This window comes from Nonomuraea candida, from assembly GCF_000725485.1.
Lineage (GTDB): Bacteria > Actinomycetota > Actinomycetes > Streptosporangiales > Streptosporangiaceae > Nonomuraea > Nonomuraea candida.
Genome location: NZ_JOAG01000004.1, coordinates 1 through 395,333 on the forward strand (window position 1 = coordinate 1; position 395,333 = coordinate 395,333).

Below are 395,333 nucleotides of genomic sequence, written 5' to 3' on the forward strand. Positions count from 1 at the left end.
TGAGGTGATCTCAGCAAAATAGTTCGGACGTTTGGGATTTCTTGGACGTCGTTGCCGACGTTCCGGGCCTTTCGGGAGGAGTCGCCGAAGGCCGGAAACAGGCGTGGAGCCCCCGGTAAAAGAGCTCTCACCACAAGACGCTCAACCGGCCGGAAGGCTCCACGTGATTGCTCATCGTGCCACGCTCGACGTCTCCCGCGCACTCGTTCAGTACGTCGCCCGCCTCCTGCACGAAGAACGCCGCCTGCGTGGCACCCCGAAAGGCAGCCGGGTCTTGAGCCCATTCCGGCAGGCGGTCATGGTGGTGCGCTGGTTCCGCGGTGAGCACGACGTTCCCAAGCTCGGACGTGACCATCGCGTCTCCCGGGCCACCGCCTACCGCTACATCCACGAGGGAATCGAGGTCCTCGCAGCTCAAGCACCGGATCTGTCTCAAGCCCTCGAGCGCGCACACGCTGAAGGGCTGGCGTACGTGATCCTCGATGGCACCCTGATCTCCATCGACCGCTGCGCCGAGCAGACCGTCAGCGTCAAGGGCGAACCCATCGACGCCTGGTACTCGGGCAAGGCCCACCAGCACGCCGGCAACCTGCAAGCGCTCTCGGCACCTGACGGGCTGCCGCTGTGGATCGCCGAGGTCGAACCCGGCTCGGTCCACGACCTCACCGCCGCCCGAGCTCACGTTCTGGGTGCGCTGTACGCCGCAGCCGCACACGGCCTGCCGACCCTCGCCGACAGCGGCTACGACGGCGCCGGAATCGGCATCCACACACCGATCAAACAGCCCGAAGGCAACCAGATCCTCAGCCCGGACAACCGCACCTACAACCGGCTTCTACGAGCCCTGCGCTGTCTCGGCGAGCGCGGATTCGCCCTGCTCAAAGGCCGCTGGCGGACTCTCCAGCACATCACCGTCAGCCCGAGCAGAATCGGCGACATCGCCCGCGCGGCGCTTGTCCTCACCCACTTCGAGCACAATTACCTACCGGCAATTCGTTGAGATCACATCAGTGAGGCCATCGCGATCTGCTGACATCCATTCACGGCAGCTAGTGCATCGTTCCAGATCCTGATAGTCGCCGAAGTAACCGCACTCGAAGCAGCCGTGGGCCGCATCAACTGTTGCGGTGGCCTGAAGGCCGTGGACCAACGCTTCCTCCCCACACCAGTGGCAGTTGGACACAGGCCGCTCACCACCATGCTTCACCGCTCGATACCGCGACTTTCCGAGGACGTTCTCCACATACGCCTCTGCTGAGACGATTCCGATTGGAGAGTATGAGCAGAACAGGCAGCGGCCTTTCCCCTCCAACAGGAACGTGTCCTGCATACACTCCGGACACTTGACCACGGGGATGTCGGCTTCGGCAATCGCAGGCTTCAAGCTGTTCAAGAGCTCACGAACCATCACTTCGATCGTGCGCACTTGCTCCATGACGCTTCTGTACGTGCGGCTTATGAGCCTACGCTCCTCATCAGGAGCGCCCGGGGCCAACTCCCTCTCGATGAAGCGCAGCAGTGCCTCCATAGCTGGGGCCACCGTAGCCTTGATCGCCAAAGGGTTGTTGTCCGACAAGAGGGCGAAGTGAGCGACCTGGTTACGGACTCGGTTCAACCCCTTGATTCGCCGTAGGTCTTTGTCCGAGATCGTCACGTTCGCGATGTTCACTAGGCGATCCAACGCCTGGTCGATAGTGACGCTCTTGAAGTCGCCAATCTCGTACTTCGCTCGCTGAGCCTCACGGAGGTCGGCCACAACGAGACTCCAATGCTCACGCGCCAGGCGGGCCTTGAGCAAGGTCTCGAAGCTTGCGCTCAGGGTGCAGTGCCGCGTACTTAGCGTCCCGCTCGCTACCATCTGCGAGCAGTTCGACTGAGCTCTTGAGGAAATCTAATCCGTTGTTGATCACATGCCAGTTGATCTCTGCCATGACGAGGTCCCTCAGACAGGGCTCTGCTGTCGTACATCACTCCCGTTTCGGGGAGGCTAGTCACGCAGTTAGACACTCGGGAGAGTACAAAGGCCGCTTCCGATCCTCGGAAACGGCCTTCTAGCTGGGTGGGGCTACCAGGACTTGAACCTGGGACCTCTTCCTTATCAGGGAAGCGCTCTAACCGACTGAGCTATAGCCCCGCTCGCACCCCGAACGTTATCGCATCCGCCTCGGGGAGGCGAACCGGTTGTTCGGGACGAGAAAAGCTTACCGCCTTCCGCGGACTGCTCGCGCCGTCCTCGCCCTCGCGGGAACGGCGCGAGCGCCGGGTTACTCGGCCTCGCTGAAGGTCACCTCGACGCCGCCCACGAGGTCGGAGGCGATGTTGTAGATGACCGCCCCCAGCGTCGACAGGGCGGTGATCAGCACGACGTTCACGGCGCCGATCAGGGCCGTGTAGCCGAGGATCCGTACGGGCTCGAACCAGGAGGCGATGTCGATCGAGATCGAGTTCTGGCCCTGCTCGCCCTGGCCGAGCTGGTTGACCAGGTTGACGATCGAGTCGAAGACGCCCAGGGCCGACAGCACGCCATACAGGACGGCCACCGCCACGAACAGCACCACGAAGCACACGAGGGAGACCACGAAGCTGAACTTCATGGCCGACCACGGCTCGACGCGGCGCAGGACCAGGTGGGCCTTGCGGGGCAGCCGGCCCCCCGAGGAGCCCGACGACTTCTTCTTGCCGCTGCCGGGCAGCTCGACGGCCGGCGGGGCCTCGGTGGCCAGCGACGGGCGCAGGCGGACCGTCTCGTTGCCCTCCGGCTGCTGCCCGGCCTGGGGCGAACCAGGCATCATGGGCGGGGCGGAGGAAGCGTGCGGGCCGGATTGGGACGGCGGCGAAGGCTTGTTGTCCTCCTTGCCCGGCAGGGGCCTGCCCTGCGCGGGTGAGGTGTCACGGCCTTCGTCGACCGCGTCGAACATCTCGGATTCTGTGGGCTTCTTCGGCTGCTGTCCGTTACCCGAAGCCGCCTTGGCCCTGGCGGTGCCACCCTGGGCGCTCATGAGCTACTCTCCTCCCCCGTCTTCCTCATTCTCCACCGAAGTCTCCATGGACTCGGCGTTGCGGGCGAGGGCCACCACGCTGTCGCCTTCAGCGAGATTCATCAATCGCACTCCCATGGTCTGGCGGCCGGACTGCTTGATCTCTCCGGCACTCGTCCGGATCACCCCGCCGGCTGACGTGATCGCGAAGACCTCGTCCTCTGGGTTGACCATGACGGCTCCGACCAGCTTGCCACGGGAAGATACGATCTTCGCAGTCAGCACGCCTCTACCGCCACGTCCTTGAACTGGATACTGCTCCACTGGCGTCCGTTTTGCGTACCCAGCCTTCGTGGCGATAAGCACATCTTGACCGTCTGCGATCCGATTCATGGCGAGAAGTTCGTCACCTTCGAGGAACCTCATGCCGATGACACCGCTGGTCGCCCGCCCCATGGGGCGCAGGGCATCGTCGGAGGCGGTGAAGCGGATCGACTGCGCGCCCTTGGAGACGAGCAGCAGGTCGTCGGACTCGGAGACCAGGCGGGCTCCGATGACCTCGTCGTCCTCGCGCAGGTTGATCGCGATCAGACCGCCGGACCTGGGGGAGTCGTACTCCGACAGGCGTGTCTTCTTGACCAGGCCGCTGCGCGTGGCCAGGACGAGGTAGGGGGCGACGTTGTAGTCGCGTAGGTCGAGAACCTCCATGACTGTTTCGTCGGGCTGCATGGCCAGAAGGTTCGCCAGATGCATGCCCCGGGCGTCACGGCCGGCGTCCGGCAGCTCGTAGGCCTTGACGCGGTAGACCCGGCCCTTGTTCGTGAAGAACAGCAGCCAGTGGTGCGTCGTGGTGACGAAGAAGTGGTCGACGATGTCGTCCTGGCGCAGCTGAGCGCCGCGCACCCCCTTGCCGCCGCGCTTCTGCGCCCGGTAGAGGTCGGTACGGGTGCGCTTGGCGTAACCGCCCCGCGTGATCGTGACGACGATCTCTTCCTCGGCGATGAGGTCCTCGATCGACATGTCGCCGTCGTAGGCGATGATCTCGGTCTGCCGCTCGTCACCGTAACGGTTGACGATCTCGGTCAGCTCCTCGTTGATGATCTCCCGCTGACGGCTCTCGCTGGCCAGGATCGCGTTGTACTCGGCGATCTGTGCCATCAGGGCGTCGTATTCGTCCTGGATGGCCTGCCGCTCCAGGGCGGCCAGCTTGCGCAGCTGCATGTCGAGGATGGCCTGCGCCTGCACCTCGTCGATGTCCAGCAGCGCCATGAGGCCCTGCTGGGCGGCCGAGGCGGACTCGGAGGCGCGGATCAGCGCGATGACGTCGTCGAGGCGCTCCAGGGCCTTCAGCAGCGCGCGCAGGATGTGGGCGCGCTCCTCGGCCTTGCGCAGCAGGTAGCGCGTCCGGCGGACGATGACCTCGACCTGGTGCGCCACGTAGTGGCGGATGAACTGGTCGAGCCGGAGCGTGCGCGGCACGCCGTCCACCAGCGCCAGCATGTTGGCGCCGAAGGTGTCCTGGAGCTGGGTGTGCTTGTAGAGGTTGTTGAGCACGACCTTGGCGACCGCGTCGCGCTTGAGCACGATGACCAGGCGCTGCCCCACCCGCGAGGAGCTCTCGTCACGCACGTCGGCGATGCCGGTGAGCTTGCCCTCACGCACCAGCTCGGCGATCTTCAGGGCCAGGTTGTCGGGGTTGACCTGGTACGGCAGCTCGGTGACGACCAGAGCCTGCCGCCCCTTGTCCTCCTCGACCTCGACCACGGCGCGCATGGTGATCGAGCCGCGGCCGGTGCGGTAGGCGTCCTCGATGCCCCGCCGGCCCACGATGAGCGCCTTGGTCGGGAAGTCCGGGCCCTTGACCAGCTTGATCGAGGCTTCGAGCAGCTCGTCGTCGGTGGCCTCGGGGTTCTCGAGGTACCACTTGACCGCCGAGGAGACCTCGCGCAGGTTGTGCGGCGGGATGTTGGTGGCCATGCCGACGGCGATGCCGCCGGAGCCGTTGACCAGCAACTGGGGGAAGCGCGAGGGCAGGACGTCGGGCTCCTGCGACTTGCCGTCGTAGTTGGGGCGGAAGTCGACGGTGTCCTTGTCGATGTCGCGCAGCATCTCCATGGCGATGGGCGCGAGCTTGCACTCGGTGTAGCGCATCGCCGCCGCCGGGTCGTTGCCGGGCGAGCCGAAGTTGCCCTGCCCGTCGACCAGCGGGTATCGCAGCGACCAGTGCTGCGCCAGGCGTACCAGCGCGTCGTAGATCGAGGTGTCGCCGTGGGGGTGGTAGGTGCCCATCACGTCGCCGACGACGCGGGCGCACTTGAAGTAGCCGCGGTCGGGACGGTAGCCCCCGTCGTACATCGCGTAGAGCACCCGCCGGTGCACCGGCTTGAGACCGTCGCGCACGTCCGGCAGCGCCCTGGACACGATGACGGACATCGCGTAGTCCATGTAGCTGCGCTGCATCTCGGACTGGATGTCCACAGGCTCGATGCGGTCGGCCGGGGGAGTGGTGTTCACGTCCGTCACAGGTGTAGGTCCTTCTTAAACATCGAGGAAGCGAACGTCGCGCGCGTTGCGGATGATGAAGTCGCGCCGCGCCTCCACGTCCTCGCCCATCAGCACGCTGAACAGGTCGTCCGCCTGCGCCGCGTCGTCGAGCGTGACCAGGCGCAGCAGCCGGGTCTCCGGGTTCATGGTGGTCTCCCAGAGCTGGCCGGCGTTCATCTCGCCCAGACCCTTGAAGCGTTGTACGTTGTCCCGCGGCCGCGGGTCGGGCTTGCCGTTGCTGATGCCCTCGGCGATCACGGCGTCGCGCTCGGAGTCGGAGTAGGCGTAGGAGGCGTCCTCGCCCTTGCGGTCCCACTTGATCTTGTAGAGCGGCGGGCACGACAGGTAGACGTGACCGGCCTCGATCAGCGGCCTCATGAACCTGAACAGCAGCGTCAGCAGCAGCGTGTTGATGTGCTGGCCGTCGACGTCGGCGTCGGCCATCAGGATGACCTTGTGGTAGCGCAGCCTGGCGATGTCGAACTCGTCGTGCACGCCGGTGCCCAGGGCCGTGATCAGCGCCTGGACCTCGTTGTTCTTCAGGACCTTGTCGATCCGCGCCTTCTCGACGTTGAGGATCTTGCCGCGGATGGGCAGGATGGCCTGGAAGCGCGAGTCGCGGCCGCCCTTGGCCGAGCCGCCGGCCGAGTCGCCCTCGACGATGAACAGCTCGCACTTCTCCGGGTCGTTCCACTGGCAGTCGGCCAGCTTGCCCGGCAGCCCGCTGCCCGACTCCAGCAGCGACTTGCGCCGGGTCAGGTCGCGCGCCTGGCGGGCGGCGATGCGGGCGCGCGAGGCCTGGAGGGACTTGTTGATGATGTCCTTGGCCTCGCCCGGGTTGCGCTCGAACCAGTCGCGCAGGTGGTCGTTGCAGGCCTTCTGGACGAACGACTTCGCCTCGGTGTTGCCGAGCTTGGTCTTGGTCTGGCCCTCGAACTGCGGGTCGGAGAGCTTGACGGAGATGATCGCGGTCAGCCCCTCGCGGACGTCTTCGCCCGAGAGGTTGTCGTCCTTGCCCTCCTTGAGGAACTTCTGCTCGCGCGCGTAGCGGTTGACGATCGACGTCAGCGCCGCGCGGAAGCCCTCCTCGTGGGTGCCGCCCTCGGCGGTGTTGATGACGTTGGCGAAGCTGTAGACGGACTCCGAGTAGGAGTTGTTCCACTGCATCGCGATGTCGACGGCCAGCCCGTCGCCCTCCTCCTCGAAGGAGATGATCGACGCGTGCGCCGGCTCCTTCTTGGCGTTGAGGTGCTGGACGAAGTCGGACAGGCCGCCCTCGTAGTGGTAGGTGACCGAGTGCGGCTCGCCGTTGATGTGGTCGGGACGCTCGTCGGTCAGCGTGATCGTCAGGCCCTTGTTGAGGAAGGCCATCTCCTGGAAGCGCCGCGAGAGCGTCTCGTAGTTCCACGTCGTGGTCTCGAAGATGTCGGGGTCGGGCCAGAACGTGACCGTGGTGCCCGTCTCGTCGGTCTCCTCGCCCTTGGCCAGGGGGGCCGTGGGCTTGGACATCTCGAAACGCTGGCGCCAGTAGTGGCCGTTCTGCTTGACCTCCACCTCCAGGGCGGTGGACAGCGCGTTGACGACGGCCGAGCCGACGCCGTGCAGGCCGCCCGAGACCGCGTAGGACTGGCTGTCGAACTTGCCGCCCGCGTGCAGCGTGGTCAGCACGACCTCGACGGCGGAGCGCTTCTCCACCGGGTGGATGCCTGTGGGGATGCCGCGCCCGTTGTCGACCACGCGCACGCCGTTGTCGGCGAGCAGCGTGACGTCGATCCTGGTGGCGTAACCGGCCAGGGCCTCGTCCACCGCGTTGTCCACGATCTCCTGGACGAGGTGGTGCAGGCCGCGCTCACCGGTGGAGCCGATATACATACCCGGGCGCTTGCGAACCGCCTCAAGCCCCTCGAGTACGGTGATTGAGCTAGCGTCGTAGGACAACTGCGAAATCCTCCTGCCGCGGACACGCGGCGGGGGAGGCGATCAACTAGCGAAGCTGCCCCTGCCGTGCCCGTCACCGTCGTGAGTGCCCCGATGCGCGGTCACCCAGGGGAGTCGGCTTGCTGCCGGGGTGACACGCAAGCGGACGTGTCCGGAATCCTTTTTCATTCTACCGCTTCCGGAGGGCCAAGGTGGCAATGAACGCGCCTGTGGTGCCCTCTAGCTCGTTTTGCCCCCCTGGCAAGCATCCCCCCTCCGGAAAGGGGGCTTATCGCGTCTGTGGCTTTCTGGTCGCCCCCGGCGCCCAACCGCGGCAGCGCGAGCGCCTGCTCCGGGCCGGTGCCGGGGGGCTACCCGTAGGTGTCGCCGGGACCCCGGCTTCCGGTCACCCGCAATCCCCCTGACGGACGCGGCGCGTTCTGCGGGCCCCTGACCTTGACCTTCGTCACGGTGCCGTCGCCGAGCTCCTCGTTCAGCCTGCGCACGAGGGTGCGCGCGAGCAGCCTGACCTGCGTCGCCCAGGCCGTCGAGTCGGCCAGGATCAGCACTTCCCCGTCGTCGAACGACTCCGGCTTGGTGTGGGCGGCCAGGTCGGGGCCCACGATCTCGACCCAGCGGCCGAACACCGCGCCGACGGCCGCCGGCCGCTCCCAGCCGCGGTCGGCCAGCAGGTCGGCGATCGCGCGCCCGAAGAGCTGCGGGTCGCCGCTTCCCCTGCGCGGGCCGGCGGCCTTGCGCCGGGGCTCGCGGCGGGGGAGCTGGCCGCGCTTGGCGGCGTCGGCCTTGGCCTGGGCGAGCTTCTCCCTGGCCAGCGCGACGCCCCGGGCCGTCGAGCTCGCCCCCTTGGCCGCCGCCGCGGCCGGCCCGGAACCCCCAGGCGCCGCCGACGCGCCGCCCGCGGCCGATGCGCCGGGAGCCGGGGACACCCCGGAGGCCGCCGGCCCGCCGACCGACGCCGGCCCGCCGACCGACGCCGATGCGCCGGGAGCCGGGGACGCGCCTGGGGCCGAGGACGCCCTTGGGGACGCGCCTGGGGCCGGGGGCGCGCCGGTCGGACCGGCGGCCTCCTGCGCGGCCTGTCCACCGCGCGGGCCCACAGCCTGTGGACCGCCCGCCCTCCTGGGATCACCGGACACCCGGCCTCCCGGGAGATCACCGGGGGCACGCCCCTCGGACCCCACAGCCTGTGGACGGCCCGGGGCGCGGCCGCCCGGAGCCTGGGCCTGTGGACGGGCGCCCCCGCCCCGCGTGCCGGGTGGGAAGCCCTCCGCGGGGTGTGGTCGGTCAGCGGACACGGGTCACACTCCCTTCGGCGACGTCGAATCTTCCTCCCACCAGCTCCGGGGGCACGTCGTCGGGCACGGCAGCCGTGATGAGCACCTGCTCGGCCGGCCCGACGATCTCGGCCAGCCGCCGCCTGCGCTGGCTGTCGAGCTCGGCGAACACGTCGTCGAGGATCAGCACGGGATCGCCGCCGTCGGCCCGCAGCAGGTCGTACGCCGCCAGCCGCAGCGCCAGCGCGAACGACCACGACTCCCCGTGGCTGGCGTAGCCCCGGGCGGGCAGATCGCCGAGCCCGAGCAGCAGATCGTCGCGGTGCGGGCCGACGAGCGTGACCCCTCGTTCGAGCTCCGACTGGCGGACCTCCAATAGCCGCTCCCGCAGACGCTCTTCAAGGGTTTTCCCCAAGTCTGTGGATAACGTCTGTGTATCGAAAGATCCCCGCTCACCGGGGACTTCGCCCTCCTGGACACCGTCGTCGTTGTCCCCACCTGTGGACAACGTGCTGCGGTAGGCCAGCGTCGCGGGGGCGCTCGACGGGGCGAGCGCGGCGTAGGCCCCGGCCACCAGCGGGCGCAGCGCCTCGATGAGCTCCAGCCGCCCGCGCAGCAACTCCGCGCCGTGCCTGGCGAGGTGGGCGTCCCAGACCTCCAGGGTGCTCAGCACGTCGCCCGCGCCCGCCGCGGCGAACCCGCTGTCGCCCTCCTGCCGCCGGGGGCTCCTGCTGCCCCTGCGGGCCTGCGCGGCCGTGCGCAGCAGGGCTCCGCGCTGCTTCAGCACCCGGTCGTAGTCGGCGCGCACGCCGGCGAACCTGGGTGTCCTGGACACCAGCAGCTCGTCGAGGAAGCGGCGGCGCTCGGACGGGTCGCCCTTGGCGAGCGCCAGGTCCTCGGGGGCGAACAGCACCGTGCGCAGCAGCCCGACCACGTCGCGGGCCCTGGACACGGGGGAGCGGTTGAGCCGGGCGCGGTTGGCCCGGCCCGGGTTGATCTCCAGCTCGATGAGCGCCCGCCGGTCGTCACGCTGGACGGCGCAGCGCACGATCGCCCGCGCGGCCCCCTGCCGCACGAGCGGCGCGTCGCTCGCCACCCGGTGGCTGGAGTGCGTCGCGACGTAGCCGAGGGCCTCGACCAGGTTGGTCTTGCCCTGGCCGTTGGGCCCGACGAACGCCGTGACGCCCGGCTCCAGGCCGAGCTCCACGGACGCGTAGGACCGGAAGTCGGTCAGCGAGAGGTGGGCGACATGCACCCCACGAAGGTTAGTGGGCCTCGCGGGTCACTTGGGTCACCGGCATGCGCTCTTGTGGAAAAACCCCGGCGCTGTGGATAACCCCGCCGTACGGTCCGGACCGGCGCGCGTCCGCCGGTCTGGCGCCCTCGGCGCCCGGGCCTGCGCGCGCCCTCACGCGGCGGCCCCGGGCCTCGCCGTCCGGCTCACGCCCGCGGAACTCATGCCGCAGAGCTCACGCCGTCCGGCTCACTCCCACCGGCTCGGCTCAGCGGTCGGCCTCGCGCGGCGGCGTGACGTCGGCGCCCGGCGCGTCGGCGCCCTTGCCCGTGCTGCCCTCCGCCGAGGTGATGGCGTGGCCGCCGAACTGGTTGCGCAGCGCCGCGACCACCTTCATCGCGGGGGAGTCGTCCTGGCGCGAGGCGAACCTGGCGTAGAGCGCGGCCGTGATGACCGGCAGCGGCACCGCGTGGTCGACGGCGGCCTGCACCGTCCACCGGCCCTCGCCGGAGTCTTGTGCGTAACCGCGCAGCTGCTCGAGGTGCTCGTCGTCGTCGAGCGCCCGCACCAGCAGGTCGAGCAGCCAGGAGCGGATCACGGTGCCGGTGCGCCAGCTGCTGAAGGAGCCCTTGACGTCTTTGACGACGTCGGAGGCCTCCAGCAGCTCCCAGCCCTCCGCGAAGGCCTGCATCATGCCGTATTCGATGCCGTTGTGCACCATCTTCGCGAAGTGTCCGGCGCCGACGTCGCCGGCGTGGACGAAGCCGTCCTCGCCCTCGGGCTTGAGCGTCTCGAAGATGGGCATGAGCCGGTCGATGTGGGCCTTGTCGCCGCCGCACATGAGCGCGTAGCCGTTCTTCAGGCCCCAGACGCCGCCGCTCACGCCGCAGTCGACGAACCCGATGCCCTTGCCCGCCAGCTCGGAGGCGTGCTTCTGGTCGTCCACATAGTGGGAGTTTCCGCCGTCCACCACGACGTCGCCGTCGGCGAGCAGCTCGCCGAGGTCGTCGATGGTGGTCTGGGTCGCCTTGCCCGCGGGCACCATGACCCAGATCGCGCGTGGCGCCTCCAGGCGCTCGACGAGCTCTTTGAGGCTGGCCACGTCGCTGATCGCCGGGTCCCGGTCGTAGCCGATGACCTCATGACCGCCGCGGCGCAGCCGTTCGGCCATGTTGCCGCCCATCTTGCCCAGCCCGACCATGCCGATCTGCATGATGTCTACCCCCTTGTCAGACTTCCATCATCTCCGATGACAGGTTCAGCCTGACAGTCGGATGGGCATGATCAGGTATCGGTAGTCCGTGCCGGCCTGGTCCTCCACAGGCTTGCCCCCGGTGAGGATAGCGGGCTTCGTCGATGTGGTCATCTGCAGCCTGGCCACATCGGAGTCGATGGCGCCCAGCCCCTCCAGCAGGAACTGGTGGTTGAAGGCGATGTTCATCTCCTCGCCCTCGTAGTCGACCGGGAGCGCCTCGACGGCCTGCGCCTCGTCGCCGCTGCCGGCCTCCAGCACGACCTCGCCGCTCTTGAACGCCAGGCGTACGGGGGTGTTGCGCTCGGCGACCAGGGCCACGCGCTTGACCGCCTCGACGAACGGGCCCGTGGACAGGTCGGCGCGGGCCGAGAACTCGGTGGGCAGCAGCGAGCGGTATTTCGGGAACTCGGGGTCGAGCAGACGGGTGGTGGTGCGCCGCCCGGCGCTGGAGAAGCCGATCATGCCCTCGCCGGTGCCGCCGGCGGAGCTGAGCGCGATCTCCACCTCGGCGCCGGTCGTGCCGAGGGCCTTGGCCGTGTCGGCGAGCGTCTTGCCGGGGATCATCGCGATCGCGGCGAAGTCGGGCTGTCCCGGCTGCCACTTCAGCTCGCGCACGGCCAGCCGGTAGCGGTCGGTGGCGGCGAGGGTCACGGTGTCGCCCTCGATCTCCATCCGCACGCCCGTGAGCATGGGCAGGGTGTCGTCGCGGCCCGCGGCGACGGCGACCTGGGCGACGGCGGAGGCGAACACGTCGCTGCCGACCCGGCCCGCGGCCGGGGGCATGGCGGGGAGGGTCGGGTAGTCCTCCACAGGCATGGTGAGGAGGGTGAAGCGCGCGCTGCCGCACGTGACGACGGCCTTGGCGCCGTCCACCACGAAGTCCACAGGCTGTGCGGGAAGCGCGCGCGTGATCTCGGCGAGCAGCTTGCCCGAGACCAGGACGACCCCGGGCTCGCCGGTGTGGAGTTCGAGTGTCACTTCCGCGGAGACCTCGTAGTCGAAGCCGGACAGCTTGAGCCGCTGCTCCTCCGTGACCTCCAGGCGCATGCCGGCGAGTACGGGCACCGACGGACGCGCCGGGAGGCTGCGTGCCGTCCATGCCACCGCCTCAGCGAGGACGTCTCGCTCGATTCGGAACATCACGGTGATCAGCCTCCTGGGTTCGTCGTTGATTGAAGGATCTCAAGGATCCACCCTCCCGGACTCGCGCTCCGAGAGAACCCTCTATGGGTCTTTGAGTTTCTTAGTTAGAGAGATAAGAGGTCATCACACTAGGGGCTGTGGAAACTGTGGACAACCGGCGTCTTGGCTGGTCAGGGCCACTATTTTCATCCACTGGGGGTGTGGGTGACGCCTGGGGAGAACTCTCGCGCCTGGGGATGACGATTCTTCGCCCACAGGCCGTCCCCAGATCATGGTGTCTCTGTCCACGGCTGGACGGGGGTTATCCACGAGGTTTCCACAGGTTATCCACGGGGTAAAAGGGGCGCTTCTGGAGCCCCAGATCGACTGTTCACAGTCTGTCCACACGTTGTCCACTGGTAGTCCCCAGGTTCTCCCCAGGATGTCCCCACCTCTGTCCCCAGCCGATGTGGACGGATTTTTCCCGGCATTGTGGGGTGAACGACCGCCCCGATTTTGCGTTTCCGCTGGTCCACAGTGTTTTCCACAGGCTGTGTATGACTTCAAGATCCACGCTGTGTCTGCTTGATGCGGATTGTTAGCTCGTTGACCTGGTTGTACATCGACTTGCGCTCGGCGATGAGCGACCGGATCTTGCGCTCGGCGTGCATGACGGTGGTGTGGTCACGGCCGCCGAACTGCTGGCCGATCTTCGGCAGCGACAGCTCGGTCAGCTCGCGGGCGAGGTACATCGCGATCTGCCGGGCGTTGACGAGCGCCCGGCTGCGCGAGGTGCCGCACAGGTCGTCGATGCTGATGCCGAAGTATTGGGCGGTCTCGCTCATGATCGCCGCGATGGTGATCTCGGTGTCGGACTCCGAGGTGATCAGGTCCTTCAGCACCACCTCGGCGAGCTGCAGGTCGACGCCCTGCCGGTTGAGGCTGGCGAACGCGGTGACCCTGATCAGCGCGCCCTCCAGCTCACGGATGTTGGTGGAGATGCGGCTGGCGATGTATTCGAGCACCTCGGGCGGCGCGGCCAGGCCCTCCTGGATGGCCTTCTTCCTGAGGATGGCGATCCGGGTCTCCAGCTCGGGCGGCTGCACGTCGGTGATCAGGCCCCACTCGAACCGGTTGCGCAGCCGGTCCTCCAGCGTGATGAGCTGCTTGGGCGCCCGGTCGCTGGAGATGACGATCTGCTTGTTGGCGTTGTGGAGCGTGTTGAAGGTGTGGAAGAACTCCTCCTGCGTCTGCTCCTTGCCCTCCAGGAACTGGATGTCGTCCACGAGCAGGATGTCGATCGCGCGATAGCGGCCGCGGAATCCGTCGGCCTTGTGGTCGCGGATGCTGTTGATGAAGTCGTTGGTGAACTCTTCCGAGCTCACGTATCTCACTCGCGCGCCGTCGTACAGGCTCTGGGCGTAATGCCCGATCGCGTGCAGCAGGTGCGTCTTCCCCAGCCCCGAGTCGCCGTAGATGAACAGCGGGTTGTAGGCCTTCGCCGGCGATTCGGCGACCGCCACGGCCGCCGCGTGGGCGAACCGGTTGCTGGCGCCGATGACGAATGTCTCAAATGTGTACTTTTGATTGAGTCTGGCCGGTTCGCTGGGCTTGTTGCTCTTCGCCTCCCACCGGTTCGGCGCCGGTTCCGGCGCCTTCTCCACAGGCGGTGTGTACGGCTGGGCCTGTTCAAAAGAGAAGCCCTGCTGTGGATATTCGGTGGATATCTGGGGCTGCTCCGGCTGTGGAGAATAGAACTGTGGAGGCTCGGAAGCCTGGTTGTGCTGCGGTTGCACGGGCTGTGCATAACGCAGCTGACTCTCCACACCCTGGGGATAACTCTGAGTCACAGGCTGTTGATGAGCGTCGCCGGCGGGCTGCTCGGGCGCCGCTGTGTCGATCATCACGGCCACCCGCATGGTCCGGCCGAGCTCCTGGGAGAGCGCGTGGGTCACCAGCGGGCGCAGCTTGTTGCTCTCGATGAGATCCTTGAGGAAGTCGTTGGGGACGCCGAGCACGATCGTGTCGTTGGCCAGGGCGATCGGCCGCACCATCGACAGCCAGGTGCGCTGCTGGATGGGCACGTTCTCGTTGAGGAAGTTGCCCAGGGCCCTCGCCCATACCGTGCCGAGGTCGACACCGTTCATGGTGCGGTTCCCCCTCCTCCCTCTCGCGGCCCCCCGCGATCGTTTGTCCACATGGCGCGGTCGCCCACGGTGCTCGGCGACCCCTTCGTCCACACCTGGGGACGGACTGGCCCGCCCGCGTTCTCCACAGGTGATCCACAGGATGTCCACAGCGTGTGAGCGGGCCCGAAAGGCCCGACAGTATCTATGTGCACAGCGGTGTTCAAGACGTTGTCCACAGCCTAGTGGCACCTGAGTGCACATCTTGTGGACGTGGGGCGGGCGGTGGAAAAGTGGCCTGTGGATTGGTGGACAACCGGTCCGGTTTGACCTGAGCGCCCTCTGACCCGTAACGTACGACGGTCGGCTTGTCACGCGACGGCTATTTCGCGTGCCCTCGCTTTCCTGGCAGGCCACCCATGTGTGTTAGGCGCCCTTGCGGCGCACCATCAAGCCTGGAGCCCACCCGTGAGCAAGCGTACTTTCCAGCCGAACAACCGTCGCCGCGCGAAGACCCACGGCTTCCGGCTGCGGATGCGCACCCGGGCCGGTCGCGCCATCCTCGCCGCTCGCCGCCGCAAGGGCCGCGAGAAGCTGTCGGCCTGATCGTCCCGCGCGACTACAGCCCGCCGGCGTTCCTCGCCGGCGGGCGTTAGACGTATACGGTGCTGTCCCGTGAATCCCGCATGCGACGCGGGGAGGAGTTCGAGGCGGCGGTCAGGCGCGGTAGGCGCGCCGGTCGCCCGACCCTTGTGGTGCATTTCACTATTTCGGGGGAAGATCCACCTCTGGTGGGTTTCGTGGTGAGCAAGGCCGTAGGCGGCGCCGTGACCCGAAACAAGGTCAAACGACGGCTCCGACACCTGATGCGGGACCGTCTCGACCGGTTGCCGCGAGGTAGCCTGCTTGTGGTACGCGCCAATCCACCGGCCGCGTCCGCGCGATTCGAGCACCTGGCCGCCGAACTCGATAGCGCGCTGGATCGTTTGCTCAGGCGGCGCGAGTCCTCGACGGGTGGACAGAAATGACGGAGCAACCGCAAGGGGTGGTGCCGGGCCTCGCCGCCCGCGCGCTCATTCTCCCTATCCGGTTCTACCGGGCGTTCATCAGCCCGCTGCTCGGTCCACGTTGCCGGTTCTATCCGTCGTGCAGTGCCTACGGGCTCGAAGCGATTGCCGTACATGGGGCATTGCGCGGCATATGGCTGACTGTCCGGCGCATCGGGCGGTGCCACCCATTTCATCCCGGAGGTATAGACCCGGTGCCCCCACGCCCGGTCCGGTCCCACGAAACGCAAGGGAGATAGCTCGGTGGAGCTGTCCTGGCTGAGCTGGCTGTACCAAGCCGTAGCCCAAGTCATCATCTGGATCCATACTGCATACAGCACGGTCCTCAACCCGGACAGCGGGCTGACCTGGGCGTTGACGATCATCACGCTGACCGTGTTCATGCGGATCCTGATCTTCCCGCTCTTCCTCAAGCAGATGCGCTCGTCGCGGAAGATGCAGGAACTCGCCCCCAAGGTTCAAGAGCTGCGCAAGCGTTACGCCAAGGACAAGCAGCGCATGAACCAGGAGGTCATGGCTCTCTACCAGGGAGCGGGCGCGAACCCGCTCGGTGGCTGCCTTCCCGTCCTGGCCCAGTTCCCGATCTTCATCTCCATGTTCACGGTGCTGCAGAACATGGCGAACGGTCACGCCAAGTACGGCATGACCCAGGAACTGGTCGACAGCGCCCGGTCCGCGCACATCTTCGGCGCGCCGCTGCCCGCCAACTTCTACATGTCCGGCTCCGAGATCGCCGGCTTCGACGCGGGCGTCGTACAGACCAAGATCGTGCTGGCGATCTTCGTCGCGATCAGCTCGCTGACCACGTTCCTCACCGTCCGGCAGAGCGTCACCCGCTCCATCGCGCAGATGCCGGACAACCCCATGGCGCAGCAGCAGAAGATCCTCATGTACATCTCGCCGCTGTTCGCCTTCTTCAGCCTGGGCTTCCCGCTCGGCCTGATCCTGTACTGGGTCACCACCAACGTGTGGACGCTCGCCCAGCAGCACTGGTTCTACAGCCGCAACCCCATGCCGCAGTACGACGCCAAGGGCAACGTGATCCCGGTCGAGTCCAAGCCCGGCCTGATGGCGAAACTTCGCAAGACCACTCCGGAAGAACAGGCCCCCCCGGCCCCACCGGAGCCTAAGATCATTAGGAAGCAGCCGCCGAGCAGGCAGCCCCGCAGCAAGCGCACCGGCAGCAAGAAGTCTTGAACACGAAGGAGAGGCCGGCCATGATCGAGGCCGAGCAGGAGAAGGCTCCTGATCTCAGCGCGCTGGAGCAGGAAGGCGAGATCGCTGCCGACTACGTCGAAGGTCTGCTCGACATCGCCGACATCGACGGTGACATCGACATGGACGTGGAGGGCGACCGCGCCCTGGTCTCCGTCGTCGGGCTCAAGAGCACCGAGCTCGTGGGGCCCCATGGCGAGGTCCTGGAGGCGCTGCAGGAGCTGACCCGTCTGGCCGTGCACCGGCAGACGGGGGAGCGGTCGAGGCTGATGCTCGACGTCGCCGGTTACCGCGAGCGCCGCAGGGCCGAGCTGACCAAGCTGGGCACCGAGATCGCCGGTCAGGTCAAGGAGCGCGGCGAGCCGAAGTCGCTGCACCCGATGACCCCGTTCGAGCGCAAGATCGTCCACGACGCGGTGGCCGCCGCCGGGCTGCGCAGCGAGTCCGAGGGCGAGGAGCCGCAGCGGTACGTCGTGGTCCTGCCCGCCTGAGACGTCCTCACGGCATCCGGATCGGCCGTCTACCCGCCGCCGTGCGCGGGGTAGACGGCCTTTCGCGTTTCTCGGGGTGCGGGGCCATATGCCGGATTCGCGGTGAGTTGGCGGCGTTGCGGATGGGCAGACGGCGTGCTCACAGGCCACCTTCACCCTGGCCCGCTAGTCTTCCCTTGTGATCTCACCCCGTAGCCTTGGGGAGAGACCGGGCTCGAACCCGGGCCAGTCGCCGGCATACGCCGGCGTTCCCCGTGCCGACCCACCGATCCAGGGCCATGAGTCCTGAAGAAAGGGCCACCGACCAGTGAGCGATGAGCTTCCGGAGCCGCCGGACATAGCACGGGACGTCTTTGCCGGGGAGGCTTGGGAGCGTGCCAACGCGTTCGCCGGGCTGCTGGCGGGGCCCGGTGTCGTCCGCGGGCTGCTGGGCCCGCGGGAGGTGCCCCGGATCTGGGATCGCCACCTGCTCAACTGCGCGGTCGTGGCCGAGGCCGTGCCGCCGGACGTACGGCTGGTGGACATCGGCTCGGGCGCCGGGCTGCCGGGGCTGGTGCTGGCGATCGTCCGGCAGGACATCACGGTCACGCTGCTGGAGCCGTTGCTGCGCCGTACCGTGTTCCTGGAGGAATGCGTCGAGGTGCTCAAGCTGGACAACGTCGAGGTGCTGCGCGGCCGGGCGGAGGAGCTGGCGGGCAAGCGGGAGTTCGACGTCGCCAGCGCCCGCGCGGTGGCGCCGCTCGACCGTCTCCTGAAGTGGGCGATGCCGCTGCTCCACGAGGGCGGCGAGCTGATCGCGATGAAGGGGGAGCGGGCCGCCGGCGAGCTCGCCGAGGCCGAGCCCCAATTGCGGGCCAGCGGAGCCCGAACCGCCGAGCTTGTGACCGTCGGGCACGGTAAGGTCGAGCCGCCTGCAACATTGGTTCGGGTGGTAGCGGGTCGCACGCCGGAGCGAGCGAGGCGGCGACGAAGGAGGTGACGGTTGTGCCAGTCGCGTCTAGTGGTCTTGGCTGGCCGGGCAGCCGTCCGTCCGAGAGTCCAGCCGGGGTTGGCTGGCCCGAAATGGGCGTGTCGCGACAGCAAACTCCCGGCACCGGCACACCATCGGTTGAAAGGATGGCTATCGTGACCCAGACCCCCCTGAACCCCGGTGAATCACCGTTGGTACGAGAGGCGCTCAGCTCAGTGGTTTCACGTGAAACATCTGCAACCCCGACGGCCGCTCAGTCCGGTGAGACCTCCGGCGACGGCAACGGCACCTGGCCGCGCCCGTCCAAGACCAGAGTGATCGCGGTGGCCAACCAGAAGGGCGGCGTGGGCAAGACGACGACGTCGGTCAACATCGCCGCCGCGCTGTCCATGCACGGCCAGCGCGTCCTCGTGGTGGACCTCGACCCGCAGGGCAACGCGTCCACGGCGCTGGCGACGGAGCACCGGGGCGATGTCCCGGACGTGTACCAGGTGCTCGTGGACGATCTCCCGATGGCGGACATCGTCAAGCAGGTGCCGGACATGCCGAACCTCTACTGCGCTCCGGCGACCATCGACCTGGCGGGTGCGGAGATCGAGCTGGTCTCGCTGGTGGCCAGGGAGGCCCGCCTGCGGCGCGCGCTGGCGGCGTATGACGCGGTGGACCTCGACTACATCGTGATCGACTGCCCGCCGTCTCTCGGGCTGCTGACGGTGAACGCACTGGTGGCCGCGGAAGAGGTCATGATCCCGATCCAGTGCGAATACTACGCGCTGGAGGGCCTCGGCCAGCTCCTCAGGAACGTCGACCTGATCAAGGCTCACCTCAACCCGACGCTGCGGCTCTCGACGATCGTGCTGACGATGTACGACGGGCGTACGCGGCTGGCGTCGCAGGTGGCGGAAGAGGTGCGGTCGCACTTCGGGGAGACGGTGCTGAAGACGGTGATCCCGCGGAGCGTGCGGTTGTCGGAGGCGCCCAGTTACGGGCAGTCGGTGATGACGTACGATCCGGGGTCCAGCGGGGCGATGGCCTACATGGACGCCGCCCGCGAAATCGCCTACCGCGCCACCGTCTCCTGACCGTCACCGTCTCCCGACCGTCGCCGCCGTCCGGCCGTGGTCGTCTGGCCGCTCGCCTTGTGGCACTGGGGCCGCTGTCGTCGTCTGACCGTCGCCGCCGTCCGGCCGCTGTCGCCCGGTGGCCGCTGTCGCCCTGCGGCCTTGTGGCCCTTGTGGCCGCTGTCGCCCGGTGGCCGTCGTCGTCTGACGGCCGCCGTGTCGAGACCGCCGTTGTCGTGTGACCGTCGCCGCCGCTTGATCGCTACCGTCGCCTGACCGTCACCCGCGCCTCCGCCTGCCTGGCGCCGTGGCGCGGGTTCCGTCGGTGTGCCATCGATGGGTGGGAGCCGCCGAGAGCGTCCGTCATGAGGGCCGTCGTGCCTGACGTCCCGTCGCGTGGGGGCTCGTTGCCTGAGGGCTCGTCATGTCGGGGCTCATCGGGCGGAGGCGTCTGAGGGATTGTCGGGCCCGTCGGTGGAGACCCGTCGCGTGGAAGCTCGTCGGGTAGAGGCCGGTCGCGTGGCGTCCTGGCGGGTGGAAGCCGGCCGTGTGGGGGCTCGTCGGGTGGAGGCCGGTCGGGGTGGAGGCCTGGCGGGCGGAGGCCGGTCGGGTGGCGTCCTGGCGGGTGGAAGCCGGTCGGGTGGAGGCCGGTCGGGTGGCGTCCTGGCGGAGGGTGACTTGTCGTGCGGAGGCTCGCCACGTGAGGACCTGTTGTCTGGTTACCCATCGTTCGGAGCCCGCCGGGGGACGCCGATGGCAGCGTGGTGGCCCGTTGCCGGACGGACGTCGGCCGGCCGTGCTTCTGGGTTCGGACCCTCGTCGCTGTTGCCTGGTCGTCACCGCTCACGTCTTGGCGGCAGTTGGCCGTCTCGATCCTCTCCGATCGGAGCGCTCGGCGATGGGTGGCGAGAGGGTGGTTGTGGAGGCCGCGGGTGGGTGGCAGGGCGTGTCTTGGAGCTGTCGGTCACGAGTTGGGCAGGTTCGTGACCGTGTCGGTGTAAATCCAACGGGGCGGTGTGTGGCGAGCGGGCACCCGGCAGGGTCGGCGACGGTAACCTCTCCTGAGGTGACCGGATTCGACCGGGTGGATGAGGAGACGCAGTGAGTCAGCAGCGGCGGGGATTGGGCAAGGGGCTCGGGGCGCTCATCCCGACCAGTCCCATCGTTGACGGCGCGGGGTCGGCACCGGCCTCCGCGAACGGTTCAACGACGGAGACGGGCCCGAAGCCGATCGCCGGGGCGTACTTCAAGGAAGTCGCCCTGGACGCGATCGTCCCCAACCCGCGGCAGCCACGTGAGATCTTCGACGAGGAGCGGCTTGAAGAGCTGGCGGCCTCCATCCGTGAGGTCGGTCTGTTGCAGCCGATCGTGGTGCGCCCGGTCGGCGGTGGTCAGTACGAGCTGATCATGGGGGAGCGGCGTTGGCGGGCGTGCCAGCGAGTTGGCCTGGATTCGGTTCCCGCGATCGTGCGCAACACCCAGGACACCGATCTCCTGCGGGACGCGTTGATCGAGAACCTTCAGCGTGAGCAGCTGAACGCGCTCGAAGAGGCAGCGGCGTACCAGCAGTTGCTTGACGACTTCCAGGCGACGCACGATCAGCTCGCCAAGAAGGTCGGCCGGTCCCGTTCCCACATCACCAACACGCTGCGCCTCCTCAACTGCCCTCCCGAGATCCAGTTCAAGGTGGCCGCCGGGTCCATCACCGCCGGCCATGCCCGCGCCCTGCTCGGCCTCGACAGCGTCGAGGAGCAGATCCAGCTCGCGAAGCGCATCAGTGCGGAGCTCCTCTCGGTACGGGCCGTGGAGGAGATCGTCGCCATGGGGAGCGCCACCGCTGCCCAGAAGCCGGCTCGGGAGCGCAGGGCGCCCAAGCCGGTCGCCCCTGGTCTCACGCACCTTGCCGACCGGCTGTCGGACCACTTCGAGACCAAGGTCAAGGTGGACCTTGGGCGCCGGAAGGGGCGGATCGTGGTGGAGTTCGCGACGATCGACGACCTTGAGCGCATCATCGGGACGATGGCGCCTGAGGCGGCACGCGTGATGAGGGAAGCAGAGGACTGACGGCCCACCTCTTCACCGGGCCGCCGTTTCACGTGAAACTGCCGCTTGGTGATCGCCCCCCATCGGGGGTGTCCCTGTTTCACGTGAAACCCCGCCCCGGATCGCTCCTCATCGGTGCCCCTGTTTCACGTGAAACCGCTGCCCGGTGATCCCCGCTCGTCGGCGCCGCCGTTTCATCTGAACACGCCGCGCGGATGATCGCCCCCATTTGGTGTCGCCGTTTCATGTGAAACCGGCGTTCGGCGGTCGCTTCTCACCGGGGTGCGCTGTTCCATGTGGACCGCTGCCGGGCGTCCGCTCCCTGGTTGGGTGGCCGTCGTTTCACGTGAAACACGCCGTCCGCTGATCGACCCGCTCGTGGACAACCGCTGTCCCGCTGAATACGTCGCCCATGGTTGGCCCTCCTCCCGAGGTGACCGCCGTCTCGCTTGGAACCAGCCTCCGCCTGGGGCGGGGGAGGGAGATTGCCGGTTCTTCCAGTGCCTGTTTCACGTGAAACCACGCTCGCGGCACCGCAGACGCTCCTCGTCATGGATTGAGACCGCACTGCCTTCGATGCGCGTTCGCGTCGCCTCTCACGTCAGCGCTCACCCAGCCGACGTGTTTCACGTGAAACGAGGCCAATTTCGGAGACAGGCTCGGCGGGCAGGCTACGTCGTGGCGGCTTTGCGGATGTCGTCGAGGAAGTCGTCCACGTGTTCCGGGGTGGTGTCGAAGGCGGTCATCCAGCGGACGGTGCCGGCCGCCTCGTCCCAGTAGTGGAACAGGTAGCGCTGCTGGAGGATCTCGATGGCGGCGGTCGGGAGGGTGGCGAAGACAGCGTTGCCCTGCACCGGGTACGCGAGTGAAACGCCCGGGAGATCGGTCAGCCCGTCCGCCAGGCGCTCGGCCATCCGGTTGGCGTGCGCGGCGTTCGTACGCCACAGGTCGTCCGTCAGCAGGGCTGAGAGCTGAGCCGAGATGAAGCGCATCTTCGAGGCGAGCTGAAGAGACTGGCGGCGCAGGAACGGTACGGCGTGCGCGAGCGACGAATCGAGCACCACCACGGCCTCCGCCGCCAGGGCGCCGTTCTTGGTGCCGCCGAAGCTGAACACGTCCACCCCGGCGTCGGTCGTGACGGCCTTCAGATCGCAGTCGAGGTAGGCGGCGGCGTTGGCGAGCCTGGCGCCGTCCACGTGGAGGCGCAGCCCCGCTTCGTGCGCCGTTTCGGCCAGCGCGGCGATCTCGGCGGGGGAGTAGCAGGTGCCCAGCTCCGTCGTCTGTGAGATGGAGACGACCGCCGGCTGGCTCTCGTGGTGATTGCCGATGCCGCCCAGGCGCGCCTTGATGTCGGCCGGGCGCAGCTTCCCGTCCTCGGTCGGGACCGTCAGGAGCTTCACGCCGAGCAGCCGCTCCGAGGCGCCGGCTTCGTGGGTGGCGATGTGCGCGGTGTCGGCACAGATGATGGCGCTGTAGCGACCGAGCATGGGGGCCAGGCCGACCATGTTCGCGCCCGCGCCGTTGAGCACCGCGAACCCTGCGGCGTCCGGGCCGAACGCCTCCTTGACCTTCTCCTCGAACGCCGACGTCCAGCTGTCGTCGCCGTAGGCGGGCGCGTCTCCGTGGTTCGCCGCCGCCATGGCTTCGAGGACGGCCGGGTGCACGCCGGCGTGGTTGTCGCTGGCGAAGCTCTTGGGGTACATCGAATCGATCAGCACAGAGGTAAGGCTACTTACAGCACTCCCGCTGGCCGCCTCCACCCGCCAGGCCCACCTCTCGTGCGGCCCAGAGGGGGGCCAGGGAGAGGGAAGTGGCGGATGGCATCCCGGGGAGGCGCGGCCGAGATCCGCGCCCTCAGTGGAGATCTGGGGGAGGGGCGGGAAGAGAGGAGTCGGTCCTCGGTGAGTCGGCGGAGGCGAGGAGGGCGTTCGGGGAGAAGGAGCCGGTGGAGAGAGCGGTTCTCACCGTGGGGCGGGTGGGGGAAAGGTTGCGCCCCGTCCGGTGGTGCAGATCCAGCCCCGAAGGACGCGTGGTCACTCTTCGGTGTGCTGGCTGGGCGGTACGCGCGGACGCCATAGGCGGTGCCAGTGCTCGTAGAGTGCCGGCGCGAAGGGGGCAGCCGGGTGCCACGGCGTGTCGGTGCGAAGGAGTGGCCGGGTGCCACGGCGTACTGGTGCGAAGGGGCGGCCGGTGTCACGCCAGTGCGAAGGAGTGGCCGGTGTCACGCCAGTGCGAAGGGTGGGCGGTGTTGGGGCGTGCCGGTGCGAAGTGGTGTGTGCGCGTGGTCAGAGGTGGGAGCGGGCGCCGGGAGTTCTGAGCCGTGGGGCAGAGTCCCGGCGGTCCGGGGGAGGGGTCAGGAAGCGCGGGAGCGGGAGGCGGCGATCTGGAGGAGGGTGCGGCACAGCTCGCCCAGGTCCCGCCCGGCGGCCTCCGCGGCCATGGGAAGGAGCGAGGTCTCCGTCATGCCGGGCGCCACGTTGACCTCCAGGAAGTGCGGCACCCCCGCCGCGTCGACGATCAGGTCCGTACGGGAGATGTCCCGTAGCCCCAGAGCGGTGTGGGCCGTCACGGCGGTCTCCGCGCAGGCGGCGGCCGCCTGGGCCGAGAGCCGGGCGGGGGCGAAGAACTCGGTGTGGCCGGCGGTGTAGCGGGCCGCGTAGTCGTAGACCCCTTCGTCCGGGACGATCTCCACGGCGGGCAGGGCCACCGGGCCGTCGCCGAGGTCCACGACGGAGACGGCCACTTCGACGCCGTCGACGTACTGCTCGATCAGCGCCGTGTCACCGTACGCGAAGCAGCCGACCATCGCGGCGGGCAGCTCCTCGGCGGTGGGGACGAACGAGGCGCCCAGCGCCGAGCCGCCGCGCGCGGGCTTGACGAACAGCGGCAGGCCGAGGCGTTCGACGATGCGGCCGAGGACGACCGTGGCGCCGAGGTCGTGGAAGGTCTCCTTCGGCAGGGTGACCGACTCGGGGGTGCGCAGCCCGACGGAGCGGACGACGGCCTTGGCGGTGGGCTTGTCGAAAGCGACCCGGCAGGCGTCGGGGTCGGCGCCGACGTAGGCGACGTTGAGGAGCTCCAGCACGGAACGGATCGCGCCGTCCTCGCCCGCGCCGCCGTGCAGGGTCACGAACACCGCGTCCGGCGGGTCGGCCAGGACCGAGGGGACGAGCGAGGCGTCGGTGTCGCGGGTCTCCACGTCGACGCCCGTCGCGCGCAGCACCTCACTGACCCTGCGACCCGAGCGCAAAGACACCTCTCGCTCATAGGAGAGGCCCCCGGCCAGCACCAGCACGTGGCCCAGATCGCTCATCACTTCTCCTCCGCTGACGGCACGCTGTCCAACCGTACCGGCGTCAGGGGTTAATGGTGTACGGGAGGTGCTTTCTCCGGCGATCCCATCCCATCTCAGCCAAACGGCAGAAGGTTTCTTGGCCAGAACCGGAGGAACCCGCGAAAGCGCGGGAGCGAAGCCAGGACGGGGGCGCGGGGCCCGGGGAAGGGCCCGGAGAAGAGCCCGGAGAAGGGCCCGGGGAAGGGCCCGGGGAAGGGCCCGGAGGAGATCCGCACCTCTGGCCGGTCGCCCCGCGTCCGGCGGGGGAGGGGCGCGATGACGTGGAAAGGGCCGGCCCCGCGGAATCTCCCGCGACGCCGGCCCTTTCGGAAAGGCGGTCAGGCCAGGTCTGGGCCCGGGGTGTCCACGCCCTGGACGTCGCGGGACGAAGCCGTGCCGAACGTGTCTCTGAGCTGCATCTCCTGCTCGATCACCCCGGCCAGCCTGCGCACCCCTTCACGGATGCGGTCGGGCTCGGGATAGCAGTACGACAGCCGCATGTGCCGCGCCCCGCTGCCGTCGGAGAAGAAGCCGGTGCCCGGCACGAACGCCACCCGCTCGGCCACGGCCCGGGGCAGGATCGCCTTGGAGTCGAGGCCGTCGGGCAGGGTCGCCCAAACGAAGAAGCCGCCCCCAGGTCGAGTCCAGGTGACCTCGGGCGGCATCAGGGATTCGAGTGCGTCCAGCAACGCGTCGCGGCGCTCCCGGTAGAGCTCCCTGAACGTTTTGATCTGCTCCCGCCAGGGTTGCGTGGCGAGGTATTGGCCCACGGCGAGCTGAGTGAACGAGGAGTGGGACAACACGGCCGACTCCATGGCCAGCACGAGCTTCTCGCGGATGGCGTGCGGCGCCAGCGCCCACCCGACGCGGAAGCCGGGGGCGAGCGTCTTGGAGAACGAGCCCAGATAGACCACGCCGTCCGGGTTGTCGGCCCGCAGCGCGCGCATGGGCTCGCCGTCGAAGCCGAGCAGCCCGTACGGGTTGTCCTCGATGATGAGGATTCCGGCCCGCTGGCAGATGTCGAGCACCTGCTGCCGGCGGGCGATGTTGAGCGTGACGCCGCCGGGGTTGTGGAAGGTCGGGATCGTGTAGAGGAACTTGATGGGCGCCCCTGCCGTCTCCAGGGCGTAGATGGTCTGGGCCAGCGATTCGGGCACGATGCCCTGATCGTCCATGGCGATATGGACCACTTTGGCCTGGTAAGCGGCGAACGTCCCCAGAGCCCCCACGTACGAGGGGCCCTCGGCGAGGACCACGTCGCCCGGGTCGATGAAGATCCGGGTGATCAGGTCGAGGGCCTGCTGCGACCCCACGGTGACGACCACGTCGTTCGCCCCGGCGGAGATCCCCTCCAGCCGCATGACCTCGCAGATCTGCTCACGCAGGTGCGGGTCGCCCTGGCCGGAACCGTACTGCAGCGCGACGGGGCCGCGCCGCGTGACGAGGTCGGAGACCAGCTCGCCGACCATGTCGAGGGGAAGGGCCGTGACGTACGGCATGCCGCCCGCGAGCGAGACCACCTCGGGCCTCGACGCGACGGCGAAGAGAGCTCGGATCTCGGAGGCGACCATCCCGGTAGCTCGCGCGGCGTACCGATCGACGTAGGCGTCGATGCGCGACCCTTGGGTCGCGGGTGTCTGACCGTGATCCAGCTCTTCCGTCACGGCCCACCTCCTAGGTGTCATATGGGGCTGAAATACCAGATTACGCCAGACGGACATGTCGCCCGTGACCGGGCTCGACCGTCGTGGTGTCCGCTGACGACATCTTCACTGGGCTACGATGCCACCTGTAGACGCGGTTTTCGCGCGCTTTTCCGGGTCAAGGATAGGGGCCGTAGTTGTCGCGCCGGCTGGTCAACATAACCCTGGACAATCTCGAAGATCTACCGCGCCGCTGCCGCCGGTGCGTGTTCTGGGAGCTCGACCCCGTCAGCGGGGAGCGTGCGGTCGAGTCGGGCGACCCGGGGCTGGAGAAGGAAGCCTGGATTTCCGGCACGCTGCTCGAATGGGGGAGCTGCGGGAAGATCGCCTACGTCGACGGGGTGCCGGCCGGGTTCGTGCTCTACAGCCCGCCGCTCTACAGCCCGCGTTCGGTGGCCTTCCCGACCTCGCCGGTGAGCGCCGACGCGGTGCTGCTGATGACGGCGCACATCATTCCCGAGTTCTCCGGCGGCGGGCTGGGGCGGATGCTGATCCAGGGGGTGGCGAAAGACCTGACGCGGCGCGGGGTGAAAGCCATCGAAGCTTTCGGGGATCTCAAGTGGGAAGAGGCTAGCTGTGTAGTTCCGGCGGAATACTTGCTTTCTGTGGGGTTTAAGACTGTTCGTCCACATTTGAGATTCCCGCGGTTGCGGCTGGAGCTGAAGAGCGCGGTGTCGTGGCGTGAGGACGTCGAGGTGGCCCTGGAACGGCTTCTCGGCTCCATGAGCCCGGAACGGGCACTACGTCCCGTCTGACGCCCCCTCAGCCCTCCACGCCTTACCTCACGCCCGCCGCACTCCCTCACGTCCCTCCGAGGACACCCGCCTCGCGCTCAGAACATCCGCCTCGCGCTCAGAACATCCGCCTCGGGCTCCAGGACGCTCGCCTCAGCCCTCACCCCCCGCCGGGCGATCCCGTAGCCCCGTAGGCAGGCGAAAGCCCCCGCGACCGAGAAGATCGCGGGGGCCTCGACACCAGCGGAGCGACGCAGGCTAGATGATGCCCTCAAGCTCACGCAGCAGCATCGCCTTCGGCTTGGCGCCGATGATCTGCTTGACGACCTCGCCGTTCTTGTAGACGTTCATCGTCGGGATCTGCAGCACACCGTACTGGCGCGGCACCTCGGGGTTCTCGTCGATGTTCAGCTTGACGATCTCCAGCTTGTCGCCGTGCTCGTTGGCGATCTCCTGGAGGATGGGCGCGACCTGCCGGCACGGGCCGCACCATTCGGCCCAGAAATCGACCAGCACGGGCTTGTCGCTCTTGAGGACCTCGGATGCGAAATTGGCGTCGGTGACAGCCTTCACGGTGCGCTCCTTACTTCTCGTTGTTGGCCAGCCAGCGCTCGGAGTCGAGCGAGGCCGCACAGCCGGTGCCCGCCGCGGTGATGGCCTGGCGGTAGGTGTGGTCGACGACGTCACCGGCGGCGAACACGCCCTCGATGTTGGTCGCCGTTGAGGGCGAGGCCACCTTGATGTAGCCCTCCTCGTCGAGGTCGATCTGGCCCTTGACCAGCTCGGTGCGGGGGTCGTGGCCGATGGCCAGGAACAGCGCGTCGGTCGCCAGCTCGCACTCCTCGCCGGTCTTGACGTTGCGCAGCTTGACGGCCTCGACCTTGGTGTCGCCGAGCACGTCGACGACCTCGGAGTCCCAGACGAAGCGGATCTTTTCGTTGGCGAACGCGCGATCCTGCATGATCTTGCTGGCCCGCAGCTCGTCGCGGCGGTGCACCACCGTCACCATGCGCCCGAACCTGGTCAGGAACGTGGCCTCCTCCATCGCGGTGTCGCCGCCGCCGACGACCACGATGTCCTTGTTGCGGAAGAAGAACCCGTCACAGGTCGCACACCAGGACACGCCCCGCCCGGACAGCCGCTTCTCGTTCTCCAGGCCCAGCTCGCGGTAGCCGGAGCCCATGGCCAGGATGACTGACTTGGCGTAGTAGGTGTCGGTGTGGGTCTTGATGACCTTGGGGTTGGCGTTGAGGTCCACTTCCAGGACGTCGTCCGCCACCAGCTCGGCGCCGAACCGCTCGGCCTGCTTACGAAGGTTGTCCATCAGGTCGGGGCCCATGATGCCGTCGGGGAACCCGGGGAAGTTCTCCACGTCGGTCGTGTTCATGAGCGCGCCGCCCGCGGTCACGGAACCCTCGAAGACGAGCGGCTTGAGCTCGGCACGCGCGGAGTAGACGGCCGCCGTGTAACCGGCGGGGCCGGAACCAATGATGATCACGTTACGGACGTCGTCGCTCAACGCTCTACGCCTTCCTCGTCTGCTGTTACCACCGGCGACAACAGATCCTAGGCCGCGCTGATTCCCCGCCCTACCCCACAACACGGGCCCGACGCGGGGAGAACCGAAAGAGCCCGCCGAAGCGGGCTCTGACGTGGGTTCTTCCGCGCCCCGGCTACCAGCGGCCGAGTGCGGGCTTGCGCAGATTCTTGCAGTTGAACGGATCGACGACGTCGATGCGCACCTTCTTGGCGGCCCGCTGCTTCCAGGAGGCCACGATGAGCGCCTCCTGCCCGTTGTACTGCCCCTGGTCCACCGCGAACACAGTGAGCTTGGAGCGGTTGGAGACCGCGCTGACACACTTGGCGACCTGACCGGCGCTCTCGGAGTCGCCGTGCAGGGCGGGCGCCGGGGCCAGCAGCCCGGCCAGCGGCATCCGCAGCGCGGAGTCGCTGTAGTTGTAGCTGCTGTCGGTCAGCTTGTACGCCCTGGCTCGCTGCGAGGACCGGTCCGGCGACGGCGTCTCCTGGGCGGAGGGCTGCACCGGCAGGGCGACCGGTGGCGGTGCGCTGCCGGCGCCGCCGTCACCCCCGTCGGCCAGCAGGTTGGTGGAGGCCACGGCCGTGCCGACCACGACGGCGGCCGCCGCGGCCGCGACCGCGGGCATCGCCCAGCGCCGCCGCCGCATGGTGCGGCTCCTGGCCGGGACGATCGTGCCGTCGTCGGAGACCACGCCGAGGCGTACCGGCTCCGAAACCTCCGGGACCTCGGAGAGCTCGGGGGCGTCCGCGGAGGCCACCGCGCCGAGGCGCGCGGGCTCCCGGACCCCGGCCGGACGCTCCCAGGGGGCGTCCCGCATGAGCTCATCCCAGTCCGGTGGTTCCGCGAGGCCGACACCTCCGCCCCGGCGGGACTCCGCCTCGGCGGCCAGAGCCTTGTCGATGCGCAGTGCGACACCCATCGGCATGGCCGGTGTGGGGGTCGCGGCCAGCACCTCGCGAACCGCCGCCAGGTCGGCCAGCAGCTCCCCGCAGGGGTCGCAGACCGCGAGATGCTCGCGGACCTGGCGGGCCGTGGTGGCGTCCAGGAGACCCTCTGCCAACTCGGCGAGAGTCTCCAGATCGTAGTGCGTATCACCCGTCACGAAGTTCTGCTCCCTTCGCGGATGAGACGCGATTGAGGTCTGTTCGGTTCCGCAGATGCGAAAGAATTGGGGCAAGTTTCGCGCGTCCTCGAGCACATCGGCTCTTCACGGTGCCACTGGGCACCTGCAGCACTTGAGCTGCGTCTTCGACTGAATAGCCCATCATGTCCACCAGCACCAGCGCCGCCCGCTGGTCGGCGGGCAGCAGCTTGAGAGCGGCCGAGACCTCCATCGAGACCTCGCGCTCGACGGTCTGGTCGGGCAGCGGGGTCTCGCGCTCGGCGGCCTCGATCAGCTCGTCGTCGGCGACGGGCCTGACGGATTTGCGGCGCATCCTGTCGAGGCAGGCGTTGACCACGATGCGATGCAGCCAGGTCGTGACGGCCGCCTCGCCACGGAACGTGGCGGCCTTGCGATATGCGGAGACGAAGGCGTCCTGCACGGCGTCGGCGGCCTCGTCGGGGTCACCGAGCGTCCGCAGGGCGACCGCCCACATGCGGTCGCGGTGTCTTTTGACGATTTCGCTGAAGGCGTGTGGATCCCCGTTGATATGCGCGGTCAGCAGCTCGGCGTCTGTGACCGCCGGCCGCTCCGCTGCTGAGGGTGTCTCGGGTGGGGAGTTCACAAGAAAGGTTCCTGATTATGCCGATCCGGGAGAGTGCACCACTACCTCATAGATGGTGCCATGAAAAGTGCCTGCATCCGTCGGAACACGCGTAAACCAGATCAAAACGTACCGGCCGCTGGCCGGCTCTTCCGGCTTGAGCGTGGTTTTACCTGCGGCGTTCTTCTCGCTCGCCACCGTCTTCAGCGAATCAAGTTCGGGGGAGTCGCCCACCTTCAGCTCGACGCTCGCGCCGGACGCCTGCGACAGCGTCGCCACCACGTCGCTGACCTGGATCGACTTGCCCATGTCGAGCAGCAGGCCCACGCCGTCCTTGAGACGGCCCAGGTCGGCGCTGGTGTAGGTCTCGGTCTTCCACAACGTGCCGGGCTTGCCGTCGATGGCCAGCTTGGCCAGGTCGGACTTCTCGTCGCCGTCGCCGAGCGGGTCGAAGCCCCGCGCCTTGTCCGGCTTGACCGTCTGGGCCGCGGCCGAGCTGGGCGGGGAGGCGGTGGGGGAGGCTCCGGCCGTCGGCGGCGCGGTCGGGCTGCCCAGGCTGCGGCCGATCGTCCAGGCGCCGACGCCGACGGCGGCGATGACGAGCAGCACCACCAGCGTCATCAGCACCCGGTTGAGCGTGCCGCCACCGCCTGCGCCCGAGACGCGGCGCGGCGGGGGCGGCGGCAGCGGGGGAAGCGTGGTCTGCGGCCGGCGGTGGGCCAGCTCCAGCCCCTCGGTGTGGGAGGCCGAGGCCACCGCGGGGGTCGAGGGGTAGGAGATCGGGATCGGCATGGGCCTGGCCACGTCGGCCAGCGCCGCGGCCACCTCGGCCGGGCTGGCCAGCGCGCTCTGCCCCCGGCGCGACTCGGGCAGGCAGGCCCGCACGGCGACCGCGTCGAGGTAGCCGGGCACGCCGGCGGTGACCTGCCGGGGCGTGCAGAAGTGACCGTCGCTCATGGGGGCCGCCGGCAGGCCGCCCTCCTCCTCGTCGCCCGGCCAGTGGCCGGTCAGCCCGGCGTACAGCAGCCGGCCCAGCCCCTCGGCGTCGTCGAGCGCCGGCTGGTCGGTGGTCAGCCCCCACATCGCCGCGTCCACGGCCACGCCGAGCACCTTGACCGTGTTGCCGGAGGTCCACATCAGGTGGGAGGGACGCAGGCACAGGTGGTAGAGGCGCGCCTCGTGGGCGTGCGCCAGCGCCTCGGCGGCCTCGGCGACCAGCCCGGCCGCGCGCTCGGGCTCCAGCGGCCCGCCCGCCAGCAGGTCGGTCAGCGTCTCGCCGGTGACCCACTCGCTGACGACGTAGGCGTGCTTGTCGTCCTCGGCGGCGTCGAAGACCTGCGTCAGACGGGGGTCGGTCAGCCGGCTGGCCGCGCGGGCGGCCGTGACGACCTCGTGGACCCGGGGGAAATCGGGTGCGAACGTGTGCACCGCCACAGGGCGGGCAAGAATCTCGTCAATGGCCTTCCACAGCGTGGCGCCATCTGACTCGCTGACGCGGTCCTCCAGGCGGAAGCGCTCGGCGAGACGGGTGCCGGGTTCGACGGCCGACGTGCTGCTCACTGGCTCACTCCGTTTGGCCGATCGGGCGTGCTCATAACTCGACTCACCTGCGTGGTGGTGTCCCACGAAGGCACGTTATGCCGGGTGGATCCGCCCACGCCCCTCCTGCTTCCATTCGCGCGTGTCGGGCTCCATGGTAGTGCCGAGGAGATTCCGCCCGCGTTCTTTACCGACCTACCCGCCTCGCGACCATCCCAACGAGTGAGTTGACCTCCGGGATGCGCATTCTGTGGGCCACCGCGAGATAGAGCAACATGCCCAGCCCCCCGCCGATGGCCAGCACGATCACCGAGTTGAGGAAGTCGAGCGCGCCGAACACCCCGGTGACCACCCAGACCGTGGCCAGCGCCAGCACCGCCGTGGGCATCGCCGCCAGGTACATCCTGGTCAGCGTCATGCCGACGGCCCAGCCGCCCAGGCCGCGCACCCGGCGGCTGGCCAGCACCCAGGCCAGGACCGCGCCGAGCCCGTACGCGATCGCGTAGGCCAGCGCCAGCCCCATCACCGCGTAGCGCGCCGGCAGCATCAGGTAGAGCAGCACCATGAGCAGCGCGTTGACCGCCGTCGTGCCCGCCCCGATGAAGACCGGCGTGCGCGTGTCGCCGAAGCTGTAGAAGACCCGCAGCAGGAGCTGGAAGATCGCGAACGGCACCAGCGCCAGCCCGTAGACCTGCAGCACGTTGCCGATGTAGACGGCGTCGGCCACGCTGTTGGCGCCGTGGCCGTAGAGGGGCACGGTGATCGCCGGCCCGAGCACCATGAGCAGCAGCGACACCGGCACCATCATCGAGCAGATCAGCCGCACGCTCGACCCGAACTCGGCGCGCACGTCCTCGAACCGCCCCTCGGAGACGGCCCGGCTCATGCGCGGCAGCATCGCGGTGATCACCGAGACGCCGATGACGCCGTACGGAAGCTGGAAAAGCTGGAACGCCAGGGTGTACGGGCTGATCCCGTGCCCCTCCACCACGTCGCCCGCCGAGCTGGACAGGTTGGTCGTCAGCATGAAGCCGAGCTGGGTGACCACCACGTAGCCGATCGTCCAGACGCCGGCCTTGGCCATCTCGCCCAGCCGCGCGTTGCGCAGGTCGAAGCGGGGCACGAACGAGAACCCGGCCCGCCGCAGCGCCACGATCAGCACCGCAGCCTGCGCCACGATGCCGGCCGTGGTGCCCAGGCCGAGCAGCGCCAGGTCGGCCGTGGTGACGCTCTCGATGTCGTCGCCCGTGCCGACCACGACGTAGAGCAGGAACACGCAGATGACGACCAGGTTGTTGACGACCGGGGCCCACATGGGGGCGCCGTAGCGGTCGCGGGTGTTGAGGATGGCCCCGGCCACCGCGCCCACGCCGAAGAAGGCGAGCTGCGGCAGGATGAAGCGGGCCAGCATGACCGCGACCTCGTATTTCGCGCTGCCGGGAGCCCAGTCGGTGTAGAGGTCGATCAGCAGCGGCGCGGCCAGCACGCTGAGCGCCGCGACCGCGACCAGCGCGACCGTCGAGAGCGTCAGCAGCCGCTGCTCGTAGGCCCGGCCGCCGTCGGGGTCCTGCTGCTGGGCCCGGACGATCATCGGGACCACGACGCTGCTCAGCACGCCCAGGAGCAGCAGGTCGAGGATGCTGTACGGGATCGCGTAGGCGGCGTTGTAGGCGTCGCCCAGCGCGGCCGTGCCGATGGCGTAGGCGAGCACCATCGTCCGCACGAACCCCGTGACCCGGGACACCATGGTGCCCGCCGCCATGATGGCGCTGGCCCGCAGCATGCGGCTCATACGGTCTCACTCTCCCGGTTCTTGGCGGCTCGCGCGAGCCTGCGCTCCGACCGGCGCCGCAGCAGCCGGGTGACCACGGCGGCGAGCATCACGGTCAGCGCCGCGCCCACGATCACCAGCGCGATGCCGGTGTAGCCGGTCGTGCGGATCGTCAGCCGCTGCGGCTCGCCGTACGGCTGCCCGTCGGCGGTCTTGAGCTGCACGGTCACCGTCACGTCTCCGCTGGTGTCGGGGGCGGCGGTCATCTGCACCTGGACCGTGCCGCTCTGCCCGCCGCCGATCAACAGCGGCTCGTCCTGCTCGAACGTGACGTCGAGCAGCTCGGGGTTGTCCGAGGTGACGTCGATGAAGACCTCGATGCGGGTGCTCAGCTCGTTCTTCACGCTGATGGGGACCACGCCGTTGCTGCCCGCCAGCGCGCGCGGCGCCCCGGTGATCTGGATCTGGTTGGTGCGGGCATCGACGGCCTCGCCGACGAGCTTGGTCGCCGAGCGGCCCGCCCGGGTGTTGTTGCGCCAGGCCGAGGAGGCCAGCCGCAGCACCGCCGCGTCGAAGCCCGAGCTCGCCTTCTCCTCCGTGATCAGCGAGGTGAGCTGCGCCTTGGACCAGGCTTCCTTGACCGGCGCGAGGTATTTCCCGCTCAGCTCGTCCTTGCGCTGCTGCTCGGTGTAGACGAGCCCGGCGCGCGGGACGGACGTCTTGCCCGGCTTGAGCGACTCCAGCGTGGTGAGCTGCAGCCACGGCAGCCGCCCGGCGGCCTTGATCAGGGACGTCACGAGCGTCGGGCTGGGGGACCAGCGCCGCGAGGGGGCGACGACCAGCGATCTCGGCGCCGTCTGGCCGGGCTCGGCGGCGATCATCGCGGTCTCGGCGATGAAGCGCTGGGTGCTCTGCAGCGCGGACGTGCCGGAGGCCGGCTCGAACAGGCGGCTCAGCTCGGCGTCGGCGACCAGCGCGGTGACGGGGCCGTTGACGGTGTCGAGGGTCGCGGCGGCGTCGGGCGTGGTGGCGAGGGGCTGGCGCGGGGGCAGGTTGGTGGAGTTGAGCAGCACGGTGTCGACGCCGCTGACCGCGAGCAGGTCGAGCGCGTCGTCGTCGAGCACGCCCGCCGCCGGCCAGTTGAGCGTGGTCTTGGCGTCGCGGCCGAGAAGGGTTCTGGCCGTCTGCCCGCCCAGCTCGATCGCCCGCCTGGTCTGCGTGTCGAGCCCCTGGTGCGCCAGCGCGGCCACGTCGGGGTCGGCGTAGGGGGCCGCGACCACCGGGGAGGCGGCCAGCGTGGTGCGCATGGTCGTCAGCCACTGCGTGGCGGCGGCGCTGGCCGGCCTGCCCTCCGCGCCGTCCTTGGTCTTGACCCGGTAGCCCTTGGTCATCGTGTTGACGTCGTCGAGCAGCGCCGGGTCGACGACCCAGGTGACGGTGCTCGGCGCGGACTGCGCGATCTTGGCCAGGTCGGCCAGGCGGCCCCGGCCGGTCAGCGACTGGCTCAGCTTGTCGTCGATGAACAGCGCCTCGTCGGTGCCCCTGCGCGGCTGGTCGATGACGGGCAGCGCGATGGCCAGCCGGTTGCGCGGCAGCTTGGGCACGGTGGGCGGCGCGTAGGTCAGGAAGGTGCGGTCGGCCGTGACCGGCACGTCGTACTGCGCGATGTCGACGGCCACCGGATAGACGCCGAAGTCGCGCAGGCCGAGCTGTGCGGGCGTGGCGGTGAACTCCCAGCGCGCCGTGCCGCCGGCGGCCAGCGGCTGGAGGTCCATGAAGGAGTTGCGCGTGGAGACGTTCTCCGGGAGCGTCTGCAGGTTCTGGTCGGCCTGGTAGGCCGACATGGAGGCGCGGTCGGTGAGCTTCTGCGACGTGTAGCGCAGGCGCACCTTGAGCCCGGCCATGTCGGCGCCGGTGCCGTTGCGCACGGTGCCGGTGAACTTGATCACATCGGTCAGGCTCCTGGGCACTTCCGGCGTGATGGAGGTGATCGACACGGACAGGGTCTGCCGCGCCGCCAGGGCCGCCCGCGCCGGTGACGCCGCCACGACGGCGGCCGCGCCCGTCTTCGTGGCAGCCGCGCCCGGCGTCACCGCCATCAGGGGGGCGAGCAACGCGGCGGACAGCGCGGCGAGCAGCGTGGCCTTACGGATCACGCGGATGCCCGGGCTTGACTACGACGACGCACGCCCGCAATGGTACGGGCTCAGTGCCGTCGCGCGACCGCCCCACGTGATCCTCTGGGGCGTGTGCCGCGGAGGTCGACCATCTTTCCAGGCAGGAGGGCCAGCAGGTCGAGAGAGCGGATCGACAGGGCTGTGTGGCGTTCGCCGAGGGCGGTGAAGACCGGCTCGGTGTCGGCCGACAGCCGGTCGTCGATGAACATCGGCAGCGACTCGGGCAGCAGCAGCGGGCACACCAGCCCGTCGGCGTAGTCCGTGACCGAGTTGACCAGGTGAGCCGGTGCGGGACGGACGTGACGCGCACCGAGCAATCCGCCGACGGCTCCCGGCCTGGGCGGGGACGAGACGGGGGCGGTGACCCCCACGACGACCTCGCGCCCGGTCCAGGTCGTGACTTCGAGCACCGAGACCATCAGGCACCGCTCCGGCGCCGCGGAGACCGTCTCCGGCAGCTCTTCCGCGCATGTCATGGGACGCGGAAGGCGTACGATCTCATGATGGACCTGGTGTGCGAGGAGCCAGCGGTGGATCGCGAGGGCGTCCTTCATATAGTCCTCCTTGCCTCATTCCATGGCCCCCGACGGTCCCTTGACCGACGGTAACCCGGACCTGGTGTGGCTCGGGGGATATGTTCCGGAAGCACACAAGAAGGCCGACTCAGTTTGTCCGATTCAACTCTGACCGAAAGCCAGCAGCGGGCCATGAACGACCTGTTCCGAAAGATCGCTCCCGTGGCCGACGAGCTCGGCCGCCTGTTCGCCGCGCAGGGCCATGAGCTGGCTCTCGTCGGCGGGCCCGTACGCGACCTGTTGCTCGGCCGCATCGGCAACGACCTCGACCTGACCACCGACGCCCGCCCCGAGAGGGTGCTGGAGATCGCCAGGGACTGGGCCGACTCCGTGTGGACGATCGGCATCGACTTCGGCACGGTCGGCCTGCGCAAGGGCAGCTGGCTGATCGAGATCACCACCTACCGCAGCGAGTCCTACGACCCCAAGTCCCGCAAGCCCGAGGTGATGTACGGCGAGACGCTCGACGCCGACCTGGAGCGGCGCGACTTCGCGGTCAACGCGATGGCGGTGCGCCTGCCCGGCCACGAGTTCGTCGACCCCTACGGCGGCCTGGCCGACCTGAAGGCGCGCCTGCTGCGCACTCCCGGCACCCCCGAGCAGTCCTTCGGCGACGACCCGCTGCGCATGTTGCGGGCCGCCAGGTTCGCCTCCCAGCTCGGCTTCGCCGTCGACTCGCGGGCGGTGACGGCGATGACCGAGATGGCCGAGCGCATCGAGATCGTCTCGGCCGAGCGCATCCGCGACGAGCTCGACAAGCTGATCTGCGGCGCCAACCCGCGCGAGGGCCTGCGGCTGCTGGTGGAGACGGGGCTGGCCGCGCACGTGCTGCCCGAGCTGCCCAAGCTGCGCCTGGAGATCGACGAGCACCACCGCCACAAGGACGTCTACGATCACACGCTGACCGTGCTCGACCAGGCCATCGCGCAGGAGGAGGACGGCAAGCCCGACCGCATCCTGCGCTGGGCGGCGATCATGCACGACATCGGCAAGCCCAAGACGCGCCGCCACGAGGCGGGCGGGCGGGTGTCGTTCCACCACCACGAGGTGGTCGGCGCCCAGATGACCAAGAAGCGCATGACCGAGCTGAAGTTCCCCAAGGACGTGGTGTCCGACGTGGCCCGGCTGGTCGAGCTGCACCTGCGCTTCCACGGCTACGGCACGGGGGAGTGGACCGACAGCGCGGTGCGCCGCTACGTGCGCGACGCCGGCCCCCTGCTGACCCGGCTGCACAAGCTGACCAGGGCCGACTGCACCACCCGCAACAAGCGCAAGGCCGCGGCGCTGTCGCGCACCTACGACCACCTGGAGGAGCGCATCGCCAGGCTGGCCGAGGAGGAAGAGCTGGCCAAGATCCGGCCCGAGCTCGACGGCAACGAGATCCAGCAGGTGCTCGGCGTCGGCCCGGGGCCGGTGGTGGGGCGGGCCTACAAGTTCCTGCTCGACCTCAGGCTCGACAAGGGCGTGATCGGCAAGGACGCCGCCACCGAGGCGCTGCTGGAGTGGGCCCGCTCGGCCGGGGTGGCGAAGGGGGCCGGGTCAGACGACCTTGGCGCGTGACGCGGTGGTGATCATCCGGTAGGCGAGCGCGGCCAGCGGGTAGCCGAGCGAGATGATCGCCACGGCGAGATACGACTTGCCGTTCGCCGGGAGGATCGCCGCCGACAGGCCCGCGGCGAGCACGTACATGCCGTTGAAGAGCATGTCGTAGATCGAGAACGCGCGGCCCCGGTAGATGTCCTCCACGTCGCGCTGGACGGTCGTGTCGGCGCAGATCTTGACGCTCTGCCCGGCCAGCCCCAGCACGAACCCGGCGACCGGCAGGCCCCACTCCTGGAAGGGCAGCACCAGCGCCGCCGTCAGCACCCCGGCCGCGACCAGCGCGATCTGCACCCACCGCTCGATCCCGAACCACTCGGTCGTGTACGGGGTGACGACCACCGCGAGCGCGGTGCCGATGCCGGCGGCGACCACCACCAGGCCGATCCCGCGCAGCGCGGCGTCGGCGTCGCCGTCGGTGAAGTAGTAGCGGTAGAGGATGATGCCCAGGGCGGTGCACATGCCGAACAGGAAGCGGTGCGTGGCCATCGCGCCCATGGTCGCGGCGGCCACCCGGTGGCGCACCAGGTGCCGGGCGCCGTCGGCCAGCCCGGTGACCACGTTGCGCAGGGCCTGGCGGGCCTGCGGCCGCTCGGGGTCGGGCCACGGGCCGAGCAACTGGCGGTCCATCGTCCGCGCCACCAGCGCGCTGAGCGTGAACACCACGCCGGACGTGGCCAGCAGCAGCGCCACGCCCCAGTCGCCGCCGCCGAAGATCTCCCGCAGCAGGAAGCCCAGGCCCGCGCCGATGAACGTGGCCACCGTCCCCGAGGTGGGCACGACCGCGTTGGCCGAGATGAGCCGGTCGGCGGGCACCACGTGCGGCAGCGAGGCGCCGAGCGCGGCCAGGAAGAACCGGTTGACCCCGAGCACGGCCAGCGCCGCCGCGTAGAACCAGGCGTCCGGCACGTCGGCCGCGACCAGCCCGGCGGCCAGCAGCAGCAGCAGGCCGCGCACGAAGGGCGCCACCACCAGGATCTGCCGCCGCGACCAGCGGTCGATGAAGACGCCGACGAAGGGCCCGAGCACGCTGTAGGGCAGGAACAGCACGGCCATCCCCGCGGCGACGGCGAGCGCGGTGGTTTGGCTCTCGGGGCTGAAGAAGGCGAATCCGGTCACGCCGAACTGGAAGATCCCGTCGGAGAACTGGGAGACCAGCCGGGTGCCGAACAACCTCCTGAAGTCCCTGCCCCGCAGGACGACGCGGAGATCGGCGACGAAAGACACGCCGCCAGCCTAGCCCCCGTGTTCGTCCCCTAGGATGCCGGTGAAGGTTGGCGCGGCAGGTGGACGACGGGTTCCGTCCGGTGCTCATGATCTCGTACGCTTCATAGCGTGACCACTGAGGAACACGTTGTGCTGGTCGATCGTGACGGCCGCGCGCTCGGCACCGCGCCGAAGACGTCGGTGCACGGCCGCGAGACCCCCCTCCATCTGGCGTTCTCCAGCTACGTCTTCGATCGCGAAGGCCGCGTGCTGCTCACCAGGAGGGCCGACCACAAGATCACCTGGCCGAGCGTCTGGACCAACAGCTGCTGCGGCCACCCTCTGCCGGGCGAGCCGGTCGACCGCGCGGTCGTGCGCCGGCTCTCCTACGAGCTGGGGATCGAGGCCGAGCGGGCCGACCTCATGCTGCCCGCCTTCTCCTACCGTGCGGTGATGGCCAACGGCATCGTCGAGCACGAGCTGTGCCCCGTCTACCGGGTCGTCGTCGACGCGTCCGTCTCGCCCAACCCCGACGAGGTGGGGGAGACGCGGTGGATGCCGTGGAAGGAGTTCGCGGAAGGGGCGCAGAACGGGCTGCTGGCGATCTCGCCGTGGTGCAGGGAGCAGGTGCCGCTGCTGACGGAGCTGGGCTCTGACCCGCTCCGCTGGCAGCCGGCCTCCTCCGACGACCTCCCCCTCGCCGCCCGGCTCTGACGAACGCCTCCGCATCACCCCGCCGATGCGAACGCCTCCGCATCACCCGCCGATGCGAAAGGCGCCGCGCCCCGGGCAGGGGCACGGCGCCGAAGGGACGGGTTCAGCCGGTCAGCGCTCGACCTCGCCCCTGATGAACTTCTCGACGTACTCCCTGGCCTCGTCGTCGGAGTACTGCTCGGGCGGCGACTTCATGAAGTAGGAGGAGGCCGACAGGATCGGCCCGCCGATGCCCCGGTCGAGGGCGATCTTGGCGGCGCGCACCGCGTCGATGATGATGCCCGCCGAGTTCGGCGAGTCCCACACCTCCAGCTTGTACTCCAGGTTCAGCGGCGTGTCACCGAACGAGCGACCCTCCAGCCGCACGTAGGCCCACTTGCGGTCGTCCAGCCACGGCACGTGGTCCGACGGCCCGATGTGCACGTCGGCCTTGCCCATCTCGTGCGGGATCTGCGAGGTGACCGACTGCGTCTTGGAGATCTTCTTCGACTGGAGCCGGGTGCGCTCCAGCATGTTCATGAAGTCCATGTTGCCGCCGAAGTTGAGCTGGTACGTGCGCAGCAGCTCGACCCCGCGGTCCTCGAACAGCTTGGCCATCACCCGGTGCGTGATCGTGGCGCCGACCTGCGACTTGATGTCGTCGCCCACGATCGGCACGCCCGCCTCGGTGAACTTCTCGGCCCACTCGGGGTCGGAGGCGATGAAGACCGGCAGCGCGTTGACGAACGCCACCTTGGCGTCGATCGCGCACTGCGCGTAGAAGCGGTCGGCCTCCTCGGACCCCACCGGCAGGTAGGACACCAGCACGTCGACCTGGTTGTCACGCAGCACCTGGACCACATCGACCGGCGCCTCGTCGGACTCCTCGATGATCTCCCGGTAGAACTCGCCAAGGCCGTCGAACGTGTGGCCCCGCTGGACGGTGACCCCCGTGGGCGGTACGTCGCAGATCTTGATCGTGTTGTTCTCGCTGGCGACGATCGCCTCGGACAGGTCGCGGCCGACCTTCTTGGCGTCCACGTCGAACGCTGCGACGAACTCGACGTCGCCGACGTGGTAGTCGCCGAACTTCACGTGCATGAGGCCCGGCACCCGTTTGTCCGGGTCTGCGTCCTTGTAGTAGTGAACGCCCTGGACCAGCGACGACGCGCAGTTGCCGACACCGACAATGGCCACGCGAACCGAACCCATCGCACTCGCTCCCTTACTCATCAGTTGACGTGGTATCTCTTTCGGGCCTCTCCTCCTGAGAGGAGGCCCGACGCTCCGTTGCGATCAGCTCGTTCAGCCAGCGCACCTCGCGCTCGACGGACTCCAGCCCATGACGTTGCAGCTCAAGGGTGTAGCTGTCGAGCCGCTCCCGCGTGCGCGCCAGCGCCGTGCGCACCGAGTCGAGCCGCTCCTCCAGCCGGCTCCGGCGACCCTCCAGGATGCGCAGGCGCACCTCGGCCTCCGTGTGACGGAAGAAGGCGAAGTGCACGCCGAAGCTCTCGTCCTCCCAGGCGGCGGGACCGGCCTGCGTGAGCAGGTCCTGCAGCCGTTCCTTGCCTTCGGCGGTCAGCTTGTAGACGATCTTCGACCTGCCGCCGACGATCGCGGACGGTGCGGGCTGCTCCTCCGCGATGAGGCCCTGGGCGAGCAGTGATCGCAGACAGGGGTACAGCGACCCGTAGGAGAACGCACGGAACATCCCCAGCAGGGCGTTGAGCCGTTTGCGCAGCTCATAGCCATGCAGCGGCGTCTCGTGCAGTGACCCGAGCACAGCCAGCTCCAAGACCCTGCCCTGTCCGCTGGCCACTGGAACCGCCCCCTCTCGCGTCGATGTATCGAGCCGATACATCCCGAGGATACGTCGGTCCGCTATATGGCTGCAATCGATGAATCTGCCAAGGCGTTGGGATGAAGCCGCAAAACGCCGTAGTCTGGCGCTCATGTGGTCACAGAGAAGGGTGGTGGATTACGGCCTTGCGAAAAGGGCGGTGGTCCGCTCCCTGCGCACGGGGCGCACCTCGCGCGGCGACGTCTGTGACGCACAGCCCTACCTCCTCCGCGCGGCCCGCCACTTCGGCGAGCCGACCGAACGCCCCTGCCCGGTCTGCGAGAAGGAGAACGTCACCAACGTGACCTACGTCTACGGGGAATCCCTCGGGCGCCATGCCGGTCAGGCAAAGGTCACGTCAGAACTCGTCGCGATGGCCCATGATTACGATGAGTTCCGGGTGTACGTTGTCGAGGTCTGCCAAGGTTGTTCCTGGAATCACCTGACGGTTTCGTACGTCCTCGGGAACGGACCGCCTGACCTCGCCGGACAAGCGTGAACATCGAGGGCGGCGAGAAACCTCACGCCCAACCGCCGTTTTGGATCCGACGACGTTGCGAGGACGTGTGAGTAACAGCATGAATGAGGGGACGGCCCGCCCGGGAAGGCGCCGACGATCCAGCTCATCCCGTTCTGTGCCCCCAGGTCCTCCACCTCAAACCGGTGATCCCAGTTGGGGGGCTCAGCCGCCGCGCCGTCCGGAGGCGGCGTACGAGCAGACCGGCGCCATGGCCGCGCAGCCGTATGACGACCCGCCGCCCACCCGGGCGCAGCAACGCGCGCAGTCGTATGAGGAGGCGCCCACCCGCGCGCAGTCTTATGACGACCCGCCGCCCACCCGGGCGCAGCTGCGCGCGCAGCGTGCCGGGCACCCGCAGGGGCCCGTTGAGCCGCGCCGCGAGCAGGCGGCGCCGCCGCGCTCCCGCGGGCGGCAGGAGACGCACGCGGTGAGCAACCAGGAGACGATCGTCAGTGACGCGCCGCGGCGCTCCCGCCGGCGCGGCTCCGGCGGCCCGCCCGAGCCGCCCGGCCCGCCGGTGAAGAAGGGCGGCGGCCGGGGCGGCTGGCGCAGGTTCGTCCCGAGCTGGAAGATCGTCGTGGCCGGGGCCGTGGTGCTCGCGGCCGGCCTGTTCGGCATGGTCATGGTCGCCTACGCCAACACCCCGGTGCCGACCTCGGCCCAGGCCGAGGCCACGGCCGAGCAGAGCACGATCTACTACCGCGACGGCAAGACCGAGATCGCCAAGCTCGGCTTCAAGCGCGAGAGCGTCGACATCAGCCAGATGGCCGAGAGCGTCAGGGACGCCGCGGTGGCCATCGAGAACAAGACGTTCTACGAGGACTCCGGCATCTCCATCTCCGGCATGATCCGGTCGGTGTGGATGACCGCGACCGGCCAGCAGCTCCAGGGCGCCTCGACCATCACCCAGCAGATGGCCCGCGGCTACTACGACGGCCTGAGCCAGGAAGTGTCCATCAAGCGGAAGGTCATGGAGATCTTCGTCGCGGTCAAGCTCGACGAGACCATGAGCAAGGACAAAATCCTCGAGACCTACCTCAACACCGTCAACTTCGGCCGCGCGTACGGCGTCGAGGCCGCCGCGAAGGCGTACTTCCCCGGCAAGAGGATCACCGCCGCGAAGCTCACCCCCGAGCAGGGCGCCTACCTCGCCGCGCGCATCCAGCAGCCGAACTGGGACCACGACGCCCCCGCGCTCAAATCCCGCTTCAACCAGGTCATCACGAACATGGCCGAGCTGTGGCCGGAGAAGTACGGCCAGCTCCCGCAGACCGCCAAGTTCCCCGCCACGAAGAAGACCATCGGCAACGACGACATGGGCGGCTTCAAGGGCTACATGGTGCGGGAGGTGCTGCGCGAGCTGGAGGCCCGTGGCCTGACCCCCGACGAGGTCAAGACCGGCGGCTACAAGATCGTCTCGACCTTCGACCGGAAGCTCATGCGCGACGCGCAGACCGCGGTCAAGAGCACGATGAAGGCGTACAACATGTCCACGGAGTTCCACGCCGGGCTGGCCGCCGTGGACCCCAAGCACGGGCGCGTGCTGGCCTTCTACGGCGGTGACGACTACCTCACCGACCCGTGGAACGAGCCCTTCCAGTCCACCAAGCAGGCGGCCTCGGCGTTCAAGCCGTACGTGCTGGCGGCCTGGCTGCAGGCGGGCTTCTCGCTCAAGAGCTACGTGCCGGGCAACGAGACCGTGCCGAAGGAGCTGCCCGGCCAGCAGGCGGGCGGCATCAAGAACAGCCACAACGTCGGCGTCGCGGTCGACGTGGTCAAGGCCACCGCGCAGTCGGTCAACACGGCGTACGTGTCGATGGCCTACGCGCTGCCGAACCAGCTCGACGACGTCAAGAACCTGGTCGAGGCGGCCGGCTTCAACCAGAAGCGTATGGAAGAGGACATCAAGGAGCACTACTACCAGTTCGCCATCGGCAGCGCGCTGGTGACGCCGGTGGAGCAGGCGGCCGGTTACTCGATCTTCGCCAACGGCGGCAAGTACACCCGCTACCACGTGGTGCTCAAGGTCGAGCAGAACGGCAAGAAGGTCTACGACGAGCAGTCCACGGCCAAGACCGTCATCTCCCCGGAGGTCGCCGCCGACGCCACGCTCGCGATGCAGGAGGTGCTCAAGTCGGGCACCGCGGCGGGCAAGGGCCTGGGCAACCGACCGGCCGCCGGCAAGACCGGCACCAACAACGACGAGAAGGAAGCCTGGTTCGTCGGCTACACGCCGCAGATCTCGACCGCGGTCGGCTTCTACCGCGAGCAGTGCGTGACCAAGACCGGCAAGGTCATCCCGCCCGAGCACTCCAACTGCCCGATCTACCGCAAGGGCAGCAAGAAGTTCGGCCCGGACAACCCCTACACCCAGCCGAGGGAGGTCTCGCTCAACTTCGAGGGCGCGGGACCGCCCACGATCGCCTGGCAGAAGTTCATGCAGCTCGCCCACGAGGGCCTGCCCGTCGAGCAGTTCCCCGACCGGGCCGACGTCGGCACCGCCGAGAACATCGTGCCGAGCCCGACGCCCACGCCCACGCCGACCCCGGAGGGCGAGGAGAACCCGTTCGGCAGCGACAACCCGTTCGACGACGGCAGCGGCGAGCAGGACTGCCTCATCGGCTGTGACGAGAACGACGCCACCGTGCCCGACGAGGACGTGAGCGTCGACGACGGCGGCGACGACACCTTCCCGACCGACCCCAACGACGTGGGGCTGGCCGGGCAGGGCTCGGCTCCCGAGCCGAGGGCCGGCACCCGGCCGAGGCCGAGCCGGCCAGAGGATCAGTGACGAGCACCGAGGCACGCGCCCCGTGGGTGGCGCGTGCCGTGCCGTACCTGCCCCTGGGGCTGATCGCGGCCCTGGGGGCGAGCCTGGCGTACGTGCTGCGGCTGCCGTGCCGCACCGGTGGCTGGAACGACCAGGTCACCGTCTACACCAACTTCTGCTACAGCGACATCTACCCCCTGTACTTCGACAGGGCGCTGTCCACCGAGAACCCCTACTTCGCCCAGGTGCCGTTCGACAAGCAGGTCGAATACCCCGTCGTGCTGGGCGAGGTCATGCAGGTGATCAGCTGGATCGCGCGGGCGCTGGATTTGGGGGCCGCCGCGCAGGCGGCCCGCTTCTACGACCTGACGGTGATCCTGCTCGGCGCCTGCCTCGTGGCCGGCGTGCTGCTGATGGCCGCGGTGGCCGGCCCGACCCGGCGCTGGGACCCGCTCTGGTACGCCATCTCGCCCGCCGTCGTGCTGGCCGCCTACATCAACTGGGACCTGGTCGCCGGCGCGCTGTCCATGGGCATGCTGCTGGCCTGGAAGCAGCGGCGGCTGGTGCTCGCCGGGGTGCTGCTGGGGCTGGCGATCGCGACCAAGTTCTACCCGCTGATGTTCGTGGGCGCGCTGTTCCTGCTCACCTGGCGTACGGGGCGATGGCGGCCGTTCCTGGTCACCATGGCCGCGGCCGCAGGCACCTGGCTCGTGGTCAACGTGCCGTTCATGATCTTCGCGTGGGAGGGCTGGCGCCGGTTCTACGTCTTCTCCCAGGAGCGCGGGGTCGACTGGGGCTCGCCCTGGCTGTTCTTCCAGAACAAGGGTTGGCCGGTGCTGGGCGAGGCCGACGTGAGCACGCTGGGCATGGTCTCGCTGGCGCTGCTGTGCCTGGGCATCGCGGTGCTGACGCTGGGCGCGCCGCGCCGGCCGCGGCTGGCGCAGATCTGCTTCCTGGCGCTGGCCGCGTTCATGATGACGAACAAGGTGTGGTCGCCGCAGTTCGTGTTGTGGCTGGTGCCGTTCGCGGTGCTGGCCAGGCCCAACTGGAAGCCGCTGGCGCTGTGGCAGCTCGCCGAGGTGTGGTACTTCGTGGCCATCTGGCTGTACCTGCTCGCGCAGCCGCCGCTCGACCGCGACGACCTGGGCATCGGTGACGACACGTACTTCACGGCCGTGTGGGGGCGGGTCATCACGATCGCCATCATGATGGCGTTCGTGGTGCGTGACATCCTGCGTCCCGACAAGGACGTGGTGCGCCGCGCCGACATCGACGACCAGGCGGGCGGCGTGTTCGACGACGCGCCCGACCGGTTCACGCTGAGGTCCCTGCTGGGGTCCCCGGCCAGATGATCACCCGCTCGGCCAGGTGGGACGCGCTGCTGCTGTGGTTCGGCTCACGGGCCGGGCTGCTGATCGCGACGCTGCTCGGCGTGAGCCTGGGCGAATATCTGGATAAGTGGCGCAAGTGGGACGCCACCCTGTTCATCACCATCGCCCAGTACGGCTACGACGGCGAGCCCGGCCGGCCGCCCGACGACGGGCTGCCGGCGTTCTTCCCCGGGCTGCCCGCGGCGCTGCGGCTGGTGCACCTCGTGGTGCCCGACTGGGCCGCGGCCGGGCTGCTGATCTCGCTGGTCTCGGGGGCGGTCGCCATGGTGGCGCTGGCCCGGCTGGCCGAGGTCGAGGGCGCCGACGGCTGGATGGCCGTGCTGGCGCTGGTGCTCTTCCCCATGGCGGTGTTCCTGGCCGCGGGCTACAGCGAGTCGCTCTTCCTGGCCTTCGCCGTGCCGGCCTGGCTGGCCGCCAGGCAGGGCAACTGGCCGTCGGCGGTGCTGCTGGCCGCGGGGGCGTCGTGCGTGCGGATCACCGGGCTGTTCCTCGCGGTGGCGCTCGTGGTGGAGTACGTCACGCGCAGGGAGCCGGTCCGGCGGGCCGGGTTGCTGGTGGTGCCGTTCGTGCCGCTGGTGGCGTACTCGATGTACCAGTACCGCAGGACCGGTGACTGGCTGGCCTGGAAGCACGCCCAGGAGGCCGGCTGGGGGCGGGACTTCGCCTGGCCGTGGGAGGCGTGGGCGACGACCTGGCGCTCGGCCCTGGGCTCCGACGACTTCGCGGTGGCGTTCCGGATGGAGATCGCCGGAGCGGTGGTGGTCGTGGCGGGGCTGGCCTGGCTGCTGGCGCTGCGCCGGTGGAGCGAGGCCGTCTACACCGGCGCGCAGGCGCTGGCGCTGATGACGTCGGCGTATTACCTGTCGATCCCGCGCTCGCTGCTGCTGTGGTTCCCGCTGTGGGTGCTGGTCGCCAGGGTCGCGACCGGACGGACGTGGGTGATCGTGTTGTACGCGCTGATCTCCGGGCCGCTCATGCTGGTCAACGCCGCCCGGTTCCTCAGCGGCGCGTGGGCGGGCTGACCGCGGTGCGGCGGCGAGCGCCTATACCCACTTTCGCGTCTCGGTAATCCAGGGAAGTTATCCACAGCCTGTGTGTATTCGGTCTGCGGGCCTTCCCGATCAGAGGTTCTTGCGCAGGAAGGCGATGTCGTCGGCCTGGCCCTCGGCGGGCGTCTCCACCACGACCGGCGCGCCGGCCGCGCGGCACACCGCCAGGATCAGCTCGGGGTCGATCTTCCCCTTGCCCAGGTTGGCGTGCCGGTCGGCGCCGGAGTCGAAGTCGTCGCGCGAGTCGTTGCAGTGCACCAGGTCGATGCGGCCGGTGATGGCCTTGACCCGGTCGACCAGGTCGATCAGCTCCTCGCCGCCGGCGTGGGCGTGGCAGGTGTCGAGGCAGAAGCCCACGTCGAACCCGTCGAGCGCCTCCCAGAGCCGGGCGATGCGCTCCAGCTTGCGGGCCATCGCGTTGCCGCCGCCCGCGGTGTTCTCGATCAGCACGGGGACGGGGCACTCCATGCGCTCGAACACCTTGCGCCAGTTGTCGAAGCCCTTCTGCGGGTCGTCGCTCTTGTTGACGTGGCCGCCGTGCACGACCAGGCCCTTCGCGCCGAGCTGCGCGGCCGCCTTCAGGTGCTGCTCCAGCAGCTTGCGGCTGGGGATCCTGATGCGGTTGTTGGTGGTCGCCACGTTGACCAGGTAGGGCGCGTGGATGTAGACGTCGACGCCCTCGACCGGCTTGGCGGGCAGCACGGGCTTGTCATAGCCCTGCGGGTCGCCGAGGAAGAACTGCACCACCTCGGCCCCGACCTCCGCGGCGCGGGCGGCGGGATCGTCCTGGTCGACATGAGCTCCGATACGCACCATGGCGTCGAGCTTAGCCGTTTGGCCGGGGGTGCTCGGGGCAGTCGGGAGGGGCCCCCTACCCCCTTGAGGAGATCCCTATGAGCCGCTGGCGCTTACGGGCGCTGATCGTGCTGGTCTACGTCATCGTGGGCATCTACGTCGCCTGGGTCTACGACTACATCACGCCGGGTCTGCTCAGGGACCTCGCGGAGGCGTTGCTCGCGGTGTTCCTGTGGTTCCTGGTGCTGCTCGGCATCGACCTGCACATCGGGTGAGCCCGCATATAGGACGGCCCCGGCGCTTCTTCCCGGGGCCGTTTGTCATGGGCGGACGTCCTCAGGGGCGGACGTCCTCAGAGCCGGGTCTCCCGGCGGGCGGGCGTCCTCACGGGTGGGGGAGGAAGCCGCCGTGGGCGATGCCGAGAGCGGCCCCCACGAACGAGCCCACGAGCCCGATGACGTTGAGCGAGCGCTGCGGCGTCGTCGCGGAGATGTACTGCGAATAGAGGCCGATGCCGAAGCCCAGCGTGCCCACCCAGGACGCGATCATGTGGGCGGAGGTCCAGAACGTCGCCACGAAGGCGACCACACCGCACACGAACGTGGCCACGGCCAGGATGTTCTCGACCGGGTGCGGGCGCCCGTCCGGGTTGAGCGTGAGCTTGAACCGCCCGCTCTCGGAAGGCTGGAGCACATGTGGCACAATCACCACCCCCTTGGGTTTCCTACAGGCCTTCCCACCTACGCACGGCTGGTAACCTGGGGCACGCTGCGTTGTGATGGATGATCCATCTCCCCGGGAGGCCGCAAGGGGCCGTCCGGGCTCAGACGTCAGCGTCCTCCTGTCACGGCAGAGTGTCGTGACCGCAAGAGTCCAGAGGAGGTTGGAGTCCCGCATGCGTCGTTACGAAGTAATGGTCATTCTGGACCCTTCGCTCGATGAGCGCACCGTCGCGCCGTCCCTCGACCAGTTCCTCACCGTGGTCCGCAACGACGGCGGCACCGTGGAGAAGGTCGACGTCTGGGGCCGTCGCCGTCTCGCCTACGACATCGACAAGAAGTCCGAAGGCATCTACGCCGTCATCGACCTGTCCGCGGAGCCCGCGACGGTCAAGGAGCTCGACCGCCAGATGAACCTCAACGAGGGCATTCTGCGCACCAAGGTCCTGCGTCCGGACGTGCACTGACCCTCCGGCTTTTGTCGGAGGAGCCCCGTACTCTGAGCCGTAACCCAAGCGAAGGCGTGCAGGAAGGCGAGCGCTAGCCATGGCAGCAGGCGACACCGTAATCACCATCGTCGGCAACCTCGTCGACGACCCGGAGCTGCGCTTCACCCCGACGGGGCAAGCGGTGGCTCGATTCCGCATCGCGTCCACTCCGCGGTTCATGGATCGACAGACCAACGAGTGGAAGGATGGCGAGAGCCTCTTTCTGACCTGCAACGTCTGGCGGCAGGCGGCGGAGAACGCCGCCGAGAGCCTCCAGCGCGGCATGCGGGTCATCGTGCAGGGGCGGCTCAAGCAGCGGTCTTACGAGACCAAGGAAGGCGAGAAGCGCACGGTCTACGAGGTCGAGGTCGACGAGGTCGGCCCGTCCCTGCGCAACGCCACCGCCAAGGTCAACCGCACCTCCCGTCAGGGTGGCGGCGGTGGCGGCTTCGGCGGCGGCCCGGCCGATGACCCGTGGGCCTCGGCGTCGCCCGCCCCGCCTCAGGGCGGCGGCTTCCAGGGCGGCGGCGGCGGTGGCGGCTACGGCGGCGGCCAGCAGGGCGGCGGCGGCTTCGGCGGCGGCGGCAACGACTTCAGCGACGAACCGCCTTTCTAACCCAGTCCGAAAAGCCCGAGTCCATTCCCGCCCTGAAGGCGGGGCTCTGAAAGGAGCACCACGATGGCAAAGCCGGCACTGCGCAAGCCCAAGAAGAAGGTTTGCCTGTTCTGCCACGACAAGATCTCCTACGTCGACTACAAGGACACGGCCCTGCTGCGGAAGTTCATCTCCGACCGTGGCAAGATCCGTGCGCGCCGGGTGACGGGCAACTGCACCCAGCACCAGCGCGACGTGGCGACCGCGATCAAGAATGCCCGTGAGGTGGCGCTGCTGCCTTACACGAGCACCGCGCGCTAAGGAGGACTGTCGATATGAAGCTCATCCTCACCAACGAGGTCTCCGGCCTCGGCGCCCCTGGCGACGTCGTCGAGGTCAAGGACGGCTACGGCCGTAACTACCTCATCCCGCGCGGCTACGCCATGCGCTGGACCCGTGGCGCCGAGAAGCAGATCGAGACCATCCGCAAGGCTCGCGACGCCCGCGAGATCCGCGACCTCGGCACCGCCAAGGAGGTCGCCGGCCAGCTCGGCGCGCTGCGCGTGCGCCTGGCGACGCGCGCGGGCGAGTCGGGCCGCCTGTTCGGCTCGATCACCACGGGCGACATCGCCGACGCGGTCAAGGCCGCCGGCGGCCTGGTCCTCGACCGCCGCCGCATCGAGATCGTCAACCCGATCAAGAGCGTCGGCTCCCACCGCGTGACCGTCAAGCTCCACCCGGAGGTCTCGGCCTCGGTGGACGTCGAGGTCGTCGCCAACTGAGGCCCCACCTGACGCCCCCGCTCCGCGCGGGGGAGGTCCATCGGAAGACCCCCGCCCAGCGCGGGGGTCTTCTTCGTTCCCGCCCGCAACACTCGTTCGCGCGGTGGGTGTGGGTCCGCGGCAGGCGTGGTCATCTGGCGGTGGGTGTGGGTCCGCGGCAGGCGTGGTCATCTGGCGGTGGGTGTGGGTCCGCGGCAGGCGTGATCACCTCGCGGTAGGTGTGGGTCCGCGGCCGGCGCGGTCAGGTCTCGTGGTTCGTGACAGTCCCGGTGTTTACGGCAGGCCCCGGTCCGCCACCCGCCGCACTTCGGCTGCGGGCCCTCCAGGAAACGGCCGCTGACCCGTCACCGGCCGGCCGCCGTTACGCGAGCCCACCTGGGCCGATTGCCGTGGTGAGAGGCACCCCGGAGCGGGATTCCCGATAGGGACGGCGTAGAATGCCGTCGATATTCTGCACGTTTTCCCCCTGGAGGCCGCCATGGCTCGCCCTTTGACGCTGCTCGCGATGGGAGCACTGGCTGTGGCAGCCGTCGCCTGCGCGCCCGTGGACGACCCGGCCGCCACGGCGGCGCCCACGACGTCCACGGCCTGCGCCAAGGAGCAGTTGCAGCTCCTGACCCCGGGCAAGCTGACGATCGGCACCGACAAGCCCGCCTACGAGCCCTGGTTCAAGGACGACGACCCGAGCAACGGGCAGGGGTTCGAGAGCGCGGTGGCCTTGGCCGTGGCCGGTGAGCTGGGCTTCGACCGCACCGAGGTGCAGTGGGCCACCGTGAAGTTCGACGCGGCGTTCGCGCCGGGCAAGAAGCAGTTCGACTTCGACGTCAACCAGGTCTCGATCACCCCTGACCGGGCCAAGGCGGTCGACTTCAGCAAGGGCTACTACACGGTCAAGCAGGCCGTCGTGGCGATCGAGGGCGGCAAGTACGCGGGGGCCAAGAGCCTGGCCGAGCTGGCGGACGCGAAGATCGGTGTGCAGGTCGGGACGACCTCGCTCGACGCGGTCAGGCAGGTCATCAAGCCCTCCGACGACCCCAACGTCTACAACGAGCAGATCGACGTCGTCAACGCGCTGAAGAACAAGCAGGTGGACGCGGTGGTCGTGGACCTGCCGACGGCGTTCTACGTGACGGCCGCGCAGGTCGACAACTCCAAGATCGTGGGCCAGTTCAGCGCGACGGGCGGCACGCCGGAGGAGTTCGGGCTGGTCATGGAGAAGGGCAGCCCGCTCAAGCCCTGCGTGGACAAGGCCGTGGAGACGCTGAAGTCCAAGGGTGAGCTGGCCAAGATCGAGCAGGCGTGGCTGGGCTCGGCGGCGGGCGCCCCCGAGCTGCGATGAGCGAGGAAGACCAGCCCGAGCGGCAGGCCGGGCCGGCTCGGTCCGAGCGGCAGGCGGAGGCGACCGAGCCCCGGCGGCGGGCCGGGTTGACCGGGTCCGAGCGACCGGGGGAGCGGCCCGAGTCCGAGTGGCGGGATGGGCCGGCCGGGTCCGAGCGGCCGGTGGAGTGGGTCAAGTCCGAGCGGCAGGCCGAGCGCGAGCGGGTGCGCAGGTCGCGCGCCCGCCGGTCGGCCTCGATCGCGACGGTCTCGACGATCGTCTTCCTCGTGCTGATCGTCTGGCTGGTGACCAACTCGCCCGGCTGGCCTCGGGTGCGGGAGACGTTCTTCGACGGGGAGCAGTTCGCCAAGGCGTTGCCGGACGTGCTGAGCGGGTTCCTGCTCAACGTCAAGAGCTTCCTCATCGCCGAGGTGCTGATCCTCGTCGTCGGCCTGCTCGTGGCGCTGGCCAGGGGCATCAAGACGCCGGCGTTCTTCCCGATCAGGGCGCTGGCCACGCTCTACACCGACGTCTTCCGCGGCGTGCCGACGATCCTGGTGATCTACCTGATCGGGTTCGGGCTGCCGGCGCTCAGGCTGCAGGGCATCCCCGGCGACCTGGCGACGCTGGGCATTATCGCGCTGACGCTCTCCTACGGCGCGTACGTGGCCGAGGTGTTCCGCTCCGGCATCGAGTCCGTGCATCCCAGCCAGGTGGCCGCGGCCCGCTCGCTGGGCCTCAGCCACGCCAAGACCATGCGCTTCGTGGTGCTGCCGCAGGCCACCCGCCGGGTGGTGCCGCCGCTGCTGAACGACTTCGTCTCGCTGCAGAAGGACACGGCGCTGGTGGCCACCATCGGGCCGCTGGAGGCGCTGCGGCAGGCGCAGATCCACGCCGCCAGCACCTTCAACTACACGCCCTACCTGGCCGCGGCGCTGCTGTTCATCCTGCTGACCATCCCGATGGCCAGGCTGACCGACCACCTGGCCGCGCGCACCCGCAGGAGGCGCGGAGCATGACCGTCCTGTCCATCGAGGGGGTGTGGAAGAACTTCCACGGCCACAGCGTGCTGCGCGGCATCGACCTGGAGGTGGCGTCGCACGAGGTGGTGAGCCTGATCGGCGCCTCCGGCTCGGGCAAGTCCACGCTCCTGCGCTGCGTCAACCTGCTGGAGACGGTGGACGACGGGGCCATCTTCCTCGACGGTGAGGAGATCACCGACGCACGGGTGAACGTCGACCAGGTGCGCAAGCGGCTGGGCATCGTCTTCCAGGCGTTCAACCTGTTCCCGCACATGACCGTGCTGGACAACATCACGCTGGCGCCCCGGCAGGTGCACGGCGTGGCCAGGGCCGAGGCGGAGCAGCAGGCGCAGGAGCTGCTGGCCAGGTTCGGGCTGGCGCAGAAGGCGCGGGCCTATCCCGACCAGCTCTCCGGCGGGCAGCAGCAGCGGGTGGCCATCATCAGGGCGCTGGCCACGCGCCCCCGGCTGATGCTGCTCGACGAGGTCACCTCGGCGCTCGACCCCCAGCTGGTCGTCGAGGTGCTGGGGATCATCAGGGAGCTCAAGGAGTCGGGGATGACGATGATCCTGACGACGCACGAGATGGGCTTCTGCCGGGACATCTCCGACACGGTGTGCTTTCTCGACGGTGGCGTGCTCGTGGAGAAGGGGCCGCCCGAGCAGATCTTCACCGAGCCGGAGCACCCCCGTACTCAGGAGTTCCTGCGCAGCGTGCTGCAGTCCGGCCGCTTCTGACCGAAGCGGCCCGCCCGCCTGGCCCGCGCGCAAAGCCGGCTTGTGCCGGACGTGGCCCGCCGCCAGGTCTGCGCCTGGAGGCGACCGGGGCCGGACGCGGCCGACGTCCATGCCCTGGGGGCGGGTCAGCGGCGGTGGCGGCCGTGGGTGGGGCGGTCGGGGGTGGCGGGGCGGGCCAGGAGGCTGTGGCGGCGGCCGTACAGGAGGTAGACGACCAGGCCGAAGGCCATCCACAGGGCGAACCAGGCCCAGGTCAGCACGCGCAGGTTCACCATCAGCCAGAGCGTGGCCACCAGCGACAGGGCGGGCAGCAGCGGCGAGAGCGGCACCCGGAACCCGCGCTCCAGGTGCGGCATGCGCCGCCGCATCACGATCACCCCGGCCGCCACGAACGCGAACGCGAACAGCGTGCCGATCACCACGAGCTGCTGCATCGTCAGCACCGGCACGAACTCGGCCAGCACGATCGCCACCAGCCCGATCACCAGCGTCACCCGGGTGGGCGTGTGGTAGCGGCGGCTGACCGAGGCCAGGCCGCGGGGGATGAGCCCGTCGCGCGCCATCGAGAACAGCACCCGCGTCTGCCCCACGATCAGCACCAGGATCACCGTGGTCAGCCCGAGCACCGCGCCCACGTCGATGACGTGCACCATCCAGTCCACGCCGGCCGCGCGGAAGGCGCCGGCCAGCGGCGTCGCCACGGAGATCCGGGTGTACGACGCCATGCCCACCATCACCAGCGCCACCGCGAGGTAGATGACGGTGGCGATCACCAGGCTGCGGATCATGCCCTTGGGCACGGCCTTCGGGGCGTTCACGGTCTCCTCGGCCGAGGTGGCCACGATGTCGAACCCGATGTAGGCGAACGCGATGGCCGAGGCCGCCGAGAAGATCCCGAACCAGCCGAACGCCTGGCTTTCCCCGATGAAGATCTCCAGTACGGTGGCCGGCGCCGTGTCCAGCGTCTTCGGCGGCACGACGAAGTCGCCGAAGTTGGCCACGTCGATGTGCGCCAGGCCCACCACGATGACCGCGCCGATGGCCAGCAGCTTGGCCGACACCATGATCCACAGGGCCCGCAGGCCGACCCGCGCGCCCAGCGCCACGATGCCCGTGAGCAGCACCAGGATCATGAGCACGAGCACGTCCTGCACCAGCTCCTCGTCGCGCAGGCGCACGCCGAAGTTGGTGATCGCGCCGACCGTGATCGCGCCCCAGGCCCTGGCCACCACCGCGGCGGCGAACTGCAGCTCCAGGATCAGCGCCCAGCCGATGATCCACGCCCAGACCTCGCCGAAGATGACGTAGGTGAAGGTGTAGGCGCTGCCCGAGGTCGGCATGGTCGAGGACAGCTCGGCGTAGCAGAGGCAGGCGAGCAGGCACGCGATGCCGGCGATCATGAACGAGAGGATCACGCCGGTGCCGGCCGTGGTGGCGGCCTGCTCGCCGGCGATGCTGAAGATGCCCGCGCCGATCATCACGCCGAGCCCGAGCACGACCAGGTCGGCCGGGCGGTAGAGCTCGGTCAGGCTGTGCCGGGCGCCGGTACGCAGGCCGATCGCCTCGGCGGGCGGTAACTTGCGCAGAATCGTAGACAAGGAACACCCCGCTCAGGGAACTCGCCCACAATGTCTCACCCCTTGGACAACAGCAAGCACAAGAGGGTCACGGGTGTGCGGCGTTCGGCGGGGGCGCGCGGCCGGTCGTTACGTACCGGTCACCAGCCAGGCGGTGCCGGCCGCGCGGCGTACCAGGGTGATGAGGCGGGCCACCATCCACACGCCCAGCGCGCACCAGAGGGCGACCACCCCGAACCCCGACGCGAGCAGCGCGGCGGGCAGGTACGCCAGCGTCGTCCACACCCCGGCCCAGGCCAGATAGCGCTGGTCGCCGGCGCCGATCAGCACGCCGTCGAGCACGAAGACCACCCCGCACACCGGCTGGAAGAGCGCGACCGGCCACAGCAGGTCGAGCAGCAGCGCGGCGACCCGGGGATCGGCGTCGAACAGCCCCGGCAGCAACGGCCTGGCCGCCACCACGAGCAGCGCGAGCGCGGCTCCCGACCAGACGCCCCACTGCACCATCCGCCGGGTCGCGGCCCTGGTGGCGGCGACATCGCCGGCCCCGAGCGAGCGCCCGGTGATGGCCTGGCCCGCGATGGCGATGGCGTCGAGCGCGTAGGCGAGCAGCGTCCACACCTGCGTGGCCAGCGCGTACGAGGCCAGCTCCGCCTCGCCCATCCTGGTGGCGATGACGGTGGCCGTCAGCATCACGATCCGCAGGCACGCCGTACGCACGAACAACGCGAACCCGGCCGTGCCCGCCTGCCTGATCCCCGCGGCCGAGGGCGTCAGCGGCGTGCCGAGCCGGAGCGCGCCCCGCGCCACCACCACGAGGTAGACCGCGGCTCCCGCCGTCTGGGCCAGCACCGTCCCCCAGGCCGACCCCGCGATGCCCCACTCCAGCCCCAGCACGAACCAGGCGTTGAGCAGGCCGTTCAGCGCGAACGACCCCACGGCCACCGCCAGCGGCGTCACCGTGTCCTGCAGCCCGCGCAGCACGCCGGTGCCGGCCAGCACGACCAGCATCCCGGGCGTGCCGAGCAGGCTGATCCGCAGGTACGTGACCGCCTGCGCGGCCTGCGTGCCCGTCGCCCCGAACCACTCCACGACCGACGGCGCCAGCGGCCAGCCCGCCGCGATCAGGACGGCGCCGAGGGCCAGGGCCAGCCAGATGCCGTCCACGCCGCCGCGCATGGCCCGCGCGTGCTCGCCCGCCCCCGACTGCCGCGCCACCGACGCGGTGGTGCCGTAGGCGAGGAAGACGCAGAGGTTCACCAGCGTGGTCAGGACCATGCCCGCCACGCCCAGAGCGCCCACCGCCGTGGTGCCGAGGGCGTGGCCCACGATGGCGTAGTCGGCGAGCAGGAACAGCGGCTCGGCCACCAGCGCTCCGAACGCCGGCACGGCGAGCCGCAGAATCTCCCTGTCTCTGGATGTAATGGGCATTTGTCCATTATGGACCTTACCTGGCGTGTCGCGGTAACTTTCTTTCCTCCACAGCCGGTGGACACTGTTCGCCCTGGTCAGGGCCTCTTCGGTGGATATCCGCAAGAGTTATCCCCAGCACCGTCCACAGGCCGTTCACACCCTTGGCGGGTTCGTACACAGCTTGACCACAGGGTTTTCCACAGGCCACGTTGCCGACTGCCCGAGACTCCGCGAAACTGTCACACCGGTCGACTACAAGTGGGGGTGGTGCGACCGCCTGCAAGTTGTTCGAGGGGGCGCGGTGAGCATTGACGAAGAGGCCGGCGCAGGTCCAGGTTTCGAGCGCACACCGCCCAACAACATCGAGGCGGAGCAGTCGGTGCTGGGCGGCATGCTGCTGTCCAAAGACGCCATCGCCGACGTCGTCGAGATCCTGCGCTCCGACGACTTCTACCGCCCGGCCCACCAGATGGTCTACGACGTCATCACCGACCTCTACGGCAGGGGCGAGCCCGCCGACGCGGTCACCGTCTTCGACGAGCTGCAGAAGCGCGGCGAGATGGCCAGGGTGGGCGGCGCCGCCTACCTCCACACCCTCACCGCGGTCGTCCCCACGGCCGCCAACGCGGGCTACTACGCCAAGATCGTCCGTGAGCAGGCCATCCTGCGCCGCCTCATCGAGGCCGGCACCCGCATCGTCTCCTTCGGCTACGGCGGCCAGAACGAAGAGGTCGACGACCTCGTCGACCGCGCCCAGGCGGAGATCTACCAGGTCACCGAGCGGCGCACCTCCGAGGACTACGCGCCGCTGGCCGACATCATGCCCGGCGCCCTCGACGAGCTCGAGGCGATCGGCAGCCGCGGCGGCCAGATGGTGGGCGTGCCGACCGGCTTCGCCGACCTCGACCAGCTCACCAACGGCCTGCACCCGGGCCAGATGATCGTGGTCGCCGCCCGGCCCGCGATCGGCAAGGCGCTCGCGCTCGACACGCCACTGCCCACCCCCACGGGCTGGACCACCATGGGCGAGGTGCGGGTCGGCGACCACCTGATCGGCGCCGACGGCAGGCCCACGCGCGTGGTGGCGGCCACCGACGTCATGCACGGACGCCCGTGTTACGAGGTGGAGTTCAGCGACGGCACGGTGATCGTGGCCGATGCCCGGCACCAGTGGCGCACCGACACGCGCGCCTCCCGTCGCTCGGGCGAGCAGGCGGCGTGGGGTCCCGAGCGTGCCGCTTCGGGCCCCGAGCAGGTGGCGCCGGGTTCCGAACGGCGGGCCTCCGCGCGGGTGCGCACGACGGAGGAGATCGCCGCCACGCTGCGCCGCGACGGCGGGGACGGGCGGCTCGACCATACCGTCGGCAACGCCCGCCCGCTGCGGATGCCCGACCGCGACCTGCCGATCCCTCCCTACGCGCTGGGCGTCTGGCTCGGCGACGGCGACGGCGACGGCGACGGCGACGGCGACGGCGACTCCGGTGAGCCCCGGTTCGCCGCCGCGGATCCGGAGATCGCCGGGCAGGTGGCCGCCGAAGGTCTCCCTGTGGACGACGGCGCCATGCCGGCGCTGCTGGGCGAGCTCGGTGTGCTCGGCGACCGGCACATCCCGGCCGGCTACCTGCGCGCGTCCGAGGAGCAGCGCAGGGCGCTGCTGGCGGGCCTGCTCGACACCGGCGGTCACGCCGACGCCACCGGCACGGTCCGGTTCGCCGTGCCGGACCGCCGCCTGGCGGAGGGCGTCCGGGAGCTGGTCTTGAGCCTGGGATACACGGCGTCCTTGACGTCCGAGCCGGCGCGGGGGCGGGCCGAGGGCGGCCCGGCGCGTCACGTGGTCGCGTTCACGCCCCCCGACAAGGTGTTCCGGCTGAGCCGGAAGAACGCCCGGCTGAAGACCGGCGTGCTCCCCGAGGCGACCCGCCGCGACATCGTCGACGTCCGGCCGGTGACGTCCGTGCCGGTGCGGTGCGTGGAGGTGGACAACGCCGACCACCTGTACCTCGCGGGGCCGACGTGGATTCCCACCCACAACAGCACCCTGGGGCTCGACTTCGCCCGTTCCGCGGCGATCAAGCATGGCATGACCACGGTCATCTTCTCCCTGGAGATGTCCCGCAACGAGATCACCATGCGCCTGCTGTCCGCCGAGGCCCGCGTCGCGCTGCACCACATGCGCTCGGGCTCCATGAGCGACGACGACTGGACCCGGCTGGCCCGCCGCATGAGCGAGGTCGCCGAGGCGCCGCTGTTCATCGACGACTCGCCCAACATGTCGATGATGGAGATCCGGGCCAAGTGCCGGCGGCTCAAGCAGCGCAACGACCTCAGGTTCGTCGTCATCGACTACCTCCAGCTCATGAGCTCGCCGAAGAAGACCGAGAGCCGCCAGAACGAAGTCTCGGAGATCTCCCGTGCCATCAAGCTGCTGGCCAAGGAGCTGGAGGTCCCGGTCATCGCGATCTCGCAGCTCAACCGCGGTCCCGAGCAGCGCACCGACAAGCGGCCCCAGGTCAGCGACCTGCGCGAGTCCGGCTGCCTGACGGCCGCCACCCGGATCCTGCGGGCCGACACGGGGGCGGAGGTGTCGCTGGGCGAGCTGCTGGAGTCCGGGGCGCGCGACATTCCCGTCTGGTCGCTCGACGACCGGCTCAGGCTCGTCCCCCGGACGATGACCCACGTCTTCCCCAGCGGCGTGAAGCCGGTCTACCAGGTGCGCCTGCGCTCCGGGCGCGAGGTGGAGGCCACGGCCAACCACCCCTTCCTCACCTACGACGGCTGGCGGGCGCTGGAGGGTCTCGGCGCGGGCGCCAGGGTCGCCGTGCCGCGCCACGTGCCCGCGCCGCTCGGCCTGGCCGCACGCGACGACTCCGAGCTGATCCGGCTCGCGCGGCTGATCGGCGACGGCGGCCCGGACTCCCTGCCCGAGTGGCTGTTCTCGCTGCCGAAACGGCAGGCCGCGCTGTTCCTGCGCCACCTGTGGACGGTGATCGGCGGCGTCCGGTGGGACGCGGCGGCCGGCCGGGCGCGCGTCCACTGCGCTCCGGCGGGCCGCCGCCTGGTGGACGACGTGGCCCGGCTGCTGCTGCGCTTCAACGTCATGACCGGCGTCACCCCGGCCGGTGCGGGTCGCCACGAGCTGCGCGTCGAGGAGCCCTCCGACCAGCTGCGCTTCCTCGACGAGATCGGCCTGCACGGGGCCGGGGAGGCGGCGGCGCGGGAGTGCGCCGACCGGCTGCGCGAGGCGACCCGCGAGACCCACGTCGACACCGTGCCGCAGGAGGTCTGGTCCCGCCTCAAGGCGGCCCTGCTCGGACGGGAGTCGCACGACCGGGAGCCGCTTGAACGGGAGCCGCACGATCGGGAGCCGTTCGACCGGGAGCCGCTTGGAGCGGAGCCGCACGATCGGGAGCCGTTCGATCGGGACCCGGGCCGGGGGGAGGCGGGCCGGCGGGCGCTCGCCAGGGCAGCCGCCGATCCGGCCGCCACGGGCTCCGGCGGCATGACCGCCGTGGCGTCCGGTGTCGCCACCCTCGTGGAGGACGCCCCCGACCGGGAGCGGCTGGGCAGGCTGGCGTCCGTCCTCGACGACTCCGACCTCGAACTGCTGGCGACCAACGACGTCTTCTGGGACGAGATCGCCGAGATCGAGCCGCTGGGAGAACAGCCGGTCTACGACGCGACCGTGCTCGGCACGCACAACTTCGTCGCCAACGGCATCAGCCTGCACAACTCGATCGAGCAGGACGCCGACATGGTCATCCTGCTGCACCGGGAGGACGCGTACGAGCCGGAGTCGCCCAGGGCGGGCGAGGCCGACCTGATCGTGGCCAAGCACCGTAACGGCCCCACGGCCACGGTCACGGTGGCGTTCCAGGGCCACTACAGCCGCTTCGTGGACATGGCCCAGCACTGAGGTGACCGGCTCAGGGCTGAGGTGACCGGCTCAGGGCTGAGGTGACCGGCTCAGGGCTGAGGTGACCGGCTCAGGGGTGAGGTCACCGGCTCAGGGCTGAGGTGACCCGGCCCGGCACCGAGGCCCGGTCTGCGGGGGGCGAAAGCCCCGTGAGGTGCGAACCGGTCACGAATCAAGAAGCGCCGGGCACGGGGGCGTCAATAGCGTGTGCGTCATGTGCGGCATCCCGCGAGCACACAGGAGGCAAGTCATGAAAGCACACGTCAGCGCTATTCTTCTCGGCGTCCGTGACCTCGACCGGGCCAAGCGGTTCTACACCGAGGGCCTCGGCTGGAAGATCAAGGACGACTACGGCATCTCGGTGTTCTTCGCGTCGGACGGGGCCTCGCCCGTCGGCTTCTACGGCCGCGAGGGCCTGGCCGATCAGGTCGGCACCAGCGCGGAGGGCAGCGGCTTCAGCGGCCTCGTCCTCACCTACGTCGTCCGCACCGAGGCGCGGGTGGACGAGATCATGGCGGAGGCCGAGAAGGCCGGCGCCACGATCCTCAAGCCCGCCGGCGCCCTGCCCTGGGGCGGGTACGGCGGCACCTTCGCCGACCCGGAAGGCTACATCTGGAGCCTCGGCTACAGCCCCCACGGCACGGACCAGCCCTACGCCGAGTAGCCGCCCCGGGCGGAGGGGACACGAGGCGCCGACCGGCCTGGCCACCCGCCGGCGCCCTCCACCGCCGCTCTCAACTGGCGTCCTCCACCGGCACCTTCCACTGGCATCCTCCGTCGACGTCCTGCATTGGCGTCCTGCATTGGCGTCCTGCATTGGCGTCCTCTGCCGTCCCGGGGCCACGGCGGCCCTGGGACGCGCCGGAGGAGGCGGTCGCCGGGCCTTCCCAAGCCTGAACGCGGCCAGCCGCGCCCAGCTCGCCGACCCCGACCTGGGCTGAAGCGGGTGTGACACACGAGACAGCGCGGCCAGGAATCCGCCTGATCACCCCGGTGCTCTACGGAGTGAAGGAAGCGAAGGGAAGAACGCCATGACCATCCTCGTCGCCTACGACGGCTCCGCCGACTCGCGGGCCGCCATCGAGTTCGCCGCCAAGCACCTCACCGCCGAGCCGACGGTCGTCGTCACGGTGTGGGAGCCGCTGCTCGTCCAGCTCAAGAAATATCCGCTGGCCGCCGGCGCGATCGACCCGGACACCGAGGACGAGGCGCAGGCCCAGGCCGAGCAGCACGCCAAGGAGGGCGCCGAGCTGGCGGCCGCCGCCGGGCTCTCCGACGTGACCTACCGGGCGGTGGCCGACAACGAGTCGATCTGGAAGACGATCGTGGACGTGGCCGACGAGATCGACGCCTCGCTGATCGTCACGGGCTCGCGCGGCCTGGCCGGCGTCCGGTCGGTGCTGCTGGGCAGCGTCTCCAACCACGTGCTGCACCACGCCCACCGCCCGACCCTGATCGTCCCGCCGGCCAAGAAGGCGTAGGGCCGTCCAGGCCGCCCCCCGCCTCCGCGCGCGCCCCCGCCTCCGCGAGCGCCCGCCGACCACACCAGCGCCCGCTCGCCGGCTACGCGGGCGCGGGGGAGCAGCACGGCTGGGGCTGGGCTTGGGAGTGGGGCGGGCAGAGCCGGGTGTCGATGCGCCGCGCGCCCGGCCCCTCCTCGCCCAGCCGGTCGTACGGGTTGGCCACCGGGCACCGGTCCAGCGACAGGCAGCCGCACCCGATGCAGTCGGTCAGATCGTCGCGCAACCGCTGGAGCTGCTCGATCCGGTCGTCCAGCTCGCCGCGCCAGGCCGCAGACAGCCGCGCCCAGTCGGCGCGGTTCGGCGTGCGCTCGTCCGGCAGCTCGTCCAGGGCGTCCTTGATGACCTTCAGCGGGATGCCGATGCGCTGCGCGAGCCTGATGAAGGCGACCCTGCGCAGGCTGTCACGGGGATAGCGGCGCTGGTTGCCGGCCGTGCGCCGGCTGGTGATGAGGCCCTTGGCCTCGTAGAAGTGCAGGGCGGAGACGGCGACGCCGCTGCGCTCGGCGAGCTGACCCACCGTCAGCTCCTTGCTGTTCCACGCGACCTTGGTCATACCTAGAGATTACTTGAGGGCCGGTCCGGAGCGTGTCCCCGGCATTCAGGTGAGGGTCCGCTCGAAGAAGGTCTCCAGCACGACCACCGTCTGCGTCCCGGTCACGCCGTCCACCTGGAAGAGGCGGCGCAGCACGTCCTGGAGCTCGGTCGTGCCGGACGTGCGCACCTTCAGCAGCACCGACGCGGGCCCCGCGATGACGTGGGCCTCCTCCACCTCCGGGATCGCCGCCAGCGCCCGCCCGCTGTCGCCCATCCACGTCCCCCCGTCGACCAGCACGTACGCCGTCACCGCCCGCCCGAGCGCCGCCTGGTCCACCTCGATCGTGGTGCGCCGGATCACGCCGCGCTCGCGCAGCTTGCGCACCCGCTCGTGCGCCGCCCCGCCCGACAGCCCCACCTCCGCCCCGAGCGTCGCGTACGACCGGGTCGCGTCCTCCTGCAGCAGGCCGATCAGCTTCCTGTCGATTTCATCCACAACCGAATAGTATCTTGCGATATCAGGCAGCGACCGAACATCGTATGGTGGTCGCCATGACGAACACGATTCCCACCGAGTTCGAGGTGCTCGACGAGCGGGCCGCCGGGATCGGCGGAGACGACCGGGTCGAGATCCTGTACACCGGCACCCGCTGGGCGGAGGGCCCGGTCTACTTCCCGGCCGGCCGCTTCCTGGTCTGGAGCGACATCCCCAACGAGCGCATGTTGCGCTGGGACGAGATGACCGGCGCGGTGGGCCCGTTCCGGCAGCCGTCCGGCTACACCAACGGCAACACCCTCGACCGCGAGGGCCGGCTGATCTCCTGCGAGCAGGGCGCGCGCCGCGTCACCCGCACCGAGCACGACGGCTCGATCACGGTGATCGCCGACCGGTGGCAGGGCAAGCGGTTCAACAGCCCGAACGACGTGGTGGTGCGCTCCGACGGCTCGATCTGGTTCACCGACCCGCCGTACGGGATCCTCAGCAACTACGAGGGCGTGGCCGCCGAGCCGGAGATCGACGGCTGCCACGTCTACCGGGCCGACCCGGTGACGGGCGAGGTGCGGATCGTGGCCGACGACTTCGCCCGGCCCAACGGCCTGGCCTTCTCGCTCGACGAGCGGCGGCTCTACGTCGCCGACACCAAGGCCAGGCACGTGCGGGTGTTCGAGGTGCGCGACGACGGCACGCTGGGCGGCGGGGAGGTCTTCGCCGCGGGCGGCCCGGACGACGGCTTCGACGGCCTGCGGCTCGACGACACCGGCCGCGTCTGGGCGGCGGCCGGCAAGGCGGTGCTCTGCCACGACCCCGACGGCACGCTCATCGGCCGGCTCAGGCTGCCCGAGTCCACCGCCAACCTGGTGTTCGGCGGGCTCAAGCGCAACCGCATGTTCATCACCGCCTCCTCCTCGCTCTACTCCCTGATGACCAACGTCACAGGCGCGCGCCCGGTGTGGGCCGGGCGCTGACGCCTCCCTCCGCGCCCCCGCGGCGGTGGGTCCGAAGGACGGGCGGCTCACCCCCGTCCGGGCGACCGCGCGGCTCACTCCCACCGGAAGAACCGCACGGCCAGCCCGCCGAGCACGGCCAGCCCCGCGGCCATCACCACCAGGTGCATGACCTGCGGTGGCTGACCCGCCCAGGTGTCCTTGAGCGCCTGGGCGAACGGCCCGGCCACCGAGAAGTCGCTGACCATCCGCACCGGCTCCGGCATGATGTCGCGCGGCACCCACACCCCGCCCAGGAACATCAGCGGGAACATCACCGCAGACCCGATCCCGGGCGCGGCCTTGGCGCTGGGCGCCAGGGCGGCGATCACCAGCCCGAGCGCCATCAGCGCGGCGGTGCCGAGCAGGAAGACGAGCAGGAAGCCGGCCCACTGCCGCGGCGGCGCGGCGTCGAACATCAGCCGGCCGGCCAGGATCAGCAGCGCGGTCGACACGGCCCCGACGGCCACGTTGATCAGGAGCTGCACGCCCAGCACCCGCACCGGGCTGACCGGCGTGGTGGACATCCGCCGCAGCACCCCCTGCTGGCGGTACGTGGCCAGCGCCCCCGGCAGCACGGTGCACGACAGGGTCAGCAGCGCGAGCAGCACCATGACGCTCGGCATCTGCGTGTCGATCATCCGCACGCCGTTCTCGTCCGCCTTTGTCATGCCGGGGATGCTGACCCCCAGCACGACCAGGAGCCCGAGGGGCAGCACGACGGTGAACAGCAGGGACGGCCATTCCCGCAGGTGCAGCTTGGTCTCCACGATGAGCAGCTTCACGACAGCTTCCTTCCGGTCAGCGCGACGAACGCGTCGTCGAGGGTGGCCTGCTCGATGCGCAGGTCGGCGGGCACGACCTGGTGGTCGGCCAGGGCCAGCGTGACGGCGGGGGCGAGGTTGCCCGAGCCGGTGACCTCGATGTGGTCACCGCTCCTGGTGACCGTCCGCACCTCGGGCAGGGCCAGCAGCACGGAGTCGGCGACGGGCGCGGTGGGCCGGAACCGTACGCGCTGCTCCCCGCCCGCCTGGGCGATGAACCCGGCGGGCGTGTCGGTCGCGACGACCTTGCCCGCGTCGATGAGCGCGAGGCGGTCGCAGAGGCGCTCGGCCTCCTCCATGAAGTGGGTGACGAGCACGATCGTCACCCCCGACTCGCGCACCTTCTCGACCAGCTCCCACGTGTCCCTGCGGGCCTGCGGGTCGAGGCCGGTGGTCAATTCGTCCAGCACCGCCACGCGCGGCCGGCCGACCAGCGCCAGCGCCACGGACAACCGCTGCCGCTGCCCGCCGGACAGCTGCTTGAACGCGGCGTCACGCTTGCCGGCCAGGCCGACGCGCTCCAGCAGCTCCGCCCAGTCCGCCGGGTCGGGGTAGAAGGAGGCGTACAGGTCCATGGCCTCCCACACCCTGATCTGCTCCGGCAGCGCGGCGCTCTGCAACTGCATGCCCAGCACCCGGCGCAGCTCGTCCCGGTCACGCAGCGGGTCCAGCCCGGCCACCCGTACGGTGCCGCCGTCCCTCCGGCGCAACCCCGCCACGCACTCCACGGTGGTGGTCTTGCCGGCGCCGTTCGGCCCGAGGATGCCGAAGATCTCGCCCTCCGCCACCTCGAACGAGACATCCTCGACCGCCAGGTGGTTCGGGTACTGCTTGCGCAGGTTCCTGACTTCGATGATTTTCATGTCTCAGACGCTAGGGACCCCGTGATCTGCGGAGAATCCGGCTGAATGCCCGGCAAGGGTGTACCTAGGTGCAGTGACCGGCTCCGCCCCCATGCCGCAGACTGAGAGCATGCTTCACAGGTTCGGTCAGGTCGCGACTCTGCTCGCGCTCATCCTCGTCCAGCTCCCCCTGATCGTCCTGGCCCTCCTCATGCTGGTGCTGACGTTCGCGCTGGGCGTGGTCGTGCTGCTCCCGCCGCAGGTGCGCATGGTCAGGAGGTTCGCCGAGCTGCACCGGCGGCTGCTGCGCGAGTGGACGGAGGTCGACATCGAGCGGCCGTACCTGCCCGAGCCGCCGCCCCCGGTGCCGCAGGCCGACGGGATGTACCGCTCCGAGCGCACGCTCTACAAGACCCCCCGCGTGCCGGCCTGGAACAACCGGTGGAAGTGGATGGTCAGCGACCCGGCCACCTGGCGCGACGACGTCTGGCTGGCGCTCGACCCGGTGGTCAAGGTGCTGATGCTGCCGCTGTTCGCGGTGATCCCCGCGCGGGCCCTGCGCATGTACGCGCAGTGGTGCGAGCTGCTGCTCGGCGCGACCGCCGCCAGCCGCCTGGCCGGCCAGGTGAGCCACCTGCGGCGCACCCGCCACCTCGCCGCCGACTCCCAGGCGGCCGAGATGCGCAGGATCGAGCGCGACCTGCACGACGGCACCCAGGCCAGGCTCGTCGCGATCGGCATGACGCTGGGCGCGGCCGAGCAGCTCATCGACACCGACACCAGGGCGGCCAAGGCGCTGCTGGCCAAGGCCAGGGACGCCTCCTCCGAGACGCTCACGGAGCTGCGCCGGGTCATCCGCGGCATCCACCCGCCGGTGCTGGCCGAACGCGGCCTCGCCGACGCCGTGCGCGCGCTGGCGATGGACAGCCCCTTGCAGGTCACCGTCACCGTCGACCTGCCGGACCGGCCCGAGTCTCCGGTGGAGGCCGCGGTCTACTTCGCGGTCAGCGAGCTGCTCGCCAACGCCGCCCGGCACGGCGACGCCCGCACGGCGGCCGTGGACATCAGCCACCACGGCACCGGCCTGCGCGTCACGGTCACCGACGACGGTCTCGGCGGCGCCGACCCGGCCAAGGGCAGCGGCCTGACCGGGATCGAGCGCCGGCTGGCCGCCTTCGACGGCGTGCTCGCGCTGAACAGCCCGCCGGGCGGGCCGACGACCGTGACCATGGACCTGCCCGGGGTGCTGCCCCGCAAGCAGGCGGACGCGATGCCCCACTGGAAGATCGTCGTGGTCGTGCTCCTGTGGGGCACGGCCTGGTGCCCCACCTTCCCGCAGGGCATCGTGGCCGCCATCTTCAAGATCTTCCAGATCGAGAAGCCGGGCTGGTTCCTCCCCCTGCACCTGCCCGGCCCCTGGCAGTGGCCCGCCATCATCGGCATGATCGTGCTCGGCGCCACCATGTACGCCGTGGCCCACCGCATCCCCGTCAACCACGACCGCCGGATCCGCATGAGCGGCGGGGTCCCGACGAACCTCCGGTGCTCATGAACCGCGTCCTCATCGCCGAAGACCTCTACCTGCTCAGAGACGGCCTGGTCCACCTGCTCCAGGCCCACGGCTTCACGGTCGTGGCGGCCGTGGAGAGCGGCCCCGAGCTGCTGAAGGGCCTGCTGGAGCTGCGCCCCGACGTCTCCATCGTGGACGTGCGGCTGCCGCCCACGCTGACCGACGAGGGCCTGCAGGCCGCCCTCGCGGCCCGCAAGCAGCTTCCCGGGCTGCCGGTCCTCGTGCTGTCCCAGCACGTCGAGCAGCTCTACGCCCGCGAGCTGCTGGCCGACGGCTCGGGCGGCATCGGCTACCTGCTCAAGGACCGGGTCTTCAACGCCGACCAGTTCATCGACGCCGTACGCCGGGTCGCCGCGGGCGGCACCGCCATGGACCCGGAGGTCATCGCCAAGCTGCTGGCCAGGAACTCCCGGCACGAGCCGCTGGCCGCGCTCACGCCGCGCGAGCGGGAGGTGCTGGAGGCCATGGCGGAGGGGCGCTCCAACGCGGCCATCTCCCAGCGGCTCTATCTGAGCGAGAGCGCGGTCGCCAAGCACACCGCCTCCATCTTCGCCAAGCTCGGCCTGGCCCCCTCCGACGACGACAACCGCCGCGTCCTGGCCGTCCTCGCCTACCTCAACAGCCGCTGACCGCCACCCGCCGGCTGCCGCCGCCCCGCCTGGTGGGAGCCGTCGGCCTGTCCGGTGGGAGCCGTCGGCCTGTCCGGTGGGAGCCGTCGCCCCCGCCCGGTGGGAGGCGCTGGCCTACCCGTCAGTAGCCCGGATCTGGTTCGCCTCGCTGGTCACACCGGTCGCCCCTGTCCCGGCAGCCGCTGAGCCCTGCGCGGAACCGCCCAGAGTTGTCGGTCGCAGCGGCTATTTTCATAGAGGCACGGCGCGACGAAGAGGTGGTATCAGGTGAAAATCCGGGTTAACCGCGACGTTCTGGCAGACGCGGTGGCATGGGCTGCCCGAATTCTGCCCAGCCGCCCCGTGGTGCCCGTTCTTTCCGGGCTGCTACTGGAGGCGGGTGAAGAGCTCACCCTGTCCGCGTTCGACTACGACGTCTCCGCGCGGGCCGCGATCGACGCCGACGTGGCCGAGGAGGGCCGGGTGCTGATCCCCGGCCGCCTGCTGGCCGAGATCAGCCGGAGCCTGCCCGCCGACGACGTCGAGATCGTCACCGAGGGGCAGGAGGCGGTGCTGACCTGCGGAAGCGCCGAGTTCGGGCTGATCACCATGCCGGTCGAGGACTTCCCGACCCTGCCCACCATGCCGCCGAGCATCGGCGCCATCGGCGGCGGCGTGTTCGCCTCCGCCGTCTCCCAGGTGGCGCCGGCCGCCAGCCGCGACGACACGCTGCCCATGCTCACCGGCATCAGGGTCGACATCGAGGGCGACTCGGTGGCCATGGCGGCGACCGACCGCTACCGCATCGCCGCCCGCGACTTCACCTGGCGCCCGGCCGGCCCCGACGTCGCCGTCTCCGCCATGGTGCCCGCGAAGGTGCTGGTCGAGGTGGCCAAGTCGCTGCGTGGCGGCGAGGTCTCGGTCGCGATGGGCGACGGGGTGGCCGGCTTCGAGAGCGTGGGGCGCAGCACGACCGTGCGCCTGCTCGACGAGCAGTTCATCGACTACCGCGCCCGGCTGACCTCCGACTGGTCGATCAGGGCCGACGTGGCGGTGGCGCCGTTCGTCAACGCCATCAAGCGCGTGGCCCTGGTGGCCGAGCGCAACACCGCGATCCGGCTGTCGTTCAGCCAGGGGCAGGTGCTGATCCAGGCGGGCGGAAGCGACATCGGCCGCGGCGCCGAGGTGGTCCCGTGCGAGCTGCGCGGCGACGACATCCAGATCGCCTTCCAGTCGCAGTTCCTGCTCGACGGCCTGACGGGCATCGAGAGCGAGCTGGCCCGCATCAACATGGAGTCGCCCACCAGGCCCGCCCTGATCCAGGACATCCCCGGCGACGCCCAGCCGGCCTTCCGCTACCTGGTCATGTCCCTGCGCCAGAGCTAGCCGCCCCGCCCCGCCCCGCCGTGGCGGCCGCGAGGGCCGCGTGCGGGTTCGGCCGCAGGGCCATGAGGCCTGCCGCCATGGCCGGGCCCGCGGTCATCCGTCAGGACCGGGCCCGGTGTTCAGGCGGGCGCGCCGGGTTTCCGCGCGCTCGTCTGGCGCTCGGCGACCAGCCGGAACACCCGCTTGAACTCCGCGTACGCCTCCTCGCCGACCGCCTTGGCGTGCTCCGCCTCCATCTCGGCGAGGATGGCGTCCGACCTGACCATGTGGTCACGCCCCTTCTCGGTGGGCACGATCAGCTTGGCCCGCCGGTCCGCCGGGTCGGGCTGCCGCTCCACGTAGCCGAGCGCCACCAGCTCGTCCACCAGCGTGCCGATGACCTGCTTGTGCTGGCCCGACTGCGCGGCGAGGTCCGTGGCCCTGCTGCCCTCGGCGTCCAGGTAGGCCAGCACCGCGCCGTGCCGGGGCCGCAGGTCGGGGTGCCCCTGCTCGCCCAGCCGGGTGAACAGCTCCTTCTGCAGGCTGAAGAGCGTCCGGCTGGACAGGACGCCCAGATCCGGATCCTCCTGCTTGCGTTCGCTCCTGCGCACCACACTCTCCTCAGTTAGTCACTAATCTTGATAGTCACTAGTTCTTACTATATGGTCGAAGCAGCACAGACCGGAACCCTCCGGCCTGACCGGCGATCACGTTTCTCGCTGAGGAGGAACCTCTCATGACCGTTCTGATCACGGGTGCGACCGGCACCGTGTCGAGCGCCGTCCTGCGCTCCCTGGCCGGCACCGCGGACGTGCGGGTGCTGGTGCGCGACCCGGCCAAGGCGCCGAGTGGCGTGGAGGTGGCGGTGGGCGACCTCGACGACCCGGCCTCGCTCGACGAGGCGCTGCGGGGCGTCAAGACGTTGTGGCTGCTGACCGCGATGGGCCCGCAGGCGCCGTACCGCAGCATGAACGCCGTCTGGGCGGCGCGGAAGGCGGGCGTGAGCCACGTGGTGCGGATGTCGGCCATCGGCGCCGCGCACGACGCGCCGACGCGCAACGGCCGCCTGCACGCCCTGTCGGACGTGGAGCTGGCCGCCTCGGGCCTCGGCTGGACCGTGCTGCGCCCGGCCTTCTTCATGCAGAACCTGTTCGGCTCGGTCAATGGCGAGGCCCTCTACGGCGCGCTGGGCGAGGGCAGGGTCGGCATGGTGGACGTGCGCGACATCGGCGACTTCGCGGCCGAGGTGCTGCGCGCTCCCGAGCGGCACAGGGGCGCCACCTACACGATCACGGGCCCGGCCAGCATCTCCCTGGAGACGGCCGCGCAGGACCTGTCGCAGGTGTACGGCACGCCGATCTCCTACCAGCGGCTCACCCTGGACGACGCCTATCGCACGCTGCGCGAGGTCGGGCTGCCCGAATGGGACGCCCAGGTCACCACGGAATACTTCACCGCCTACGCACGCGGCTGGGGCGACTATACGACCCCCGACTTCGAGAGCGTCATGGGCCGCCCCGCCACGTCGTTCGCCGACTTCGCCCGCGACCACGCCACGCGGCTCCGCCCCTGAGGATCAGGAGTCGGTCAGCGCGATGAGGATGTGCTCCATGCAGGCGTGGCCGGCCCGCTCGGCGGCCGTGGCGTCGCCGGCCGCGATGGCCCTGGCGATCGCGTCGTGAGGGATGTAGCTCTTGTTGAGCGAGGTGCCCGCGGCCGTGATGCTGGCCCGCAGCGCCGCGGAGAAGTCTTCGTACAGGTCGATGAGCACCAGGTTGTGCGTGGCGTGCGCGACCGCCATGTGGAAGGCGAGGTCGGCCTCGACGAAGAAGTCGGGGTCGTCCAGCTCCCAGGCGCGGTCCCGCTCGGCCAGTGCCGCCTCGATGCGCCGGATGTCCTCGTCGGTGCGCCGGGTGGCGGCCAGACGGGCCGACTCGACCTCCAGGGCACGGCGCACTTCGAGAATTTCGAGCTGCTCGGCCTGGCGCAGCCGCCGCAGCATCGCGCCGGACAGCTCACTGGTCGCGCGGACGTAAGTGCCGTCCCCCTGACGGCACTCCAGCAGCCCGGCGTGCGTGAGCGCGCGTACGGCCTCCCGAACGGTGTTGCGACCCACCCCGAGCTGCTCGGCCAGCACGGTCTCGGTGGGAATCTTGCCGTTCATCGGCCACGACCCTGATGTGATCTGCTCCTTGAGCTGATCGATCACCTGGTCGACGAGCGAAGCCCGCTGCGCCGTACGCAGACTCACAGTCCGCCTCCTCCGGGGAAACCAGTCATCCCATGAGTCAATGACTGGTAGACCCTAATTATTCCAGACTCAAAAGGCCAATCTGGAGCTCCCGGAGGTTCAGCGAGAAACTGTGGCGTCCATCGTCACCCCTGCCATGGCGGAGCGAACTCCGGCAGCTTCGAGGGCTTTACGATATGCGGCCGTCTGTTGTGCTCTGGACCCGACCCTGCCGTAGAGGTCTCCCAGCTCACGCCAGCACCGCGCGGCCTGCCGGTCGGTGCCGAACACCGGGCGGTCGAGCGTGTCCAGCAGCTGGTGGGCCTCCTGGAGGTGCGCCGTCGCGTCGCCGTGCCCGTCGAGCGCGATGGTGGCCAGCACGAGACGCGCCTCGGCGGCCGTCGTGCCCGAGCGGTCGTGGGAGAGCCCGAGCGCCGTCGTGGCCAGCTCGCTCGCGCCCGCGCGGTCGGCGGCGCGCAGCTTCACCCGCGCGTGCACGATGAGGCTCTCACCGTGCTCCCGGGTGGTGCCGGGGAAGACCGAGAACGCCTTGACCGCGCCCGCGATCAGCCGCTCGGCCTCCTCGATCGGCGCCGTCGCCATCCGGGCCCAGTGCATGGCGATCCTGGCCAGCTGCAGCGAGAGCCGGGTCTGGCGGCCCGCCATGATGGCGTCGTCGGCCAGGCGGACGGCCAGCGCGGAGTCCTCGCCCGCCGCCGCCGCGGCGCTCGCGTGCCACAGCGCCTGGATCTCTCCGGAACGGTCCACAACTTCAGGTGCGCCGGTCGTGTCGAGCACGCGCCGCACGTAGGCCAGCTCGGGGGAGTCGCTCTCGCGGTCGCCGCGCGCCTCGATCAGCGCGGCCGCGAGGTCGGTGGCCAGCTCGCCCCGGGTGATGGACAGCCGCTCGGCCTGGGCCAGCGCGGCGGCGGCCAGGTCGCGGGCCCGCAGGCGGTCGCCCGCCCGCTGGTAGCAGCGGCTCAGCGCGATGGTGAGCGGCAGGTCGGCCAGCCGTTCGGGGTGGGCCGCGGCCTCCCGGCGCAGGCGCTCGAACGCCTCCACCGCCTGCCCCAGCCGGCCCTGGGCCTCAAGAGCGCGTGCCCTGCCGAACCGCGCCTGCGCGGTCAGCATGGCGTTTTCCTCGTCGGCCGCCTTCACGATCTCGGTGAAGCGGTCGGCGGCGATGGACGGGTCGCCGTGCTGCAGTTCGAGCTCGGCGTGGCGCAGCCCGAGCTCGGTGTCGATGCGCTGCCGAGGCTCGATCCCGTGAAGGAGGAACTCGGTCGTGCACCCCAGCCGCTCGGCAAGGAGCCGGGCCACCACAGGAGTCGGCGTGCGCTTGCCCGACTCGATGAGCGAGACATAACTGTCAGACAGGTCGGGTCCGGCCAGCTGGGCCTGTGACATCCGCCTGTTCAGCCGCAGTCCTCGGACGCGGTCACCGATGGTTCCCTGACTCGGCATCTCATCTCTCAGGGCGGGGAAGGGTCAACAACACGCAATGATTGCATGAAGTAGCCGAATCTGGTATCCCCGCGTGAAGAATTTGCCACGCCGAGATTAATCGTCGCTGTCGTCCTTACCGGGAAAAAGCATCTGACAGACCTCGAGGTAGAGGGTTTCCGGATACGGAATGTACTCGACCGTTGACAGAGCCTGATCCTGACCGGCCGACTCGAGGATGAACTCACCGTAACCGAGCATGCGCCCAAGCAGAGATCTCTGGAAGCTCATGTCGGTGACCTTGCCCAGGGGCATCATCGCGACCTTGCGCGTGATGAGGCCGGTGGTGAGCAACATGCGCTTGGAGGTCACCACAAAGTAATCGACCGACCACTCCGCGACTTTCCATACGAAACGGATCAGCAGCAGGAGCCAGAGCCACCAGACGACGACCAGTGCCGTGCCGCCCGCCTCGCCGCCGCCGAAGAACCTGCTGAGCAGCCCGGCGATGATCAGGCCGCCGAGCACCTCGGCTATCGGGCGCAGCAGAATGGCAGGATGCCGCCGCACCATGATGACCTGTTGTTCGTGGGGGAGGAGGTAGCGGTTGACCGACGATGGAGCGGAGTCCCCGTGGGTCACCAGTCTCATGAGAGGTTGTTCACGAATTGGGCCAGAGAGTCGGCCGCGTTGAACACTGTGTCGAACGCTCCTCTCACCGCGTCCGCGGCGTCAGCTGGTCGCGCGAACAGGTAGTACGCGACAAATGCGATACCACCGTATGTGAGGACCTTTTTGACCTGCACCGTCGCCTCCGTGCCACTTACCCGCTCCACCCGCCCTATACATTACCCACCTGCATGCCGGGGTAAAGGTAACTTGGCAGGTTAGTTTTGATCTTGCTTAGCCACGCTCGCTGGCCACCAGGGCCAGGACGTGAAGGTGCTTGCGAGCGATCCGCTCGACCAGGCTCGGATGGGCGTAGCCCGTGACCTCCAGCGCGCCGTAGTGCGCCGCTTCGACGCAGCGCGTTACGGTGGTCGCGGAGTGGACGCCGGCGAACTCGTCGCACAGCACCGTCTCGACGTCCGCGTACGGAGTCGGGTCCGCCTCGGTGTGATCGCTCATCGTGCTCCCCCACGCGCATGCGGAAGTTGCCTTCCTATCTCTTCGTACCCACCCAACCACAGTATGTAACGAAGCGATGACTTGGCGTGACGAGAAACGGGATTTTTCGGATGGCCTGTGCGACGGAGATGCGGTCAGACCACGCCGTAGAGGCGGTCGCCGGCGTCGCCGAGGCCCGGCACGATGTAGCCGTGCTCGTTGAGCCGCTCGTCGAGCGCCGCCGTGACCACGCGGATCGGCTTGCCCGTGTTGGCGAACACCTTGTCCATGTAGGCCAGCCCCTCGGGCGCGGCCAGCAGGCACAGGGCCGTGACGTCGACGGCCCCCCGGTCGAACAGGAACTGCACGGCCGCCGCCAGAGTGCCGCCGGTGGCCAGCATCGGGTCGACGACATAGCACTGACGCCCCGACAGGTCGTCGGGCAGCCGCGTGGCGTAGGTCTCCGCCTGGAGCGTGGACTCGTTGCGGATCATGCCGAGGAACCCGACCTCGGCCGTGGGCAGCAGCCTGGTCATGCCGTCGAGCATGCCGAGCCCGGCGCGCAGGATGGGCACGACCAGCGGATAGGGCTTGGCGAGCCGGACGCCCCGCGCGGTGGCCACCGGCGTGTCGACGGTGACCTCGGTGACCCGGACGTCGCGCGTGGCCTCGTACGCGAGCAGCGTCACCAGCTCGTCGGCGAGCCTGCGGAAGGTCGGCGAGTCGGTGCGGACATCGCGCAGCGTGGTGAGCTTGTGGGCCACGAGCGGATGATCGACGACGAGGGTCTCCATGGGACACCACGCTATCTCCTGATGAACCCTGCTGCAGCCTCCCCACCTGGGACGAACCCGGTCACGACGTGATCCGTGGAACGTGACAGCCGCCCGCGGCAGCTCACTTCTTTGGTTTTGATCACAATTTGGTCGGAGAGGCACACGGGCGGTGGCCGGGTCTGGAACGATTGGGTCCTGGTGATATCTGTCGTGTCAGGGGTCGGGTGGGGATGGCGATGACAGACGAAGACGCTCTCGACTTTGCCATCGTGGTCTATCGCGAGGACGACTGCTGGCAGGCCGAGCTCCTGCCGGCGACGCTCACGTCCGACCTGCAGGGGCTGATCCATGCCCTGAAGCAGCAGCCGAGCGAGAGCGGCACGATCGGCCTGGTGGCCGTCGGCGACGAGTTCTTCGTGGCGCTGCGCGTCCTGGGCGAGCGGGTCGACGTCTTCCTGTCCGACATCGCCGCCTCCTGGGACTTCCCGCTGGCGCGGGAGGTCCTCGACTACCTCGACGTCCCCGTGCCGGACGAGGAGGAGCTCGACGAGATCCTCCAGGACGAGGAGACCGTGCTTCCCGCCGGGGATCTGTCGATCTTCGCCGATCTCGGGTTGGACGAGATGGAGCTGGGCATCCTCTCCGGCGACATTGATCTGCTGCCCGAAGACGTGCTGTCCAGCATCGCCGCCCGGCTCGGCTTCTCCGAGCCGTTCGAGCGTGCCATCGAATCGGTCTTCGGCTGACCCCCTGGAGCGCGGACATGGCGTCCAACACCTTCTCTGCGGCCTTTGTCAGAACCTCCGACGGCTGGAGCGGAGCCGAGGTCGATCTCGGGGACGCCGAGATCGTCGACGACTTCGGTGACGCGGTCATGGAGACGCTGGGCCTCACCGGCGACGAGCTGGCCCTGCTCTGCGTCGAGGCCGAGGACGAGTGGTTCGCCCTCGCCCGCTACCGGGGCGAGGACGAGCCGCGGGTGTTCCTCTCCGACGTGCACGCGGTTGTCTCCCACCGCCTGGGCGAGCTGTTCGCCGAGTTCGCCGGCGTGGTGCCCGACAAGGAGGGCAACGGCCTCGGCGTGCGCCCGGCGGGCGATTTCGAGCTGCTCAGCGACCTGGGCGTGAGCTCGGAGGAGCTGCTGGAGCTGAGCATGGAAGAGGGCATGCTGCCCGCCGACATCCTGTCGGTGATCGCCGAGCGGCTGTCGTTCGCCGACGAGCTCGACCGGCTGCGCTGAGCCGGACGGCCCCTGCGGTGACCCACGAGGAGGCCATGCGCCTGGCGCTGTCGGAGGCCGTCGCGGCCGGCGACAGGGGGGAGATCCCCGTGGGGGCGGTGGTGCTCGGTCCGCTGGGCGAGGTGCTGTCCGCGGCGGGCAACGACCGCGAGTCCGCCGCCGACCCGACCGCCCACGCCGAGGTGCTCGCGCTGCGCCGGGCGGCCGCCGCGCGCGGGGAGTGGCGGCTGGGCGGCTGCACGCTCGTGGTGACGCTGGAGCCCTGCACGATGTGCGCGGGCGCCGCCGTGCTGGCCAGGGTGGAGCGCATCGTGTACGGCGCCACGGACGAGAAGGGCGGGGCCGTGGGCTCGCTCTGGGACGTCGTACGCGATCGCCGGCTCAACCATCGGCCCGAGGTTCTCATGGGTGTGATGGGCGAAGAGTGCGGTGCCGTCCTCAAGCGGTTCTTTGCTACTCGCAGGATCCGGTAAGCTCGTGCGCGGTGGTGTCGCCTAGTGGCCGAGGGCGCACGCCTCGAAAGCGTGTGATGGGGCAACTCATCCGTGGGTTCAAATCCCACCACCACCGCTGTGCGAGGGCCTCCGACCGACGGGTCGGAGGCCCTTTTCGCGTTCCGGGGCGTCGCCGGGCGCGTTCCCGGCGCGTCGCCGGCCGCGTGCCCGCGGGAATTTCCGTGATCGGAGCCGGGGCGTTTGATAACCGTAACCGTCCCCGGCATTGCCGGCGGGAAACGCCGCCGCCCCAAGGGCGCGAAAAAAGGGGAGCCGCGATTCGCGACTCCCCTTTTCCTTTCTCAGTTGGGCAGTTCCAGGACCCTGGCGTGCAGGATCGATCGTTGGTGCAGGGCGGCGCGCAGCGCGCGGTGCAGGCCGTCCTCCAGATAGAGCTCGCCCTGCCACTGCACCACGTGCGGGAAGAGGTCCCCGTAGAAGGTGGAGTCGGCGGCGAGCAGCGAGTGCAGGTCCAGCATGGCCTTCGTGGTGATCAACGAGTCGAGCCGGACCTGCCGGGGAGGGATCTGCGCCCACTCTCGGTTCGTCAGACCGTGGTCGGGATAAGGGCGTCCGTCGCCGACTAGCTTGAAGATCACCCCCTGATTTTAGGAGAGAATCCGATTCCTCGCGCTTTCCGATCACGTCAGCGGGGGTGGCCGAAGATCGTGGCCGGCGGGCGGAGCCTTTTCGCGGCCGCGCGGGGAAGGCGTTGGCGCGCCCCGGATTCCGGCGCGTGTCGGGCCGGGATTCGGTCTCTGCCGGGCCGGGATTCGGTCTCTGCCGGGCCCGGATTCCGGTGCGGCCGACGGGGTTCCGATGCAGTCGGCCGGCTCCGGTCCCGGCCGGTCAGATGCGGCCGGAGAACGTGTCGCACCACTGGGGGTCGCCGCTGTCGTAGCCGGTGCTGAACCACTTCTCCCGCTGCTGCGAGGTGCCGTGCGTGAAGGCGTCGGGGGTCACGCGGCCCTGCGTGCGCCGCTGGATGCTGTCGTCGCCGACCGCGGCGGCGGCGCTGAGCGCCTGGTCGATGTCGTTCTGGGAGAACGGCTGGTCGTAGAAGCCGGTCTCGACCGCGTTCTTCGCCCAGACCCCGGCGTAGCAGTCGGCCTGGAGTTCCAGCCGCACGGACGGGCTTTCGGCGCCGGGGCGGTTGTCGCGGCCGATCTTGTTCATGGTGCCGAGCAGGTTCTGCACGTGGTGGCCGTACTCGTGGGCGATCACGTACGCCTGCGCGAACGGCCCGCCCTCGGCGCCGAAGTCGCGCTGCAACGTGTCGAAGAACGTCAGGTCCAGGTAGACCTTGCGGTCGGCCGGGCAGTAGAACGGCCCCACGGCGGAGTCGGCCGCGCCGCAGCCGGTGTTGGCCGCCTGGGTGAACAGCACGGTCTTGGCCGGCCGGTACGCCTTGCGCCCCTGCTCCTGGAACGCCTGCCGCCAGTAGGACTGGATGCTGTTCACCGTGCCGACGACCCGGCAGTCCTCCGACTGGTCGGCGTCGGCGCCGGTCTTGCAGCGCTCGGCCAGGTTGCCCGTGCCCGCGGGGGAGGGCGGCGGGCTCGGCTGCCGGCCGCCCTGCTGCCCGCCCTCGTCGCCGGTGAACGGCGAGGGCACGATTCCGAACAGGAAGATTCCCGCCACCGCCAGGAGCAGCAGCAGGCAGCCGCCGCCCCGGCCGCCGATGGGCAGGACGCACCCGCCCGGCAAGCAGCCCCCCGGCATGCCGCCGAACCCGCCGAACCCCCCGCCGCCGGGCCGTGGGCCCGAGGCGCGCACGTCCTCGACCTGCGACGGGTCCAGCGGCTTGTCCTCGTCGAACTGCATCGTTCCCCCGGGTGTCGCACCGACTCCGTCCCCCGAGGCAGTTCTCCCCTGTAGCGGTTCGAATACGCACGGCAATAAATGGCGGCGTGATTTTTCATCTTTAGTCCGATAATCTCCGCATTGTGACGGGTGGTTTGGTGGGAATCGCGCTGGTGTCGCTGGGCATGGTCCTCACGCCCGGCCCGAACATGATCTACCTGGTGTCACGCTCGATCGGCCAGGGCCGCCGAGCGGGGCTGATCTCGCTGATGGGCGTCTTCCTGGGCTTCAGCACGTACCTGACGGCGACGTGCCTGGGGTTGACGGCCGTCTTCGCGTACGTGCCGGCCGCGTACACGGCGCTCAAGCTGGCCGGGGCCGCGTACCTGATCTGGCTGGCCTGGAACGCCGTCAGACCGGGCGGCGCCTCCGCCTTCGAGCCCAGGGAGCTGCCGGCGGAGCGGCCCCGCAGGCTCTTCGCGATGGGCCTGCTGACCTGCCTGCTGAACCCCAAGATCGCAATCCTGTACCTGTCGCTGCTGCCGCAGTTCATCGACCCGGCGCTGGGCCACGTGCTGCTGCAGAGCCTCGCGCTCGGCTCGGTCCAGATCCTCATCGGCACCCTGGTCAACGCGGTGTTCGTGCTCACCGCGGCCGGTCTGGCCGCGTTCCTGGCCCGGCGGCCGGTCTGGATGCGCGTCCAGCGCTACGTCACCGGCACGGTCCTCGGCGTCTTCGCCGTCAACATGGCGACCGACCGCTCCAAGGCGCTGGCCGGAGCCTGAGCCGGGCGGCCCGCCCCGGCTCAGCGGTCGAACCACCTCGCGGACGAGGACCTGCACAACTGCGCGAACGCGACCCCGGCCAGCAGGATGCCCAGCACGGTGCCGAAGCTGCCGCCGCCCGGCAACTGCCACAGGCCCAGCAGGACGAGCAGGAACTCGACGACGATCCCGGTGACGCGCACCCAGGCGCGGCGCGTACGGACGAGAGACGCCAGGAACCCGATCGTCACGATCGCCGCCAGCGGGACGGCGAGCACCAGCAGCAAGGCCACGCCCACGGTGCCCGACGGCGCGCTCCCCAGCAGGATGAACAGCAACAGCAGACCGACCATCCCCATGACCGCCTGGACCCACATGCAGATCCTGGCGACGGACACGGACCGGGGCATCGCCTCGACGCGACAAGGCTCGGACACACGAGCCTCCCTCTCCAGGGGGCAGCGATTGACGCGGCGAGCCTAGGACCCCCCACATGGTCATGGACGCGATAGACCGGAAATGCCGGATGGCAGGACAGCGCCCGCCGGGTGCCGCTCAAGACCTGGATGCGGCCCGCGGTACGCCGCGTCATCGCACGTGGCGCCCGAGCGGGCTCAGCCCGGAATCGCGGGCGAGGTGGCCGCCTCGACCACGAAGACCAGGAAGGAGAGCCTGCCCGCGAAGTCCGGGAACTCGTCGGGGAACAGCTCGCGGGCCGCCGGATCGACCTGCGGCTCGCTGAGGACGGCAAGGCGGAAGCCGGCGGCGGTGAAGGCGTCGGTCATCGCGTGCAACGGCCTGCGCCAGAAGGTCATCGGGAAGGACTTCCCGTCGAACGCGTATCAGCCCCGGCGATATCTACGAAGACTGCTCTTTCCACCCCGTACTCTGCACCTTCAGCGATGGCGATCAGATCGAGGGCATTTCCCTGATCGACGCCTCCATGCCGAGCGCCTGCTCCGTCGGCTTCTGCGCAGTGATCAAACTTTCATCGACGACGTCATCGCCGCACGCACCGACTGGCCTGCCTACCTCGCTCGACGCAAGGCCGAGTTCGAGCAGGAATCTGCATCAGAAGCTTGACGAAGCCGCCCAGTGTCACAGCAGACCTTGCGCGCGTAGCACGTCGGCAAGAGTTCGCGAAGCGCCATTCTGGTTCTGCATTGAGCTGCCGCTCAACCCCCCAAGGGGTTCCGCGCCGAGGAACCGCAGGCTCCGCAGGTCCGTAGAGAACGAGAGACCGGTGATGCTGCTCGCCAAGGCGAACGAACTCTCCATCGGGTGGTCGATCCCCGGTCCATCGATGTCGTGGTCGGGGTCCAGGCCGACCTCCCGCATCTTTGCGACGAAGCGGTCTGGGTCACTGCCCGATCGCTCTTCTGGGTACATCGGGTCGAACCAGACGACCGGTGTGCCCTCGACGATGTAGGCGAAGGTGTCCCGGGCGTATTCGTGGCGGCAGACCGACACGACCTCGGTTCCTTGTGAGACCGGGGCGTAGGTGTTGCCGTCGACGGCGATCTGCCATCCCCCTGGTTCGATGACCACGGTCCAGTCGCCGACTCGGGCGGCTCCGATGTAACCGGCCGCGTCGGCCCTCATGCTCTCCACCGAGCGATAGTCCAGCTCGTCGAATGCCACCTCTTCCATGCTCTCCTCGTCCACGCCGAAGCGGCGGAGGACTTCCTCTGGCGAGAGATCGCGGACGAAGGACACACAGTAGATCTCACCTAATGTCTCGTAGCCGGGAAAACAGGGGAGTTCTTCGGGGGCCTCTGCCATGGTTGCTCCTTGATTGCGTGAGCGGCATGATCGCAGCAATCGCCGACAAAACGGCTTCGGGAGTCTAGGTGGACGGACTGCTTGGCGCTTGACGAAGGGAGACCCGCCCCTCTGCCCAGGGACAACAGGGACACCGCTGACTATTGTCTGTCCCTCCTGGGCCCCTCGTGTTGGTGCTGGTCGAAGCATGCTCAGGGACGCCAGGGACAGCAGGGACACTTCTCGGCCCAGCTTGTTGAACCCCGGCCAGGGGCGCATGGGCGTGCGGCGGAGCCCTGACGGGGGCGTTCAAGGGGCGAGATCGAGTGTCAAGGCGGTCTGCCACAGCGCGGTGACGACGTGATGTTCAGAGACCAGGAACACATGCTGGACCTACAAGCTCGACCGACGGCACCGGGAACACGGCGGCCAAGAGGTTGGCGGCCTGGTCCGGGAGGGAGACGAGCCCGCCAAGGGAGCCAGCTGAGACTGAAACTGAGACTGGAACGCAAGAAGGGGTGTGCCGTGATCACGGCACACCCCTTCTGGGCTGGCGGAGGATGGGGGATTTGAACCCCCGATAGGTTGCCCTATACACGCTTTCCAAGCGTGCGCCCTCGGCCACTAGGCGAATCCTCCGCCGACGAGCTTACCGGACTTCTGAGCATGCGCAGACCATGTTTTGCGGAGGGCCGGCGGAGTCGGCGAGGGTGGAGCGAGCACTGCGGCATCCGGCTAGACTGTTACGGGACCCCTCGCGCGGCGTCATCCTGTGAACCTCCCCAGGGCCGGAAGGCAGCAAGGATAAGCGGGCTCTGGCGGGTGTGCGGGGGGTCTCTTCGTTGAGAGCCCCCTCGCAGGCGGGATGGTCGCATGAGCCTTGCGCTTTACCGCAAGTACCGACCCGGGACCTTCGCCGAGGTCAAGGGTCAGGAACACGTCACGGATCCGCTGCGGCAGGCGTTGCGTACGGGCCGGATCAATCACGCCTACCTGTTCAGCGGCCCCCGCGGTTGCGGCAAGACCTCCAGCGCCCGCATCCTGGCGCGCTCTCTCAACTGTGAGCAGGGCCCCACGCCCGACCCGTGCGGCGTGTGCGAGTCCTGCGTGGCGCTGGCCCCGACGGGGCCGGGGCACCTCGACGTCATCGAGATCGACGCCGCCTCCCACGGTGGTGTGGACGACGCGCGCGACCTGCGCGAGCGGGCCTTCTTCGCCCCCGTCTCCGCGCGCTACAAGATCTACATCATCGACGAGGCGCACATGGTGACCCGCGAGGGTTTCAACGCGCTGCTCAAGCTCGTCGAAGAGCCGCCGCCGCACCTGAAGTTCATCTTCGCGACGACGGAGCCGGAAAAGGTCATCGGCACCATCAAGTCGCGTACGCACCACTATCCGTTCCGGCTGATGCCGCCCGCGACGCTCAAGGCCCTGATGGAGGAGATCCTCACCTCCGAGAGTGTGCCCTTCGAGCCCACCGCGCTGCCCCTGGTCGTGCGCGCGGGCGCCGGCTCGGCCCGTGACTCGCTGTCGATCCTCGACCAGCTCCTCGCCGGGGCGGAGGAAGACGGCATCACCTACGCCAAGGCCGTCTCCCTGCTCGGCTACACCGACGGCGACCTGCTCGACGAGGTCGTCAACGCCTTCGCGGCCCGGGACGGCGCGCAGGTCTTCCAGACGGTCAACCGGGTGATCGAGGGCGGCCACGACCCCCGCCGCTTCGCCTCCGACCTGCTCGAACGCTTCCGCGACCTGGTGATCCTGGCGAACGTCCCCGAGGCGGCCTCCAGCGGCCTGCTCGACCGGCCGGGCGACGAGCTGGAGCGCCTCGTCCAGCAGGCCGCCTCCATGGGGCCGGCCGAGCTGACGCGCGCCGCCGAGGTGTTCAACGCCGGCCTCACCGAGATGCGCGGCGCCACCTCGCCGCGGCTGCTGCTGGAGCTGATGTGCGCCCGCGTGCTGCTGCCGGGGGCCGCGCAGGGTGAGGCGGCGCTGCTGGCCCGCCTCGAACGCCTCGAACGCGGGGGAGCGGTGGCCCAGATGGCCGCCCGCGCCGCCGCGCCCGCGGCGCCTCCGGCCGCCATGCCCACCACGGCCGCCGCGCCTGCCACGTCTGCCGCGCCTGCCACGTCTGCCGCCCCTTCGGCCAGTACGGCTCCCGCCGCGAGCGGGGCCGGTTCCGGGGATCAGAGCGCGCCGGCCGGAGCCGGGGGAGACACGGCGGGGGCCTCGGCCTCCCAGGCCGCCCACGCGGCTCCGAGCAGGGGCGCGGACGACTGGCCCGAGCCCGTGCGTCCCGGCGCCCCGGCGGCGGCCGCCGCCCCCGCTGCCTCCACAGCTTCCGCCGCCCCGCCCGCGAGCGCCCCCGCGCCGCAGGCCGCCGCCGGTCCGGTGGCAGGGGGGACGGGGGTCGTGCAGACGCAGTGGCCCGCCGTGCTGGCGGCGCTCAAGCAGCGCAGCATCGTCGTCTGGGCCAACGTGAGTACCAACGCCCAGGTGGTGGGCGTGGAGGGCAACCTCGTCACGCTCGGGTTCAGCCAGGTCGGCGCGATGAAGAACTTCACGGGCGGCGGCAAGGACGCCGTGGTGGCCGGCGTGCTGGGCGACGTGCTCGGGGGCACCTGGCGCGTGGAGGCGGTCGTCGGCGGCTCCCCGGCGCCGTACACCTCGCGCGGTCCCGCCCGCCCGCCGTCCGGCGCTGCGCCCGCCGGTGGCGCGCCCGCCGGCGGCCAGGGCGCGCCGGGGCCGCAAAGTGCCGCTCAGGGGGCCGCTCAGGGGGCCGCTCAGGCGCCCCAGGGGGTGCCGCAGTCCCAGGTGACGGGGCCGCAGGTGCCCGGGGCTCAGGGCGGGCAGGCCGTGGCCGGCCCTCAGGGGCGCACCTCCTCGCACGGGGCCTCCCAGGAGGACCGCGAGGGGCAGGACGACGGGAGGCCTCCAGGAGGCTCCCAGGGGCGCCCGACCACGGACGAGTCCTGGCCCGACGCGCCCGACGACTTCAGCCCCGGCACTCCGCCGGGGCCCGACCCCACCCGTACCGTCAGCGTCGGCCAGGGCGCGGCGGGCAACGGGCAGACGGGCGCGGGGCTGGCCGCCGCGCGCTCGGCCGCCAAGGCCGCCGCCCAGGCCGGGCCGCGCGCCCAGCCCGCCAGGGGCGGCGCGGCGGCGTGGCCCGAGGCGATCCCCGGCCGCAACGACAAGGGGCCGGACGCCGACGAGGTCGACCCGCTCAACGACGCGGACGCCGACGTGGACGCCGTCTCCGGCATGGCACTCCTGGAGCGGGAGCTCGGCGCCCAGGTGATCGGCGAGATCGACCACACCTGACGGGGAGAACCGCCTCCCGGGGCGCATTCTCAGGACAGGCGCAGGCCCACCCCAGGCCGGGGACCCCAAGCGGGGCGGTGGCGGCACCGCCGGGCCGGGAGGCTGCCGGGGCGTCAGGACAGGAGGCGGGTGCGGGCGGCGGCGGCGCGGAGGTCGGTCTCGGGCAGGGCGGCGAGGCGTTCGAGCACCTCGTAGTCGTCGCGCCCGTTGCACGTCTGCGCGTACGCCCACAACCCGTCCGGCTCCCCGTGCCGCAACACGCAGGCGCGCACCTGGGCCTCCAGCTCGTCGCGTTCCCGCCGGATCTCCGGCGACTCCGAGCGCGGCAGCAGCGGCCCAGGGTACGCCCGGGCCGGCGCGGCGGGCTCGTTCGAGGACAGCAGGCGGCGCAGGGTCAGGAAGTCGGCCTCCACCGGACAGGTCAGCCGGTACGGCTTGGCCGCGATGGCCTCACCGAGCTGCGCGCGCAGCCGGTGGATCTCGGCCCTGATCGTCACCGGGTTGCCCGCGTCGCCGTACAGGTGGAAGGAGAGCTGTTCGGCCGTCAGGCCGTGGGGGTGCAGCGCCAGCAGGGTCAGGATCTCGGCGTGCCGCAGGGACAGGGGGCGGGCCCGGTCGCCGTAGGCGGCTGTCGGGGGGCCTTCGCCCAGGAACGACAGGGTCAGGACGGGCGGGGCGGCGGACGGCGCGGGGCGCAGCAGGAAGCCGTCGGAGAAGGGTTCGAGCAGCGCGGTGGTGCCGTCTCTGAGGATCACGCGGCGGTCGCCGCAGCGCGTGGCCCGGTCGCCGAGGTGGACGCGCTCGCCCAGGTCGCCGGCGGGGTCGCCGGAGATGACGCGGCCGGTGGCCGACAGCAGGACGCCGGGCCGCCCGCGCAGGGCCTCGTAGCGGCGGCGCAGGCGTTCGTCGCGTTCGAGCATGCGCAGGGCGAGCTGCGTCTCGGCGAGCTTGGCCGCGGCGGAGACCAGGGCGACCGTGGCGGGGTGCAGGGCGCGGGCGGTGCCGCTGACGTCGACGCAGCCGATGACGCGGCCCGAGTCGGGGTCGGTGATCGGGGCGGCGCTGCACGACCAGATGTGCAGGACGCGCATGAGGTGCTCGTGCGTGTAGACGTGTACGGGCCGGCGGGCGGCCAGGGCGGTGCCGATGCCGTTGGTGCCGACGTTGTGCTCGGCCCACTGGTGCCCGGCGGCGAGGCCGATCTGGTCGGCGCGGCGCAGGCCGGCGCCGTTGCCTTCGCGCCACAGCACCCGCCCGTCACCGTCCGTGACGATCATGACGTGGCCGGTCTCGTCGGCCAGTCCGGACAGGGTCTGGGCGAGCAGGGGCAGCAGGGGCTGTAGCGGGTGGGATGCGCGCATGTCCCTGATCGAGGACGGATCGCAGACAAGGGGGGCGCTCTTGCCTTCCGGGTCGATTCCGGCGTCCAGCGAGCGGCGCCAGGAGGCCTTGATCAGGCGGCGGGGCGAGTGCGGCCAGGCGCGGCCGGCCGCCGCGGCTTCGTGTGCTCCGCGCAGAAGACGGGAGTACGCGTCGAGATGGGCGTAACTCATTGGTCACTCCAAGTAGTCAATTAGAGCATCCGTCGTATGCCCGTTCCGCGCAACCCGTTCAGGGGGATTGCAGAGGGTGATTGAATCAACGCAACGTGTGTGCAACGTTCCTGTGGCTAGCGTCCTTGACCAACGCGTCGGCGTGGTGCGGCCGCTCCGCCGGCGTGGTGGCCGGGTCTCGGACACTGGAGGGGGGCCGAGATCCGGCCAGAAACACGCCGACGCCGTCGGGCCGCGGACACGCCGGACCGGGACCGGAGAACCGTTCCGCCCGGGAAATCCATCCGGAAACGCCCGTCCCGTCCCCGCACATGAGAGCGGGGCGACCGTCCCGGACGAAGGTCCGGGCGCGAAACAGGGGGACACCCCAGTACATGACGCCGCCCAAACACCGTAGGCTCGTGGCAGTCAAGAACGCGGAGCCACGAGGAGCGCACGACGGTGAACCCAGGGGATGTCAACCTGCAGCAGCTGCTGGAGCAGGCACAGCTCATGCAGCAGCAGCTTGTGAGCGCCCAGCAGGAGCTCAACGACGCGCAGATCGAGGGCTCATCGGGCGGCGGCCTGGTCACGGCCGTCGTCAACGGCTCTGGCGAGCTGCTCGAACTCAAGATCGACCCGAGCGTGATCGACTCGGGGGACGCGCAGGACACCGCGGAGACGATCGCCGACCTGGTGATCGCCGCCGTCCGCGACGCCGTGCGCGCGGCGGCCGACCTGCAGCAGGAGAAGCTCGGCCCGCTCGCCCAGGGGCTGGGCGGCGGCGGCCTCGGACAGTTGCCAGGGTTCTAGGCATGTACGAAGGGGTCGTCCAGAACCTGATCGACGAGCTGGGGCTGCTGCCCGGCGTCGGTCCCAAGAGCGCGCAGCGGATCGCGTTCCACCTGCTGGCGGCCGATCCAGCCGACGTCAAACGGCTGGCGCACGCGTTGCTGGAGGTCAAGGAGAAGGTCCGCTTCTGCCGGGTCTGCGGCAACGTGGCGGCCGAGGAGGAGTGCCGCATCTGCCGCGACGCGCGCCGCGACACGCACGTCATCTGCGTGGTCGAGGAGTCGAAGGACGTCGTGGCGATCGAGAAGACGCGCGAGTTCCGCGGCACCTACCACGTGCTCGGCGGCGCGATCAGCCCGATCGACGGCATCGGCCCCGACGACCTGCGCATCCGCGAGCTCATGACGCGGCTGGCCGACGGCCGCGTCACCGAGCTCATCCTCGCCACCGACCCCAACCTCGAGGGCGAGGCGACGGCTACCTACCTCGCCCGTCTGGTCAAGCCGATGGGCATCAAAGTGACACGACTGGCCAGCGGTCTGCCTGTGGGCGGTGATCTCGAGTACGCCGACGAGGTCACCTTGGGCCGCGCGTTCGAAGGACGGAGGCTGCTGGATGTCTGACCAGTGGAGCGCGCTGGCGGAAGAGATCTCCGGGCACGCGCAGAACTACGTGGACGGCCTGACCCGGGTGGCGGGCGGCGAGGGCGGCGACGCCATCTGGTCGATCCTGCTCGTGGAGGTCGCCCAGATGAGCCTGGCGGGCGCCAAGCTGGGCGCCAACCGCGACGTCATCCTCGCGGGCAACTACGAGCCGCCGATGAGCGAGGACCCCGACATCGACGGGGTCCGCACGGCGCTGGCCGAGCGGCTGGAGGCGGTGGACGACTACGCCGAGGTGTTCGACCCGTACAAGGACACGGGCGTCACCCCGTACCGGCTGTCCGACGACCTCACGGCGGTGGCCGCCGACCTCATCCACGGGCTGCGCCACTATCACGCGGGCCGGCCCCACGAGGCGCTGTGGTGGTGGCAATACTCCTACTTCAACACCTGGGGCAACCACGCGGGCGCCGCGATGCGCGCGTTGCAGGCTCTGGTGGCGCACTCGCGCCTCGACGTGGCGGAAGAGGCCACCAGCGTCTGACGGGGCGGACTGATCATCCACATAGTGGTACACACCAGCAGGCGCATAAAAGGCCCCCAGTAGACTGGCAACTCACAGTCCAGACCGGGAGACTCTCGTGGCGCTCGTTGTGCAAAAGTACGGTGGTTCGTCCGTCGCCGACGCGTCCTGCATCAAGCGGGTCGCGCAGCGGATCGTCGCGACGAAAAAAGCCGGCAACAACGTGGTCGTGATCGTCTCCGCCATGGGCGACACGACCGACGAGCTGCTCGACCTGGCCGAGCAGGTGTCCCCGCTGCCCCCGGGCCGCGAGCTCGACATGCTGCTGACCTCGGGCGAGCGCATCTCGATGGCCCTGCTGGCGATGGCGATCGCCAACCTGGGCCACGAGGCCCGCTCGTTCACCGGCTCGCAGGCCGGCGTGATCACCGACTCCACCCACGGCAAGGCGCGCATCATCGACGTGACGCCCGGCCGCATCAGGGAGGCGATCGACCAGGGCCACATCGCGATCGTGGCCGGGTTCCAGGGCGTGTCGCAGGACACCAAAGACATCACCACGCTCGGCCGGGGCGGCTCCGACACCACGGCCGTGGCGCTGGCGGCGGCGCTCGAGGCCGACGTCTGCGAGATCTACACCGACGTCGACGGCATCTTCACCGCCGACCCGCGCATCGTGCCGGCTGCCCGCCAGATCCCCAGGATCTCCTATGACGAGATGATGGAGATGGCGGCCTGCGGGGCGAAGATCCTGCACCTGCGCTGCGTCGAATACGCTCGACGTTTCCACCTGCCGATTCACGTACGCAGCTCTTTCAGCACCAAGGAAGGCACGTGGGTCGTCTCCGACCCTTACACCGAAGGAACCGAGATGGAGCAGCCGATCATCTCCGGCGTCGCGCACGACCGGAGCGAGGCCAAGATCACTGTTGTCGGGGTGCCCGACAAGGTCGGCGAGGCTGCGACGATCTTCAAAACGCTGGCCGACGCCGAGATCAACATTGACATGATCGTGCAGAACGTCTCGGCCGCGGCGACGGGCCGCACGGACATCTCGTTCACGCTGCCCACGTCCGACAGCCAGACGGCGCTGACGGCGCTGAAGAAGATCCAGCCCCGGATCGGTTTCGAGTCGCTGCTGTTCGACGACCAGATCGGGAAGGTGTCGCTGATCGGCGCGGGCATGCGCTCGCACCCCGGCGTCACCGCGACGTTCTTCGCGGCCCTCGCCGACGCGGGGGTCAACATCGAGATGATCTCCACCTCGGAGATCCGCATCTCTGTGATCGTCGAGCAGGATGGCGTCGACGCGGCCGTGGCGGCCGCGCACCGCGCCTTCGATCTCGACTCCGACCAGGTCGAAGCCGTGGTGTACGGAGGTTCAGGACGATGAGCAACAGGCCCAATCTGGCTCTGATCGGCGCGACCGGCGCCGTGGGCACCGTCATGCGCGACATCGTGTCGACGCGTGAGGACATCTGGGGCGAGATCCGTCTCGTCGCCTCCCCCCGCTCGGCCGGCAAGGTGCTGCGCGTGCGCGGCGAGGACGTCGTCGTGCAAGCCCTGGCGCCCGAGGTGTTCGACGGCATCGACATCGCCATCTTCGACGTGCCCGACGAGGTGTCGGCCGTCTGGGTGCCGATCGCGGCCGAGCGCGGCGCGATCGCCATCGACAAGTCGGGCACGTTCCGCATGGAGCCCGACGTGCCGCTGGTGGTGCCCGAGGTCAACCCGCTCGACGCCCGCGACCGGCCGCGGGGCATCATCTCGACCCCCAACTGCACGACGCTGTCGATGATGGCCGCCATGGGGGCGCTGCACGCCGAGTTCACGCTGACCGAGCTGGTCGTCGCCTCCTACCAGGCGGTGTCCGGGGCCGGCGTGGCGGGCTCGGCACGGCTCTACGACGAGATCGAGGCGCTGGCCGGCGACCGTACGATCGGGCAGAGCGCCGGCGACGTGCGCAAGGTGCTGGCCAACAAGCTGCCGGAGGAGTCGCCGTTCCCCGCGCCCATCGCGTTCAACGTGGTGCCGTGGGCGGGCTCCAACAAGGGCGACGGCTGGGCCTCCGAGGAGCTCAAGCTCCGCAACGAGTCTCGCAAGATCCTCGGCATCCCCGACCTGAAGGTCTCCGCGACCTGCGTGCGCGTGCCGGTGATCACCACGCACTCGCTGGCCGTGCACGCGCGCTTCGAGCGCGAGATCACGGTCGCCGACGCGCACCGCGTGCTGCAGGCGGCGCCGACGGTGGTCCTGATGGACGACCCGGACAACGGGGTCTACCCGACGCCCCTCGACGTGGTGGGCACCGACCCGACCTACGTGGGCCGCATCCGCCAGGCGATCGACTTCCCCAACTCGCTCGACCTGTTCGTGTGCGGTGACAACCTGCGCAAGGGCGCCGCGCTCAACGCGGCGGAGATCGCCGAGCTGGTCGCCGCCGAGTTCTGAGTCACCCGGGTGTGGCGTCGTGCGCTCCGCGCGGCGTCACACCCTTTTCGTGGGTGCGTCATCCGCGGGTGCGTTTCACGTGCGCCGGTACGGTCTTGCGGGACCGTGGCCCTGTCACCGGAACAGGATGTCCCAATGGTCGCTCTCGTCGAAGAACGTCGTGCCCGTGCCCGACTTGTAGATCGTGGCCCCGTCGCTGCGCACTCCGGCCTTGTCGTGGTGCTTGGTGATGTGCCGGTCGATGCAGGCGTTGTGGGAGATGTCGAGCTTGTAGCCGTTGCCGTGGCTGAAGTGGCCGGGCGCGTGACCCCGTTCCGTGCCGCCCGTCACCATGATCGGGCAGCCGCTCTCCCGCTTCAGCTCGATCACCCTGGCGATCGTGCCCAGCCGTACCGAGTCGAGCGACGTGCAGTGGCGCAGGTGCTTGCTGACGCAGCCGCCGGTGGACTTCGTCCGCAGCCCGGCGCTTCTCAGCCACCCGGCGGCCGTCGCGTGCGACATCTGCATGGAGGCCTTCCTGGGCAGGGCACGCGTCAGATCGACCTGAGCGCGCTTGTGAGCGACGTGACGGCGTGCCTTGGGCATCTTGACCACCCCGGTGTGTACGGGGCGCTTCACCGCCTTTGTAGCCGTTTCCCGGCTCTTGGGAGCCCGGACCCGGTCCTCAGGGGCCTGCGGCACGGCCCGCGTCCCTTCGACGGCCAAGGGCTGGGTCCGCTCGGCGGCCGGCTGCCATCCGGGGCCCAGGACCGGCCAGTCGCGCATCGCCGCCAGCCGCCGGTGGGCCTCGACCAGGCGCTCGTACGCCCAGGGGGTCCCGGCCAGGCCGGATGCCACGCCGTACGTGTCGTCGAGGACCGTCGCCACGGCCGAACGGGCCAGGCCGTCGTCCCAGCCGCCTGGCATGGCCTCGTACAGGCCGCTCTGTGCCGACGACCCTTCGGGGTGGGTGGCGGCGGAGGCGGCCGAGGCCAGCGCGAGTATGGTGATCTCAATGCCGAGGAGCGCGACGATGATGAGCCGCACTGTTCCACGTATCCACATGTCGATGCCTTTTCGCGGAAATAGCCCTTCCGCCTGAAACGACAATCCCACCATTCACAGGAGATAACTCATGCCGCGAGCGCAACTTTGCCTTGTGGCGGCGATCACCGTGCGGCTCCATGACCTAACGACGCTTCACGACGTAGAGTGACGAACGTGTCCGAAGCCCGAAACCGAGGATCGGAGAGCACCCGAGAGGTCATCGTCGAGACGGCCTTGCGACTGTTCAGGGAGCGTGGCTTCGACGCGACCACGATGCGGGCCATCGCCGCGGAGGCCGGCGTTTCCGTGGGCAACGCCTACTACTACTTCGACAGCAAAGAGGCGTTGATCCAGGCCTATTACGACCGCGCCCAGGCCGAGCACGAAGCGGCCTGCCGGGAGTTCCTGGCGACGGAAGAGTCGTTCGCGGGCCGGTTGAGCGGGGTGTTGCGGGAATGGGTCCGGGTTTCCGAGCCCTACCACGAGTTCGCGGTGAAGTTCTTCAAGCACGCGGCCGAGCCGACCAATCCGCTGAGCCCTTTCAGCGCGCAGTCCTCGCCGGCGCGTGAGGCGTCCATCGCCATTTACCGCGAGGTGGTGGAGGGGTCGCGCGACCGGATGAACGCCGAGCTGCGCGAGGAGCTGCCCGAGCTGTTGTGGCTGCTGTCGATGGGCATGGTGCTGTTCTGGGTGCACGACACCTCGCCGGGGTGCGCGCGCACGTACCGGCTGATCGAGGTCACCGTGCCGCTGGTGGACCGGCTGGTGGGCCTGTCGCATCTGCCCGGGTTGCGGGGCATCACGAAGGACTTCATCGCGGCGGTGCACGAGCTGCGCGCCTAGGGTTACATACCGAGCGGTTGGTAGTGTCCTCCCTAGACGCCAGGGAGGCCGTGCATGACGCAGAACTGGGGGATGACGATCCCCTTCTACGACCGCTCACTGTCCAAGTCCCAGGACCTCGTCGCCGAGCTGCCGGGGCTCGGTTACACCGACGTGTGGTCCGCCGAGGTCAACGGGGTCGACGGGTTCACGCCGCTGGCCCTGGCCGCCCAGTGGGCGCCGGAGGCCAGGCTGGGCAGCGCCATCGTGCCCGTCTCGACCCGCGGGCCGGGGCTGCTCGCCATGTCCGCGGCCACGCTGGCCGATCTGGCGCCCGGACGGTTCGTGCTGGGCATCGGGGCCTCGTCGCCGGCGATCGTCGAGCGGTGGAACGCGGGCACCTTCACCAAGCCGTACGCGCGCACCCGTGACACCCTGCGCTTCCTGAAGCGGGCGCTGGCGGGGGAGAAGGTCACCGAGGCGTACGAGACGTTCGAGATCAAGGGCTTCAAGCTGGAGCGGGCACCGAAGACGCCGCCGCGGATCGTGCTGGCCGCGCTGCGGCCCAGGATGCTCAGGCTGGCCGCCGAGGAGGCCGACGGCGCCATCACCAACTGGCTCTCCCCGCAGGACGTGCCGAAGGTGCGGGCGGAGATCGGCGAGGGGACCGAGCTGATCGCCCGGCTGTTCGTCTGCGTGGACGAGGACACCGAGCGCGTCCGTGAGAAGGCCAGGTGGATGCTGGCCAGCTACCTGACCGTCCCCGTCTACGCGGCCTTCCACGACTGGCTGGGCCGCGGCGAGGTGCTGCGCCCGATGCACGAGGCGTGGGCGGCCGGCGACCGTCAGGCCGCGCTCAAGGCCATCCCCGACGAGGTGGTGGACGCGCTGATCGTGCACGGCGACGCCGCCACCTGCCGGGCCAGGATCCAGGAGTACGTCGACCACGGCCTCGACACCCCCGTCCTGGCCCCGATCCCCGGCGGGGACGTCTCCATCGACCAGGCCGTGCGCGACCTGGCGCCGAAGGGGTGAGCATGCACGAGGTGCTGAGACTCGACGCGGTCGGGCAGGCGCGGGCGGTCAGGGAGGGCCGCGTGTCGGCGCGCGAGCTGGCCGAGGCGGCGATCGCGCGCATCGAGGCCGCAGACGGCGAGCTGAACGCGGTCATCCACCGCCGGTTCGAACGGGCGCTGGCCGAGATCGACACGATTCCCGCCGGCGCGCCCTTCCGCGGGGTGCCGATCCTGCTGAAGGACCTGGGCTGGCGGGAGGCGGGGGAGCCGTACTGCGCCGGCTCCGGCGTGCGCGACGAGGCCGCGGGCGAGGACGGCTACGGCGTCGTACGGCTGCGCGAGGCCGGCTTCGTGCTGCTCGGGCGGACGAACACGCCAGAGTTCGGCAGCACGGTCACGACGGAGCCGGTGGCGTTCGGGCCGACGCGGAACCCGTACGATCCGGCGTACTCGGCGGGCGGGTCCAGCGGCGGCTCCGCGGCGGCGGTGGCGGCGGGCATGGTGGCGCTGGCGACCGCCAGCGACGGCGGCGGGTCGATCCGCATCCCCGCGTCCCTGTGCGGCCTGGTGGGGCTCAAGCCGACGCGCGGGCGGGTCAGCCAGGGCCCCGGCCTGGGCGAGGCGTGGAGCGGGTTCTCCAGCCCGGGGTTCCTCAGCAGGACCGTGCGCGACACGGCGGCGGCGCTCGACCTCGTCTCCGGCACCTGGCCCGGCGACCCGTACGGCGCCCCCGAGCTGCCCGGCAGGCTCGCCGACGAGGTGGGCCGCGATCCCGGCAGGCTGCGGATCGGCTTCCTGACCGAACACCCGAGGGGGGACGTGCCGGCCGCGCCCGAGCCGGCCGAGGCCGTCACGCGGGCCGCCGCGCTGCTGGAGTCGCTCGGCCACGACGTCGCCCCGGGCGGCCCGGCGGCGCTGGGCGACCCGGACTTCCCCCGCCATTTCGGCGCCATCGTGGCCAACAACCTGGCCGCGCACGTCGCGAGCCTGGGCGAGCTGCGCGGCAAGCCGGTGCGGCCGGAGGAGCTGGAGCCGCGCAACGCCGCCATGGTGGGCGCGGCCCGGTCGCACAGCGCTGCCGACCACATCCTGGCCACCCAGTGGGTGGACGGCTTCCGCCGCCGCATGGCCGCCTGGTGGAGCGAGGGGCACGACCTGCTGCTGGCGCCGTCGCTGGGCGTGGCGCCGTTCCGGCTGGGCTGGATCCCGGCCGACGACCTCAGCACCGCGCTCGGCAGGACCGCGCACTGCGTGGCCTTCACCTCGCCGATCAACGCGACCGGGCAGCCCGCCGTGTCGCTGCCGCTGCACCGGACGGCGGCGGGCCTGCCGGTCGGCGTGCAGCTCGTCGCCGCGCCCGGCCGCGAGGACCTGCTGGTACGGGTGGCGGCCCAGATCGAGGCAGCCACTGCCTTCGAGCACGGAGCCATGGCCTGACCACGGGACCGGGTCCGGGCGCGCCCGCCGCCCGGGCCACGGGATCAGGCCGGCGCGTCCGCCGCTCCGGCCTGATCGTGCGGAACTCCTGCCCCCGGCGACGCGTTATATCGTGAAACGACGGGGGTAGGGGGATCTCATGATGGCGAAGGCAGCACGGGCGGCGGCGGCATGGCGCACCTACCGCGAGGTGACCAGGCCGGGCTCGCCCAAACTGATGACCAGGGTCAGGGCGATCCCGCGCATGGTGGGCGCGGTGCTGCGCGGACAGTACGCGGGCCTGGGCAAGGGCAAGCTCACCCTGCTCGGCCTCGGCGTGGTCTACCTCATCTCCCCCATCGACGTGGTGCCCGACTTCCTCATGCTCATCGGCGTGGCCGACGACTTCGGCGTCTTCCTCTGGCTGATGGGCTCGCTGCTTGGCGAGAGCGGCCGCTACGTCCAGCACGAGCGCACGGTGATCGAGGGCCGCCTGGAAGAGGCCGGCTAGAGACCCCGGCCGGCCCGTCACCCGGCCGGCTCGTCACGCGGCCGGCCCGTGATCCGGCGGGATGGCGTGGCCGGGACCGGCTAGATCTCCTCCATGCGAAGCCAGGCCCGTGACGGCAGCGGATGCCCGAACAGGCGGGCGGCGTTGCCGTAGGCGACCCTGGCGATGTCGGCGGGCGGCAGCGCGCCGAGGTTGCGCGCCACCGACTTCTGCGTGTCCGGCCAGGTCGAGTCGGAGTGCGGATAGCCGCTCTCCTGCAGCACGTGGTCGAGGCCGACGGCCAGCCGGACGCCCGACAGCGCGTGGTCGTCGAGGGTGCCGAAGAAGAAGTTGCGGCGCAGCACCTCGCTGGGCTTGAGCCCGCCCTCCCACTGCGCCTCGCCGGCCACCGGGTGGTCGAGGGCGTAGTCGGCGCGCTCGGCCAGCATCGGCAGCCAGCCCACCCCGCCCTCGACGATGAGGATGCGCAGCGAGGGGAAGCGCAGCGGCAGCCCGGACCAGAGCCAGTCGGCGCAGGCGAACATGGCGCTGGTCGGCATCAGCGTGGTGATGGCCTCGATGGGCGTGTCGGGCGAGGGCACGGGCGACCAGGAGGAGTCGCCGGTGTGCAGGCACACCACCGTGCCGGTCTCCTCGCAGGCGGCGAAGAACGGGTCCCAGTGGCCGCTGTGGATCGAGGGGAGCCGCAGCCGGGTGGGGAACTCGGGGAAGACGACGGCCTTGAAGCCCCTGGCGGCGTTGGCGCGGATCTCCTTGGCCGCCACGTCGGGGTCGGGCAGCCAGGGGAGCTGCAGCCCGATGATGCGCTCGGGGTAGGTGCCGGCCCAGACGTCGATGTGCCAGTCGTTCCACGCCCTGACCAGGGCCAGGCCCAGCTCCTGGTCGCGGGTCCTGGCGAACGGCATGCCGGCCTGCCCGGCGAGCATGCCGGGGAAGCAGAGCGCGGCCCAGATGCCGGCGACGTCCATGTCCTGGATGCGGGCCTCGATGTCGTGGCAGCCGGGGCGCATGTGCTCGAACCTGACCGGGTCGAGCGTCCACTGCTCTCTCGGCAGCCCGGCGCCCACGTCGATGCCGGCGCACGGATAGGTCGCCCCGCCGTAGCGCCAGACCTGGTGACCCGCCTCCGTTTCCACGACCTTGGGCGCGACCTCGGCGTATTTCTCCGGCAACCGGTCTTCGAAGAGGTCGGGAGGCTCGATCAGGTGATCGTCGGCAGAGATGATCACGTAGTCGCGCCGCCTGGGGTCAGGGTCGGGGAGCAGCGGCGTAGTCACGCACGTAACCGTACGACGGCGGGATAACGTCGAACAAGCTGCGACGTATCCGTTGGGTCTCCGAACCCACGCCCCGCGACCGTCCAGGGCCGCGCCCGGACCTCCGGGAGGCGTGACCCGGGCCTCAGGGAGGCGTGACCCGAGCCCCCGGGAGGCGTGACCCGGACCGTCGGAGGTTGTGACCCGGGACCGCCGGGAGGGGGATGGCTGGCGATCCCGGGAGTGGCAGGCCCGCTCGCGCAGGACGGGCCCGGGCGGCCACTACCCCGCTGCGATCGCTTCAGTCAGCAAATGCGCGCGCATTTCGGCGATGGCGTCGGGGGAGAGCCCGACCGCCCGCGTGACGTACCCCTCGATCGAGCCGTGCCGGGCCGCGAGGTCGGCCAGGAAGAGCCGCATGGTCTCGGCGGGCGCCAGGCCGAACCCCGGCCACAGGGCCGCGCCGGGATGCCTCCTGGTCCAGTCGGCGATGAAGCGCTCGGTGGCCAGGCCGGTGAGCGCGTAGTCCGCCACGATGTCCTCCTCGCTCACGCCGACCAGCGACAACACCAGCGAGCAGAGCACGCCGGTGCGGTCCTTGCCCGCGGCGCAGTGCACGACCACGGGCGCGCTGTCGGCCCGCGCGATCGTCTCCAGGGCGGTCCTGAGGTTGTCGACGCCGTCCTCGGTGACCTCCAGGTAGCGGTCGGCGAGGTAGCGCGCAGTCCCGGCCTCCTCGCTGTAGGCGGCGGTGTCCCAGCGGCGGCCCTCGATGGGCAGGTTCTGGTAGTGCTGCCCCTCGCTCTCGGGGACGCGCCCCGCCTTCTCCACCTCGAACGGGTGCCGCAGGTCGATCACGCTGCGCACGCGCAGTGCCCGGAAGGTCGCCAGGTCGTCGCCGGCCAGCCAGCCGAGGGAGTCGGCCCGGTAGAGCCGCTGCCACCTGACGGTGCGCCCGTCCTTGGCGGCATATCCACCTATGTCGCGAAAGTTGCAGAGATTGGTGAACTCAATGTGGCGGATCACCCTCCACACACTAATTGGCGGCGGTCTCCGCCTCCGGAGTCACGGCCGCCCCCTTCGCCTCCTTGGCCCTGCGGTCGGCCACCTCGCGCCGGATCAGCAGGACCCATCCGCCGATCGCGATCCCGATGAACAACCACCACTGCACGCCGTAGGCGAGGTTGAGCCCGCCCCCCGCGCCGACGTCGGGCGCGGGCACCGGCTCGGGCGCCGTAGCGGGCTTGGGCTGCTGTTCGGTCAGCTCGACGTAGCCGCCCACGAGGCGGTACGGGAGCCTCTTCCCGATCTCGCCGGCGTCGATCAGCAGCACCTGGCCGGGCGGCAACCCCGGGCGGTTCCTGATCCCGCTGGACTCCTCGGTCTCGCTGGGCCGTAGCCGCCCCGTTACAGTTACCTGCCCGGCCGGCGGGGGCGGCACCTCGGGAGCGGCGTCGGCGGTCGCGCCGGCGGGCACCCATCCGCGGTTCACCAGCACGCCCGTGCCGTCGCCGGTGACCAGAGGGGTCAGCACGTAGTAGCCGTTGTGGCCCTGCTGCGGGCGGCGGCGTACGACGAGGGCGTGGGCCGGGTCGTACGTGCCCGCGACCGTGACCTTCCTGAACCGGTCGTCCTGGCTGACCTGCCGCCCGGCCGTCGCCAGCCGCTCCAGCGGCACCGGGGCGGCCTCGATGTTGGCGGTCACCCGCTCGCTGTTGGCCGAGCGCTCCTCGAAGCGCCCGAACTGCCACCGCCCGAGAAAGACGAAGGCGGGGATGACCAGCAGCACCACGACGTGGAGCGCGATCCATCTGGGCGTCAGCAGGAACCGGTACACGCCTTCCAGGTTAGGCACCGGCAGGGGTGCTCCCCAACGCGACGCCCCTGCTGAGCGCTCCCGGCGCCGCCCCGGAGCGTGTCAGACGCTTCGGAGGTCGGCGCCTTCGCCGGGGAGCGGCGTGACCTCGCGCGGCCCGCCCACCTCGTGCCCGTCGGCGCAGCGGAAGTGCAGCTCGATGGGGGCGCCGCAGTCGCGGTGGGTGAGCAGCACCGGCGGGCCCTCGTCGCCCGACAGGTATTTGTCCCCCCAGTGCATCAGCGCGACCAGCAGGGGATAGAGATCGCGGCCCTTCTCCGTGAGCCGGTATTCGTCCCGCTGCCGCTGCCCGGGCTCGCGGTAGGGCTCCTTGCGCAGCAGGCCCTCGTCGACCAGCCGGGCCAGGCGCGCGCTGAGCACCTGGCGGGGGGCGCCGGTGATCGCCTGCATGTCGGCGAACCGCCGCACGCCGCTGAACGCCTCGCGCAGCACCAGGAAGGTCCACTTCTCCCCGACGATGTCCAGGGTGCGCTCGATCGAGCAGTTGTTCACCCGGAAGGGAACGTTCATTTTCGCATTATACCTGAGTTCAATTGACAGACTCAGGTGTGACGGGCACCCTGAGTCTATGGAGGGAACTCAGATCCGCCCGGCCCGTTCCGACGACGAGGAACGGATCAGGCGGTTCCTGGCCGGGTTGTCGCCGTACACCCAGACGTCGCGGTTCTTCACCGGGTTCTCCCGGCCCGCCCCCGCTCTCGTACGGGTGCTGCTGTGCCTGGACGAGCGTCGCGACGCGATCGTGGCGACCACCGGGGAGGGCGAGATCGTCGGCCACGCCATGAGCTTCCGGGGCGGCTGCACCGACGTGGAGATCGCCGTGGTGGTGGCCGACGCGTGGCAGGGGCGCGGGCTGGGGCCGCGGCTGGTGGACACGCTGCTGCTGCGGGCGTCCGTACGGGGCGCCAGGACCGTGGGGATGGACGTCCTGGGCGAGAACCGGCGCGCGCTGCGCCTCGTCCGGAGGTTCTGGCCGGAGGCCAGGATGACGGTCACTTCCGGGACGGTGGAGGTTACCGCTATGATCGGCAAGGCTGGCCTATTTGCGGAACAAGGTTCTGGTGCCACACCATTGACAGTGTGAAGAGTGTCAAGAACGGACGCGACGGCCGGACCCGCATCATCGAGGGTGCCCTGCGCCGATTCAGCCAGGACGGGGTCTCCGCCACCACCCTGGCCAGTCTCCGTGAGGAAAGCGGCGTCAGCGTCGGCAGTTTCTACCACCACTTCGCCAGCAAAGAGCACGTCTTCGGCGTGCTGTACGGCGAGATCCTCGACGCCTACCAGCACGCCTTCCTCGCCGAGCTGGGCAGGCACGAGCAGGCGCGAGACGGCATCGAGGCCATCGTCGCCTTCCACATGCGGTGGGCCGGCGAGCACCCCGAGCGGGCCCGCCTGCTGATCAGCGAGCGCCCGCCGCGCAAGCACGAGCCGGGCGGCGCCGAGGTGGCCGAGGCGCGGCGCGCGTTCTTCCGCAAGGTGACCGACTGGTGGAAGCCGCACATGAAGAACGGCGTGCTCCAGCCGGTCCACGCGACGATGTGCTACGTGCTGTGGCTGGGCCCGGCCCAGGAGATGTGCCGGTTGTGGTTCGCCGGCGCGCACACGCCCACCGAGGACGAGATCAAGGGCCTGGGCGAGGCGGCCTGGCAGAGCCTGCGCCGGCATCCCGAGTGACCTGGCTCCGCAGAGCCGGCGCCGGCGTGCCAGGCTGACCTGGCCATACCCCTTGCGGGGAGCAATGATCTGAGCACCGTCTGTGGTGTTATTGTCCAAATGTGAGACGACCTCGGGCGCTGGTACTGCCCACCTTGCCGGAGAGCGCGCTCGCCCGCCTGGGCGAGATCGCCGACCTGACCGAGGTTCCCGCACGACCGAACCTCGGCTTCACCGACGAGCAACTGGCCGACCTGGTCATCGAGACCGGCGCGACCGTGCTCATCACCGACGGCGACCAGGTGCGCGAGTCGGTGCTCGGGCTGCACCTGGACGTCGTGGCCACCATGGGCCCGCCCGCCAGCGTGGACCTGGAGCTGGCCGCCGAGCGCGGCGTGACCGTCCTGCACGCCGCCGAACGCGACCCCGAGGCGGTCGCCGAGCTGACGCTGGCGCTGCTGTTCGCGGTCAGCCGGAACATCGTCAGCGCCGACCGGGAGGTGCGCAGGGGGCGGGTCTACCACGGCAGGGTCCCGCCGGCCCAGCGCCACCGGGGCCGCCGCCTGACCGGCAGGACCATCGGCATCGTGGGCCTCGGCCGCGTGGGCAGGGCCCTGCGCTGGCGCTGCGAGGGGCTGGGCATGCGGGTGATCGTCTGCGACCCGTTCGTGCCCGAGGCCACCCACCCGCTGCCCGCCCTGCTGGAGGAGGCCGACGTGGTCTCCCTGCACGTGCCGCTGACCGAAGAGACGCGGGGATTCTTCGGCTACACCGAGTTCGGCGCGATGCGGCCGGGAGCGATCTACCTCAACACCTCACGCGGGGCGCTGCACGACCTCAAGGCCCTGGTCGAGGCGTTGCGCTGGGGGCAGGTGGGCGGCGCCGGGCTCGACCACTTCGAGGGCGAGTGGCTCGACCGCGCCCATCCGCTGATCCGGCTGCCGAACGTGGTGCTGACGCCCCGGCTGGGCGAGGCCACCGGGGAGAGCCGGGAGGAGCTGGCCGAGACGCTGGTGGACGACATCGCACGGTTCCTGCGCGGCGAGGAGCCCGCTCACGCGTACGTCCAGGCCACCGCGTAGGACCCGCCCACGCGTACGTCCAGGCCACCGCGAGGACCAGGGCGGCCGCGAGCCGTCCTCGCCTGGCGGGGCCGTGAAGCCCCCTGGACGGGTGCGTGGCGCACGCGTCAGGCGACGGGCTGGCGGAGGCGGGTGGTCACGCGCCAGCTCGCCCGGTCGAGCGAGATGTCCAGCCGCAGCTCGCCGCGGTGCCGGCGCAGCCCGGGCACCCGGACCCGGTCGTGCACGTCGAACCTGCCCTGATGTGGATAGCCGAACCCCAGCTCACCCGGCAGCACCCGCAGGTCGTCACGGTTGCCGCAGCGCGGGCACGTCCACGAGACCAGATCCATGCCCCGGTCGTAGTCGGAGCAGGCGTCGAAGTACTCCTCGGGGCGGAACCGGGACTCACAGGCCAGGCAGGGGATCAACATGGTCCGCTCCTCGGGGGGTGACGTGGCGGCATGCATAGAGATACCGCGTGTCACTTGTCCACCGCTTGCAGAATGCTTGGGTAGTTAAGTAACAGTATGAGCACTGTCGGTGTCCAGATCATGGCGAGGATCCGGCGGTGGAAGGATGGCCTTGTGGAACGACTGCGCCATCATCTCCTCGACACCGGTTACACGATCGACGGCGTACGCGAGCGCCTGGGCAGCATGGCGGCCTCGGCCCTGGCCCGCGAGGAGCTGGTCCCGGCCCTGCGCGCGACCGCGGACGGCGATCCGCTCGGCACGCTGATCAGGCTGTGGTGGCTCGGCGTGCCGGTGCCCGCCAAGAGCGTGGCGCCGGAGGTGCTGGAGTCGGGGCTGGTCGTGGCCGACGGCGACCAGGTGGGCGCCACGGTGCACCTGCAGCCCTGGGAGACCGGCGGCTACCTCGTCTCCGACAGGAAGGTGCGCCCCGGCGACCCCGCGCTCCGGACCGACCACGTGGTGGGGGCGGGCGGCGCGTCGGCCAACCTGGCCCAGCTCGTCACCCGCCGCCCGGTGGAGCGCGCGCTCGACCTGGGCACCGGCTGCGGGGTGCAGGTGCTGCACCTGGCCGGGCGGGCCGAGCGCATCGTGGCCACCGACCTCAACCCGCGCGCCGTGGAGCTGGCCAGGCTGAGCTGGGAGCTGTCGGGTGTGGAGGGGGTGGACGCCCGCGTGGGCTCCATGTTCGAGCCGGTCGAGGGCGAGCTGTTCGACCTGATCGTGAGCAATCCGCCGTTCGTGATCGCGCCGGCGCGCGTGGGGCGGCTGACCTACCGCGAGTCGGGCGGCGAGGGCGACGACTTCTGCCGCGACCTCGTACGCCGGGCGCCCGGCCACCTGACCCCCGGAGGCCAGGCCCACTTCCTGGCCAACTGGCTGCACGTCGAGGGCGAGGACTGGCACGACCGGGTGGGCGGCTGGCTGCGCGAGACCGGCTGCGACGCCTGGGTGGTCCAGCGCGACGTGCAGGACCCGGCGGAATACGTCGAGCTGTGGCTCAAGGACGCGGCCGAGCAGGGCACCAAGGGCTATGCCGAGCACTACGACCGCTGGCTGGAGTGGTTCGACGAGCGCCGGATCGAGGGCATCGGCTTCGGCTGGATCACGATGCGCAACTCCGGCAGCCTCGACCCGGTCGTCCGCGTCGAGCACCTCGCCCACCAGGTCTCGCTGCCGGTCGGCGACTACGTCGACTCCGTCGTCGACGCCATCGCCGCCGCGCACCGGGCGCGGGGGCTGGACGGCGCGCTGCTGCGCACCGCCGACGGGCTGCTCGACGAGCGCATCGGCCTGCCGGGCGCGGAAGACCCGATCCGCATCGTGCTGCGCCAGACGCAGGGGCTGCGCCGCAGCAGGGAGGTCGGCACGGTGGAGGCCGCGCTGGCCGGCGTGTGCGACGGCGAGCTGGCGCTCGGGCCGCTGCTCAACGTCATCGCCGAGCTGGTCGGAGACGGCGAGATCCCCGACGCCGACGCGATCCGGCCCCTCATCGCCGAGGGTTACTTCCTGCTTTAATCCGGCGTTGATTCGACGTTGACCACCCTGGTGAAGGCTTTCGTCAGGACACGGACCTGGGGGGTTCGAGGGCCGTGCCAGGTCCGGCCGGTCGCCCGTGTGAGGCGGCTAGCCGTCACGCGGAGCATCCGGATGACCGGGCCCCCTAGCGACGCGTGACGGCCAGGGTGGCCGGTCGGGCTGAACATATTCGATCACGAGCACTTTCGTGACTCCCTAAGGACAGCCTTGATCAACCATGTGTGGATGACACGTCTGGACGACGAGCTGTACTCAGGACTCGACGACGGCCCCGTTGCCGGGGTCGTTGACGGCGGCGGTGACGGTGACGCGGTCGGTGCGCTCGACGGCGGGGACGGCGTCGAGCAGGACCTTGAGGTCGCCGGCCTCGGGGGCGCCGAGCCGGGTGAAGATGTCGTGCGCCTGACGTAGGCAGTCGAGGCTCCTCGTCGTGCTGCCCAGGCCGCGCAGCGCCTTGCCCAGCACGGTGAGCGAGAGCGCCTCGCCGTAGGGGTGGCCGATCTGGCGGGAGACGGTCAGGGCCTGCTCGGCGTGGCGCACGGCGTCGGGGTAGCGCTCGGCGGCGATGAACGTCTCGGCCAGCCGGGAGCACACCCGCTGCTCCCACACGCGCTGCTTGCTGGCGCGGAAGAAGGCCAGGCACTCGGCGTGGTGGTGGACGGCCTCGGTGAGGCGGCCGACCCGGGACAGCACGACGCCGAGGTGGTAGCGGGCGCGGGCGGTGCCGGCGCCGCTGCCGATCTCGGTGAACAGGGCCAGCCCCTTCTCGGCCGCCGCGATCGCGTCCTCGGGCCGGCCCAGCCCCAGGTGGTCGCGGGCGGAGTAGCTGAGGACCAGCGCCTCGCCCGCGGGCACGTCGTTCTCGCGGTAGAAGCGCGTCGCGGCGTCGAACAGCGACAGCGCCTCGGTGTGGCGGCGCTGGCGGCCGACGACGACGGCCAGGGCGTTCAGCACCTCGCCGGTGACGATCTTCTCGCCGCGGGCGCGCGACAGCTCGTGCACGCGCCGGAAGTGCTGCTCAGACTCCTTGAGCCGGTTGCCGGCGAACAGCACCCGGCCCAGCACGTAGCGGGCGCGCAGCTCGCACGCCTGGTCGCCGAGCTGCTGCGCGGCGGCCAGCACGGCCCGGGTGCCCTGGTCGAACTCGCGGGTGTGGGTGCCGGCCTCCAGCAGCGGCTCCATCGCCACCAGCAGGTCGGCGGCGGGCAGGAGCTGCTCGCCGGTACGCGCCGCCGCGGCGGCCTGGTTGATGGCCGCGAACAGCGAGTCGCCCTCGGCGATCAGCCAGGCCACGGCCTCGTCGACGGTGGTGAAGTCCTGGCCGCTGCCGACGACCACGAGGTTGGCGGGGATCATGCTGCCCTCGTAGGCCAGGGCGTGCGCGGACTGCGCCGAGGCCAGGTAGAAGCCGAGCAGCCGGCGCAGCGCCATCGTCCGGGCCTGGGGCCGCTCGCTGCGGTCGAGCGCGCGCCGGGCGAAGAGCTTGAGCAGGTCGTGGAAGCGGTAGCGGCCGGGGCCGGGGGCCTCCAGCAGGCTGGCGTCGACCAGCGACTCCAGCACCTCCTCGGCCTCGAACGCGCTCATCGACAACACGGCGGCAGCGGCGCCCGCGGAGACGTCGGGGCCGTTGGGCAGCGACAGCAGCCGGAACGCGCGGGCCTGGACGGCGGTGAGCTGCCCGTAGCCGAGCGCGAACGTGGCCTCGACGGCCAGGTTGCCCACCCGCAGCTCGTCGAGGCGGCGCTGCTCGTCGGCGAGCCTGGGCACCAGCGAGGCGACCGTCCACGACGGCCGGGCGGCCAGCCTGGCGGCCACGATCCGCACCGCCAGCGGCAGGAAGCCGCACCCCGCCACCACGTCCATGGCCGCGCCGTGCTCGGCCGCGACGCGTTCGGCCCCGGCCACCGCGGCGAACAGCCGCAGCGCCTCGTCCGGCTCCAGCACGTCGAGGTCCACGAGCCTGGCCGAGGGGAGGTCGGCCAGCTTGACCCGGCTGGTGACGATGGCCGCGCAGCCGGGGGTGCCCGGCAGCAGCGGGATGACCTGCTCGGCGTCGCGGGCGTTGTCGAGCAGCACGAGGATGCGCCGCTCGGCCAGGATGGAGCGGTAGAGGGCCGAACGCTCGGCCGGCCCTTCGGGGATGACGTCCGGCGGGATGCCGAGGGCGCGCAGGAAGCCGCCGAGCGCCGACTCGGGGGCGGTCGCCTCGTCGGTGTAGCCGCGCAGGTCGGCGTAGAGCTGGCCGTCGGGGAAGACGTCGTCGACCAGGTGGGCCACGTGCACGGCCAGCGCCGTCTTGCCGACGCCGCCGATGCCGGAGATGGCCACCAGGGGCACGCCTTCCGCGGGCGACTGGGCCGACAGCAGCGTGCGCAGCCGTACGGCGATCTCCTTGCGGCCGGTGAAGTCGCTGACGGCGGCGGGGAGCTGCGCGGGCCTGGGCAGCTCCAGTGCCGGGCGCTGGGGCTCCTCCCCGTCGGCGGGCTCGTCGTGGCCGGCGTCGACGGCGGCGGCCGGCGCCGGGGCGGCCAGCGCGGGGTCGGCGGCCAGGATGCGCTGGTGCAGGGCGGTCAGCTCGGGGCCGGGCTCGATGCCCAGCTCGTCGATGAGGGCCTCGCGGGTCTCGGTGAAGACGTTGAGCGCGTCGCCCTGCCGGCCGCAGCGGTAGAGGGCCAGCATGAGCTGGGCGCGCAGCCGCTCGCGCAGGGGGTGGTCGGCGGTGAGCGCGATCAGCTCGGAGACGATCCTGGCGTGCTCGCCCAGCTCCAGGTCGACGTCCATGAGGGTCTCGACGACGCTGATGCGCCGCTCGATCAGGCGGTCGCGCTGGTGCTCGGCGTACGGCCCGACGGTGCCGGCCAGCGGCTCGCCCTCGAACAGGGCGAGCGCGGCGCGCAGGGCCCTGGCGGACTCGGCCGTGCGGCCCGCCTTGCGGGCGCTCTCGGCCTGCGCGACGCCGCGCTCGAAGCGGGACAGGTCGAGCGCGTCCTGCGGCAGCCGCAGCGCGTAGCCCTTGCCGATGGAGGTGAGCAGCTCGGGACGGGAGCGCGCGGGCCGGTCGGGTTCGAGCACGGTGCGCAGCCTGGAGACGTAGGTGCGCAGCGCGCCGAGGGCCCGCGGCGGCGCGTCCTCGCCCCACACGGCGTCGATCATCTCGTTGGGGGTGACGGCGTGGCCTTCCCTCAGCAGCAGCATGCCGAGGATGGAACGCTGCAGCGGGGTGCCCAGATCGAGCTCCCGCCCATCACGCCACGCGCGGACAGGACCGAGCACGGCGAACCGCAGCCCGCTCTCAACGCTCTGACCAGCCATGCTGTTCTGTCTCCAAGCCAATGGGATGATTTGCTACCAAATGATAAATCTGGGGTTGCTCGTCACCTAGATGCAGTCTGATCGTTCATCTCTGCGTTGATCCGCCTTCAATCCGGTGTTGAGCCCGCCCCTGGATGCTGGGGCCCGCCGGGGAGCGTCGCATCTCGGGGTGTGTGACATATAGAGGGAATGTAGGCGGAAAAAATACGGGCCCCGCCCGGAAAGTGGGCGGGGCCGTCGGTGGGCGGGTTCTCAGGCTGCCTCGACCAGACCGAGCCGCATGACCAGCCGCTCGCGCACGGCCGGCCATTCGGAGTTCAGGATCGAGTAGAACGCGGTATCTCGGACCGTGTTGTCGGCGCCTCGGCTTTCCGCTCGCCGCACCCCGTCGAAGTGTGCGCCGAGGGCCTCGATGGCGGCCCGGGATCTGGTGTTGCGTACGTCTGCCTTCAGGGTGATGCGGTGGACGTCCCACGTCTCGAAGGCGTGCGAGAGCAGCAGGAATTTGCTCTCCCGGTTCACACCCGTGCCCTGGGCGCCGGCGCCCAGCCAGGTGTAACCGATGTCGGCCACGGACGGAATGTCGCCCACCGCACCACGGGCACCCGGAGGCCAGGGCATGGGGCCCTGCCAGTACTCCAGGTTCATGAGACGGGTGGCACCGACCACGCGGTCGGTGTTCAGCCACCGGATGGCGAAGGGCAGCGTGCGGCCCTCCGCCTGCTCAGCCAGCGCGGCCTCCACGTAGGAGACCACCTCGTCCCGGCCGTTCGGGACGCGAGTGAAGGTGTAGGTGGAGCGGTCTTCACTCGCCGCGGCGACCAGGTCATCGACCGCCGCGAGGCTGAGAGGTTCCAGGCGCACGAGGCGCCCGGACAAGGTGACAAGAGCGGGCATGAGCACATGATGAGGGCTGCGCATGGTGCACGTAACCAGGCAGTGAGAGCCAACTTTCCGCCGGTTTTGACCACGGAAAGTTTCCGCAGGTCACGGGCCCCTTTTGGGGGACGGTAAACCCGCTCTTGGGGAAAGATTCGCCTAACCGTGACCCGGGCCGGGGCCGGGGCCGGGATCGCGGCGGTGGATCAGCCGGGACAGGGCGCGGGGACGAGCGGGCGCGCACCGTCGTGGCGGTCGAGCGCGAGCTCCTCCAGGCCCGTGGACAGGTAGTCGAGATTGTCGGCGATCCACGGCAGCCGGAGCGGTTCGGGGCTGTTCAGGGCGGCCAGGCGCTCCTCCGCGGAGTCGCCGTAGAGCAGGCTCACCGCGACGCGCACCCGGGCGGCCGAGGGGTCGTCGCCGAAGGCGTGCCCCGGCAGGACGCCGATGCCGTGCTCCTCCAGCAGCAGCTTGGTGATCTCGGCGGAGCCGCCGAGTCTCAGGTGACCGAGGTCGGGATAGAGGTAGAAGCCGCCCTGCGGCTCGGGCACGTCGGCGCCGATGCCCGCGAAGCGCTCGCGCACCGCCCCGGCCACCAGGCCGTGCAGACGGCGGCTGCGGGCGATGCGCTCGGTCAGCTCGGGCGGGTCGCCGAAGGCGTAGGTCGCGGCCTCCTGCACGGGCGCCGCGGGCGCCGACCAGATCTCGCTGGCCACCGCGAGCAGCCGCCTGCGCAGCGCGTGGCCGTGCTCGGGCAGCCGGGCCACCCCGATCCGCCAGCCGCCCAGCGCCAGGCTCTTGCTCAGCCCGGTGGTGATGATCGTGCGCTCGGGCGCCAGCTCGGCCGGCGAGGTGTACGGCAGGTCGGGGTCGTGCACGAGGTCACGGTAGATCTCGTCGGAGATGATCATCAGGTTGAGCTCGCGGGCGACCTCGACCAGGCGGGCGACGGTGGCCGGCGGGGCCAGCCGTCCCGTCGGGTTGTCGGGCAGGGTCACCAGCACCGAGCTGACGTGCCTGCCCTGCGCTCTGGCGCGGTGCACCTCGGCGGCCACCAGCTCCGGGTCGGGCACCCCGCCCTCTCCTGGCGGTGCGGGCACCAGGATGGGACGCGAGCCGACCAGATCGGCCTGCGCTGCGTAGCTGACCCAGCTGGGCATGGGCAAGACGATGTCGCCGCCGATGGCCAGGAGCAGCCCGTACAGCAGTGACTTGCTGCCCGGTCCGCTGACGACCAGCTCGGGGTCGGTGACGAGCCCCCGTCGTGTCCAGTAGCCCGCCGCCGCGGCCCGTAGCCCGGACGCCCCCGCGACCGGCCCGTAGCCGTTGCGCTCGGAGGCGGCGGCCAGCTTGTCGCGCAGCGCCGGGTGGACGGGCAGACCGGCCTCGCCGAAGGCCAGGTGGAGCACGCGTTCCCCGGCGCGTCGTCTTCGTTCGATGTCCTCATTCGCCGCCAATGTGGCGGACAAGGTAACGGTCATGTTTGTCACGTTCCCAGGGTGGTTGGATGAAGGCATCAGCACAAGCGGAGCTTTTTGTGGGTAGGCATAAGGAAGTCTGATGCTCGAATTGCGGCGTTTGGTCCTGATCTGCGAGTTTGCAAGAAAGGGCAGTATCGCGGCGACGGCCGAGTCGCTCGGCTACAGTCCTTCGGCCGTCTCCCAGCAGCTGGTCGCGCTCGAACGCGAGACCGGAACCGCCCTCATCGACCGCACCGCGCGCAGCGCCGAGCTGACCGACGCGGGCCGCCGGCTGGTCATGCACGCCGAGCGCATCCTGTCGATGGTCGAGGAGGCCGAGTCCGACCTGTCCGCGCACGCGGGCACGCCCTCCGGGCGGGTGGTGGTGACCGCCTTCCCCACGGCGGCCGTCGCGTTCGCGCCGGCGCTGGCGCGCTCGCTGCGCCGCCACACCGAGCTGACGCTCCGCCTCGGGCAGAGCAGGTCGGGGCGCGGCATGCGCGAGGTGCAGTCGGGCGAGGTGGACATCGCGCTGGTGGACGACTGGTACGGCCGCGTCCGCGACAGCGAGAGCCTGCGCGTCTTCCCCCTGCTCAGCGACCCCCTCGTGCTCGTGGTGCCGCGCAAGCACCGCCTGGCCGACCCGGAGGTGCCGCTGGACCTGCGGGAGCTGCGCAACGAGCCGTGGATGGCCACCCCCGACGGCGAGCCCTCGCGGCTGGCCGTGGACCGCCTGCTGGCGGACGTGGGCGGCACGCGGCCGACGCCGTGGGAGTTCGAGGGGCTGGGCGCCATCCTGTCGCTGGTCGCCAAGGGCATCGGCATCGCCGCCGTCCCCGCGCTCGCGCTGGCCGCCGGGGTGCGCGGGCTGGCCGTGCGGCAGTTCCCCGGCAACCCGGTGGGGCGGGAGGTGCACGCGGTGGCGCGCGGCTCCAGCGTCCATCGGCCGTCGGTGTCGGTGACGCTGCGCGCGATCCACGTGGCGGCCCGCTACATCGCGGCCGACCTGGACCCGGTGCGGCCGGCGGAGCGGGGCAAGGACCAGCGCCCGGCCGGCGACGACGACCCGCTGGGCGCCTGGCCGGGCGCGCCGGGCGGGCCGGGCGGCGGACCGGGCGGGCCGGCGCGACGGTCGGGCAGGGACGTGGGGCGGTCGTTCGGCGAGTGAGCGTCCTTCGGTGGTCGCGGGCCGTTCGGGGCGTGAGTGGGATGTGCGGAACGAGCTGACGGTGATCGCCTCCCGGAGGCGGTAGCGTCTGCGGTCATGGCGCCTACGTACGAGATCGAGCGGCTTCTCCTCGCCCAGCCCAGCACGCGCACGGTCGCCGGCGTCGACGAGGTGGGACGGGGCGCGTGGGCGGGGCCCGTCACGGTGTGCGCGGTCGTCACCGACCTGTCCGAGCCGCCCGCCGGGCTGACGGACTCCAAGCAGATCTCCGAGGCCAGGCGCGGCCCGCTGGCCGCCGAGGTGGCGGCCTGGGCGGCGGGCGTCGGCTACGGCGAGGCCACGCACCGGGAGATCGACACCCTGGGCATGACCGAGGCGCTGCGCAGGGCCGCCCGCCGGGCGCTGGAGTCGCTGCCCGTCCGCCCGGACGCGGTGATCCTCGACGGCAAGCACGACTACATCGGCGCGCCCTGGCCCGTGCGGCTGGAGATCAAGGGAGACGCGGCGAGCGTCTCCGTGGCCGCCGCCTCGGTGCTGGCCAAGGTGCGGCGCGACGCGTACATGGCGACGATCGGCTGCGAGGAGTACGGCTTCGCCGAGAACGCGGGCTATCCCTCGCCCGCGCACCAGGAGGCGCTGGCCCGGCTCGGGCCCACCCCGCATCACCGGCTTTCTTGGTCATACCTTGACGATCTGCCCCAATGGCGGCATCTCAAGCACCATCGTGACCCGCTCGTCGGCGAGGGGCAGGCCAGCCTCTTCTCCTAGCCGGGTCTTCCCGGCCCGGTTTCCTGGCCCGTTTCCTGGCCCGGCTCGGTCAAATGCGCGCGTGAGGCGGGCGCCGGCGGCCCCGATCGGCCATCATGCGGGGAATGCGAATCGGCATCTTTGTCGTCGCGGGACTCTTCCCGGGACAGGAGCCCGGGCGGGTGCTCGCGAACGCCGTCGAGTGGATCGTCACGGCCGAGGAGGCGGGCTTCGACGACGCGTGGATCGCCGAGCACCACTTCATGCCGTACGGCGTGTGCCCGTCGCCCACGACGCTGGCCGCGGTCGCGGCCGGCCGGACCACGCGCATCGGGCTCGGCACGGCCGTGAGCGTGCTGTCCACCCAGCATCCCGTGGCGCTGGCCGAGCAGGCCGCCATGCTGCACCACCTGTCGGGCGGGCGGTTCACGCTGGGGGTCGGCAGGGGCGGTCCGTGGGTGGACCTGGAGGTGTTCGGCACCGGGCTGGAGCGGTACGAGCGGGGCTTCCCCGAGGCGCTCGACCTGCTGCTGGCCGCCCTGTCGGGCGGGTCCGTGGCGGCCGACGGGGAGTTCTTCCGGTTCAGGGAGGTCCCGCTGGTGCCCGAGGCGCGGCTGCGGCCGGTGGTCGCCTGCACCTCGGAGGCGACGGTGGAGCTGGCGGCCGCGCGCGGCCTGCCCATGCTGCTGGGCCTGCACATCGGGGACGAGGACAAGGCCGCCCTGGTCAAACGGTACGGCGCCGCGGAGCCGGGGCACGTGGCGGCGGGGCTGGCGTACGTGGGCGACTCGACGGCCGAAGTGGTGCGCGAGCTCAAGGCCGCGATGCCGGCCTGGCTGGAGCCGGGGCTGGCCGGTTACGTGCCGGTGGACGGCCGGCCGCGCCGGCCCAGGGACGCCGGCGAGTACGTGGACCTGCTGACGCGCATCCATCCGGTCGGCTCGGCCGCGCACTGCGCCGAGACGCTGCGGCGGACGGCGGAGGCCACCGGGATCGAGCACTTCATCCTGCTCATGGAGGGGATGGGGGAGCACCGGCGGACCCTGGAGAACATCAGGAGGTTCGGCGCCGAGGTGCTGCCGCTGCTGCGCGACTGAGAGGCCGGGTCCCGAGATCTCCCCGCGCGGATCGGGCACTGCGGTGCTGCCGCTGCCGCGTGGCTGAGAGGCCGAGTCCCGAGACCTCTCCGGCCGGGCCGGGCACTGCGGTGCTGCCGCTGCCGCGCGGCTGAGAGGGGCCGGCGAGCCGGGCCGAGCCGGCTCGCCGGGGGGCGGGGCTCAGCAGTCGACGAGCTCCGGCTTCTGGTTGAGGATCTGGGCGCGCGGCGTGACGAAGTCGGCCAGGGCCTTCGTCGCACCCGGGTCGAAGACGGCCACCCGGTGGCAGTTCTGGAAGGCCAGGCGCACGCCGTAGTGGCGCTCCAGCGCGCCGCGCATCGAGTCGCTCGCCAGGCAGCGCAGGAGCTGCCCGCGGGCCTCCTCCGACGGCGGCGGCACCTCGTTGTCGGCGAACTCCGCACCGGTGTGCTCACGCTGCTTGACCAGCTCGCTGATCAGCGACCACGCGTAGGGAAGCGAGTCGCGGACGCAGGCCAGGAACGCCTCGTCGTCCACCTCACCGGCTCTGGCCTGGTCGAGCAGATCGTTCGGAACGGTCAGCGACATGCTGTCTCCTCTCGAAGGGGGGTCGGGTCTGACGCTAGGTCACTCATCGGAAACGCTCCAGAATCCCGGTGGGGACAGTCGTGTGGGCGTCCCGGCAGCCGTCGGTTCGGCGGCCGTCGGTTCAGCGGCCGTCGGTTCGGCGGCCGTCGGTTCGGCGCGCCTCAGTTTCAGCGGCCTCGGTCCGAGCGGCCTCGGTCCGAGCGGCCTCGGTCCGAGCGGCCTCGGTTCGGGCGGGCCCGGGTTTCGCGGGTCCGCAGTGTCAGGGGCCGGTTCAGGGGCCGTAGACGAAGTCGGGGTCGATCTGGGCGGTCAGGTCGGCGCCGGTGCGGTCGTTGGCCCACGCGCGGGCGTTGCGCAGGTGGAACTCCACCGTCTGGCGGCCGAAGCGGGCCCAGTCTTTCTCCTGCTCGTCGAGGGTCTTGCGGAGCAGCGCGAGCGCGTCGGCGTTGGCCGGCTCAAGGTCGTCGAGGGCGAAGTGGCGGCCCTGCTCCATGGCGCGCACGGCGGCGGAGTGCTCCATCCAGGTCAGCAGGTCGTCGCCCACGTGCTCGCGCAGGAAGTCGACGTCGGCCTGGTCGTGCACCTTGTTGCCGACCACGGCGAGCGCGACGTCGTAGCGGGAGGCGTAGTCGCGATACTGGTGGTAGACGCTGACGCCCTGCCTGGTGGGCTCGGCCACCAGGAACGTCAGGTCGAAGCGGGTGAACAGCCCGGAGGCGAAGGAGTCGGCCCCGGCGGTCATGTCGACCACGACATATTCGCCCGGACCGTCGACCAGGTGGTTGAGCAGCAGCTCCACCGCTCCCACCTTGGAGTGGTAGCAGGCCACGCCGAGGTCGTCCTCGCTGAACGGGCCCGTGGCCAGCAGGCGCGGGCCGTCGGGGGTGGTCAGCCCGTAGGGGTCGGCGGCCAGGTCGCGGAAGCTCAGCAGCGTGGAGCCGCGGCCGGGCGGCGTGGTCTTGACCATGACGTCGGCGGAGGGGATGCGCGGGTTCGTGCCGCGCAGCCGGTCCTTGATCTCGGTGAGGTGGGCGCCGAGCGGCTCGGGCTGCCGGTCCAGGCCGAGCACCAGGGCCAGGTGCTGGTTGATGTCGGCGTCGATGGCGACCACGGGGCCGCCCTGGCCCGCCACGTGCCTGGCGAACAGGGCCGACATCGTTGTCTTGCCGCTGCCGCCCTTTCCGACGAACGCCACTCTCACGGTCATCTCCAGGTGAGGATGAAAATCGTTTCCGTTCCGGTCGATCGCCATCATGCCACACTGCGTGCATGCGTGATGAGGATTTGAGGTACGCGGTGCGGTTGCGTGAGAAGGGCGAGCGGGAGGAGGCCCGCCGGCTGCTGGTCGAGCTGGCGAGCCGGCATCCCGGCGACGCCGAGGTGGCCTACCAGACGGCATGGGTGCACGACTCGCTGGGGCTGGAGGCCGAGGCGGTGCCCTACTACGAGGCGGCGCTGGCCGGGGCGGGCCTTGACGAGGAGGACCGGCTGGGGGCCTACACCGGGCTGGGCAGCACGTTCCGGGTGCTCGGGCGCTATGAAGACGCGCTGGAGACGTTCCGGCGCGGGCTGGCGGAGTTCCCCGGCGATGCCGGGCTGCGCACCTTCATGGCGATGGCGCTGCACAACCTGGGGCGGTCGGGCGAGGCCGTCTCGACGCTGCTGACGGTGATCGCCGACTCCGACCGGGCGGGCCGGTACGAGCGGGCCATCCGCTACTACGCCGACCACCTGGACGAGACGGTCCAGGCCGGCCCGGACGAGACCGCCTAGACCGGCCCGGACGAGACCGCCTAGACCGGCCCGGACGAGACCGCCCAGACCGACCCGGACGAGACCTTCAGGCCGCCGGCCCGCACGAGACCTTCAGGCCGGCCCGGACAGACCTCCTCGACCGGTCCGGACGAACCTTTCAGGCCGATCCGGGCGAGCCCGGCCAGGCTCGTCCGGACGCGAGGCCGCTCAGGCGCAGGCCGCGTCGAGGCTGATCGGGGTCTCGGGGTCGGGGGTGGCCGACGGGGTGGTGCGGGCGGGGGCGGTCCTGGTGGACGCGTGCCCCTCCAGCGTGTCGGACACCTTGCGGCGGATGAGGTGCCAGTCGGGGTCGGCCGTGGTGATCAGCGGCGGCACGAAGTTCAGGCTGCGGATCCTGGCGTCCTTGACCTTCTGTGACAGGTCGATGACGGCCGGCAGCAGGTCCTGGGGCAGGTCGGTGGAGATGGCCCGCTTCGTGGCCGCCGCCAGGCGTTCGAAGCTGTTGAGCACGGTCATCGGGTCGGCCTGCTTGGCCACGGCGTTGAGCAGGCACTTCTGCCGGCCCATCCGCACGTAGTCGTCGCTGTCGGTGCGGGAGCGGCCGTACCAGAGGGCTTCCTGGCCGGAGAGCTTGCGGGTGCCGGCGGGCAGCAGGCCCTCGCGGTGCCGGCCGTACACGATGGGCTCCTTGATCGTGACGCGCACGCCGCCCATGGCGTCGATGATCTCGGCGAAGCCCTTCATGTCCACCATGGCGTAGTAGTTCAGCGGGATGCCGAGGATGTCGCCGATCGTCTGCTTGAGCAGCGCCGGGCCGCGCTTGCCTCTCTCCACGCCGGGTACCAGGTCCGGGTGGTCCTCGGCGTACTGGAAGACCTCGTTGAGCAGGCCGGGCGTGTCGGGGCCGTCGCCGGTGAAGCCCCAGGGGAAGCGGTCCCTGGCCGGGCCGTGGGGAAGCGGCACCTGCTGGAGGTTGCGCGGCAGGCCGAACAGCACGGTCTCGCCCGTCTCGACGTCCACGCTGGCCACGGTCATGCTGTCGGTGCGCACCCCCGGCCTGCTCGGCGCGGAGTCGCCGCCGAGGAGCAGGAAGTTGACCCGCCGGGCGCCGTTCCACGGGTCCTGGGCCAGCACCGGGGCGGTGGGGTTGACGTTGCGCGAGAACAGGCTGTGCACGACGTCGCGCGACACGTACGCCATCCGCGTGACGTAGGCCGTGGGCGCCAGCACCAGCGCGCACAGGGCGATGGCCAGGACGGTGGTCAGGAAGCGGCCGACGGTGTCGGAGCGGGCGGGGCGTACCAGGAGGAAGGACCAGACGATCACGCCGGTCCAGGCGAGCGCGATCACCACCAGCGCGACCGTGAGCCAGGCGAGCCAGAGCGGCTGGACGGCCAGGGACAGCAGGTCGGCGCTGAAGGCGGTGAAGACGGTCAGGACGCCGGCCAGCATCAGGACGTAGACCACCATGAGGGCCAGGCCGGTCCTGCGGCGCTCCGCGGCCAGGTGCGCGACCCCCCACAACACCGTCGACGCCACCGTGAGTGCGAGGCTCGCGCCCAGGCCGAATCGCCGATCTTCTCCCGTCATGCCTGGTCAAACCCCCATCGCGTGCTCATCCAAGCCACCCTAGTGACGCGAGGTGCGTGACGGCTGGTACGAAAAGGGAATGGTTCCGTCAAAACCCCACCAAGACCACCTTGAGATATGACGTGAATGTGAGCAAGCGACACGGCAGCTACGGTTTCGAGGCCCCGTGGGCGGTGGCCGGGCTGGTCCTCGGCGCGATCGTGCTGCTGGGGCTGGCGGTGGTCTCGTTCGCGCTCGACATCCTCGCCGCGGGCGTCGCCTTCCTGGCCGGCGCGCTCTACACGCTGGCCAGCGCCACCAGCCACCTCTACACGACGCGGCGCGGCAGGTTCGCGGTCTGGGCCCGGGAGCTGGGGCGGCTGCGCGGCGACGAGCGGCTCCTCGACCTGGGCTGCGGCCGGGGCGCGGTGCTGATGGCGGCGGCCGGGCTGCTGAAGGAGGGCCGGGCGACCGGCGTCGACCTGTGGCGGGCGGGCCGGCCGGGCGACGGGGAGGCGGCGGCCAGGGCGAACGCCGAGGCGGAAGGCGTCTCCGACCGGGTGGAGCTGGTCACGGGTGACCTGCGCGACCTGCCCTTCGGCGACGACTCGTTCGACGTGGTGGTGTCGAGCCGGGCCCTCCACCGCATCCCCGACGCCGGCGGCCGGGCGCGGGCCGTCCGCGAGGCGCACCGGGTGTTGCGGCCGGGCGGGCTGCTGCTGATCGCCGACGCCCGGCACGCCGCCGACCACGAGGAGACGCTGCGCGAGCTGGGCGTGGTGGACGTGCGGCGGCGCGACGGCGGCTGGCGGTTCTGGTACGGCGGCCCCTGGGCCGCCACCGGCATCCTCGAGGCCAGGAAACCCGCCGCGTGAAGGTCCGGGAGTCCCCCGTGTGAAGGTCCGGGGAGTCCCCGCGTGAAGGTCCGAGGGTCCCCGTGTGACGGTCCGGGAGGTCCCTGCGTGAAGGCCGTGGCGGGCGGAAATGTCCGCCGCCTAGAGTGCGGCTGCGTGGGTATCGCGTTGCGTTTATGAGCGACGTGGAAACCGGCACCGTCACCACCAAGGTGCCCGCGCGGCTGGACCGGCTGCCCTGGTCCCGCTGGCACTGGATGATCGTCATCGGGCTGGGCACCGTCTGGATCCTCGACGGGCTCGAAGTCACCATCGTCGGCAACCTCTCCGCGCAGCTCGCCAAGCCGGGCAGCGGCCTGGACATCACGCAGGCGCAGGTGGCGGGCACGGCCGCCGCCCTGTACGTGGCGGGCGCCTGCTCCGGGGCGCTGTTCTTCGGCTGGCTCACCGACAGGTTCGGCAGGAAGAAGCTGTTCATCCTGACGCTGGTCGTCTACCTGCTGGCGACCCTGATGACGGCGTTCTCGTTCAGCGTGTGGTGGTTCTTCCTGTTCAGGTTCCTGACCGGGTTCGGGATCGGCGGCGAGTACGCGGCCATCAACTCGGCCATCGACGAGCTCATCCCGAGCCGGCACCGGGGCCGCATCGACATCATCATCAACGGCAGCTACTGGCTCGGCGCGGCCGGCGGGGCGCTGCTGACCGTGCCGCTGCTGAACGACCTGCCGGTCAACATCGGCTGGCGGGTGGCGTTCGGGCTGGGCGTGGTGCTGGGCCTGGCCATCCTCCTCGTACGCCGCAACGTCCCGGAGAGCCCGCGCTGGCTGTTCATCCACGGCAGGCAACGGGACGCCGAGCGCATCGTGGACGACATCGAGGAGCAGATCGGCCGCGACGACCTGCCCGAGCCCGGCCGGTCGATCACCATCCACCAGCGCAAGTCGATCGGGTTCGTCCGGATCGCGCACACGATGGTGGCCCTCTATCCGAAGCGGACGGTGCTGGGGCTGTCGCTCTTCATCGGGCAGGCGTTCCTCTACAACGCGATCACGTTCGGGTACGCGCAGATCCTGTCCACGTTCTTCCAGATCGACACGCACACGGGCTACTACTTCGCGGTCATCGCGCTCGGGAACTTCCTCGGCCCGCTGCTGCTCGGGCACCTCTTCGACACCGTGGGGCGGATCCCGATGATCTCGGCCACGTACATCGGCTCCGGGCTGCTCCTGCTCGGGACGGCGTGGCTGTTCAGCCAGGGGCTGCTCACGGCGGTCACGCTGACCGCCTGCTGGTGCGCCGTGCTGTTCGTGGCCTCGGCCGGGGCCAGTTCGGCGTACCTGACGGTCAGCGAGATCTTCCCCATGGAGACCAGGGCGATGGCCATCGCGTTCTTCTTCGCGATCGGCACGGCGGCCGGCGGCATCGCGGGGCCGCTGGTGTTCGCCACGCTGGTCGAGAGCGGGGTGCCGGGCGACACGGCGCTGGCGTTCTGCATCGGGGCCGTGGTGATGATCCTCGGCGGGCTCGTGGAGCTGTTCCTCGGGGTCAAGGCCGAGCGCAGGAGCCTGGAGGACATCGCGGCACCGCTCACGACAGCGGACGCCACATGACCGGCAGCACCCTCGGGCTGTCGGACAGGTAGAGGTGCGGCACGTCCACGAACACCCGCATCGCGCCCTTCTCGACGCTCAGCTTCGAGGCCATCGCCGCGTGCACGTCCGCCAGCGGCAGATAGTTGAGGTAGCTGGTGAAGGCGTTCTGGGAGCGGAAGGTCGCGGTCATCACCAGGGCGCCCCGCCTGATCCGGAACGCCAGGCCGACCAGGCACGGCACCGTGTCGGGCGCCTCGCCGGGCGCGGTCAGCGAGATCCACGCGCTCTTGCTGTACGGCTTGAGCCGCAGCACGTCGGCGGCCCACGTGAGCTGGCCGCCGATCCTGGCCCCGTAGCTGTACTTGAAGGGCGGGACCACCACCTCCTCGCTGAACTTCCTGCGGTACAGCGCGAGCCGGTCGGCGTCGCCGTACCTGGCGATGATCGGATCGTCGCCGCTGATGCGGGCGATCTCGAACAGCACGGACGGCCCTTCGAGGACCGGGCCGCGATCGTCGTCGGCGAGGGTTCCCGCCGACCAGACATGGCGCATCAACTCAATCCACGCCTCCCCACATGACGCCCAATGTGCCGGGCCGGGCATTTATCCCTCCAAATGTGGAACTCGGTACGGGTTGCGAGGAAGCCTGCGCCGCCTGGTGACATTGCAGCGGATGTAGTAGACGGCGTAGTGGACCAGGGCGACGAGCAGGATGCCGAGCAGGAGCAGGAGCAGGTTCGGCTCCTGGCCGCTCAGGCCGGTGACGCCCACGGTCAGGTAGGTCGAGTTGGCCATGGCCAGCACCATCACGTTGATGCCCGGCCAGGCGAGGGGCGCGTACGTCTCGGGGAAGCGCGGGTCGACGGGCAGGTTGGGGCTCCAGTCGAGGTCGTCCCTGAGCCTGGTGGCGTACAGCAGGCGGAAGTTGTTGATCGCCCGGGCCGTCCTGGCGTGCGCGTTCACCGCCTCGATGAGGCGCAGGAACGGCAGCGCGCTGAGCACGCCGAACGCGGTGACCAGGGCGAACAGGTACCACGGCACGTCCTGCCACCTCGTCAGGCTCTGCGGGTCCACCACCTTGGCGCTGGCCAGCGCGATGGCCGCGAGGAAGGGGCCGGACAGCAGGCTCATCGCGAGCCTGGTCATCTTCAGGCGCTCTTCCTTGGCGGCGAGGTGGACCGCGTAGATGCCGCTGAAGTCCACGGCGGCAAGCTGGAGGAACTGGCTCGGCGCCAGGTCGTCCTCTTTGACCATGCGATGGGGGATCTTTCGCATGTATGCGCTCCTGGTCGATGTAACTCCAGTATGAGCACTTTTTCCCCGGATGAACCGCGATTTCTACCAATTGTTCCAACAAATCTCGACTCATCGCGGTCAGGGAGGCCGAGGGCCCGTCAGGGGATCCTGGAAGCCAGGAAAACCGTGCCGGTAGCGGGGAGTGCGTCGCGTTGAGCCGAACATCGCAAGAGGTCCTCTACCTCGTCGTCTGCGCCGCGGGAGCGGCGGAGGAGGCCGGGCGGCTCGTCGCCCTGGCCCAGGACGAAGGGTGGGCCGTGCAGGTCGTGGCCACGCCGTCCGCGCTGGACTTCATCGACGTGGCCGCGCTGGAACGGCAGACCGGGCGGCCCGTGCGCAGCCGGTACCGCAAGCCGCACGAGCCGAAGCCGCCCAGGGCCGACGCCGTGATCGTGGCGCCTGCCACGTACAACACGGTCAACAAGTTCGCGCTGGGCATCGCCGACACGTACGCGCTGGGCGTGCTGGCCGAGGCGCCGGGGCTGGGCATCCCCGTGGTGGTGGTGCCGTTCGTCAACGAGGCGCTGCGCGCGCGTACGCCGTTCCGCCGCAGTGTGGAGGATCTGCGGGCGGACGGCGTACGGGTGGTGCTTGACCCCGGGGACGATCCGTGGGGGCGGGCGCTGGCCGAGCTGGGCGTGCGGCCGGGTCACCTGCGGAAGTAGGCGCGGGCGGAGGGCAGCAGGAGCAGGACGACGACGGCCACCGAGGCGGCCAGGGTGAAGACCATCCGGCCCTGCGAGACGGCCGTCAGCCAGCCGGGATAGACGCTCTCGCTCGCGTCGATGATCGCCTGCGCGTCCGCGCCGGCGCCGAGCAGGTCCTGAAGGTACTGCGTCCTGGAGAGCTGGCTGGTGACGATGAAGACGTCGAGGAGGAGGAAGATCGGCTGGATGACCAGGGTCAGCACGCGGCCGGCCCGCCTGCCCGCCAGGTTGAGCCACCCGAGCACGGCGGCGACCAGCGCGGTGGTGACGGGCAGGACGAGCGCGGCGCCGCTCTCGTCGAAGCGGATGCCCTGCCGGGTCAGGACGTCGGGCGACAGGCCCTGCCTGGCCAGCTCGGCCTCGGCGGCGGCCTGGACGTCGGCGCCGAGCACGAGGCCGGCGACCGGGGCGATGAGGAAGGCGAGGGCGAACAGCAGCTGCAGGACGCCGGCGAGGGTGACGGCGCGGGGGCGGGCGGGGGCGACGGCGGGGGCGACTGTGCGGACGCGGTTCTTGGTGATGAGCTCCATGGCTCAGACCTTGCCGGGGGCCGCTGACGCGCCACAGACACCGCACAGACACCGCACAGACACCGCACTGACGCCGCACTGACGCCGCACTGACGCCGCTGCCGCCCGCTGCCGCCCGCTGCCGGCTGTTGCCGTGCGGTGCCGGATCGGCCGGTCGGTCGGCTGGCGGGGGGCGGGGGGTTCTGGAAGGCTTCCCGGGTGCGAATTGTGGTGCTTGGTCCGGTTCAGGTTCTTGGCGGTGACGGGACGCCTCTCGACGTCCCGGGTGCGCGGTTGCGGATGTTGCTCGCGCGGCTCGCGCTGGCGGGCGGCCGGCCGGTGTCCGCCGAGGCGCTGATCGACGACCTGTGGGGCGAGGAGGCTCCGTCGGGAGCGTCCGCCGCGTTGCAGGGGCTGGTGTCCCGGCTGCGCAGGGCGCTGCGCGGGGCCGCGACGGTGGAGCTGGTCGCGGGCGGCTACCGGCTGCCGATCGGCCCGGACGACGTGGACGTGCACCGCTTCGAGGAGCTGGCGGGCCGGGGGCGGCGCGAGCTGGCCGCGGGGCGGCATCACGAGGCCGCCGAGCTGCTCGGGGCCGCCCTGGCGTTGTGGCGGGGCGAGGCCCTGGCGGACGTGCTGGAGGCGCCGTTCGCGCGTACGACGGCGACGAAGCTCGACGAGGTCAGGGCCGCGGCCAGGGAGGACTGGTTCGAGGCCGAGCTGCGCCGGGGCCGGCACGCCGAGGTGCTGGCCGAGCTGGGCACGGCGGCCGCCGCGCAACCGCTGCGGGAACGGCTGGCCGAGCTGCGCATGCGGGCGCTGTCGGCCGCCGGGCGGCAGTCCGACGCGCTGGCGGTCTACGAGGAGCTGCGCGAGCGTCTGGCCGACGAGCTGGGCGTCGATCCCGCTCCCGAGCTGCGGGCCGTCCACCTGGCGCTGCTCCGCGGCGAGCTGGACCACCCCGTGGCGGCGAGCGGGTCCGAGCCGAACCGGCTGCCCGCCCGGCTGACCAGCTTCGTCGGCAGGGAGAAGGAGCTCGACCAGCTGCGGATCCTCCTGGCCGGCTCGCGGCTGGTCAGCATCGTCGGGCCCGGCGGCGCGGGCAAGACCAGGCTGTCGCTGGAGGCGGCCGACCGGCAGGGCGGGCGGGTGTGGTTCGTGCCGCTGGCCGGGCTGACCCGGCCCGACGACCTCGCCGAGGCCGTGCTCGGCGCCGTCGGCGGCAGGTCCGGCGGGCGCCAGCCGGGCGAGCCCGTGGACCGGCTGGTGGACCGGCTCGACGTGGGCGAGGCCGTGCTGCTGCTGGACAACTGCGAGCACCTGGTGGACGCCGTCGCCGAGCTGGCCGACACGCTGCTGGCCCGCCTGCCGCGCCTGCGCATCCTGGCCACGAGCAGGGAGCCGCTGGCGATCACCGGCGAGGCGCTGTGCCTCCTCGGGCCCCTGGAACTGCCCGAGGAGGGAGCCTCGCCGTCGGAGGCGGCCCGGGCGGCGGCGGTGCGCCTGTTCGTCGAGCGCGCCACGAGCGTCAAACCCGACTTCGCCGCCGACGCCTCCACCCCGGAGGCCGCGCCGGGGCCGGTGCTGGAGTCCGTGGTGGAGATCTGCCGGCGGCTGGACGGGCTGCCGCTGGCGCTGGAGCTGGCCGCGGCCCGGCTGCGCACGATGGGCGTGGACCAGATCGCGCGGCGACTGGACGACCGCTTCCGGCTGCTGACCTCGGGCAGCAGGACCGCGCTGCCGCGCCAGCGCACGCTGCTGGCGGTGGTGGAGTGGAGCTGGGACCTGCTGAGCGAGCGGGAACGGGCGCTGGCGCGCAGGCTGTCGATCTTCCCCGGCGGGGCCGACCTCGCCGCCGTGGAGGCGGTCTGCGCGGACGACCCCCCACCGCCCACGGGCGCGGCATCGGATGAGCGGGCGCCGGCCCGGGAAGGCGGTCCGCTGAGCGCACCGGCCGGGGAGGGCGGGTCGCCGGGTGAGCGGGTGCTGGCTCGGGAGGACGTGCTGGAGGTGATCGGCTCGCTGATCGAGAAGTCGATCGTGCAGCAGGCCGGCGGGCGCTACCGGATGCTGGAGACGATCCGCGCGTACGCAGCCGACCGGCTGGCCGCCGCCGGCGAGGACGTCTCCGCCCGGTTCGGCGAGCACTTCCTGGCACTGGCCGAACGGCACGAGCCGCTGCTGCGCACCCGCGACCAGCTCCGCGCGCTGGAGCTCTTCGACACCGAGCACGAGAACCTGGCGCTCGGGCTGAGCCTCGCCCTGGACGCCGCGGACGTGCGGACCGCCTCCCGGTTCGTCAGGGCGATGTTCTGGTACTGGGGGCTGCGTGGGATGACCACCCCGTACGTCGCCGCGATGGCCGGGGTGCTCGCGTTCGGCGACGCGCTGCCCCCACAGGAGCGGGCCGCCTTCGCCGTGATGCGCGGAGCGGCCGGCGCGCTGCGGCCCGGCTCCGACGCGGACCCGGGCGCGTCCACCGCCTTCCACCCCGCGCTGCCGATGCTGCTCATGGCGCAGCTCGCCGAGCCGCAGGACCAGGAGCGCCACCTGCGGGAGACGATGGCCTCGCCCGACCCCTGGGTACGCGCCAGCACGCTCATCACCCTCGACGAGGTCCGCGCGGAACAGGGCGACCTGCTGACCGGCGCGCCCGGCAGGCACGAGGCGCTGCGCGGCTTCGAGGCGGTGGGCGACCGGTGGGGGCTGGTGATGTGCCTGCTGCGGATCAGCCGCGAGCACTCCCTGCGCGCCGAGCACGAGCGCTCCGTCGCGGTCGCCGAGCGGGCCGTGGCCGTCGCCGCCGAGCTGGGCACCGAGCTGCACCTCTGCTGGACCAGGGGCCGGCTCGCCAGGGAGCGGATGAACGGCGGGGACCTGGCGGGCGCCGTCCGTGACCTCCGGGCCGCCCTGGGCCGGGCGGAGGCGGCCGGCCACCGCCGTACGCAGGCCAACATGTGGGCCCTCCTGTCGGTCGCGCACCGGCTGGCGGGCAAGACGGAGCAGGCAGAGCGCGCCCTCGACCGGCTGGAGGAGCTGACCGCCCGGCTGCCGTCGGGGGAGGGGCTGCCCGGCGACCTCATCGCGGGCTTCAGGATGGCCGGCCGGCTGGCGGAGGGCGCGGCGGAGGCGGCGCGGGCGCTGCTGCCGCGGGTCGTCCCCGCCCTGTCGGCCTTCGGTCAGGCGGGCGACCTGGCCTGGGGCGCGGAGCTGACCGCGATGCTGCTCCACCTGGAGGGCGACCCCGACGGTGCGGCGGAGTGGCTGGGCCTGAGCCAGGTCATCCGCGGGGCCTTCGACCAGGGCGACCCCGAGCTGCGCGAGCTGGTGTCCGCTCTGACCGGGAAGCTGGGCGAGGAGGGCTACCGGGCGGCGTACGGGCGGGGCGCGGCGGTCCCGCGGCAGGAGGCGCTGCGCCGGCTGGCCGACCAGGCAGGATGAGGCGCGGGCGCCCTCCCGGGCGGCCGGGCGACGGACGAAAGCGCGGGTGGGCTTCAGGCGGGCGGCGCGGCGACCCCCGGGCGGGCCGGGCGGGCCGGTTCAGAGGCAGGCGGGGACGGCTGTGTGCAAGGGCGGCGGGCCGGTTCAGAGAGGGAGGTGGGGGACGGCCGTGCGGAAGGCCGTCACGGCGGCGCCGATCGCCGGGTGCGCGCCGTTCCCCTTCCTGAAGGCCGCCAGCGTGCGGCGGCTCAGCGGCAGGCGGGTGAGCCGGACGCCGGGCGGCGGGGCGGTCGCCGCCAGGTGGGGCACGAGCGCGACCCCCAGGCCGGCGGCGGCGAAGGCCAGCACGGTGTCGAAGTCGTCGACGTGGTGGCGCACCCGGGGCTCGAACCCGGCCGCCTGGCAGGCCCGGATCGCCATGGAGTGGCAGAGCGTGCCGGGCTTGCCGGTGATCCACGCGTCGGATCGGGCCGCGGCGACGGAGGGGCGGTCGGTCAGGTACATCGGCTCGCCGAACAGCGGCGCGGTCTCGATCGAGGCGTCGGTGACGGGCGGGACGAAGTCGTACTCGTGCACGAGCGCCACGTCCAGCTCCCCCGCCCGCAGCGCGGCCGAGACGTCCGCCGGGTCGATCTCGGCCACCCGGGGCTCCAGCGCGGGATGCGCGCCGGTCAGGTGGGCGAGCGCGGGCGGGAGCAGCACCCGGGCGGCGGTCGGGAACGCGCCGATCCGCAGCGGCCCGGCTGGCCCGCCCCGGACGGCGGCGAGGGCCGCCGAGGCGCGTTCGAGCTGCTCCAGCACGGCCTGCGCGTGCTCCACCAGCAGGTGCCCGGCGGGCGTCAGCGTCACCGTGCGGCCGGTGCGCTCCAGGAGTGGCACGCCCGCCTCCCGCTCCAGCGCGCTGAGCTGCTGGGAGACGGCCGACGGCGTGAACGTGACCGCCTCGGCGACGGCGGCGATGGTGCCGCGCCGGGCGAGTTCGCGGAGCAGGTGGAGCTTGCGCGGGTCGAGCATAAGCTCAGCTTAAGCTCGAAGCCAGAAATCCGTGCTGGACCTGACGAGTCGCCGCACGGCAGGCTCGAAGCATGCTGAGAGGACTTCACGTACCGCTGATCACGCCCTTCGACGCCGCGGGCCGGGTGGCCGAGGACGCGATCGAGAAGCTCGGGCGGCACGTGCTCGACCAGGGCGCGGCCGGGCTGGTGGCGCTGGGCACCACCGGCGAGGTGGCCGCGCTCGACGCCGGCGAGCGGGCGCGGGTGATCGAGGCGTGCGCGCGGGCCTGCGGCGAGCGGGGGGCGCTGCTGACGGTGGGAGTGACGGGCAACGACACCCGCTCGACGGCCGCGGCGCTGCGGGACCTGCCGCCGGGGGTGGGGGCGGCGCTGGTGACGGTCCCGTACTTCCTGCGGCCCGGCGAGCGCGGGGTCGTGGCGCACTTCGAGGCGCTGGCGGAGGAGACGCCGGTGCCGCTGGTGGTCTACCACATCCCCTACCGGACCGGGCAGGCCGTCGGCGCCGCCGCGCTGCGCGAGATCGGCGCGCATCCGATGGTCGCGGGGGTGAAGTACGCCGCCGGCGGGATCGACCAGGACGCCGTCGACCTGCTCGCCGACCCGCCCGAGGGCTTCGAGGTGCTGGGCGGCGACGATCCGTTCGTCTCGCCGCTGCTCGCGCTGGGGGCCGCGGGCGGCATCCTCGCCTCCGCGCACCTGCGGACCCGCGACTTCGCGGAGCTGATCGACGCCTGGCACGCGGGGGACGTCACGCGGGCCAGGGAGCTGGGGCACCGGTTGTCCCGGTTGTCGGCCGCGTTGTTCGCCGAGCCGAACCCGACCGTGCTCAAGGGGGTGCTGCACGCTCTGGGCCTGATCCCCACCCCCGGCGTGCGCCTGCCGCTGCTGCCCGCCAGTGCCGCGTCGGTGTCACAGGCTCACCTGGTAGCGGTACATCCAGGCGAGTGACTCCTGGCTCGCGCTCTTCTTGAGGAAGATCGGCATCATCAGGTCGCGGAAGACCCGGGCGACCGGGCCCGCGGCCTTGCTGTTGCTGATGGTCCTGGAGTAGGCGACGACCCGCTCGGCCCGGGGGCGGCGCTCGGCCTCGAACCGCTGGAACGCCTGCTCGTGCCCGGCGCTGTCGCGCAGGCAGCGGGCCAGGACGACGGCGTCCTCGGCGGCCAGCGAGGCGCCCTGCCCGGAGCTGGGCGAGGTGGCGTGGGCGGCGTCGCCGGTCAGCAGCACCCGGCCGCGATGCCACACGGGCACCTCGGGCAGGTCGTGGATGGGCAGCCCCGGGCCGACGTCGCCGCGCCGGATGAGCTCGGCCGAGAAGTTCGCGTCGCCCTCGAACGCCTTGATCAGCACCGGCTTCCAGTCCTTCGGCACGTCCCCGAGCCGGCGGGGCAGGTTGGCGAACCACCAGGTCTCGCCCGAGGCGGCCACCGTGTAGCCGAAGAACGCGCGCTTGCCGAAGATCATGTTGTAGACGCCCGGCTCGCCGGCGAAGCCGGCGTCCCTGACGATGCCGCCGAAGCTGTACAGGCCGCTGTAGCGGGGGGCGGGGGCGGCCGGGTCGAGCAGGGAACGGGTGGCCGAGTGCACGCCGTCGCAGGCGATGAGCAGGTCGCCGGTGGCCCGGGTGCCGTCCTCGAAGACGGCCGTCACCGCGTCGCCCGTCTCCTCGTACGAGACCAGGCGCTTGCCGAAGGAGACGCGGATGCCGCGCCGCCCCGCCTCGTCGCGCACGATCCGGTACAAGTCGGAGCGCAGGACGGTGTGGCTCACGGTGCCGTCGTCGAGCCGCAGGCCGTTGGCCACCTCGCCGAGCCGCTTGCCGGTGCCGCTCCACATGACCATGCGCGGGGTCGGGATGCCCGCGGCCATGACCTCCCGGTGCGCGCCGAGGGTGCGCAGCGCCGCCAGGCCGTTGGAGGCCACGTTCAGGAACGAGCCCACGCTGTCGGCGCCGTGCCCGTACGCCTCGAAGATCTCGGCGTCGATGCCCGCGTCACGCAGCGCCATCGCGGTCACAGGTCCGGAGATGCCGCACCCTGCGATCAGAGCCTTCATGGTGATAACCTTTCGTTCGGTCGAACGAAATATTAGAGAAGGGCGGCAGGCGATGTCGAGAGGTATTTCGGAGAGGCGAAAGAATTTGCTGGAGGCGCTCAGCGCCGCCGGGCGCGAGCAGAGCAACGCCGCGGTGATGTACCACAGCGCGCTGAGCGAGCGGGTGGGGCTGGGCGTGACCGAGGAGAAGACGCTCGACCTGCTGCAACGCCTCGGTCCGCTGACGGCGGGGGAGATCGGCCGGCACACGGGGCTGGCGCCGGCCACCATCAGCGGGCTGATCGACCGGCTGGAGTCCAAGGGGCTGGTCCGCCGGGCACGCGACACCAAGGACCGGCGGCGCGTCATCGTCGAGATCGAGTACGCCCGGCTGGCCGGCTTCGCCGAGCTCTTCGAGCCGTTCATGGCGGGGCTGGCCCGGGTGTACGACCGCTACACCGATGACGAGCTGGAGCTGATCCTCGACTGGATCACCCGCGCGACGGCCGTCCAGCGCGAGGCCACCCAGACCCTGGGGGAAGCGTGAGGCAGGGGCCGGCCGGAAAAAGGGGCTGGACTTAAGTCATGAAAGGGGCTAACTTATCCCGCGATATGGGTTCCCTGTGATTCTCGCCCCCGAGGCGCTCCCGCGTTGAGCCAGTGGCTCCGCCGGTGCCGCCTCACCTCGGTCATTCTCCGAACCGATCAGAGGGGGTGGGCCCTTTATGCGTACTTCTGCTGCCCAACTGACTTTCCACGAGATCACCAAGCGTTACGACACCCGCGTCGTCCTGGACCGCGTGTCCTTCACGATCGCGCCCGGCGAGCGCGTCGGCGTGATCGGGGACAACGGCTCCGGCAAGTCCACGCTGCTCAAGCTCATGGCGGGCGAGGAGCGGCCGGACAACGGTGAGCTGACCGTCGTCGCACCCGGCGGCGTCGGTCACCTTCCGCAGTCGCTGGAGCTGCCGCCGCACGCGACGGTGGCCGACGTGATCGACCTGGCGCTGGCCGACCTGCGCGATCTGGAGGCCCGGATGCGCGCGGCCGAGCAGGCGCTCGGCGCGGCCGGCACGGCCGGACTGGACGGCTACGCCCGGCTGGTGGCGGAGTTCGAGGCCCGGGGCGGCTACGAGGCCGACGCCCGGGTGGACGCCGCGCTGCACGGGCTCGGGCTGGCCGGGCTCGACCGGGCCCGGCCGGTCGGCACGCTGTCCGGCGGCGAGCGCTCCCGGCTCGCGCTGGCCGCCACCCTGGCGGCCGAGCCCGAGCTGCTCCTGCTCGACGAGCCGACCAACGACCTGGACGACCAGGCCGTGGCCTGGCTCGAACAGCGCCTCCGCGCCCACCGGGGCACCGTGGTGGCGATCACCCACGACCGGGTGTTCCTGGAGCGGGTGACCGCCACCGTCCTGGAGGTGGACGAGGGGCGGGTGCGGCGCTACGGCGACGGATACTCCGGCTACCTCCGGGCCAAGGCCGCCGAGCGGGCGGCGCGGCTGCGGGCGTACGAGGAGTGGAAGCGGGAGCTGGCCCGGCACGGCGCGCTGGTCTCCGCCAACGCCGCCCGGCTGGCCGCGGTGCCGCGCAAGATGGCCAAGGCGGGGATGGGCACGGGCACGTGGCGGGCGCGGGCACGCACGCACGGGGCCGCCGGCCGCGTCCGGCAGTCCCAGCAGCGGATGCGCCGGCTCGCCGGCGACCCGGTGTCCCCGCCGCCCGACCCGCTGCGCTTCACCGCCTCCATCACGACCGCCCCCGCCCCTGACGAGCCCGCCACGCCCGGCCGGGCGGGCGAGGTGGCCGTGCTCGACGGGGTGCGGGTGGACGGGCGGTTGTGCCTGGACGGGCTGACCGTGCGGGCCGGTGAGCGGCTGCTCGTGACCGGTCCGAACGGGGCCGGCAAGACCACGCTCATGCGCGTCCTGGCCGGGGAGCTGCGGCCGGACGCGGGCACCGTGCGGCGGGCGGGCCGGATCGGCCACCTCCGGCAGGACGAGGCGGCCGGCCCGCCGGAGCGCACCGTGTTGCGGGCCTACGCGCACGGACGCCCCGGCTCGCTCGACGAGCACGCGGACGCGCTGCTGGCTTTGGGGCTGTTCCGGCCCTCGGACCTGCGGTTGCGCCTGGGCGAGCTGTCGTACGGGCAGCGCCGCAGGATCGAGCTGGCCCGCCTGGTCAGCGAGCCCGTGGACCTGATGCTGCTCGACGAGCCGACGAACCACCTGTCGCCGCTGCTCGTCGAGCAGCTCGAAGAGGCGCTGGCCCGCTACGAGGGCGCGCTGGTGATCGTCACGCACGACCGCCGCATGCGCGCCGCCTTCACCGGCTCCCGCCTGGAGCTGCGCGCGGGCTCAGCCGCATGACCGCCGGGCAGAAACGTTCCCCGGATCGGTCTGCGAATTGACCTCAACCATGGTTGAGGTGGAACGCTCTTCCCCATGAGCGAAGTGATGAGAGCGGCGGCGTTCGCCGAGCCGGGCGGTCCCGACGTGCTGAAGCTGATGGAGCTGCCCGCGCCCCAGGCGGGCCCCGGCCAGGTGCGGGTGCGGGTGCGCGCGGCCGGCGTGCAGCCCTTCGACACCGCCATCAGGAGCGGCTGGCTGCCGCAGTACCTGGAGGAGATCCCCTACCCGCGCATTCCCGGCAACGAGTTCGCCGGCGTGGTCGACCAGGTGGGCGCCGACGTGACCGGGATCGCGCCGGGGACGGAGGTGCTCGGCTTCACGGCGCTGTTCAGCTACGCCGAGTACGTCGTGGTGCCCGCCGCCAACGTGACGGCCAAGCCGGCCGGGGTGCCGTGGGAGGTGGCCGGCGGGCTGACCGCGGGGGTGCAGACGGCGGAGCTGGCGATCGACGGGATGGGCCTGGCCGGGGGCGAGACGCTGCTCGTGCACGCCGCGGCCGGCTCGGTCGGCACGGCGGCCGTGCAGATCGCCCGGCGGCGCGGGGCTACCGTGATCGGCACCGCCCGCGCCGCCAACCACGACTACCTGCGCGAGCTGGGCGCCATCCCCGTCGAGTACGGCGAGGGGCTGGCCGACCGGGTGCGCGCGCTCGCGCCCGGCGGGGTGCACGCGGCGCTCGACGGGGCCGGCGGGCACGCGCTGGAGGTCTCGATCGAGCTGGTCAAGGAGCGGGAGCGCATCGTCACGCTGGTCGAGCACGCCAAGGCGGCCGGGCTCGGCGTGCGCGTGGTGCAGGGGGAGCGCTCCGCCGAGCGGCTCGCGCGCTACGCCGCCCTGTACGCCGCGGGCGACTTCACCTGGACGGTGCGCCGGGCGTACCGGCTGGAGGAGGCCGCGGACGCGCACCGCGAGGTCGAGACCGGCCACGGCCGCGGCAAGGTGGTCCTCACCATCTGACCCAGAGGGCTTCGGCGACGGCGAGCATGACCTCGCTCAGCTCGTCCTCGCCGCCCTCCGCCTCCCACAGGCAGTTCTGCAGCACCCGGCCGAGCGTCCAGCCGGCCGCCCGCCGCCGGTCGAGGCCGAGCCCGTCCACCATGAGGTCGAAGCGCCGCAGCACCGCCCGCGCGACGTCACCGGTGGCGACCACCTCGTCCCACCGGTTCCACAACGCGGGCAGCAGCTCGAACCCCGGATCGCCGGCCAGCGGCTTGGGGTCGATGGCCAGCCACGGCTCCCGCTCGGCGGCCAGCACGTTGTCGTAGTGCAGGTCCCAGTGCAGCAGCCGGTCGCCGCCGGGTGGCGCGGGCTCGGCGGCCAGTTCGGCGACGGCGCCGGCGCAGTGGCGCACCCAGTGGCGGTCCCGCTCGCGGGGCAGGCGCGCCAGCGCCGGGTCCACGCGGTCCAGCATGCGCCGCGCGACCTCGTCCAGCCCGCGCGTCCCCTCCGGCGCGGGACGGCGCACCAGGCGGCGCAGCAGGCCGGTGAGAATCTCCAGGGCGCGCATGACGTCGGGCTCGGCCGACAGCGACCGGCCGCCGTCGAGCCGTTCGAGCAGCATCGTGCCGGTATGCGGGTCGGATTCGAGCAGAAGCACCGAGCCGTCGCCCGCCCACGCCCGCAGGGCCACGGCCTCGCCGGCCGTCTCCTCCGTCACGGGCTGGAGCTTCAGCGCGGCCCTGGTGCCGTCGGCGCGCACGACGGGCAGCACGAGGGCGACGATCCCGTGGCGGGGCTCGCCGTCCGGCCGCAGGTCCCACTCGTCGAGGAAGCGCCCGGCCAGCGCGGGCAGCGCCGCGGTCCAGGCCGGCCCGGCGTCCTCCTCGTGTCGCAGATGGGACGCGGCCAGCGCCTCGGGAACCGTGATCCTCATGGCCCCAGTCTGCCAAGGGTCGCGGATCCAGGGCTTCCCCTTATACGGACCCTGGGGCGCCGCGCGCCCCGCCGTGCCTACCCTGGCACCCCGATGGGAATGGGAGGGCTGGCCGGCCATGACGACGATCGTGTTCCTCCACGGGCGGGGGCAGGAGGGCAAGGACCCGAAGGCGATGCTGGAGAAGTGGCGCGCCGCGCTCGCGGCGGGCCTGGGCGCCGCCACGCTGAGCGTCCCGGCGGTGCTCCCTTACTACGGCAACGTGCTGCACCGCGTCACCGCCCAGACCGCCAGGCGGGTCGACATCCTGGACCTGCCCCCGGGCGGCGAGGAAGAGGAGATGCCCTTCCACCCCTTCATGCCCGAGGACGTCGGCGAGCTCGAACGCCGCCTGCTCGCCGACCTGGCCGCCGGCGCGGGCGTGCCGCAGGAGATGATGGGCCTGACCGACGTGCTGTCGTGGACGATGGCCCGCCGCCTGCTCACCTGGCTCTCCCGGAACACCAGCGTGGACAAGGAGATCATCAAGATCTTCCTCCAGGACGTCGCCGTCTACCTCAGCCGGGGCAGGCAGCCGGTGCTCGACGAGGTGCGCCGCTTCCTGCCCGCCACCGGGCCCATCGTGCTGGTCTCGCACAGCCTGGGCACGGTGGTGGCCAGGGACCTGCTCGTGGACGAGCCCCTGCGCCGGCGCGTCACGTTCTGGGTGACGGCCGGCTCGCCGCTCGGGATGCCCACGATCCAGCGCAACCTGCTGGCCAAGGGCACCAGGCATCCGGGCATGCCGTGGCTGACCGCCTATGACGTCAACGACATCGTCGCGCTCGGCCACCCGCTGGACGGCGCCTGGGGCACGCCGCTGAGCCAGGTCGAGGTGGAGAACCGCGACGAGCCGCACGACATCGAGCGCTACCTGCGCCACGACGCGGTCGCCGGTCCGATCGGCCGGGCCTGCGCCTGACCGGCCGGGCCTGCGCGGAGTGACTGCTAGTAGTGCCAGGGGAAGGGCGACCAGTCCGGCTCGCGCTTCTCCAGGAACGAGTCGCGCCCCTCGGCGGCCTCCTCCGTCATGTACGCCAGCCGCGTCGCCTCACCCGCGAACACCTGCTGCCCGACCAGCCCGTCGTCGACCGCGTTGAAGGCGAACTTGAGCATGCGCTGCGCGGTCGGCGACTTGCCGTTGACCTTGCCCGCCCACTCCAGCGCCGTCTTCTCCAGCTCCTCGTGCGGGACCACGGCGTTGACCATGCCCATGCGGTGGGCGTCGGCCGCCGTGTAGGTGTCGCCGAGGAAGAAGATCTCGCGGGCGAACTTCTGCCCGACCTGCCGCGCCAGGTACGCCGACCCGAACCCGCCGTCGAAGCTGGCCACGTCGGCGTCGGTCTGCTTGAAGCGGGCGTGCTCGGCGCTGGCGATCGTCAGGTCGGCCACGACGTGCAGGCTGTGCCCGCCGCCCGCGGCCCAGCCGGGCACCACGCAGATCACGACCTTGGGCATGAAGCGGATCAGGCGCTGCACCTCCAGGATGTGCAGGCGGCCGGTGGAGGGGGTGCCGTCGGCGTACTGGTAGCCGTCCTTGCCCCTGATGCGCTGGTCGCCGCCGGAGCAGAAGGCCCAGCCGCCGTCCTTGGGCGAGGGGCCGTTGCCGGTCAGCAGCACGCAGCCGACGTCGGTGGTCTGCCGGGCGTGGTCGAGCGCGCGGTAGAGCTCGTCCACCGTCTGCGGCCGGAAGGCGTTGCGGACCTCGGGACGGTTGAAGGCGACACGCACGGTGCCCTGGTCGACCGCGCGGTGGTAGGTGATGTCGGTGAAGTCGAATCCCTCGACCGGCTGCCAGGCCTTGGGATCGAACAGCTCGGAGACCATGGCCGAGAGCCTAACGGATCTGCCTTTCGGCCCATTCGCCGTGCTGGGTATCGGCAGGCCGGTCACGCTGGGGATCGCGCGCACGATGGCGCCCCCGCAGGTCTGGGAGGGCCCGCCGTCCCGCCGCGTCAACGTGGTCATCACGACGGCCTGGGCGGCGGCCTTCACCGCCGCCGCCATCTCGCTGTCCCTCCTGCCCGCGGCCGCGCCGCACGCGACCACGGCCGTGATCGTCATCAAGGCGCTCTCGTACGCCCTGCCCGCCCTCTTCACCGCCTGGTATCCCCGGCGCGTGCGGCGGGCGCCGGCCAGGTGATCCGGCGGCTGTGTCACTTCTTCCGGTGGATCCGGCGGTTATGTCACTTCGGCTCGCAGCTCGGCGAGCAGCTCTCCCTGGTCGGCCAGCATGTCGGTGAGGATGCGCCGGGCGGCGCCCAGCAGGTCGGCCAGCTCGGGCGTGGCCAGCGTGTAGACCACGGTGCTGCCCTCGCGGATGGCGCTGACGATGCCCGCCCTGCGCAGGACGGCGAGCTGCTGGGACAGGCTCGAAGCCTCGATGTCGATCTGGGCCAGAAGATCCCTGACGGGAAGCGGCCCTTCCTGGAGTAGCTCCAACACTCGGATGCGAGCGGGGTGGCCGAGCGTTCGGAAGAAGTCGGCCTTGGCCTGATAGACCTCCACGTGCATAGTGTCAGGGTAATCCAGTGAAGTTGCATAATTCTTCAAGTCGCTAGGTTGTCGGATAGCATGACTGCGGGGACTTAGGGAGTTGCCATGGGCCGAGGAAGAGCCAAGGCGAAGCAGACGAAGGTCGCGCGCCAGCTGAAGTACGCCAACCACAACATCGACTACGACCGGCTCCGGGAAGAGCTGGGTGCGGACACGCGACGTGAGGAGCTCTACCCGCCCACGCCGTCGGAGCAGGAGTCCGAGCGCGGGCGATGACGCGGGTCGGCTTCGCGGGGGCGAGGGTGACGTTCGCCGGCCGCGGGGTCTCGGGCGCCTGATCGGGCGCCGTGAGCTCCACGCGGCGCAGCACCTCGCGGATGATGACGCGCATCTCCAGGAGCGCCGGTCGCGCTGCCACGCAGAGGCGCCGCCCGCCGCCTGACGGCATCCGGGCTCTGCCCTGGTGCCCCTCCGGAAAGCGCTCAGGACCGAGCTGTCCGGGCGTGGGGAAGGCGGCGGGTGGTTGAGCACCTCCGGCCATCGGAGGGGCCATCCCGGGGCAAAGGTGTGGTTGGGGAAGGAATGTCATCGGCGGCGTTGGGCAGGTTTTCCCGACATGCGCGTAGGAATCGTGGGTTCCGGAAGGCTGGGCTCGCCGCTCGGCCGCCTGCTCGCGGTGGCGGGCCACGACGTGTTCTTCAGTGACGCCGACCCCACCCGCGCCGCGGCGGCCGCCGGCGCGGCCGAAGGGCAGGCCAGGGACGGCGAGCCGATCGAGGCCGCGCGGTTCGGCGAGGTCGTCGTGATGGCGGTCGGGTGGGAGGCGTTCCCCGTGGTGGTGGCCGAGCTGGGCCGCACGCTCGCGGGCCGGATCGTGGTCGATCCGAGCAACCCGATCACCGAGCGCGACGGCGCGGCCGTGGTGGTGGCCGTCCCGGACGGGCTGACCAGCCCGCAGTACCAGCAGCACGTGCTGGGCGAGGGGGTCCGCCTGGTGCGCACGTTCAACACGAAGTACCCCAACGAGCTGCTGGAGCTGGGCATCGCCGGCCAGCGCGGCGGCCCGCGGGCCGACATGCCCTACTGGGGCGACGACGACGAGGCCAAGAAGGCCGTGGTGCCGCTCATCGAGGACGCCGGGTTCACCGCCATCGACGGGGGCGGGCTGTCGGAGGCCCTGTGACCGGTCAGGTGGCGCAGGAGTCGTGGGTGGCGTCGAAGCCCTTGATCGCCTCGGTGTCGTCCGTGCGCAGGGGCTTGAGCCCCTTCCAGTCGTCGCCGATCACCAGGATCAGCCGGTTGGTGCGCGCGCCCGGCATCGCCCGGGTGGCCGGGCGCCGCAGGTCGCCGGTGAGCGTGGGCACGCGGGTCTCGCCGTTGGGTCCGTAGACGACCGTGGTCTTCGCGTGCGGCTTGCTCCGGGTGTCGCCGATCTTGGCGATGTGGTAGCCGCGCTGCTCCAGGAAGGCCGCCACCTCGGTGGCCAGGCCGCTGCGCCAGGTGCCGTTGCGCAGCTCGATCTGGATCTTGGAGCGGCTCACCTTGGCCTGGCCGCCCTTGATGCCCTCGACGCTCTGGTCCCTGGCCACGATCTGGAACAGCTTCCTGGCCTGCGGCTGCACCCACTCCACCCGGCCCGGCTGGGTGAGCGAGTAGTGCCACGGGGTGGTGATGAAGCGGAGCCTGCCGATGTCGAGCCCCTGGAGGCTGACCGCGAGGTCCGTCATCACGCCCGTGGTCAGGCCGCGGTCGGTGGTGATCGACTTGGTGGCCGCGTCGAGGAGGGACATCAGCTTGGCGGGGTCGGTGAGCGTCTCGCCGCTCATCGCCTTCTTGGCCATCGAGGCGATGAACATCTGCTGCCGCTGGATGCGCCCGATGTCGGAGCCGTCGCCGAGCGAGTAGCGGGCGCGCACGTAGCCGAGCGCCTGCTCGCCGCTGAGCGTCTGCCGGCCGGCGGGCAGGCGCAGCAGCGCCTTCTTGTCGTCGACCGGCTCGGGCAGGCAGACCTCGACGCCGCCGACGGCGTCGACGATGCCCTTGAAGCCGGTGAAGTCCACCTTCACGAAGTGGTCGATGTGGATGCCGGTGAGCGACTCGATCGTCTTCCAGGTGCAGCCGATGCCGCCGGAGTTGAACGACTCGTTGATCATGCCGAGGTGCGCCTGCTGGCCCGGCAGCCCCCGGGTGGCGCGGCACGCGGGCAGCTGCACGAGCGAGTCGCGCGGGAAGCTGATGACCATCGCGTTGTCGCGCTTCGACGACACGTGGGCCAGCATGATCGTGTCGGTGCGCTCGCCCGCGACCCTGCCGTATCGGGCGTTCTTGCCGTCGCGCTGGTCGGAGCCGACCACCAGGATGTTCATCGCGGTGCCCGCGACCTTGGGCGGGCGGGTGGTGCCGAGGTCGTCGGGCGCGAGGTCCTCGTAGGTGATGTTGCCGGTCAGGCGCGCGTAGACGGCCACCGCCACGCCAGCGACCAGGAGGACGACGGTCACCGTGACCGCCAGCACCCAGCGTAGCCAGCGGCGGCGCCGCCGCGGTGGCGCGTCCGGCCCGGAGGGCGGCGCGTCGACTAGCCCGCTGCTCACGTGACTCCAACAAGGACGGGGGCCGCGGGCGGCCGCCCATGGCCAAGAGCCTCGCCGTACAGATCTCGGCCGTTGATCGTGCCCGAGTGTACTCAGTCGGGCCCGATCCCGCGTCCTCACCGGCCGATCCGGACCGTTCACGGGTCCCGGTCCGCACGGTTCCGGCCGCTCGTCCGTGCCGGGCGCGCTGTCAGTCGGGGACGTTCAGGCGCAGGGACACCATGCCGCGCAGGTCGAGCCAGGCCGAGCCGGGGCCGCGCACCAGGCGGAGCACGACCTCCTCGCAGCCGGGGCAGCGGGCCACCAGGCCGGGGTCGGGACCATAGACGCGCAGCGAGGCGACGGGGCCGGTCAGGCCGCAGCTCGCGCAGCGGCCGGTCGCGGAGGTCATGTCCACGGTGAAGAGCTCGCCCAGCGGGCCCGCCAGCGCGTTGCCGTCGAGATGTTCGGTCATGTCAGCCTCCGGTCGGGCCGAAACGTTCGGTTCTGATGCGCTCGGGCGCGTGCCCGAGCGCGAGCAGCAGGTCGGCCGCCGCCTCCACGAAGCCGGTCGGCCCGCACACGTAGCACTCGGGCTCGAACGAGGCCGGCCAGCCCCCCTCGGCCAGGTCGTCCAGGCCGATCCGGCGCGCGGGCCGGGCTGCGCCCTCCGGCGCGGACCTGGTGTAGAGGTAGGTGACGTCCAGCCCCGGGTCGGGGCGGCGCAGCTCGCCGGCGTAGTAGCGGCGGGCGGGGTCGCGCAGGGAGTACAGCAGGCGGAAGGGCGCGCGGCTGCCCGCCTGCCTGCGGGCCCGGATCATGGCCATCAGCGGCACGATCCCCGACCCGCCGCCGACCAGCAGCACCGGGCTCTGGTCGGCCGGCCGCCAGACGAACCAGCCGCCCACCGGGCCGCGGATCTCGACCTGGTCGCCGACCCGCATGTCCTCCGTCAGGTACGGCGACACCTCGCCGTCGGGCACCGTCTCCACGGTCAGCTCGATCAGGTCGCCGTCGGCCGGCCCGGCCACCGAGTAGCTGCGCTGCGCCGTGTAGCCGTCCTCGGCCGTCAGCCGCACGTCCACGTGCTGGCCCGCCAGGTGTCCCGGCCAGCCGGGCACCCGGAAGCGCAGCGTGCGCGCGGTGGCGGTCTCGGCGGAGCTGTGCACCAGCTCGGCCGGCCGCCAGGTCAGACGGCGCACCCGGGCGTCCCTTCGTCCAGCGTCGTCACCATGCCTAGTCGCCCTCGTAACGCTGCTCGCGCCACGGGTCGCCGTAGTTGTGGTACCCGGCGGTCTCCCAGAAGCCGGGCCAGTCGTCGTTCAGCAGCCGGATGCCGCGGACCCACTTGGCCGACTTCCAGAAGTACAGGTGCGGCACGATCAGCCGGGCCGGGCCGCCGTGCCGGGGCTCCAGCTCCTCGCCGTCGAAGCGGTGCACGATCCACGCCTTGCCGTCGAGGAGGTCCTCCAGCGGCAGGTTGGTGGTGTAGCCGCCGTAGGAGTAGACCAGCGCGTACTCGGCGGCCGTCTCGACGTCCTCGAAGAGCACGTCGAGCGAGACGCCCTCCCAGGTGGTGTCCAGCTTGGACCACTTGGTGACGCAGTGGATGTCGACCGTGGGCGTCTCGGCGGGCAGCGCCATGAACTCCTCCCACGACCAGCGGTGGGTCTGCTCCGCCTCGGTGTCGATGGCGAACTCCCACCGGTCGAGCGGGACCCGCGGCGTCGGGCCCGCCGACAGCACCGGAAAGTCCTCGACCAGGTATTGTCCCGGCGGCAGCCGGTCTCCCGCGTCTCTGCGTTTGCCCCGAAAACCGCGCGAAATGATGCTCACGTCGCCTCCCGAGGCCATTTCACCACGGGCCCGTCGAAGGGGGACCGCCGCCCCGTCCGTGGCGGCACGGCCAGGGCGATCAGCGGCCCGGCCGTGCGCGACCAGAGGGACTGGGCGTGACCGGGCAAGGGGGATCAGCGGCCCGCTCTTGGGGTGACCAGGCCCGACTCGTAGGCGAAGACCACGAGCTGCGCGCGGTCGCGGGCGCGCAGCTTGGTCATCGCCCTGCTGACGTGGGTCTTGGCGGTGGTCGGGCTGATCACCATGTGCGCGGCGATCTCGTCGTTGGACATGCCCCGCGCCACCAGGGCCGTCACCTCGCGCTCCCGGTTGGTGAGCACGTCCAGCCCCTGCGGCTCCGGCTCCGGGCGGCGCGCGACGAACTCGCCGATCAGGCGGCGGGTGATCGAGGGCGACAGCAGCGCGTCGCCGCGCGCCGCGACCCTGATGCCCTGCAGCAGGTCCGCGGGCTCGGTGTCCTTGACCAGGAAGCCGCCGGCGCCCGCGCGCAGGGCGTCGAAGACGTACTCGTCGAGGCCGTAGTTGGTCAGGATCACCACGTGCACGCCGCTCAGCCGCTCGTCGGCGGCGATGCGGCGGGTGGCCTCGATGCCGTCCATCACGGGCATCTGCACGTCGACGAGCGCCACGTCGGGCAGGTGTTCGAGGGCGAGCGCGACGGCCTGCTCGCCGTCGGCGGCCTCGGCCACCACCTCGATGTCGTCCTCGGCCTCCAGCAGCGCGCGGAAGCCGCCGCGGATGAGCGCCTGGTCGTCCACCAGCAGCACCCGGATCACGACCGCGCCCCCCGGCCGCCGGGTTCCGCCCGCCCGGCGAGGGCCGGGGCGAGGGGGAGCTCCGCGCGTACGGTGAAGCCGCCCTCGGCGCGGGGCTCGGCGCGCAGCCGGCCGCCCAGGGCCGTGACGCGCTCGCGCATGCCGGTCAGGCCCACGCCGGGCACGGGCGGCGCGTCCCAGGCCGCCTCGCCGTCGTCGTCCACCTGCACGACCAGCTCCTCGCCTCCGTAGTCGACGCGCACCCGGGCGGCGGCCCCGCCCGCGTGCCTGGAGACGTTGGTGAGCGCCTCCTGAATGATCCGGTACGCGGCCCGGTCCACCTCCTCGGGCAGCGTCCTGCGCCGGCCCGAGACGGTCACCGTGGCGCACAGCCCGGCCGACCGGGCCCTCGCCACCAGGTCCCCGAGCCGATCGAGCCCGCTCCTCCCGGCCGCCCCCGCTTCAGGGCCGTCCGCACCAGGACCGTCCGCACCAGGGCCGTCCGCCGCAGGGCCGTTGGCAGCAGGGCCGTCCGAGCCCTGGCCGCCGGCGCCCGGGCGGTCCGTGTCAGGCCGGTCCGTGTCAGGCCGGTCCGGGCCGTCGTCGGTGTCGCGCAGCACCTCCAGGGTGGCGCGCAGCTCGCGCATGGCGTCGCCGCTGGCCTCCTGGATGGCCAGCAGCGCCGCGGGCACCTCGTCGCCGCGCTTGCGCGCCAGGTGGACCGCCACCCCCGCCTGCACCTTGATGACCGAGATGCTGTGGGTGAGCGAGTCGTGCAGCTCCCTGGCGATGCGCAGCCGCTCCTCGCCCGCGCGGCGGCGGGCCACCTCCTCGCGGGTCCGCTCGGCCTCGGCGGCGCGCCGCTCGACCTGCTCCAGGTACGCCTGGCGGTGCCGGGTCACCGTGCCCGCCACCCCGGCCGCCACGAACCAGCCCAGCAGCAGCGTCGTGTCCTGGAAGAGCTCCTGCCGGTCGCCCTCGGGCGCGCCGGCCAGGCCCACCGCCAGGCCGGCCAGCAGGAACACGCCCCCGGCCAGCGCGGGCGGCAGCCGGTGACCGGCCCTGACCGAGCTGTACACCGCCATCAGCACGGGGAAGGCGGCGGGCGGGCCGGGCTCGGCGTGCGCGGCGTACACGAGCATGCACGGCGTGGCGATCAGCAGCGGCACCAGGGGCGCCCGGCGCCAGGCGACCAGCGCGAGCGAGCTGGTCAGGACCGCGGCCAGGTCGAGGACTGACATGGCCGGCTCGGTGACCACGGCGACCGAGAGCATGGCGGCCACCAGGGCGGCGACGCCGGCGTCCACGGCGAGCGGGTGCCATCCGCGCAGAAAGCCCATGCCTGCACATTAGGGCCTGCCGCGCCGGGAGTCGTCGGCCGTGGGGCGGAGCCACTACTACTACGGGAGTGGTCACCCGGCCCGCTCCTACTGCCCCGGGCGTAGTGGCGGAAGTCGCCCGGTGCGGGATGTCCGGCGGCGCCTGCCCGGACACGATGGCGGCAACGCCGTGAAAAGCCGAGAAAAGCACCGGAATGTGCGGAGCGGTAGGCGGCGTGGCAAGCAACGGAGCACTGTTGGGAGACCCTTCATGAGCGCGCAACACACCATCGCCGCCCGGCCGTCACAGGCGGCCTGGCCCATGCAGGTGCTGCGGGCGGTGGCCGTCCTGCACGTGGCGGCGCTGCTGTTCCAGGCGGTGACGGCGGGCATGCTGCTGTCCTCGCCCGGCGGCCGGGGGCTGCACGCGGCCTCCGGCATGGCCCTGGCCGTCATCGGGCTGCTCCACCTGGCGGCGGCGATCCTGGTCTGGCGGCCCGGCCGCGGCCCGGCCGCCTTCATCGCGCCGGCCGCGCTGCTGCTGGTGTTCACGATCGTGGCGGCCGTGCTCGGCGAGATGCACGTCAAGACCGTGCACCTGCCGCTCGGGGTGCTGCTGTTCGGCGGCGGGGTCGCCCAGCTCATCCGGGTGATGGCCCGGCCGGGAGCGAAATGAGCCACGGGTTCGCACCGCGGCGGCCGGCCGGGATCGCGCCGGCCCGCCGCGGCCCGGCCGCGCCGACCCGGCGCGAGGCGCTGCGGCTGCTCGGGCTCGGGGCCGTGGCGGCGGGGGGCGTGGCGGGGGCGCAGGGCTGCTCGCTGCTCGCGGGCACTCCGCAGCCCCAGCTCCTGGCCGGCACGGCGGCCCTGCCCAAGCCGTACGCGGTGCCGCTGCCGATCCCCCAGGTGGCCAGGCCGGTGCGCAGCGAGGCGGGCGTGGACTACTACGAGCTGACCGAGCGCGCCGCGCAGGCCGAGCTGCTGCCGGGGCTGCGCACGACCATCTGGGGGTACGACGGCACCTTCCCCGGCCCCACGATCAAGGCCCGCAGCGGCCGGCGCACGGTCGTCAAGCTGATCAACCAGCTCGGCGAGCCGACCGTGCTGCACCTGCACGGAGGGCACACGCCGCCCGAGTCCGACGGCTACCCCACCGACCTGGTGGCGCCGGGGGCCTCCCGTGAGTACGTGTTCCCGCTGGAGCAGCGGGCCGCCACGCTCTGGTACCACGACCACCGCATGGACTACACGGGGCCGCAGGTCTGGCGCGGCCTGGCCGGGATGTTCCTGGTCGGCGACGCGGAGGAGGAGGCGCTGCCGCTGCCCTCGGGGGAGCGGGACCTGCCGCTGCTGATCTGCGACCGGTCGTTCGCGGCGGACGGCACGATGCTGTACCCGGCGCTGGAGGGCAGGCCGGGGGTGCGCGAGGCGTACATGGGGGGCGTGCTCGGCGACGTGATCCTGGTCAACGGGGCGCCGTGGCCGGAGCTGGGGGTGGCCAGGGCCCGCTACCGGCTGCGGTTGTGCAACGGCTCGAACGCGCGGGCGTACGAGCTGGCCACCGGCGGGCCGATGGTCCAGATCGGCAGCGACGGCGGGCTGCTGGCCGCGCCGCGCACGGTGCGGCGGATCAGGCTGGCGCCGGGGGAGCGGGCCGACGTGGTGGTGGACTTCTCGGCGTACCGGGTGGGGCAGCACGTCGAGCTGCGGAACCTGGCTGGGGAGGGCCCGCAGGCCCGGGTGATGCGCTTCGCGGTGGAGCGCGACGAGGGCGACGAATCGGCGGTGCTGGCGAAGCTGTCCACCGTGGAGGCGCTCGACCCGGCCAGGGCGACCGTGACGCGGGACTTCGAGTTCAGCAGCGGCAGCATGCACGGGGGGACCGGCTGGCTGATCAACGGCAGGCCGTTCGACGCCCGGCGGATGGAGGCCAGGCCCAAGCTGGGGGACATCGAGGTCTGGCGGCTGACCAGCGACGTCGCGCACCCGGTGCACGTGCACCTCGACCAGTTCCAGGTGGTGTCGGTCAACGGGGAGCGCCCGCAGGGGCCGCCGGAGTGGAAGGACACCGTCGAGCTGCGCGACGCCCAGACCGTCGAGATCGTCACCCGCTTCACCGACTACAGGGGCCGTTATGTCCTGCACTGTCACAACCTGGAGCACGAGGACATGGCGATGATGGCCGCCTTCGAGGTGGTGTGATCAGCCGGGCGGCCTTTCGAGGTGGTGTGATCAGCCAGGCGGCCTTCGAGGTGGTGTGATCAGGGCGCGAGTGCCGCGGGGAGGGTCCGGTCAGGCGGGCAGGCGGTCGGAGCGGGGCCAGACGTAGTCCAGGTCGTCCGGCTCCTCGTCGCCGAAGACGGGCCGGTAGAAGCTGGGGTCCTTGCGCAGCAGCGCCGAGCGGTGGCTGCGGTGCAGGGCCTCGTCGCCGAGCCAGGGCGGCAGCTCGCCGGCCGCGTCCAGGCCGGGCTGGGTGCGTACGACGGGGGTGCCGCGGAGCCGGGCCAGCTCGGTCGTCATCGTGCTGGCGCAGGTGTCGGATCGGCCCATGGAGCACCAGTGGCCGCACACCTCCAGGCCGTAGCGGACGAGCGCCTCCTCGTACCCGGCCCACATCTTCACCACGGGGTGGTGACGCCAGCCGTACCCGGGGACGGTGAGGGCGCGCAGGATCTGCAGGGTCTCGACGCGCTGCTTGCCCAGCCGCAGCGGGTCGAGGACCGCCGCGGTCGCCGCGAAGTCGGGATATGGCAGGAATGTTTGCATCGGTCCCCCCGCTGACGTGCGCCCCCTCGCCGGATCGTATAGACCGCCCGCCGGACGGCGCTCACAATCAGGCCATGGGAGAGCCTTATGTCGGCGCACGGACGCCGCGCAGGGAAGACGCCCGGTTGCTGACGGGCAAGGGCAGGTACGTCGACGGCATCCGCCTGCCGGGCACGCTCCACGCGTACGTGGTGCGCAGCCCCGTCGCGCACGGCCGGCTGCGCGGCTGCGACGCCAAGGCGGCCTGGGCCGTCGAGGGCGTCGTCGACGTGATCACCCCGGCCGAGGCCGCCGACCTCCGCCTGCCCTGCGTGAACGTGCTGCCCGGCCAGCAGATCACCTCCTACCGGGCGCTGGACGACACCGTCAGGTACGCCGGCCAGCCGCTCGCCGTCGTCGTCGCCCGTACGCCCGAGGCCGCCAGGGACGCGGCCGACGTCCTCGACCTGGACCTGGACGAGCGGCCCGCGGCGGTCGGGGCCGAACGGGCGCTCGCGGACGGCGCGCCGCTGCTCTACCCCGAGCTGGGCAGCAACGTGATCTTCGACTTCGCGATGGGCGACGCCGACTGCGCGGCCGTGATCGACGGGGCCGAGCACGTGGTCGAGATGACGTTCCGGACGGGCCGGGTCTCGCCGTACCCGCTGGAGCCGCGCGGCGTGGCCGCCCGCTACGCCGACGACGAGCTGACCGTGCACATCTCCACCCAGGCGCCGCACCACGTGCGCGAGCACCTGGCGGAGGCGTTCGGGCTCTCCCACGACCGCGTCCGCGTCATCGGCCGCGACACCGGCGGCGGGTTCGGCGGCAAGGAGCACGTCTACCCCGACGAGGCGCTGATCTGCCTGGCCGCGATGCGCGCCGGCCGGCCGGTGAGCTGGTCGGAGTCGCCGGGCGACCGGCTGTCGGCCACGCTGCCCGCGCGGCAGGCCGTGCACCGGGCGCGGCTGGCGCTCGACGGCGACGGGCGCTTCCTGGCCATGGACGTGGACGTGCTCGGCGACCTCGGCGCCCATCCGTCCAACACCGGAGGGTCCACGTTCGCGGTCACGGCCACGCTGCTGCCGGGGCCGTACCGGTTCGACCGGTTCGCCGTGCGCGTGCGCGGCGTCGTCACCACGACCACCCCGACCGGCTCCTACCGCGGCTTCGGCCAGCCCGAGGCCGCCCTGACCAGGGAGCGGCTGATCGACGAGGCCGCGCGCAGGCTCGGGATCGACCGCGTCGAGCTGCGGCTGGCCAACATGCTGGGGCCGGACGAGCTGCCGTGCACCACGCGCGCGGGCCAGAGGTACGACTCGGGCGACTACCCGCGCGCCCTGCGCACGCTGCGCGACCTCGTGCGCCCGGTCGCCAAGGACGACGGACGCCGGCGCGGCGTGGGCTACTCCTGCCACGTCGAGAGCACCGGCATGGGCCCTTCGATGGACCTCAAGGCCATGGGCGCGCTGGCGGGCGGCTACGAGACGGTGGTGCTGCGCATGGAGCAGGACGCGTCCGTGGTGGTCAGCTCGGGGGTGGCCGCGATGGGGCAGGGCATCGAGACGGCGCTGGCCCAGCTCGCCGCCGACAAGGTGGGGGTGCCCATCGAGCGGGTGCGGGTGGTGCTGGGGGACACGGCGGCGACGCCGTACTCGTCGATCGGGTCGATCGCGAGCCGCTCGCTGACGGTCGGCGGCGGGGCGCTCACGCGGGCCGCCGCCCGGCTGCGCGGCAAGCTCCTGGCCATCGCCGCGCACCGGCTGGAGGCCGCGGTGGAGGACCTGGAGCTGGCCGAGGGCGCGGTACGGGTGAAGGGCGACCCGCACGCGTCGCTGCCACTGGCGGAGCTGGCCACCTCGGCGTGGCGCGGCTGGGACCTGCCGGACGGCGTGGCGCCCGGCCTGGAGGAGCGCGACAGCTACGACCCGGCCGGCTACGCCTTCGCGTACGGGGCGCACGCGGCGGCCGTGGCCGTGGACACCGAGACCGGGGCGGTCGAGCTGGAGGGCTACTGGGTGGTCAACGACTCGGGGGTGCTGGTCAACCCGGCCGTGGTGGAGGGGCAGATCAGGGGCGGCGTGGCCCAGGGCATCGGGGAGGCGCTGACCGAGGAGATCGTCTACACCGACGACGGCCAGCCGATCTCCGACTACCTGCTGCCGACCACGCGCGAGGTGCCGGACATCGAGGTCGTGATGACGCAGACGCCCTCGCCGCTGACGCCCGGCGGCATGAAGGGCGTCGGGGAGGCCGGCACCATCGGCCCGCCCGCCGCCATCGCCAACGCGGTCGCCGACGCCGTCCCGGAGATCGCGCACGCCGTCACGAGCGTGCCGCTGACCCCGGCCGCCGTGTGGTCCCTGCTGGAGGTGTCGAGGCCGCTGACCTGGGAACGAGGAGCCTGAACGCCGAATCGGGGGTCCATCATGGAATACCGGGAGCTGCTCCACGCCATCGGCCGCATGACCGGTCTGGAGGCCGGGCCCGCCAGGGCGGCCGCCGAGGCCACGCTCACCACGCTGGCCCGCACGCTCGACGAGGACGACCGCCGCCTGCTCATCGACGCGCTGCCGCCCGAGCTGACCGACGACTTCCCGATGGACCGCCCCGGCAACGACGGCACCGAGGAGGGCTTCGTCCGCCAGGCCGCGCTGCTCGGCCGCCGTCCGCCCGAGCAGGCCAGGCTCAGGGCGCAGGCCGTGCTCGCCGCCGTGGCCGAGCAGGAGCCCGAGCTGGTGGCCCGGCTGCACATCCCCGAGCAGGTGCGCGGCCTGTTCGAGCCGCCGGAGAGCGGTGGCGGCGTCACCGGGCCGAAGGGGCACAGCGCCCCGCTGACGGAGGCCGAGGTCGACGCGGCGCTGAGCACGCTGCCGCGGTGGAGCGGCGACCGGTGCGGGCTGAGCCGGGTCATCTCGCTGCCGGTCGAGAACCTGCGCGCGGTGCGGCGGGCGCTCGACCGGCTCAAGATCACCTACGGCCGGCAGCCGCAGCTCCACGACAGCGCCGACGGGCTCGTCGTCCTGGTGCGCACGGTGTCGGTGGGGGCGGTGACGGCGCTGGACGTGGAGCTGGCCAGGCGCGTGGACGAGGTCATCGAGGAGATCGGCGCCGGCATCGGCCGCCCCTGAGCTCGCGGGGTCACCCGGCCTGGGTCGGGACGGGCGCATGCGCATGCCGGAAATAACCGGAAATTATTGGCGAAGCTTTGACCCGAAGGGGCCATCTCATACGTACACGTTTCGACAGCGTTGTACGTCAACACATAGGCAGGTCCTCTTGTTAAGTGAAACGCGCATTCGCTGCCCCTCGGCCCAGGAGAAAGATGCCATGACCAGGCTGCCGTCGACTCGCCGGAGCCGGATGCAGTACGCCTGGCCGCTGTACGAGGACGTACGGACAGTGGGTCGGGCCCGTGTCATCGTACGCAGGGAATTGTCACAACTCTCCCTTTCCTCCGAACTCGTGGACGACGCCGTTCTCATGGTGAGCGAACTGATCACCAATGCCTTCATGTACGGTGACGGCCCGTACGAACTCGTGCTCCAGGTGGACGCCAGAGAGATCATGTGGGTGGTCGTGGACAGCAGCCCGGTCCTGCCCGCCACCGCGCCCGACGACCTGGCCGCCGAGCACGGGCGGGGCCTGCGCATCGTCGCCAGGCTCTCCGACGGCTTCTACGGCTGCCACCCGCAGCGCTACGTCACCGTCCCCGACCTGGTCGGCAAGGCCACCTGGTTCGCCCTGCCGCGGCACGGCTCGACCGGCAACGTGGTGCCGATCCGCGCGGGAGTGTGACGGCCCGCACCTGCGGCGCCGGTGGGGCAGGCCTGACCGGCGCGTGACGACAAGCCGGGTCGGCCAGCACGCTGCCCGAGATGCCCCGGGGTCGTGCGTGACGACCGTGCGCTCGGCCGCCAGCGCCTCGGCCAGCGGCACGAACTCCGCCCCGGCCATCGGCGCGCCGGTCAGCACCAGCAGCGGCCCCGACCCGCGCACCTCGTAACGCAGCCGTACGTCCGGGCGCTCCACGATGTGAGTGGCGGTCGTCATGACGGTCATCCCCCTCGGGGGAAACGCTGTCGGAGGAAGGACCGCCACCGGCCGGGAAACTCATCGGCGTTTCACCGGATGCCGCGCAGATTCACCAGCACCTGCTTGTCGCCGCGCTTGTACCAGATCAGCGCATCCTGCACGTGGACGGTGGGGAACGCCTTCTCGCCCCTGCGGGTGGGGTGCGTGCCGAGCAGGCCGGTGCGTCCCGTGGCCAGGTCGTGCACGGAGCTGCCCCGCCTGCCGTCGCCGTCCCGCTGGTGGAGCAGGACGAAGCGGCCGGCGGACGGGCCGGGGGCGCCGGAGCTCTGACCGGGCAGCTTCCGCAGCCCGGTGCCGTCGCGCCGCCACGACTCGATCATGTCGTAGCACCACGTCACCCCGCAGCCGAGCCAGGCGTCGCGCCCCGAGGGGTGCCTCGCGCGGGAGGTCACCTTGCCCGTGCGCAGGTCCAGGAGTTGCTCCATGGGACGCGTGCCCGGTCGTCCGATCGGCATCTCCGGCTCGGGCCGCCCCGCGTACGGCCACTCGAGCAGGTGGTGGCCCTTGGAGCCGGGGAGCTGCTCGGGGCGCCCGCCGGTCAGCGGCACCCGGTGGACCCCGCCGCCCGGCGGCGACCACACGGCCATGCCCTCCGCGATGGCCAGGTCGATCCCCTCGTAGCGGTTCTCGCTCCGCACCGCGGGGAACGAGGTGACCAGTCGCGGCGCCCCGCCGGTGAGCGGCGCCGCCCAGATCTGCGTCTCGCCGTCGTCGAACGCCTGCCACGCCACGACCCCGTCGCCCACGACCACCGGGGAGTTCATCACGTTGCCGTCCCGCAGCGGCGCGATCCGGGTGAAGACGCGCCTGCCGACGTCGTACGACCAGATCCCGTCGAGCCGGTTCCTGGTCAGCCCCCGCCCCACGACGACGCGGCCCGTGACGAACACGTCCGGCTTGAACACCCGCCCGCCCGGGCCCGTGGCGGGGATCACGTGCACCGCCGCCGGCCACACCCTCTCGACCGGTGGCGCGAGCGGCCCGACGTACGCCTTCGGCCGCTCCGACGTGGCGGGCTGCCCCGTCGAAGTGGGCCGCTGCGCGGGCTCGGGGGGCCGCGCCGTACGCGTCCCCAGCGCGGTCGCCGCCACCACGACCGTGATCACCACGATCACGGCCACCACCGCGGGCGCCCACCGCGGCCCGCGGCCCCGCGGTACGGGCAGCTCGCGCGGCAACCCGTCGTCCACCACGCTCTCCGCCCTCGCCCGCAGCGCGTCGGCGAGCCGATCCTCGATGCTCGTCATGCCCCACCTCCCAGTTCGCGCTGGAGCCGGCTCAACGCCCTGACGGCGGTGGACCTGACCGTGCTCTGCCTCAGTCCCATGGCGGTCGCGATGTCCGCGTCGGACAGGCCCAGGTAGTAGCGGAGCACGAGCACCTCGCGCTGCCGCGACGGCAACCGCCCGAGCGCCGTCAGCATCTCCTGCCGCGACTCGCCCAGCAGCGCCGCCGCCTCGGCCGACGCCTCCTCCAGGTCGTCCCGGCGGTTGCCGCTCAGCGCCGCCCACCGGGCCGCCACCCCGCGCCGGCGCAGCAGGGAGCGCGAGGCGTTGAGCACGCACGTACGGATGTAGGGCAGCGTGAGCTGCTCGGCCCGCTTGCCGTGCAACCTGGAGAACACGTCCTGCACCACGTCCTCGGCGCTCTCCCGGTCACCGACGAGCAGGACGGCCAGGCGCACCAGGGCGAGCCGGTGGTCGCGATACAGGCCCGCCAGCACCGTGTCGGGGCCGGGTGGCCGGGACACGCGGGGAAGCGTCTCACCGTTCATGCTCAAGGAACGCCCGACCCTCCCGATCCGCTGCTCGCCCCGGCGCGGCGGTTCGGATCCCGTCACGACGCGGGGCGGTTCGGGCAGGTCGGGCAGACGTGCTTCGGGCCAGGCCCGGCGTACGGCGGTTCAGGCTGCTCTGGCGCGGGGCGGGGCCGGATCAGGACGCCGCCATCGCGGGCAACGGGTGCCACACCGCCGGCACCTCCCGCATGACCAGGGCGCAGTCCAGTGTGGCGCTGCCCGCCGGGAACCGCGCGCGGTCCTCGAAGAACGAGGAGCGCGCCGCACGGACCCGGCAGGCCTCGACGCGCCACTCGCCGGTGCGCAGCTCCATGCCGTCGAGACGCCGCCCCGCGCCGGCCGGGGAGAACCCCTTCGCCCCCGCCCGGAAGAAGGCGGAGGCCCGCTCCAGGTCGGGGAAGAGCACGCTGCCCCGCAACTCGCCGATCACCTCCACGGTGACGCTCACCCGGGTGTCACCGGACCGGGTGACGTAGGAGACGTCCAGCTCGTCCGGCGTCTCCCGCACCCGGAAGTCGGCCCGCCCGTGCTCGCCGGGGAACACCCGTCCCCCGGCCCAGGCGTTGACCGGGGAGGCGGTGTCGCGCCGCGGGATGTACACCCCGGTCTCCACCCCCTCGGGCCCGTCCCACTCGACCGCGATCCGGTGCGCGGCGTTCTCGCTGCGCAGCCCCACCGCCCGGGGCGCCCACGCGGGCCGTACGTCTCCCAGGCGCACCAGGCAGATCCCCGCCACCGCGTACCCGTTGACGAGCTGCGGGCGCAGCGCCCCCGGCAGCAGGCGCGCGGCGGCCTCGGGGTCCAGGCGGTAGTTCACCAGCAGGCGGCGTTCGACGACGGTGGACAGGCGGGGATGTCTCACGGGTGCTCGCTCTCCTCGGTCCGGCGCCACCTGGTGTGGCGCAACACGATCTGCTCCGGGCACACGGCGCTCAGAAACCGCCCGACACAGCTCGCCAGCCGCTCCTCGACCAGCGTGTAGAGGATGCGGTTGCCTTCACGGCGCTCGCTGACCAGCCCGGCTCCCTTGAGCACGCCGAGGTGGCGCGAGATGGACGGCCCGCTGATCGAGAAGCGCCGGGCGATGTCCCCGGCGGCCAGCTCCCCGTCTCTGAGGTCCTCCAGGATCTGGCGCCTGGTGGGGTCGGCGAGTGCCCGGAAGACACTCGCCTCGTCGGGTGAACCAGTCATGTTTCGATATTTAGCACAATAGCTAAATATCGAAAAGCCCTTTTCCTCATCCTTCCAGGTCGAAGACGAACCAGGTCTGGTTCGGGGCCAGGCCGGCCAGCTCCCGGCCGCACTCCTTGAGCACGTGCGGCCCGGAGGTGATGTGCGCGGCGCCGGCGTGCACGTCCCTGAACAGCCGCTGCACGAGCCCGTCGCGCAGCGCCGACGTGCCGCCCGACGCGTACACGAACCCGGCCAGCTCCGTGAGCGTCGAGGTGACGTGGTTGAGCGCGAGCCGCACCATCGTCTCCTGGCGCACGGTGAGCGGGCGCCCCGCGTCCAGGGCGTGCTCCACGTCGTCCCACGCCTCGTGCACCAGCGCCCGCGCCGCGCGGAACCTCGCCTCGGCCCGCGCGAAGTCGGCGTGGAAGGCGTCGCTGCCGGCGATCTGCCCCGGCCGGCCCGCGCGCGCCGAGGCGTGCCCGGCCAGCTCGTCGAGCAGCCTGCGGCCGGTGCCCAGCGCCCAGCCGGAGTGGCAGATCAGCGCCTGGTCCAGCAGGCCGAGGCGGTAGAGCGCGCCGCCGCGCAGCGGCTCGTTCGTGGTGAAGACGTGGGTGTACGACTCCGGCACGAAGGCCCCGTCGATGGAGTAGTCGATGCTGCCCGTGGCGCGCAGGCCCAGGACGTCCCAGTTGCCGAGCTGCTTGACGTCTTCCATCGGGGTGATGAAGATCCGGACCTCGCCGGTGCCCTCGACGGCGCCGGCGCTGTGGGCGTACTGGGCGTGCGGCATCCCCGAGGCGAAGCTCCACCGGCCGCTGAGCCGGAACCCGCCGTCCTCGCGCACGGCCACGCCCGGCCGCGTGCCCTGGCCCGCGATCAGCGGCGTGCGCGGCGCCTGGAAGATCCGCTCGACGGCCTCGTCGCCCAGGTACGCGCCGGCCGTGCCGTTCTCCAGCGTGGTGGCCATGACCACCCAGCCGGTCGAGGGATCGGCGTAGGACAGCTCCGCGAACACGTCGAGCAGCTCTCTGGGGGACGACTCGGCGCCTCCGAGCGGCTCCGGAACCCAGACGCCGAAAAGTCCCGCCTCGTGCAGGGCGTCCACGACGGTGTCGGTCAGCCTGCCCTGCGCCTCGGCCGCGCCGGACTCGCGGTCGACCAGGGTGCGCAGGTCGCGGGCGCGGTCGCGCAGGGTGGTGCCGGCATGGTGGAGTCGCGGCGTATCACTCATTCCAGGTGCTCCTGTTCGTGATAGATCGTGCGGCGTGCCTCCTTTCCGTGAGATCACGTATGCCGCCGAATGTCCAGAGCATCCGCCACGGCGGTATCCCGGGGGCGCCTCAGGGACGTTCTCAGGGATCTCACCGACGCCCGCTCTGCCCCGATGGTCCAGAATCGGACGTCATGAGGATGAAGCGCGCGGCCCTGATCGCCGGCCTGCTGGGTATGGCGGTGGCACTGACCGGCTGCGGGGCGGGTGTCCAGGGGGAGACGGACACCGCGTCGTACGAGGTCGACGACCAGGTGCGAGCGCTGCGCGTGACGGCCGACTCCGGCACCATCGAGGTGGTGGAGTCGCAGCGGCAGGGCGTTCAGGTGACCGAGCGGCTCACCTGGCGCAAGAACAAGCCGAAGACCAGCCACCAGGTGCAGGACGGCACGCTGGCCCTGACCTTCGACTGCCCGGCGAGCTGGGGCCTGGGCGCCATCGGCACGTCCTGCGACGTGAGCTACCGGGTCGAGGTGCCCAGGGGGCTGCGCGTCGAGGTCGGCTCCGACTCAGGGGACCTGACGCTGAAGGGGCTGTCCGGCGAGCTGGACGCCCGGTCCGACTCGGGCGCGATCAGGGCCGAGGGGCTCGCGGTCAAGCAGGCCGTCGCCAAGACCGACTCCGGGGACGTCGAGCTGGCCTTCACCGGCTCGCCCGACAAGGTCACGGCCGCCTCGGACTCGGGGCGGGTCGAGGTCGGGGTGCCTCAGGGGGCGTACAACGTGGTCGCCAGGACCGATTCGGGCGCCAAGGACGTCAAGGTGCCCACGGACCCGTCGGCGCCCCGCCGGATCGAGCTGACCAGCGACTCCGGCGACCTGGAGGTCCGCACCTCCTGACCTGACCGCCGCACCTCCTGACCGCCACGCCCCGCCCTCGCCCGCCCTCGCGGCCCGTCACGGGAAGTCGACCCGTCACGGGGGCCGATCCGCGTGCGGAGCCGGGCCGCGCGGAGCGGGCTCAGCCGGAGGCGGGTCGCGTCGCGCCGCCCCGGTGGGAGTCGATGAGCACGGCGAGATGCCGGCCGGCGATCTCCAGCGGCGTCTCGCTCTGCGACACCTGCGCCGACAGCTCCGCCCCCTCCAGCAGGTTGATCACGGTGTGGGCGAGCTCCCGCGCCACGTCCTCCGCGAACCCGGCGCGCGCGAGCTTCTCGCGGACCAGGGCGCGCCAGCTCTCGTAGGCCTCCTCGGCGGCCTGCTGGATCTCGGGCGCCCGGCCCGTGCTCTCCAGCGCCGTGGTGGTGACGGGACAGCCGTCCAGCCAGCCGGACTCGCGCAGGTCCTTCGCCAGCGTGCGGGTGCAGGCGATCATCGCCGCCGCCGGGTCGTCCTCCTGCTCGAACGCCACACGCAGGAACTCGGCGAACTCCGCGGCCCCGTGGCGGACCGCCTCGACCGCCAGCTCCCGCTTGCCGCCGGGGAAGAAGTGGTAGACCGAGCCCAGCGTGGCCCGCGCCTCCTGGGAGATCTGCTTGAGGCCCGTCGCCTCGTAGCCCTGTCGCTGCATCAGCTGCGCGGTCGTCCGGACGATCCGCTCCCGGGTGCCGAGCTCGTGCTGGGTCTTCATGACACTGATCGTACTCGATAGAGCGTTCGTTCCAGTCCTGTGCTACGGTCTCGGCTCTGGATAGAGCGATCGTTCTAATGCAGGGGAGACCTCCGTATGAAGTCCGTGACCGTGCTCGGCCTGGGCCCGATGGGGCAGGCCATGGCCGGCGCCTACCTCGGCCGGGGGTACGACGTGACCGTGTGGAACCGCACGCCGGCCGCCGTCCTGGAGGTCTTCCGCAAGGGCGTCGCCGCAGGCCGGGGCCAGGACAGCCTCACGAGCCTGGTGGAGGTGCTGCGCCGGTCCTGACACCCGACCGGGGCCGGCGTCAGCGGAGGCGTCCGCCGCGGAGGTGCCCGGCCCTCGCGAGCACCCTGCGGCGGACTCCGGCCTCGACGAGCATCCTGCGGCGGACTCCGGCCTTGACGAGCACCCCCTGCGGTGGCCCCCGGCCTTCACGAGCGCTCCGGCGGCCCGTCGCTCACGAGGGCTTGCCGAACTGCTCGACCAGCGCGGCGTAGCCCTCCTCGCCGCGCCCCTCGGCCACGGCCCGGTCGGCGAGCGCCTTGACGAACCTGGGCAGCTCGGTGCTGACGCCGAGCGACTCGCTCTCCTCGATGAGATTCCGCATCGCGGCCAGGTGCACGTCGATGGTGGCGTCCAGGGGAGGGTAGGAGCCCTCGTCGATCTGCCGCGCGTAGTCGGGCAGCCAGCCGGCCACGCTCTCCATGCTCTTGACGGCCAGCGGCGCGAACGAGGCCGCGTCCAGTCCCGCTGCCCGGGCCAGCGCCGCCCCTTGCAGGAACCCGTTGAGCGTGCTCCACATCAGGCCCAGCACGCCGACCTCGTACAGCGCCGCCAGCCCGGCGTCCTCCCCGAGGTACACCGTCTCCGCTCCCAGCCCGCGCAGGACCGGCTCGTACCGCTCGAAGGCGGCCCGCGAGCCGCTGCAGACCAGGACGGCCTCCGCGGTCCCGACGGCCGCGGGCGTCGCCATGATCCCGCCGTCGAGGTACGCGCCCACCCGCCCGGCGAGCTCGCGCGCCGCCCCCGGCGTGCCGGAGGTCAGGTTCACCACCGCGCGGTCGCCGAGGTCCACCGGGTCGAGCAGCTCGCGCACGGCGTCATAGTCCGTCACGCAGACGACCACGAGCGGGCTCGCCGCGACCGCCTCCCCGACCGACCCGGCGAGCACCGCCCCCCGGGCGACCAGCTCGTCCGCCTTCTCCGCCGTACGGTTCCACACCGTCGTCCGATGCCCCTCGCGCAGGAACGCCCCGGCCAGCGCCCGCCCCATCGCCCCCAGCCCGATGACCGTCACGGAGACCTGTTCTGCTGTCTGATTCGTCATGGCAGAATCGTCAACCTTCACACCGGTATGAAGGTCAAGGGGGACGCGCGTGCTGATCGGAGAGCTGAGCCGCAGGACCGGGGTGCACGCCCACCAGCTGCGTTACTACGAGTCCCAGGGCCTGCTGAAGCCCTGCCGGGGAGCCAACGGCTACCGCGAGTACACCGACGACGCCGTCCTGACCGTGACCCAGATCAGAAGGCTGCTCGCAGCGGGGCTGTCGACGCAGGAGATCGCGTACCTGCTGCCCTGCGCCACCGGCGTGGACCCCGACCTCGAGCCCTGCCCCGAGGCCATCGACCTGCTGCGCGCCCGGCTGAGCGGCCTCGACGACCACATCGACACGCTCACGCGCACCCGTGAGGTCCTCAACGACGTCCTCGCCGCCACCGAGGAGCGCCTCGCCCGGCGCTAGCCTCCAGGGGGCCTGCGCGTGCTTCGTCCCGGCCCGAGAGCCACCGGGGCCACCGCGTCCGCCCGCGTCAGCCCAGGTCAGGGCGCGCACAACGCGGCGAACCTGTCGGCGTCGACGTTCCCGCCGGAGATGATGACCCCGACCCGCCGCCCGCCGCGTCCCGCCGCGCTTCCGCCCGGACTCGCGGCGTCCCCGCCCGGGCCCGCCGCCTTCCCGCCCGGATCCGCCGTGGCCCCGGCCTGATCCGTCCCGCGCCCGCTCGGGCTCGTCACGCGGCCGGACAGCAGGGCCGCCAGGCCGGTGGCGCCGCTCGGCTCGACGACGATCTTCAGCCGCTCGAAGGCGAAGCGCATGGCCCGGCGGATCTCGTCATCGGTGACCAGCTCGACCGCGTCGACCAGCCGCTGGATGATCGGGAAGGTCACCTCGCCCGGGACGGGCAGCGCCTGCCCGTCGGCGATGGTACGCGGCACGTCGATGGTGATCCGCCGGCCCGCCTCCAGGGAGCGTCTGGTGTCGTCCCCGGCCTCCGGTTCGACGCCGATCACCCGGAGCTCGGGGTACAGGCCCTTGGCCGCGGTGGCGCTGCCGGCGATCAGCCCGCCGCCGCCGACCGGCACGACGAGAGCGTCCAGCGGGCCGGTGTCCTGGAGGAGTTCGAGTGCCGCGGTGCCCTGCCCGGCGATCACGTGCGGGTGGTCGTAGGGCGGGATGAGGGCCAGGCCCCGCTCGGCGGCCAGTTCCGCGCAGAGCGCGCCGCGGTCACCGCGGTAGCGGTCATAGGTGATGATCTCGGCGCCGTAGCCGGCGGTCGCCCGCAGCTTCGACGGCGGGGCGTCCTCGGGCATGAGGATCACCGCGCCGGTGCCCAGCAGCCGGGCGGCCAGGGCGACCGCCTGGGCGTGGTTCCCCGAGGAGTAGGCCGCCACGCCCCTGGCCCGTTGCTCCTCCGGCAGGCGCGAGACGGCGTTGTAGGCGCCACGGAACTTGAACGCGCCCACCCGCTGGAAGTTCTCGCACTTCAGGAACACCTCGGCGCCGACCATCCGGTCCAGGGTGCGTGAGCGCAGCACGGGAGTGCGGTGCGCGACGCCCGCGATCCGTACGGCGGCGGCGCGGACGTCGTCCGGGGCGACCGGCGGGGTGTACGTCATGGCGTCTCCCTTCGAGTTGACCGTCGTCCCACCAGACTCCCGCGCCACCGCCTCGCCCTCGACCGCGCCCCCCGTACGACGACCGCACGGCGGGCCGGCCGGGGTCAGGCCCGGTCCAGTCGCGGTTCAGGCCCGGGTCAGGCCCGGCTCAGGCATGGGTCGGGTCAGTAACGACCGAACAGCAGGTTGGCCGGCTCGGCCGCGGAGTCGCTGCGGTAGAAGGACTGGTTGGCGGCCACGATCTCGTCGGTGGTGAGCTGCCCGTCGCCGTCGGCGTCCAGCGCGTGGAAGCACTTCTCGGCCTCGGCGGCGGAGACGCCGAAGATGCCGATGAGCTTGGTGAACTCGGGCAGGGAGAGGGTCCGGGTGAAGTCGGTGTCGGCGAGGTCCACCACGGCCTGGGCGGCGGGCTTGATGGCACGGTCGAGGACGTCGCTGCGGCCGATCATCCCGGAGATGACCGCGCGCACGAACTCCTCCTGGGTCACCTTGCCGTCGCCGTCCGCGTCGCTGGAGTAGGCCAGGGCCCGCCACAGCTTCAGGTACGCCCCGCGCAGCCGCTCGGCGACGGGCGTGCCCTCCTGCCCCGGGTAGGCGTCGAGGAGCCGCTGGATCAGGCCTTCGTAGTCGGCGCGGGTGATGGTGCCGTCCTGGTCGGCGTCCATGAGCTGGAACCGCCTGGCGATCTTGCGCTTCTGCAGGGTGCGGTCGATTTCCTGGCTTTCGATGGTCATGGGGGGCGTTTCTCCTTGTCGATGGTTTGGCAGCTGTGCCGGATCGGGGGTCCGCGGGGCCTGGCGTCGCAGGCTTCCGGGCCGGTTCGGGGGTGATCTGCTTGAAGGGCGCGGTCGATCCCGTCAAACGATCACCGGCTGGACCCTCGGGCAACGTTTCTATCACGCTCCGTAAACGGTGACTACTGTTAGTGACAACGGTTGCGGGGGCACGGGCTCGCGAACGAGGCGCACGTCCGGCAGGGACCGCTGTCCGATGAAAGGGGCGGCTGTCCGATGGATGGGCCGCGCTGTGGCCTGGCCGGCGCAGTCGTGGGCCAGGCCGCAGAAATGACGACGTCGCCGGGCTCAGCCCCCGGCCGTACGCCCGCGTCCGTGCTCGCGCTCGTACTCGGCGTTGAGGCGCTGCGCCTCGGCGAGCTGGTCTTCCAGGATGATGATCCGGCACGCCGCCTCCACGGGGGTGCCCTGATCGACGAGTTCCCGGGCCCGTGCGGCCAGGCGCAACTGGTAGCGGGAGAAACGACGGTGACCGCCGCTGGAGCGTTTCGGCTCGATCAGATGGGCCGCGCCCAGGGCCCGCAGGAACGTCGGGGTGACCCCGAGCATCTCGGCGGCGGCGCCCATGCTGTAGGCGGGGTAGTCCTCATCGTCGAACCGGTCTTCATTGGAGGTAATCCTGCCCTGAGCGAGCGTGTCACCCTCGGCAGCCGAGCGACGTTGATCCATACATTCCTTTCTCACCACACGCACAGGGGGCCCCGGCGCATGCTGCGCCGGGGCCCCGAAGAGTTCAACACCATCTACCGGCCATGCGGCCGGCTTACTGTTATGCGCGTCCGCCGTGCTGAACGGCGGGAATGCGCGGATCGCGGATGCGTGACCGTAGACCACCTTCCTATCTGTGGAACTGCGGTACCCGAGCGGCGAGACTCAGCCGGCAACGGGCGATCCTGATGGCGTCAACACTCCCTTCATCTTTCTCTTCCGGACCATCTGTCCAACTTGACCTCGGCAGCGCGTCTCCGCTCTGGGCCCTTTGCCACTGCGCCGGCCCTTCGCGCCAGACCTTCTGCCGTCAACCCATGACTTCGTCGTGCTCCGGGCAGTTCGTCGTGATGCCGGAAACCAACTTCCTGCTGCCCGGTGAATCCGTTCCTTGCGATGTCAATAATCATAATACCCGCACTCCCGAATGTCTACCCTCGCCACTACAGATTTTCCGCACCGCCCGTGACGGCTTTCCGGTGCGGGAGCTTCTGGACGGCGCCCCCGCCCCCGGCCCGGTGCCGACGGGGCTGCCGGACGAGTGCCGCTCGCCCCGCGCTTCACGCGCTCATCGGGTCCGCCACCGTCGCCGCGCGGGCCAGGAGTGCCGCTCGACGACGACGAGCAACGCACCTGGCGGGCGTACCTGTGGACCACCCGGCTCCCTGGGCGACGCCCTCGACCGGCAGCTTCAGCGCGACGCGGGCATGCCGTACACGTACTACATGATTCTTGCCACGCTCTCGGCGGTGCCTGAGCGGAGCATGACGATGACCGACCTGGCCACGCTGGTCTATTCCTCGCTCAGCCGCCTGTCACACGCGGTGGCGCGGCTGGAGGAACGCGGCTGGGTACGCCGCTCGCCCAACCCGGACAACCGGCGCATCACCATCGCCGTGCTCACCGACGAGGGCCAGGCCGCCCTGGACGCCGCCGCGCCCGCGCACGTGGAGGAGGTGCGCAGGCGCCTGTTCGACCCGCTCACCGGCGAGCAGGTCGCCCAGCTACGGGAGATCCTGAAAGCCCTGTGGAAAGAGCTCGACCCCGCCCCCGGCACGCCGGGCCCCTTTCCCGAGATCTTCGGCCCCGAGGCGTAGCCCGGTTGACACGGTGAGACCGTCCGGGGCGATCGCCTGAGCGCCGGCTCTGCCGGGCCCCCGACCCCTGACGAAGGTAAGGGCGCGGACTGGGCTTTCGGGCATGTCAGGCATGGTGCCGCCATTTCTACAGTGCTTCGCATGAGCAGCACTCGCCGTAACTCCGCGGCCCTCCTCCTCGCCACGACCCTGGCGCTGCCGGCCTCGGCGGCGGTGGCGGCCGCGGCGCCGTCGCCCGCCGCCGCCTCCGCCCCGGCCGCCTCCGACGTGCGTTTCGCGATCCCCCGCCCCACCGGACAGGACGAAGTCGGGCGTGACACCCTGCATCTCGTCGACGCCGGCCGCCGTGACCCCTGGGTGCCCTCGGCCGGGGCCCGCGAGCTGATGGTGTCGATGTACTACCCGGCGCGCGCCGGGGGGAGCGCGGCGCCGTACATGACGCTCGACGAGGCCCGGCTCCTCCTCAAGGGACAGCGGCTCGACTCCCTGTTCAAGGCCGAGCAGCTCGCCTCCGTCCGCACGAACGCCCGCCTTCGCGCCCGCCCCGCCGGCGGCCGGCACCCCCTCGTGGTGCTCTCCCCGGGCTTCACGCTCAACCGCGCCACCCTGACCACGCTCGCCGAGGAGCTCGCCTCCAAGGGGTACGTCGTCGCCCTCGTGGATCACGCCTACGAGTCGTTCGGGACGTCCTTCCCCGGCGGGCGCACCCTGACCTGCGTCGCGTGCGAGACGGTGGAGCGGGCCCCCTCCGACGAGGCGGAGAAGAAGCTGATGGCCAAGGCCGCGGTCAACCGGGCGGCCGACGTGTCCTTCGTCATCGACCGGCTGACCCGGCCCGCCCGCTCCGCCCCGGCCTGGAAGCACTGGAACCTGATCGACCCGCGCCGCATCGGCGCCGCCGGCCACTCGCTCGGCGGCAACGCGGCGGCGAGCGCCATGGCCGCCGACCGGCGCGTCCGGGCCGGGGTGAACATGGACGGCTCGTTCTTCGCCCCGGTCCCGGAATCGGGGCTCGGCAAGCGGCCGTTCCTCATGCTCGGCACCAAGGCCCAGCACTCGCCCGGCTCCGACGACACCACCTGGCAGCGCGACTGGCGGCGCCTGGACGGCTGGAAGCGCTGGCTGACCGTGGCCGGCTCCGGCCACTTCACCTTCATCGACCTGCCCGTCCTGGGCGCGCAGGCCGGGATCACCGACCCCTCCGCACCGCTGCCGGGCAAGCGTTCCAGGGAGATCACCACGTCGTACGTGGGCGCCTTCTTCGACCGGCACCTCCGCGGCGAGCACCGGCCCCTGCTGGACGGCCCCTCCACCGCCAACCCCGAGGTGACCTTCCAGAACCCCTGAGCCCGGTCAGGACGACGGCATGGAGGGTGACGGCTCCGCGTCCCACGTCACCGGCGCCCAGCGCGGACTCCTCACGGTCATCGAGAGTGCCGGCCCGGGTCAGACCCGCCAGGACAAGGCCCACGACGGGCCCCAGAGCGAGCGAACCCGGCAGGAAGCCCGACAATGAACGACATGCCGCAGATCACCGTTGAGTACTCACAATCCCTGGCAGAGGCGTTCGACCGGCGCGGATTCGCGCTGACGCTCCATCCCGCCGCGGCCGACCTGATCGGCAGCGCGCTGCCGGACTTCAAGACCCGCTTCCACCCGATCGGCGAAGCGGTCATCGGCGGCGCCGGCGCGACCGGCGAGGCGATGGTCCACGTGGACCTGGCGATCCTGCCCGGCCGCGACGCCGACACCAGGACCCGGCTCGGAGAGCTGACCCTCGCGCTGCTGTGCGACCACATCAAGCCGGGAACGGGTCTGAACATCCAGGCCACCGTCGAGGTCCGCGACATCGCCGGCTACCACAAACGCGTCCTGTCCCCGTAGCGGACCCTCGCCCTGGCCGGAGCGGAAGGCGATGGCACGGTCAGGACCGAGCCGCCGGGCGCGCGGCCGCTCGCGCGGAGACGCGCGCCGAGCGATCGGCTCCTGGTCGTCAGGCTTGGCGGGCCTGGGACGTGAGGCGGTCGGCCAGGGCGAGGACGAGGTCGCGCAGTTCGGCGGGGCGCTCGATGACGAACGGCCGGTCGAGTGCGGCGAGGGCCGGGGGCAGCCAGTCGAGCCGTTCCACCCGTAGCTCGACTCGCAGCCAGCGCTCGGTCGCCAGGTCCGCGCCCGCCGCGGGCTCGAGCTCCTCCAGGAGCGCGACGCCGGCGGGAAGGCGGGCGCGGACCTGCTCGACCGTCCCGTGGACCCGCAAGGTCACCGCATGCCGGTACTCAGCCGTGGCGAACCCCGACAGTACGCGCTGTGCCGGGTCGGGGCCCGCCGGCGCCTCGAACGAGCCGGGAAGGGTCCTCGCGTCCGCGATGCGATCGAGGCGGAAGGTCCGGTCCTCGCCGATCTGGAGGTCGGTGCCCGTGACGTACCAGCGGCCCGAATGAGCGACGATCCCGTACGGGTGCAGCGTGCGTTCGCTGCGCCGGCCGTCGCGATCGGTGTATCTGATCGAGACCGGCCGGCGGTGGCGCACCGCGTCAGCGAGGGTGAGCAGGACCCCGGAGTCCGGGGCGGCGAACTCGCCGGGCTGATCCGTGAACGTGAGAGATTCCAGGAGCGTGTCGAGCCGGCGGGCGACGTGCTTGGGCAGCACTCGCCGGATCTTGGCCGAGGCCGTCTCGCTCGCGGTGTGGCCCGCCGCCGTCAGCCCCGCCCGGCGGCCGGCGACCAGGCCGAGCAGCACGGCCAGCGCCTCGTCGTCGCTGAGCATGAGCGGAGGCAGACGGTATCCCGGGGCGAGCCGGTAGCCGCCGTAGCGGCCGCGCACCGACTCCACGGGCACGTCAAGGTCGATCAGATGATCCACGTACCGCCGCACGGTGCGTCCATCGACCCCGAGCCGGTCGGCGAGCTCGGCCACCGTACGGGTGCCGCCCGACTGCAGCAGCTCCAGAAGGGTCAGCACGCGGCCGGTGGGTCGAGGCATGGGTACAGGCTAACCTCGATACAGGACCGATTCTGTCCACTATTTCTCCTAGCCTGCGAGGTGCAGCGATTCCCTCGGGCAAGGAGAACACCATGGACTTCGTCTCGATCCGCATCATCACCGACGACGTCGCGCGCCTCGTCGGATTCTACGAGCGGGCCACGGGGGTGCGGGCGACGTGGGCGACCGAGGACTTCGCCGAACTCAGGACCCCCAACGCCACCCTCGCGATCGCCGGCACCCGCACCGTCCCGCTGTTCGCCCCCGGCTCTGCCCGCCCCGCGGACAACCACAGCGTGATCACCGAGTTCCGCGTCGACGACGTGGACCGCGTTCACCGGAACCTGACGGGCTTCGTCACCGACTTCGTCACCGAGCCCACCACGATGCCCTGGGGCAACCGGTCGCTGCTGTTCCGCGACCCCGACGGCAACCTCGTCAACTTCTTCACCCCCGCCACCCCGGCGGCCATCGAGAAGCTCGCACATTGACACCACGCAGCCGCCACGCAGCCGCCACGCAGCCGCCACGCAGCCGCCACGCAGCCGCTACGTGGGAGCCCTGAGATCCCAGGTCTCCCGATGGACCCCGGCCTGCCGCCGTAGACGGGGAACCTCGGATGATCCCGAAGCCGGGCTTCCCGGGATCCTCGGGGCCCTCCGTGACGATCGGCCTTCGGCGGCGTCCTTCCCGCTTGCCTTGACGTCGCGTCAATCTCCGAACATGGCGACCAGACGTCGCCCGGAGGAGAGTGATATGGCGAAGAACAAGCGCCTTGCAGCGTTCCTGCGCTGGCTGCCCTTCATCATCATCGTCGTGGAGCTGGTGCTGCTCTACACGGGAGTGATCAGCTTCGCCCAGGCGGCGATCCTCATCATCATCCTTGAGCTGTGCCTCATCGGAGTCGTCATCGGCGAGCTGGCGGCCCTGCGGATCGCCTTCCGCAGGGCGCGCAAGGGCGGGGCGACCAGGCCGCAGGCGCTCCTGGTCGCGATAGACGCCTGCCTTCCCCCGCCGCTGGCGTTCGTGGTCAAGCAGGAGCTGCAGGTCTTCCTGGTGCTGCCCGCACTGCTCCGCAGGGACCGCCACGACGAGGGGTTCACCCCCGTCTCGTGTTCGGGCATCACCCGGCGGATCTCGCTCGGCCTGCTCGCCCTCGCCGTGGCGGGAGTACTGCTCGCCCTGCTCATCGGCGACCCCGCCTGGCTCAGGTGGGTGCTGCTGGGGCTGTCGATCTACCTGGTGTTCTACGCGCTCGGCCTGTGGACGCTCTACACCACCTACCGGCACCTCGTCGGCATGGACCAGCTCCGGGTCAGGCACGGCGCGACGATCGACATCGCGTTGCCGCTCGAACGCCTCTCCGACGCGGCGCGCGAGGATCACATCGCCCGGGCAGGGCAGGTCGTCGAGGAGGAGGACGCGTTCGCCGTCAGCATGTTCGGCAGGACGAACGTGAGCGTGACGTTCGACGAGCCCGTACGCGTGGAGCCCTTCGGCCGCGAACCCGTCGAGGTGCGCCGGGTGTGGTTCTTCGCCGACGAGCCCGACGCGTGCGTCGCGCTGATCACGGGCGCGGCGACCCGGCTCGATCCCCGTACGCCGTGAGCCGGGGATCCCGGGTCATGGCTCGCCGGTCCGGCACAGCGCGGTGAGCGGCACGCACAGCCGGAACGCGCCGGCGCGGACCTCGGCGCGCCCGCCGGCCAGCGTGGCGATCTCGAATGCCAGGCGGGGCGTGTCTCACTCCCCGGAGCCGTGCGCGTCCTCCTCAGTGGCCAGGTGGAAGCCGCCGGGAAGCGGCGGGCGCGGACCGGGGGCCGGGGGCTGCTGCAAAAGGGCGTTATCTGTGGCTGGCGTCACTGGGTCTGACCTGGGGCTTTACCTTGGGGGTCACTCATCACCCTGGAGGGATCGCAACACAAACGCCGGGCCACTCATCACCCTCACCAGATCTCGGGAAGAGGCTCGGCAGCTACAAGTTGGTCTGTAGGAGGGCAAGCCGAAGCTGGCTGGCGCACCCAGGTGGGCCTGCTCGCGAAAGCCGCCCGCCTACTCCGCGAGCACTCCGCCTGACGATCTCGCAATCGCCCCACCTGCCGATACCGTGCGGGGCGTATGGGCTCGCCTTGAGCCCCGGCGCGGTCCGCCCGACGTAAACCGCGCCTTTAGGCACCGGCACCCGCCTGTGGTATCCGGTTGCCTTCTGTCCTCATCTGCCGCGATATCAGCCCCCGCCTCTCTCAGCGAAGGCGCGGGGATGTGGCGACGAGAAGCTCCCGTAGGATCTCGCGGCCGTCCACGCTTACCACCACCTCATCCCCTCGTATCTCATACAGGTAGGAGCCGTTGCGAGCCAACAAGCCAGCCGGGGTCTCCTGTGCGGGCATGAGCAACCCCGTATCGTCCTGGCCGATGTACTGGCCGTAGTAGTACAGCTTTCCGGTCGCGGTGCGGCAGATGACGACGTGCTTGTCGCCTGCGTCGTAGGCGGCCATCAGGTCGGCACCGCTATCCGGGATGAGCAGGGCGACCCGATCCGGGCAGGCGACGGCCTGGACGATCGGCGTCGTGATGCTGGGAGGGACAGATCGCGGTGCGCTCGCTGGCGCCTGCGCCTTGACGCCGGTGAGTAGCGCGAGCAGCAGGACGAGGATGCAGAGGAAGGCTACGGTGAGTACGACGATCATGCACCCGGCGAAGCTGCTGGTGGAGGACGAGCGGTAGGCAGACTGTGGTAGCGGGAGCGGCGGAGGCGTCACTGGTAAGGGCGGTGGGGCAAAGAACAGGGCCGGTGGGGGTTCCGTGGCGTTGTGGCGTATGGTGTCGCAGCACTGGCACGAGGTGTCGGCGGTCGCGTTCCACACGTCGCACAGTGAGCACCGCCAGGTCGTCGTCACACCGTTCACAGGCTGTTCGCTATCGTGTCGATGATCTCGTGCAACTCTAGGTCCGCAAGGCCCTGGCCGGCGACGGAGGGGAAGTGCAGGGTCATGTTCCACTCCTCGGTGATCTCGTTCCACGGGTAGGCGTCGGGTGCGAAGAGGACGAGCCGCTTGGCCGCGTTCTCCATGACCGCCGTCTGGCTCCTCGCGTACCCCCACTGCTCGAGCAGCCCGTCCAGATCGCCCGGGATGCCCTGCGGGTACGTGTGCGCGGTGACGGCCTCCGGTGCGTGCAGCGGGTGGGCGGGGGCGTCGGTGAACATCACGATGACGTGGCGCCGTCGATCCAGTCCGCGTTCCCAGTCGGCATTGATGGCTAGGGCGAGCGCCTCCAGCCCGGATTCCGGCACGTCGCCCCCACCCGACGCGAACAGTTCGCGGACGAACCGGTCGAAATCGGCCGCCCGCTCCGGGAACACCAGGAAGTCGGTTTCCTTGATCGCGTCCTCGGCGAAGTCGCCGAAGTCCCGGAATGCGATCACCTTGAGCCGCAGCTGGCTGATCTCCTTGCCCTTGCCGCTCATCACGAGGTTGAGCCGCTCGTGAAAGGTGAGGGCGCTCTTCTTGACCATGTCCAGCACCGGGGTCATGCTCTCGGTCACGTCGATGCAGAGCACGATGTCCACCGCATACCGTAGGTTGCCCCGATACTGGTCGCTTGTCATGGTTGTCTCTCCCTTGTTGGCCTGCTCATCCGCGTTCGTGATCCAGGCGACGTCAGGTAGGGGGCGCGCACCTCGCACACCGCAGGGTTCCGCAGCACCGCCAGAAATGTTCTCGTGTCTGGACGGACTTCCGGCGACCGCGCCGTCATGGCCGCGAGGAGCCCCCGCATCGGAGCACTCAGCCGCTCGTCGATGCGCAACTCGGCGCCCTCGTTGAGGGCGTCGGCGGGCGACGCGTACCGGTCACCGAATCCCGGCAGCGCGCCCGTCAGATAGTGGTGCGCGATCAGCCCGAGTGAGAAGACATCGGTCCGGGTCGTCAGCCACTCGGGCGGCACGTCCGCGTCGCCGTGCACATAACGACGCCACTCGGGAGCCCCGAACACCAGATCGCCCGCGATGTCCTCCCGGTCGGGCGGGCGGCCGGACACGTAGGCGTCGTCGAAGTCGATGAGCTTGGCGATGTGGTACGCGGCCGCCCTGCTCTGCCTGACCAGCACGTTGCCCGGCTTCAGGTCGCCGTGCACGACGCCGACGCCGTGCAGGAGCTCGACACTGAGCCCCAGCGTTCGCAGCAGCACAGCCTTCCGCAACGGGGTGAGTACGCGCGGCGGTGGAGTGCGTGCGGTGTGGATCCGCTCGGTGACCTTGTAGTACGTGGTGCCGTCGTGGAAAAAGTCGAGGGCGAGCACAAGGTTGCCGCCACCGACGGCGTCCGGCCGCAGAAGACCCATGATGGTCCGATGCCGTCGCTCGAACTCCTCGCACGCCTCCAGCCGCAGCCGCACGCTCCTGGCGCTCGCCGTGGAACCCTCCTTCGGGCGTTTGGGATCCAGGAACCGCTTGATGAAGTAGTCGCGCCCGCCCCGCTGCGCGAAGGCCCACATGCAGCGTCCACCGCCACTGTTGGTCGGCTCGCTGACGATGCGGTACCCCCTGATGACGTCGCCCACCCTCATAGCGGCTCCACCGGCGGGGGCATGAGCCGTTCGTAGTCCGGCCGGTACTCGTTCCAGGTACGCGTCCGCCACCGCCTGGCGGCCTCCTCCTCTGCCGGCCGGTCACAACCCCCGTAACGCGCCTCGACCTGTTCGGCCCGCTGGGCGAAGTCCGCCCGGAGCCGGTCGAACCCCGGGTACCCCAGGGCCACGAGGCTGAGCGAGGCGTCGTCACCCGTATAACCCAACACGTGCCGCACCAGGCGCTCGGCCCACTCGCGCGTGTCACACGACTCCTGCATGGCCCGCAGCAGGTGGCACTCGAAGTGCGCGGGCGTGGCCACGTACCCATGGAAGCCGTCGGTGGCGCAGAGGAGGACGCTCGGTAGCGGCAGGAGCAGCACCTGCGTGTCGATCGTGAACTCCTGGTCGGCGCAGATCACGTTCGTCATCGGCGGATCGCATATCAGTTGCTCTAGGCCGTCCGTTTCGTCGGTGTGATCCCTGGTCAACGCCTGCAGTCCCCAGCCAGGGCTTAGGGCGTAGGCCCGGGAGTCGCCGGCCCACAGGACGCGGCACTCCGCTTGGCCGCCGGTGAGCCTGTAGCGTACGGTGGCCATGGTCGTCGGGAGCCACCGGCGCATGCTGCTGACGATCTTGCTGGGACGCGGCGGTGGAACGGCCCTTAGTACCTCCACGAGCCTCGTACGCAAAGACTCCGGGGCGTGTCCGCCCCGGAACCACGACGCGACGCCGAGTCTGGCCAGCCGGGCGCCTACCCAGGCCCCGCTCCGCGTCGTACCGTCGCTCAGCTCGCACGCCGCCGTCGAGCCCGAACCGCCCAGCCCGTCGAACACGCCGAGGATCCCCTCAGCCGTTGATACGCGGTGCGCGAACAGCGGCTCGGCGTCCTCACCGCCTCCGCGTGAGCGCTCCGTCCACACCCCTAGCGCCAGAAGGTCGTCGCCGTCATACCGCCAGACCGTCCCTTCGCCTGGAGCTCCGAGCAGACCTTCGATCAGCACGGCTGTCATTCGTCCGCGTCCTCGACCCGCATCCGCGGCAGCCCCCGGACTCGACTGGCGGCCCGGTTGGGAACCCGCTCCGCGTTGCCCGCGAGGGAGCCGCGCAGGCGGCTGGAGCGGATCCCGCCGAACGGCGCGGAGGAGTCGCCAGTGATCCGGTCCCGCAACGCCCGCTCGGCCTGCAAGAACTCCCACGACTCGCGTTCCTCGCTGTGAGAGCCCTCCATCATCTTGTTCCACGCGGCGAGCAGCTCACCGCGCTCCTCCCGCTCAGCGCCCGCGATGATGTCGTACGCGGCCCGTGGGCCCTCCCGCTCCATGATCTCGGCGATCAGCCCTTCCGCGCCCTCCTTGCGGAGCATGCGCAAATGGCGCTCCCTGCGCATCTCGATGAGGCGGGTCTCGCGCTCGATCTCCCGGTACCTGCGCCCGCTTGCCAGCACCTCGTCGTTGTCCACGACCAGCTCGACGGTGATGTTGCGCAGTCGGATCGCGGCGTCGCCGGTGAAGTTGCGAACTGATCTGCTCAGCTCGTCCTCGGCCTGATGTAGCTCGCCGATGTCGTAGTTGCGCGAGATCTGGCGGAGCATGCGCTGCAGCGGCAGGCGCAGGGCGGCGCTGACATCCACGATGCCGCGCACCACGATCTCGGCGGCGTCCCCGACCTGGCAGTTCAGCCGGACCAGACTCGGGAAGCCGAAGGCCGGATCCTGACTGAGCAGCGGCATCTCCAGGACGAGCCGGTGCTCGGTGGTGTCCACCAGGTAGGCGTGCCTATAGGTGCCATACCAGGCGTCAGGGATGGACTCGCCGTTCCTGATCGTCAGCAGGTCGCCCTTGCGCGGCGCCAGCACCAGCGCCGATCCCGGCTCGGGCGGCCGCAGGGGCATGCGCGGCAGGACCAGAGGCAGGCTCGTGCTCTTCGCGATCGGGTTGTAGGTGTACTCCTCCATGTCAGGACCTTCCGTTGCCGTATGAATGGACGTGTGAGGGGCGGGTGAGGTCGGCGAGTACGCGGGCGGTGGGATGGTCCGGGCGGCCTGTCGCACGGGTCCATGCGCCGAGGTGATGGCGGAGCCGCTCACGGTGCCGCTCCGAGCGGTCGGCCACGGCGAGCACGAGGCGGCGCGCGTTGCGGTAGGCCTGGTTGTCGCGATCCGCGTGCTCGTCGAGGTAGTCGCGCAGCGTTTCGAGTGCCTGGTCCTGGGCGGGCTTGCGATCCAGGGCCCGGGCCCAGAGCTCGGTCAGCTCGGGCCGGTGCCGCTCGGCTCCGGCCAGCAACAGCGGAACGCCGGACGTGCCCGCGCTCTCGGCAGGACGGGCAGCGAGGAAGACGAAGGCGGACAACGCCTTCGCCACGAACTCGGCGGACGTTCGTGGTTGCGACCAGGCCAGCAGTCCCGCTAACACCTCACCGGTGCACCCGCCCTCGACCAGGCGGAACAGCGCGCTGCCGACCGGCAGGAGCGTGCCCCAATCGTCCTCGCGGTCCAGCAGCACGCGCAGCGCCTCGACCGCGCGTTCCGGCTGCGCCACGCCCAGGCTGCCGCCGAGCGTCGCCGCCGCAGTCACGCCGCGCCGACGCTGCTCGGCCGTGTCCGCCTCCGCGACCCACGTCTCCAGCAGCAACCACACGGCCTCGGTGAGGTGGGGATGCCCGCCCGCTACGTCGAGCGCCGTCGCCGCGCTCTGCCGCACCACGAGCGACGGGTTCTCGGCCCACGACATGAGGTAGCGGTGCAGGGCGTGCGAGTAGTCGCTCCAGGCGATGATGCCGGCGGCCACGGACACCCGCGCTCGCACATCGATGTCGGCATGCGTGACGAGTTGACGCATCCACCGGACCAGTGCCGAACGCTGTCCGTCCAAGTAAGTCCAGGCGAAGCCGAGCACCGCCTGCCGTACCAGCGGATTGTCGTACCGCACGCGCGGCGCCACGTCGCCGGGCGTCTCGCCGGAGCCGGGCAGGAGCCGTACCCAGGGGTGCTCCGTCGCGATGTGCTCACGGAAGCGCAGGTCGAAAGGCGCTTCCACGGGCAGCACCAGTCGCTCGTAGAGCGCTGCGGCGGCGTCCGACACCGTGAGGTAGGTGGCGCCGTCCAGCACCGCCGCTGCCAGTGCGAAGCTCACGGTCTCCGATGTCCGGTGCCGTGTGAACCACTCGTGGACGCGCCCGGTTGGGTTCCGCAGCTCCTGGACGCACGCCGCCAGGTCTGCGCCCTCGCGGATCGCGTCGCCCAGGCGCAGGGCCGTGCGAGGGCGGTGGTCCTCGCGCAGAAGCTCATGCGCCCCCGCCTCATCGAGTCGGCGGCGCAGCTCCGCCGACTCCTCGGGCGCGGGGCCGCGGCCGAGGACCCGCCGCTCGATGAGCCGTATCGCGTCCAGCTGGCCGAGGTCGGTCAGCACCTGGGCGGTACCACCTCCGGCCTGTACCAGCGCACCCCTGGGCGGCCCGGTCACCAGCACCAGGTAGCTCTTGTTCTCGTGCAGGGAGACGGTCATGTCCTCGATCCACTGCTCGTCGATCAGGGACGGGTCCAGCCCCGTCGCCACGCCGTCATGGACGAGGTAACCGCTGTCGGCCTCCGACTTCCATTGCCCGTCGCTCAGCTTCGAAGCGTCGTACACCTCGAAACAGGCGCCGCCCTGATGGTCCCGCAGCACTCTGGCCAGCAGATTTAAGCTCGTGGCCCTCCTGCCGCCGGGCGGCAGAGCCAGGATCAGCAGCCGGTGCTCGGCGAGGATTCGCAGTGCCTTGTCGAAACGCGGCACCGGTACGTAACCCTCTGTCCAGCGGGCCAGCCGCGGCGGCCGGATCGTCGTCTTCGCCGGCCGCGCGCGCCGCTCCTCGCCGCCGATGTTGAAGCCGCCACCGAAGTCAACCTTGTCGTTGAACAGGGCCACCGTGCCGATGCGCATGCCGCGCGAGTCGTCGGTGAGCTGCTCCATGAAGCTTGCCGCGATGGAGGCCAGCCGCGCGGCCTCCGCCCGCTCCGCCTCGTCCTCACCCTTGCCCCGCAGGGCCTGCAGCGCGTCTTGCTCGCTGAGCGGACCGCCATCGTTCTTGTCGTCGTCCTTGTCCTGCTCGGTCTGTGGGGGCGGCTCCGCACCCGCCGCCTCCGGGCTCTCCTTCTTGACGGACGGCTCGTCGGTCTGCTGGCTCATCCAGTCACCCGTTCCTATGAGATGTTGAAGTCGCCCGAGACGTGCACGGGTGCGTTGTAGACGCTGGCGTTCTTGATCTGGTCGGCGGAGATCGACGACCCGCCGGCCTTCGCCCGCGATGCTTGCTCCACCAGCAGGCGGGCGGCCTTCAGGAAGGTCTGATCCCGGTCGAGGTAGGCCTCCAGTACACGTCCGAGCGCCGCGACGGCCACCGTGTCGGCAGGGTCGGCCTCGACCTGCGCGAGCGTGCGTTGCGCGGCCTCGTCGTCGGCGAAATGAACGCGGACCAGCTGCAGCATCTCGACGGGCTGGCTCGTCCAGGACTCCCCTCTGACGGCCTCGGCGACAAGGCGAACGGCGTCTTTTCCGATTTCGGCTGATGAGCGCATGGTGGCTCCAGGACGATTAACTTCGTAGGAATGAGCGGGTGGGGCGAGAGCAGGGTCCTGGCGCAGGATCCGCTGCTGCAATTCCTGGACGGGAGCGCCGGGATCGTTTCCGAACTCGTCCCGTAGGGTGCGGCGGAGGTTGTCGTATGCGGCGAGCGCGTCGGAGGAGCGGCCCGCCCGGTGCAGTGCCAGCATCAGCAGCCGCGTCACGTCCTCGTCCCGCTGCCATGCCGCGGCGAGGTCCTGGAGGTCGGGTACGAGCTGCATGTGCCGCCCGAGCCGTAGCTCGGCATCCAGACATTGGAGGAGTGCTGCCCGATGCTCTTCCTGCAGCCGAACCCGAGCGCCGACCGCTCCTGGGCCGGGCAGCCCCCTGAGCGGCTCCCCGGGCAGCAGCCCACCGCCCCACTGCCGCAGGGCCTTGCGCAGCAGGTGCGCGGCCTGCGTGTCGTCCGTACCCAGCAGCGACCGTGCTTCCGCGACGAGGTCGCGGAAGCGGTGGACGTCCACTTGCTCTCTGCCGACTTTCGCCACATAACCGATCTCGTCAGGCGGTAGTAGCGACCGTCCCAGCCTCTGACGCAGGCCGCTGGCGTAGTGCGAGATGACGTGGCGGGCGGTTTTGATCGGGTCGTCGCCCCAGATCTTGTCGATGAGTTGCTCGATGGTGACTGGCCTGCCTTCGGCTAGCAGCAGCAGGGCGAGCATCAGGCGCTGCTGTCGATCCCCTAGTTGAACGGGCTGATCCCCTTCGTGCGCCTGCATGCCATTCAGCAGGTGAAACTGCATGGCCATTTCCTCCACCATTAGAGAATTCCTATGACGGGCCTATGGCCGGCCTCCAATCACTCGCTCACCCGACCTCGAACGCGCCATCCGATTCTTTATCCAGCGGGACACACCAGAGCCTCCCGAAAGCAAAGGAGAAAGAAATGAACGAGGCCAAGGAAAACGACTTCCTGGGTGCCGGATGGCGCAAGGCTACCTTCAGCGACCTTGGCGGCGGTTGCGTCGAAGTGGCGCTCGACCGTAATTGGGTTGCCGTACGTGACTCCAAGGACCCGAGCGGGCCAGTGCTCCGCTTCAGCGCCGCGGAGTGGAACGCCTTCCTCTCCGGCGTGGACGCCGGAGAATTCGACCTGCCTGATTCCAGGTCCACCTACTAGAAAGGCTGCTTCTAGGAGAGGTGCCGCGGCCCGCGGACCGCGGCACCTCTCCCAGGTCTCGGGGCGGGCCCTATCAGGCGCGCTCCAAGTCTGGTCAGACGTCTATGGTGATCATCGCTCCATGGAACGAATGTCGGTGCTCAGCCGGGCGAGAAACTCCCGAGCCGCGTCGCCGTAAAGAGCCATCTCGCCGAGCAGCGACCATTGCCGCCGATACGTCGCCACGTCCTCGGCGTTGCGCACGATCAACCTCATATGCGAGACCTCTATTTCCACAAAACTGTCTCCCGTACCGCTGTCGCTTTCGTAGAGCGTGAATCCGTGCGGGGGGCACACAACCGATTCCGCGTCTTGGGGGATCACCCCGACCATGACGTTCTCCAGCGTGCTCAGCGTCGCGACGCGGTCGAGTTGAGCCAGCAGCCGAACTCGTCCCGGCCGGCAACGTAGCGCCGCCTCCGTGACGATGAACTCGAACCTCCTGCTCTCGTCGTACAGCGCGAGCTGACGCTGCAGCCGCGCCGCGACGACCATGGGCAGGTCCCCCTCCGAGTAGGGCGGGTCAAAGAGCGAGAAGACCCGGCGGGCGTACTCGGCGGTCTGCAGCAGCCCAGGAACGATCGTTGGCTGGAAGACCCGGAGCAGTTGCGCCTGGTCCTCCTGCTCGCGGATGTCGTCCTGGAGGTGCGTCTGCCGCTGAAGGGCCGTGCGCCAGGTGTGCATCTCGGTGAACGCGGCCTCCGTCAGATCGGTGAGTAGTTCCCGGGCCTGAGTCGGTGCCTCCACCGCATCGCTCCAGGCCCTGACCTCGGGCAGCGAGGGGATCACGCTGCCGGACTCGATCCGGGAGACCTTGGACTGGCTGATCCCGATGCGGTGGGCAAGATCTCGCCCCGACATGCCGGCGAGGTCGCGCAGGCGCCGGAGCTCCGTCGCCAGCTGCTGCCGCCTGGTGTGGTGGTTCCTCGCTTCAGCCGCGAGGTCGTCCATGTGTCCCCGATCCGGTGGAACCAGTTCATCTGATACGTTTTCTGAGTCGTTTTGATTCATTTCTATTCGTCACAATGCTGCACTCAACCACGGCTGGTCGTGCGGGTCAAGGCTCCCATAACGCCTTGGTATAGATCTGCGTAGGAGCTTCCTGTAGAAGGGGCGATTAATTGGGATACACGGCTTTCTGCTATTGGTGAGGCTAGTAGGGCCTATTAGGGCTTATGCGGCTTGTTGGTTGGAATGGGGCTTGTCGTTCGCGGCCCTGATCGCGTTGAAGCCGACCGCGCACTACCGTCACGCGGAGGAGAGCGGCCGCATTGCTCAGGTCCATCACGACAGGACCGAAGCGATTCTGGATCACCAGGCTGATGCAGCTCGATGGCTATGGGCGGTGGCAGCATCATCGATGCCGCAGTGCTCGAAGACGTCAGGGAGGAACCAACGCCGGACGTCGGCGCGTTTGCTCTCGCGCAGTCGCTGCGGGATGACCGCCCCAAACTGCATGAAGTCGCCGAACAGCACGGCCGCCGTCTGCGGCGGGCGACAGTGAGCAGCGCCTCGGGCAAGGTGGCGGCGCCGACTCGTCGATCAGGACCACATCATAGGAGCCCGCGAAAACCCGCTTGTTGGTACGGAAGCGAGCAGGCGTCGTCGCGCCAGCCGGGCTGCCGTGTCGTTCCTGGTCGCGATGGGAAGCGGGGCTGGATTGCGAGCGCGGGTATCAGCGATGTGCGGGGTATAGGCGCTCCAGTCGATCGGTGTGGACGGCGTATATGAAGGGGCCAGGAGTGTTGGAAGTGGCGAAGACGGCCTTCTGGTTGGTGTGAAGCGTTCGGCGTAGGCGGCGGAGGTGAGATCGCCGCGAGTGATGACGAAGCAGCGGGCCTGATGCTCGATAACCGCGGCGATCTCGGCTTGCCGGTAGCGGATGCGTTTGTCCTTCATGAGGACGGCCCAGCCGAACTTGGCGCTGTCTTCGATCCAGCGGGTGTCTTCGACGGTCTCGTCTTGGGGGACGCCGTAGTGTTCGGCCAGGGTGACCAGGTTCCATCCGGCTTCGCGCAACAGTTTGGGTACGGCGACCCGGCCGAGGCTGCGGTCGACGAAGAACTTACGCGGCTGTTCGGGTGGCGACACGCAGGACGTCCTCGATCTCGTCGCGGCTGAGCCCGTACTCCTCTGCTACGACGTCGACGGGCTCTCCGGCCCGGAACAAGTCGATCGCGTCCTCGATCTTGGCACCTCCGCGGGCGAATCGGGGCCGGCCGAAGGCATGGCGGGCATCTATCGTGATCTCGGCGACACGGTACTGCGGGAGAGTGATCACTTCGGCGTATCCGTCGTGGGCGAAGTCCACCCGGCGCAGGTAGTTCTGCACGATCTCGGTGAAGACTCGTTGGTTGTTGCGGACGACGACGAGTTCCCGGGCGGAGTCGTCGCCGACGTGTTCGGCGTAGTCGTAGAGGACTTCGGCACCGTCGGTGAAGAGCCGGCGGCTGGCCAGGGCGTGTTCCAGACCGAGCTCCCGTTGCAGCGCGTCGATCGCCGGTCGGATGCGCTGCAACGGCACGCCTGCGTGCCTGAACGCGGCGAGGGCGTAGCCCTCGGCCAGACCGATGAACGGCACGGACGCTTCGTTGGGCCGTTCTGCTCTGGTGGCGGTGATGACCGGCTTGGCGTGCACCGCACGGCTGCCGTGCTGGCGGCGGTAGCCGAAGGCCCAGTTGGTGAAGGTCGAGGCGGGGATCGCGAGATAGCCGGCCGCTTCGGCGATGCCGTACAACGGCGTGGTGAACCGGTCGATGGCCACGAACACCTCCTGGGTCACGTCGTTGGGGCCACTTCATGATGCCTCATGGGGTGGCGTCATAGGTGGCGCATTTCTGCGTCATCTAGGTATGTCCTCTTTGTTCGATGACTGGGTTCAGCAGAAGGCCATCAGTTCGCGACCGCTTCGTCATTGTCAGAAGGACGGGCCGTTGCGGGTTCGCTCTGTATGCGCGGACCTCCACGAAAGATTTCCAGGATCCTGTCTCCTCCTGCGGTTGGCAGCGCGAGGCAGCGCAGGCCTTGTTCGAAGGCCGGGGCGTGATCGTGGCTGAGTTCGTCGATATCGGATACTCACGGAGGGTGCCGTGGAACGAGTGACCAAAGTCCGCCGCGCTGCTCACGGCTCTGGCCGATCCAGGCCGCGGCTGGGACACGATCGTAATCGGCGAGTACGAAAGAGCGTTCGCGGGCAACCAGCTCACCCAGCTTCTGCCTCGCCTCCAATCCTACGGCGTCCCGCTGTGGATGCCGGTGACCGGTGGGCCGGTAGATCCCGAAAGCCCAGTGCATCAGGCGCTGATGCTGTTGCTCGGCGGGCAATCACAACGAGAGGTGCTGCGGGCCCGCTACCGCGTGCTGGCCGCGATGCGGAACCAGGTTGCCGATCAGGGACGCTTTCTTGGTGGCCGCCCGCCCTACGGCTACCGCTTGGTCGACGCGGGGCCACATCCGAATCGGGCACACGCCCTCTGGGGACGCCGTCTGCACCGGCTTGACGCTGATCCAGTCACCGCCCCGCACGTACGGTGGATGTTCGCGCAGCGGCTTGCGGGTATAGGCGTCGCGGGAATCGCGCGGCTACTCAACGAACGAGGCGTACCATGCCCCTCGAAGATGTATCGCGAGCGCAACCCGCATCGGTCGGGACAGGCTTGGACGCTACGGACGGTCGCGGCGATCCTCGGCAACCCGCGCTACACCGGCCGCCAGGTTTGGAACCGGTCCAGCACCGATCCCGCCATACGCGGCTGGAACTTTCCGCAAGAGTGGGCGATCTCGACGAAGCGGAGCCATCCGGCGCTGGTCAGTGACGACGGCTTCGTAGCTGCGCGGGCGATCCGGGCTACTCGTTTCACCCAGGACGGCAGTCGGCGGGTTTATCTGCTCGCGGGACTCCTGAGGTGCGGGCTATGCGGACGTCGACTGGACTCGCACTGGGTGATCGGACGTCCCGGATACCGGTGCCGGCACGGCCACACCAGCGCCAGACCTCGCGAGGCGTCCGGCCTGAAGTTTCTGTATCTACGTGAGGACCGGCTGCTGGCAGAGCTCTCAGCGCAACTTGACTACGGAGGACGGGATGGGTCGGCGGAGATCATTGCTGCCTTCCGGGCCGAGGGCCTGGTCATCGTCTGCCACGCAACAGTCCGTATCGTCACTAAGCTCAACACAGAAGAGCTCGCCCTGCAGGGCGAGCTCTTCATGGGGTAATCCTGTGTCCGAGGGGGGACTTGAACTCCCAGGATCATGGGGCCACTGGGGTACATGCGCGGGCATCCGCACCCATCTTGAGCTGCCCGTACGCCGTTATCTGATCTCCTCGGGGGCATCCGGGAACATCTGGGAACACGCGCGGCGGTATCAGTCGAAGTATCACGCATGGGATCGGACGCGGGCACCTCCAGGCGCAGGTTGCACCCGCCAAGTCGCGACGAGAGCAAGGGACAAGACGCCTCAGCGTCACGGCTGCCCGAGGTCTCTCACGCATCCATCCGCAGGCGTGTCCGTGAAGGCCGAGGAACTGCCTCAGTCGCATGTCTCACAAGATGACCCCGCTGGCCCGTCAACCCAGCGGAAGTTAGGCGGCCGGGGGCCGGTGACTCTAACACCGGGCCCCGGCCTGTGACCCAGCCACCTGACCAAACCAGGAGCCAGGCCATGAGCCATCACCCTTCCACACCCACGATCATCGGGGAAGCGATTCCGGCCGACACGGTTCGGCCGAAGCGCATCCGGCGCTTCCTCGTCAGCCTTTTCCTGCACCGCCGTGGACCTGCCGTGCCGATCGCTGAGCGGTCCGCCGACGCTGGCGCAGGCCGCCTCGGAGATCGGGTCATTCTCGGCTTCGCGGTGGCTGTGCTGCTCGCCGTTGCCGGCGCGGCGGCGTACGTCTCGTACCACCACTTCTACGGCCTGGCTATCGCGCTGGGGGAGCGGCACGACATGGCCATCCTGTACCCGGCGATGTCCGACGGCGTGATCGTCATGGCGTCGCTGGTGATGGTCTACTGCTCGCGCCGTCGCATCCGCGTGCCGGTCCTGGCCTGGGTCGCGCTCGCCCTGGGAGGCTCGGTCACCCTGGCAGCGAACGTGGCGCACGGCTGGTCCGGCGGACTCGGGTCGCGCCTGGTCAGCGCCCTGGCACCGCTGGCGTTCGCGGGTGCGTACGAACTGCTGATGTGGATCGTCCGCAACACCCGCCGGCCGTCAGTCGAGAACCCGGCCAAGGAGCACGTGTGCCAGCCGATCGAGACCGTTGTCGAGGTGGAGCGCGAGGTGCCGGTCCTGCCCACCGACCGGTACGAGGCGGCGCGGCTGGCCTACCTCGACAGCCTCAGCGAGGGCAAGCAGCGCATCGGCCGCCGCCCTCTCATGAACCGGTGGGGGCTGGAGCAGCGCGAGGCCGAGGACATCATCGCCGAGGTGGACAAGGAGCGGGCGCAGGCTGCCGAAGCCAAGGCAGCCGAGGCACCCGGCTCCGAAGCTGCTCCAGCATCGCTGAGCGGCGTGCAGCCGACCGGCACGAGCCAGGCGGAGGCGGCGTGATGACGAGCTTCCTGATTCCCGCCATGGGCGTGTTCGTGTTCCTGCTGTGCGCCACCCGGGAGGCGGACGCGGACGCCCGAAGTGCCGGGCAGATGTGGGTGGCCATGCGGCGCGCCGGATGGGCCCGTACGGCCTTCACAGTAGCGCGCGTCGCGGTGGTGGTCGTGCTCCTCGTTCTGGCCGAGGTCTGCCGTCTGGTCGGGCACGCGGTCGCTGGGACGCGGGTCGTCGTCGAGGCGCTCGCCGTGCACGCCGAGATCCTCGGCTCGCTGGTCACCTGGACGGAGGTGCGGGCATGACTGCCACGGAGGAGATGCGCGAGGGCATGGTGATCGCTCTCCAGGCCGAGGACGAGGACGTGCGCGTCGCCGTCGAGTCCACGACGGAGCAGGCTGGCCAGGAGGCCGGGGAGGAGGGCGACGGCGTCCTTGAGGGGACCGTGGTTCTCGTCGATCAGGCGCACCGGCCGGAACCGACGGACCTGCTCGCCGAGCTGGCCGCGCGCCGCCGGGAGCGGCAGCCGCTGGTGCCGCTGTGGCTGCGGTCGCGGGCGGATGCCTTGCAGGTGTTGAAGTGGCAGGCCGAGCACACCGGCTACGTGCTGGCCTACCACGCGCTGCGCACCCCGAAGTACGCCGCCAAGCTCACGGGCCGCTCCCCGGCCGGCGCCTGGCGGCTGCTGGTGGCGCTGGTGCGGTGGCTGTTCGACCTGGAAGGCCGCCCGGTGCGGCGTGCGGCGGCCACCAAGGAGGAAGCGGCGGAGTACTTGGCCCTGTCGCGGCAGCGTGACGACCGGGTCAAGGCGCGCCTGTGGACGCTCCTTGTCGGCGCGATCACGGCGGTCCTGGTCGGTATCTTCGTCGCCGTGGCCGCGCCGACCTGGGTGCAGTGGGCGATCCTCGGCGTGCTCATCGCCGGGGCTGGCGTTCTCGGGACGCCCGCCGATCAGCCGCTGCTGGACCGGGCGGTCGTCCCCAACCGGGTGCGCAAGCTGACCAGTGACCAGGTGCTGGACGCGCTCGGCTCGCTCGGCATCTCGGCCATCAACCAGGCGCTCGGCAAGAACGGGCGCGGCATCACCTTCCCCGCCCCGATCATGCGCGACGGGCCGGGCTGGCGGGCCGAGGTCGATCTCCCGCTCGGCGTGACGGTGGCGGAGGTGCTGGAGAAGCGAGACAAGCTCGCCTCCGGCCTGCGCCGCGCCCTCGGGTGCGTGTGGCCCGAGCCGGTCTCGGAGGAGCACCCCGGCCGGCTGGTGCTGTGGGTGGGCGATCAGGAGATGCGTAAGGCTCGGCAGCCGGCCTGGCCGTTGGTCACGTCGGGGCAGGTCAGCCTGTTCGAGCCGGTCCCGTACGGCAACGACCAGCGCGGCCGGCCGATCTCGATCCTGCTCATGTTCGCCAACGTGCTCATCGGGTCCATGCCTCGGTACGGCAAGACGTTCGCGCTGCGGGTGCTGCTGCTGGCCTGCGCGCTGGACCCGCTGGCCGAGCTGCGGCTGTTCGAGCTGAAGGGCACCGGCGACCTGTCGGCGCTGGAGAAGGTGGCCCACCACTACGCCAAGGGCGCCACCGACTCCGCCAAGGCCGCCTGCGTCGCCTCACTCGCCGAGGTCTACGCCGAGCTGGACCGCCGCGCCGAGGTCATCGACGCCCTGCCCCGTCACCAGGCGCCCGAGTTCAAGGTCACGCCCGAGCTGGCCGCCCGGCGCGACCTGGGCCTGCATCCGATGGTGGTCGCGATCGACGAGTGCCAGGAGCTGTTCGCCGACGATGAGTACGGCGAGGAGGCCGCCAAGTACGCCACCGCCATCATCAAGCGCGGCCCCGCCCTCGGGATCATCCTCATCCTGGCCACCCAGCGGCCGGACAAGGACAGCCTGCCCAAGGCCATCTCGGCGAACGCGGGCATCCGGATCTGCCTGCGGGTGATGGGCTGGCAGGAGAACGACATGATCCTCGGCACCGGCATGCACCAGGCCGGGGTCAAGGCCACCATGTTCACCCTCAACGACAAGGGCATCTCCTGGGCCGTCGGCATCGCCGAGGATCCGGTGATTGTCCGGTCGGCCTACCTGGACGGCCCCACCTCCGAGCTGATCGCCGAGCGCGCCCTCCACCTCCGCCAGACGACCGGGACGCTGTCCGGGCAGGCGATCGGCCAGGAAGGGCCGCAGCGGGTCTCTTATGACCTGCTGGCCGACATCCTGACCGTGACCACGGCCAAGGAGGACAAGGTCTGGAACAGCACTGTCGTGGACCGGCTGGCCGACTTCCGGCCGGACGCCTACGGCCAGTGGGCGAACCTGGAGGACGACGCCAAGACCGCCGCACTGACCGCCCGCCTCAAGGAGTACGGCGTCAAGACCGAGGACACGTGGGGCCGCGACGCCGCCGGTAAGGGCCGCAACCGCAAGGGCTTCAACCGGTCCGACATCGCCGACGCGTACGGCAGGCGGAAGGCCCAGCCCTAGCGCCCGGATCACCTTGTCGAACGCCCCTGGAGCCGCTTCCAGGGGCGTTCGCATGGGGCCGCTAGAACGCTAGATCCCAGCTCAGAAGGAGATTGCACTGCTAGCCAAGCCGCTAGACCTCGCGGCTGCCCCCGCTAGAGCCGCGCGCTGAAGAAACGGGCGGCAGCCGGTCAGGCTGGGTCGGCCGCGGTGGTCCCCATCCAGCCTCAAGGCCGCCGCCGTCCGGAACGGCTCCTCAACGGGCGCTCAGAGAGGGCGCAAAGCGGGATCATTAGCTGCATGACGGACCCGACCCCCGCGGCGGTGTTGCCGCTCCTAGCGGCGACTGGCCCTGGCCAGAGCGATCTCCTGATCCATTTCTGCGGTTGCCGACCAGGCTCGATGTTCACTCCCACTGTTCCGGAGGACATCAAGGCGATGACCCCTCAGCAACGCCTGGACGCCATCCTCAGGACACAGACTCTGCGCGCCTTCGTCCCATTCCGCGCAAGCGTGCCGGCCGTCTGCCTGTCGGAGAGTCCTGGGCCTCACCTGCTACACCTGCTCACCGAGCGCGGCATGCCTCCGTGGGGGATCTTTCTCCGTCGCGCCAGCGTGATCGCTGTCGGGGGTGGTGCCATCGCCTACCCACCGGAACCCGTTCACCAGCAGTGGCCACCCGAGATTCAGGTCTGGGGCAATCCCATCCGCGCCGATGGGCGAGGCGTCATGGACTTCACCTGGGAACGAGAGTGGCGCATCCCCTTGCCTCAGGGCGGGCTCTCCCTGTCACTCGGTGCCGTCGCGGCAGTCCTGGTTGGCGATCCCAACTGGAAACCCACGCCGATGGCCACCACCTGGGTCCACGGTCAAACGGGCGCGCCCTTGATCGGCCCCACCATTCCCGAGGCCATCCCACTGAATCACTACCCGGCGGCATGGACCCAGGCCCCACACCTCTATTGGAACGGTTCCACCCTGCAACACATCCCGTAGCCCGCCCGAGGGCTGAGCGTCCGGTCGCGGGGGGCGTTATGCGAGGCCAGTCGCATGGGCTAAGTGCCAGTCGCCAACTGCCGAACGTCGCGTGAGCAGGCGCCGATCACGGCACCACCGAGCACGATCACGGCGCATCCCCCGAGAACGACCCGCACGCCGACCAGCTCGGCGGCCGGGCCGGCGACGGCGTACGCGACGGGCACCAGCAGGGTCGCGATCAGGGCGTTCGTGGCCACGATGCGGCTGAGCTCCTCGGTGGGGATGGCCTCCTGAAGGTAGGAGGTCCAGGCGATCAACTGGAGTGTCCCGCCCGCTCCGGTCAGGGCGCCTGCGCCGGCGAGCGCGAGCAGGGGAGCGCCGGTGGCCATGCCGGCCAGGAGCAGCGCTACGGGGATCGGGGTGAGGCACATCAGCCGGCCGACGCGGGTGGGCGGGAAGAGCAGCGACGTGATCGAGCCGCAGGCCAGGCCGATCCCGATTGCCGAGGTGAGCAGGCCCCAGCTCACGGCTCCGTCGAGGTAGCGGGTGGCGTAGATGGGGCCGAGCACGCTCACGCCGGCCGCCCAGCACGCCGACGTCAATCCGCTGACCACGGTCAGCACCCACAGCCAGCGGCGGCTGCGGAAGGCCGCCCAGCCCTCGGCCAGATCGGACAGGAAGCGCCGTCGTTCCCGTCGCGGGGAGGGCGGCAGGCGCAGGGTGAGGAACAGGGCGGCGGAGGCGAGGAAGGTGGCGCCGTCCCAGGCGAGGATGATGCCGGGGCTGCTGAGGGCGATCACCAGCCCGGCCAGGCCCGGCCCCAGGATGGCGACGGCGTTGTTGGCGATCTGGAGCAGGGCGTTGGCGTGACTCAGCATCGGCCCCGGTGGGACGAGCTGCGGGACGAGCCCCTTGACCGCCGGCTGGAAGAACGCTCCGGCGGCGCCGGCGACCATTTGTAGCGCGACCAGCGACCAGACCGCTGCCGCGCCCCTCAGCACCAGCACGCCGGCGACGAGCTGGCACACCCCGCAGATGATCTGGCAGGCCACGATGATGGACAGGCGCGGCAGCCGATCGGCCAGCACCCCCGCGGCCGGGGTGACCGCGATGAACACCAGCAGGCCGCCCATCAGCACCAGCCCGAGCGCGGCGGCACCACCCCCGGCCTCGATGATGGCGAACGCCAGGCCGAGCGGCGCGACGGTGGTGCCGATCGTGGAGGACAGCCGCGCCAGCGCGTACCGGCGATAGTCGCGGTTGGTCCGGAGGAGCTCGACGGGGGCTCGCATGCGGTCACGCATCATGACTTAGGGGTTCCCCTCCTCTGAGCTTGCCCCTGCTTGTCGGCTGGGGGTCGAGGCTCCTTCGAGTTGTCGGCGTTCTGGGGTGAGCCGTCAGAGGGATCCTCGATGAGGTAGCGAAGCAGCTTCGCGAGCCATGGCCAGCGCGGCGACCCGCCAGGCGGTACCCAGCCATAGAAGCCCCCGTCAGGGGGCGGGAGGGAGTCCATGGCTGTCCTTTGCGGCGGAAGTCCCAGAGCGGCATCAGGGCCGTGGGACGGGCTCTCCAGCGGTCCGGCCCCACGGCGGCACCGCCCGGTTCGGGCCTGTGCCGGGCGGCTGCCGTGGTCGGGGCCAGCGGCGGGTGACCACGGCCGGGATGGTCTTCAGGAGGACGCACGGCTGTTGACTGGCTGGGCGGGCACGGTCAGGCCCGCCTCTATCACCGCCTCGCCCGTCTTCACGGCGGAGAAGAGGCTGGACATCCATGGGTCGGGGATGGTGCCGAGCCCGAGCCCGGCATCCTGCACCGCCGAGATGAGTTCGTGCTGCTCGGCAGGGCTGAGCAGCCTACTGGCCTGCTTGTGCGCCAGGACCTCCCGGGCGGCGTAGCCGTCGGAGGTGGTGCGGATGTCTCCGATCAGGGAGGTGAACACGCGGTTGGCCACGGGGCAGCCGGTTTCGGCGGTCAGATCCAGGATGGTCAGGCCGAGCCGCGTGCGGAAGATCAGGAGTCCCGGCACGCGGTCGAGCTCCAGAAACTGGCGTTGGATCTGAGCGATCGTGCCGTCCGGTGATCGCCCGACGGCGCGGTTGCACAAGGCGTCCAGACAGCCGCCCACCAGGCGCTCCCACGGCTGCTCGGGGGCGCTGCCGGCAACGAGCTTTAGGGCGTCCTCGGTGCGCCCGGCGAGGCAGTGCGCGACGATCGTGGCCTGGCGGCCGTCCAGGAGCCGCTGGCCGACCCCGTGGTACTGCTGCGCGTGGGCGACTGCCTGGTCCCACTGGCCCGCGCTGATGAGCGCTCGGATGCCTTCGGCCAGGAAGACCCCCCACAGCCACTTGCGCACGGTGTGGAGGTCGCTACCGGATCGGATCAGGCCGTCGAACGGGACGCGATGGCCGTCGATGTCGGCCGTGCTGCCGTCGGTGACGGCGAGGAAGAGGGAGTGCAGCAGGAGATAAGCGCGGGCGCCGTCGTGTTCGCGGATGGCGAGCCGGGCGAGGTTGACGAGCGGTTCCAGGGCGTGGCGGGCCTGGGGCGCGTCCAGCGGCCAGGCGGGCAGGTAGGCGGTGAAGTGCCGCCAGCACAAGGAGCGGGCCACGGCGGGGGCGCCGCAGTCGCTGGCGATCAGGGCGGCCTTGTTCAGCGTCTCGGCGGCGATGGTCAGGCGGTCGGCTCTCGTGCTCTCGGCGGCGGTCGTGGCCAGGTCACACAGCTCGGTGATGCGCGCCCCAAGCGGCAGGCAGGCCGGGCGGGGGCGCGGGATCAGTGGGAAGCGCTGCGCGGCCTGCGGCAAGGCGTTCATCCTGGTCAGCTCCTGGCGGTGTCGGCGTCGTGGGTGGTCGTGGGGTCGGGTCCGAGCGCGACCCGTGCGGCGGCGTGGGCCAGGACGGCCTGAGCGGTGTACGGCATGCCGAGCCGGTTCCATGCGAAGACGATGTGGTGGGCGAGGACGGCGCGCAGGCCGCGGTGCAGCAGCCCGTGAGCTGCCAGGGCGGCCAGTTCGTAGCCGGTGGCGGCGAAGGCCGCGGCCCAGTCGGAGGCGGAGGCGAGAAGTCCGCCGGCGCGCGTCAAGGGGTCGGCGTCCACGCTCATCAGCCGCCGCAGGCCGGCCTCCAGGGTGCGTAGCCGGTCCGGAGGGATCGGCCCTGGGAGGTCGCGGTGGTCGGCCACCCGTGCCCATACGTCGCCCTGCTCGTACCAGTCCAGCCCGGCCGAGCGCAGCAGGGCGGTGCAGAGCAGGATCGACAGTTCGCGGCGGTGCTCGATGCCGGGTGCGGAGGCGAGGTACGTGAGCAGGTGCCGGCTGTCGAGGTGGAACAGGTCGTGGGCGCACGCCATGGCCTGGTCGCCGCCGAAGGCGTGCGTTTCGGGTTCGTAGATGGCCTCGGTCGCGGCGTCGAGGTGGCCTTGCCCGATGAGGTCGTGCAGGTGGTGGCGGAGGTAGCCCTGGGTCCGGCCGCTGGTGGGCACGTACCGGATGCGCCAGCAGGGCGTCTTGCGCAGGAAGAACCAGGCGGTGATGATTTGTTCGTTCTCAGCCTTGACCAGCAGCGGGGCGAGGTGGGTCACGGCGGTGTGCTCGGCGGTGGCCCAGTCGGGGAAGGCGACGTTGACTTGCCACCACGGGCGGGGATCCATGCGGGGGTGCCTCCAGAGTCAGGCCAAGAGCAGGACGGAGTCCCAGCTCGACGCCACGGCGCCGGTGCCGAGGGCGTGCAGGGCGAGCGCGGCCCCTGCCATGCCGTCGAGGAGCCCGGCCTGCGGCTCGGTGGGGGAGATTTGTGTGGTCAGTCGGGCGGCGAGTCCGGGGAGTTCGTCGCCGATGCGAGGGGTGCGTGCGTCGGCGGTCATCCGCCAGGCGGCGTGGAGTAGCCCGGCCGTGCCGTGACACAGTCCGATCTCCGGGAGCCGGTCGAGCTGTGCCGAGTCGCGTATGGTGGCCAGCATCGCCTCTTCGGCGGACCGCTGGCGGGCCTCGTCCACGAGCGCCAGGCCGGCGAGTTGCTGGGCGCGGGCCATGCCGCTGATGCCGTAGCACCATGACGGACGGGGGCGCTGCGACGGGTCGATGTGCTGCTCGCGTACCTGATCGATGGTGAGCGTGCCCGGCCACCACGCGCCCGCGTCGTCCTGCCGCCAGGTATCGGTCCAGGCGCAGATGCGTTCGATCGCCTCCTTCGCGCCGTCCACGCCGACGTCGCGCAGCACGGCCAGGGACAACAGGGCCACGGCCGAGGCGACGCCGTGGGACATGCCCAGGTTGCCGTGCCCGTGCGGGTAGCCCGAACTGGGCTCCCCGTTGGGCGCGACCGTCGTCCACCACGGCGGCAGCTCGCCGCCTACAGGCAACGGCTCGGTCAGGCGCACCAGATAGGACAGCACCTCGGCCGTGACGGGCTGGTCCGCGTGGCGGCTGAGGTGGTAGGCGCCCAGGCCGGCCAGCCCACGGATCAGGTCGAACTCCTTCATCTGGGGCTGCTCGCTGCGGTCGATGCGCGCGTGCGCCTCGACCAGCCGGGCGCGGGTGATCGCCGTGACCGTGTCGTCCAGGCGCTTGAGCGTGCCCTGGTAACGGCGTGAGGTGCCTGCTGCGGCGTGCATGATGAAGGCCAGGGCAGGAGCGCCGAAGAACAAGCTCGCGTTCGGGGCCGCCGTCAACGCGCCGGAGGCGGCCACCTCCAGCCAGGCGTGCGCCGTGGCGGGGTCGCCGAGCCCGGAGCGGGCACGCTCGATGTGCAGCAGGGCGACCCCGGCCGCGCCGGACCACAGCGATTGCGGCCAGATCAGGCCATTGCCCGGCGGTTCGGCTGTCCACGGCCGGGGATCGGCGAGTGTTGCGGCGATGGCCTCTGCCATGGCCAGCGCGCTCGCGCGGGGTTCTTTCATGGCCGGCGCCTCCTGGGGCGGTTGGCCCAGCTCAATGCGGCGGCGCGGGTCAGGTGCAGGCAGGCCCGCTCGCCGGCGGGGGAGAGCCCGGCCATGCGGACGTGGTGCAGGTGCAGCAGATCGGGCAACACGGCGGCCGGGGGCATCGTGCCGGCCACTTCCAGCACGTCGCGGTAGGTAGCGAGTGTCTGCCGTCGCCGGGCCCAGCAGGAAACGATCTGCTCACCCGCCAGGTGTTCGGCCAGGGCTGCATGGTCGCCCGGCTGGGCCAGGCGTATGGCCTGGTCGTAGATGGTCCGGTCGGGTGGGGAGGCGTCGGGGCGGCTGTGACGGATCAGCCAGCGCATCGCGGTGGTGGCGTCGCCCAGGAAGGCGGCGACGATGTCGAGCAGGCTGGCGGCGGTTACCGCGTGCAGGTTCGGCCCTCCCTGGGAGGTGGTCGCGGTCAACTGCGCGAGGGCGGTGGCGGAGTCGGCCGCGAAGTACGCCTCGGCCGCGTCCATGGCGGCGGGGCCGCCGAAGCGGGCGGTCTCCGGGAGGTAGGTGTCCCACTGCACGCGCGCCGTCAGCCCGGCTCGACGGACTTGCTCGGTCCATGTGGTGACCTGGGCAGTGGCGTCGGTGAACCTGCTCTCGGCAACGGTAAGCCGGATGCGGAGGTGGTGGTCGGGATCGCGGTAGCGAAGGAACCACCACTGGGCGTCGGCGCCGAGCGCGTCGATCAAGCGCGGCAGGTGGCGGGTGAGGATGGCGTCGTGCCGGTCAGGGTGCCCGTACAGCTTGAGCGAGACCCGCCCGTGCTGGCCAGGCAGGAAACCGTCCTCTCGAGCGGTCACCTCGCGCGGGAGGTGAGGTTGCTGGGCAGACCGGCCGGTCGCGGTGAGCGGGATCACGAGCTCGTGGGCGCGGCAGCCGATCCATCCGGCTGCGTCCGCTGAGGGGGCGGCGCGCAGCACGGCGGTGCCGGCGCGGTCCACCTGGGCGCGCAGCAGGGCACGGTGTGCCGGCTCGCGGAGGTTGATCGGTAGGTGCTGGTCGCCGCCGCCGAGGCTGACCGTCTCCGGCAGCGCCACCAGCTCCCGCCAGGCGGTCAGGGCGGCGTCCCACTTTGCCCATGCGGCCGAGGGCGCGGGCAGGTCGGCTGCGGTGAGCCGCCACCGGGCGGGCGAGAGGATCGTACGCCCGTAGCGGAGCGCGGGGACGAACGGCAGCGCGGAGGCGGGGCCCCGGTCGAAGCCGGCGCACGGTGCTCGAAGGGCATGCGGCGCTTCGAGGAGGAACCGCACCAGTGGGTGCGTGTGCTGGATCAGGTTGACCGCGTTGAAGATCACCGGCTCGACGGTGCGACGGCGTGACAGCGACACCAGGTAGACGCCCCGCAGGTCGGCAGTGACGGCCAGATCGTCCAGAGCCACCACGTGGGCATCGCCGCTACCGTCGCCTACCGGCAGCAGGTCCGGCAGCACCTGAACGGCGCGGGCGACATTCTCGGTGACGGCGTACGGTGCCGGGGCCGATACCTGGACAGCAAGTGCGCCCCGAGTGCCTGTGGACAGGCTCCCGTACGCCTGGAGGTGCCCGTCGTCGAACAGGTCCAGGAACCGGCCGGTCATAGTCCCCACGGCACGCGAGGCGCCGACGACGACGAGCGTGAACCGGCCCTCGGCCAACGACTGTGGCGTGGCCGCCTCTACCCGTACGGTCAGCTCCGTGGTGGGCTGAACCGGCGCGTCCGGGCCCACACCGCCGAGGTCGGCGATCATGTCGTCGTCGAGCAGGATCTCGTGCTGGCGGCGTAGCGCGGCGTTGTGGGCCAGGGCCAGCAACTTGCGGTCGCGGTCGGCCAGCATCACCGTTTCGGGCGCGGGCGCACCGTCGTACCCGGCTGGGTAGCCGAGCCCGATGTCGGAGTCAACGGCGTCCCGGAGCGGGACCAAGGCGCGCGGGCCGTACCGGTCCAGGAACCGTTCATGCCAGGCCGCCCACTCAGCGGAGAGCACGGGTCGGCGGGCAAGACGGACCAGCGCGGCGGCTGCCGCAGCCGCCTCGGACGCGACTGCGGCGGGCACCGTCACCTTCCCGTCCAGGTGCAGATCGACCGAGAGCGGCGGGCGCTTGGTGCGGTGGATTCCCGCCATCGCCGCCACCGCGCGTGCTCGATGCTCGCCCGCCGCTGCCATGGGTGCTCGGTCATGAGCAGCGAGGTCGTCGGCGATGACGCGCAGGCCCTTCACGATGTCGGCCACCTCGCCGATCTCGTCCGCATTCGCCGCGTCCAGCTCGTGGAGGAGGTGCCGCAGGGGATCACAGCGCGTCATGGGCGGGCGCAGATTGGTGAGCAGAAGGCGTTGGGCGACCAGCTCGGCCACGAGTGCGTCGATGGTCGTCCCGGCAGTGCGCGGGCAGGCGGCCGACAGCCGGGTCATCAGCTCCGACACCAGAAGGGGCTCACGGGCCAGCCGGAGCGCCGTCCGTACGGGGCCGGTGGCGCGCACGCTCACATGCCCTGGGGCGCCGCCGGCCTCGGTGCTGGCGCGGTGTTCGAGCACCAGGCGGCCGTCACGCTCGAAGGCGAGGTTGTTGGCCATCACCTTCAGCCGCCGCCGGAGCGCCGTCTCGCCTTCCAGCCGGTGGACGACCCCGCCGAGCCATTCCGCGGTGATCCGGGCTCTCGGGTGGTGCGCGTCCCCGATGCGCACCGCGGGCAGGTCCGGCACGGAACTGATGCGTGCCGGAGCGACGCCGGCGAACAGGCCGAAGGGCGTGGCCCGGCCCGAGGCGCGCAGCAGGTAGCGCATCACGGAGAGCACCGCCCGGCGCGTTGCCAGGTCGGAGATGCGCCCTCCAGCGCAGATCTCGCGTACTCGCCGGGCCAGGTCGGGGCTGGCCTGCTCCACGGCCGCCGCGAACCCGGGCGTCTGCCACGTACGAGCCAGCCAAGCGCGCCAGGAAGTGGGACCGACCTCCGGGTCGGTCAGGTCGGGCCACGAGGCAATCTGCTGATCCGGCGGCCACGCTGGGGCACGCAACATGGCGGAGTCGAGGTATCGGTACATCAGCCGCTCCCGTGATTTTGGGGGTGCCCGACCGGCCGGGCAGCGGATGGCCGGTCGGGCGCTCGGTTCAGGCGTCGGATCTCGGCGGAGCGCCTACGTGCCGCAGCTCACGCATGCGGTCCCGCAGGTCGAGTTGCAGCCGTCGTCGGTCATGCGGATGAGCTGCTCGGCGGCCACGCCGGACTCGACGATGGTCACGTCCAGGTCGGCGAGCCACTCGGCGTCCCAGCCATGGCTGGTCTGATCGGGGGCGGGTGACGCGAGTGCTGCCGCGCCTCCGGAAGTGCGGGCGGTCATGACGGTGCCTCCTTCGTTGGGGCGGTTGGGGTTCCCCGGTGCCCCCGGGCAGGTCGTTTGACCTCCCGAGGGCACCGGTGGTCTAGGGCCAGGTGACGACGACGGTTCCGTGCCGCTTCGACAGGACGCCGGCCGAGGGTGCCGGTGGGGTGGTGGTCTTGGGGAGGTACCGGATGGAGGCGGGGCCGCGCCGGTGGTACTTGTCCGCCCACTGGCGCAGCAGCTCCGCGTACCGGGCGGCGAGGGTTCCAGCCGAGGGGCCGTGAGCGTAGACGCCGCTCTCGTATCCGCTGCTCATGTCCTCGTTCGGTCGCGCCGCGCGGTAGGCGAAGCTGTCCCCGTTGATCAGAACGGGGACGCCCCTGAGGGCCGGGCGGGCGACCAGATCGCGGTCGATGGCCTCCTGGTCGGCGTGCAGCAGCGCCATGTCCGGGTCGTTGGTGAGCAGGAACAGTGCCTGCTCGTCGGGCATGTCGAACACCGCGCCGGACCAGCGTTCGAGCCTCGGCAGGTGCAGCGCCCGGCGCAACGCGTCCCTATCGACCTTGAGGTCCTCGTCATCCCAGCGCAGCACCACCCCGTCCTCGATCGTGACCGTCCGCTCGGTGTGGGACCCGGTTCCCTGGAACGGCACGAAGACGCACAACCCGTAGTCACGGCTGACCAGGCCCCCCGCGTCGTCCCGGTCGAACGCGATCCAGCGGGTCGTCCCCTTCATCCGCAGCGGAACGACGATGCGGCCGTCGTCGCCGAGCTGCTCGATCCAGGCGGGCGGGATGTCCCAGCTCCCGGCCGTGACGATGATCCTGTCGAACGGGGCAGCCTCGGGGACGCCCCGCTCCGCGTCGGCCAGCATCACGTGCACGTGGTCGTAGCCGGCCTCGTGCAGGAAGGCGCCGGCGCGCTCGACGATGTCGGGGTCGATGTCCACCGTGGTGACGCGCCCGCTGTCGCCGACGAGTTCGGCCATCAGCGCGGCGTTGTAGCCGCCGCTGCCGACCTCGCACACGCGCATGCCGGGCTTGATCTCAGCCGCTTCCAGCATGACGGCCTGGAGATGCGGGGCCGATACGGAGCTGAGGGTCAGGCCGTTGTCGTCGCGCTTGACGATCGGCGCGTTGTCCACGCCGTAGGCGACCTCTAGCGACTCGCCCGGCGTGAACAGGTGGCGCGGCACGGCGGCGAAGGCCGCCGCCACGGGCTCGGACTGGATCGCGCCCTGCTCACGGAGCTCGTGCACCATGGCGTCACGTAGCGCGGCGACGTCTTGGACGTCGTTGTCAGTGGTCACAGGGTGAGTCCCCTCTTCGTGGTCGTGATGGGCAACGGGTCGATGGTGGCTGCTGACGTGGCCTACTGGGGGTCAGCCGCGCCGCCTGCTTCCCTTCAGGAAGGTGTCGGGCTCTGCGGCCTCCCCACGACGCAGATGCTCGTCGCGGTGCCCCTCGGCCAGAGCGATGTAGACGTCCATGGCCTGCCGATAACGCCCGCGACCGGTCTCCTCGTAGCCGCCACCGCTGGCGGAGCGGAGCACGAAGAACTGGCCGCCCTCGGCCGCCCACTCGAACCGGCCGCAGCACGAGGTGTGCGAGACCCGCAGCAGGTTGCCGATCGGCTTGTACGGCACCCACGCGAAGGCGGGTTCGTCCTGCTCCGGCTCGGCCGTCTGGGGCTGGCGGGCTCTGGCCATGGTCTCCTCTCCACCCGGGTCCGACTGTGCTCTGCGAGGGCGGGTGAGCAGTAACAGCAGCGTGGCGGCCCCGATCGGCCGCCGCCGTGGTGAAGCGGGCACCGGCGTGGGATGCTTCCGAACTGCTTGAGCTGATGGCGCAGGCTGGGCGTCAATCACTGGCGAGCGGACGCCCAGCCTGCGACCGGTGCGATGCGGCGGGGAAGACGACACCGGGCCGCACGCACGCGGCATGGCAGTACGGCGCGCGAGGGTGCGCCGCGCGGTGACTGGCCGCTGCCATGCCACGGTCATTTGTCCTTGCGCTCGGCCATCACCATGAGGAAGTGCGGCGCGTCACGCAGGGGAGTACGTCCGCCTTCCTCCGGCATGAAGTCGATCGTGCGGACGACACCCGGGTCCTTGATGGCGAAGTCGCGCACCAGATCCAGCACCTGGCGCTCGCTGCGGACGTAGATCGGCACACCGCCGTGCAGCTCGGCGTAGGCGGCTCTGCCTCGCTCGACTGCCTGCGGGTCCATGCCGTCCCCGGTCACGTGGGTCCCCACGACCACGCTGCGGGGAGCCAGGCGGGCCCGCAGGGCGAATCTGAGGTCGGTGCACTGCTCGTCGGTCAGGAAGTGCAGCACCGCGCCCAGGATGACTACGACCGGCTTGCCCAGCCACAGGTGAGCGCTCATGGCGTCGAGGACCTTGGCGCTCTGTCGTAGGTCCTGCTGCACCACGCTGACGCCGGGGCCGCGCAGCAGCGCGCGGCAGGTCGTCACGACCACCTGGTCAGAGTCCAGGGCCAGCCACTTGACGTCCGGCTTGATGCCGGCGGCAGCGTCGTACAAGTCCGGCAGCCCGAGGGCGTCCATGCCCTGCACAGGCTTGCCGCAGCCCAGGTCGGCGAACTGGGTGTAGCCTCGGCGCGCGAGGTGGCGGACGACGCGGACCAGAGCGGCGGCGTTCTCCTGGGCCACCTCGTCCACCTTGTCGTGGATCGCCCTCTTGAGCTCGTCCACGGCTTCCCGGTCGGAAGCGAACGCCTCCTTGTCCGCCCCACGCAGCGCGGCGTAGGTGCGGGCGGGAACAGCCTCGGCCGGGTTGAAACTGGCGCCGGGTGGCGGCGTGAGCGGGATGTCGGTCATCTGGGTCTCACTTGTTCGTCGAGGGGGCAGAGCAGGTGTCACCACGCGGCCGTCTTCGGCGGGTGGTCGTCGCGTACGGCGAAGAAGTTCGCGAGCCGGTTCCTGATCGTGACCGCGATCTGGTGAGCGTGGTCCGCGCCGATATCGACGCGCAGGACGTCGTATCCGGCCTGGATGAGCCGGTCGCACGCCTGCCGGTAGAAGTGGGCCTCGGCGTGGCTGGATCTGGGGGTGAGCTGGAACCGGTTGTGCGCCCCTCGTTCCGCCAGTCGCGCGGCGATCACCTCGGGTGCGCCTTCGAGGACCACCGCCAGGTCCGGCCGGTCGGCGAGGGAGTTCAGGGCCCACAGGAATGCCGGGTCCACCCCGTCGAAGCGCTGCATCACCAACGCGGACGGTACATATCGGTCGCAGAGCACGATCTCGCCGGCGTCCAGGTGGGGTTTGATCTCGGTTTCCAGGTGGTGGTAGCGGTCGGCGGCGTACAGGCACGCCAGCGCGGGGCCGGTGACGGTCTCGGTCATCTCGCGGGCGATCTTGCCGAGCACTCCGTTGGAGGGTTCGGCGGTGGTGTGGACGTGCTCGCCATCGGCCACCAGGAGCTGCGACAGGTGCGCGACGATGGTCGACTTTCCGGCGCCGGAGGGGCCGTCGATGCTGATGAACAGGCCGCGTCGGTGGTCAGAAAAGGGTCGGAGCTGCGTCATCGGTCGATCCTTCGCGGGAGGTTGTCGGGTCGGTCAGCAGGGCGGCCAGCGGCAGCGGTTCCGCGCCGGTGGCGAGGTGCGCGAGGAGACGGGCGCAGACGAGGGCGTCGTAGGCCGCGCGGTGAGGTGCCAGGCCGGCGGGCAGGCCGGTGGCGAGCTTCAGTTCCTCCGCGAGCACGCCGAGCTTGTACGAGGGGCGGCCCGGCAGGAGGCGGCGGGCCAGCTTGAGGGTGTCGATGACCAGGGAGGGCTGGAACCCGGGCAGTTCCCGGGCCAGCACGCTGAGGTCCACGTGCGCGTTGTGCGCCACGAAGATGGCGCCGCCGAAGGCCGCCATGATGTCCGGGGCGTACTCGGCAGCCGGCGGGGCGGATGCCACCTGCTGGTTGGAGATGCCGTGGATGCGGCAGGCGAGCGGTGTGATCGGCCTCGGCGGCTTCACCAGCCACGTGAGCGGTTCTCCTAGCGTGCCCTGGTCGATCGGGACGATGGCCAGCTCGACCAGGTCAGGAGGTTGTTGCCCGTTGCCTTCGACGTCCGCGACGGCGTAGCGGAACGCCGTCCACGCCTGCCTGTCGATGTCAGCCATTGGAGCTCTCCCATCCGATCGCGGCCCGGCCGTGCCGTCGTCGGCGATGAGGATGCGCGGCGTCGTGGACCTGGAAACCGAGCTGGTGTTGGAGGTAATAACGCGGCTGCTCGGACGGCAGCCCCTCGACCTCCGCCGCCCGCTCCGTCACCTCGATGACGCGCATGCTGGTGGCTTCGGGCAAGGCGCCGGCGGCCTCCAGAAGCTGGAGCGCGCTCGGCACGCGGTGCGCCTGAGCGCACCGGTCGAGCTGAGCGACGGGGCAGATGTCGCAGAGCTCGTCGATGCCATAGTGCCCGTTGTAGTCCGGCAGGCCGTGGGCGTACGACACGGCGCACGAGGTCTTGCGGAACAGCGGCGGCGCGTCCGATTGCCGGCGCGCGAACGCCGTAAGGATGCGTTCCTCCAGCGTCTCAGGGACGATCTTGCGGCGGGCGGTCTCCTCGTAGGGTTCAGGCAGGCCGTTGGCGCGGTAGTAGTCCGCGATCTCGTCCCGGTAGAACAAGCCCGTGAACACGGTGGCGTCGGCCCACCTGGACAGACGTACGGCCCGCGCCAGGTGGGCCGCGGTGTCGTTCAGGCCGGGCACCAGGGGACGCCAGTAGAAGATCGTCCGGTAGCGGCGCGGCGCGTACGTCGTGGCCAGCCGCATGGACCGCACGGCCGTCCCAGAGGGATGCGGCTCGATCCGCTTGTCGTCGATCCCCGAGTACGTGAACAGCAGCGTCACCTTGACGTTCGCCAACGAGTTGAGCCGCTCGCAGTCGCGGACGCCCACGTGACCGCGGGTGATCACCAGCACGGGGTTCGTGAGCCCGCGCCGGTCGAGATCCTCCAGCACCGCGAACAGGTGGTCCCGCACGCCCGGCAGGAATGGGTCGGTGGCCCGGTTGAACACCTGCAACGGGGTGTCGTGCGGCCGGAAGTACCGATGGCTGACGAGCTGCTCGACCGCCTCGCCGTCGCTCATCAACGCCCGCGGCCGATCAGCGTCCCACAGCCCGTAGGTGTGCCGGATGCAGTAAGCGCAGCCGAGTGGGCAGCCCTGCACGTGGTTGAGGGACAGCCCCGACTTCCGGTACTCGACGACCTCACGTGCCCGCTGCGGGAGCGCGGCCACGGCCTCCTTGGGCAGGAGCGGAACGAACGCTGAACTCACGACAATCTCCAGGTCAGGACCGTCGATGGCGCTGTCAGCGTGACACGGAGGCGAAGAGAACGACGAGGAAAGTTCTAGAGATTTCTCGAATCTGACCAGCCGGCGGCGACGAGGCGAAACATCGAGCTACGCTGTCGCGGCACTTTCGCCATCGTCGTCGGGCAGCGCCGAGCGCAGCTCCTCCATCACCTGGGTGATGACCGCGCGGGCACTGGCGCCGTAGGCCGCGACGGAGGCCATCGCGCCGAAGACCTTCTCGTGCAGGTCGATCTCCTGGGCCTGGGTCAACGTCAGCTCGGCCGAGAAGATCTCCACGAGCACCTGGTGGTCATCGAAGATCCAGAAGCCGCACCCGGGGGCGATGACGAACGGCGTGCCGAACGGGATGACGCCGAGGCGTACGTTGGGCAGCGTCGAGGCGGCCACCAGCCGATCGAGCTGGGGCAGCATCAGCTCCGGCGGGCACAGCCGGTATCGGAGAACGGCCTCGGTGATCACGAAGTGGAAGCGCTTGCGCGGGTCGTAGAGGATGTCCTGCCGGGCCAGCCGGGCGCGTACGGCGTCGTCGATGTCGTTCGTGATGCCGAACACGGTGATGGCCTGGGCAAGCCGGTGACGGGCATACCCAGCCGTCTGGAGCAGCCCGGGAACGAAGGCGGGCTCGAAGACCCGAAGACGAGTGGCGCGCCGCTCCATGTCGGCCCAGGTGCCCTGATGGTGGCGGGTGCCCCCGCTTAGGAGTCGCTGCCACTCCGCGTGCGCCGACTCCATCGTGCGCAGCATGGCCAGCACCGAGGCGCTGTCCTGCTCGTCGCCGGTCGTCGCGCCGACCCAGTCCGTGACGTCGGCCTCGGTGGGGGTCTGCTTCCCCGTCTCTAGCTTCGAGATCTTCGAGGCAGGCCAGGAGAGACGCTCGGCGAGTTCACGGCCGGTCAGGCCGGTGGACGCGCGCAGGCTGCGCAGCTTGCTGCCGAGCGCCTCTCGGGCTTGCTGGACGCTGGTCACGCCCCCTTTTCTACTCAGCCGTCCAACTCCCGTGCCAGGTCGGCGAGAAACTGATCGCGGGTGACGGCCCGGTGCCAGGCGTCGTCACGAGCCGCCGCCAGCTCGACCACAGTGGCCGGGTCGGTGACGATCTCGGCGCCGAGCAGGACGTCATCCTCATCGAACTTCAGCCGGGCGGCCCACTTGGAGTCGAACAGCCAATAGTCGAGCTCCGGCAGACCGGCCGCCTGCGCCCGGTCCAGGTAGCGGATGTCCTCGCCGGCCTGGATGGCGAACTGCGCGCACCACAGGCCGAAGCGGGAGTAGTCCGACAGCGGGACGGAGACGACCCGTACGCGGTGGACGAACTTGCCCTTGGCTGCGTGTTCGGCCATGAGATCGAGCCACGGCCGATTCCACGCCAGGTCGTCGGGCTCGCCGGCGAGGAACTTGCGGATCGGCTCATGCTCGCCGGGGGAGTTGTAACGCTCCCTCGGCTCCAGCCGGAACGCGGTGTGCTCGAACGACCTGAACAGGTCACCGAACGCGTCGCCGGAAACCAGGGTCAACGCCCCTCACCGGAGCCTTCGTCGGCCGTTGCGGTCGTGGCGGCGTCGTTGGTGGTCGGGGCCTGGTAGAACCTCAGCAACTCCAGTGGGATCTCGATGTCGGCCTCCCCGGCAGGAACCTCCCCGAGTTCGGCGAGGGCCTGAGAGTCGGTGACGCGGTAGCCGCGTACCACGAGGCTGCCCCGGTCAGTGGCCCACAGTGTGGGCGAGCCGCCGTTCTGCGAGGTCGTACCGAGAAACGTGACCCTCATGCCTGCCTCCGGTGGAGAAGAATTCGAGAACATTCACCATGAGGGGACTACGACTGGGCGTAGGCGTCAACCCATCCGACGCGACTGCTCTAGGGCGTCCTACATGGCTATGCGGGGAGTCAATCCCAACCACCAGGCGAGTCACGATGGTGGCACCGGCTGCTGGCCGGCCTGGCGCCGTGCTGAGGTCCTCTGCTCGTCTTCTCAGGCGCTTGGAGGCTCGGCAGGAGCGCGCGAAAGCCGCCCTAGGTGATCTAGTCAAGCCTGGCGTTCGCGCCCCTGCCTGACGGTCTCAGAGCCCCACACCGCGCATCGGATTGTCTCGCCATTTGTCTGCCGCACGCCTGAGCAGAAATCGCCGGCTCATCTCGATGCGTCGGCGGGAGGGTCGTGGAAGATCGAGCGGTGCCTGGCGGCGAGCTGGGTGCGCGGCCCGTCAACGCTGAGCAGGTCCAGTGCATCCTCACCGGCCTGGTCACCCCATACGTGGATATGGTCGGCCTACCGCCCCATGCCCCGCGACCCTGCGCCCGTCGGCGGTCACACCGGAGGCCGAAATTCCTGTGACCTGCGTTGCAGGCCATAGGTGATCGGCAGCGGCTTCGCGCGCCCGCGCGCGTAGCGGCTCCCGAAAGTCCCGAAACCCCCAGTAGATGCTCTCCCCTGTGGCGACAAACACGCTCAGTGGCTGGCTGGACAGCCGACATCGACCTCACGCCTTGGTCTCCGGCCCCCTGCCCTTGGCCTGGCGATCACCTGCCGTGGAGCCTGTGGAATGTATCCCGGTCAGGTTCTCCCTTCCCGTCGCCAAGGCGCGGAGCCGCGCGTGGTGGAGCACCGCGCCCTTCGGAAAGAGCAGCCTCCGCCCATCTGCCCCAGGGCCTACGCTTCCCCGAGGGGCGCTCTCATAGACGTTCTCGGTGATGCGCACGATCTCGTCCCGCCCTGTCGGCAGTTCGGCGCCGGATCCGCTCATGCGGTGGTGCCCTACGGGTCGGGTGCATTCAGGGAGCGCCCAGGAGGTGGGGGGCTGATCCATGTTGTCCTGCTTCCTCTCCATGATGGAGGAGGGAAGCTAGACAGTTTTTTCGTTAACGTCGTATCGGCAGGTCAGACGGCTGCATGGGCCCTGAAGCGGTGGATCGATCTCAGGGCGTCGGCTCTCGTAGACCTTCCCTCGCGGCCTCGGCCTGGCGTCGCGCCCTTGACTTGGCGACTCGGGCGCGGATGTTCTCGATGACGGCCTCATTGTGGGTCAGGTTGACGGGGCCACCTTGAGGGCCGGACACCTCGATCGCCTTCACCGGCCGCCAATCGTCAGGGAACATCCGCGCGAGGAGATCCAGGGCGATCCGCCCGTTCGGCTGGCTCCAAGCGCGTTCTCGCGTACCGTCCGGCCGCTCAGCCTCCCGGACGAGCACACCGCCGACGGCGTCCGCCAACGCGGCGGCGATCAGGACGTCGGCGGCCTTCGCACGCGCGCGCGTAACTGCCTCGCGAAACGCCCTCAACTCGGTGGGCGCGTCTTCCTCCTCGCCTTGCGCCATCCAGCGGTGAAGGGTCGAGCGGCCCAGGCCGCACAGCTCGGCGGCCGTGCCCAGGAAGTGGCCGGCCTCCAGATGCCGGCAGAGCTGATCCTGGAGGTCTGGAGTGAGCTTGGTGGGGCGCCCCATCACGCATTCCCTTTGGGCCGGGCGGCCAGCAGCTTGCGGGCGTGCTCGGCGCCTCGTCTGGCGATGGTGGCGTCGGGTACGCCACGGAGCTTGCGCGTGGGAATTGCCGACCGGGCAGCGGTGGGGCGCAGGCCGTGACGCATGACCATGCTGACGGCGTCGGCGGCTCGACGGCCGGGGTCGGGCACGCCCCACTCGGCCAGGAGAGCAGCGAGGGCGCGTTCGGCGGCCGTGATGGTGGTGGCCTGGGCACCGGTCATTCGGTGGCCTCCTCCGAGGCGTACGGGAGGCCGAGCATCGAGGCGAGCTTGGCCGTGGGAATGAGGATCTTCCGCCCGATACGGATGGAGGGCAGATCCCCGCGGCGCACCGCATCATAGGCGGCATCGCGGTGGAGCCCGAGGACAGCGGCTGCTTCGGCCACGCTCATGGTGGGCCGATCGGAAAGCTGAGTGGTCGTCACGGGCCGATACCTACAGGATTTCTCGGCTTAGCGCCTGCCCAGGTCTACAGGGACCGACGTCCTCCCGGACAGGAAGCGGTGACAGAAGGGGTTACGTGCCCTTCGACCTGCGCCAACGGTGTCATCTGCCGGGATGACAATCGGATGACGCGGGCCGAGGGGAGCAATGCTGACCTGGGCGAACGAATGTCATCCGGGCTGGATGACATTCGGCGACCACGGTTTTGTCATCTCGGGATGCCCACCGTCACCACCTTTGTCACCCCTGTCGATGACATTCATCAGCCCAGGTCAGCACGCCTCTAGGAGGCTTCTGTCACCGTGTCACCGAATATCTGGGGATTGACCGCATATCGGAGGGACTTGCGCCCGCCCGTTGAGGCCGCCTCGATGAATCGGAGATATCCGTACTCCTCCAGGAGGGAGAGCACGCGGGCGACGTCCTCGGAGGTGCCAAACCGCTTCTGGAACCCGCGCTGGACCTGCCGGACGGTGACCTCCGTGTGTGACGCCTTGCGGATCCAGGCGAGTACCGCTCGCGCGGGGTCCAGGAGCGGATTTGCCCGCATGATGCCGAAGGCGGCCATGGCGTGGTCCGTGAAGTACCTGGCGAGTCTGATGGCCTTGCGCATGGTGTCCGCGCTGATCGGCTTTTGAAGGCCGTCCATGGTGTGCTCGGCCAGGTGCAGCAGGCCCGCCAGTCGGATGGTGTGTCCGCCCAGCTTGCTCGCCCATTCGCGCAGCGACTCCAGGTCTCCCGTGCCCCGGCGAAGACGAGGCTCGATCTCCTCCCTGAAGCGGAGGTGAGCCTCCACAGCCTCGGGTGAAAGCTCGATCGTCACCATCTCGTCCACGTCCGCCAGGTCTACGATCAGATTCGTCATGAGGTCCATGTACGTGCGGAGCACGTCCTCGTCGAGATTCGCCTCGTGGCGAACGTTTCGATGCCCCACCAGGTCGGGAGGCAGGCAGAACAACACCCGCGCGAGAGCGCCCCTGCCGTGCATCTGCTTGGACCCGGACAAGTCCTCCAACATCTGTGGCTGGATGCAGACGCCCACAGTAAGAGCGGGGCGCTCAACGGACTCTGCGCGGGCGCGTCGGTCAACGCGGAGCCGGTCGCCGGCATGCCCCTTCAAAGCGAGTTCGAGGTTGGGCTTTCCACTGCTGTATCGGCCCATGATGTTCTCCAGGAAGGCGCCTTCGGACGACAGGACCGCCATGCGCCCGCCCTGCTCGGCGAGCACCGTCGTGCCTGTCTCGGGGGTGATGTCGTCCACGTACAGCCTCGGCAGGATGGGAATCTCGATCTCCTCGGCCAGTTGCAGAGCGTCCGCCGCGGCCTCTTCTTCCTCCGGCGACTTGCTTCTGCGCCGGGCGGCCTCCGCACGCGCCTTGGCGCGGCGCTGCTCGGCCTCCAGTTCCTTGATCTTCGGCCGCACCCGATCCTGGAGCCGAGACTCGGCTGCGAAGACCGGCGCCATGACCGCGTTGAAGACCGGAGACTTCCCCATACCAGGCGCCGCCGCAACCGCGGTGTACAGATTGAGCGGCTCGCGCCACTGACCTCGGACATGCACCTCCGCACGCCCGCCTGCGCCGGTGGCCAACGCGGCCAGGACCAGACAGCCGGGCATGTCCGACGGGACCTGCATCTCGGCGGCCACCCCGAGCACCATCGCCGCGATGGGCTCGGGAAACACCTCGGTCGGGAACTCCGGCAGCGACGCCATGGCGTCTACTGGGATCGGGTCTTCCCAAGCCCGAGGGTCTTCGCCCGAGGTGACGGCCCGTAGATGCTGATGCAGGTGGGCGATGGAGGCGGGAGCGTCCAGGTCATTCAAGATGGCGTCGGCCTCAAGCGGCGCGGTCATGCGATCCCCCGGGGTTGCAGGGCCCCGGCGGTGAGGCCAGAGCGAATGGTGGTGGCCGCCTCGCGCCAAGGCAAGCCGATGGTCTGGGCGGCCGTCATGAGCGCCTGTTCGGCAAGCTCGGACGGGAGCAGCTCGGAGGCGACGAGCTGCCCCAGCGCGAAGGCGGCGGCGTTGAGCGTGTGGTTCCGGGCGCCGGGCACGGCTTCGAGCACGTGCTGTACCTCGCTCCGCAGCGCGGCGTACACGTATCCCGTCGAACGCCCGCCGAGCCTGGCCAACATCTCGCGCGCCGACACCGGCCTGCGCGTGTTCTCGACTTCGCGCGGCGTCAGCGATGCGGCCAGCCATGCCGGGAGAGAAGCCGTCGGACCGTTGTGGATGACGTCGTACGAGCCGACGCCGTCCGGGAGATCCACGAAGCTGCCCGGCCCGACGACGTAACCGCCCTGCGCCCGGGTGTCGATCAGCCAGCCGAGCCGCCCGGTGGTGTTGCCCAGAGGCAGTTCGGCGGGTGCGGTGAAGTACAGGTGCGCGCCGTTGCGCCGGGTGCGGACGGTGAACGTGTTGAAGGGGAGCGGCTGTCCGGCCTCCAGGCAGATCAGCGCCAGTACGTCCGCGCCCTCGTTGACCCCGGGCCTGTCCCAGGGCGGCAGTGGCCGTTCGTCCGTCTTGGGCGTGTCGAGGTCCACTACGACCAGCCCCGACGGGCCGCAGGCGATGCCGATGTTGTACGGCGCTCGCGACCAGCACCGGCGGATCAGGTCAGGGTCCGTCGTGGCCGCCCGTTCCCAGTTCGTGAACCCCCTGAGTGGACGCTTTCCGCCGGGCAGCAGCGGAAAGACGTGCCAGCCACGTGCGGCGGCGGCGAGCGCGTGGGCGAGGGTGCGGTGTACGTTGGGGATCTTGGTTTCAGTGCTTGGTACCGAGGTGAGAGGCGGGTCCGCCGCGAACGGGCCCGCCTCCGTCATGTCACGCTGCATCGACGGCGGCCTCGTCCGAGTCGGTCGGCGGGTCAAGAAGGGCCTGCGTCCGAAGCCAGGCAACCGGGATACGCCAAGTCGTGCCCAGGCGGACTCCAGGGATCTGACCGTCCGCGATAGCCCGTCTGATGGTGCGGTCGTCGGCGCGCAAGAGACGACTCACCTCCGGCACCGTGGCGAACAGGCGCCCATTCATCTCGTCGGTCTTCACGCGGGCACCTCACCCTCGGCCGCGCCGTTCAGCCACGCCTCAACCTCCGCGTCGCGATAGCGGATCAACCGGGGACCAAGCCGGATGGGGCGCGGGCCGATACCTAGCTCCGCCCAACGCTCCAAGGTCCTGACCGAGATGCCGCACCTCTCGGCGACCACCGACCGTGACAACAATGTGTGTTCCGCCATGTTCGTTTCTTCCTCTAAGTCGGGTTGTTGCGGAACAAGATCTAGCTATGTAGCCTCTGGGTTGTCAAGTCGCGTTCTGGCGGCATAACGTGCCGCCGTGGAACAAAGAGAGTGGACGAGCAACATGACCAGGCAGGTGGGAGCCCAAGTAGCGCGCCTCCGAGCGCGGCCGGGCCCGGACGGGAAGCGGATGACCGCCCAGGCCCTCGCCGATCGCTGCGGTGAACTCGGGCTTCCGATGGACCGATCGGTGATCGCCAAGCTCGAAAAAGGACTGCGACAGTCGATAACCGTCGCCGAGCTGATCGTCCTGGCGAAAGCCCTGGACGTCGCTCCGGTCAGGCTCCTCTTCCCTCTCGAAGAACAGGAAAAGGTCGAGATTCTGCCGGGCATGGAGGTTCCGGTCTGGCGGGCCGCGGAGTGGTTCGATGGCACCGACGACCTGGCGCTTGAGGCAGAGGGGTGGGACCCCAACACCTGGCGCAGTCCCGACCCGATCGTCTTGAACTTTCGGTGGCACCGTCGCTACCTGGAGGAATGGTCGGCGACCTGGAAACTCCTCGTCGAGCAGCAGAAAGACGCCGCAGCGGCCACCGGTGCGGAGAAGGAAACGCTGGCCTACGTGGTCAGCGCCAACGAACGGCTGCTGGAGAAGTCCGCGCAGGACCTGGCCCAGGTGCGTCAGCGCATGCGCCAGTTGGGCGTCACCCACCTTCCCGAGATCCCGACCGAGCTCAAACGTGTGGATGTGCTTCCACCGGACCCGAACACCTAAAGGAGACACGTGAAGGACTCACCGAAACGCAGGAGGTCCCCCGGCGAGGGGTCGGTCTTCAGCTACAAGCTGTCCAAGGGGCAGGTGCGGTACGGCATCAAGTTCACGGCCACGCTGCCGGACGGGTCGGCCAAGCAGGTCCTGCGGCGCCGCGACGAGAACAACCAGCCGTGGCTGACTCAGACGGACGCGCAGAAGGCCCTGCGCGAGGCTCTGGGGAAGGTGGACAAGGGCGAGTTCGTCCAGCCCAGCAAGCAGACCCTCGGGGCCTACCTCGACGAGTGGGTCGCTGGGCTCAGGCTCGAATCGTCCACCCTGGCGAGCTACAAGAAGAACATCCGGCTCCACCTCAAGCCCTATGACATCGGCAGGACGACCCTCGCGGCCCTGACCGGCCCGAAGCTCACCGCGCACTACCGCTACCTGGAGGAGAAGGGCCGGAAGGACCACAAGGCCGGCGAGGGGCTGTCGGCCCGCACCGTCCGGTACGTCCACACCATCCTGAGCGCCGCGCTCTCCGAGGCCGTGGACGCGGGCCTGCTGGCCCGGAACCCGGCGGACAAGGCCAAGCCGCCCACCGCCAAGCAGGCAAAAGCGCCCGAGATGCACCCGTGGACGGCCGCCCAACTCAAGGACTTCCTGGCCTGGTCGCGCGACCACAGTCACCTGCACGTCGCCTGGCACCTCTTGGCGCACACCGGCATGCGCCGCGGCGAGCTGCTCGCGCTGCGCTGGCGGCACATCGACCTGGAGGCCGGAACGGTCAGCGTCCGCCGGTCGGTGGGCGTCGTACGGGTCAAGGGAGAGAAGGCCATCGTGAAGGAGGGCGACACCAAGACCGCCAAGCCCCGCGTGGTCGATCTCGACTCCGCCACCGTGGCGTTACTCAAGGCGTACAAGCGCGAACGAGGCGGGATGGCCCTACTGCTCGCCCGGGACGACGCGCTCATCTTCAGCGACCAGGAGGGCAACCACCGGCACCCCGAGCGGTTCTCGCGCGGTTTTCAGGACCAGCTCGGCCGCTGCGCGAGGGCGTTCGAGAAGGCCGGCCGCGAGGCGCTGCCCCGCATCCGCGTTCACGACCTCCGCCACACCCACGCCACGATCCTCCTCATGGGTGGCAAGCCCGTGAAGGTGGTCTCCGAGCGGCTCGGCCACGCCGACCCCGCCATCACTCTCCGGGTCTACGCTCATGTCATGCCCGGCAATCAGCGAGAGGCCGCCGACTGGTTCGCGGCCCTGGTCGAGAGCGCGTAACCCTCGTGCTCAGGCCCACAAGTATCAGCGGAGTATCACGGCTCGTTCTGGAGGCTGAAATGAAAAAGCCCCGAGCCTGTGACCTGCACATTCTCAGGGCCTTCATGGTGTCCGAGGGGGGACTTGAACCCCCATGCCCATCACTGGGCACTAGCACCTCAAGCTAGCGCGTCTGCCTATTCCGCCACCCGGACTTGGTGCCTGCACGCGGGACCGTCATCCCGCGTCGGCTCCGTAAGGTTAGCAAACTCTGAGCAGTGCGTCATACCGAGAATCGGTTCCCCCTCCGAGACGGGCTTTTCGGCCGTCTCATGGGCTCTCCTGGGGCTCCCGATGGGGCTTTCGTGGGGCCGCCGGCGGCGGGTTGGGGTGGTTGGGGCTGGTTGGGTGGATGAGGGCTTGGGGGATTTCTGGTTCTCCCGTGAAAAGGGCTTGTGACAACCTTGAGTGGTGCTACGGTTACGGATCGTTGAGGGGTGAGTCCACGGACCGGCCTCACGACGTGAGGCCGGTTCTGGAGCTCGGGAGGGCACGTGACGCGCGAGGTGGTGCAGCGGCTGAGGGCGATGCCCCGTGCAGTGTGCCGCCCGCGCGTGACTGTCCCGGCTCGGGCCGTGACCACCGAGCCGGGTGTCCGGATGGCGCGGTTCGCGGCCGGTGCCCGTCGGGTCGTCGTGCGGGCAGTCGCGATCGGCGCCCTTGCGGTCGCCGGGTGGCTGCTTGCTGTTCTGTTCGGCATGCTCACCGCCGCTCCGGCGGCCGCGGACGCCACCGCGGCGAAGGGAGCGGCCGCCACAGGGGCGGACGCCACTGTGGCGACGGGAGCGGCTGCCAGAGAGGCTGCCGCCTCAGGGATCGCCGCCACAGAGGCGGCTGTCACAGGGGCGGACGCCACCACGGCGACGAGAGCGGCCACCACCGGGACCGCGCATCGGGCCTTCACCGGCTCCGGCGGCCTCTCGGCGTCGGACAACGCCGAGGCCATGGCGGGGCTCACCGTAGACGGCCTCAACAGCCAGCGGGATCCTGGCCTTCCACCATCGTCCAACGCCGGCGAGATCCTGGACACCGATGGTCTGGTGCCCAACGGCGGTGGCAGCGGTCCCTTCGGGCCCGTGACCGGGGACGCCGCGCGGTCCATGGTCGACCCGCGGCTCCAGGCAGGGCGCGCCCCCCTGGCGCGCCTGCTTCCCCCTGTCGTCCGCACAGCGGCGGACGACCCTTCTTTCTCACCTGACTGACCCCGCCCCTGGGCGCCGGTCCCGGCCGATCGAGTACGAACCCGGGCGGCACTCCCTTACCAGCGGTACGAGCGGCGGAGCGTGGCACTGAATCCCTCCGCCCGCGGGTGAAACACGTCAGTTCGGTTGGTTCGCGAATCCCGAGGCCTCCGCTGTGCGCGAAGAGCGTACGTGAGGGGCGTTCGTGAGGACGACAAGCGTGAGGACGACGAGCGTCAGGGCGTTCGCGCGGACTCATGAGGGCTCATGAAGACGGCGAGCGAGAAGACGTTCGCGAAGACTCGTGAGGACCTCTGAGGACGAGCGGCGCGAGCGCGAGGCGTTCGTGTGAGCACGTGAACCGGTCCGTGTGAGCAGGGCGAGCCCGTCCGTGAGAGCAACGCGCACGTGACGTTCGGCAGGACACCTTCCACGGCCTCACACCTCCTCATCGGCCCCGGGCCGGCCGCGAGCCGTTCAGGTAATCCCCCCAAGAACCACTAGGAGCATTCATCATGCGTACGTGGGCCAAAGCATCGAGCCCGGCGGCCCTGCTGGCCGTGGCGGTCATGTCCTTCGGCGGAGCCGGCACCGCGCTGGCCGACACCGCCGGCGACGGGTCCGTGGCGGGCGGCAACCAGGTCGATCTGCCGATCTCCGTGCCGATCGACATCAGCGGCAACTCCGTCGCCGCGGTCGGCAAGGCGGAGGCGACCTCCCAGGGCGGCGCGCAGGTCGTCAACTCCGGCCGTCCCGGCATCCCCAACAGGACCTCGGGCAACGGGTCCGTCGGTGGCGGCAACCAGGTCAACGCGCCGGTCAGCGTGCCCATCAACGCCTGCGGCAACGCCGTGTCCCTGATCGGCAAGTCCGACGCGGGCTGCAAGGGCGGGGCAACCGTCCGCACCCAGGGCAAGGGCGGCGCGGGCGGCAACCGCACCTCCGGCAACGGCAGCGTGCTCGGCGGCAACCAGGTCACCGCGCCCATCTCCGCGCCGCTGAACGCCTGCGGCAACGCGGTGGCGATCTTCGGTGACGCGACGGCGGGCTGCTCGGGCGGCGCGACCGTCCACAACACCGGCCAGGGCGCGGGCGGCAACCGCACGTCGGGCAACGGCAGCGTGCTCGGCGGCAACCAGGTCGTCGCGCCGATCAGCGCGCCGATCAACATCTGCGGCAACTCGGTGGCCGTGGCGGGGCGGGCCTTCTCCGGCTGCCGCGGCGGGTCGAGCGTCACGAACAACGGCGGCCCCGGCAACCGCTACCGGACCCCGGCCAAGCACATGGCCGCGGGTTCGACGGGCAACGACACCGACGGGCGCTTCGGGGCCGGCAGCGGCAACCAGGTGGTGGCGCCGATCAGCCTGCCGATCGACGTCTGCGGCAACGCCGTGGGCAACGCCTCCGCCGGGTGCAAGGGCGGCTCGCACGTGTCCAACAGCGGCGCGGGCGGCAACCGTACGTCGGGGGCCGGCGGCGTGCTGAGCGGCAACCAGGCCGTCGCGCCGATCAGCGCCCCGATCGACGTCTGCGGCAACGCCGTGGCCGTGCTCGGTCACGCGTTCGCCGGCTGCAAGGGCGGCGCCACCGTGCGCAACCCGGGCAAGGGCGCGGGCGGCAACCGCACCTCCGGCGCGGGCGGGGTGCTGAGCGGCAATCAGGCGATCGCGCCGATCGCGGCGCCGATCAACGTCTGCGGCAACGCGGCCGCGCTGCTCGGCAGGTCCGAGGCGCGCTGCCGGGGCGGCGCGGGCGTCTGGCCGCACGAAGGCGTCGGCGGGGGCGGCAACCGCACCTCGGGCGCCGGCGGGGTGCTGGCGGGCAACCAGGCCGTCGCGCCGATCGCGGCGCCGATCAACGTCTGCGGCAACGCCGCGGCCGTCCTGGGCGACGCAGCCGCCGGGTGCCTGGGCGGCTCGCACGTCGGCAGGCCCCCGGTCGGCGGGCCCGACGGGTTCGCGCGTTTCGCCAGGACCAACAGCAAGGTCGCGGCGGCCAGGGGCGGGCTGCTGCCCATCACGCCCGCGGTGCCCGTCCTGGGCGGCGTCCAGGAGGCCGGCGGCAAGGTGGGCGAGATCGCGCAGGGCGTGCAGGGGGTGCAGAGCCTCGGTGACGCGAGCGGGGTCGCCAAGCAGCTCCCGGGCGAGGTCGCGCGGGGCGTGCAGGGCCTCGGCGACGTCGGCGGGCTGACCAAGCAGCTCCCGGGCGCCGAGGGCGTCGGCAAGCAGCTCGACAACGTGGCCGCCGTCGGTGAGATCGGCAAGCAGGTCGAAGGTGTAAGCAACGTCACCCACCAGCTTCCCGCCGTCGAGGATCTCTCGAAGACGTTCGGCCTGCCGAAGCTGCCCGAGCTGCCCGAGCTGCCCGGCCTGCCCGAGGCCCCGCAGAAGCCGCAGAAGCCGCGGAAGACGGCGCTGGCGGCCCCGGCCGACGGCGGCGGCAAGGGCCGCAACGCCCGGACCGGGGGCACGCTCCCCGCGCTCGCCCCGGCCGCCGGCCTGATCAACTCCACCCCCGCCGGTGGCGCGGTGGCCTCGGCCACCCGCAGCCTGCCCGTCGGCGACGTCGGCCTGATGAGCGCCGCGCAGCCCGCCGGTGTCACCGGGATGAACTCCGGCTCCGTGCTGGCCCTCCTGCTCGGCTCGATGCTGGCCGCCTCGGCCACGCTGTTCGCCACCGCCCGCCGCTTCCGGCTCGGCCGTAAGTAGGGGAATCAGCAAGCACGTAAGACGGCAGTGCTGATGCTCACGATCCGTGAGTAGACGCCGATAGAACGCTTTGCCCGTTCCGGGGGCGCGGCCCGGGGCGGGCAAAGCCATGTCCGTGCTCAGAGGGTGCTGCGTACTCGCATGACCTTGCGGCGCAACCGCACGTGACGGCTGCCGTCTGGGTGCACCCGCACGCGGGCCAGCTCCCACTGTCCGTACTCTGCGTGTTCGGTGAGCAGTTGACGTGCTGCTTCGCGAGTGAGGTCGCGTGGAATGAAGATATCCATGTAGGAGTAGTCGAGCACAACGATTAGTCTCCAGGGTGAGTCAGGGCGCCATGTCGCTCGCTGGGCCTTATTCTGCGTGCTTGCGGGTGGACCCGGAAGCTAGTGGGTAGCCCGGGGGAAGGAAATTTCCGCGAGTCGGGTTACCTTTCAGATCTATGCCGACTCCCGGTAGGGGGATTGCAAGCGAACAGTGAGGTAGGAAGCAGCGTGCCAGCCCAGAACGGCAGCTCCGGCGGAACACGCCTGGTGATCGTCGAGTCGCCTGCCAAGGCGAAGACGATCAAGGATTACCTCGGTGCCGGCTACATGGTCGAGTCCAGCATCGGTCACATCCGTGACCTGCCGGAGAAGGCCGATGACATCCCCGAGGAGTTCAAGGGGGCGCCGTGGGCGCGCCTCGGGGTGAATGTCGAGCACGACTTCGAGCCACTGTACGTCGTCAACCCCGACAAAAGGTCGCAGGTCAACAAGCTGCGGCAGTTGTTGAAGGACGCTGACGAGCTCTACCTGGCCACTGACGAGGACCGCGAGGGCGAGGCCATCGCCTGGCACCTGCGCGAGGTGCTCAAGCCCAAGGTGCCCGTGCACCGCATGGTGTTCCACGAGATCACCCCGCAGGCGATCAGGGACGCCGTGGCCAACCCGCGCGACCTCAACCTCCGCCTGGTGGACGCCCAGGAGACCCGGCGCATCCTCGACCGCCTCTACGGCTACGAGGTCAGCCCCGTGTTGTGGAAGAAGGTCAAGCCGCGGCTGTCGGCGGGCCGGGTGCAGTCGGTGGCGACGCGGCTGGTGGTGGAGCGCGAGCGCGAGCGCATGGCGTTCACCCCCGCCCACTACTGGGACCTTCAGGCGCTGTTCGACTCCGGCAAGCCCGAGGAGCGGCCGCGCGACTTCACGGCCACGCTGACCACGGTCGGCGGCAAGCGGGTGGCGCAGGGCCGCGACTTCGCCAGCACCGGGCAGCTCAAGACGGCCGGCGTGCTGCACCTGTCGGAGGCGGACGCGGGTGAGCTGGCGGGCAGGCTGCGGGAGACGTCGTTCTCGGTCAAGTCCGTCGAGCGCAAGCCGTACACGCGTAAGCCTTACGCGCCGTTCCGGACGACCACCTTGCAGCAGGAGGCCAGCCGGAAGCTGGGCTTCTCCGCGAAGTACACGATGCAGGTCGCGCAGCGGCTCTACGAGCAGGGCTTCATCACCTACATGCGTACCGACAGCATCACGCTGTCGGAGACCGCGATCGCCGCCGCGCGCTCCCAGGCGATCAAGCTGTACGGCGCCGCGTACGTGCCCGACAAGCCCCGCGTCTACTCCAGCAAGGTCAAGAGCGCGCAGGAGGCCCACGAGGCCATCCGGCCCTCGGGCGAGGAGTTCCGCACGCCGGGAGAGACCGGGCTGTCGGGCGACATGTTCCGCCTGTACGAGCTGATCTGGCAGCGCACCGTGTCCTCCCAGATGAAGGACGCGGTCGGCGAGTCGATCACCGTGAAGGTGGGCGGCACCTCGTCGGCCGGGGAGGACGTCGAGTTCAGCGCCTCCGGCCGGACGATCACGTTCTACGGCTTCCTGAAGGCCTACGTCGAGGGCGCCGACGACCCCGCGACCGACCGCGACGACTCCGAGAAGCGGCTGCCGAACCTGGCGGAGGGCGACGCGCTCAGCGTGACGCGCCTCGACGTGTCCGGCCACTCGACCAAGCCGCCCGCGCGTTACACCGAGGCGTCGCTGGTCAAGGAGCTGGAGGATCGGGAGATCGGGCGGCCTTCGACGTACGCCTCGATCATCGGCACCATCCTCGACCGCGGCTACGTGTTCAAGAAGGGCACGGCGCTGGTGCCGTCGTTCCTGGCGTTCGCCGTGGTCAACCTGCTGGAGCAGCATTTCGGCAACCTGGTCGACTACGACTTCACGGCCGAGATGGAGAAGGTCCTCGACGACATCGCCAACGACCGCGCGGAGCGGGTGCCCGAGCTGCAGCGCTTCTACTACGGCGCCGACGGCGACGAGGGCCTGAAGGAGATGGTCACCGACCTGGGCGACATCGACGCCAAGGAGATCAGCTCCTTCCCGATCAAGGGCACGGACATCGTCCTGCGGGTCGGGCGCTACGGGCCCTATCTCGACAGAGACGGCACCCGCGTCAACGTCCCCGAGGACATGACGCCCGACGAGCTGACCGCGGAGAAGGCCGAGGAGCTGTTCTCGCGGCCGACGGGCGACCGGCAGCTCGGGCACGACCCGGTGACCGGGCACATGATCGTGGCCAAGGACGGGCGGTTCGGGCCCTACGTGACGGAGGTCCTGCCGGAGCCGGCCGCCGACGAGGAGGCGCCCAAGCGGCGCACGAAGAAGGCCGACGCGCCGAAGCCCCGGACGAGCTCGTTGTTCAAGACGATGTCGCTGGACACGATCACGCTGGACGACGCGCTCAAGCTGCTGACGATCCCGAGGGTCGTGGGCGAGCTGGACGGCGAGGAGGTCGTGGCGCACAACGGGAAGTTCGGCCCGTACCTGAAGAAGGGGAGCGACTCGCGGTCGCTGGCCTCCGAGGAAGACCTGCTGACGGTCACCATCGACCAGGCCAAGGAGCTGTTCGCGCAGCCCAAGCAGCGCGGGCGGGGCCGGGCCGCGGCGGCGGCGCCGCTGCGCGAGCTGGGCGACGACCCCAACTCGAAGAAGCCGGTGGTGGTCAAGGAGGGGCGGTTCGGGCCGTACGTGACCGACGGCGAGACGAACGCGTCCCTGCGCAAGGGCGACACGGTCGAGGACATCACGATTGAGCGGGCCGCCGAGCTGCTGGCCGAGCGGCGTGAGCGGGCTCCGGCGCCCAAGAAGGGCGCCGCCAAGAGCACGGCGAAGGGCACGACGACGAGGAAGACGCCCGCGAAGAAGGCTCCGGCGAAGAAGCCCGCGGCCAAGTCCTAGCGGCGTCTCAGGGGCGGCTCCGCGGCGTCCTGGCCGCGCCATGGCCGTCTTCGGCGGTGCTGTGGCGGCGCGTTGGCGGCGCGTTGGCGGCGCGTGGCGGTGCTTCGGCGCTGGTTTGGCGACGCATCCCACAGTTTCCGGCAGCCGCCGCACGCGGCCGCCGGAAGTAGCATCGGTGATGTGTTCGTCGTGATCATCGTGAGTCTGGTCCTGCTCGCGCACTGCTACCTCTGGGTCCGGCTGGTGCGCCACACGACCGGGCCTGGGCGGCTGCGCAAGGCCCTGACCGGGGTGCTGGCCACGCTGCTCGTGGTGCTCGTGGCGACGTTCGTGGGCACGCGGATGGGGCTGGAGAGCTGGCTGGCCTGGCCGGGGTACATCTGGCTGGCGGTGATGTTCTACCTGGTCCTGCTTCTCCTCGTGCTGGAGCTGCCGCGGGCCGTGGTGTCGGCGTTGCTGCGCGCGAACGAGCGGCGGGCGTCCGGGCGGGCGCCCGATCCCGAGCCCGTCGCGGTGCCGGCCGGCGCGGCGGCCGCCCCGGGCGCGCCTCAGGCGGCGGCTCCGGCGCCGGCGGGCGCGTCTCCGGTCGAGGCTCCGCCTCCGGCGGACGCCGCCGTGAGCAGGCGGCTCTTCCTCGGGCGGGCCACCGCCGCGATCGCCGGGGTGAGCGCTCTGGGCACGGTCGGGTACGGCATGACGAGCGCGCTGGGCGACCCCCTGATCGAGCGGGTCAAGGTCGCGCTGCCGAAGCTCGATCCCCGGCTCAACGGGCTGCGCTTCGCCGTGGTGAGCGACATTCACCTGGGGCCCCTGACGGGGGTCGGGCACACCGAGCGCATCGTCCGGATGATCAACGGGCTCGAGGCCGACGTGGTGGCGATCGTGGGCGACCTGGTGGACGGGACGGTGGCCCGGCTCGGGCATCTGGCACGGCCACTGAAGAGCCTGGAGTCCCGCTACGGGGCCTATTTCGTGACCGGCAACCACGAATACTTCACGGCCGAGGGGCCGGAGGAGTGGATCGAGGAGCTCGGGCAGCTCGGCGTACGCTCGCTGCGAAACGAGCGCGTGGAGATCCGGCACCAGGGCGCCGTGCTCGACCTGGCCGGCGTGAACGACGTCGGCGGCGCGGCCCGTGGCGACGGCCCCGACTTCGGCAAGGCGCTGGGCGGGCGTGAGGCGGGCAGGTCCGCGGTGCTGCTGGCCCACCAGCCGGTCCAGGCGCGCGAGGCCGCGCGGCACGGCGTCGACCTGCAACTGTCCGGCCACACGCACGGCGGGCAGATGGCGCCGTTCAACCTGGTGGTGGGGCTGCAGCAGCCGGTGGTGTCGGGGCTGGCCACGGTGGACGGGACACAGGTCTATGTCAGCAGGGGAGCGGGCTTCTGGGGGCCGCCGGTGCGCGTCGGGGCGCCGCCCGAGATCTCGCTGGTGGAGCTGCGGAGCTGACTTATCGTAATCCGGTGGTCACGAGGAGGCATCTTGGCGTAGAGTATCCGCCCGGATACTTTGCGGAGGTGGTTCATGGTCCTGTCTCCCCTGGAGAAGGCGCTGGGGCGGGAGGTCGCGTTCTGGGCCAGGCGCGGCGGGCAGCTGTTTCGGCAGGCCCGGCATGCGGCGTGCCTCAACCAGAAGGCGCTGGCCAGAGTGAGCGGCACCTCGCGCACCACCCTGTCGGCCTACGAGCACGGCAGGAAGTCGCCGACGCTGGAGACCGCCGGGCGCATCCTCGACGCCGCCGGGTTCCGGCTGGTGCTGGAGGCCAAGGTCCACTGCATCGCCCACGAGACGAACGACGGGCGCCCCTTCCACGTGCCCAGCAGGCTGCGGCGGCTGCCGGTCGCGGCGGCGCTGGGCATGGCGCAGGTGGCGGGCCGGATCTACGATCTGGCCGACCGCGACGAGCGCCGGGCCGCCTACACCGCGCTGATCTGCGAGGGCGGGCCGGACGCGCTGCTCGCCCACGTGGACGGCGTGCTGCTGATCGACCTGTGGGACGAGCTCGTCCTTCCCATGGAGATCAGGTCCGTGTGGGAGTCATTGGTGGAAGAGGCGGGGCAAGAGGTCGGAGTTATGAATTGATGATGTTTTTGAGGGCCTATTCGAGGTGTGCAACCTGCGCCCGAGCCCGATCACGTAATACCCTCGGCGACGGGCGGCCGGGAATATCCGGCTCGTCTCTTGTCCACCTCCTTCCGGTCAACACCTGGATACGCTGAAAACATGACTGCCCTTGGCCGAAGCCGCCCGACTCATGTGCTGGCCAATGCGCCGTTCCGACGGCTGTGGACGGCCATGTCGGTGTGCAGCCTGGGTGACTGGCTCAACCTGCTGGCTCTGACCGCCCTCGCGGGCAACCTCACGCAGGGTGACTACCGCGTGCAGTCGCTGGCCGTCGGCGGCGTGTTCGTCGCCAAGATGTTGCCTGCCGTGCTGCTCGGGCCGCTCGCCGGGGTGTTCGCCGACCGGTTCGACCGGCGGCTGACGATGTTCACGGCCGATCTGGCCAGGTTCGCGGTGGTGTTGTCGATCCCGTTCGTCAACAGCTACCAGTGGGTCATCATCGCGACCGTCCTGGTCGAGTGCGTGAACCTGTTCTGGGTCCCGGCCAAGGACGCCACGGTGCCCAACCTGGTGCCCAAGGCGCAGCTCGAGTCGGCCAACCAGCTCAACCTGCTGGTGACCTACGGCACCGCGCCGGTCGCGGCCATGCTGTTCGCCGCGCTGTCCGTGGCCGGCGATCTGGTCACCGGGATCGTGCCGTTCCTGATGGGGCGCGACGCGACCGGGCTGGCGCTGATCGTCAACGCGTGCGCCTACCTCGTGTCGGCGTTCCTGATCTTCACTCTGCGCGACATCCCCAGGCGTGACGGCGCGATCTCCACCCCCTCCGTGCTCAAGCAGGTCTTCGAGGGCTGGCGGTTCGTGGGCGGCGATCGGCTCGTGCGCGGGCTGGTCATCGGCATGCTGGGGGCGTTCGCGGCCGGCGGGGCCGTGGTGGGCGTGGCCAAGGTCTACGTGGTGGCGCTCGGCGGAGGCGACGCCGCCTACGGCGTGGTGTTCGGCGCGGTCTTCGTCGGCATGGCGCTGGGCATGTTCTTCGGGCCCAGGCTGCTGCGCGAGCTGTCGCGGCGGCGGCTGTTCGGGCTGGCCATCACCGTCGCGGGCCTGGTGCTGGTCGCGATCGCGCTCATCCACAACCTGGTGATCGTGGTCATGCTGACCGTGGTGCTGGGGGCGTGCGCGGGGATCGCCTGGATCATCGGCTACACGCTGATCGGGCTGGAGGTCGAAGACGGGCTGCGCGGCCGCACGTTCGCGTTCCTGCAGTCCACGGCGCGGGTGACGCTGCTGCTCGTGGTCGCCGTGGCCAACCCGCTGGCCGCGCTCTTCGGCGTGCACGTGCTGGGCCTGGGCGAGTTCAGCTACCGTTTCGACGGCACCAGCCTGGTGCTGGTGATCGGCGGGGTGCTCGCGATGGGCGTCGGCGTGCTGGCGCTGCGGCACATGGACGACAGGAAGGGGGTCCCCCTGTCCGCCGACCTGATCGCGGCCGTGCGGGGCGAGCGCTTCCTCACCGAGCCGGCCGAGCGCGTGCCGGGGTTGTTCGTGGCGTTCGAGGGCGGCGAGGGGTCGGGCAAGACCACGCAGTCGCGGATGCTCGCCATCTGGCTGCGCGACCAGGGCTATGACGTCGTCCAGACGCGAGAGCCCGGCTCGACCAAGGTGGGCATGCGGTTGCGCGCCATCCTGCTCGACGCGGCCGAGAAGGGGTTGTCGGCGCGCTCGGAGGCGCTGCTGTACGCCGCCGACCGGGCCGAGCACGTGGAGAAGGTGATCAGGCCGGCGCTCTACCGGGGCTCGCTCGTGATCACCGACCGCTACGTCGACTCGTCGCTGGCCTACCAGGGCGCGGGGCGGGCGCTCGACCCGCAGGACGTGTCCAAGATCAACGCCTGGGCGACAGGCGGGCTGGTGCCGCATCTGACCGTGCTCATCGACACGCCGCCGGAGGTCGGGCTCACCCGGCTGGGCGGGGCGGCCGACCGGATCGAGTCCGAGCCGCTGGAGTTCCACGAGCGGGTGCGCAAGGAGTTCCGCGCGCTGGCGGCGGCGGCGCCCGAGCGCTACTTCGTGGTGGACGGCACGCTGCCGCAGGAGGAGATCACCCGGCGGATCCAGGACCGCGTGCGCGAGATCCTGCCCGACCCGGTGCCGCGGGAGACCGAGGACATCACGGGCACGATGCCCGCGATCCGCGACTGAACATCCTCCGGGGCAACTAGCCTTGAGCCGTGACGGTTTTCGATGACCTCGTGGGGCAGGACCAGGCGACAGCCGTGCTGTCGCGGGCCGCGGCGGCGGCCGGCGAGGTCGTCGCGGGCGGGCGCGGCGCCGGCATGACGCACGCGTGGCTGTTCACCGGGCCGCCCGGCGCGGGCCGGGAGGACGCCGCGCGCGCCTTCGCCGCGGCGCTGCTGTGCCCCGACGCCGGGTGCGGCCACTGCGACCAGTGCCACCAGGTGCTCATCGGCTCGCACCCCGACCTGGAGTGCGTGCGTCCCGAGGGGCTGTCCTACAGCGTCAAGCAGACCCGTGAGCTGATCCTGCGCGCCGCCGGGGCGCCCACGCAGGGGCGGTGGCGGGTCATCCTGTTCGAAGACGCCGACCGTGCCACCGAGTCCGCCGCGAACGCCCTGCTCAAGGCCATCGAGGAGCCGCCGCCACGCACCGTGTGGCTGTTGTGCTCGCCCGCCCCCGACGACCTGATGATCACCATCAGGTCGCGCTGCCGCCAGGTGAACCTCACCACCCCCGCCACCGAGGCCGTCGCCCACGTGCTTGCCACGCGTGACAGCGTGCCGTGGGAGACCGCCAGGTTCGCGGCCAGGGCCGCGCAGGGGCACATCGGCCGGGCCCGCGCCCTCGCGCTCGACGAGGGGGTCAGGGCGCGCCGCGAGGCGGTGCTGAGCATCCCGCGCTCGCTGACCGGCGTCGGCGAGTGCGTGTCGGCGGCCGAGCGGCTGGTGAAGACGGCCGAGGAGGAGGCCGCCGTCGCCACGGCCGCGCTCAACGAGAACGAGACCTCGGAGCTGCGCAAGCTCTACGGCGAGGGGTCCAGCGGCAAGGGGCTCAACCGGGGGCTGGTGCGCGGCGGGGCCGGGGCGCTGAAGGAGCTGGAGGACCGGCAGAAGTCGCGGGCCACGCGGATCAAGCGGGACTCGCTGGACGCGGCGCTGCTGGAGCTCGTGTCGTTCTACCGCGACGTGCTGGCCATGCAGTTCGGGGCGGGCGGGGTGGAGCTGGCCAACGATGATCTGCGCTTCGACCTGGATCAGCTCGCCAAGTCGTCCACGCCCGAGGAGACGTTGCGGCGGATCGACGCGATCATGCGGTGCAGGGAACGGCTGGCGGCGAACGTCAACCCGCAGATGGCCGTCGAGGCGATGATGCTGTCCCTGCGGTCCTAGCGGGCCTTCAGCCAGTCCCGGACTCAGGCGGGGGCGTGTCAGGTTCGGCCGCCCACGCTCGCGACGCGCGCCCGATGGTTGTCCACAGGTTGTGGACAGAGGCGTGGGCGGGTGCGGGCCGGGGCGGAAGATATTCGGGTGCCGCAAGCAGCAGATGAGGCCGCCAGGCGTCTCTGGTACGTGGAAGTCGAACTACTCACCCAGCAAGAAGCCCTGGCGCGGCAGCGGGTCGACGTGGCGTCGGTCTTCGCCGAGCACCACGTCGGCCTCGTGCGGCTGGCCCTCATCATGGTCGGCGATCAGGCCACCGCCGAAGACGTCGTGCAGGAGGCGTTCGAGCGCACGCATGCCGGCCGGGCCAGGCTGCGCGACGCCGACAAGATGCTGACATATGTGCGCTCGGCGGTGCTCAACGGGTGCCGCTCGGTGCTGCGCAGACGGGCGACGGTGTTCAAGCGCGCGGTGCCGTACGAACCGCCGGTCTGGTCGGCGGAGAGCGCCGTGCTGATGGGTGAGGAGCGGCGCGAGGTGCTGCTGGCGCTGCGCCGGCTGCCCCGGAGGCAGCGCGAGGCGCTGACCTTGCGCTACTACGTCGATCTCACCGACCAGGAGATCGCGGAAACGATGCGGATCAGTGCCGGCACGGCCAGGTCGACGATCGCGCGAGGGCTGGCGGCCCTCGCCAGAGAGCTTGGAGAGGATTCATGAGCAGCCCGGTGGAAGACAGACTGCGAAAGGCTCTCGCCGATGCGGGGGCGACGGTGGACCCGAGCACGCTGAGGCCGCTGCGGGCCCCGGGCCGCAGGCGGCTCCGGGTGGATTTCCGGATGGTGACGGCGGCGGCGGCCGTGGTGGTCGTGGGGTCGGCGACCGCCATGCTGGTGAGCGGTGGCGCTGACGGAGCCGGTGACGGGGATCGCGTGACGGCGGCGATGGCCACGGGCGTGTTCGGGCGGGATGACGCGGACATGACCGTGTTCCTGTGCACGGCGACGGCGGGGAAGGAGACGGGGTGCGAGGGGGTCGTCACCTCGGAGCAGCGGGAGAAGATCGAGCAGGTGCTGTCCGAGCAGGGCTCGCAAATCACCGCCGCCCAGTGGGTGAGCCAGGCCGACGCCTATGACGACTTCCGCAAGCGGTTCCCGCACCATCAAGAACTGCTGAACGAGGTCGAGAGCGCGGACCTGCCGCCGTCCTACCGGCTGAAGCTCCGGCAGGGCGTCGATCGCCGGCAGGTGATGGGGGCCTTCCACGGCGTGGCCGGGGTGCTGACCGTCGTCGATCACGCTTCGGGCCCCTATGCCGAGGCGATGCCGCAGAGCGGGCAGAGGTGGGATGTCAGCGCCTTCCTGTGCAAGAAGGGGACCGCCTTGCCGGCGTGCGGCGGGCGGCGAGGCCAGGAAGGCGACGGCAGGAGCGCCAAGGGAGGGCAGGCCGCGACGTCCGCCCAGGTGAGGGCGATCGAGAAGCTGCTCCAGAAGATGCCTGAGGTGGCGGAGGTCGTCTTCGAGGACGAGGCGACCGCCTACGAGAACTTCAAGGAGGCGTTCAAGGACAACAAGACGCTCATGGAGGCGACTCGGGTGGAGGACATGCCCCACTCGTTCAGGATCAAACTGAAGGGCGATGCCGCGGTGCGGGAGGTGATCGACCGGCTCGCGCGTCAACCGGGCGTGGCCCAGGTCGTCAACAACCGCTGCGCGGTCGAACTGGCGACCGTATACGACGATTTCGGGTTGCAGCTGCCGGAAAAGAAGATGTGCCCCTGAGGCGGGTGGCCGTGCGACATCCACGTGCCCGCCCTGACGTCGGGCGTTCGTGCGCGCGTAATCTGGCAATGAAGGCCGTACGTATCCCCCTAGGCCGTCAGGAGGCGAGCTCGAGCCCATGGGAATGATCATGGCCGTGAGCTTCACCCGTTACGGGAGGCTCTACTACCTCGATCCCGGCGGGCACAGCCCCAAAGTGGGCGACAAGGTGCTCGTGCCGACCGACTCGGGTCCCGAGGTGGCGGAGTGCGTGTGGGCCCCGCAATACACGAGCGAGGACATCGACGGGCTGCCGGTGTGCGCGGGGCCGGCCGGGGAGGAACACCTGGCCCGGGACGAGTCGAACAAACGCCGCAGAGCGGAGGCCCGCAGCGTCTCCAAACGCCTGATCAAGCGGCACACGCTGCCGATGAAGGTCGTCGGCATCGACTATCTCGACCAGGACAACGTCTACACCGTCTACTTCTCCGCGCCGCACCGGGTCGACTTCCGCGCCCTGGTGCGCGACCTGGCCCGCAACCTCCGGGCCAGGGTCGAGCTGCGGCAGATCGGGCCGAGGGACGAGGCGCGGCTCCAGGGCGGCATCGGCCCCTGCGGCCGTGACCTGTGCTGCGCCACGTTCCTGAAGGACTTCGAGCCGGTCTCCGTACGCATGGCCAAGGACCAGGACCTCCCGGTCAACCCGCTGCGGATCGCCGGGGCGTGCGGGCGGCTCATGTGCTGCCTGAAGTACGAGCACCCGCTCTACCAGGAGTTCCGCGCCTCGGCGCCTCGGGTGGGGGCCAGCGTGGAGACGCCGCAGGGAGCCGGGACGGTGGTGGGGCACAACGTGCCGTCCGACTCCGTGGTGGTACGGCTCAACGACGGGGGGCGGCGGTGCGCCTGCTCGAAGGCCAGCGTGTGCGCGCCACGGAAGGCGTACGACTCGACGTACGGGGATGAGGCCGGCGGCGACGGGGCCTGAACCGTCACCTTGTCCTTCGTTCCGGATATGCGTGAGTGGCCGGGGGTGGCGCGGGTGAGGCTGGGCAGGCGGGGGTCCCGGGCGGCGGTGGTGGCGGGCGCCGGTGCCGTCGCGTTGACGGTGGTGCTTTCGTCGACGGTGGTGCTCTCGGGGAACGCCGGGCCGTCGCAGGGCGGCCAGACGAGCGCCGGGCTGGGTGGCGGCAGGCCACCCGGCAGCGGGCTGCCTGGAGGCGGGCTGTCTGGAGGCGGGCAGCGTGGCGGTGAGCTGCCTGACGGTGAGCTGCTTGGCAATGAGCTGCTTGGCGGTGGGGCGGGAAGCGGCGGGCCGCCGGCTGGTGGTGCGCAGCCGGGTGGTGGCGGGCTGGGCTGGGTGGATTGCGGGGGTGGTTGGGAATGCGGGGCCTTGCGGGTGCCCCTGAACCATCGGGAGCCCACGGGGGAGTGGCTGGACATCGCGGTCATTCGGTTGCCGGCCGGCGGAGGCGAGGGGCGGCGGATCGGGTCTTTGGTGGTCAACCCTGGCGGGCCGGGCGCGTCCGGGGTGGACTACGTGCGGGCCGCCAGGGTGGTGCTGAGTGAGCGGGTACGCGAGCGGTTCGACGTCGTGGGGTTCGATCCCCGGGGCGTCGGCAGGTCGGCGCCCGTCGAGTGCCTGAGCGACGGGGAGCTCGACGCGTACCTCGCCCTTGACGGCAGCCCCGACTCGCCGGCGGAGCGGGCGGCGCTGGAGGCGGGGGCCAGGACGTTCGCGGAGGGGTGCCGGCGGCACTCGGGCCGGCTGCTGCCGCATGTGGGCACCGTGGACGTGGCACGAGACCTCGACCTGCTGCGGCGGGCGCTGGGGGAGCGGAGGCTGACCTACCTCGGCAAGTCGTACGGGACGTCGCTGGGCGCGGTGTACGCCGACCTCTTCCCCGGGCGGGTGCGAGCCATGGTGCTCGACGGCGCGCTCGACCCGGCCCTGCCACGGCTGCGGCTTAACGCGGAGCAGGCGGCGGGGTTCGAGGGGGCGTTGCGCGCGTACGTACGGGATTGTCTGACCCGGAAGGGGTGCCCGTTCGAGAGCCGCACGGTTCGTGGGGCGTTGGAGGAGGTGGGCGGGCTGCTCCGGCGTACGGACGGGCGGCCGCTGCGGGGGGACGGCGGGCGGAAGGTGACGCAGGCGACGGCCACGCTCGGGCTGCTCGCGCCGCTCTACGACCGCGCGCTGTGGCCGGGGCTCACGGAGAGCCTGCGCAGGGCTTTCCAGGGGGACGGGAGGCTCCTGATGCACGCCGCCGACCGGCTCACCGGACGGCGCGAGGACGGCACCTACTCCGGCCAGACCGAGGCCAACCTGGCCATCACCTGCATGGACGGCGCCTATCCGGCGGGCACGGCGGCGTACGGGAGAGGTGTGGAGAGAGCGCTCGGGCAGCACGCGGAGGGGGATCGCGGAAGAGGCGTGGAGAGAGACGCGGGGAGAGGAGTGGAGGGCGCGTTCGGGCGGGTGACGGAGGTCGGGGCGTACCTCGGGTGGTCGTCGTTGCCGTGCGCACACTGGCCCCACCCGCCGACGCTCGAAGCCCGTCCCCTGACCGCGGAAGGCGCGCCGCCGATCCTGGTCCTCGGCACCAGGCGCGACCCGGCCACACCGTACGCGTGGGCGCGGGCGCTGGCCGGGCAGTTGGCGTCGGGCGTGCTGCTCGGCTGGGAGGGCGACGGCCACACCGCGTACCGCAACGGCTCGGAGTGCGTGGACGAGGCGGTGGATCGGTACCTGGTGACAGGGGTGGCGCCGGACGATGGGACGATCTGTCCGGGCATCAGGTGATCGATAGGAGCGAGAACCCCTCGGGCTCCTGTAGACTCTTGCACGCTGCAGAACGCACGCCGCCTTAGCTCAGTCGGCCAGAGCACTTCACTCGTAATGAAGGGGTCTGGGGTTCGAATCCCCAAGGCGGCTCCAGCAAAAGGTCCTTCTGGATGAGATTCAGAAGGACCTTTGTGCATCCAGCAGCCAGAGGAAGCCACAGCCGCCTGCGCGAGCAGCGTTCCCCTCGCAAGGGCCGGGCCTCCTCGTAGGCCCTCAGGGTCTCTCTGAGCTTCTCCTCGCCTTGGTCGGACGCGGATCGCGCACCGATCAGGTTTGCGCGCCGTGTCCGTCTGTACGTGTGAGATCCCCTCACAGGAGGCTGACACGATGCGGAAACTGATCTTCGGCATGAACGTGACCCTGGACGGCTACATCGCCGCCACCGGCGACGACATCGGCTGGAGCGGGGGAGAGGGGCCGGACTCCTCGTCGAGCGCCGAGTTGTTCCAGTGGTGGTCCGACCAGATGCGGGGCAGCGAACTGTCGCTGTACGGGCGCAAGTTGTGGGAGACCATGAGCTCCCACTGGCCGACCGGCGACCAGCGGCCCGACGCCACCCCGGCGGAGATCGAGTTCGCGCGCCTCTGGCGGGACATGCCCAAGGTGGTGTTCTCGTCGACGATCGACAAGGTCGATTGGAACACCCGCCTGGTCACCGGCGACGCGGTCGCCGAGATCGCCCGGCTCAAGGCCGAGGACGGCGGTCGGATGGACATCGGCGGCGCGACGCTCGCCGGGGCGGCCATGCGGGCCGGGCTGATCGACGAGTACGCGCTGGTCACCTTGCCGGTCCTGGTGGGCGGCGGCACGCCGTTCTTCACCGCGCTGGACAGCTGGGTGAACCTGAAGCTGGTCGAGACGCGGACCTTTCCCGGCGGCGTGGTGCTGACCCGATACGAGACGAGGCGATGAGCACGGGGCGAATGCTCGGCTCGTAGGGCCAGGCCGAGTGCCTTCCTGGCGTGCTCACCGTGCTCACCGTGCTCACCGTGCTCACCGTGCTCACCGTGCTCACCGTGCGCCGGGCTCGTCGTCGATGGGGACCTGTCCGATCACAGTGTCGCGGGCAGGTCCAGCCATGGTTTGTCCCTGGCGTCGAATCCGGTGAGCTCGGCGATCTTCCCGTCGACGATGTGCAGGACCGCGATGGTGAACAAACGGTGTTCCGGGTCGTCGGGGGCGCGGAGGTACAGTGCGGCGGCAGGCATGCGGTTGACCGTCGTGGCGATGCAGCGCCAGTCGTCGTAGCCGCGCTGGAAGAGCCCGCTGGAGACCCAGCCGTCCATCGCGTCCTTTGCCGTGACGACCAAGGTGCCCGGATCGGGCAGCATCGTGAAGCGCAGGTCGTCGCGCAGCAGGGCCATCAGCCCCTCGACGTCGTTGCGCTCATGGGCGTCGATATACGACTTCACCACGTCGCGCTCGTCATCCGACAGCTCGTGCGTGGCAGGGCGCCGCCAGTCGAGGCGGCGGCCGGGCAACTGCTCGCGCATCGTCACGCGCGCCCGCTGCAGTGCGCTGGTCACCGATGCGACGGTCAGATCGAGGACGTCGGCGGCCTTCGGCGCCGGCCAGCCGAGGACGTCGCGCAGGATGAACACCGCCCGCTGCCGCGGCGGCAGATGCTGGACGGTGACGATGAACGCCAGCTCGACCGTCTCCCGGGCCACCACCGATTCCTGCGGATCCTCCGGGAGCATCCGGTCCGGGTAGGGCTGCAGGTATTGAACTTCCGAGCCCGCTCCCGGCAGCTCGGCGGGCACGGGTGTGCGGCCGTTGCGCTTCTCCAGGAAGTCGAGGCAGGCGTTCGTCGCAATCCGGTACAGCCAGGTTCGCAGCGCGGCGTGGCCCTTGAACGACTGCCGCTTGTTCCACACCCGCAGGAACGTCTCCTGCGTCATGTCCTGGGCGTCCTCGTAGTTCGCGAGCATCCGGTAGCAGTGCACCTGCAGCTCACGCCGGTAGGGCTCCGTGATGAGCGCGAACTGTCCTGCGTCATTCGAGCGGGCCGCCGCGATGAACGCGGTGTCGTCGTCGCCTGGCAGTCTGGCGTCGGTCATGGTCGTCAATCCTTCCGCAGGTGGCGAGGGGGCTACCAGAACTGACGACGTGGCGGAGTATTTCTGAGCGGTGAAGCCGTTCACACCCGGGCCGTTCGTCAGGCCGGGTGGGTCCGGCCGAGCGAGTCAGGCCGGGTGGGTCAGGCCGGGTGGGTCGGGTCGGGTGGGTCGGGTCGGGTGGGTCGGGTCGGTTCAGGGGACGAGACTGGGGACGTGTCCGGGGAGCGGGGGGCAGGGCGCGCCGGACACCGGTGGTCATGGCGCCGAGCTCGGCGGGAGTGCAGCGCCCCTCGGTGCGGTGAGTTCACCGGTGGGAGAGGTACTCGGTGCCGCCCGCTTCCTGGCTTCCCCGTTCCAGCCTGCGGATCCTTTGTCGACGACCACAGGGTGTGTGAGAGCCTGCCCCTTCTGGTCGCCGGAAAGGGAAGGCTGTGCGTGGATACTCGGGAGCGTCTTTTCGACCTGTTGGTCTCGTACGAGGAGTCGGTCGGCGACGGGTTCGTGGCGGCCTGGGCCGAAGGGCTGGAGGTCGAGGAGGTCGCGCGGCGGATCGGGGCCGAGGCGAGTACGGCGACTCCGTGCACCTTCGAGGACTACGCCGTGGGGCTGGAGGAGTCCCATCGTGATCTGGACGGGGTCGTTCTCGTGCGGCAGGTCGGGAACTGGGTGCAGGTTCTGCAGCCCTACATGAACCAGGTCTGGGACGGTGCCGTGTTGCGGGCGTTGTCGGAGGGCGGGGGCAGGGCGTTGCACGTGGGGTGGCACGCGCACATCGACGCACGGCTCAGGTACGCGATCGGCGGGCGCATCGTGGCGAGCATGCCGCTGACGATGGGTGACGTTCCCGAGGAGCTGGAGCCGTACGCGGAGGGGCTGCGGTTCGGGCTGGAGGATCCGACGGATCCGGAGTGCGTGAATCCCGACGACCCGATCACCGAGAGCGAGAGCATCAGTTCGGCGCTGGTGGTCGCGGGGCGGATCACCGGGCACGAGCTCAGCGACGAGTCGCTGCTCTCCACCCACACCCGGTACGTGATCCGCGGCTGACACGACTGCGGTCCCCCCTTGCCGGAGAGGCCGCGCTCGCCTTTCTGCGGGAGGGGGCGGGCGTCCTCTGAGGGTGGGGGCCCTTGCGTGACTGCTCTGGATGGATTAGGACAGTTTCCTATCTATTAAGGAGTTGAGGCGGGTGCGCGCGCTCTTGGCACTCCTCGGGCTCCTGCTGGCCGCCGCATGCGGGCAGGCGGAGCCCGAATCGCCGGTGAACGCCGATGACGTGATGTTCGTGCAGATGATGGTGCAGCACCACCGGCAGGGCATCGAGATCGCCAGGGTGGGCACGTCCCGGGCGAAGAATCCCGAGGTCAAGACGTTGACCGCGGCCATCGCGAGCACCCAGCAGAGCGAGGTCGAGATGATGCTGCGCTGGCTGCACTCCTGGGACCAGCCGCTCACGCCTCCCACGGGTGCGCACGACCACCACGGCGGGATGCCGGAGACGGACGTCAAGCGCATCCAGGCGCTGCGGGAGTCGAAGAACTTCGAGTACGACCTGCTCAACCTGCTGATCGCGCACCAGGACGACGCCGCGCAGATGGCGGCGGCGGAGGTGGCGGGCGGCGCGAACCCGGCGGTCCAGCAGTGGGCTTCGCAGGTGCAGAGCTCTCGTAAGGGGCAGATCGAGATGATGCTGGATCTGCTCAAGGGCTGAGGCGAGAGGCTGATTCGGCGATACGGAAATAATGGTTGAAATCCGGCCATAATTAGGCGCCATGTCCGAAGAAACGAAGCCGGCGGCCCCCGCCGACAACCTGGTCACCACCTCCCACACCCTTCCCTCCGGCCAGGCCTACACCGCCACCACCGGCACCATGGTCCTGCGCGAGGAGGTCTTCACCGACGGCACGTTCGGCGGTCTGCGGCCCAAGGCCGAGATCTTCGTCACCGCGTACACGCTGGACGACGCCGATCCGCTGACCAGGCCCGTCACGTTCGCCTTCAACGGCGGCCCCGGGTCGTCGAGCGTGTGGCTGCACCTCGGTGTGCTGGGGCCCCGCCGGGTCGTGATGGGGGACGCGGGCGCGCTGCTGCCGCCCCCGTACGGGCTGGCCGACAACGAGGAGAGCCTGCTGCGGGTGAGCGACCTGGTCTTCATCGACCCGGTCTCCACCGGCTACTCCCGGGCCGCCGAGGGGGAGAAGGCGGAGCCGTACCACGGGTTCAGCGGGGACCTGGAGTCGGTCGGCGAGCTGATCCGGCTGTGGACGACCAGGAACGGGCGCTGGATGTCGCCGAAGTACCTGGCCGGGGAGTCGTACGGGACCGTGCGGGCCGCCGGGCTGGCCGAGCACCTGCAGTCGCGCTACGGCATGTACCTCAACGGCGTCATGCTGATCTCCTCGGTGCTCGACTACATGACGGGCGAGTTCAACGCGGGCAACGACCTGGCCTACGCCCTCTACCTGCCGACCTACGCCGCCATCGCGCACTACCACGGGCTGCACGGGGACCGGCCGCTGGCGGAGGTGCTGCGCGAGGCCGAGGAGTACGCCGGGCGCGAATACCTGTGGGTGCTGGACCGCGGCAACCGCCTCACCGCCGACGAGCGCGCCGCCGCGGTCGCGAAGATCGCCGCGCTGAGCGGGCTGAGCGAGGACTACGTGGACCGGGTGAACCTGCGCATCGAGCACATCCGGTACTTCACCGAGGTGCTGCGCTCGCGCCGCCAGGTCGTCGGGCGGCTCGACGGCCGTTTCACCGGCTGGGACCCCGACGCGGGCCGCGAGCACTTCGCCGCCGACCCCAGCATGGACGCGATCATGGGCCCCTACAGCGCCGCGCTCAACCACTACCTGCGCACGGAGCTGGGCTACGCCAGCGACCTGCCGTACGAGATCCTCACCTCGCGGGTGCAGCCGTGGTCGTACAAGGAGTTCGAGAACGCGCACGTGCACGTCGCCTCCCGGCTGGCCGCCGCCATGCGGGCCAACCCGCACCTGAAGGTGCACGTGGCCTGCGGCTACCACGACGGCGCGACGCCGTACTACGCGGCCGAGCACACCTTCGCGCACCTGCCCGTGCCCGCCGAGCTGAGCGCCAACGTCGAGTTCAGGTACTACGAGTCCGGCCACATGATGTACGTCCACGAGCCCAGCAGGCTCCGGCAGTCAGCCGACCTGGCGGCCTTCGTCCTCGGCGAGCAGGCGTGAGGCCCGGTTCAGGCGCTGCTTGAGATTGGCCCGCAGGGCGGCGAAGCGCTCGGGATTGTCGCGTACGACGGCCCGCTGCAGCTCGGCGTCGGCCGCGTACCAGGCGGCGACCAGCCCCGACGACCACTTGCACGAGGTGTCGGCGGTCGCGGTCTGCTTCTCCTCCTCCGTCACCGCCGGCTCGTCGAGGTCCCAGCGGCCGTCGGCGATGGCCGCCTCGGGGTTGGGATAGTCGTGCCCGGCCCGGCTCATGCACGCCTGCCAGCGCTTGACCGCGGTGGTCACCGACGGGTGCTTGGCGGCCTGCTCCAGCGTGAGCGAGTCCTGCAGGGCCAGCCACGGCCAGTCCGCCTTGCGCGCCCCCTTGCTCAGGGTGAGGCTCGCGCGGTCGAGGCAGCCGCGGTCGGCGGCGGTGCCGTACAGGCGGTGACGGGTGCGTTCGGGCAGCTTGCCGGCCCAGGAGCCGGTCGTGTCGGGGGAGGGCGGCCTGGCCAGGTGATAGCCGTGGCTGCGGGCCGCCTCGGGGTCGGTGACGCCGTAGCGGCGGGAGTTGCCGGGATCCACCTTGGCGATCACGGCGGGGTCCTCGGCGGGCGGGGAGACGGTGATGCCGCGTTTGCGCATGCATCGGACGACGAGACGGTTGTGGGCGTTGCCCAGGACGGCCCGCTGCTGGGGAGTGGTCTTGTAGGCGTCGAACGGCAGCACCAGCTCCGAGACGGAGGTGACGCCCCTGACGGGCGCCGGTGGCGCGGGCACGTCGGCGGCGCAGGCCGCGGCGGTGGTCGTCAGCAGCAGCGCGCTCCCGAGGACAAGACCGCGGCAGCCGGTTTCCGGCGGCCAAGCCCGGAAACCGGCACTCCCCTTGTCGCTCAGCGGCACCAGATGTCGATCGCGCTGGTGCGGTTGTTGCCGACGGCGTTGTTGGTCAGGAAGCCGTCGTTGGAGTTGTGGGTGAACGTGCTGTGGGCTCCGGTGTAGCCGGGGTGCTGCCACAGGGTGGCGCTGCAGCCGATGCGGTTCCTCACCGAGCTGGTCTCGTTGTTCATGCTGTGCCAGGAATTGCTGAAGTCCCAGTTCAGCCAGTTGTTGTCTTCGAGGTTGGAGTCGTCCCTGACGAAGTCACGCCAGTGGTCGACCTGGCCGCGGTTGTAGTCGAAGCCGGCATACAGGCAGACGCGGCCGCCGTAGCAGGTCGAGCGGGGGCTCGCCACAGCGGTGGCCGCGGGGGCCACCGTGGCGAGCAACGCGGCTGCGGCGACGAAGCCGGCGGCCTTCTTGGATAGCCTCACAGGTCTCTCCTCGATCGGTGAGTCATTTTCGACTTCGTAACTTAGCGTGCCGAATCGAACACGAGCCGTCGTGACTCGCCGATCCCGTCAGGGCTCCGCGCCCGGGTGAGGGTCGCGTGCCCCGGCCCGCCGCACCCACTCGTACCAGGGGGATCGGCCGCGGCTTGGTGGCATTGACGCAACTCTTGCCAGGTCGGTGGAAGTGGGGGAGGAACCCGTGGCCTCCGCTCGACCTTGCCCGTGGCCTCCGCTCGATCTTGCCCGTGGTTCCGCCCGGCCCTTCGGGCCGCCCCCCGGGCTACTCGGGGAGCGCCGCGGGGTTGCGGGCCAGCAGGCCGCCGTCCACGCGGTGCTCGGCCCCCGTGATGAACGACGAGCGCGGCCCCGCCAGGAACGCCACCAGCTCCGCCACCTCCTCGGCCCGCCCCACGCGCCCCAGCGGGTGCGAGTGCCCCCACCGCGCCACCTGCTCCTCCTGCGACAGCTCGCCCCGCCACACGTCCGCCGCCCAGCGCAGCATGGGGGTGTCCACGGAGCCGGGGCAGACCGCGTTCACCCTGATGCCGTCGGCCGCGTGGTCGCAGGCCATCGCCCTGGTCAGGCCGTTGAGCGCGGCCTTGCTCGCGGTGTAGGCCGCCGTACGGGCCTGCGCGGCGAACGCCTGCACCGACGAGACGATCACGATCGAGCCGCCGCCGCGCTCGCGCAGCCTCGGGACGGCGGCCCGGCAGGTGAGGTAGACGCCCTTGAGGTTGACGTCCAGCACCTCGTCCCAGACGTCCTCGGGGGTGTCCTCGACGGTGCCGTAGCGCTGCACGCCGGCGCAGGTCACGACCACGTCGAGGCCGCCGTACCGGGAGACGGCCAGCTCCACCAGGCCGCGCACGTCCGCGGCCCGCCGCACGTCGGCGATCCTGCCGGTGACGCGCGCCCCGCCTGCCCCGCCGTCATGGCCGGCGGCGCGGTCGACGCCGCAGAACACCACCGACGCGCCGCCGGCGGCCAGCCGGTCCACCACCGCCCGGCCGATGCCCGTCGAACCGCCCGTGACCAGCGCCACCTTGCCGTCGAACTCGCTGCTCATCCCTGTCCTCCGATGCCTCCGCGGCGGACGTCCCCGGCGTCCTCGCCCCGCTCACCCGAGCCGCACGTCCAGGAACCGGGGCCGGTAGATGGTGACGTCGCGGTAGTGGTCGGCGTCAACGAGGCTGTTCACGTTGTACGACACCACGAGCCCCCCGTCACCGTCGATCTCCGGATGGGCATGGGCGTTGTAGGTGAAGACGTTCCCGCCGGTCTCAGGGGTCGTGTGGACGTGCCGCCTGCCGGTGAACGGCCCGGCGGGCGAGCACGCGGAGTAGGCCACGATCTCCGGGCTCAACGGCCGCGACGTGTCATGAGTGATGAGGACATATCCCGATCCGACCCGGCTGACGCTGTACTCGTTGGCCACCCCGCTCAGCACCCGCGCCGAGTCCGCCTCGTCCGCCGACCACGTGCCGCCGGCCCCGAGGAACTCCCACCGGCCCAGCAGGCTCCGCCCGCGCACCCTGGCGACGTGCATGTGCTTGGCGGCGCCGAGATCCTCGACGCCGTACACGTACGTGTGATCCCCGTCCTCCAGGATCGCGGCGGCCCACGCGACGCCGTGCCCCGAGGGCAGGTCGTGCACGTCGACCGGCCGGCCGAGCCGCCCGGGGGCGAACCTGGCCACCACGTTGCGCACCCGCCGCCAGTCCCACGCCCCGGCCCCGTGCCGCTCGTACTCCTGGTACGTCACCTCCACCAGCCCGCCCGCCACCGTCGCGTCCCCGGCCCAGAACCAGTGGTCCCTGTCGCGCGGCGGCATGACGGCCGCCGGTCTCCGGGGGGTCCCGCCGTGGACGGTGGACAGCCGGCCGTGCCGTTCGACGGCGAAGGAGTTGTGCAGGAACGCCGTGCCGGCCGGCGGCCGGGTGCCGCCGGGACCGACCGGGCCCAGGAAGGTGTCGGAGAAGATCCACAGGTGCCGCCCGCCCGGCAGCGGCGACGAGTACGCGCCGTCGGCCCCCGTCCAGTCGTCCAGCCGGCTGTTGTCGTTGCCGTGGGTGGTGAACAGCCTGGTCAGCCGGGCGTTCGTGGAGACGCCCCGGATCACGGGCGCACAGGCGCCGTCCTGCCGGCCCCGCCCGGCGGGTTCACTCGCCACGGACGCGCCTGTGACGGACGCGCCTGTGACGGACGCGCCTGTGACGGACGCGCCTGTGACGGGCCCGCCCGTGACAGACGCGTCCGTCACGAGGCAGGGCAGCGCGAGGGCCAGGCACGCCAGCGCGCGGCGGATTCGTCTCATCACCCGTCCCGATGAGGCCAGGGGCTTGCGGCGGTCCCGGCCATTAGATCACCGATCGCCGGGCGTTCCCGGGAGCCCGGAAATCCGGATGACTGATGGCGAACCTACGGTTAACCTGCCGGGATGGGCCACGTAGAAGTAGGACATCTGACGTACGTGCTGCCCGACGGGCGGCCCCTGCTCAACGACGTGTCCTTCCGGATCGGCGAGGGCGTGAAGGCGGCGCTCGTCGGGCCCAACGGCGCGGGCAAGACCACGCTCATGCGCCTGATCTCCGGCGACCTCCAGCCCGTCGAGGGCAGCGTGGCCGGCTCGGGCGGCCTGGGCGTCATGCGGCAGTTCATCGGCAGCGTGCGCGACGGCAGCAACGTGCGCGACCTGCTGCTGGGCGTCGCGCCGCCCGCCGTGCGGCAGGCCGCCGAGCGGCTCGACGCGGCCGAACTGGCGATGATGGAGCGCGACGACGAGAAGATCCAGATGCGTTACGCGCAGGCCATCAGCGACTACACCGACGCGGGCGGCTACGAGATCGAGGTGCTCTGGGACACCTGTACGGTGGCCGCCCTCGGCGTCCCCTTCGAAAGGGTGAAATATCGGGACGTGTCGACGCTGTCGGGCGGGGAGCAGAAACGGCTGGTCCTGGAGGCGCTGCTGCGCGGCCCCGACCAGACCCTGCTGCTCGACGAGCCCGACAACTACCTCGACGTCCCCGGCAAGGAGTGGCTGGAGCAGCAGCTCAGGGAGACGCCCAAGACCGTGCTGCTGGTGAGCCACGACCGCCAGCTCCTGGCCAACGCCGCCGACCGCATCATCACCGTCGAGTCCGGCAACATCTGGATCCACGGCGGCGGCTTCGCCACCTACGCCGAGGCCCGCAAGGCCCGCAACGAGCGCCTCGACGAGCTGCGCAGGCGCTGGGACGAAGAGCACGCCAAGCTCAAGGCCCTGGTCAACATGCTCAAGAACAAGGCCAGGTACAACGACGGCATGGCCCCCGCCTACCAGGCGGCGCAGACGCGGCTGCGCAAGTTCGAGGAGGCCGGGCCGCCCGAGGCGGCGCCCGGCGACCAGAACATCAAGATGCGCCTGCGCGGCGGCCGCACCGGCAAGCGCGCCGTGATCTGCGAGGGCCTGGAGCTGACGGGTCTCATGCGCCCGTTCGACCTGGAGGTCTGGTACGGCGAGCGCGTCGCGGTGCTCGGCTCCAACGGCTCGGGCAAGTCCCACTTCCTGCGCCTGCTGGCGGGGGAGCCGGTCGCCCACGGGGGCGTGGCCAGGCTCGGCGCCCGCGTGGTGCCCGGCCACTTCGCCCAGACCCACGCCCGGCCCGACCTGCTCGGCCGCACCCCGGTCGAGATCGTCATGACCGAGCACGCCAGGCTCAAGAACGAAGCCATGAAGGCCCTGGCCCGCTACGAGCTGGCCGGGCTGATCGCCGAGCAGCGCTTCGACACGCTTTCCGGCGGCCAGCAGGCCCGGCTGCAGATCCTGCTGCTGGAGCTGTCGGGAGCCACGCTGCTGCTGCTCGACGAGCCGACCGACAACCTCGACCTGGCCAGCGCGGAGGCGTTGCAGGCGGGGCTGGAGGCGTTCGACGGCACGGTGCTGGCGGTCACCCACGACCGCTGGTTCGCCGCCGACTTCGACCGCTACCTGGTCTTCGGCTCCGACGGCACGGTCTACGAGTCGCCCGAGCCGGTCTGGGACGAGACCCGGGTCGTGCGCCCCCGGTGAGGGCGCGGCGTTAAAGAGTTGGTACGCCTGGCGCGTGTCCCGTGCCAGGTGTGCCCATGCTCGCGTTATCACGGCAAAGTGATCCCGCGCAGCCGAACCGTCAGCCTCCTCGCACTCGGGGCGTTCTGCCTCTCCGCGTGTGCGAGTGAGGAGCAGCCCGTACAAGAGCTCAAGCCGCTCACGCTCAAGGAGCAGGCTTCCCATGTCGTCAAGTCCGCCGACGGGTACGCCGTCAACTGGGCGGGCGTGCTGAGCAACGCCAACCCGTGGCATTTCGGCGAGCACGTGGTGGCCACGATCGTCGGGCACGACGCCAAGGGCGCCGAGGTGGTCAGGATGGACCAGCCGCTCGACGCGGTGCCGCCGGGCGGCTCGCTGGCCTTCACCGGCCAGGCCAGCGCCGCGCAGAAGCCGGCGAAGGTGACGATCCAGTATCGTCCCGCGCGGTGGCGGCCGGCGGCGCGCATCGCCTCCGCCTTCCAGCGTTTCCCGATTTCCCGGGTGCAGACAATGCGCCAGAAAGACGGCACGTACCTGATTACCGGATATGTGGGGAATCCTTATCAGCTCTCGGCGAGCACGCTCGTGGTGAACGCGCTGCTGCGCGACAAGGCGGGCAAACTCCTCGGCGGCGGCAGCACGTTCGTGGACGAGGTCGAGGCGGGCAGCCCGCCCCGGTTCATCCTCACCGTGAGCGGCCTGCCGAAGGGCGCCCAGGTCGCGAAGACCGAGATCACGGCCAGGACCTGGGGCTCGACCGGCCGTCCGTACGAGGAGCTGGCGCTGGCCGGGGCCGTGCCGATCCACACGGTCAAGCCGACGGGCGAGCCGTTCGCGGAGGACCGCAACACGCAGATCGTGTCGGAATACAAGCAATGATGTCCGCCGATTGCTGCAATTAGTGGCATTTTTCGGTACGAAAACCGGACGCGTCGGCCGACAAGTTATGCCATCGGCGTGGAACAGGTAGAACTATTAGTTACCGATCCATTACCTTCGGTCATATGAATGACCGCGCCCTGGTCGAAGCACTCCGCGCCCGCGATCCTGGAGCGCTGGCCGCGCTCTACGACGCGTACGCGGAAAGTGTCCACCGCTACTGCTGGTCCCTCCTCCTGAGCGACGACGGCGCCCAGGTGGCCCTCCGCGACACGCTGATCGCCGCCGAGGCGCACCCGGGCGCGCTGGCCGAGCCCGACCGGCTGCGCGCCTGGCTCTACTCGCTGGCCCGCGTCGAGTGCCTGCGCAGGAGGGCCGCCGCGCCGCCGGGCGCCGCCGAGGCGCTGGCGGAGGCGCCGCCGCTGGCCGACGCCGCCGACGCCGACCTGCGCGTCATGGCGTGGAACGCCGTGCTGAGCCTGCCCGTCGCCGAGCGGGAGGCCCTGGAGCTCGCCCACCGGCACGAGCTGCCCGCCGGCGAGCTGGCCCAGGTGCTCTCGATGCCGCCGCGCCAGGTGGAGCTGCTCCTGGAGGCGGCCCGCGAGGGCCTGCGCGACGCGATCACGGCCGAGGTCCTGGCCAGGAAGGGCCCGTACGACTGCCCGCGGCGCGCCCGCATCCTGGCCGGCTTCTCCGGCGAGCTGACCGCGGAGATGCGTGAGCACCTGGTCAGGCACCTGCCCCGATGCGAGGTGTGCGCGCCGCACCGCGCCGGACAGGTGTCGGTCGCCAAGGTCTACGAGCTGCTGCCGGCGGTCACGCTGCCCGACTCCCTGCGCGTCAGGGTGATGAGCTGCTTCGCCGACCCCGAGCTGCTGCCCTACCGGCGCTACGTGGCCCGGCGCACGGGAGTCCTGGGAGCCGCCGGGTTTCCCGTTCCCGCCGCGAAACAGCTGGGGAAATGGCCTCAGGCGCTGGCGGGCGCGCTGGCGGCGGTCGCGGCCGTGGTGGCGATAGCGGTGATCTTCGATCAGATCGGAAAGGAGAACGGTGGGGTGACGGGTGTCGCGACGGCCGCGTTCCCCGCGACGGGGGAGCCGCCGGGCATCAGGCTGCCGTGGCAGGGCGACCCCCAGGACGCGCCGCTGACGGTGGTGCCCATCGTCGACAGCACCGATACGCGGCCGCTGGGCGTGACGAGCTCGCCCGCGCAGCCGCCGTCCGTGCTGCCTCCCTATTTGCGGACGCCGCCCAGGAGCGGGCCGCCGATGGCGCCCACGCCGCCCGAGCCGGGCTCGCCGCCCGGCGCGCCGGCGCCGGAGGACCCGCCGCTCCAGGAGCCGCCGGACGAGGACCCCCCGCCGGAGGGTCCGCCCTCCGGCAGGCCCCCGACCGAGCGGCCCCCGACGGGCAGGCCGCCGTCGGGCGAGCCGACGCCGTCCGGCCCCGGGACGCGCACCCCCTGCCCGACCCCGACCCCGACCCCCACGCCGACCCCGACGCAGACGCCCAGCCCGACCGCCACGCCGACGGAGACGGCCACCCCCACGCCCACCGAGGAGCCTTCGGCCAGTCCTGCCGAAAGCTGACCGTGGCATTGCCCTGGCCACGGTACGTGAGTGAATTGGCGGGAACTGTGTGCATAGAGTAACCATCTGTTTCCAGGGGGACCTATGCGCGCATTTCGGGCCGGGCTCCTTGTGGGGTGCCTGCTCGTCGCCCTGTGCCCGCCGGTCGCGGCGGAGCCGGGCACCACCTCGCGCGACGTCAGGAAGGCCCGGCAGGCCGTCCGCGAACGGTCGAAGGAGCTGGGCAGGACCACCGCCGAGCTGGCCCGGGCCCAGGCGCGGCTCGACGAGCTGGCGGCCGAGGTGGAGCGGCTGGTGGAGGCGTACAACGGGGAGGTCGTCCGGCTGCGGCAGGCCGAGCAGGCCGACCTTCAGTCCAGGACGCGGCTGGCGGCGGCCGGCGCCGAGGTCGAGCGGGCCCGGCGGGACGTGGCGCTGCTGGCCGCCGAGAGCCACGGCGGGCTGGGCACGGTGCAGCCCGTCATGGGCATGCTGCTGGACCGGGGCGGCGCGGACGGGTTCCTGCACCGGGCGGGCGTGCTCGGCCACCTGGGCAGCGAGCGGGCGGCGGTGCTGACCCGGATGCGCGACGCGCAGGAGGTCGCCCGGATCCTGCGGATCCAGGCCGAGCGGGCGTACGCCGAGCGCCAGGCCGCCTCGGAGCGCGCCCGCCGGGCCAAGCTCGCCGCCGAGGCCGCGGTGGCCGCCCAGCGGCGCGACACCAGAGCGCTGGCGGCCCGCAAGGACGCGCTGCAACGCAAGGTGGACGCGGCGCGCAGCCGCGCGGAGCTGCTGGCCAGGCGGCGCGACGCGGCGCCGGCCGGGCTCGTCAGGGGCGGCTCGACCATGGGCGACGTGGCCGCGAACTGGGCGCTCACCCAGCTCGGCAAGCCGTACGTGTGGGCGGCCGACGGCCCGGAGACCTATGACTGCTCGGGGCTGTCGATGCGCGCCTGGGAGCGGGCCGGCGTGCGGCTCGACCACTGGACGGGCACCCAGTGGACCTCCGGCCCGCATGTGCCGCTGGACCGGCTACGCCGCGGCGACCTGCTGTTCTTCGCCCACGTCCAGGGCGACCCGTCGACCATCCACCACGTCGGGATCTATGTGGGGCGCGGCCAGATGGTGCACGCCCCGCAGACCGGCGACGTGGTGCGGGTCGCCTCGATCTGGCGCGGGGACCTGGTGGGCGCCACCAGGCCCCGGTGACGGGCGGGCGTCAGTGGTGGCCCTCCTCCTTGGCCCGGCGGAAGGAGCGCTCGATCTCGGCCTCGGCCTCGATGCGGCCCACCCAGTTGGCGCCCTCGACGGACTTGCCGGGCTCCAGGTCCTTGTAGACCTCGAAGAAGTGCTGGATCTCCAGCCGGTCGAACTCCGACACGTGATGGATGTCCTGGATGTGGTGCATGCGGGGGTCGGTGGACGGCACGCAGAGCACCTTGTCGTCACCGCCCTTCTCGTCGGTCATGCGGAACATCCCCACCGCCCGGCACGTGATGTAGCAGCCCGGGAACGTCGGCTCCTGCAGCAGCACCAGCGCGTCCAGCGGGTCGCCGTCCTCGCCGAGGGTGTTCTCGATGAAGCCGTAGTCGGCGGGGTACTGCGTGGAGGTGAACAGGAGCCGGTCAAGCCTGATCTTGCCGGTCTCGTGGTCCACTTCGTACTTGTTCCGTTGCCCCTTGGGAATCTCAACGACAACGTCGAACTCCACCGCGGTTCCTCCGCTCAGGCCCCCGGGCACCCCCGGCTGGGCGTTAATGTCTCGTAGGCGAACACAGAAGAGAGGGCAGGCGACGTGGCGCGGCACGACCGGTTGGTGATGCTGACCACCCTCGCCGTGCTCCAGGTCGTCACGATCGTCATCGGCGTGTATGCCATGACGACCGACTTCAGCCTGAGCGCGCTGACGAGCGGGTCTTCACCGACCAAGCCGACGGCGTCCCCGGCGGAAGGCTCCTCCCCCGTCCCCGTGGTCACCGCCGGTCCTGTGCTGGCCCGGCTGCCGGTGAGGTCAGGAGACGGACCTCTCCCGACTAAGGGTACTTTGACGCGGCAGTTGGCCAGCGCGCTGGGTGACAAAGCGCTCGGCGGCCGGGTGGGGGCCGTCGTCATCGACACGACCACCGGGGAGCAGCTCTTCGCCGCAGGCGCCGACACGGCCGTCACCCCCGCCTCCACCACGAAGATCATCACCTGCGCCGCCGCGCTGGCCTCGCTCGGGCCCGACGCGCGCCTGTCCACCCGGGTCGTCCAGGGCGCCAAACCCGGCGCCGTCGTGCTCGTCGGCGGCGGCGACCCGCTCCTGGCCGGACCCGCCGCCAGGCCCGACTATCCGAAGCAGGCCAGCCTGGCCACGCTCGCCGCCCGCACCGCCGCCACGCTCAAGGCCCAGGGCGTCCGCAAGGTCACCCTGTCCTACGACGCCTCGCTGTTCACCGGCCGCACCAAGGCCCTCGGCTGGAAGCCCAACTACATCCCCGACGGCGAAGTGGCCCCCGTGCACGCCCTGACGATGGACGTGGGCCGCCAGGACCCCCGCTTCAGGGCTCCCCGCGTCCCCGACCCGGCGCAATACGCCGCCGACGCCTTCGCCAGGCTCCTCGGCAAGCGCGGCATCGCGGTCGCCAAGTCCGTACGCCCCGCCAAGGCCCCCGCCGGCGCCGCCGAGCTCGGCAGGGTCGACTCGGCCCCCCTCTACGCCCTCGTCGAGCACACCCTCACCCGCAGCGACAACGACATGGCCGAGGCGCTGCTGCGGCACGTCGCCATCAAGGAGGGCCGCCCGGCGACGTTCGAGGGCGGCGCGCAGGCCGTCTCCGCCGTCATGCAACGCCTCGGGATCGCCCAGAACGTCACGCTCGACGACGGCAGCGGCCTGTCCATCCGCAACCGCATCAGCCCGAACGCCCTGGCCAAGGCCGTCGCCCTGGCCGGCTCCGCGGGCCACCCCGGCCTGCGCGCGGTGGCCACCGGCATGCCGATCGCGGGCTTCTCCGGCACGCTGGGCAACGGGCAGCGCTTCACCTCGCGCGACAGCAAGGGCCAGGTCGGCCTCGTACGCGCCAAGACCGGCACCCTCAACCACGTCAACACGCTGGCCGGGCTGACCACGACCAAGGACGGGCGGGTGCTCACCTTCGCGTTCATGGCCGACCGGGTGCCCGTCAACGCCGAGCCCGTGCTCGACCGGCTGGCCGCCATCGTGGCCCGCTCCTGACGCGCCCTCGCCGGGTTGCCTCGCCGGCTTCTTCGCAGCCTCGCCGAGAACCACGTACGGTGGACGTTATGCAGGTGATCGACTGGGATCTGGCCGTCACGACCGGCACGCGCCTCGTGCGCCCCGGCCCTCAGGTGAGCCGGGAGGAGGCCAGGCAGGCCGTCACCGAGCTCCGCACGCTGTCACGCGAGGCCGAGGGCCACGTGCGGCAGTTCACCAAGATCCACACTGAGACCGCACCGCAACCCGCGACCATCGTGGACCGCCCCGGCTGGATCAAGGCCAACGTCCAGGGCTTCCGCGTGGTCCTCGAGCCGCTCACGCAGCGTATGAGCGCGAACGCCAGCCAGACGCCGGCCATCGTCTCGGCCGTGGGCTCCCGCATCACGGGTGTCGAGGTCGGCGCCGTGCTGGCCTTCCTCGCCTCCCGCGTGCTCGGGCAGTACGAGCTGTTCCTGCCGCCCGACCCCACGGGCCAGGAGCCCGTCGGCCGGCTCACGCTCGTGGCGCCCAACATCGTCCACGCCGAGCGCGAGATGGGCGTCAACCCCCACGACTTCCGCCTGTGGGTCTGCCTCCACGAGGAGACCCACCGGGTGCAGTTCACCGGCGTGACGTGGCTGCGCGAATACGTGCGCTCGCAGATGACGGAGTTCCTGCTCGCCTCCGACCTCGACCTGCCCACCATCCTGGAGCGCCTGCGCAACGCCGCCGACACGGTGGCCGACGTGGTGCGCGGCGGCGAGGGCAACCTCATCGACGCCATCCAGTCGCCCGCCCAGAAGGAGATCCTCGACCGGCTGACCGCCGTGATGACCCTCGTCGAGGGCCATGGCGACTACGTGATGGACGCGGTGGGCCCGTCCGTGGTGCCCTCGGTGGCCGAGATCCGCTCGAAGTTCGCCCAGCGCCGCGAGGGCGGCTCCCGCCTCGACCGCACGGTGCGCCGCCTGCTGGGCATCGAGCTCAAGATGAAGCAGTACGCCGAGGGCTCGGCCTTCGTCCGCACGGTCGTCGACCGGGTGGGCATGGACGACTTCAACAAGATCTGGACCTCGCCCGAGACGCTGCCCACCACGCCCGAGCTCGCCGACCCGAACGCCTGGATCTCCCGGGTGATCGGCACCCCCGCCCTCCCCGCCTGACCGGCCTCCGTCCGGCGAAGGCGCCGGGCGGGCCCGGGCCCGGGGACAATGGCTCGCGTGGGTCCGCATCCTGCCGTAGCCGATGTCCGCCGCGCCGTCCGCGAGGCGCTGGCCGACGTGCCCGCGGACGCGCTGGTCCTGGCCGCGTGCTCCGGCGGCGCCGACTCGCTGGCGCTGGCCGCCGCGCTGGCGTTCACGGCCCCGCGCCTGCGCCTGCGCGCCGGCCTGCTGACGGTGGACCACCGGCTCCAGCCCGGCTCGGCCGGCCGCGCCGAGACGGTCAGGGGCCTGGGCGAGGAGATGGGGCTGAGCCCCGCCGAGGTCCTCACCGTGACGGTGGGCACCGAGGGCGGCCCCGAGGCGGCGGCCCGCGCGGCCAGATACGCCGCGCTCGACGCGGCCGCCGACCGGCTCGGCGCCGCGGCCGTGCTGCTCGGCCACACCAGGGACGACCAGGCGGAGACCGTGCTGCTCGGCCTGGCCAGGGGCAGCGGCCCGCGCTCCCTGTCGGGCATGGCGGCCAGCACGGGCCGCTACCGCCGCCCCCTCCTCCACCTGTCCAGGGCGACCACCGTGGCGGCCTGCCGGGCGCTGGGCCTCACCCCGTGGGACGACCCGCACAACGCCGACCCCCGCTACACGCGGGTCCGCGTCCGCCACAAGGTCCTGCCGATGCTGGAGGCGGAGCTCGGGCCGGGGGTGGCCGAGGCGCTGGCGCGCACGGCGGCGCTGGCGCGGGAGGACGCGGACGCGCTCGACGAGTGGGCGGAGTCGGCGTACCAGAATTGCGCTCTTAGCGATATCGGCGATTCGGTGAAGCTGGCCGTGAACGAGCTGGAAAAGCTCCCTGACGCCGTCAGGCGGCGGGTGCTGCGGCGGGCCGGGATCGCCGCCGGCGCCCCGTCAGGCGCGCTGTCGGCGGCCCATGTCCTGGCCGTGGACCGGCTGGTCACCCGGTGGCACGGGCAGAAAGCCGTGGACCTGCCCGGCGGTCTGTCCGCGATCCGGCGGTATGGCACCCTGATATTCGCCATCAGTCCCATCCCGTAAGGAACCACAGGTGGACGCTGCCGACATGGGCAATGACCTGGAAAAGGTCCTCATTGCAGAAGACGAGCTCCAGGCCAAGATCAAGGAGCTGGCCGGCCGGATCGACGAGGACTACGCGGGCAAGGACGTCCTGCTCGTGGGTGTGTTGAAGGGCGCCGTCATGGTGATGGCCGACCTGGCCAGAGCCCTGCACGTGCCGGTGCAGATGGACTGGATGGCGGTGTCGTCGTACGGCGCGGGCACCAAGTCGTCCGGCGTCGTCCGCGTGCTGAAAGACCTCGACACCGACATCTTGAACCGTCATGTGCTGATCGTCGAGGACATCATCGACTCGGGCCTGACGCTGCACTGGCTGCTGGAAAACCTGAAGTCGCGCAATCCGGCCTCGCTGGAGATCTGCGCCGCGCTGCGCAAACCCGACGCGGTGAAGGTGGCGATCGACGTCAAATACGTCGGGTTCGACATTCCCAACGAGTTCGTCATCGGTTATGGGCTGGACTACGCCGAGCGTTACCGGAACCTGCCGTTCATCGGCACTCTGGCGCCGCACGTTTATAAGTAGCGTTTCCCGGTTGGCCGGGAACACCGCGCAACGTGACGTACGTTGATAGGGCAAGACCGGTGTAGCGGGCGGTCCCTCCGTGCGCGTCTCCGGTGTACCTTCAGACTCCGGGAGGGTGACCACGCGTCCCCTTCGGGTAGTCAGAAGTCGCGGTGTCGGATGCCGCGGCCCCGGGCGTGCCCGGGGTTCCAGGCCATGGTCAGGAAGGGACGGGCCCGCAAGGGGTTCCGCATCGGATGGATCTCAAGCGATTTACACGTGGGCCACTGCTGTGGATCCTGGGCATCGTCGTGCTGCTCCTCCTCGTCACTCAGCTCTGGAGTGGCGGTGGAAATTTCAAGACGGCCGACACGTCCTTGGTCCTCCAGCAGATTCGGGCCGGAAACGTCAGCAACGCCAAAGTCATTGACAAGGACAACCGGATCGAGCTGACGCTGGTCAACCCGGTCTCGGTCAAGCAGGGCGACGCGCCGACGAAGCTGATCCAGTCGAACTGGGTCACCGGCTACGGCAGCAAGCTGACCGACGAGCTCCAGGCTCAGGTCGACGCCGGCAAGACCAAGAGCTTCACCACCGAGGTGCCCCAGGAGAACATCCTGATCAGCCTCCTGGTGAGCTTCCTGCCGATCGTCATCATCGTGCTGATCTTCCTGTTCATCATGAACCAGATGCAGGGCGGCGGCTCCCGGGTGATGAACTTCGGCAAGTCGAAGGCCAAACTGATCACCAAGGACACTCCCAAGACGACGTTCGCCGACGTGGCGGGCGCCGACGAGGCGATCGAGGAGCTCCAGGAGATCAAGGAGTTCCTCCAGGCCCCCGCCAAGTTCCAGGCGATCGGCGCCAAGATCCCCAAGGGCGTGCTGCTCTACGGCCCGCCCGGCACCGGCAAGACGCTGCTGGCGCGCGCGGTCGCCGGCGAGGCGGGCGTGCCGTTCTACTCGATCTCCGGCTCCGACTTCGTCGAGATGTTCGTCGGCGTCGGCGCCTCGCGTGTCCGTGACCTGTTCGAGCAGGCCAAGGCCAACGCCCCCGCGATCATCTTCATCGACGAGATCGACGCCGTCGGCCGCCACCGCGGCGCCGGCCTGGGCGGCGGTCACGACGAGCGCGAGCAGACGCTCAACCAGCTCCTCGTCGAGATGGACGGCTTCGACGTCAAGGGCGGCGTGATCCTCATCGCCGCGACCAACCGGCCCGACATCCTCGACCCGGCCCTGCTGCGTCCCGGCCGGTTCGACCGCCAGGTCACCGTCGACCGTCCCGACCTCGAGGGCCGCAAGGGCATCCTCAAGGTCCACGGCCGCGGCAAGCCGTTCGCGCCCGACGTCGACCTCGACGTCATCGCGCGCCGCACCCCCGGGTTCACCGGCGCCGACCTGGCCAACGTGATCAACGAGGCGGCGCTGCTCACCGCGCGGGCCGACCAGAAGCTCATCACGATGGACGTCCTCGAGGAGTCCATCGACCGTGTCATGGCAGGGCCCGAGCGCAAGACGCGGGTCATGTCCGACAAGGAAAAGAAGATGATCGCCTACCACGAGGGCGGCCACGCGCTCGTGGCGCACGCGCTGCCCAACTCCGACCCGGTCCACAAGATCACGATCCTGTCCCGCGGCCGCGCCCTCGGTTACACGATGACGCTGCCGATGGAGGACAAGTTCCTGGCCACCAGGTCGGAGATGATGGACCAGCTCGCGATGCTGCTCGGCGGCCGCGCGGCGGAGGAGCTCGTCTTCCACGAGCCCACCACCGGCGCCTCCAACGACATCGAGAAGGCCACGGCCGTCGCCCGCCGCATGGTGACCGAATACGGCATGAGCGAGCAGCTCGGCGCCCGCAAGTTCGGCACCGGCCAGGCCGAGGTCTTCCTGGGCCGCGAGATGGGCCACGAGCGCGACTACTCCGAGAAGATCGCCTCCACGATCGACGAGGAGGTCCGCCGGATGATCGAGACGGCGCACGACCAGGCCTGGGACATCCTGGTCGAATACCGCGACGTGCTCGACAACCTGGTGCTGGAGCTCATGGAGAAGGAGACTCTCTCCCGTGAGCAGGTGCTGCAGATCTTCGCACCGGTGGTCGTCAAGGAGCACCGCCCGTCCTACGCGGGCTACGGCAAGCGGCTCCCCTCCGACCGTCCGCCGATCCTGACGCCGAAGGAGCAGTCGGCCAACGGCTCGCTCACCACCGGCCGCCAGGACGCCCTGCCGTCAGGGGACAGTGCGTGACCAAGCACGACGTCGACCACGGGCGGATCGAGAAGGCCGTACGCGAGATCCTCTACGCCATCGGCGAGGATCCCGATCGTGACGGCCTGATCGAGACGCCCGCCCGGGTCGCCCGCGCCATGGCCGAGCAGTATTCGGGGCTCGGCCTGACGCCCGAAGACGTGCTCAACAAGGTCTTCGACGTCGACCACGACGAGATGGTGCTCGTGCGCGACATCGAGGTCTACTCGACCTGCGAGCACCACCTGGTCCCGTTCCACGGGGTGGCCCACGTGGGCTACATCCCCAACGAGCGCGGCCAGGTGACGGGCCTGTCCAAGCTGGCCCGCCTGGTCGACGTGTTCGCCCGCCGCCCCCAGGTCCAGGAGCGCATGACCTCGCAGATCGCCGACGCGCTCATGCAGGTCCTGGAGCCGCGCGGCGCCATCGTGGTGATCGAGGCCGAGCACCTGTGCATGACGATGCGCGGCGTACGCAAGCCGGGCGCCAAGACCGTGACCTCGGCCGTCCGCGGCGACTTCCGCGCCAGCGACAAGACCCGATCCGAGGCCATGGCGCTGATCCTGGGTCGCTGAAGACCGAACGGGGTACCCACGATGTCAGCAGGTGTGGGGAAGCGCCTAGGCTTGGCCCATGACTAGCGTGCCCATCAGCGTGCCGGGAGGTGCGGAGCGGTGCCTCGTCATGGGTGTGGTCAACGTGACGCCCGATTCGTTCTCCGACGGCGGCATGTGGTTCGACGAGGCGGCCGCCGTCCGGCATGGCCTTGACCTCGTCCAGGAGGGCGCCGACATCGTCGACGTGGGCGGCGAGTCCACCCGCCCCGGCGCGGCCAGGGTGTCCCTGGAGGAAGAGCTGGCCCGCGTGGTGCCGGTGATCAGGGCGCTGCGCTCCGAGGGAGTGGTGGTCAGCGTCGACACGATGCGCGCCGAGGTCGCCAAGGCCGCGGTCGAGGCGGGCGCGCAGCTCGTCAACGACGTCAGCGGCGGCCTGGCCGACCCCGAGATGCCGCGCGTGGTGGCCGCGACCGGAGTGGCCTACGTCGTGATGCACTGGCGCGGCCACAGCCATGACATGGACTCCCGGGCCGTCTACGCCGACGTCGTGACGGAGGTGCGCGAAGAGCTGAGCAAGCGGGTCGATTTGGTGCTGGCCGAGGGGGTCTCCGAGGAGCAGATCGTGCTCGACCCCGGCCTCGGCTTCGCCAAGAACGCCGAGCACAACTGGGCGGTGCTGGCCGGGATCCCGCGCCTGGCCGAGCTGGGCCTTCCGCTGCTCATCGGGGCGTCACGCAAACGTTTCCTGGGCCGGCTGCTGGCCGGTCCCGACGGCACGCCCAGGCCGTTCAGCCGCAGCGACGACGCCACGCTGGCCGTGACGGCGCTGGCCGCGCACGCCGGCGCCTGGTGCGTCCGCGTGCACGAGGTAGGTCCCAATGCCGATGCCGTGCGCGTGGCCGCCGCATGGAAGAGAGCCGGAGCAGGCACATGAGCGTCGACACCGCCGCCATCGAGACGGTCAACCAGGAGTTCTACGCCGCGATCGAGAGCGGCGACCTGGACAAGATGACCGAGATCTGGGCCGAGGACACCACCGACGACCAGGTGAGCTGCGTGCACCCCGGGTGGACGCTGCTGACGGGCCGCTCCGAGGTGCTGCGCTCGTGGGCCCTGATCATGGCCAACACCACCTACATCCAGTTCGTGCTGACCGACGTCAGCACCACCGTGCTGGGTGACGTGGCCGTCCTGACCTGCGTGGAGAACATCCTGACCGCGGGGGAGGAGGGCGAGGCCAGCTTCGCCGCGGGCAAGGTGGTGGCCAGCAACGTCTACATCCGCACCGCGCAGGGCTGGCGGTTGTGGATGCACCACGGCTCGCCCGTGCTGCAGGGCGATGACGACGAGGAGGAGGACGGCGAGCTTGAACGCTGACCGCATCACGCTCAAGGGCCTGCGCGCCTGGGGGCGGCACGGCGTGCTCGCCGCCGAGCGGGAGCTCGGGCAGGAGTTCGTGGTGGACGCGACGCTGTTCCTCGACACCGCCCCCGCGGCGGCCGGCGACGACCTCACCAAGACCGTGCACTACGGTGAGCTGGCGCAGGCGCTGACCGACGTGGTGGCGGGCGAGCCGGTCGAGCTGATCGAGACGCTCGCGCAGCGGCTGGCCGACGTGTGCCTGGCGAGCGAGCTGGTGCGCAAGGTCGAGGTGAGCGTGCACAAACCGGCGGCGCCGATCCCGCTGCCGTTCGACGACGTGATCGTGACGATCGAGCGGAGCCGCGTATGAAGGTAGTGCTCGCTCTCGGCAGCAACCTGGGGCGCCGGTTCCAGACGTTGCAGGGCGCCGTGGACACCCTGTTCGACGCCCCCGGCTTGGAGTTCGTCAAGGCGTCCCCCGTCTACGAGACCGACCCCGTCGGAGGGCCGGGCGGGCAGCGTCCCTATCTGAACGCGATCGTGGTCGCCGAGACCACGCTCGCGCCGCGCACGCTGCTGGAGCGGGCGCAGAGCGTGGAGAACGCCTTCGGCCGCGAGCGCGCCGAGCGCTGGGGGCCGCGCACGCTCGACATCGACCTGATCGTGGTGGGCGAGACCGTCAGCGACGACCCCGACCTCACGCTGCCGCATCCCCGGGCCCACGAGCGCGCCTTCGTGCTCGTGCCCTGGTCGAAGGCCGACCCCGAGGGCGAGGTGCCCGGCCGGGGCAGGGTCGCGGAGCTGCTGGAGCAGGTCGGGGAGCAGGGCGTGCGCCTGCGCGAGGATCTCAAGCTGCAGAGGCCCGATTGAAGCCCACCCACCCCGGCCTCCTGGTCGGCATCATCGTAGCCGTGGCCCTGATCGCTTGGGCGGTGATCAGCCAGACCTACGCAAAGCTGTATATCTTGCCCTGGACCGCGATCCCCACGCTGCTGCTGCTGGCGCTCGGCGAGGGCTACAGCGGCTGGGCGACCAAGGCCAGGATCGCCAGGAAGCCGGGCACCAAGCCGGTGGAGCCGCTGGCCGTGGCCCGGCTGGCGGCCCTGGCGAAGGCCTCGGCGTACGCCGGGTCACTGTTCGCGGGGGTGTTCGCCGGGTTCGCGCTGCACACGTCGCAGATCCTCGACGCGGAGACGCCGCGCGCCGAGTTCTTCATCGCGATCGGCTCGTTCGTGTCGTGCGTCGTGCTCATCTGCGCCGCGCTCTATCTGGAGCACGCCTGCCGCATCCCGAAGGAGCCCGAGGACCGCCCCCGGAAGTAGCGGCCGCCGGGGAGTCGCGGGGGTCAGTGTTCGTCGGGCAGGTTCTCGATGGCGGGCAGGTCGCCGGCGAAGAGCCGCTCGTACCACATGTCGCGCTGGAGCAGGCGCAGCGCGCGGCGCAGGACGTCGCTCGGCCGCTCACCTTCCCGCAGGGCGGCACGGATGATCCGCTCGTCTTCGGCGTTGGCCCGGAAGGCGATGTCAGCCATGCTCAAGAGCTTATGGACCCGCGCACACCCTTGTCCGGCATTTGCCTGACCGGAGCGCGACGGCGGCCGAAGAGGTAGATGACCGGGGTCGTGCAGATCAGGGGGCCGATGACGGCGATCGGGCGTTCCAGCCACCATTTCAGGTCCGGCGGGATCTTGTCGCCGAGGCTGCCGAACAACCACCACGACAGGCCCAGCGAGATGGCCATGCCGGTGGTGTGGAAGAGGAACAGCGGCAGCGAGTACCGGTTGATGAACTCGTTGACCCGCCGCCAGCGCGGCCGCTCCAGCACCCGTTCCATGGCCGGCCGCAACACCTCGACCAGCCCGATCTGGAACAGCAGCAGCGCCACGATCACGAACGTCGGCGGCGCCATGTTCGACCACTTGTCACCCGGCACGCCCACCATGGAGCCGGGGTAGATCCCCGAGTAGACCAGCCCGACCAGGGCGAACAGCCCGGTCCACAGCAGCGCGGCGTCATAGCGCCTGGGCAGGCGCACGACCCGGTCGTAGAAGAAGCCGGCCTGGTGCGCCAGCCCCCACACGATGATCATGTTGAGCCAGCCCGCCGCGTCGATGCCGTACCGGAAGCGCACCACGTCCACCACCAGGGCCGCGCCGCCGAGCCAGATGAGGGCCAGCACGTCGTAGCGCCGGTGCAGCCAGAGCGCGACCGGCAGCAGCGCGATCAGCACCAGGTAGACGCCGAGGAACCACAGCGGGCTGAGCACCAGCAGCACCACCCGCCACATCCAGTCCACCCCGAACGTGTACGTCACCACCGCCCCGATGACGACCCACACCCCGGACAGGAACAGCGCGGGTAAGGCCAGCGCCCTGATGCGCCGCCACACGAACGCGCCGATGCCCACCCCGCGCGTGCCGGCCCGGTGCCAGGACAGCAGGTGGACGTGCCCGCCGACGTAGAAGAACAGCGGCAGCACCTGCAGCAGCCAGGTCAGGATCCACAACCCGGAGGTGAAGCCCAGCGGGCTGGTGGGCTCGGGGCCGTGCGGCTTCCACTCCAGGATCGTGAACGCCCAGTGCCACACCACCACCACGATCAGACTCAGCGCGCGCAGCCAGTCGACGTACTTGTCGCGCTGGGCGGGTTGCGGTGACGTCACTTGTCGATGTCACCCACCACGAAGAACATGGAGCCGAGGATCGCGACCATGTCGGCCACGAGGTGCCCCGGCAACATCTCGCGCAGCACCTGGACGTTGTTGTACGAGGCCGAGCGGAGCTTGAGCCGCCACGGCGTCTTGTCGCCCCTGGAGACCAGGTAGTAGCCGTTGATGCCGAGCGGGTTCTCCGTCCACGCGTACGTGTGCCCCTCCGGCACCTTGAGCACCTTCGGCAGCCGCTGGTTGATCGGCCCCGGGGGCAGCTCGCGCAGCCGCTCGACGCAGGCCTCGGCCAGGTCGAGCGAGACCTTGAGCTGGTCGAGCAGGACCTCGAAGCGGGCGTGGCAGTCGCCCGCGCCGCGGGTGACGACCTTGACCGGCAGCTCCGGATAGGCCAGGTACGGGTCGTCGCGGCGCAGGTCGAAGTCGACCCCGGAGGCGCGCGCGATCGGGCCGCTGACGCCGTACTGCATGATCTGGTCGCGCGTCAGCACGCCCACGCCCTTGGTGCGGGCGATGAAGATCTCGTTGTGCAGGATGAGGTTCTCGATGTCGGGCACCCGGCGCCGGGTCTCGGCCACGGTCGCCGCGACCCGGTCGAGCCAGCCGAGCGGCAGGTCCTCCTTGAGCCCGCCGACCCGGTTGAACATGTAGTGCATGCGCCCGCCGGAGATCTCCTCCATGACGGCCTGGATGCGCTCGCGCTCGTTGAAGGAGTAGAACAGCGGCGTCATCGCGCCCAGCTCCAGCGGGTAGGAGCCGAGGAACATCAGGTGGTTGAGCGCCCGGTTGAGCTCGGCCAGCAGCGTGCGCGCCCACACCGCCCGCACCGGCGGCTCCATGCCGAGCATGCGCTCGGCGGCCAGCACCACGCCCAGCTCGTTGGCGAAGCCGGAGAGCCAGTCGTGCCGGTTGGCCAGCATGATGATCTGACGGTAGTCGCGCACCTCGAACAGCTTCTCCGCGCCGCGGTGCATGTAGCCGATGATCGGCTCGGCGGTGGCGATGCGCTCGCCGTCGAGGGTCAGCCGGAGCCTGAGCACGCCGTGGGTGGACGGGTGCTGCGGGCCGATGTTGAGGATCATGTCCTCGGTGGCCAGCTCTTTCGCGCCCGCGCCGATTCCGACCACACGTTCCGTCATACGGCCATGCTGCCACCGTCGCGGTTGGTGATCCAGGGCGGGGGCCGCAGTGGACATGGTCAAGAGATGGTACGGAAACGCATCGTGAAGCTGGACATGGGGAGGAATACCGGGAACGGGGGGAGAAAACACCATGAGGAGAGTTCTCTTTGATATCGCGGCCCTGATCGCGCGGATCGCGACCGGCGTGATCTTCGTGGCCCACGGCTGGCAGAAGTGGCAGAGCGGCCTCGGCGCCACGGCCCAGGGTTTCCGGCAGATGGGGCTCCCGATGCCCGAGCTGGCCGCCGGGTTCTCGACCGTCGTCGAGCTCGTCGGCGGCGTCCTGTTGATCCTCGGCCTGCTGGTGCGTCCGGTGGCGCTGCTGTTGCTGCTCAACATGCTCGGCGCGATCGTGTTCGTGCACGCGGGCAAGGGCATCATGGTCGGAGAGGGCGGCTGGGAGCTGGCAGGCGCGCTCGGTGCGCTGAGCCTGCTGTTCCTGGCGCTCGGCGGTGGCCGCATCGGCTTGGACGGGATCTTCCACGCGATGTTCCGCAGGCGTTCGGAACGGCGGGCGGCCGAGGAGGACCTCGCGACGTACACGCCGGGCCGGGGCACCGGCACGACCACGACGGGCACCACCGGCACCACGACGGGCACCACGGGCACCACCGGCACCACCGGCACCATGACCGGCGCCACCGGCACCGGAACCGCCGCCGGAACTGCCGCTGGGGCCGGCACGGCCGCCGGCGTCGGCGGGCCCACGACGCCCGCCCAGGGCGCCGGCGAGCCGCCGAACGTGCCCAGGCAGCCGGCCGCGCCCACGTCCGGCGCGCTCAACGACGAGGACATGCGCGACATCGACGCGCTGATCTCCGACGAGCCGCCGCAGCGCCGCGAACCACCGAACCGCTGACCGCGATCAGCGGGTGGCCAGCTCGCGCACGGCCTCGATCAGCCGGTCGACGTGCTCCTGCGTGGTGCCGATGCCGATGGAGGCGCGTATCGCGGAGGCGGTGTCGTCCTCGCATCCGCCGTCGGCGGTGTCCAGCAGGTGCCGCACGAACGGGTGCGCGCAGAACTTGCCGTCGCGCACCCCGATGCCGTACTCGCTGGACAGCGCCTCGGCCATCGCCCGCGCGGAGTAGCCGGCCACGGTGAACGACACGATGCCGACGCGCGGGTGGTCCTCCCCCCACAGCGACAGCTCGCGCACGCCCGGGATCGCGGCCAGCCCGGCACGCAGCCGGGCGATCAGCCGCTCCTCCTCCCGCACCAGCGGCGTCCACCCGGTCGCGGTCAGCGCGTCACAGGCGGCGGCCAGCGCGATCGCGCCCAGCACGTTCGGGGTGCCCGCCTCGTGGCGCGGCTCGGGATCGTCATGCCACTCGACCTCGCCGTCACCGACCGCGCGCACCGCGCCGCCGCCCTTGAGGTACGGCTCCCCGCCGGCCAGCCAGTCCCGCCGCCCGACCAGCGCGCCCGCGCCGAAGGGGGCGTACAGCTTGTGCCCGGAGAAGGCCACGTAGTCGAGGTCGAGCGCGGTCAGATTGAGCCGGCGATGCGGGACGAGCTGCGCCGCGTCCACCAGGATGCGCGCCCCGTGCCGGTGCGCGACGTGCGCCAGCGCGGCGATCGGCCACAACTCGCCGGTCACGTTGGAGGCGGCGGTGACCACGAGCAGCTTCGGCCCGTCGATGGCGGCCAGGGCCTCGTCGGCGGCGCGCACGGCCTCGCCGGGGAAGGCGGGCGGCGCCAGCCGCACGACCTCCGGCCACGGCAGCAGCGAGGCGTGGTGCTCGGTGTCGAAGACGACGGTGGTGGTGCCCTCGGGCAGGCAACCGGCCAGCAGGTTCGTGGCGTCGGTGGTGTTCCGGGTGAAGATCACGGCATCGTCCGGGCGGGCGCCGACGAACGCTCTGACCGTGTGGCGGGCCTGCTCGTACCTGGCGGTGGTGAGCTGCGAGGCGTAGCCGGCGCCGCGGTGGACGCTGGAGTAGGCCGGGAGCGCGGCGGCCACGGCGGCGCTGACCGGCTCCAGACAGGGCGCGCTGGCGGCGTAGTCCAGGTTGGCGTAGCCGACCAGCCGGCCGCCCTTGACCGGCACTTCGAGGTCGGCGCCGAGCACGGCGGGGATCGGGCGTTCCGCGCCGGCGGGGGCGGCCTGGGCCTCGTTGGCGGCACCGGTGGAGTTGAAGATCGTCAGCGTGGACACGGCGTACCTCCTCAGGGTCATCGGACCCCTGGAGCAGCCACGGAGCCCGCGCTTGCCCGCCACACCCCGTGACGGACCAGGTCTTCACCCGGGGCACCCCGCCGCGGACGCGAGGGTTGCCGGCCAGCTAGCCGGGGCTTGTCGCTGGCACTCATGACCTACGACGGCACTATAACCGACGATCGGGGAGAAAACGCAAGCCCGCGAACTTATGTGGCACCTGACTCGTTGCTACCCGGGAAACCCCGTCCCCCAAATGAAGTCATGGAGGTGTGTCCGATGTTGGATTGGGTGACCGACCCGAACATCTGGATCGGCTTCTTCACCCTTGTCGCCCTGGAGATCGTGCTGGGGATCGACAACATCATCTTCATCTCCATCCTCGCCGGGAAGCTGCCTCCCGAACAGCGCGACCGGGCCCGCGTGCTCGGTCTCGCGGCGGCCCTGATCAGCCGGCTGCTCCTGCTGCTCGGCCTGTCGTGGGTGGTGCAGCTCACCGAGCCGCTCTTCTCCGTCTTCGGGCACGAGATATCGGGACGCGACCTGATCCTGCTTCTCGGCGGCCTGTTCCTGCTGGGCAAGAGCGTCACGGAGATCCACGGGAGCATGGAGGGCTCGCACGGCAAGGACGGCAAGCAGGCCGCCGCCGCCTCCTTCGCCTCCGTGATCGTGCAGATCATGATCCTCGACATCGTCTTCTCGCTGGACTCGGTCATCACCGCCGTCGGCATGGTGGACGAGCTCGGCGTGATGATCGCGGCCGTCGTGGTGGCGGTGGCGGTGATGCTGTTCGCCTCCGGCCCGATCAGCAGGTTCGTGGACCAGCACCCGACGATCAAGATGCTGGCGCTGGCCTTCCTGGTGCTGATCGGCGTGGTGCTCGTCGCCGAGGGCCTGGAGCAGCACATCCCGAAGGGCTACATCTACTTCGCGATGGCGTTCTCGGTCATCGTGGAGCTGCTCAACATCCGGGTGCGCAGCAGGAATGCCAAGAAGGAGGGGTCGGCTCCTAAGATGCAATAGTGCCCTTTGATCCTTGGAATCCGGATTTCGTCGCTTACCCGTACCGGGTCTATGACGAGCTGAGGCGGCAGGCGCCCGTCAGCTACTACGAGCCGACGGGCCAGTGGCTCATCGCGCGGCACGCCGACGTGAACGCCCTGCTCCGAGACCGCCGCCTGGGCCGGTCGTACCTGCACGTGGCCACCCACGAGGAGTTCGGCCGGCCGCCGGAGCCGGAGTTCCAGGAGCCGTTCTGGCGGGTGATCAGAGCGGGCATGCTCGACGTGGAGCCGCCGGTGCACACCCGGCTGCGCCGGCTGGTCTCCAAGGCGTTCACGCCGCGCATGGTCGAGTCGCTGCGCCCCCGCGTCAGGGCCATCGCGGCGGGCCTGGTGGACGCGTACGTGGACAAGGGCGGCGGCGACCTCATCGCCGAGATCGCCGAGCCGCTCCCGGTCACCGTCATCGCGGAGATGCTGGGCATCCCCGACGGCGACCGCCACCTGCTGCGCCCCTGGTCGGCCGACATCTGCGGCATGTACGAGCTCAACCCGACCCCGCAGGCCCAGCACACCGCGGTCCGCGCGGCCGAGGAGTTCGCGGGCTACCTCAAGTCCCTGGCCGCCGCCCGCCGCGCCAAGCCCGGCGACGACCTCGTCAGCGCGCTGGCCGGGATCGCCGAGCTGACCGAGGACGAGCTGGTCGGCACCTGCGTCCTGCTGCTCAACGCCGGTCACGAGGCCACCGTGAACGTGACGGGCAACGGCTGGTGGTCGCTGTTCAGGAACCCCGGCGAGCTGGCCAGGCTGCGCGCCGACCGCTCCCTGCTGCCCACGGCCGTGGAGGAGCTGATGCGCTGGGACACGCCGTTGCAGATGTTCGAGCGCTGGGTGCTGGAGGACATCGAGGTGCACGGCGTGCGCATCCCGCGCGGCTCGGAGGTGGCGCTGCTGTTCGGCTCGGCCAACCGCGACCCCGCCGTGTTCGAGGACCCGGACCGGCTCGACGTGGGCCGCGCCGACAATCCGCACATCTCCTTCGGCGCCGGGATCCACTTCTGCCTGGGCGCGCCGCTGGCCCGCATCGAGCTGGCCGAGTCGTTCGGCGCGCTGCTGGACCGGGCCGGCACGCTGGAGCTGCGGCGCGAGCCCGCCTGGAAGCCGGGCTACGTCATCAGGGGTCTGGAGTCACTGGAGCTCACCGCCACCGCCTGACCGCCCCGGCCCTCGCCGCGGCGGCTCAGCGGCGCTGGTCGAGCCAGCCGAAGCCGCCCAGGCCCGCGGGGTCGATCAGCTCGCCCTCCTCCGAGGCCCGGGCCAGCGCCCGCAGGTAGCCGCGCGGATCGCTGCGCGCCAGGTCGAGCGGCGGCCGCGCGCCGGTCAGCCCCAGCTCCCGCAGCGCCTCCCGCTGTGTGGACAGGGTTGTGGATATCGCACCGGCCCGCCGCCCCGCCTCGGCGCACGCGTCGAGCGCGACGTGAGCCGTGATGTCGCAGGTCCCGTCGGGTATGGGGGCGACGACCGCCCCGTCGCGGTATCCCGTGAGCGTGCCGTGCGGCGGCCGGTTGTCCACAGGGTGTGCATAATCGATGGCGATCGCCCGGCCCCTGGTGAGACGGACGAGCACCGAGGCCCACGCCTCGTCGCGGGGGCGGCCGATCTCGGCCCGGGCGCCCACGCGGGTCAGCGGCCACCACCGCTCCAGCCACTCCCTGTCGCCGGGGCGCAGCGGCCCGCCGGTCCGCTCCTCGCCCGTGCGCACGTCGACCATGACCAGCCGGGGCCCGTCCGGCGTCTGCTCGACCACGTCGAGCGGCACGTTGTCGAGCCACTCGTTGGCGATGGCCAGCCCGGTGATCTCGCTGGGCAGGCTCCTGGACCAGCCGATGCGCTCGGGCAGCCCGGGCGGCCTGGGTGACAGGTCCACCGCGGTGACGCGCAGCCGGTCGCGCAGCCGTGGCTCGGCGGCCTCCAGCACGTGGGTGAGCAGCACGCCCTCGCCCGCGCCGATGTCGACCAGGTCGAGCACATCCGGCTCGCCCAGTTCGGCGTCCACTTCCGCCACCATCCGCGCCACCGCCTCCGCGAAGGCCGCGGAGGCCGTGACCGAGGTGCGGAAGTGGCTTGAGGGGCGTTCGCGGAGGTAGAAACCCTCCTCGCCGTACAGCGCGCGCTCGGTGGCGACGCGCCAGGTGAGCCACATGTTCTGGACTATCTCATGACTATCGATGGGAACGCATCGTCATCATCTGACTACTCAAAGTCGCTGGCTTGCGGTAACGTTTACTCAGTGTCACCGAGTGGTTGCGTGCCGCCAGCTCCCAGTTGGCGGGGTTCCTTCCGCTCCCCGTACGAAGCATCCGCGGCTTCGCGCCGCGAAACCGAGAGGAGCCCTCATGCTGAAGAAGGTCCTGGTCCTCACCGGAGCCGCCGCCATGCTGTCCCTCGCCGCCCCGGCGCACGCCGACATCACCAACGGCGCAGGCAGCGTGCTGGGCGGCAACCAGGTTCACGTCCCGATCACCGCCCCGATCAACGTCTGCGGCAACGCCGTGGCCGTCATCGGGGTCGGGGTCGCCGGCTGCAAGGGCGGCGCCAGCGCCTACGCGCCCGCCCACCACTGACGCGCGACGAGCCCGGGCCGACGCAGGTCGGCCCGGGCTCGTCTCCCGGCCGGTCAGTCGGCGGATGGCCGGCCGGCGCACCTCCAAGAGGTCGCATCATGCGGGCGTCGGGTCTCGATCAGGGACTCGGCGCCCGCTGCCATGTGATGGACCCCTCTCCTCATCTCTTCCGACAGGGGGTGCACGATTTGTATGCCCTTGTCGCTTTTGTCGGTAACTCAACGCGCGGCAAAACACCGGTCACGCCCGTCACACCGGCAGGCCGTTAACCTGGTCGGCAGTGCCATCACGGTCGACAGGGGTGAGACGTCATGGACGCAGGGGATCGCCCGGCACGGCTGACCGTCGGCGTGCTCGGGGCGGGCAAGGTCGGCTCCGCTCTCGGTGCCGCGCTGGCGCAGGCGGGGCACCGGGTCGTCGCCGCGAGCGGGGTGTCCGACAACTCGCAGAGGTGGGCGGCCGAGCGGCTCGGCGTGACGCCGTCGCGGCCGGACGAGGTGGTGGCCGCGGCCCAGCTCGTTCTCCTCACGGTGCCGGACGACGCGCTGCCCGACCTGGTCAGCGGGCTGGTCGGCACCGGGGCCGACCTCCAGGGCAAGATGCTGGTGCACACCAGCGGCGCCTACGGGCTGTCGGTGCTCGACCCGGCCGCCGGGGCCGGGGCGCTGCCGCTCGCGCTGCATCCGGTGATGACGTTCACCGGCCGGGACGACGACCTCAACAAGCTGACCGGCATCTCCTACGGCGTCACCGCCCCCGAGGTGCTGCGTCCCGTCGCCGAGGCCCTGGTGATCGAGATGGGCGGCGAGCCGGTGTGGATCGCCGACGCCGACCGCCCGCTCTACCACGCGGCCCTGGCCCAGGCGGCCAACCACATGGTGACGCTCATCGCGGAGTCGTCCGACCTGCTGGGGCGCATCGGCGTCGAGCATCCGGGCCGGATGCTCGGGCCGCTGCTGGGGGCGGCGCTCGACAACGTGCTGCGGCTGGGCATCGCGGGGCTGACCGGGCCGGTCGTCCGCGGTGACGCCGGCACCGTGCGCAAACACGTCGACGCGCTCATCCTGGCGGCGCCCGAGGCGGCCGACGCCTACATCGCGCTGGCCCGGCTCACCGCGGATCGGGCGCTGGCCGCCGGGCTGCTCAAGCCGGAGGAGGCGGAGCGGCTGCTCGACGCGCTGGGGGGCAATATATGGACCTGACCGTCGCGTTCGGAGGGCAGTTATGGAGCTGATCGTCGCCAGGAACCGGGAAGACCTGGTCAAGGTGCGCCATGAGGGAACGGTGGCGCTCGTGCCGACCATGGGCGCGCTGCACGAGGGCCACCGGTCGCTGATCAGGCAGGCCCGGGTGCGCGCCGATCAGGTCGTGGTCAGCATTTTCGTCAATCCCCTTCAATTCGGCCCTAACGAGGATTTTTCACGCTATCCCCGTACATTCGAGGCCGATCTTGATGTGTGCCGGGCGGAGGGCGTGGATGTGGTGTTCCACCCGTCGGCCGAGGACATGTACACCCCCGACCGCCAGGTGAGCGTCTCCGCCGGCGAGATGGGCCGCGTCGTCGAGGGCGCGTTCCGGCCGGGCCACTTCGACGGCGTGCTCACGGTGGTGCTCAAGCTGTTCAACCTGGTCCGGCCCGACCTCGCGGTCTTCGGCCAGAAGGACGCCCAGCAACTGGCCCTCATCAGGCGCATGGTCGCCGACCTCGACCTGCCGATCGAGATCCTGGGGGCGCCGACCGTGCGCGAGCCCGACGGCCTGGCCCTGTCCAGCCGCAACCGCTACCTGTCCGACGACGACCGGCGGGTGGCGCTGGCCCTGTCGCGGGCGCTGCGCACGGGCGCGGCCGAGCTCGCCCCGGCCGAGATCAGGCGGGCGGCGCGGGCGGTGCTCGACGCGGCGGGGCCCGAGCTGACCGTCGACTACCTGGCCCTGGTCGATCCGGCCACGTTCGCCGAGGTGAGCGACGACTACGTGGGCCTGGCCGTGCTCGCGGTGGCCGCGAAGGTGGGCGGCACGCGGCTGATCGACAACGTCACCCTCACCTTGAATCCCGCCTGAGGAGGTGCCCCGGCCGGCCGCCGATCTCCCAGGTGGGGGAGCGGGCGGCGGAACGGCCCCGGAGCCCATGCGGCGGACCGGGCGCCCCCGGGGCATGTCCATCGCGCGCCAGGCGTTATCGTCATAGTGACGAAATCGCCTCAGTGAGGAGACCCCCAATGAGCGCACCGGCGATTCCCCTGCGTCTGACCGCGCCGGAGCCCGGCTGGACCGCCGAGGCCGACGTGGTCGTCGTGGGCTCGGGCATCGCGGGCCTGACCGTGGCCCTGCGCTACGCCGAGCTGGAGCCGGAGGCCAAGGTCCTGGTCGTCACCAAGGACGTGCTGTCGTCGGGCTCCACCCGCTGGGCCCAGGGCGGCATCGCGGCCGTCCTCGACCCGCGTGACACCCCCGAGGAGCACCTCAACGACACGCTGGTGGCCGGGGTCGGGCTGTGCGACGTCCGGGCGGTGCGCACGCTGGTGACCGAGGGGCCCGGCGCGCTGCGGCGGCTCATGGAGCGCGGCGCCCGCTTCGACCGCACCCCCGACGGGCGGCTCCAGCTCACCAGGGAGGGCGGGCACCGGCGGCGCAGGATCGTGCACGCCGGCGGCGACGCCACCGGCGCCGAGGTGCAGCGGGCGCTGGTCGAGGCGGTCCGCGCGAGCACGATCGAGGTGATCGAGCACGCGCTCGTGCTCGACCTGCTCAAGGACGCCAGGGGCCGGGCCAGGGGCGTGACGCTGCACGTCATGGGCGAGGGCACGCGCGACGGGGTGGGCGCGGTGCGCGCCAGGGCGGTGGTGCTGGCCACCGGCGGCATGGGCCAGGTGTACGCGGCCACCACCAATCCCGTCGTCTCCACCGGCGACGGCGTGGCCCTCGCGCTGCGGGCCGGGGCCGTGGTGCGCGACATCGAGTTCGTCCAGTTCCACCCGACCGTGCTCTGGCTCGGCCCGGGCTCCACCGGCCAGCAGCCGCTGATCTCGGAGGCGGTCAGGGGTGAGGGCGCCTACCTGACCGACCACGAGGGCGACAGGTTCATGGCCGGCGAGCACGAGCTGGCCGACCTCGCGCCGCGCGACGTCGTGGCCAAGGCCATCATGCGCACGATGCTGCGCATCGGGCGCGACCACGTCTATCTGGACGGCCGCCACTTCGGCCGGGAGAAGTGGGAGTCCCGCTTCCCCACCATCTACGCGGTCTGCCGCGAGCACGGCGTCGACCCGGCCACGCAGCCGATCCCCGTCGCGCCCGCCGCCCACTACGCCAGCGGCGGAGTCCGTACGGACCTGCGCGGCCGCACCTCCATCGACGGTCTCTACGCCTGCGGCGAGGTCGCCTGCACCGGCGTGCACGGCGCCAACCGGCTGGCCTCCAACTCGCTGCTCGAAGGGCTCGTCTTCGCCGAGCGCATCGCCGAGGACATCCACGCGGCCCGGCCGTCGCCGGGCGAGCCGGTCGCGAGCCGGGCTCCGGAGGGGCTGGTGGACCCGAGGGTCCGGCCCAGGATCCAGGGCCACATGAGCGCCGGGGCGAGCGTGCTGCGCAGCCGCGAGTCGCTGCTGGCCACCGCCGCGGCGCTGCGCGACGCCCGCTGGACCCCGGTCACGGTGCCGCCGCGCACCGAGTCCTGGGAGGCGACGAACCTGCTCACCGTCGCCACCGTGCTCACCGGCGCGGCGGCGGCCCGGCTGGAGACGCGCGGCTCACACTGGCGCGAGGACCACGACACCCGCGACGACAACGAGTGGCTGGGCCACCTGGACGTGACCCTGACCGAGGAGGGCCTTCGCATGACGTACACGCCGCACGGTGACGCGATGCCGCCGCGCCTGGCGCAGGAGCTGACGGCCGCCGGGCTGGACCCGGCCGAGGTGGACGCGCTGATCGACCGCGCGCTGGCCGAGGACCTCCAGGAGGCGGGCGATGTGACGAGCCTGGCCACCATCCCCGAGGGGCAGCGCGCGGCGGCCGACGTGGTGGCCCGCAAGGACGGCGTGGTGGCCGGGCTGGCGGTGGCCGAGGCGGTCTTCGTCCGGCTGGGCGCGGCGCGTACCGAGCGCAGGGCCAAGGACGGCGAGCGGGTCGGGGCGGGCGACGTGCTGATGACGGTCGAGGGGCCGGTGCGGGCCCTGCTGACGGCCGAGCGCACCGCGCTCAACCTGCTCACGCACCTGTCCGGGGTGGCCACGCTGACCGGCCGCTGGGTCGAGGCGATCAGCGGCACGGGCGCGAGCGTGCGCGACAGCCGCAAGACGCTGCCGGGGCTGCGGGCGCTGGAGAAGTACGCGGTGCGCTGCGGCGGCGGCGTCAATCACCGGATGTCCCTGTCGGACGCCGCGCTGATCAAGGACAATCACGTGGTGGCCGCCGGCGGGGTGGCCGAGGCGTTCCGGGCGGTCAGGGAGCGCTACCCGGACCTGCCGATCGAGGTGGAGATCGACCGGCTCGACCAGCTCGGCCCCGTGCTCGACGAGGGCGCGGAGCTGATCCTGCTCGACAACTTCACGGTCGAGGACACGGCGCAAGCCGTACATGTCGTGAAAAATCGGGCGAAAAATAGGGTTGCGCTTGAGGCGAGTGGGGGATTGACCTTGGAATCGGCCCGTGATGTGGCGGAAACTGGCGTCGACTACCTTGCGGTGGGCGCGCTAACGCACTCAGCGCCGACCCTTGACATCGCACTGGATCTGCGGGGGTAATTGATGCTGCTCACGATCGACGTCGGCAACACGCACACGGTGCTGGGGCTGTTCGAGGGCGAAGACGTCATCGAGCACTGGCGGCTGGCCACCGACGCCCGCCGCACCGCCGACGAGATCGCGGTCGTCCTCCAGGGGTTGCTGGCCCAGTCGCCGCTGCTCAAGGGGGCCGACATCGACGGCATCGCGATCTGTTCGACCGTGCCCAGCGTGCTCAACGAGATGCGTGAGATGTGCCGCCGCTACTACGGCGACGTGACCGCCGTGATCGTGGAGCCGGGCATCCGCACCGGGGTGCCCGTTCGCATGGACAACCCCAAGGAGGTCGGCAGCGACCGCATCGTGAACGCGCTGGCCGCCATCGACCAGTACGGCGGCCCCTGCGTCATCGTCGACTTCGGCACCGCCACGTCGTTCGACGCGGTCTCGGCCAAGGGCGAATACGTCGGCGCGGTCACCGCCCCCGGCATCGAGATCTCCGTGGACGCGCTGGCCGCCGCCGGCGCGCAACTGCACAAGGTGGAGCTGGTCAGGCCGCGCTCGGTGATCGCCAAGAACACCGTCGAGGCGCTCCAGGCCGGCATCATCTACGGCTTCGCCGGCCAGGTGGACGGCATCGTCGAGCGCATGGCGGCCGAGCTGGCCGACGACCCCGACGAGGTGACCGTGGTGGCCACCGGCGGGCACGCGGCGCTGGTCGTCGGCGAGTCGCGCTCGATCGACGTGCACGAGCCGTGGCTCACCCTGATCGGGCTGCGGCTGATCTACCACCGCAACACCGCCTGACGAGCGCTGACGAGCGGCCCCGCGCGGGTGGGGCCGCTCGTTCCGGCGTTCGTCACTCGCTCTCGGCGGTGTAGAGGTACTCCCACGGGCCGCACTTCGTGGGGTAACCGCCGTGGGGCGGCACCTGGCAGACCTTCACCCGCAGGCTCTGGACGTCGTGCTCCTCGAAGCCGAAGCGCTTGAAGCCGGGGTAGCCGCAGTATCTCCTGGCGTAGACCGGGGACCAGTCGTGGTCGAAGTCGGCGGCCTGGAACTGCACGTACGCGCACTTGCCGCCCTGGGTGTAGGAGCGGTCGTCGAGGTCGTAGAGCCTGCCCCTGACCGAGACCTCGTTCGACTCGCCGTGGCGGTCCCAGCCGACGCGGACGCGCCCGTCGGCCTTGGCGAGGTAGTGCCGGGAGTGGACCGGGCCCCAGCCGTCGAAGTAGTCGTAGGAGGCGGCCTGCGCGGCGCCGGGAATCGACAGGGCCAGCGCGGTGGTGGCGGCGACGGCGAGCGCGCCGGTCGCGATCTTCTTGAACATCGTGGTCTCCCCTGAGCCCTCTCCCTGGGCCGGCTCCCCACCGGCTCCCCCTGAGCTCATGAGGCATTGATAGGAGAGTCCTCTTGCAGCGCCCCTGCAGGGAGCCGACGAGCCCTTGCAGGTCGCCATATCCCCTACCCTTTGATGGTGTGAGCGACGAACTTCCCGAGCAGATGCGCATCCGGAGGGAGAAGCTCGACCGCCTTCGCAGCGAGGGCGTCGATCCTTACCCGGTGAATTTCCCACGCACGGCCACCAACGCCGAGGTCAGGGAGAAATACCAAGGGCTGGAGCCCGACACCGCGACCGGTGACCAGGTCTCGGTGGCGGGGCGCGTCATGCTCAACCGCGTGGGCGGCAAGCTCTGCTTCGCCACGCTCCGCGACGGCGGCGGCGACCTCCAGGTCATGATCTCGCTCGACAAGGTGGGCGAGGAGTCCCTGGCGAGCTGGAAGCGCGACGTCGACCTCGGCGACCACGTCGGCGTGACCGGCGAGGTCATCACCTCGCGCCGGGGCGAACTGTCGATCCTGGCCGACAGCTGGCAGATCACCTCCAAGTGCCTGCGCCCGCTGCCGGAGAAGCACATCGGCCTCACCGACCCGGAGGCCCGGGTCCGCCAGCGCTACGTCGACCTCATCGTCAACGACGAGTCGCGGAAGATGGCCCGCGTCCGCAGCGCCACCGTGCGCGCGGTGCGCGACTTCTGGCACGAGGAGGGCTACCTCGAGGTCGAGACGCCGATGTTGCAGCCGATCCACGGCGGCGCGGCGGCCCGGCCGTTCAAGACCCACATCAACGCCTACGACATGGAGCTCTACCTCCGCATCGCGATCGAGCTCTACCTCAAGCGGCTCGTGGTGGGCGGGATCGAGAAGGTCTTCGAGATCAACCGCAACTTCCGCAACGAGGGCGCCGACTCCACGCACAACCCCGAGTTCACCATGCTCGAGGCCTACGGCACCTACCTCGACTACCACGACATGGCCGACCTGACCCAGCGGATGTACCAGAAGGCCGTCGTGGCCGCGCTGGACACCACGGTGGTCGTGCACGACGGCCAGGAGATCGACCTCGGCATCGCCGAGTGGCCCCGCGTCCGGCTCTACGACCTGGTCTCGCAGGCCGTGGGCGAGGAGATCACCACCTCCACGACGCTGGAGGAGCTGCGCAAGCTGGCCGACCGCCGCGAGATCCACTGGGACCCGAAGTGGGGCTCGGGCAAGCTGGTGCAGGAGCTGTTCGAGGCGCTGGTGGAGCACACGCTGGTGCAGCCCACGTTCGTCATGGACTACCCGCTGGAGACCTCGCCGCTGGCCCGCAACCACCGCGACGACCCGCTGCTGACGGAGAAGTGGGACCTGATCGGCTTCGGCACCGAGCTGGGCACCGCCTACTCCGAGCTCAACGACCCGATCGAGCAGCGCCGCCGCCTGGTGGAGCAGTCGCTGCTGGCCGCCGGGGGAGACCCCGAGGCGATGCAGGTCGACGAGGACTTCCTCCAGGCGCTCGAATACGCGATGCCGCCGACCGGCGGCATGGGGGCCGGCATCGACCGGATGATCATGGCCTTCACCGGCCGCAACATCCGGGAGACCATCCTCTTCCCGCTGGTCAAGCCGGCCCAGTAACGGGCCGGCGGTTCAGCCGGACCGGCAGCGCCGCCGGTCCGCGCAGCACCACGTTCTCCTTGTACGGCGGCGGCCCGGCCAGTTCCAGCCCGGGCGCCGCCGAGGCGAGGGCCGACAGCGCGATCTCGCCCTCCATCCGGCTCAGCGTGGCCCCGAGGCAGAAGTGGATGCCGAGCCCGAAGGCGAGGTGCCGTCCCGGCTCCCGGGTCACGTCGAAGCGGTCGGGGCCGGGGAAGACGGCCGGGTCGCGATTGGCCGCGCCGATCACCGCCATCACCATCGTGCCCTTCGGCGCGGGCACCCCGCCGAGTGCGGTGTCCTCCAGCGCCACGCGCGCGGTGAGCTGGACCGGCGGGTCATACCTGAGCACCTCCTCCACCACCTCCTTGGGCCGCCGCGCGGCGTGCGCCAGCAGCCCGTGCCGGGCCAGGTGCAGCACCCCGTTGGCGATGAGGTTCACGGTGGTCTCGTGGCCGGCCACGAGCAGCAGCACGCAGGTGGCCAGCAGGTCGGCCTCGCTCAGCTCGCGCACCCCGGTCAGCGCGCTCAGGAGGTCGTCTCCCGGCCGCCTGCGCCGCGTCGCGGCCAGCTCGCGGAAGTAGTCGCGAAACTCCCTTCCGGCCTGGCCGGTTTCCGATTCGAGGTCGGCTGTCAGCATCGGGTCAAGGCCGCGGGCCAGCTTCTCGCTCCAGCCGCGAAAGCGTACGTGGTCCTCGGGAGGCACCCCGAGCAGCTCGCTGATCACCATGACCGGAAGGGGGTAGGCCAGACCGGACACGAGGTCGGCCTCCTCCGGCAGCGCGGCGATCAGCTCGGCGGTGATGGCCTCGACGCGGGGCCGCAGCCGCTCGATCATGCGCGGGGTGAAGGCCCGGCTCACCAGGCCGCGCAGCCTGGTGTGGTCGGGCGGGTCCAGCCACAGGAACGAGACGGCCTGCTGACCTGGGCCCGCGCCGCGGCGCGGCGTCGGGCCGCGGCCGAAGCGCGGGTCGCGCAGCAGCGCCGAGCACAGCTCGTGCGTGGTGGCGACGAGCAGCCCGCCGGGCGTACGGAAGATCGCGCCGCGGGCGCTCAGCTCCCGATAGCGGGAGTAAGGATCACGCAGAAATCCACCGTCGAACGGATCAAAACCCAGAACGTCGGCGGGACCCATCGCCGCGTGATTCCGCGCGGGGGAAGGCGCGGTGCGCTCATTCATCGCGCTGTGATCAGGTCCGGCATATCGCGAGTACGTCATATATATCGGATCATGTCAATAGCAGTCGTCAAGCGTGGCGATTGTTATGCTTGACGACCTTTCCACGATGCGTTTACCGTCTCCGAGGAGCGACTTCGGCCCGATCGAGGGCCCAAGTTCAGCTGTTGGGGGGGAGGGCCTCCGATGGATGTGCTCACCGAAGGGGTTGAGCTGAGCCATGCGGATCTTGCGCTGCTGGCGGAGCTGGCCAAGGGGGTCACGGTTGACCGGGTGGGCAGACGTCTGGATATCAGCGGACGTACGGTACGCCGGAGACTGCGGGGCATCTGCGACCGCATCGGCGTGGCCACGGCGATCGAGGCCGTGGCCTGGGCGGCCCGCCGCCAGTTGATCTAGCGGCGGGGCCGGGGAGGAGACGGATCTGGGTCAGTCGGCGATGCGGACCGCTCCGGCGTAGGGGCGTCCGCTGATCGAGGCGATGCGCACGACGTCGCCGGTCTGCGGCGCGTGCACCATCATGCCGCCGCCGAGGTAGATGCCCACGTGGTGCAGGTCGTTGTAGAAGAAGACCAGGTCGCCGGGGCGTAGCTCGGAGCGGTCGATGTGCCTGCCCGCGGTCCACTGGCTGCCGGTGTAGTGGGGCAGGGAGATGCCCACGCGCTGGTAGGCCGCCATGACCAGGCCCGAGCAGTCATAGGAGCCCGGCCCGTCGGCGCCCCAGACGTAGGGCTTGAGCTGCTGCGTGAGCGCCCACCGCGCGGCCTCGGCGGCCTTGCCGCTGCCGGGGATCGGCAGGTTGACGCGCGTCGCCCGGGTGCCCGGCCGGCCCGCCTCGCCCAGCGCCCGCCGGAACAGGGAGCTCTCGACCCTGGTCACCAGTTTGGTGATCTTGTCGCGCTTGGCGTCGAGCTCGTCGACGAGCTCCTGGACCTCCTCGATGCGCGCCTTGGCGCCGGCCCTGGCGCGCTCGGCGGCCTCCCTGGCCTTGGTGACCTGGTTGAGCTCCTCGCCCTGCTGCTGCTCCAGCACGTAGGTGGTGGCGGCGCGGTCGAGGAAGGTGCCGGGGTCGCCGGAGGCCGTGAAGGCCAGCATCCGGCTCAGCCCGCCGGTCATGTAGGCGTTCTGGGCCAGCAGCGCGGCCTTGGCGCGTTTGGCCTCCAGGTCGGCCTCGCTGGCCGCCAGCGTCTTCTGCGCGGCGTCGGAGGCCTTCTTGGCGGTCTTGAGCTTCTCGCGCTGGCCGTTGTACTGCTCGGTCAGCGTCTCGATCTCGGTGTGCATCTTCTCGACCTGCTTGGCCAGGTCCTGCAGCGAGGGCTTGGGGTCGGCGGACGCGGAACCGACGGGAAAGGCGATCAGGAGCGCGGCGACTGTGACGCTTATTACACCGAGACAGTGCGGTCGCCGGGTCCGGCCGGACGGGCGGGCGTGCTCGCCCGCCGATCTGCCCCCACGGTTGAGCGTGCGCTTCAGCAACCAAGCTCCTCTCATAGACGCCGACCGGGTTAGCTGACGGGTTCGGGCCGGAGCAGCCCTACCGAGCTCGGATTCACCCCAGTGGTGGCGGCGGGAGGTCGTCACCGGCGGTTCCCCGGCTCCCCTGGCGGGGATTGGGCGTGTTCCCCGCGCGCGACACGCGGGGAACATCGTCGCTGGACACTAATGCACTCCGGGTTCGTGCTCAACCGGAACTGCCGAGTCTGTTGAGGTTTCACAACCGAAGGGTCACAAGGTGATCTCGTGTCCTGCCGTACGGAACGGACCTTATATCCCACTTCGTCGCTGCTTCTGGCAGAGGTCGGCGCTCCTGGCCCGCGTGCCTCTATGGGCACAAGATGTAACAGGATGGGGCCAGACGTGGGAGTTAAGGCTGAGCCGTAATGACATCTGTACTCTGGAGAGCCATGGAGCAGGTGGCCGAACAGCTGACGACGCCGGAGACCGCGGTGGTGATCCGGCGTGCCCGCACGCCCGACGTGCGGACCGTCAGGCGTCTGGTGGACACCTACGCGGGCGCGGGGCCGCGGCTCCTGGAGAAGGCCACGGTGACCCTGTACGAAGACGTGCAGGAGTTCTGGGTGGCCGAGCGGGGCGGGCAGGTCGTCGGCTGCGGCGCGCTCCACGTGCTGTGGGAGGACCTCGCCGAGGTCCGCACCGTGGCCGTGGATCCCGAATGCCGCGGCATGGGCGTCGGCCATCGGATCGTCTCGGCGCTGATACAGCACGCGAAGGATCTGGGTCTGCGACGTGTATTCTGTCTGACTTTTGAGGTCGACTTCTTCGCGAGACACGGCTTTCGCCCGATACAGGGCACACCGGTCTCACCTGAGGTCTACGCAGAACTGCTGGCCTCGTACGACGAGGGTGTGGCGGAGTTCCTCGACCTGGAACACGTCAAACCGAACACCCTCGGCAACACCCGCATGCTGCTCCATCTGACATCGGGTGACGCGGACCTTGGCCAGATGGAAAGGTGATTGTTGATACCTATGTCGATACGTTGGGCAGCACAGGCATGTGTCCTGACACGTGCCACATGCGCACTCGAAGCGAGGTGACACGGTGAGCACCGGACAGCCGCCGTATCCACAGGACGAATCCGGCGAGAATTCTGCGCCTGGCACCCCCTACGGACAGCAGAACACGGGCCGCCACCCCGGCGAGCCCGACCCCGACGCCACTGTGATCGGCTACCGGGCGGACGACGCCTTCGGCCAGCAACCCCAGTACGGCCAGCAGCAGGGTTACGGGCAGCAGGGCCAGTACGGCCAGCAGCCCCAGTACGGCCAGCAGCAGTCCCAGCCCGGCTACGGCCAGCAGCCCGGCTACGGCCAGCAGGACCAGTACGGCCAGCAACAGGGTTACGGCCAGCAGCAGCCCTCCCAGCCCGACTACGGGCAGCAGGGCTATGGCCAGCAACAGGGCTACGGGCAGCAGCCCCAGTCGGGCCAGCAGCCCCAGTACGGCCAGCAGGGCTACGGGCAGCAGCAGCAGTCGCAGCCCGGCTACGGCCAGCAGGACCAGTACAGCCAGCAGGGTTACGGCCAGCAGGGCTATGGCCAGCAGGGTTACGGCCAGCAGCAGCCCTCCCAGCCGGACTACGGGCAGCAGGGCTATGGCCAGCAGCAGGGCTACGGGCAGCAGCAGCAGTCCCAGCCCGACTACGGCCAGCAGCAGGGTTACGGGCAACAGCCGCAGTCCGGCCAGCAGGGCTACGCGCAGCAGGGCTACGGCCAGCAGCCCCAGTCGGGGCAGCAGGGTTACGCCCAGCAGCCCCAGTCGCAGCCCGGCTACGGCCAGCAGGACCAGTACGGCCAGCAGCAGGGTTACGCGCAGCAGGGCTATGGCCAGCAGCAGTCGCAGCCTGACTACGGTCAGCAGGGCTACGGCCAGCAGCAGGGTTACGGGCAGCAGCAGTCGCAGCCCGGCTACGCCCAGCCGGGTTACGGCCAGCAGTACGGCGATCAGCAGCAGTACGGGCAGCAGGGCTACGGCCAGCCGCAGCAGTACGGTCAGGGCGGCTACGCCCAGCCCGGCTACGGCCAGCCCTACGGCCAGCCGATCGGCGTGCAGCCCCCCGGGGCGCCGGCGCCGCTGGCGGAGTGGTGGCAGCGCCTGGTGGCCAGGATCATCGACGGTGTCATCTTCGGCATCGTGATGTTCGTGGTGTCGCTCATCCTGACCCCGCTGTACCCGTCGTACAGCACGATCACCGGGATCACCAGCGGCCTCACCTTCGGCCTGCTGTACTACATCGTGGTCTCGATCGTCGTGACCCTGATCTACGTGGCCTACGACACCCTCCTGGTCAAGATGAAGGGCCAGACGGTGGGCAAGATGGTGATGGGCATCAAGGTCGTCCAGGTGGGCGGGGCCGTTCCGCCCGCCGGCCTGCCCACCGACGTGTCCGTCAAGCGGGCGCTCCTGACCGTGGGCGGTTACATCCTCTACTGGATACCTCTGGTGGGCACCCTGCTCGCCGGCGTCACCTATGCCCTCAACGGCGCCTCGCAGCTCTGGGACAAGCCGCTGCAGCAGACCTTCGCCGACAAGTTCGCGAAGACCGTGGTGGTGAAGATCAAGTAGTCTTCCCCCGGGCAAAAGCAGGGGCCGGCTTCCCGCCGGCCCCTGTGTTATGTGCCGGGGTTCCGGAGAAAATGGGAGGGACCCGAGCCGCCGACGACGTGAGGTGGGAGTTATGGCCGGGACGCCGCCGCGGCCGGACGCGCCACCGGCCGAATGGTGGGAACGGCTGGCCGCCCGGCTGATTGAAGCACTCGTCTTCGGGGTCTTCTATTACATTCTGTTCATCGCACTGTGGGGCTTCTTCCGAACTGTCGGGATGGCGGAGGTGTTCGGCGGCCGGCTGCCCGGCGTCTTGGCGTGGCTGGCGGCGGGGGCGGCTTATGCGGGTTACGACTGGTGGGCGCATTCCCGGCGCGGGCGGACGTTCGGCAAGGCGATCATGAGGATTCGCCTGGCCCCGGACGGCCGGCCGGCCCGTGTTCTGCTCAAACGGGCCCTGGTCTATCCCGCTCCGGTGATGCTGATGGGCATTCCGGTCGTGAATCTGCTGGCCGGAATGCTGCTGTTCGGCGTCGGGTTGCTCATCCTCATGGACAAGCCGCTGGAGCGGGGGCCGCACGACCGGGTGGCGGGAACCCGGGTGGTAAAAGATCTTCGCTGAGCCATCCGTACCTGGGGCGATGCCTTTTCGGAAAATTTCTGCTTGATCCGGTAAGGAGCCTGGAGAGACTGGCATTAGGCTATGGGGCGTCCGGGTTGCCGGATGTTGGCGCCCCTGCGACGCGCAGGGCATCTGTGTGCCGCTATGGTCAGGTACGGGTGGTTGTCGCCTGTCTGTCATGAGGGGGCGACCCTCCGGCGGTCACGCCCGGCGCTTAATGCGCCCCCCGAAACCCCGTCAGCCGTGGAGGCGAGGACGAATGGAAGCCCTAACAGACGTATTGTCAGCGCTCATCCCCCCGGTGGTGGTGGGGGGCGCCTTCATCTTTGGCGTAGTGAAGTTGGTCCGGTCCGAGGCTCTGACGGGCCGGCGAAACCGCGAGGATCAGCCCGAGCGCCAGAACTGATCGGCTAGTCAGCCGAATCCCCGTAGCGCTGAATTGTCTCCAAGCCTTTCCGGGTATATGTTTGGGCAGGCGAATGAAACAATGCTCCGCGAAAGGATTGCGTACATGGCCAAGCAGATCCAGGAGATTCTCATCGATGACCTCGATGGGGGCGAGGCCAATGAGACGGTCAGCTTCGCTATTGACGGCTCCTCCTATGAGATTGACCTCAGCGACCTTAACGCGAAGAAGCTGAGGGACGCTCTCACGCCTTTCGTGCAGCACGCGCGCAGGGCGGGCGCCGTATCCACGCGTCGCCGCGGCCGCGGCGGCAACCGTGCGATGAGCCGCGAGAAGAGCTCCGAGATCCGGCAGTGGGCCAAGGCCCACGGCCTGCCGGTCAGCGAGCGCGGCCGCATCGCCTCCACCGTCGTGGAGAAGTACGAAGCCGCGCACTAAGCGACCGACTCTCGACCATGCGCTTATGATGTTCGCCTTGGACCCCGGCGGCCGCCATAAGCGCATGATCGTTTCCGCGGCGTTCCCGAAAGCGGGCCGCTCCGGAAGATGATCTCCTGCGCTGCCCATATGCGGGCGTTTTGGGGGCGCACTCCGGCCCCTCCCCGGCGCCGTTTCACCCGGTCCGGGGCCCGCATATGCGACCGCGCCGCGCTTCGCGCACCGAATGCCGATGGTGGGCGGCCTCCATTCGACGTGTGGTCACGTCGGGGCGGGCCGCCCACATTGCCGTCTGGCGCGCGCTTTGGGCCCGTGGCGGGCGTGGCCATGCCCCGCCGAACGGGCCGTACGAAAACACGGACCCGGTTAAGCGCGCGCCCGGGGCGGCACGCCCGGCTGCACGGGCCGTAACGCTTAAGCCCGCGGCCCGGCTGCACGGCCGTAACGCTTAAGCCCGCGGCGGGCTTCACGCGCTGTAACGCTTAAGCCCGGCCCCATCGGGCACGCCGCCGTCGAAACCCGGCGCCGAACGGATGCGCACACTCCCGGATAACCTCGTCCGAAGGATGCGGTGAGCCGGGTTTTACCGGCGGTTACCGGTTCTCCCTCGCACAATGCGCGCATCTTCCGATGATCACCCACAATGCCGTCACCCACTGTGGATGCGGTAACCCGGCTGACCGGATAGCGGATTTCCGATCACCGACCGTTGCCGGACGCGCCGGTGCCCGGATCACCGATTTCGACCCGTGCGGAAGCATGCGACAGGATCGGAGCCGCAGCGCCCGGTCCGCCGGCGCGCGGCCGGGACCGTGGTGCCCGGTGCGCGCGGCGCGGCCGGGAGCCGGTTCGCCGACGTACAGCTAGGAGTGGGAGATGTTCCAGAAGCTCACCGACCGGGCACGGCAGGTCGTCGTCCTGTCCCAGCAGGAGGCCAGGATGCTCGACCACGGCCACATCGGGGCCGAGCACCTTCTCCTGGGCCTGATCCGCGAGGGGCAGGGAGTGGGCGCCCAGGTGCTGGGCAGCCTGGGGATGAGCCTGGAGGACGCGCGCCGGCAGGTCGAGGAGATCGCCGGACGGGGTCCGGCCGCGCCGGAGGGCTTCCTGCCCTTCACGCCGCAGGCCACCGAGGTGCTCCAGAGGTCCGACGAGGTGGCCGTGGGGCTGGGGCTCGACTACATCGGCACCGAGCACGTCCTGCTGTCGCTCGTCCGGGAGACCGAGGGGGTGGCGGCGCGGGTGCTGGGCGCGTACGGGGGCGAGCGGGCGCGGGTCGGGGAGCTCGTCGGCAAGCTCGTGGAGCAGTACCGGACCGGGCGCGGCTGAAGAGGCGGTCCCTTCGATCGGCGCCCCCTTCTCTGGCGTGGTTTTCGCGGAGACGGACGAGCCTTCATGTCGGGCATATCCGACAGATATCGGCAATCTTCGCAAAAGTCGTATTCATGCCGTCCAACCACAAAGCCGTCGCTCTGTCCCGTGTGGCGGCTCGCCGAAGACCGGCCTCTCATGGCACGGGGTTCTCATGCCAGCGGAGACCTCCCCGTGCGGATCTCCTGTACGGATCTCTTGTACGGATCTCATGACACGGATCGGGCTGCTCTCATGACACGGACCGGGCCGCGCGGACGGCATGACCGGGACCGATCCGGTAACCCGGTAACCCGGCTGACCGGATGCCGGATTTCCGATTCCCGGGTGTTCCCCGTGCGCGGGAGGCGGGGTTGTCGGCGCGATGTGCGCTGCGTGCCGCGTTGTGCTCAGGGCGTAGCGCGCTCGCTTGGCCTGACGTCAGATCGCCACATAGACTGATTGCGTAACAGATACGGACGCGGCATCAGAGATGCACGGGCGAAGTGGCGTCCCCGCGCCGGTTCCACGCCCGGCGTCCGAAGGCAGATCCGTGTGGGATCCGCTGCGCCGCGGGTGGCAATTTACAGCCGCTTCCGTGAAGCGTCCTAAACATCGTTCGCTTGCGGCGTATCGGGAACACGTCACCCCCGAACAGTAGTTGGATGGAGGGTGAACGCCCTGCTCTCGGGGAACGTCTCTGCTATAGAGCGTGTCAGCGGCAGTGGGCACGGTTCGCCGAGCCAGGGCTAGCATGCGGGAGGACGGGACCGGATTTACCGGCCTGACTGACCGCTCTGTGAGGAGCGACGAGATGTTCGAGAGGTTCACCGACCGAGCGAGGCGTGTTGTCGTCCTGGCCCAAGAAGAGGCCAGGATGCTCAACCACAACTACATCGGCACTGAGCACATTCTTCTTGGTTTGATCCATGAAGGTGAGGGCGTAGCCGCCAAGGCTCTGGAGAGCCTGGGCATCAGCCTTGAGGGTGTGCGCCAGCAGGTCGAGGAGATCATCGGCCAGGGCCAGTCGGCTCCGTCGGGGCACATTCCGTTCACCCCGCGGGCCAAGAAGGTCCTCGAGCTGTCGCTCCGTGAGGCTTTGCAGCTGGGTCACAACTACATCGGCACCGAGCACATCCTGCTCGGGCTCATCCGCGAGGGTGAGGGTGTGGCGGCCCAGGTGCTGGTCAAGCTTGGAGCTGATCTCAACCGTGTCCGGCAGCAGGTCATCCAGTTGCTCCACGGTTACCAGGGCAAGGAGCCGGCCGCGGCGGGCGGCCCGCAGGAGTCGGCCCCGTCGACCTCCCTGGTGCTCGACCAGTTCGGCCGCAACCTGACCCAGGCCGCCCGCGAGGGCAAGCTGGATCCGGTCATCGGCCGCGAGAAGGAGATCGAGCGGGTCATGCAGGTCCTGTCCCGCAGGACCAAGAACAACCCCGTTCTCATCGGCGAGCCCGGCGTCGGCAAGACCGCCGTCGTCGAGGGCCTGTCGCAGAAGATCGTCAGGGGCGAGGTGCCCGAGACGCTGAAGGACAAGCAGCTCTACACGCTTGACCTCGGCGCGCTGGTGGCCGGCTCCCGCTACCGCGGTGACTTCGAAGAGCGCCTGAAGAAGGTGCTCAAGGAGATCCGCACGCGCGGCGACATCATCCTGTTCATCGACGAGCTGCACACGCTCGTGGGTGCGGGCGCCGCCGAGGGCGCGATCGACGCCGCCAGCATCCTCAAGCCGATGCTGGCCCGCGGCGAGCTGCAGACGATCGGCGCGACCACGCTCGACGAGTACCGCAAGTACTTGGAGAAGGACGCGGCGCTGGAGCGGCGCTTCCAGCCGATCCAGGTGGCCGAGCCCTCGCTCAGCCACACGATCGAGATCCTCAAGGGTCTGCGCGACCGCTACGAGGCGCACCACCGCGTGTCCATCACCGACGACGCGCTGGTCGCCGCCGCGCAGCTGGCCGACCGCTACATCAGCGACCGCTACCTGCCCGACAAGGCGATCGACCTCATCGACGAGGCCGGGTCCCGGATGCGCATCCGCAGGATGACCGCGCCGCCGGACCTGCGCGAATACGACGAGAAGATCGCCAACGTGCGCCGCGACAAGGAGTCCGCGATCGACGCGCAGGACTTCGAGAAGGCCGCTGCGCTCCGCGACCAGGAGAAGCAGCTCCAGCTCAAGCGCGAGCGGCGGGAGAAGGAGTGGAAGGCCGGCGACATGGACGTCGTGGCCGAGGTCACCCAGGAGCTCATCGCCGAGGTCCTGGCGACCGCCACCGGCATCCCGGTCTTCAAGCTGACCGAGGAGGAGTCGCAGCGCCTGCTCCGCATGGAGGACGAGCTCCACAAGCGGATCATCGGCCAGGACGACGCCATCAAGGGCCTGTCGCGCTCCATCCGGCGCACCCGCGCCGGTCTGAAGGACCCGCGCCGTCCCGGTGGCTCGTTCATCTTCGCCGGCCCCTCCGGTGTCGGTAAGACCGAGCTGTCCAAGGCTCTGGCGGAGTTCCTCTTCGGCGACGAAGACGCTCTGATCAGCCTGGACATGTCGGAGTTCATGGAGAAGCACACCGTCTCCAGGCTGTTCGGCTCGCCTCCCGGCTACGTCGGCTACGAGGAGGGCGGCCAGCTCACCGAGAAGGTGCGGCGCAAGCCGTTCTCCGTGGTCCTGTTCGACGAGATCGAGAAGGCCCACCCCGACATCTTCAACTCGCTGCTGCAGATCCTGGAAGACGGTCGCCTGACCGACGCCCAGGGCCGCGTGGTCGACTTCAAGAACACGGTCATCATCATGACCACCAACCTCGGCACCCGCGACATCTCCAAGGGCATCGGGGTCGGGTTCGCGAAGTCCAACGACACCGAGTCCAACTACGAGCGGATGAAGGCCAAGGTCCAGGAGGAGCTCAAGCAGCACTTCCGGCCCGAGTTCCTCAACCGTGTCGACGACATCGTGGTCTTCCACCAGCTCACGCCCAACGAGATCATCAAGATCGTGGATCTGATGCTCGCGCAGGTCGACGCCAGGCTGAAGGACCGCGACATGGGGCTCGAGGTCTCGCCCGAGGCCAAGCAACTGCTCGCCGACCGCGGTTACGACCCGGTCATGGGCGCCCGGCCGCTGCGCCGTACGATCCAGCGTGAGCTGGAGGACTCGCTGTCGGAGAAGATCCTCTACGGCGAGCTGCGGCCCGGCCAGGTCGTCAAGGTGGCGGTGGAGGGCGAAGGCGACAACGCCAAGTTCACCTTCAAGGGCGAGTCGTCCTCGAAGATCCCGGACTCGGCCGCCGCGATCGCCGCTCCGATCCAGAACTGATCGCCGACTGATCGCCTGACGGAAGCCCCCGTGTGAGGTAACTCACACGGGGGTTTTCGCGTGCGTCCGCACGGCTCCTGCCGCCGCTCTCTCCCCCCGGCGAAGGGCTTTCGTGCTCTCCCTGTCGCATACGGCGGTCATCCTGTCCCGTGCGCCCGTGCGTCCGTGCGGCCCGCCACGGCTTCCTCCGCCTCCGTGGCGGGCTTTCGTGTCGCATGCGGGGCTCTGTGTCCGTGCGCCTGTCGCGGCTTCCCGGCCTCGGTGGCGGGCTTTCGTGTCGTACGCGGGGGTCGTTCTGTCTTGTGTGTCCGTGCGGCCCGTCGCGGCCTGCTCCGTCACGGGTTTCCGTGGTCGCTGTCACAAAGGGGAGGGGGCGTCCTGTCCTATCGGTGAGAGCGAGATGACGGAGGTTCCCATGTCTCAGCGGCTCGACGTCGCCAAGCGCGTTCCCGAGATCTACGTGGTTGCGCGGGTCGCGCCCGGCGGCGGCGCGAGTCTCGTCACTCGGCAGCGGACAGGTGGGCGGCCCGGCTCGGAGGCGGCGGCCGCCCCCGGGCGGCTCCGCCCTGCGAGGGGGCGTGGGGCGCGCTGAGCAGGCCCCTGTCGGCCTCCTGGGGTGTTCCGGCATCCCGTGTCCCTGTTTGTTCCACGGTCGCGGAACGGGGTCGTGAGCGGCGTGTACGAGAACTTGGTGGATCTTCACTTCCGGGATGGAGAGAAGTGAGAAGGTTCCGTCGTTGCGTAATTGTTGGGCGGGGAGGTATACCGCCACCGCGAGTAGTACTACACTGCGTAGAGCTTCGCCAAGTCTCATCCAAGTGAGCCACAAGAGCGCGTCCCCAAGCTGGGGGCCTGCTCCCTGGGGAGTAGTGAGAAGTCAACTCCGGGCGGACGCGCGAGCCGCAGGGGAGCAGACATGCTCACATGGTTCGCACGTCCGGAGGCGGGCGACGGGAACACACGAGCAAGCCCTGGAGGAAACCGATGCGCCTGCGTCACGATGACGGAACGCTCGTTCACCTCGCCTACAACGCAGGCGTCCACCCCGCTGAGGACCTGGAGAACCTCATCGCCCACCTGACCCGCTACGCGGTCCCGGTGCGCAAGCGGCTGGGCGTGGAGCGGATGGGGATCGGGCTGTGGCTGTCGCCGGCCGTGGCCGACCACCTCACGGCGGACCGCATCGAGCTCGTACGCCTGCGTCGTTCGCTGGAGGAGCGCGGCCTGGAGGTCGTCAGCCTCAACGGCACCGGCGGCCGCAACCAGGAGGTGCCCGGGCCCGACTGGGCCAAGCCCGAGCGGTACCGCTACACGATGGCGCTGGCCAAGATCCTGGCGTTCCTGCTGCCCGAGGACGTACGGTTCGGCAGCATCTCGACGATACCGATCGGCTGGCGCCGCGACTGGCCCGCCGACCTGCACGCCATCGCCACGCGCCGCCTGGAGCGGCTGGCCCGCGAACTGCGCGGCATCTACAGCACGACCGGAAAGACGATCAGGGTCGGGTTCGAGCCGTGGCCCGGGTGCGTGCTGGAGACCACCGAGCAGGCGCTGGAGCGGGTGGGCGGCATCGACTCCGAGCACCTCGGCGTGGCCCTGGACGCCTGCCACCTCGCCTGCGGGGAGGAGGGGGCGGGCCTGGCGCTGAAGGGCCTGGCCGAGGCCGGAGCACCCATCGTCAAGGTCGGCCACGTGCACAACCACACCGGCGAGACGCCGAGCCCGGGGGCCGTGCTGCACGACACGCTGACGGCCATGTTGTCGGGCGCGGTGAGCGGCAGCGCGCACATCGAGGTCGAGACGCACAACCTGACCGTGCCCGGCCGGGCCAAGGGGCCCGGCGCGCTGGTGTCGCTGCTGGCCGAGGAGCTGGACTGGGCGCGTACCAACCTGACCAGCCTGGGGCTGCAGCTCGCGGCCTAGCATTCCCGCCGGCGCCGGTCGCTCGGCGGTGGCGTTCAGGGGGTGGGGGCCGTTGCGCCATCGGCCCGGTGGGTACGCCGGAGCGGTGGTATTCAGGGGATGGGGGTCGTTGCGTCCCCGGCCCAGTGAGTGCGCCGGAGCGGTGGGCGGCGGGCCCAGGTGGCCCAGCGCCAGAGCCATTCGACCGGGCCGTAGTGGTGCCGTCGCAGCCAGAGGCCGGACCACAGCCACTGGAGGGCCAGGACGGCGACGGCGATCAGGATCACCGTCTCCGACGGCCACGTGCGAGGCACGCCTCCTACCAGGTGACCGGCCGCCAGGACGAGCAGCGTGGCGGTCAGGTAGTTGGTCAGCGCCATGCGGCCGAGCGGGGCGAACACCGCGCGTACCGCCCGTTGGAGCGGGGTGTTGAGCAACGCCAGGACGAGGCACGCGTACAGGCCGGCGAGGAGCAGCCCGGCCACCACGGAGGCGAGCCTGACGATCCTGGGGTCCAGGCCGTCGCCGTACGCCTGCATCCACAGGACGGGCGCCGCCCCCGCCGCGAAGGCCGCCGCCAGGAGGGCGGGCCCGCGGGCCGAGCGGCCGATCCGATCGATGACGCCGTACCTGACCAGCGCCGAGCCCAGCAGGAACAGCGCGGGGACCATCGCGTAGAAGCCGCCGGCCAGCAGGGACGTCACCAGGAAGGCGGCGGCGAGCCCGGCCACGGCCCATCGCGGCAGCCAGGTCGAGGGGAGCAGGATCAGCAGGCCGATCAGGGCGTACACGGTCAGGATCTCGCCCTGCCAGAGCAGGACGTAGTGCGCCAGGCCGATCGCGAGCAGCGTCAGCAGCCGGCGCAGCAGGAGCCGCCGTGGGGCGGCGCCCCGGGCCGAGGCGGACTCCATGAGCAGCGCGAAACCGACGCCGAAGAGCAGGGAGAAGATCGGGAAGAAGCGGTGGTGGACGAACAGGTCCAGCCACGCCCGTCCGGTGACGATGTCGCCGCCGCCCGCTATCGGCTGGATGTTGGCCGGCAGGATTCCGCAGAGCGCGAATCCGCGGAGCACGTCGAGGGCGGCGATCCTGGTGCGCGCAGGGGCGGTGTGCTCGGAGGGTGGTGCGGCCGAGCGCTCGGGGGGCTGCGCGGGATGAGGTGGGTTCTCTGGCGGCATGGGGCGATTCTGCGGCGGCCGGTCGCGGGCGGGCATCGGCCGGAAGGCACGGCCGAGGGCCGGGATGATCATACTTTTGGCCGGTCCGGCGTGCCGCTGCCGCCTGCCGCTGCCGTCTGCCGCTGCCGCCTGCCACGGGAGCGGGGCGGGAAGTCGCTCGTGGTCAGAGGTTGCCGAACCAGCCGGGGGTGTCGAGGCGCCACAGGCTGCCCGGCGTCATCCGGCGCAGGTCGGACTCCAGCGCCTGGAGACGGTCCTCGCCCAGGTCGGCGGCCCAGCGGGCGCGCAGCGCGTCGAAGATGCGGGCCGAGCGGTCGAGGGCATCCAGCCCGTACGGGGTCAGTCGGACGATCTTGCGCCGGCTGTCCCGGGGGTCGGTGGTGCGTTCGACGTAGCCGACGCGTTCGAGGGTGTCGATGGTCTTGCCCGCGGCCTGTTTGGAGACGCCCAGCGTGCGGCCCAGCTCGACGGCCGTGGTGCCGCCGGGGCCGATCGCCTGCATGACGAACCCGTGCATGGGCCTGAGGTCGGGATGGCCCTGCCGTGCCAGCTCGGCGTGCAGTTCCTCGATGAGGGTACGGAACGCGAGCAGCAGGCGAAGGGGCAGCTCGAAGCCCGGGGTGTGACTTGACACGATAGACAACCTGGTTAACTATTTAGACAACACGGTTGCCTGATTTTAGGGGGTTGAACGAGCGTGACGGTCATACGTGACGCCGAGGCGCGGCGGTCGGAGACTCCTGGCGGGGTCATGACGACGTTCGCCTCGCCGACGCAGGGAGGGGCCTCGCGGGCCCTGTGGAAGGTCGAGGCCAGGCCGGGCGCCGCGGGGCCCGTGCACGACTTCGACAGCGAGCAGGTGTGGAGCTGGGTGGCCGGGGCGGCGACCGTGGAGCTGGGCGGGGAGACGTACGCCGTGGCCGCCGGCGACACCGTCGTCATGCCCGCCCGTACGGTGCGGCGGGTTCTGGCCGACCCCGCCCACGGCTACACCGCCGTCGTCACCGCACCGGCCGGCGCCCGCGCCTCCGGCCCGGACGGCGCCGACTACGGAGTCCCGCCGTGGATCGCCTGAGAGCCCGGGACCGGATGGATCGGATGAGAGGAGCGACGGATGTCCGTCGTGCCGGGGGCTGAGGCCCGGAAGATCGAGACGCCCAACGGGACCATGACCACGCTCGCCTCCCCGACACAGGGGCCGGCGGGGCAGGCCGTCTGGCGGGTGGACGCCAGGCCGGGGATGGTGGGCCCGGTGCACGCGTTCGACGCCGAGCTGGTGTGGACGTGGCTCGACGGGAGCGCCGTGGTGGAGCTGGACGGCGAGCGGTACGCGGTGGCCGCCGGCGACACGATGGTGCTGCCCGCCGACGTCAGCCGGCAGTTGTTCGCCGACGCCGAGCGCGGCTTCGTCTCGATCGTGGCCGCCCCGGCCGGGGCGCGGGTCTACAACCCGGGCGGCGTGTCGGAGCCGGACGCCTGCGACCTGGCCCCGAAGGACGCCGAACGGATCGTGCCACCCTGGGCCCGGTGAGAATCCCGCCGGCGGGCACGAAAGCGGCGGGAACGGCTGCCCCGGAGCCGGGTGGGACCTGAGCCGGCGTCCGGTGGAGCGGGGCGGGAGATGGCGGCTGGCGTCCGGTGGAGCGGGAGATGGTGTTCGCCGGCGGGGCATCGGCCAGAGCCGGTGAGAGCCGGGGCGCGGCGCCGTCAGGGGGCGTGGGGGAGGCGGTAGGTGCCGTCGTCCAGGGCTTCGGCCAGGCCGTCGGCCACCAGGCCGTCCAGGGCGCGTTCGCGCTGCACCGCGTCGTCCCACACCACGTCGAGCGCCGCCTTGGGCACCGGCCCGTGGGCCGCGCGCAGCACCTCCAGCAGCCGGCCGCGGCACTGACGGTCGGTGCCGGCGTATGTCTGGCCCTTGCGCGCGGGACCGGAGTGCGGTGGTTTGCCCGCCAGCCGCCAGGCGCACACGCCGGCGATCGGGCAGTCGGCGCAGCGCGGCGCGCGGGCCGTGCAGACCAGGGCGCCCAGCTCCATCACGGCCACGCCCCACCGGGCCGCGCCCAGCTCGGGCAGCAGGGCCTCCGCCAGCCGCCGCTCGGCCGCCGAGGTGGCGGTGGGCGGGTATTCCTCGCCGCGCACCGCCCGCGCGAACACCCGCCGCACGTTGGTGTCGAGCACGGCGTGCCGCCCGCCGTAGGCGAAGCTGGCGACCGCGGCCGCGGTGTATTCGCCGATGCCGGGCAGGGCGAGCAGGGTCGCGTGGTCGGACGGCACCTCGCCGCCGTGATCGTCGGTGATGGCGCGGGCGCAGGCGTGCAGGCGCAGCGCCCTGCGGGGGTAGCCGAGCCGGCCCCAGTGGCGTACGGCCTCGCCCGGCTGCTCGGCGGCCAGGTCTTTCGGCGTCGGCCAGCGCCGCATCCAGTCGTGCCACACGGGCAGGACGCGGACGACCGGGGTCTGCTGGAGCATGATCTCGCTGACCAGCACGCCCCACGGGGTCGCGTCGGCGGCCCGCCAGGGAAGGTCGCGGGCGTTGTCCGTATACCAGTCCAGGATGGGGGCGTGCAGGAGGTTCGACTCGACCACGCGGTCAAGCGTATTCGGAGACGGCCCATGCGCGTGGTCAAGCGTCTCAGGGGATACCCACATTCCGGCGTGTCGTCACTCCTCGTCATCGCCCGCTCACCATCCTTTGGTGTATGGACCCGGATACGATGCGCGGCGACGGTGGTGACGTCTACTGGCGGCGACGCATAAGCGTGCTGGTGGCGGTGCTCGTCGTGGTGGCCGTTGTGGCGTGGGCGTGTTCCGCCGGCGGCAGCGGCCCCGGACGCTCGTCCAGCGCGCAGTCCTCACCCAGCGCCACGGCCGGCACCTCGCCGGCCGTCGATCCGCTGCTGGCGGGGCTGCGTACGCTCGCCATGGGCACCGCCACCCCGTCGCCCTCCCCCTCCCCGAAGCCGTCGCCCACCAAGCGCCCCAAGCGCCCCGGCGAGCCGTGCTCGGAGGAGGACCTGGTGCTCAGCCTCCAGAGCGGCAAGGAGCAGATCTACGCGGGCAACGCCCGGCCCTCCTTCCTGGTCACGCTGGTGAACACGGGCTCGGTGATGTGCAAGGCCGACGTGGGGCCGCGGGCCATGGAGATCCGCATCACCTCGGGCGCCGACCGCATCTGGTCCACGGCCGACTGCGTGAGCGGCGAGGGCACGGAGATCAGGGAACTGCAGCGGGGGGTGCCGTACGTGCGGTCGCTGGAGTGGGACCGCCGCCGCTCCAGCCCCGACTGCCGCGCCACCCCGGCCGCCGCCCTCCCCGGCACGTACGTGGCCGTGGCCAGGATGGGCAAGATGCGCACCACCAAGGGCGTCTTCCACCTGCGCTGACCGCCGTCAGCCGGCCGTGCGGGGGGTCAGACGTAGCGTTCGAGGATGGAGGACTCGGCGAGGCGGGAGAGGCCCTCGCGGACGCTGCGGGCGCGCGACTCGCCGACGCCCCCGACCGCCTGGAGGTCGTCGATGCTGGCCGCCAGGAGCTTCTGGAGGCCGCCGAAGTGGTTGACCAGGCGGTCGACCACCGTGGCCGGGAGGCGGGGGACCTTTGCCAGGAGGCGGAAGCCGCGGGGGCTGACGGGGCTGTCCATCTGGTCGCCGCCGTTGTGGCCCAGGACGCGGGCCACGGCCGACAGGTCGAGCAGGTCGTTGCCCGAGAGCTTGTCGAGCTCGTGCATGGACTCCAGCAGGCGCTTCTGGCGGCGGCCCGCGGGGGCCGGGAGGTAGTCGCGGATGACCAGCTCGCGCTCGGAGTCGACGCCGGCGACCAGCTCGTCGAGCTGGAGGGAGAGCAGCCGGCCGTCGGTGCCCAGCTCCACCACGTAGCCCTTGATCTCGTCGGAGATGCGGCGCACCATCTCCAGGCGCTGGGCGACGGCCGCCACGTCTCTGACCGTGACCAGGTCTTCGATCTCCAGGGCCGACAGCGTGCCGGAGACCTCGTCGAGGCGGTGCTTGTAGCGCTCGAGCGTGGCCAGGGCCTGGTTGGCCTTGGACATGATGGCCGCCGACTCTTCCAGGACGTAGCGGATGCCGTCGAGGTAGAGGGCGATGATGCGCATCGACTTGCTGATGGCGATGATCGGCAGGCCCGTCTGCCTGGCCACGCGCTGGGCCGTGCGGTGGCGGGTGCCGGACTCGTCGGTGGGGATGGCGGGGTCGGGCACGAGGTGCACGGCGGCGCGGACGATCTTCTGGTCGCCGCTCACCACGATGGCGCCGTCCATCTTGGCCAGCTCGCGCAGCCGGGTGGCGGAGAAGTCGACGTCGAGCTCGAAGCCCCCGCTGCAGAGCTCTTCGACGACCCTGTTGTAGCCGAGCACGATGAGCCCGCCGGTCTGCCCGCGCAGGATCCGCTCCAGGCCGTCGCGCAGAGGTGTGCCCGGCGCTACCGCGGCCAGGGCTTCGCGACGGCGGTCGTCCAGACTCCTATCCACCTGACCCCCGTGTCGATCGGTCACGCTCAGCTTAGCCGCGCTATGTGACGTGTGTGAGAGCGTCCCAGACGTTCTCCGCCTGAACCACCTCGAACCCGGGCGCGAACGCCACCGGCCCCACCGGCACCAGGGAGCGCTGGCCGCCGCGCCTGCGGCCGGGCTCTTCGAGCGATCCGGCGGGCACGAGGGCGCGCTTGAAGCCGAGCCTGGCGGCCTCGGTGAGCCGCCTGCGCACGTCTTTGACCGGGCGCAGCTCGCCCGCCAGCCCCACCTCGCCCAGCGCCACCAGCCCCGGGGGCAGCGGCTTGTCGCCGGCGGCGCTGGCGACGGCGAGCATGACCGAGAGGTCGACGGCCGGGTCGGCCAGCTTGATGCCGCCGACGGTCGCGGTGAACACGTCGCAGCCCCCGAGCCGGGCGTTGAGCCGGCGCTCCAGGACGGCGAGGATCATCTGCACGCGGTAGGTGTCGAGGCCGGAGGAGGTGCGCCGGGGCTGCTGGGCGTCGGTGCGGGCGACGAGGGCCTGCACCTCGGCGGGCAGCGGGCGGGTGCCCTCGACCGTGACGGTGATGCAGGTGCCGGGCACCGGCTCGCTGCGCCGGGAGACGAACAGCCCGCTCGGGTCGGTGATGCCCTCGATGCCCCGCTCGTGCAGGTCGAAGCAGCCGATCTCGTCGGTCGGGCCGAAGCGGTTCTTGATCGCGCGGACCATGCGGAGCCTGGAGTGGCGGTCGCCCTCGAAGTTGAGCACGACGTCCACCAGGTGTTCGAGGGTGCGGGGGCCGGCGATCGAGCCCTCCTTGGTGACGTGGCCCACGATGACAGTGGCCATGTTGCGCTCCTTGGCCAGCCGCACGAGGTTGGCCGCCACCTCCCGCACCTGCGTCACCCCGCCGGGCACGCCGGTGGTCTGGGCCGAGCCGATCGTCTGGACCGAGTCGACCACCAGCAGCCGGGGCTGCACCTTCTCCACGTGTGTCACCAGGGCCGACAGCTCGGTCTCGGCGGCGAGGTAGAGCTGGTCCTGGATCGCGCCGATGCGGTCGGCCCGCAGCCGCACCTGGGCCGCCGACTCCTCGCCGGTGACGTAGAGGACGGTCGCGCGCTCGGCGATGCGCGCGGCGGCCTCCAGCAGGAGCGTGGACTTGCCGATGCCGGGCTCGCCCGCCAGCAGCACCACCGCGCCGGGCACCAGGCCGCCGCCGAGCACCCGGTCGAGCTCGGACACGCCGGTCGTGCGCGCCGTGGCCACCTCGGCCTTGACCTGGCCGATCGGCAGGGCGGGCGAGCTGGTCGCGCCGCCCTGGACGACGTTGACGCCCGCGCGGGCGCCCTCCTCGTCGACCGTGCCCCACGCCTGGCACTCACCGCACCTGCCGACCCATTTGGTGGTGCGCCATCCGCACTCGGCACAGCGGTATCCGGGCTTCTGGGCAGTCTTGGCCATGCGGTGCAGGCTAGCGGGTGTCACCGACAATCCACGAGATCCGCCCGCCGGACGCGGGGCCGCGGCGGATGCCCACGGCGAACCGGGCCCCGAGGGATGCCCACGGCGGACCGGTGGCTCCGGACGGCCGCAGCGGCCCGGGGCCCGCGGCGCGCGGTCACCCCAGGCCGAGCTCGGAGACGAGCATGCGCTTCGGCTTGGCGCCCACGACCTGCTTGACCGGCTCGCCGTTCTCGAACAGCATGATCGTCGGAATGCCCATCACCCCGTAACGGGCCATGATCTCGGGGTTCTCGTCGGTGTTCAGCTTGCCGATCGTCAGGCCGTACTCGGCCTCGATCTGGTCCAGCACGGGCGCCACCATCCGGCACGGCCCGCACCACTCCGCCCAGAAGTCGACCAGAATCGGCTTGTCGCTCTTGAGCACCTGCTCCTCGAAGTTGTCCGTGGTCAACGTGATCATCTTCATCCCCTAACGAAGCATCCTGGGCACGACTGGGCGAGCTGGGCGGCCACCTCGGCGCGGCGGGCGAGCAGCACGCGGATCTCCTGGTCGATCTCGCTGAGCTTGCGCTCGTAGACCTCGACCGACTCGGCGCAGGAGCCGCCGGTGCTGTGGCCCCGCCGCAGGCAGTCGACGAACGGCCGGGTCTCCTCCAGCTTGAAGCCGATGTCGAGCAGGGCCTTGATCTCGGTGACCAGCCTGACGTCGTCTTCGCTGTAGGCCCGGTAGCCGTTGGTGGAGCGGCGGGCCCGCAGGAGCCCGTGCTGTTCGTAGTAGCGGAGCGAGCGGGTGCTCACCCCGGTGCGTTCCGCCAGCTCGCCGATGCGCATGCTCCCACCGTAAACGTTGACGTCAGTGTCAAGGTCAAGCCTCAGAAGTAGCGCCAGCGCAGCACGTTCGGGTACGGCAGCTCCAGGCCGGGCGTCTCGGCGATGGCCTGCTCGGCCACCTCGGGCGTGAACTCGATGCGCAGCACGGCCTCCAGGTCGGCGCGCCGGCGGAAGACCATGCGCAGGTCGAGCTCGCGGCGCTGCCACCCCTGGCGGTCCCAGAACGCCTCGACCTCCCTGGCGGAGTACGTCGGCACGGTACGCGAGAACCACCGCCCGAACGACCCCCGTGAGGCGTCGAGGTCCACCACGAAGGCCGCGCCGCCGCGGCGTACGACACGGGACAGCTCGCGCAGGCCGGGCTCACACCCGGGGCCGAAGAAGTACGCCCAGCGCGCCATCGCCACGTCCACCGAGGCGTCCGGCAGCGGCAGGTCCTGGGCCGCGGCGGCGTGCACGGTCACCCCCGGCAGGCCCGCGCAGCGCCGGCGGGCCAGCGCGGCCAGGTCGCCGTGCGGCTCCACGCCGATCACCCGGGACGCCTCGGCGGCCAGGACCGGCAGGTGGTAGCCGGTGCCGCAGCCGATGTCGAGCACGGTGGCGCCGTCCCAGGGACGCAGGGCGCGCATCGCCGCGTCGGCCGCGCCCTCGGGATCGACGGCGCGGTTCTCCAGCTCGTAGACCTGGGGCGAATTCCAGATATTCGGGCTCGGGATCGCACCTTTCGCTATCCGTGTCATGGCACAACGCTAGGGGCTGTCGCGCCAGAACGGCTTCTCCGGCTTAGGCTGGCAGCGTGGCTGATGTCATCCGCGTGCCCAATGCGAAGATCGCGTTGTCCACCGCCTCGGTATATCCGGAACGCACTCCTGACGCGTTCGAGCTCGCCGCCCGCCTGGGCTACGACGGCGTGGAGATCATGGTCGGCGCCGATCCCGTGAGCCAGGACATCGACGTGATCGAGCGGCTCTCCGAGCACTACGAGGTGCCGGTCCTGGCCATTCACGCGCCCTGCCTGCTCGTCACGCAACGGGTCTGGGGGCGCGACCCCTGGGCCAAGCTGGTCAAGGCGCAGAAGGCGGCCGAGCGTCTGGGGGCCTCGACGGTCGTGGTGCATCCGCCGTTCCGCTGGCAGCGTGACTACGCCCGTGACTTCGAGACGGGGCTGGCCAGGATGCGGGACGAGACGGATGTCACCTTCGCGGTGGAGAACATGTTCCCGCTGCGGGCCAGGGGCAACGACGTGGTGCCCTACTCGCCCGACTGGAACCCGATCGACTACGACTTCCCGCAGGTCACGCTCGACCTGTCGCACACGGCCGTGTCGGGCTCCGACGCCATGGAGATGGCCGTCAAGCTCGGCGACCGGCTCGCGCACCTGCACCTCGCCGACGGCATCGGCGTGACCAACAAGGACGAGCACCTGGTGCCCGGCCGGGGCAACCAGCCGTGCGCGCAGATGCTGGAGCGGCTGGCCAACACCGGCTACTCGGGGCTGGTGGTCCTGGAGATCAACACCCGCAAGGCCGCCAGCAGGACCGAGCGGATCGACGACCTCGCCGAAGGGCTGGCCTTCGCCCGGCTGCACCTGGCGGCGACCGGATGAGCGCCGGGCCGCTGAAGAACCTGGGCAGGTCGTTCGACCGGGTCGCCGACGCGTACGACGCGGGCCGGCCCCACTACCCCGACGAGCTGTACCGCGCGCTGAGCGAGGTGACCGGGGTGGAGCTGCCCGGCGCCACCACGATCGACGTCGGCGCGGGCACCGGGATCATGACGCACGCGCTCAGGGCGCGCGGCTCCCACGTGATCGCGGTCGACCCGGGCGAGGCGATGCTGACCCGGCTGGTCTCCAAGACCGCCCGGCACGCGGGCGCCGGCGACCCCGCAGGCGCCGGCGTCCACGCGGGGGGCGGCGTCCACGCGGGGGGCGGCGAGAGCGACGGCGAACATGGCCGCGCGCGCGTCGGCGCCGTGCTGGCCGACGGGAACGCGCTGCCGCTGGCCGACGGGGTGGCCGACCTGGTGACGTACGCCCAGTCGTGGCACTGGCTGGACCCGGTGGCCTCGATCGCCGAGGCCCGGCGGGTGCTGCGGCCGGGCGGCGCCATCGTGGGCTGCTGGAACCTCAACCACGCGGCCCAGGCCGACTGGCTGGCCGCCTACGAGGCCAGGCTGGCCGAGGAGGTGCCCGCCTACTGGGGGCCGGCCGTCGAGCAGTGGTCGGTGCCGCCCATCGCCTCGGCCTTCGAGGTGATCGAGGAGCGCTGGATCCCCTGGACCCGGCTGATCGGCATCGACGACTTCCTGCTCCACCTGCGCTCCCACTCCTACATGGCGGCGCTGTCGCGGGAGCGGGCCGACGAGGTGGTCGAGCGGCGGCGGGCCGAGCTGCGCCGGGCCTTCCCCGAGGGGGTGCTGTCGGTGCCCATGCGGGTCTACCTGGCGGTGGGCAGGTGACGGCCAAGAGGCGACCGGGGCGCAGGCCGGGCTCGGCCGACACGCGGGGCGAGATCCTCACGGCGGCCAGGAGGGTGTTCGCGGAGAAGGGGTTCGACAAGGCGACCGTGCGCGGCATCGCCAGGGAGGCGCAGGTCGACCCGGCCCTCGTGCACCACTATTTCGCCACCAAGGAGGGCATCTTCGCGGCGGCCATGCGGCTGCCCGTCGGCCCCGAGGTGATCATCCCCATCCTGCTCGACGGGCCGCGCGAGGAGATCGGCGAGCGGCTGGTGCGCCTGATCCTCGACGTCACCGCCTCCGAGGAGACGCGGGAGCCGGTGCTGGCGATGATCCGCTCGGCGATGAGCAACGAGCAGGCGGTCGGGATGATCAGGGAGTTCTTCACCCAGGCCCTGCTCCATCAGGTGGCCGACCGGCTGGAGGTGCCGCACCTGCGGATCGAGGCGGCCTTCGCGCAGATGCTCGGTGTCATCATGGCGCGCTACGTGCTCAGGCTGGAACCGCTGGCCGGCGCGGGGCAGGACGAGCTGGTGGAACTGCTCGCGCCGACGATTCAGCGCTACTTCAACGGGTAGAGCATTGTTCTGGAGACATCGATGACCTTAGGGTATGTCGCGTAACCCGGTAAAGTTACTCGTGGGTAGGATTGCGGGCGTATGCCTGCGCAGCGGGTGACCGTACGCTGACAGCCAACGTCGTCTGTGGGAGGACCCCGTGCTCTGGGTAGCCATCATCGGCCTCGTCATGACCGTCGCGGCGGTGGCCGTGGCCGGCCGCAGGGTCATGTTCCTGTTCAAGCTCGCGACCGTCGGCCCACCGGCGCCCGAGCGCACCGAGTACGCCAGGACCCACGTCGGCGACGAGATCAAGGCGCAGCTCGTCGAGGTGTTCGGCCAGAAGAAGCTGCTGAAGTGGACCCCCTCGGGCGTCGCGCACTTCTTCGTCATGTGGGCCTTCTTCATCCTGCTGACCGTCTACATCGAGGCGTACGGCGCCATCATCCAGGGGGCGATCACCGGCACGCCCGACTTCCACATCCCGCTCATCGGGACGTGGGGCGCGCTCGGCTTCCTCCAGGACTTCATCGCGGTGGCCTGTCTGCTCGGCCTGGTCGCCTTCGCGGTCATCCGGGTGAAGAACTCTCCCAAGACGCTCGGCCGCAGCTCCCGCTTCTCCGGCTCGCACCTCGGCGGCGCCTGGCTCGTCCTGTTCATGATCTTCAACATCATCTGGACGCTCTTCCTGGCCAGGGGCGCGGCGGCGGCCAACGGGAACTTCCCCTACTCCTCGGGCGCGTTCGTCTCGCTGCCGCTCGGCGACGTGCTGCCGCAGAGCGCGCTGCTGGAGGAGATCGCGCTGCTCCTGCACATCGGCTTCATGCTGGTGTTCCTGGTCATCGTGGTGAACTCCAAGCACCTGCACATCTTCACCGCCCCGCTCAACGTGCTCTTCTCGCGCCGCCCCGACGGCCTGGGCGGCGCGCCCGAGATGCGCGTGGACGGCAAGCCGGTCGACTTCGAGGACGAGGACCTCGACCCCGAGCGGCTCGGGCGCGGCAAGATCGCCGACACGACGTGGAAGGGCTTCCTCGACTTCTACTCCTGCACCGAGTGCGGGCGCTGCCAGTCGCAGTGCCCGGCCTGGAACACCGACAAGCCCCTGTCGCCGAAGATGCTCATCCTCGACCAGCGCGACCACGCCTTCGCGGTGGCCCCCTACCTGCTGGCGGCGCAGAACGGCGTCGAGCACAAGGACACCGACGTGCTGGCGCTGCTGGAGAAGCCGCTGGTCGGCGAGGAAGGCGTCATCCACCCCGACGTGTTGTGGTCGTGCACCAACTGCGGCGCCTGCGTCGAGCAGTGCCCGGTGGACATCGAGCACATCGACCACATCCTCGACATGCGCCGCTACCAGGTGATGGTGGAGTCGTCGTTCCCGTCCGAGGCGGGGGTGATGGTGAAGAACCTGGAGAACAAGGGCAACCCGTGGGGCATGTCCGAGATGAAGCGGGCCGACTGGATCGAGGAGCTCGACTTCGAGGTCCCGATGGTCGAGGACAAGATGCCCGAGGACACCGAATACCTGTTCTGGGTGGGCTGCGCGGGCGCGCTGGAGGACCGCGCCAAGCGCACCACCAAGGCCGTCGCCGAGCTGCTGCACATCGCGGGCGTGAAGTTCGCGGTGCTCGGCCCGATGGAGGCCTGCTCCGGTGACCCGGCGCGCCGGCTGGGCATGGAATACCTGTTCACCATGCTGGCTCAGCAGAACATCGAGACGCTCAACGAGGCCGGCGTGAAGAAGATCGTGGCCACGTGCCCCCACTGCTTCAACACCCTGGCCAACGAATATCCGCAGCTCGGTGGCACGTACGAGGTCGTGCACCACACGCAGCTGCTGTCGAGGCTGGTGGACGAGGGGCTGCTCACCCCGATCACGCCGATCGAGGAGAAGATCACCTACCACGACCCGTGCTTCCTCGGCCGCCACAACAAGGTCTACTCCCAGCCGCGCGACATCATGTCCAAGGTGCCCGGCGTGCAGACCCAGGAGATGCACCGCCACAAGGACCGCGGCTTCTGCTGCGGCGCCGGCGGCGCGCGCATGTGGATGGAGGAGCGCATCGGCAAGCGCATCAACACCGAGCGCGTGGACGAGGCGCTGACCACGAATCCCGACACGGTCTCCACCGCCTGCCCGTTCTGCATGGTGATGCTGGGCGACGCGATCAACGAGAAGAAGAACAGCGGCGAGGCCAAGGAATCGCTGGAAGTCGTGGACGTGGCGCAGCTTCTCATCAAGTCGGTCAAGGGCGCTTCCTGACGGGAGATGTCGGACTCCTCCACACCTGGTGTGGAGGAGTTTCGCCTGTCCGCAGGGGTGATCACAAGAAATCTGGCATCCACATAACGGGAAAATCACGGTAACCTCAACGTCGCATGGCCTTATTCGACGGGGAGGGGGCTCGTGATGGGCGTCGTCGTCACGGACGCCGAAGTCACCCTGGCCGACGTTCTCTCCCTGCGACTCGCCATCGACGAACCTCTCGAAGACGGCACCGAGCTCGTTCTCCGGCATCGCACCACGGGGGTGGAGCGCGACGTGCTGATCGGCAGTCCAGGCGCGCGGGCGCGCGAGGCCACGCTGGCGGTCTCGCTGGCCCCGCTCGGGCTCACCGCCGGGCGCTGGGACGCCTACCTGCGCCGCGAGGGCAAGCGCAGCCGGCTGCGCAGCGTCGATCCGGGCTTCTCGCTCGACCACCTCGACGCGTACGCGCTGTGCCGGCGCACCCTCGCCTACCGCTCCTACCGCACCCGCAACGGCTTCCTGGCCCTGAAGATCTCCGACGCCGAGCCGGTGGCCGAGGTGCGCTCGATCTGGTTCAGAGAGGGCCGGTTCGAGGTGATGGGCCTGCTGGCCTACACCGGCCTGGAGGACGACGACTCGCGCCACGAGGCCACGCTGACCCTCGACCGCAGGCAGACCGGCGCCCACCTGTCGGCCACGGCCACGGTGCAGGGCGTGCGCTTCCACGCGGCCGTCTCGCTGGTCGACGTGCTGGCCGCCGATCCCGAGGGGGCCGCCGCCTCCGGCACCTGGGAGCCGGCGCTGGAGGTCGAGGGGGTGCCCACGCCGCTGCGGCTCGGCTCCCGGCTCGACGACGTCGACGGCAAGCGGCGCCGGCTGCACTACCCGTCGGCCCGAGTGGACGACGTGCTGATCAGACCCTGCTACACCGCCGACGACGAGCTGCGGATCGAGGTCGGTGGATGAAGGTCAGCCTGGTCCTGCCCTCGGCGTACGCGATGCGGGGAGACGTGCGCGCCACGCTCAACCTCGCCACCGCGCTCGCCGAGCGGCACGACGTCGAGGTGATCAGCGTCAGGCGGCAGAAGGAGAAGCCGTTCTTCCCGGTCGGCCCCAAGGTGGCCATGCGCAGCGTGGTGGACGCCCGGCCCGGGGTGCGCCACCTGCTGCCGCGCGGCCAGGTGCGCACCGAGGTGGCGCTGTGGCGGGCGCTGCGCAACCTCAAGTCCGACGTGCTGATCACCACCAGGCCGGGCATCGGCGTGCAGGCCGCCAGGCACGCGCCGCGCGACACCATCAAGATCGCCCGCGAGTGGGGCAGGCCGGCCGTGCCGGGGCCCGTCAAACGCTTCTACCCGCGCCTGAGCGCCGTCGTGACGGCCACGGAGTCGGCCCAGGAGGAGTGGACCAGGCTCCTGGGCGGCGACACCGCCGTGCTCAGCGTGCTGGACGCGCTGCCCGGCGGGCCGTGGCCGCGCTCGCGGATGGACAACCGGATCGTGGCGGCCGGCGGGCGGTGGGTGCCGGTCAAGGCGTACGACCGGCTGATCAGGTCGTTCGCCATCGTGGCGGACAAGCGGCCCGACTGGCGGCTGCGGCTCTACGGTGGCGGGCCGGAGGAGCGGCGGCTGCGCGCGCTGGTGCGCGAGCTCGACCTGCACAACCACGTCTACTTCATGGGCACGACGCCCGACCTGGCGGGCGAGTTCGCCAAGGCCTCGATCGTGGCCAGCACCTCGCGCAGCGAGGACCTCGGCATGTCGGTGCTGGAGGCGATGGGCTGCGGGGTGCCCGTGGTGGCCTTCGAGGGGGCCAGGGGGCCCAGGGAGTTCGTGGCGACGGGCTACAACGGGGTGCTGGTGCCGGAGGAGGGCGACCTCCAGCAGTTCGCGGGGGCGCTGCTGGCGCTGATCGACGACGAGCGCAGGCGGCGCTCGCTGGCGGCGGGGGCGCTGGACACGGCGGTGCGGCATTCGGCCGACGAAGTGGCCGAGCAGTGGGAGAAGCTCATCACTGATCTCCGCTGAATACTCCTTACGGGTACCGTAGAAGCATGCATGGGTACAGCGGTGACAAGCAGGCATATCTGACGCGCCTGCGGCGGATCGAGGGCCAGATCAGGGGCCTGCAGCGCATGGTCGACGACGACGCCTACTGCATCGACGTGCTCACGCAGGTCTCGGCGGCCACGCGTGCCCTTCAGGCGGTGGCGCTGGGGCTGCTGGAGGAGCACATCTCGCACTGCGTGGCCGATGCGATCAACAGCGGCGGGCCCGAGGCCGAGGCGAAGGTCAAGGAGGCGTCGGCGGCGATCGCCCGCCTCGTGCGTTCCTAGCCCTCTGTCCTTGCTCTCTGCCCTGGCCCTCCCACGGGTGGTCCTCATCCGTAAGTCGGATGATCCACTGGGGATTGACTAGTTATGGGAAACCCCGGGAACTAGGTCCCCGGGGTCTTGGTCATCAAGTCGGTCTTCAGCGGCTCGCCGAAGTCCGCAATCCGAGCGCGTCGTCGAGTTCGTCCAAGGTCAGCCGCCGCTCGCTGACTGCCACGGCGGTGAGCACCTCGGCGTAGAGCGCAATCTCGTCCAACGCGACACGGTCGTGGACCCGAGAGTCCAGGTCGTCGTGCCCCACCGCGTCGTCCTTCCTTCCGCAGCCCACACCCTCTACGAGGTTACGGCGCGGCCTCTTCCCGCGACATGGCCCATCGGAGTCATTCCTTTCGGCGCCCCGGGGGCCCCAGGGGGATCATTTCCCGAATCCGAGATCACAATTCAGCGAAATTGCTGTTGTCTCAAGTGTTGCAGGGATATAGGGGGAGTAAGGGAAAAGCGGTATTAGTGGGTTAGGCGTGCCCAGTGTGATGATCATCCCGTTCGTGGACGATCTTGCGTACGAGTGCCGCCTGTCCCGCCAGGCCCCGCTCCGGCAGCTTGGCCCCCGTCAGCCGGCCCCACGCCAGCCCCGTCGCGTACGCGGCCCCCAGCACCGTCGCCGCGCTCGCCCGGTCCGGCGGCGCCACCTCCACCACCGGGGCGGGCGCCACCGAGACACCGCCGGGACGGACGGGAAAGCCCTCGGGCTCGGTCGCCTCGCCCGCCGACGTCCCGGTGAGCCCCGCGCGCCGCAACTCCTCGTACGCCTGCCGCAGCCGGTGGTCCAGCCGCCCCGGCAGCCTCCCCCCGGAGTCCGACAGGTCGGCCAGGAAGGAGGCGGCCGCGGCCCGGGGGTCGGGCTCGAACGACAGGGCCGCCACGAGGTCGTACAGGACGTGGGAGAAGTCGGCCTCGGGGTCGTTCTCCACGAGCAGCGCCCGGCACAGCCGGGACGGGCAGCGCGCCAGCCACGCCCGGCGCATCGCCGCGTCGTGCTCGCGTGGATCGTCGTGACGCGGCGGCTCCTGTGCGACCGCGAGCTCCGGCCGGCGCAGCATGGGCTCGACCATCGTGAGCAGCGCCAGCGCCCGGGGCCTGAACCGGGTGTCGAGCAGCAGGAGCTGCGCGGTGTCGGCGATCACCGCGGCGAGCCTGAGCGCGGCCCGCGGCCGGCCGGCCCGCAGCCGCTCGGCCACCAGCGTGACCAGGTCGAGCAGCGGCGGCGCGGGCAGCCAGCGCACCCACTCGTCGCCGGGCAGCGAGCGGCGCAGGTATTCGCCGAACACGGTGATCAGCCGCTCGTTGCCGTCGAAGGCCGGCGCGTACGCGCACCACATGATCGTGCCCCACGCGGCCGCCACCGTGCTCGGCACGTCCGAGGCGAAGATCTCGTCGAAGGCCGTCAGCGGATAGTCCAGCTCGGACTTGCGGCCGGCGGCGCGGACGAGCACCCTGAGCTGCTCGGTGAGGTGCGCGGGCACGTCGGGGCCGACGAACGACTGGGTGGAGCCCGGCTCGGCGTGGAAGTCGTAGCCGGTCGGCACCACGGCGTCGGGCAGCGCCGCCGCCGGATGGCCGCCCCGGCGCGCCCGCGTGCCCCGTGGCGGCGGGGCCAGGTGCCAGCGGCCGTCGGCGGGGTCGTGCAGGTGCCAGCGCGCGTGCGCGCCGTAGAGCCAGCGGTCGCCGTCGGGGGTCACCAGTATTCTGGCGGCCAGCACGTGGGCCCGGTCGGGCACGGAAAGCCCCTGCCAGCGCGGGTCCGCGACCATCGCACGGACCTCCGCCTCGGTGGCGGTGAACGCATCCCAGGGTGGCACGGCGGTCATCGTACTGGGCGTACTCGGATCATCCATCAGCATTTCACGGCAGAATGTCCGCTATGAGGGCGAAGGTAGCAGGGATGGTGGCGGTCGTGGGCGTGCTCTCCGGATGCGGTGCGGCGACGTCGGCGCAACCCACTCCTACCGGGCCCGGCGTGCTCACGCTGCAGAACGCCAAGCCGCCCGCGCCCGGAGGGGAGGTGGGCGAGGCGTCGGCGGAGTTCGACGACGCCGCCGACCTGAAGATGTGGACCAAGCTCAGCGACACCGAGAAGGACGTCGACCGGATCGCCAAATTCGACGTGAACAAGACCGTGAAGGGCTCGATGTACCTGGAGCCCAAGACCTCGGCCTGGTTCGACGGCTTCCGGGGCCCCTTCGTCTACCAGGAGCTGGCCGGGGACATCGTGATGCACGCCCGGGTCAAGGTCACGGGCAAGGACGGCGGCAAGCCCAAGCGGCTGTTCTCGCTCGGCGGCCTGATGGCCCGCCAGCCCGGCTCGTACGCCAAGCCCAACTGGGTGTCGGTCACCACCGGCACCGGCGAGAAGAGCGGCCAGGTCGAGGCGAAGTACACCAAGGACGGCAGCTCCAAACCGGTGGAGCTGGCCGTCAAGGACGGCTGGGTCGAGCTGGCGCTGGGCCGGGTCGGCCGGGTCTTCGTGGCGCTCTACAAGGAGGAGGGCGGCACGTGGAAGGTGGGCCAGCGCTGGCCCTCCACGCTGCCGGACGTGCTCCAGTGGGGCGTGACGGCCTACACCGACTGGGACAGCTACAGCACGCTCAAGAAAGACGCGACCAAGGGCAACGCCAAGCAGGTGAAGGGCACGCCCGACCTCAAGCTCACGGTCGACTACGTCCGCTTCCTGAGGCCGGAGCTGCCCGACTACGCCGACCCGCTCAACAACGCGTCGGTGTCGGACGAGGTCCTGATCAAAGCGATGACGCCTGCCGGTGCCTGATCGCCTTGGCCAGGTAGGTGTCCGGCGTGCGGGCGAAGGAGTCGCGGTCGTCGTCGGTGAGCTCGCGGACGATCCGGCCGGGCACGCCCGCCACCAGCACCCCCGACGGGATCTTCTTGCCGGGGCCCACGAGGGCTCCGGCGGCCACCAGCGTGCCGGCGCCGATGCGGGCGCCGCCCAGCACGATCGCCCCGATGCCGACCAGCGCGCCCGACTCCACGTGGGCGCCGTGCACCATGGCCTTGTGGCCCAGGCTGACGCGGTCTTCCAGGATCGCGGGCTCGCCCGGGTCGGAGTGCAGGCACGACAGGTCTTGGACGTTGCACTCCTCGCCGATCTCGATCCGCTCGTCGTCCCCGCGGAGAACGGAGCCGTACCAGATGCTGGACGCCCGGCCCACCCGTACGCTGCCGACCACGACGGCTCCGGGGGCTATGTACGCCTCGGGGTGTATGTCCGGGATCGCTCCGTTGTCCAACGCTGCTATGTACATTCGAGACATCGTAATTCCAGCTCGGGGTATGGCGTTCGGGTTGCGGACGTGGGCAGATGGCAGGAAAGTCGTTTCCTGACGTCCCGTTGCCAGACCCTCACAACCCGCAGTTTTCCCCCGGCCTCACGCAAACCATAGGTAACCCCCATGATGAACCAGCACGAGAGCATTCCCGATCTGATGCAAGAGGACACCTTCGAAGTCGTGATGCGCGGCTACAACCGCCGCCAGGTCCACGACTACATGATCCGCACCCGTAACCAGATAAGGGATCTGGAAGAGCGGCTGGCACGGGCCATCGAGCAGGCGGAGCAGGGCCGCGTCGAGCTGGCCGAGGCCAGGCGCCGCATGGTCGAGACGCCCCAGAGTTACGAGGACCTCAGCCCCCGCCTGGCGCAGATCCTCCGGCTCGGAGAGGAGGAGGCCGCGGCCAAGCGCGAGGACGCCGAGGCCGAGGCCGCCAGCGTGCGCGAGGCGGCCAAGACCGAGTCCGAGCGGCTGCTGACGTCCTCCCGCGAGACCGCCGACAAGATCCTCACCTCCGCCCAGGCCGAGGCCGAGCGGCGGGTGAGCGAGGCCACGCAGGCCGCCGAGCGCATGCTGGCGCAGGCGGGCAGCGACGCCGAGGAGCAGCTGACGTCCGCCCGCACGGAGGCGGAGGAGACGCTCAGGAGCGCGCGGGAGGAGGCCGAGCGCACGGTCACCGGCGCGCGCGCCGAGGCCGAGCGGACCGTCACCGGCGCGCGGGCCGAGGCCGAGCAGACGGTGCAGTCAGCCAACGCCCAGGCCGAGCAGCTCATGGCGGCGGCGCACCACGAGGCCGAGTCGCTGCTGGCCGCCGCGCACCAGCGGGTCGCCGCGCTGGACGAGCAGGCCGGCCGGCGGGTCGAATACCTCGGCAACACGCACACGGAGGTCGTGCGGCGGCTGAACGAGATCAGCTCCGTGCTGGCCGACCTCATGCGTAGCGAGGCCAACGCCGGGCCGCTGGTCCCGGAGGCCATCGCGCCGCCGCAGGCCCAGCCGGGCATCTCGGGCCCGCAGGGCTCCCAGGGGCCACAGGGCCCGCAGAACCCGCAGAACCCGCAGAACCCGCAGAACGAGCAGGACGCCCAGCACCCGCAGCACCCGCAGGGGCCTCAGGGCGACGGCGGGGACCCCGAGGAGACCGTGCGCGTCATCGTGCACGACGACGCCCAGGAGCCGCCGCAGGCCCGCGAGGAGGGCAGCCCGGACGACACCGACGTGAACATCGTCCGGCTGTCGGAGACGCCCAAGTAGCCCCTTGACGCCCGGAGTCTCATGACGCCCGGAGCCCCTTGACGGCTCTGGCCCCGTGACGGCTCTGGCCCCGTGACGGCTCTGGCCCCGTGACGGCTCTGGCCCCGTGACGCCCGCGGGCCGAGGTCACGCCACCGAGGTGACCTCCGCCCGCGAGCCGTGGCGGGGTCCGCGAACGCGCGGATCGGGAGCGGAAGCCCCCGCCCCCGATAGGGTCGGAGACTTCCGCGTTCGTGGCCCCTCCACTTTGGGGGCCCGGTGCCGGGGCCGCCGAGACGCTGGACCCGGCACCGGGCTGCTTCTGGGACGCCGGCCGGGGAACGCTCCACGGCCCGCGTCACGGAGGTGCGGGGCCGGTGCGCCAGGCATGCCGCTCACCGATCCGCCTCTCCTGTTCCCGGAGCCGGTCGCGCAGGCCGTCCGGGTCGTCCGCGTCGATGGTCATCGCACATCCGGCATCGCGCTGCGCCGCGCTGAGCGGATGGTGTCTCGTGGCCCACCAGCGGCCGGCATCGCTCCGCCAGATGGTCCACTGGGGGTGGTCCCGGGCGATCTCGGCGAGCTGCCGATCCAAGGACATCGTCGTCCACCTTTCCCGGGCCCCCAGGCGAGGTTCCATCTCTTCGAAGATGCGCCACCTCTCTAGAGAATTCAATGATCGTGACGGACAGGTTCCTATCGCCTCAATCAGGCATCGAAGTCGTACTGGAGTACGTACGCGGCGGAGTCCAGGACCATCTCGTTGACCTCGACCGGCAGGCCGCCGGCCGTGTACGCGGTGCGCGCGATCACGATCACGGGCGTGCCCGCGGGCAGGTCGAGCAGCCCTGACTCGACCGGCGCCGGCATGCGGGCCCGCACCTCCTCGGTGAAGTGGGCGGGGGGCAGGCCCAGGTCGCTGAGCCGAGCGTAGACGCCGCCCGGCCCGGTGTCGGCGAGGGTGATCGCGCTGCCCTCGACCAGATGGGCGGGGAAGGAGGAGGTGGCCAGCTGCACGGGCCTGGTGTCCACCGAGTAGCGGCGCCGGCGCACCCACACCTCACCGCTGTCCAGGATGCCGGCCACCTCCTCGCTGGCTCGCTCCAACGTGACCTCTAAGTGATCGACGACGAACGGGCGGCCCCTCGTGTCGGCCTCCCAGATGGCCCGTCCCTGGCCCCACTGCTCTCGTGACAGACGGCGCGAGCCGTGCCTGCGAATCGGTTTGAACAGCCGCACGTAAACCCCCGAACCTCGTCTGGGCACCGCCAGCCCTTCGTTGATCAGTACGGCAAGCGCCTGCCTGGCGGTGGCTCGTGCGATTGCGTGTTCGGCCATAAGCGCGTTCTCGCCCGGCAGTCGGTCCCCGTCGCGCAACTCGCCGGCGAGAATCCGGGCGCGGAGACCGTCGGCGATGCGTCGATAGATAGGGGGCTCGTGGGGTACCGGGGATTCAGACAACTTTGATCACCCTCTGTCACCAACCAGGTTGTGGCGTCTCCAGAGAACTTGCCCCGTCTTGTCCACGATCGCACAGAAGAACGGCTTGGTCGCGGGCGGATTTTGAGAGGATCGTGCCCGAGTGGTGAATTCGACGATGTTTTAGCGGTCCGTAACCATGGCGGGGTCCTGGCCGCTATGCCGCCCGGCCCACCAGCGGCGAGTAACCAAAGCGAAGATCACCGCGCCTGCGGTGTTGAGGAGGACGTCGTCCACGGAGGAGAAGCGGCCCAGGCGCAGGGCGTACTGGAGCGCTTCGACCAGGACCGAAAATGCCGCCGCGACCGCCGCAACGCGGGCCGTCGAGGACATCGCGCGGCTGCGTACCGGCAGCAGTGCGCCGAGCGCGGCGAGCACCAGCAGATTGCCCCCGACCTGCACCGTCACCGCCTCCCAGCCGGCCCCGGCCAGGCCCGCGAGGTCGGCGAGCGGCACGAGGCCGACTCCGGCCGGCCCCGGCGCGGGCGTGAGGATCATCCACACCCAGGGCGCGGTGCCCACCACGATGCCGACGTCGGCGATCGCGGTGCGCAGGGGCGCGGGACGGCCGGCGCGGACGCGGAGCCGGAAGAGCAGCACGATCGCCGGCAGGGCCACAAAGAGCGCAAAAGTACCAGCAATAATGACGTATCCCCACAATTCCCACGTCCGCGCCATGGGGCCAGAATGGCGGATGATCTAGGGGTACCGGAAGCTGTCCTTCCGGACAGGTCACCGGACGGGCAGGTGCTCCTCCAGGAAGGCCAGCGCCACCTCCCAGGCGCGCGCCGCCGGCTCCGGCTGGTGGAACATGGGCGACTCGCTGTTGTGGAAGGCGTGCCCGGCCTCCTCCTCGACGTGCACGACCACGTTCGGCCTGCCCTCGGCCGCCTTCTCCACGGCGGCCACCCGCTCCCGCGGGATGTACGGGTCATCGCCCCCGAACACCAGCAGCAGCGGCGCCGCGATGCGCTCCATCAGCCCCGTCGCGTCGGGGACGGCCGAGCCGTAGAAGGACAGCACCGCGTCCAGCTCGAACTGGGTGGCCAGCATGTAGTCCACCGAGCCGCCCAGGCAGAAGCCGAGCGCGCCCACCCCGTCGCGCACCTCGGGCAGCCGGCGCAGGTGCGACACGGTCAGCGCGCAGTCGGCCACGCCCTGCGCCACGTCGAAGCGCTGCGACAGCTCGATCGCGGCCGCCGTGCCCTCGGGCGTGTGCTCGGCGATCCAATGGGGCTCAAGGCGCCAGAACAGGTCGGGCGCGGCCACCACGTAACCACGCGAGGCCAGCTCGATCGCGACCTTCTCGATGTAGGGGCCCACGCCGTAGATCTCCTGCACCAGGAGGATTCCGGGGCCGGTCTCGGCGTCGGGCAGCCACACCGCGGCGTCGAAGGAGCCGTCGTGGGCGGTGATTCGGTCTGTACGGGTCCTCATGTCCACCAGCATCGCGCATGGCGCGCGCCGCGATCCGGCGAGACGATGCGATCGGAGGTCCGCGTGTCTCGGAACTTCCTGTTGTCCCCGAGCGGCACGGCGATCTATACCGGGAAGTGAGGGAGAGATGAGGAGACTGTTGTGCTGACCCATTTCATCGGTGGCGAGCCGGTGGTCGCGGGCAAGGCGTTCCCCGTCCACGACCCGGTCACCGGAGCGGTGGTCAGACAGGCCTGCGAGGCCGATCCCGAGGTGGTCGACCGGGCGGTGCGCGCGGCCAGGCAGGCGGCCCGCGACTGGGCGGCGATGCCCGTCGGCGAGCGCGCCGGATGGATGCGGCGGCTGGCCGAGGGCATCGAGGCGCGCTTCGACGACCTGGTGGCGGCCGAGATCGCCGACACCGGCAAGCCGCTCGACCAGACGCGCACGCTCGACATCCCCCGCGGCATCGCCAACTTCCGCGCCTTCGCCGAGATCGCCTCCCAGCGGCCGGAGGACGCCTTCCACCTGCCGGGCGTGCTCAGCTACACCGTGCGCCGGCCGCTCGGCGTGATCGCGGTGATCGTCCCGTGGAACCTGCCGTTCCTGCTGATGACCTGGAAGCTGGCGCCCGCGCTCGTCTCCGGCAACACCGTCGTCGTCAAGCCGTCGGAGCACACGCCCGGCTCCGCCGCCGTGTTCGCCGAGCTCTGCGCCGAGGTGGGCCTGCCGCCCGGCGTCGTCAACGTCATCTTCGGGCACGGCCCCGCCGGCCAGCTCCTCGTCGAGCACCCGGGGGTGGACGCGGTGACGTTCACCGGCTCCACCGCCACGGGCACGGCGATCATGAAGTCGGTGGCCGACCGGGTCAAGCGGATCTCGTTCGAGCTGGGCGGCAAGAACGCGGGGCTGGTCTTCGAGGACGGCGACCTCGGCAAGGCGGTCGAGGGCGCGGTGAAGTCGGTCTTCACCAACGGCGGCCAGGTCTGCCTGTGCACCGAGCGCCTGTACGTGCAGCGCCCCGTCTTCGAGGAGTTCTGCGCCGCTCTGGCCGCCCGGGCCCAGGAGATCGTGCCGCAGCCCATGATCTCCGCCGAGCACCGCGAGAAGGTGCTCTCCTACTACGCCCTGGCCCGCTCGGAGGGAGCCAAGGTGCTGGCGGGAGGCGGTGTCCCCGCGTTCGGTGATCATCGTGACGCCGGATATTTCGTGGAGCCGACGGTCGTGACAGGCTTGTCGGAATGGTCCAGGTTCAACCGGGAAGAGATCTTCGGCCCCGTGTGCCATGTGGCGCCGTTCGACAGCGAGGCCGAGGCGATCGACCTGGCCAACGGCAGCGAGTACGGCCTGGCCGCCACCGTCTGGACCACCAACCTGGACCGCGCCCACCGGGTGGCCCAGCGCCTGGAGGCCGGGCTCGTCTGGGTCAACACGTGGTACCTGCGCGACCTGCGCACCCCGTTCGGCGGCGTGAAGCTGTCGGGCATCGGCAGGGAGGGCGGCACCAGGTCACTCGACTTCTACTCTGAACCCACCACGATCACCATCAAACTGGAGCAGCCCGATGTATGACGAATGGTCCCAGGCGGTGGACACGCACGCCCAGGCGGCGGACCGGCTGGCCGAGGCCGCGCGCACCGGCAAGCCCTGCGCGCCGATCAGGGACCTGGTGGGCACGGCGGCCGACGCGTACGCCGTACAGGAGATCAACACCCGGCGGGCCGTGGAGGCCGGGCGCAGGCCGGTCGGCCGGAAGATCGGCATGACCAACCGGCTCGTGCAGCAGAAGTTCGGCATCGACCAGCCCGACTTCGGCACGTTGTTCGCCGACAGGTCCTACCGCGACGGCCTGCCGATCCCGGTTGGGGAGTTCCTGCAGCCGCGCGCCGAGGCGGAGGTCGCGCTGGTGCTCGGCGCCGACCTGGAGGGCGGCCCCTTCACGGTGGCCGACGTGCTGCGCGCGGTGGACTTCGCGCTGGCGGCCATCGAGATCGCCGACTCGCGCATCGCCGACTGGGACATCACCCTGGCCGACACGATCGCGGACAACGCCTCGGCCGGCGCGTTCGTGCTGGGCAACACGCCCGTCCCGCTGCTCGGGCTGGACCTGCGGGCGGCCGCCATGACGATGACGCGCAACGGGGAGGAGGTCTCGACCGGCTCCGGCGCCGACTGCCTGGGCGGCCCGCTCAACGCCGCCGTCTGGCTGGCCACCCGGCTGGGCCGCTCCGGCGCCCCGCTGCGCGCCGGCGACGTGGTGCTCACCGGGGCGCTCGGGCCGGTCGTGCCCGTCGAGCCCGGCGACGTGTTCGAGGCGCGGATCGGCGGGCTCGGCTCGGTGCGGGCGGTGTTCGGCCCGTGAGACCCACGGCCATGCGCGTGCCCGGCAAGGCCACGCCCCGCGGCAGGTTTCCGCACGTGAAGCGGGCCGGCGACTTCCTGTACGTCTCGGGCACGAGCTGCCGCCGCCACGACGACACGTTCGTGGGCGTCGAGGTGGACAAGTACGGTGTGACGAACCTCGACATCCGCGCCCAGACCAGGGCGGTCATCGAGAACATCGGCGACATCCTCAAGGCCGCGGGCGGCTCGCTGGCCGATCTGGTGCAGATCACCGCCTATCTGGTGAACATGAACGACTTCAAGGGCTACAACGAGGTCTACGCGGAGTTCTTCGACGAGGAGGGGCCGACCAGGACCACGGTCGCGGTGCACCAGCTTCCGCACCCGCACCTGCTCATCGAGATGCAAGCCGTCGCCTACCACCCCCAGGAGCGAACGTGATACCCCCCATCGACTTCACCAAGTGGATCGACGAGCACGCCCACCTGCTCAAGCCGCCCGTCGGCAACAAGGTGGTCTTCGAGGGGGCGGACGACTTCATCGTGATGGTGGTCGGCGGGCCCAACTCCCGGACCGACTTCCACGTGGACCCGTACGAAGAGCTGTTCTACCAGGTGCGCGGCAACATGCACGTCAACGTCGTCACCGAGGACGGCCCCGGCACCGTGCACATCCGCGAGGGCCAGATGTGGCTGCTGCCGGCGCGCGTGCCGCACTCGCCGCAGCGGCCGGAGGCCGGCTCGGTGGGGCTGGTGGTGGAGCGCATCCGGCCGGAGGGCGAGCTGGAGAAGTTCCAGTGGTACTGCCCGCGCTGCGCCGCGCTCGTGCACGAGGTCGAGCTGCAGGTGCGCGACATCGTCAAGGACCTGCCGCCGGTCTTCGAGGCGTTCTACGGCGACGAGCGGGCCCGCACCTGCGGCCGGTGCGGCGCCCTGCATCCTGGCAAGGGCTAGATGGTCATCGACGTCCACACGCACCACGTGCCCAGGGGCTGGCCCGAGCTGGGCTGGCCCGGGGCGCCCAGGCTGCGGGTCGAGTCCGAGCGCGAGGCGATGATCCTCGTCGGCGACCGCGAGTTCCGCCGGATCCAGGACGACTGCTGGGACCCGGAGGTCCGGCTCGCCCGGATGGCCGCCGACGGCGTGGACCGGCAGGTGGTCTCGCCCACGCCCGTCTTCTTCGGCTACGACCGGCCGGCCGCGCAGGGCGTGCGGATCGCCGAGGTCTTCAACGACCTGGCGCTGGAGATCTGCCGCGACCCGCGGCTGATCCCGTTCTGCCAGGTGCCGCTGCAGGACCCCGACCTGGCCTGCGCCGAGCTCGACCGGTGCCTGGCCGCCGGCCACCGGGGCGTGGAGATCGGCAACCACGTCGGCGACCGCGACCTCGACGACCCCGGGGTGGTGCAGTTCCTCCAGCACTGCGCGGAAAGGAACGTTCCCGTCTTCGTGCACCCGTGGGACATGCCCGCGGGGCCGCGCGTCTCGCGGTGGATGGCCCAGTGGCTGGTGGGCATGCCGGCGGAGACGCACCTGTCCATCCTGGCGATGATCCTCGGCGGCGTGTTCGACCGCGTGCCGGACACGTTGCGGATCTGCTTCGCGCACGGCGGCGGCTCGTTCGCCTTCTGGCTCGGCCGGTTCGAGAACGCCTGGCACCGCAGGCACGACCTGGTCGGCGTCTCCGAACGGCCGCCGTCCCACTACCTCGGCAGGTTCAGCGTCGACTCTGCCGTCTTCGACGAGCGCGCGCTGCGGCTGCTCGTCGACACTCTCGGGGAGGACCACGTGATGCTCGGCAGCGACTTTCCCTATCCGCTCGGCGAGTCACCCGCGGGTGACCTGATCCGGCGCGCCCCCTTCCTGTCCGGCACGGCCCGCGCCAAGCTGCTCGCAGCCAACGCCGAGGCGTTCCTGGGCTGAAGGGAGCTCCCCCATGCGCGGAACCGTGCTGGGGCTGCCCGCGGTCGGGCTGGCGGTGCTGATGGCCGCCGGATGCGGCGGCAAGGTGCCGCCGCCCGACCAGGACAGGCTTCCGGTCAAGATCGGCGCGATCATCTCGCAGACCGGCGTGTACGCCATGCTCGGCGACGACATGGAGACCGCCATGCGCCTCTATCTCGACGACCACGGCGACCGCCTGGGCGGCAGGCCCGCCGCGCTGGTGGTGGCCGACGACGCGGGCAACCCCGACCGGGGCGCGAAGGAGGTCAGGAGGCTCATCGACGACGAGGGCGTGGACGTGGTCACCGGCCTGATCGCCTCGCCCGTCGCCGTGGCCGTGGCCCGGGAGGCGGGCAGCACGCCGGTGGTGGTGGCCAACGCCGGCTCCGACGAGCTGCGCGGCCCCAGCGTCTTCCGCGTCTCCTACACCAACCACGACCACGGCCACGCCGCCGGCCGGTACGCCGCCGAGCGGTACGGCCGCCGGGGCGCGGTGCTCATGGCCCCCGACTACTCGGCCGGCGTCGAGACCCTCGACGGGTTCGCCGACGGTTACGGCGCGGAGCCGGTCGCGCGCATCCTCACCCCGCACGGCGGCGTCACGGACCTGCGGCCGTACTTCGCGCGCATCCCGCCCGACGCCAGGCTCCTGTACGCCTTCTACGCGGGCGGCGAGGCCGTGGAGTTCGTCCGCGCCTTCCGGCAGCTCGGCTACGACCGCAGGATCGAGCTGCTGGCCGGCATGAACCTGACCGACGAAGACGTGCTGCGGGCCGTCGGAGCCGACGCCGAGGGCATCACCAGCGTCGGCATGTACTCTCCCGCGCTGGACAACCCGGACAACGCCGCCTTCGTGGCCCGGTGGCGGGCCAGGACCGGCCGCGCCCCCTCGGCGGTCGCGCTGCAGAGCTGGGACGCCATGCGCCTCATCGACGCGGCGCTGGCCCGGCTGCCCCGCGCGGGCGGCGCGCTGACGCGGGCGCTGGGCGAGGTGGGCGAGCTGGCGGGCCCGCGCGGCCCGTTCCACCTGGACGCCACGCACAACCCGGTGCAGAACTGGTACGTCCGCAGGTACGACAATGGCGACAACAGAGTCATCGCCACCATCCCCCCATGACGACAGGAGTGACGTTGGATCGCGACCAGTGCCTCGCCCTCGACGCCGAGGACCCGCTGCGGGAGTTCAGGGACGAGTTCGTGCTGCCCGAGGGCGTCGTCTACCTCGTCGGCAACTCGCTGGGCGCGCTGCCCCGCCACACCGCCGAGCGGGTGCGCAGGACGGTCGAGGACGAGTGGGGCAGGCAGCTCGTCGGCGGCTGGAACCACGCCGGCTGGTTCGACCAGCCGCTGACCGCCGGCGACCGGCTGGCCCCGCTGATCGGCGCGGGCCCCGGCCAGGTGGTGGTGGGCAACACGACCTCGATCGCGGTCTACCAGGCGGTGGCGGCGGCGCTGCGGCTGCGGCCGGAGCGCCGGGTGATCGTCTCCGACACCCGCAACTTCCCCACCGATCACTACATGGTGCAGGGGCTGGCCGGGCTGCTCGGCGGATACGAGCTGCGCGACCTGTCCGAGGGGCGCTTCGACGACGCGGCCGTGGTGCTGCTGTCGGAGGTGGACTACCGGACCGGGGCCCGGCAGGACGTGCCCGCGGTCACCGCGGCGGCGCACGCGGCCGGGGCGCTCATCGTCTGGGACCTGTGCCACAGCGTGGGCGCCATGGAGGTGGACGTCTCGGGGGCCGACTTCGCGGTGGGATGCACGTACAAGTATCTGAACGCCGGGCCGGGCGCGCCCGCGTTCCTCTATGTCCACCCGCGCCACCAGGCCGCCGCCGAGAACGTGCTGTCCGGCTGGTACGGCCACGCCGAGCCGTTCGCGTTCGAGACCGGATACCGGCCGGCCGAGGGCGTGCGGCGGTTCGGGGTGAGCACCCCGCACGTGTTGTCGTTCGCGGCGCTGGAGGCGGCGCTGGACGTGTGGGAGCGGGTGCCGATGGAGCTGGTGCGGGCCAAGAGCGTGGCGCTGACCTCGCTCTTCATCGAGCTGGTCGGCGACCGGCTGGAGCTGGCCTCGCCCGCCGACCCCGAGCGGCGCGGCAGCCAGGTGAGCCTGCGTCACCCCGACGGCTATCCCGTGATGCGGGCGCTCATCGACCGGGGCGTGCACGGCGACTTCCGCGCCCCCGACATCCTCAGGTTCGGGTTCGCGCCGCTCTACATCGGCTACGCCGACGTGCACGACGCCGCCACGACCCTGCTGGAGGTGCTGGACAAGGAGCTGTGGCGGGAGGAGAAGTACGCCACCCGCCTGGCGGTCACCTGACCCCCGGCCGTCACCCGACCCGGCGTCACCTGAGGTCGGCGTCACCTGACCCCGGCGTCATCTGAGGTCGAGCTCCTTGATCGCGCGTTTGGGTGCGATGGCGCGGTAGCTCTCCTCCACCCAGTCGACGAGCACCTCGGTCTCCGGCAGCTCCGACAGGAACGGCACGGTCACCCACCCCGCCTTGCCCAGGCCGTAGCCGCTCGGCGCGGCCCCCTCGACGGTCAGCGCGTGGCCGTGCGCCTCCGACAGCAGCTTCACGCCGAACGTCGGGTCCCACTTCTCGGTCTGCTCGTCGATGCCGAGGAAGAGGAAGACCTTCTTGTTGACCTTGATGACGGTCTCGCCCCAGGGATGGTCTTCGTGGGTCTCGGGCAGACCGAGCGCGAACGTGCGGAGCTCTTCCCTGACGTCCTGCCAATCGCTCATGTTTTCGACATTAGCCTCTCCGGCGGAACTCTTCGAGCTTGCTCTCGATTCGATCCCTGATCCGCTCGCGCGCCTCCATCCGGGGCACGCCCGACATCAGCAGATTGTCGTAGTCGGTGTCGAGGTGCCGGATCGAGGCGATCACGGCGAGCGTGATGGCGTTCTCGTCGAGCGCCCTGGCCGCCGCCGTCCTGCCCACCCGGCCGCTGCCGCGCTGGGCCGAGTGCGCGGCGATCTCCTGGGCCCGCGGCTCGGGGCAGCCGGGGAACAGCCGGGCGATCTCGGCGGCCATCCTGGCCTGGAACTCGACGTCCTGCTCGGCCCGGCGCACGCGGTCGCGCTCGCGGCGGCGCAGGCGCACCTCCTCGTCGGCCAGGCAGCGCTCCTCGGCCGCCGCCAGCGCGGCCTCCTCCACCAGGAGTCCCTGGCGCTGGTAGACCTTGCGCCGCCGGTTGTAGCGCACCACCACGGCGGCCAGGCCGCTCTCCTGCTTGGCCCGGCGGCTGAGCGCCGCGTTGCCCGCCGGCAGGAAGACCAGGTGGTCCATGTCGGCGCAGGTCAGGCAGTGCGGCCGATCGTCCTCCATGATCAGGTACGGGCCGGTGTCGCCGCAGGACGCGCACGTCCAGGCGTCCAGCGGAGCCACGGCCACCAGGTCGGGGGCCTTGCTCTGCGCCTCGGTGAGCCGGCGCACCCGGGCCTCGCTGAGGTCGGGCGAGAGCCAGTGCACCCGGAACGGCTCCTGCCCGTGCGCGGCGGTGAAGCGCAGCTCGCGGCGGTCGCGGGTGCCGGCGACGTAGGGGGTCTCCACCGGCCGCAGCCCCTTGGCCCGCGCCCAGTCGGCCAGCAGGCCGGCCGTGGCGAGCAGGCGGTCCTCGTCCACCGCCGCCAGCTCGGCCAGCGTGGCCGCCCTGCCCTGCCGCCAGAGGTCGACGTGCCTGGTGTGCAGCCAGCGCAGGCCCGTCACCACGTCGAGGAACGTCACGTATTTGCGGTTGGCCAGCGCGATCTCGGCCGCCTCCGCGACCCGCCTGGCCAGGTTGGGCCTGCTCACCGGGCGCCCTCCGCCGGCCCCGCGACCCGGGCCGGGTGTCCGATCGTCCGCTGCCGGATGGTTGACTCGCTCACCCGTCAAGTTTGTCGTGAGATGGCGCGGCCCGAAGCTTTCCTTGGGGCACTTGCGGCAAGTAACTCCTCTGGATCTGGCCCTGGAGGAAATCGTGCGTCTGTTCTGGCCTGCCCTCCTCATGCTCGCCACCTCGTGCGGGCTGACGGAGGAGGGCACGCAACCTGTCGTGTCGGGTAGGTTCGGCACCAAACCGGTCGTCACCATTCCCCAGGGCCAGCCGGGGCGCACGCCGCGGATCACGGTGCTGTCGCTGGGCAGCGGGAGGCGGACGGTCCCCGGCGACGTGGTGCTCGCCGACGTGGACATCCGGCGCTGGTCCGGCAACCGGCCCTACCTGAGCACCTACGACGGCCACCAGCCCGCCAGCGTGGTCTTCGACGGCAGGCAGGTGTCGGAGACCTGGCGGCAGTCGCTCATCGGGCGGCCGGCCGGCAGTCGCGTCATGCTGGTCAGCCCGGCGGGCGAGGCCATGGGGCCCAACGTGCCGCTGACCGGCCTGTCGCCCGCCGACACGCTGGTGCTCGTCTTCGACATCCTGGGCGGCTACCCGCCCGACGCCCGGCTCGTCGGCCGCACGCTGCCGGTCGTGCCCGCCGACCTGACGCCCGCCGCGCCGCCGCGCACGCTCATCGACGGCTCGGGCCGGGAGGTGGCGCCGGGCTCGAAGGTGGTCATCCAGTACGTGGCCGCGTCCTGGCCGTCGCGGACTGTCGTGGACTCGTCGTACCGGCGGGGCGGGCCGAGCGCGTTCACGCTGCGCGAGGGGGCGGTGCCGGCGGCCTGGATCGGCGCGCTCACCGGGCAGCGGGTCGGCAGCAGGGTGGCCGTGCCGTCGCAGGGGGAACAGCCCCTGATCTACGTCATCGACATCCTCGACACCATCACCCACGCATAGCCCGGGCGGCCCCGCGCGGGACGGCCGCTCGGCGGCGGCGACGGGTCACGGCCGGGAGACGATGCGGCGTACGAGGCGCTTGAGCTTGGACTCCTGGGACGGGTGGCGCGCGACCGGCGCGGACTCCAGCGCCGCCAGCGCCTCGGCGGCCGTGGGCCGCTTGGCCGGGGAGTGGTCGAGCATGCGCCGCACCACCTCGGGCACGTCGGGCCCCTGGGCGTCGCCGCTCGTCGGGAGGTGGCCGGTCAGGAGCTGGAAGGCGATCGCGCCGGCCGCGTAGACGTCGGAGGCGGTGGTCATGCGGTCGGGCCGCTCCTGGCACTCCGGCGCCACGTAGTGGGCGTCGAGCACGTTGCCCAGCTCGTGGGCCACGGTGTAGTTGCGGGGCCCCGGCTTGGCGTAGTCGAACCCCGTCAGCACCGCGTGCCCGTCGTCGGTGACCAGCACGGAGGCCGGGGTGAGCGCCCGGTGCACCACGCCGTTGGCGTGCGCGTGCGCCAGCCCGCGCAGCAGGTCCTGGATCACGCCGAGGGGGGCGCCCTTGCCCAGCGCCAGGTGCAGCGCCTCGCCGTGCACGTCGTCGAGGACCAGCACGAAGCGGCTCTCGTCGTCGATGGCGAAGAAGTCGCGCGAGCGCACCACGCACGGATGGGGCGGGATGCGGGCGAGCGTCTGGTAGGCGTTGGCGATGCGCTGCCGCTCGGCCGCCCGCGCCTCGTGGTCGGCCAGCGGGTCGGCCTGGTAGACGCGCAGCAGCACGGTCTCGCTGCCCGGCAGCGTGGCGTTGAACGCGCGGTATTCGGTGACCTTGGTGTCGCCGCCGAGTTGCTCCTCGACCTCCCAGTTGCCGAACCTGGGCGGGGCCGTGCTGCGCCGCACGGTCTGGTTGAGCGCGTCGAGGATCGCCGTGAGGTACGGCCTGACGTCGGGGCTGCACCCGCGCCTGACCCGGGAGACGTCGCTCAGCGTGGCCACCAGGCGGGGCAGGTCGGTGACGTTGACCGCGTCGCGCCCGGCCGGGTCGACCAGCTCCGCGTCGGGCGAGGTGAGCACGACCAGGCTGTCGACGTAGACGCGTTCGAGCTGGGTGGCCCGGGACACCAGCAGGCCCTTGAGCGCCTTGGCCGTGCCGCGCAGCTTGGCCACCGGGGACCCGAACGCCTCCCTGCGCGGCGGGAACCAGCGGGTGCCGGACACCTCGATGCGCCCGCGGGTGCCCTTGACGTCGACCACCACGAGGGAGTGGCCGGTCAGCACGATCAGGTCGACCTCGAAGACGTCGTGGCCGCGCGGGACCTCGATGTTGTGCAGCAGCAGCCAGTCGGCGGGACCGTGGTCGCGCAGATATGCGATCACGCGCCGCTCGGCGTCGTTGACCGGACGTCCTCCGCCGACGATCTCTGCCATGTGGCCTATCCTCGCACGGTATTGAGTTGACAATATGCTGTCTAAATGACAAGATACTGTCATGACGAAGACCGTTCACCACGCCGTTTACGACACCCTCGCCGACTGGGAGACCGGTCACGCGACCGCCCACCTCCGCAACGGGCACTACCACCGCGAGCCCGGAGGCTACGAGATCGTCACCGTCGGCCTGACCACCGACCCGATCGTCACCATGGGCGGGCTGCGCATCACCCCCGACCTCGCGCTCGCCGACCTCTCGCCGGCCGACAGCGCGCTGCTCATCCTGCCGGGCGCCGACCTGTGGGACGCGGGGGAGACGCTGGCGCCGTTCGCGCGCAAGGCCGGCGAGTTCCTCGACGCGGGGGTGCCGGTCGCGGCCATCTGCGGCGCCACGGCGGGGCTGGCCAGGGAGGGGCTGCTCGACGAGCGCGACCACACCGGCGCGGTCGCGCAGTATCTGGCCGCGCAGGAGGGATACGCGGGCGGCGCGCGCTACCTCGACCGGGACGCGGTGCTCGACCGCGACCTCATCACGGCCGGCCCGACCGAGCCGGTGGCGTTCGCCAGGGAGATCTTCCGGCGGCTCGACGTCTTCACGCCCGAGGTGCTCGACGCCTGGTTCCGGCTGTTCGCCAGGAGCGACGCCTCCGCCTTCGAGGTGCTGATGGCGGCATGAGCGACAGCGCCGAGCTGCTGTCGGGCTTGGCCCTGGGCGCCTTCCGGCTCAACGGGCAGTTCCTCCAGGTCGCGGAGGGGCTGGCCCGGCCGGTGGGCATGACGGCCGCGTGGTGGCAGGTGCTCGGGGCCGTCCTGCGCGAGCCCCTGCCCGTCGCCGGCGTCGCGCGGGCCATGGGGATGACCCGCCAGGGGGTGCAGCGCGTCGCCGATCTGCTGGTGGAGCGGGGGCTGGCCGAATACCGGCCCAACCCGGCGCACCGGCGCGCCAAGCTGCTGGCGCCCACGACGGCCGGAAGGGAGGCGATCGCCGCGATCGTCCCCGCCCACCAGGCGTTCGCGGACCGGCTGGTGGGGGAGCTGGGGGCGGAGGAGGCCCGGCGGTGCCTGGAGGCGATCCAGCGCCTCACCACGGCCCTCGACCGCCTCACCGACCCCCGATAACCCCTCCTCCTTCACCTCCACTCCCACCTCCACCTCGGACCACCACCTCCACGCTGGGCCCACCTCCGCCTTCATCCACCTCCGCCTTCACCCACCTCCGCCTTCACCCACCTCCGCCTTCACCCACCTCCGCCTTCACCCACCTCCGCGCCTCCGCCCTCCACGCGTCCGCCTCCACTCACCTGCGTCCGCTCCCGCCCTCAGCCCTCAGCCCTCAGCCCTCCCGCCTCCCGGCGGCCAGGGCGCGGGCGGGGGCGTTTTTCGTTGTTCTGACGCCGGGCGTGTCACGGGGCTCGGCGCGGTCGCCGGGGCCGGGAGAGGCCGCCGGCCGTGGCGCCGGGGCCGGGCGGGCAGGCGAGGTAAACACACCGGCACAAGAAGAATTCTCCAAGAGTGGGTCGATCGTTGTCCAAAGAGCGGTGAACGATTACCCGGGTAATGTCTCCCCAGGTCAGAACACCTGTTGAATGCAGGTCACGCGAAGTCTTGTACGGCGCGGTGTCGCGGCGGTCGCGGAAAACCCGACGCCAAAAAATAGAGGCGGCACTTTGACCTAGCCAAGGTCTTCCCGAGTTGCGGTTTTCGTGACTTACCGTGAGGGTTATTCGCGGCACCTCACAGCCCTGCACGAACGACTAAGGCGCCGGAATTCCCGGGCCGCTCCACGGAGGAAAGCAAACATGATCCGTCGTATTCTGGCCGGTGCCGCTATCGCGGCCGCCGCCTTCGGGTTCTCCGCGTCCGCCGCGTCCGCCGACGTCGGCCTGAACCACTCGCTCAACGACGCCGAGATCGAGATCATCAACATCCTCGACGAGGTCAACCTCTCGCTGCTGAACAACAACCAGCCGACCGTGGGCGACCACAACAAGGAGACCAAGATCGAGAACGCCGAGACTCGGGCCGAGTAGATCCGGGGCCGGCCAGGGCGGAAGGGCGTGACGGCCGCGCGCCGGAGCAGGGCCGGCGGCCCGGCGTCCTTCCCGCCCGCGATATGCGAAAGAGCCGGCGGCGGGGATCCGCGAGGTTCATGGAAAGTTTCAGGCGCCATCGATGTGCCAGGTCCGGAGCCGTGCTATACGGAAGCGGGTTTCCTGCCCTCGAAAACCTGACACCAAAGAATCGAGGCGTCTTCTTGACCTCCATGAGGCCTTTTCGGGTTGCAGGCTCCGCCGCCTGCCGCAATTGTTATCTGCGGCACCTCACAGCCCTGCACGAACGACTATGGCGCCGGGAATTCCGCGCCGATCCATGGAGGAAAGCAAACATGATCCGTCGTATTCTGGCCGGTGCCGCTATCGCGGCCGCCGCCTTCGGGTTCTCCGCGTCCGCCGCGTCCGCCGACGTCGGCCAGACCCTGAACGACTTCGAGATCGAGATCCTCAACATCCTCGACGAGGTCAACATCAACGCGCTGAACAACAACCAGCCCGAGGTCGGCAGCCACAACAAGGAGACCAAGATCGAGAACGCCGAGACCGAGGCCGAGTAGGTCCCGGGAGGTGTAGGCAGGGGAGGCGCGGCGGCACCGCACCGCAGCGGGCCGCGTGGCCAACCGCCCTCCTCGCCCCCAGGTGCACGAATGAACTGATCGTGGAGACTCGCGAGGCCACAAGGCGGCTTTCGAGGCATCGGAGCGTTCGGGGGTCGTACGTCTTCAGCGCGACCGGGTGAAGGTCGCCTGAGGACGTGCGCCACACGCTCCCGGGCCTTGCGCCGGGCCGGCCGGGAAATCGTGAGTGACACGGACGCCGATATTCACGGACGCCGATATTCAACGCCGACTTCTCTGGTCGCCGAAATCCAAGTGCCAACGAATCCAAGCGCCTCCTTGACCTCCATGAGGGCATTTTGAGTTTGCTATCTCCGATGTCCCCCACGATCGTGGTCAGCGGCACCTCACAGCTCTGCACGAATGAACACGGCGCGGACAGCACCGCGCCGATCCATGGAGGAAAGCAAATCATGATCCGTCGTATTCTGGCCGGTGCCGCTGTCGCGGCAGCCGCCTTCGGGTTCTCCGCGTCCGCCGCGTCCGCCGACGTCGGCCCCAACCCGAGCAACAAGGGCCAGGCCCTGCTGTCGCAGTGGCAGATCCTCGACGACGTGCTGAACGACGTGCTGAACCACTCGCTCAACGACTTCGAGATCGAGATCATCAACATCCTGGACGAGGTCAACGTCCCGCTGCTGAACAACAACCAGCCGCACGTGGGCGACCACAACAAGGAGACCAAGATCGACAACGGCTCGACCGAGGCCGAGTAGATCCGGTGTCGTCCTGGAGGGCGAAGCGCGGCGGTCCCGCCGATGAGCGGGCCGCGGGCCCGACCGCCCTCCCGCATCCGAGGTGACCGGGAAAACCCGCCGTGGTGACTCGCGAGACCGCGAAAGGTTTTCCCGCCGCCGATGCATTCAGCCGCCGTACGTCCCCCGGCGCGATCCGCGAGGAACGCGCCCGGGGGACGTACGGCTTGCGCGACCGGCAGACGCGAGCCGGCGACGGTCCCGAGGCGGCGTCGCGGCGAGGTCGCCGGCCCGCACTCACATTCCCGGCTCACCGCGCCCGGCCTCCGGGCGGACCACGCCGAGCAGGTCCGGCCTGTTCAGCGAGTCGATCCGCACCAGCGCCCCGGTGGACGGCGCGTGCACCATGCGCTGGTCGTCCACGGCCAGCCCCACGTGCTCCGGCCCCGGCCGCTCCCGGTCGTTGTCGAAGAAGACCAGATCCCCCGGCTCCAGCAGCTCCCGCGGTATCCGGACGCCCGAGCGCCACTGCTCCGTCGTGGTGGTCCCGATCGGCGTCCCGGCCCGCGCGTAGGCGTACTCGGCCAGGCCCGAGCAGTCGAAGCCCTTGGTCCGCGCGCCGCGCCCGATGCCGTACCCGGGGCCGCTCACCCCGCCTCCGCCCCACGAGTAGGGCACCCCGATCATCTCCAGCGCGGCCCTGAGCGCGATCATCCCGGTCGCGGACCTGGCCGCGGTCGCGACGTGGGAGCCCCGTGCTCCCGCCGCGCCCGGCAGGACCCCGCCGGCGACCGCCGGGCTCGCCTGCGCGAGGCACCCGATCGTGCACATCGCCGCTATCGCCTGTCGTGTTCCCTTCTGCTTCATGGCATTCTCAGCGCTCCCGATTCCGGCGCGTCCTGGGGGCATGACCGCCGACCTGTAGGCAGTTGTCTTATCTGCCTGTTTTCACGCCTTCTATCGCGACAAAACGCCATCGAGTCGCGCCGACAATAAGCGGATATTTCGTGCTATTTGCGTCCTCTTGGCCATCCGGATACGAAGCCGGCGCCGTTCGGGAGATCCTCGGCAAGCCCGCCCCGGCCGCGCCCCCACCGGGCATCGCGAGCCGCGGCGGGAGGGTCTCGGGCGAAACGTTCAGGATTGCCCGAAAGATCGGTCATATTCCGACGAAAATTACATAGCCAAACATACTTCGTGTAACCTGGGTTTCGGGTTAATCGCCACCAGGCGGTCATCCCGGTACGAGCAAGACGACCCCCAGAGCGCGTGTTGGGGGGTGCGAGGAGCGTGAGCGTCCAGGAGCGGCTGCTCTACCAGGACCGGCAGCTGTCGATCGTCAGGGCGGCGACGCCGGGAGCGCCGGCCGTGCTGCTGATCGGCGAGATCGACGCCTCCAACAGCCCGGCGCTGGCCGGCACCCTGGCGGGGTGCCGCCAGGGCGCCTACATCGTGGTCGACACGGGCGACCTGACCTTCATCGACGTCTCGGGGCTGCGCGTGCTGGTCATGCCCACGCTGCCGCCCTCACAGAGGTGGATCCGCCTGCACAACGTCACGGCGTACCAGCGGCGGTTGTTGCGCATGATGGGCTGGTTCTACCAGCCCAGGCTCCATCACCCGTCCCCGTAGGGCCGGCGGAGGCGGCCGGGGCGTCCGCCCGCCCGATGAGGGCGGCGGAGGTGCCCAGGCCGCTGGGGCCGCCCAGCCGCCACGGCGGCCGGCGGTGCTGACGCAGCAGCGTCGGCTCGTCGTAGCGGAAGCAGCCGCGGTGCCAGTTGAGGATCCCGGCCAGCCAGTCGTGCAGCTCGCCCACGTACGCCGCCACGTCCGCGCGCGCCGCCGCGTCGAGTCCGAAGTCGTCGCAGACGATCGGCAGCTCGTGGGCGACGATGTGCTCGAACTGCGCCACCCGCGCGGCCTGCAGATCCCTGACGATCTCGACCGCCGCCGGATAGTCGCAGTCGAAGAAGTTCTGCACCACCAGCACGCAGTTGTGCACCTCGCCCTCGAACTCGATCTCCTTCTGGTACGAGAACACGTCGTTGATCAGCAGCCCGGCGTCCATCATCGCGTTCTCCAGCGCCACCACCGGACCGCAGGCGTAGAACTCCGCCGGGATGCCCTTCGAGTGCCGCAACCGGCACAGGTTCATCGTCAGGTCCGAGCCGAAGGTCAGCCGGCGCATCTCCAGATAGTCCACCGGGTCGGGGATGTGGCGGGCGATCTCGTTGCCCAGCTCCCACAACCAGCCCTCGCACATCACCTCGACCGCCCTGCGCAGCCTGCGCCGGTCGGCGAGCGGCATCGGCGCGGCCGTGCGCGCCCACACGTCGGCCAGCCCGCGCTCCAGCGCCGAGGCCGGGGGCGGCGTGGGCGAGCAGTCGAGCGGCATGAACGCCCCGAACCTGGCCACCGTGGCCTTGGCCGCCGCCAGGTTGCGCGTCCTGCCGAAGACGACGGGAAAGTAGTCGTCCCCGTACGTCCCCCACCCCAGCCAGTACGAGGCCAGGTCCAGCTCCTCCGGCGTGGCGTCGGGATGCAGCCCGGCGGCGCACAGCGGCAGGTCCATGTCGATCAGCCGGGCCTCGTCCCACACCGCGGCGGCCCCGCTCGGGGATTCGAGCATGCCCATGGCCGCGCACCAGGCCACGAGGTTGCGCCGGGCGGCGTCCAGGTGGGGCGAGAGCCGCAGCGCGTACGGCACGTGCAGCTCGGGGATCAGCGACGGCCCCACCCGCCGGTACGGCTCGTGCGAGAAGTTCCGCAGCCGCTTGGCGCCCAGCAGGTCGACCAGCGACGACATGCCCAGCGGCCGGGTGGCCCGCGCCCGCTGGTTCATGTACCGGCTGGAGCGCATGTGCCACTCGTGCCCGCCCGACTGCCAGTCCTGCAGCCCCTTGACGTAGGTCAGCACGGCGGCGGCACTGAGCGGGTCGATGGCGTGCTCCACGAACAGGGGCCCCAGCTCGGCGACGGCGGTGTGCTCGAACTGCTGCAGCCGCGAGGTCAGCAGGTCGTTGACGGCGTTCGCGGCCTCCTGGGTGCCGCAGCCGAGGAACTTCTCCAGCACCAGCACGCCGTTGCTCAGCTCGCCCTCGTCGCCGACCTCCCGCTGGTAGGAGAACAGGTCGTTGCGCAGGTGCACGGCGTCGGAGAAGGCGTCGCGCAGCACCCGCATCGGCCGCGTGGCCGCGATGCGCGCCGGCACCTCGGCCCGCACCGCGTGCTCGACCAGCCCGGCCGACCAGGGCGCGCCGCCGACCTTGCGGCGCATCTCGATGTACTCCACCGGGTTGGCCACCCGGCCCCTGTTGATGTTGGCCAGCTCCCACAACGACTCGTCGAGCAGGTTGCGCGTGCTCTCGGCGAAGCGCGCCCGCCAGTCGAGCGACATGCCGGGCACCGTCCGGGGCCACAGGTCGGCCAGGCCCGCCTCCACGGGGTTGGCCGGCTCGGGCACGGTCAGGTCGGCGCCCATCGGCATGAAACGGGCCAGCCGGGCCAGGTACTCCTTGCCGCCGGCCAGGTCGCCGGTGCGCTTGAAGACCTCCAGGAAGTGGTCGTCGAAGAAGAAGACCCACACGTACCAGTCGGTGATCAGGCTCAGCTCGGCGCCGTCGCAGTCGGGATGGGTGTAGGCGCACATCAGCGGATAGTCGTGGGCGTCGAGGTCGGCCTCCTCCCAGACGCCGGAGCCTTCGAGCATGCCCATGTCGCGCGCCCACTGTCTGGAGTGCACCCGGGCCACGTCCAGATGGGGGTTGAGCCGGGCCGGGTACGGCAGGTAGAAGTCCGGCAGTTCGAACGGCTGGGACATCGTCCCTCCTTCACGTGTGTACCTCGACGTTCTCCAGCACGCCGAGCGCGTCCGGCACCAGCACCGCGACCGAGTAGTGGGCGCTGACCACGTAGCAGGCGACGGCCCGGGCGTCGATGCCGGTGAACTTCACGTTGAGGCCCGGCTCGCGCTCGCCGGGCAGGCCGGTCTGGTGCAGGCCGACGACCCCCGCGTCCGCCTCGCCGGTGCGCAGGACGAGGATCGAGCTGGTGCCCTCGCGGGTGACCGGGATCTTGTCGCAGGGCAGGATGGGCACGCCCCGCCACGCGGTCAGGCGGGAGCCGTCGATCTCGGTGCTGCCGGGGTAGACGCCCCTGGCGCTGCACTCCCGGTGGAAGGCGGCGATGGCCAGCGGATGGGCCAGGAAGAAGCGGGACTTCTTGCGGCGGCACAGCAGCTCGTCGAGGTCGTCGGGGCCCGGCGGGCCGACGCGGGGCTGGATGCGCTGCCCGAGGTCGGCCTGGTGCAGCAGCCCGAAGTCGCGGTTGCCGATCAGCTCGCGCTCCTGCGACTCGCGCACCGCCTCGACGGTCAGCCGGAGCTGCTCCTCCTTCTGCTCCATGGGCTGGTTGAACAGGTCGGACACCCGGGTGTGCACGCGCAGCACGGTCTGCGACACGCTCAGCTCGTACTCGCGCGGGCCCGGGTCGTAGTCGGCGAACGTGCCGGGCAGCACGGGCTCGCCCCGGTGCCCGGCGGCGGTGACGATCGCGGCCTCGCCCCATTTGTTCCGGGGCGCGGCCTTGAGCGCGCGATGGCGGCCGAGCGCGGCCCGCAGCGCGGGCGACCGGCCGGCCACCGCGTGGAACCGCGCCCACGGCAGGGCCAGCACCGTGCACGGGGTCCGAGCCTCCAGGGTGAAGTCCCACACCTCGCCGGCGGCGGGCGGGTCACAGCCCGCGTGGTCGCCGCCGGCCAGGATGCCGAGCAGCACGGGGTCGCCGTACGAGCCGGCCTTGACCTGCGCGGCCCTGCCGCGGGCGAGGAGGACCAGCTCGTCCGCCGGTCGCCCGGCCCGGACGATGGGCTCGCCGCGGGCGAACTCCCGCTGCTCGAACAGCCCCGCGAGGAGGTCGAGCACGCGGTCGTCGCGGAGCCCGCGCAGCGGCGGCAACTCGGCCAGGCTCGGCGGGATCACCCGGAGCCGGGCGCCGGTGTTGGCGAAGCTCACCCGGCCGCCGCCGACCTCGTACGTGAGCCGCCGGTTCACCCGGTAGACCGCGCCCGCGACGTCGACCCACGGCAGCGCCCGCAACAACCAGCGGGGAGACAGCTCCCGCGTCTGCGGCCGGGTCTTGGTCGTCGTGGCGAGCAGGCGCGCCGCCTCGGCGCCGAGGCTCAGCGGGTCGGACTCCGCTGACATGAACACCACCCATCACTGAGGGCCGGAAGGAGGGGGAAGGGGACGGGTCTCAGCCGTTGTGGCCGAGCTCGACGTCCTCCAGCACGCCGAGCGCGTCGGGCACCAGGACGGCGGCCGAGTAGTAGGCGCTGACCAGGTAGGAGATGACGGCCTTCTCGTTGATGCTCATGAAGCGCACCGACAGGCTCGGCTGGTACTCGTCGGGGATGCCGGTCTGGTGCAGGCCGACGACGCCCTGGTTCTCCTGTCCGGTGCGCATCAGCAGGAACGACGTCGTCCGCGTGGCCGAGACCGGGATCTTGTTGCACGGGAAGATCGGCACGCCCCGCCAGGCCGGCACCCGGTGGCCGCCCACCTCGCTCGACTGCGGGTAGATGCCGCGCTTGCTGCACTCCCTGCCGAAGGCGGCGATGGCCTGCGGGTGGGCCAGGAAGAACGAGGGCTCCTTCCACACCTTCGCCAGCAGGTCGTCGAGGTCGTCGGGGGTGGGCGGGCCGGAGCGGGTGCGGATGCGCTGGCTGAAGTCGGCGTTGTGCAGCAGGCCGAACTCCTTGTTGTTGATCAGCTCCTGCTCCTGGCGCTCGCGCAGGGCCTCGACCGTGAGGCGGAGCTGCTGGTCGAGCTGGTTCATCGGCTGGTTGTACAGGTCGGAGACGCGGCTGTGGACGCGCAGGACCGTCTGGGCGACGCTCAGCTCGTACTCGCGCGGGCTCTGCTCGTAGTCCACGAACGTGCCGGGCAGCTCGGCCTCGCCGACGTGGCCGGCCGACATGTCGATCGCGGCCTCGCCATAGTCGTTCTGGGCGCGGTCGCCGCTGGTGCGCCAGGACTCGATGTGCTCGCGCAGCCCGGGGGCCTGCCCGGCGATCTCCTCGAAGTCCTGCCGGGAGAGGGTGAGCACGGTGGTGGCCGTCTTGGCGCGCGCGGTGTACTCGTGCCGGCCGCCCTGGACCAGGGTCTGCTCGCCCAGATAGTCGCCGTCGGCCAGCACGCCGAGGCTCTGCGCGTCGCCGTACGAGCCGCGGCCGATCTTGGCCACCCGGCCGTGCGCGATCAGCACGAGCCGGTTCACCTCGCTGCCCTCGGCGAAGATCTCCTCGTCCGCCTCCACCTCGCGCTGGGTGAACCGGCCGGCCAGCGCCTCGAGCACCTCCATGTCGTCGAAGCCGCGCAGCATCGGCAGCTCCGTCAGCTCGGCCGGGATGACCCGCACCTCCGATCCGGTGGCGCTGAAGGTGATGCGGCCGTCGCCGAGCGTGTACGTCAGCCGCCGGTTCACCCGGAACACGCCGCCCGAGCACTGGACCCACGGCAGCAGCCGCAGCAGCCAGCGGGAGGTGATCTCCTGCATCTGCGGCGGCGTCTTCGTGGTCGTCGCGAGCTGCCTGGCGGCATCGGTGCTGAGGCTGAGCTGCCCGTTGCCGCCGGTGTTGTCAGGCAGGGCGGAGTGCGTCGGTTCGGTCATCGTTGGTGCACCACCAATCTCGGTGTGGGGCGTCGTTGGGACGTCGGATCGGGTCTCAATGTGGGGGTCAGCGGGGCCGGCGGCCGGAGCGGAGTTCGACCGGGAGCGAGAAGGTCAGCCTCTCCTCGGTCAGGGTCACCGGCTCCACGTCGGCGTATCCGCGGGTGGCGAGCCAGTCGAGTAAGTCGGCGACCAGCCGCTCGGGCACGGACGCGCCGGAGCTCACCCCGACGGTCCGCACGCCGTCAAGCCAGCCCTCGTCGGCGTCGCGGGCCCGGTCGACCAGGTGGGCGGCGGGCGCGCCCGCGTTCAGCGCGACCTCCACCAGCCGCCGGGAGTTGGAGGAGTTGGCCGAGCCGACGACGATGACCAGCTCGCACCGGGGCGCGATGGCGGCGACCGCCTCCTGCCGGTTCTGGCTGGCGTAGCAGATGTCGTCGCTGGGCGGGTCGGCCAGGCCGGGGTAGCGCTCGCGCAGCTCGGCCACGGCCCGCATGGTCTCGTCCACGGACAGCGTGGTCTGCGACAACCAGCTCACCGGGCCGGCGCCGGCGGCGGTCGCCTCGCCCGGCCGGGCGGGATCGACGACGTGGATGTGCCCGGGGGCCTCGCCGAGCGTGCCCTCGACCTCCTCGTGCTCGGCGTGGCCGATGAGCACGATCTCGTGGCCTGCCTCGGCCAGCCGCACGGCCTCCTTGTGGACCTTGGTGACCAGCGGGCAGGTGGCGTCGATCGTGCGCAGCCCGCGCCGCCGCGCCGCCTCCTTCACCGCGGGCGAGACGCCGTGGGCGGAGAAGATGACCAGCGCGCCGTCGGGGACCTCGTCGAGCTCCTCGACGAAGACCGCGCCGCGCCGGGTCAGGTCGTCGACCACGAACGTGTTGTGGACGATCTGTTTACGCACGTAGACCGGTGGCCCGAAGCGCCTCAGCGCCTCCTCCACCGTGATGATCGCGCGTTCGACGCCCGCGCAGTAGCCGCGCGGGGCAGCGAGAAGCACCCGTCCCATGCTGGGGAACCCCTTACTTGACGCGGTGCGCCAGCTGGTCGGCCATCAGAGCCAGCGCGCCCGCGGCGTCCGGCTTGATCTGCGCGCGGGTCAGGGCCGCCATGGCGTCGCGCACGCGCTCCTCGATCATGGTCTCGACCTTGGCCAGCGCGCCGGTGTCGACGAGGATCTGGCGCACCTCGGCGGCGCGCTCCTCGGTCAGGGCCGGGTTGCCGTGCCAGGCGCGCAGATGGTCGCGCTGGGCGGGGGAGGCGTGCTGCACGGCGAGGGCGTACATGACGGTCTGCTTGCCCTCGCGGAGGTCGTCCAGCGCCGACTTGCCGGTCTCGGCCGACGAGCCGAACGTGCCGAGCACGTCGTCGCGGAGCTGGAACGCCTCGCCCAGCGGCACGCCGAAGCCGGAGTAGGCGTCCAGCAGCTCCGTCGGGGCGCCGGCCAGCGCGCCCCCGATCTGCAACGGCCGTTCGACGGTGTACTTGGCGCTCTTGTAGCGGATCACCGTCAGGGCCTCGGCCTCGGTCGCGCCCGAGCGGAGCTGGGCCAGGACGTCGAGGTACTGGCCGCTGATCACCTCGGTGCGCATGGCGTCGAACAGGTGGTGCGCCGCCCGCAGCCGCGACGCCTCCACCCCGCACGACGACAGCATCGCGTCGGACCAGGCCAGGCTGAGCGTGCCGAGCAGGATGCCGCCCGCCCGCCCGAACGCCTCGGCGCCCGGCCCGGTGTGCAGGTCGGCCAGGCTCTTGTGCACCGTGGAGTGGCCGCGGCGCAGCTCGCTGCCGTCCATGATGTCGTCGTGGATGAGCAGGCCGGCGTGGCACAGCTCAAGAGCGGCGGCGGCGGTGATGATCTCCTCGCAGTCCTCGCCGCCGGCGCCGCGCCAGCCCCAGTAACACAGTTGCGGCCGCACCCGCTTGCCGCCGGTGAGGATGAAATCGGTCAGCAGGCCGTAGGCGGCCTCCACGCCCGGGTCGCGCACGGGGGTGCGCCAGCTATCCAGGAAACCGCTCAGACACTGATCAATTCGTGGACCAAGGGGTTGCTGAGTGAAGCTCACCGGCATACGCACGGCTCCTTCGGTTCAGACGGTCACTACCCCTAGTTACTCATTGAATACGGAGCGTGTAAAGTAGCTTTTGTGACCCGACCTTTCTTTTGGTCACACCAGTCCCACTGCTGGGGATGCCATGAAGACCCTGCTGCCCTACGTGTCCACCCCCGATGACCTGCGGGCACTGCCCGCCGAGCTGCTCCCCGGGCTGGCCGCGGAGATCCGCGACTTCCTGATCGACAAGGTGAGCGCCCGGGGCGGGCACCTGGGCTCCAACCTCGGCATCGTGGAGCTGACGATCGCGCTGCACCGGGTGTTCCGCTCGCCCGACGACGTGATCGTGTTCGACACCGGACACCAGGCATACGTGCACAAGATCCTCACCGGCCGGCGCGCGGCCTTCGACGGGCTGCGCCTGCGGGGCGGCCTGAGCGGCTATCCCAGCAGGCAGGAGTCGGCGCACGACCACCTCGACAGCTCCCACGCCTCCACCGCGCTGGCCTACGCCGACGGCATGGCCAAGGCCCGCGCGATCACCGGTGACACGGCGCGCGCCGTGGTCGCGGTGGTCGGCGACGGCGCGCTGACCGGCGGCGTGGCCTGGGAGGCGCTCAACAACCTGGGGGCGGCCCGGCACCGGCCGGTCATCGTCGTGCTCAACGACAACGGCCGCTCCTACGCCCCCACCGTGGGCGGGTGCGCCGACCATCTCGGCCGGCTGCGCGCCGCCCCGGGCATCTCCGTCTTCGAGAGCCTCGGCCTGCGCTACCTCGGCCCGGTGGACGGGCACGACATCGCGGCGCTGGAGCGGGCCATGCACGCGGCGCGCGAGCTGCGGGCGCCGGTCGTGATCCACTGCCTGACCCGCAAGGGCCACGGCTACGGGCCCGCCGAGCGGGACCTCGACGAGCACCTGCACGCCATCCCGGCCAGTGACCCGGCGACCGGGCGGCCCCTGGCGCCGGCCGCCGGCACCTGGACCCACGCCTTCTCCCGCCACCTGTGCGCGCTGGGCGAGCGCCGCCACGACCTGGTCGCCATCACCGCGGCCATGCCGGGCCCGACCGGGCTGGCCGAGTTCGGCCGGCGCTTCCCCGGCCGCATGTTCGACGTCGGCATCGCCGAGCAGCACGCCATGGTCTCGGCCGCCGGCCTGGCCATGAGCGGCCTGCACCCCGTGGTCGCGCTCTACGCCACGTTCCTGGGCCGCGCCATCGACCAGGTGCTGATGGACATCGCGCTGCACCGGCTGCCGGTGACCCTGGTGCTCGACCGGGCCGGGATCACCGGCCCCGACGGGCCCAGCCACCACGGCATGTGGGACCTGGCGGCGCTGTCGGTCGTGCCCGGCATGCGGGTGGCCGCCCCGCGTGACGTGGTGCGGCTGTCGGAGCTGCTGGAGGAGGCCGTGGAGCACGACGGCCCGACGGCCCTGCGCTTCCCCAAGGCGGTGGCCGAGGCGGAGATCCCGCCCGCGGGCGGCGACGGCGACGTGGACGTGCTGTCCGCCGGCGGCGACGACGTGCTGGTCGTGGCCGTCGGGCCGATGGCGGGGCCGTGCCTGCGGGCCGCCGCGATGTTGTCGGTCACGGGCCTCGGCGTCACCGTGGTCGATCCGCGCTGGGTCATCCCGGTCTCCCCGGGCCTGCGCCGGGCGATGTGCGGCAGCCGGCTGGTCGTCACGGTCGAGGACGGCATCGCCGCCTCGGGCGCGGGCGCGCTGGTGCGGCAGGTCTGCGCGCCGGGACAACACGTGCTCAACCTCGGCCTGCCGTGCGCGTTCCTCGGCCAGGGCAGCAGGTCCGAGCTGCTGGCCGAGGCCGGGCTGACCGGCCAGGGCATCGCGTACGCCATCAGAAAGGAGCTGAACAGGTGGCCGCTGTAAGTCTCGGTCTTCCGTCCGTCCGCCGTCGCCGGCGCGTTTCGCGGCAGGTCATGGTGGGTGAGGTGCCGGTCGGCGGCGACGCGCCGGTCTCGGTGCAGTCGATGACCACCACGGTCACGGCCGACGTCGACGCCACGCTCCAGCAGATCGCCGAGCTGACCGCGGCCGGCTGCCAGATCGTGCGGGTGGCCGTGCCGTCGCAGGACGACGCCGACGCGCTGCCCGCCATCGCGCGGCGCTCCCAGATCCCCGTCATCGCCGACATCCACTTCCAGCCGAAATACGTCTTCGCCGCCATCGACGCCGGCTGCGCGGGGGTGCGCGTCAATCCCGGCAACATCAGGAAATTTGACGACAAGGTGGGCGAGATCGCGCGGGCGGCGGCCGAGGCCGGGGTGCCGATCCGCATCGGCGTCAACGCCGGCTCGCTCGACCCCCGGCTGCTGGCCGAGCACGGCAGGGCCACGCCGCGGGCGCTGGTCGAGTCGGCGCTGTGGGAGTGCTCGCTGTTCGAGGAGCACGGGTTCACCGACCTCAAGATCTCGGTCAAGCACCACGACCCGCAGGTGATGGTGGCCGCCTACCGGCTGCTGGCCGAGAGCTGCGCCTACCCGCTGCACCTGGGCGTGACCGAGGCGGGGCCGCTCATGCAGGGCACGATCAAGTCGGCGGTGGCCTTCGGGGTGCTGCTCGACGAGGGGATCGGCGACACGATCCGGGTGTCGCTGTCCGCGCCGCCGGTCGAGGAGGTCAAGGTCGGCATCGGCATCCTGGAGTCGCTCGGCCTGCGGGAGCGGCGGCTGGAGATCGTCTCCTGCCCGTCGTGCGGGCGGGCCCAGGTGGACGTCTACACGCTGACCGATCGGGTGACGGCCGCGCTCGACGGGTTCCCGCATCCGCTGCGGGTGGCGGTCATGGGCTGCGTGGTGAACGGGCCGGGTGAGGCGCGCGAGGCCGACCTGGGCGTGGCGGCGGGCAACGGCAAGGGCCAGATCTTCGTCAGGGGCGAGGTGGTCGCGACCGTGCCGGAGTCGCGCATCGTGGAGACGCTGGTGGCGGAGGCGCTGCGCCTCGCCGAGGAGGGCGGGCCGTCGAGCGGGGAGCGGGAGGAGGCCCTGCCCGGGGAGCGGGAGCTGCTGTCCGGGGAGCGGGAGGCCCTGCCCGGGCAGCGGGAGGCCCTGTCCGGGGAGCGGGAGGTGCTGCCCGAGGAACGGGAGTCCCGGGCCGGAGAGCAGGAGTCCCAGGCCGGGGAGCGGGAGTCCCGGGCCGGGGAGGGGGCTCGCCGGCCCGGGGGTCCTTCTTTCTAGAACTCGGGGCTTGTCCTTCCGGGAGGCATTACCTCTTCCTGACGGTGGCTCCTAGACCCGCTGCCACAGGGCGGGGACGTTCGGCGGCTCCCAGCCCGGCTGCGAGGTGTGGCCCTGCAGGCACCGGTACGTCGCGCCCCCGTAGGTGACGGTGGCGCCCGCCGCGTACGTCGTGTTCGGCGCCCACGTGCCGCCCGGCTGGGTCGGCGTGATGGTCGGCGAGGGGCCGCCGTTCTGGGTGACGAGGGTCAGCCCGTAGGTCGACAGGATCTCGTTGACCGGCTGGAAGTACGTCGTGCCGCCCGAGCTGCAGTTGCCCGAGCCGCCCGAGGTGACGCCCTGGGCCTGGTCGCCGGAGATGAACGAGCCGCCCGAGTCGCCGGGCTCGGCGCAGACGCTGGTCCTGGTCACGCCGCTGACCGTGCCCTGCGGGTAGGTGACGCTGGTGTTGAGCTGCTGCACCGCGCCGCAGCGCCACTGCGTGGTGGAGCCGGAGCGGCAGATCGAGGCGCCCGGCTGGGCGACGGTCGAGCCGCGCACCGGCAGGATGCCGGCGCTGTAGCCGTTCACCACGCCGACCGGGGTCCACTGGGAGTTGACCTCGACCCAGGCGTAGTCGTTGCCGGGGAAGGACGAGCCGCGGAAGGTGCCCTGGGCCACCCGGTTGTAGCCTGTGGTGCCGGCGCCCGTGCTGCCGCAGTGCCCGGCGGTCACGAAGCCGCCCTGCGAGCCGGGCCGCGACACCGAGAAGCCGACCGAGCAGCGCGAGCCCGAGCCGATGTAGTAGGCGTCGCCGCCGCGCACGTCGTACAGCGGCTCCGGCTTCTCGTCCGAGCGCACCACGCGGACGGCCGAGGTGTCGGCGCCGCTGGCCCGGACCCAGGCGGCCGCCTTGGACGGGGTGGAGGACAGGACGACCACGGTGTTCTCGACGACGTCCACGTACCAGACGGGCGCGGTCCGCGGGGCCTTGGCCGCCGCCTGGTCGAGGGCGGCCTTGACCCGGTCGAGCTGGTCGAACGAGCGGGTGACCACCTTGGCCCGCACGCCCGCGGCCGTCAGGGCGGCCGTCTTCGAGGCGTCGGTGGTGGCGGCGACCGGGGTGGAGGTGGGGCCGGTGACCCAGGTGCCGGCGTACGACGGGCCGAGCAGCGCCTTGAGCCGGGGCTCGACGCCGGCCGCCGCGGCCTCGTTCACCAGCCGCTCGGCGGCCTGCTCGCCGGTGACGCCCAGGTCGCGGGCGAGCGCGTCGACCAGGCCGGGAGGGGGGTCGGCGGTGACGGACGCGCTCGCCCTGGCCGCCTCGAACAGGGTCGCGGCCGGGGTGTCGTCGCGGGCCCCGTGCGCGGCGAACGCGACGGCGGGAACGGTGATCAGGGTGACGGCCAGCGCGAGGCCGGCCGTCAGGGTCTTTCTGGGGAGCATCGGGGAACTCTCCTCGTACTGGGGGGTGTCGCTAACGTACGAGACCCGATACGAGGAGTGGTCGTATCAAAAGTGCCCTATCACGGTGTTATGGCGGACCGCTCCTGGCCAGCGAGTTGCCCGTCGGCGAGCTCGAACGTCATGCCGTGGCTGCTGGACACCGTGATCACCCGTCGTTGGAGCAGGGCGCTCACCCGGTGCGCGACCTCCTGGAAGTTGCGCTGGTTGCCGGGGGTGTCCACGGCGGCCAGGCGTAGGGAGCCCTTTTCGAGCAGCTCCCTGGCGAGCCAGTCCGTCATCGCGGGCAGGAAGCGGGCCAGTTCGTCGGGCGTGAGCGGGGTGGGCTCTCTGCGTTCCATGCGGCGAAGTCTAGGCGAGGGGATGGAGGCCGTTTGGAGATCTATGTGGGGGTATGCGGCCCTTGTGCCCCCGGCTTGGAGGAGACCACCATGAAGGCAGTCACCTGGCACGGCAAGCGCGACGTACGGGTCGAGGAGGTGCCCGACCCGGCCGTCAAGGAGCCCAACGACGCGGTCATCAGGGTCACCAGCAGCGGGATCTGCGGCTCCGACCTGCACCTGTACGAGGTGCTCGGGCCGTTCATGGCCGAAGGCGACATCCTCGGCCACGAGCCCATGGGCGTCGTCGAGGAGGTCGGCGCCGCCGTGGACGGCCTGCGGCCCGGCGACCGCGTGGTCATCCCGTTCAACATCTCCTGCGGCCACTGCCACATGTGCGGCATGGAGCTGTACGCCCAGTGCGAGACCACCCAGGTGCGCGAGCAGGGCATGGGCGCCGCCCTGTTCGGCTACACCAAGCTGTACGGCCAGGTGCCCGGCGGGCAGGCCGAGTACCTGCGGGTGCCCGAGGCGCAGTTCGGCCCGATCAAGGTCCCAGAAGGACCGCCGGACGAGCGCTTCGTCTACCTGTCCGACGTGCTGCCCACCTCCTGGCAGGCCGTCGCGTACGCGGAGATCCCCGACGGCGGCAGCGTGGCCGTCTTCGGGCTCGGCCCCATCGGCCAGATGTGCGCCCGGATCGCCCGCCACCTCGGCCACCGCGTGATCGGCGTGGACGGCATCACCACCCGCCTGGAGCTGGCCCGCCGCCACGGCATCGAGGTCATCGACGCCAGTGAGGTGAGCGACGTGCCCGAGGAGATCAGGCAGCGCACCGCCGGGCGCGGCACCGACTCCGTCATCGACGCCGTCGGCATGGAGGCCCACGGCTCGCCCGCCGCCAAGCTCACCCAGACGCTCACCGGGCTGCTGCCCGACCGGCTGGCCGCGCCGCTGATGTCGAACGCCGGCGTGGACCGCCTGGCCGCGCTCAACCAGGCCATCGACTCGGTCAGGCGCGGCGGCGTCATCTCCGTCACCGGCGTCTACGGCGGCATGACCGACCCGATGCCCATGCTGCGCATGTTCGACAAGGGCATCACGCTGCGGATGGGACAGGCCCACGTCAAACGGTGGGTCCCGATGCTGATGCCGCTGCTGACCGACGACTCCGACCCGCTCGGCGTGATGGACCTGACCACGCACCGGATGCCGCTGGAGCAGGCGCCGCAGGCGTACGAGATGTTCCAGAAGAAGGCCGACGGGGCGGTGAAGATTCTGCTTCAGCCGTGAGACGGCAGCTCACTGTGGTTTCGCGGCCCGGTGGACGGGCAGCGGAGCACGCATGAGAGTCGTCGTGGTGGGAGCCACCGGGAATGTCGGCACCAGCGTGGTGCGCGCACTGGCCGCGGACGCGGACGTGACCTCGATCGTCGGGGTCGCCCGCCGGCTGCCCGGCTGGCGCGCCGACCGCACCGACTGGCGGCAGGCCGACGTGGCGACCGGCGACCTGACCCGGATCTTCGACGGCGCCGACGCCGTGGTGCACCTCGCGTGGTTGTTCCAGCCCACCAGGGACCCCGCGACCACCTGGCGGGCCAACGTGCTCGGCAGCATGCGCGTCTTCCGCGCCGCGGCCGAGGCGGGCGTGCCGGCGCTGATCCACGCCTCGTCCGTGGGGGCGTACTCGCCGGGGCCCAAGGACCGGCCGGTCGACGAGAGCTGGCCCACCCACGGTTGGCCGGGGGCGGCTTACGGCAGGGAGAAGGCGTACGTCGAGCGGGTGCTCGACGTCTTCGAGCACGACCACCCGAACATCCGGGTGGTGCGCATGCGGCCCGGCTTCATCTTCCAGCGGGCGGCCGCGACCGAGCAGCGCCGGCTGTTCGGCGGGCCGTTCGTGCCGCGCCGGTTGATCAAGGCCGGGCGGGTGCCGTTCGTGCCCGACATTCCGGGGCTGCGGATGCAGGTGCTGCACGCCGAGGACGCGGCCGAGGCGTACCGGCTGGCCGTCACCCGGCCGGTGCGGGGCGCGTTCAACATCGCCGCCGAGCCCCCGCTCGACGCGCACGACCTGGCGGCGCTGCTCGGCGCCCGCACGGTGCCGGTCTCGCAGGGGCTGGCCAGGGCGGCCGTGGCGGCGGGCTGGCACCTGCGGCTCGTGCCGGCCGCGCCGGGGCTGCTGGAGCTGGCCCTGCGCATTCCGCTGATGAAGACGGAGCGGGCCAGGGAGGTGCTCGGCTGGCGGCCGAAGCACTCCGCCCAGGACGCCGTGCGCGAACTGTTCGACGGGCTGTACGACGGCGCGGGCATGGACACCGCGCCGCTCGCCCCGGACGGCGGCCCCGTCGCCCGGGTACGTGAACTCGCCACCGGCGTCGGCAGACGCCCTTAGACGAAACGAAGGCGTGTAAATCTCACATGCCAGGGAAGAGGAACAACCATCGCGAGGTCCTGAAGCGCGGCCCGGGTGTCGGAGAGACACGGAGGGCCGCATGCGTACGTTGATCGTCCAGACGTTCACCCTCGAAGACGTCAGCGCGTTGCGTCACGAGGTGGCCGAGCAGGCCGCGCACTGCGGGCTCAAGGGCCCCCGTCTCGACGACTTCGTGCTCGCCGTGCACGAGAGCGTGGTCAACGCGGTCGAGCACGCGGGCGGACAGGGACGCCTCAAACTGTGGACGGTCGACGGAGTCATCCGCGCCGAGACCACCGACCAGGGCGGCGGCATCCCGCCCCCCTACGTCAACGGCGGCAGCCGGCCCTCCGACGAGTCCTACACCGGCCGGGGGATCTACCTGATCAGGCGGCTGTGCGACGGGGCCGACTTCCGCACCGGAGTCCGCGGCACCACCGTGCTGCTCACCATGCGGTTACCGCGTCCGCAGGACTCGGAGGCCCGTACGCACATGCGGCGGATCAGGGTCTCGGCGCCGGGAGGGCGGCCGTTCGGCGGCTTCACCGCCTGATATCGGGGCCGCTGACCTGCCGGGTAGGCTCGACGTGTGAGCGGCCAGCAGCTTTCCCCCGAGATCATCTCCCCGGTCCGGCGTCTGGGGCGGCGGGAGTTCGACTTCGAGCGCCAGGTCGCCGTCATGGCCATCGTCAACAGGACGCCCAACTCCTTCCACGACCAGGGCCGCACGTTCGAGCTCGACAGCGCGGTCGCGGCCGCCACGAAGGCCGTGGCCGACGGGGCCGACTGGGTCGACATCGGCGGCTTCGCCTTCAGCGCCGCCCAGGCGCAGATCGGCGTGGCCGAGGAGATCGACCGGGTGGCCCCGGTGATCGCCCGGGTCCGGGCCGCCACCGACGCCGTGATCTCGGTCGACACCCACCGGCCCGAGGTCGCCAGGGCCGCCGTCGAGGCCGGGGCCGACGTCATCAACGACACCAACGGCCTGCGCGAGCCCGGCCTGGCCGAGGTCGCCGCCGAGACCGGCGCCGGCGTGGTGGTCACCCACAGCCTCGGGGGCCCCGGCCGCCGCGTCTTCCGGCCCAGCTACGCCGACGTCGTCACCGAGGTGGCGGACTTCCTGCGCGAACGGGTCGCCTTCGCGCTGAAGGCCGGCATCGCCCCCGACAAGATCATCATCGATCCCGGGCACGACCTGAACAAGAACACCTTCCACTCCCTGGAGCTGACCCGCCGGCTGGAGGAGATCACCGCGATCGGCTACCCGACGCTGGTGGCGCTGTCCAACAAGGACTTCATCGGGGAGACGATCGACCGGCCCCAGGGGGAGCGCAAGGAGGGCACGATCGCCGTCAACGTGCTCTCCATCCTCAAGGGCGCCCGCATCCTGCGCGTGCACGACGTGGCCGCCACGGTCGCGTCCGTGCGCATGACCGAGGCCGTGCTCGGCTGGCGCGGCCCGGTCGCACCCAGTCACAACCTCGCGTGAGGAGGCCCCGTACGTTGACCGCGCGCAAACCCCTGGGAATGCCCTTCGAGAGCTGGATCGACCGGCAGATCCGGGAGGCGGAGGAGCGCGGCGAGTTCGACGACCTGCCGGGCAAGGGCAAGCCGCTGCCCGGCGAGGGCCGTCCGCTCGACGAGATGTGGTGGATCAAGCAGAAGATCGAGAGCGAGGGGCTGTCCATGCCCCTGCCGCCGACGCTGGCGCTGCGCAAGGACGCCGAGGAGGCGCTGCGCGAGGCGCGGGGCGCCGAGTCCGAGGCGGAGGCGCGGCGCATCGTCGAGGACATCAACCGGCGCATCCGCGAGGCCATCCGCACCGGCCTGCCGGGACCCCCGCTCAACCTGATGCCCTTCGACGCCGACGAGATCATCTCCGAGTGGCGCCGCTCCCGCCGGTAGCCGTTTCACGGGCATGGAAGAGGCGCTACGCGCCCTGCGATGACTCAGGCTCTGCTTCCCAGGGGGCTGCCGCCCCCTTCGACCCCCCCAAAACCCGCTCGCTCCGCTCGCTATCCCCCACCCGAATCCCATTCGTCGGCCTGACCGTTGGCAATCCCCGGGCCAACATGCGGACTTTCCTAAGAGGAGGGCAAGGACCCTTTCGGAGACAGGAGCATCGGCCGGGCTGGGGACCGGCGAGCCTGGGCCCCTGACGAGTCAGTTGGCGGGCGGGTGTCAACGAGTGATCGGGTATCGAACCTCGAACCGGCTCGCATCGCGGCGGGTGACGTTCGCTTCCACGATTCGTCCTTCGGCTCTACCGGCAGTGGCGATGGTGACACGAGTAATGCACAGAACGGGCACCCCTGGCGCGAGACTGAGCAAGCGGGATTCCTCGACAGTGGCAGGTCTGGCCGTGATGAAGCCCTCCCAGTCGAGCGGGCCCCATCCAAGTTCCCCTTCCATGCGGTCGTAGATGCCGCCAGGTCCGGTATCCGGCTCGGCCAATACCGTTCCGGCAGCCAGGTCGGCAGGCAGGTAGGAGGTGGCGAGTTGCACTACGTGACCGGTTTCGGGGTCGCCCATGACGCGGTCGCGGATGACGACGGGGTCGCCGCTCTGAAGACCCAGCAGTGGGACCACATCCAGAGGGCAAGGCCCTTGGGTCACGGTAGGTGGCTGCACAGGCCTGAGGTCTTGCACCGCCTGGCTGAAGTAGTAGCCCAGCTCATCGCGATAGACACGGGTGTCCAAGGTAAGAGGCTGTCGTTCCGGTTGCTCTCGCACCGTGGTTCCGCCCTTGCGTACCGGCGAGACGAGGCCCTCGGTGGTGAGCTGGGCGACCGCACGTCGGATGGTGGTTCGGCTGCAGGCAAACTGCTGCTCTAATTCGTCTTCTTTCGGGATTTTGCTACCGGGCGGATAGCTGCCTTCGGTGATGGCTTCCCGCAGGGCTTGAGCGACTTCCTGCCAACGTGCCATGAGTCCTCCTTCGGTACGCGCCATTACATCATTATCTATTGATGGTAAGTCCATCCCTGGAGGACACTCCGGATTAGGTAACTACCTATTCTGGAGGGGGACAGTGCTAGAGGACTTCGAGCGAGGGCGAGTCGCAGCATTCTTCCGCCGAGTCGCTGACTCCATCCCCGTCAGCGACCGGCCTTCAAGTTTGGCCATCACGCACCTGCTTGCTGAACGACCGGCATTCCTGGAGGGAGTCGCCCGCCTGTCCGACATCGCGGCCGTGCTGCCCAAGCCACGGTCCATCAACAAGGCCGTCCTGAGCGAGATCCGCGCCATGCTGCAGGTGGATGATCTCAACCGCGACCAGCTCGCCGATCCCGAATCCGCCCTGGCATACGTCGAGTCTCGGGCGGCCGGCAAGAACCTGGTGCTTCTTGATGTCGGCGGATACTTCGCCCCTGCGCTGGAGCGCCTGCACGCTCATTTCAGCGGCCGTCTGCTCGGCGTGGTAGAGGACACCGAGAACGGCCATCAGCGCTACGCCGATCTGGGCAAGTTGCCCTGCCCGGTCTTCAGCGTCGCCCGTTCGCCGCTGAAGGATCCCGAGGACTACCTGGTCGGCCAGTCCGTCGTATTCTCCACCGAAGCCCTCGTGCGGAGCCGCGACGATATCCTCAACGGTCGGCTGGCCTGTGTCATCGGGTACGGCAAGCTCGGACGGAGCATCGCCGCCATGTTGCACGCCAAGCACGTGGGCGTCACCGTCTACGACACCGACCCCGTCCGCCGGGTTCAGGCACTCGCTCAGGGCTACCGGGCAGCCACCACACTGGCAGAGGCCTTGGCGGGGGCGGGGGTCGTAATCTGCGCCACGGGAAACTTCGCCCTACGAGAGGACGATTTCTCCAGAGTGTCCAACGGCGCCTATATCGCATCGGTCACCAGCAGCGACGACGAGATGGAGCTGGCGGCGCTCGACGGCCTGTATGTACGTACGCAGATCGGGCCGAGCGTCACCCGGTATGCCCGTACTGGGCATTACTTCTACGTCCTGGCGGGTGGCAACGCGGTCAACTTCTTGCATGGCGCGTCGGTCGGTACGTTCATCCTGCTGGTGCAGGCGGAGATCCTTGCTGCTCTGGCGCTCCTGGCAAGTAACGAGCACGATCCGGGCATGTGGGAGGTTCCGCGAGAAGTCCGGAAGTCGATTGCGGCCACCTGGCTCAGCTACTTTCATGGAGGGTCATGACAGTGACGCGTGAGGAGATCCGCTCTGTACTGGAGCGCTATCTCGCCGCCCATCCCGACCGGGACTCCGATGTCCTTCCGCTGGCCGAAGCGCTCGACACGCCGCACGATGTGACCTCGCGTACCACCTACCCGCTGCACGTCACGTGCAGCTCTGCCGCCATCGACGCCACCGGCCGGGTCCTGATGATCCATCATCGGGCGCTGAACCGGTGGCTGCTGCCGGGCGGCCACGTCGAGCCCGGGGACCGCTCTCTCTATGGCGCGGCGCTGCGGGAGCTGGAAGAGGAGACGGCCATTCCCTGGCAGCACGCCGTCTCACCACCGACCCATGACGTCATCCCGGTGGACATCGACGTCCACGAGATTCCCGCCAACGCCGCCAAACAGGAGCCGGCTCACCTGCACGCCGACTTCCGGTTCGCCTTCTGGGCCAAGGACAGTGAGATCTCGATCCAGCCGGACGAGGTGATCGCCTTCGCCTGGCGCCCGCCCGCCGATCTGCCGACTCCGAGACTTGCGGCCGGCGTCGCCGCAGTCTGACGTCGGCCAGGTCCCTGCGGCTTGGTCCCCTGCACGGTGCTGCCTCGCCACGCACATGGTGCACGTGCGGCGTAGCGGTGGTGCGCCACTGAAGGGTCAGCGGGCGTCTCCCTGGAAGGTCGTCAGCCAGGTGCGACGACTGGGGTGACCACCGCACTGCCGTAAAGGAACCAGGGTGGGACGGGGCGGTGGGCGGAAAGGCCCCCGCGAGGGAGGTCTTACGGCGGGAAGGGGTCCCGGGCAGGTGCTCGGGACCCCTTCGGGGGCTGAGGGGCCCGGGTCAGGCGGGTCCCTCGGGCCGGCCGGGAAGCTCGGGTCAGGCGAGCCACCCGGCCGACCGGGTCTTCGGGCCCGGGGACTCACGTCGGAGAGTCGTCGGCCGGATCTTGAGGCTGAGCGGCTCGCGTCGGAGGGTCGTCGGCCGGATCTTGAGGCTGAGCGGCTCGCGTCGGAGGGTCGCCCGGCCGGGGTTCGGGCCGGGAGACTCAGGAGAGTCGCCCGGCCGGGGTTCAGTTGATGGGCGGGTAGGCGTTGGCCAGGAGCTCGCGGAACTGGGCGGAGAACCACTGGCCCGAGATCGGGGCGTCGGCCTTGGCGCCCGACATGTTGTTCCCGTTCAGGCTGTTGCCGGTGTACGTCGGGTCGCACATCCGGTCGAACTTCTTGCCCTCGTCGTTCGGGATTTCACGGCTGGAGCCGTCGGACTCGCCCGGAGGCTTGATCCAGACGTAGGCGTCGAAGCCGGCGGCCGGGCTGGCGGTCGGGCGGGTGCCCATGCCGGCGCCGCTCTGGTTGCACCAGTTGCCGGCGTGGATGCGGCGGTCGACGCGGGACTGGTTGACGAACTCGTCCACGTTGGTCGAGGTGCTCGGCCCGCTCGGGCGGGCGCTGCCGCCCCAGCCGTTGCGGGAGGTGTCGATCAGCATGCCGAGCCCCGACCGGAAGCCCTTGGCGATGAGCGCGTTGCGCAGGGCGGCGGCGAAGCTCTGCTCGTCCACGTAGTAGTTCCAGTCCACCCACTTGGACTGCCGGACCGTGGTGTTGTTGGGCCCGACCGTGGTGTTGATGGTGAAGTGCGGCTCGGTCGTGGCCGAGTAGTTGGCGGTGTTGACGATGAAGCCGTCCACGCTGTCCACCCCGGCGGTGGTGCCGGCGACGGTCTCGTGGAAGAGGTTCACGGCCGGCTGGAAGTTCGAGTCCCAGCCCAGCCAGGCGTGGTGGGCGGCGTCGATGTAGGTGTAGACGTTCGTGATGGCGTGCAGCTGGTTGAGGGCGTAGCGGACGCCGTCGCGGTAGCCGCCGGGGCCGTTGGCCTCGCGGCACTTCTCGAAGGCGTTGAGGTTGGTGACGAGGTTCGGCAGCGAGTCGGGCTCGATGATCGTCACGATGCGCAGGTTGGCGTACGCCGAGTCGCGGAGGATGGCCGCGATCGGGTCGATGTACTCCGTCTTGTAGCGGTTGAAGCCGTTCTCCGCGATGAGCAGCTCACCGTTGGAGGCCAGCGCCGAGCAGTCGCGGTTGGGCAGGTTGTAGATGACGACCTGGATGGTCAGCGGCGCGGCGCCGTTGGCGGCGTCCTGCCTGACGGCCTCGTCGAGGTGGGCGCGCAGGCCCATGGCCCCGCCGGTGCCGGCGATGGCGGCGATGCGGTCCATCCACACGGCGGTGGAGGTGTTGGCGACGGCCGAGCCGCCGGGCTCCGCCGCGGCCTTGGCGCTCCAGTTCGGGTTGACGTAGCCGGTGGCGCCGGCGTACGGGTTCTCGACGTGGACGGGGTTGGGGCCGCCGTCGTCGTCGGCCTCGGTGGCGGTGACCGTGCGCGAGGTCAGGCCGGTGGAGGCGACGGTGAAGGTGCGGCTGCCGTTGGCCGTGTCGGAGTCCTGCGCGGCGGCCAGGGTGACCGTCTGCGCGATGTTCCAGTTCGACGTGGTGAAGGTGAGCGAGGCGCCCGAGCCGACGGTCAGGTCGGCGTCGCCGCTGCCCGCCGTCGTGGTGACGGTCACGCTGGAGGAGGGCTGGGCGGCCAGGCGCGCGGTGAACGTGCCGGTCGAGCCCTCGGGGACGGTCACCGCGGTCGGCGCCACGATGAGCGACTGCTCCACGGTCCCGTCGTCGTCCACCTCGGTGGCGTTGACGGTGACGCCGGTGACCCCGGTGCCGCCGACGCTGAAGGCGGCGCTGCCCGCGGTGGTGTCGGAGTCCTGGGCGGCGGCCAGGGTGACCGTCTGCGGGGTGTTCCAGTTGCTCGGGGTGAAGGTGAGCGAGCCGCCGGAGCTGACGGTCAGGTCCGTGTCGCCGCTGGTGCGGGCGGTGGTGACGGTGACGTTCGAGCTCGGCGCGGAGGAGAGCCTGGCGGTGAAGGTGGCCGTGCCGCCCTCGTTGACCGCCACCGCGCTGGAGGAGGTGACGACGGTCGGGGTGGTCGGGCCGGTGCCGCCGCAGTTCGTGCCGTTCACGCTGAACGCGGTCGGGTTCGGGTTGGTGCCGGTCCAGGTGCCGTTGAAGCCGACGGAGACGGACGCGCCGGTGGCCAGGCTGCCGTTGTAGGGCATGTTGGTGCCGGTGACGCGGGCGCCGGACTGGCTCCAGTTCGCGCCCCAGCCGGACGGCGTGTACTTCTGGCCCGTGGTGGGGTAGTCGAAGGCCAGTGACCAGGAGGTGATCGGGTCGCCGGTGTTCTTCAACGTGATGCTCGCGGTGAAACCGCCCTGACCAGGGCTGCTCGTCCACGAGTTGGCTGTGTAGGTCACGTCGCAGGCGACGGCGGCGTTCGCGGCCGTGCTCTGGCCGGCGACGAGCCCTAAGGCCGCGACACTCGCGGCGGTCATGGTCACGGCCCATTTGCGGAGGCCGCGGTGGAGTCTCACGAGCGATCATCTCCAGTGTTAGATGGCTGGGAGCGCTCCCATGGTGAGCCGCGCTCGGAGCCCTGTACAGAGGGCGGGTGTCGGGAAGGTGTCCGCCGCCCCGCATGCTCGTTGAATGCCCCGGAATGTGGATGAAACTTTCATCATCGGCAGCCTGGTGAGAGGGAAACACGGGGGTTACCGGGACGGCATTCCGTTGACATACGCCGGGGCGCACCCACAATCCACTTTGGGAGCGCTCCCACACCCCTACTCCCATGGAGACCCCGTGAAGTACAGACCTCCTTCCCTTTTGACGCGCTTATCGAGGCGGTTCGCCGTGGCGGCGTCTCTCGTCCTCGTCGCGAGCGCGACCTCGGCGGTCGTGGCGCTGCCCGCCCGGGCGGCCGTGGCGTGCGACGTGACGTACGCGGCCAACCAGTGGACCAGCGGCCAGGGCCAGGGCGGCTTCACCGCGAACCTCACCTTGAAGAACACCGGCGACCCCATCACGTCGTGGACGCTGGCCTTCGACTTCCCGACCACGGGCCAGCGGTACACGCCGTCCGGCTGGGGCGCGAACTGGAGCCAGTCGGGCACCCGCGTGACGGCCACCAACATGCCGTGGAACGGCAGCCTGGCCACCGGCGCCTCCACCAACATCGGCTTCAACGGCACCTGGACGGGCAGCAACCCGAGCCCGGCCTCCTTCAGCGTCAACGGCGTCACCTGCGGCGACACCGGCCCCGGCACCGCGCCGACGGTCTCGCTGACCTCGCCCACCGCCGGCCAGCGGTTCACCGCCCCGGCCACCGTGCCGATCGCGGCGAACGCCGCCGACGCCGACGGCACCGTCTCCAAGGTCGACTTCTACCAGGGCTCCACCCTGCTGGGCACCGACACCTCGTCCCCGTACAACTACAGCTGGACGAACGTCGCGGCCGGCAGCTACTCGATCACCGCCCGCGCCACCGACAACTCCGGCCTGGTCACCACCTCCGCGCCGGTCGGCATCACGGTCGCCCCGGACAGCGGCCCGGCGCTCGTGGTGAGCCCCACGACGATCTCGGTGCCCGAGACGGGCAACGCGAGCTTCGGCGTACGGCTGTCGCAGGCGCCCTCCGCGAACGTGACCGTCTCCGTCGCCCGCGCCAGCGGTGACAGCGACCTGGCGGTCGTCGCCCCGGCGACCAGGACCTTCACGCCGTCCAACTGGAACACGGCGCAGAACGTCTCCATCAGCGCGGCGAACGACGAGGACACGACCTCGGGCTCGGCCGTCTTCCGGGTCAGCGCCACCGGCTACACCGCCGTGGACGTGACCGCCAACGAGGCGGACGACGACGCCGGCGAGGACAACGTGTACGTCAAGCGCTTCGTGGAGCTCTACAACGAGCTGCACGACCCGGCCAACGGCTACTTCTCGCCCGAGGGCGTGCCCTACCACTCGGTAGAGACGTTCATGGTCGAGGCGCCGGACCACGGGCACGAGACCACGTCCGAGGCCTACAGCTACTACCTGTGGCTGGAGGCGGCCTACGGGCGGGTGACCGGCGACTGGTCGAAGTTCAACAACGCGTGGGCGTCGATGGAGAAGTACATCATCCCGGCCACCGCCGACCAGCCGACGAACTCGTTCTACAACCCCTCGAAGCCGGCGACGTACGCGCCCGAGCACAACGCGATCAGCAACTACCCGTCGCAGCTCGACAGCGGGGTCAGCGTCGGCACCGACCCGATCGCGGGCGAGCTGCAGAGCGCGTACGGCACCCGTGACATCTACGGCATGCACTGGCTGCTGGACGTCGACAACACCTACGGCTTCGGCCGCTGCGGCGACGGCACGACCAGGCCCGCCTACATCAACACCTACCAGCGCGGCCCGGAGGAGTCGGTCTTCGAGACGATCCCGCAGCCGTCCTGCGACACCTTCGCCCACGGCGGACCCAACGGCTACCTGGACCTGTTCACCAAGGACGCCTCGTACGCCAAGCAGTGGAAGTACACCAACGCCCCCGACGCCGACGCCCGCGCCGTCCAGGCCGCCTACTGGGCGCTGACCTGGGCCAAGGAGCAGAACAAGGCCGGGGAGATCTCCGCCACCGTGGCCAAGGCCGCCAAGATGGGCGACTACCTGCGGTACGCGATGTACGACAAGTACTTCAAGCAGCCCGGGTGCACGAGCCCCTCGTGCCCGGCCGGCACCGGTAAGAACGCCTCGAACTACCTGCTGAGCTGGTACTACGCCTGGGGCGGCGCGACCGATTCCAGCGCCGGGTGGGCCTGGCGCATCGGCTCCAGCCACAACCACTCCGGCTACCAGAACCCGTTCGCGGCCTGGGCGCTGTCCAACGTGACCGAGCTGCGGCCCAAGAGCTCGACCGGCGCGGCGGACTGGAACACCAGCCTCACCAGGCAGCTGCAGTTCTACACCTGGCTGCAGTCGGCCGAGGGGGCGATCGCCGGCGGCGCGACCAACAGCTGGAACGGCGCCTATGCCACGCCTCCGGCGAACCTGCCGAAGTTCCACGGCATGGCCTATGACTGGCAGCCGGTCTACCACGACCCGCCGTCGAACCAGTGGTTCGGCTTCCAGGCGTGGACCATGGACCGGGTGGCGCAGCTCTACTACGCCACCGGCAACGCCGACGCCAAGGCGCTGCTCGACAAGTGGGTCGCGTGGGCGCTGGACAACACCACGATCAACCCCGACGGCAGCTACCAGATCCCCTCCACGCTGCGCTGGACCGGCCAGCCCGTCGGCAGCTTCAGCTCCACGAGCGGCATGCCGCCGGCCAACCCGGACCTGCACGTGACCGTCGTGGACCACACGCAGGACGTCGGCGTCGCCGGCGCGTACGCCAAGGTGCTGATGTACTACGCGGCCAGGGCCAACCACGCCGAGGCCCGTGACACGGCCAAGGCGCTGCTCGACGGCGTCTGGGAGAACCGCGACGACAAGGGCGTGTCGGTGCCGGAGACCAAGACCGACTACCAGCGCGTGGACGACCCGGTCTACGTGCCGCCGGGCTGGAGCGGCGAGATGCCCAACGGCGACCCGATCAACTCGAACTCCACGTTCCTGTCGATCAGGTCCTTCTACGAGGACGACCCGGACTGGCCGAAGGTCCAGGCGTTCCTGAACGGCACCGGCCCCGCGCCGGTCTTCAACTACCACCGGTTCTGGGCGCAGGTGGACGTCGCCGTCGCCCTGGCCGAGTACGGGCGGCTCTTCCCGTGAGAAAAGCAGCACTGATCGCCGCGGCGTCGCTGGTCCTGCCGCTGTCCCTCGGGACGGCGGCGGGGCCGGCGGCCCACGCGGCCACCGCGCAGGCGGCGCCCGCCTTCTCCTACGGCGAGGCGCTGCAGAAGTCGTTGTGGTTCTACGAGGCCCAGCAGTCGGGCGCGCTGCCCGCCTGGAACCGCGTCTCCTGGCGCGGCAACTCGGGCATGAACGACGGCAAGGACGTCGGGGTCGACCTCACGGGCGGCTGGTACGACGCGGGCGACCACGTCAAGTTCGGCTTCCCGATGGCGTTCTCCGCCACCATGCTGGCCTGGGGCGCGGTGGAGTACCGCGACGCCTACGCCGCCTCCGGCCAGCTCACCCACCTGCTCAACAACCTCAAGTTCGTCAACGACTACTTCATCAAGGCCCACCCGTCGCCGAACGTGCTCTACGGGCAGGTCGGCAACGGCGGCGCGGACCACGCCTGGTGGGGCCCGGCCGAGGCGATGGCGATGAACCGGCCGGCGTACAAGATCGACGCCTCCTGCGGCGGGTCGGACCTGGCCGGTGAGACGGCGGCGGCGATGGCGGCCTCGTCGATCGTCTTCCGCCCGACCAACCCGTCGTACGCCGACACGCTGGTGACGCACGCCAAGCAGCTCTACTCCTTCGCCGACACGGTCAGGAAGAAGTACAGCGAGTGCATCACCGACGCCTCCAGCTTCTACAACTCCTGGAGCGGCTACAACGACGAGCTGGTGTGGGGCGCGATCTGGCTCTACCGGGCCACGAACGACGCCTCCTACCTGGCCAAGGCCGAGAGCGGCTACGCCAACCTGGGCACCGAGCCGCAGAGCAGCACCAAGTCGTACAAGTGGACGATCGCCTGGGACGACAAGGCGTACGGCGCGTACGTGTTGCTGCACAAGCTGACCGGCAAGCAGCAGTACCTCGACGACGCCAACCGCTGGCTCGACTACTGGACGGTCGGCGTGAACGGCCAGAAGGTGCCGTACTCGCCGGGCGGCCAGGCCGTCCTGGACCGGTGGGGCTCGCTGCGCTACGCGGCCAACACCGCGTTCGCCGCGCTCGTGCACAGCGACACGATCACCGACGCCACGCGCAAGGCCCGCTACCACGACTTCGCGGTGCGGCAGATCAACTACGCGCTCGGCGACAACCCGCGCAACTCCTCCTACGTGGTCGGCTTCGGCGCCAACCCGCCGAAGAACCCGCACCACCGCACGGCGCACGGCTCGTGGACCGACCAGCTCACCAACCCCGAGCAGACCCGCCACACCCTGTACGGCGCCCTCGTCGGCGGCCCTCCGAGCCCCGACGACGCCTACACCGACAAGCGTGACGACTACGTCATGAACGAGGTCGCCACCGACTACAACGCCGGCTTCACCAGCGCGCTGGCCCGCCTCTACCGCGAGTACGGCGGCGCGCCGGCGGCGAACTTCCCGCCGGAGGAGACCCCGGACGGGCCGGAGATCTTCGTCGAGGCGGGCGTGAACGCCTCCGGCAGCACGTTCACCGAGATCAAGGCCATCGTCCGCAACCAGTCGGCCTGGCCCGCCAGGGTCCTGTCCGACGGCTCGTTCCGCTACTACTTCACCCTCGACGGCTCGACGACCGCCTCGCAGATCAGCGTGTCGTCGGCGTACACGCAGTGCAAGGCGCCGACGCTGCACCCGGCGGGCGGGAGCACGTACTACGTGTCGATCGACTGCTCCGGGCAGGACATCGCGCCCGCCGGGCAGTCGCAGCACCGCAGGGAGGTGCAGTTCCGGATCAGCAGCGCGGGCACCTGGGACCCGTCGAACGACTGGTCCTACCGCGGCATCCCGACCACGCCCGGCACGACGCCGGCGCGGACGGAGAACATCACGCTGTACAGCGGCGCCACCAAGATCTGGGGTGAGCCGCCGGGTCCGGAGGAGGAGGACGAGACGGCGCCCAGCAAACCGGGCAAGCCCGCGGTGACGGCCATCACGGGCACATCGGCCAAGCTGAGCTGGACCGCCTCGACCGACAACGTCGGCGTCACCGGTTACGACGTCTACCTGGGGTCCACGAAGGTAGGCACGGCCACGACCAACTCCTTCGACCTGAGCGGTCTCACCCCTGCCACGGACTACGCCGCCCACGTGGTGGCCAAGGACGCGGCGGGCAACACCTCGGCTCCGTCCGACAGCACGGCGTTCACCACCACGGACACGGTGGACGGGACGCCGCCCAGCAAGCCGGGCAAACCCTCGGTGTCCGGGATCACCGCGACGGGTGCCCGGGTGAGCTGGGCGGCGTCCACCGACAACGTGGGCGTGACCGGCTACGACGTCTATCTCGGGGCCACGAAGGCGGGCACCGCGACGACGACGTCGTTCGACCTGACCGGGCTGACGCCCGGGACCGATTACACGGTGACCGTGGTGGCCAGGGACGCGGCGGGCAACAGCTCGGCCGCCTCCGACGGCACCGCGTTCACCACCACCGACGCCCAGAGCGGCGGGTGCGTGGCCACGTACAAGGTGGTCAACTCGTGGAGCGGCGCGTTCCAGGCGGAGGTGACGGTGAAGAACGCCGGCACGTCCGCGATCAGCGCCTGGACGGTCGCCTGGAGCTCCCAGAACTCGATCACGCAGCTCTGGGGCGGCAGGCACACCACGTCCGGCGGCACGGTGACGGTGCGGAACGAGGCGTGGAACGGCGCGCTCGCGCCCTCCGCGACCACCACGTTCGGCTTCATCGCCAGTGGCACGTCCACCACCCCCGAGATCACCTGCACCCCCGCCTGAGCCAGGACCCCGCCCCCGCCGCAGTAGCGGCGGGGGCGGTTCCAACGTCGCACGGCGGCACCCGGACCACCTGACCTGTCCCCGCGTATGAGGAGGTGAGGCAGAACCGATCCAAGTACTGCCCGGCACCATCCCCGCCCGGATGGGACGGACGCGGCCGGCACCTCCACGCCGGCCGCGTCCGTTTGTGTGTGTGCATCGCGCTGATGCGCCTACTTGGCGGTCGAGGAGACCAGCGCGAACCTCTCCCGCGCCGCCTCGATCGCCGCGTCGTCCGAGAACTCCTCGAACGCCGCCTCGTGGTAGCGCTCGGGGATGAGCTGCCTGACCCGGTCCGGATAGCCGGCGCCCGGCGCCGGCACCCTGACCTGGGGCGGGATGTCGATCTTGACGGCGATCGGCCCCGAGGCGCGGACGGAGGCCGCCCACTCGGGGCTCTCCCCGGTGATGGCGCACATGTGGCGGGCGTAGACCCACCGCACCTCCACCAGGGAGGCCGCGCCGGGGGGCTCGGTGCCGAAGGGCTCCACGGCGCACACGACGCGCGAGTCGAAGCTGTGGCCGTGGGCGTGGTGCTCGCCGGGCGAGGCCTGTTCGAGTATCAGGGTCACCTGCGCGGCGAGCTCCTCGTCGAGCTGCGATGAGGGCTGCCTGCCGACAAGGAACGTCACCCCGGCCAGGGTCAGGCAGGCCAGGGTGACGATCGCCGCGACGAGCCCGCGACGGGACTTGATCACGGGCTGGAGCAGGTCAGGGTCGGGGCCGTGGACGGGATCGAGCCGGTCGCGTTGAACCCGAACGTGGCCGAGGCGTTCGGCGCGAGCTGCCCGTTGTGAGTGGCGTTCTTGACCGTGACGTTGGGCGGCTGCCCGGTCAGCACGCCGTTCCACGGCGAGCCTTCGAAGCCCTGCCCGCCGCTGTAGGTCCACTTGACCGTCCAGCCGTTGATCGGGCTCGTGCTGGTGTTCTTCACGGTCACCTCACCCTGGAAGTGGCCGGCCCAGCCGGTGTCGGTGGCCTTCCACGTCGCCGTGCAGGCGCCCGGGGGAGGCGGGTCGGTGGGCGTGATGGTCGGGTTGGGGTCAGGGGAAGGGGAGCTGCCGCCGGGGCCCACCCCGGTCACCTGGCCGTTGCCGCCGTCGAAGACGACGTCGGAGCAGCTGTAGAAGTTCTCGTTGCTGTCCGAGCGGATCCAGTGGGTGAAGATGATGTGCCGGCCGCTCTTGCCGGACGGGAGCTGGGCGTTCCAGTAGTAGTAGTTGAGCCCGCCCGCCCCGCCGGACTTGGGCGGGTTGGTGACGCTGCCGAACTGCTCCAGGTCGGACCACTTGAGCGGCCCGTTGGGGTTCCAGCCGTTCTTGGTGACGTAGTACTTGAACGAGCCCGGGTGCTCGGCCCAGTTGCTGTGCCGCATCTGGATGGTGGCCCCGGAGGTCAAGTGGGTCAGCGGCCAGTCGTTGCGGACCGCGTTGTAGGCCGAGAAGTCGTAGGGCCCGCCGGTTCCGCCGCTGCAGATCTGGCCGTCGGGGATGAATCCGGTGGTCCGGCCCGCGCCGTCGGAGCGCAGCACCGCGAACCAGTTGTAGAGAGGGGTCGTGCCGCTCTGGTTGACCGCGGCGGCACAGGCGGGGTTGTAGGGCAGGATCTGCCCGTTGTCCCGCAGGCCGTCCTGCCAGCACAGGAACGTACGGCTGCCGGGGAACATCGACACGCCGTGGGCCTGCGCCTGAGTCGGGACCATCAAGACAGTAGTGATCAGGACCAGGACGGCGGTGATCGCCGCCGACTTGAATGACCTCATGGAGATTCCCTTGCGCTGACGACAGAGGAAACCTGCCCGAGACCTGCCCGCCCGGCCTGCGTATTGAAACACGTTCGGCGGCGATCCGACAACGACCCGTGAAACTTTCAGCCGATCTTGGTCATGGTTTCCGCTGGTGGCCGCCCGCCCCTGGTCGCCCGGCCGTACGCCGGGGTTGCCGCGACGTGACGGGCTGAGGAGGCTGACGTCTGGGAGCGCTCCCACTACACTCACCTGTCAGAGAGGCGGGAGCAACACGCCATGAGGTACGCGTACATCCACCTGGTCGTCGCCGCGTTACTCGGCACGGCCCTGTTCGCCCTGCCGGCCCGGGCCGCCACGGCACAGGCCGCGCCGGTGATCTGCGAGAAGTACGGCTCCACGGGCATCCAGGGCAACCGCTACATCGTGCAGAACAACGTCTGGGGCGCCAGCACCGCCCAGTGCATCGACGTCAACCAGAACGGCGGCTTCACCATCACCCAGGCCGCCCACAACAACTCCACCAGCGGCGCCCCCGCCGGCTACCCGTCGATCTACGCCGGCTGCCACTACGCCAACTGCACCACCGGCAGCAACCTGCCCATGCAGGCCAGCGCGAGCGGCTTCGCGGCCCTGCGCAGCAGCGTCAGCATGAGCTACACGGGCTCCGGCACCTACAACGCCTCCTACGACCTCTGGTTCGACCCCACGCCGCGCACCGACGGGCAGAACACCGGCGCCGAGCTGATGATCTGGCTCAACCGGCAGGGCTCGATCCAGCCCATCGGCTCCCGGGTCGGCACCGCGAACCTGGCCGGCGGCACCTGGGAGGTCTGGTTCGGCAACATCGGCTGGAACGTGATCTCGTACGTGCGCACCTCGACCGCCACCTCGCTGGACTTCACCATCGACACCTTCTACTCCGACGTGGTCAGCCGCGGCTACGGGCAGCGGTCGTGGTACCTCACCAGCGTCCAGGCCGGCTTCGAGCCCTGGATCGGCGGCGCCGGCCTGGCCGTCAACTCCTTCTCCTTCGGCACGGGCGGCGGCGGCACCGACACCTCCCCGCCGACGACGCCGGTCAACCCGTCCGCCTCCGGCACCACCGCGACCGGCACCACCCTGTCGTGGGGCGCCTCCACGGACACCGGCGGCAGCGGCCTGGCCGGCTACGACATCCTGCGGGCGACCGGTGACAGCTTCACCCGGGTGGGCACCAGCACCACCACGTCCTACACCGACAGCGGCCTGACCCCCGCCACCACCTACCGCTACCGGATCAGGGCCAGGGACGGCGCGGGCAACCTGTCGCCCGAGTCGACCACGGTCACCGTGACCACCCAGCAGGGCAACGGGGGCGGCGGCTGCGCGGCCACCGCCACCACCCAGACCGCCTGGAACACCGGCTACGTCGTCCAGCCCGTCACCGTCGCCAACCGGGGCACCTCGGGGCTGAACGGCTGGACGGTCACCTTCCCGCTGCCGTCCGGGCACGCCATCACCGGCATGTGGAACGCGAGCTACACGGTCAGCGGCGGCACCGTCACCGTCAGGCCGCTGGCGCACAACGCGACCCTGGCGCCGAACGCCAGCACGTCCTTCGGCTACCAGGCCACCAGGCCGGACGGGAACACGCAGGTGCCCAGCGGTTACACCTGCGGATAGAAGCTCGCGCGGGCACGCTGTGCGAGGGGCCCGTCCCGCGCGATGGAGGGGTACGGCTGGTGCTGCCGTACCCCTCATCCATGCCGCCGGTCTTCTCGTCACCCCCGCCGGGAGCCGCCGATCCTGCCGGAGCGTTCCGCCGGGTGCCGCCGGTCCTGCCGGAGCGTTCCGCCGGGAGCCGCCGGTCCTGCCGGGCCGTCAGTCCCGCTGGAGGGCGGCGTCGATGTCGTCCAGGCGGGCCTGCAGCTCGCTCAGGCAGGCCGGCGCGAGCCGGCCCTCGCGCCAGCGCTGGGAGAGCTTCTCGCGCAGGCCCGCCATGCGCGCGTCGGACGGGCCGTGCCGTGGCGTCAGCGAGTCGTCCAGCACCTGCCGCAGGTCGAGCACGACGTCGTCGTCCGTCGCGCCGCACGGCGTCCTGGCCGACAAGGCCGTTTTGAAGTGCGCGGCGGCCTGCTCGACCGTGACCGCCCCGGCCGGCTCGCGCTCCATGAGCCGGGCCGAGGGGGAGGAGGCCGGCGCGGACGCCGGTGCGGACGGCTCCCCGGACGGCGCGGACGCCTCCGGGGACGGCGCGGACGGCTTCCCGGACGGGCCCGCGGAAGGCGCGGACGGGCCCGCGGAAGGCGGGGAGGAGGGCGGCGGCTGGACGCCCTCCTTCTCGTGCACCCGCTCCTGCGCCTGCTGCAGCACGGACGGCCCCGACTGCTGGAACCACAGCAGCGCCGACAGCGCGATGGCCGCCGACCCCGCCACCGTCAGCCCGCGCCGCACGTGCCGGGCCAGCGCCGCGGTGCCGAGCGCGGAGTTCAGCGCGGAGACGATCTGCGCCGCCGTCGGCCGGTCCCGGGGGTCGTGGGCCAGGCAGCGGCGGCAGAGGGTGGCGATCGCGTTCGGCACGCCGGGCGGCCGGGGCGGCGGCTCGGTCCGGCGGGCCGCCTCGATCTCCTCCCACGTGGTCTCCGGGTACGGCGTGCGCCCGGTGAGCATGGTGTGCAGGAGCACGCCGAGGGCGTACACGTCGACCGCGGGATGGGTCGGCGCGCCGAGCAGCCGCTCGGGAGCCACGTAGGGAGGGGTCCCGCGGTCGTCGTCGGGGTCGCCGGCCCACGCCGCGATGCCGAAGTCGAGCAGCTTGGGACCGGCGTCGGTGAGCAGCACGTTCTCCGCCGTGACGTCCCGGTGCACCAAGCCGCGGGCGTGCCCGGCCATCAGCACCCGCGCCAGCCGCAGCGCGATGGCGGCCGCCTCCTGCCACGGCAGCGGGCCCTGCTCGATGCGCTCGGCCAGCGGCGTGCCGTCGAGCAGCGGCATCACGACGTACGCCGCGACGCCGCCGCTCGTGGTGACCGTCTCGCCGTAGTCGTAGATCTCGATGGAATCGGGGTGGATGAACCGGGCCGCGGCGCGGGCCTCGCTGCGCACGCTGACCCGGTGCCCCGGGTCGGTGTGCAGCGAGGCCGTGAGCACCTTGACCGCGATCATCCGGTGCAGGGACTGGTCGAAGGCACGCCAGATGACCGACATGCCCCCGCGGGCCAGCGGGTCCAGCAACAGATACCTGCGGGCCAGCACATCCCCAGGCTCAAGCCGACTCACGGACGACCAGTTCCGTGGGGAGTACGGGGTCGATGCCCGCGGCGCCCGTCAGCAGCAGCCGGGTGGCCACTGTGGCGAGCTCCTCGACGGGCTGGCGGATGGTGGTCAGGGCGGGGACGGTGTGCCGGGCGACCGGGGCGTCGTCGAACCCGATCACCGCCACGTCGGCGGGCACCTTGCGGCCCGCCCTGCGCAGGGCCTGGATCGCGCCGGCCGCCATCAGGTCGGAGGCGACGAAGACGGCGTCCAGGCCGGGGGCGTGGCGTAACAACCACTGCATGGCGTGGGTGCCCGAGGCGGCGGTGAAGTCGCCGTAGGCCACGGGCACGTCGGGAGCGCCCGCCGCCTGGAGGGTGCGGATCAGCCCCTCCAGCCGGTCGCGGGCGCCGGGTAAGGAGGGCGGGCCGCCGATGGCGGCGACGTTGCGGCGGCCGGAGAGGAGGAAGTGCTCGGCCGCCTGGCGGCCGCCGTCGAGGTTGTCGACGTCGGCGAACGGCAGCTTGAGGTCGTGCGGCGGGCGGCCGATGTTGCGGACCGGCACGCCGGAGGTGGATAACTTGATCGCCAGGGGGTGACGCTCTCTGGCGCCCACGATCAGCACGGCGCCCGACAGGGCCGGCAGCGTGGACGAGGTCGGGGTGACGGTGGTCACCATGAGGTGGGTGCCGTGCTCTGCGATCACGGCGCCCGCGGCGGACAGGAGCCTGGCGTAGTAGGGCTCGGAGAAAAGCCGGGGCAGGTGGTCACAGATTACGGCTGTGACGCCGTCGGCCATGGTCTTGGCGGCCGTTCCCCGGGGTGCGCGTTGTCGGACGTATCCCATCCGGGACACGGCGTCGTAGACTTGGCGGCGGGTCGAGGTACTGACCCGCACCGAGCCCGTGAGGACTCGAGATGCGGTCGCGGGGGAAACCCCTGCAGCGGCCGCCACCTGTGCCAGTGTGGGCTGCTCGGTCATGGAGCACCTCGCGGAAAGATCCTGGGAGCGCTCCCACGTTACCAATGTTTCGCCGCTGTTAATAGAGCCTTTGCACGGAGTGCGTCCGACTGTGCGGACGCACTCCGAATTTGCTCAGCTTAGAGGCGGTGGTAACCCTCAGAGGTTTCTGTGCCGGGTGTGGATCACGCCATATCGGCATGACCGTTTTGTCTTATCCGACAATCAGGAAAACCCTCCTACCCGGATTCGGATGAAGCCGGCGAGGCCGGCTCCAGCCGGCTGGAGCCGACCCGATCAGCCGAAGTCGGCGATGTCGACGTCCTCCAGCGGCCCGTCGCCGGCGTCACCGCCGTCGCCGCCCGGCTCCGGCCGCTCCTGCCGCACGGGCGCGCAGCCCGAGCCGCAGCCGCCGAAGCGGGACTGGTTGACCGGGGTGAAGTCGGTCGCCGGGGTGCCCTTCAGGGCCGCGATCATGGTGTCCTTCCAGATCGGGCCGGGGATCGAGGCGCCGAAGACCGACGGGTAGTACCTGCCGCCGATGGTGACGTTGTTCAGCTTGTGGTTCTGCGCGCCGCGCGGGTCGCCGATGCTGACCGCCCCCGCCAGGTCGGGGGTGAACCCGGCGAACCAGGCCGTGGCCTGCGCGTCCGTGGTGCCGGTCTTGCCCGCCGCGGGCCGGCCGATGCCGCCCACCCCGCGCATCGTGCCCTTGGTGAACACGCCGGACAGAATGTTCGCCGCCGCGTCGGCGACCTCCGGGTCCAGCGCCTGCTTGCACTTGGGCTCGTAGGTCTTCACCTTGCCGTCGCGGTCGGTGATCTTCGTGATCGCCATCGGCGCGCAGTACTTGCCGCGCGCGCCGATCGAGGCGTAGGCGTTGGCCACGGTCACCGGGTCCATCTCGTTGGTGCCGAGGGTGAACGTGGAGTACTCCTGCAGCGGCAGGCCGTCGGAGCGCTTGATGCCCAGCGACTTGGCGGTCTTGACCGTGTCACACAGGCCGACCTTCTCCTCCAGCTTCATGAAGAAGGTGTTGACCGAGCCCCACGTGCCGGTGGCCAGCGACTTGAAGCCGCCGCCGCCCTCGTCGTTGGTGACGGTGTGGCTGGGGTCGCCGATGTTCTCGCCCTTGCAGTTCTTGAACGTGGAGTAGTACGGCGCCCGGTAACCGCTGCCCACGCTGAACCCGTCGTTGATCTTCATGCCCTCCGCGAGGGCCGTGACCAGCGTGAACGTCTTGAACGTCGAGCCGGCCTGGAAGCCGGTGCCGCCGCCGTGCGCGGCGTCCGCCACGACGTTGTACGACATCTCCTTCTTGCGCTTGTTGGTGCCGTACTCGCGGCTGGCGGCCATCGCCTTGATCGCGCCCGTGCCCGGCTCCACCAGCGCCTCGGAGGCGACCGGGTTGTCCGAGGCGTGCACGTGCTTCTTGATGGCCCGCTCGGCGGCGCGCTGCATCTTCGGGTCGAGCGTGGTCTGGATCGTCAGGCCGCCCCGGTCGAGGAGCTGCTCCCTGGCCTTGGCCGTCTTGCCGAAGATCGGGTTGCGGAGCACCTCGTTGCGGACGTACACGCAGAAGTACGGATACTTGCTGGCCGAGCAGCCGCCCGGGATCGGCACGCCCTTGTAACCGAGCTTCTTCGCCTTGGCCTCGGCGGCCTGCTCGGGCGTGATCTTCTCCAGCTCGGCCATCCGGTCCAGCACCACGTTGCGCCGGTTCAGCAGCTTCGTGCGCTGGGCCTTGCCCAGGTTGGGGTCGGTGGCGTTGGGGTCCTGCACCGCGCCCGCCAGCGTCGCCGCCTGCGCCAGGTCCAGCTCCGACGCGCTGACCCCGAAGAAGCGCTTGGCCGCCGCCTCCACCCCGTAGGCGCCGGCGCCGAAGTAGGCGATGTTGAGGTACTTCTCCAGGATCTCGTCCTTGGTGTACTTGTCCTCCACCGCCATCGCGTAGCGCAGTTCCCGCAGCTTACGCGCGTAGCTGGCCTCCAGGGCCGCGTTCTTCTCCTTCTCGGTGGTGGCGGAGTTGAGCAGCACCTGCTTGACGTACTGCTGGGTGATCGAGGAGCCGCCCTGGGCGATGCCGCCGGAGGAGAGGTTCTTGGCCAGGGCCCGGATGGTGCCCTCGATGTCGATCGCGCCGTGCTCGTAGAAGCGGTAGTCCTCGATCGAGATGATGGCCGTCTTCATGATCTCGGCCATCTGGTCGAGCTTGACGTTCTCGCGGTACTCCTCGTAGAACCAGGCGATCTCGTTGCCCTTGGCGTCGACCACCGTCGTCCGCTCGGCCAGCGGGGGCTCCTTGAGCTCCTCAGGTTTGATCCCGAGGTCCTCCGATGCCGAGACGAACATCGCTCCGGTGCCCCCGACCGCGGGCAGTGCGATGGCCGCGGCCACGACACCGGCCGCCGCCGCTGCCGCCGTCAGGCGCGCGAGGCTCGACATACGGGAACCCATGGTGGTAAACCCCTCCCCATCCTGGCATTAAGGTGCATCCTAAACCCGGGCATGACAGCCCCATGTAAAAACTTGGACGCCTGTTGGGGCGCGAATGTTGCGACTACGCCGGGGTTTTTCTGCATTTTTCGGGGCTCATAGCCGGGTTCGTGCAGCCTGAGGGTGCTGTGAGAGTGGTCACCTTCTCGGGCGGGCGTGATTGCGTCAGGCGACGGCAAAGAAGCGCGTGGCCCGGAGGGGCGGCGCGGGCCGGTCTGGCAACCTCTACCAGGGCATTTCTTCCTGGCCTGGGTGGAGGGGCGTTATGGGGCGCGTCGGGGATGGCGGGCAGGTCGATCGGCTGGTCGCCGCCGCTCGGAGCCGGCGGGCCGGCAACGCCTTCGACCACGCCTTCGACGGCGTCCCCGGTGGCGGCTCCGGCCGCGCCTCGGGCGACGCCTTCGACGGCTTCGACGGCGTCCCCGGTGGCTCCGGTGGCTCGGGTGGGTTCGTCGTGGCGGAGGCGTACGACGAGGATCTGCGGGTCGTGGCGCGGACGCTGCTCGTGGCCGAGGCGGTCTGCGGGCTGCTGCCGGCCCGGCTGGTCGCGCTGACCAGGCCCGAGTGGCGGCCGCTGGCCGAGGCGCTCGGCGCGTCCTGGGACCACGGGCCCTGGCCGGAAAGGAGCGCGTACGACGCGGCCGCCGCGCTCGTCACCAGCCGGGCCGAGCGGGACGTGACCAGATCGGCCCCCGTCGTGCACGTGCACGGGACGGGGACGCTTCGGGCGTACGCGCTCTTTCCGGACCAGGGGCCGTGCTCGATCGGGGAGGAGCTGCCCGCCAGGATCGGCGCGTTCTTCGAGCGGCACGTCTGGCCGCACCGCGACCTGCTGCGGGCCGGCGCCGACCGGGTGGCGCGGCGCGCAGGGAGCGGCTACCAGGTCCGTACGGACACCGAGCGCCGCCAGCTCCGCCACCACGGCTGCGCCCGCCTCGGCCTCGACCCCGACCGGCCCACGATCGTCGTGTTCGGCCACGCGCCCGAGCGGGACGCGGAGCTGTTCGGCACGACGGTGGAGTTCGCCGCCTCCGAGGAGCGCGCGAACTGGTTGTTCCTGGACCCCGTCCCCACCGGCGAGCCCGGCACGCCCGCGGAAGGCCATGCCCTCCCCGTCCCTGAGCACGGGCGGATCAGGCGGGTGGGGCGGGGGACGTCGGCCAGCATCCTGTGGAGCATGGCCGACGCCTGCGTGGCGTTCGGCGAGAGCGACCTGCCCGCCTTCGGCGTCCCCGTCATCCAGGCCGGCTGGTCGGAGGGCCGCGCCTGCGGCGCCACGCACGTGCCCGGCTCGCCGCACGAGCACCGCCTGCTGCTGGAGGAGGCCATCGCCCGGCACGCCAAGGGCGAGTCGCTGCTCGGCCCGGAGCAGCGCGAGCGGGCCCGGCTGTGGCTCTGGCTGCGCCACTGCGGCGCGGACGTGCCCAGCTCGCTCCTGCCCCACTGGGAGCACGGCGACGACTACGCCCGGGCGCTGGCCGTCGGCCTGCGGCACGCCGAATGCGACGGCGATCCCCTGTACAGCGCGGTCGGCCGCATGTGGGAGCGGCGCGAACCCGTGCTCACCCGCTTCGACTTCCACCACCCGGCCGGGCCGGCCATCACACTCACCCCGTCGAGGAGCACCAGATGAGCAGCTCAGAACCCGCCGCACACCCGACGAGCGGCCCCGGCCCCGCCACCCTCCCGGCCGGCGACCCGGCCGCCCATGCGACCGGCGGTCCGGGTGCCCCCGCGACCGGCGGCGCGCCGATCCGTCCGGCCGGGAGCGTCAGCGAGCTGGACCCGGTGGTCCTTCCCGCCATCCCGCCCGCGCACCTGACCAGCGGCCGGGTCCCCACGTTGCAGGTGACCGACCGGCTCCATCGCGGGAGCCAGATCGTGGGCAGGTTCGAGACGTCGGGGCTGGCCGGGTTCAAGGTGGCGGCGCAGGGGCGGGCGCTGCGGGTGCAGGTGTCGTTGTCGGCCGACGACCGCTCGGTGAGCGGCTGGCACACCGGGCGTACCGAGGCGAGCCCGCTGCCCCGCCTCGTGCAGATCCGCTCGCAGGGACGGCTGCGCCAGTGCGTGCTGCTGCGCGGCAGGAAGGCACACGCCAGGGTGGCCTTCGACCTGTCGCCCGAGGAGATCCCCGACGACGGCCTCATCTGCGTCGAGGCGCTGGACATCACCGAGGGCGACGGCGTCTGCGAGGAGGTGCGCCGCGCGGTGGCGGGCCGGGTCGCGCCGGACGGGGTGGCCGGAATACGGCTGGACAAGGTCGTGTTCGAGGAGCCGCCGCGCAGCGACTACGACCCCGACACGCTCGACGGGTCCCGCTGCGAGCTGTACTCGCTGATCAGCGCGGGCGGCCTGGCCAACGTCAACCGGCAGGGCCCGCGCGCGCTGCGCTCCGGCATGTTCCTGGTCAACCCGGTGCTGAAGGACAGGTTCGGGTCGAGCGGCCGCATCACGCTCAGGCTCGGCACCAAGGCCGAGGCGGTGAGCGTGATCCCCGCGACGTGGCGGCGGGTCAACAGCGAGCTGCGCTGGTTGCGGCACGCCACCAGGAAGCTGCTGCACTCCGCCGCGCCGTCGGTGCAGCGGGTGCTCAGCGTCAGGGACGGGGACATGGGGGAGGTGCGGCAGCGCGTGCTGGGCAACATCACGGAGCTGGAGCTGCCCAGCCCCTCGGGCTCCCCGCTGCTGGTCCTGCTGGCGCCCTGCCCGGACGCCGTGCCGACCCTGGAGTCCGGCACGTCCCACTGACGGCGGGCGCCGGCACGGACGCATAGGATGCGGGGTCATGGGTGACGCCATCGACCGGATCATCGAGCAGTGGCGCCGCGAACGGCCCGACCTCGACCTGTCGTCCATGGCCGTCTTCGGCAGGCTCGCCCAGCTCACCCGGCTGATCATGCCGCAGGTGGACCGGGTCTTCACCAAGCGCGGCCTGCGGCAGGGCGAGTTCGACGTGCTGGCCGCGCTGCGGCGGGCGGGGCCGCCGTACACATTGATCCCCTCCGAGCTGTCGGAGGTGCTGATGATGTCGCGGGCCGGCATGACCAACCGGCTCGACCGGCTGGAGGCCGCCGGCCTCGTCGAGCGCAGCCTCGACCCGGCCGACCGGCGCAGCTTCCGCGTCAAGCTGACCGAGGAGGGCCTGCGGGTCATCGACGACGCGCTCACCGAGCACGCCGCCAACCTGGCCCGCCTGGCCTCCCCGCTCACCTCCGAGGAGATGGAGACCCTCGCCGCGCTCATGCGCAAGCTGGCCGGAGGTCCTCTTGGTAATCCCGGGGACGCCGGTGCTCAATGGACCCGGAAAATCAGCGATCAACTGTGATAACGCCGCTCAGCGGGCAGTGGTTCACTGTGGGCAGGAGCGGTTTGCGAATCGAGACGACCCGGCATCTTTCATGCACGGTCATGCGCGCCAGCGGCGTGCTCGACCACGCCGGCCGGGTCCGGTTCAGCGCCCGCATCAACGCCGTGTGGGAGTGGTCGCCGGGGCCCGTCCTCGTGTTCGACCTGGCCGACCTCGACTTCTACGACTCGTCGGTCATCGGGGTGCTCGCCACGGCGATGCAGCGGATGGAGGAGGAGGGCGGCGGCCGGATCTTCGTGGTCCGGCCCTCCGGCCACCTGCTGTCGGTGCTGCGGCTGACGGACCTGCTGTCGCGCGTGGAGCTGCGTGACAGCGTCGAGGAGACGGTGGCGGAGCTGATGCTGCAGTCGGGGGAACGCGGCGGTCCCGGCCGCACCGAGACCGCGCCACCGCCCCGGTCCCTGCTCCCCCGCACGGACGTCGCCCGCGGCTGATTCTCAGAGGCCGTAGGCCTCCAGCAGGCGCAGCCACACCTCGCTGACCGTCGGGAACGACGGCACCGCGTGCCAGAGCCGGTCGAGCGGCACCTCGGCGGTGACCGCGATCGTGGCCGCGTGCAGCAGCTCGGCCGCCCCCGGCGCCGCGAACGTGACGCCCAGCAGCACCTTCCTGTCCTCGTCCACGACCGCCCTGGCCCGGCCGACGTAGCCGTCGCCCAGTAGGTACGCCCCGGTGACCGCGCCCATGTCGTAGTCCACGACCCGGACCCGGAAGCCGTCCGCGCGCGCCGCCTCCTCCGTCCGGCCGACGGCGCAGATCTGCGGGTCGGTGAAGACGACCTGGGGAGCCCCGTAGCCGTCCGCCAGGTCGCGCATCGCGGGCAGCTCGTCCCCCCGCGCCCGGGCGGCGATCACGTCACCGCACACCCTGGCCTGGTACTTGCCCATGTGCGTGAGCAGCGCCCGCCCGTTGACGTCGCCCGCGGCGTACAGCCAGCCCTCGGCGACCCCGGTGGCCCGCATGCTGTCGTCGACCTCGATCGGCCCGTGGTCGGACAGGCCCACCGTGTCGAGCCCGAGGTCGCGGGTCGCGGGCCGGCGGCCGGTCGCCACCAGCAGCTCGTCGGCCTCCAGCGGCGGGCCCTCCGACAGGTGCACCGTCACCTTCCCGCCCGGCTCGGGCCGCTCGACCCTGACCACGTCGGTGGAGGTGCGCACGTCGATCCCCGCCTCGGCGAACGACTTCGCCAGCAGCTCGCCGGCGAACGGCTCCATGCGGTTGAGCAGGCCGCCACCGCGCACCAGGACGGTGGTCCGGCGCGCGCCCAGCCCGTGCATGGCCTGGGCCATCTCGCAGGCGACCACGCCGCCGCCGATCACGACCAGCCGCTCGGGGATCGACCTGGCGGCCGTCACCTCGTGGCTGGTCCAGGGGGCGGCCTCGGCCAGCCCCGGGGTGGGCGGGATGGCCGCGGTGCTGCCCGTGGCCAGCACGACGGCCTGGCGGGCGGTCAGCACGCGCTCGCCGCCGTCCTGCGTGGTCACGCGTACGCGCTTGGGGCCGTCGAGGCGGCCGCGGCCGCGTACGAACTCGACCGGCACGCCCTCGATCCACCGCACCTGGCTGGAGTCGTCATAGTGGGACACGGCCTCGTCGCGCCTGGCCAGCACCGCGGCCGCGTCGATCGGCCCGAGCGAGAGGCCGGGCACCCGGGCCACCTCGCCCGCCAGGTCGATGGGGCGCAGCAGCGCCTTGCTCGGCACGCACGCCCAGTAGGAGCACTCGCCCCCGGCGAGCCGCTCCTCGACGATCGCCGCCGTCAGGCCGCCGCGCACCACCCGGTCCGCGACGTTCTCACCGACGGGGCCCGCCCCGATCACGATGACGTCGAACTCGTCAGCCACCCCACGCCTCCACCCGCACTCGTCCGACTATGGGAAAGATGCTTTCACGCTCGGTCGGCGCATACCGCCGGGGGGTGGTGAAGCGGGCGCCGCCGCCGGGGGTGAGAGTCCTTTCATGTCACCCTCATATTGGTCCAACCCCTCGCCTACACCCTGAAATCGCCACGGAAACCCGCGGCCGATTTCGGGAGGTCACATGGATCAGGCAGTACGGCGGGGGCTGCTCGCCATCGCGCTCACCCTGGGGGTGGGGGCCACCGGCGCCGTCCTCACGACGACGACGGCCCAGGCGGCCCCACCGGCGGGAGTGCAGTCCGCCACCCAGGCGCACGACGATGACGACGACGACGCTCTTCGCGGCGGCGTGGACGCCGGGCTGGGCGGGGCGTCGCGCGACGACGACGATGATGATGACGGCGCTCCTCGGGGCGGCGTGGACACCGGGGTAGGTGGCGCGGTCTCGCGTGACGACGACGATGACGACGACGGCGGTGCTCCTCGCGGTGGGGTCGACACCGGGCTGGGCGGGGCGTCGCGCGACGACGACGATGACGATGACGGTGCTCCTCGCGGTGGGGTCGACACCGGGCTGGGTGGGACGGCCGGCGCCGGCGCCGCTGGAGACGGAGCCGCGGTGAGCGCGGCCGCCGCCGGGGAGGCCGCCGTCGGGGAGGTCGCCAAGGTGAGCGACGCCACGGTGGGTGAGTCCGCCGGGAGCGGGGCCGATGACGGGGGGATGCCTCCGCTGGTGCCGCTGAGCCTGGCGGGTGCCGCGCTGGCCGCCGCCGGTGGCTACTGGGTCCGGCGCACGTTCTTCGCGGGCGGCTGACCGTGCGACGCATGCTTCTGGCAGTCGCCACCTGCACCGCGCTCACCGCCACGGCCTGCGCCGCCGGCGACAGCGGTGGGACTGCCACCACGAAGGCGTCCGGCTCCTCGTCCGTCGCCGGCCCATCGACTCCGGCAGCCCCCCGGACACTCACGCCACAACCCCTGGAGAACCACACGAAAGCACCCCTGACCAGGACAGGCCGGGCGGCGTTACCCGGGACCGGCGAAAGCCGGGCAGGGGCGTCGGCACGAGCCTGGCAAGGTCGCGCAGGGATGGTGTGGCCAGGGGAAGAGCGGGCGGCGGTGGTGCGGCGCGGGGAAGAGCGGGCGGCGGCGGTGGTGCGGCGCGGGGAAGGCCGGGCGGCGGCGGTGGTGCCGGCCGGGGAGAGCCGGGCGGCGGCCGTGCGGGTTGCCGGAGGTGGGGTGCGGGCGGCCGGTGATGTGGCCGCGCCCGTGCGGTTGCGCATTCCGGCCATCGGGCTGTCCACCCGGGTGATCCCGCTGCGGCTCGACCGGAAGGGACGGCTCGTCGCGCCCACCGTGTTCGACCGGGTGGGCTGGAACAAGGCGGGGCCGGAGCCGGGTGAGAAGGGGGTGGCGGTGATCGCGGGTCACGTCGACTCCAAGACCGGCCCGGCGGTGTTCTACCGCCTGCCCCGGCTCCGCAAGGGCGACCGGGTGCACGTCGATCGGGCCGACGGCAGCACGGTCACGTTCACGGTCGGCCGCCTGGCCCGCTATCCGAAGAGCCGCATCCCGAACAAGGAGGTCTACGGTCCGGGACGGGGCGCCGAGCTGCGGCTGATCACCTGCGGCGGCACGTTCGACCGCGCCCGCGGCGGCTACCGCGACAACGTGATCGTCTTCGCCCGCTGAGCCGGCACCCGGGCGGGATCGTGTCCGTCCGTTGTGCCGGGAGCCGGGCGAGGACGCCGTTCATCCGATGAGCCGGCGTCCGGAGGGGGCGTGCCGCCGAGGGGGAGACCCCTCGGCGGCACGGTCCCGTGCGGGCTGTTCCCGGCGGAGGTCTCATTCGTCTCCGCGTACGGTTCGCGTCGGGGTCCGTTAACCCGGGGGTCGTAGCGTGCGCGCATGGCGGATCGTTACCCGACGTCGGTTCCGTACCGGCGAGCGATGGACGGCTATCACACCTATCGGATCCCGGCGGCGGTGGTGACGGGCGCCGGGACGGTGCTGGCCTTCGCGGAGGGGCGGCGCGGCTCGGCCTCCGACTCCGGCCACATCGACCTGGTGCTCAAACGATCGTCCGACGGCGGCAGGACGTGGGGCGAGTTGCAGGTCGTGGCCACGGAGCCGCGCCGGGGCACGGCGGGCAACCCGGCGCCCATGGTGCTGGACGACGGCAGGATCGTGCTGGTCTTCGTCCGGCAGGGCCCGTCGGCGACCGAGGAGAAGATCAGGCGCGGCCAGGTGGCGGCGGCGGACGGGCGGCGGGTGTTCGTCACGGTCAGCGCGGACGACGGGGTCACCTGGTCGGAGCCCCGCGAGATCACCGCGAGCGTGAAGCGCCCCGAGTGGCGCTGGTACGCGACCACGCCGGGGCACGCGCTCGTCCTGCGGCACGGCCCGCACGCCGGACGCCTGCTGGTCCCCGCCAACCACTCGCTGCCCCCGGCCGGCCAGGACAACGGCACCGAGGGCAAGTACAACGGCGGCCACTGCCTGCTGAGCGACGACGGCGGGCAGACCTGGCGCATCGGGTACGTCGACGACAACCCCGACGGCTACGTCAACGTCAACGAGACCACGGGCGCCGAGCTGCCCGGCGGGCGCGTCTACCTCAACACCCGCACCGACTCCACCGCCCCCGGCACCAGGGCGGACGCCTGCTCGGCCGACGGCGGCCAGACGCTGGAGCTGCCCTTCCGCCCGCAGGCCGGGCTGGTCGGCCCGGTGGTGGAGGGCAGCGTGTTGTGGTGCGACGCGCCGGACGTGCTGCTGTTCTCCGGCCCGGCGGCCCCCGACGCGCGGGCCCTGATGACGGTGCGCGCCAGCCACGACCAGGGCCTCACCTGGCGGCCGGCGCACACGGTGTCCGGGCTGCCCGCCGCCTACTCCGACCTGGTGCGGGTGGATGGGGAGACGGTGGGCCTGCTGTACGAGACGGGGAACTTCGGCCCGTACGAGAGCATCGCCTTCCGCCGGATCCCCGTCGCCGAGCTGGCCGCCCCGGAGCATCCCGCAGGTTGACAGTGCCCGGCCGGGGCCGGTTATCTGATCGCCCGTGTTACCTAAATATGGGGGCGATGTGGGCGTTATCCGGAGGGTTCTCGCGCGTTCGGCGGCCGTGGCGGCGGCACTGGCCCTGACACCGGCGGCGGCGGTGACCACGGCGGGCCCGGCCACCGCACAGTCGGCCACCGCACAGTCGGCCGCCACACAGGAGAGCGCCGCGCGGGCGAGCACCGCACAGGCGAGCGCCGCACAGTCGGCCGCCACACAGGCGAGCGCCGCACAGCCGAGTGCCGCCAGGAGCGCCGTGGGGAGCGCGGCCAAGGATGCGGCCGAGAGCGCGGCCGAAGGTGCGGCGTTGTGGCGTCCGCCGCTCCAGAGCCGCTGGCAGTACCAGCTGGAGGGCAACCCCCAGCACGCCGCCACCGGCGGCATCGACGTCGACGTCTGCGCCGTCCCGCACACCGGCGGCGCCTGCGTCCGGCCGACGGTGTTCGACATCGACCTCTACGTGGACAGCGAGCTGGCGGGGAACAACTCCACGGTCAACACCGCCGCCGTCAAGGCGATCCACGCCCGCGGGGCCAAGGCGATCTGCTACGTGGACGCCGGCTCGATCGAGGACTTCCGGCCCGACTACCGGCAGTTCCTCGACTGGCACAAGAGCCACGGCGGCTCCCTGCTCGGCAAGCCGTTCAGCGCGGACTTCCCGAACGAGCGGTGGGCCAACATCAACAACGACCGGGGCCAGCGCGACTTCCTGCTGAAGATGATGGCGGCCCGGGTGGACAAGTGCGCGCGGGCGGGGTTCGACGGGGTCGAGTTCGACGTCGTCAACGCCTACGAGGAGGGCAAGAAGGTCACCGGCTGGACGGTCAGCGCCGCGACCCAGCTCGCCTACAACCGGGCCCTGGCGAAGCTGGCCCACGACAGGGGCCTGTCGGTCGCGCTCAAGAACGACACCGGCCAGGCCGCCGAGCTCGTCTCCAGCTTCGACTACGCGGTCAACGAGTCGTGCTTCCAGTGGGACGAGTGTGCCGAGCTGGACGTCTTCGTCAAGGCCGGCAAGCCGGTCTTCCACGTCGAGTACGCCACCGCCCCGGCGAGCTTCTGCTCCCGGGCGAACAAGCTGGGCTTCAACTCGATCAAGAAGCCGGCCGACCTCTCCCTGCGGGACAAGCCGTTCAAGCCGTGCAGGTGATCAGGGCGCGGCCGGCGGCTCGGGGCCGAGCACGTTCATCACCATGATCAGACCGCGCACGCTGTGGTTCTCCGTGCGCAGGTGTGACAGCCGCACGTTCAGCGGGGTCGGCCGCCCTCTGCGGTTGACCGCGTCGAGCACCAGCCCCGCCACGCCCGCCGACGGGTCGGACCCGTCGGCGAGCGAGCCGCGCAGGCGGGGCAGGAGCCGCTCCAGCGGCAGGCCGATGTCGAGGCCGGCGAGCGGAGCGCCGATGGCCTCGTCGGAGCGCACCCCCCACAGCTCCTCGGCCCCCGGGCTCCACACGACCACTCGCAGGTCGCCGTCGAGCACGATGACGGCGTCGCCGAGGCTGCGCACCACCGAGGAGACGAACGTGTTGACCTCGTCGAGCTCGATCGTGCGGGACGTGAGGGCGTCGTTGATGTGCTGCAGCTCGTCGTTGGTGGACTGGAGCTCCTCGTTCATCGTCTCCAGTTCCTCGTTGGTGGACTGGAGCTCCTCGTTGGTGGTCTCCAGTTCCTCGTTGGTGGACTGGAGCTCCTCGTTGGTGGTCTCCAGCTCCTCGTTGAGCGACTGCAGCTCCTCGTAGGCCTGTTCGAGCTGCCTGTTGGCCTGTTCGAGCTCGTCTCTGAGCCTGCGGTAGCGGGTGACGTCGTGGAAGTGGATGCCGATGCCGACGAGGTTGCCCGAGGCGAGCAGGGGCACGACGGAGACGTCGAAGATGCCGGCCTCCGGGGTGCCGACGCGGTGCCAGACCACCTCCTGCAACTCGACGGGGCGCAGCTCGTGACGGACCTGCTCGATGATCGAGCGCAGCTCCACGGGGCGGTAGGAGACCTCCAGGTCCTGGAAGGGGCGGCCGACGTCGCGGGGGTTGAGGTTGAACAGGGCCTCGGCCTTGGCGTTGGCCAGCGCCAGGTTGCCCGGGACGTCCACCACGAGCTGGGCCACGGGGCCGGCGGCGAGCGCCACGGACGCCAGCGTGGGCAGGCGCAGGGCCAGGTCGGTGGCGCCGCCGCCGACCGACCACGGCGCCCGGTAGCCCTGGCCGGCGGGCCTGACCTTCCTGAACAGCCGCATGCGCAGGTCCACCGGCTCGAACGTGTCGCTGTGGTTCAGCAGCATCTCCGCCTTGCCCAGGAACAGGAAGCCGGGGTCGGACAGCGCGAAGTGGAAGCGCCGGACGATGTTGAGCTGCGTCTCGGTGTTGAAGTACATCAGCGTGTTGCGGGCCAGCAGCAGGTCGACGCGGGAGATGGGGGCGTCGTGGGTGAGGTCGTTGCGCCCGAAGATGAGCTGGCGGCGCAGGTCGCGGCGGAAGGCGTGGCCGTCGTCCACCGGCTCGAAGTACGTCTCGCGCAGGTCGGGCGGCACGTCGTCGAGCGCCCTGCCGGAGTAGACGCCGGTCCTGGCGACCTGCAGCGCCTTCTCGTCGAGGTCGGTGCCGTAGATCTTCACCCGCTCGCGGAACCCGTCGAGGCCGAGCTCCTCGGCCAGCACCATGGCGATGCTGTACGCCTCCTCGCCGCTGGCGCAGCCCGCGCTCCACACGCGGATGGGCCGGCCGTCGGACTTCTGGTCGAGCAGGGCCGGGATCACGAGTTCGCGCAGGCGTTGCCACGCGGACGGATCCCTGAAGAAACCGGTGACGTTGATCAGGAGGCTGTCGAAGAGCCTGCCGAACTCCTCCGGCTCCAGCTCCAGCAGGTCGCGGTATTCGCCGTAGTCGCGCAGTTTCAGCGCTTCGAGCCGGCGGGCGATCCGCCGGACCAAGGTGTTGCGCTTGTATCCCGTGAAGTCGAACCCGCGGGTCTCCTTGAGGAGAAGGAGGAGGTCGTCGAACTCACGCTCATCCTCTGTCGTCACAAGCGAAGAGTACGCCCACGGGCCGTGCTCAACTCGTCAGCAGCGTGTCACCGTTGCGACCGATGCGGGATTGCAGCATGCGAATGGTGTTCAGGGCGTCGCGGGTGCGTTCCTCCTCCTCGTGGAGATACCGCATCGACACGCTCTGCCCCCGCTCCTCGGCCGCGCGGTGCATGCGGTCGAGCACCCGCAGCCGCTCCTCCAGCCGCTGGATCGCCACCCACAGGGCCCGCTCGACCGCGTCGGACTGGGCACTGATCATGCTGTCCCCGGACCAGGCGTGGCCGACCCGGCAGACGTAGCGCTGCGTGGTGGCGTTCTTCTGCTCGTAGATGGGGCCGTTGCACTCGGGACAGCTGAAGGCGATCAGCTCGCCCCCGGGCTCGCCCAGCCCCGGCACCTCCCGCAGGAACTGCTCGATCTCGCGCCGTATGTCGTCGTCGTGCACGCGGCCCTCCCCGTTGACGGGGGTTCGGCTCTGCCGCAGGATCCATCCGGCGAGCTCGCGCACGGGCAGCGCCGGCGCTCCCGGCACCGCCCTCATGGCGGCTCCGGGCATGCCCGGGAAGGCGCACTCCGCGGGTTCCTGCACGGCGACCGCGCCCCCGTACCGGTCGATCGCCTCGCAGCCCTTCGCCCCGTCGTCCAGCGCCCCGCTCAGCACCACGGCAGCCGCGCGCGGTCCCGCGTCCAGTGCCGCGCTCATGAACAGCGGGTCGGCCGCCGGGCGGTGCCCGTTGTGCCGTGGGCCCCGCGACAGGCGGACCCTGCCGTCGCTCACGAGCAGGTGGAAGTCGGGACGCGCGACGTACACGCGGCCCGGGCGCACGGTCTCCTTGTCCTCGGCAGGGAACGCCTTGAGCGGGCCCGCCCGGTTCAGGATGTCGGCCAGCACGCTCTTGCCCCGGGGCGGCATGTGCAGGACCACCAGCACCGCGGCGGGCAGATCGGCGGGCAGCTCGCTCAGCAGGGCGCGTAGCGGCTCGACACCGCCGGCCGAGGCGGCGGTCACGACCACGTCACGTCCGGCTGTCCCCATGACCCTCCCCCTGTCCGGAGGAGAGGAGATCATGCGTCTTCCTTCGCTTTCCGGAAGGACGGAAGCCCTTTCCGGAAGGACGGAAGCCCTTTCCGGAAGGACGGAAGCCCTTTCAGGAGGGACGGAAGGGCGCCGGGGCCGCTCGGACGGGGACCAGGGCGGCACGCGCGTCCGCGAGGCTGGTGCGCAGGGCCCGCAGGCTGTCGTCGCACCGTTCGCGGGTGGCGAGCAGCAGCGAGCGGGACTCGGTCGTGACGCGGAGCCGGTGCAGCATGGCCTGGTGCTGGCGGGCCGTGTGCTCGCGCAGCGCGCGCGCCTCGTGGATGACCGTCGGCAGCGTGACCGTCGGCAGCGTGACGGGCTGCGGCGGGGGCGGGGCGGCGGCCTGCCGCGCCGGCGTGCCCGTCTCGCGAGGCGCCGGCATCTCCTGAGACGCCCGGAGGCGTCCGGCGGTCTGCGCGCCGGACACGCGCCGCATGCGCGGCAGGTGGCGGCGTGTGACCATCACCGCCGCGGGCGTCTGGTACGCCTCCACCCCCGCGGCCGCGAGGGCCTCGGGCATGCTGGAGTAGACCGGGAGCATCTCGTGGGAGTGCTCGGTCATCAGCGCGATGAGGCGGCGCAGCGCCGGCCGCACCTCCGCCAGCCCGAGCCGGCCGCCCTTCTCCTGGAGGGCCCGATGGGTGCGGGCGAGCTGGTCGAGGCCGTTCAGGTCGCAGAACCAGAGGTCGCCCGCGGCCACGAGCACGTGCTTGACCGCGGTGCGCGGCAGCGGATCGAGGAACGCGGCCAGCACCGGCCGCGTCGTCGAGTCCAGCTCGCCCGTCAAGGCGATCACCAGCGTGGTGTCGTCGACGGGCACCAGCCGCACGGACAACTGCATCATGGTGAGCCCCCTCCTCCGGCGGGGCGCGCGTTCGGGGACTGGCGCGCCGACAGATTTCCGGCTCGGACCCATCCTCTCTCTCCGCCGCGCAAAGGGCCAGGCGATTCGGAATCAGGCGGGCTCGCGGACGGTGAGGGGGTTGGGCAGGCTCGTCCAGCGGTCGCCCGGCGGGGCGCCCTCCAGCCGGGCGAGCAGGTGGGCCTTGGCCGGGATCCGCTCCGCGAAGAGGGCCTCCCGGTCGGCGCGCGCGTCCGGGCCGGCGGGCAGCGCCTCGAACGCGTGGCGGGCGGCGGCGGCCACGACCTCCCAGAGTCCGGACTCGGCGGCCCGGTCGCCGCGCCCGAAGAGCGCGACCAGGCTGCCGAACGTGGTGCCGAGCAGCGAGCCGAACAGCTTGGCGCGCAGGGCCGCGGGGTCGTCGGTGAGCAGCCGGGCGCTGACCGGCGGGACCTCGATCCCGTGGCGGGCCAGCCTGGCGGGGCTGATCCTGACGTCGGCCAGGTCGCGGTAGACCAGCCGGCACGGCAGGCCGTCGCCGTCGAGCGCGACCACCAGGTTCTGGCCGTGCGCCTCCATCGCCACGCCGAGCGACAGCAGGCCCAGCGCGTTCGTCAGGGCCAGGCGGGCGAAGGCGGCCAGCCAGGCGGCCGGGTCGCGCGCCGTCTCCGGGGTGAGCGCGGCCACGGGCAGCACGGTGCCCGCCGCCCTGATGCCCGCCTCCCCGGTATCCGGTTCCCCGGCGGGCTCGCGGAGCAGGACCGACAGGTCGGCCGTGTGCTCGCCGTCCACCGCGCCGGCCGCCCCGGCCAGGTAGCGGGCGATGCGCAGGCCGCCGCCGCAGCGCCGCGCCACCGTGGTGAGCAGGTCGGACAGGGCGACGCAGTCGCGTACCGAGCCGGGGGAGATGTCCCTGACGCCCGAGGTCATGCGGGTGGTGAAGGCCGTCTTGAGATGCGCGCCGCCGCCGATCGGGGCGAGCGTGCGCACGGACATGAGCGGCCGGGCCGGCAGGGCTCCGGTGGCGTACGGGCGCAGCCCCAGGCGGGGCAGGACGTGCCGGGTCTGCCAGGGGTGCACGGGCAGCAGCAGCCGGTCGCCGTCCATGAGGGAGGCCGGCCACGGGCCCGTGACGAGGCAGTCGCGGGCCGGCAGCGCCAGCAGGTCGAGCAGGACGGTGGGGCGGTGCTCGGGCATGTACGCGAGCTGCTCGGCCACCGAGACGCCCGGCCGGTTGCGGCAGCCCGGATGGTAGGGATGGCCGTCCACCACGCTCTGCTCGTGGTCCGCCAGCGTGCCGCCGGTCCTGGGCGCGGCGTTCGCGCGGGAGAGCGCCAGCGAGGCCACGCTGTTGTCGAGCTCCTCGACCAGGCCGCCGGTGCCGGGCAGGGCGAGGGCGGCCAGCAGCTCCGCCGGGTGGGTGTGCGGGCGGCCGTCCAGCCGCAGCACCGGCGTCTCCCCGACGTCGTACGCCCTGCGCTCCGGCCCGCTGAGCACGCGCCCGTCCGCCAGCCGCACCCGGCCGCCCTCGGCCCGCGCCAGCCCGGGCAGCGGCTCGTACAGCAGCCCCCGCCACAGGCGGCCCATGACGGCGGCACGCGCGCCGGGAAGTGCCGCGGCGTAGGCGGCGGACAAGCCGGGACGGACGTGAGCCACCTCCTTCGCGAACTCCTCCTCCATCCGCCTCATTGATCCCACCTTTTCCATGAACTCCCCCTATAGCTACCCTGTGGGGCACCAATGGGGACAAAGGGTAGGAGTACGGTCGCCATGGCACTGACGGACGACCTCCTCCCGCCCCTGGGGACGGAGCTGCGGGAGGCCGATGCCCTCGCGACGACGGCGCTGCTGAACTGCCTGATCAGGGAAGTGGCCCGGCCCGCCGGACCCGAAGGGCTCCCGGGTCCGGGACCGTCCGCCGGGCCGGGGGAGCCGGCCGGGTTCGGGGAGTCTGCCTGGCCGAGGAAGTCTGCCTGGCTCGGGGAGCCCGCCGGGTTCGAGGGGTTCGCCGGGTCTGGGGAGTCCGCCGGGTCTGGGAAGCTTGCCGGGTCTGGTGAGTCCGCCGGGCGCGGCGTCTTTCTGCTGCCCGCGACCGGTCACGTCCTGCGCGTCGGTGGCACGCGCCACCCCGCCGCGCCCGCCCTGCTCACCCCCGAGGGCTGGTGCCCGCTGCCGCTGCCCGAGCTGGTCGCGCTGACGGCCGCCGAGCTGCGCGCGGGCACCGGGGCCGGCAACGACGCGCTGCCCGCCGAGATCCTCGACAGCCGGGACGTCACGGCCGCCCTGCTGGCCGCCAGGCGGGCCGCCGCGCCGCCCGCGGACGCGTACCTGCGCTCGGAGCAGGCGCTCGTCGCCGGCCACCGCCACCATCCCGCGCCCAAGACCCGGGGCGGCGCCGGGCCGGGGTCGTGGCTGCGCTACTCCCCGGAGGCGCGGGCGAGCTTCCCGCTGCCGCTGCTCGGCGTGCCCGCCGGGGACCTGGTGCAGGAGGGCGATGTGAGCGCCCTCGACCGGCTCGGCGGCCCGCCCGGCGACGGCCTCGCGCTGCTGCCCGCCCATCCCTGGCAGCTGGAGCTGCTCGGCGGGCCGCGGCACGACCGGCTGCGCCGCCTGGGCGTCACGACGGTCATGGCGGTGCCCACCGCCTCGATCCGCACGGTCTACCTGCCGGAGGTGGACCTGTTCTGCAAGTTCAGTCTGGACGTGCGGATCACGAACGACGTGCGCCGCCTGTGGCTGCACGACCTGCGCCGGCTCACGGCCGTCGCGGAGCTGGTGGACGGCGTCTTCGACGACCTGCCCGATCACCTGCCCCGGCCGGCCGTGCTGCGCGACCGCGGCTGGCGCGGCGCGGAGCTGGACGGGGACGGGGGCGAGGGGCTGGCCGTGATCGTCCGCGACGGGCTGCGCGAGCGGCTGCGGCCCGGGACGACCGCGCTGCTGGCGGCGGGGATCAGCGAGGGCTTCACCGGCAACCCGCTCGACGGGCTGGACGAGGACACGGCGCTGCTGTGGTGGCAGCGCTACCTGGAGCACGTGGTGCCACCGGTCCTGCACGCGTACCTGCACCACGGGGTGGTGCTCGAATGCCACCTGCAGAACGTGCTGGTCGCGGTGGACGCGTCCGGGCTGCCGGCGCAGGCGCTCTACCGCGACTACGAGGGCGTCAAGCTGGTGGCCGAGCGGCATCCGTGGCCGGGTGGGCCCGTGCTGGAGCGGCGGCGGGCGTGGGAGCGGCTCGTGTACTGCCTGCTGACCAACAACCTGTGCGAGATCGCCGGGGCCGTGGCCGAGCGCCATCCCCGGGTGCGTGCCGAGATGTGGGCGCGGGCCAGGGCCGTGTTCGCCGGGGCGGCCAAGGAGCACGGGGACCCGGACGAGCTGCGCGAGCTGCTCGCGGCGGCGTACATCCCGGCCAAGGCCAACCTGCTGCTGCGCTGGCTGGAGGCGGACGGCGCGGCCATGCGCTGGGTGCCGATCCCCAATCCGCTGCGGCCGCCCGGCTCCTGAGCCGCGGCCCGCCGCTCGCGCCCTTCTGAGGTCCCGGTCCGCTGCTCGCGCCCTCCTGAGGCCCCGGCCCGGGCGGGCGCGAGTCTCAGGGCAGTGAGCGCATGCGGCCGATGATGGCGGTGGTCGAGCGGTCGGGCAGGTAGCCGAGCACCCGCACCTCGCCGCCCAGCGAGCGGACCAGCGGCGCCTCGGGGAGCATCTCGGCGGTGTAGTCGCCGCCTTTGACGTACAGCTCGGGGCGGATCATCCTGAGCAGCCGTTCCGGGGTGTCCTCGTCGAACTCGGTCACGTAGTCCACGTCGTTCAGCGCGGCCAGCACCGACATCCTGTCCTCGCAGGAGTTGACCGGCCGGCCGGGGCCCTTCAGCCGGGCCACGCTGGCGTCGCTGTTCACCGCCACCACCAGCACGTCGCCGAGCTGGCCCGCCTGCTCCAGGTAGGTCACGTGGCCCCGGTGCAGCACGTCGAAGCAGCCGTTGGTGAACACCACCCGCTCGCCCCTGCGCCGGTGCTCGTCCAGGAGCTGGGCCAGGCGCTCGGGCGTCTGCACGGTGCCCTCCTGGCGGCGCAGGGCGCGCAGCAGGTCGTAGCGGGTGCACACGGCCGTGCCGGGGCGGCGTACGACGACGCCGGCCGCCGCCTGCCCCGCCTCCGCGGCCTCCTCGGGCGCCGCCCCGCCCGCCAGCCAGAGCGCGAACGCCGCCGTGTAGGTGTCGCCCGCGCCGGTGGCCATGTGCTGGGGCGCGGGCTGGGCGTAGGTCCGATACGGCGGATGGCCGCTCCGGTGCAGCAGCGTGCCCTCGCCGTCCAGCGTGGTCACCACCATGCGCGCGCCGGTCAGCTCCAGCACCCGCGCCGAGTGGGCCATCAGGTACGCCGGCCGGTCGGCCGCCCCGTCCCCGCCGCCCAGCAGGCGTACGACCTCGGCGTAGTTCGGCAGCACCGCGGCCGGCGCGCACTCCCGCCAGGGCGCCACCCCGTGCGCGTCCACCACCAGCAGGGGCAGCCCGCTCAGCGCCCGCCGCACCGCCGGGGTGCACACGCCGCCGCCGTAGTCGCAGGCCACCACCACGTCGGCGCCCGCCACGACCGCCGACACCCGCTCCAGCAGCTCCCGCTCGGCCTGCTCGGGGAGCGGGGCGACGTCCTCCTCGTCGTAGCGGGCGGTGAGCTGCCCGCTGGTGACCAGCCGCCGCTTGTGCGCGGTGCGCCGCCCCGGCACGGTCACCAGGTCGACGCCGACGCCCATCAGGCGCAGCGCCTGCACCAGCGCGTCCCCGCAGTCGTCGTCGCCCACGACGCCGACGAGCCGGACGCGCGCCCCGAGCGCCACCAGGTTGGCGGCCGTGTTGGCGGCCCCGCCCGGGGCGTCCTCGGTCGCCTCCAGGTTCATCACGGGCACGGGCGCCTCCTGGGCGAGGCGTTTGGCCGAGCCGTGCAGCCACGAGTCGAGCATGACGTCGCCGACGACCACGGCGTTGATGACCTCATCTGTGCCCATGAGAAGCGAGTACCTGCAAAAGGCCAGCTCAAACCCCACATTCCGGAAGTTACGGGCGGTAGGTCCCGGGGTAGCCCGGCGGCTATGCACGGCCCCGCAGAACTCGATGTGCTCGTCCCGACCAGGGACCGCCCGGCCGCGCTGGCGGTCACGCTGGCGGGGCTGGCGGCCCAGGGCGCGCGCGGCTTCCGGGTGGTGGTCTCCGACCAGTCGGAGGTGCCGGCGACCGGGGACCCGCTGGTGGCGAGCGCCCTCAGGATCCTGGAGCACCGCGGCCATCCCGTGGAGCTGCTGCGGCACGTGCCCGCCCGCGGGCTGGCCGAGCAGCGGCAGTTCCTGCTGGAGCAGGCCGGGCGGCGCTGGTGCCTGTACCTGGACGACGACGTGTGGCTGGAGCCGGACGCGGTCGAGGTGCTGCTGGCGGCGATGGGCGAGCTGGGCTGCGGCTTCGTGGGGTACGGGCTGCACGGCCTGTCCTACCGGGACGACCGGCGGCCCGAGGAGCTGGCGCCGTACGAGGAGTGGGAGCGCGACGTGTGGCCCGAGCGGGTGCGCAGGGGGAGCCCGGCCTGGCGGCGGCACACCCTGCACAACGCGGCCAACCTGGTGCACCTCGCCGAGCGGGCCGGGGCGCGGGGGGACTGGCGGGCGTACAAGGTGGCCTGGATCGGCGGCTGCGTGCTCTACGACCGGGCGCGGCTGGTGGAGTGCGGGGGGTTCGAGTTCTGGCGTACGGTGCCGCGCGCCCACGCGGGCGAGGACGTCGTCGCCCAGCTTCGCGTGATGGAGCGCTACGGCGGCGCGGGCCTGCTGCCCAGCCGCGCCTACCACCTGGAGCTGCCCACCACCGTCACCGACCGCAGCGCCGAGTGCTACGACTACGTCTTGGAGCGGCGATGAACGGGCTCGTGGGGGACGTGCGCCGGATCGCCGTGCTGCGGGCCAACGCGCTCGGCGACTACCTCATGGCCGTGCCGGCGCTGGAGGCGCTCAAGCGGGCCTACCCCGGCGCGCACCTGACGCTGCTGGGCACCGCCTGGCACGCCGCGTTCCTGGCCGGGCGTCCCGGGCCGGTGGACGAGGTGGTGGCGCTGCCGCCGATCTCGGGCATCTCCACCCGGGAGACCGGGCACCGGGCCCCCGACGGGTTGTGCGAGGAGCTGCGGGCCAGGGAGTTCGACCTGGCGGTGCAGATCCACGGCGGCGGGCGCTTCTCCAACCCGTTCATCCGCAGGCTGGCGGCCCGGGTGAGCGCGGGGCTGCGCGCGCCGGGGGCGGAGCGCCTGGACCGGTGGGTGCCGTACACGGACTACCACCACGAGACCCTGCGCTTCCTCCAGGTGGCGGCGCTGGTCGGCGCGGGCGGCGGCGGGCTGGAGCCCCGGGTGGCGGTCACCCCCGCCGACCGGGCGGAGCTGGCCCGCGCCCTGGGCAGCCCGCCGCCCGGGCTGGTCGCCGTGCACCCCGGCGCGACCGACCCGCGGCGGCGCTGGCCGGTGGACCGCTTCGCCGCGGTGGCCGACCTGACCGGCCGCCCCGTGGCCGTGACCGGCACGCGGGAGGAGAAGGACCTGGTGATGGGCGTGGTCGAGGCCATGCGCCGGCCCGCCATCCCCGTCGTGGGCGCGCTCGGCATCGGCGGCCTGGCCGCCCTGTACGAGCGCTGCGACCTCGTCATCGCCAACGACACCGGCCCGCGCCACCTGGCCGGGGCCGTCGGCACCCCCACGGTCGCCGTCTACTGGTGCGGCAACCTCATCCAGGCCGGCCCGCTCAGCAGGACCGCGCACCGGCCGCTGATCTCGTGGACCACGGCCTGCCCGCGCTGCGGCGCGGACGGCGTGGACCCCGCCGCCGAACGGTGCCCGCACGACGAGTCATGGGTGCGCGACGTGTCGGTGGACATGGTGATGGAGCAGGCGAGAGATCTGCTCTCCGGACGTACGGAGGACCAGGCATGAGCGCGATGCTCGACGAGCTGCGGCAGGCCATCGACGAGGCGTTCGCGGGCCGCGAGCGGGTCACGATGCGGGAGGTGTACTCGCAGGCCTCTCGGCACGTGAACCTGTCCGCGGACCTGCTGACGCATCTGAACGAGCTGCCCGAGGGCGCCTACGACAAGCGGGAGCTGACCGAGGCGGTCAACGAGGTGATCACCCGCAGGGGCGAGCAGGACACCCTCGGGCTGCTGGAGGTGCCCCGCCAGGTCCCGCACGAGCCTCCGGGCCCGCCCAGGAGCCAGCCCATCCGGCCCGACGACGACGAGGGCCCCGACCTCATGAGATGACGCGCATGAGGTGACACGCATGAGGTGACACGCATAGCGGGAGCCGCCGGGGGCGTCTGAGAGGGTGACGTCGATTCCCTGGAGGTGACCGTGGACGCCGCGGACGAGCAACGGTTCCGCGAGTTCGTCGACGCGCGAGCTCCCGCACTCATGCGGCTCGGGTTCCTGCTCACCGGCGGTGACCAGCACGCGGCCGAGGACCTGGTGCAGACCGCGCTGGCGAAGCTGGCGGCCCGATGGCGGCAGGTGGCCGCGCCCGAGGCGTACGCCAAGCAGATCATGTACCGGCAGCAGGTGAGCTGGTGGCGGGCGAGCACGCGGCGCGGGGAGGTGGTGCAGGCGAGCCCGCCCGACCGGGTGGCGCGCGACGCGCACCACCAGAGCGAGCTGCGCATGGTGCTGCGCGCCGCGCTGGCCAGGCTCACCGCCCGCCAGCGCGCGGTGCTGGTGCTGCGGTACTACGAGGACCTGCCGGAGCAGGAGATCGCCCGGGTGCTGGGCTGCTCCGTCGGCACGGTCAGAAGCACCGCGCACCGGTCGCTGGCCCGGCTGCGCGACCTCGCCCCCGAGCTGGCACAGGCACTGGAGGTGGCCACGTGACCCGACTGCTGCGCGAGACCATGGACGACTGGGCCGACGAGGCCCGGGTGCCGCCGGGGCTGGCCGACCGGGCGCTACGGAGGCGCGCCTGGAAGCCGTTCGGCGCGGCGGTGCTGGTGGCGGCGATGATCGCGGCCGTCGCCGTGTTCGTCACCGGCCAGCGGGGGCCGGAGCCGGTCGTGCGCCCGGCCAGCGGCATCATGCTGCCGCCCCGGCCGTCGCCCGCGCCGACGGACGTGCGTACCGACACCGAGAACGCGCCGCCGACCAGGTTCATCGCGGCCGGGAGGATGGCCGTGTCGGCCTACTACGTGACGCGCAGGGAGAAGCGGCCGGACGGGCGCGAGCAGGTGCGGCGGGTGTGGTCGCTGTACGATCCGCGCACCGACGGCTACGAGCGGACCCCGTACGCCTGGGTGGACGTCGCCCCCGGGCTGCAGGTCGCGGCGGTGCTCGAAGGCGACCTGCTCGGCAGGCGGCTCGGCGTGCTCGACCTGAACACCCGTCAGATGCTCGCCTGGTACGACCTGGAGCACCCGGTGGGGTCGGTCGCCTGGTCCCCGGACGGCACCAGGATCGTGGCCACCGCGTACTCCGACTTCCCCGACCTGCTGGAGGGCACGGGCGACCAGATCACCCAGCGCAGGGACGGCAGCCCGCGCACCGGCTACTACCTCATCGACGTCCCGGCGGGCACGACCGACTACCACGAGCTGGCGCCGCTGCCGACGATGTTCACCGGCGAGATGGACAGCGACGAGCTTGAGGGCAACGCCCGCCAGGACCTCGACTGGAGCCTGGACGGCAAGCTGCTCTGGAGCCCGACGAACACCAGGCCGGACCGCGTCTGGTACACCCTCGACGGGCAGCGCGCGCAGGCGCCCGAGGGGCAGACCTACGTCGGCTACTCGCGGATCTCGGCCGTCTCGCCCGACGGCCGCCGGGTGCTGGGTCCCGACGGGCTGCCCACGAGGATCACCGACGCCGCGACGGGCGAGGTGGCCGGGCGGCAGCGGGTGCTGCAACTGCACGCCTGGGCGGACGACGACAACGTCATCGCCCTGGGCTGCGCGGGCACGTGCCAGAACGAGTTCAGGAACGGCCTGGTGCTCGTCAGCGTGGACGGCTCCAGGATGACCCAGCTCGCCGCCAACAGCGACAGCGACAAGGAGGGCGCCTGGCGCTGGGTCCTGACCCCGAGATAAGCCATATCTAGACCGATCATTCCAGAACGTGCTAGGGTCCTCGGCGTGGCAAGGAGCAAGGAGTTCGACCCCGACGCCGCGCTGCAACAGGCGCTGGAGCTGTTCTGGGAGCGCGGCTACGAGGCGACCTCGATGGCCGACCTCGTGGCGCGGCTCGGCGTCTCGCGGGCCAGCATCTACGCGACGTTCGGCGGCAAGCGCGAGCTCTACCTGAAGGCGCTGGACCGCTACCTGGCGCAGCGCGACGTGGTCGGGGAGCTGTCCCGGCCCGGCCCCGCGCTGCCCGCCATCCGGTCCTTCCTCGACTCGTACGTCGCCGAATGCCTGGCCGACGAGCTGCGGCGGGGCTGCATGGTGGTCAACACGGCCGTGGAGTTCTCCACGCGCGACGCAGCCGTGCTGGCGAAGGTGGCGACGAGCTGGGCGGGGCTGGAGACGGCGCTGGCCGCCACGCTGATCAGGGCCCGCGCCCAGGGGGAGATCCCCGAGAGCAAGGACCCGCAGGCGCTGGCCAGGTTCCTGCTCGTGCTGCTGCAGGGACTGCGGGTGCTCGGCAGGGCCGACCCCGACCCGCGCCGCCTGCGCGACGCCGTCGCCCAGGCCATGTCCACCCTCACCATTTGAGAATGATTGGTCTAGAAAATATGTCAGGACGTTTTGCAGGCAAGGTCGCGCTCGTCACCGGTGCGAGCGGAGTCGTGGGCCGGGCGGCGGCGCTGGCGTACGCGCGGGAGGGCGCGGCCGTCCTGGTGGCCGGCCGCGACGACGCCAGGCTGGCCGAGGTCGTCAAGCTGATCGAGGAGAGCGGCGGGCGCGCCGGCGCGTTCCGGGTGGACATCACCCGCTCCGACGAGGTGGCCGCCATGGTGCACGCCGCGGTCTCCCGCTACGGCCGGCTCGACGTCGCCCTCAACGCGGCCGGCATCTTCGGCACGCTGGCGCCGCTCGCCGACTACGACGAGGACACCTGGGACGAGGTGCTGGCGGTCAACCTCAAGGGCGTCTACCTGTCGATGAAGCACGAGATCGCCCACATGCGCGCCCACGGCGGCGGGACCGTGGTCAACGTCTCCTCCAACCTGGGGGCGCACTGGCGGCTGGCCGGGGCGAGCGCCTACGCCGCCTCGAAGGCCGCCGTCAGCTCCCTGACCCGCGCCGCGGCCCGTGACCACATCGCCGACGGCGTACGCGTCAACGCCATCAGCCCCGGCCCGATCGACACCCCCATGTCGGCCCGGCCGGGGGAGACGCGCGAGGAGCGTGACGAGCGCATGAAGGACGCCCTCCCGATCGGCCGCGTCGCCACCCCGGAGGAGATCGCCGCGGCGGCCCTGTGGCTGTCGTCCCCCGACTCCAGCTTCGTCGTGGGCGCCGACCACGTCATAGACGGCGGCGCCACCGCCTGATTCCGTCGCCGTTGGCGGGTGTGCCCGCGCCGGACGGCTGAGGTCGTGGGGCGGGGCCGTGCGCTGGTCAGTTCTTCGGCTTCTTCAGGAGTTCGACGAGGCTGGAGAAGCTGTCGGTCGCGTGGCCGGCCTCCATGCCGCGCCGGAACAGGTCGGCCACGGCGGCCGGGAGGGCGGTGTCCACGCCCGCGTCGGCGTTGGTGTGCAGGACGTGCTCGACGCTGGCCATGCCCATGGCCAGGCGGTCGACGTCGCCGCCGTGCTCACCGGCGTCGATGCGCGCGGCGTAGAAGCTCAGGAAGTTCGGCATCGTGGCCATGGTCTCGGTGGCGTGCGGCAGGATGTCGGCCGCGGTGAGGCCGTTGGCGTCGGCGAGGGCGACGGCCTGCCAGTAGCTGAGCATCGACGTCCAGAACATCACCATGCCGATCTGGTAGAACAGCGCGGCCAGCCCCGGGTCCTCGCCCCGGTAGTCGGTGCCGGTCAGCGCTTCGAGGGTGGGCCGGTGGGTCTCGAAGGGCCCGCGGGGGCCGCTGTAGAAGGTGGACGACTCGGGCTTGCCGATCCCCGACGGCGGCACGGTCACCCCGCCGGAGAGCTGGACACCGCCGTGCCCGGCGACCCACTTCGCGCCCGCGCGGGTCTTCTCCGGGGTGTCGGAGCTGAGGTTGACCAGCACCCGCCCGGACAATGCGTGGGCCGCCGGTTCCAGCACGGTGTACATCGCGTCGTAGTCGGTCAGGCTCAGGATCACCAGCTCGTTGGCGGCCAGCGCCTCCTCGACGCTGCCGGCCAGCACCGCTCCCCGGGCGACCAGGGCGTCCGCGCGGGACGGGGTGCGGTTCCAGACGGTGACCGGGTGCCCCTTGTCGAGAAAGGCCTGAACCATGGCCTGCCCCATCGGGCCCAGCCCGATGACGGTCACGGACTGCTTGCCGCTCATATGAAGACCTCCGTGGTGGACGTGCCCGACAACACTAGAAAGAACGCTCTAGTTAGAGCGTGCCATGACCATAGCACAGACTGGAGCGAACGTTCTATCTAGGAGCGTGCGTCAAGGCACAAGAGTCAGAACTCGTTGTCCCCGAGCACTTACCAGGGTGGCGTTCCGCGGCTACTTTGTAATGGCCGCGTCACCGTCCGTGTCCGGACGGATGGGTGGCGGTGTTCGGAGGGGCGTGAGATCCATGGCCGAGGACGGGCAGAAGTACGGCGAGATCCTCAAGAAGGCGCGCGATTCCGCGCACCTGTCGCAAAGGGCCCTGGGCGAGCTGCTGTCGTGCAGCGAGAGCCTGGTCGGGCTGATCGAGCGCGGCAAACGCAAGCCGACCAAGCAGTTCACGCTCGCCGCCGAAGCCGCCCTGGGCCTCGACGGCGAGCTCTTCGAGCTCCTGCCCAACACCACGGTCATGACGGTGCCGAAGTGGTTTCGCGAATGGCCGAGAGCGGAGGAACGCGCGCACACCATCCGGACCTGGCAGCCCCTCGTGGTGCCGGGCCTTCTCCAGACCGCCGGCTACGCCCGGGCCGTTCTCGGCGCCTGGCCTCACGCCACCGACGAATGGGTCGAGGAGGGCGTCGAAGCGCGGCTCAAGAGGCAGGCCGTGTTCGATCGCGGCGAACCGCCGGTGTACCGGGCGCTGATCGACGAATGCGTGCTCCTCCGGCCGGTCGGGGGAAACGGCGTCATGCGCGACCAGCTACGGCACCTGCTGCGGATGGCCGAGCGGCCCAACATCTCCATCCAGGTCGTCCCTCTGGATGTGGGGGCGACGGTCGGTGTGCTCGGGGCCTTCTCGCTCGCCCAGGGTGACGGCATGTCCGATCACGTGTACCTCGAAGCGGCCGCGCAGCCGAAAGTGTCTGTCCACCAGGAGACGGTGAGGCGCATCGACGGCACGTATGACGCGATACGCGAATGGGCACATCCGGTCCACATGAGCCGGCGTCTGATGCGTGAGGTGGTGGCGCGGTATGAAGATCGATGACGAGCTGCGTGCCGAGCTGGACAGTGCCCGGTGGGTCAAGTCCCCGCTTTCCGGTCCCAACGGGGGAGACTGCCTTTATGCGGCCAAGCTGAGTGGTGACCGCTACGCGATCAAGGACTCCGAGCAGCCGGACGTCCCTCCGATGGTCCTGCGGGGCGGCGTCTTCCGGGCCTTCGTGGCAGGCGCGAAGCTCGGGGAGTTCGACTTCTGAAGTGGTGGCCCGCCGGCCGGGACGGGTGGCGGCGCGGTTCTATGAGGCGAGGGGCGACGGGGCCAGCGTGCGGGTGGCGAGTTCCACGAGGCGGGCCACCAGGGGATGGGCGTCTCGGGGCGGCGCGACGATCATCAGGGGCACCGGGGGCGCGTTCTTGAGCCTGATGTAGCGGATGTCCGGATGGGAGTATCGCCGCACCGACTCGGGCGCCACCCCCACGCCGTGCCCGGCGGCCACGGCCTCCACCCATTCGTCGAAGTTGTCGGCGGTGCAGCAGATGCTGGGGGCGCGCTCCTGTGACCAGAGGTCCGGCGTGGTGGTGCCCGTCACGGTGTTCGCGACGAGTGGCCAGTCCGGCAGTTCGGCCCAGTCGAGCACGCGCCGCCTGGCCAGCGGCAGGCCCCTGGCCACCGCGGCCACCCTGGCCTCGTTCCGCAGCAGGCGACCGTGGGGATGGTGGCCGTGGAGCACGGCCACGTCGCAATCACCCCGGTCGAGCCCGGCCATCGGCGCGTCCCGGCGCACCAGCCGGACCCGCGCGCCGGTCAGCGACTCGAACGCCTGGCTCACCGCCGGCCAGCCGTCCGGGAGCAGCCAGGTGAAGCCGAGCCGCACCAGGGAGTCGGCGCAGGGGGCGCGCAGTGCTTGCTCCAGGCGCGGCAGCAGGATGCCGAGCTCCTCGTGCAGCCGGCGGCCTTCGGGGGTCAGCGTGACGCGCCGCGTCGTGCGGTCGAACAGGCGCGCACCGACCGCCTCTTCGAGTGCCCGCACCGTACGGGAGAGCACCGGCTGCCCCACGCGCAGGCGGTCGGCCGCGTAGGAGAAGCCGCCTTCGTCGGCGACGGCCAGGAAGGCCCGCAAGTGCCGCAGCTCAACCCCATTCATGTCACACAAGCATAAATCTAGGTCACAACGCATTTCTCTTCGGCTCTGCCGGTTTCCTACGCTCCGCCGCATGATGCGAAAGGTTCTGGTTCTCGCCATGGGCGCCTTCGTCCTCGGCCTGGACGCGTACGTGATGGCGGGATTGATGCCGGTGATGGCCGGCGACCTGCGAACGACGATCCCGGTGGTCGGCCAGACGGTGACCGCCTTCACCCTCGCGTACGCGATCGCGGCGCCGCTGTTCGCCGGCGTGCTGGCCACCGCACGCACCAGGACCGTCCTGGTGGTGGCGCTGGCCGTGTTCACCGTGGCCAACGGCCTGACGGCGCTGTCGTCGTCGCTGCCGTTGCTGATGGTGGTGAGGGCGCTCGCGGGCGCGGGCGCCGGGTTGTACTCCTCGCAGGCCAGCGTGGCCGCGGCCGAGCTGGTGCCCGCCCAGGCGCGAGGTCGTGCCCTCGGTCTCGTGATGGGCGGGATGAGCGCGGGCACCGTCCTGGGCGTGCCGCTCGGGGTGCTGCTCGCCGAGCAGGCGGGCTGGCGGGCGACCATGTGGCTGATAACGGCGCTGGGCGCGGCGGTGACGGTGGGAGTCCTGGCGTGGCTGCCGCAAACGCAGGGCGGGCCGGTGGCGTCCGTCAAGGAGCGGCTGTCCGTGCTGGTCGAGCGGCGGACCGCGGCCGTGGCGGCGGTGTCGTTCCTGGCCGCGGTGGCCAGCCTGGGGCTCTACACCTACTTGGCGCCGGTGCTGGAGGACGCGGGCGGCGTCCGCGGCGTGGCGCCCTACCTCTGGGTGTGGGGGATCGGCGGAGTGCTCGGCAGCCTGGCCGTGGGCCCGGTCGTCGATCGGCTCGGCCGCACGTACGGGCTGGTCGTCGCCCTCTTGGGGGCGTTGCTGCTCGCCCAGGCTCTGATGCCGGTGCTCGCCCGGATCGCCGCCCCGGCCGCCGCGGTGCCGCTGCTGGTGTGGGGCGCGGTCGGCTGGGCGCTGCAAGTGCCCCAGCAGCAGCGGTTGCTCCACCTGGGCGGGCAGCGGCGTGGCCCGACCGCCGTGGCCCTGAACAACTCGGCGCTCTACCTCGGCAGCTCCGTCGGCTCCGGGCTGGGCGGGGTGGCCATCTCGGCGGGGCTCGCGCCGGCGGCCCTGCCCTGGGCGGCCGCGGCGGTGGCCGTGTCCGCCTTGCTGACCCAGGTCCTGGTGGTCGGCCGCGAGACCACCGCGGTCGCGTCCGGCGATACCACTGTCGCGTCCGGCGATACCACCGTCGCGTGCCGGACCAGGTAGACGGACCCGGCCGGGAGGGGCGTGGCGGGCGTTCGAGAGGGGGCACGCAGGGCCCGCGCCCGGGAGGGGTGCGGGCGCGGGCCCTGCGGGAGGAGGGGTCAGATTCTGCTGATGCGGACCGCGTCGGCGATCACGTAGCCGGTGCCCGAGGTCCAGCGGCTCACGCCGACCACGTTCTGGGTGCCGGCGTTGAGCGCGAAGGTGCCGATGGCGCGCCAGGCGCCGCCGCCCGAGCGCTGGTCGACGAAGACGGTCTGGTTGCCGCCCGACGCCGCCACGATGTACGGCGCCGAGCTGTTGTAGCCGGGGTCGGCCGGATACCAGACCTCGACCCGGTAGTTGCCGGCGCTGGGGATCGTGGCCGAGTACCACGCCGGGTCGCTGGCGGCGACCGGGTCGGCGAAGCGGTAGTCGGCGCCGTGGCGCTGGCTGGAGTAGGTGGAGGTGCCCCAGTTCGCGCTGGCGGTGAACTGGCCGGCGGTGGTGTTGTCGACCGTGGTCTGCCACGTCGGCGTGCCGCCACCGGTCACGTAGTTCATGAACGTGGTCCAGTTGAAGTGCGGCCCGGGGTCGGTGTGGGTGGCGCCGGGCACTTCGTTGTGGCCGATGACGCCGGTACGGGTCTTCGGGATGGCGTACTTGTCGCACAGGTGCCGCACCAGCGCGGCGGCGGAGCGGTACATGGCGTCGGTGAACCACGAGGCGTCGCTGACGTAGCCTTCGAGCTCGATGCCGATCGACCGGTTGTTGTAGGTGGAGTTGCCGGCGTGCCAGGCCACGTCCTTGTCGCGGACCATCTGGGTGACGGCGCCGTTGGAGGACTTGATCACGTAGTGGGCGGAGACGTTGGCGCTGGGGTTCTGGAACCAGGAGATCGTCCCGGCGTAGGAGCCCTGCGCGACGTGCATGACCACGCGGTCGATGTTGTAGCTGGTCTCGCGGTTGGAGACGCGGTAGTTGCCGGAGTTCGCGGCGACCCAGGCGGCCGGCGGGTAGTCCTGGCTGGCGATGGCGGCCTGCGCCTCCGCCTGAGCCTCGGCCTGCCGCTCCGCCTGCCCCTCGGTCTGCTCCGTGGAGCGGGCGTTCAGGTCACGGGTCTTGGCGTACGCGCCGCGGTCGGCGGTGACCTCCTGCGGCTCGACCTTGACGCCGCGCAGGTCGATGCCGAGGCCGAGCTGTTCGTAGACGGCGTCGGCGTACAGGCGGGCCAGCTCGGGGGAGGCGGCGTTGCCGTACCTGGCGACGGCCTCGTACCAGCGGCCGGGGTCCTTCCTGGCCGCCTCGTCGAGGCCCAGCACGTCCGCGTGGGCGCGCAGCACGGCCGCGCCGCCGAGGACGTTGGCCGCGTCGTCGGACTTGAGCCGGTCGGCGGGCAGCCCGGTCAGCTCGGCGGCCTTCTCCAGCGAGCGGGTGGTGGGGTTGCTGACCAGGTGCATCACGCCGTAGCCGCCGCTGGCGCTGGGCTCGCCGTTGTGGCCGTCGAGGTGGGTCTCGGCGTAGGCGAGGGCGACGAGCAGGTCACGGGGTACGTCGTGCGCGGCGGCCGCCTTGGCGAAGGCCGCCGACAGGGGGGACTCCTTGACCACCGTCACCGCCGGGGACGTCTGCGACCAGGCGGGCTGGGCGGCGGCGATGGGGAGGAGGAGGGTGAGGGTCGAGGTGGCGAGGGCTGCTAATCGCGTGCGGGCGAGAGTCATGGGGGGCTCCTCGTTCACAGGTGTGACGGCAGCACGCTACGGCAATCTTCTGACTGATGTCGATAATTGACATTACTTCTGAGTTAAGTGAAACTTCTCGTCCCCCAAGGGGTTCCCGGGGGGTAGGGGGCCGGAGGGGCGGGGTCCTCCGATGTTTGTGAAGACTATTGCGCTTTGTGGCGGATGCGCTGAAACTTCCCTTCGTGACCGCGCTTCCGCGTACCGTCCTCGCGGCGCTCACCGCCGTGCTCGTCGCCGCGCTCGTCAGTCCCCTCACCCCCCACCCCGCCGCCGCCTCGACCCACGCCGCCACCGCCGTCCCCGTGTCCACGGCCGCCTGCGCCGTCGATCCGGCCACCCCCAAGCGGCAGCTCAGAGCCATGTGGATCTCCTCGGTCGCCAACATCGACTGGCCCAGCCGCACCGGGCTCGGCGTGGCGGCGCAGCAGGCCGAGTTCCGCGCCTGGCTCGACCTGGCCGTGGCCAAGCGCATGAACGCCGTGATCGTCCAGGTCAGGCCGACGGCCGACGCGTTCTGGCCCTCGCCGCACGAGCCCTGGTCGCAGTGGCTGACCGGCACCCAGGGCGGCAACCCGGGCTACGACCCGCTGGCCTTCATGGTCGCCGAGGCCCACGCCCGGAACCTGGAGTTCCACGCCTGGTTCAACCCGTACCGGATCGCCAACCACGACGACGCGTCCAGGCTGGTGGCCACGCATCCGGCGCGGCGCAACCCCGGCTGGCGCTTCGCCTACGGCGGGAAGCTCTACTACAACCCGGGCATCCCCGAGGTCCGCGACTTCATCCAGGACGCGATGATGGACGCCGTCACGAAGTATGACGTGGACGGCGTGCACCTCGACGACTACTTCTACCCGTATCCGGTGAGCGGGCAGAGCATCCCCGACTCCGCCACGTACGCCCGCTACGGCGGCTCGTTCCCCGATATCGCCGACTGGCGGCGCGACAACGTCAACCTCCTCGTCCGGGAGCTGGGGCAGCGCATCCACGCGGCCAAGCCGCACGTGTCGTTCGGCATCAGCCCGTTCGGCATCTGGCGCAACGCCGGCACCGACCCGCTCGGCTCGCGCACGTCGGGGCTGCAGTCGTACGACGCGATCTACGCCGACAGCCGGCAGTGGGTCAAGCAGGGCTGGGTGGACTATCTCGCGCCGCAGATCTACTGGCACCTCGGCTTCTCCACCGCCGCCTACGAGGTGCTCACCGCATGGTGGGCGGACGTGGTCGCGGGGACCGGCGTGCAGCTCGTCGTCGGGCAGGCCGCCTACCGCGCGGGCGCCTCGGGCCAGGAGGCCGCCTGGCAGGACCCGGCGGAGCTGAGCGATCACCTGTACGACAACCGCAAGCATCCCGAGATCGTCGGCGACGTCTACTTCAGCGCCAAGGACGTCAAGGCCGACCGGATCGGGGCGTTCACCAGGGTCGTCAACGCGCACTACACCAGGCCCGCGCTGTTGCCCGCGCGCGGCCAGGCCGCCGCCCCCGCCGCGCCGGCGATCACCTCGGCCACCCGCGGGACGAGTGGCGTGCAGCTCGCCTGGACCGGCTCCGCCACGTCGTACGCCGTCTACCGGGTGGGCGGCGCCCCGTCCGCGGCCGACCCGTGCTTCTTCGCCGACGCCCGCAACCTGCTCAGGATGACCAGGCAGAAGACGTTCACCGACACGACGACCGCCACGGGCTCGGCGTACACCTACTACGTGACCGCGCTCGGCCGCACCCACCAGGAGAGCGCGCCGAGCGCGGGCCGGACGGTGGGCGCCGGCGGCGGCGCGTTCAGCGTGGTGATCGACAACGCGGACGCCGGGTTCGCGGCCGGCTCGTCCTGGGGCACCTCGACGTACTCGGCGCAGCCGCACGGGACCGACTACCGCTTCGCCGAGCCGGTCGCGGCCAGCGACCCGGCCTGGTTCCGCGCGACGGTGCCCAGTGCCGGGAGTTACCGGGTGGAGGTGTGGTATCCGGCCAACGCCGGGTACAACAGCGCGACGCCGTACATCGTGGCGGCCTCCGGCGGCAACCGGACGGTCACCGTCGATCAGCGCACGGGCGGCGGGGCCTGGCGGGACATCGGGACGTTCAGCCTCGACGCGGGCACGTACAACGTGGTCGGGGTCAGCCGCTGGACCTCCGCCACCGGCTACGTCATCGCCGACGCCGTCCGCGTCACGAAGCTGTGACCGGCTACCCGATCAGGGGTGGGCAGGCACGGCGGGTGATCGTACGATGAACCGGTGGACGGTGCCCGCCCGCGGCTGCTCGACGCCGTCGCTGTCCTGGTCGCGGCAGGTCTGACGCCGACGACCGGTTATGCGGGCGGTCCTGGTGCGGTGGTCCTGCTGGCGGGGGCGCTGTCGCTGCTCTGGCTGCGCAGGGCGCCGCTCGTCGTCGCCTGGATCACCGCCGGCACCGCGCTCGCCCTGCCCGTGCTGTCCGCCCTGCTCGCCGTGCCGCCGGGCGCCGCCGGTGCGCCGCCGCCGGGTGGCGCGGTGGTGGCGCCCGCGGGCCTGCTGCCCTCCGGTGACGCGCCGATCTGGCCGCCCGCGGCGCCGTTCGCCGCCTACGGCGTGATGGTGTTCGCGGCCGACCGCCGCCCGCTGGCCCGCCGGCTGCCGGTGATCGTGCTCGCCTTCGCCGTCCTGCTCCTGTCCGACCGGGGCGCGCTCATCGCCCGCACCGAGGCGGTGATCGCGCTGGCCGTGATGTACGGCCTGTACGTCTCCGTCCGCGAACGCCTCCGCGCCGAGCTGGCGGAACGTTCCGAACGGGTGGAGCGCGAGCGGCTGGCGGGCGAGATGCACGACGTCGTCACCCACCGGGTCAGCCGCATGGTGCTCCAGGCCGGCGTGCTGGCCCTGTCGGCCGGCGACGACAAGGCCAGGGCGGTGGCCGAGGACATCAGGGCGACCGGCTGCGAGACGCTCGACGAGCTGCGCCACATGGTGGCCCTGTTACGCCGTGGCACCGGCGAGGGGTTCGACCTGGGGCTGCCCATGCCGGACCTGCGGCCGCTGGTGATCGACTCGGCCAGGGACGGGCTGCCCGTGGAGCTGTCCGTGGACGGCACGCCGGTGCCGGTGCCGGGGACGGTGGGGCGGACGGCGTACCTGGTGGTCGACGCGGCGCTGGCCAACGTGCGCAAGCACGCGCCGGGGGCGGACGCCCGGGTCCAGGTCCGTTACGTGAACGGCACCGTACGCGTCACCGTGCGCAACACCGCCGGCCTGCCGGACGCCTGGGTCACCGCCGCCGGCCCCGCCCTGAGCCTGCCCGACCTGCGGGCCCGGGTGGAGCTGGCCGGCGGCACGCTGGAGAGCGGGCCGACGGCGAACGGCGGCTTCCGCGTCGAGGCCAGCTTCCCGACCTCCCCGCCCTGAGCCCGGCGGTCCCGGCAGCGACCTGGGTGTGATGATCGGGGTCATCCCCGGGAAGTATGCGAAGCATCCCGGGGAAGGATGCCGGCCGGCCCTTCCCGCGCGAGTGTGGAAGGCATGAACAGACCTGCCCGCACGGCCGCCCTGGTGGTCGCGGCCGTCCTGCTCGCCTCCTGCGGCGCGCCCTCGCCCGCCGCCCCGCCCGCCCCAGCCGAATCCGGACACCAGGCCCACGGGACCGGCCGGCCGACGCCCTCGGAGTCCGGCCACACGGCCCACCGGACCGGGCGGCCGGCGCCCGCGGCCACCCCGCTGCGCCCGGGTGAGAGGTTCGTCAACCTCACCATGCCCCGGCCGTACGAGCCGGGGCCGCCCAACGGCGGCACCGACGACTACCGCTGCTTCCTCGTCGACCCGGGGCTGACCGGCCGCGTGTCCCTCACCGGTGCCCAGTTCCAGCCGCAGAACACCGAGATCGTGCACCACGCGATCTTCTTCAGGGTCCGCCCCGAGCAGGTGGAGCAGGCCCGCCGCCACGACGAGCGCACCCCCGGCCAGGGCTGGACCTGCTTCGGCGACGCCGGCATCGGCGACGCCTCCTGGGTCGCGCACTGGGCCCCGGGCACCAACGAGACGCTGCTCGACCCGGAGTACGGCTACGACCTGCCCCCGGGCAGCCGCCTGATCATGCAGGTGCACTACAACCTGCTCGGCGTGCGGGGCGAGCCCGGCACCGACCGCTCCGGCATCCGCCTGCGGGTCACCGACCGGCGGCTGGAGCCCCTGGAGACCGCGCTGTTCTTCGCCCCCGTCGAGCTGCCCTGCACGCCGCGCGAGTCCGGCCCGCTGTGCGACAGGGAAGCGGCCGTCAAGGACGTCGGCAGGCGGTTCGGCGAGGACAGCAGGACCCAGGTGAAGCTGCTGGAGAAGTACTGCGGCCCGGTCCGGCCGGGCGCCACCCAGCACTGTGACGTGCCCGTCAGGTCGCCCTTCACGGTCCACGCGCTGGCGGGCCACATGCACCTGCTCGGCCGGGCCATCAAGGTCGAGCTGAACCCGGGCACCCCGAAGGCCAGGACGCTCCTCGACGTGCCCGCGTACAACTTCGACGACCAGTCGCTGCGGCCGCTGCCCGCCCCGGTCAAGGTCGCCAAGGGCGACGTCGTACGCGTCACCTGCACCCACGACGCCGGCCTGCGCGCGCTGCTGCCGCAACTGCGCGACACCCCGCCCCGCTACGTCGTCTGGGGCGAGGGCACCAGCGACGAGATGTGCCTGGGCATCGCCATCTCCTCGGCCGCGTGATCAGGGGCAGTCAGCCGCCGTAGACGACCGACAGGAAGCGCACCAGCACCGCCTCCCGCTTCGCCCGCCGGGCCTGCCGTCAGTCCGGGGCCCAGTACTTCTCCATGATCTTGTCCAGCTCGCGCACCACCGGCCGCCACGTCGGGGGCAGGTCGTAGACGCCGGCCCGCCGCTTGCCGTATGCCAGCGTGTACTTGATGAAGTCCGCCCCCTGCGGAGCCCGCTGCGACCGGCCGAGCTTCAGGTGCCCCAGGTGGCCCCGCAGCCTGCGCTTCTCCTTGGCGGTCAGGCACTTGCCGACCGTCGGCCCCGTACGCCGGCTGAGCCGCACGCACCCGTTGCCGTAGACGGTCACCCGGTCGTTCAGCCCCGCGAAGCCGCCCTCCTTGCGCAGCTCCACGAGCACCTGCCGCGGCGCGACCTCCGCCTGCGCCGGAACCATGGATGTGCTCAGCGCCGGCACGAGCCCGGCCAGGAGCACGATTCGCCACATCCTCATGCCCCTTTGACGTAATCGCCCCCCGATCGGCTCACGCTCCGCGCGCCCGGCCGGCCGCTCGCGCATCCCCTGCGGCAGAGCGCACCCGGCTCAGCGCAGCGCGCACCCGGCTCAGCGCAGCGCGTCCACGGGCTCCATCCGGGCCGCGCGCAGCGCCGGGTAGAGCCCGGCCAGCAGCCCGACCAGGGCTCCCGCGACCGGCGCGGCGAGCGCCAGCCGCACGTCGAGCAGCGGTGTCCGCTGCTTGACGGCCGAGACCGCGACGACCGCGACCACCCCGAGGCTCGCGCCGATCACGCCGCCGGTCAGCCCGATCAGCGTCGACTCCAGCAGGAACTGGGCCGCGATGTGCCGCGCCGAGCGAGCGGCGCCGCCTCGGTGTTGCGGCTGTCGAGGTTGCCGGTCGGCTCGTCGCACAGCAGCAGCGACGCGCCTCCCAAGAGGGCCCTGGCGATGGCCGCGCGCTGGCGCTCGCCCCCGGACAGCCGGTTCGGCGCGAAGCCGGCCCGGTGTCCGAGGCCGACCCGCTCCAGCGCCGCCAGGGCCCGCTCCCGCCTGCCCTTGCGTCCCCGCCTGCCGTAGACCTCGGCGAGCATGACGTTCTCCACCACGCTGCGGTGGGAGAGCAGGTGGAAGGACTGGAAGACGAAACCGATCCGGTCGCCACGCAACCGGGTTCTGGCTCCGTCCGGCAGCGTAGTGGTCTCCACGCCGTTCAGGAGGTAACTACCGGAAGTAGGGCGATCCAGCAGCACCACGACGTTGAGCAACGGGGACTTGCCGGAGCCCGGCGGGCCGACGATGGCCAGGTAGTCGCCCTGATCCACGCGCAGCGAGACCTCGCGCAGGGCGCGCACCGGCGGCTGCCCGGGGAACTCCCTGGACACCCGCGTCAGCTCGATGACGGCCCGGTCCGGCTCGCCCCGGCCACGAGCGCGCCGGTCAGGCATCGCTGACCACCACCCGGTCGCCCTCCTTGAGCGCCCCGCTGACCTCGACGTTCCCGTCGGCGGTCAGGCCGGTGCGGACCTCGACGTCCCGGATCCTGTCCTGGGCGTACTCGACCCGCACCCGCGCCCGCCCGTCCGCCGACGTGATCACCGCGGCCACCGGCACGACCAGCACCGGCTTCTCGGTCGCCCCCACGGTCACCCGCACGGTCACCGCCTGGTCGGCCCGCAGCCCCTTGCCCGAGGACGGTGTGAGCAGCACCGGCGTGGAGCCGGCCGGGACCTCCTCCGCGCCGGGCACCTTCGCCTTCTCGCCGACCGCGGTGAGCCTGGCCGGGTACGTCCGGCCGGTGTCCAGCTCGATGCCGGCCTTCATGCCCGGCCGCAGCAGCTCCGACTCGGCCGCCTCGACCGACCCGCTCACCGTGAACGTCGAGCTGGTCACGGTCGCCACCTCGGCCTCGATCCGCTGCCCCGGCTTCACCGACACCTTCCGCACCCGGGCGGGCATCTTCGGCAGGAACACCACCTCGCCCGGCGGGATCGAGACCCCGTACGTGCGGGCGTACTCGGCGAGCAGGTCCTTGGCCGCCGCCACGTCCTTCCTGGCGTTGGCGACCTTCAGCCGGGCGGGGGAGAGCTGCCTGGCCTGCCGCAGCGCCTGCTCCGCGCCGACCGCCGCCTCCCGCGCGGTGCGCACGGCCTTGCGCAGCTCCGCCAGCCGGGTCTTCCTGGCCTCGGCGGCCTCCCGGAGCGCCAGGTCGCGCGCCTCGTGGGCCGCCGCCAGGTCCGCCCTGGCGTGGTCGGCCTTCAGCTCCAGCAGGCTGGTGTCGACGGTCGCGGTGGGCCGGGGAGCGGCCGTGGCCGTCGGGACGGCGGTCGGCGTTCCGGTGGGCCCGATCGTCGGCTGTGTCGTCGGCTGTGTCGTCGGCTGTGTCGCGGGCGGGTCCGGCCGGGTCAGGGCGTCGCGCAGGGCCTGCTCGGCCTCCAGCAGCCGCTCCTCGGCCGCCCGCACGGCCGCGTCCGCCGCCGCCAGCTTGGCCTCGTCGGCGGGCGTCAGCTCGCGGGACTCCGCCTCGGCCAGCGCGGCGCGCGCCGCCTTCAGGTCCTTGGCGGCGTTGTCGCGCCTGACCTTCAGCGGCAGCACGTCGCGCCCCTGGTCCAGGGCCTGCTTGGCGGTCGCCAGGTTCTCCTCGGCGGTGCGCACGGCCTTGCGCAGCGTGTCGTACGTCTGCCGGTCGGCCAGCGTGGGCTGCTGGGCCTCGTACCCCTTCTTGGCGTACATCCTGGTCACCGGCGCGATCGTGGCCGGGTCGAAGACGCCCGTGGACGGGGCGGCGTGGCCGAGCCTGCGCAGGGCCCGCTGCAACTGCCGCACGTCGTCCCCCTCGCTGCCGGGGGTGATCGTGCGGTGCATCGGCACCGTGCCGCGCAGCGCGAACACCGGGCGGCCGTTGACCTCCATCAGCACCGCGCCCTCGGCGATCCGGCCCTTGCGCGGCGCGCGGGTGGCCCGCTGCTGCTCCGCGGCGCCGCCGAGGGCGCCGCCGACCGCGCCGGCCAGGGTGATCGGCAGCGGGGAGCCGTACTCCAGGGTGCCGCTCAGCGCCACCGTGCTGACCAGCTTGCGGCGTTCGACGGCGGCGGTGACGAGCGAGGCGGGCGGCGCGGCGCGGCGGGCGGCCTCGTCGGCGGGGGAGCGCAGCCGGGCGCCGACCGCCCAGCCGGCGCCCGCGATGACGACCACGCCGGCCACGACGCCGGCGAGGAGCCTGCGTGGGGACTTCATGAGGGGCCGGTCAGAACGCGAACTGGTCGTTGACCTGCCGCTGGAGCGCCGTCTCCCTCGGGATGAAGGCCGCGTAGAAGTCCTTGCCGCACTCGAGGTCGTCGAGAGCGGCCTTGACCTCCCTGTCCATGTACGGCTTGGCCTGCTGCGGGGTCAACGGCACCATCTGGACCTGCTTGGTGTCCTTCGTCATCTTCGGCCCCATGGGCTTGTCGCCCTCCTGCTGCTCGGCCAGCCGGTCCTGGAGGTCCAGGAACTCGTTCACGCCGCGCTTGCCCATGGCCGTGGGCTTGGTGTCGCTGACCTTGTAGCCCTTGCCCTTGAGGCAGGTGGCCATGGCCCCGGCCAGCTCCACCAGCTTGGGGTCGCCGTCGAGCTCGGCCGCCTTGACCCGCTTGTGCGCCAGGGTGACCTGGCTGAAATAGTCGATGTTCGACTTGATGGTCAGGCCGAGCACCTCCTTGCCCGCCGCGGCCACGCACGCGTCCTTGGCCTTGTGGTAGGCCTCGAGCTGGGCGCGGGAGAGCGAGCCGGCGATCTTGATGTTGGGGTCGGGGTGCGGCATGGTCGTGCCCGGGCCCATGACCTCCTTGGGGTAGGCCTGCGAGGCGAAGACCCCGAAGCCGTACTTCGCGCGATGTTTCTTCATCGCCTGGTAGTCGCCGGAATCGCGCTTGCGCTCTTCCTCGTCCGCGGGCTCGGTCGGCTTGACGTACGGGACGTACTTGAAGCCCTTCTGCTTCATGCAGTCGGCCTTGGCCGCCTCGAACTGGTGCCGCTTGTCCTTGGCGGCGGCCGGGCTCGCGCTCTGGCTCTGGCTCTGGCTCTGGCTCGCGGCGGTCACGGTGCCGGCGCTCTCGGCGGCGCCCCCGCAGCCGCAGAGCACGACCGCCGAGAAGGACACGGCAAGGGCCAGACGGGATGTCTTAAGCATGCCGGAGACCATACTCCGTTAAACGAAGCATGGTCAATCCAGGCAGTGCCGCCGCTGCCGGTACGGCACGAACGCGGCGGCCGTGCCGAGCAGGCCGAGGATGCCCGCGTACGCCAGGTGCTGCCGGCCGAGCTGCTCGGCATGGAAGGCCAGGTCGCCGAGGGACACCAGCAGATAGACCCCGCAGGCCAGCGCCCAGCGCGGGTCGCGCGCCAGGTAGCCGCCGGCCACCGCCAGGCCGAACAGCGCCACCTCCACGGCCATCCGGCTCAGGCTGATGGAGTACGCCGTCTCCTCGCTCATCCACTGCGGCCCGGCCCACGCCACCGGCAGCACCGCCGCCCACCACCACCACGACCTGGCCCGCACCGGCCGCCGCGCCGACGCCACCAGCACCAGGCCGATCAGCACGACCGCGTAGCCGGCCGCCACCGGCAAGGGATCGCTGCCCTCGAACAGGGCCTGGCCGGACAGCGCGTTCGGGTAGACCGGCAGCGGGGTCACGTCGGACCACTGCCGGCCGGCGGCGAGGCCGACCGCCTTCACGCCGGTGAGCAGGGTGAGCCCGAACGCCGTACGCGGCAGGCCGCGCAGGATCGCCAGCAGCGCCAGCGCCGACAGCAGCGTCCACAGCGGCAGCTCCTGCGCGTACGGCAGCAGCGCGGCCAGGTTGACCACCGCGACCGCCGTCACGCCCAGGTGCAGCCCGCCCACCCGGGCGCTGCCGGTCGCCTGGTGCGCGATCCGGCTGCGCACCCCACCGACCAGCAGCCCCCACGCCTCCCTGAGCACGGGCACCCTGCGGCCCGGCGCGGCCTCCTCCAGCAGCACGTCGAGCAGCTCGTCCCCGTGCTGCCGCCGGTAGGCGCGCGGATAGGCCAGCAACAACCTGCGATAACGCCGTTCGAGAGGGCCCGCGGGCGTCGTCATGCGCCGGACGGGCGCAGGACCAGGGCGGCCGCCTCCTGCATGCGCCTCGCCTCGGCCTCGACCAGCGCCTGGCCCTCGTCGGTGATCCTGAAGTAGCGCCGGTTGCGGCCGTTGACCGTCTCCTCGCGGTCGACGTTGCTGATCGCGTGTCCGTGCAGCGGGCCCGCGCGGAGGGCGGTGAGCACGAAGTACATCGGCTCGCTGACTTCGGAGGTTCCCCTGGGCATGGGGACGACAGTATTCCGTTCAACGAAGTGTCCGCAACGCCCAGGGGACCGCCGCTACGCCGCTATGCCGTTACGAGCAGCGCGCGCCGTTGAGGTGGAACACCTCGGGCGCCGGGTTCGGGCCGGAGGCGTTGGTGCCGTTGAAGCCGAACGTCACCTTCTGCCCCGGTCTGATCTTGCCGTTCCAGCCCAGCGCCTTGGCCGTCACCACCGGGAACGACCAGCGCAGGCTCCAGCCTTCCAGGGTCTTGCCGCCGGTGTTCTCGATCGTGACCTGCGCACCCGGCTCAGCGCAGCGCGTCCACGGGCTCCATCCGGGCCGCGCGCAGCGCCGGGTAGAGCCCGGCCAGCAGGCCCACCACGGCGCCCGCGACCGGGGCCCCGACCGCCAGCCGCAGGTCCAGGAGTGGCGTCCACTGCTTGGCGGCCGACACCGCGACGACCGTGACGATGCCCAGGGCGGCGCCGATCACGCCGCCCGTGAGCCCGATCAGCGTCGACTCCAGCAGGAACTGGGCCGCGATGTGCCGCCTGGCGGCGCCGAGCGCGCGGCGCAGGCCGATTTCGGGCACGCGCTCCATCACGGTGACGAGCGTGACGTTCGCGATGCCGACCGCGCCGACGACGAGCGAGACCAGGCCGAGGATCAGGAAGAGCGCGTTGACGTCGTCCTGCGCCTTGTCACGTGCCCTGGTCGGGCTGGGCGGGGCTACCACCTGCAACATGTCGCCGCTCCCCGGGCTGAGCGCGGCGGGCGCCTGGCGGGTGATCAGCCCGGCGGCGCCCAGGCTCGTGTTGACCAGCACCCTGGTGACGTCCCGCAGCCCGAACTGCCTGCCCACGGTGGGCGGCACGAGCACGGCGGTACTCAGGTTGCGCTCCCGGCGCAGGTCGCCCAGGATCCCGATGACCGTGTACGCGTGCTTGCCGATGAAGATCGCCGGTGCCCGGTCGAGCCGGGTGACGCCGAGCATCTTGGCCGCCTGGTCGCCGATCACCGCCACCCGGTCGCGCCGCCGGATGTGGCCGACGTCGTAGAACCTGCCTGCCACCATCCTGCCGCGCGCCGCCTCGGGCAGCCCCGTCGTCGCGGCCAGCACGCTGAGCGACTGCGTGGTGACCCTCGTCGGGTCCACGATGTCGTTGGAGCGCACGAACACGTTCGCGCCGTCCTTCGACTCGGCCACCGCCGCGGCGGACTCCACGCCGCGCAGCCTGGTCAGCCGGTCGATCGCGGTCCACTCGACGAGCGGAGCCTGCGGCGATTCCGGCACCTCGACCGTGATGGCCGTGGCCACCAGCTCGTCGAAGCGCCCCACGATCTGGTTGCCCGCGGTGGCGGCCACGCCGAGTGTGATGACCAGCGTGGTGATGCCGAGCACCGTCCCCAGCGTGGTGAGCGCCGAGCGCACCGGCCTGGCGAGCATGCCGACCACCGACTCCCCGAGCAGGTCGCGCACGTGCATCACTCCTCCACCTCTCCGCCGGAGCCGCCGGCGCGCATCATTCCTCCACCAGCACGCCGTCGGTGATCCGCACGCGCCGCCCGGCCCGCCGGCTGACCTCCTGCTCGTGCGTGATGACCACGATCGTCAGCCCCTGCCCCCGCAGCTCGTCGAACAGGTCCAGCACCGCCTCCGTGTTGCGGCTGTCGAGGTTGCCGGTGGGCTCGTCGCACAGCAGCAGCGACGGCTCGCCCATGAGGGCCCTGGCGATGGCCGTACGCTGGCGTTCGCCTCCGGACAGCCGGTCGGGCGGGAATCCCGTCCGGTGGCCGAGGCCGACCCGCTCCAGCGCCGCCAGGGCCCGCTCCCGCCTGCCCCTACGCCCCTGACGCCGGTAGATCTCGGCGAGCATGACGTTCTCCACCACGCTGCGGTGGGAGAGCAGGTGGAAGGCCTGGAAGACGAAGCCGATCCGGTCGCCGCGCAACCTGGTCCTGGCCCCGTCGCGCAAGGTCGTGGTCTCCGTGCCGTCCAGCCGGTAGCTGCCCGAGCTGGGCCGGTCGAGCAGACCGAGCACGTTCAGGAGTGTGGACTTGCCGGAGCCCGACGGGCCCACGATGGCCAGGTAGTCGCCCCTGTCCACCCGGAGCGTGACGCCGTCGAGCGCGCGGACCGGCGGTTGCGCGGGAAACTCCCTGCCGACGTCCACCAGCGAGATCACCGGTTCAGGCACTGCCGACCACCACCCGGTCGCCCTCCTGGAGCGCGCCGGTGACCTCGACGTTCCCGTCGGCGGTCAGGCCCGTACGCACCTCGACCTCCTTGGTCTTGTCGGTGGCGTACTCGACCTGCACCCGCGCCTTCCCGTCCGCCGTCGTGACCACGGCGGCCACGGGCACGACCAGCACCGGCTTCTCGGTCGCCCCCAGCGTCACCCGCGCCGTCACCGAGGTCCCGGCCTTGAGCCCCTTCGTCGAGGCGGGCGTGAGCAGGACGGGCTGTGCCCCGGCCGCGGGCTCCTCGGCGCCGGGCATCCTGGCCTGGTCGCCGACGGCGGTGAGTGTCGCCTTGTACGTCTTGCCGCTGTCGAGCTCGATGCTCGCCGCCATGCCCACGCGCAGCAGGTCGGACTCCGCCGCATCGACCGACCCGGTCACCGCGAACGCCGAGCTGGTGACCGTGGCGATCTCCTTCTCGACCTGCTGGCCCGGCTTCACGGACACCTTCTCCACCCGCGCCGGCAGCTTCGGCAGGAACACCACCTCGCCGGGCGGGACGGAGGTCCCGTACGTGCGCGCGAACTCGGCCAGCATCTCCTTGGCCGCCGCCACGTCCTTCCTGGCGCCGGCCACTTTGAGCCTGGTGGGGGAGAGCTGCCTGGCCTGGCGCAGCGCCTGCTCGGCCGTGGCCCTGGCTTCCTTCGCGGTACGCACGGCCTTACGCAGCTCCTCGAGCTGCTTGTCCCTGGCCTGCCGCGCCTCCTCCATGGCCCGCCCGCGCGCCTCCTGGGCCGCCGCCAGGTCCGCCCTGGCGTTCTCGACCTTCATCTCCAGCAGGCTCGTGTCGGCGGGGGCGGTGGGCTGCAGTGTGACGGTGGGCTGCAGTGTGGTGGTGGGCTGCGGTGTGGCGGTGGCTCCCGAGGTGGGCGGCTTCCTGGCCTCGGCCAGTGCCTGCTCGGCCTCCGCGAGCTTCTCCTCGGCCGCGCGCACGGCCGCGTCCGCCGCCGCCAGCCTGGTCTCGTCCTCGGGCGTCAGCTCCCGCGACTCGGCCTCCGCCAGGGCGCGCTCCGCCGACTTCAGGTCCGCCTTCGAGTGGGCGAGCCGCATCTTCAACGGGCGCACGTCACGCCCCTGGTCCAGGGTCTTCTGCTCGGCCGCCAGGGTCTCCTGAGCGGTCTGTACGGCCTTACGTAATGTGTCGTACTGCTGCCGGTCGACCAGCGTGGGCTGCTGGGCCTCGTACCCCTTCTTGGTGTACATCCTGGTGACCGCCGCGACCGTGGCCCGGTCGAACACGCCCGTGACGGGTGCGCCGTACCCGAGACGGCGCAGGGCCCGCTGGAGCTGCCGGACGTCGTCCCCCTTGGTGCCGGGGGCGATCGTGCGGTGCATGGGCACCGAACCGCGCAGCGCGAACACCGGGCGGCCGTTGACCTCCATCAGCACCGCGCCCTCCTTGAGCTTGCCCCGGCGCGGCGCGCGGGTGGCCCGCTGGAGCTCGGACGTGCCGCCGACCACCCCGGCCAGGCTGATCGGCAGCGGCGAGCCGTACTCCAGCGTGCCGCTGACCACCACGGTGCTGACGAGCTTGCGGCGCTCGACGGCGGCGGTGACGAGCGAGGGCTTGGGCGCGGCACGGAGGGCCGCCTCGTCGGCGGGGGAGCGCAGCCGGGTGCTGACCGCCCACCCCGCCCCGGCGACGAGCACGACGCCGGCGATGGTGCCGGCGAGGAGCCTGCGTTGCTTCATTCACATGCCGTACTGCTCGTTGACCTGCTGCCTGATCGCCGACTCCTTCGGGAGATAGGCGGGGTAGAAGTCCTTGCCGCACTCCAGGTCGTCGAGCGCGGCCTTGACCTCCTTGGCCAGATACGGCCTGGCCTGCTCAGGGGTGAGCGTCGGCGCGTAGATCATCGGTGCCTCGTCCTCCTTGGGCGCGGGCGCGACGTCGGGCACATCGTCCATCTGCGCTCTGCCCAGCTTGTCCTCCTGGGCGAGGAACTCCTTGTGGCCGCGGTCCGACATGCTCTTCGGCGTGGCGTCCGCGATCGCGTAGCCCTTGCCCTTCAGGCACGTGGCCATGGCGGCGGCCAGTTCCACGAGCTCGGGGTCGCTGTTGACCGTGGTCCTGACGACCCGGTTCGAGGCCTTGGACATCTCCCTCATCAAGTCCGTGCCCTGCTTCAGATCCAGGCCGAGGAGCTGGTTGGCCGTCGTGATCTCGCAGGCCCCCATCGCCTTCCGATACGCCTGCAGCTGGGCCTTGGAGAGCGAGGACTGGATCTTCCAGTTGGGGTTGACCTCGCCGGGGTCATCGGGCTTGACCTGAGGGTTGCCCAGCTCTTTGGGGTAGACGTGCATGGCGAAAACCCCGAACCCGTTTTTTTCGCGAAATTTCCGCATCGCCTGGTAGTCGCCCGCCATCCGGCGGCGCCCCTCTTCGTCCTCCTTCGGCTCCGGATATACGTACGGGACGTACTGGAAGCCCTTCTGCTTCATGCAGTCGGCCTTGGCCGCTTCGAGCTGGGGCTTCTTGTCCTTGGCTGCCCCCGCGCCCGGAGAGGGCGGGGCGGCGCTCTCTGCGGCGCCCCCGCAGCCACAGAGGACGGCCAGGGCGAGCAGCGCAGCGGGCAGCGTCTTCCTCGTCATGGCGATTGACCATACTCCGTTCAACGGAGTATGGTCAATCCAGGCAGTGCCGCCGCCTCCGGAACGGCGCGGAGGCGGCCCCGAGGGTCAGCACGGTCAGCACGCCCCAGTAGGCCAGGTGCTGCCTGGTCAGCAGATCGGCGTTCACGCTCAGCTCGACCGATGTCACCAGCAGGTAGATGCCCGACGCGAGCGCCCACCGGTGGTCGCGCGCCAGGGAGCAGCCCGCCACGGCCAGTCCGAGCGCCGCCGTCTCCACCGCCATCCGGCTCAGGCTGAGCTGGAATATCGTGCCCTCCTCCATCCAGTGAGGGCCCGCCCACGCGACGGCCACCACGGCCGCCGGCCACCACCATGACCGGGTCCGTGGCGCCCGCCGTCTTCTCGACATGAGCACCAGCAGCCCGAGCAGCACCACCGCGTGCGCGAAGGCCACGGCGAAGGGGTCGCTGTCCGCGAACAGGGCACGGTCGGTGAGGAACGACGGGTGCACCGGTATCAGCGTCAGGTCGAACACCTGCCAGCCGCCCGCGAGCGCGACCGCCTTCGCGCCCGTGACGAGCGTGAGCAGGAACGCCGCCGGCAGCCGTCCGCGCAGGACGGCCAGCAGGGCGAGGGCCGACAGCAGCGTCCACAGCGGCATCGTGCCCGTGTAGGGGAGCAACGCCGCCAGGTTCGCCGCCGCCACGGCCGTGATGCCCAGGTGCAGGCCGTCCTGCCACGCACTGCCCGTCGCCAGGTGGACGATGCGGCTGCGCACGCCGCCCATCAGCAGGCCCCAGGCCTCCCTGAGCGCCGGGACCGTCCTGCCGGGGTCGGCCGACTCCAGCAGGACGTCGAGCAGCTCGTCGCCGCGCGCCGCGCGGTACTTCCTCGGGTACGCCAGCAGCAGCCTGCGGTAGCGGCGTTCGAGTGCGGTCGTGGGCTGGGGCGAGGTGGCGGTCATGTGCTGGGGCGCAGCACGAGCTGGGCGGCCTCGTGCATGCGCCTCGCCTCGGCCTCGACCAGCGCCTGGCCCTCGTCGGTGATCCTGAAGTAGCGCCGGTTGCGGCCGTTGACCGTCTCCTCGCGGTCGACG

379 protein-coding genes, 5 tRNA genes, 1 other RNA gene, 1 pseudogene and 2 riboswitches are annotated in these 395,333 nt (G+C 71.0%); of the genes and pseudogenes, 197 read left to right on the forward strand and 189 right to left on the reverse strand.

Annotated elements, in window-relative coordinates:
• The first annotated feature begins 163 nt into the window (after positions 1-163).
• Positions 164-1,000 carry a transposase family protein gene (locus tag IO39_RS01760; protein ID WP_043614874.1) on the forward strand — a complete coding sequence of 279 codons (837 nt, stop codon included), beginning with the start codon at positions 164-166 and terminating at the stop codon, positions 998-1,000.
• On the opposite strand, the gene IO39_RS01765 is transcribed toward IO39_RS01760, so the two are convergent.
• The 11 genes from IO39_RS01765 to dnaA form a co-directional block, all read right to left on the reverse strand.
• Positions 983-1,756 (reverse strand): hypothetical protein, encoded by a 774-nt coding sequence (locus IO39_RS01765; RefSeq protein WP_157547816.1) that lies wholly within the window; start codon positions 1,754-1,756, stop codon positions 983-985. The two genes, IO39_RS01760 and IO39_RS01765, sit on opposite strands and share 18 nt — an antisense overlap.
• Before the next feature lie 16 nt (positions 1,757-1,772).
• Complete coding sequence (locus IO39_RS54055; protein ID WP_157547818.1) at positions 1,773-1,931, reverse strand: hypothetical protein; 159 nt, start codon at positions 1,929-1,931, stop codon at positions 1,773-1,775.
• 129 nt (positions 1,932-2,060) lie between these two features.
• Positions 2,061-2,134: transfer RNA gene (locus IO39_RS01770), tRNA-Ile, on the reverse strand.
• Between the two features lie 130 nt (positions 2,135-2,264).
• A complete protein-coding gene (locus IO39_RS01775; protein WP_043614879.1) occupies positions 2,265-2,999 on the reverse strand; it encodes a DUF3566 domain-containing protein in 735 nt (244 codons plus the stop codon).
• Between the two features lie 3 nt (positions 3,000-3,002).
• Positions 3,003-5,501, reverse strand: coding sequence for a DNA gyrase subunit A (gene gyrA / locus IO39_RS01780; RefSeq protein ID WP_043614882.1), 2,499 nt, complete (start codon positions 5,499-5,501; stop codon positions 3,003-3,005).
• Positions 5,502-5,516: 15 nt separating this feature from the next.
• Entirely contained in the window at positions 5,517-7,460 is a 1,944-nt protein-coding gene (gyrB, locus tag IO39_RS01785) for a DNA topoisomerase (ATP-hydrolyzing) subunit B (RefSeq protein WP_084772100.1), read from the reverse strand.
• 350 nt (positions 7,461-7,810) lie between these two features.
• Entirely contained in the window at positions 7,811-8,386 is a 576-nt protein-coding gene (locus tag IO39_RS01790) for a DciA family protein (protein WP_245641767.1), read from the reverse strand.
• A 358-nt stretch (positions 8,387-8,744) separates the two neighbouring features.
• A complete protein-coding gene (recF, locus tag IO39_RS01795; protein WP_043614887.1) occupies positions 8,745-9,989 on the reverse strand; it encodes a DNA replication/repair protein RecF in 1,245 nt (414 codons plus the stop codon).
• Positions 9,990-10,236: 247 nt separating this feature from the next.
• Positions 10,237-11,181 (reverse strand): phosphogluconate dehydrogenase (NAD(+)-dependent, decarboxylating), encoded by a 945-nt coding sequence (gene gnd, locus IO39_RS01800; RefSeq protein ID WP_043614889.1) that lies wholly within the window; start codon positions 11,179-11,181, stop codon positions 10,237-10,239.
• 45 nt (positions 11,182-11,226) lie between these two features.
• Positions 11,227-12,366 (reverse strand): DNA polymerase III subunit beta, encoded by a 1,140-nt coding sequence (gene dnaN / locus IO39_RS01805; protein ID WP_043614893.1) that lies wholly within the window; start codon positions 12,364-12,366, stop codon positions 11,227-11,229.
• A gap of 542 nt (positions 12,367-12,908) precedes the next feature.
• Positions 12,909-14,492: a chromosomal replication initiator protein DnaA gene (gene dnaA / locus IO39_RS01810; RefSeq protein ID WP_043614896.1), complete on the reverse strand. Its 1,584-nt coding sequence runs from the start codon at positions 14,490-14,492 to the stop codon at positions 12,909-12,911.
• A 447-nt stretch (positions 14,493-14,939) separates the two neighbouring features.
• On the opposite strand from dnaA, the gene rpmH reads away from it, so the two are divergent.
• The 8 genes from rpmH to IO39_RS01840 all read left to right on the forward strand — a co-directional run bounded on the left by rpmH (position 14,940) and on the right by IO39_RS01840 (position 21,339).
• Complete coding sequence (gene rpmH / locus IO39_RS01815; RefSeq protein ID WP_043614899.1) at positions 14,940-15,077, forward strand: 50S ribosomal protein L34; 138 nt, start codon at positions 14,940-14,942, stop codon at positions 15,075-15,077.
• A gap of 59 nt (positions 15,078-15,136) precedes the next feature.
• Positions 15,137-15,499, forward strand: coding sequence for a ribonuclease P protein component (gene rnpA, locus IO39_RS52145; RefSeq protein WP_084772102.1), 363 nt, complete (start codon positions 15,137-15,139; stop codon positions 15,497-15,499).
• The gene (gene yidD / locus IO39_RS52150; RefSeq protein WP_084772105.1) at positions 15,496-15,777 is read left to right on the forward strand and encodes a membrane protein insertion efficiency factor YidD; all 282 of its coding nucleotides are present in this window, start codon (positions 15,496-15,498) and stop codon (positions 15,775-15,777) included. The genes rnpA and yidD overlap by 4 nt, the downstream gene beginning before the upstream one ends.
• Before the next feature lie 4 nt (positions 15,778-15,781).
• On the forward strand, positions 15,782-16,735 hold the full coding sequence (gene yidC, locus IO39_RS01820; protein ID WP_052422338.1) for a membrane protein insertase YidC: 954 nt from the start codon (positions 15,782-15,784) through the stop codon (positions 16,733-16,735).
• A gap of 20 nt (positions 16,736-16,755) precedes the next feature.
• Positions 16,756-17,244 carry a Jag family protein gene (locus IO39_RS01825; RefSeq protein WP_043614902.1) on the forward strand — a complete coding sequence of 163 codons (489 nt, stop codon included), beginning with the start codon at positions 16,756-16,758 and terminating at the stop codon, positions 17,242-17,244.
• 307 nt (positions 17,245-17,551) lie between these two features.
• On the forward strand, positions 17,552-18,223 hold the full coding sequence (rsmG, locus tag IO39_RS01830) for a 16S rRNA (guanine(527)-N(7))-methyltransferase RsmG (RefSeq protein WP_043614905.1): 672 nt from the start codon (positions 17,552-17,554) through the stop codon (positions 18,221-18,223).
• 137 nt (positions 18,224-18,360) lie between these two features.
• The gene (locus IO39_RS01835) at positions 18,361-19,296 is read left to right on the forward strand and encodes a ParA family protein (protein ID WP_211266862.1); all 936 of its coding nucleotides are present in this window, start codon (positions 18,361-18,363) and stop codon (positions 19,294-19,296) included.
• Positions 19,297-20,376: 1,080 nt separating this feature from the next.
• Positions 20,377-21,339 carry a ParB/RepB/Spo0J family partition protein gene (locus IO39_RS01840; RefSeq protein WP_043614912.1) on the forward strand — a complete coding sequence of 321 codons (963 nt, stop codon included), beginning with the start codon at positions 20,377-20,379 and terminating at the stop codon, positions 21,337-21,339.
• Positions 21,340-21,989: 650 nt separating this feature from the next.
• On the opposite strand, the gene IO39_RS01845 is transcribed toward IO39_RS01840, so the two are convergent.
• The 3 genes from IO39_RS01845 to IO39_RS01855 all read right to left on the reverse strand — a co-directional run bounded on the left by IO39_RS01845 (position 21,990) and on the right by IO39_RS01855 (position 26,316).
• Positions 21,990-23,036: a threonine aldolase family protein gene (locus tag IO39_RS01845; protein WP_043614916.1), complete on the reverse strand. Its 1,047-nt coding sequence runs from the start codon at positions 23,034-23,036 to the stop codon at positions 21,990-21,992.
• A gap of 635 nt (positions 23,037-23,671) precedes the next feature.
• Positions 23,672-24,631 carry a D-alanine--D-alanine ligase family protein gene (locus IO39_RS01850; RefSeq protein ID WP_043614919.1) on the reverse strand — a complete coding sequence of 320 codons (960 nt, stop codon included), beginning with the start codon at positions 24,629-24,631 and terminating at the stop codon, positions 23,672-23,674.
• A 359-nt stretch (positions 24,632-24,990) separates the two neighbouring features.
• On the reverse strand, positions 24,991-26,316 hold the full coding sequence (locus IO39_RS01855; RefSeq protein WP_439331464.1) for an aminotransferase-like domain-containing protein: 1,326 nt from the start codon (positions 26,314-26,316) through the stop codon (positions 24,991-24,993).
• Between the two features lie 176 nt (positions 26,317-26,492).
• Between IO39_RS01855 and IO39_RS01860 the strand changes: the two genes are divergently transcribed.
• Positions 26,493-27,110, forward strand: a complete 618-nt coding sequence (locus IO39_RS01860; protein ID WP_043614922.1) for a GNAT family N-acetyltransferase — start codon at positions 26,493-26,495, stop codon at positions 27,108-27,110.
• A gap of 237 nt (positions 27,111-27,347) precedes the next feature.
• Here IO39_RS01860 and trxA (IO39_RS01865) read toward each other — a convergent pair whose 3' ends face one another.
• The 8 genes from trxA (IO39_RS01865) to IO39_RS01900 all read right to left on the reverse strand — a co-directional run bounded on the left by trxA (IO39_RS01865) (position 27,348) and on the right by IO39_RS01900 (position 36,376).
• Positions 27,348-27,662 carry a thioredoxin gene (gene trxA, locus IO39_RS01865; RefSeq protein ID WP_043614925.1) on the reverse strand — a complete coding sequence of 105 codons (315 nt, stop codon included), beginning with the start codon at positions 27,660-27,662 and terminating at the stop codon, positions 27,348-27,350.
• 10 nt (positions 27,663-27,672) lie between these two features.
• Positions 27,673-28,608: a thioredoxin-disulfide reductase gene (trxB, locus tag IO39_RS01870; protein ID WP_043614929.1), complete on the reverse strand. Its 936-nt coding sequence runs from the start codon at positions 28,606-28,608 to the stop codon at positions 27,673-27,675.
• Between the two features lie 154 nt (positions 28,609-28,762).
• On the reverse strand, positions 28,763-29,731 hold the full coding sequence (locus IO39_RS01875) for an anti-sigma factor family protein (RefSeq protein WP_043614932.1): 969 nt from the start codon (positions 29,729-29,731) through the stop codon (positions 28,763-28,765).
• Positions 29,721-30,356, reverse strand: coding sequence for an RNA polymerase sigma factor SigM (sigM, locus tag IO39_RS01880; RefSeq protein ID WP_052422340.1), 636 nt, complete (start codon positions 30,354-30,356; stop codon positions 29,721-29,723). Before sigM ends, IO39_RS01875 begins: the two co-directional genes overlap by 11 nt.
• Before the next feature lie 15 nt (positions 30,357-30,371).
• Positions 30,372-31,895, reverse strand: a complete 1,524-nt coding sequence (locus IO39_RS01885) for a protein kinase family protein (RefSeq protein WP_043614935.1) — start codon at positions 31,893-31,895, stop codon at positions 30,372-30,374.
• A gap of 166 nt (positions 31,896-32,061) precedes the next feature.
• Positions 32,062-33,666: a murein biosynthesis integral membrane protein MurJ gene (murJ, locus tag IO39_RS01890; protein ID WP_043614939.1), complete on the reverse strand. Its 1,605-nt coding sequence runs from the start codon at positions 33,664-33,666 to the stop codon at positions 32,062-32,064.
• Entirely contained in the window at positions 33,663-35,801 is a 2,139-nt protein-coding gene (locus IO39_RS01895) for a DUF6049 family protein (RefSeq protein WP_043614943.1), read from the reverse strand. The genes murJ and IO39_RS01895 overlap by 4 nt, the downstream gene beginning before the upstream one ends.
• Positions 35,802-35,851: 50 nt before the next feature.
• On the reverse strand, positions 35,852-36,376 hold the full coding sequence (locus IO39_RS01900; RefSeq protein WP_043614946.1) for an aminoacyl-tRNA deacylase: 525 nt from the start codon (positions 36,374-36,376) through the stop codon (positions 35,852-35,854).
• Between the two features lie 153 nt (positions 36,377-36,529).
• On the opposite strand from IO39_RS01900, the gene IO39_RS01905 reads away from it, so the two are divergent.
• On the forward strand, positions 36,530-37,957 hold the full coding sequence (locus IO39_RS01905; RefSeq protein ID WP_052422341.1) for a CCA tRNA nucleotidyltransferase: 1,428 nt from the start codon (positions 36,530-36,532) through the stop codon (positions 37,955-37,957).
• Here IO39_RS01905 and IO39_RS01910 read toward each other — a convergent pair.
• The gene (locus tag IO39_RS01910) at positions 37,937-39,223 is read right to left on the reverse strand and encodes an MFS transporter (RefSeq protein ID WP_043614951.1); all 1,287 of its coding nucleotides are present in this window, start codon (positions 39,221-39,223) and stop codon (positions 37,937-37,939) included. The genes IO39_RS01905 and IO39_RS01910 overlap by 21 nt on opposite strands.
• Positions 39,224-39,331: 108 nt before the next feature.
• Here IO39_RS01910 and idi point away from each other — a divergent pair, with 108 nt between their 5' ends.
• Entirely contained in the window at positions 39,332-39,916 is a 585-nt protein-coding gene (gene idi / locus IO39_RS01915; protein WP_043614954.1) for an isopentenyl-diphosphate Delta-isomerase, read from the forward strand.
• Between the two features lie 111 nt (positions 39,917-40,027).
• Here idi and IO39_RS01920 read toward each other — a convergent pair whose 3' ends face one another.
• On the reverse strand, positions 40,028-41,107 hold the full coding sequence (locus tag IO39_RS01920) for an inositol-3-phosphate synthase (protein ID WP_043614958.1): 1,080 nt from the start codon (positions 41,105-41,107) through the stop codon (positions 40,028-40,030).
• A gap of 13 nt (positions 41,108-41,120) precedes the next feature.
• Positions 41,121-41,714 carry a PadR family transcriptional regulator gene (locus IO39_RS01925; protein ID WP_043614961.1) on the reverse strand — a complete coding sequence of 198 codons (594 nt, stop codon included), beginning with the start codon at positions 41,712-41,714 and terminating at the stop codon, positions 41,121-41,123.
• A 133-nt stretch (positions 41,715-41,847) separates the two neighbouring features.
• Between IO39_RS01925 and IO39_RS01930 the strand changes: the two genes are divergently transcribed.
• The 4 genes from IO39_RS01930 (at position 41,848) to IO39_RS01945 (ending at position 47,438) form a co-directional block, all read left to right on the forward strand.
• Entirely contained in the window at positions 41,848-42,234 is a 387-nt protein-coding gene (locus IO39_RS01930; RefSeq protein WP_043614964.1) for a DUF5318 family protein, read from the forward strand.
• Between the two features lie 229 nt (positions 42,235-42,463).
• Positions 42,464-45,046 (forward strand): transglycosylase domain-containing protein, encoded by a 2,583-nt coding sequence (locus IO39_RS01935; RefSeq protein WP_052422342.1) that lies wholly within the window; start codon positions 42,464-42,466, stop codon positions 45,044-45,046.
• Complete coding sequence (locus tag IO39_RS01940) at positions 45,043-46,377, forward strand: glycosyltransferase family 87 protein (RefSeq protein WP_043614966.1); 1,335 nt, start codon at positions 45,043-45,045, stop codon at positions 46,375-46,377. The genes IO39_RS01935 and IO39_RS01940 overlap by 4 nt, the downstream gene beginning before the upstream one ends.
• The gene (locus tag IO39_RS01945) at positions 46,374-47,438 is read left to right on the forward strand and encodes a mannosyltransferase family protein (protein WP_043614968.1); all 1,065 of its coding nucleotides are present in this window, start codon (positions 46,374-46,376) and stop codon (positions 47,436-47,438) included. Before IO39_RS01940 ends, IO39_RS01945 begins: the two co-directional genes overlap by 4 nt.
• Positions 47,439-47,537: 99 nt before the next feature.
• Here IO39_RS01945 and IO39_RS01950 read toward each other — a convergent pair whose 3' ends face one another.
• Complete coding sequence (locus IO39_RS01950; RefSeq protein ID WP_211266863.1) at positions 47,538-48,281, reverse strand: deoxyribonuclease IV; 744 nt, start codon at positions 48,279-48,281, stop codon at positions 47,538-47,540.
• A gap of 77 nt (positions 48,282-48,358) precedes the next feature.
• Between IO39_RS01950 and IO39_RS55860 the strand changes: the two genes are divergently transcribed.
• Complete coding sequence (locus tag IO39_RS55860; RefSeq protein WP_169789008.1) at positions 48,359-48,535, forward strand: hypothetical protein; 177 nt, start codon at positions 48,359-48,361, stop codon at positions 48,533-48,535.
• A gap of 109 nt (positions 48,536-48,644) precedes the next feature.
• On the opposite strand, the gene IO39_RS01955 is transcribed toward IO39_RS55860, so the two are convergent.
• The gene (locus IO39_RS01955; RefSeq protein WP_043614971.1) at positions 48,645-48,953 is read right to left on the reverse strand and encodes a hypothetical protein; all 309 of its coding nucleotides are present in this window, start codon (positions 48,951-48,953) and stop codon (positions 48,645-48,647) included.
• Positions 48,954-49,155: 202 nt separating this feature from the next.
• Between IO39_RS01955 and rpsF the strand changes: the two genes are divergently transcribed.
• The 7 genes from rpsF (at position 49,156) to IO39_RS01990 (ending at position 53,921) form a co-directional block, all read left to right on the forward strand.
• The gene (gene rpsF / locus IO39_RS01960; RefSeq protein ID WP_026214314.1) at positions 49,156-49,446 is read left to right on the forward strand and encodes a 30S ribosomal protein S6; all 291 of its coding nucleotides are present in this window, start codon (positions 49,156-49,158) and stop codon (positions 49,444-49,446) included.
• A gap of 79 nt (positions 49,447-49,525) precedes the next feature.
• Positions 49,526-50,083 (forward strand): single-stranded DNA-binding protein, encoded by a 558-nt coding sequence (locus IO39_RS01965; RefSeq protein ID WP_043614978.1) that lies wholly within the window; start codon positions 49,526-49,528, stop codon positions 50,081-50,083.
• Positions 50,084-50,146: 63 nt separating this feature from the next.
• Positions 50,147-50,383: a 30S ribosomal protein S18 gene (gene rpsR, locus IO39_RS01970; protein ID WP_020543048.1), complete on the forward strand. Its 237-nt coding sequence runs from the start codon at positions 50,147-50,149 to the stop codon at positions 50,381-50,383.
• Positions 50,384-50,397: 14 nt separating this feature from the next.
• On the forward strand, positions 50,398-50,844 hold the full coding sequence (gene rplI, locus IO39_RS01975) for a 50S ribosomal protein L9 (protein ID WP_043614983.1): 447 nt from the start codon (positions 50,398-50,400) through the stop codon (positions 50,842-50,844).
• 478 nt (positions 50,845-51,322) lie between these two features.
• A complete protein-coding gene (locus IO39_RS01980; protein ID WP_043614986.1) occupies positions 51,323-52,183 on the forward strand; it encodes an ABC transporter substrate-binding protein in 861 nt (286 codons plus the stop codon).
• Positions 52,180-53,181 (forward strand): amino acid ABC transporter permease, encoded by a 1,002-nt coding sequence (locus IO39_RS01985; RefSeq protein WP_084772113.1) that lies wholly within the window; start codon positions 52,180-52,182, stop codon positions 53,179-53,181. Before IO39_RS01980 ends, IO39_RS01985 begins: the two co-directional genes overlap by 4 nt.
• Positions 53,178-53,921, forward strand: a complete 744-nt coding sequence (locus IO39_RS01990) for an amino acid ABC transporter ATP-binding protein (protein ID WP_043614989.1) — start codon at positions 53,178-53,180, stop codon at positions 53,919-53,921. The genes IO39_RS01985 and IO39_RS01990 overlap by 4 nt, the downstream gene beginning before the upstream one ends.
• Positions 53,922-54,046: 125 nt before the next feature.
• Here IO39_RS01990 and IO39_RS01995 read toward each other — a convergent pair whose 3' ends face one another.
• Both IO39_RS01995 and IO39_RS02000 read right to left on the reverse strand, forming a co-directional pair.
• On the reverse strand, positions 54,047-55,519 hold the full coding sequence (locus IO39_RS01995; protein ID WP_245641769.1) for an APC family permease: 1,473 nt from the start codon (positions 55,517-55,519) through the stop codon (positions 54,047-54,049).
• 108 nt (positions 55,520-55,627) lie between these two features.
• Positions 55,628-56,929, reverse strand: coding sequence for an MATE family efflux transporter (locus IO39_RS02000; RefSeq protein ID WP_043614992.1), 1,302 nt, complete (start codon positions 56,927-56,929; stop codon positions 55,628-55,630).
• A gap of 283 nt (positions 56,930-57,212) precedes the next feature.
• Here IO39_RS02000 and dnaB point away from each other — a divergent pair, with 283 nt between their 5' ends.
• From dnaB to IO39_RS02015, 3 genes are all read left to right on the forward strand, one after another.
• Positions 57,213-60,824, forward strand: coding sequence for a replicative DNA helicase (gene dnaB, locus IO39_RS02005; RefSeq protein WP_043614996.1), 3,612 nt, complete (start codon positions 57,213-57,215; stop codon positions 60,822-60,824).
• Positions 60,825-61,074: 250 nt separating this feature from the next.
• Entirely contained in the window at positions 61,075-61,488 is a 414-nt protein-coding gene (locus IO39_RS02010; RefSeq protein WP_043614999.1) for a VOC family protein, read from the forward strand.
• A gap of 367 nt (positions 61,489-61,855) precedes the next feature.
• A complete protein-coding gene (locus IO39_RS02015; protein ID WP_043615003.1) occupies positions 61,856-62,305 on the forward strand; it encodes a universal stress protein in 450 nt (149 codons plus the stop codon).
• Between the two features lie 82 nt (positions 62,306-62,387).
• Here IO39_RS02015 and soxR read toward each other — a convergent pair whose 3' ends face one another.
• A complete protein-coding gene (gene soxR, locus IO39_RS02020) occupies positions 62,388-62,900 on the reverse strand; it encodes a redox-sensitive transcriptional activator SoxR (protein WP_052422343.1) in 513 nt (170 codons plus the stop codon).
• Between the two features lie 45 nt (positions 62,901-62,945).
• Positions 62,946-63,377, reverse strand: a complete 432-nt coding sequence (locus IO39_RS02025; RefSeq protein WP_043615006.1) for an Lrp/AsnC family transcriptional regulator — start codon at positions 63,375-63,377, stop codon at positions 62,946-62,948.
• Positions 63,378-63,433: 56 nt separating this feature from the next.
• Here IO39_RS02025 and IO39_RS02030 point away from each other — a divergent pair, with 56 nt between their 5' ends.
• A complete protein-coding gene (locus IO39_RS02030; RefSeq protein WP_043615677.1) occupies positions 63,434-64,348 on the forward strand; it encodes an SMP-30/gluconolactonase/LRE family protein in 915 nt (304 codons plus the stop codon).
• Positions 64,349-64,422: 74 nt separating this feature from the next.
• On the opposite strand, the gene IO39_RS02035 is transcribed toward IO39_RS02030, so the two are convergent.
• Together IO39_RS02035 and IO39_RS02040 are read right to left on the reverse strand one after the other, a co-directional pair.
• A complete protein-coding gene (locus IO39_RS02035) occupies positions 64,423-65,151 on the reverse strand; it encodes an ABC transporter permease (protein ID WP_043615009.1) in 729 nt (242 codons plus the stop codon).
• Positions 65,148-66,053: an ABC transporter ATP-binding protein gene (locus IO39_RS02040; protein WP_043615012.1), complete on the reverse strand. Its 906-nt coding sequence runs from the start codon at positions 66,051-66,053 to the stop codon at positions 65,148-65,150. The genes IO39_RS02035 and IO39_RS02040 overlap by 4 nt, the downstream gene beginning before the upstream one ends.
• Positions 66,054-66,162: 109 nt before the next feature.
• Between IO39_RS02040 and IO39_RS02045 the strand changes: the two genes are divergently transcribed.
• From IO39_RS02045 to dnaN (IO39_RS02055), 3 genes are all read left to right on the forward strand, one after another.
• Positions 66,163-67,584, forward strand: a complete 1,422-nt coding sequence (locus tag IO39_RS02045; RefSeq protein WP_043615680.1) for a sensor histidine kinase — start codon at positions 66,163-66,165, stop codon at positions 67,582-67,584.
• On the forward strand, positions 67,581-68,231 hold the full coding sequence (locus IO39_RS02050; RefSeq protein WP_043615014.1) for a response regulator transcription factor: 651 nt from the start codon (positions 67,581-67,583) through the stop codon (positions 68,229-68,231). Before IO39_RS02045 ends, IO39_RS02050 begins: the two co-directional genes overlap by 4 nt.
• Positions 68,232-68,498: 267 nt before the next feature.
• Positions 68,499-69,596 (forward strand): DNA polymerase III subunit beta, encoded by a 1,098-nt coding sequence (gene dnaN / locus IO39_RS02055; RefSeq protein WP_043615017.1) that lies wholly within the window; start codon positions 68,499-68,501, stop codon positions 69,594-69,596.
• Between the two features lie 119 nt (positions 69,597-69,715).
• Here dnaN (IO39_RS02055) and IO39_RS02060 read toward each other — a convergent pair whose 3' ends face one another.
• The gene (locus tag IO39_RS02060) at positions 69,716-70,186 is read right to left on the reverse strand and encodes a MarR family winged helix-turn-helix transcriptional regulator (protein ID WP_043615684.1); all 471 of its coding nucleotides are present in this window, start codon (positions 70,184-70,186) and stop codon (positions 69,716-69,718) included.
• Between the two features lie 125 nt (positions 70,187-70,311).
• Here IO39_RS02060 and IO39_RS02065 point away from each other — a divergent pair, with 125 nt between their 5' ends.
• Positions 70,312-71,148 (forward strand): SDR family oxidoreductase, encoded by an 837-nt coding sequence (locus IO39_RS02065; RefSeq protein ID WP_043615020.1) that lies wholly within the window; start codon positions 70,312-70,314, stop codon positions 71,146-71,148.
• A gap of 3 nt (positions 71,149-71,151) precedes the next feature.
• Here the strand turns inward: IO39_RS02065 and IO39_RS02070 are convergent, their stop codons facing one another.
• From IO39_RS02070 to upp, 5 genes are all read right to left on the reverse strand, one after another.
• Positions 71,152-71,826 (reverse strand): FadR/GntR family transcriptional regulator, encoded by a 675-nt coding sequence (locus tag IO39_RS02070; protein WP_043615023.1) that lies wholly within the window; start codon positions 71,824-71,826, stop codon positions 71,152-71,154.
• A gap of 99 nt (positions 71,827-71,925) precedes the next feature.
• Positions 71,926-73,269: a helix-turn-helix domain-containing protein gene (locus IO39_RS02075; protein ID WP_043615026.1), complete on the reverse strand. Its 1,344-nt coding sequence runs from the start codon at positions 73,267-73,269 to the stop codon at positions 71,926-71,928.
• A gap of 96 nt (positions 73,270-73,365) precedes the next feature.
• Positions 73,366-73,899, reverse strand: coding sequence for a PH domain-containing protein (locus IO39_RS02080; RefSeq protein WP_043615029.1), 534 nt, complete (start codon positions 73,897-73,899; stop codon positions 73,366-73,368).
• A 252-nt stretch (positions 73,900-74,151) separates the two neighbouring features.
• A complete protein-coding gene (locus IO39_RS02085; protein WP_043615032.1) occupies positions 74,152-74,376 on the reverse strand; it encodes a hypothetical protein in 225 nt (74 codons plus the stop codon).
• Positions 74,377-74,510: 134 nt separating this feature from the next.
• Positions 74,511-75,149: a uracil phosphoribosyltransferase gene (gene upp / locus IO39_RS02090; RefSeq protein WP_043615034.1), complete on the reverse strand. Its 639-nt coding sequence runs from the start codon at positions 75,147-75,149 to the stop codon at positions 74,511-74,513.
• A 212-nt stretch (positions 75,150-75,361) separates the two neighbouring features.
• Between upp and IO39_RS02095 the strand changes: the two genes are divergently transcribed.
• The 4 genes from IO39_RS02095 (at position 75,362) to IO39_RS02110 (ending at position 76,941) form a co-directional block, all read left to right on the forward strand.
• On the forward strand, positions 75,362-75,877 hold the full coding sequence (locus tag IO39_RS02095; protein WP_439331465.1) for a tRNA adenosine deaminase-associated protein: 516 nt from the start codon (positions 75,362-75,364) through the stop codon (positions 75,875-75,877).
• Positions 75,878-75,894: 17 nt separating this feature from the next.
• Positions 75,895-76,371, forward strand: a complete 477-nt coding sequence (locus IO39_RS02100; protein ID WP_043615037.1) for a tRNA adenosine deaminase-associated protein — start codon at positions 75,895-75,897, stop codon at positions 76,369-76,371.
• A gap of 17 nt (positions 76,372-76,388) precedes the next feature.
• Complete coding sequence (gene tadA, locus IO39_RS02105; RefSeq protein ID WP_281199887.1) at positions 76,389-76,844, forward strand: tRNA adenosine(34) deaminase TadA; 456 nt, start codon at positions 76,389-76,391, stop codon at positions 76,842-76,844.
• Between the two features lie 10 nt (positions 76,845-76,854).
• A tRNA-Ser gene (locus IO39_RS02110) sits at positions 76,855-76,941 on the forward strand.
• 226 nt (positions 76,942-77,167) lie between these two features.
• On the opposite strand, the gene IO39_RS02115 is transcribed toward IO39_RS02110, so the two are convergent.
• Positions 77,168-77,464, reverse strand: coding sequence for a type II toxin-antitoxin system VapB family antitoxin (locus IO39_RS02115; RefSeq protein WP_043615040.1), 297 nt, complete (start codon positions 77,462-77,464; stop codon positions 77,168-77,170).
• 250 nt (positions 77,465-77,714) lie between these two features.
• Entirely contained in the window at positions 77,715-78,689 is a 975-nt protein-coding gene (ypfJ, locus tag IO39_RS02120) for a KPN_02809 family neutral zinc metallopeptidase (RefSeq protein WP_043615043.1), read from the reverse strand.
• A 122-nt stretch (positions 78,690-78,811) separates the two neighbouring features.
• Here ypfJ and IO39_RS02125 point away from each other — a divergent pair, with 122 nt between their 5' ends.
• Positions 78,812-79,453, forward strand: a complete 642-nt coding sequence (locus IO39_RS02125) for a LysE family translocator (RefSeq protein WP_245641771.1) — start codon at positions 78,812-78,814, stop codon at positions 79,451-79,453.
• Between the two features lie 20 nt (positions 79,454-79,473).
• On the opposite strand, the gene IO39_RS02130 is transcribed toward IO39_RS02125, so the two are convergent.
• The 4 genes from IO39_RS02130 to IO39_RS02145 all read right to left on the reverse strand — a co-directional run bounded on the left by IO39_RS02130 (position 79,474) and on the right by IO39_RS02145 (position 81,832).
• Complete coding sequence (locus IO39_RS02130; RefSeq protein ID WP_157547824.1) at positions 79,474-79,869, reverse strand: hypothetical protein; 396 nt, start codon at positions 79,867-79,869, stop codon at positions 79,474-79,476.
• Between the two features lie 177 nt (positions 79,870-80,046).
• The gene (locus IO39_RS02135; protein ID WP_043615049.1) at positions 80,047-80,247 is read right to left on the reverse strand and encodes a hypothetical protein; all 201 of its coding nucleotides are present in this window, start codon (positions 80,245-80,247) and stop codon (positions 80,047-80,049) included.
• Between the two features lie 283 nt (positions 80,248-80,530).
• Positions 80,531-81,214 carry a DUF6461 domain-containing protein gene (locus IO39_RS50150; protein WP_052422344.1) on the reverse strand — a complete coding sequence of 228 codons (684 nt, stop codon included), beginning with the start codon at positions 81,212-81,214 and terminating at the stop codon, positions 80,531-80,533.
• 530 nt (positions 81,215-81,744) lie between these two features.
• Positions 81,745-81,832 (reverse strand) — tRNA-Ser (locus IO39_RS02145).
• Between the two features lie 105 nt (positions 81,833-81,937).
• Between IO39_RS02145 and ffs the strand changes: the two genes are divergently transcribed.
• Both ffs and IO39_RS02150 read left to right on the forward strand, forming a co-directional pair.
• An RNA gene (gene ffs, locus IO39_RS51795) (signal recognition particle sRNA small type) lies at positions 81,938-82,037 on the forward strand.
• Positions 82,038-82,066: 29 nt separating this feature from the next.
• Positions 82,067-84,517, forward strand: a complete 2,451-nt coding sequence (locus tag IO39_RS02150) for a DNA polymerase III subunit gamma and tau (protein WP_043615052.1) — start codon at positions 82,067-82,069, stop codon at positions 84,515-84,517.
• A gap of 113 nt (positions 84,518-84,630) precedes the next feature.
• On the opposite strand, the gene IO39_RS02155 is transcribed toward IO39_RS02150, so the two are convergent.
• A complete protein-coding gene (locus tag IO39_RS02155) occupies positions 84,631-86,070 on the reverse strand; it encodes a helix-turn-helix domain-containing protein (protein WP_043615055.1) in 1,440 nt (479 codons plus the stop codon).
• Between the two features lie 441 nt (positions 86,071-86,511).
• Here IO39_RS02155 and IO39_RS02160 point away from each other — a divergent pair, with 441 nt between their 5' ends.
• From IO39_RS02160 to IO39_RS02180, 5 genes are all read left to right on the forward strand, one after another.
• Positions 86,512-86,862, forward strand: coding sequence for a YbaB/EbfC family nucleoid-associated protein (locus IO39_RS02160; protein WP_211266865.1), 351 nt, complete (start codon positions 86,512-86,514; stop codon positions 86,860-86,862).
• A gap of 2 nt (positions 86,863-86,864) precedes the next feature.
• On the forward strand, positions 86,865-87,464 hold the full coding sequence (gene recR / locus IO39_RS02165) for a recombination mediator RecR (RefSeq protein ID WP_043615058.1): 600 nt from the start codon (positions 86,865-86,867) through the stop codon (positions 87,462-87,464).
• Positions 87,457-87,987 carry a DUF5063 domain-containing protein gene (locus tag IO39_RS02170; RefSeq protein ID WP_043615061.1) on the forward strand — a complete coding sequence of 177 codons (531 nt, stop codon included), beginning with the start codon at positions 87,457-87,459 and terminating at the stop codon, positions 87,985-87,987. The genes recR and IO39_RS02170 overlap by 8 nt, the downstream gene beginning before the upstream one ends.
• Positions 87,988-88,084: 97 nt before the next feature.
• A complete protein-coding gene (locus IO39_RS02175; protein WP_043615064.1) occupies positions 88,085-89,359 on the forward strand; it encodes an aspartate kinase in 1,275 nt (424 codons plus the stop codon).
• Positions 89,356-90,417, forward strand: coding sequence for an aspartate-semialdehyde dehydrogenase (locus IO39_RS02180; protein ID WP_043615066.1), 1,062 nt, complete (start codon positions 89,356-89,358; stop codon positions 90,415-90,417). The genes IO39_RS02175 and IO39_RS02180 overlap by 4 nt, the downstream gene beginning before the upstream one ends.
• Before the next feature lie 114 nt (positions 90,418-90,531).
• On the opposite strand, the gene IO39_RS50155 is transcribed toward IO39_RS02180, so the two are convergent.
• On the reverse strand, positions 90,532-91,443 hold the full coding sequence (locus tag IO39_RS50155; protein ID WP_052422345.1) for a hypothetical protein: 912 nt from the start codon (positions 91,441-91,443) through the stop codon (positions 90,532-90,534).
• Positions 91,444-91,617: 174 nt separating this feature from the next.
• On the opposite strand from IO39_RS50155, the gene IO39_RS02190 reads away from it, so the two are divergent.
• From IO39_RS02190 to IO39_RS02205, 4 genes are all read left to right on the forward strand, one after another.
• Positions 91,618-92,286 carry a TetR/AcrR family transcriptional regulator gene (locus IO39_RS02190; RefSeq protein ID WP_043615702.1) on the forward strand — a complete coding sequence of 223 codons (669 nt, stop codon included), beginning with the start codon at positions 91,618-91,620 and terminating at the stop codon, positions 92,284-92,286.
• Positions 92,287-92,340: 54 nt separating this feature from the next.
• The gene (locus IO39_RS02195; RefSeq protein ID WP_043615068.1) at positions 92,341-93,300 is read left to right on the forward strand and encodes an LLM class F420-dependent oxidoreductase; all 960 of its coding nucleotides are present in this window, start codon (positions 92,341-92,343) and stop codon (positions 93,298-93,300) included.
• A 2-nt stretch (positions 93,301-93,302) separates the two neighbouring features.
• Positions 93,303-94,718 (forward strand): amidase, encoded by a 1,416-nt coding sequence (locus IO39_RS02200; RefSeq protein WP_043615069.1) that lies wholly within the window; start codon positions 93,303-93,305, stop codon positions 94,716-94,718.
• A gap of 142 nt (positions 94,719-94,860) precedes the next feature.
• Entirely contained in the window at positions 94,861-95,208 is a 348-nt protein-coding gene (locus tag IO39_RS02205; protein WP_043615706.1) for a YkvA family protein, read from the forward strand.
• Positions 95,209-95,288: 80 nt separating this feature from the next.
• Here the strand turns inward: IO39_RS02205 and IO39_RS02210 are convergent, their stop codons facing one another.
• From IO39_RS02210 to IO39_RS02225, 4 genes are all read right to left on the reverse strand, one after another.
• Positions 95,289-96,485, reverse strand: coding sequence for an amidohydrolase family protein (locus IO39_RS02210; RefSeq protein WP_043615071.1), 1,197 nt, complete (start codon positions 96,483-96,485; stop codon positions 95,289-95,291).
• A 261-nt stretch (positions 96,486-96,746) separates the two neighbouring features.
• The gene (locus tag IO39_RS02215) at positions 96,747-97,490 is read right to left on the reverse strand and encodes a tyrosine-protein phosphatase (RefSeq protein ID WP_043615709.1); all 744 of its coding nucleotides are present in this window, start codon (positions 97,488-97,490) and stop codon (positions 96,747-96,749) included.
• 10 nt (positions 97,491-97,500) lie between these two features.
• Entirely contained in the window at positions 97,501-98,319 is an 819-nt protein-coding gene (locus IO39_RS02220) for an SURF1 family cytochrome oxidase biogenesis protein (protein ID WP_245641772.1), read from the reverse strand.
• Positions 98,320-98,382: 63 nt separating this feature from the next.
• Positions 98,383-98,850 carry a winged helix-turn-helix transcriptional regulator gene (locus IO39_RS02225; protein ID WP_043615075.1) on the reverse strand — a complete coding sequence of 156 codons (468 nt, stop codon included), beginning with the start codon at positions 98,848-98,850 and terminating at the stop codon, positions 98,383-98,385.
• Positions 98,851-98,908: 58 nt separating this feature from the next.
• Here IO39_RS02225 and IO39_RS02230 point away from each other — a divergent pair, with 58 nt between their 5' ends.
• From IO39_RS02230 to IO39_RS02240, 3 genes are all read left to right on the forward strand, one after another.
• The gene (locus IO39_RS02230; protein ID WP_043615077.1) at positions 98,909-99,424 is read left to right on the forward strand and encodes a GNAT family N-acetyltransferase; all 516 of its coding nucleotides are present in this window, start codon (positions 98,909-98,911) and stop codon (positions 99,422-99,424) included.
• The gene (locus IO39_RS02235; RefSeq protein ID WP_043615080.1) at positions 99,421-100,017 is read left to right on the forward strand and encodes a TetR/AcrR family transcriptional regulator; all 597 of its coding nucleotides are present in this window, start codon (positions 99,421-99,423) and stop codon (positions 100,015-100,017) included. Before IO39_RS02230 ends, IO39_RS02235 begins: the two co-directional genes overlap by 4 nt.
• A gap of 101 nt (positions 100,018-100,118) precedes the next feature.
• Complete coding sequence (locus IO39_RS02240) at positions 100,119-101,078, forward strand: NAD(P)-dependent oxidoreductase (RefSeq protein ID WP_063765199.1); 960 nt, start codon at positions 100,119-100,121, stop codon at positions 101,076-101,078.
• A gap of 107 nt (positions 101,079-101,185) precedes the next feature.
• Here the strand turns inward: IO39_RS02240 and IO39_RS02245 are convergent, their stop codons facing one another.
• Complete coding sequence (locus tag IO39_RS02245; RefSeq protein ID WP_043615083.1) at positions 101,186-101,491, reverse strand: hypothetical protein; 306 nt, start codon at positions 101,489-101,491, stop codon at positions 101,186-101,188.
• 120 nt (positions 101,492-101,611) lie between these two features.
• On the opposite strand from IO39_RS02245, the gene IO39_RS02250 reads away from it, so the two are divergent.
• The gene (locus IO39_RS02250; protein ID WP_043615086.1) at positions 101,612-103,048 is read left to right on the forward strand and encodes a DUF7059 domain-containing protein; all 1,437 of its coding nucleotides are present in this window, start codon (positions 101,612-101,614) and stop codon (positions 103,046-103,048) included.
• A 273-nt stretch (positions 103,049-103,321) separates the two neighbouring features.
• Here the strand turns inward: IO39_RS02250 and IO39_RS02255 are convergent, their stop codons facing one another.
• The 3 genes from IO39_RS02255 to IO39_RS02265 form a co-directional block, all read right to left on the reverse strand.
• Positions 103,322-106,381: an AfsR/SARP family transcriptional regulator gene (locus IO39_RS02255; RefSeq protein ID WP_084772118.1), complete on the reverse strand. Its 3,060-nt coding sequence runs from the start codon at positions 106,379-106,381 to the stop codon at positions 103,322-103,324.
• Between the two features lie 252 nt (positions 106,382-106,633).
• A complete protein-coding gene (locus IO39_RS02260) occupies positions 106,634-107,278 on the reverse strand; it encodes a GNAT family N-acetyltransferase (protein WP_043615090.1) in 645 nt (214 codons plus the stop codon).
• A gap of 188 nt (positions 107,279-107,466) precedes the next feature.
• Positions 107,467-108,741: a pyridoxal phosphate-dependent aminotransferase gene (locus IO39_RS02265; protein ID WP_043615093.1), complete on the reverse strand. Its 1,275-nt coding sequence runs from the start codon at positions 108,739-108,741 to the stop codon at positions 107,467-107,469.
• 79 nt (positions 108,742-108,820) lie between these two features.
• Here IO39_RS02265 and IO39_RS02270 point away from each other — a divergent pair, with 79 nt between their 5' ends.
• The 3 genes from IO39_RS02270 (at position 108,821) to IO39_RS02280 (ending at position 111,732) form a co-directional block, all read left to right on the forward strand.
• On the forward strand, positions 108,821-109,888 hold the full coding sequence (locus IO39_RS02270; protein WP_084772120.1) for a LysR family transcriptional regulator: 1,068 nt from the start codon (positions 108,821-108,823) through the stop codon (positions 109,886-109,888).
• Positions 109,889-109,984: 96 nt separating this feature from the next.
• Complete coding sequence (rnhB, locus tag IO39_RS02275; protein WP_043615096.1) at positions 109,985-110,656, forward strand: ribonuclease HII; 672 nt, start codon at positions 109,985-109,987, stop codon at positions 110,654-110,656.
• Positions 110,657-110,760: 104 nt separating this feature from the next.
• A complete protein-coding gene (locus IO39_RS02280) occupies positions 110,761-111,732 on the forward strand; it encodes an LLM class flavin-dependent oxidoreductase (protein ID WP_043615100.1) in 972 nt (323 codons plus the stop codon).
• A gap of 180 nt (positions 111,733-111,912) precedes the next feature.
• Here IO39_RS02280 and IO39_RS02285 read toward each other — a convergent pair whose 3' ends face one another.
• On the reverse strand, positions 111,913-112,299 hold the full coding sequence (locus IO39_RS02285; protein ID WP_043615102.1) for an SCO5389 family protein: 387 nt from the start codon (positions 112,297-112,299) through the stop codon (positions 111,913-111,915).
• Between the two features lie 271 nt (positions 112,300-112,570).
• The gene (locus IO39_RS02290; RefSeq protein WP_043615720.1) at positions 112,571-113,500 is read right to left on the reverse strand and encodes an ATP-binding protein; all 930 of its coding nucleotides are present in this window, start codon (positions 113,498-113,500) and stop codon (positions 112,571-112,573) included.
• 68 nt (positions 113,501-113,568) lie between these two features.
• Here IO39_RS02290 and IO39_RS02295 point away from each other — a divergent pair, with 68 nt between their 5' ends.
• Complete coding sequence (locus IO39_RS02295) at positions 113,569-114,072, forward strand: tetratricopeptide repeat protein (RefSeq protein ID WP_043615104.1); 504 nt, start codon at positions 113,569-113,571, stop codon at positions 114,070-114,072.
• Between the two features lie 189 nt (positions 114,073-114,261).
• On the opposite strand, the gene IO39_RS02300 is transcribed toward IO39_RS02295, so the two are convergent.
• Positions 114,262-115,644: an LCP family glycopolymer transferase gene (locus IO39_RS02300; RefSeq protein WP_043615106.1), complete on the reverse strand. Its 1,383-nt coding sequence runs from the start codon at positions 115,642-115,644 to the stop codon at positions 114,262-114,264.
• Between the two features lie 128 nt (positions 115,645-115,772).
• On the opposite strand from IO39_RS02300, the gene IO39_RS02305 reads away from it, so the two are divergent.
• Both IO39_RS02305 and IO39_RS02310 read left to right on the forward strand, forming a co-directional pair.
• Positions 115,773-116,498, forward strand: coding sequence for a class I SAM-dependent methyltransferase (locus IO39_RS02305; protein ID WP_043615110.1), 726 nt, complete (start codon positions 115,773-115,775; stop codon positions 116,496-116,498).
• 155 nt (positions 116,499-116,653) lie between these two features.
• A complete protein-coding gene (locus IO39_RS02310) occupies positions 116,654-118,087 on the forward strand; it encodes an MFS transporter (RefSeq protein WP_043615112.1) in 1,434 nt (477 codons plus the stop codon).
• Here the strand turns inward: IO39_RS02310 and IO39_RS02315 are convergent.
• Positions 118,065-118,622: a thymidylate synthase family protein gene (locus IO39_RS02315; RefSeq protein ID WP_052422347.1), complete on the reverse strand. Its 558-nt coding sequence runs from the start codon at positions 118,620-118,622 to the stop codon at positions 118,065-118,067. The genes IO39_RS02310 and IO39_RS02315 overlap by 23 nt on opposite strands.
• A gap of 51 nt (positions 118,623-118,673) precedes the next feature.
• Positions 118,674-119,345: a hypothetical protein gene (locus IO39_RS02320; protein ID WP_157547826.1), complete on the reverse strand. Its 672-nt coding sequence runs from the start codon at positions 119,343-119,345 to the stop codon at positions 118,674-118,676.
• 173 nt (positions 119,346-119,518) lie between these two features.
• Here IO39_RS02320 and IO39_RS02325 point away from each other — a divergent pair, with 173 nt between their 5' ends.
• Positions 119,519-120,031 (forward strand): flavoprotein, encoded by a 513-nt coding sequence (locus IO39_RS02325; protein ID WP_043615118.1) that lies wholly within the window; start codon positions 119,519-119,521, stop codon positions 120,029-120,031.
• On the opposite strand, the gene IO39_RS50160 is transcribed toward IO39_RS02325, so the two are convergent.
• Complete coding sequence (locus IO39_RS50160; protein ID WP_052422348.1) at positions 120,016-120,603, reverse strand: hypothetical protein; 588 nt, start codon at positions 120,601-120,603, stop codon at positions 120,016-120,018. The genes IO39_RS02325 and IO39_RS50160 overlap by 16 nt on opposite strands.
• A 279-nt stretch (positions 120,604-120,882) precedes the next feature.
• Here IO39_RS50160 and IO39_RS02335 point away from each other — a divergent pair, with 279 nt between their 5' ends.
• On the forward strand, positions 120,883-124,023 hold the full coding sequence (locus IO39_RS02335; RefSeq protein WP_245641787.1) for an AfsR/SARP family transcriptional regulator: 3,141 nt from the start codon (positions 120,883-120,885) through the stop codon (positions 124,021-124,023).
• A 144-nt stretch (positions 124,024-124,167) separates the two neighbouring features.
• Here the strand turns inward: IO39_RS02335 and IO39_RS02340 are convergent, their stop codons facing one another.
• On the reverse strand, positions 124,168-125,037 hold the full coding sequence (locus IO39_RS02340) for a LysR family transcriptional regulator (protein WP_043615126.1): 870 nt from the start codon (positions 125,035-125,037) through the stop codon (positions 124,168-124,170).
• 71 nt (positions 125,038-125,108) lie between these two features.
• Between IO39_RS02340 and IO39_RS02345 the strand changes: the two genes are divergently transcribed.
• A complete protein-coding gene (locus tag IO39_RS02345; protein ID WP_043615129.1) occupies positions 125,109-125,987 on the forward strand; it encodes a 4-hydroxy-tetrahydrodipicolinate synthase family protein in 879 nt (292 codons plus the stop codon).
• Here the strand turns inward: IO39_RS02345 and IO39_RS02350 are convergent.
• Positions 125,949-127,094 (reverse strand): FAD-dependent oxidoreductase, encoded by a 1,146-nt coding sequence (locus IO39_RS02350; protein ID WP_043615132.1) that lies wholly within the window; start codon positions 127,092-127,094, stop codon positions 125,949-125,951. The two genes, IO39_RS02345 and IO39_RS02350, sit on opposite strands and share 39 nt — an antisense overlap.
• 85 nt (positions 127,095-127,179) lie before the next feature.
• On the opposite strand from IO39_RS02350, the gene IO39_RS02355 reads away from it, so the two are divergent.
• From IO39_RS02355 to IO39_RS02365, 3 genes are all read left to right on the forward strand, one after another.
• On the forward strand, positions 127,180-127,620 hold the full coding sequence (locus IO39_RS02355; RefSeq protein WP_245641773.1) for a MarR family winged helix-turn-helix transcriptional regulator: 441 nt from the start codon (positions 127,180-127,182) through the stop codon (positions 127,618-127,620).
• Positions 127,621-127,798: 178 nt separating this feature from the next.
• Positions 127,799-129,439, forward strand: coding sequence for a TlrC/CarA/OleB/SrmB family ABC-F type ribosomal protection protein (locus IO39_RS02360; protein ID WP_043615135.1), 1,641 nt, complete (start codon positions 127,799-127,801; stop codon positions 129,437-129,439).
• A gap of 75 nt (positions 129,440-129,514) precedes the next feature.
• A complete protein-coding gene (locus IO39_RS02365) occupies positions 129,515-130,438 on the forward strand; it encodes an NADP-dependent oxidoreductase (protein WP_245641774.1) in 924 nt (307 codons plus the stop codon).
• Here IO39_RS02365 and IO39_RS02370 read toward each other — a convergent pair.
• The gene (locus IO39_RS02370; protein ID WP_043615140.1) at positions 130,428-131,354 is read right to left on the reverse strand and encodes an aminoglycoside phosphotransferase family protein; all 927 of its coding nucleotides are present in this window, start codon (positions 131,352-131,354) and stop codon (positions 130,428-130,430) included. The genes IO39_RS02365 and IO39_RS02370 overlap by 11 nt on opposite strands.
• Before the next feature lie 118 nt (positions 131,355-131,472).
• Between IO39_RS02370 and IO39_RS02375 the strand changes: the two genes are divergently transcribed.
• Positions 131,473-132,315: a lipase family protein gene (locus IO39_RS02375; protein ID WP_043615143.1), complete on the forward strand. Its 843-nt coding sequence runs from the start codon at positions 131,473-131,475 to the stop codon at positions 132,313-132,315.
• A gap of 26 nt (positions 132,316-132,341) precedes the next feature.
• On the opposite strand, the gene IO39_RS02380 is transcribed toward IO39_RS02375, so the two are convergent.
• On the reverse strand, positions 132,342-133,220 hold the full coding sequence (locus tag IO39_RS02380; RefSeq protein ID WP_043615146.1) for a 1,4-dihydroxy-2-naphthoyl-CoA synthase: 879 nt from the start codon (positions 133,218-133,220) through the stop codon (positions 132,342-132,344).
• 40 nt (positions 133,221-133,260) lie between these two features.
• Between IO39_RS02380 and IO39_RS02385 the strand changes: the two genes are divergently transcribed.
• Positions 133,261-133,536, forward strand: coding sequence for a hypothetical protein (locus IO39_RS02385; RefSeq protein ID WP_052422350.1), 276 nt, complete (start codon positions 133,261-133,263; stop codon positions 133,534-133,536).
• 38 nt (positions 133,537-133,574) lie between these two features.
• Here IO39_RS02385 and IO39_RS02390 read toward each other — a convergent pair whose 3' ends face one another.
• Entirely contained in the window at positions 133,575-133,907 is a 333-nt protein-coding gene (locus IO39_RS02390; protein ID WP_043615149.1) for an ArsR/SmtB family transcription factor, read from the reverse strand.
• Between the two features lie 87 nt (positions 133,908-133,994).
• On the opposite strand from IO39_RS02390, the gene IO39_RS52165 reads away from it, so the two are divergent.
• On the forward strand, positions 133,995-134,165 hold the full coding sequence (locus IO39_RS52165) for a DUF3073 domain-containing protein (protein WP_084772122.1): 171 nt from the start codon (positions 133,995-133,997) through the stop codon (positions 134,163-134,165).
• Positions 134,166-134,178: 13 nt separating this feature from the next.
• Here IO39_RS52165 and IO39_RS59585 read toward each other — a convergent pair.
• Positions 134,179-134,478: pseudogene (locus IO39_RS59585) on the reverse strand (cytochrome P450); the annotation flags it as partial.
• A gap of 27 nt (positions 134,479-134,505) precedes the next feature.
• Here IO39_RS59585 and IO39_RS02395 point away from each other — a divergent pair.
• Complete coding sequence (locus IO39_RS02395; protein WP_052422351.1) at positions 134,506-135,072, forward strand: NADPH-dependent F420 reductase; 567 nt, start codon at positions 134,506-134,508, stop codon at positions 135,070-135,072.
• A gap of 4 nt (positions 135,073-135,076) precedes the next feature.
• Here IO39_RS02395 and IO39_RS02400 read toward each other — a convergent pair whose 3' ends face one another.
• From IO39_RS02400 to IO39_RS57365, 6 genes are all read right to left on the reverse strand, one after another.
• On the reverse strand, positions 135,077-136,480 hold the full coding sequence (locus tag IO39_RS02400) for an LCP family protein (protein ID WP_043615151.1): 1,404 nt from the start codon (positions 136,478-136,480) through the stop codon (positions 135,077-135,079).
• Between the two features lie 190 nt (positions 136,481-136,670).
• Positions 136,671-136,934, reverse strand: coding sequence for a DUF6510 family protein (locus tag IO39_RS02405; RefSeq protein ID WP_043615154.1), 264 nt, complete (start codon positions 136,932-136,934; stop codon positions 136,671-136,673).
• A gap of 1 nt (position 136,935) precedes the next feature.
• The gene (locus tag IO39_RS02410; RefSeq protein ID WP_043615158.1) at positions 136,936-137,661 is read right to left on the reverse strand and encodes a ferredoxin reductase; all 726 of its coding nucleotides are present in this window, start codon (positions 137,659-137,661) and stop codon (positions 136,936-136,938) included.
• A gap of 34 nt (positions 137,662-137,695) precedes the next feature.
• Complete coding sequence (locus IO39_RS02415; protein ID WP_043615734.1) at positions 137,696-138,295, reverse strand: sulfite oxidase-like oxidoreductase; 600 nt, start codon at positions 138,293-138,295, stop codon at positions 137,696-137,698.
• A gap of 134 nt (positions 138,296-138,429) precedes the next feature.
• Positions 138,430-139,092 (reverse strand): response regulator, encoded by a 663-nt coding sequence (locus tag IO39_RS02420; protein WP_043615162.1) that lies wholly within the window; start codon positions 139,090-139,092, stop codon positions 138,430-138,432.
• Entirely contained in the window at positions 139,089-140,411 is a 1,323-nt protein-coding gene (locus IO39_RS57365; protein ID WP_052422352.1) for a sensor histidine kinase, read from the reverse strand. Before IO39_RS57365 ends, IO39_RS02420 begins: the two co-directional genes overlap by 4 nt.
• Positions 140,412-140,661: 250 nt before the next feature.
• Between IO39_RS57365 and IO39_RS02430 the strand changes: the two genes are divergently transcribed.
• On the forward strand, positions 140,662-141,066 hold the full coding sequence (locus IO39_RS02430; RefSeq protein ID WP_052422353.1) for a hypothetical protein: 405 nt from the start codon (positions 140,662-140,664) through the stop codon (positions 141,064-141,066).
• Positions 141,063-142,592: a multicopper oxidase family protein gene (locus tag IO39_RS02435; RefSeq protein ID WP_052422354.1), complete on the forward strand. Its 1,530-nt coding sequence runs from the start codon at positions 141,063-141,065 to the stop codon at positions 142,590-142,592. Before IO39_RS02430 ends, IO39_RS02435 begins: the two co-directional genes overlap by 4 nt.
• A gap of 90 nt (positions 142,593-142,682) precedes the next feature.
• On the opposite strand, the gene IO39_RS02440 is transcribed toward IO39_RS02435, so the two are convergent.
• Positions 142,683-143,156: an MSMEG_6728 family protein gene (locus tag IO39_RS02440; protein ID WP_043615165.1), complete on the reverse strand. Its 474-nt coding sequence runs from the start codon at positions 143,154-143,156 to the stop codon at positions 142,683-142,685.
• A gap of 74 nt (positions 143,157-143,230) precedes the next feature.
• On the opposite strand from IO39_RS02440, the gene IO39_RS02445 reads away from it, so the two are divergent.
• The 3 genes from IO39_RS02445 to IO39_RS52175 all read left to right on the forward strand — a co-directional run bounded on the left by IO39_RS02445 (position 143,231) and on the right by IO39_RS52175 (position 146,933).
• The gene (locus IO39_RS02445) at positions 143,231-145,543 is read left to right on the forward strand and encodes a xanthine dehydrogenase family protein molybdopterin-binding subunit (RefSeq protein ID WP_043615168.1); all 2,313 of its coding nucleotides are present in this window, start codon (positions 143,231-143,233) and stop codon (positions 145,541-145,543) included.
• A gap of 21 nt (positions 145,544-145,564) precedes the next feature.
• A complete protein-coding gene (locus tag IO39_RS02450) occupies positions 145,565-146,266 on the forward strand; it encodes a DUF2267 domain-containing protein (protein WP_052422355.1) in 702 nt (233 codons plus the stop codon).
• A 232-nt stretch (positions 146,267-146,498) separates the two neighbouring features.
• Positions 146,499-146,933: an ATP-binding protein gene (locus IO39_RS52175; protein ID WP_245641788.1), complete on the forward strand. Its 435-nt coding sequence runs from the start codon at positions 146,499-146,501 to the stop codon at positions 146,931-146,933.
• A 326-nt stretch (positions 146,934-147,259) separates the two neighbouring features.
• Here IO39_RS52175 and IO39_RS02460 read toward each other — a convergent pair whose 3' ends face one another.
• The 5 genes from IO39_RS02460 to IO39_RS02480 all read right to left on the reverse strand — a co-directional run bounded on the left by IO39_RS02460 (position 147,260) and on the right by IO39_RS02480 (position 151,432).
• On the reverse strand, positions 147,260-148,477 hold the full coding sequence (locus IO39_RS02460) for a TolB-like translocation protein (RefSeq protein ID WP_043615171.1): 1,218 nt from the start codon (positions 148,475-148,477) through the stop codon (positions 147,260-147,262).
• Positions 148,474-148,980, reverse strand: a complete 507-nt coding sequence (locus IO39_RS02465; protein WP_245641775.1) for an RNA polymerase sigma factor — start codon at positions 148,978-148,980, stop codon at positions 148,474-148,476. The genes IO39_RS02460 and IO39_RS02465 overlap by 4 nt, the downstream gene beginning before the upstream one ends.
• Before the next feature lie 184 nt (positions 148,981-149,164).
• Complete coding sequence (locus IO39_RS02470) at positions 149,165-149,890, reverse strand: DUF2071 domain-containing protein (RefSeq protein WP_211266867.1); 726 nt, start codon at positions 149,888-149,890, stop codon at positions 149,165-149,167.
• A complete protein-coding gene (locus IO39_RS02475; RefSeq protein WP_043615174.1) occupies positions 149,887-150,219 on the reverse strand; it encodes a metalloregulator ArsR/SmtB family transcription factor in 333 nt (110 codons plus the stop codon). The genes IO39_RS02470 and IO39_RS02475 overlap by 4 nt, the downstream gene beginning before the upstream one ends.
• Before the next feature lie 46 nt (positions 150,220-150,265).
• The gene (locus IO39_RS02480; RefSeq protein ID WP_043615176.1) at positions 150,266-151,432 is read right to left on the reverse strand and encodes an acyl-CoA dehydrogenase family protein; all 1,167 of its coding nucleotides are present in this window, start codon (positions 151,430-151,432) and stop codon (positions 150,266-150,268) included.
• A gap of 173 nt (positions 151,433-151,605) precedes the next feature.
• On the opposite strand from IO39_RS02480, the gene IO39_RS02485 reads away from it, so the two are divergent.
• Positions 151,606-152,310: a DUF4097 family beta strand repeat-containing protein gene (locus IO39_RS02485; protein ID WP_169789010.1), complete on the forward strand. Its 705-nt coding sequence runs from the start codon at positions 151,606-151,608 to the stop codon at positions 152,308-152,310.
• Positions 152,311-152,431: 121 nt separating this feature from the next.
• Here IO39_RS02485 and IO39_RS02490 read toward each other — a convergent pair whose 3' ends face one another.
• Positions 152,432-153,040 (reverse strand): TetR/AcrR family transcriptional regulator, encoded by a 609-nt coding sequence (locus IO39_RS02490; RefSeq protein WP_043615182.1) that lies wholly within the window; start codon positions 153,038-153,040, stop codon positions 152,432-152,434.
• Between the two features lie 96 nt (positions 153,041-153,136).
• Between IO39_RS02490 and IO39_RS56595 the strand changes: the two genes are divergently transcribed.
• Entirely contained in the window at positions 153,137-153,331 is a 195-nt protein-coding gene (locus IO39_RS56595; protein ID WP_043615185.1) for an NAD(P)-binding domain-containing protein, read from the forward strand.
• A gap of 172 nt (positions 153,332-153,503) precedes the next feature.
• On the opposite strand, the gene IO39_RS02500 is transcribed toward IO39_RS56595, so the two are convergent.
• Positions 153,504-154,373, reverse strand: coding sequence for an NAD(P)-dependent oxidoreductase (locus IO39_RS02500; protein WP_043615188.1), 870 nt, complete (start codon positions 154,371-154,373; stop codon positions 153,504-153,506).
• Positions 154,374-154,422: 49 nt separating this feature from the next.
• Between IO39_RS02500 and IO39_RS02505 the strand changes: the two genes are divergently transcribed.
• A complete protein-coding gene (locus IO39_RS02505; protein ID WP_043615191.1) occupies positions 154,423-154,788 on the forward strand; it encodes a MerR family transcriptional regulator in 366 nt (121 codons plus the stop codon).
• 77 nt (positions 154,789-154,865) lie between these two features.
• Here the strand turns inward: IO39_RS02505 and IO39_RS02510 are convergent, their stop codons facing one another.
• The 3 genes from IO39_RS02510 to IO39_RS02520 form a co-directional block, all read right to left on the reverse strand.
• The gene (locus IO39_RS02510) at positions 154,866-155,942 is read right to left on the reverse strand and encodes a pyridoxal-phosphate dependent enzyme (RefSeq protein ID WP_043615193.1); all 1,077 of its coding nucleotides are present in this window, start codon (positions 155,940-155,942) and stop codon (positions 154,866-154,868) included.
• Positions 155,943-156,106: 164 nt separating this feature from the next.
• Entirely contained in the window at positions 156,107-156,676 is a 570-nt protein-coding gene (locus IO39_RS02515; protein WP_052422358.1) for an EF-hand domain-containing protein, read from the reverse strand.
• Positions 156,677-157,024: 348 nt separating this feature from the next.
• Positions 157,025-157,303 carry a MerR family transcriptional regulator gene (locus IO39_RS02520; protein WP_245641789.1) on the reverse strand — a complete coding sequence of 93 codons (279 nt, stop codon included), beginning with the start codon at positions 157,301-157,303 and terminating at the stop codon, positions 157,025-157,027.
• Positions 157,304-157,923: 620 nt separating this feature from the next.
• On the opposite strand from IO39_RS02520, the gene IO39_RS02525 reads away from it, so the two are divergent.
• The 3 genes from IO39_RS02525 to IO39_RS02535 all read left to right on the forward strand — a co-directional run bounded on the left by IO39_RS02525 (position 157,924) and on the right by IO39_RS02535 (position 160,425).
• A complete protein-coding gene (locus IO39_RS02525; protein ID WP_342671396.1) occupies positions 157,924-158,541 on the forward strand; it encodes a MarR family winged helix-turn-helix transcriptional regulator in 618 nt (205 codons plus the stop codon).
• Positions 158,542-158,682: 141 nt separating this feature from the next.
• The gene (locus IO39_RS02530) at positions 158,683-159,888 is read left to right on the forward strand and encodes an alpha/beta hydrolase family protein (protein WP_043615195.1); all 1,206 of its coding nucleotides are present in this window, start codon (positions 158,683-158,685) and stop codon (positions 159,886-159,888) included.
• A 165-nt stretch (positions 159,889-160,053) separates the two neighbouring features.
• Positions 160,054-160,425 (forward strand): 5-carboxymethyl-2-hydroxymuconate Delta-isomerase, encoded by a 372-nt coding sequence (locus tag IO39_RS02535; RefSeq protein WP_211266869.1) that lies wholly within the window; start codon positions 160,054-160,056, stop codon positions 160,423-160,425.
• Positions 160,426-160,534: 109 nt separating this feature from the next.
• Here the strand turns inward: IO39_RS02535 and IO39_RS02540 are convergent, their stop codons facing one another.
• On the reverse strand, positions 160,535-161,524 hold the full coding sequence (locus IO39_RS02540; protein WP_043615197.1) for a helix-turn-helix transcriptional regulator: 990 nt from the start codon (positions 161,522-161,524) through the stop codon (positions 160,535-160,537).
• A 92-nt stretch (positions 161,525-161,616) separates the two neighbouring features.
• Here IO39_RS02540 and IO39_RS02545 point away from each other — a divergent pair, with 92 nt between their 5' ends.
• Both IO39_RS02545 and IO39_RS02550 read left to right on the forward strand, forming a co-directional pair.
• Positions 161,617-162,015 carry a VOC family protein gene (locus IO39_RS02545; protein WP_043615199.1) on the forward strand — a complete coding sequence of 133 codons (399 nt, stop codon included), beginning with the start codon at positions 161,617-161,619 and terminating at the stop codon, positions 162,013-162,015.
• A 265-nt stretch (positions 162,016-162,280) separates the two neighbouring features.
• Entirely contained in the window at positions 162,281-163,132 is an 852-nt protein-coding gene (locus tag IO39_RS02550; protein WP_043615203.1) for a hypothetical protein, read from the forward strand.
• A gap of 635 nt (positions 163,133-163,767) precedes the next feature.
• On the opposite strand, the gene IO39_RS50165 is transcribed toward IO39_RS02550, so the two are convergent.
• The 7 genes from IO39_RS50165 to IO39_RS50170 form a co-directional block, all read right to left on the reverse strand.
• Positions 163,768-164,214, reverse strand: a complete 447-nt coding sequence (locus tag IO39_RS50165) for a hypothetical protein (protein ID WP_052422359.1) — start codon at positions 164,212-164,214, stop codon at positions 163,768-163,770.
• Between the two features lie 215 nt (positions 164,215-164,429).
• Positions 164,430-165,095 (reverse strand): vWA domain-containing protein, encoded by a 666-nt coding sequence (locus IO39_RS02560; protein WP_245641776.1) that lies wholly within the window; start codon positions 165,093-165,095, stop codon positions 164,430-164,432.
• 35 nt (positions 165,096-165,130) lie between these two features.
• A complete protein-coding gene (locus IO39_RS02565) occupies positions 165,131-166,093 on the reverse strand; it encodes a protein kinase domain-containing protein (protein WP_043615207.1) in 963 nt (320 codons plus the stop codon).
• On the reverse strand, positions 166,090-166,524 hold the full coding sequence (locus IO39_RS56600) for a hypothetical protein (RefSeq protein ID WP_211266870.1): 435 nt from the start codon (positions 166,522-166,524) through the stop codon (positions 166,090-166,092). Before IO39_RS56600 ends, IO39_RS02565 begins: the two co-directional genes overlap by 4 nt.
• 578 nt (positions 166,525-167,102) lie before the next feature.
• On the reverse strand, positions 167,103-168,050 hold the full coding sequence (locus tag IO39_RS02575; protein WP_043615209.1) for a hypothetical protein: 948 nt from the start codon (positions 168,048-168,050) through the stop codon (positions 167,103-167,105).
• 1 nt (position 168,051) lies between these two features.
• Entirely contained in the window at positions 168,052-170,262 is a 2,211-nt protein-coding gene (locus IO39_RS02580) for a hypothetical protein (protein ID WP_052422361.1), read from the reverse strand.
• A 14-nt stretch (positions 170,263-170,276) separates the two neighbouring features.
• On the reverse strand, positions 170,277-171,458 hold the full coding sequence (locus tag IO39_RS50170) for an AfsR/SARP family transcriptional regulator (protein ID WP_052422362.1): 1,182 nt from the start codon (positions 171,456-171,458) through the stop codon (positions 170,277-170,279).
• A gap of 125 nt (positions 171,459-171,583) precedes the next feature.
• Between IO39_RS50170 and IO39_RS02590 the strand changes: the two genes are divergently transcribed.
• On the forward strand, positions 171,584-171,817 hold the full coding sequence (locus IO39_RS02590; protein ID WP_043615211.1) for a DUF397 domain-containing protein: 234 nt from the start codon (positions 171,584-171,586) through the stop codon (positions 171,815-171,817).
• 111 nt (positions 171,818-171,928) lie between these two features.
• Here IO39_RS02590 and IO39_RS02595 read toward each other — a convergent pair whose 3' ends face one another.
• The 4 genes from IO39_RS02595 to IO39_RS02600 form a co-directional block, all read right to left on the reverse strand.
• A complete protein-coding gene (locus IO39_RS02595) occupies positions 171,929-172,807 on the reverse strand; it encodes a helix-turn-helix domain-containing protein (protein WP_043615213.1) in 879 nt (292 codons plus the stop codon).
• 360 nt (positions 172,808-173,167) lie between these two features.
• Positions 173,168-173,332, reverse strand: coding sequence for a hypothetical protein (locus IO39_RS54065; protein ID WP_157547828.1), 165 nt, complete (start codon positions 173,330-173,332; stop codon positions 173,168-173,170).
• A 66-nt stretch (positions 173,333-173,398) separates the two neighbouring features.
• Positions 173,399-173,947, reverse strand: coding sequence for a PIN-like domain-containing protein (locus IO39_RS54070; RefSeq protein WP_157547830.1), 549 nt, complete (start codon positions 173,945-173,947; stop codon positions 173,399-173,401).
• Entirely contained in the window at positions 173,922-174,620 is a 699-nt protein-coding gene (locus IO39_RS02600; protein WP_169789011.1) for a DUF433 domain-containing protein, read from the reverse strand. The genes IO39_RS54070 and IO39_RS02600 overlap by 26 nt, the downstream gene beginning before the upstream one ends.
• 539 nt (positions 174,621-175,159) lie before the next feature.
• On the opposite strand from IO39_RS02600, the gene IO39_RS52185 reads away from it, so the two are divergent.
• From IO39_RS52185 to IO39_RS02625, 5 genes are all read left to right on the forward strand, one after another.
• Positions 175,160-176,071, forward strand: a complete 912-nt coding sequence (locus IO39_RS52185) for a recombinase family protein (protein ID WP_211266871.1) — start codon at positions 175,160-175,162, stop codon at positions 176,069-176,071.
• Positions 176,072-176,518: 447 nt separating this feature from the next.
• Complete coding sequence (locus tag IO39_RS50180) at positions 176,519-177,406, forward strand: DUF2637 domain-containing protein (RefSeq protein WP_084772128.1); 888 nt, start codon at positions 176,519-176,521, stop codon at positions 177,404-177,406.
• Positions 177,406-177,705 carry a hypothetical protein gene (locus IO39_RS55865; RefSeq protein WP_169789012.1) on the forward strand — a complete coding sequence of 100 codons (300 nt, stop codon included), beginning with the start codon at positions 177,406-177,408 and terminating at the stop codon, positions 177,703-177,705. Before IO39_RS50180 ends, IO39_RS55865 begins: the two co-directional genes overlap by 1 nt.
• Positions 177,702-179,879 carry an FtsK/SpoIIIE domain-containing protein gene (locus IO39_RS02620; protein ID WP_084772130.1) on the forward strand — a complete coding sequence of 726 codons (2,178 nt, stop codon included), beginning with the start codon at positions 177,702-177,704 and terminating at the stop codon, positions 179,877-179,879. The genes IO39_RS55865 and IO39_RS02620 overlap by 4 nt, the downstream gene beginning before the upstream one ends.
• 279 nt (positions 179,880-180,158) lie before the next feature.
• Positions 180,159-180,854, forward strand: a complete 696-nt coding sequence (locus IO39_RS02625) for a hypothetical protein (protein WP_043615218.1) — start codon at positions 180,159-180,161, stop codon at positions 180,852-180,854.
• A 59-nt stretch (positions 180,855-180,913) separates the two neighbouring features.
• On the opposite strand, the gene IO39_RS02630 is transcribed toward IO39_RS02625, so the two are convergent.
• The 22 genes from IO39_RS02630 to IO39_RS02735 form a co-directional block, all read right to left on the reverse strand.
• Positions 180,914-182,128 (reverse strand): MFS transporter, encoded by a 1,215-nt coding sequence (locus IO39_RS02630; RefSeq protein ID WP_063765203.1) that lies wholly within the window; start codon positions 182,126-182,128, stop codon positions 180,914-180,916.
• Between the two features lie 377 nt (positions 182,129-182,505).
• Positions 182,506-183,639 carry a hypothetical protein gene (locus IO39_RS02635; RefSeq protein WP_157547834.1) on the reverse strand — a complete coding sequence of 378 codons (1,134 nt, stop codon included), beginning with the start codon at positions 183,637-183,639 and terminating at the stop codon, positions 182,506-182,508.
• 14 nt (positions 183,640-183,653) lie between these two features.
• Positions 183,654-184,484 (reverse strand): thiopeptide-type bacteriocin biosynthesis protein, encoded by an 831-nt coding sequence (locus IO39_RS02640; protein ID WP_043615224.1) that lies wholly within the window; start codon positions 184,482-184,484, stop codon positions 183,654-183,656.
• Positions 184,485-184,502: 18 nt separating this feature from the next.
• Positions 184,503-185,732: a lanthionine synthetase C family protein gene (locus IO39_RS02645; protein ID WP_043615228.1), complete on the reverse strand. Its 1,230-nt coding sequence runs from the start codon at positions 185,730-185,732 to the stop codon at positions 184,503-184,505.
• Positions 185,729-188,788: a lantibiotic dehydratase gene (locus IO39_RS02650; RefSeq protein ID WP_043615231.1), complete on the reverse strand. Its 3,060-nt coding sequence runs from the start codon at positions 188,786-188,788 to the stop codon at positions 185,729-185,731. Before IO39_RS02650 ends, IO39_RS02645 begins: the two co-directional genes overlap by 4 nt.
• 93 nt (positions 188,789-188,881) lie before the next feature.
• A complete protein-coding gene (locus IO39_RS02655) occupies positions 188,882-189,085 on the reverse strand; it encodes an FxLD family lanthipeptide (protein ID WP_043615234.1) in 204 nt (67 codons plus the stop codon).
• A gap of 82 nt (positions 189,086-189,167) precedes the next feature.
• Positions 189,168-190,376, reverse strand: coding sequence for a methyltransferase, FxLD system (gene fxlM, locus IO39_RS02660; protein ID WP_043615238.1), 1,209 nt, complete (start codon positions 190,374-190,376; stop codon positions 189,168-189,170).
• Between the two features lie 72 nt (positions 190,377-190,448).
• Positions 190,449-190,775: a hypothetical protein gene (locus tag IO39_RS02665; RefSeq protein WP_043615241.1), complete on the reverse strand. Its 327-nt coding sequence runs from the start codon at positions 190,773-190,775 to the stop codon at positions 190,449-190,451.
• Positions 190,776-191,065: 290 nt separating this feature from the next.
• A complete protein-coding gene (locus tag IO39_RS02670; protein WP_043615244.1) occupies positions 191,066-191,908 on the reverse strand; it encodes an SAM-dependent methyltransferase in 843 nt (280 codons plus the stop codon).
• A gap of 38 nt (positions 191,909-191,946) precedes the next feature.
• On the reverse strand, positions 191,947-192,615 hold the full coding sequence (tmk, locus tag IO39_RS02675) for a dTMP kinase (protein ID WP_043615247.1): 669 nt from the start codon (positions 192,613-192,615) through the stop codon (positions 191,947-191,949).
• On the reverse strand, positions 192,590-193,204 hold the full coding sequence (locus tag IO39_RS50185; protein WP_052422368.1) for a 3'-5' exonuclease: 615 nt from the start codon (positions 193,202-193,204) through the stop codon (positions 192,590-192,592). Before IO39_RS50185 ends, tmk (IO39_RS02675) begins: the two co-directional genes overlap by 26 nt.
• Entirely contained in the window at positions 193,197-194,363 is a 1,167-nt protein-coding gene (locus IO39_RS02685) for a radical SAM family protein (RefSeq protein ID WP_043615249.1), read from the reverse strand. Before IO39_RS02685 ends, IO39_RS50185 begins: the two co-directional genes overlap by 8 nt.
• A 126-nt stretch (positions 194,364-194,489) precedes the next feature.
• Positions 194,490-195,368, reverse strand: coding sequence for a helix-turn-helix domain-containing protein (locus IO39_RS02690; protein ID WP_211266872.1), 879 nt, complete (start codon positions 195,366-195,368; stop codon positions 194,490-194,492).
• 14 nt (positions 195,369-195,382) lie between these two features.
• Positions 195,383-195,916, reverse strand: a complete 534-nt coding sequence (locus tag IO39_RS02695) for a DUF6879 family protein (protein WP_043615253.1) — start codon at positions 195,914-195,916, stop codon at positions 195,383-195,385.
• Complete coding sequence (locus IO39_RS02700) at positions 195,913-196,167, reverse strand: hypothetical protein (RefSeq protein WP_052422369.1); 255 nt, start codon at positions 196,165-196,167, stop codon at positions 195,913-195,915. The genes IO39_RS02695 and IO39_RS02700 overlap by 4 nt, the downstream gene beginning before the upstream one ends.
• Positions 196,168-197,315: 1,148 nt before the next feature.
• Positions 197,316-197,840: a helix-turn-helix domain-containing protein gene (locus tag IO39_RS50190; RefSeq protein WP_052422370.1), complete on the reverse strand. Its 525-nt coding sequence runs from the start codon at positions 197,838-197,840 to the stop codon at positions 197,316-197,318.
• Positions 197,840-198,100 (reverse strand): hypothetical protein, encoded by a 261-nt coding sequence (locus IO39_RS02710; RefSeq protein ID WP_043615255.1) that lies wholly within the window; start codon positions 198,098-198,100, stop codon positions 197,840-197,842. Before IO39_RS02710 ends, IO39_RS50190 begins: the two co-directional genes overlap by 1 nt.
• Positions 198,097-198,303, reverse strand: coding sequence for a helix-turn-helix domain-containing protein (locus IO39_RS52190; RefSeq protein ID WP_043615256.1), 207 nt, complete (start codon positions 198,301-198,303; stop codon positions 198,097-198,099). Before IO39_RS52190 ends, IO39_RS02710 begins: the two co-directional genes overlap by 4 nt.
• A 302-nt stretch (positions 198,304-198,605) precedes the next feature.
• Entirely contained in the window at positions 198,606-200,177 is a 1,572-nt protein-coding gene (locus IO39_RS02720) for a YfjI family protein (protein ID WP_052422371.1), read from the reverse strand.
• Positions 200,174-201,145, reverse strand: a complete 972-nt coding sequence (locus IO39_RS02725; RefSeq protein WP_084772136.1) for a bifunctional DNA primase/polymerase — start codon at positions 201,143-201,145, stop codon at positions 200,174-200,176. Before IO39_RS02725 ends, IO39_RS02720 begins: the two co-directional genes overlap by 4 nt.
• A gap of 1 nt (position 201,146) precedes the next feature.
• Positions 201,147-201,368 (reverse strand): helix-turn-helix domain-containing protein, encoded by a 222-nt coding sequence (locus tag IO39_RS02730; RefSeq protein ID WP_043615258.1) that lies wholly within the window; start codon positions 201,366-201,368, stop codon positions 201,147-201,149.
• Positions 201,365-201,559 (reverse strand): helix-turn-helix transcriptional regulator, encoded by a 195-nt coding sequence (locus IO39_RS02735; RefSeq protein WP_043615260.1) that lies wholly within the window; start codon positions 201,557-201,559, stop codon positions 201,365-201,367. Before IO39_RS02735 ends, IO39_RS02730 begins: the two co-directional genes overlap by 4 nt.
• A gap of 190 nt (positions 201,560-201,749) precedes the next feature.
• On the opposite strand from IO39_RS02735, the gene IO39_RS50195 reads away from it, so the two are divergent.
• Both IO39_RS50195 and IO39_RS02745 read left to right on the forward strand, forming a co-directional pair.
• Positions 201,750-202,334 (forward strand): helix-turn-helix domain-containing protein, encoded by a 585-nt coding sequence (locus IO39_RS50195; RefSeq protein ID WP_052422372.1) that lies wholly within the window; start codon positions 201,750-201,752, stop codon positions 202,332-202,334.
• Between the two features lie 9 nt (positions 202,335-202,343).
• Positions 202,344-203,591, forward strand: a complete 1,248-nt coding sequence (locus IO39_RS02745; RefSeq protein WP_043615261.1) for a tyrosine-type recombinase/integrase — start codon at positions 202,344-202,346, stop codon at positions 203,589-203,591.
• A gap of 105 nt (positions 203,592-203,696) precedes the next feature.
• On the opposite strand, the gene IO39_RS02750 is transcribed toward IO39_RS02745, so the two are convergent.
• A tRNA-Leu gene (locus tag IO39_RS02750) sits at positions 203,697-203,785 on the reverse strand.
• Positions 203,786-204,205: 420 nt separating this feature from the next.
• Between IO39_RS02750 and IO39_RS02755 the strand changes: the two genes are divergently transcribed.
• Both IO39_RS02755 and IO39_RS02760 read left to right on the forward strand, forming a co-directional pair.
• A complete protein-coding gene (locus tag IO39_RS02755) occupies positions 204,206-204,832 on the forward strand; it encodes a hypothetical protein (RefSeq protein ID WP_245641777.1) in 627 nt (208 codons plus the stop codon).
• 494 nt (positions 204,833-205,326) lie between these two features.
• Positions 205,327-207,519: a chaplin family protein gene (locus IO39_RS02760; RefSeq protein WP_043615262.1), complete on the forward strand. Its 2,193-nt coding sequence runs from the start codon at positions 205,327-205,329 to the stop codon at positions 207,517-207,519.
• Positions 207,520-207,638: 119 nt separating this feature from the next.
• On the opposite strand, the gene IO39_RS52195 is transcribed toward IO39_RS02760, so the two are convergent.
• Positions 207,639-207,824 (reverse strand): DUF5703 family protein, encoded by a 186-nt coding sequence (locus IO39_RS52195; protein ID WP_055508738.1) that lies wholly within the window; start codon positions 207,822-207,824, stop codon positions 207,639-207,641.
• A gap of 189 nt (positions 207,825-208,013) precedes the next feature.
• On the opposite strand from IO39_RS52195, the gene topA reads away from it, so the two are divergent.
• The 11 genes from topA (at position 208,014) to IO39_RS02815 (ending at position 221,704) form a co-directional block, all read left to right on the forward strand.
• Positions 208,014-210,731: a type I DNA topoisomerase gene (gene topA, locus IO39_RS02765; protein WP_084772140.1), complete on the forward strand. Its 2,718-nt coding sequence runs from the start codon at positions 208,014-208,016 to the stop codon at positions 210,729-210,731.
• Positions 210,732-210,911: 180 nt separating this feature from the next.
• Entirely contained in the window at positions 210,912-212,180 is a 1,269-nt protein-coding gene (locus tag IO39_RS02770) for a metallophosphoesterase (protein ID WP_043615268.1), read from the forward strand.
• Positions 212,181-212,255: 75 nt separating this feature from the next.
• Entirely contained in the window at positions 212,256-212,813 is a 558-nt protein-coding gene (locus tag IO39_RS02775; protein ID WP_052422374.1) for a helix-turn-helix domain-containing protein, read from the forward strand.
• 141 nt (positions 212,814-212,954) lie between these two features.
• Positions 212,955-214,997 carry a dTMP kinase gene (tmk, locus tag IO39_RS02780; RefSeq protein ID WP_043615270.1) on the forward strand — a complete coding sequence of 681 codons (2,043 nt, stop codon included), beginning with the start codon at positions 212,955-212,957 and terminating at the stop codon, positions 214,995-214,997.
• Positions 214,998-215,026: 29 nt separating this feature from the next.
• A complete protein-coding gene (locus tag IO39_RS02785) occupies positions 215,027-216,202 on the forward strand; it encodes a DNA polymerase III subunit delta' (protein WP_043615271.1) in 1,176 nt (391 codons plus the stop codon).
• A gap of 180 nt (positions 216,203-216,382) precedes the next feature.
• Positions 216,383-216,910: a sigma-70 family RNA polymerase sigma factor gene (locus IO39_RS02790; RefSeq protein ID WP_084772142.1), complete on the forward strand. Its 528-nt coding sequence runs from the start codon at positions 216,383-216,385 to the stop codon at positions 216,908-216,910.
• Complete coding sequence (locus tag IO39_RS50200) at positions 216,907-217,971, forward strand: permease-like cell division protein FtsX (protein ID WP_157547838.1); 1,065 nt, start codon at positions 216,907-216,909, stop codon at positions 217,969-217,971. The genes IO39_RS02790 and IO39_RS50200 overlap by 4 nt, the downstream gene beginning before the upstream one ends.
• A 124-nt stretch (positions 217,972-218,095) precedes the next feature.
• The gene (locus tag IO39_RS02800; protein ID WP_043615273.1) at positions 218,096-218,935 is read left to right on the forward strand and encodes a PSP1 domain-containing protein; all 840 of its coding nucleotides are present in this window, start codon (positions 218,096-218,098) and stop codon (positions 218,933-218,935) included.
• A 510-nt stretch (positions 218,936-219,445) separates the two neighbouring features.
• Positions 219,446-220,750, forward strand: coding sequence for an alpha/beta hydrolase (locus tag IO39_RS02805; protein ID WP_245641790.1), 1,305 nt, complete (start codon positions 219,446-219,448; stop codon positions 220,748-220,750).
• A 58-nt stretch (positions 220,751-220,808) separates the two neighbouring features.
• A tRNA-Thr gene (locus tag IO39_RS02810) sits at positions 220,809-220,885 on the forward strand.
• 234 nt (positions 220,886-221,119) lie between these two features.
• Positions 221,120-221,704, forward strand: a complete 585-nt coding sequence (locus IO39_RS02815) for a dihydrofolate reductase family protein (RefSeq protein WP_043615275.1) — start codon at positions 221,120-221,122, stop codon at positions 221,702-221,704.
• Between the two features lie 140 nt (positions 221,705-221,844).
• On the opposite strand, the gene IO39_RS02820 is transcribed toward IO39_RS02815, so the two are convergent.
• Positions 221,845-222,852 (reverse strand): RNA polymerase subunit sigma-70, encoded by a 1,008-nt coding sequence (locus IO39_RS02820; protein WP_043615277.1) that lies wholly within the window; start codon positions 222,850-222,852, stop codon positions 221,845-221,847.
• 435 nt (positions 222,853-223,287) lie between these two features.
• On the opposite strand from IO39_RS02820, the gene IO39_RS02825 reads away from it, so the two are divergent.
• The 3 genes from IO39_RS02825 to IO39_RS02835 all read left to right on the forward strand — a co-directional run bounded on the left by IO39_RS02825 (position 223,288) and on the right by IO39_RS02835 (position 226,061).
• A complete protein-coding gene (locus IO39_RS02825; protein WP_043615279.1) occupies positions 223,288-223,899 on the forward strand; it encodes a DUF6461 domain-containing protein in 612 nt (203 codons plus the stop codon).
• Positions 223,900-224,041: 142 nt separating this feature from the next.
• A complete protein-coding gene (locus IO39_RS02830; RefSeq protein WP_052422377.1) occupies positions 224,042-224,563 on the forward strand; it encodes a DUF305 domain-containing protein in 522 nt (173 codons plus the stop codon).
• A gap of 61 nt (positions 224,564-224,624) precedes the next feature.
• Positions 224,625-226,061, forward strand: a complete 1,437-nt coding sequence (locus IO39_RS02835; protein WP_043615285.1) for a S10 family peptidase — start codon at positions 224,625-224,627, stop codon at positions 226,059-226,061.
• On the opposite strand, the gene IO39_RS02840 is transcribed toward IO39_RS02835, so the two are convergent.
• The 4 genes from IO39_RS02840 to IO39_RS02855 all read right to left on the reverse strand — a co-directional run bounded on the left by IO39_RS02840 (position 226,020) and on the right by IO39_RS02855 (position 229,541).
• The gene (locus IO39_RS02840; protein WP_043615288.1) at positions 226,020-226,943 is read right to left on the reverse strand and encodes a hypothetical protein; all 924 of its coding nucleotides are present in this window, start codon (positions 226,941-226,943) and stop codon (positions 226,020-226,022) included. The two genes, IO39_RS02835 and IO39_RS02840, sit on opposite strands and share 42 nt — an antisense overlap.
• Complete coding sequence (locus IO39_RS02845; protein WP_043615291.1) at positions 226,934-227,353, reverse strand: peptidase inhibitor family I36 protein; 420 nt, start codon at positions 227,351-227,353, stop codon at positions 226,934-226,936. Before IO39_RS02845 ends, IO39_RS02840 begins: the two co-directional genes overlap by 10 nt.
• Before the next feature lie 298 nt (positions 227,354-227,651).
• The gene (locus IO39_RS02850) at positions 227,652-228,437 is read right to left on the reverse strand and encodes an SDR family NAD(P)-dependent oxidoreductase (protein WP_043615295.1); all 786 of its coding nucleotides are present in this window, start codon (positions 228,435-228,437) and stop codon (positions 227,652-227,654) included.
• 51 nt (positions 228,438-228,488) lie between these two features.
• On the reverse strand, positions 228,489-229,541 hold the full coding sequence (locus IO39_RS02855; RefSeq protein ID WP_052422407.1) for a DUF5005 domain-containing protein: 1,053 nt from the start codon (positions 229,539-229,541) through the stop codon (positions 228,489-228,491).
• A 267-nt stretch (positions 229,542-229,808) separates the two neighbouring features.
• On the opposite strand from IO39_RS02855, the gene IO39_RS02860 reads away from it, so the two are divergent.
• The 4 genes from IO39_RS02860 (at position 229,809) to IO39_RS02875 (ending at position 235,075) form a co-directional block, all read left to right on the forward strand.
• Entirely contained in the window at positions 229,809-231,419 is a 1,611-nt protein-coding gene (locus IO39_RS02860; RefSeq protein ID WP_043615298.1) for an ABC-F family ATP-binding cassette domain-containing protein, read from the forward strand.
• 78 nt (positions 231,420-231,497) lie between these two features.
• The gene (locus tag IO39_RS02865; protein ID WP_043615301.1) at positions 231,498-232,298 is read left to right on the forward strand and encodes a hypothetical protein; all 801 of its coding nucleotides are present in this window, start codon (positions 231,498-231,500) and stop codon (positions 232,296-232,298) included.
• Between the two features lie 125 nt (positions 232,299-232,423).
• Entirely contained in the window at positions 232,424-233,887 is a 1,464-nt protein-coding gene (locus IO39_RS02870) for an RNA polymerase sigma factor (RefSeq protein ID WP_043615305.1), read from the forward strand.
• 84 nt (positions 233,888-233,971) lie between these two features.
• The gene (locus tag IO39_RS02875) at positions 233,972-235,075 is read left to right on the forward strand and encodes a C40 family peptidase (protein WP_157547842.1); all 1,104 of its coding nucleotides are present in this window, start codon (positions 233,972-233,974) and stop codon (positions 235,073-235,075) included.
• 10 nt (positions 235,076-235,085) lie between these two features.
• On the opposite strand, the gene IO39_RS02880 is transcribed toward IO39_RS02875, so the two are convergent.
• Positions 235,086-235,577 (reverse strand): inorganic diphosphatase, encoded by a 492-nt coding sequence (locus tag IO39_RS02880; protein WP_043615308.1) that lies wholly within the window; start codon positions 235,575-235,577, stop codon positions 235,086-235,088.
• Between the two features lie 108 nt (positions 235,578-235,685).
• On the opposite strand from IO39_RS02880, the gene dacB reads away from it, so the two are divergent.
• From dacB to IO39_RS02935, 11 genes are all read left to right on the forward strand, one after another.
• The gene (dacB, locus tag IO39_RS02885; RefSeq protein WP_043615836.1) at positions 235,686-237,083 is read left to right on the forward strand and encodes a D-alanyl-D-alanine carboxypeptidase/D-alanyl-D-alanine endopeptidase; all 1,398 of its coding nucleotides are present in this window, start codon (positions 235,686-235,688) and stop codon (positions 237,081-237,083) included.
• Between the two features lie 68 nt (positions 237,084-237,151).
• Positions 237,152-238,228, forward strand: a complete 1,077-nt coding sequence (locus tag IO39_RS02890) for a zinc-dependent metalloprotease (protein ID WP_211266873.1) — start codon at positions 237,152-237,154, stop codon at positions 238,226-238,228.
• A gap of 48 nt (positions 238,229-238,276) precedes the next feature.
• Positions 238,277-239,278: a tRNA lysidine(34) synthetase TilS gene (tilS, locus tag IO39_RS02895; RefSeq protein ID WP_043615311.1), complete on the forward strand. Its 1,002-nt coding sequence runs from the start codon at positions 238,277-238,279 to the stop codon at positions 239,276-239,278.
• A 10-nt stretch (positions 239,279-239,288) separates the two neighbouring features.
• Positions 239,289-239,840, forward strand: a complete 552-nt coding sequence (gene hpt, locus IO39_RS02900; protein WP_043615314.1) for a hypoxanthine phosphoribosyltransferase — start codon at positions 239,289-239,291, stop codon at positions 239,838-239,840.
• A gap of 236 nt (positions 239,841-240,076) precedes the next feature.
• The gene (gene ftsH / locus IO39_RS02905) at positions 240,077-242,071 is read left to right on the forward strand and encodes an ATP-dependent zinc metalloprotease FtsH (protein ID WP_043615317.1); all 1,995 of its coding nucleotides are present in this window, start codon (positions 240,077-240,079) and stop codon (positions 242,069-242,071) included.
• On the forward strand, positions 242,068-242,646 hold the full coding sequence (gene folE, locus IO39_RS02910; protein ID WP_043615320.1) for a GTP cyclohydrolase I FolE: 579 nt from the start codon (positions 242,068-242,070) through the stop codon (positions 242,644-242,646). Before ftsH ends, folE begins: the two co-directional genes overlap by 4 nt.
• A 58-nt stretch (positions 242,647-242,704) precedes the next feature.
• On the forward strand, positions 242,705-243,562 hold the full coding sequence (gene folP / locus IO39_RS02915) for a dihydropteroate synthase (protein ID WP_043615321.1): 858 nt from the start codon (positions 242,705-242,707) through the stop codon (positions 243,560-243,562).
• Positions 243,559-244,005 (forward strand): nuclear transport factor 2 family protein, encoded by a 447-nt coding sequence (locus IO39_RS02920; protein ID WP_043615324.1) that lies wholly within the window; start codon positions 243,559-243,561, stop codon positions 244,003-244,005. The genes folP (IO39_RS02915) and IO39_RS02920 overlap by 4 nt, the downstream gene beginning before the upstream one ends.
• Positions 243,968-244,360 carry a dihydroneopterin aldolase gene (gene folB, locus IO39_RS02925; protein WP_052422380.1) on the forward strand — a complete coding sequence of 131 codons (393 nt, stop codon included), beginning with the start codon at positions 243,968-243,970 and terminating at the stop codon, positions 244,358-244,360. Before IO39_RS02920 ends, folB begins: the two co-directional genes overlap by 38 nt.
• Positions 244,357-244,860: a 2-amino-4-hydroxy-6-hydroxymethyldihydropteridine diphosphokinase gene (gene folK / locus IO39_RS02930; RefSeq protein WP_043615329.1), complete on the forward strand. Its 504-nt coding sequence runs from the start codon at positions 244,357-244,359 to the stop codon at positions 244,858-244,860. The genes folB and folK overlap by 4 nt, the downstream gene beginning before the upstream one ends.
• The gene (locus tag IO39_RS02935; protein ID WP_043615331.1) at positions 244,857-245,312 is read left to right on the forward strand and encodes a DUF3180 domain-containing protein; all 456 of its coding nucleotides are present in this window, start codon (positions 244,857-244,859) and stop codon (positions 245,310-245,312) included. The genes folK and IO39_RS02935 overlap by 4 nt, the downstream gene beginning before the upstream one ends.
• A 23-nt stretch (positions 245,313-245,335) precedes the next feature.
• On the opposite strand, the gene IO39_RS02940 is transcribed toward IO39_RS02935, so the two are convergent.
• Genes IO39_RS02940 through IO39_RS02950 form a run of 3 tightly spaced genes read right to left on the reverse strand, consistent with a single transcriptional unit; the run spans position 245,336 to position 247,793 of the window.
• Entirely contained in the window at positions 245,336-245,521 is a 186-nt protein-coding gene (locus IO39_RS02940) for a hypothetical protein (RefSeq protein ID WP_043615334.1), read from the reverse strand.
• A 2-nt stretch (positions 245,522-245,523) separates the two neighbouring features.
• Positions 245,524-246,651 (reverse strand): acyltransferase family protein, encoded by a 1,128-nt coding sequence (locus tag IO39_RS02945; RefSeq protein WP_052422381.1) that lies wholly within the window; start codon positions 246,649-246,651, stop codon positions 245,524-245,526.
• Positions 246,648-247,793 carry an NADH-quinone oxidoreductase subunit D gene (locus IO39_RS02950; RefSeq protein ID WP_043615337.1) on the reverse strand — a complete coding sequence of 382 codons (1,146 nt, stop codon included), beginning with the start codon at positions 247,791-247,793 and terminating at the stop codon, positions 246,648-246,650. Before IO39_RS02950 ends, IO39_RS02945 begins: the two co-directional genes overlap by 4 nt.
• 133 nt (positions 247,794-247,926) lie before the next feature.
• On the opposite strand from IO39_RS02950, the gene IO39_RS58745 reads away from it, so the two are divergent.
• Entirely contained in the window at positions 247,927-248,694 is a 768-nt protein-coding gene (locus IO39_RS58745) for a DoxX family protein (RefSeq protein WP_084772154.1), read from the forward strand.
• A gap of 6 nt (positions 248,695-248,700) precedes the next feature.
• On the opposite strand, the gene IO39_RS02960 is transcribed toward IO39_RS58745, so the two are convergent.
• On the reverse strand, positions 248,701-249,993 hold the full coding sequence (locus tag IO39_RS02960; protein WP_043615339.1) for an aminotransferase class V-fold PLP-dependent enzyme: 1,293 nt from the start codon (positions 249,991-249,993) through the stop codon (positions 248,701-248,703).
• A 43-nt stretch (positions 249,994-250,036) separates the two neighbouring features.
• Positions 250,037-250,152: riboswitch (SAM riboswitch) on the reverse strand.
• A gap of 120 nt (positions 250,153-250,272) precedes the next feature.
• On the opposite strand from IO39_RS02960, the gene IO39_RS02965 reads away from it, so the two are divergent.
• Both IO39_RS02965 and IO39_RS02970 read left to right on the forward strand, forming a co-directional pair.
• Complete coding sequence (locus IO39_RS02965; RefSeq protein ID WP_052422408.1) at positions 250,273-251,016, forward strand: TerC family protein; 744 nt, start codon at positions 250,273-250,275, stop codon at positions 251,014-251,016.
• Positions 251,016-252,209 carry a cytochrome P450 gene (locus IO39_RS02970; protein WP_043615342.1) on the forward strand — a complete coding sequence of 398 codons (1,194 nt, stop codon included), beginning with the start codon at positions 251,016-251,018 and terminating at the stop codon, positions 252,207-252,209. Before IO39_RS02965 ends, IO39_RS02970 begins: the two co-directional genes overlap by 1 nt.
• Positions 252,210-252,234: 25 nt before the next feature.
• On the opposite strand, the gene IO39_RS02975 is transcribed toward IO39_RS02970, so the two are convergent.
• Entirely contained in the window at positions 252,235-253,197 is a 963-nt protein-coding gene (locus IO39_RS02975; RefSeq protein WP_043615345.1) for an SAM-dependent methyltransferase, read from the reverse strand.
• Positions 253,198-253,390: 193 nt separating this feature from the next.
• Here IO39_RS02975 and IO39_RS02980 point away from each other — a divergent pair, with 193 nt between their 5' ends.
• From IO39_RS02980 to IO39_RS03000, 5 genes are all read left to right on the forward strand, one after another.
• On the forward strand, positions 253,391-253,618 hold the full coding sequence (locus IO39_RS02980) for a chaplin family protein (RefSeq protein ID WP_043615349.1): 228 nt from the start codon (positions 253,391-253,393) through the stop codon (positions 253,616-253,618).
• Positions 253,619-253,929: 311 nt separating this feature from the next.
• Positions 253,930-254,820: a Rossmann-like and DUF2520 domain-containing protein gene (locus tag IO39_RS02985; protein WP_043615351.1), complete on the forward strand. Its 891-nt coding sequence runs from the start codon at positions 253,930-253,932 to the stop codon at positions 254,818-254,820.
• 22 nt (positions 254,821-254,842) lie between these two features.
• Positions 254,843-255,679 carry a pantoate--beta-alanine ligase gene (gene panC / locus IO39_RS02990; protein WP_043615353.1) on the forward strand — a complete coding sequence of 279 codons (837 nt, stop codon included), beginning with the start codon at positions 254,843-254,845 and terminating at the stop codon, positions 255,677-255,679.
• 158 nt (positions 255,680-255,837) lie between these two features.
• Positions 255,838-258,363, forward strand: coding sequence for an L-aspartate oxidase (locus IO39_RS02995; RefSeq protein ID WP_043615356.1), 2,526 nt, complete (start codon positions 255,838-255,840; stop codon positions 258,361-258,363).
• Between the two features lie 3 nt (positions 258,364-258,366).
• Positions 258,367-259,149 carry a type III pantothenate kinase gene (locus tag IO39_RS03000; protein ID WP_043615849.1) on the forward strand — a complete coding sequence of 261 codons (783 nt, stop codon included), beginning with the start codon at positions 258,367-258,369 and terminating at the stop codon, positions 259,147-259,149.
• A gap of 52 nt (positions 259,150-259,201) precedes the next feature.
• On the opposite strand, the gene IO39_RS03005 is transcribed toward IO39_RS03000, so the two are convergent.
• Positions 259,202-259,672 (reverse strand): hypothetical protein, encoded by a 471-nt coding sequence (locus IO39_RS03005; protein ID WP_043615359.1) that lies wholly within the window; start codon positions 259,670-259,672, stop codon positions 259,202-259,204.
• A gap of 173 nt (positions 259,673-259,845) precedes the next feature.
• Between IO39_RS03005 and lysX the strand changes: the two genes are divergently transcribed.
• Positions 259,846-261,303 carry a bifunctional lysylphosphatidylglycerol synthetase/lysine--tRNA ligase LysX gene (gene lysX, locus IO39_RS03010; RefSeq protein WP_043615361.1) on the forward strand — a complete coding sequence of 486 codons (1,458 nt, stop codon included), beginning with the start codon at positions 259,846-259,848 and terminating at the stop codon, positions 261,301-261,303.
• Here the strand turns inward: lysX and IO39_RS03015 are convergent.
• Complete coding sequence (locus tag IO39_RS03015) at positions 261,287-262,456, reverse strand: cytochrome P450 (protein ID WP_043615364.1); 1,170 nt, start codon at positions 262,454-262,456, stop codon at positions 261,287-261,289. The two genes, lysX and IO39_RS03015, sit on opposite strands and share 17 nt — an antisense overlap.
• Before the next feature lie 228 nt (positions 262,457-262,684).
• Here IO39_RS03015 and IO39_RS03020 point away from each other — a divergent pair, with 228 nt between their 5' ends.
• On the forward strand, positions 262,685-262,897 hold the full coding sequence (locus IO39_RS03020) for a LuxR C-terminal-related transcriptional regulator (protein ID WP_043615366.1): 213 nt from the start codon (positions 262,685-262,687) through the stop codon (positions 262,895-262,897).
• Between the two features lie 30 nt (positions 262,898-262,927).
• On the opposite strand, the gene IO39_RS03025 is transcribed toward IO39_RS03020, so the two are convergent.
• Positions 262,928-263,974, reverse strand: coding sequence for a C40 family peptidase (locus IO39_RS03025; RefSeq protein ID WP_245641778.1), 1,047 nt, complete (start codon positions 263,972-263,974; stop codon positions 262,928-262,930).
• 3 nt (positions 263,975-263,977) lie between these two features.
• Positions 263,978-264,125: riboswitch (cyclic di-AMP (ydaO/yuaA leader) on the reverse strand.
• Between the two features lie 277 nt (positions 264,126-264,402).
• On the opposite strand from IO39_RS03025, the gene IO39_RS03030 reads away from it, so the two are divergent.
• The 7 genes from IO39_RS03030 to IO39_RS03065 all read left to right on the forward strand — a co-directional run bounded on the left by IO39_RS03030 (position 264,403) and on the right by IO39_RS03065 (position 274,618).
• Positions 264,403-264,975 (forward strand): amino-acid N-acetyltransferase, encoded by a 573-nt coding sequence (locus IO39_RS03030; RefSeq protein WP_043615369.1) that lies wholly within the window; start codon positions 264,403-264,405, stop codon positions 264,973-264,975.
• Between the two features lie 85 nt (positions 264,976-265,060).
• Positions 265,061-266,584: an RDD family protein gene (locus IO39_RS50205; RefSeq protein ID WP_157547844.1), complete on the forward strand. Its 1,524-nt coding sequence runs from the start codon at positions 265,061-265,063 to the stop codon at positions 266,582-266,584.
• A 112-nt stretch (positions 266,585-266,696) separates the two neighbouring features.
• The gene (locus IO39_RS50210; protein WP_052422383.1) at positions 266,697-267,185 is read left to right on the forward strand and encodes an RDD family protein; all 489 of its coding nucleotides are present in this window, start codon (positions 266,697-266,699) and stop codon (positions 267,183-267,185) included.
• A 511-nt stretch (positions 267,186-267,696) separates the two neighbouring features.
• On the forward strand, positions 267,697-268,029 hold the full coding sequence (locus IO39_RS03045) for a histone-like nucleoid-structuring protein Lsr2 (RefSeq protein ID WP_043615857.1): 333 nt from the start codon (positions 267,697-267,699) through the stop codon (positions 268,027-268,029).
• Between the two features lie 876 nt (positions 268,030-268,905).
• Positions 268,906-269,358 (forward strand): Clp protease N-terminal domain-containing protein, encoded by a 453-nt coding sequence (locus tag IO39_RS03050; protein ID WP_043615371.1) that lies wholly within the window; start codon positions 268,906-268,908, stop codon positions 269,356-269,358.
• A gap of 835 nt (positions 269,359-270,193) precedes the next feature.
• The gene (locus IO39_RS03055) at positions 270,194-272,695 is read left to right on the forward strand and encodes an ATP-dependent Clp protease ATP-binding subunit (RefSeq protein ID WP_043615375.1); all 2,502 of its coding nucleotides are present in this window, start codon (positions 270,194-270,196) and stop codon (positions 272,693-272,695) included.
• A gap of 984 nt (positions 272,696-273,679) precedes the next feature.
• Positions 273,680-274,618: a TIM barrel protein gene (locus tag IO39_RS03065; protein WP_043615381.1), complete on the forward strand. Its 939-nt coding sequence runs from the start codon at positions 273,680-273,682 to the stop codon at positions 274,616-274,618.
• A gap of 92 nt (positions 274,619-274,710) precedes the next feature.
• On the opposite strand, the gene IO39_RS03070 is transcribed toward IO39_RS03065, so the two are convergent.
• Both IO39_RS03070 and IO39_RS03075 read right to left on the reverse strand, forming a co-directional pair.
• Positions 274,711-275,775 carry a DUF418 domain-containing protein gene (locus tag IO39_RS03070; protein ID WP_052422409.1) on the reverse strand — a complete coding sequence of 355 codons (1,065 nt, stop codon included), beginning with the start codon at positions 275,773-275,775 and terminating at the stop codon, positions 274,711-274,713.
• Positions 275,776-275,938: 163 nt separating this feature from the next.
• Complete coding sequence (locus tag IO39_RS03075; RefSeq protein WP_043615383.1) at positions 275,939-276,409, reverse strand: MarR family winged helix-turn-helix transcriptional regulator; 471 nt, start codon at positions 276,407-276,409, stop codon at positions 275,939-275,941.
• Between the two features lie 63 nt (positions 276,410-276,472).
• On the opposite strand from IO39_RS03075, the gene IO39_RS03080 reads away from it, so the two are divergent.
• Entirely contained in the window at positions 276,473-276,850 is a 378-nt protein-coding gene (locus tag IO39_RS03080; RefSeq protein ID WP_043615386.1) for a cupin domain-containing protein, read from the forward strand.
• Positions 276,851-276,889: 39 nt separating this feature from the next.
• Positions 276,890-277,306: a cupin domain-containing protein gene (locus IO39_RS03085; protein ID WP_043615389.1), complete on the forward strand. Its 417-nt coding sequence runs from the start codon at positions 276,890-276,892 to the stop codon at positions 277,304-277,306.
• 176 nt (positions 277,307-277,482) lie between these two features.
• Here IO39_RS03085 and IO39_RS03090 read toward each other — a convergent pair whose 3' ends face one another.
• Positions 277,483-278,361, reverse strand: a complete 879-nt coding sequence (locus IO39_RS03090) for an iron-sulfur binding domain-containing protein (RefSeq protein WP_043615392.1) — start codon at positions 278,359-278,361, stop codon at positions 277,483-277,485.
• A 113-nt stretch (positions 278,362-278,474) separates the two neighbouring features.
• Here IO39_RS03090 and IO39_RS03095 point away from each other — a divergent pair, with 113 nt between their 5' ends.
• On the forward strand, positions 278,475-279,158 hold the full coding sequence (locus tag IO39_RS03095) for a hypothetical protein (protein ID WP_043615395.1): 684 nt from the start codon (positions 278,475-278,477) through the stop codon (positions 279,156-279,158).
• Between the two features lie 26 nt (positions 279,159-279,184).
• Here the strand turns inward: IO39_RS03095 and disA are convergent, their stop codons facing one another.
• The 5 genes from disA to IO39_RS03120 form a co-directional block, all read right to left on the reverse strand.
• Positions 279,185-280,261, reverse strand: a complete 1,077-nt coding sequence (gene disA, locus IO39_RS03100; protein WP_043615398.1) for a DNA integrity scanning diadenylate cyclase DisA — start codon at positions 280,259-280,261, stop codon at positions 279,185-279,187.
• Positions 280,262-280,301: 40 nt separating this feature from the next.
• Positions 280,302-281,708 (reverse strand): DNA repair protein RadA, encoded by a 1,407-nt coding sequence (gene radA, locus IO39_RS03105; protein ID WP_043615400.1) that lies wholly within the window; start codon positions 281,706-281,708, stop codon positions 280,302-280,304.
• 157 nt (positions 281,709-281,865) lie between these two features.
• Positions 281,866-282,171 (reverse strand): thioredoxin, encoded by a 306-nt coding sequence (gene trxA, locus IO39_RS03110; RefSeq protein ID WP_211266874.1) that lies wholly within the window; start codon positions 282,169-282,171, stop codon positions 281,866-281,868.
• Between the two features lie 2 nt (positions 282,172-282,173).
• Positions 282,174-282,542, reverse strand: coding sequence for a MerR family transcriptional regulator (locus IO39_RS03115; RefSeq protein ID WP_043615406.1), 369 nt, complete (start codon positions 282,540-282,542; stop codon positions 282,174-282,176).
• Between the two features lie 41 nt (positions 282,543-282,583).
• Positions 282,584-283,282 (reverse strand): class I SAM-dependent methyltransferase, encoded by a 699-nt coding sequence (locus IO39_RS03120; RefSeq protein ID WP_043615409.1) that lies wholly within the window; start codon positions 283,280-283,282, stop codon positions 282,584-282,586.
• Between the two features lie 56 nt (positions 283,283-283,338).
• Here IO39_RS03120 and IO39_RS03125 point away from each other — a divergent pair, with 56 nt between their 5' ends.
• The 7 genes from IO39_RS03125 to IO39_RS03155 all read left to right on the forward strand — a co-directional run bounded on the left by IO39_RS03125 (position 283,339) and on the right by IO39_RS03155 (position 290,145).
• On the forward strand, positions 283,339-284,148 hold the full coding sequence (locus IO39_RS03125) for a sugar phosphate isomerase/epimerase family protein (RefSeq protein ID WP_043615411.1): 810 nt from the start codon (positions 283,339-283,341) through the stop codon (positions 284,146-284,148).
• Positions 284,145-285,002: a class I SAM-dependent methyltransferase gene (locus tag IO39_RS03130; RefSeq protein ID WP_043615414.1), complete on the forward strand. Its 858-nt coding sequence runs from the start codon at positions 284,145-284,147 to the stop codon at positions 285,000-285,002. Before IO39_RS03125 ends, IO39_RS03130 begins: the two co-directional genes overlap by 4 nt.
• Positions 284,999-285,580, forward strand: a complete 582-nt coding sequence (locus tag IO39_RS03135; RefSeq protein WP_043615416.1) for a TetR/AcrR family transcriptional regulator — start codon at positions 284,999-285,001, stop codon at positions 285,578-285,580. The genes IO39_RS03130 and IO39_RS03135 overlap by 4 nt, the downstream gene beginning before the upstream one ends.
• A gap of 139 nt (positions 285,581-285,719) precedes the next feature.
• Complete coding sequence (locus IO39_RS03140; protein WP_043615419.1) at positions 285,720-287,825, forward strand: (Fe-S)-binding protein; 2,106 nt, start codon at positions 285,720-285,722, stop codon at positions 287,823-287,825.
• 147 nt (positions 287,826-287,972) lie between these two features.
• Positions 287,973-288,776: a hypothetical protein gene (locus IO39_RS03145; protein ID WP_043615422.1), complete on the forward strand. Its 804-nt coding sequence runs from the start codon at positions 287,973-287,975 to the stop codon at positions 288,774-288,776.
• Positions 288,773-289,837 (forward strand): glycosyltransferase, encoded by a 1,065-nt coding sequence (locus IO39_RS03150; RefSeq protein WP_043615425.1) that lies wholly within the window; start codon positions 288,773-288,775, stop codon positions 289,835-289,837. Before IO39_RS03145 ends, IO39_RS03150 begins: the two co-directional genes overlap by 4 nt.
• Positions 289,838-289,863: 26 nt before the next feature.
• Positions 289,864-290,145, forward strand: a complete 282-nt coding sequence (locus IO39_RS03155; RefSeq protein ID WP_043615428.1) for a metal-sensitive transcriptional regulator — start codon at positions 289,864-289,866, stop codon at positions 290,143-290,145.
• 136 nt (positions 290,146-290,281) lie between these two features.
• Here the strand turns inward: IO39_RS03155 and IO39_RS55870 are convergent, their stop codons facing one another.
• Positions 290,282-290,443 carry a hypothetical protein gene (locus IO39_RS55870; protein ID WP_020540796.1) on the reverse strand — a complete coding sequence of 54 codons (162 nt, stop codon included), beginning with the start codon at positions 290,441-290,443 and terminating at the stop codon, positions 290,282-290,284.
• Positions 290,444-290,654: 211 nt separating this feature from the next.
• A complete protein-coding gene (locus IO39_RS03160; protein ID WP_043615431.1) occupies positions 290,655-292,010 on the reverse strand; it encodes a hypothetical protein in 1,356 nt (451 codons plus the stop codon).
• A 53-nt stretch (positions 292,011-292,063) separates the two neighbouring features.
• Here IO39_RS03160 and IO39_RS03165 point away from each other — a divergent pair, with 53 nt between their 5' ends.
• A complete protein-coding gene (locus IO39_RS03165; protein ID WP_157547846.1) occupies positions 292,064-292,966 on the forward strand; it encodes a DUF1349 domain-containing protein in 903 nt (300 codons plus the stop codon).
• On the opposite strand, the gene IO39_RS03170 is transcribed toward IO39_RS03165, so the two are convergent.
• Complete coding sequence (locus tag IO39_RS03170) at positions 292,938-293,459, reverse strand: gamma carbonic anhydrase family protein (protein ID WP_043615438.1); 522 nt, start codon at positions 293,457-293,459, stop codon at positions 292,938-292,940. The two genes, IO39_RS03165 and IO39_RS03170, sit on opposite strands and share 29 nt — an antisense overlap.
• Before the next feature lie 147 nt (positions 293,460-293,606).
• Between IO39_RS03170 and IO39_RS03175 the strand changes: the two genes are divergently transcribed.
• Entirely contained in the window at positions 293,607-294,740 is a 1,134-nt protein-coding gene (locus IO39_RS03175) for a coiled-coil domain-containing protein (RefSeq protein WP_043615441.1), read from the forward strand.
• Positions 294,741-295,077: 337 nt separating this feature from the next.
• On the opposite strand, the gene IO39_RS03180 is transcribed toward IO39_RS03175, so the two are convergent.
• The 4 genes from IO39_RS03180 to IO39_RS03195 form a co-directional block, all read right to left on the reverse strand.
• Entirely contained in the window at positions 295,078-295,320 is a 243-nt protein-coding gene (locus IO39_RS03180; protein ID WP_043615861.1) for a hypothetical protein, read from the reverse strand.
• A 107-nt stretch (positions 295,321-295,427) separates the two neighbouring features.
• Positions 295,428-296,180 carry a GntR family transcriptional regulator gene (locus tag IO39_RS03185; protein ID WP_043615444.1) on the reverse strand — a complete coding sequence of 251 codons (753 nt, stop codon included), beginning with the start codon at positions 296,178-296,180 and terminating at the stop codon, positions 295,428-295,430.
• A 141-nt stretch (positions 296,181-296,321) separates the two neighbouring features.
• Positions 296,322-296,876, reverse strand: a complete 555-nt coding sequence (locus IO39_RS03190; protein ID WP_063765201.1) for a VanZ family protein — start codon at positions 296,874-296,876, stop codon at positions 296,322-296,324.
• A 54-nt stretch (positions 296,877-296,930) separates the two neighbouring features.
• Positions 296,931-297,635 (reverse strand): dienelactone hydrolase family protein, encoded by a 705-nt coding sequence (locus tag IO39_RS03195; RefSeq protein ID WP_052422412.1) that lies wholly within the window; start codon positions 297,633-297,635, stop codon positions 296,931-296,933.
• Between the two features lie 141 nt (positions 297,636-297,776).
• Between IO39_RS03195 and IO39_RS03200 the strand changes: the two genes are divergently transcribed.
• From IO39_RS03200 to kynU, 7 genes are read left to right on the forward strand one after another with little or no spacing between them, the layout of a single operon-like run.
• Entirely contained in the window at positions 297,777-299,186 is a 1,410-nt protein-coding gene (locus tag IO39_RS03200; RefSeq protein ID WP_043615449.1) for an aldehyde dehydrogenase family protein, read from the forward strand.
• Positions 299,179-299,976 (forward strand): 2-keto-4-pentenoate hydratase, encoded by a 798-nt coding sequence (locus IO39_RS03205; protein ID WP_052422385.1) that lies wholly within the window; start codon positions 299,179-299,181, stop codon positions 299,974-299,976. Before IO39_RS03200 ends, IO39_RS03205 begins: the two co-directional genes overlap by 8 nt.
• Positions 299,973-300,398, forward strand: a complete 426-nt coding sequence (locus IO39_RS03210; RefSeq protein ID WP_245641779.1) for a RidA family protein — start codon at positions 299,973-299,975, stop codon at positions 300,396-300,398. Before IO39_RS03205 ends, IO39_RS03210 begins: the two co-directional genes overlap by 4 nt.
• Positions 300,395-300,910, forward strand: a complete 516-nt coding sequence (locus IO39_RS03215; RefSeq protein ID WP_043615456.1) for a 3-hydroxyanthranilate 3,4-dioxygenase — start codon at positions 300,395-300,397, stop codon at positions 300,908-300,910. Before IO39_RS03210 ends, IO39_RS03215 begins: the two co-directional genes overlap by 4 nt.
• The gene (locus IO39_RS03220) at positions 300,911-301,879 is read left to right on the forward strand and encodes an amidohydrolase family protein (RefSeq protein ID WP_043615459.1); all 969 of its coding nucleotides are present in this window, start codon (positions 300,911-300,913) and stop codon (positions 301,877-301,879) included.
• A 13-nt stretch (positions 301,880-301,892) separates the two neighbouring features.
• Positions 301,893-303,017: an ABC transporter substrate-binding protein gene (locus tag IO39_RS03225; protein ID WP_043615462.1), complete on the forward strand. Its 1,125-nt coding sequence runs from the start codon at positions 301,893-301,895 to the stop codon at positions 303,015-303,017.
• Positions 303,014-304,225, forward strand: a complete 1,212-nt coding sequence (kynU, locus tag IO39_RS03230; RefSeq protein ID WP_043615465.1) for a kynureninase — start codon at positions 303,014-303,016, stop codon at positions 304,223-304,225. Before IO39_RS03225 ends, kynU begins: the two co-directional genes overlap by 4 nt.
• A gap of 57 nt (positions 304,226-304,282) precedes the next feature.
• Here the strand turns inward: kynU and IO39_RS03235 are convergent, their stop codons facing one another.
• Together IO39_RS03235 and IO39_RS03240 are read right to left on the reverse strand one after the other, a co-directional pair.
• Positions 304,283-304,654: an MmcQ/YjbR family DNA-binding protein gene (locus IO39_RS03235; RefSeq protein ID WP_043615467.1), complete on the reverse strand. Its 372-nt coding sequence runs from the start codon at positions 304,652-304,654 to the stop codon at positions 304,283-304,285.
• 10 nt (positions 304,655-304,664) lie between these two features.
• The gene (locus tag IO39_RS03240; RefSeq protein ID WP_043615470.1) at positions 304,665-305,708 is read right to left on the reverse strand and encodes a DUF2293 domain-containing protein; all 1,044 of its coding nucleotides are present in this window, start codon (positions 305,706-305,708) and stop codon (positions 304,665-304,667) included.
• 166 nt (positions 305,709-305,874) lie between these two features.
• Between IO39_RS03240 and IO39_RS03245 the strand changes: the two genes are divergently transcribed.
• Positions 305,875-306,678 (forward strand): FKBP-type peptidyl-prolyl cis-trans isomerase, encoded by an 804-nt coding sequence (locus tag IO39_RS03245; protein ID WP_157547848.1) that lies wholly within the window; start codon positions 305,875-305,877, stop codon positions 306,676-306,678.
• A gap of 45 nt (positions 306,679-306,723) precedes the next feature.
• On the opposite strand, the gene mads6 is transcribed toward IO39_RS03245, so the two are convergent.
• The gene (mads6, locus tag IO39_RS03250) at positions 306,724-308,085 is read right to left on the reverse strand and encodes a methylation-associated defense system protein kinase MAD6 (protein WP_043615477.1); all 1,362 of its coding nucleotides are present in this window, start codon (positions 308,083-308,085) and stop codon (positions 306,724-306,726) included.
• A gap of 61 nt (positions 308,086-308,146) precedes the next feature.
• Here mads6 and IO39_RS03255 point away from each other — a divergent pair, with 61 nt between their 5' ends.
• From IO39_RS03255 to IO39_RS03275, 5 genes are all read left to right on the forward strand, one after another.
• Positions 308,147-308,764 (forward strand): type 1 glutamine amidotransferase family protein, encoded by a 618-nt coding sequence (locus IO39_RS03255; protein WP_043615480.1) that lies wholly within the window; start codon positions 308,147-308,149, stop codon positions 308,762-308,764.
• Entirely contained in the window at positions 308,761-309,207 is a 447-nt protein-coding gene (locus tag IO39_RS03260) for a MarR family winged helix-turn-helix transcriptional regulator (RefSeq protein WP_043615482.1), read from the forward strand. The genes IO39_RS03255 and IO39_RS03260 overlap by 4 nt, the downstream gene beginning before the upstream one ends.
• Before the next feature lie 680 nt (positions 309,208-309,887).
• Positions 309,888-310,118, forward strand: coding sequence for a hypothetical protein (locus IO39_RS03265; RefSeq protein ID WP_043615485.1), 231 nt, complete (start codon positions 309,888-309,890; stop codon positions 310,116-310,118).
• Positions 310,119-310,474: 356 nt separating this feature from the next.
• Positions 310,475-310,699, forward strand: coding sequence for a hypothetical protein (locus IO39_RS03270; RefSeq protein ID WP_043615488.1), 225 nt, complete (start codon positions 310,475-310,477; stop codon positions 310,697-310,699).
• A gap of 473 nt (positions 310,700-311,172) precedes the next feature.
• Entirely contained in the window at positions 311,173-311,475 is a 303-nt protein-coding gene (locus IO39_RS03275; RefSeq protein WP_043615491.1) for a hypothetical protein, read from the forward strand.
• A gap of 276 nt (positions 311,476-311,751) precedes the next feature.
• Here the strand turns inward: IO39_RS03275 and IO39_RS03280 are convergent, their stop codons facing one another.
• Complete coding sequence (locus IO39_RS03280; RefSeq protein ID WP_052422386.1) at positions 311,752-312,285, reverse strand: C40 family peptidase; 534 nt, start codon at positions 312,283-312,285, stop codon at positions 311,752-311,754.
• Positions 312,286-312,744: 459 nt separating this feature from the next.
• On the opposite strand from IO39_RS03280, the gene IO39_RS03285 reads away from it, so the two are divergent.
• Positions 312,745-313,086, forward strand: a complete 342-nt coding sequence (locus tag IO39_RS03285) for an STAS domain-containing protein (RefSeq protein WP_043615494.1) — start codon at positions 312,745-312,747, stop codon at positions 313,084-313,086.
• Here IO39_RS03285 and IO39_RS55875 read toward each other — a convergent pair.
• From IO39_RS55875 to IO39_RS03310, 5 genes are all read right to left on the reverse strand, one after another.
• Positions 313,010-315,274, reverse strand: coding sequence for a terpene synthase family protein (locus tag IO39_RS55875; protein WP_245641780.1), 2,265 nt, complete (start codon positions 315,272-315,274; stop codon positions 313,010-313,012). The two genes, IO39_RS03285 and IO39_RS55875, sit on opposite strands and share 77 nt — an antisense overlap.
• Positions 315,275-315,284: 10 nt before the next feature.
• Entirely contained in the window at positions 315,285-316,658 is a 1,374-nt protein-coding gene (locus IO39_RS03295) for a family 2B encapsulin nanocompartment shell protein (protein ID WP_043615876.1), read from the reverse strand.
• Between the two features lie 49 nt (positions 316,659-316,707).
• Positions 316,708-318,123: a family 2B encapsulin nanocompartment shell protein gene (locus IO39_RS03300; RefSeq protein WP_043615497.1), complete on the reverse strand. Its 1,416-nt coding sequence runs from the start codon at positions 318,121-318,123 to the stop codon at positions 316,708-316,710.
• 67 nt (positions 318,124-318,190) lie between these two features.
• The gene (locus IO39_RS03305; protein WP_084772169.1) at positions 318,191-319,132 is read right to left on the reverse strand and encodes a 4-hydroxy-3-methylbut-2-enyl diphosphate reductase; all 942 of its coding nucleotides are present in this window, start codon (positions 319,130-319,132) and stop codon (positions 318,191-318,193) included.
• 13 nt (positions 319,133-319,145) lie between these two features.
• Positions 319,146-320,111 (reverse strand): polyprenyl synthetase family protein, encoded by a 966-nt coding sequence (locus IO39_RS03310; RefSeq protein ID WP_169789014.1) that lies wholly within the window; start codon positions 320,109-320,111, stop codon positions 319,146-319,148.
• A gap of 208 nt (positions 320,112-320,319) precedes the next feature.
• On the opposite strand from IO39_RS03310, the gene IO39_RS03315 reads away from it, so the two are divergent.
• Complete coding sequence (locus tag IO39_RS03315) at positions 320,320-322,068, forward strand: 1-deoxy-D-xylulose-5-phosphate synthase (protein ID WP_043615504.1); 1,749 nt, start codon at positions 320,320-320,322, stop codon at positions 322,066-322,068.
• Positions 322,056-323,375 (forward strand): flavodoxin-dependent (E)-4-hydroxy-3-methylbut-2-enyl-diphosphate synthase, encoded by a 1,320-nt coding sequence (gene ispG, locus IO39_RS03320; protein WP_169789015.1) that lies wholly within the window; start codon positions 322,056-322,058, stop codon positions 323,373-323,375. Before IO39_RS03315 ends, ispG begins: the two co-directional genes overlap by 13 nt.
• Before the next feature lie 51 nt (positions 323,376-323,426).
• Here ispG and IO39_RS03325 read toward each other — a convergent pair whose 3' ends face one another.
• Both IO39_RS03325 and IO39_RS03330 read right to left on the reverse strand, forming a co-directional pair.
• Positions 323,427-324,800: a carbohydrate-binding protein gene (locus tag IO39_RS03325; protein WP_043615507.1), complete on the reverse strand. Its 1,374-nt coding sequence runs from the start codon at positions 324,798-324,800 to the stop codon at positions 323,427-323,429.
• Positions 324,801-324,880: 80 nt separating this feature from the next.
• Positions 324,881-325,159, reverse strand: coding sequence for a hypothetical protein (locus tag IO39_RS03330; protein WP_043615511.1), 279 nt, complete (start codon positions 325,157-325,159; stop codon positions 324,881-324,883).
• Between the two features lie 90 nt (positions 325,160-325,249).
• Between IO39_RS03330 and IO39_RS03335 the strand changes: the two genes are divergently transcribed.
• From IO39_RS03335 to IO39_RS03355, 5 genes are all read left to right on the forward strand, one after another.
• Entirely contained in the window at positions 325,250-326,431 is a 1,182-nt protein-coding gene (locus tag IO39_RS03335) for a zinc-dependent alcohol dehydrogenase (RefSeq protein ID WP_043615514.1), read from the forward strand.
• Positions 326,432-326,483: 52 nt separating this feature from the next.
• A complete protein-coding gene (locus IO39_RS03340) occupies positions 326,484-327,533 on the forward strand; it encodes an NAD-dependent epimerase/dehydratase family protein (RefSeq protein ID WP_043615517.1) in 1,050 nt (349 codons plus the stop codon).
• Positions 327,534-327,633: 100 nt separating this feature from the next.
• Complete coding sequence (locus IO39_RS03345; protein ID WP_052422388.1) at positions 327,634-328,107, forward strand: ATP-binding protein; 474 nt, start codon at positions 327,634-327,636, stop codon at positions 328,105-328,107.
• 36 nt (positions 328,108-328,143) lie between these two features.
• Complete coding sequence (gene folP / locus IO39_RS03350) at positions 328,144-329,043, forward strand: dihydropteroate synthase (protein ID WP_043615519.1); 900 nt, start codon at positions 328,144-328,146, stop codon at positions 329,041-329,043.
• Between the two features lie 14 nt (positions 329,044-329,057).
• Positions 329,058-329,459 carry a DnaJ family domain-containing protein gene (locus IO39_RS03355; RefSeq protein ID WP_043615524.1) on the forward strand — a complete coding sequence of 134 codons (402 nt, stop codon included), beginning with the start codon at positions 329,058-329,060 and terminating at the stop codon, positions 329,457-329,459.
• Between the two features lie 276 nt (positions 329,460-329,735).
• Here IO39_RS03355 and IO39_RS52210 read toward each other — a convergent pair whose 3' ends face one another.
• Entirely contained in the window at positions 329,736-330,482 is a 747-nt protein-coding gene (locus IO39_RS52210; RefSeq protein WP_169789016.1) for a GntR family transcriptional regulator, read from the reverse strand.
• Between the two features lie 190 nt (positions 330,483-330,672).
• Here IO39_RS52210 and IO39_RS03365 point away from each other — a divergent pair, with 190 nt between their 5' ends.
• Together IO39_RS03365 and IO39_RS03370 are read left to right on the forward strand one after the other, a co-directional pair.
• Positions 330,673-331,716: an adenosylhomocysteinase gene (locus IO39_RS03365; protein ID WP_245641781.1), complete on the forward strand. Its 1,044-nt coding sequence runs from the start codon at positions 330,673-330,675 to the stop codon at positions 331,714-331,716.
• Between the two features lie 2 nt (positions 331,717-331,718).
• On the forward strand, positions 331,719-332,258 hold the full coding sequence (locus IO39_RS03370; RefSeq protein WP_211266875.1) for an NUDIX hydrolase: 540 nt from the start codon (positions 331,719-331,721) through the stop codon (positions 332,256-332,258).
• A 509-nt stretch (positions 332,259-332,767) separates the two neighbouring features.
• On the opposite strand, the gene IO39_RS59395 is transcribed toward IO39_RS03370, so the two are convergent.
• Positions 332,768-335,086, reverse strand: a complete 2,319-nt coding sequence (locus IO39_RS59395) for a glycoside hydrolase family 6 protein (protein ID WP_084772208.1) — start codon at positions 335,084-335,086, stop codon at positions 332,768-332,770.
• 358 nt (positions 335,087-335,444) lie between these two features.
• Here IO39_RS59395 and IO39_RS03380 point away from each other — a divergent pair, with 358 nt between their 5' ends.
• Together IO39_RS03380 and IO39_RS03385 are read left to right on the forward strand one after the other, a co-directional pair.
• Positions 335,445-338,345 carry a glycoside hydrolase family 48 protein gene (locus tag IO39_RS03380; protein WP_245641782.1) on the forward strand — a complete coding sequence of 967 codons (2,901 nt, stop codon included), beginning with the start codon at positions 335,445-335,447 and terminating at the stop codon, positions 338,343-338,345.
• Positions 338,288-341,134, forward strand: a complete 2,847-nt coding sequence (locus tag IO39_RS03385; protein ID WP_439331467.1) for a glycoside hydrolase family 9 protein — start codon at positions 338,288-338,290, stop codon at positions 341,132-341,134. Before IO39_RS03380 ends, IO39_RS03385 begins: the two co-directional genes overlap by 58 nt.
• A gap of 212 nt (positions 341,135-341,346) precedes the next feature.
• Here IO39_RS03385 and IO39_RS03390 read toward each other — a convergent pair whose 3' ends face one another.
• Both IO39_RS03390 and IO39_RS03395 read right to left on the reverse strand, forming a co-directional pair.
• Positions 341,347-341,871: a hypothetical protein gene (locus IO39_RS03390; protein WP_043615546.1), complete on the reverse strand. Its 525-nt coding sequence runs from the start codon at positions 341,869-341,871 to the stop codon at positions 341,347-341,349.
• Positions 341,868-342,935 carry a lytic polysaccharide monooxygenase gene (locus IO39_RS03395; protein WP_043615549.1) on the reverse strand — a complete coding sequence of 356 codons (1,068 nt, stop codon included), beginning with the start codon at positions 342,933-342,935 and terminating at the stop codon, positions 341,868-341,870. The genes IO39_RS03390 and IO39_RS03395 overlap by 4 nt, the downstream gene beginning before the upstream one ends.
• 261 nt (positions 342,936-343,196) lie before the next feature.
• Between IO39_RS03395 and IO39_RS03400 the strand changes: the two genes are divergently transcribed.
• The gene (locus IO39_RS03400) at positions 343,197-344,582 is read left to right on the forward strand and encodes a glycoside hydrolase family 12 protein (protein ID WP_043615552.1); all 1,386 of its coding nucleotides are present in this window, start codon (positions 343,197-343,199) and stop codon (positions 344,580-344,582) included.
• Between the two features lie 198 nt (positions 344,583-344,780).
• Here the strand turns inward: IO39_RS03400 and IO39_RS03405 are convergent, their stop codons facing one another.
• The 3 genes from IO39_RS03405 to IO39_RS03415 form a co-directional block, all read right to left on the reverse strand.
• Positions 344,781-346,154: a serine/threonine-protein kinase gene (locus tag IO39_RS03405; RefSeq protein ID WP_052422389.1), complete on the reverse strand. Its 1,374-nt coding sequence runs from the start codon at positions 346,152-346,154 to the stop codon at positions 344,781-344,783.
• A 10-nt stretch (positions 346,155-346,164) separates the two neighbouring features.
• Positions 346,165-347,136 (reverse strand): LacI family DNA-binding transcriptional regulator, encoded by a 972-nt coding sequence (locus IO39_RS03410; protein WP_043615559.1) that lies wholly within the window; start codon positions 347,134-347,136, stop codon positions 346,165-346,167.
• 276 nt (positions 347,137-347,412) lie between these two features.
• On the reverse strand, positions 347,413-349,560 hold the full coding sequence (locus IO39_RS03415) for a transglycosylase domain-containing protein (RefSeq protein WP_043615560.1): 2,148 nt from the start codon (positions 349,558-349,560) through the stop codon (positions 347,413-347,415).
• A 316-nt stretch (positions 349,561-349,876) separates the two neighbouring features.
• Between IO39_RS03415 and IO39_RS03420 the strand changes: the two genes are divergently transcribed.
• The 4 genes from IO39_RS03420 to IO39_RS03435 are packed head-to-tail and all read left to right on the forward strand — an operon-like array spanning position 349,877 to position 353,412.
• Positions 349,877-351,244 carry a hypothetical protein gene (locus IO39_RS03420; RefSeq protein ID WP_043615563.1) on the forward strand — a complete coding sequence of 456 codons (1,368 nt, stop codon included), beginning with the start codon at positions 349,877-349,879 and terminating at the stop codon, positions 351,242-351,244.
• Positions 351,241-352,359, forward strand: a complete 1,119-nt coding sequence (locus tag IO39_RS03425; protein WP_043615566.1) for a hypothetical protein — start codon at positions 351,241-351,243, stop codon at positions 352,357-352,359. Before IO39_RS03420 ends, IO39_RS03425 begins: the two co-directional genes overlap by 4 nt.
• A gap of 37 nt (positions 352,360-352,396) precedes the next feature.
• Entirely contained in the window at positions 352,397-352,936 is a 540-nt protein-coding gene (locus tag IO39_RS03430) for a MarR family winged helix-turn-helix transcriptional regulator (RefSeq protein ID WP_063765202.1), read from the forward strand.
• Complete coding sequence (locus IO39_RS03435) at positions 352,906-353,412, forward strand: STAS domain-containing protein (RefSeq protein ID WP_084772177.1); 507 nt, start codon at positions 352,906-352,908, stop codon at positions 353,410-353,412. The genes IO39_RS03430 and IO39_RS03435 overlap by 31 nt, the downstream gene beginning before the upstream one ends.
• 3 nt (positions 353,413-353,415) lie before the next feature.
• Here the strand turns inward: IO39_RS03435 and IO39_RS03440 are convergent, their stop codons facing one another.
• Positions 353,416-354,822: a dihydrolipoyl dehydrogenase family protein gene (locus IO39_RS03440; RefSeq protein WP_043615572.1), complete on the reverse strand. Its 1,407-nt coding sequence runs from the start codon at positions 354,820-354,822 to the stop codon at positions 353,416-353,418.
• A 196-nt stretch (positions 354,823-355,018) separates the two neighbouring features.
• Between IO39_RS03440 and IO39_RS03445 the strand changes: the two genes are divergently transcribed.
• The 4 genes from IO39_RS03445 (at position 355,019) to IO39_RS03460 (ending at position 359,047) form a co-directional block, all read left to right on the forward strand.
• The gene (locus tag IO39_RS03445) at positions 355,019-355,651 is read left to right on the forward strand and encodes a hypothetical protein (RefSeq protein WP_043615575.1); all 633 of its coding nucleotides are present in this window, start codon (positions 355,019-355,021) and stop codon (positions 355,649-355,651) included.
• A gap of 275 nt (positions 355,652-355,926) precedes the next feature.
• Positions 355,927-356,529, forward strand: coding sequence for a class F sortase (locus tag IO39_RS03450; RefSeq protein WP_084772179.1), 603 nt, complete (start codon positions 355,927-355,929; stop codon positions 356,527-356,529).
• A 216-nt stretch (positions 356,530-356,745) separates the two neighbouring features.
• A complete protein-coding gene (locus IO39_RS03455) occupies positions 356,746-357,864 on the forward strand; it encodes a sialidase family protein (protein WP_043615578.1) in 1,119 nt (372 codons plus the stop codon).
• Between the two features lie 58 nt (positions 357,865-357,922).
• Positions 357,923-359,047: an endo alpha-1,4 polygalactosaminidase gene (locus IO39_RS03460; RefSeq protein WP_157547851.1), complete on the forward strand. Its 1,125-nt coding sequence runs from the start codon at positions 357,923-357,925 to the stop codon at positions 359,045-359,047.
• Here the strand turns inward: IO39_RS03460 and IO39_RS03465 are convergent, their stop codons facing one another.
• From IO39_RS03465 to IO39_RS03480, 4 genes are all read right to left on the reverse strand, one after another.
• Positions 359,048-360,916 (reverse strand): CheR family methyltransferase, encoded by a 1,869-nt coding sequence (locus tag IO39_RS03465; protein ID WP_043615582.1) that lies wholly within the window; start codon positions 360,914-360,916, stop codon positions 359,048-359,050.
• Positions 360,917-360,944: 28 nt separating this feature from the next.
• Positions 360,945-361,955 carry a chemotaxis protein CheB gene (locus IO39_RS03470; RefSeq protein WP_043615584.1) on the reverse strand — a complete coding sequence of 337 codons (1,011 nt, stop codon included), beginning with the start codon at positions 361,953-361,955 and terminating at the stop codon, positions 360,945-360,947.
• Positions 361,956-362,067: 112 nt separating this feature from the next.
• Positions 362,068-362,841: an STAS domain-containing protein gene (locus IO39_RS03475; protein WP_043615586.1), complete on the reverse strand. Its 774-nt coding sequence runs from the start codon at positions 362,839-362,841 to the stop codon at positions 362,068-362,070.
• Between the two features lie 111 nt (positions 362,842-362,952).
• Positions 362,953-364,527 carry an IucA/IucC family C-terminal-domain containing protein gene (locus IO39_RS03480; RefSeq protein WP_043615588.1) on the reverse strand — a complete coding sequence of 525 codons (1,575 nt, stop codon included), beginning with the start codon at positions 364,525-364,527 and terminating at the stop codon, positions 362,953-362,955.
• Between the two features lie 81 nt (positions 364,528-364,608).
• On the opposite strand from IO39_RS03480, the gene IO39_RS03485 reads away from it, so the two are divergent.
• Positions 364,609-366,348, forward strand: a complete 1,740-nt coding sequence (locus tag IO39_RS03485) for an IucA/IucC family C-terminal-domain containing protein (protein ID WP_052422394.1) — start codon at positions 364,609-364,611, stop codon at positions 366,346-366,348.
• 85 nt (positions 366,349-366,433) lie between these two features.
• On the opposite strand, the gene rfaE2 is transcribed toward IO39_RS03485, so the two are convergent.
• The gene (gene rfaE2 / locus IO39_RS03490) at positions 366,434-367,849 is read right to left on the reverse strand and encodes a D-glycero-beta-D-manno-heptose 1-phosphate adenylyltransferase (RefSeq protein ID WP_043615590.1); all 1,416 of its coding nucleotides are present in this window, start codon (positions 367,847-367,849) and stop codon (positions 366,434-366,436) included.
• 84 nt (positions 367,850-367,933) lie between these two features.
• On the opposite strand from rfaE2, the gene IO39_RS03495 reads away from it, so the two are divergent.
• From IO39_RS03495 to IO39_RS03525, 7 genes are all read left to right on the forward strand, one after another.
• Positions 367,934-368,749 (forward strand): glycosyltransferase family 2 protein, encoded by an 816-nt coding sequence (locus IO39_RS03495; protein WP_043615592.1) that lies wholly within the window; start codon positions 367,934-367,936, stop codon positions 368,747-368,749.
• Positions 368,746-369,810: a glycosyltransferase family 9 protein gene (locus tag IO39_RS03500; protein ID WP_043615593.1), complete on the forward strand. Its 1,065-nt coding sequence runs from the start codon at positions 368,746-368,748 to the stop codon at positions 369,808-369,810. The genes IO39_RS03495 and IO39_RS03500 overlap by 4 nt, the downstream gene beginning before the upstream one ends.
• Positions 369,807-370,136, forward strand: a complete 330-nt coding sequence (locus tag IO39_RS03505) for a hypothetical protein (protein ID WP_157547853.1) — start codon at positions 369,807-369,809, stop codon at positions 370,134-370,136. The genes IO39_RS03500 and IO39_RS03505 overlap by 4 nt, the downstream gene beginning before the upstream one ends.
• A 90-nt stretch (positions 370,137-370,226) precedes the next feature.
• A complete protein-coding gene (locus tag IO39_RS03510) occupies positions 370,227-370,736 on the forward strand; it encodes a SigE family RNA polymerase sigma factor (RefSeq protein ID WP_043615899.1) in 510 nt (169 codons plus the stop codon).
• A complete protein-coding gene (locus IO39_RS03515) occupies positions 370,733-371,941 on the forward strand; it encodes a WD40 repeat domain-containing protein (protein ID WP_052422395.1) in 1,209 nt (402 codons plus the stop codon). The genes IO39_RS03510 and IO39_RS03515 overlap by 4 nt, the downstream gene beginning before the upstream one ends.
• Positions 371,942-371,986: 45 nt before the next feature.
• The gene (locus tag IO39_RS03520; protein ID WP_043615597.1) at positions 371,987-372,565 is read left to right on the forward strand and encodes a TetR/AcrR family transcriptional regulator; all 579 of its coding nucleotides are present in this window, start codon (positions 371,987-371,989) and stop codon (positions 372,563-372,565) included.
• Between the two features lie 20 nt (positions 372,566-372,585).
• Positions 372,586-373,347, forward strand: coding sequence for an SDR family NAD(P)-dependent oxidoreductase (locus tag IO39_RS03525; RefSeq protein ID WP_043615599.1), 762 nt, complete (start codon positions 372,586-372,588; stop codon positions 373,345-373,347).
• Positions 373,348-373,414: 67 nt separating this feature from the next.
• Here the strand turns inward: IO39_RS03525 and IO39_RS03530 are convergent, their stop codons facing one another.
• Positions 373,415-374,290, reverse strand: coding sequence for an NAD(P)-dependent oxidoreductase (locus IO39_RS03530; RefSeq protein WP_043615602.1), 876 nt, complete (start codon positions 374,288-374,290; stop codon positions 373,415-373,417).
• Between the two features lie 244 nt (positions 374,291-374,534).
• Here IO39_RS03530 and IO39_RS03535 point away from each other — a divergent pair, with 244 nt between their 5' ends.
• Both IO39_RS03535 and IO39_RS03540 read left to right on the forward strand, forming a co-directional pair.
• A complete protein-coding gene (locus IO39_RS03535) occupies positions 374,535-375,335 on the forward strand; it encodes a helix-turn-helix domain-containing protein (protein WP_052422396.1) in 801 nt (266 codons plus the stop codon).
• Positions 375,322-375,546, forward strand: coding sequence for a DUF397 domain-containing protein (locus IO39_RS03540; RefSeq protein ID WP_043615605.1), 225 nt, complete (start codon positions 375,322-375,324; stop codon positions 375,544-375,546). The genes IO39_RS03535 and IO39_RS03540 overlap by 14 nt, the downstream gene beginning before the upstream one ends.
• A 39-nt stretch (positions 375,547-375,585) precedes the next feature.
• Here the strand turns inward: IO39_RS03540 and IO39_RS03545 are convergent, their stop codons facing one another.
• A complete protein-coding gene (locus tag IO39_RS03545; RefSeq protein WP_043615609.1) occupies positions 375,586-376,434 on the reverse strand; it encodes a LysR family transcriptional regulator in 849 nt (282 codons plus the stop codon).
• 70 nt (positions 376,435-376,504) lie between these two features.
• On the opposite strand from IO39_RS03545, the gene IO39_RS03550 reads away from it, so the two are divergent.
• The gene (locus IO39_RS03550) at positions 376,505-377,716 is read left to right on the forward strand and encodes an MFS transporter (protein ID WP_245641783.1); all 1,212 of its coding nucleotides are present in this window, start codon (positions 376,505-376,507) and stop codon (positions 377,714-377,716) included.
• A gap of 98 nt (positions 377,717-377,814) precedes the next feature.
• Here the strand turns inward: IO39_RS03550 and IO39_RS03555 are convergent, their stop codons facing one another.
• On the reverse strand, positions 377,815-379,413 hold the full coding sequence (locus tag IO39_RS03555) for a golvesin C-terminal-like domain-containing protein (protein ID WP_043615611.1): 1,599 nt from the start codon (positions 379,411-379,413) through the stop codon (positions 377,815-377,817).
• Positions 379,414-379,616: 203 nt separating this feature from the next.
• On the opposite strand from IO39_RS03555, the gene IO39_RS03560 reads away from it, so the two are divergent.
• The 3 genes from IO39_RS03560 to IO39_RS03570 all read left to right on the forward strand — a co-directional run bounded on the left by IO39_RS03560 (position 379,617) and on the right by IO39_RS03570 (position 384,113).
• On the forward strand, positions 379,617-381,614 hold the full coding sequence (locus tag IO39_RS03560) for a family 10 glycosylhydrolase (RefSeq protein ID WP_043615615.1): 1,998 nt from the start codon (positions 379,617-379,619) through the stop codon (positions 381,612-381,614).
• Between the two features lie 54 nt (positions 381,615-381,668).
• Positions 381,669-382,811 carry a sensor histidine kinase gene (locus tag IO39_RS03565; RefSeq protein ID WP_157547855.1) on the forward strand — a complete coding sequence of 381 codons (1,143 nt, stop codon included), beginning with the start codon at positions 381,669-381,671 and terminating at the stop codon, positions 382,809-382,811.
• Positions 382,812-382,925: 114 nt separating this feature from the next.
• The gene (locus IO39_RS03570) at positions 382,926-384,113 is read left to right on the forward strand and encodes a monooxygenase (RefSeq protein WP_043615618.1); all 1,188 of its coding nucleotides are present in this window, start codon (positions 382,926-382,928) and stop codon (positions 384,111-384,113) included.
• A 79-nt stretch (positions 384,114-384,192) separates the two neighbouring features.
• On the opposite strand, the gene IO39_RS03575 is transcribed toward IO39_RS03570, so the two are convergent.
• From IO39_RS03575 to IO39_RS50225, 13 genes are all read right to left on the reverse strand, one after another.
• Positions 384,193-384,606, reverse strand: a complete 414-nt coding sequence (locus IO39_RS03575) for a hypothetical protein (protein ID WP_043615621.1) — start codon at positions 384,604-384,606, stop codon at positions 384,193-384,195.
• A gap of 117 nt (positions 384,607-384,723) precedes the next feature.
• Entirely contained in the window at positions 384,724-384,909 is a 186-nt protein-coding gene (locus IO39_RS52220; protein WP_043615624.1) for an ABC transporter permease, read from the reverse strand.
• A 17-nt stretch (positions 384,910-384,926) separates the two neighbouring features.
• Complete coding sequence (locus IO39_RS03585; protein WP_084772194.1) at positions 384,927-385,562, reverse strand: ABC transporter ATP-binding protein; 636 nt, start codon at positions 385,560-385,562, stop codon at positions 384,927-384,929.
• Complete coding sequence (locus IO39_RS50215) at positions 385,555-387,351, reverse strand: hypothetical protein (RefSeq protein WP_052422399.1); 1,797 nt, start codon at positions 387,349-387,351, stop codon at positions 385,555-385,557. The genes IO39_RS03585 and IO39_RS50215 overlap by 8 nt, the downstream gene beginning before the upstream one ends.
• 10 nt (positions 387,352-387,361) lie before the next feature.
• Complete coding sequence (locus IO39_RS03595) at positions 387,362-388,285, reverse strand: hypothetical protein (RefSeq protein ID WP_157547857.1); 924 nt, start codon at positions 388,283-388,285, stop codon at positions 387,362-387,364.
• A 33-nt stretch (positions 388,286-388,318) separates the two neighbouring features.
• On the reverse strand, positions 388,319-389,215 hold the full coding sequence (locus IO39_RS03600) for a hypothetical protein (protein ID WP_157547859.1): 897 nt from the start codon (positions 389,213-389,215) through the stop codon (positions 388,319-388,321).
• Complete coding sequence (locus tag IO39_RS03605; RefSeq protein WP_043615635.1) at positions 389,212-389,442, reverse strand: hypothetical protein; 231 nt, start codon at positions 389,440-389,442, stop codon at positions 389,212-389,214. The genes IO39_RS03600 and IO39_RS03605 overlap by 4 nt, the downstream gene beginning before the upstream one ends.
• Positions 389,443-389,512: 70 nt before the next feature.
• The gene (locus IO39_RS52225) at positions 389,513-389,710 is read right to left on the reverse strand and encodes a cellulose binding domain-containing protein (RefSeq protein WP_281199905.1); all 198 of its coding nucleotides are present in this window, start codon (positions 389,708-389,710) and stop codon (positions 389,513-389,515) included.
• 19 nt (positions 389,711-389,729) lie between these two features.
• Positions 389,730-390,908, reverse strand: coding sequence for an ABC transporter permease (locus tag IO39_RS03610; protein WP_043615918.1), 1,179 nt, complete (start codon positions 390,906-390,908; stop codon positions 389,730-389,732).
• Between the two features lie 37 nt (positions 390,909-390,945).
• The gene (locus IO39_RS03615; protein ID WP_043615638.1) at positions 390,946-391,620 is read right to left on the reverse strand and encodes an ABC transporter ATP-binding protein; all 675 of its coding nucleotides are present in this window, start codon (positions 391,618-391,620) and stop codon (positions 390,946-390,948) included.
• Entirely contained in the window at positions 391,613-393,355 is a 1,743-nt protein-coding gene (locus IO39_RS50220) for a peptidoglycan-binding protein (protein ID WP_052422401.1), read from the reverse strand. The genes IO39_RS03615 and IO39_RS50220 overlap by 8 nt, the downstream gene beginning before the upstream one ends.
• Entirely contained in the window at positions 393,356-394,255 is a 900-nt protein-coding gene (locus IO39_RS03630; RefSeq protein ID WP_043615641.1) for a hypothetical protein, read from the reverse strand.
• 34 nt (positions 394,256-394,289) lie between these two features.
• A complete protein-coding gene (locus IO39_RS50225; RefSeq protein ID WP_052422402.1) occupies positions 394,290-395,201 on the reverse strand; it encodes a hypothetical protein in 912 nt (303 codons plus the stop codon).
• Between the last annotated feature and the right edge of the window lie 132 nt (positions 395,202-395,333).

Coding starts and splice junctions, on each gene's coding strand:
- IO39_RS54055 (WP_157547818.1), bottom strand. CDS start 1,931: ATGGCAGAGATCAACTGGCATGTGATCAACAACGGATTAGATTTCCTC.
- IO39_RS01775 (WP_043614879.1), bottom strand. CDS start 2,999: ATGAGCGCCCAGGGTGGCACCGCCAGGGCCAAGGCGGCTTCGGGTAAC.
- gnd (WP_043614889.1), bottom strand. CDS start 11,181: ATGCAGATCGGCATGGTCGGGCTGGGCAAGATGGGCGGCAACATGGCC.
- dnaA (WP_043614896.1), bottom strand. CDS start 14,492: ATGAACGGTGTCGACCTCGGCACGGTATGGGCGAGGGCCCTGGGCAAC.
- yidD (WP_084772105.1), top strand. CDS start 15,496: ATGACGGAGCAACCGCAAGGGGTGGTGCCGGGCCTCGCCGCCCGCGCG.
- IO39_RS01825 (WP_043614902.1), top strand. CDS start 16,756: ATGATCGAGGCCGAGCAGGAGAAGGCTCCTGATCTCAGCGCGCTGGAG.
- IO39_RS01835 (WP_211266862.1), top strand. CDS start 18,361: ATGGCTATCGTGACCCAGACCCCCCTGAACCCCGGTGAATCACCGTTG.
- IO39_RS01850 (WP_043614919.1), bottom strand. CDS start 24,631: ATGAGCGATCTGGGCCACGTGCTGGTGCTGGCCGGGGGCCTCTCCTAT.
- murJ (WP_043614939.1), bottom strand. CDS start 33,666: ATGAGCCGCATGCTGCGGGCCAGCGCCATCATGGCGGCGGGCACCATG.
- IO39_RS01900 (WP_043614946.1), bottom strand. CDS start 36,376: ATGAAGGACGCCCTCGCGATCCACCGCTGGCTCCTCGCACACCAGGTC.
- IO39_RS01905 (WP_052422341.1), top strand. CDS start 36,530: ATGAACGACCTGTTCCGAAAGATCGCTCCCGTGGCCGACGAGCTCGGC.
- IO39_RS01920 (WP_043614958.1), bottom strand. CDS start 41,107: ATGGGTTCGGTTCGCGTGGCCATTGTCGGTGTCGGCAACTGCGCGTCG.
- IO39_RS01930 (WP_043614964.1), top strand. CDS start 41,848: ATGTGGTCACAGAGAAGGGTGGTGGATTACGGCCTTGCGAAAAGGGCG.
- IO39_RS01935 (WP_052422342.1), top strand. CDS start 42,464: ATGGCCGCGCAGCCGTATGACGACCCGCCGCCCACCCGGGCGCAGCAA.
- IO39_RS01945 (WP_043614968.1), top strand. CDS start 46,374: ATGATCACCCGCTCGGCCAGGTGGGACGCGCTGCTGCTGTGGTTCGGC.
- IO39_RS01950 (WP_211266863.1), bottom strand. CDS start 48,281: ATGGTGCGTATCGGAGCTCATGTCGACCAGGACGATCCCGCCGCCCGC.
- IO39_RS55860 (WP_169789008.1), top strand. CDS start 48,359: ATGAGCCGCTGGCGCTTACGGGCGCTGATCGTGCTGGTCTACGTCATC.
- rpsF (WP_026214314.1), top strand. CDS start 49,156: ATGCGTCGTTACGAAGTAATGGTCATTCTGGACCCTTCGCTCGATGAG.
- IO39_RS01965 (WP_043614978.1), top strand. CDS start 49,526: ATGGCAGCAGGCGACACCGTAATCACCATCGTCGGCAACCTCGTCGAC.
- rpsR (WP_020543048.1), top strand. CDS start 50,147: ATGGCAAAGCCGGCACTGCGCAAGCCCAAGAAGAAGGTTTGCCTGTTC.
- rplI (WP_043614983.1), top strand. CDS start 50,398: ATGAAGCTCATCCTCACCAACGAGGTCTCCGGCCTCGGCGCCCCTGGC.
- IO39_RS01980 (WP_043614986.1), top strand. CDS start 51,323: ATGGCTCGCCCTTTGACGCTGCTCGCGATGGGAGCACTGGCTGTGGCA.
- IO39_RS01985 (WP_084772113.1), top strand. CDS start 52,180: ATGAGCGAGGAAGACCAGCCCGAGCGGCAGGCCGGGCCGGCTCGGTCC.
- IO39_RS01990 (WP_043614989.1), top strand. CDS start 53,178: ATGACCGTCCTGTCCATCGAGGGGGTGTGGAAGAACTTCCACGGCCAC.
- IO39_RS02000 (WP_043614992.1), bottom strand. CDS start 56,929: ATGCCCATTACATCCAGAGACAGGGAGATTCTGCGGCTCGCCGTGCCG.
- IO39_RS02010 (WP_043614999.1), top strand. CDS start 61,075: ATGAAAGCACACGTCAGCGCTATTCTTCTCGGCGTCCGTGACCTCGAC.
- IO39_RS02015 (WP_043615003.1), top strand. CDS start 61,856: ATGACCATCCTCGTCGCCTACGACGGCTCCGCCGACTCGCGGGCCGCC.
- soxR (WP_052422343.1), bottom strand. CDS start 62,900: ATGACCAAGGTCGCGTGGAACAGCAAGGAGCTGACGGTGGGTCAGCTC.
- IO39_RS02030 (WP_043615677.1), top strand. CDS start 63,434: ATGACGAACACGATTCCCACCGAGTTCGAGGTGCTCGACGAGCGGGCC.
- IO39_RS02040 (WP_043615012.1), bottom strand. CDS start 66,053: ATGAAAATCATCGAAGTCAGGAACCTGCGCAAGCAGTACCCGAACCAC.
- IO39_RS02045 (WP_043615680.1), top strand. CDS start 66,163: ATGCTTCACAGGTTCGGTCAGGTCGCGACTCTGCTCGCGCTCATCCTC.
- IO39_RS02050 (WP_043615014.1), top strand. CDS start 67,581: ATGAACCGCGTCCTCATCGCCGAAGACCTCTACCTGCTCAGAGACGGC.
- IO39_RS02065 (WP_043615020.1), top strand. CDS start 70,312: ATGACCGTTCTGATCACGGGTGCGACCGGCACCGTGTCGAGCGCCGTC.
- IO39_RS02075 (WP_043615026.1), bottom strand. CDS start 73,269: ATGCCGAGTCAGGGAACCATCGGTGACCGCGTCCGAGGACTGCGGCTG.
- IO39_RS02080 (WP_043615029.1), bottom strand. CDS start 73,899: ATGAGACTGGTGACCCACGGGGACTCCGCTCCATCGTCGGTCAACCGC.
- IO39_RS02085 (WP_043615032.1), bottom strand. CDS start 74,376: ATGAGCGATCACACCGAGGCGGACCCGACTCCGTACGCGGACGTCGAG.
- upp (WP_043615034.1), bottom strand. CDS start 75,149: ATGGAGACCCTCGTCGTCGATCATCCGCTCGTGGCCCACAAGCTCACC.
- IO39_RS02095 (WP_439331465.1), top strand. CDS start 75,362: ATGGCGATGACAGACGAAGACGCTCTCGACTTTGCCATCGTGGTCTAT.
- IO39_RS02100 (WP_043615037.1), top strand. CDS start 75,895: ATGGCGTCCAACACCTTCTCTGCGGCCTTTGTCAGAACCTCCGACGGC.
- ypfJ (WP_043615043.1), bottom strand. CDS start 78,689: ATGCAGTTCGACGAGGACAAGCCGCTGGACCCGTCGCAGGTCGAGGAC.
- IO39_RS02135 (WP_043615049.1), bottom strand. CDS start 80,247: ATGACCTTCTGGCGCAGGCCGTTGCACGCGATGACCGACGCCTTCACC.
- IO39_RS50150 (WP_052422344.1), bottom strand. CDS start 81,214: ATGGCAGAGGCCCCCGAAGAACTCCCCTGTTTTCCCGGCTACGAGACA.
- IO39_RS02150 (WP_043615052.1), top strand. CDS start 82,067: ATGAGCCTTGCGCTTTACCGCAAGTACCGACCCGGGACCTTCGCCGAG.
- IO39_RS02155 (WP_043615055.1), bottom strand. CDS start 86,070: ATGAGTTACGCCCATCTCGACGCGTACTCCCGTCTTCTGCGCGGAGCA.
- recR (WP_043615058.1), top strand. CDS start 86,865: ATGTACGAAGGGGTCGTCCAGAACCTGATCGACGAGCTGGGGCTGCTG.
- IO39_RS02170 (WP_043615061.1), top strand. CDS start 87,457: ATGTCTGACCAGTGGAGCGCGCTGGCGGAAGAGATCTCCGGGCACGCG.
- IO39_RS02180 (WP_043615066.1), top strand. CDS start 89,356: ATGAGCAACAGGCCCAATCTGGCTCTGATCGGCGCGACCGGCGCCGTG.
- IO39_RS02195 (WP_043615068.1), top strand. CDS start 92,341: ATGACGCAGAACTGGGGGATGACGATCCCCTTCTACGACCGCTCACTG.
- IO39_RS02200 (WP_043615069.1), top strand. CDS start 93,303: ATGCACGAGGTGCTGAGACTCGACGCGGTCGGGCAGGCGCGGGCGGTC.
- IO39_RS02205 (WP_043615706.1), top strand. CDS start 94,861: ATGGCGAAGGCAGCACGGGCGGCGGCGGCATGGCGCACCTACCGCGAG.
- IO39_RS02225 (WP_043615075.1), bottom strand. CDS start 98,850: ATGAACGTTCCCTTCCGGGTGAACAACTGCTCGATCGAGCGCACCCTG.
- IO39_RS02230 (WP_043615077.1), top strand. CDS start 98,909: ATGGAGGGAACTCAGATCCGCCCGGCCCGTTCCGACGACGAGGAACGG.
- IO39_RS02245 (WP_043615083.1), bottom strand. CDS start 101,491: ATGTTGATCCCCTGCCTGGCCTGTGAGTCCCGGTTCCGCCCCGAGGAG.
- IO39_RS02250 (WP_043615086.1), top strand. CDS start 101,612: ATGGCGAGGATCCGGCGGTGGAAGGATGGCCTTGTGGAACGACTGCGC.
- IO39_RS02255 (WP_084772118.1), bottom strand. CDS start 106,381: ATGGCTGGTCAGAGCGTTGAGAGCGGGCTGCGGTTCGCCGTGCTCGGT.
- IO39_RS02260 (WP_043615090.1), bottom strand. CDS start 107,278: ATGCCCGCTCTTGTCACCTTGTCCGGGCGCCTCGTGCGCCTGGAACCT.
- IO39_RS02265 (WP_043615093.1), bottom strand. CDS start 108,741: ATGACCGTTACCTTGTCCGCCACATTGGCGGCGAATGAGGACATCGAA.
- IO39_RS02270 (WP_084772120.1), top strand. CDS start 108,821: ATGCTCGAATTGCGGCGTTTGGTCCTGATCTGCGAGTTTGCAAGAAAG.
- rnhB (WP_043615096.1), top strand. CDS start 109,985: ATGGCGCCTACGTACGAGATCGAGCGGCTTCTCCTCGCCCAGCCCAGC.
- IO39_RS02280 (WP_043615100.1), top strand. CDS start 110,761: ATGCGAATCGGCATCTTTGTCGTCGCGGGACTCTTCCCGGGACAGGAG.
- IO39_RS02285 (WP_043615102.1), bottom strand. CDS start 112,299: ATGTCGCTGACCGTTCCGAACGATCTGCTCGACCAGGCCAGAGCCGGT.
- IO39_RS02295 (WP_043615104.1), top strand. CDS start 113,569: ATGCGTGATGAGGATTTGAGGTACGCGGTGCGGTTGCGTGAGAAGGGC.
- IO39_RS02300 (WP_043615106.1), bottom strand. CDS start 115,644: ATGACGGGAGAAGATCGGCGATTCGGCCTGGGCGCGAGCCTCGCACTC.
- IO39_RS02310 (WP_043615112.1), top strand. CDS start 116,654: ATGAGCGACGTGGAAACCGGCACCGTCACCACCAAGGTGCCCGCGCGG.
- IO39_RS02315 (WP_052422347.1), bottom strand. CDS start 118,622: ATGCGCCATGTCTGGTCGGCGGGAACCCTCGCCGACGACGATCGCGGC.
- IO39_RS02320 (WP_157547826.1), bottom strand. CDS start 119,345: ATGCGAAAGATCCCCCATCGCATGGTCAAAGAGGACGACCTGGCGCCG.
- IO39_RS50160 (WP_052422348.1), bottom strand. CDS start 120,603: ATGGAGCTCATCACCAAGAACCGCGTCCGCACAGTCGCCCCCGCCGTC.
- IO39_RS02335 (WP_245641787.1), top strand. CDS start 120,883: ATGTTGCTCGCGCGGCTCGCGCTGGCGGGCGGCCGGCCGGTGTCCGCC.
- IO39_RS02340 (WP_043615126.1), bottom strand. CDS start 125,037: ATGCTCGACCCGCGCAAGCTCCACCTGCTCCGCGAACTCGCCCGGCGC.
- IO39_RS02345 (WP_043615129.1), top strand. CDS start 125,109: ATGCTGAGAGGACTTCACGTACCGCTGATCACGCCCTTCGACGCCGCG.
- IO39_RS02350 (WP_043615132.1), bottom strand. CDS start 127,094: ATGAAGGCTCTGATCGCAGGGTGCGGCATCTCCGGACCTGTGACCGCG.
- IO39_RS02360 (WP_043615135.1), top strand. CDS start 127,799: ATGCGTACTTCTGCTGCCCAACTGACTTTCCACGAGATCACCAAGCGT.
- IO39_RS02365 (WP_245641774.1), top strand. CDS start 129,515: ATGAGCGAAGTGATGAGAGCGGCGGCGTTCGCCGAGCCGGGCGGTCCC.
- IO39_RS02370 (WP_043615140.1), bottom strand. CDS start 131,354: ATGAGGATCACGGTTCCCGAGGCGCTGGCCGCGTCCCATCTGCGACAC.
- IO39_RS02375 (WP_043615143.1), top strand. CDS start 131,473: ATGACGACGATCGTGTTCCTCCACGGGCGGGGGCAGGAGGGCAAGGAC.
- IO39_RS02380 (WP_043615146.1), bottom strand. CDS start 133,220: ATGGTCTCCGAGCTGTTCGATCCCAAGGCCTGGCAGCCGGTCGAGGGA.
- IO39_RS02390 (WP_043615149.1), bottom strand. CDS start 133,907: ATGCACGTGGAGGTCTATCAGGCCAAGGCCGACTTCTTCCGAACGCTC.
- IO39_RS52165 (WP_084772122.1), top strand. CDS start 133,995: ATGGGCCGAGGAAGAGCCAAGGCGAAGCAGACGAAGGTCGCGCGCCAG.
- IO39_RS02395 (WP_052422351.1), top strand. CDS start 134,506: ATGCGCGTAGGAATCGTGGGTTCCGGAAGGCTGGGCTCGCCGCTCGGC.
- IO39_RS02405 (WP_043615154.1), bottom strand. CDS start 136,934: ATGACCGAACATCTCGACGGCAACGCGCTGGCGGGCCCGCTGGGCGAG.
- IO39_RS57365 (WP_052422352.1), bottom strand. CDS start 140,411: ATGGGCTTTCTGCGCGGATGGCACCCGCTCGCCGTGGACGCCGGCGTC.
- IO39_RS02430 (WP_052422353.1), top strand. CDS start 140,662: ATGAGCGCGCAACACACCATCGCCGCCCGGCCGTCACAGGCGGCCTGG.
- IO39_RS02435 (WP_052422354.1), top strand. CDS start 141,063: ATGAGCCACGGGTTCGCACCGCGGCGGCCGGCCGGGATCGCGCCGGCC.
- IO39_RS02440 (WP_043615165.1), bottom strand. CDS start 143,156: ATGCAAACATTCCTGCCATATCCCGACTTCGCGGCGACCGCGGCGGTC.
- IO39_RS02445 (WP_043615168.1), top strand. CDS start 143,231: ATGGGAGAGCCTTATGTCGGCGCACGGACGCCGCGCAGGGAAGACGCC.
- IO39_RS02450 (WP_052422355.1), top strand. CDS start 145,565: ATGGAATACCGGGAGCTGCTCCACGCCATCGGCCGCATGACCGGTCTG.
- IO39_RS52175 (WP_245641788.1), top strand. CDS start 146,499: ATGCAGTACGCCTGGCCGCTGTACGAGGACGTACGGACAGTGGGTCGG.
- IO39_RS02460 (WP_043615171.1), bottom strand. CDS start 148,477: ATGACGAGCATCGAGGATCGGCTCGCCGACGCGCTGCGGGCGAGGGCG.
- IO39_RS02475 (WP_043615174.1), bottom strand. CDS start 150,219: ATGACTGGTTCACCCGACGAGGCGAGTGTCTTCCGGGCACTCGCCGAC.
- IO39_RS02480 (WP_043615176.1), bottom strand. CDS start 151,432: ATGAGTGATACGCCGCGACTCCACCATGCCGGCACCACCCTGCGCGAC.
- IO39_RS02485 (WP_169789010.1), top strand. CDS start 151,606: ATGAGGATGAAGCGCGCGGCCCTGATCGCCGGCCTGCTGGGTATGGCG.
- IO39_RS02490 (WP_043615182.1), bottom strand. CDS start 153,040: ATGAAGACCCAGCACGAGCTCGGCACCCGGGAGCGGATCGTCCGGACG.
- IO39_RS56595 (WP_043615185.1), top strand. CDS start 153,137: ATGAAGTCCGTGACCGTGCTCGGCCTGGGCCCGATGGGGCAGGCCATG.
- IO39_RS02500 (WP_043615188.1), bottom strand. CDS start 154,373: ATGACGAATCAGACAGCAGAACAGGTCTCCGTGACGGTCATCGGGCTG.
- IO39_RS02510 (WP_043615193.1), bottom strand. CDS start 155,942: ATGACGTACACCCCGCCGGTCGCCCCGGACGACGTCCGCGCCGCCGCC.
- IO39_RS02515 (WP_052422358.1), bottom strand. CDS start 156,676: ATGACCATCGAAAGCCAGGAAATCGACCGCACCCTGCAGAAGCGCAAG.
- IO39_RS02520 (WP_245641789.1), bottom strand. CDS start 157,303: ATGGGCGCCGCCGCCGAGATGCTCGGGGTCACCCCGACGTTCCTGCGG.
- IO39_RS02530 (WP_043615195.1), top strand. CDS start 158,683: ATGAGCAGCACTCGCCGTAACTCCGCGGCCCTCCTCCTCGCCACGACC.
- IO39_RS02535 (WP_211266869.1), top strand. CDS start 160,054: ATGAACGACATGCCGCAGATCACCGTTGAGTACTCACAATCCCTGGCA.
- IO39_RS02540 (WP_043615197.1), bottom strand. CDS start 161,524: ATGCCTCGACCCACCGGCCGCGTGCTGACCCTTCTGGAGCTGCTGCAG.
- IO39_RS02545 (WP_043615199.1), top strand. CDS start 161,617: ATGGACTTCGTCTCGATCCGCATCATCACCGACGACGTCGCGCGCCTC.
- IO39_RS02550 (WP_043615203.1), top strand. CDS start 162,281: ATGGCGAAGAACAAGCGCCTTGCAGCGTTCCTGCGCTGGCTGCCCTTC.
- IO39_RS50165 (WP_052422359.1), bottom strand. CDS start 164,214: ATGATCGTCGTACTCACCGTAGCCTTCCTCTGCATCCTCGTCCTGCTG.
- IO39_RS02565 (WP_043615207.1), bottom strand. CDS start 166,093: ATGAGGGTGGGCGACGTCATCAGGGGGTACCGCATCGTCAGCGAGCCG.
- IO39_RS56600 (WP_211266870.1), bottom strand. CDS start 166,524: ATGACGAACGTGATCTGCGCCGACCAGGAGTTCACGATCGACACGCAG.
- IO39_RS02575 (WP_043615209.1), bottom strand. CDS start 168,050: ATGGAGGAGTACACCTACAACCCGATCGCGAAGAGCACGAGCCTGCCT.
- IO39_RS02580 (WP_052422361.1), bottom strand. CDS start 170,262: ATGAGCCAGCAGACCGACGAGCCGTCCGTCAAGAAGGAGAGCCCGGAG.
- IO39_RS50170 (WP_052422362.1), bottom strand. CDS start 171,458: ATGGTGGAGGAAATGGCCATGCAGTTTCACCTGCTGAATGGCATGCAG.
- IO39_RS02590 (WP_043615211.1), top strand. CDS start 171,584: ATGAACGAGGCCAAGGAAAACGACTTCCTGGGTGCCGGATGGCGCAAG.
- IO39_RS02595 (WP_043615213.1), bottom strand. CDS start 172,807: ATGGACGACCTCGCGGCTGAAGCGAGGAACCACCACACCAGGCGGCAG.
- IO39_RS52185 (WP_211266871.1), top strand. CDS start 175,160: ATGCTGTTGCTCGGCGGGCAATCACAACGAGAGGTGCTGCGGGCCCGC.
- IO39_RS50180 (WP_084772128.1), top strand. CDS start 176,519: ATGAGCCATCACCCTTCCACACCCACGATCATCGGGGAAGCGATTCCG.
- IO39_RS55865 (WP_169789012.1), top strand. CDS start 177,406: ATGACGAGCTTCCTGATTCCCGCCATGGGCGTGTTCGTGTTCCTGCTG.
- IO39_RS02620 (WP_084772130.1), top strand. CDS start 177,702: ATGACTGCCACGGAGGAGATGCGCGAGGGCATGGTGATCGCTCTCCAG.
- IO39_RS02625 (WP_043615218.1), top strand. CDS start 180,159: ATGACGGACCCGACCCCCGCGGCGGTGTTGCCGCTCCTAGCGGCGACT.
- IO39_RS02630 (WP_063765203.1), bottom strand. CDS start 182,128: ATGCGAGCCCCCGTCGAGCTCCTCCGGACCAACCGCGACTATCGCCGG.
- IO39_RS02640 (WP_043615224.1), bottom strand. CDS start 184,484: ATGGATCCCCGCCCGTGGTGGCAAGTCAACGTCGCCTTCCCCGACTGG.
- IO39_RS02645 (WP_043615228.1), bottom strand. CDS start 185,732: ATGAAAGAACCCCGCGCGAGCGCGCTGGCCATGGCAGAGGCCATCGCC.
- IO39_RS02650 (WP_043615231.1), bottom strand. CDS start 188,788: ATGTACCGATACCTCGACTCCGCCATGTTGCGTGCCCCAGCGTGGCCG.
- IO39_RS02655 (WP_043615234.1), bottom strand. CDS start 189,085: ATGACCGCCCGCACTTCCGGAGGCGCGGCAGCACTCGCGTCACCCGCC.
- IO39_RS02665 (WP_043615241.1), bottom strand. CDS start 190,775: ATGGCCAGAGCCCGCCAGCCCCAGACGGCCGAGCCGGAGCAGGACGAA.
- IO39_RS02670 (WP_043615244.1), bottom strand. CDS start 191,908: ATGACCGACATCCCGCTCACGCCGCCACCCGGCGCCAGTTTCAACCCG.
- tmk (WP_043615247.1), bottom strand. CDS start 192,615: ATGACGCAGCTCCGACCCTTTTCTGACCACCGACGCGGCCTGTTCATC.
- IO39_RS50185 (WP_052422368.1), bottom strand. CDS start 193,204: ATGGCTGACATCGACAGGCAGGCGTGGACGGCGTTCCGCTACGCCGTC.
- IO39_RS02700 (WP_052422369.1), bottom strand. CDS start 196,167: ATGAGGGTCACGTTTCTCGGTACGACCTCGCAGAACGGCGGCTCGCCC.
- IO39_RS50190 (WP_052422370.1), bottom strand. CDS start 197,840: ATGGGGCGCCCCACCAAGCTCACTCCAGACCTCCAGGATCAGCTCTGC.
- IO39_RS02710 (WP_043615255.1), bottom strand. CDS start 198,100: ATGACCGGTGCCCAGGCCACCACCATCACGGCCGCCGAACGCGCCCTC.
- IO39_RS02720 (WP_052422371.1), bottom strand. CDS start 200,177: ATGACCGCGCCGCTTGAGGCCGACGCCATCTTGAATGACCTGGACGCT.
- IO39_RS02725 (WP_084772136.1), bottom strand. CDS start 201,145: ATGACGGAGGCGGGCCCGTTCGCGGCGGACCCGCCTCTCACCTCGGTA.
- IO39_RS02735 (WP_043615260.1), bottom strand. CDS start 201,559: ATGGCGGAACACACATTGTTGTCACGGTCGGTGGTCGCCGAGAGGTGC.
- IO39_RS50195 (WP_052422372.1), top strand. CDS start 201,750: ATGACCGCCCAGGCCCTCGCCGATCGCTGCGGTGAACTCGGGCTTCCG.
- IO39_RS02760 (WP_043615262.1), top strand. CDS start 205,327: ATGCGTACGTGGGCCAAAGCATCGAGCCCGGCGGCCCTGCTGGCCGTG.
- IO39_RS02775 (WP_052422374.1), top strand. CDS start 212,256: ATGGTCCTGTCTCCCCTGGAGAAGGCGCTGGGGCGGGAGGTCGCGTTC.
- tmk (WP_043615270.1), top strand. CDS start 212,955: ATGACTGCCCTTGGCCGAAGCCGCCCGACTCATGTGCTGGCCAATGCG.
- IO39_RS50200 (WP_157547838.1), top strand. CDS start 216,907: ATGAGCAGCCCGGTGGAAGACAGACTGCGAAAGGCTCTCGCCGATGCG.
- IO39_RS02800 (WP_043615273.1), top strand. CDS start 218,096: ATGATCATGGCCGTGAGCTTCACCCGTTACGGGAGGCTCTACTACCTC.
- IO39_RS02815 (WP_043615275.1), top strand. CDS start 221,120: ATGCGGAAACTGATCTTCGGCATGAACGTGACCCTGGACGGCTACATC.
- IO39_RS02820 (WP_043615277.1), bottom strand. CDS start 222,852: ATGACCGACGCCAGACTGCCAGGCGACGACGACACCGCGTTCATCGCG.
- IO39_RS02835 (WP_043615285.1), top strand. CDS start 224,625: ATGTCCGAAGAAACGAAGCCGGCGGCCCCCGCCGACAACCTGGTCACC.
- IO39_RS02850 (WP_043615295.1), bottom strand. CDS start 228,437: ATGAGCAGCGAGTTCGACGGCAAGGTGGCGCTGGTCACGGGCGGTTCG.
- IO39_RS02860 (WP_043615298.1), top strand. CDS start 229,809: ATGGGCCACGTAGAAGTAGGACATCTGACGTACGTGCTGCCCGACGGG.
- IO39_RS02870 (WP_043615305.1), top strand. CDS start 232,424: ATGAATGACCGCGCCCTGGTCGAAGCACTCCGCGCCCGCGATCCTGGA.
- IO39_RS02875 (WP_157547842.1), top strand. CDS start 233,972: ATGCGCGCATTTCGGGCCGGGCTCCTTGTGGGGTGCCTGCTCGTCGCC.
- dacB (WP_043615836.1), top strand. CDS start 235,686: ATGCTGACCACCCTCGCCGTGCTCCAGGTCGTCACGATCGTCATCGGC.
- IO39_RS02890 (WP_211266873.1), top strand. CDS start 237,152: ATGCAGGTGATCGACTGGGATCTGGCCGTCACGACCGGCACGCGCCTC.
- tilS (WP_043615311.1), top strand. CDS start 238,277: ATGGCTCGCGTGGGTCCGCATCCTGCCGTAGCCGATGTCCGCCGCGCC.
- ftsH (WP_043615317.1), top strand. CDS start 240,077: ATGGATCTCAAGCGATTTACACGTGGGCCACTGCTGTGGATCCTGGGC.
- folP (WP_043615321.1), top strand. CDS start 242,705: ATGACTAGCGTGCCCATCAGCGTGCCGGGAGGTGCGGAGCGGTGCCTC.
- IO39_RS02920 (WP_043615324.1), top strand. CDS start 243,559: ATGAGCGTCGACACCGCCGCCATCGAGACGGTCAACCAGGAGTTCTAC.
- folB (WP_052422380.1), top strand. CDS start 243,968: ATGACGACGAGGAGGAGGACGGCGAGCTTGAACGCTGACCGCATCACG.
- folK (WP_043615329.1), top strand. CDS start 244,357: ATGAAGGTAGTGCTCGCTCTCGGCAGCAACCTGGGGCGCCGGTTCCAG.
- IO39_RS02940 (WP_043615334.1), bottom strand. CDS start 245,521: ATGGCTGACATCGCCTTCCGGGCCAACGCCGAAGACGAGCGGATCATC.
- IO39_RS02950 (WP_043615337.1), bottom strand. CDS start 247,793: ATGACGGAACGTGTGGTCGGAATCGGCGCGGGCGCGAAAGAGCTGGCC.
- IO39_RS58745 (WP_084772154.1), top strand. CDS start 247,927: ATGAGGAGAGTTCTCTTTGATATCGCGGCCCTGATCGCGCGGATCGCG.
- IO39_RS02965 (WP_052422408.1), top strand. CDS start 250,273: ATGTTGGATTGGGTGACCGACCCGAACATCTGGATCGGCTTCTTCACC.
- IO39_RS02975 (WP_043615345.1), bottom strand. CDS start 253,197: ATGTGGCTCACCTGGCGCGTCGCCACCGAGCGCGCGCTGTACGGCGAG.
- IO39_RS02980 (WP_043615349.1), top strand. CDS start 253,391: ATGCTGAAGAAGGTCCTGGTCCTCACCGGAGCCGCCGCCATGCTGTCC.
- IO39_RS02985 (WP_043615351.1), top strand. CDS start 253,930: ATGGACGCAGGGGATCGCCCGGCACGGCTGACCGTCGGCGTGCTCGGG.
- panC (WP_043615353.1), top strand. CDS start 254,843: ATGGAGCTGATCGTCGCCAGGAACCGGGAAGACCTGGTCAAGGTGCGC.
- IO39_RS02995 (WP_043615356.1), top strand. CDS start 255,838: ATGAGCGCACCGGCGATTCCCCTGCGTCTGACCGCGCCGGAGCCCGGC.
- IO39_RS03000 (WP_043615849.1), top strand. CDS start 258,367: ATGCTGCTCACGATCGACGTCGGCAACACGCACACGGTGCTGGGGCTG.
- IO39_RS03005 (WP_043615359.1), bottom strand. CDS start 259,672: ATGTTCAAGAAGATCGCGACCGGCGCGCTCGCCGTCGCCGCCACCACC.
- lysX (WP_043615361.1), top strand. CDS start 259,846: ATGCGCATCCGGAGGGAGAAGCTCGACCGCCTTCGCAGCGAGGGCGTC.
- IO39_RS03015 (WP_043615364.1), bottom strand. CDS start 262,456: ATGGGTCCCGCCGACGTTCTGGGTTTTGATCCGTTCGACGGTGGATTT.
- IO39_RS03020 (WP_043615366.1), top strand. CDS start 262,685: ATGGATGTGCTCACCGAAGGGGTTGAGCTGAGCCATGCGGATCTTGCG.
- IO39_RS03030 (WP_043615369.1), top strand. CDS start 264,403: ATGGAGCAGGTGGCCGAACAGCTGACGACGCCGGAGACCGCGGTGGTG.
- IO39_RS50210 (WP_052422383.1), top strand. CDS start 266,697: ATGGCCGGGACGCCGCCGCGGCCGGACGCGCCACCGGCCGAATGGTGG.
- IO39_RS03045 (WP_043615857.1), top strand. CDS start 267,697: ATGGCCAAGCAGATCCAGGAGATTCTCATCGATGACCTCGATGGGGGC.
- IO39_RS03050 (WP_043615371.1), top strand. CDS start 268,906: ATGTTCCAGAAGCTCACCGACCGGGCACGGCAGGTCGTCGTCCTGTCC.
- IO39_RS03055 (WP_043615375.1), top strand. CDS start 270,194: ATGTTCGAGAGGTTCACCGACCGAGCGAGGCGTGTTGTCGTCCTGGCC.
- IO39_RS03065 (WP_043615381.1), top strand. CDS start 273,680: ATGCGCCTGCGTCACGATGACGGAACGCTCGTTCACCTCGCCTACAAC.
- IO39_RS03070 (WP_052422409.1), bottom strand. CDS start 275,775: ATGCCGCCAGAGAACCCACCTCATCCCGCGCAGCCCCCCGAGCGCTCG.
- IO39_RS03085 (WP_043615389.1), top strand. CDS start 276,890: ATGTCCGTCGTGCCGGGGGCTGAGGCCCGGAAGATCGAGACGCCCAAC.
- IO39_RS03095 (WP_043615395.1), top strand. CDS start 278,475: ATGGACCCGGATACGATGCGCGGCGACGGTGGTGACGTCTACTGGCGG.
- radA (WP_043615400.1), bottom strand. CDS start 281,708: ATGGCCAAGACTGCCCAGAAGCCCGGATACCGCTGTGCCGAGTGCGGA.
- trxA (WP_211266874.1), bottom strand. CDS start 282,171: ATGATCACGTTGACCACGGACAACTTCGAGGAGCAGGTGCTCAAGAGC.
- IO39_RS03115 (WP_043615406.1), bottom strand. CDS start 282,542: ATGCGCATCGGCGAGCTGGCGGAACGCACCGGGGTGAGCACCCGCTCG.
- IO39_RS03120 (WP_043615409.1), bottom strand. CDS start 283,282: ATGACACGGATAGCGAAAGGTGCGATCCCGAGCCCGAATATCTGGAAT.
- IO39_RS03130 (WP_043615414.1), top strand. CDS start 284,145: ATGAGCGCCGGGCCGCTGAAGAACCTGGGCAGGTCGTTCGACCGGGTC.
- IO39_RS03145 (WP_043615422.1), top strand. CDS start 287,973: ATGGGCGTCGTCGTCACGGACGCCGAAGTCACCCTGGCCGACGTTCTC.
- IO39_RS03150 (WP_043615425.1), top strand. CDS start 288,773: ATGAAGGTCAGCCTGGTCCTGCCCTCGGCGTACGCGATGCGGGGAGAC.
- IO39_RS03155 (WP_043615428.1), top strand. CDS start 289,864: ATGCATGGGTACAGCGGTGACAAGCAGGCATATCTGACGCGCCTGCGG.
- IO39_RS03160 (WP_043615431.1), bottom strand. CDS start 292,010: ATGACCGCCGTGCCACCCTGGGATGCGTTCACCGCCACCGAGGCGGAG.
- IO39_RS03165 (WP_157547846.1), top strand. CDS start 292,064: ATGAGGGCGAAGGTAGCAGGGATGGTGGCGGTCGTGGGCGTGCTCTCC.
- IO39_RS03170 (WP_043615438.1), bottom strand. CDS start 293,459: ATGTACATAGCAGCGTTGGACAACGGAGCGATCCCGGACATACACCCC.
- IO39_RS03175 (WP_043615441.1), top strand. CDS start 293,607: ATGATGAACCAGCACGAGAGCATTCCCGATCTGATGCAAGAGGACACC.
- IO39_RS03180 (WP_043615861.1), bottom strand. CDS start 295,320: ATGTCCTTGGATCGGCAGCTCGCCGAGATCGCCCGGGACCACCCCCAG.
- IO39_RS03190 (WP_063765201.1), bottom strand. CDS start 296,876: ATGGCGCGGACGTGGGAATTGTGGGGATACGTCATTATTGCTGGTACT.
- IO39_RS03195 (WP_052422412.1), bottom strand. CDS start 297,635: ATGAGGACCCGTACAGACCGAATCACCGCCCACGACGGCTCCTTCGAC.
- IO39_RS03205 (WP_052422385.1), top strand. CDS start 299,179: ATGTATGACGAATGGTCCCAGGCGGTGGACACGCACGCCCAGGCGGCG.
- IO39_RS03220 (WP_043615459.1), top strand. CDS start 300,911: ATGGTCATCGACGTCCACACGCACCACGTGCCCAGGGGCTGGCCCGAG.
- IO39_RS03225 (WP_043615462.1), top strand. CDS start 301,893: ATGCGCGGAACCGTGCTGGGGCTGCCCGCGGTCGGGCTGGCGGTGCTG.
- kynU (WP_043615465.1), top strand. CDS start 303,014: ATGACGACAGGAGTGACGTTGGATCGCGACCAGTGCCTCGCCCTCGAC.
- IO39_RS03235 (WP_043615467.1), bottom strand. CDS start 304,654: ATGAGCGATTGGCAGGACGTCAGGGAAGAGCTCCGCACGTTCGCGCTC.
- mads6 (WP_043615477.1), bottom strand. CDS start 308,085: ATGGCAGAGATCGTCGGCGGAGGACGTCCGGTCAACGACGCCGAGCGG.
- IO39_RS03255 (WP_043615480.1), top strand. CDS start 308,147: ATGACGAAGACCGTTCACCACGCCGTTTACGACACCCTCGCCGACTGG.
- IO39_RS03260 (WP_043615482.1), top strand. CDS start 308,761: ATGAGCGACAGCGCCGAGCTGCTGTCGGGCTTGGCCCTGGGCGCCTTC.
- IO39_RS03265 (WP_043615485.1), top strand. CDS start 309,888: ATGATCCGTCGTATTCTGGCCGGTGCCGCTATCGCGGCCGCCGCCTTC.
- IO39_RS03270 (WP_043615488.1), top strand. CDS start 310,475: ATGATCCGTCGTATTCTGGCCGGTGCCGCTATCGCGGCCGCCGCCTTC.
- IO39_RS03275 (WP_043615491.1), top strand. CDS start 311,173: ATGATCCGTCGTATTCTGGCCGGTGCCGCTGTCGCGGCAGCCGCCTTC.
- IO39_RS03280 (WP_052422386.1), bottom strand. CDS start 312,285: ATGTGCACGATCGGGTGCCTCGCGCAGGCGAGCCCGGCGGTCGCCGGC.
- IO39_RS55875 (WP_245641780.1), bottom strand. CDS start 315,274: ATGTCCCAGCCGTTCGAACTGCCGGACTTCTACCTGCCGTACCCGGCC.
- IO39_RS03295 (WP_043615876.1), bottom strand. CDS start 316,658: ATGTCAGCGGAGTCCGACCCGCTGAGCCTCGGCGCCGAGGCGGCGCGC.
- IO39_RS03300 (WP_043615497.1), bottom strand. CDS start 318,123: ATGACCGAACCGACGCACTCCGCCCTGCCTGACAACACCGGCGGCAAC.
- IO39_RS03305 (WP_084772169.1), bottom strand. CDS start 319,132: ATGGGACGGGTGCTTCTCGCTGCCCCGCGCGGCTACTGCGCGGGCGTC.
- IO39_RS03315 (WP_043615504.1), top strand. CDS start 320,320: ATGAAGACCCTGCTGCCCTACGTGTCCACCCCCGATGACCTGCGGGCA.
- IO39_RS03325 (WP_043615507.1), bottom strand. CDS start 324,800: ATGCTCCCCAGAAAGACCCTGACGGCCGGCCTCGCGCTGGCCGTCACC.
- IO39_RS03330 (WP_043615511.1), bottom strand. CDS start 325,159: ATGGAACGCAGAGAGCCCACCCCGCTCACGCCCGACGAACTGGCCCGC.
- IO39_RS03335 (WP_043615514.1), top strand. CDS start 325,250: ATGAAGGCAGTCACCTGGCACGGCAAGCGCGACGTACGGGTCGAGGAG.
- IO39_RS03340 (WP_043615517.1), top strand. CDS start 326,484: ATGAGAGTCGTCGTGGTGGGAGCCACCGGGAATGTCGGCACCAGCGTG.
- IO39_RS03345 (WP_052422388.1), top strand. CDS start 327,634: ATGCGTACGTTGATCGTCCAGACGTTCACCCTCGAAGACGTCAGCGCG.
- IO39_RS52210 (WP_169789016.1), bottom strand. CDS start 330,482: ATGGCACGTTGGCAGGAAGTCGCTCAAGCCCTGCGGGAAGCCATCACC.
- IO39_RS59395 (WP_084772208.1), bottom strand. CDS start 335,086: ATGACCGCCGCGAGTGTCGCGGCCTTAGGGCTCGTCGCCGGCCAGAGC.
- IO39_RS03395 (WP_043615549.1), bottom strand. CDS start 342,935: ATGAGGTCATTCAAGTCGGCGGCGATCACCGCCGTCCTGGTCCTGATC.
- IO39_RS03400 (WP_043615552.1), top strand. CDS start 343,197: ATGAGGTACGCGTACATCCACCTGGTCGTCGCCGCGTTACTCGGCACG.
- IO39_RS03410 (WP_043615559.1), bottom strand. CDS start 347,136: ATGACCGAGCAGCCCACACTGGCACAGGTGGCGGCCGCTGCAGGGGTT.
- IO39_RS03415 (WP_043615560.1), bottom strand. CDS start 349,560: ATGTCGAGCCTCGCGCGCCTGACGGCGGCAGCGGCGGCGGCCGGTGTC.
- IO39_RS03420 (WP_043615563.1), top strand. CDS start 349,877: ATGGGGCGCGTCGGGGATGGCGGGCAGGTCGATCGGCTGGTCGCCGCC.
- IO39_RS03425 (WP_043615566.1), top strand. CDS start 351,241: ATGAGCAGCTCAGAACCCGCCGCACACCCGACGAGCGGCCCCGGCCCC.
- IO39_RS03430 (WP_063765202.1), top strand. CDS start 352,397: ATGGGTGACGCCATCGACCGGATCATCGAGCAGTGGCGCCGCGAACGG.
- IO39_RS03435 (WP_084772177.1), top strand. CDS start 352,906: ATGGACCCGGAAAATCAGCGATCAACTGTGATAACGCCGCTCAGCGGG.
- IO39_RS03445 (WP_043615575.1), top strand. CDS start 355,019: ATGGATCAGGCAGTACGGCGGGGGCTGCTCGCCATCGCGCTCACCCTG.
- IO39_RS03450 (WP_084772179.1), top strand. CDS start 355,927: ATGGTGTGGCCAGGGGAAGAGCGGGCGGCGGTGGTGCGGCGCGGGGAA.
- IO39_RS03455 (WP_043615578.1), top strand. CDS start 356,746: ATGGCGGATCGTTACCCGACGTCGGTTCCGTACCGGCGAGCGATGGAC.
- IO39_RS03470 (WP_043615584.1), bottom strand. CDS start 361,955: ATGGGGACAGCCGGACGTGACGTGGTCGTGACCGCCGCCTCGGCCGGC.
- IO39_RS03475 (WP_043615586.1), bottom strand. CDS start 362,841: ATGATGCAGTTGTCCGTGCGGCTGGTGCCCGTCGACGACACCACGCTG.
- IO39_RS03480 (WP_043615588.1), bottom strand. CDS start 364,527: ATGAGGCGGATGGAGGAGGAGTTCGCGAAGGAGGTGGCTCACGTCCGT.
- IO39_RS03485 (WP_052422394.1), top strand. CDS start 364,609: ATGGCACTGACGGACGACCTCCTCCCGCCCCTGGGGACGGAGCTGCGG.
- rfaE2 (WP_043615590.1), bottom strand. CDS start 367,849: ATGGGCACAGATGAGGTCATCAACGCCGTGGTCGTCGGCGACGTCATG.
- IO39_RS03495 (WP_043615592.1), top strand. CDS start 367,934: ATGCACGGCCCCGCAGAACTCGATGTGCTCGTCCCGACCAGGGACCGC.
- IO39_RS03500 (WP_043615593.1), top strand. CDS start 368,746: ATGAACGGGCTCGTGGGGGACGTGCGCCGGATCGCCGTGCTGCGGGCC.
- IO39_RS03505 (WP_157547853.1), top strand. CDS start 369,807: ATGAGCGCGATGCTCGACGAGCTGCGGCAGGCCATCGACGAGGCGTTC.
- IO39_RS03525 (WP_043615599.1), top strand. CDS start 372,586: ATGTCAGGACGTTTTGCAGGCAAGGTCGCGCTCGTCACCGGTGCGAGC.
- IO39_RS03530 (WP_043615602.1), bottom strand. CDS start 374,290: ATGAGCGGCAAGCAGTCCGTGACCGTCATCGGGCTGGGCCCGATGGGG.
- IO39_RS03535 (WP_052422396.1), top strand. CDS start 374,535: ATGGCCGAGGACGGGCAGAAGTACGGCGAGATCCTCAAGAAGGCGCGC.
- IO39_RS03540 (WP_043615605.1), top strand. CDS start 375,322: ATGAAGATCGATGACGAGCTGCGTGCCGAGCTGGACAGTGCCCGGTGG.
- IO39_RS03545 (WP_043615609.1), bottom strand. CDS start 376,434: ATGAATGGGGTTGAGCTGCGGCACTTGCGGGCCTTCCTGGCCGTCGCC.
- IO39_RS03550 (WP_245641783.1), top strand. CDS start 376,505: ATGATGCGAAAGGTTCTGGTTCTCGCCATGGGCGCCTTCGTCCTCGGC.
- IO39_RS03555 (WP_043615611.1), bottom strand. CDS start 379,413: ATGACTCTCGCCCGCACGCGATTAGCAGCCCTCGCCACCTCGACCCTC.
- IO39_RS03570 (WP_043615618.1), top strand. CDS start 382,926: ATGAACAGACCTGCCCGCACGGCCGCCCTGGTGGTCGCGGCCGTCCTG.
- IO39_RS03575 (WP_043615621.1), bottom strand. CDS start 384,606: ATGTGGCGAATCGTGCTCCTGGCCGGGCTCGTGCCGGCGCTGAGCACA.
- IO39_RS03585 (WP_084772194.1), bottom strand. CDS start 385,562: ATGCCTGACCGGCGCGCTCGTGGCCGGGGCGAGCCGGACCGGGCCGTC.
- IO39_RS50215 (WP_052422399.1), bottom strand. CDS start 387,351: ATGAAGTCCCCACGCAGGCTCCTCGCCGGCGTCGTGGCCGGCGTGGTC.
- IO39_RS03595 (WP_157547857.1), bottom strand. CDS start 388,285: ATGCTTAAGACATCCCGTCTGGCCCTTGCCGTGTCCTTCTCGGCGGTC.
- IO39_RS03600 (WP_157547859.1), bottom strand. CDS start 389,215: ATGACGACGCCCGCGGGCCCTCTCGAACGGCGTTATCGCAGGTTGTTG.
- IO39_RS03605 (WP_043615635.1), bottom strand. CDS start 389,442: ATGCCCAGGGGAACCTCCGAAGTCAGCGAGCCGATGTACTTCGTGCTC.
- IO39_RS03610 (WP_043615918.1), bottom strand. CDS start 390,908: ATGCACGTGCGCGACCTGCTCGGGGAGTCGGTGGTCGGCATGCTCGCC.
- IO39_RS50220 (WP_052422401.1), bottom strand. CDS start 393,355: ATGAAGCAACGCAGGCTCCTCGCCGGCACCATCGCCGGCGTCGTGCTC.
- IO39_RS03630 (WP_043615641.1), bottom strand. CDS start 394,255: ATGACGAGGAAGACGCTGCCCGCTGCGCTGCTCGCCCTGGCCGTCCTC.
- IO39_RS50225 (WP_052422402.1), bottom strand. CDS start 395,201: ATGACCGCCACCTCGCCCCAGCCCACGACCGCACTCGAACGCCGCTAC.